The sequence below is a fragment of the Sorangium sp. So ce363 genome, assembly GCF_051520435.1.
In the GTDB taxonomy this organism is placed as follows: Bacteria; Myxococcota_A; Polyangia; order Polyangiales; family Polyangiaceae; genus Sorangium; species Sorangium cellulosum_B.
Genome location: NZ_CP150333.1, coordinates 5,550,001 through 6,011,373, shown reverse-complemented (window position 1 = coordinate 6,011,373; position 461,373 = coordinate 5,550,001). Strand labels below are relative to the sequence as shown.

At 70.9% G+C, this 461,373-nt stretch carries 265 protein-coding genes, 1 tRNA gene and 8 pseudogenes (2 of these 274 cut by a window edge); 140 read left to right on the top strand and 134 right to left on the bottom strand.

Annotation, left to right across the window (positions count from 1 at the left end; genetic code table 11):
- The 3 genes from WMF12_RS22475 to WMF12_RS22465 form a co-directional block, all read left to right on the top strand.
- Positions 1-169, top strand: partial view of a glycosyltransferase family 4 protein gene (locus WMF12_RS22475; RefSeq protein ID WP_437873571.1) — the 3' end only. 1,103 nt of this gene lie to the left of the window's left edge; the window shows 169 of its 1,272 coding nt (coding positions 1,104-1,272); the start codon falls outside the window, past its left edge; it ends in the stop codon at positions 167-169.
- 106 nt (positions 170-275) lie between these two features.
- Entirely contained in the window at positions 276-593 is a 318-nt protein-coding gene (locus WMF12_RS22470) for a tetratricopeptide repeat protein (protein WP_437873570.1), read from the top strand.
- A 31-nt stretch (positions 594-624) separates the two neighbouring features.
- Positions 625-1,242 carry a thiamine phosphate synthase gene (locus WMF12_RS22465; protein ID WP_437873569.1) on the top strand — a complete coding sequence of 206 codons (618 nt, stop codon included), beginning with the start codon at positions 625-627 and terminating at the stop codon, positions 1,240-1,242.
- Positions 1,243-1,276: 34 nt separating this feature from the next.
- On the opposite strand, the gene WMF12_RS22460 is transcribed toward WMF12_RS22465, so the two are convergent.
- Positions 1,277-1,867, bottom strand: a complete 591-nt coding sequence (locus WMF12_RS22460; RefSeq protein ID WP_437873568.1) for a Uma2 family endonuclease — start codon at positions 1,865-1,867, stop codon at positions 1,277-1,279.
- A 95-nt stretch (positions 1,868-1,962) separates the two neighbouring features.
- On the opposite strand from WMF12_RS22460, the gene ileS reads away from it, so the two are divergent.
- Complete coding sequence (gene ileS, locus WMF12_RS22455; protein WP_437873567.1) at positions 1,963-5,826, top strand: isoleucine--tRNA ligase; 3,864 nt, start codon at positions 1,963-1,965, stop codon at positions 5,824-5,826.
- A 69-nt stretch (positions 5,827-5,895) separates the two neighbouring features.
- Here ileS and WMF12_RS22450 read toward each other — a convergent pair whose 3' ends face one another.
- The gene (locus tag WMF12_RS22450; RefSeq protein WP_437873566.1) at positions 5,896-6,981 is read right to left on the bottom strand and encodes an aldo/keto reductase; all 1,086 of its coding nucleotides are present in this window, start codon (positions 6,979-6,981) and stop codon (positions 5,896-5,898) included.
- A gap of 141 nt (positions 6,982-7,122) precedes the next feature.
- Here WMF12_RS22450 and WMF12_RS22445 point away from each other — a divergent pair, with 141 nt between their 5' ends.
- Both WMF12_RS22445 and WMF12_RS22440 read left to right on the top strand, forming a co-directional pair.
- Entirely contained in the window at positions 7,123-7,962 is an 840-nt protein-coding gene (locus WMF12_RS22445) for a helix-turn-helix domain-containing protein (protein WP_437873565.1), read from the top strand.
- Positions 7,963-8,560: 598 nt separating this feature from the next.
- Positions 8,561-9,814, top strand: coding sequence for an AAA family ATPase (locus WMF12_RS22440; RefSeq protein ID WP_437873564.1), 1,254 nt, complete (start codon positions 8,561-8,563; stop codon positions 9,812-9,814).
- Between the two features lie 16 nt (positions 9,815-9,830).
- On the opposite strand, the gene WMF12_RS22435 is transcribed toward WMF12_RS22440, so the two are convergent.
- Positions 9,831-10,523, bottom strand: coding sequence for an HAD family hydrolase (locus WMF12_RS22435; RefSeq protein WP_437747657.1), 693 nt, complete (start codon positions 10,521-10,523; stop codon positions 9,831-9,833).
- 136 nt (positions 10,524-10,659) lie between these two features.
- Here WMF12_RS22435 and WMF12_RS22430 point away from each other — a divergent pair, with 136 nt between their 5' ends.
- Positions 10,660-12,603, top strand: a complete 1,944-nt coding sequence (locus tag WMF12_RS22430; RefSeq protein WP_437873563.1) for a hypothetical protein — start codon at positions 10,660-10,662, stop codon at positions 12,601-12,603.
- A 33-nt stretch (positions 12,604-12,636) separates the two neighbouring features.
- A complete protein-coding gene (locus tag WMF12_RS22425) occupies positions 12,637-15,120 on the top strand; it encodes a hypothetical protein (RefSeq protein WP_437873562.1) in 2,484 nt (827 codons plus the stop codon).
- A 19-nt stretch (positions 15,121-15,139) separates the two neighbouring features.
- Here WMF12_RS22425 and WMF12_RS22420 read toward each other — a convergent pair whose 3' ends face one another.
- Positions 15,140-15,694: an exonuclease domain-containing protein gene (locus WMF12_RS22420; RefSeq protein WP_437747654.1), complete on the bottom strand. Its 555-nt coding sequence runs from the start codon at positions 15,692-15,694 to the stop codon at positions 15,140-15,142.
- 308 nt (positions 15,695-16,002) lie between these two features.
- Between WMF12_RS22420 and WMF12_RS22415 the strand changes: the two genes are divergently transcribed.
- The gene (locus tag WMF12_RS22415) at positions 16,003-17,070 is read left to right on the top strand and encodes a serine/threonine-protein kinase (RefSeq protein WP_437873561.1); all 1,068 of its coding nucleotides are present in this window, start codon (positions 16,003-16,005) and stop codon (positions 17,068-17,070) included.
- Between the two features lie 153 nt (positions 17,071-17,223).
- Positions 17,224-17,790, top strand: a complete 567-nt coding sequence (locus tag WMF12_RS22410) for a hemerythrin domain-containing protein (protein WP_437873560.1) — start codon at positions 17,224-17,226, stop codon at positions 17,788-17,790.
- Here the strand turns inward: WMF12_RS22410 and WMF12_RS22405 are convergent.
- The 3 genes and pseudogenes from WMF12_RS22405 to WMF12_RS22395 form a co-directional block, all read right to left on the bottom strand.
- A complete protein-coding gene (locus tag WMF12_RS22405; protein ID WP_437873559.1) occupies positions 17,787-18,140 on the bottom strand; it encodes a DUF2752 domain-containing protein in 354 nt (117 codons plus the stop codon). The genes WMF12_RS22410 and WMF12_RS22405 overlap by 4 nt on opposite strands.
- A gap of 123 nt (positions 18,141-18,263) precedes the next feature.
- Entirely contained in the window at positions 18,264-19,571 is a 1,308-nt protein-coding gene (locus tag WMF12_RS22400) for a hypothetical protein (protein WP_437873994.1), read from the bottom strand.
- Positions 19,572-19,610: 39 nt separating this feature from the next.
- Positions 19,611-19,676 (bottom strand): annotated as a pseudogene (locus tag WMF12_RS22395) (zinc-ribbon domain-containing protein); the annotation flags it as partial.
- Between the two features lie 644 nt (positions 19,677-20,320).
- Between WMF12_RS22395 and nuoE the strand changes: the two are divergent.
- From nuoE to WMF12_RS22355, 8 genes are all read left to right on the top strand, one after another.
- The gene (gene nuoE, locus WMF12_RS22390) at positions 20,321-20,803 is read left to right on the top strand and encodes an NADH-quinone oxidoreductase subunit NuoE (protein WP_044965469.1); all 483 of its coding nucleotides are present in this window, start codon (positions 20,321-20,323) and stop codon (positions 20,801-20,803) included.
- Positions 20,804-20,807: 4 nt separating this feature from the next.
- A complete protein-coding gene (nuoF, locus tag WMF12_RS22385; RefSeq protein WP_437873558.1) occupies positions 20,808-22,160 on the top strand; it encodes an NADH-quinone oxidoreductase subunit NuoF in 1,353 nt (450 codons plus the stop codon).
- A complete protein-coding gene (locus WMF12_RS22380) occupies positions 22,157-22,792 on the top strand; it encodes an NADH-quinone oxidoreductase subunit J family protein (protein WP_437873557.1) in 636 nt (211 codons plus the stop codon). The genes nuoF and WMF12_RS22380 overlap by 4 nt, the downstream gene beginning before the upstream one ends.
- Entirely contained in the window at positions 22,789-23,100 is a 312-nt protein-coding gene (nuoK, locus tag WMF12_RS22375; RefSeq protein ID WP_437873556.1) for an NADH-quinone oxidoreductase subunit NuoK, read from the top strand. The genes WMF12_RS22380 and nuoK overlap by 4 nt, the downstream gene beginning before the upstream one ends.
- Position 23,101: 1 nt before the next feature.
- Complete coding sequence (gene nuoL / locus WMF12_RS22370; RefSeq protein ID WP_437873555.1) at positions 23,102-25,666, top strand: NADH-quinone oxidoreductase subunit L; 2,565 nt, start codon at positions 23,102-23,104, stop codon at positions 25,664-25,666.
- The gene (locus WMF12_RS22365) at positions 25,663-27,642 is read left to right on the top strand and encodes a complex I subunit 4 family protein (protein ID WP_437873554.1); all 1,980 of its coding nucleotides are present in this window, start codon (positions 25,663-25,665) and stop codon (positions 27,640-27,642) included. The genes nuoL and WMF12_RS22365 overlap by 4 nt, the downstream gene beginning before the upstream one ends.
- Positions 27,639-29,165 carry an NADH-quinone oxidoreductase subunit N gene (locus WMF12_RS22360; RefSeq protein WP_437747644.1) on the top strand — a complete coding sequence of 509 codons (1,527 nt, stop codon included), beginning with the start codon at positions 27,639-27,641 and terminating at the stop codon, positions 29,163-29,165. The genes WMF12_RS22365 and WMF12_RS22360 overlap by 4 nt, the downstream gene beginning before the upstream one ends.
- Before the next feature lie 264 nt (positions 29,166-29,429).
- Complete coding sequence (locus tag WMF12_RS22355; protein ID WP_437873552.1) at positions 29,430-30,428, top strand: hypothetical protein; 999 nt, start codon at positions 29,430-29,432, stop codon at positions 30,426-30,428.
- 36 nt (positions 30,429-30,464) lie between these two features.
- Here WMF12_RS22355 and WMF12_RS22350 read toward each other — a convergent pair whose 3' ends face one another.
- On the bottom strand, positions 30,465-31,691 hold the full coding sequence (locus tag WMF12_RS22350) for a tetratricopeptide repeat protein (protein ID WP_437873551.1): 1,227 nt from the start codon (positions 31,689-31,691) through the stop codon (positions 30,465-30,467).
- Positions 31,682-32,773 (bottom strand): histidinol-phosphate transaminase, encoded by a 1,092-nt coding sequence (hisC, locus tag WMF12_RS22345; protein ID WP_437873550.1) that lies wholly within the window; start codon positions 32,771-32,773, stop codon positions 31,682-31,684. Before hisC ends, WMF12_RS22350 begins: the two co-directional genes overlap by 10 nt.
- Before the next feature lie 91 nt (positions 32,774-32,864).
- On the opposite strand from hisC, the gene WMF12_RS22340 reads away from it, so the two are divergent.
- Positions 32,865-33,803, top strand: a complete 939-nt coding sequence (locus WMF12_RS22340) for a hypothetical protein (RefSeq protein WP_437873549.1) — start codon at positions 32,865-32,867, stop codon at positions 33,801-33,803.
- A gap of 15 nt (positions 33,804-33,818) precedes the next feature.
- Here WMF12_RS22340 and WMF12_RS22335 read toward each other — a convergent pair whose 3' ends face one another.
- From WMF12_RS22335 to WMF12_RS22310, 6 genes are all read right to left on the bottom strand, one after another.
- Positions 33,819-37,970, bottom strand: a complete 4,152-nt coding sequence (locus WMF12_RS22335) for a PAAR-like domain-containing protein (protein WP_437873548.1) — start codon at positions 37,968-37,970, stop codon at positions 33,819-33,821.
- A gap of 104 nt (positions 37,971-38,074) precedes the next feature.
- Entirely contained in the window at positions 38,075-38,962 is an 888-nt protein-coding gene (locus tag WMF12_RS22330; protein WP_437554925.1) for a hypothetical protein, read from the bottom strand.
- Positions 38,963-39,492: 530 nt separating this feature from the next.
- Positions 39,493-40,485 carry a hypothetical protein gene (locus tag WMF12_RS22325; protein WP_437873547.1) on the bottom strand — a complete coding sequence of 331 codons (993 nt, stop codon included), beginning with the start codon at positions 40,483-40,485 and terminating at the stop codon, positions 39,493-39,495.
- Entirely contained in the window at positions 40,482-41,489 is a 1,008-nt protein-coding gene (gene mvaD / locus WMF12_RS22320) for a diphosphomevalonate decarboxylase (protein WP_437873546.1), read from the bottom strand. Before mvaD ends, WMF12_RS22325 begins: the two co-directional genes overlap by 4 nt.
- Positions 41,486-42,514 (bottom strand): mevalonate kinase, encoded by a 1,029-nt coding sequence (gene mvk / locus WMF12_RS22315; protein ID WP_437873545.1) that lies wholly within the window; start codon positions 42,512-42,514, stop codon positions 41,486-41,488. Before mvk ends, mvaD begins: the two co-directional genes overlap by 4 nt.
- Complete coding sequence (locus WMF12_RS22310) at positions 42,511-43,623, bottom strand: polyprenyl synthetase family protein (RefSeq protein WP_437873544.1); 1,113 nt, start codon at positions 43,621-43,623, stop codon at positions 42,511-42,513. The genes mvk and WMF12_RS22310 overlap by 4 nt, the downstream gene beginning before the upstream one ends.
- A gap of 221 nt (positions 43,624-43,844) precedes the next feature.
- Between WMF12_RS22310 and WMF12_RS22305 the strand changes: the two genes are divergently transcribed.
- Entirely contained in the window at positions 43,845-45,824 is a 1,980-nt protein-coding gene (locus WMF12_RS22305; protein WP_437873543.1) for a DUF6345 domain-containing protein, read from the top strand.
- A 281-nt stretch (positions 45,825-46,105) separates the two neighbouring features.
- On the opposite strand, the gene WMF12_RS22300 is transcribed toward WMF12_RS22305, so the two are convergent.
- Together WMF12_RS22300 and WMF12_RS22295 are read right to left on the bottom strand one after the other, a co-directional pair.
- Positions 46,106-48,838, bottom strand: coding sequence for a protein kinase domain-containing protein (locus tag WMF12_RS22300; RefSeq protein WP_437873541.1), 2,733 nt, complete (start codon positions 48,836-48,838; stop codon positions 46,106-46,108).
- 135 nt (positions 48,839-48,973) lie between these two features.
- Positions 48,974-49,117, bottom strand: coding sequence for a hypothetical protein (locus WMF12_RS22295; RefSeq protein WP_437873539.1), 144 nt, complete (start codon positions 49,115-49,117; stop codon positions 48,974-48,976).
- 115 nt (positions 49,118-49,232) lie between these two features.
- Between WMF12_RS22295 and WMF12_RS22290 the strand changes: the two genes are divergently transcribed.
- The 5 genes from WMF12_RS22290 to WMF12_RS22270 all read left to right on the top strand — a co-directional run bounded on the left by WMF12_RS22290 (position 49,233) and on the right by WMF12_RS22270 (position 69,769).
- Positions 49,233-49,787 (top strand): hypothetical protein, encoded by a 555-nt coding sequence (locus tag WMF12_RS22290; RefSeq protein WP_437873538.1) that lies wholly within the window; start codon positions 49,233-49,235, stop codon positions 49,785-49,787.
- A 357-nt stretch (positions 49,788-50,144) separates the two neighbouring features.
- On the top strand, positions 50,145-52,034 hold the full coding sequence (locus tag WMF12_RS22285) for a phosphoenolpyruvate carboxykinase (GTP) (protein WP_437873883.1): 1,890 nt from the start codon (positions 50,145-50,147) through the stop codon (positions 52,032-52,034).
- A gap of 189 nt (positions 52,035-52,223) precedes the next feature.
- Entirely contained in the window at positions 52,224-57,923 is a 5,700-nt protein-coding gene (locus tag WMF12_RS22280) for an AAA family ATPase (RefSeq protein WP_437873536.1), read from the top strand.
- A gap of 348 nt (positions 57,924-58,271) precedes the next feature.
- Complete coding sequence (locus WMF12_RS22275; protein ID WP_437873535.1) at positions 58,272-63,974, top strand: AAA family ATPase; 5,703 nt, start codon at positions 58,272-58,274, stop codon at positions 63,972-63,974.
- Between the two features lie 104 nt (positions 63,975-64,078).
- The gene (locus tag WMF12_RS22270; RefSeq protein WP_437873533.1) at positions 64,079-69,769 is read left to right on the top strand and encodes a sensor histidine kinase; all 5,691 of its coding nucleotides are present in this window, start codon (positions 64,079-64,081) and stop codon (positions 69,767-69,769) included.
- A gap of 19 nt (positions 69,770-69,788) precedes the next feature.
- On the opposite strand, the gene WMF12_RS22265 is transcribed toward WMF12_RS22270, so the two are convergent.
- Positions 69,789-70,808, bottom strand: coding sequence for a cation diffusion facilitator family transporter (locus tag WMF12_RS22265; protein ID WP_437873531.1), 1,020 nt, complete (start codon positions 70,806-70,808; stop codon positions 69,789-69,791).
- Between the two features lie 35 nt (positions 70,809-70,843).
- Between WMF12_RS22265 and WMF12_RS22260 the strand changes: the two genes are divergently transcribed.
- Positions 70,844-71,188 carry an ATP-binding protein gene (locus tag WMF12_RS22260; RefSeq protein ID WP_437873529.1) on the top strand — a complete coding sequence of 115 codons (345 nt, stop codon included), beginning with the start codon at positions 70,844-70,846 and terminating at the stop codon, positions 71,186-71,188.
- 373 nt (positions 71,189-71,561) lie between these two features.
- Positions 71,562-77,255, top strand: coding sequence for a sensor histidine kinase (locus WMF12_RS22255; protein ID WP_437873528.1), 5,694 nt, complete (start codon positions 71,562-71,564; stop codon positions 77,253-77,255).
- A gap of 49 nt (positions 77,256-77,304) precedes the next feature.
- Here WMF12_RS22255 and WMF12_RS22250 read toward each other — a convergent pair whose 3' ends face one another.
- Together WMF12_RS22250 and WMF12_RS22245 are read right to left on the bottom strand one after the other, a co-directional pair.
- The gene (locus WMF12_RS22250; RefSeq protein WP_437873525.1) at positions 77,305-78,555 is read right to left on the bottom strand and encodes a zinc-dependent alcohol dehydrogenase; all 1,251 of its coding nucleotides are present in this window, start codon (positions 78,553-78,555) and stop codon (positions 77,305-77,307) included.
- Between the two features lie 419 nt (positions 78,556-78,974).
- Positions 78,975-79,739 carry a tetratricopeptide repeat protein gene (locus WMF12_RS22245; RefSeq protein WP_437873524.1) on the bottom strand — a complete coding sequence of 255 codons (765 nt, stop codon included), beginning with the start codon at positions 79,737-79,739 and terminating at the stop codon, positions 78,975-78,977.
- Positions 79,740-79,797: 58 nt separating this feature from the next.
- Here WMF12_RS22245 and WMF12_RS22240 point away from each other — a divergent pair, with 58 nt between their 5' ends.
- The 4 genes from WMF12_RS22240 to WMF12_RS22225 are packed head-to-tail and all read left to right on the top strand — an operon-like array spanning position 79,798 to position 84,502.
- Positions 79,798-81,081 (top strand): glycoside hydrolase family 1 protein, encoded by a 1,284-nt coding sequence (locus WMF12_RS22240; protein WP_437873523.1) that lies wholly within the window; start codon positions 79,798-79,800, stop codon positions 81,079-81,081.
- Between the two features lie 26 nt (positions 81,082-81,107).
- Entirely contained in the window at positions 81,108-82,937 is a 1,830-nt protein-coding gene (locus tag WMF12_RS22235) for a radical SAM protein (RefSeq protein WP_437873522.1), read from the top strand.
- 59 nt (positions 82,938-82,996) lie between these two features.
- Positions 82,997-83,815 carry a HugZ family protein gene (locus WMF12_RS22230; RefSeq protein WP_437873521.1) on the top strand — a complete coding sequence of 273 codons (819 nt, stop codon included), beginning with the start codon at positions 82,997-82,999 and terminating at the stop codon, positions 83,813-83,815.
- A 57-nt stretch (positions 83,816-83,872) separates the two neighbouring features.
- Positions 83,873-84,502 carry a hypothetical protein gene (locus tag WMF12_RS22225; protein ID WP_437873519.1) on the top strand — a complete coding sequence of 210 codons (630 nt, stop codon included), beginning with the start codon at positions 83,873-83,875 and terminating at the stop codon, positions 84,500-84,502.
- A gap of 53 nt (positions 84,503-84,555) precedes the next feature.
- Here WMF12_RS22225 and WMF12_RS22220 read toward each other — a convergent pair whose 3' ends face one another.
- Positions 84,556-85,845 carry a PAS domain S-box protein gene (locus WMF12_RS22220; protein WP_437873518.1) on the bottom strand — a complete coding sequence of 430 codons (1,290 nt, stop codon included), beginning with the start codon at positions 85,843-85,845 and terminating at the stop codon, positions 84,556-84,558.
- Positions 85,846-86,161: 316 nt separating this feature from the next.
- On the opposite strand from WMF12_RS22220, the gene WMF12_RS22215 reads away from it, so the two are divergent.
- The gene (locus tag WMF12_RS22215; RefSeq protein ID WP_437873517.1) at positions 86,162-87,322 is read left to right on the top strand and encodes a lysylphosphatidylglycerol synthase transmembrane domain-containing protein; all 1,161 of its coding nucleotides are present in this window, start codon (positions 86,162-86,164) and stop codon (positions 87,320-87,322) included.
- 228 nt (positions 87,323-87,550) lie between these two features.
- A complete protein-coding gene (locus WMF12_RS22210; protein WP_437873516.1) occupies positions 87,551-91,570 on the top strand; it encodes a chemotaxis protein CheB in 4,020 nt (1,339 codons plus the stop codon).
- Positions 91,571-91,687: 117 nt separating this feature from the next.
- On the opposite strand, the gene WMF12_RS22205 is transcribed toward WMF12_RS22210, so the two are convergent.
- Entirely contained in the window at positions 91,688-92,242 is a 555-nt protein-coding gene (locus WMF12_RS22205) for a hypothetical protein (RefSeq protein WP_437873515.1), read from the bottom strand.
- Between the two features lie 255 nt (positions 92,243-92,497).
- Positions 92,498-93,517, bottom strand: coding sequence for a lactonase family protein (locus tag WMF12_RS22200; RefSeq protein WP_437873514.1), 1,020 nt, complete (start codon positions 93,515-93,517; stop codon positions 92,498-92,500).
- Between the two features lie 275 nt (positions 93,518-93,792).
- On the opposite strand from WMF12_RS22200, the gene WMF12_RS22195 reads away from it, so the two are divergent.
- The gene (locus WMF12_RS22195; RefSeq protein WP_437767107.1) at positions 93,793-94,353 is read left to right on the top strand and encodes a hypothetical protein; all 561 of its coding nucleotides are present in this window, start codon (positions 93,793-93,795) and stop codon (positions 94,351-94,353) included.
- Between the two features lie 35 nt (positions 94,354-94,388).
- Here WMF12_RS22195 and WMF12_RS22190 read toward each other — a convergent pair whose 3' ends face one another.
- Positions 94,389-95,153, bottom strand: a complete 765-nt coding sequence (locus tag WMF12_RS22190) for a CAP domain-containing protein (protein WP_437873512.1) — start codon at positions 95,151-95,153, stop codon at positions 94,389-94,391.
- Between the two features lie 1,063 nt (positions 95,154-96,216).
- Between WMF12_RS22190 and WMF12_RS22185 the strand changes: the two genes are divergently transcribed.
- Positions 96,217-98,712, top strand: coding sequence for an RTX toxin (locus WMF12_RS22185; protein WP_437873511.1), 2,496 nt, complete (start codon positions 96,217-96,219; stop codon positions 98,710-98,712).
- Between the two features lie 110 nt (positions 98,713-98,822).
- On the opposite strand, the gene WMF12_RS22180 is transcribed toward WMF12_RS22185, so the two are convergent.
- Positions 98,823-100,145, bottom strand: coding sequence for an extracellular catalytic domain type 1 short-chain-length polyhydroxyalkanoate depolymerase (locus WMF12_RS22180; RefSeq protein ID WP_437873510.1), 1,323 nt, complete (start codon positions 100,143-100,145; stop codon positions 98,823-98,825).
- Positions 100,146-100,620: 475 nt separating this feature from the next.
- Here WMF12_RS22180 and WMF12_RS22175 point away from each other — a divergent pair, with 475 nt between their 5' ends.
- The 3 genes from WMF12_RS22175 to WMF12_RS22165 are packed head-to-tail and all read left to right on the top strand — an operon-like array spanning position 100,621 to position 103,920.
- Positions 100,621-102,147: a protein kinase domain-containing protein gene (locus WMF12_RS22175; RefSeq protein WP_437873509.1), complete on the top strand. Its 1,527-nt coding sequence runs from the start codon at positions 100,621-100,623 to the stop codon at positions 102,145-102,147.
- Between the two features lie 31 nt (positions 102,148-102,178).
- A complete protein-coding gene (locus WMF12_RS22170; RefSeq protein WP_437873507.1) occupies positions 102,179-103,129 on the top strand; it encodes a hypothetical protein in 951 nt (316 codons plus the stop codon).
- Positions 103,129-103,920: a hypothetical protein gene (locus WMF12_RS22165; protein WP_437747595.1), complete on the top strand. Its 792-nt coding sequence runs from the start codon at positions 103,129-103,131 to the stop codon at positions 103,918-103,920. Before WMF12_RS22170 ends, WMF12_RS22165 begins: the two co-directional genes overlap by 1 nt.
- 115 nt (positions 103,921-104,035) lie before the next feature.
- Here the strand turns inward: WMF12_RS22165 and WMF12_RS22160 are convergent, their stop codons facing one another.
- The 4 genes from WMF12_RS22160 to WMF12_RS22145 all read right to left on the bottom strand — a co-directional run bounded on the left by WMF12_RS22160 (position 104,036) and on the right by WMF12_RS22145 (position 110,514).
- Complete coding sequence (locus WMF12_RS22160; RefSeq protein ID WP_437873505.1) at positions 104,036-105,175, bottom strand: hypothetical protein; 1,140 nt, start codon at positions 105,173-105,175, stop codon at positions 104,036-104,038.
- Between the two features lie 447 nt (positions 105,176-105,622).
- Positions 105,623-107,413 carry a trypsin-like serine peptidase gene (locus WMF12_RS22155; RefSeq protein WP_437873503.1) on the bottom strand — a complete coding sequence of 597 codons (1,791 nt, stop codon included), beginning with the start codon at positions 107,411-107,413 and terminating at the stop codon, positions 105,623-105,625.
- Between the two features lie 1,105 nt (positions 107,414-108,518).
- Positions 108,519-109,568: an alpha/beta hydrolase gene (locus tag WMF12_RS22150; RefSeq protein WP_437873502.1), complete on the bottom strand. Its 1,050-nt coding sequence runs from the start codon at positions 109,566-109,568 to the stop codon at positions 108,519-108,521.
- A gap of 262 nt (positions 109,569-109,830) precedes the next feature.
- Positions 109,831-110,514, bottom strand: coding sequence for a transposase (locus WMF12_RS22145; protein WP_437873501.1), 684 nt, complete (start codon positions 110,512-110,514; stop codon positions 109,831-109,833).
- A gap of 236 nt (positions 110,515-110,750) precedes the next feature.
- On the opposite strand from WMF12_RS22145, the pseudogene WMF12_RS22140 reads away from it, so the two are divergent.
- The 3 genes and pseudogenes from WMF12_RS22140 to WMF12_RS22130 form a co-directional block, all read left to right on the top strand.
- Positions 110,751-110,894: pseudogene (locus WMF12_RS22140) on the top strand (hypothetical protein); the annotation flags it as partial.
- A 216-nt stretch (positions 110,895-111,110) separates the two neighbouring features.
- Complete coding sequence (locus WMF12_RS22135) at positions 111,111-111,425, top strand: hypothetical protein (RefSeq protein ID WP_437873993.1); 315 nt, start codon at positions 111,111-111,113, stop codon at positions 111,423-111,425.
- 396 nt (positions 111,426-111,821) lie between these two features.
- Positions 111,822-112,451, top strand: a complete 630-nt coding sequence (locus WMF12_RS22130; protein ID WP_437873499.1) for a hypothetical protein — start codon at positions 111,822-111,824, stop codon at positions 112,449-112,451.
- Between the two features lie 281 nt (positions 112,452-112,732).
- Here the strand turns inward: WMF12_RS22130 and WMF12_RS22125 are convergent, their stop codons facing one another.
- Positions 112,733-113,173, bottom strand: coding sequence for a hypothetical protein (locus WMF12_RS22125; protein WP_437873498.1), 441 nt, complete (start codon positions 113,171-113,173; stop codon positions 112,733-112,735).
- A 107-nt stretch (positions 113,174-113,280) separates the two neighbouring features.
- On the opposite strand from WMF12_RS22125, the pseudogene WMF12_RS22120 reads away from it, so the two are divergent.
- From WMF12_RS22120 to WMF12_RS22110, 3 genes and pseudogenes are all read left to right on the top strand, one after another.
- A pseudogene (locus tag WMF12_RS22120) lies at positions 113,281-114,000 on the top strand (transposase); the annotation flags it as partial.
- 231 nt (positions 114,001-114,231) lie between these two features.
- Positions 114,232-114,528: a hypothetical protein gene (locus tag WMF12_RS22115; RefSeq protein ID WP_437873992.1), complete on the top strand. Its 297-nt coding sequence runs from the start codon at positions 114,232-114,234 to the stop codon at positions 114,526-114,528.
- Between the two features lie 205 nt (positions 114,529-114,733).
- The gene (locus tag WMF12_RS22110; protein ID WP_437873496.1) at positions 114,734-114,898 is read left to right on the top strand and encodes a hypothetical protein; all 165 of its coding nucleotides are present in this window, start codon (positions 114,734-114,736) and stop codon (positions 114,896-114,898) included.
- Between the two features lie 54 nt (positions 114,899-114,952).
- Here the strand turns inward: WMF12_RS22110 and WMF12_RS22105 are convergent, their stop codons facing one another.
- Positions 114,953-115,384 (bottom strand): hypothetical protein, encoded by a 432-nt coding sequence (locus WMF12_RS22105; RefSeq protein ID WP_437873494.1) that lies wholly within the window; start codon positions 115,382-115,384, stop codon positions 114,953-114,955.
- A gap of 144 nt (positions 115,385-115,528) precedes the next feature.
- On the opposite strand from WMF12_RS22105, the gene WMF12_RS22100 reads away from it, so the two are divergent.
- Entirely contained in the window at positions 115,529-116,059 is a 531-nt protein-coding gene (locus WMF12_RS22100; protein ID WP_437873492.1) for a hypothetical protein, read from the top strand.
- Entirely contained in the window at positions 116,046-116,738 is a 693-nt protein-coding gene (locus WMF12_RS22095) for a transposase (protein WP_437873882.1), read from the top strand. The genes WMF12_RS22100 and WMF12_RS22095 overlap by 14 nt, the downstream gene beginning before the upstream one ends.
- Before the next feature lie 335 nt (positions 116,739-117,073).
- On the opposite strand, the gene WMF12_RS22090 is transcribed toward WMF12_RS22095, so the two are convergent.
- The gene (locus WMF12_RS22090) at positions 117,074-117,382 is read right to left on the bottom strand and encodes an RNA polymerase sigma factor (RefSeq protein WP_437873491.1); all 309 of its coding nucleotides are present in this window, start codon (positions 117,380-117,382) and stop codon (positions 117,074-117,076) included.
- Between the two features lie 260 nt (positions 117,383-117,642).
- The gene (gene rph / locus WMF12_RS22085; RefSeq protein ID WP_437873490.1) at positions 117,643-120,255 is read right to left on the bottom strand and encodes a rifamycin-inactivating phosphotransferase; all 2,613 of its coding nucleotides are present in this window, start codon (positions 120,253-120,255) and stop codon (positions 117,643-117,645) included.
- Between the two features lie 208 nt (positions 120,256-120,463).
- Between rph and WMF12_RS22080 the strand changes: the two are divergent.
- The 4 genes and pseudogenes from WMF12_RS22080 to WMF12_RS22065 form a co-directional block, all read left to right on the top strand.
- Positions 120,464-121,294 (top strand): annotated as a pseudogene (locus WMF12_RS22080) (serine/threonine-protein kinase); the annotation flags it as partial.
- Positions 121,295-121,585: 291 nt separating this feature from the next.
- Positions 121,586-124,600 (top strand): AAA family ATPase, encoded by a 3,015-nt coding sequence (locus WMF12_RS22075; RefSeq protein WP_437873881.1) that lies wholly within the window; start codon positions 121,586-121,588, stop codon positions 124,598-124,600.
- A 238-nt stretch (positions 124,601-124,838) separates the two neighbouring features.
- On the top strand, positions 124,839-126,173 hold the full coding sequence (locus WMF12_RS22070; RefSeq protein ID WP_437873489.1) for a hypothetical protein: 1,335 nt from the start codon (positions 124,839-124,841) through the stop codon (positions 126,171-126,173).
- Between the two features lie 115 nt (positions 126,174-126,288).
- Positions 126,289-127,668, top strand: a complete 1,380-nt coding sequence (locus WMF12_RS22065) for a serine/threonine-protein kinase (RefSeq protein ID WP_437873488.1) — start codon at positions 126,289-126,291, stop codon at positions 127,666-127,668.
- 16 nt (positions 127,669-127,684) lie between these two features.
- On the opposite strand, the gene WMF12_RS22060 is transcribed toward WMF12_RS22065, so the two are convergent.
- Positions 127,685-128,119, bottom strand: a complete 435-nt coding sequence (locus tag WMF12_RS22060) for a YciI family protein (RefSeq protein WP_437873487.1) — start codon at positions 128,117-128,119, stop codon at positions 127,685-127,687.
- A 24-nt stretch (positions 128,120-128,143) separates the two neighbouring features.
- Complete coding sequence (locus WMF12_RS22055) at positions 128,144-128,809, bottom strand: dihydrofolate reductase family protein (RefSeq protein WP_437873486.1); 666 nt, start codon at positions 128,807-128,809, stop codon at positions 128,144-128,146.
- A 733-nt stretch (positions 128,810-129,542) separates the two neighbouring features.
- Here WMF12_RS22055 and hpt point away from each other — a divergent pair.
- Entirely contained in the window at positions 129,543-130,103 is a 561-nt protein-coding gene (gene hpt / locus WMF12_RS22050; protein WP_437873485.1) for a hypoxanthine phosphoribosyltransferase, read from the top strand.
- A gap of 25 nt (positions 130,104-130,128) precedes the next feature.
- Here the strand turns inward: hpt and WMF12_RS22045 are convergent, their stop codons facing one another.
- The 4 genes from WMF12_RS22045 to WMF12_RS22030 are packed head-to-tail and all read right to left on the bottom strand — an operon-like array spanning position 130,129 to position 134,050.
- Positions 130,129-131,049: a glycosyltransferase family 2 protein gene (locus WMF12_RS22045; protein ID WP_437873484.1), complete on the bottom strand. Its 921-nt coding sequence runs from the start codon at positions 131,047-131,049 to the stop codon at positions 130,129-130,131.
- Positions 131,046-131,750, bottom strand: a complete 705-nt coding sequence (locus WMF12_RS22040; RefSeq protein ID WP_437873483.1) for a class I SAM-dependent methyltransferase — start codon at positions 131,748-131,750, stop codon at positions 131,046-131,048. Before WMF12_RS22040 ends, WMF12_RS22045 begins: the two co-directional genes overlap by 4 nt.
- A 12-nt stretch (positions 131,751-131,762) precedes the next feature.
- Positions 131,763-133,133 carry a hypothetical protein gene (locus WMF12_RS22035; RefSeq protein WP_437873482.1) on the bottom strand — a complete coding sequence of 457 codons (1,371 nt, stop codon included), beginning with the start codon at positions 133,131-133,133 and terminating at the stop codon, positions 131,763-131,765.
- Between the two features lie 2 nt (positions 133,134-133,135).
- The gene (locus WMF12_RS22030) at positions 133,136-134,050 is read right to left on the bottom strand and encodes an ATP-grasp fold amidoligase family protein (RefSeq protein ID WP_437873481.1); all 915 of its coding nucleotides are present in this window, start codon (positions 134,048-134,050) and stop codon (positions 133,136-133,138) included.
- Between the two features lie 107 nt (positions 134,051-134,157).
- On the opposite strand from WMF12_RS22030, the pseudogene WMF12_RS22025 reads away from it, so the two are divergent.
- A pseudogene (locus WMF12_RS22025) lies at positions 134,158-134,417 on the top strand (N-6 DNA methylase); the annotation flags it as partial.
- A 1,524-nt stretch (positions 134,418-135,941) separates the two neighbouring features.
- Here the strand turns inward: WMF12_RS22025 and WMF12_RS22020 are convergent.
- Positions 135,942-137,195, bottom strand: coding sequence for an RCC1 domain-containing protein (locus WMF12_RS22020; RefSeq protein WP_437873480.1), 1,254 nt, complete (start codon positions 137,193-137,195; stop codon positions 135,942-135,944).
- Positions 137,196-137,628: 433 nt separating this feature from the next.
- Here WMF12_RS22020 and WMF12_RS22015 point away from each other — a divergent pair, with 433 nt between their 5' ends.
- The 3 genes from WMF12_RS22015 (at position 137,629) to WMF12_RS22005 (ending at position 139,954) form a co-directional block, all read left to right on the top strand.
- Positions 137,629-138,927 (top strand): hypothetical protein, encoded by a 1,299-nt coding sequence (locus tag WMF12_RS22015; RefSeq protein WP_437873479.1) that lies wholly within the window; start codon positions 137,629-137,631, stop codon positions 138,925-138,927.
- Positions 138,928-139,094: 167 nt separating this feature from the next.
- Positions 139,095-139,460, top strand: coding sequence for an ArsR/SmtB family transcription factor (locus tag WMF12_RS22010; RefSeq protein WP_437873478.1), 366 nt, complete (start codon positions 139,095-139,097; stop codon positions 139,458-139,460).
- Positions 139,457-139,954, top strand: a complete 498-nt coding sequence (locus tag WMF12_RS22005; protein ID WP_437873476.1) for an SRPBCC family protein — start codon at positions 139,457-139,459, stop codon at positions 139,952-139,954. The genes WMF12_RS22010 and WMF12_RS22005 overlap by 4 nt, the downstream gene beginning before the upstream one ends.
- Before the next feature lie 34 nt (positions 139,955-139,988).
- Here the strand turns inward: WMF12_RS22005 and WMF12_RS22000 are convergent, their stop codons facing one another.
- Positions 139,989-140,801, bottom strand: a complete 813-nt coding sequence (locus WMF12_RS22000) for a phytanoyl-CoA dioxygenase family protein (RefSeq protein WP_437873475.1) — start codon at positions 140,799-140,801, stop codon at positions 139,989-139,991.
- Between the two features lie 270 nt (positions 140,802-141,071).
- Complete coding sequence (locus tag WMF12_RS21995) at positions 141,072-141,650, bottom strand: superoxide dismutase (RefSeq protein ID WP_437873474.1); 579 nt, start codon at positions 141,648-141,650, stop codon at positions 141,072-141,074.
- A 387-nt stretch (positions 141,651-142,037) separates the two neighbouring features.
- Here WMF12_RS21995 and WMF12_RS21990 point away from each other — a divergent pair, with 387 nt between their 5' ends.
- Positions 142,038-142,715: a hypothetical protein gene (locus WMF12_RS21990; RefSeq protein WP_437873473.1), complete on the top strand. Its 678-nt coding sequence runs from the start codon at positions 142,038-142,040 to the stop codon at positions 142,713-142,715.
- 95 nt (positions 142,716-142,810) lie between these two features.
- Here WMF12_RS21990 and WMF12_RS21985 read toward each other — a convergent pair whose 3' ends face one another.
- Complete coding sequence (locus WMF12_RS21985; protein WP_437873472.1) at positions 142,811-144,064, bottom strand: acyl-CoA dehydrogenase family protein; 1,254 nt, start codon at positions 144,062-144,064, stop codon at positions 142,811-142,813.
- 425 nt (positions 144,065-144,489) lie between these two features.
- On the opposite strand from WMF12_RS21985, the gene WMF12_RS21980 reads away from it, so the two are divergent.
- Positions 144,490-145,353, top strand: coding sequence for a LysR family transcriptional regulator (locus tag WMF12_RS21980; protein ID WP_437873471.1), 864 nt, complete (start codon positions 144,490-144,492; stop codon positions 145,351-145,353).
- 99 nt (positions 145,354-145,452) lie between these two features.
- On the opposite strand, the gene WMF12_RS21975 is transcribed toward WMF12_RS21980, so the two are convergent.
- Entirely contained in the window at positions 145,453-146,685 is a 1,233-nt protein-coding gene (locus WMF12_RS21975; protein WP_437873470.1) for a GNAT family N-acetyltransferase, read from the bottom strand.
- Between the two features lie 92 nt (positions 146,686-146,777).
- Positions 146,778-148,148, bottom strand: a complete 1,371-nt coding sequence (locus WMF12_RS21970) for a sigma 54-interacting transcriptional regulator (RefSeq protein ID WP_437873469.1) — start codon at positions 148,146-148,148, stop codon at positions 146,778-146,780.
- Positions 148,149-148,437: 289 nt separating this feature from the next.
- Between WMF12_RS21970 and WMF12_RS21965 the strand changes: the two genes are divergently transcribed.
- Both WMF12_RS21965 and WMF12_RS21960 read left to right on the top strand, forming a co-directional pair.
- Entirely contained in the window at positions 148,438-148,920 is a 483-nt protein-coding gene (locus tag WMF12_RS21965) for a hypothetical protein (protein WP_437873468.1), read from the top strand.
- Positions 148,921-148,998: 78 nt separating this feature from the next.
- Positions 148,999-149,658 (top strand): hypothetical protein, encoded by a 660-nt coding sequence (locus WMF12_RS21960; protein ID WP_437873467.1) that lies wholly within the window; start codon positions 148,999-149,001, stop codon positions 149,656-149,658.
- 198 nt (positions 149,659-149,856) lie between these two features.
- Here WMF12_RS21960 and WMF12_RS21955 read toward each other — a convergent pair whose 3' ends face one another.
- Positions 149,857-151,644: a hypothetical protein gene (locus WMF12_RS21955; protein WP_437873466.1), complete on the bottom strand. Its 1,788-nt coding sequence runs from the start codon at positions 151,642-151,644 to the stop codon at positions 149,857-149,859.
- 1,040 nt (positions 151,645-152,684) lie between these two features.
- On the opposite strand from WMF12_RS21955, the pseudogene WMF12_RS21950 reads away from it, so the two are divergent.
- From WMF12_RS21950 to WMF12_RS21925, 6 genes and pseudogenes are all read left to right on the top strand, one after another.
- Positions 152,685-152,789 (top strand): annotated as a pseudogene (locus WMF12_RS21950) (IS5/IS1182 family transposase); the annotation flags it as partial.
- Between the two features lie 948 nt (positions 152,790-153,737).
- The gene (locus WMF12_RS21945; RefSeq protein WP_437873465.1) at positions 153,738-155,429 is read left to right on the top strand and encodes a polysaccharide deacetylase family protein; all 1,692 of its coding nucleotides are present in this window, start codon (positions 153,738-153,740) and stop codon (positions 155,427-155,429) included.
- A 120-nt stretch (positions 155,430-155,549) separates the two neighbouring features.
- On the top strand, positions 155,550-156,806 hold the full coding sequence (locus WMF12_RS21940) for a hypothetical protein (RefSeq protein ID WP_437873463.1): 1,257 nt from the start codon (positions 155,550-155,552) through the stop codon (positions 156,804-156,806).
- A gap of 27 nt (positions 156,807-156,833) precedes the next feature.
- Positions 156,834-158,633: a hypothetical protein gene (locus tag WMF12_RS21935; RefSeq protein WP_437873462.1), complete on the top strand. Its 1,800-nt coding sequence runs from the start codon at positions 156,834-156,836 to the stop codon at positions 158,631-158,633.
- Positions 158,630-159,364 (top strand): hypothetical protein, encoded by a 735-nt coding sequence (locus tag WMF12_RS21930; protein ID WP_437873461.1) that lies wholly within the window; start codon positions 158,630-158,632, stop codon positions 159,362-159,364. Before WMF12_RS21935 ends, WMF12_RS21930 begins: the two co-directional genes overlap by 4 nt.
- 223 nt (positions 159,365-159,587) lie before the next feature.
- Positions 159,588-160,655 (top strand): hypothetical protein, encoded by a 1,068-nt coding sequence (locus tag WMF12_RS21925; RefSeq protein WP_437873460.1) that lies wholly within the window; start codon positions 159,588-159,590, stop codon positions 160,653-160,655.
- A 367-nt stretch (positions 160,656-161,022) separates the two neighbouring features.
- On the opposite strand, the gene WMF12_RS21920 is transcribed toward WMF12_RS21925, so the two are convergent.
- Positions 161,023-161,835 (bottom strand): alpha/beta hydrolase, encoded by an 813-nt coding sequence (locus WMF12_RS21920; protein ID WP_437873459.1) that lies wholly within the window; start codon positions 161,833-161,835, stop codon positions 161,023-161,025.
- Between the two features lie 537 nt (positions 161,836-162,372).
- Between WMF12_RS21920 and WMF12_RS21915 the strand changes: the two genes are divergently transcribed.
- Complete coding sequence (locus WMF12_RS21915; RefSeq protein WP_437873458.1) at positions 162,373-164,073, top strand: DUF1592 domain-containing protein; 1,701 nt, start codon at positions 162,373-162,375, stop codon at positions 164,071-164,073.
- Complete coding sequence (locus WMF12_RS21910; RefSeq protein WP_437873457.1) at positions 164,070-165,446, top strand: DUF1552 domain-containing protein; 1,377 nt, start codon at positions 164,070-164,072, stop codon at positions 165,444-165,446. The genes WMF12_RS21915 and WMF12_RS21910 overlap by 4 nt, the downstream gene beginning before the upstream one ends.
- Positions 165,447-165,611: 165 nt before the next feature.
- Here WMF12_RS21910 and WMF12_RS21905 read toward each other — a convergent pair whose 3' ends face one another.
- Positions 165,612-166,796 (bottom strand): S1C family serine protease, encoded by a 1,185-nt coding sequence (locus WMF12_RS21905; RefSeq protein WP_437873456.1) that lies wholly within the window; start codon positions 166,794-166,796, stop codon positions 165,612-165,614.
- Positions 166,797-167,026: 230 nt separating this feature from the next.
- On the opposite strand from WMF12_RS21905, the gene serA reads away from it, so the two are divergent.
- Together serA and WMF12_RS21895 are read left to right on the top strand one after the other, a co-directional pair.
- The gene (gene serA / locus WMF12_RS21900; RefSeq protein WP_437873454.1) at positions 167,027-168,286 is read left to right on the top strand and encodes a phosphoglycerate dehydrogenase; all 1,260 of its coding nucleotides are present in this window, start codon (positions 167,027-167,029) and stop codon (positions 168,284-168,286) included.
- Between the two features lie 66 nt (positions 168,287-168,352).
- Positions 168,353-169,378, top strand: a complete 1,026-nt coding sequence (locus tag WMF12_RS21895) for a LacI family DNA-binding transcriptional regulator (RefSeq protein WP_437747555.1) — start codon at positions 168,353-168,355, stop codon at positions 169,376-169,378.
- A gap of 111 nt (positions 169,379-169,489) precedes the next feature.
- Here the strand turns inward: WMF12_RS21895 and WMF12_RS21890 are convergent, their stop codons facing one another.
- From WMF12_RS21890 to WMF12_RS21880, 3 genes are all read right to left on the bottom strand, one after another.
- On the bottom strand, positions 169,490-170,725 hold the full coding sequence (locus tag WMF12_RS21890; RefSeq protein ID WP_437873453.1) for an MFS transporter: 1,236 nt from the start codon (positions 170,723-170,725) through the stop codon (positions 169,490-169,492).
- Positions 170,726-170,853: 128 nt separating this feature from the next.
- Entirely contained in the window at positions 170,854-171,726 is an 873-nt protein-coding gene (locus tag WMF12_RS21885) for an alpha/beta fold hydrolase (RefSeq protein WP_437873452.1), read from the bottom strand.
- A 130-nt stretch (positions 171,727-171,856) separates the two neighbouring features.
- On the bottom strand, positions 171,857-173,263 hold the full coding sequence (locus WMF12_RS21880) for an FAD-binding oxidoreductase (protein ID WP_437873451.1): 1,407 nt from the start codon (positions 173,261-173,263) through the stop codon (positions 171,857-171,859).
- A 173-nt stretch (positions 173,264-173,436) separates the two neighbouring features.
- Between WMF12_RS21880 and WMF12_RS21875 the strand changes: the two genes are divergently transcribed.
- The 3 genes from WMF12_RS21875 to WMF12_RS21865 all read left to right on the top strand — a co-directional run bounded on the left by WMF12_RS21875 (position 173,437) and on the right by WMF12_RS21865 (position 176,713).
- The gene (locus WMF12_RS21875; protein ID WP_437873450.1) at positions 173,437-174,390 is read left to right on the top strand and encodes an alpha/beta hydrolase; all 954 of its coding nucleotides are present in this window, start codon (positions 173,437-173,439) and stop codon (positions 174,388-174,390) included.
- Between the two features lie 579 nt (positions 174,391-174,969).
- Complete coding sequence (locus tag WMF12_RS21870; RefSeq protein ID WP_437873449.1) at positions 174,970-175,413, top strand: hypothetical protein; 444 nt, start codon at positions 174,970-174,972, stop codon at positions 175,411-175,413.
- Between the two features lie 475 nt (positions 175,414-175,888).
- Complete coding sequence (locus tag WMF12_RS21865) at positions 175,889-176,713, top strand: CBS domain-containing protein (RefSeq protein WP_437873448.1); 825 nt, start codon at positions 175,889-175,891, stop codon at positions 176,711-176,713.
- Between the two features lie 23 nt (positions 176,714-176,736).
- On the opposite strand, the gene WMF12_RS21860 is transcribed toward WMF12_RS21865, so the two are convergent.
- The 3 genes from WMF12_RS21860 to WMF12_RS21850 form a co-directional block, all read right to left on the bottom strand.
- Positions 176,737-178,551, bottom strand: a complete 1,815-nt coding sequence (locus tag WMF12_RS21860) for a hypothetical protein (RefSeq protein WP_437873447.1) — start codon at positions 178,549-178,551, stop codon at positions 176,737-176,739.
- Between the two features lie 126 nt (positions 178,552-178,677).
- Positions 178,678-179,742, bottom strand: a complete 1,065-nt coding sequence (locus tag WMF12_RS21855) for an HmuY family protein (protein WP_437873446.1) — start codon at positions 179,740-179,742, stop codon at positions 178,678-178,680.
- Complete coding sequence (locus WMF12_RS21850; protein ID WP_437873445.1) at positions 179,739-181,940, bottom strand: TonB-dependent receptor plug domain-containing protein; 2,202 nt, start codon at positions 181,938-181,940, stop codon at positions 179,739-179,741. Before WMF12_RS21850 ends, WMF12_RS21855 begins: the two co-directional genes overlap by 4 nt.
- Positions 181,941-182,369: 429 nt before the next feature.
- On the opposite strand from WMF12_RS21850, the gene WMF12_RS21845 reads away from it, so the two are divergent.
- Positions 182,370-182,444 (top strand) — tRNA-Glu (locus WMF12_RS21845).
- On the opposite strand, the gene WMF12_RS21840 is transcribed toward WMF12_RS21845, so the two are convergent.
- The 3 genes from WMF12_RS21840 to WMF12_RS21830 all read right to left on the bottom strand — a co-directional run bounded on the left by WMF12_RS21840 (position 182,416) and on the right by WMF12_RS21830 (position 185,370).
- Positions 182,416-182,676, bottom strand: a complete 261-nt coding sequence (locus WMF12_RS21840) for a hypothetical protein (protein ID WP_437873444.1) — start codon at positions 182,674-182,676, stop codon at positions 182,416-182,418. The two genes, WMF12_RS21845 and WMF12_RS21840, sit on opposite strands and share 29 nt — an antisense overlap.
- A 246-nt stretch (positions 182,677-182,922) precedes the next feature.
- A complete protein-coding gene (locus WMF12_RS21835) occupies positions 182,923-184,155 on the bottom strand; it encodes a hypothetical protein (RefSeq protein ID WP_437873443.1) in 1,233 nt (410 codons plus the stop codon).
- A 54-nt stretch (positions 184,156-184,209) separates the two neighbouring features.
- The gene (locus tag WMF12_RS21830) at positions 184,210-185,370 is read right to left on the bottom strand and encodes an acyl-CoA dehydrogenase family protein (RefSeq protein ID WP_437873442.1); all 1,161 of its coding nucleotides are present in this window, start codon (positions 185,368-185,370) and stop codon (positions 184,210-184,212) included.
- A 743-nt stretch (positions 185,371-186,113) separates the two neighbouring features.
- On the opposite strand from WMF12_RS21830, the gene WMF12_RS21825 reads away from it, so the two are divergent.
- From WMF12_RS21825 to WMF12_RS21805, 5 genes are read left to right on the top strand one after another with little or no spacing between them, the layout of a single operon-like run.
- Positions 186,114-193,703, top strand: coding sequence for an SDR family NAD(P)-dependent oxidoreductase (locus WMF12_RS21825; RefSeq protein ID WP_437873441.1), 7,590 nt, complete (start codon positions 186,114-186,116; stop codon positions 193,701-193,703).
- Positions 193,700-219,676, top strand: a complete 25,977-nt coding sequence (locus tag WMF12_RS21820) for an SDR family NAD(P)-dependent oxidoreductase (protein ID WP_437873440.1) — start codon at positions 193,700-193,702, stop codon at positions 219,674-219,676. The genes WMF12_RS21825 and WMF12_RS21820 overlap by 4 nt, the downstream gene beginning before the upstream one ends.
- Positions 219,673-248,277 carry an amino acid adenylation domain-containing protein gene (locus tag WMF12_RS21815; RefSeq protein WP_437873439.1) on the top strand — a complete coding sequence of 9,535 codons (28,605 nt, stop codon included), beginning with the start codon at positions 219,673-219,675 and terminating at the stop codon, positions 248,275-248,277. Before WMF12_RS21820 ends, WMF12_RS21815 begins: the two co-directional genes overlap by 4 nt.
- 26 nt (positions 248,278-248,303) lie before the next feature.
- Complete coding sequence (locus WMF12_RS21810; RefSeq protein WP_437873438.1) at positions 248,304-265,280, top strand: SDR family NAD(P)-dependent oxidoreductase; 16,977 nt, start codon at positions 248,304-248,306, stop codon at positions 265,278-265,280.
- A gap of 2 nt (positions 265,281-265,282) precedes the next feature.
- Positions 265,283-267,061 carry a carbamoyltransferase family protein gene (locus WMF12_RS21805; RefSeq protein ID WP_437873437.1) on the top strand — a complete coding sequence of 593 codons (1,779 nt, stop codon included), beginning with the start codon at positions 265,283-265,285 and terminating at the stop codon, positions 267,059-267,061.
- 361 nt (positions 267,062-267,422) lie between these two features.
- On the opposite strand, the gene WMF12_RS21800 is transcribed toward WMF12_RS21805, so the two are convergent.
- On the bottom strand, positions 267,423-267,548 hold the full coding sequence (locus tag WMF12_RS21800; protein ID WP_437873436.1) for a hypothetical protein: 126 nt from the start codon (positions 267,546-267,548) through the stop codon (positions 267,423-267,425).
- A gap of 44 nt (positions 267,549-267,592) precedes the next feature.
- Positions 267,593-267,853 (bottom strand): helix-turn-helix domain-containing protein, encoded by a 261-nt coding sequence (locus WMF12_RS21795; protein WP_437873435.1) that lies wholly within the window; start codon positions 267,851-267,853, stop codon positions 267,593-267,595.
- 94 nt (positions 267,854-267,947) lie between these two features.
- On the opposite strand from WMF12_RS21795, the gene WMF12_RS21790 reads away from it, so the two are divergent.
- The 3 genes from WMF12_RS21790 to WMF12_RS21780 all read left to right on the top strand — a co-directional run bounded on the left by WMF12_RS21790 (position 267,948) and on the right by WMF12_RS21780 (position 271,458).
- Entirely contained in the window at positions 267,948-268,301 is a 354-nt protein-coding gene (locus WMF12_RS21790; protein ID WP_437873434.1) for a hypothetical protein, read from the top strand.
- A 1,187-nt stretch (positions 268,302-269,488) separates the two neighbouring features.
- Positions 269,489-270,970 carry a cytochrome P450 gene (locus tag WMF12_RS21785; RefSeq protein ID WP_437873433.1) on the top strand — a complete coding sequence of 494 codons (1,482 nt, stop codon included), beginning with the start codon at positions 269,489-269,491 and terminating at the stop codon, positions 270,968-270,970.
- Positions 270,967-271,458 carry a nucleoside deaminase gene (locus tag WMF12_RS21780; RefSeq protein WP_437873432.1) on the top strand — a complete coding sequence of 164 codons (492 nt, stop codon included), beginning with the start codon at positions 270,967-270,969 and terminating at the stop codon, positions 271,456-271,458. The genes WMF12_RS21785 and WMF12_RS21780 overlap by 4 nt, the downstream gene beginning before the upstream one ends.
- Positions 271,459-271,481: 23 nt before the next feature.
- Here the strand turns inward: WMF12_RS21780 and WMF12_RS21775 are convergent, their stop codons facing one another.
- Together WMF12_RS21775 and WMF12_RS21770 are read right to left on the bottom strand one after the other, a co-directional pair.
- The gene (locus tag WMF12_RS21775) at positions 271,482-271,832 is read right to left on the bottom strand and encodes a helix-turn-helix domain-containing protein (protein ID WP_437873430.1); all 351 of its coding nucleotides are present in this window, start codon (positions 271,830-271,832) and stop codon (positions 271,482-271,484) included.
- Between the two features lie 304 nt (positions 271,833-272,136).
- Positions 272,137-273,198: a hypothetical protein gene (locus tag WMF12_RS21770; RefSeq protein WP_437873429.1), complete on the bottom strand. Its 1,062-nt coding sequence runs from the start codon at positions 273,196-273,198 to the stop codon at positions 272,137-272,139.
- Between the two features lie 199 nt (positions 273,199-273,397).
- On the opposite strand from WMF12_RS21770, the gene WMF12_RS21765 reads away from it, so the two are divergent.
- Positions 273,398-274,474 carry an ABC transporter substrate-binding protein gene (locus WMF12_RS21765; protein ID WP_437873880.1) on the top strand — a complete coding sequence of 359 codons (1,077 nt, stop codon included), beginning with the start codon at positions 273,398-273,400 and terminating at the stop codon, positions 274,472-274,474.
- Between the two features lie 26 nt (positions 274,475-274,500).
- Here the strand turns inward: WMF12_RS21765 and WMF12_RS21760 are convergent, their stop codons facing one another.
- Both WMF12_RS21760 and WMF12_RS21755 read right to left on the bottom strand, forming a co-directional pair.
- On the bottom strand, positions 274,501-275,547 hold the full coding sequence (locus tag WMF12_RS21760; protein WP_437873427.1) for an ABC transporter substrate-binding protein: 1,047 nt from the start codon (positions 275,545-275,547) through the stop codon (positions 274,501-274,503).
- A 555-nt stretch (positions 275,548-276,102) separates the two neighbouring features.
- Positions 276,103-276,924, bottom strand: coding sequence for a polysaccharide deacetylase family protein (locus tag WMF12_RS21755; RefSeq protein WP_437873426.1), 822 nt, complete (start codon positions 276,922-276,924; stop codon positions 276,103-276,105).
- Positions 276,925-277,291: 367 nt separating this feature from the next.
- Here WMF12_RS21755 and WMF12_RS21750 point away from each other — a divergent pair, with 367 nt between their 5' ends.
- From WMF12_RS21750 to WMF12_RS21730, 5 genes are all read left to right on the top strand, one after another.
- Entirely contained in the window at positions 277,292-278,422 is a 1,131-nt protein-coding gene (locus WMF12_RS21750) for an alpha/beta hydrolase family esterase (RefSeq protein WP_437873424.1), read from the top strand.
- A gap of 410 nt (positions 278,423-278,832) precedes the next feature.
- Complete coding sequence (locus WMF12_RS21745) at positions 278,833-279,603, top strand: response regulator transcription factor (RefSeq protein WP_437873423.1); 771 nt, start codon at positions 278,833-278,835, stop codon at positions 279,601-279,603.
- 549 nt (positions 279,604-280,152) lie between these two features.
- Positions 280,153-280,560 (top strand): Kazal-type serine protease inhibitor family protein, encoded by a 408-nt coding sequence (locus tag WMF12_RS21740; RefSeq protein ID WP_437873422.1) that lies wholly within the window; start codon positions 280,153-280,155, stop codon positions 280,558-280,560.
- Positions 280,561-280,926: 366 nt separating this feature from the next.
- On the top strand, positions 280,927-282,723 hold the full coding sequence (locus WMF12_RS21735; RefSeq protein ID WP_437873421.1) for a CotH kinase family protein: 1,797 nt from the start codon (positions 280,927-280,929) through the stop codon (positions 282,721-282,723).
- Between the two features lie 171 nt (positions 282,724-282,894).
- Positions 282,895-284,199 (top strand): serpin family protein, encoded by a 1,305-nt coding sequence (locus WMF12_RS21730; protein WP_437873420.1) that lies wholly within the window; start codon positions 282,895-282,897, stop codon positions 284,197-284,199.
- A gap of 36 nt (positions 284,200-284,235) precedes the next feature.
- Here the strand turns inward: WMF12_RS21730 and WMF12_RS21725 are convergent, their stop codons facing one another.
- The 5 genes from WMF12_RS21725 to WMF12_RS21705 form a co-directional block, all read right to left on the bottom strand.
- Positions 284,236-285,627, bottom strand: a complete 1,392-nt coding sequence (locus WMF12_RS21725) for an MATE family efflux transporter (RefSeq protein ID WP_437873419.1) — start codon at positions 285,625-285,627, stop codon at positions 284,236-284,238.
- 235 nt (positions 285,628-285,862) lie between these two features.
- Positions 285,863-286,957: a hypothetical protein gene (locus WMF12_RS21720; RefSeq protein ID WP_437873418.1), complete on the bottom strand. Its 1,095-nt coding sequence runs from the start codon at positions 286,955-286,957 to the stop codon at positions 285,863-285,865.
- A 105-nt stretch (positions 286,958-287,062) separates the two neighbouring features.
- Positions 287,063-287,452, bottom strand: coding sequence for a hypothetical protein (locus tag WMF12_RS21715; protein WP_437873417.1), 390 nt, complete (start codon positions 287,450-287,452; stop codon positions 287,063-287,065).
- 136 nt (positions 287,453-287,588) lie between these two features.
- Positions 287,589-288,116, bottom strand: coding sequence for a hypothetical protein (locus tag WMF12_RS21710; protein WP_437873416.1), 528 nt, complete (start codon positions 288,114-288,116; stop codon positions 287,589-287,591).
- A 316-nt stretch (positions 288,117-288,432) separates the two neighbouring features.
- Positions 288,433-288,690, bottom strand: coding sequence for a hypothetical protein (locus WMF12_RS21705; RefSeq protein WP_437873415.1), 258 nt, complete (start codon positions 288,688-288,690; stop codon positions 288,433-288,435).
- Here WMF12_RS21705 and WMF12_RS21700 point away from each other — a divergent pair.
- Positions 288,689-289,672, top strand: coding sequence for an MBL fold metallo-hydrolase (locus tag WMF12_RS21700; protein ID WP_437873414.1), 984 nt, complete (start codon positions 288,689-288,691; stop codon positions 289,670-289,672). The genes WMF12_RS21705 and WMF12_RS21700 overlap by 2 nt on opposite strands.
- Before the next feature lie 52 nt (positions 289,673-289,724).
- On the opposite strand, the gene WMF12_RS21695 is transcribed toward WMF12_RS21700, so the two are convergent.
- Positions 289,725-290,645, bottom strand: a complete 921-nt coding sequence (locus WMF12_RS21695; RefSeq protein ID WP_437873413.1) for a helix-turn-helix domain-containing protein — start codon at positions 290,643-290,645, stop codon at positions 289,725-289,727.
- A 216-nt stretch (positions 290,646-290,861) separates the two neighbouring features.
- Between WMF12_RS21695 and WMF12_RS21690 the strand changes: the two genes are divergently transcribed.
- The 4 genes from WMF12_RS21690 to WMF12_RS21675 all read left to right on the top strand — a co-directional run bounded on the left by WMF12_RS21690 (position 290,862) and on the right by WMF12_RS21675 (position 292,996).
- Positions 290,862-291,221, top strand: a complete 360-nt coding sequence (locus WMF12_RS21690) for an SLOG family protein (RefSeq protein WP_437873411.1) — start codon at positions 290,862-290,864, stop codon at positions 291,219-291,221.
- Between the two features lie 53 nt (positions 291,222-291,274).
- Entirely contained in the window at positions 291,275-291,817 is a 543-nt protein-coding gene (locus tag WMF12_RS21685) for a hypothetical protein (protein WP_437873410.1), read from the top strand.
- A 123-nt stretch (positions 291,818-291,940) separates the two neighbouring features.
- Complete coding sequence (locus tag WMF12_RS21680; RefSeq protein WP_437873409.1) at positions 291,941-292,408, top strand: HD domain-containing protein; 468 nt, start codon at positions 291,941-291,943, stop codon at positions 292,406-292,408.
- Positions 292,409-292,477: 69 nt separating this feature from the next.
- Positions 292,478-292,996 (top strand): hypothetical protein, encoded by a 519-nt coding sequence (locus WMF12_RS21675; RefSeq protein ID WP_437873408.1) that lies wholly within the window; start codon positions 292,478-292,480, stop codon positions 292,994-292,996.
- Positions 292,997-293,108: 112 nt separating this feature from the next.
- Here the strand turns inward: WMF12_RS21675 and WMF12_RS21670 are convergent, their stop codons facing one another.
- Both WMF12_RS21670 and WMF12_RS21665 read right to left on the bottom strand, forming a co-directional pair.
- Positions 293,109-294,485: a DUF5939 domain-containing protein gene (locus tag WMF12_RS21670; protein WP_437873407.1), complete on the bottom strand. Its 1,377-nt coding sequence runs from the start codon at positions 294,483-294,485 to the stop codon at positions 293,109-293,111.
- 178 nt (positions 294,486-294,663) lie between these two features.
- Positions 294,664-295,602, bottom strand: a complete 939-nt coding sequence (locus WMF12_RS21665) for a fibrinogen-like YCDxxxxGGGW domain-containing protein (RefSeq protein ID WP_437873405.1) — start codon at positions 295,600-295,602, stop codon at positions 294,664-294,666.
- 307 nt (positions 295,603-295,909) lie between these two features.
- On the opposite strand from WMF12_RS21665, the pseudogene WMF12_RS21660 reads away from it, so the two are divergent.
- From WMF12_RS21660 to WMF12_RS21650, 3 genes and pseudogenes are all read left to right on the top strand, one after another.
- Positions 295,910-296,032: pseudogene (locus WMF12_RS21660) on the top strand (nitrogenase-stabilizing/protective protein NifW); the annotation flags it as partial.
- A gap of 43 nt (positions 296,033-296,075) precedes the next feature.
- A complete protein-coding gene (locus tag WMF12_RS21655) occupies positions 296,076-298,130 on the top strand; it encodes a DUF2169 domain-containing protein (protein ID WP_437873404.1) in 2,055 nt (684 codons plus the stop codon).
- A 208-nt stretch (positions 298,131-298,338) separates the two neighbouring features.
- The gene (locus tag WMF12_RS21650; protein WP_437873403.1) at positions 298,339-299,574 is read left to right on the top strand and encodes a TIGR02270 family protein; all 1,236 of its coding nucleotides are present in this window, start codon (positions 298,339-298,341) and stop codon (positions 299,572-299,574) included.
- A gap of 75 nt (positions 299,575-299,649) precedes the next feature.
- Here WMF12_RS21650 and WMF12_RS21645 read toward each other — a convergent pair whose 3' ends face one another.
- The 6 genes from WMF12_RS21645 to WMF12_RS21620 all read right to left on the bottom strand — a co-directional run bounded on the left by WMF12_RS21645 (position 299,650) and on the right by WMF12_RS21620 (position 309,768).
- A complete protein-coding gene (locus tag WMF12_RS21645; protein WP_437873402.1) occupies positions 299,650-300,657 on the bottom strand; it encodes a hypothetical protein in 1,008 nt (335 codons plus the stop codon).
- Between the two features lie 11 nt (positions 300,658-300,668).
- Entirely contained in the window at positions 300,669-302,249 is a 1,581-nt protein-coding gene (locus WMF12_RS21640; RefSeq protein ID WP_437873401.1) for a PAAR-like domain-containing protein, read from the bottom strand.
- A gap of 15 nt (positions 302,250-302,264) precedes the next feature.
- A complete protein-coding gene (locus WMF12_RS21635) occupies positions 302,265-303,344 on the bottom strand; it encodes a hypothetical protein (RefSeq protein WP_437873400.1) in 1,080 nt (359 codons plus the stop codon).
- A gap of 1 nt (position 303,345) precedes the next feature.
- A complete protein-coding gene (locus tag WMF12_RS21630) occupies positions 303,346-304,482 on the bottom strand; it encodes a DUF2169 family type VI secretion system accessory protein (protein ID WP_437873399.1) in 1,137 nt (378 codons plus the stop codon).
- A 20-nt stretch (positions 304,483-304,502) separates the two neighbouring features.
- The gene (locus WMF12_RS21625) at positions 304,503-306,749 is read right to left on the bottom strand and encodes a type VI secretion system Vgr family protein (RefSeq protein WP_437873398.1); all 2,247 of its coding nucleotides are present in this window, start codon (positions 306,747-306,749) and stop codon (positions 304,503-304,505) included.
- A 274-nt stretch (positions 306,750-307,023) separates the two neighbouring features.
- A complete protein-coding gene (locus WMF12_RS21620; RefSeq protein ID WP_437873397.1) occupies positions 307,024-309,768 on the bottom strand; it encodes a bifunctional acetate--CoA ligase family protein/GNAT family N-acetyltransferase in 2,745 nt (914 codons plus the stop codon).
- 184 nt (positions 309,769-309,952) lie between these two features.
- Between WMF12_RS21620 and WMF12_RS21615 the strand changes: the two genes are divergently transcribed.
- Together WMF12_RS21615 and uxuA are read left to right on the top strand one after the other, a co-directional pair.
- Positions 309,953-311,554 carry a pectinesterase family protein gene (locus WMF12_RS21615; RefSeq protein WP_437873396.1) on the top strand — a complete coding sequence of 534 codons (1,602 nt, stop codon included), beginning with the start codon at positions 309,953-309,955 and terminating at the stop codon, positions 311,552-311,554.
- A 70-nt stretch (positions 311,555-311,624) separates the two neighbouring features.
- Positions 311,625-312,698, top strand: a complete 1,074-nt coding sequence (uxuA, locus tag WMF12_RS21610) for a mannonate dehydratase (protein WP_437873395.1) — start codon at positions 311,625-311,627, stop codon at positions 312,696-312,698.
- 187 nt (positions 312,699-312,885) lie between these two features.
- On the opposite strand, the gene WMF12_RS21605 is transcribed toward uxuA, so the two are convergent.
- Positions 312,886-316,560, bottom strand: coding sequence for a hydantoinase B/oxoprolinase family protein (locus WMF12_RS21605; protein ID WP_437873394.1), 3,675 nt, complete (start codon positions 316,558-316,560; stop codon positions 312,886-312,888).
- Between the two features lie 256 nt (positions 316,561-316,816).
- Here WMF12_RS21605 and WMF12_RS21600 point away from each other — a divergent pair, with 256 nt between their 5' ends.
- Both WMF12_RS21600 and WMF12_RS21595 read left to right on the top strand, forming a co-directional pair.
- A complete protein-coding gene (locus tag WMF12_RS21600) occupies positions 316,817-317,638 on the top strand; it encodes a hypothetical protein (RefSeq protein WP_437873393.1) in 822 nt (273 codons plus the stop codon).
- Between the two features lie 175 nt (positions 317,639-317,813).
- The gene (locus WMF12_RS21595) at positions 317,814-319,427 is read left to right on the top strand and encodes a serine/threonine-protein kinase (RefSeq protein ID WP_437873392.1); all 1,614 of its coding nucleotides are present in this window, start codon (positions 317,814-317,816) and stop codon (positions 319,425-319,427) included.
- 24 nt (positions 319,428-319,451) lie between these two features.
- Here WMF12_RS21595 and WMF12_RS21590 read toward each other — a convergent pair whose 3' ends face one another.
- From WMF12_RS21590 to WMF12_RS21565, 6 genes are all read right to left on the bottom strand, one after another.
- Positions 319,452-321,074, bottom strand: a complete 1,623-nt coding sequence (locus WMF12_RS21590) for a DUF262 domain-containing protein (RefSeq protein WP_437873391.1) — start codon at positions 321,072-321,074, stop codon at positions 319,452-319,454.
- A gap of 4 nt (positions 321,075-321,078) precedes the next feature.
- Entirely contained in the window at positions 321,079-322,047 is a 969-nt protein-coding gene (locus WMF12_RS21585; RefSeq protein ID WP_437873390.1) for a hypothetical protein, read from the bottom strand.
- Positions 322,044-323,327: an AAA family ATPase gene (locus tag WMF12_RS21580; RefSeq protein ID WP_437873389.1), complete on the bottom strand. Its 1,284-nt coding sequence runs from the start codon at positions 323,325-323,327 to the stop codon at positions 322,044-322,046. Before WMF12_RS21580 ends, WMF12_RS21585 begins: the two co-directional genes overlap by 4 nt.
- Positions 323,328-323,394: 67 nt before the next feature.
- Positions 323,395-324,279 (bottom strand): substrate binding domain-containing protein, encoded by an 885-nt coding sequence (locus tag WMF12_RS21575; RefSeq protein WP_437873388.1) that lies wholly within the window; start codon positions 324,277-324,279, stop codon positions 323,395-323,397.
- Between the two features lie 91 nt (positions 324,280-324,370).
- Entirely contained in the window at positions 324,371-325,336 is a 966-nt protein-coding gene (locus WMF12_RS21570) for a bifunctional methylenetetrahydrofolate dehydrogenase/methenyltetrahydrofolate cyclohydrolase (RefSeq protein WP_437873387.1), read from the bottom strand.
- 322 nt (positions 325,337-325,658) lie between these two features.
- A complete protein-coding gene (locus tag WMF12_RS21565) occupies positions 325,659-326,456 on the bottom strand; it encodes a hypothetical protein (protein ID WP_437873386.1) in 798 nt (265 codons plus the stop codon).
- 424 nt (positions 326,457-326,880) lie between these two features.
- Here WMF12_RS21565 and WMF12_RS21560 point away from each other — a divergent pair, with 424 nt between their 5' ends.
- Positions 326,881-331,824: an MG2 domain-containing protein gene (locus tag WMF12_RS21560; RefSeq protein WP_437873385.1), complete on the top strand. Its 4,944-nt coding sequence runs from the start codon at positions 326,881-326,883 to the stop codon at positions 331,822-331,824.
- A gap of 70 nt (positions 331,825-331,894) precedes the next feature.
- Here WMF12_RS21560 and WMF12_RS21555 read toward each other — a convergent pair whose 3' ends face one another.
- Positions 331,895-333,487 (bottom strand): endo alpha-1,4 polygalactosaminidase, encoded by a 1,593-nt coding sequence (locus tag WMF12_RS21555; RefSeq protein WP_437873384.1) that lies wholly within the window; start codon positions 333,485-333,487, stop codon positions 331,895-331,897.
- Positions 333,488-333,752: 265 nt separating this feature from the next.
- Here WMF12_RS21555 and WMF12_RS21550 point away from each other — a divergent pair, with 265 nt between their 5' ends.
- Positions 333,753-335,234, top strand: coding sequence for a sigma 54-interacting transcriptional regulator (locus WMF12_RS21550; protein WP_437873383.1), 1,482 nt, complete (start codon positions 333,753-333,755; stop codon positions 335,232-335,234).
- Positions 335,235-335,254: 20 nt separating this feature from the next.
- Here the strand turns inward: WMF12_RS21550 and WMF12_RS21545 are convergent, their stop codons facing one another.
- From WMF12_RS21545 to WMF12_RS21525, 5 genes are all read right to left on the bottom strand, one after another.
- Complete coding sequence (locus WMF12_RS21545) at positions 335,255-336,115, bottom strand: formylglycine-generating enzyme family protein (protein WP_437873382.1); 861 nt, start codon at positions 336,113-336,115, stop codon at positions 335,255-335,257.
- The gene (locus WMF12_RS21540; RefSeq protein WP_437873381.1) at positions 336,115-336,993 is read right to left on the bottom strand and encodes a hypothetical protein; all 879 of its coding nucleotides are present in this window, start codon (positions 336,991-336,993) and stop codon (positions 336,115-336,117) included. The genes WMF12_RS21545 and WMF12_RS21540 overlap by 1 nt, the downstream gene beginning before the upstream one ends.
- A 4-nt stretch (positions 336,994-336,997) precedes the next feature.
- On the bottom strand, positions 336,998-338,725 hold the full coding sequence (locus tag WMF12_RS21535) for a serine/threonine-protein kinase (RefSeq protein ID WP_437873379.1): 1,728 nt from the start codon (positions 338,723-338,725) through the stop codon (positions 336,998-337,000).
- A gap of 65 nt (positions 338,726-338,790) precedes the next feature.
- Positions 338,791-339,186: a VOC family protein gene (locus WMF12_RS21530; RefSeq protein ID WP_437873378.1), complete on the bottom strand. Its 396-nt coding sequence runs from the start codon at positions 339,184-339,186 to the stop codon at positions 338,791-338,793.
- A gap of 224 nt (positions 339,187-339,410) precedes the next feature.
- Positions 339,411-343,394, bottom strand: coding sequence for a phosphorylase family protein (locus WMF12_RS21525; protein WP_437873377.1), 3,984 nt, complete (start codon positions 343,392-343,394; stop codon positions 339,411-339,413).
- A gap of 360 nt (positions 343,395-343,754) precedes the next feature.
- Here WMF12_RS21525 and WMF12_RS21520 point away from each other — a divergent pair, with 360 nt between their 5' ends.
- From WMF12_RS21520 to WMF12_RS21505, 4 genes are all read left to right on the top strand, one after another.
- The gene (locus tag WMF12_RS21520; RefSeq protein WP_437873376.1) at positions 343,755-344,720 is read left to right on the top strand and encodes a hypothetical protein; all 966 of its coding nucleotides are present in this window, start codon (positions 343,755-343,757) and stop codon (positions 344,718-344,720) included.
- A 344-nt stretch (positions 344,721-345,064) separates the two neighbouring features.
- A complete protein-coding gene (locus WMF12_RS21515) occupies positions 345,065-345,892 on the top strand; it encodes a hypothetical protein (protein ID WP_437873374.1) in 828 nt (275 codons plus the stop codon).
- A 226-nt stretch (positions 345,893-346,118) separates the two neighbouring features.
- Entirely contained in the window at positions 346,119-346,514 is a 396-nt protein-coding gene (locus tag WMF12_RS21510) for a hypothetical protein (RefSeq protein ID WP_437873373.1), read from the top strand.
- A gap of 1,037 nt (positions 346,515-347,551) precedes the next feature.
- Positions 347,552-348,436, top strand: a complete 885-nt coding sequence (locus WMF12_RS21505; protein ID WP_437873372.1) for a hypothetical protein — start codon at positions 347,552-347,554, stop codon at positions 348,434-348,436.
- A 67-nt stretch (positions 348,437-348,503) separates the two neighbouring features.
- On the opposite strand, the gene WMF12_RS21500 is transcribed toward WMF12_RS21505, so the two are convergent.
- The 5 genes from WMF12_RS21500 to WMF12_RS21480 all read right to left on the bottom strand — a co-directional run bounded on the left by WMF12_RS21500 (position 348,504) and on the right by WMF12_RS21480 (position 354,032).
- On the bottom strand, positions 348,504-349,448 hold the full coding sequence (locus tag WMF12_RS21500; protein WP_437873371.1) for a formylglycine-generating enzyme family protein: 945 nt from the start codon (positions 349,446-349,448) through the stop codon (positions 348,504-348,506).
- Between the two features lie 6 nt (positions 349,449-349,454).
- The gene (locus tag WMF12_RS21495; protein ID WP_437873370.1) at positions 349,455-350,096 is read right to left on the bottom strand and encodes a hypothetical protein; all 642 of its coding nucleotides are present in this window, start codon (positions 350,094-350,096) and stop codon (positions 349,455-349,457) included.
- The gene (locus WMF12_RS21490) at positions 350,093-352,285 is read right to left on the bottom strand and encodes a hypothetical protein (RefSeq protein WP_437873369.1); all 2,193 of its coding nucleotides are present in this window, start codon (positions 352,283-352,285) and stop codon (positions 350,093-350,095) included. Before WMF12_RS21490 ends, WMF12_RS21495 begins: the two co-directional genes overlap by 4 nt.
- Before the next feature lie 153 nt (positions 352,286-352,438).
- On the bottom strand, positions 352,439-353,050 hold the full coding sequence (locus WMF12_RS21485; RefSeq protein ID WP_437873368.1) for a 50S ribosomal protein L11 methyltransferase: 612 nt from the start codon (positions 353,048-353,050) through the stop codon (positions 352,439-352,441).
- Between the two features lie 133 nt (positions 353,051-353,183).
- The gene (locus WMF12_RS21480) at positions 353,184-354,032 is read right to left on the bottom strand and encodes a fibrinogen-like YCDxxxxGGGW domain-containing protein (protein WP_437873367.1); all 849 of its coding nucleotides are present in this window, start codon (positions 354,030-354,032) and stop codon (positions 353,184-353,186) included.
- Positions 354,033-354,556: 524 nt separating this feature from the next.
- Between WMF12_RS21480 and WMF12_RS21475 the strand changes: the two genes are divergently transcribed.
- The 11 genes from WMF12_RS21475 (at position 354,557) to WMF12_RS21425 (ending at position 374,371) form a co-directional block, all read left to right on the top strand.
- A complete protein-coding gene (locus WMF12_RS21475) occupies positions 354,557-355,876 on the top strand; it encodes a CmpA/NrtA family ABC transporter substrate-binding protein (protein ID WP_437873366.1) in 1,320 nt (439 codons plus the stop codon).
- 75 nt (positions 355,877-355,951) lie between these two features.
- A complete protein-coding gene (ntrB, locus tag WMF12_RS21470; RefSeq protein ID WP_012236667.1) occupies positions 355,952-356,749 on the top strand; it encodes a nitrate ABC transporter permease in 798 nt (265 codons plus the stop codon).
- 5 nt (positions 356,750-356,754) lie between these two features.
- The gene (locus WMF12_RS21465; protein ID WP_437873879.1) at positions 356,755-357,585 is read left to right on the top strand and encodes an ABC transporter ATP-binding protein; all 831 of its coding nucleotides are present in this window, start codon (positions 356,755-356,757) and stop codon (positions 357,583-357,585) included.
- Positions 357,582-358,463, top strand: coding sequence for an ABC transporter ATP-binding protein (locus WMF12_RS21460; RefSeq protein ID WP_437873365.1), 882 nt, complete (start codon positions 357,582-357,584; stop codon positions 358,461-358,463). Before WMF12_RS21465 ends, WMF12_RS21460 begins: the two co-directional genes overlap by 4 nt.
- 387 nt (positions 358,464-358,850) lie before the next feature.
- A complete protein-coding gene (locus WMF12_RS21455; protein ID WP_437873364.1) occupies positions 358,851-360,599 on the top strand; it encodes a hypothetical protein in 1,749 nt (582 codons plus the stop codon).
- Between the two features lie 56 nt (positions 360,600-360,655).
- Positions 360,656-361,882 carry a vWA domain-containing protein gene (locus tag WMF12_RS21450; protein ID WP_437873363.1) on the top strand — a complete coding sequence of 409 codons (1,227 nt, stop codon included), beginning with the start codon at positions 360,656-360,658 and terminating at the stop codon, positions 361,880-361,882.
- 361 nt (positions 361,883-362,243) lie between these two features.
- Positions 362,244-367,304, top strand: a complete 5,061-nt coding sequence (locus WMF12_RS21445; RefSeq protein WP_437873362.1) for an AAA family ATPase — start codon at positions 362,244-362,246, stop codon at positions 367,302-367,304.
- A 187-nt stretch (positions 367,305-367,491) separates the two neighbouring features.
- Positions 367,492-368,514, top strand: coding sequence for a sugar-binding protein (locus tag WMF12_RS21440; protein ID WP_437873361.1), 1,023 nt, complete (start codon positions 367,492-367,494; stop codon positions 368,512-368,514).
- Between the two features lie 72 nt (positions 368,515-368,586).
- Entirely contained in the window at positions 368,587-370,113 is a 1,527-nt protein-coding gene (locus tag WMF12_RS21435; RefSeq protein ID WP_437873360.1) for a sugar ABC transporter ATP-binding protein, read from the top strand.
- Positions 370,114-370,137: 24 nt separating this feature from the next.
- Complete coding sequence (locus tag WMF12_RS21430) at positions 370,138-371,274, top strand: ABC transporter permease (RefSeq protein WP_437873359.1); 1,137 nt, start codon at positions 370,138-370,140, stop codon at positions 371,272-371,274.
- Between the two features lie 469 nt (positions 371,275-371,743).
- On the top strand, positions 371,744-374,371 hold the full coding sequence (locus tag WMF12_RS21425) for a glycoside hydrolase family 15 protein (RefSeq protein WP_437873878.1): 2,628 nt from the start codon (positions 371,744-371,746) through the stop codon (positions 374,369-374,371).
- A 24-nt stretch (positions 374,372-374,395) separates the two neighbouring features.
- On the opposite strand, the gene WMF12_RS21420 is transcribed toward WMF12_RS21425, so the two are convergent.
- The 3 genes from WMF12_RS21420 to WMF12_RS21410 all read right to left on the bottom strand — a co-directional run bounded on the left by WMF12_RS21420 (position 374,396) and on the right by WMF12_RS21410 (position 378,556).
- On the bottom strand, positions 374,396-375,586 hold the full coding sequence (locus tag WMF12_RS21420; protein WP_437873357.1) for an ATP-binding protein: 1,191 nt from the start codon (positions 375,584-375,586) through the stop codon (positions 374,396-374,398).
- Positions 375,583-376,920: a sensor histidine kinase gene (locus tag WMF12_RS21415; protein WP_437873356.1), complete on the bottom strand. Its 1,338-nt coding sequence runs from the start codon at positions 376,918-376,920 to the stop codon at positions 375,583-375,585. Before WMF12_RS21415 ends, WMF12_RS21420 begins: the two co-directional genes overlap by 4 nt.
- A gap of 127 nt (positions 376,921-377,047) precedes the next feature.
- Entirely contained in the window at positions 377,048-378,556 is a 1,509-nt protein-coding gene (locus WMF12_RS21410; protein WP_437873355.1) for a cobalamin B12-binding domain-containing protein, read from the bottom strand.
- Between the two features lie 211 nt (positions 378,557-378,767).
- On the opposite strand from WMF12_RS21410, the gene pucL reads away from it, so the two are divergent.
- Positions 378,768-379,613, top strand: coding sequence for a factor-independent urate hydroxylase (gene pucL / locus WMF12_RS21405; RefSeq protein ID WP_437873353.1), 846 nt, complete (start codon positions 378,768-378,770; stop codon positions 379,611-379,613).
- A gap of 59 nt (positions 379,614-379,672) precedes the next feature.
- Entirely contained in the window at positions 379,673-380,884 is a 1,212-nt protein-coding gene (locus WMF12_RS21400) for a PAS domain-containing protein (protein ID WP_437873352.1), read from the top strand.
- Between the two features lie 97 nt (positions 380,885-380,981).
- Here WMF12_RS21400 and WMF12_RS21395 read toward each other — a convergent pair whose 3' ends face one another.
- From WMF12_RS21395 to WMF12_RS21380, 4 genes are all read right to left on the bottom strand, one after another.
- Positions 380,982-382,313, bottom strand: coding sequence for a hypothetical protein (locus WMF12_RS21395; protein ID WP_437873350.1), 1,332 nt, complete (start codon positions 382,311-382,313; stop codon positions 380,982-380,984).
- 37 nt (positions 382,314-382,350) lie between these two features.
- Positions 382,351-383,388, bottom strand: a complete 1,038-nt coding sequence (locus tag WMF12_RS21390; RefSeq protein ID WP_437873349.1) for a hypothetical protein — start codon at positions 383,386-383,388, stop codon at positions 382,351-382,353.
- Between the two features lie 338 nt (positions 383,389-383,726).
- Positions 383,727-384,698: a hypothetical protein gene (locus tag WMF12_RS21385; protein ID WP_437873348.1), complete on the bottom strand. Its 972-nt coding sequence runs from the start codon at positions 384,696-384,698 to the stop codon at positions 383,727-383,729.
- A 275-nt stretch (positions 384,699-384,973) separates the two neighbouring features.
- Positions 384,974-385,897 carry a LysR family transcriptional regulator gene (locus WMF12_RS21380; RefSeq protein ID WP_437873347.1) on the bottom strand — a complete coding sequence of 308 codons (924 nt, stop codon included), beginning with the start codon at positions 385,895-385,897 and terminating at the stop codon, positions 384,974-384,976.
- Between the two features lie 82 nt (positions 385,898-385,979).
- Between WMF12_RS21380 and WMF12_RS21375 the strand changes: the two genes are divergently transcribed.
- From WMF12_RS21375 to WMF12_RS21355, 5 genes are all read left to right on the top strand, one after another.
- Positions 385,980-387,041, top strand: a complete 1,062-nt coding sequence (locus WMF12_RS21375) for an MBL fold metallo-hydrolase (RefSeq protein WP_437873346.1) — start codon at positions 385,980-385,982, stop codon at positions 387,039-387,041.
- Between the two features lie 625 nt (positions 387,042-387,666).
- Complete coding sequence (locus WMF12_RS21370) at positions 387,667-389,181, top strand: DUF1592 domain-containing protein (protein ID WP_437873345.1); 1,515 nt, start codon at positions 387,667-387,669, stop codon at positions 389,179-389,181.
- 1 nt (position 389,182) lies between these two features.
- Positions 389,183-390,565, top strand: a complete 1,383-nt coding sequence (locus WMF12_RS21365; protein WP_437873344.1) for a DUF1552 domain-containing protein — start codon at positions 389,183-389,185, stop codon at positions 390,563-390,565.
- A 323-nt stretch (positions 390,566-390,888) separates the two neighbouring features.
- On the top strand, positions 390,889-391,896 hold the full coding sequence (locus WMF12_RS21360; protein WP_437873343.1) for an NAD-dependent epimerase/dehydratase family protein: 1,008 nt from the start codon (positions 390,889-390,891) through the stop codon (positions 391,894-391,896).
- A gap of 150 nt (positions 391,897-392,046) precedes the next feature.
- Complete coding sequence (locus WMF12_RS21355; RefSeq protein ID WP_437873342.1) at positions 392,047-393,753, top strand: RICIN domain-containing protein; 1,707 nt, start codon at positions 392,047-392,049, stop codon at positions 393,751-393,753.
- 119 nt (positions 393,754-393,872) lie between these two features.
- Here WMF12_RS21355 and WMF12_RS21350 read toward each other — a convergent pair whose 3' ends face one another.
- Together WMF12_RS21350 and WMF12_RS21345 are read right to left on the bottom strand one after the other, a co-directional pair.
- Complete coding sequence (locus WMF12_RS21350) at positions 393,873-395,819, bottom strand: MYXO-CTERM sorting domain-containing protein (RefSeq protein WP_437873341.1); 1,947 nt, start codon at positions 395,817-395,819, stop codon at positions 393,873-393,875.
- Positions 395,820-396,083: 264 nt separating this feature from the next.
- Positions 396,084-398,546 (bottom strand): heavy metal translocating P-type ATPase, encoded by a 2,463-nt coding sequence (locus tag WMF12_RS21345; RefSeq protein WP_437873340.1) that lies wholly within the window; start codon positions 398,544-398,546, stop codon positions 396,084-396,086.
- Between the two features lie 193 nt (positions 398,547-398,739).
- On the opposite strand from WMF12_RS21345, the gene WMF12_RS21340 reads away from it, so the two are divergent.
- Positions 398,740-399,375, top strand: coding sequence for a cadmium resistance transporter (locus tag WMF12_RS21340; protein ID WP_437873339.1), 636 nt, complete (start codon positions 398,740-398,742; stop codon positions 399,373-399,375).
- Positions 399,376-399,579: 204 nt separating this feature from the next.
- On the opposite strand, the gene WMF12_RS21335 is transcribed toward WMF12_RS21340, so the two are convergent.
- A complete protein-coding gene (locus WMF12_RS21335) occupies positions 399,580-400,584 on the bottom strand; it encodes a hypothetical protein (protein ID WP_437873338.1) in 1,005 nt (334 codons plus the stop codon).
- 68 nt (positions 400,585-400,652) lie between these two features.
- Positions 400,653-402,068: a protein kinase domain-containing protein gene (locus WMF12_RS21330; RefSeq protein WP_437873337.1), complete on the bottom strand. Its 1,416-nt coding sequence runs from the start codon at positions 402,066-402,068 to the stop codon at positions 400,653-400,655.
- A gap of 270 nt (positions 402,069-402,338) precedes the next feature.
- Here WMF12_RS21330 and WMF12_RS21325 point away from each other — a divergent pair, with 270 nt between their 5' ends.
- Positions 402,339-403,142 (top strand): hypothetical protein, encoded by an 804-nt coding sequence (locus tag WMF12_RS21325; RefSeq protein WP_437873336.1) that lies wholly within the window; start codon positions 402,339-402,341, stop codon positions 403,140-403,142.
- Positions 403,143-403,225: 83 nt separating this feature from the next.
- Here the strand turns inward: WMF12_RS21325 and WMF12_RS21320 are convergent, their stop codons facing one another.
- Together WMF12_RS21320 and WMF12_RS21315 are read right to left on the bottom strand one after the other, a co-directional pair.
- Positions 403,226-404,647, bottom strand: coding sequence for a glycosyl hydrolase family 18 protein (locus WMF12_RS21320; protein ID WP_437873335.1), 1,422 nt, complete (start codon positions 404,645-404,647; stop codon positions 403,226-403,228).
- 484 nt (positions 404,648-405,131) lie between these two features.
- Positions 405,132-406,541, bottom strand: a complete 1,410-nt coding sequence (locus WMF12_RS21315; protein ID WP_437873334.1) for a sigma 54-interacting transcriptional regulator — start codon at positions 406,539-406,541, stop codon at positions 405,132-405,134.
- Positions 406,542-406,759: 218 nt separating this feature from the next.
- Between WMF12_RS21315 and WMF12_RS21310 the strand changes: the two genes are divergently transcribed.
- The 3 genes from WMF12_RS21310 to WMF12_RS21300 all read left to right on the top strand — a co-directional run bounded on the left by WMF12_RS21310 (position 406,760) and on the right by WMF12_RS21300 (position 409,807).
- Entirely contained in the window at positions 406,760-408,496 is a 1,737-nt protein-coding gene (locus WMF12_RS21310; protein ID WP_437873333.1) for a cellulose binding domain-containing protein, read from the top strand.
- A 91-nt stretch (positions 408,497-408,587) separates the two neighbouring features.
- Positions 408,588-408,731: a hypothetical protein gene (locus WMF12_RS21305; protein WP_437873332.1), complete on the top strand. Its 144-nt coding sequence runs from the start codon at positions 408,588-408,590 to the stop codon at positions 408,729-408,731.
- 62 nt (positions 408,732-408,793) lie between these two features.
- Entirely contained in the window at positions 408,794-409,807 is a 1,014-nt protein-coding gene (locus WMF12_RS21300; protein ID WP_437873331.1) for a glycoside hydrolase family 11 protein, read from the top strand.
- An 88-nt stretch (positions 409,808-409,895) separates the two neighbouring features.
- Here the strand turns inward: WMF12_RS21300 and WMF12_RS21295 are convergent, their stop codons facing one another.
- Complete coding sequence (locus WMF12_RS21295; protein WP_437747445.1) at positions 409,896-410,696, bottom strand: DeoR/GlpR family DNA-binding transcription regulator; 801 nt, start codon at positions 410,694-410,696, stop codon at positions 409,896-409,898.
- A gap of 190 nt (positions 410,697-410,886) precedes the next feature.
- Between WMF12_RS21295 and WMF12_RS21290 the strand changes: the two genes are divergently transcribed.
- The gene (locus WMF12_RS21290; RefSeq protein ID WP_437873330.1) at positions 410,887-412,104 is read left to right on the top strand and encodes an MFS transporter; all 1,218 of its coding nucleotides are present in this window, start codon (positions 410,887-410,889) and stop codon (positions 412,102-412,104) included.
- A gap of 210 nt (positions 412,105-412,314) precedes the next feature.
- Here WMF12_RS21290 and WMF12_RS21285 read toward each other — a convergent pair whose 3' ends face one another.
- Both WMF12_RS21285 and WMF12_RS21280 read right to left on the bottom strand, forming a co-directional pair.
- Positions 412,315-413,193, bottom strand: coding sequence for a hypothetical protein (locus WMF12_RS21285; RefSeq protein ID WP_437873329.1), 879 nt, complete (start codon positions 413,191-413,193; stop codon positions 412,315-412,317).
- Between the two features lie 689 nt (positions 413,194-413,882).
- Entirely contained in the window at positions 413,883-414,512 is a 630-nt protein-coding gene (locus WMF12_RS21280) for a class I SAM-dependent methyltransferase (protein WP_437873328.1), read from the bottom strand.
- Positions 414,513-414,690: 178 nt separating this feature from the next.
- On the opposite strand from WMF12_RS21280, the gene WMF12_RS21275 reads away from it, so the two are divergent.
- Positions 414,691-415,911: a sulfotransferase family protein gene (locus WMF12_RS21275; protein WP_437873327.1), complete on the top strand. Its 1,221-nt coding sequence runs from the start codon at positions 414,691-414,693 to the stop codon at positions 415,909-415,911.
- 30 nt (positions 415,912-415,941) lie between these two features.
- Here the strand turns inward: WMF12_RS21275 and WMF12_RS21270 are convergent, their stop codons facing one another.
- From WMF12_RS21270 to WMF12_RS21260, 3 genes are all read right to left on the bottom strand, one after another.
- On the bottom strand, positions 415,942-416,775 hold the full coding sequence (locus WMF12_RS21270) for an alpha/beta fold hydrolase (RefSeq protein ID WP_437873326.1): 834 nt from the start codon (positions 416,773-416,775) through the stop codon (positions 415,942-415,944).
- A 122-nt stretch (positions 416,776-416,897) separates the two neighbouring features.
- On the bottom strand, positions 416,898-417,047 hold the full coding sequence (locus tag WMF12_RS21265; protein WP_437747440.1) for a hypothetical protein: 150 nt from the start codon (positions 417,045-417,047) through the stop codon (positions 416,898-416,900).
- 158 nt (positions 417,048-417,205) lie between these two features.
- Positions 417,206-419,530: an adenylate/guanylate cyclase domain-containing protein gene (locus WMF12_RS21260; RefSeq protein WP_437873325.1), complete on the bottom strand. Its 2,325-nt coding sequence runs from the start codon at positions 419,528-419,530 to the stop codon at positions 417,206-417,208.
- A gap of 1,013 nt (positions 419,531-420,543) precedes the next feature.
- Between WMF12_RS21260 and WMF12_RS21255 the strand changes: the two genes are divergently transcribed.
- Entirely contained in the window at positions 420,544-422,013 is a 1,470-nt protein-coding gene (locus WMF12_RS21255; protein WP_437873324.1) for a protein kinase domain-containing protein, read from the top strand.
- Positions 422,014-422,114: 101 nt separating this feature from the next.
- Here WMF12_RS21255 and WMF12_RS21250 read toward each other — a convergent pair whose 3' ends face one another.
- Complete coding sequence (locus tag WMF12_RS21250) at positions 422,115-422,963, bottom strand: helix-turn-helix domain-containing protein (protein WP_437873323.1); 849 nt, start codon at positions 422,961-422,963, stop codon at positions 422,115-422,117.
- Between the two features lie 191 nt (positions 422,964-423,154).
- Here WMF12_RS21250 and WMF12_RS21245 point away from each other — a divergent pair, with 191 nt between their 5' ends.
- Complete coding sequence (locus tag WMF12_RS21245; RefSeq protein ID WP_437873322.1) at positions 423,155-423,553, top strand: hypothetical protein; 399 nt, start codon at positions 423,155-423,157, stop codon at positions 423,551-423,553.
- A gap of 6 nt (positions 423,554-423,559) precedes the next feature.
- Here WMF12_RS21245 and WMF12_RS21240 read toward each other — a convergent pair whose 3' ends face one another.
- The 4 genes from WMF12_RS21240 to WMF12_RS21225 form a co-directional block, all read right to left on the bottom strand.
- Positions 423,560-424,267, bottom strand: a complete 708-nt coding sequence (locus WMF12_RS21240; RefSeq protein WP_437873321.1) for a DUF4336 domain-containing protein — start codon at positions 424,265-424,267, stop codon at positions 423,560-423,562.
- A 66-nt stretch (positions 424,268-424,333) separates the two neighbouring features.
- The gene (gstA, locus tag WMF12_RS21235) at positions 424,334-424,939 is read right to left on the bottom strand and encodes a glutathione transferase GstA (RefSeq protein ID WP_437873877.1); all 606 of its coding nucleotides are present in this window, start codon (positions 424,937-424,939) and stop codon (positions 424,334-424,336) included.
- A 44-nt stretch (positions 424,940-424,983) separates the two neighbouring features.
- Positions 424,984-425,739: a Uma2 family endonuclease gene (locus WMF12_RS21230; protein ID WP_437873876.1), complete on the bottom strand. Its 756-nt coding sequence runs from the start codon at positions 425,737-425,739 to the stop codon at positions 424,984-424,986.
- A 274-nt stretch (positions 425,740-426,013) separates the two neighbouring features.
- Positions 426,014-427,138, bottom strand: coding sequence for a formylglycine-generating enzyme family protein (locus tag WMF12_RS21225; protein ID WP_437873320.1), 1,125 nt, complete (start codon positions 427,136-427,138; stop codon positions 426,014-426,016).
- On the opposite strand from WMF12_RS21225, the gene WMF12_RS21220 reads away from it, so the two are divergent.
- The 3 genes from WMF12_RS21220 to WMF12_RS21210 all read left to right on the top strand — a co-directional run bounded on the left by WMF12_RS21220 (position 427,127) and on the right by WMF12_RS21210 (position 430,505).
- Positions 427,127-428,575, top strand: coding sequence for a radical SAM protein (locus WMF12_RS21220; RefSeq protein WP_437873319.1), 1,449 nt, complete (start codon positions 427,127-427,129; stop codon positions 428,573-428,575). The two genes, WMF12_RS21225 and WMF12_RS21220, sit on opposite strands and share 12 nt — an antisense overlap.
- Positions 428,565-429,164 (top strand): LysE family translocator, encoded by a 600-nt coding sequence (locus WMF12_RS21215; RefSeq protein ID WP_437747434.1) that lies wholly within the window; start codon positions 428,565-428,567, stop codon positions 429,162-429,164. The genes WMF12_RS21220 and WMF12_RS21215 overlap by 11 nt, the downstream gene beginning before the upstream one ends.
- Positions 429,165-429,383: 219 nt before the next feature.
- A complete protein-coding gene (locus WMF12_RS21210) occupies positions 429,384-430,505 on the top strand; it encodes an acyl-CoA dehydrogenase family protein (protein WP_437873318.1) in 1,122 nt (373 codons plus the stop codon).
- 64 nt (positions 430,506-430,569) lie between these two features.
- Here WMF12_RS21210 and WMF12_RS21205 read toward each other — a convergent pair whose 3' ends face one another.
- Positions 430,570-436,584: an AAA family ATPase gene (locus WMF12_RS21205; RefSeq protein ID WP_437873317.1), complete on the bottom strand. Its 6,015-nt coding sequence runs from the start codon at positions 436,582-436,584 to the stop codon at positions 430,570-430,572.
- 64 nt (positions 436,585-436,648) lie between these two features.
- Entirely contained in the window at positions 436,649-438,154 is a 1,506-nt protein-coding gene (locus tag WMF12_RS21200) for a response regulator (RefSeq protein ID WP_437873316.1), read from the bottom strand.
- A gap of 945 nt (positions 438,155-439,099) precedes the next feature.
- On the opposite strand from WMF12_RS21200, the gene tkt reads away from it, so the two are divergent.
- The 3 genes from tkt to WMF12_RS21185 all read left to right on the top strand — a co-directional run bounded on the left by tkt (position 439,100) and on the right by WMF12_RS21185 (position 442,406).
- Complete coding sequence (gene tkt, locus WMF12_RS21195) at positions 439,100-441,088, top strand: transketolase (protein WP_437747428.1); 1,989 nt, start codon at positions 439,100-439,102, stop codon at positions 441,086-441,088.
- 119 nt (positions 441,089-441,207) lie between these two features.
- Positions 441,208-441,405 carry a hypothetical protein gene (locus WMF12_RS21190; RefSeq protein WP_437873315.1) on the top strand — a complete coding sequence of 66 codons (198 nt, stop codon included), beginning with the start codon at positions 441,208-441,210 and terminating at the stop codon, positions 441,403-441,405.
- A gap of 62 nt (positions 441,406-441,467) precedes the next feature.
- Complete coding sequence (locus WMF12_RS21185; protein ID WP_437873314.1) at positions 441,468-442,406, top strand: AEC family transporter; 939 nt, start codon at positions 441,468-441,470, stop codon at positions 442,404-442,406.
- A gap of 43 nt (positions 442,407-442,449) precedes the next feature.
- Here WMF12_RS21185 and WMF12_RS21180 read toward each other — a convergent pair whose 3' ends face one another.
- From WMF12_RS21180 to WMF12_RS21165, 4 genes and pseudogenes are all read right to left on the bottom strand, one after another.
- Positions 442,450-443,997, bottom strand: coding sequence for an Hsp70 family protein (locus WMF12_RS21180; RefSeq protein WP_437873313.1), 1,548 nt, complete (start codon positions 443,995-443,997; stop codon positions 442,450-442,452).
- Positions 443,998-444,059: 62 nt separating this feature from the next.
- A pseudogene (locus WMF12_RS21175) lies at positions 444,060-444,398 on the bottom strand (Uma2 family endonuclease); the annotation flags it as partial.
- A gap of 68 nt (positions 444,399-444,466) precedes the next feature.
- Positions 444,467-444,871: a PEGA domain-containing protein gene (locus WMF12_RS21170; RefSeq protein ID WP_437873312.1), complete on the bottom strand. Its 405-nt coding sequence runs from the start codon at positions 444,869-444,871 to the stop codon at positions 444,467-444,469.
- Between the two features lie 123 nt (positions 444,872-444,994).
- On the bottom strand, positions 444,995-445,381 hold the full coding sequence (locus tag WMF12_RS21165; protein ID WP_437300988.1) for a VOC family protein: 387 nt from the start codon (positions 445,379-445,381) through the stop codon (positions 444,995-444,997).
- 283 nt (positions 445,382-445,664) lie between these two features.
- Here WMF12_RS21165 and WMF12_RS21160 point away from each other — a divergent pair, with 283 nt between their 5' ends.
- A complete protein-coding gene (locus WMF12_RS21160) occupies positions 445,665-447,497 on the top strand; it encodes a M2 family metallopeptidase (protein WP_437873311.1) in 1,833 nt (610 codons plus the stop codon).
- A 16-nt stretch (positions 447,498-447,513) separates the two neighbouring features.
- Here the strand turns inward: WMF12_RS21160 and WMF12_RS21155 are convergent, their stop codons facing one another.
- From WMF12_RS21155 to WMF12_RS21125, 7 genes are all read right to left on the bottom strand, one after another.
- Complete coding sequence (locus tag WMF12_RS21155) at positions 447,514-448,335, bottom strand: GNAT family N-acetyltransferase (protein WP_437873310.1); 822 nt, start codon at positions 448,333-448,335, stop codon at positions 447,514-447,516.
- A gap of 289 nt (positions 448,336-448,624) precedes the next feature.
- The gene (locus tag WMF12_RS21150) at positions 448,625-449,185 is read right to left on the bottom strand and encodes a hypothetical protein (RefSeq protein WP_437873309.1); all 561 of its coding nucleotides are present in this window, start codon (positions 449,183-449,185) and stop codon (positions 448,625-448,627) included.
- Between the two features lie 340 nt (positions 449,186-449,525).
- Entirely contained in the window at positions 449,526-450,716 is a 1,191-nt protein-coding gene (locus WMF12_RS21145) for a ferritin-like domain-containing protein (RefSeq protein ID WP_437873308.1), read from the bottom strand.
- A 71-nt stretch (positions 450,717-450,787) separates the two neighbouring features.
- Positions 450,788-452,080, bottom strand: coding sequence for a cytochrome P450 (locus WMF12_RS21140; RefSeq protein ID WP_437873307.1), 1,293 nt, complete (start codon positions 452,078-452,080; stop codon positions 450,788-450,790).
- A gap of 49 nt (positions 452,081-452,129) precedes the next feature.
- Positions 452,130-452,741 (bottom strand): hypothetical protein, encoded by a 612-nt coding sequence (locus WMF12_RS21135; RefSeq protein ID WP_437873306.1) that lies wholly within the window; start codon positions 452,739-452,741, stop codon positions 452,130-452,132.
- Between the two features lie 114 nt (positions 452,742-452,855).
- On the bottom strand, positions 452,856-453,209 hold the full coding sequence (locus tag WMF12_RS21130; RefSeq protein ID WP_437747416.1) for a hypothetical protein: 354 nt from the start codon (positions 453,207-453,209) through the stop codon (positions 452,856-452,858).
- A 725-nt stretch (positions 453,210-453,934) separates the two neighbouring features.
- Positions 453,935-454,621 (bottom strand): DUF1349 domain-containing protein, encoded by a 687-nt coding sequence (locus tag WMF12_RS21125; protein ID WP_437873305.1) that lies wholly within the window; start codon positions 454,619-454,621, stop codon positions 453,935-453,937.
- A gap of 199 nt (positions 454,622-454,820) precedes the next feature.
- Between WMF12_RS21125 and WMF12_RS21120 the strand changes: the two genes are divergently transcribed.
- Positions 454,821-455,198: a hypothetical protein gene (locus WMF12_RS21120; RefSeq protein WP_437873304.1), complete on the top strand. Its 378-nt coding sequence runs from the start codon at positions 454,821-454,823 to the stop codon at positions 455,196-455,198.
- Between the two features lie 19 nt (positions 455,199-455,217).
- On the opposite strand, the gene WMF12_RS21115 is transcribed toward WMF12_RS21120, so the two are convergent.
- Together WMF12_RS21115 and WMF12_RS21110 are read right to left on the bottom strand one after the other, a co-directional pair.
- On the bottom strand, positions 455,218-459,813 hold the full coding sequence (locus WMF12_RS21115) for a HEAT repeat domain-containing protein (RefSeq protein ID WP_437873303.1): 4,596 nt from the start codon (positions 459,811-459,813) through the stop codon (positions 455,218-455,220).
- A gap of 143 nt (positions 459,814-459,956) precedes the next feature.
- On the bottom strand, positions 459,957-461,373 hold the 3' portion of the coding sequence (locus tag WMF12_RS21110) for a hypothetical protein (protein WP_437873302.1). It continues 143 nt past the right edge of the window; 1,417 of the gene's 1,560 nt are visible here — the last part of the coding sequence; the start codon falls outside the window, past its right edge; it ends in the stop codon at positions 459,957-459,959.

The following is a 461,373-nucleotide window of genomic DNA, read 5'->3' as shown; positions in this document are numbered from 1 at the left end:
CGACTGGGATGACAGCGCGCGCGCCCTCCACGAGTCGCTCCTGCGCGCCCGCGGCGAGCCCCTGTCGAGCACCGGCGGTCAGGACGCGGGCGACGCGCCCTTCGGCGCCCCGGCCTCGAAGGGCGGGCTCGAGAACGGCGCCGCCCGGACGGGCGCCTCCCTGAACTAGCCCCGTCACCGGCCGCCCGGCCGAGCGGGCCCGCGCGGCTCGGCCGGAGGAGCGGCGTCGCCGGGGCCGCGGCGTCCTCTTGACGCTCGCGCTCGTTCATCGGCGAATGCCGCTCGTGTTCACCGGCTTCCGCGCGGCCTTCGGCTCGATCGCGATCTTCGCCGCCGTCGCGCAGGCGCCTTACCAGTGCGCGAGCGAGGTCGACCCGGATCGTCGTGTGTACGAGGACCCGAGCGAGGCCCTGTATGCGCTGGCCGAGCGCTTCAAGGCGAGCGGCGATCGCCGCGCCCAGGTCGACACGTTGCGTTTCCTGGTCGAGCGGTATCCTGCCAGCCGGTTCGCCCGGATGGCCTGGCAGGATCTCGAGGCGCTCGGCGAGGCGGGGGCCCCGGCGGAGCGCCCCCCGGGCGACGGAGCGCGATGACGCGCCGCCGCTGGCGCGCTGGAGGACGGCCATGCTCACCCCGAGGTTGACCCTGATCACCCAGGCGGCGGACGTCCCGGAGCCGGTCTTGCTCGCGCGGCTCTCGGCGTTCGGCGCCCTGCCCCCCGAGGCCCGCGCCCGCGTGGCGGTGCAGCTCCGCGATCCCGAGCTCTCCGGCGCGGCGCTCCACGCGCTCGGCAGGCGCCTGCGCGACGCCACCGCCGCGCTCGGCGCCTCGTTCCTCGTCAACGATCGCCTGGATCTCGCGCTCCTCCTCGGCGCGGACGGCGTCCACCTCGGCCGCCGCTCGGTCGCGGTGGCCGACGCGCGCGCCCTGCTCGGGGCGGGCGCCTTCGTCTCCGTCGCGTGCCACGGCGTCGACGACGTTCTCCGGGCGGCCGAGGCCGGCGCGGACGCCGCCGTGCTCTCGCCGATCTTCGCGACGCCCGGCAAGGGTCCGCCGCTCGGCCTCGCGGCCCTGCGCGAGGCGCGGGCCCGCCTGGCCGCGGCCTCGCGCAACGTCGCGGTCCTCGCCCTCGGCGGCATCGACGCGGCCTCGGCGCCGGCCTGCCTCGCGGCGGGCGCGGACGGGGTGGCCGCCATCCGCGCCGACTTCAGCGGCGTGCTGCCGGCGCCACGCGCGGGGTGAGCTGCGGCTCCGCGCCGCCCGGCCCGGCCGGCGATTACCGCGCCCAGAGCGCGCCGAGCGGCAGCTCGACCGCCTCGAACGGCTCGGGCCGCACGATCTCGTCGCCTTCGTAGGTGTCGAGCAAGGACCACCGCCCATCGTCGAGCCGGTAGACCTCGAGCGTCTGCGCGACCGGGTTGAGCAGCCAGGCGTGGCGGACTCCTTCGCGCCGGTAGATCCGCATCTTCTTGCCCCGGTCGACGCGCTCGGTGCGCGGGGAGATCACCTCGCAGACCCAGTCGGGCGCGACGTTGTAATGCGCGGGCGCGTCCTCGGGCCCGAGCGCGTCGGGCATGCGCTCGCGGCGCCAGCCAGCGAGATCGGGCACGACCTTGTCGGGCCGCGGTCCCAGGTGGAGCTCGGGCTCGTCGAGGATCACCCATCCGCCAGGCTCGCCCGGATCGTCATCGAACGGTCCGAGGCGACGGCCTAGCCGCGACGCTGCGCGCGTGTGCGGCCGCGCCGGCCTCGGGAACGTGTGCAGCTCCCCGTCGAGGATCTCCGCGACGACGTCTTCCGGAGCTGCCTGGAACGCGGCCTCCACCTCGGGCGCGTTGCCGGGGAGCAGCGGGTGCTGTGCGCTCATTCCCGGATCCTACACCCATCCCGCCGGCTGCGGCCCCTCCGCCGGCCCAGCGCTTCCCTCGACGCTGGCAATGGGCCTTGCTACTAGGCCGGGCCATGTCCGAAGCGTCCTCGAAGAAACCGACCGACGGCCCGCCCGAGCCCCTGTTCGACAGGGTGGCGACCGAGCTGAACTTCCCCGCCGACGAGGCGAAGATCCTCGCCTTCTGGAAGCAGCGCCGCATCTTCGAGAAGACGCTCCGCGCCGAGACCCGCGCCACCGGCCCCTCGCGGGGCACGTTCGTCTTCTACGAGGGCCCGCCGACCGCCAACGGCATGCCGCACAACGGCCACGTGCTCACGCGCGCCGTGAAGGACATCTTCCCCCGGTACAAGACCATGCGCGGCTACGACGTGCCGCGGAAGGCCGGCTGGGACACGCACGGGCTGCCGGTCGAGGTCGAGGTCGAGAAGGAGCTGCGCATCCACGGCAAGGCCGACATCGAGCGGTACGGCGTCGAGCCGTTCATCTCGCGCTGCGTCGACTCCGTCTTCCGGTACACCGAGGCGTGGGAGAACCTGACCGACAAGATCGGCTTCTGGGTCGACCTCGACAGCGCCTACGTCACCTACCACCGGAGCTACGTCGAGAGCGTCTGGTGGGCGCTCTCCCAGCTGCACCGGAAGGGGCTGCTCTACCGCGGCCACCGCGTCTGCTGGTGGTGGCCCCAGGGCGGGACGGCGCTCAGCGCGGCCGAGGTCGGCTCGAACTACAAGACGGTCGACGACCCCAGCGTGTTCGTCGCGTTCCCGCTCGTCGACGAGCCGGACACCGCGCTCTGCGCCTGGACGACGACCCCGTGGACCTTGCCCTCGAACGGCTACGCCGCGGTCCGGCCCGAGTTCGACTACGTCGTCGTGGACGCGGGCGCGCCCGCGGGGGGCGCGGCGCCCGTGGCCGGCAAGCTCATCGTGGCCGCGGCGCTGCGCGAGGAGCTCGCCAAGAAGTTCAAGCGGGACCTGCCCGTCCTCCGCGAGCTCAAGGGGAGCGAGCTCGTCGGCAAGCGCTACCGCCCGCCGTTCGACGCCTTCGCGAGGTCGCTCGAAGGCGCCTCCCTGCGCAGGAAGGACGGCGAGGCAGAGCCGCTCTACTGGGTCGTCCTCGGCGCGGATTTCGTCACGCTCGACTCCGGCACCGGCGTCGTCCACGTCGCGCCCGCCTTCGGCGAGGACGACTTCAACGCGCACCGGCGGCGGATCGCGGAGCTCGCCGAGCCGGGCGCCGACGTCCCGATGCTCTGCGCGGTGCGGCCGGACGGCACGTTCGAGCCGGGGCTCACGGCGTTCTCGGGCCTCTGGGTGAAGGACGCCGATCCGCTGATCATCAAGGATCTCGCGGCCCGCGGGCTGCTCGTCCACGAGGAAAAGTACCGCCACGACTACCCGTTCTGCTGGCGCGCGGACGACGACCCGCTGATCCAGCTCGCGCGGCCGGCCTGGTACATCAGGACCCGGGACAACATCGACAAGGCGATCGCCAACAACCGCGCGGTCCACTGGCACCCGTCGCACATCCAGGAGGGCCGCTTCGGCGACTTCCTCGCCAACAACGTGGACTGGGCGCTCTCGCGCGAGCGGTACTGGGGGACGCCGCTCAACGTCTGGGTCTGCGCGAACGACGAGGAGCACCAGCTCGCCCCGGCCTCGGTCGCCGAGATCGAGGCGCTGAACCCGCGCGCCTTCGACCACTTCCGCGACGCCAAGAGGGCCGACCCCGGCCTGAACGAGCACCTCATCGTCCACAAGCCGTGGATCGACAAGGTGACGTTCCCGTGTCCGAGCTGCGGCGGCGAGATGCGCCGCGTGACCGAGGTCATCGACGCCTGGTTCGACAGCGGGAGCATGCCGTTCGCGCAGTGGGGCTACCCGCACGCGGAGGGCTCGAAGGAGCTGTTCGATCGCGCGTTCCCGGCGGACTTCATCAGCGAGGCGATCGATCAGACGCGGGGCTGGTTCTACTCGCTGCTGATGGTCTCGACGCTGGTCTTCGACGAGGCGACGCAGGAGAAGCTCGGGCTGTCGCGGGTCCGGAGCTACCCGCACCCGTACCAGACGTGCGTCGTGCTCGGGCACGTCGGCGACCGCGAGGGCAAGAAGGAGAGCAAGTCGAAGGGCAACTACACGCCGCCCGAGGTCATCCTCGAGCGCGTCCGGATGGAGTTCGCGGCGGCCGACGGCGCCGACGCCGGGCTCGGCGCGGCGAAGGACGGCGTCGCGATCATCGCGCGCGAGGACTACGAGGGGCTCGATCTCACGGGCGACTCGGCGAAGGTGCGGGTCTACCGCGCCGATCGCGAGGGCGCGGCGGTGACGCTGGAGCTCAGGCCCACGACGGGCAACAAGCGTCTTCCGCGCCGCATCGTCGCGCTCTCCCGCGGAGACCTAGACCGCCTGGGCGTCTCGCCGGCCGACAAGGCGTTCTCGGTGATGCCCAACGACGTGCCCAGGCTACCGCAGGACCAGCGCGTCTTCATCGAGGACCCGGCGACGCCCGCGCCCGGGGCCGACGCGTTCCGCTGGTTCTTCTACGTGTCCTCCCCGCCGTGGACGAACACGCGCCACTCGCTCACGAACGTGCGCGCGTACCAGAAGGAGTTCGCGGTCAAGCTCCGGAACGTCTACTCGTTCTTCACCATCTACGCGAACATCGACGGCTTCTCGCCCGCGGAGGGGAACCCGGGCGCGACGGACACGTCGCCCGCGGCGCTCGCGGCGAGCGCCGGCTACCGGCCGGCGCGGGAGCGGTCGCTCCTCGACCGGTGGATCCTGTCGGAGCTCGCGCTCTCGACGCGGGAGGTGACGGCGCACCTCGACGAGTACCGGCTGTACGAGGCGGCGCAGCGGCTCGTCGATCTCGTGGACGCGCTCTCGAACTGGTACGTCCGCCGGAGCCGCGCGCGCTTCTGGGCCCCTTCGATCGGAGACGCCCTGGAGATCGCCCCGGGCGCGGTGCGGGCGGCCCAGGACAAGCGCGACGCGTACTTCACGCTGTACGAGGTGCTCGTCGCGCTCGCCAAGCTGAGCGCGCCGTTCACGCCGTTCCTCGCCGAGGCGATGTACCAGAACCTGGTGCGGCGGCCGTGGCCCGCGTCGCAGCCGGAGAGCGTGCACCTCGTGGCGTTCCCCGAGGCGGACGCCGCCGCGGTGGACGAGCCGCTCGCGATCGAGATGCGCGCGGTGCGCGAGCTCGTCTCGCTCGGCCTGCAGGTACGCACGGCGAACAAGCTCAAGGTGCGGCAGCCGCTCTCGCGGGCCGACGTCGTGCTGTCGCAGCAGGGGCTCGCGGCGGCGCTCGCCGAGCACGTGCCGCTCATCGCCGAGGAGCTCAACGTCCACGAGGTGCGCTTCCTGAAGCCCGGCGAGGAGGGGAGCGCGGTCCGCTACGTGCTCAAGCCGAACTTCCGCGCGCTCGGGCCGAAGCTCGGCAAGAAGGTGCAGCTCGCGAAGCAGGTCCTGGCGAAGGCCGACGCGGCGGCGCTCCGCGCGGCGCTCGCGACCGAGGGCAAGATCGCGATCGCGCTCGACGGCGAGCAGGTCGAGCTCGGCCCCGAGGAGATCGACGTCGCGGTCGAGGCGGGCGAGGGCTTCGCGGCGGCCGGGGGCCGCGCGGGGGTCGTCGTGCTGCACACGGCGCTCACGGACGCGCTCCGCGACGAGGGGCTCGGCCGGGAGATCCTCTCGCGGGTCCAGGGGCTGCGCAAGGAGCTCGACCTCGGCTTCACCGAGCGGATCCGGCTCGCGCTCGACGGCGGCGAGCGGGCCCGCAAGGTCGCCGAGGCGGCGCGCGAGATGCTCATGCAGGAGGCGCTCGCCGCCGAGCTCGTGCTGGGCGCGGCGCCCGCGGCGTGGGGGCAGGCCGAGCGGCGCGAGGTCAACGTCGACGGCGAGGCGCTCGCGATAACGCTCGCGCGGACGGCGTGAGGGCGTTGGGGGGGCGCTGCCGCGACGGAGACTCGGACGAGCGCCCCCGCCCGGGCGCTCGGCGCGTGCTCAGTACCGCTCGCTGTCGTTCTTCGGCGCCATCGGCCACGCCGGCGCGCTCTCGCCGTTGATCGTCGTGCCGCCGTTCATGAACGTGCCGGCCACGCGCAGGAAGCCGGCGGGGAAGTCGAGCGTCGGCGCCGACAGCGCGTCGAGCGCGGCCACGTGATCGGGCGCGAGCTTGACCTCCAGGGAGGCGAGGTTGTCGTCGAGCTGCGCCAGCGTGCGCGCGCCGATGATGGTGGACGTGACGCCCGGCCGGGCCACCACCCAGGCGAGCGCCACGCGCGCCGGCGTGGTGTCGAGATCCCTGGCGATCTCGACGAGCTTGTCGACGACGGCGTACGCCTTGTCGGTGAGCGCGGAGAGCACGAACGGGCCGCGATCGGCCCTGTGCTTGCCGGCGTTCTCCCGCGTGTACTTGCCGGTGAGCACGCCGCTCTTGAGCGGCGACCAGGGCGTGACGCCGAGGCCCAGCTCGCGCGCCATGGGGATGAGCTCCCCCTCCACCGTGCGCTCGAGGAGCGAGTGCTCGATCTGCAGCGCGATGAACTGCGCCCACCCGCGGAAGCCCGCCAGGACGTGCGCCTGCGCCACCTTCCACGCCGGCGTGTCGGAGACGCCGACGTAACGGACCTTGCCGGCCGCCACCAGATCGTGGAGCGCTCGCACGGTCTCCTCGATGGGCGTGTTCCTGTCCCAGACGTGCATCCAGTAGAGATCGATGTAGTCGGTCTGCAGGCGGCGCAGCGACTGCTCGCACTGCGCGAAGATGGCCTTCCTCCCGGCGCCGCCGCCGTTGGGGTCGCCGACGTGGAGGTTGGCGGTGAACTTGGTGGCGATCACCGCCCGGTCGCGCTTGCTCGGGTGGCGGCCGAGGTGGTCGCCGATGATCTTCTCGGAGTGGCCCTTGGTGTAGGCGTTGGCGGTGTCGATGAAGTTGCCGCCGCGCTCGATGAAGCGATCGAGGATCGCCTCGGACTCCTTGACGCTGGATCCGAAGCCGTGGTCTTCGCCAAAGGTCATGGCGCCGAGGCACAGGGGGCTGACGCGCAGCCCGGAGCGGCCGAGGGTGACGTAGTGGTCGAGGTTCATCGTGGTCCTCCTGGGGGTTCGGGCTGAAGAGCCCTCGCTGGACCGCACCGTGCGCCCCTGCCGGCGTTCAATCTTGGAGGAAACGGCCGGGACGGGGCCGGGTGGGTTGATGGCGGCCAGCAGCGAGCGCACGATCGCGGCGTGCTGGGATCGATCGAACAGGCCATCGCGCGGCGCGCCCCGCATCCGGAGGCCGGCGCGCCGGCGTCGCGTGTGCTCCGCAATTTCGTCGTCGCCGTCCGCGCCAGCGCGCCGCCGATCACGAACCTCGACCTGCTGCCCGACGGCACGACGTCGCTGGTCTTTCGCCTGCTCGACGCGGACCGCGCCGACCTCGTCGTCCTCGGGCCCAAGACGCGCGCCGTGTACAAGCGCGTGCCGCGCTTCCTGCTCGCGGTGCAGGTGGTCTTTCGACCCGGCGGCGCGTACCCCTTCTTCGGTATGCCGATGGACGAGCTCGCCGATCGCATCGTCCCGGTGCGCGATCTCTGGGGCCAAGGCGCCGACGCCCTGCTCGAGCAGCTGGTGGCGGTCGGGACCGGCGTCACGCGGGACCCCGCGCGAGCTCGCCTGGAGGCGATCGAACGCGCCCTCGAAGGCCGCATGCTCGGTCCCGACGTGTTCGAGCCCGCTTCGGCGGCCGTCGCGCGCGCCGCGCTCCGGAGGCTCTCGCTCGGAGGGATCACCGTGGAAGAGACGGCGAGCGCGCTCCACGTCAGCCCGCGGAACCTGCGGCGCGCCTTCGTGGCGACCGTCGGCGTCTCGCCGAAGCAGTACGCGCGCATCGCCCGCTTCCAGCGCGTCGTCTCGAACGTGCAGGTCGCCCGCGGGTCGTGGTCGGAGATCGCCCTTGCGAGCGGGTACTGCGATCAGCCGCACCTGGTCAGGGAGTTCCGCGAGCTCGCGGGGCTCTCGCCGGTGGCGTTCATGAAGCGACGCTCGACCAGCGAGAGCAGCGGCTCGGGCGGAGGCCGTGGGTGAACGGTCCAAGGGGCTCCAGGGCGCTTGGTGCGACCGCGCGGGTCGCGGGGTTCCGGCGCGATTACGTGCCGGGCCTTACGATCCTGCGGGGGTGACCGCCTCGCATCGCGGGGCAGCGCTCCTTCCGCAAGGATCTTGTTGCGGACATCGCTGGCGAGGCGTTCGATGATCTTCGTCGGGTGGGGCGCATCGGAGACTTTCAGCACGGTACCGAGATCGAGGGCCGCGTATCGCCGGCCCGTGACGGGCGATGGCCTGTCCGGACGGCAGGCTCTCTCCGTGGCGCGAAGGACGTGGCGCTCCAGGGACCTCTCCCACGCCGTCCGGGTGTCCCTGGAGCTCGGCGTGCTGTCCCGGAAGCGCGTTGCGCTGTCCCGGAAGCGCGTTGCGCTGTCCCGGAAGCTCGGCGTGCTGTCCCGGAAGCGCCGTGCGACGCACCCCAGGAGCGCGGCGGCGCGTCCCTGGAGGTCGTTCTGGCGTCCCTGGAGGTCGTTCTGGCGTCCCTGGAGGTCGTTCGAGCGTCCCGGAAGGTCTCTCCAGCGTCCCGGAAGGTCTCCCAGGCGCGCCTGGCCAGCAGTCCTCGAGCGCGGGCAGGGGGGTGGACGTCCTCGAAGCGAGGCTCCGCGCCGCGATGATCACCCACGTCTACGTCAGCAACTACGGCAGCGTCGGGGCTGGGCTCGAGCTCACGCTCGGGTCGCTGACCGCGCTCGTCGGTCCGCCGGGCTCGGGCAAGGGCTGCCTGCTCGACGCGGTGCGGTTCCTCGCCGAGTGCGCCAACGGGGCGTTCGATCTGGCGGCGGCGAACCGGCGCGGCGCCGGCGCGCTGGAGGGCGCGCGCGGCGACGGCGCGCTCACCACGCTCGGGGTCGCGGTCTCCAGGACCGAGGGCCACGGGTTCTGGCTCGTGCAGCTCGCGCCGGGAGAGCGGGAGGGCGAGGCGCGCGTCAAGAGCGAGACGGCCGCGTGGTGGCAGCGCAGCGCGCTCACGCGGCTCGTCAAGCCGGGCCTGCGCGAGGTCTTCGACGCCGGCAGCGACGCGCCCGAGGTCTCCTTCGACCGGCTGAAGGGCAGCCCGAAGGGGTTCTCGCGCAAGGACAAGGGGCGCAGCGGCACGCTCGCGTACCGCGGCGTCGCCCCCATCGCCGTGAGCGGCACGAAGCTCGTCCTGCCGCTGCTCTCCGATGGACCGCTCACCCCGATGCTCGACGAGCTGCGCCGGGCGGTCCTCTACTCCCTCGCGCCGCGCACGCTGCGCTCGCCCCAGAAGCTCAGCGCTTCCCGGCGCCTCAAGGCGAGCGGCGACAACTGGGGCTCGGTCCTCCGCGCGCTCGCGAAGGAGCGATGGCAGGACGAGTTCCTCGCCGGGCTGTCCCAGGTGATCGGCGACGTCGACGGCGCCCGCGCGTCCTCGTCCGGCGGGTTCCTCGTCCCGGAGCTGCGCCACGGCGTCGACGGCGACGGGCGCGAGCGCTGGCGGGCCGCCGCGGACGAGCCGGACGCCACGCTGCGGCTCGCCGCCATGGTCACGGCGCTCTCGCAGGAGCCCCCGCTCGTGCTCGCCGGCTTCGAGCACCCCGACGCGGGCGTCGATCGCGCCGCGCTCCCGGCGCTCCTCGAGTACCTGCGCGGCGCGTCCGCCCAGCGCCAGCTCCTGCTCACGACCGAGAGCCCCGCGCTCCTCGATCTCCTGCCGCCCGACGCCGTCTACTCGGTGGAGCGCCGCGACGGCGCGACCGCCGCGTCGTCCATCGACGAGGCGCAGCGGAGGGCGCTCCGGGAGCGGCTCGGCGCCCCGGAGAGCCAGCGCTCCCCGGCGGCGCGCGCCGTGCGCCCGCCCGGTGCCTCCTGAGCCCGCCCGAGCGCCGCTACGACGCGAGCCGCTCCCCCGGCGGCGCGAGCGGCGACGCGCCGTAGCGCGCGAGGAGATCCTCCGGATCGAGGTAGATCGCCGCGCACCCGGCCTCGAGGAGCTCCATTTCAGGGAAGCCTCCGCAGAGGAGCCCCACCGAGAGGAGGCCGAGCTTCGCCGCGGCCTCGGCGTCGGACGGCGCGTCGCCGACGAGCACGACCTCGCGAGGATCGACGCTGCCGAGCCGGTCGAGCGCCGCCTCGAGGACGTCGGGGCGCGGCTTCGACCTGTCCGCGTCGTCGGCCGATACCGTCCACGAGACCAGATCGCCCACCCGGGCGAGCTCGACGCTGGCGTCGAGCTCGCCGCGCGGCGTCGGCGAGGCGAGCACGATCCGGCGCCCGTCGCGCACGACGCGCTGGAACAGCTCGCGCACGCAGGGGAACGCCCGGGCGCCCGGGAGGAGCTCGCGCCCGTAGATCTGGTCGCGCAGCGAGGAAATCCCGGCGCCGATCCAGCCGAGCTCCTCGGGCGAGAGGAACGTCTGCAGCAGCTGGTCCGCGCCCTTGCCGACCTGGCTGCGCAGCTTCTCCCGCGGGACCTCGCGGCCGAACCGCCGGAAGGCCTGCTGCCAGGCGGCCGCGTGCAGATCGACGGTGTCGAGGATCGTGCCGTCGACACCGAAAATGACGGCGCTGACGCTGACCATGGCGCGACACGTGGCGCAGGGCGGGACGCACCGCCATCGGAGGGCTCCCGACGGCCCCTCCGCGCCGCGCCGGCTGCGCTCGGCCGGAGTCGCGATAGACTGGCCGGGGAGGGCGAGCGGGCAGGGCGATGACGACATGAACAGGCGGCTGTCTTCACTCGCGGTCCTCCTCGGCGGGCTGCTCGGCCCGGCCGGCGCCGTAGCGGCCGAGCCCGCGCTGATCGCGGTCGATCTGGACGACGACGACGCCGACGGCGTGCCGGACGGCGAGCAGCCTCGCGCGCCGCCCGCCCCGGAGCTCCTGGCGCTGCGCGCGCCGCGCGGCGCGAGCCAGGCGCCCGCGGCGATCCCCGCCGGCCTGCGGCTCCTCGTCGACGGCAGCCCGGTCAAGCCCGGCGCGGCGATCCCCGCGGGCGCCCGCCGCGTCGAGATCCAGGCGGTCCGCGCCGGGCGCAGCGAGATCGCGCTCTTCGGCGAGGCGCGGACGATCAGCGCGTTCGAGGTCCGCGCGATCGACGGCGCCGGGCGGCGCATCGACATGGCGCGCTCCCACGCCTCGCTGCAGCGCACGCCCCCGGACCGGCTCGGCGACGATCCGTTCGCGAACCTCGACGATCCCGACGCGATCCGGCTGCTCGTCATCGGCGCGCCGGAGGATCTGCCGCTCACGCTGGACATCCACTCCACGGCGCCGTCCGGCGGGGCGATCGATCGCCTCCCCGACGTGCCGCTCGGCCACGTGCGGTGCCCGGAGGACGTGCCGCCGGGCCTCGTGTGCGGATCGACGCGCCCCCTCCGGGTGGTCGCGGACGACATCGATCGCAACCACCCGATGATCGTCGATCGCTCCGTGAAGGGCGAGGTCGGCGGGGCGCTCGTCGTCGCCCTGCCCGGCGGGCCGAAGATCCAGATGATCCGCGTCGCCGGCCCGCGCGCCTCGCCGCTCGGGCCGCTCGGGCGCACGCGCGCGCACCTCCGGATCGTCATGGTGCGCCCCCGCGCCGGCGGCCCGCCGCCGATGGGCGGCGACGACGCGGGCGCGCTCGCCATCGCGCGCGCGGAGGTCGAGCGGGCGAACGCCCTCTGGGGCGCGTGCGGCGTGAGCTTCGGCCCGCCCGAGGCGCTCGACGTCACCTTCGTCGATCCGCCGCGCCCGCACCTGCTCGCGATCGGCTGCGACCACGGCCTGCCGGCCAGCGGCGGCGCGATCCGGGTGCGCGTCGACGGCCACGAGGTCACCGCGGCGATCGCGCCCCGCGCGCGCCCCGACGCGGCGGCCCGGGCCGTCGCCGCGGCGATCGGCGCGGCGGGGTTCTCGGTGCGCCTCTCCGACAACCCGGCCATCGGCGCGGGCGCCTACGGGACCACCGACGTGCTCGTGCGGCGGCCGGGCGGCGCGCTCGCGACCATCGAGCCGCCGGCGGCGGGCGCGCTGAGCACCGACGCGACGCTCACGGCGTGCATCGGCGCCGTGGACCTCGACGACGGCCTCCAGCACTTCAGCGACACGGACGCGATCGCCGGCACGGTCGAGGAGCGGGCGCTGCTCAAGGCGTTCGACGACGGCGATCCCTCGACCGTCGACGTCGTGATGGTCCCGAGCTTCGCGGGCGGCGGGCGGATCGGCGAGTCGTTCATCTTCGCCGACGGCGGGACGATCCGGAACACGATCATCGAGGATCGCGCCGGCCTGCGCGCGGATCGCGCGTCGTTCGCGCTGTCGCACGAGCTCGGCCACGTGCTGCTCGACGAGCCGGGGCACCCGGACGATTTCGGGATCGACACGCCGACCCGGCTGATGGACGCCGACGCGGCCAACGCCTCCGCGTACGGGCCGCGCCGCATCACCGTCGACGAGTGCGCGCGCGCGATCAGACAAAGCGGCGCGGCGGCGTCGCGCCCGGGCCAACAGAGCGGCGCGGCGGCGCCGCGCCTGGGCGGGCACCCGTCGCGCGGCGCGAAGGGCGCTCCGGCGGGGGCCGAGGCGGGGGCGCAGGGCGTCGCGCCCGGGTTCCGGCCGAGCGGCCCGGTGCCGCTGCTCGCGCCGTGGCCGCTCGCCCCGCTCGGTCGAGAGAGGTGAAACGCCGCTTCGCGCTGTGGTAGGAGCGGGCCCATGCGGGTCCCCCAGCGGAGCGGCCTCTTCAGCGGCGTCGCAGCCCTCGCGTGCGCCTCGGTCCTGCTCGAGATCTCGCTCGCGCGGATCTACGCGGCGCTGTTCGGCGAGATCCACGCGTTCCTCGCGCTCTCGCTGTCGCTCGTCGGCGCGGGCGTGGGCGGCGCGCTGCTCTACGTCGTGCCGTCGCTCGCCCGCCCGCCGGCGCTCTTCGCCCGCATGGCGACCCTCGCCGCGCTCGCGTCGGGCGCGACCCTCGCCGCGGTCATCCTGCTCGCGCACCGCGAGCCCCTGTCCGTCCCCGCGCCGGGGTCGCTCCCGTGGCTCGCGCTGTGTTACGCGGCCTCCACGGTCCCGTTCGCGCTCGCGGGCCTCGCGCTCGCGGCCGCGATCCGGCACGCGGCGCCGGAGATGCCCCGGCTCTACCTGCTCGATCTCGTCGGCGGCGCGCTCGGCGGGCTCGCCGCGGCCGGCGCGCTCCGCGCGGGCGCGCCCCGCGCCGCGCTCGCGGCGGCGATCTTCTTCGCGGTGGCGGGCATCTTCTTCTACCTCGGGTCGCGCTGCTGCGAGGGCGAGGAGCGGGCGCCCGGCGGCCTCGTCGCCACGTTCGTGCTCGGCTCCTTCGTGCTGCTCGCCGGCGACGTCGGCGCCCCCTGGCTCCGGCTCGCCGGCATCCGCCGGGCGTCGCCCGACCGGACCGAGCACGAGGCCTGGACCGAGCGCTCGCTGATCTCCGTCGATCGACCGAAGGCCGGCGCGGCGCTGATGCGGCTCGGCGGCGCCGCGGCGAGCCCGATCCTCGACGCGAAGGCGACGCCCCCGCCGCAGCCCGAGGACATGGCGTACGCGCTGCACAAGGACCAGGGCCCCGCGCTCGTCGTCGGCGCCGGGGGCGGGCGCGACGTGCGCGCCGCGCTCAAGGCCGGGCAGAAGGACGTTGTCGCCGTCGAGGGCGACCGCGGCGTCCTCGAGGTGATGCGCGGGAGGTACGCCGCGTTCAGCGGCAACCTGTTCGACAAGCCCGAGGTCCACCTCGTGGTGGGCGACGGGCGGAGCTTCGCCAGGCGCACGCCGCTGCTCTTCAGGAACATCGTGATCCCGTCGGCCGACACGGTCGAAGCGTCGACGACCGGCGCGCTCGCGCTCTCGGAGAGCCGGCTCCACACGCTGGAGGGCGTCGGGGACTTCCTTTCGCGCCTCCTGCCCGAAGGCACGCTCGTCCTGGCCCGCGCGGACGCGGATTTCGATCGGCTGCTCTCGCTCGTGACCGCGGCGCTGCGCCGCGCGGGCGTGGCCGCGCCGAAGGACCACCTCTTCGCGTGCAGCGCCGCGCAGAAGACCGCGCTGCTCGCCCGGCGCACGCCGCTCGCGCGCGAGGACGTCGACGCGCTCCGCCGCCACTGCCGCAAGCACAGGTTCTCGGAGGTCCTCGCCCCCGACCGCCCGGCGACCCCGGTCCGCAGCCTGCTCGTCGCGGCGGCCGCGCCCACGGCCTCCGCGGCGGCCGCGCGCGTCGCCGACGGCGCGGCCGCGGAGGCCGATCTGACGCCGCCCACCGACGACAGGCCGTTCTTCGCGTACACCGTCCCGGCGCGCCGCCTGCCCGCGGTGCTCGGCGACGTCGGGGCTCTCCGCGCCGGGCACACGGCCCTCTTCGCGCTCGCGCTGCTGCTCGCCGTCGGCGCGGTCCTCTCCGCGCTCGGCGTGCTGCTCCCGGTGCTCGCCGCGCGCCGTCGGCGCGGGCACCTCGCGCCGCAGGACGCGCCCGCGCAGACGGCGCGCGCGTCGACCGCGTCGTCGACGCCGTCCGCCCGAGCGCTCGCGTTCTTCGCCGCGATCGGCGCGGGGTTCGCGCTCGTCGAGCTCGCCGTGTTCCGGCACGGTCTCCTCCTGCTCGATCTGCCCGCGCACGAGCTCCCGGCCGTGCTCGTGATCCTCCTTGTCTCGGCCGGCGTGGGCGGCTACCTCACCGCCCGGGTGGCCCCGGGCGACGCGACGGCGGTCTCCGCGAGGGTGGCGGAGGCGCTTGCCGTGGCCGCGGCGCTCTCGGCGATGGGCCTCGTGCCGCTCGCGCGGTGGGGCCTCGGGCTCGGGGCCTTCCCGCGCGCGATCCTCGCCATCGCGATCCTCGTGCCGTTCGGCGTGCTCGCGGGCTCGCTCGTGCCGCTCGGGGTCAAGATCGTGGACTCGGTCTCGTCGGCGCTGCTGCCGTGGTGCTGGGCGCTGTGCGCCTTCGCGGGCGCGACCGCGATGGCCCTCGGCGCCCTGTGCGCGCTGAACCTCGGCTACAGCGCCCTGCTGCTCGGCGCGGGCCTCGCTTACCTCCTCGCCGCGGCGACCGTGCCGCCCGCCGCGGCCGGGGCGATCGCCGCGGGAGACGACGAGCGAGCGGCGTCGTCCGGAGGCGCCGCCGCCAGCGAACCACCGTCCCGGGACGCCGCAGGGGCGCAGCCCGAGGCCCTCGAGGCGGCGCCGATCGCCTGAGCGCCCGGCGCCGCCGGCGTCACCGCCGCGCGGCCAGCAGGAGGTGCGCGAGCAGGCCCGCGATGTTGTGGGCGTCGTCGACGCCGCGGTGGTGCGTGCCCGCGAGCGGCAGGCCGGCGCGCTCCAGGGCCTCGGCCATCCCCACCTCCCGCGACAGCGCGTGCATCACCGCGAAGAGGCTCTTCACGTTGAGGTGGCTCGGCCCGAACGGGAGCGGCACGCCGCGCGACTGGCACTGCCGCTCGAACATGCGCCGGTCGTAGTCGCCGTAGCTCGCCCAGAGGCGATCCTGCGCCTTGAGCTCGCTCCGGAGCGTCGCGCACGCCTCCCTGAACGACACGCCCGCGTCGACATCCGCCTGCGTCAGCGTCGTGAGCGCCGTACAGAACGGGCTCACGCGCGAGCGCTCAGGGCGCACCAGGATCGAGCGCCGCTCCCGGCGCCGGCACGAGGCGACCTCCAGCGGGCACACGCCGATCTCGATGATCTCGTTCTCTTCGCCCGGCGGCGGGTCGCCGTCCCAGCAGGTCGCTTCCACGTCGATCACGAGAATGAGATCAAGACGCTTCGCCACGTCGTCGCCCTCGGCATGTAGTGAGGAGTGCGCTGCGAAGGTAACGGGGATCGGGACGCAATTTCCTTCAGGATTTTCCCGACCGTCCGGAAACGCCTTGGGCGGTTCGCTTCGTCCGGGCAAAAACCGAGTAGAAACGGGACATAAGCCGGAGGTGCACCCACACGTCGTTGGTCGTTTAGGCACCCAATCCGCTTGCTTGGCGGGCCTGGTCCATGGACACTCGTCAGGTAATTTCTGACGAGGTTCTCTACGTGGATCCTGGCTCCCAACTGCGTTGCTCCTCCGGTTCGGCCAGGGAGAGGTCCGTGATCGCTGAGGCGCTGCCTGACCCTGCCGACCCGGGCCTCGGTCCAGCCGAGGAGCGACGGCTGCCGCCTCGTTCCGGGATCGTCCGCCACGCGGGCCGCGAGCGGGGGGCGCCGAAGGGGCTCCCGCCGGGGCGTGGCGCCGGGGCGGTAGGCGGGATCACCACGGGGGCCCCGGCGTGTGGGCGGCTGGCCGTCGATCCGCTCGTCGGTCGTACAGAGCACGGACTGCACATCGAGCGGCTCATCGCCGAGGGGGGGATGGGCGCGGTGTACGCGGCCCGCCGCGCCGCGACGGGAGAGCCGGTCGCCCTCAAGGTGCTCCGGCGCGTGCACGCGGGGGACTCCGGGATCGAGAGCCGGTTCGCCCGCGAGGTGCGGCTCGCCCGCCGCATCGACCACCCGAACGTCTGCCCCGTGCTCGGCGAGGGGCGCCTCGAGGACGGGCGGCCGTTCTTCGTGATGCCGCTCTTCGACGGCGTGACGCTGAGCGAGGAGGTCCGGCAGCGCGGCCCCTTGCCGATCGGCCGCGCGCTCGCCCTCGCGGACCAGATCCTCGCCGGCCTCGCGGCGATGCACGCGGCGAAGGTCGTCCACCGCGACCTCCAGCCCGGCAACATCCTGCTCGTCCCCGGGGCGCGGGGCGCCGGGGCAGGGGAGGGCGCGACGACGGTCAAGCTCATCGATCTCGGCTTCGCGCACGAGCCCGGCGTCGACACGGGCGACGGCGTGACGCCGGACAGCCCCGGGTCGCTCGTCGGCACGCTGCGCTTCATGTCGCCGGAGCAGGCGATGCGGAGCCGCGCGATCACCGAGCGGAGCGACCTGTTCGCGGCCGCGCTGCTCATCTACTACGCCCTCTCGGGTAAGCTCCCCTTCCGGGGCCGGGGCGATCTCGACGTGCTCGTCGCGATCGTGCGGTCCGCGCCCGTGCCCCTCCGGCGGGAGCGCCGTGATGTCCCGCGCGTGCTCGACGAGGTGCTCTCGCGGGCCCTGTCCAAGCACCCCGACCACCGCTTCCCCAGCGCCTCGGCGATGCGCGACGCCCTCGCCGACGTGCCGGTGTAGCCAAGGCAGCGCTCCGCGCGCCCCGGCGCCGGCCCGCTCCTTGCCACGACGGTGCCGCCTGCACCGCGCCGCCCGGCACCGCGATCCGGGGCTGTGCACGCGCTGCTCAAGCGCGGCGGCGCGGGGCGGTGAGCTTCACGCGAGGGGAACCCCATGGACGCACTCGATCTCTTGGAGCAGCAGCATCTCGAAGTCAGCGCCCTGATGGCGCGCATCGCCGCCGAGCCCAGCCCGGGCCTCCGGACGGCGATGGTCGCGCGGCTCTCCCGGATGATCGACGCGCACGTACGCATCGAGGAGACGTACCTCTACCCGGTGTGTGCCGAGCGGATGGCCGGTGACAGGAAGCCGCTCCACGACGCGTACGAGAAGCACGGCCTCGCGCGCTTCGCGGCGGACAACCTGCTGCGCACGCGCGTGACCGATGTGCGCTTCGAGGCGCGCCTCCGGCTCCTGCGGGACATTTTCGCCCACCACGCCGACGAGGAGGAGGACATCCTGTTCCCCAAGGCGAAGCGGGGCCTGACGGACGAGCAGCTCGACGTGATCGGCAGCGATCTGGAGCGCGCTTACGAGGTGCTGCTGCGCGTCGGCGTGCCCGCGGGTGCCCCGCTCGCGCGCTCGGAGCGCGGCTGGCCCCGGCGCAGCGCCCACGCCGTGCGCTCCCTGCGCCCCGTCTCACGGCGCCGGGGCGAAGCGCTCCGCGTCCGCGGCTGCTAAACCGGGACGGGGCCGCCGAACGCGCCGAGGAAGCGCGCGATCCAGACGGCGAGCATCAGGACCGCCAGCGCGATGCCGAGCCGCGTGACCCACGCGCCCTGCATCCCCTCGGCGGCCGCGATGCGGCCGTCCTTCACGTAGATCGCCGCGTTGTACGCGAGCGCGGCGATCACGAGCGGCGCCATGACCGGGGAGAGAGGGTGGAGGCGCAGCGCGTCGGCCAGGTGGCCCTGCGCGAGGGCGAGCGTCGCGCGCGTGAGCCCGCAGCCGGGGCAGGGGTGGTGGGTGACGATCGCGAACGGGCAGAGCGGGGCGCCGCACGCGACGAGGAGCCCGAGCACCGCTGCCACCGTGCCCAGGCGCGCAGCGCGGCCGCGCGCGTGCGCCGCGCTCCATCGGGACAGGGCCGACGGAGCGGGGGAACGGGCTTCGGTCGAGCTGGACGGCGACACGGCGGAGGACCGCGGCGCGGGTCAGGCCGCGTTCGGGTCCCAGACCTCGTTGAGGTCCTTCGCGAGGGCGTAGAGCGGGAGGAAGACGTAGAGCACGATGCCCTCGGCCTGCTGGTTGCGCGAGCCGGCCATCTGCTTGGCCCGGGTCACCTGCTCCGGCACCTTCACCCAGAGGAAGTAGTAGTTGAGGAACGGGATGAAGAGGTACCAGGGCTTGAACTCGGGGTCCTTCGTCGCCTGCTGGAGCTCGTTCAGCATCGCCCACATCTGCCAGAGGGCGTAGAGGAAGCAGACCATCCCGATCACGCACACCGTGACCGGATTGCGGATCTCACCCTTCGCGCCCGGGGCCATCGAGCCGCCGCCGCCGTACACGCCCAGGTTGCTGGCCGCCTGGCCGAACTGGCCGGGCGCCGACATCTGAGCGCCGCCGGGCGACCCGCCGTAGCCGGGATCGCTCACGCCCGGAGGGCTGCCGTAGCTGCCGCCGGGCGAGCCGCCGTAGCCGCCGCCCGGAGGGCTGCCATAGCCGCCGCCCGGAGGGCTGCCGTAGCCGCCGCCCGGAGGGCTGCCGTAGCTGCCGCCCGGGGGGCTGCCGTAGCCGCCGCCCATCGGGTCCTGGCCCGGAGGCGGCCCGTACCCGCTGGCGCCGTGCTGCGGAGGCTGCCCGTAGCCGGGAGGCGCGCCGCCAGGCGGCTGCCCGTAGCCGGGCGGCTGCCCGTAACCAGGCGGCTGCCCGTAACCGGGCGGCTGCCCGTAGCCGGGAGGCGCGCCGCCGAGGCCGCCCATCGGGTCCTGGCCCGGGGGCGGTCCGAAAGGATTCCCGCCCGGACCGCCCTGAGGGGGCTGGCCGTAGCCTCCCTGAGGGGGCTGGCCGTAGCCGCCGGGCGGAGGAAACGCGCCGGGCGGCGCGCCCGCGGCCCCGCCCATGCCGCCGGGCGGCTGGCCCGGGGCGCCGTACCCGGGCAGCTGGTCGATCGCCATGGTGCCGCCGAGCGGGTTCACGCCCTGGGGCTGCTGGCCGAACGGCGCATAGCCGCCCGACGGGCTCGCGGCCGCGCCGCCGAAGGCCGGGCCAGACGGCTGCTGTCCGCCGGGGGACGGCGAGCCGTAGCCCATCCCGGGAGGCGGCGGGGCAGGGGGAGGCCCCGCCGAAGCGCCGAGCCCCGCCGGCGGGACGCCGACCACCGTGCCGGCGAGGCCCTGCGGCGGGCTCGGGATCGCGGCCATGCCCGGCGGCGCTCCGGCAGGAGGCGCCGGAGGCGGAGGCGCCCCCGGCGCGCGCGGACCCGCCGCGCCCGCCCCGGAGGACGGCTGACTCATCAGCATGGTGCCCTTGAACTTCGGCGCGGCTGCGCTCTTCAGGTTGTAGCCGCACTTCGTGCACGTGGACGCCGTTTCCGAGTTTTGCGTCCCACAATTCGGACAGAACACGCACCACCTCCGGCGGGGGATTCGCTGTTACGGATGTCCGCGCCCCTGCGCGTCGTAATGGGCGCCGAGGGTAGTTGAAGCGCGTTCCGGTTCTCAAGTGAAAGACGAAGAACGCTGCGGACTTCTCGGCAGGCTACGCGGTCTTCGTCAGAAAACCCAGGGAGTACCGCGTGGCCACGTGCTCCAGGCGGGGGGCGGGTCCAGGCGGGGGGGGCCGCGTCTACGACCACGACCACGACCACGACCACGACGACGAGCACGACGACGAGCACGACGACGAGCACGAGCGCGGGCACGGCCACCTCGGGGGGGAGCCGTCCGGTTTCTGGGCAGCGGCAGGCTTTGTGTGGTCCGCTTTATGTTTCCCCCCGGCGCGCCTTGACAGTGACCACCGTCGCTCACTAGCGTGCCCGCGCCTCGGGACGGCTCCGTACGACGGACAACCGAATGCCCGGCCGCCGGTGCGCGGGGCTGTCCGCCTCCGGCACGCGCCTCCAGATGGAGGCGCACGAGGTAGCGCCCGGTCTGCCGGGCGGACCCTCGTTGAAAGGGACCCGCGTTGCGGGGTCCCGACTGCATGTGGAAGCGGGCACGCCGCGAGCGCGGCGCGCCCAGGGAGCCAGCGGACCGTGCCAACAGCCGACATGACCGAACAATTTGCTCTGACCGCCGAGCGGCGAACCGAGTTCGAGAAGATCCTCGCGCGCTACCCGAACCGCCAGGCCGCGTGCATCCCCGTGCTCCACCTCTGCCAGGAACAGGAGGGGTGGGTCTCCGAGCGGGTGCTCCGCTGGGTCGCCGAGCAGCTCGGCCTCTCGGCGGCGCACGTCCAGGGGGTCGCGACCTTCTACACGCTCTTCAACAAGGAGCCCGTCGGCAAGCATCAGGTCTGGGTCTGCCGGACGCTGAGCTGCGCGCTGAACGGCGCGGACCAGGTGCTCCACCACTGCGAGAAGCGGCTCGGGATCCACGCCGGCGAGACCACGAAGGACGGGAAGATCACGCTGCGCACCGCAGAGTGCCTCGCCTCGTGCGGCACCGCCCCGATGATGCAGGTCGATCGCGACTACCACGAGGGCCTCACGCTCGAGAAGGTGGACGCGATCCTCGATCGGTTGACGAGGTGACGAGATGCTCCGGCTGACGCGCTATCTGACCAAGAACTACGACACGCCCGACGGCCACAAGCTGTCCGTCTACGAGAAGGGCGGCGGCTACCAGCAGGCGAAGCGCGCCCTCGGGATGACGCGCGAGGCGCTCGTCGAGGAGATGAAGGCGGCGAACATCCGCGGCCGCGGCGGCGCCGGCTTCGCGATGGGCGTGAAGTGGAGCTTCATGCCGTGGCCCCCGAAGCCCGAGCGGCCGCACTACCTCGTCATCAACGCGGACGAGGGCGAGCCCGGCACCTTCAAGGACCGCACCCTGATGGAGAAGAACCCTCACGCCGTCGTCGAGGGGTGCATCATCGGGTGCTTCGGGATCGGCGCCCACGCCGCGTACATCTACGTGCGCGACGAGCTGCACCTCTCGAAGGCGCGGCTCTGGGAGGCGATCGAGGAGGCGCGCGCGAAGGGCTACCTCGGCAAGCGCCCGTTCGGGATCGACTACCCCGTCGAGGTCTACGTCCACACCGGCGCCGGCGCGTACATCTGCGGCGAGGAGACGTCGCTCCTCAACTCGCTCGAGGGCAAGCGCGGCGAGCCGCGGCTCAAGCCGCCGTTCCCCGCCCAGTTCGGCGCGTTCGGGATGCCGACGACCGTGAACAACCTGGAGACGATCGCGGCCGTGCCCACGGCGCTCGAGCTCGGGGGGGAGAACTTCTCGAAGCTCTCCTCGCTGCACCACCTGAAGGACGGCGGCTGCCGGCTCTTCGGCGTGAGCGGCCACGTGAACAACCCCGGGATCTTCGAGGCGGCCGTCGGGGTCACGCTCCGCGACCTCATCTACGAGTACGGCGGCGGCGTGAAGCACGGCAAGCTCCTCGCGGTCATCCCGGGCGGCTCGTCGTGCCCGATCCTGCGCGCCGACGAGGTCGTCAACGCGCCGAGCGACAAGTCGCCGCTCCACCCGTGGCACGGCCAGAGCGTGCTCGACGTGCCGCTCGGCGTGGACACGTTCCGCGCGCTCGGGACGATGCTCGGGACCTGCTGCGCCATCGTGCTCAGCGACAAGGCGTGCCCCGTCCTCGCGATGCACAACCTGATGCGCTTCTACCGCCACGAGTCGTGCGGCCAGTGCACGCCGTGCCGCGAGGGCAGCGCCTGGATCCACCGGATCCTCGATCGCATCGTGCACGGCGAGGGGACGATCGAGGAGCTCGATCGGCTGCACGAGATCGCCGACAACATCATGGGCAACACCATCTGCGCCTTCGGCGAGGGCACGGCGATGCCCGCGCTCGGCTTCCTCCGGAAGTTCCGCAAGGAGTTCGAGGCGTACATCCAGACCAAGGGCCGCTCGTCGACAGGGGTGCTTACGCCGTGAAAATCTTCGAGTTCGCCTTCTTCGGGCTGGCGTCGCTGCTCGTCCTGCTCGGCGGCCTGGCCACGGTCGCGGCCAGGAACCCGATCCGCGGCGCGATGGGCCTGCTCACGTCGATCGTCGGCATCGCGGGGCTCTACCTGATGCTCTCGGCGGAGTTCCTCGCCGCGATCCAGATCCTCGTGTACGCGGGCGCGGTCGTCATCCTCTTCCTCTTCGTGATCATGCTCCTCGGCCCGTCGGCGACGTCGCCGCGCGACGCCCGCACCGCGGTCCCGCGCTACGTGGGCGCCGGCGTCCTCGGGGCGAGCAGCATCGGCGCGCTCGCCCTGGTCGCGAGCGCGTCGAAGCCCGGGGTCGTGGCCGTCCCGGCCGCCCCCGAGTCGCTCGGGACGATCGAGGCGCTCGGGCACGAGCTCTTCACGAAGGGGATCGTGCCGTTCGAGCTCTCGGGCGCGCTGCTCCTCGTCGCCGTGATCGGCGCCGTCGCCGTCGCCCGCGGCAAGCAGGTCGACCCGACGCTGCTGCCTGCCGGCGAAGGCGCCGGAGCGCCGGAGCCGGGCGATCAGGGGGCCGCGCAGCCGGGCGCCCTCGCGGGCCACGCCACCCTGTCGGCGAAGGAGCCGAACTCATGATCTCCGTCCCCATCGAGTACTACCTCGTCGTCGCGGCGGTGCTGTTCGTGATCGGGTCGATCGGCTTCCTGCTGCGCAGGAACCTCATCGTCCTCCTGATGAGCATCGAGCTGATGCTCAACGCCGTGAACCTCACGCTCGTCGCGTACAACCGGGTGCACCCGCACGATCACGCCGGGCAGATCTTCACCTTCTTCGTCATCGCCATCGCGGCGGCGGAAGCCGCAGTCGGTCTCGCGATCGTGCTCGCGTTCTACCGCATCCGGAAGACGATGCGCTCGGACGACGCCGATCTCCTGAGGAGTTAGCGTGGAAGCCCTGAGAGTCTTATTCCCCGCGTCCGAGTTCGCGCTGCTCGCGGTCATTCTCGGCCTGCCGGCGCTCGGCGCGTTCGTGAACGGCCTCTTCGGCAAGCGCCTCGGCAAGGACGCGGTCCGGCTGATGGCGCTCGCCGCGCTCGGCGGCGCCTTCCTGGCGGCCGTCACGACGTTCCTGATGCTGCCGCACGAGGGCGGCAAGCTCACCTGGACGGCCTGGCGCTGGTTCTCGATCACCGGCCGGATGGGCCAGTCGATCCCGATCGACGCCGCCTTCAGCGTCGACGGCCTGAGCGGGACGATGATCCTCGTCGTCACCGGCGTCGGCTTCCTCATCCACCTCTACTCGTCCGCGTACATGCGCGAGGACCCGGGGTACTACCGGTTCTTCGCGTACCTGAACCTGTTCATCTTCTCGATGCTCGTGCTGATCATGGGCGACAACCTCGCCGTCCTCTTCGTGGGATGGGAGGGCGTCGGCATGTGCAGCTACCTGCTGATCGGGTTCTGGTTCAAGGACGACAAGAACGCGAGCGCCGGCAAGAAGGCGTTCGTCGTGAACCGCATCGGCGACTTCGGCCTCCTCGTGGCGATGGCGATGCTCGCCTACTACACGGGCACGCTGAACTTCGACGGCATCGCGGCGAACGCGGGCAACCTGCTCTCCGCGGTGAAGATCTGGCCGATCGGCAACATGTCGGTCGACACCGTGCCCGGCTTCCTGAGCTTCCTCATCCCGTCGCAGCCGGTGCTCGTCTACGCGGGGACGCTGGCCGCGCTCGCGCTGTTCCTCGGCTGCGCCGGCAAGAGCGCGCAGATCCCGCTCTATGTCTGGCTGCCCGACGCGATGGCCGGCCCGACGCCGGTCTCCGCCCTGATCCACGCCGCGACGATGGTGACCGCGGGCGTCTACCTCGTGGCCCGGCTCTCGGCGGTGTTCGTGCTGTCGCCGTTCGCGATGGCCGTCGTCGCGGTGACCGGCGTGGCCACGGCGCTGTTCGCGGCCTCGATCGGGCTCTTCCAGAACGACCTGAAGAAGGTGCTCGCCTACTCCACGGTGAGCCAGCTCGGGTTCATGTTCATCGGCGTGGGCGTCGGCGCGTTCGCCGCCGGCTTCTTCCACGTGCTCACACACGCCTTCTTCAAGGCCTGCCTCTTCCTCGGGGCCGGCTCGGTGATCCACGCGATGCACGCTCGCATCCACGACACCGACCAGTCCCAGGACATGCGCAACATGGGCGGCCTCAAGAACTACATGCCGCTGACGCGCTGGACCTTCCTCCTCGCGTGCCTCTCGATCGCGGGCTTCCCCGGGTTCGCCGGGTTCTGGTCGAAGGACGAGATCCTGTGGCGCGCCTTCTCCGGCCGGATCGAGTCCGTCTCGACGCGCGGGCAGCCGGTGTGGCAGTGGCCCGACTGGCTCGGCCCGGCGATCTACTGGCTTGGCATCCTGGCCGCGACGATGACCGCGTTCTACATGTTCCGCGCGTACTTCCAGACGTTCCACGGCGAGTTCCGCGGCTGGACGATCGTGCGCGGCTGGAAGGACCCGCACCCGCACGGCCACCACGACGACCACCACGGGCACGCGCACGGCGAGAAGCTCGAGGGCCCGGAGCCGCACGAGTCGCCGCTGCCGATGACGATCCCGCTGATCGTGCTCGGGGCGCTGTCGGTCTTCGCCGGCTTCCTCATGGCGGAGCCGCTCGTGCACCTCACCCACAACCACGCGTTCGCGCCGCTCGCGCACCTGCTCGAGCCGGTCTTCTCGCTGACGGAGCGGGCGGTGAAGGCGCGCGAGGGGGTGGAGGGGCTGCTCTTCCCGATGATGCTGCCCGGCGTCGCGGCCTGCTTCACCGGCATCGGCCTGGCGATGCTCGTGTACTGGAACAAGCGCGGCGAGCCCGAGCGGCGCTTCGCCGAGAGCTTCCCGGGGCTCTACCGGCTCATCTACGACAAGTGGCGGATCGACGAGCTCTACAACGCCACGGTGGTGGGCATGGTCGACGCGATCGCCGACATCTTCACGATGGCCGACAAGTGGATCATCGACGGCATCATCGCGAAGCTCTCGGCCGCGCTGGTCGGGTTCTTCGGCACGGTGCTGCGCGCGCTCCAGACGGGCCGCGTGCAGGTCTACGCCGCGTCGATGGTCGTCGGCCTCGCCGGCGTCGGCTGGTTCCTTGTCAAGCCGCACGCGGACGCGAACGTCGATGACGCGGAGCTGCGCCGGTCCGGCGAGGTGAGGCTCTCGGCGGCGCCGGGGCTCGGCTACCGGTACCGCTGGGAGGCGCCCGGCCTGCCGGCGCGCGACTTCTCCGAGGCGGCCGACGTCACGGTGAAGCTCGAGCCCGGCGAGACCAAGGACGTCGTCCTCCGCGTGCGCAACGCGTTCGACCGCGAGGCGACCGAGACCTTCTCGTTCTCCAGGCCGGCGAGCCGCAAGACCCCCGCGGGCCCGACCACCATGCTGGGCTCGGACGTGCCCGCGCTGCCCCCGGGGGCGACCCCGGTGGAGCAGATCCATGACCTGATCCAGCCGAGAGGCCTGCAATGAGCGCGCTCGACCTCGTAACGCAGTACTGGCCGGCGCTCGCCGCCGGCGTCGTGGGAGCGATCCTCCCGCAGGGCGCCGACGGCGCCCACGCCGGCGACGATCACCACGGCGGCCACGGCGACGACCACCACGGCGACGAGCACGGCGAGGCCCACGCCGCCCCGGGGTACACCCCGTGGCAGCGGGCCGGCCTCGGGCTCATCGCGGCGCTCACGGTGCTCTTCGTGCAGTGGCTCTGGCCGTCCGGCGCCGCGGCGGAGGCGGCGGGAGCGACAGACGAGTGGCCGTCGCTGCTCAACGTGCTCATCGGGCTGCCCTTCGTGGGCGCCGCCGCGGTGCTGTTCGTGCCGCGGCAGCTGCTCTCGCTGCTCCGGGGCGTCACGCTGGCCGTGCTCGGCGCGGGCTTCCTCGCCTCGCTGTGGCTGCTCACCGTGCCGATGACCGTGGGCTGGCACTTCCAGTCGATCAAGGAGTGGATCCCGTCGCTGGGCATCCGGTGGCACGTCGCCATCGACGGCATCAGCCTCTGGCTCGTCCTGCTGACGACGTTCATCGCGCCCATCGCGGCGTACGCGTCGTTCGGCTCGATCAAGAGCCGGATCAAGGAGCTCTGCTTCTGCCTCCTGTTCCTGCAGGGGGCGATGCTCGGCGCGTTCGTCGCGCTCGACCTGTTCCTGTTCTTCGTCTTCTGGGAGCTGATGCTGGTGCCGATGTTCGTGATGATCGGCATCTGGGGCGGCGTCGAGAAGATCAAGGCGGCGATCAAGCTCTTCGTCTACACGATGGCGGGCTCGATGCTGATGCTCGCGGGCATCGTGTACCTCGTGTGGGCGAACCAGAAGCTCACGGGCGCCTACACGTTCGACTACCTCGCGCTGTCGCGCGTCGTGCTGCCCCGGGGCGCGCAGATGCTCTGCTTCTGGGCGTTCTCGATCGCGTTCTTCATCAAGGTGCCGATGTGGCCGGTGCACACGTGGCTGCCGGACGCCCACGTGCAGGCGCCGACCGGCGGCTCGGTGATCCTGGCCGCGGTGATGCTGAAGATCGGGACGTACGCGTACCTGCGCTTCTCGATGGGCCTCTTCCCCGGCCCGGCCTCCAGCCTCGCGGCCAACCTGGCGGGCATCGCGATCCTCGGCGGGGTGATCTACGGCGCGCTCGTCGCCTGGAAGCAGTCCGACGTGAAGCGCCTCGTGGCGTACTCGTCGGTCGCCCACCTGGGCTACGTGATGCTCGGGCTCTTCGGCGTCACGCCGAGCGGGATCCAGGGCGCGGTGATCCAGATGGTGAACCACGGCGTCTCCACCGGCGCGCTCTTCCTCCTCGTCGGCGTGATCTACGACCGCCGGCACACCCGGGAGGTCTCGGAGTTCGGCGGCCTGGCGAAGGTGATGCCGGTCTACGCGACGCTCTTCCTGATCGTGACGTTCGCCTCCGTCGGCGTGCCCGGCACGAACGGGTTCATCGGCGAGTTCATGATCATCATGGGGACGTACGCCTCCGAGCGCCTCGGGACGTTCAGCGGGATCCACACGATCGGCGCCGCGGCGGGCGTCATCCTCGCCGCCGTCTACATGCTGAGCGTGGTGCAGAAGATGTTCTTCGGGCCGCTCACGAACCCGAAGAACAAGCACCTGCCCGACGTGACGCCCCGCGAGGGCCTGGCGCTCGCGCCCCTGATCCTCATGATCTTCGTGATCGGCCTGTTCCCTGCGATCTTCCTCGATCGGATGAAGGAGTCGGTCCTGTCTACTTACAACCAGTTCAAGGTCGTCTCCGGGCAGGCGATCCTCTTCGCGGACGAACGGAACGCGAAGCTCCTGCCCGAGGACACGTTCTCCCCCGCCTTCCTGAAGGGGGCGCCCTCGCTGGGATCCGGTGCGGGCGCGGCGGGGGCGGGTGACGACGAGCAGGCTCGGCGCGATCGGGCGGCGGGCGGCGCGCTCGCGGCGCGGGCGGGGGAGGCGGCGCGATGATCCTCGGACCGTACATAGCGGTATCGCCGCTCATCGTCGTCTCCCTCGGCGGCGCGCTGCTGATGCTCGCGGAGGCGTTCTCGCACCGCCGCGAGGAGTCGCACGATCGCCGCTCCGGCCCCTCGTCCGACATGGCGCTCGGGACGGCGATCACGCTCCTCGCCGGGGCGGTGTTCTCGGGCGCGGTCGGGTTCGTCGGCCCCGAGACGCTGGAGGGGTTCGACTCGCTCGCCCCGTACCTGGTCATGGACCGGTTCACGCTGTTCTTCTCCTTCGTGCTCTGCCTGGGCGGCGCGCTGGCGGCGCTGCTCGCCGGGGGGTACCTCCCGGAGCACCGGCTCGACCGCGGGGAGTTCTATCCGCTGCTGACCTTCTCGACGGTCGGGGCGATCATCCTCGCCGGCGCGGGGGATCTGCTGACGCTCTTCCTCGGCCTGGAGACGATGTCGCTCGGCGCGTACGCGCTGACCGGCTTCCGCCGGACGTCGCCGCGGAGCACCGAGGCGGCGATCAAGTACTTCCTGCTCGGCTCGTTCGCGGCGGCGCTGCTGCTGTACGGCGGCGCGCTGATCTACGGGGCGACGGGGCACACCGACCTCGCGGGGATCGGCGAGGTCATCGCGGGCGCGAAGGGGGCGGCGGCGCCGAACCCGGCGCTGCTGCTCATCGGGGCGACGCTGGTGCTCGTCGGGCTCGCGTTCAAGGTGAGCGCGGTGCCGTTCCACATGTGGACGCCGGACGCGTACGAGGGCGCCCCGACGCCGGCCACGACGTTCATGGCGGTCGCGGTGAAGGGCGCGGCGTTCGCGACGCTCCTGCGGGTGCTGCTCGGGGCGTTCGGTAGCCCGGCGCTCTCGTCGTGGGCCGCGGGCTGGCCGCCGGCCGTGGCGGTGATGGCGCTGCTCACGATGACGGTCGCGAACCTCATCGCGGGCCGGCAGGAGTCGGTGAAGCGGATGCTCGCGTACTCGAGCATCGCGCACGCCGGGTACCTGCTCGTGGGTGTGGCGGCGACGGTGCGGGCGAGCGAGGACGCGCAGGCGAGCGTGATGTTCTACCTGCTCGCCTACACGGTCTCGACGGTCGGCGCCTTCGGGACGCTCATCCTCTGCGGCAGCCGTGGGGCCGAGGCGGTGAGCTACGAGGACCTCTCCGGCATCGGCAAGCGGCACCCGGTGGCGGCGCTCGCGTTCTCGCTCTTCCTGCTGTCGCTGGCCGGCGTGCCGCCGACCGCGGGCTTCTTCGGCAAGCTCTACATCGTCAAGGCGGCGATGGGCGCGGAGCTGTACACGCTGTCGGTGGCGCTGCTCCTCAACAGCGTGCTGTCGGCCTACTATTACCTGCGGGTGCTCGTGTACATGTACATGCGCGAGCCGGCCCCCGGCGCTCCGATCGCGCGGCCGATGCGCTCGGGCTACGTCAACGCGGCCCTGGTGGTGTCCGCGGTGCTCGTGATGGTCCTCGGCATCTGGCCGACGACCTCGCTCGGGATCGCCGTGCGCGCGGTCCTGGCGTCACGTTAGAGCGGGGGCCCACCCGCTTCGGATACGGGCCCACCTCGACGTTTTCGGTGCTCGGCGTACTGGAGTACGCCTGCGCGCCGAAAACGCCGATGTGGGCCCGTCTCCTGTGCGGGTGAACCCCCGCTCGGCAACGCGGGTGCAGGTCTGGAGGAGCGCTGCCAACTCGTATGGCAACGGAGTGCTGGCGCTCGAGGCGCTCGCGCTTCGTTCGGCCGTGAAACCGCGGTGCTGCGCGGGGCGCGCGAGTTGCTAAAGTCGGCGCCGATGCGAACCGGCGAGAAGCTGCAGAGAAGAGCGGGGGATGGATGGATGCGTGCGGCGTGCGTCGCGCTGCTCGGAGCGCTCGGGTGTCAGGGAGGGAACGCGAGCAGCGGCGCGACCGCGGGGAGCGGTACTCCGGCGGGGAGCGCGGCGCCGGTGGCCGGGAGCGCTGCGCCGGTGGCCGGGAGCGCTGCGCCGGTGGCCGCGGGGGGCGCGAGCGCCGGCGCTGCGGCGAGCGCGCAGGCCGGGGCGGGCGAGGCGCACGCGCTCTCGCTGACCTCCGAGGACGTCGCGAAGGTGATGAACCCGAAGCGACAGGCGCCGTACAGCGGGCCCACGGGGACGCTGCGAGGACGCGTCACCATCAAGGGCGACCCGCCGCCCGATACAGGGCTCAGCTTCCCGATTGGCAAGTGCGGTGAGGCCGCCGCGACCTACGGGCGGCTGTTTCGCGTCGGACAGCAGAACGGGGTCGCCGACGCGCTCGTCACCGTCGTGAACTACAGCGGCTACGTGCCGGAACGCGAAGAGGCGGAGAAGGTGACCATCCACGGGTGCGCGTTCTCGAAGCGGACCGTGGTCATGTCCTATGGCCAGCGGCTCGAGGTCGCGAACCTCGATCCGCTGGAGCCGTACATGCCGAACCTCGAGGGCGCCCCCTTCATGGCGGTCCTCGTCGCCGTGCCGCAGGGCGACCCGGTGAAGTTCTACCCGCCGCAGCCAGGCTACTACCACCTCGTGGACAAGCTGCCGAAGCCGTTCCTCAAGGCCGAGGTCTTCGTGCTCAAGTTCGCGACACACGACGTGACCGGGCTCGACGGCAAGTACGAGATCAAGGGCATCCCCGTGGGCAAGGCGCTCACCGCCGCCCTGCTGCCGGCCATCGATCAGGACGTGAAGAGGGAGATCGAGATCAAGGAGGGCGAGAACACGCTCGATTTCGAGCTCAACTTCGACCTCAAGAAGTACAACGAGAAGCCGCACACCAAGCCCTCACCTTGAGCCACAGGGCGGGGGCACGCGCCCGCGCCGCGCCGATCAAGGCGCGGCGCCCGCGAGTTCCCGGTGGACGCGCCGCTCGACCTCCTGGGACAGCGCATCCCCGGCGACGGGCGCGGGGGGCGGCGGGCCGAGCCAGGTGAGCGCGGCGTCGCGGCCGACGCGACGGAAGAGCAGCTCGGCAAAGAGGAGCCGGGCGAGCCGCGAGGGGGCCACCGTGGGGCCGCCCGCCGCCGCGGACAGGTCGAGGGCGTCGCAGGCCCGGGTCAGCGCGTCGAGATCGCCGCTCAGATCGGCCGCCACCGCGAGCGCCACGAGCGCCTCGGCGCTCGCCGGATCGGCCGCCGAGACGAGCTCGGCCTGCTCGCGGGCCTCGCCGAGGCGGCCCAGCGCGGCCGCGCGCACCGCGACCTCGGCGGGCGTCAGATCCGCGTCGCGCGCCAGGCGGCGGGCGCGGCGCAGCTGGCCCAGGACGAGCGCCTCGTCGACCTCGGCCAGCTGCCCCCCTGGCGGCATCCGCCGCCCCAGGACGGCTGCCCCCGGCGCAGCCAGCTCCCGCAGGCGCCGCGCAGCCTGCTCGGCCACCGCGCGATCGCCCGCCTCGACGGCCGCCGCGTGCAGCGCGCGCCACGCCTCCGTCGACCAGGGGCGCCGCACCACGAGCGCCCGCAAGGCGAGGCGCGCGTCGTCCGTGCGGCCCAGCCGCCGCAGGATCTCGGCCCGGAGCAGGGCGCCGTCGTCACGATCCGGATCGAGCAGGATCGCCCGATCGATCCGCCCGAGCGCCGCCTCGAGCCGCCCCGCCGAGAGATCGCAGCGCGCCTGCTCGCGGTAGGCCGGCTCGTAGTCGGGCTCGATCGCGCGGGCGCGCTCGAAGGCGGCGCCCGCCGCCTCCCCGCGCCCGAGCCGGCAGCGCACGGACCCGATACGAGTCCAGATGTCCGCGCTGTCGGGGTCTCCGTCCTCCGCCAGCTCGTACGCCTCCAGCGCCGTCGCGAGATCGCCGCGCGCCTCGGCCTCGGCGCCGATCGCATACAGCGCATAGGCGTGCGCCGCGATGTAACGACCCTCGATGATCTGGCCGTCGATCGAGCGCGCGACCCGGGGCGCGGCGCAGCCGGCAATGGACGTCAACGCCGTCAACGCCGTCAACGCCGTCAACGCCGTCAACGCCGTCAACGCCGCGGGCGCCGCGATCTCCGCGAACGTCGCGAGGAACACACGCGGCGCGCGCCGCGCGGCGGAGAGCGGCACGGCTACGCGCACGCGGCGATCTCGGCGAGGAGGTGATCGTTCTCCTCCGGGAGGCCGACGGTGATGCGGAGCCGGTGCGCGAGGCGCCCGCCCGCCGCGTGGAAGCTGCGCACGAGGACGCCGCGCGCCGCGAGCGCCTCGAAGACCTCGCCGGCAGGGCGGCGCGTGCCGATCCAGACAAAATTGGCGTGGCTCGGCGCGACCGAGAGGCCGAGCTCGGCGAGCCCGGCCGCGAGGCGCTCGCGCTCGGCCGTCACGGCGGCGGCGGCGCGGCGGAGCTCGCCGCCGAGCTCCCGCAGGGCGAAGGCGGCCGCGCGCTGCGACGGGGTGGGCAGGTTGTAGGGCTGGCGGACCTTGTCGAGCTCGGCCACGAGCTCCCGGGCGCCGATGAGCCAGCCGATCCGCAGCGACGCGAGGCCGATCTTCGAGAGCGTCCTCAGCACGGCGACGTTCGGGTGCTTGCGCAGGAGGGCGAGCTGGTCGCGCGGGGCAAAGTCGATGTACGCCTCGTCGACGATCACGAGGGCGTCCCTCGCCGCGGCGACGACCGCCTCGAGGCGGTCCTCCGACATGAGCGCGCCCGTCGGGTTGTTCGGCGAGGCGATGAAGACGACGTTGGGGCGCGCGAAATCGACGGCGCGACCGAGGCCCGCCACGTCGAGATCCCAGCCGGCGTCGAGCGGGACCTCGACGACGCGCATCCCGCGCGCGCGCGCGCTCAGCTTGTACATGACGAAGGTGGGGCTGACCGTGACGACGCTCGCCGCGTCCGCGCCCTGCCGCGGGCGGCTGAGCGCGGTGAGCACGATCGAGATCACCTCGTCGGAGCCGACGCCGGCCAGGATCTCGTCGGGCTCGGCGCCGCAGTGGGCGGCGATGGCCTCGCGGAGATCGAGGGCGCGCGCGTCGGGGTAGCGGCCCCAGTCCTCGGGCGCCGCGGCGCGCGCGAGGGCCACCCGCGCCTCGGTCGAGAGCAGCGGCGGGCTCTCGTTGGCGTCGAGGCGCACAGGGAAGTGCCCCGCGACCGGGGTGTAGGCGTGGAGCTCGGCGAGCTCCGGACGAAGCAGCGCAGGGAGGAAATCGGGCAGCGGCATGGCTCGGTCCACGGTCGTCGCGGGCGCGGCGATGAGGGTAGGCGGAAGAGAGCGCTATACTACCCGCCTCCTTCCAGGACCAGAGGACCTCATGCCCACGATGAGCCGCGCGACCGTGCTCGTGCCGTCGCTGTTGTCCCCCGTCGCTCCAGACCAGACCCTGATCTTCTCGCCGGATTTCCCTCTGGAGGAGCGAGCGGGGGAGGCGTCCGCCATGCCGCGCGCCGCTGGGTCGCCCTGGTCGGTCGCGCGCGTCGGCGCCGTAGCAGAAGCGCTCCGGGAGGTGGCGCAGGAGGGCGCGCGCAGATTCGGGCCGCTGCCTGAGGGCGCGCTGCCGGAGAGCGCGCCCGGAGACGCCCTCGGGGCGTACGCGTTCTCGTTCGTGCGCCCGTCGTTCGCAGCGCCCTTCGCCAGCCGGCGTGAAGGCGTCCTCTTCGGCGAGCGCGTCCTGCCTGCGTTCGGGCTCTGGAACGACGTCGACGACGCGACGTGGTCGCGGGCCGCGGCGCAGCTGACGGTGCATCGCCACAGCGGCCCCGACGACTTCGTGATCGAGATCGAGGCCAAGGGGGATGAGCGCGTGGTTGTCGCGCGGTGCCCGCGCCCCGAGACGCTCGGGGCCGCCGTCGCGGAGGTCGTCGCGACGGCGCGGAGGCCGAGGGGCTGGCTGGGGAGATGGTTCGGCGTGAAGCCTTTCGACCGGCGCTGTGCGCTGAAGATCCCCCCGCTCGACCTGTGCGCGGCCCGTGTGCACGAGGAGCTCGTCGGCAAGCCGCTCGCGGGCGGCGAGGGGCGCCGGATCGGAGACGCCCTCCACGCCGTCCGCTTCCGCCTGGGCTGGGACGCGCTCCCGCCGACCGAGCCCGGGCCGCTCACCCTCGGGCGCGGCGATATGTACGAGCGCTACTTCGTGTGCGACGGCCCGTTCCTCGTCGTCGTCCTGGGTGCGCCGCCGCAGGACGAGGTGCGGCTCGCCGCCTGGATCGGGTCGCCGGAGGCGCTTGAGGGCGCGACCGCCGGCGCGCCCTGAGCGGCGGGCCGCCCGTCACTGCCCGAACGTGTACCAGCGCGGTTTGATGTCCTTGATCAGGTGACCGCCGCCGTTGACGTGCAGGTTGCCCGGGGCGTTGCCAGATCCGAGGCCGGTGGGCATTCCGCTGACCAGGCCGGAGGCGCCCGCGTTGCCCATCGCCCCGGCGGAGGCCACGCCGGGGACGCCCTTCGCGGTCGCGCCGGACGTGGTCGCGCCGGTCCGGTCCGCGACCGCCTGGGCGACGCTGCGGCCCATGAAATTCGGCTTCGTCCCGCCGTTGCACGTGACGACGTCCACGCGCGCTCCGGGCATTTTCCCGTTGAACCCGGCGGCGTTCAGCTTGTCCGCGAGCTGGGCCCCCGAGATCTTCTTCCCCGCCCACTCGACGCTGCCCGGCCAGCCGTGGGTGTCGACGACGACATCCGTCTCGCCCTTGAGGCTGCCAGGCACGACCTGGTTCGGCTTGAGGATCGTCGCGCCCGGGTACTTCGCCGCGTACTGCGAGTAGTACGCGTTGTGGAGCTTGGGATCGTTCGAGGCCGTGATGATCGTGAGCAGCCCGAGCGGGTCGATGAAGAGCGTCGGGTTCGGGACGAAGCCGATCTCCTGCAGCGAGCCCGAGAGGCCGATGGGATCCGGCGAGATGAACACGCGCAGGTCGGGCGCGTAGTAGCGGTACCGGTTGTAGTGGAGGCCGGTGAGCTCGTCGGCGCGCTGCCCGGCGAAGCGGAGCGCGCCCGGCTCGCCGCGCTTGTGGGCGACCTCGCCCCAGGTGGTGAGATCGATCTCGGTGATCTCGCCGGCCGCGTCGAGGGTGAGCCACGGCGTCCCCGCGGCGTCGGTCGCCACGAGGCGGAAGCCCGCGCCGCCCTGCGACTCGAGCAGCGGCATGTGACCTGACGCGTCGAAGACACGGCGCGTGACCTGCCCGCCCGAGGAGCGCTCCTCGACGATGCTGTCGCCGTCCCAGCCGAACCACGTGCTCCCCTGGCCGACGATCTCGGCCACGCGGCGGCCGAGCGCGTCGTAGATGTACTGGATCTTCAGCCCGTCGCCGCGCACGGCCTCGGTCAGCCGATCGTTCTCGTCGAAGGCATACCGCCACGTGCGCTGTGGATCGGGCGCGTCCCGGCCCGAGAGCCGGCCAAGCCGGTCCCAGGTCAGGACCTGATCGCCCGCCGCGCGCGGCCTTCCGCCGGCGCCGACCGACGCTTCACCCCGCGCGATCGCCGTGCCGTGCGGCGAGTAGGAGAAGGCCTCGGTCGCGCTGAGCCCGCGGACGTCCACGGGCCGCCCGTGCGCGTCGAGCTCGTAGCGGCGCTCGCCGCGCTCGCTGTCGATCACGGCGGCCAGCGCCCCGACCGGGTGCCAGCGGTAGGCGCGGGAGCGGACGACGTCGCCCGACGCGCCCTCCACCTGGATCTCCACGGGGAAGCCTTCGGCGTTGCGCCGGGTCAGGATGGCGCCGACGCCACCGTCGCGCCGGCGGGCGCGCTCGCCGTCCTGCTCGTCGCGCTCGAAGACGAAGCGCTCGGCGGCGTCGGGATGGCCGACGCCCATCGCGGCGACCCGCCCGTACGCGTCGTGCTCCAGCGCCACGCGCCAGCCGGACGAGTACCGGCGCGCCACGAGCTGGCCGCCCTCGTCGTAGTCGTAGCTCGTGACGAACTTGAAGCCGCCGCACGTCTGGGTGTCCCGCAGGATCGCGCCGCGATCGTCGTACGCGAGCTCCGTCGTGCAGGCGCCGTTCGTCGCGCGCGCGACGCGCCCCAGGGCGTCGTACTCGAAGCGCTCGATGAGGCCCGACGAGTACTCCCGCGAGACGACGTTGCCCGCGCCGTCGCGCGAGAGCCGCACGATCGACTCGTCGGGGCGGAGGATCGACACGAGCCGGTCCGCGCCGTCGTACTCGTAGCGGTACTGGAGCCCCGTGAACGTCGTCTCGCGGACGAGGTTGCCGACCGCGTCGTACTCGAACGAGCGCCGCTCGCCCGCGGCGTTCTGCATCCAGCTCAGCCGGAGGAGCGCGTCGTAGCCCATGGTCCAGCGCGAGCCGTCCGGCAGCACCTGCTCGACGAGCGCGCTGGCCACGTAGCGGTAGTGCGCGCGGCCGCCGCCGGGGTACGAGGTCGCCGTGCACAGCCCGAGCCCGTCGAAGGCGTGCTCGGTGCGCTGCCCGCTCGGCCCCACGGCGCAGACGATGTTGCCCGAGGAGTCGTACTGGAGCGACGTCACCGCGCCGCCGGGCGACTCGATGCGCACCGGCATGCCGAGGAGATCGTACACGTAGGTCCACACGCGCTCCCCCTGGGCGTAGCGGACGAGGTTGCCGTGCGCGTCGTACTCGAGCGTGTCGACGAGGCCGCTCGGGTACGTGATCTTCGTGTTCTTGCCGCGCGCGTCGTACTCGGCCGTCGTCTTGCCGCGCGCGTCCTCGATCTCGACGGCGCGCCCCCGGCTGCGCCGCTCGGTGGAGCGGTGGCCGTTCGGGGCGATGGTGGTGACGCCCTGCCGCTCCTCGTCCGTCTGGTACCGGACCGTGCCGCCGCCGTCGCTGATGGAGATCAGCCGCCCGGCGAGATCGTGGCGGCGTCGCTGCGTGGCCCCGGCGCCATCGGTGACGGCGATGAGGCGCCCGACCCCGTCGTACGTGAACAGCATGGCGTAGCCGCGCGGGTCGACGTAGCGCTCGACGAGCCCGAGCGCGTTGCCCTGGTAGCGATGCACATGGCCGAGCGCGTCCGTCACCGTCGTCTGGTGAGGCTCGGGCCCGTACGCGACGCGCGTGTGGAAGATGCCGCGGGGACCGCCGGCCACGTGCGCCTCGGGGGCGCCGAGCGCGGCGAGGAGGTCGCCGCCGGGCAGCTCACCCCAGGTCTCCACGCAGCGCCGCTCGCCGCCCGCGTCCTGGTACACGAAATGGAAGACGACGCCGTCGGCCCGCGTCTCCGAGCGCAGGTAGTGCTCGTCGTCGTAGCTGAACCGGGTCTCCGCGCCGCCCACGTCGATCACCCGGACGAGGTCTCCGCGCCCGTCGAGCTCGTAGGTCACGAGGCGCCGGCGGTGCTCCTTGCCGCCCTCATCCGCGACGGCGACGGACCAGATGCGCAGGTTCCCGTCGCGGGAGACCTCCGCGCGGCGGCCGACCGAGTCGGTGATCGCAACGACCTCGTCCTGATCCCACTCGATCGTGGCCGCGTTGCCGAAGGCGTCGCGCAGCTCGGCGAGCGCGTACGCCCGCGGATCCGCGGTGGGCCGGAGGACCCGCACGAGGTCGTCGCCGAGGTCGACGACGATCGCGTCCCCGTCGAGGTGCACCTTCCGGCCGTGGGGGAGGAGCAGCGCTTCACCGGCCGCGGGCAGCCGCATCTCGGTGCGGCGCTGCTGGTCGTCGACGAGGACGAGGTGATCGCCGTTGCGCTCGGCGCGCCAGGCGAGGCTGTGCGACCAGCCCCACCCGAGGCCGCAGCGGTGGCGCACGGCCGAGGTGCTGTAAGTGCGGATCCACTGGACCCAGAGGAACCCGGTGAGCGTGAAGTCGGCCGCCGGGATCGTGAACAGCGTCCCGGTCACGACATCGATCGGATGGCCCGCGGCCGCCTGGCCCTCGGCGCCCGGCGGCGCCGGGGGGCTCGGCGGCGCGGCGCCGCTGTTGCTCCCGCCGCCGCCTCCGCCGCCGTTGCCGCCGCCTTGCGGGCTGCCCCCGGGCGGGCCCCCGGCGCCGCCGCCGCCGCCCCCTCCGCCGCCGCCGCCGCCGCCTGCGCCGCTCGCGCTGGCGCCGGCGCCGACGGTGATGCTCTTGTTCATCTGGCCCATGCTGCCGGTGATGCCGGCCATGCCGAGCTCGATGATGACGTTCGGCGCGCCGAGCCACGGGAAGCAAGGCCCGCCGGTGTTGAGGCTGACCACCTCCTTGAGCGTGCCAGGCTCGTTGCCGTGGCACGCCTTCATGCAGCCGCCGACCGTGAGGATCTTCGCGCCCTCGATCTTCGTGCGCATGCACGGGTCGATGATCCCCTCCGAGACCGTGCCCATGGTGGGGTAGGGGATCGGCAACGGGCTGGGCGCGGCCGGGGTCAGACACACGCTCACCGCCATACCGGTCATCTGGTGACCGGATTTCTCGGTGATGGTGTCCATATGGAGGGCGGTGACCTTACCCATGGTGGGTAAGGATGCTCTCACGCCCCTGAAGGCGTCCGCAACGGCGAGCACGTCCTCAGCGCGCCACGCGGCGCGACGGCGGGATCAAGGCGTCACGCGCGGGATCAACGCGCGACGAGGCGCATCGGGGGGCGGCTGTGCTGGATGTGCTCGGTCTCGAGCTCCTCGAGCTCGAACGCCCTGTCCATGTCCATGTCGAGCTCCGCGAGCTCGCGCTGCGTGCTCTCGCCGTTGTCGAGATCGTCGAGCTCGCGCATGAACCGGTCGATCTCCACGCACGTCGCGGGCGAATCCACGGGCGTCATCGACTGCTCGTGCATGAGCTGGATGAGCTCCAGGATCGTGGCGAGCTTCTGCGACACGACCTCCAGCCCGTCGCGGGTCTGGCTCCAGCACTCGGCGCGCCGGTAGGCGATCGAGAGGCGCCGCTCGGACAGCCCGCGGGTCCGCCCCGCGGACGTGCTCCGGACCGCCTCGAGCGAGCGGATCGTGTCCATGAGCTCGCCGTGGTTGGTCATCGCGAGCGACTCCTGGCCGGCCTTGTGCGCGATCGCGAGGCGGATGTAGCTCATGATGAGGCGGCTCAGGCCGAAGCCCTCGTCGAGCAGGGGCGGGATCGATCCGCCGCGGCGTCGGATGTTCTCGCGGGTGCGATCGATCAGCCGGTCGAGGCGTGCGAGCTCCTGCTGGTGCCGGATGTCCATCTGCCGGATCAACGACTCGCGCGCCCTCGACCAGGCCGCCCGATCCACCTCGTCGAGCTGCGCGTCGATGCTGCGCCGGAAGAAGCCGCGCCAGGGGACGACGCACAGGATCACGAGCTCCGCCCCGAGCCCGAGCAGCAGGAGCAGCGGGCTCCAGCCGATGAAGCTCAGGAGGAGCGCGCTCCCCACGACGAGCAGGTTGTACGGGTGGACCAGCACCCGCCCCAGGTACGTGCTCGCGGTGCGCCTCCGCAGCGGTGCGACCTGGACGCCGAACGCTGCCAGCATGGCCCTCGACTCGGCCATGCTGGCGCCAAGCACATCCTCCAATCGGCAAAGCTCTCGATCGCACGTCGTCATGGAGCCCCCCTCCTCACCTGGTCCTGTGGTCCTCGTGCCACCTCACCCCGTTCACCACCCCCCGCGGCCGGACCGCGACCGACGGTCGGCGGTCCGGCGCGCCTGCGCGCGCCCCCGCGCCGATGCGTCTCAGCGCGCTGTGAACGCAGGTCACGCCCGCCGAGCCCGCGCCGGCAGCCTCCTGCCCGCGGAGCCCGCCTTGGAGGACCGGGCGCCCACCGCGCTCATCGGCCGTCCAGGCGGTATCACCATGAAAACTCAAGCTTTCACGGCGGCGCTGCAGCATCGCCGGCTCCACGAAGTCCATGCTTTCCCTGCTGTTCGCGTCCCGAAGGCCTCATGAAGGACCGCGGTGCGTCGCCCGAGCGCAGCGCCGCGGTCGATCCGGGAGCGAGCAGAGCGGGCTCCGTGCCAAGCGCTCCGGCACCGCGCGGCGCACGATCGGCGAGGGGACGCGCTCAGGCGGGGAGCGGACGGGCTGCGTCCAGCACGTGGACGCCGGGGGCGCCGAGCGACATCGGCACGCGCTCGAGGCCGGCTTCACGCGCCGCGGCAAGCCATGCCGTCGAGGGCGGCGCGCCGCCGACGAAGAGGGAGACGTCACCTCCGCCCGCGCCGCTCGGCGTGATCGCTGCTCCCTCGGCGGCCGCGGCGGGGCGGAGGCGCCTGAGCGCGGGGGTGACGATCGGCGCGCCCGAACGGTCGCCGAGCTCGGCGAGCGCGTCGACCTGCCGATCCAGCGCGGCCACGAGCGCGCGGGCGTCCGCGGCAAAGGCCGCGGCGCGCGCCCCCTCGGCGGCCGCGCCGAGCAGCGCGCGGTGCGCCTCCGGCTCGCGGGCGGCGAGCGCGCGCACGCGCTCGAGCATGGCGCTCGTGCGCGCCGAGGCGTCGCTGGCGAAGACCTCGATGACGAGGCCGCCCGGCAGGGTGTGCGGCGCCACGTCGAGCTCGCCGCCAGGCCCGAGCCGGCAGCAGAGCACGCCGCCGTAGACGCTCGCCGCGACGTCCACGCCGCTGCCGCCGCCCTGCGCGCGCCGGTGCGCCGCGAGCGCGTCGAGGAAGAGCGCGCGGGGGTCCCACGCGGGCGCGCGCTGGCCGGCCGGCGCCGCCCGCGCTTCCGAGGCCGCCGCGGCGCGCGCGGCGAGCGTCGCGACGAGGATGGCGGCGCTCGATCCGAGGCCCAGCTTGCGGCTCGCCTCGCGGGGCGGCGCGCCCGGCGAGGCCAGAGGCGGCTCCGGCTCCGCCGAGCGGAGCGCGGACGCGTCGAACCACGCCGCCACGTCGAGCGCGCCCGCGTCGATCGCGGCCTGGACCTCCTCGGTGACGAGCGCGGCGGGTCGCGCCGGGTCGGCGAGGACGTACCGATCGACGGCGGCCACCAGCGCGGGCGCGCCCTCGAGCACGGCGTAGGCGCCCGAGAGGACCAGCTTGCCAGGCGCCCGGACGATCACGCGCCCCCGGACGAGGGCGCGAGGCGGGCTCCGCCGCCGGGGATCGCCGTGATGGTGCGGAGGACGCCAGGGACGGCGAGCAGCGCCGCGCCCACGGCGGCCTGCGCCTCGGGCGTCGTGAAGACCTTCACGTGCGGGCCGGCGTCGATGGTGAAGAACGCCGGCGTCCCCTGGGCGCGGAGCCTCCGCACCGCGGCGATCACCTCGACGGTGGCGCCGGTCCAGTAGAGCAGGCCCGGCGAGGCGGCGATGCTCGAGGCGTGCATGCACAGGGCGCTCGCCTCGGCCGCGGCGCCGAGCGCGGCGAGGTCGCGCGCGAGGACCGCGGCGCGGACCGCGTCGAAGAGCGACGGCGCCGCGTCCACCCACGCGGGGAAGTACGGGCTCGTCATCGCGGTGTGCCGCATGCCGTCGCTGGAGCCCACGTCCTTCGGGCCCTCGCGCGTCACCGCGATCACGACCGCGAGCGGCCAGTGGTCCTCGGGCGCGAGCGGCGTCGCGGCGAGCGCCTCGTCCCCGGGGCGGCCGGCGCGGAGCTCGACGAAGCCGCCGAACGCGGACCGCGCGGCCGAGACCGAGGTCTTCCTCGCGAGATCGCTCACCAGCGCGGGCGCGGTGGGCAGGCCCGCGGCGGCGCTCGCGGCGAGCGCGAGCGCGGCGAACGCCGACGCGCTCGAGGCGAGGCCCGCCGCGGTGGGGAAGTCGTTCCGGCTGACCACGCGGGCGCGCTCGCGCCGCCCCGAGGCGGCGCGGACCCGGTCGAGGAGCCCTGCGACCCGGCGCGTCGGCTCCGCGTCCGGCGGCAAGGCCGCGCCGCCGAGGTGGAGCTCGTCGCGGTCGAGCGACGCGTCGAAGGCGACCTCGGTCGTCGTCGCCATCCCGGCGAGCGTCACCGAGAGGCTCGGGACGGCGGGCAGGTTGTGGCCATCGGCCCGCTTGCCCCAGTACTTCGCGAGGGCGATGTTCGGATGGGCGATCGCGGTCGCCCGGCTCACGACGCTCATGCTTGCTCCTGTGGCTCCGTCCTCGTCACGCCCGCCTTCACCCGGGTGACGAAGCCGCTGTACCCCGCGTCGCGCCAGGCGGCGAGCACGCGGTCCGCGGCGCCGTTCGACGCCTCCGCCCCGCCGTCGCCCGGTGGAGGCGGCGGGAGCAGCGCGATGACCGAGCCGCCGCCGCCGGCGCCGGTGAGCTTGGCGCCGAGCGCGCCGGCCTCGCGCGCGAGCTTGCACAGGGCCTCGATCGCCTCGGTCGAGACGAACATGCCGGCGAGGAGCATCTGGTTCAGGTCCATCAGCCGGCCGAGCGCGACCGCGTCGCCCGCCTCGATCGCGAGGGCCGCGTTCTCGACGAGCGCGGTGATGCCCGCGATGGACGTCGCGGCCAGCGTGGGCTTGCGCTCGAAGAGCCTCGCCACGAGCTCGACCATGCTGCGCGTGGACGACGACACCCCGGTCGAGCCCACGCAGAGCCACAGGTCGTCGCGCGGGGCGACGGAGGTGGCGCCGTGCGCCCGGGTGAAGCGGAAGCAGCCGCCGCGGGCCGCGGCCGTCGTGTCGATGCCCGACGGGTTGCCGTGGAACACGCGCTCCCAGGCGGCGGCGGCGTCGGTCACGGCGGCGGCGTCGGCCGCGGTGTGCACGGCGGTTGCGCTTTCGGACGCGGTCCGCGCGGCGGCCGCGGGCGTGCGTGCGAGCGCGGCCACCGACCGGGCGATCGCGACCCCGAGCGCCGCCGAGCTGCCCAGGCCGCCGCCGGGCGGCAGATCGCTCTCGGCCTCGACGCGCACCGGGCCGACGTCGGGCAGCGCCCCGAGGAGCGCCGCGAACGCCCGCGCGACGTCCTCCTCGGCCGGCGCCGCGCGGAGCTCGCGCCCGCCCAGCCGGAGGGCGCTCGCGCCGGAGCAGCGGGTTGCCCGCGCGCGGGCGCCGCGCTCGATGCCGGCGGCGAGCGCGGGCGCCCCGTACACGACGGCGTGCTCGCCGAGCAGGATGACCTTGCCGGACGCCTCGCCGAGCGCCTCGGTCATGCGCCGGTCCACCGGAGCGCGCTCGCGGCCCCGCACAGGATCTGCCGCGCCGATGCGCTCACGGGCAGCGAGCGCGCGAGGACCTCGGCCTCGCCGCACAGGGCGGAGAGCCGCTCCTCGACCGCGCGCCGCGCGCCGCACGCCTCGAGCGCGAGCGTCGCGGCCGCCACGGCGTCGTCGCTCGCTTCCTTGCGGCCGAGCGCGCGCTCGACGGCGCTCCGGCCCGCGGCGTCGAGGCGCCCCTCGGCCGCGGCCAGCACGGCGGTGCGCTTGCCGGCGCGCAGGTCGTTGCCGACCGGCTTGCCGGTCGCGGCGGCGCTCCCGAAGGTGCCGAGGAGGTCGTCGCGCAGCTGGAAGGCGACGCCCACGGGCGCCGCGAACCGCTCGAGCGCCGCCACGGTCTCGGCCGGCGCGCCGGCCAGCGTGGCGCCGAGCGCGAGCGGGCCGCGCACCGTGTAGCTGCCGGTCTTGAGCGCGTGCATCTGCTCGACGTCCTCGGCCCGGCCGACAACGTCAAGGTGCTGCCCGATCACGACGTCCTCGTGCATCTCGCAGAACAGCCGGACGGCCGCGAGCGTCGTCGCCGGCGGCGTGTCCGCGCCCGCGAGCGTGCTCAGCGCGAAGCTCCAGGTGAGGTCGCCCGCGAGGATCGCGGATGACGCCCCGAGGTGCGGATCGCCGAGCGTCTCCGTCAGCGCGACGTGGGCGGTGCGGTCTCCGCGCCGGACGGTGTCGCCGTCGATCCAGTCGTCCTGGATGAGCAGGTACGTCTGGAGCAGCTCGAGCGCGACGCCGGCGTCGATCGCGGGGCCGAGCGGCGCGTCCGGCGCGACGCCCTGGTAGGCGGCGACGAGCAGCCCCGCGCGGAACCGCTTGCCGCCGCGCAGGGTGAGGCTCCGCGCCTCGGAGACCATGGCCTCGACCTCGCGGCCGTAGCGCTGCACGGAGGCCGCCTTGTCGCGCCAGCGCTGATCGAGCGCGGCGTCGACGCGGGGGCGGATCGAGGAGAGAAAGTCGAGGAACAGGCGCGCGCCGGGATCCGCTGTCCCTTCGAGCGTCCGATCGCCGGCGCCGGGCGCGCTCTCTCCGTCCTTCGTGTGCGCTGTCATGGAATGCGCGGCAGCCTAGGAGCCGGACGCGAGGCGGTCAATCTCGGCCGAGAGCGCGGGGAGTCGCGCCGCGGAGCGGCGCGGCCGAGGTGGCTTGGGTCGTGCAATGCGTGGTGCTCGCGTCGCGGGGCCGCGAGCGCCGCGCGGAGGCTCCCTGCGAGATCGCTCGTGCGGAGTTGCGCGCCGAGCCTCGCCGTGGCCGCAGGGAAAGGGGGACTTTGATGAAGAGATCACCGGATGGGGTGTTGGGCGTCTTTCTCCTCGTGACCCTCGGCGTCGCCGGGTGCGGCGGCCGCGACGCCCGCGAGGATCTCCCGGAGAGCGCCGATCGCGGCGTGTTCCGCGCGGCGTCGCCCGCCGCGGGGTCGCCTGTCAGGGAGACGCGATCCCTGCCCGCATACCGCGTGATCGGCGGCGGCGCCGACGTCGCGCGGGCGTCGGCGCTCGCCGGCGCGCTCGGGCTCGCGGAGGATCCCGCGCGGGGAGGCGCTGGCGTGCTCGTGGCCGACGGCGCGATTCGCTACCTCGACGGCGCGCGATTCCAGCGCTTGCCCACGAGGAAGGCCGACGCGCCGCCCGTGCCTGGGTTCCGCGACGAGCGTGGCTTCGAGACGTCGGCGGGCGACGACGCCCTGGATTTCGAGGCGCTCGCGGCGCTGCGCGTCCTGCCGGAGCCGGACGCGGCGGCGCGGGCGTGGGCCGCGCTGGACGCCGCGGGCCTGCCGGCCGGGAGCGACATCGCCGTCGGCCACTCGCTGCTCGAGGCGGTCGACGCGGAGGGGCGAACTGTGGCGCGGGCCGAGCTCGACACGCAGGTGAGCTTTCGCGACGAGCTCGAGGGGATCCGGCTGATCGGCCCCGGGGCCAAGGTCCGGGTGACGTTCGACGGCGAGGGCGCCGTGACGCACCTGATCTACGCGCGGCGCGAGCTCGCGCGAGGGGAGGACGTCGCGATCGTCCCGGCCTCCGAGGCCCCCGCGCTGTGCGCCGGCGCGCTGGGCGGCGGCGCGGTGATCGCGGCCGAGCCGGAGCTCGTTTATTACGCGCCGCCGCTCTCCCGCGAGGTACGGCGGATCCTGCCCCATTATGTGTGCAGCGCACGGCGGACGGTCGGCGGGGAGGTGGTGGACGTCCGCAAGCGGATCGTGCCGGCCGTCATAGACGCTCCGAGGGCCGAGATCTCGGTGCGTGTGGACGGCGCGACCGCGCTCGCGGAGGCGAGCGTCACCGGAGGTACTGCTCCATACACGTACAGGTGGGTATCGTCGGCGCGCTCGCTCGACGGGCTCGACGTGGTCGACGAAGGGCGCGAAGGGCGCGAAGGCGGCGCGCGGGTGAAGGTGTCTGGCGTCTCTGGCCTTCGCGGGGAGCGCGGGGAGACGGAGACGCTCTCGCTCTATGTCACGGACGCCGACGGTCTGGTCGCGACGGCGGCGCAGCGGCTCTCGTTCGGCCGCGCGTCGGCGGGGCTCGGCGCGGCGCGCCCGCCGCTCCCGCCGCCGGTCGACGATGGCCGCGCGGCGGTCGGCGCCGAGTGGGTCGGGCTCTGCGGCGGCCTGGATCACTCGGCGGCGAACGTCGATGGGCTGATGAAGAGCTTCCGGGAGGGGGGCATCGACTCTCGCTTCAACTGGGGCGATCAGCGCGCGTGGGAGGTCGATTTCAAGGATCCGGCGCTGGGCGGCCAGGACGCGTCGTTCGCGGATTCGGTGGATCTCACGTTCTACACGGGGCACGCGAACGGCGTCGGGTTCATGTTCTGCAGCGCGATGAACGACCGGGTCCTCCATTTCAGCGACGCTCGCTGGGGCAACGCCAACCTGGAGTGGATGGTGGTGGCCGCCTGCGGCCCGCTCCAGGACGACGGTGGCGCGTGGCGCTACCGGTGGGCGGGCGCGTTCGATGGGCTGCACCTCTTGCTCGGCTATGCAACGGAGTCGTTCGACGACACGACCGAAGGATCGATGTTCGCGCGCTACCTGCTCGACGACGCGAGCCCGGCGCCGGTGCGGCAGGCGTGGGTGACGACGGCGATCGAGGTCCAGCCGGACGACGAGGTGATCTACGCGGTGATGGGGGCGTACGGGCAGGGGTGGACGGTGCCCAACTACGATGATCATTTCTGGGGGAAGGGGCCGGTTGGGCCGGATCTGGCGGGGGCCGCGAGGATCGGGTTCTGGCGGATCTCCGGGCCGACGTAGCGCGCCGAACAACACCGGACCGATCCAGGCGGACGAGGGCATCGGTATTCACCAAGCTCGTTCGCTCGCGCTCAGGCCACGACGCCCGCCCCCACCATCGCTCACCAACGTGAACGTTCACGACTACGACCACGTTCACGTTGGTGACCGATGGGCGGCGGGATTCGTGCACTGATCCCTCGACTGCCTGGCGACAGGAGGTTTTGTTCGGCGCATTCAGCCGTGTGTTATCGAATTCGTCCTTCAGGCAACGTCAGACGCCCGCTCTGGGTGCACCATTCTCAGTACCCGAGCCACTTCGCATCGAGCTCGATCGAGCAGTGATCGACGAACCGAAACCCGACCCCGCCCCCGTCCGCGCCCCCGATCGTGTACACCGACTCGTTCGCCTGCGGCCGATGGTCGGTCGCGCTGAACGAGATCGGCCCCGCCGTCATCCCGTCGAGCACCACGTTCTGGAAGCCCTCGAGCGCGGCCTTCAGGTCCTCTCCGGTCGGGTGCGTGCGGCCGGCGTCGACGGCCCGCTCGACGGCCTCGCGCCACATGAGCGCCGCGGCGTGGCCCTGGACGTACGGCTGGTCCTGGTACAGCTCCAGCGGGTGGCCGTCCTTCTCCCGGTAGGCCCTGTGGATCCGCAGCATCTCCGCCATCCCGCTCGAGTGCTGGGTGTCGCCGTAGACGGGCACCGGGAACAGCCCATAGAAGATCCCCGCGCAGCCGGCGCCGCAGATCGCCAAGGTCCTCTCGCCGATGCCCCAGTTGTTCGCCATCACGCGCAGCTGCCAGCGGTTCTTCTCCGGCCCCGGGAACGCCTGCTGGATGAGCTTCTGCGCCGCGGCCGCGCCCTTCCCGACGAAGGACGAGGAGAGGACGCTGTTGCCGGCCCAGAACCAGCTCGCCGGCACATACGACGGGTCCGCTCGCTTCTTCTCGATCTCCCGCTTCACATAGCCGATCACCGCGTCGACGATGCGCCCCTCATCCTCGAGGGACGACGTCTGCGGGACGATCAGATCCTCGCCGAGCAGCATCCCGGGCAGCTCCTCCACGTACGCCTTGCCCGCGGTGAGCGGATCGACGCAGTAAAGACACTTGTCTATCGTGTCGTGCACCATCGCGATGCGCCCGGGCGCGATCTTCCAGGCGGCCTTGATGCCGATGCGGATCGCTGTCGAGTAGTCCGTGGCCGGAAAGAAGATGTAGGGATATCCAGGGCTCGTCTTGTGCTCTGTCGCGGAGGCGCTCTGGCCCAGGGCGTTGAACTCGGCATGGGACACGTCCGCCGAGATCGGCACCGGCGTGGCGAGCGAGCCGGCGTACGAGCCGGGAATGATGAGCTTCTTCTCCTCCGTGAGCCTCGGGGCCACACGGGTCGTCGGCCCGGTGCCGAACACGAACAGCGTGGAGACCTCGCTCCACCCGGGCTGCCGCCGCCACGCCTCGATGACCTCCTCCGTCTTGGCGGGGTCGTACTGCGCGTCCTTCATGTCGACGTCGATGGGACAGCCCCGGAGCCCTCCCTGACTGTCGTTGAGGTGACGCAGGTAGTCGTAGACCCCGTAGTTGTAGGGCGGCGAGATGTCGGTGGCCGTCCCCGTGTCGCCCGTCGTGATCCGGACGCGGAGCACCCCGGTGCAGCGAGCGCCGGCGTCCGGCTCGACGAGAACGGCCGCGGCGGAGCCGGCAGCGGGCGCCTGCCCACCATGGCGGCGCGTCGAGAACGCCGCCGCCGCGACCAGCACGGCCGCGCCGAGCGCCCCGATCCAGTAGCTGCGCTGCTGAGGCCCGGCGGCCGTGCGGAGGTTCGACTTCAGGCTCGTCGAGTCCGAGGCGGAGCGCCCGGGGCCCGGCGTCCCCGAGGTCCTCTGCCCGAGCTCCTCGTCGAGGGCGATCACGGGCTGAATGCGCCTTCCTTCTGCGCCCTCGAAATGGCTCACGCGAGAGAGGCGGGGCTCGACGGGCACGCTCGGGCGGTCCACGCCCTGCGCGCTCTGCTCGAGGTACGCCTGGACCTGCCGCTGCATGCTCGCCCGGCGCTCCGCGAACACCCCCAGCATGCTCGCGCCGATCTCGTCGGACCCGACGTCCTCGCCCGCCGCGCGCAGGTAGTCCTCGAGCGCCGCGCGCATCTCCTGCGCGGTCGCGAACCGCTTCGCCGGATCGCGGTCGAGCGCCCGCGCCACGATGGCGTCGAGGGCCGGGGGGACGTCCGGCCGGAGGAGCGAGGGCCGCGGGATCTCGTCCACGGCCGCCAGCTTCCAGAGCGCGCTCACGGCGTCGCCCCCGAAGAGCCGCTCCCGCGCGAGGAGCTCCCAGAGCACGATCCCCGCGACGAAGATGTCGGCCCGCCGATCGGTCGACCCGCTGCCGACGGCCTGCTCCGGCGCCATGTACGACGTCTTGCCCTTCAGCTTCCCGGTCTCGGTGAGGTCGGTGTTGATGGACGCCTTGGCGATGCCGAAATCGAGCAGCTTCACCGCGCCGTCGTACGTGACGAAGATGTTGTGCGGGGAGACGTCGCGGTGGACGATGCCGAGCGGCGCGCCGTCGTAATCGCGGAGCTCGTGCGCGTAATGGAGGCCGCTCAAGAGGTCGGCCACGATCCTGACCCAGACGCCGCGCGTGAAGCCCGCCCCGCCCGGCACCCCCTCGGCCACCGCCCTCATGATCGCGCTGAGCGGCTGGCCCTCCAGGTACTCCATCACGGTGAAGTAGCCGGCGTCGTCGTGATCGACCTCGTAGGTCTGGACGATGTTGGGATGGTTGAGGCGGGCGGACAGCTTCGCCTCGTCCAGGAACATGGCGACGACCTTCTCGCCGTCTCCGCCCGCTCCGCCCACGCCGCGATGGCGCTTGACAACGACGAGCTTGTTGAAGGACCCCGGCCCGCGCGCGATCGCCAGGAACACGTCGCCCATCCCGCCCCGGCCGAGCTTCGCGATCAGGCGGTACTTGCCCATGATCGCCGCCTGGGTCGGCTCCGCGTCCGAGGTGTCTTGACCCGTGCCCACCATGTTACCGGCCGTCCTCAGGGGCGCGCGATGCTCCGAGCGGACTGGGTATAGGAGCAAAGCCGGTTACCCTTGTCAACGTCCCCGCGGGCCGAGCCACGGCAGGCTGCCGGCGTCTTGCGTCTTTCACGTCGCTTTTCACGTCGCTCCGTCGGAAAGCGCTGGCGCAGCCAGCGGGAGCCGCGCCCGCGCGACGGCGTTCGCGCCCAGCGTGACGGCGCGTCGCCGCCGGGATATATCTCGGAGCTCCTTCAGCTCCTTCAGCTCCTTCAGCTCCTTCACCCGTTCACGAATGCGCCCGAGGTACAGCGCGCCTCGTCCATGGGACGCATGGACGAAGCGCGTGGACGGACCGCGCTCGCCGGAGCGCGGTGGAGCGAGCAGGGCCCAGAGACCCATGCAGGAAAAGCATATTTACCATCGAGACGAGCTCCCCGACTCCTTCCGGTGGCAGGCCGTGTCGTTCATGCGGGTGGCGTGGCCGTCGATATTCACCGGTCCACTCCGGCTGCTCAAGCACACGTATCCGCCCGACATGGGCACGGTCCACTTCACGATCAGCGAGGAGGAGGTGCTGCTCAGCTACGCTTCGGTGATGCGCCTCTCGCTGCCGCACGCGGGGGAGGAGCACGTCGTCTATGGCCTGGGCAACGTCTTCACATTCCCGCCCTACCGGGGCGAAGGCCACGGGAGGCAGGTCGTGGAGATGGCGACGCGCTTCCTCCAGGACAGCGACGCCGATGTCGCCGCGCTCTTCTGCAACCCCAGCCTCGAGCGCTTCTACGCCGGATGCGGCTGGGAAGCGCCGCCCGGCGCGATCACGCGCATCGGCACGCCGGAGCGCCACTCCGTGTACAAGGAGCTCAGGATGATGCTGTTCCTCTCGGAGAAGGGGCGTCGCGCCCGGGAGGCGTTCGCGCGGGAACCGCTGTACGTGGCGTGGCCATGGTGAGCACCGGCGCGCAGGCACCGGGGGCATCGGCGGGCGGCGCGGCTGCCCGCGAGGCAGCCCTCGGGGCCAACCTCTGGGCGGATTCCGGGCGGGTTTCGGGCGGATCGACGACCCAGCGCGCGGCGCAGGGCTCGCCCCCCGGGCGCACCTGATGCGCGCAGCCCTGCTGTAGCGATCGGGCTCAGGAAGAATCAGGGCAGCCTTCCGGCCGCATTTCGGCCAGAATTGGCGTCGAGGGCGGGCAGGGCCTGCGCTTTGCAGAGCGCGTTCGACCCAGAGAGCCAGGAGGGTACGCAAGTGTCCGTAGCAGCCAGCCAGAACAGCCAGAGCTCGTTCCACTCGGAGCCGCCGCCGCCGGTGTCGATCCCCGGCCTGCGGGCGAAGATCGCGAACGAGAAGCTCAGGCAATGGATCGCCGAGGTCGTCGCGTTGTGCCAGCCGGACAACGTGCACGTGTGCGACGGCTCGAAGGAGGAGTACGACGCGCTGTGCGACCAGATGGTCAAGGCGGGCACGCTCATCCGTCTGAACCCGGAGAAGCGCCCGGACAGCTACCTCGCGCGCTCGGACCCGAGCGACGTCGCGCGGGTCGAAGACCGCACGTTCATCTGTAGCCGGCGAAAGCAGGACGCCGGCCCCACCAACAACTGGGCCGAGCCGCAGGAGATGAAGGCCACGCTGCGCCGGCTCTTCGCCGGGTCGATGCGGGGCCGCACGCTCTACGTCATCCCGTTCAGCATGGGCCCGATCGGCTCGCCTTACTCGCACATCGGCGTGGAGCTCAGCGACTCGCCGTACGTCGCCGCGAGCATGCGCATCATGACGCGCATGGGGCGCAAGGTGCTCGATGCGCTCGGAGACGGCGATTTCGTCCCCTGCCTGCACTCGGTCGGCATGCCCCTCGCCCCGGGACAGGCCGACGTGCCGTGGCCGTGCAACGCCGAGCACAAGTACATCGTCCACTTCCCGGGAGAGCGGCTGATCTGGTCCTACGGGAGCGGCTATGGCGGCAATGCGCTGCTCGGCAAGAAGTGCTTCGCGCTGCGCATCGCCTCGGTCCTCGGCAGGGAGCAGGGGTGGCTCGCGGAGCACATGCTGATCCTGGGGGTCGAGTCGCCGAAGGGCGAGAAGACGTATGTGGCCGCGGCCTTCCCGAGCGCGTGCGGGAAGACGAACTTCGCCATGCTCATCCCGCCGAAGGCGTTCGCGGGCTGGAAGGTCACGACGGTGGGCGACGACATCGCCTGGATGAAGCCCGGGCGGGACGGGCAGCTCTATGCGATCAACCCCGAGGCGGGCTATTTCGGCGTCGCCCCGGGGACGTCGGACAAGTCGAACGCGAACGCGATGGCGACCATCCGGAAGGGGACGATCTTCACCAACGTGGGGCTCACGCCCGACGGCGACGTCTGGTGGGAAGGGATGACCGACGAGCCGCCGCCGGAGCTCATCGACTGGCAGGGGAAGCACTGGACCCCGGACTGCGGCCGCAAGGCGGCCCACCCGAACGCGCGCTTCACGACGCCTGCGTCGCAGTGTCCATCGATCGATCCGCGCTGGGACGACCCGAACGGGGTGCCCATCAGCGCGATCGTCTTCGGCGGGCGGCGCGCGACGACGGTGCCCCTCGTGGTCCAGTCGTTCAACTGGAGCTTCGGCGTCTACACGGCCGCGACGATCGGCTCGGAGATGACGGCGGCGGCCGCCGGCAACATCGGCCAGGTGCGCCGCGACCCGATGGCGATGCTGCCCTTCTGCGGCTACCACATGGGCGATTACTTCAATCACTGGCTGCAGATGGGGCGCCAGATCGTCAATCCGCCCCGCATCTTCTCGGTGAACTGGTTCCGCAAGGACGACCAGGGCAACTTCCTCTGGCCGGGCTTCGGGGAGAACATGCGCGTCCTCAAGTGGATCGTCGACCGCGTGCACGGCCGCGGCTTCGCGGAGGAGAGCCCGCTCGGCTGGATGCCGCGCTACGAAGACATCGAGTGGCGGGGCATGGACCGCTTCTCGAAGGAGCAGTTCTACCAGCTGATGGCGGTCGACCGCGAGGCGTGGAAGGTCGAGTTCGGCTCGCACGGGGAGCTCTTCGAGCGGCTCTACGACCGGCTGCCCAAGGAGATCCTGCTGATGCGCGAGCTGCTCCTGTCGCAGCTCTGGCGCTCGCCGGAGCGGTGGGAGCTCGCGCCCGAGCGCTACCTCGAGGAGCACGAAGACGACGACGTCGACGAGCCCGGCGCGTAGAGGCCTTCCCGGGTGAGGGCGCCCGCGCGGCGCGCCCGGCGGGCGCCACGCGCTCACGCCGCCGGTAGGGTCGGGCCGTCTCGGCGGGGCGCGCGGACTCGACCGCGCCCGAGTCGACAGCTGCCCCCATGTCCTGCTAGACCGCCAGGATCCAGCGCTCCACGGCGGGCCTTCCGCATGGGGCTCCCCATGGACGCGAGCGCTCCCTCTTACCTGGTCACCGAGACCCTTCACGAGGGCCAGCGGGTCAGCCTGATGCGCGCGGTCCGGAGCGCGGACGGCCTCCCGGTGGTCCTGAAGGTCCTCGACCCGAGGCGCAGCCGCCCGCAGGACGTCGACCGCCTGAAGCACGAGTACGCGATCGGCAAGATGCTGGGCCACGAGGCCGTCGTGGCGCCGCTCGCCCTCGAGACGCACGAGGGGCTGCCGGCGCTCGTCCTGGAGGACTTCGGCGGCGAGTCGCTCGAGCGCTTCATCGGCGCGCCCATGAACCCCGCGCGGTTCCTCGACATCGCGGTCCGCATCGCGGCTTGCGTGGCGGCGATCCATGAGCGGGACGTCATCCACAAGGACCTCAAGCCGCAGAACATCCTCGTCAACCCAGCCACTGGCCAGGTGAAGCTCGCCGACCTCGGCCTCGCGTCGCGCCTGTCCCGCGAGCAGCCGCCGGCAGGGGCCCCGCGGCTCATCGAGGGATCGTTGCCGTATCTGTCTCCGGAGCAGACGGGGCGAATGAACCGGGCGATCGACAGCCGCGCCGACCTCTACGCGCTCGGCGTGACGTTCTACGAGATGCTCACCGGGCGCCTGCCGTTCGAGGCGCGGGACCCGCTCGAGTGGGTGCATTGCCATGTCGCGCGCCTCCCGCCGGCGCCCTCGGCGCTGGTGCCTGAGCTGCCCGAGGTGCTCTCGGCGCTCGTCCTGAAGCTCCTGGCCAAGATGGCGGAGGATCGCTACCAGACCGCCCGCGGCCTCAAGCACGACCTCGAGCGGTGCGCGACGCAGTGCCGAGCGACCGGCAGGATCGAGCCGTTTCCCCTGGCCGAGCGCGATGTCTCCGGTCGCTTCCAGGTCCCTCAGAAGCTCTACGGCCGCGAGGACGATGTGGCCGCGCTGCTCTGCGCGTTCGACCGCGTGGTGGCCACGGGATCCCCCGAGCTCGTCCTGGTCTCCGGCTATTCCGGCATCGGCAAGTCGTCGCTGGTGCACGAGCTCTACAAGCCGATCGTCCGGGAACGAGCCCTGTTTCTTTCGGGGAAGTTCGACCAGTACAAGCGCGACATCCCCTATTCCACGCTCGTCCAGGCGTTCCGGGAGCTCGTGCTCGAGATCCTCGCGGAGAGCGAGGACCGTATCGCGGCCTTCCGGCAGCGATTGCTCGGCGCGCTCGGGAGCAACGGGCAGCTCATCGTGGAGGTCATCCCCCAGGTCGAGCTCGTCATCGGCCGGCAACCGCCTGTCCCCGAGCTCCCGCCGGCCGAGGCGCAGAACCGGTTCCGGGTCGTGTTCCGGCACTTCATCGGGGTGTTCGCCCGGCAGGAGCACCCCCTCGCGCTCTTCCTCGACGATCTCCAGTGGACCGATTCGGCGAGCCTCGGGCTCCTTCGCGAGCTGTTGACGCACCCCGAGACGCGCCACCTTCTCGTGATCGGCGCGTACCGCGACAACGAGGTGAGCCCCTCGCACCCGCTCATGGCGGCGCTCGACCAGGTGCGCAAGGAGGGCGCGCGCATCTCGGACATCGCGCTCGGCCCGCTCTCCCGAGAGCACCTCGCCGCGCTCGTCAGCGACGAGCTCCACTGCAGCGGCGAGGCCGCCGCGCCGCTCTCGGACCTCGTCCACGAGAAGACAGGCGGCAACCCCTTCTTTGCGATCCAGTTCCTCTCCGCGCTGCACGAAGAGCGGCTGATCGAGTTCGACGAGGGCGCCGAGGCCTTCCGGTGGGATGTGGCGAGGATCCGCGGAAAAGGCTTCACCGACAACGTCGTCGACCTGATGGTCGGGAAGCTCGTGCGGCTCTCTCCGAGCACGCAGAGGGCGCTGCAGCAGCTCGCCTGTCTGGGGAACACCGCGGAGGTCGCCCTCCTCGCGATGGTCCGCGGCCGCACGGAGCAGGACGCGCACGCGGACCTGTGGGAGGCCGTCTCCGCGGGGCTCGTCCAGCGCCTCCCCAGCTCGTACAAATTCATCCATGATCGGGTGCAGGAGGCGGCCTATTCGCTCATCCCCGAAGGCGAGCGCGCGGAGGCGCACCTCGGGATAGGCAGGCTGCTCGCCGCGCGTACGGCGCCGGAGGAGCTCGAGGAGAAGATCTTCGAGATTGTCAATCAGCTCGACCGCGGCGCTCCGCTGATCACGTCACGGGAGGAGCGAGAGCGAGGCGCCAGGCTCAACCTCGTCGCCGGCAGGCGCGCCATGGCGTCGGCGGCCTTCGCCTCGGCGCTCACCTATCTCGTCGCCGGCGCCGCGTTCCTGGAGAATGACCGCTGGGAGCGGCAGTACGAGCTCGCCTTCGCGCTCGAGCTGCGCCGGGCCGAGTGCGAGTACCTGACCGGGGAGCTCGGGGCGGCGGAGGAGCGGCTCTCGATGCTCTCGCGCCGCGCAGGGAGCCTCGTCGACGCGGCGGCGGTCGCGTGTGTGCGCGTGGACCTCTACACGACGCTGGATCGGAGCGAGCTCGCCGTCGAGATCTGCCTCGAGGTCCTGCGGCGCGTCGGCGTCGCGTGGTCGCCGCACCCGACGGAGGAGGAGGTTCAAAAGGAGTACGAGCGGCTGTGGGGTCAGCTCGGGAGCCGGCCGATCGAGGCGCTCGTGGACTTGCCCCCGATGACCGATCCGGCGATTCGCGCGATCATGGACATCCTCAACTGGGGCCAGGCGCCGGCCTTGTTCACCGACCAGAAGCTGCACAGTCTCCTCGTCGGTCGCATGGTGAACCTGAGCCTCGAGCACGGCAACAGCGACGGATCGTGCTTCGGCTACGTCCATGTCGGCGCGGTCCTCGGCTCGCGCTTCGGCGACTACCGCGCGGGGTACCGCTTCGGGAAGCTCGGCCTCGATCTGGTGGACAAGCATGGGCTCGACCGCTTCAAGGCCCGCGTCTACTTGGACTTCGGGGTCCTGGTCAATCCCTGGACGAGGCACGTGCGCACCAGCATCGAGCTCATGCGGCGCGTCGTCGACATGGCGAGCGAGACCGGTGACCTCACCTTCGCAGCCTTTGCCCGCAATGCCTCTCTCGTGATCCTGCTCGCGAAGGCGGAGCCGCTCGGCGACGTGCAGCGCGAAGCCGAGAGCTCGCTCGCGTTCGTACGGAAGGCGAGGTTCGGTCTCATCATCGATTGCATCATCGCGCAGCTGCAGCTCGTCCGGTGCCTCCGCGGTCTGACGCCCAGCTTCTCCTCCTTCAACGACGTGAGCTTCGACGAGGCCAGGTTCGAGCAGCACCTGGAGAGCGATCCGCGCCTCTCGGTAGCCGCCTGCTGGTACTGGATCTGCAGGCTCCAGGCGCACTTTCACGCCGGCGACTACGCTTCTGCCCTCGCCGTGGCGATGAAGGTGGAGCGGCTCCTCTGGGCGGTGCAGTCGTTCCTCCACGTGACCGACTACCATTTCTATGGCGCGCTCGCGCGGGCGGCGTGCTGCGAGGTGGCACCCGCGTCGAACGACGAGCGGCGCCAGCACCTCGCGGCGCTCGCCGCCCACCACGAGCAGCTCGAGGTCTGGGCTTCGAGCTGCCCTGAGAATTTCGGCAGCCGCGCCGCGCTGGTCGGTGCAGAGATCGCGCGCGTCGAGGGCCGGACGCTCGACGCCGAGCTCCTCTACGAGGAGGCGATCCGCGCTGCGCGTGAGAACGGCTTTGTCCACAACGAGGCGCTCGCGTACGAGATCGCGTCGAGGTTCTACCGGGCGCGGGGGTTCGACGCGTTCGCCGCGACGTACCTCCGCGACGCCCGCGCCCGCTACGCACGCTGGGGGGCGGATGGTAAGGTCAAGCAGATCGATCAGCGGAATCCGCCTCTCTGGGAGGCGAGGACGCTCGCCCAGTCCGCCTCCTTCGCCGCGCGGTCCGAGGAGCTCGACCTGCTCTCGGTGCTCAAGGCATCGCAGGCCATCTCGAGCGACATCGTCCTCGACAAGCTCCTGTGTACGCTGCTCACGGTCGTCCTCGAGCAGGGCGGCGCGCAGAGAGCTTGCCTCGTCGTGGCTCAGGGCGAGCGCCTCTCCATCGAAGCCGAGGCCACCCTCGAAGAGCGCGGGGCGGCGACGACCGTCCTCTCGCGTTCGACGGAGGAGGTCTCGCGGCGCGTCCCGATGTCGCTCGTCCGCTACGTACAACGGACGAAGGAGCGCGTCATTCTGCACGACGCGGCCGCGGACGCGGGCAAGTTCTCGGGAGACGAGTACTTCGCGCGGAACAGGCCAAGATCACTCCTCTGCGCGCCTATCCTGAGGCGGTCCGAGGTGGCGGGCCTGCTCTACCTCGAGAACGACCTTCTCTCCGGCGCATTCACGCTGGAACGGCTCACCGCCCTCTCGCTCCTGGCCACGCAGGCGGCGATCTCGCTGGAGAACGCGCGGCTGCTCTCCAAGGAGCAGTCCGCGCGGACCACGGCCGAGGCAGCGGAGCGGCGCGCAGCCTTCCTGGCCGAGGCCGGGGAGATCATCTCCGCGTCGCTCGATCACGGAGAGGCGCTGTCGCGCCTCGCGCGGCTGTCGGTGCGATCGTTCTGCGACTGGTGCGTCATCGACTTTGCAGAAGGCGGGGAGGCCCGGCGAGCTTTCTGGGCCCACAAGGATCCAGCGAAGGAGCCGCTGCTCGAGGAGCTGCGACGGCGATACCCTGCTGACCGGCACTCGCCCCACCCGTCGGCCCGCGCCTGGCGGGACGGTGGGCCCCTCCTGCTCCCCGAGATCTCCGATGACATCATCCGGAGACACGCCGAGGACGACGGGCACGCGAGGCTCATCCGCGAGCTCGGGACGCGGAGCTCCGTCATCGTGCCGCTCGTGGCGCGGGGACAGCGGATCGGGATGCTGACCGTCGTCTCGTCCGCGCCGGAGCGCCGCTACGGGGACGCCGATCTCGCGCTCGTGCAGGAGGTGGCGCGCCGGGCCGCGATAGCGATCGACAACGCCCGGCTCTACAGCGCCGCGCAGGAGGCGGTGCGCACGCGGGACGAGTTCCTGACCGTGGCGACGCACGAGCTCAACACGCCGATGACGTCGCTCACGCTCACGCTCGAGGCCATGGAACGGGCCCTCCGAGCGGGCCGCTCCTGGGACCCGCAGGCCATGGGCCGGCAGGTCGACCGCGCGCTGCGGCAGGCGGCGCGCCTGACCCGCCTGAACAGCGAGCTGCTGGACGTCTCGCGGATCAACGCGGCTCGGCTGAGGCTCGATGTGGCGGAGGTCGACCTCGGGGAGGTCGTCCGCGACGTGCTCGCGCGGTTCAAGCTGGATCTGGCGCGCGCCGGGTGTTCGGTGTCGCTGCGGGAGTGCGGCCGGGTCGTGGGCCTCTGGGATGGTTCCCGCGTGGACCAGATCGTCTCGAACCTGCTCGCCAACGCGATCAAGTTCGGGGCCGGCAAGCCCGTGGAGATCTCCATCGGCGAGGAGGCGGGGACGGCGCGGCTCTCGGTGCAGGACCACGGGATCGGGATCGACCCGGCGCGCCAGGGGCAGATCTTCGAGCGGTTCGAGCGCGCGGTGTCGGACAGGCACTACGGCGGGCTGGGGCTCGGCCTGTACATCAGCCGCAGGATCGCGGAGGCGCACGGCGGCTCGATCCGCGTCGAGAGCGCGCTCGGCGCCGGGGCGACGTTCATCGTCGAGCTGCCGCGCGCCGGGCCGCCGCGCGCGGCCGAACCTACCGTCGTGCCGGGCTGAGCGGCGCCGCCAGGACCTCGCCCTTGCCGAGCGAGCGTGCACGAGAGCATGGAGATCCCTGCTCGGCGGAGCCCATGGGAGGTGCACCGCGGACTGCCGGACCTCAGCCGTGGTACCTTGTGGCATCCATCGGATACGAGGGCCCAGGATGGCACGACCGTGGGAGTCCGTGACAGCGAATGCGGTGCCCGGCCGGCGCCATGCGCGCACGCCGGTCGTGTGGTTGTGTCCTCTCGGCGAGGCGCTCGGACTCGACCGCGCCAGAGTCGACGGCAGCCCCCACGTCCTGCCAGACAGCCAGGCTCCAGCGCTTCGTGGCGCGCCTTCCGTGCGGCGCTGCCTATGGACATGAGCGCCCCCTCCTACACGGTCACCGAAGCCATTCACGAGGGCCAGCGGGTCAGCCTGCTGCGCGCGGTCCGGAGCGTCGATGGCAGCCCGGTGATCTTGAAGGTCCTCGACCCGAGGCGCAGCCGCCCGCAGGACATCGAGCGCCTCAAGCGCGAGTACGCGATCGGCAAGCTGCTGGACCACGAGGCCGTCGTGACGCCGCTCGCCCTCGAGACGCATGAGGGGCTGCCGGCGCTCGTCATGGAGGACTTCGGTGGCGAGTCGCTCGATCACCTCATCGGCGCGCCGATGAACCCCGCGCGGTTCCTCGACCTCGCGGTCCGCATCGCGGCCTGCGTGGCGGTGATCCATGAGCGGGACGTCATCCACAAGGATCTCAAGCCGCAGAACATCCTCGTCAACGCAGCCACCGACCAGGTGAAGCTCGCCGACTTCGGCCTCGCGTCCCGCCTCTCCCGCGAGCAGCCGCCGGCGGGGCCTCCGCGGCTCATCGAGGGGTCGCTGCCGTACCTGTCTCCTGAGCAGACGGGGCGAATGAACCGGGCGATCGACAGCCGCGCCGACCTCTATGCGCTCGGCGTCACGTTCTATGAGATGCTCACCGGGCGCCTGCCGTTCGAGGCGCGGGACCCGCTGGAGTGGGTGCACTGCCATGTCGCCCGCGCCCCGCCGCCGCCCTCGGCGCTCGTTCCGGACTTGCCCGAGGTGCTCTCGGCGCTCGTCCTGAAGCTCCTGGCCAAGATGGCGGAGGATCGCTACCAGACCGCCCGCGGCCTCAAGCACGACCTCGAGCGGTGTGTGGCGCAGCTGCGAGCGACCAGCAGGATCGAGCCGTTCCCCCTGGCCGAGCGCGATGTCTCCGGCCGCTTCCAGGTCCCTCAGAAGCTCTACGGTCGCGGGGACGACGTGGCCGCGCTGCTCTGCGCGTTCGAGCGCGTGGTGGCCACGGGCTCCCCCGAGCTCGTCCTGGTCTCCGGCTATTCCGGCATCGGCAAGTCGACGCTGGTCCACGAGCTCTACAGGCCCATCGTCCGGGAGCGAGCGTTCTTCCTCTCGGGGAAGTTCGATCAATACAAGCGCGATATCCCTTACGCCACGCTCGTCCAGGCGTTCCGGGAGCTCGTGCTCGAGATCCTCGCGGAGAGCGAGGACCATATCGCGGCATGGAGGCAGCGGTTGCTCGGCGCCCTCGGGAGCAACGGACAGCTGATCGTGGAGGTCATCCCTCAGGTCGAGCTCATCATCGGCCGGCAACCGCCGGTCCCTGAGCTCCCGCCGATCGAGGCGCAGAACCGGTTCCGGGTCGTGTTCCGGCACTTCATCGGGGTGTTCGCTCGGCAGGAGCACCCCCTCGCGCTCTTCCTCGACGATCTCCAGTGGGCCGATTCGGCGAGCCTCGGGCTCCTTCGCGATCTGGTGACCCACCCCGAGGCGCACCATCTCCTCGTCGTGGGCGCGTTCCGCGATAACGAGATGACCGCCTCGCACCCGCTCATGCTGGCGCTCGACAAGGTGCGGAACGAGGGCGCGCGCGTCTCGGCCATCGTGCTCGGCCCGCTCTCCCGAGAGGACCTCGCCGGGCTGGTCAGCGACGCGCTTCGCTGTCGCCGCGAGGACGCCGCGCCGCTCTCGGACCTCGTCCACGAGAAGACGGCTGGCAACCCGTTCTTTGCGATCCAGTTCCTCACCGCGATCCACGAAGAGCGGCTGATCGAGTTCGACGAGCGCGCCGAGGCCTTCCGGTGGGACGTGGCGAGGATCCGCGGAAAGGGCTTCACCGACAACGTCGTCGACCTGATGGTCGGCAAGCTCGTGCGGCTCCCTCCGAAAACCCAGGAAGCGCTGAAGCAGCTTGCATGCCTGGGAAACACCGCGGAGGTCGCCCTGCTGACGATGGTCCACGGCGGCTCCGAGGAGGATGTGCACGCAGATCTCCGGGACGCAGCTCGCGAGGGGCTCGCCTTCCGCCTGGACGGCACGTACAAGTTCCTCCATGACCGGGTGCAGGAGGCGGCCTATTCGCTCATCCCTGAAGGTGAGCGGGCGGCGGTGCACCTCGGGATAGGCAGGCTGCTCGCGTCGCGCACGGCGTCGGAAGAGCTGGAGGAGAAGATCTTCGAGATCGTCAACCAGCTCAACCGGGGGGCCGCGCTGATTACGGCGCGCGAGGAGCGTGAGCGGGCGGCTGAGCTCAATCTCATCGCGGGCAAGCGCGCGAAGGGGTCGACGGCCTATGCGTCGGCGCTCAAGTACCTCGCCGCGGGCGCGGCGTTCCTGGGAGAGGACAGCTGGGACCGGCGGTATGAGCTCACCTTCGCGCTCGCGTTCCACCGGGCCGGGTGCGAGTTTCTGACCGGCGAGCTCGGGGCGGCGGAGGAGCGGCTCTCGATGCTCTCGCGCCGCGCCGGGAGCTTCGCCGACGTCGCCGCCATCACGTGCGCGCGCGTGGATCTCTACACGACGCTGGATAGAAGCGAGATTGCCGTCGAGATCTGCCTCGAGGTCCTGCGGCGCATCGGCGTCGACTGGTCGCCGCACCCGACGGACGAGGAGGTCCGGCAGGAATACGAGCGGATGTGGCGAAGGCTCGGGAGCCGCACGATCGAGGAGATCCTCGACTTGCCCCCGATGACCGATCTGGACTGCCGCGCGACCATCGACGTCCTCACGTCGTGCGACGCGGCGGCGTTGTTCACCGACGAGAACCTGCTCTGCCTCATGAACGCTCGCGTGGCGAACCTCAGCTTCGAGTGTGGCAACAGCGATGGATCGTGCCTCGCCTACGTCCGGGTCGGGACGAGCCTTGGGCCACGCTTCGGCGACTACCGCGCGGGGTTTCGCTTCGGCAAGCTCGGCTTCGATCTGGCGGAGAAGCGCGGGCTGGTCCGCTTCAGGGCCCGCGTCGACCTGGTCTTCTGGTACGTCATCAACCCCTGGACGAGGCACATGCGCACCAGCGTCGGGCCCTTGCGACGCTCCTTCTACGCGGCGGAGGAGACCGGCGATCTCACGTATTCGTCCTGTATCCCCACGGCCCTGGTCGCGCTCCTCCTCGCCGAGGGAGATCCGCTCGGCGAGGTGCAGCGAGAAGCCGAGAGCGGGCTCGAATTCACGCGGAAGGCGAGGTTCGGCCTCGCCGTCGACACCATCACCACGCTGCTGCAGCTCACCCGGACGCTCCGGGGATTGACCCCGGTCTTCGGCTCGTTCAGCGACGACCACTTCGACGAACGCCGGTTCGAGCGGCGCCTCGAGGACGATCCGCGCCTCGCGTACGCCAAGTGCTTGTACTGGATCCGCAAGGTGCAAGCGCACTTTTGCGCAGGCGATTACGCTGCTGCCATCGAGGCCGCGGCGAGAGCGCGGCCGGTCCTCTGGATGATGCCGTCGTTCCTCGATGTCGCCGAGTACCATTTCTATGGCGCGCTCGCGCACGCGGCCTGCCACGACGCGGCGCCCGCGCCCGCTGACGAGCGACCTGCGCACCTGACGGCGCTCGTCGCCCACCGCGAGCGGCTCGGGGTCTGGGCCGAGAACTGCCCAGAAAATTTCGGCGACCGCGCCGCGCTGGTGGACGCGGAGGTCGCGCGCATCCGGGGCGAATGGGACAAGGCGGCGCAGCTGTACGAGCAGGCGATACGCTCGGCGCGCGAGAGCGGCTTCGTCCACACCGAGGCGCTGGCGTACGAGCTCGCGTCGAGGTCCTACCGGGCGCGGGGGTTCGATCTGATCGCGGACACGTACCTGCGCGAGGCCCGCGCCTGCTACACCCGCTGGGGGGCGGACGGCAAGGTCAAGCAGATCGACCAGCAGAATCCCCGCCTCTGGGACACGAGGCCGCTCGCCCAGGCCGCCACCTTCGCGGCGCGGTCCGAGGAGCTCGACCTGCTCTCGGTGATCAAGGCATCACAGACCATTTCCGGCGAAATCGTCCTCGACCAGCTCCTGCGCACGCTGCTCACGTCCGTCCTCGAGCAGGGGGGCGCGCAGCGAGCTTGCCTCATTCTGTGTCAGGACACGCGCCTCACCATCGAAGCGGAGGCGACGCTCGACGAGAACGAGAGGGGGGTGACGACGACGCTCCTCGCGCCCTCGCAGGGGGATTCTTCATGGCAGCGGGTCCCCGGCTCGCTCGTTCACTATGTGCAGCGGACGAAGGAGCGCGTCATCCTGCACGACGCGGCCGTCGACGCGGGCAAGTTCTCCGGCGACGCGCACTTCGCGCGGAATCGGCCCAGATCGCTCCTCTGCGTGCCCATCCTGAGGCAGGCCGAGGTGGCGGGCATACTCTACCTCGAGAACAACCTGCTCGCCGGCGCGTTCACGCAGGAAAGGCTCTCCGCCCTCTCGCTCCTCGCCACACAGGCGGCGATCTCGCTGGAGAACGCGCGGCTCCTCGCCAAGGAGCAATCCGCGCGGACCGCGGCCGAGGCGGCGGAGCGGCGCGCAGCCTTCCTGGCCGAGGCCGGGGAGATCATCTCCGCGTCGCTCGATCACGGACAGGTGCTGTCGCGCCTCGCGTGGCTGTCGGTGCGATCGTTCTGCGACTGGTGCGTCATCGACTTTGCAGAAGGCGGGGAGGCCCGGCGAGCTTTCTGGGCCCACAGGGACCCCGCGAAGGAGCCTTTGATCGAGGAGCTGCGACGGCGATACCCTGCTGACCGGCACTCGCCCCACCCGTCGGCCCGTGCCTGGCGGGACGGTGGGCCCCTCCTGCTCCCCGAGATCTCCGATGACATCATCCGGAGGCACGTCGAGGACGACGCGCACGCGAGGCTCATCCGCGAGCTCGGGACGCGCAGCCTCATCGTCGTGCCGCTCGTGGCGCGGGGACAGGCGATCGGGATGCTGACGGTCGTCTCGTCCGCGCCGGAGCGCCGCTACGGGGACGCCGATCTCGCGCTCGTGCAGGAGGTGGCGCGCCGGGCCGCGATAGCGATCGACAACGCCCGGCTCTACAGCGCTGCCCAGGAGGCGGTGCGCACGCGGGATGAGTTCCTGACCGTGGCGACGCACGAGCTCAACACGCCGATGACGTCGCTCACGCTCACGCTCGAGGCGATGGATCGGGCCCTCCGAGCGGGCCGCTCCTGGGACCCGCAGACCATGGGCCGGCAGGTCGACCGCGCGCTGCGGCAGGCGGCGCGCCTGACCCGCCTGAACAGCGAGCTGCTGGACGTCTCGCGGATCAACGCGGCTCGGCTGAGGCTCGATGTGGCGGAGGTCGACCTCGGGGAGATCGTCCGCGACGTGCTCGCGCGGTTCAAGCTGGATCTGGCGCGCGCCGGGTGCTCGGTGTCGCTGCGGGAGGGCGGCCGGGTCGTGGGCCTCTGGGATGCTTCCCGCGTGGACCAGATCGTCTCGAACCTGCTCGCCAACGCGATCAAGTTCGGGGCGGGCAAGCCCGTGGAGATCTCCATCGGCGAGGAGGCGGGGACGGCGCGGCTCTCGGTCCGGGATCACGGGATCGGGATCGACCCGGCGCGCCAGACGCAGATCTTCGAGCGCTTCGAGCGCGCGGTGTCGGACAGGCACTACGGCGGGCTGGGGCTCGGCCTGTACATCAGCCGCAGGATCGCGGAGGCGCACGGCGGCTCGATCTGCGTCGAGAGCGCGCTCGGCGACGGGGCGACGTTCATCGTCGAGCTGCCGCGGACCGGACCGCCGCGCGGGGCCGAGCCGCGCGCCCTGCCGGGCTGAGCGGCGCGCGCGCTGGACGGTGCCGCGTGGTATCCCCATGTCCCGCCAGGCCGCCGGGCGCCGGCGCTTCGCGGCGTGTCTTCCCCATCGGTGTCCGCATCGACATGAGCGCTGTGTCCCGCTACACGATCACCGAGACGCTTCACGAGGGCCAATGGACCCGCCTGCTGCGTGCGGTCCGGAGCGCCGATGGCCGCCCGGTGGTCTTGAAGGTCCTCGACCCGAGGCGCAGCCGCCCGCAGGACATCGAGCGGCTGAAGAACGAGTACGCGATTGGCAAGCTGCTGGACCACGACGCCATCGTGGCGCCGCTCGCCCTCGAGACGCACGAGGGGCTGCCGGCGCTCGTCATGGAGGACTTCGGCGGCGAGTCGCTCGACCACCTCCTCGGCGCGCCGATGAACCCCGCGCGGTTCCTCGACCTCGCGGTCCGCATCGCGGCCTGCGTGGCGGTGATCCATGAGCGGGACATCCTCCACAAGGATCTCAAGCCGCAGAACATCCTCGTCAACACGGCCACCGGCCAGGTGAAGCTCGCCGACTTCGGCCTCGCGTCCCGCTTCTCCCGCGAGCAGCCGCCGGCAGGGCCCCCGCGGCTCATCGAGGGGTCATTGCCGTACCTGTCTCCTGAGCAGACGGGGCGAATGAACCGGGCGATCGACGGCCGCGCCGACCTCTATGCGCTCGGCGTGACGTTCTACGAGATGCTCGCTGGGCGGCTGCCGTTCGAGGCGCAGGACCCGCTGGAGTGGGTGCATTGCCACGTCGCGCGCGCCCCTCCGGCGCCCTTGGCGCTCGTGCCCGAGCTGCCCGAGGTGCTCTCGGCGCTCGTCCTGAAGCTCCTGGCCAAGATGCCCGAGGAGCGCTACCAGACCGCCCGTGGCCTCACGCACGACCTCGATCGGTGCCTCTCGCAGCTGCGAGCCACCGGCCGGATCGAGCCGTTTTCCCTGGCCGAGCGCGACGTCTCAGGCCGCTTCCAGATCCCTCGGAAGCTCTACGGCCGCGAGGGCGAGGTGGCCGCGCTGCTCTGCGCGTTCGAGCGCGTCGTGGGCACGGGCTCCCCCGAGCTCGTGCTGATCTCCGGCTATTCCGGCATCGGCAAGTCGTCGCTGGTCCACGAGCTCTACAGGCCGATCGTCCGGGAGCGAGCACTCTTTCTTTCGGGGAAGTTCGACCAATACAAGCGCGACATCCCCTATTCCACGCTCGTCCAGGCGTTCCGGGAGCTCGTGCTCGAGATCCTCGTCGAGAGCGAGGACCGGATCGCAGCCTGCCGGCAGCGGCTGCTCGGTGCGCTCGGGAGCAACGGGCAGCTCATCGTGGACGTGATTCCCCAGATCGAGCTCATCCTCGGGCGGCAGCAGCCGGTCCCCGAGCTTCCCCCGATCGAGGCGCAGAATCGGTTCCGGGTCGTGTTCCGGTACTTCATCGGGGTGTTCTCCCGGAAAGAGCACCCCCTCGCGCTCTTCGTCGACGATCTCCAGTGGGCCGACTCGGCGAGCCTGGGCCTGCTCTGTGAGCTGGTGACGCACCCCGAGACGCGCCATCTTCTCGTCGTCGGCGCATACCGCGACAACGAGGTGAGCCCCTCGCACCCGCTGATGTTGGCGCTCGACCAGGCACGGAAGGAAGGCGCGCGCGTTTCGGACATCGTGCTCGGCTCGCTCTCCCGAGAGCACCTCGGCGCGCTCGTCAGCGACGCGCTCCACTGCAGTCGCGAGGCGGCTGCGCCGCTTTCCGACCTCGTCCACGAGAAGACGGGCGGCAACCCCTTCTTTGCGATCGAGTTTCTCATGGCGCTCCACGAGGAGCGCCTGATCGAGTTCGACGTCCACGCGGAGGCCTGGCGGTGGGACGTCACGAAGATCCGCGAGAAGGGCTTCACCGACAACGTCGTCGACCTGATGGTCGGCAAGCTCGCGCGGCTCCCTCCGAGCACCCAGAGTGCGCTGCAGCAGCTCGCCTGCCTGGGAAGCAGCGCGGAAGTCGCCCTCCTGGCGATGGTCCAGGGCGGCTCGGAGGAGGACATGCACGCGGATCTCCGGGACGCAGCGCACGAGGGGCTCGTCTTCCGCCTGGACGGTGCGTACAAGTTCCTTCACGACCGGGTCCAGGAAGCGGCCTATTCTCTGATCCCCGAAAGCGAGCGCGCGGCGGCGCACCTCGAGATAGGCAGGCTGCTCGCGAAGCGCACGGCGCCGGAGGAGCTCGAGGAGAAGATCTTCGAGATCGTCAACCAGCTCAACCGGGGAGCCGCGCTGATCATGGCGCGGGAGGAGCGCGAGCGGGCGGCTGAGCTCAACCTCATCGCGGGCAAGCGTGCCAGGGGGTCGGTGGCGTTCGCCTCGGCGCTCACCTACCTCGCGTTAGGCTCGGCGTTCCTGGAGGAAGACCGCTGGGAGCGGCGGTACGATCTCGCCTTCGCGCTCGAGCTGCACCGGGCCGAGTGCGAGTTCCTGACCGGCGAGCTCAGCGCGGCAGAGGAGCGGCTCTCGGAGCTCGCGCGCCGCGCCAGCAGCTTCGTCGACATCGCCGCCGTCACGTGCGTCCGCGTCGAGCTCTACACGATGCTGGATCGAAGCGAGCTCGCCATCGAGATCTGCCTCGAGTCCCTGCGGCGCGTCGGCATCGCGTGGTCGCCGCACCCGACGGACGAGGAGGTCCGGCAGGAGTACGAGCGGATGTGGCGAACGCTCGGGAGGCGCCCGATCGAGGCGCTCGTCGACTTGCCACCGATGACGGATCCGGACTGCCGCACGCTCATCGACGTTCTCATCTCGAGCGAGCCGCCGGCGTCTCTCACCGACGAGAATCTGTTCTGCCTCATGATCGGTCGCATGGCGAACCTCAGCCTCGAGCATGGCAACAGCGACGGAGCATGCATGGCCTACGTCTGGGTCGGGATGGCCCTTGGTATGTACTTCGGCGACTACCGCGCGGGGTTCCGCTTCGGCAAGCTCGGCCTGGAGCTGGCCGAGAAGCGCGGGCCGCTCCGCTTCAAGGCCCGCATCGACCTGGTCTTCTGGTTCATCATCAACCCCTGGATCAGGCACATGCGCACCAGCGTCGATCCGCTGCGGCGCGCCTTCCACGTGGCGCAGGAGACCGGCGATCTCATCTTTGCTTCCTATGTCCTCAACGGCTTGCTCTCGCTCCTGCTCGCCGGGGGAGCTCCGCTCGGCGAAGTGAATCGAGAAGCCGAGAGCTCGCTCGAATTCGCGCGGAAGGCGAAGTTCGGTCTCATCGTCGACCTCATCACCGGACAGCTGATGTTCATCCGGACGCTCCGGGGCTCGATGCCGGCGCTCGCCTCCGACGATGACCATCTGGACGAGGGGCGGTTCGAGCGGCACCTCGAGGGCGACAGGCGCCGCGCGGTGGCGACGTGCTGGTATTGGATAGGCAAGCTAAAAGCGCGCCTCTTTGCGGGCGATCACGCTTCTGCCATCGAGGCCGCAGCGAGAGCGCAGCGGTTCCTCTGGACGTCGCGGTCGTATCCCGTGGTCGCCGAGTACCATTTCTTTGGTGCGCTCGCGCGGGCGGCCTGCCACGACGCGGCGCCTGCCGATGAGCGGCCCCCGCACCTCGTGGAGCTCGTCGCCCACCGCGAGCAACTCGAGGTCGGGGCCGAGAACTGCCCCGAAAACTTCGGCGCCCGCGCCGCGCTGGTCGACGCCGAGATCGCGCGCATCGGCGGCGAATGGGACGAGGCGGCGCAGCTGTACGAGCAGGCGATCCGCTCCGCGCGCGAGAGCGGCTTCGTCCACATCGAGGCGCTGGCGTACGAGATCGCGTCGAGGTTCTACCGGACACGAGGGTTCGATCTGATCGCGGACACATATCTCCGCGAGGCCCGCGCCTGTTACGCTCGCTGGGGCGCGGACGGGAAGGTCAGGCAGATCGACCAGCAGAACCCGCGGCTCTCGGACCGGAGGCCGCTCGCCCCGAGCGCGTCGTTCGCGGCGCGCTCCGACGAGCTCGAGCTGCTGTCGGTGATCAAGGCGTCGCAGACCATCTCGAGCGAGATCGTCCTCAACCAGCTCCTGCGGACGCTGCTCACGGTCGTCCTCGAGCAGGGCGGCGCGCAGCGGGCTTGCCTCTTCGTGTGTCAGGACGAGCGCCTCACCATGGAGGCGGAGGCGACCCTCGAAGGGAGAGGCGCGGCGACGATCCTCCTCGCGCCCTCGCTGGACGACTCTTCGTGGCAGCGAGTCCCCGGCTCGCTCGTCCATTATGTGCAGCGGACGAAGGAGCGCGTCATCCTGCACGACGCGGCCGCGGATGCGGGCAAGTTCTCCGGAGACGACTACTTCACGCGGTATCGGTCCAGATCGGTCCTGTGCTTGCCCATCCTGAGGCAGGCCGGGGTCGCGGGCTTGCTTTATCTCGAGAACAACCTCCTTGCCGGCGCCTTCACGTCGGACCGGCTCACCGCGCTCTCGCTCCTCGCTTCGCAGGCGGCGATCTCGCTGGAGAACGCGCGGCTCCTCTCCCAGGAGCGGGCCGCGCGGACCTCGGCCGAGTCGGCGGAGCGGCGCGCGGCCTTCCTGGCCGAGGCAGGGGAGATCCTCTCTGCCTCTCTCGATTACGGAGAGACGCTGTCGCGCGTCGTGCGGCTGTCGGTGTTGACGCTCTGCGACTGGTGCATGATCGACGTCGTGGAAGGTGGAGGGATCCGGCGGCTGTCATGGGCGCACAGGGACCCGGCGAAGGAGCCGTTGATCGAGGAGCTGGAGCGGCGGTATCCCACTCGCTGGGAATCGCGTCGCCCGGCGCTCAGGGTCCTCCGGACCGGCGAGCCGCTCCTTCTCCCCGAGATCTCCGAAGAGTTCCTCCGACAGCACTGCGAGGACGGCGGTCACGAGAGGCTCCTCCGCGAGATCGGGACGCGCAGCGCCATCATCGTGCCGCTCATGGCGCGCGGACAGCCGATCGGGGTGCTGAGCGTCGTCTCGTCCGCGCCGGGGCGCCGCTACGGCGACGCCGACCTCGATTTCGTCCAGGAAGTTGCGCGCCTGGCGGCGATAGCGATCGACAATTCGCGGCTCTACAGCGCTGCGCACGAGGCGGTGCGTGTGCGGGATGAGTTCCTGACGGTCGCGACGCACGAGCTCAACACGCCGATGACGTCGCTCCTGCTCACGCTCGAGGCCATGGATCGGGGCGTCCGCTCGGATCGGCCCTGGGACCGACAGGCCGTGGGCCGGCAGGTCGACCGCGCGCTGCGGCAGGCGACGCGCGTGATCCGCCTGAACAGCGAGCTGCTGGACGTCTCGCGGATCAACGCGGCTCGGCTGAAGCTCGATGTTGCAGAGGTCGACCTCGGGGAGGTCGTCCGCGACGTGCTCGCGCGGTTCAAGCTGGATCTGGCGCGCGCCGGGTGTGCGGTCTCGCTGCGGGAGCACGGCCGGGTCGTGGGCCTCTGGGATGGTTCTCGCGTGGACCAGATCGTCTCGAACCTGCTCGCCAACGCGATCAAGTTCGGGGCGGGCAAGCCCGTGGAGATCTCCGTCGGCGAGGAGGCGGGGACGGCGCGGCTCTCGGTGCGGGACCACGGGATCGGGATCGACCCGGCGCGCCAGACGCAGATCTTCGAGCGGTTTGAGCGCGCGGTGTCCAACCGGCACTACGGCGGGCTGGGGCTCGGGCTGTACGTCAGCCGCAGCCTCGCGGAGGCGCACGGCGGCTCGATCCGCGTCGAGAGCGCGCTCGGCGCCGGGGCGACGTTCGTCGTCCAGCTGCCGCGGGCCGGTCCGCCGCCAGGGGCAGCGCCGCGCGCCCAGCCGGACTGAGCGGCGCTGCCGGGGGCCCTCACGCCGGCTCGTCGCGCTCGGGGTCGATGTGCACGAGCACCTCTGCGTCCGGCTCGATGGCGAGGATGGCGTCGCGCGCGCGGTCGCCGGTCGCGTGCGCGCGCGCGAGGGGGAGGTCGCCCGGGAGCTCGATGTGCACCTCGACGAACAGCGTGCGCCCGGCGATCCGCGTGCGCAGCCTGTGGTGGCCGAGGAGCTCGCCGCGCGCGCGCATGGCGTCGAGCGCGGCCGCGATGGCGCCGACGCGCTCCTCCGGGGCGCTCGTGTCGATGAGGTCGCGCACGCCGAGCCGGAGGAGGGTCCCCGCGGACGTGAGGATATAGACGGCGACCGCGACCGAGAGGGCGCCGTCGATGCGGGAGAAGCCCGTCGCGTACGTGAGGGCGACGCCGGCGAGGACCGCGAGGTTCGCGGCGATGTCGGTGCGGTAGTGGACGGCGTCGGCCTGGATCGCGCTCGATCCGGTGCGCGCGGCGACGCGGCCGAGGTAGGCCACGAGCGCCGCGGTGACGAGCGCGGCGGCGGCCATCGCGCCGAGCGTGACGGCGGCGAGGCGGAGCGGCTCGGGCGAGAGCAGCCGCCGGATCCCCTCGATGAGCAGGTAGACCCCCGAGCCGCCGATGAGCAGGCCCTGACCGGCGGTCGCGAGCGTCTCGATCTTCGCGTGACCGAACGGGTGCGAGCGGTCGGGTGCGGCGTGGGCCAGCTGGATGGCGAGGGCGTTCGCCGAGGAGGCGAAGAGGTCCGTGAGCGAGTCGACGGCGCTCGCGGTCACGGCCATCGACTGGCCGAGCTGGCCGGCGATGAGCTTGCCGAGGGCGAGGCCGCCGGCGGTCAGCGCCGCGATGCGCCCGGCGCGCAGCGCGGCGCGGGCGCGGTCGGCAGGGTCGAGGCGGCGCTCGGCGGAGGGAGCGGCGCCGCGGTCGACGGCGGGGGCGGCGGGCGCAACGCCGGGGGCAAGGCGGGCGGCGGGGTCGGGGCGGGCGCCGAGGCGGGCGGCAGGACGTGGTCCGCTCATGGCCGGGAGGCTACCCCGCGACGCCCTTGCCCGTCATGCGCGTGGTGGTCGGGATCACCCGAGCGGGTGCGCTGCCACGTCGCACGCGCCCCGACCGCGAGATCGTCGAACGCATGGCCCCGCAGCTCTCGGCGGCCGGCTGCTCGACAGAGATCGAGATGGACGAGCCGGTGGTGGGGTACTCGGATACGTCCCGCCTGGAGCAGGTCCTGCTCAACCGCCTGTCGAACGCGATGAAGTACGGCAGGCGTCGGCCCATTCACGTGGGCGTGCGCAAGCAGGCCGCCTCGGCATGGATCACCGTCCGAGATCAGCGAATCGGGATAGGAGAGGAAGCGTTCATCGTTGAGCTCCCTTTGCGTCCCCCCGGGCGGGCCTGAAGGCCGCGATCGCCGGCCGGCAGCGTGCCCCGGCCCGAGCGCGACGCGCAGCGAAGCCCGCCTGATCGCCGCGGCAAGCGCTCGCGAAGGCAGCGGCCAGCATGGAGGTCCCTGCTCGTCGGGGCCCGCGACGTGCACCGCGGAACTGCCGGGCCTGACCCGTGGTACCTATCGATAGAGGGGGTGCTGGGGTGACACGATCGTGGGAGGCCGTGGCAGAGAATGCGGTCCCCGGCGGGCGCCATGCGCTCACGCCGGTCGTGTGGTTACGTCGTCTCGGCAAGGCGCGCGGACTCGAGCGCTCCGGCGCTGACGGCAGCCCCCAGGGGCCGCCAGGCCGCCGGGCGCCAGCGCTCCACGGAGTGCCTTTCCCATGGGGATGAGCGCAGCCTCCCCCTACACGATCGTCGAGACCCTCCACGAGGGCCTGAGGACCCGCCTGCTCCGAGCGGTCCGGAGCGCCGATGGCCGCTCGGTGATCTTGAAGATCATCGACCCGAGGCGCAGCCGCCCGCAGGACGTCGAGCACCTGAAGAACGAGCACGCGATCGGCAAGATGCTGAACCACGAGGCCATCGTGAAGCCGCTGGCCCTCGAGACGTACGAGGGGGTGCCGGCGCTCGTCCTGGAGGATTTCGGCGGCGAGTCGCTCGATCACTTCATCGGCGCGCCGATGCAAACCGAGCGGTTCCTCGACCTCGCGGTCCGCATCGTGGCCGGCGTGGCGGCGCTCCACGAGCGGGGCATCCTTCACAAGGATCTCAAACCGCAGAACATCCTCGTCAACGCGGCCACCGGCCAGGTCAAGCTCACCGACTTCGGCCTGGCGTCCTGCCTCTCCCGCGAGCAGGCGCCGGCGGGGCCTGCGCGGCTCATCGAGGGCTCCTTGCCGTACCTGTCCCCGGAGCAGACAGGGCGAATGAACCGGGCGATCGACAGCCGCGCCGATCTCTACGCCCTTGGCGTCACCTTCTACGAGATGCTCACCGGGCGCCTGCCCTTCGAGGCGCGGGATCCACCCGAGTGGGTGCACTGCCATGTCGCCCGCGCCCCGCATCCGCCCTCCGCGCACGTCCCGGAGCTGCCCGAGATCCTCTCCGCGATCGTCCTGAAGCTCCTCGCCAAGATGGCGGAGGATCGCTACCAGACCGCCAGCAGCCTCCAGCACGACCTGGAGCGGTGCCTGGTCGAGCTCCGGGCCACCGGCAAGCTCGAGCCGTTCCCCCTGGCGGCGCACGATGTCTCGGGCCGCTTCCAGATCCCTCAGAAGCTCTATGGTCGCGAGGACGAGGTCGTCGCGCTGCTCTCCGCCTTCGAGCGCGTGGTCGGCACGGGATCCCCCGAGACCGTCCTCGTCTCGGGCTATTCCGGGATCGGCAAGTCTGCGCTGGTGAGCGAGCTGCACAAGCCGATCGTCCGCGAGCGGGGATTCTTCATCTCGGGGAAGTTCGACCAGCGCAAGCGCGATATCCCGTACTCGACGATCGTCCAGGCCTTCCGGGAGCTGGTGCTCGAGCTCCTCGCCGAGAGCGAGGAGCGGCTCGCGGCCGTCCGGGATCGGCTGCGCGCCGCCCTCGGGATCAACGGACAGCTCATCGTGGACGTGATCCCGCAGGTCGAGCTCGTCATCGGGCGGCAACCGCCGGTCGCCGCGCTGCCGCTGGCCGAGGCGCAGAGCCGGTTCCGCGTCGTGTTCCGGCGTTTCATCGGGGTGTTCACCCGGAAGGCGCGCCCCCTCGCGCTCTTTCTCGACGATCTCCAGTGGGCCGATCCGGCGAGCCTCGGGCTCCTCGAGGATCTGATGACGGATCCCGAGACGCGCTGTCTGCTCGTCATCGGCGCGTACCGCGACAACGAGGTGACCCGTTCCCACCCGCTGATGCTGGCGCTCGATCAGATGCGGAAGGGGGGCGCGAGCGTCTCGGAGATCGTGCTCGGCCCGCTCTCTCGCGAGCACCTCAGGGAGCTCGTCAGCGACACGCTCCACTGCCGCCGCGAGGACGCCGCGCCGCTCTCGGACCTCGTCCACGAGAAGACGGCTGGCAATCCCTTCTTCGCGATCCAGTTTTTCATGGCGCTCCACGAGGAGCGCCTGATCGAGTTCGACGTCTACGCAGAGGTCTGGCGGTGGGACCTCACGAAGATCCGTGCCAAGGGCTTCACCGACAACGTGGTGGCCCTGATGGTCGGGAAGCTCATGCGGCTCCCTGCCAGCACCCAGGACGCATTGAAGCAGCTCGCTTGTCTGGGAAACACCGCCGAGATCGCGCCCCTGGCGATGGTTCATGGCCGCTCGGAGGGGGCGTTGCACGCGGTCCTCTGGGAGGCCGTCCGCGCAGGGCTCGTCCTCCGCACGGATGGCACGTACAGGTTTCTCCATGACCGCATCCAGGAGGCGGCCTATTCGCTCATCCCCGAGGGCGAGCGGGCGGCGATGCACCTCGAGATCGGCCGCCTGCTCTCGTCGCGGACGCCGCCCGAGGAGCTCGAGGAAAAGATCTTCGAGATCGTGAGCCAGCTCAACCGCGGCGCCGCGCTGATCACGGCGCGAGAGGAGCGCGAGCGTGTGGCCGAGCTCAACCTCGTCGCGGGCGAGCGCGCCAGGAGAGCCACGGCCTACGCCTCGGCGCTGAGCTATCTCACGGTCGGCGCCGAGCTCCTGGGCGGGGAGAGCTGGGACACGCGGTACGAGCTCGCCTTCGCGATCGAGCTCCACCTGGCCGAGTGCGAGATCGTCACCGGCGCCCCGGCGGCGGAGGAGCGGCTCTCCTCGCTCTGGCGCCGCGCGCGGGACCTCGACGAGGCGGCCTCCGTCGCGCGCACGCGCGTCGAGCTCTTCACGACCCTCACCTGGAGCGACCGCGCCGTCGGGGCCTGCCTTGAATACCTCCGGCGCGTCGGCGTCTCGTGGTCGCCGCACCCGACGGACGAGGAGGTCCAGCGGGAATACGAGGGGGTATGGGAGCGGCTCGGGAGCCGCTCGATCGAGGAGCTCATCAACCTGCCCCCGATGACCGATCCGGTCTCGCGGGCGACCGTGGACGTCCTCACGTCGACCATAGCGCCAGCGCACTTCACCGATGCCAACCTGCTCGCCCTCATCCTGGGTCGCGCCGTGAACCTCAGCATCACGCAGGGCAACAGCGACGCCTCGTGCTGCGCCTACGCCTACCTCAGCACGTGCCTCGGCCCGCGCTTCGGCGACTACCAGGCGGCGTACCGCTTCGGCAAGCTGGGCTTCGATCTGGTGGAGAAGCACGGGCTGCTCCGCTTCAAGGCCCGCGTCTACTCGACCTTCGCGTTCATGGTCCTGCCCTGGACGAGGCACCTGCGCGCCAGCGTCGAGCTCATGCGACGCGCCCGCGACGCGGCGCAGGAGACCGGCGATCTCGCGTATGTTGCCTATGCCGGCAGCTCCCTGGTCTCGCTCCTGCTCTCGGACGGCGATGTGCTCGATGAAGTGCAGCGCGAGGCCAAGAGAGAGCTCGAGTTCGCGCGGAGGGCGAGGTTCGATCTCATCGTCGACCTCTTCACCGGAAACCGCCGGCTCATCCGGACACTCCGGGGCCTCTCGCCGGACTTCTCCACCTTCAACGACGCGGAGTTCGACGAGGGCCGGTTCGAGCAGCACGTCATGAGCGATCCCACCCTGACGGTCGCCGCCTGCTGGTACTGGATCCGCAAGCTGCAAGGGCGCTTCTTCGCGGGCGACTACGCGTCCGCCATCGAGGCGGCGTCGAAGGCAGCGCCGCTCCTCGGGTCGTCGGCGTCGTTCTTCGAGGCGGCGGAGTACCATTTCTACGGCGCGCTCGCGCGGGCAGCGCACCACGACGCGGCGACCGCCGACGAGCGGCCCCGGCACCTGGATGCCATCGTCGGCCACCGCAAGCAGCTCGAGGTATGGGCGACGAACTGTCCCGAGAACTTCGGGAACCGCGCGGCGCTGGTCGCCGCCGAGATCGCGCGCATCGAAGGCCGGTATCTCGACGCCGAGCGCCTCTACGAAGAAGCCATCCGCTCGGCCCACGATGGCGGCTTCGTCCACAACGAGGCGGTCGCTTGCGAGGTCGCGTCTCGGTTCTACCGAGCGCGGGGGCTCGACAGGTTCGCCGACACAACCCTCGGCGACGCGCGGACCTGCTACGCCCGCTGGGGCGCTGACGGCAAGGTGGCGCAGATCGACAGGCAGAATCCGCGCCTCCGCGAGCCGAGGCCCACCCCGTTCACCGCCACCTTCGCGGCTCGGCCCGAGCAGTTCGACCTGCTCTCGGTGACCAAGGCCTCGCAGGCCATCTCGGGCGAGATCATCCTCGACAGGCTCCTGCGCACGCTGCTCGAGGTCGTGCTCGAGCAGGGCGGCGCGCAGAGGGCCTGCATCCTCCTGAGTCAGGACGGCAAGCTCTCGATCGAAGCGGAGGCCGCGCTCAAGGAAGGAGGGGCGGTGGTGAGCACCCTCGAGTCGGCGCCGGTGGATTCCTCGCAGCGCCTCCCCTCGTCGCTCGTCGACTACGTGTGGCGGACCGGGGAGCGCGTCATCCTGCACGACGCGGCCGCCGATGCGGGCACGTTCTCCGGCGACGGCTACTTCGCGCGGAGTCGGCCCAAATCGCTCCTCTGCATGCCCATCCTGAGGCGGGCCGAGGTGGTGGGCATGCTCTTCCTCGAGAACAACCTCCTCGCCGGCGCGTTCACGCGGGATCGGCTCACCGCGCTCTCGCTCCTCGCCTCGCAGGCGGCGATCTCCCTGGAGAACGCGCGGCTCCTCGCCAAGGAGCAGTCCGCGCGGACCGCCGCAGAGACGGCCGAGCGGCGCGCGGCCTTCCTGGCCGAGGCCGGGGCGATCCTCTCCGGATCGCTCGATTACGGGGAGACGCTGTCGCGGCTCGCGCGGCAGTCCGTGCGATCGTTCTGCGACTGGTGCATCATCGATGTCGTCGAGGGTGGAGAGACTCGGCCCGCGGCCTCGGCCCACAGAGATCCTGCGAAGCAGCCTTTGCTCGCCGAGCTACGACGGCGATACCCTCCTGGCCGGGATTCGCCCCATCCGGCGGCCCGCGTCCTCAGGGACTGTGAGCCGCTCCTGCTCCCCGAGATCTCGGACGAAGTCCTCCGGCGATACGCCGAGGACGACGGGCACGCGAGGCTCCTCCGCGAGCTCGGGACACAGAGCTCCATCACCGTGCCGCTCGTGACGCGGGGACAGCCGCTCGGGGCGCTGAACGTCGTCTCGTCCGTGCCGGGGCGCCGCTACGGGGACGCCGATCTCGAGTTCGTGCAGGAAATGGCGCGCCGGGCGGCGATGGCGATCGACAATTCGCGGCTCTACCGTGCTGCTCAGGAGGCCGTCCGGATGCGGGACGAGTTCCTGACCGTCGCGACGCACGAGCTCAACACGCCGATGACGTCGCTCACGCTCACGCTCGAGGCGATGGATCGGGCCATGCGGTCGGGTCGGATCTGGGACCCGCAGGCCATGGGCAGGCAGGTCGACCGCGCGCTGCGGCAGGGAGCGCGCCTGACCCGCCTGAACAGCGAGCTCCTCGATGTCTCGCAGATCGACGCGGCTCGGCTGAGGCTCAGCGTCGCCGAGGTCGACCTCAGGGAGGTCACCCACGACGTGGTCGCGCGATTCAGGCACGATCTGGAGCGCGCCGGGTGCTCGGTCTCGCTCAGGGACGGCGGCCGGATCGTGGGCCGCTGGGATCGCTCCCGCGTCGATCAGATCGTGACGAACCTCCTCGCCAATGCGATCAAGTTCGGCGCGGGCAAGCCCATCGAGGTCGTCCTCGGCGAGGAGGCCGGGATAGCGTGGCTCTCGGTCAGGGATCACGGGATCGGCGTCGATCCGGCGCGCCAGGAGCGGATCTTCGAGCGCTTCGAGCGCGCCGTGTCCAACCGGCACTACGGCGGGCTGGGGCTCGGCCTGTACATCAGCCGCAGGATCGCGGAGGCGCACGGCGGCTCGATCCGCGTCCAGAGCGCGCCCGGCGCCGGCGCCACGTTCATCGTCGAGCTGCCGCGCGCTGGGCCGCCGCGCACCGTCGATCCGAGCGCTCTGCCGAGCTGAGCGCCGCCTTCGGCGGGGCGCGGCGCCGCCTTGAGCAGGCGGCGCCGGGCTATGCGACGGCGCGGTCCAGGTGGGCAGGCGCCCCCGCCCGCGACGGGCGGAGCTCGACCTTCACCCACCCGGCGTCTCGCCGATCGAAGGCCTTGTAGGCGTCGATCGCCGACTCCAGGGGCGCTTTCTTGGTGAGGATCGTGGTGGGATCCACCTGGCCGGTCTGCACGAGGTCCACGAGCTTCGGGATGTACTTCCTGTGATTGCAGTTGCCCATCTGGAGGGTGAGGTTCTTGTTCATGGCCTCTCCGATGGGGAACGTGCGCGACGTCTGCGGATAGACGCCGATGACCGCGATGGTCCCCGCCTTGGCCACGCACCGGACGGCCCACTGCAGCACCTGCGACGGCCCGTCGCCGGCGCGGAAGGCGTCGCCCGTGGTCCGCGCGTTGGGGGCGATCTGCTTGACCTCGAGGTCGAACGCCTTGGCCTGCTGCTTCGCCTCCTTGTGGGCGGGGCCTTCGTGCGGGCGCTCGGCGTCGACGCCCACGGCGTCGATCGCCCGGTCCACGCCGATGCCGCCGGTGAGGCGCTGGATGGCCTCGATCGGGTCCTCGGCGGAGAAGTCGACGGTCTCGGCGCCCTGCTCGCGCGCCATCTCGAGCCGGTCGGGCACGCGATCGACGGCGAGGATGCGCCCCGCGCCCATGAGCTTGGCGCTCGCGATCGTGAACAGGCCGACGGGGCCGCAGCCGAAGATCGCGACCGTGTCGCCGGGCTTGATCTCGGCGAGCTCGGCGCCGAAGTACGCCGTCGGGAAGATGTCGGAGAGCAGGATGGCCTGGTCGTCGCTGACGCCGTTCGGCAGCTTGACGAGGCCGACGCCCGCGAAGGGGATGCGCGCGAGCTCGGCCTGCAGCCCGTCGAACGGGCCCGACATGGCGGGGCCGCCGAAGAACGCCGTGCCCGCGTGCTTGCCGTTCGGGTTCGCGTTGTCGCACTGCGCGTAGTACGCGGCGCGACAGTACGAGCAGTAGCCGCACGCGATCGTCGAGGGCACGACGACGCGATCGCCCTTCTTCAGGTTCCGCACGTCGGCGCCGAGCTCCTCGACGACGCCGACCGCCTCGTGACCGAGGACCGTGCCCGGCACCATCCCCGGCATCGTGCCGCGGACGAAGTGGAGATCGGTCCCGCAGATGGCGCTCGCCGTGATCCGGAGGATCGCGTCGGTCGGCTCCTTGATCTTCGGCTCCTTGACGTCGTCCATCCGGATGTCGCCGACGCCGTGAAACACTACCGCCTTCATGGGTTCTCGCTTTCTCCCTCGGGGGGCGGCGCGCCGGCCGGCCGAGAGGCACAGGCCGCCGCGCTCTGCAGAGATGGCCGAGGTCCTGGACGCCGCGTGTCCGTGCCGATCCCGTGCCAGCCTGCGCGTGCAACCGCGGCGCGGAGGGTGCAGCAACCGAGGTGCCAGCGGGACATCGCCGGGAGATCCGGCTCCGGCGCGCTGCTCGCATCCGCGGCGCGCTGCTCCTCGGGAGGCGGGGCGATCGTGACAATCTGCCCCGTCCGGGGCCGCCCGCCGCAGGGGAGCCCGGTTATCCGGGCTCTCCGGCCTGGATACAGGGCCTCAGCCGTAGGCGGCTCACCGGGTAGGAGGTCAAGCGAGCCGCGCCGCCGGTCGCGCCCGCGGCCCGATACGGCCGCCGGGCCGCCGTCGTGGCGTCACCGCCCTTCGCGCCGCCGATCCGCCGCGCTCCCCCGCGCAGGCGCCGCGGCGTGCCGCGCGAGCGCGCGCCGGACCGGGCCGCGATCGGCGCCGCCGGCGCGCACGGGATCGGCCTCGCCGACCAGCACCGACAGCGCGCGCGCCTGCGTCGTCGCCGTGGCCGCGAGGGCGCGATCGCCGTTCCGCGCGGCGAGCGCCGAGAGCCGCCGCGCGACGCCGAGCGCAGCCGGCAGCGCGCCCGCCGCCACGTACGCGGCCGCGAGCTCCTGGAGCAGCCTGCCGTCGTCGCCGCGGAGCGCCGCCGCCGCTTCCAGGTCGGCGATCGCCTCCTCGCGCCGCCCCTCGCGCGACCGCAGCGCCGCCCGGGCGCGGTGGCCCTCGACGAAGCCGCTCACGTGGTCCAGCCCCACGGTGTACGCGCGCTCCGCCTCGCGCGGATCGCCCGCCCGCTCGTACAGCGCGCCCAGCCCGAGGTACGCCGGGCCGTAGGTCGCGTCGAAGCGGACCGCCTCCAGGTACCGCTGCAGCGCCACGTCGGCCTCGCCGGCCGCGGCGCGGGCCTCGGCCTGGCGCGTCATCTCGGCGGCCTGCGCCGTCGCCCAGCCGACCCCGTCCGCCCGGGCCGGCGCGGCCCCGTGCACCAGCGCCGCGGCGAGCGAGGCGGCGGCGAGGGCGCGCGCTCGCCGCCGCGCGCCCCCCGCATCTACGCACCGCGCCGCGCACACCGGGCCGAGCGTACCGGCGCCCGGCCCGTGGAGCAATCGGACGGATGCTCCGGAAGGCAGCCGCCCGGCGCGAGTTCGCGTAGGATGCGCGCTCATGGGTGAGGATCTGCGCTTCCCGGACGGGTTCCTGTTCGGCACTGCCGCCTCCGCCACACAGGTCGAGGGGCACTGCGCGCAGAGCGACTGGGCCGCGTTCGCGCGCGAGCCGGGGCGCGTCCGCGGCGGCGACACGCCGGACGACGCGTGCGACCAGCTGCACCGCTTCCGCGAGGACGTCGCGCTCCAGGCGCGGCTCTGTATGGGGGCGCACCGGCTCTCCATCGAGTGGGCCCGCGTCGAGCGGGAGCCGGGCGAGTTCGATCCGGCCACGTGGGACCACTACCGGGACGTGCTCGGCGCGCACCGGGACGCCGGGATCACCCCGATGGTCACCGTCCATCACGTCACCCTGCCGCGCTGGGTCGCGCAGCGGGGCGGCCTGCTCTCGCAGGATCTGCCTTCGCTCCTCTCGCGCTTCGCCGAGCGCGCCGTCGAGGCGCTCGGCGACCTGTGCCAGCTCTGGGTCACCATCAACGAGCCCAACATGCTCGCCCTGCAGGCCCACCTGCTCGGCGTCTGGCCGCCGGCGCGGAGCTCGCCCGTCGAGGCGGTGCGCGCCCACCAGAACCTCTTCCGCGCCCACGCCGCCATGTACCGCGCCATGCACGAGGCCGCGGGCCGGCGCGGGCATTCCATCTCGGTCGGCGTCGCGCACCACCTGCGCGTCATCGAGCCGGAGCGGTTCGGGCGGCTCGCCGACCGCATGTGGGCGGCCCTCTTCGAGCGGCTGTTCAACGACGCGTTCGCGCGCGCCGTCTGCGACAGCGGCCTGCACGACTTCTTCGGCGTGAACTACTACAGCCGCGACCTGGTCCGCTTCTCGGCGGCGCACGCGCGCGCGGGGTTCCTCCGGCGGCTCGTCCCCGAGGGGGCGGAGGTCAGCGATCTCGGCTGGGAGATCTACCCGGAGGGGCTCGGCTACGTGCTCGACGCCTGGTGGCCCCGCGCCCGGGTCCCGATCTACATCACGGAGAACGGCATCGCCGACGCCGACGACGACCAGCGCCCGCGGTTCCTCGTGCGGCACCTCGCGGAGGTCGCGCGGGCCATCGAGCGCGGCGTCGACGTGCGCGGGTACATGCACTGGTCGCTGCTCGACGGCTTCGAGTGGGCCGAGGGGTACGCTCCGCGCTTCGGGCTGGTCGAGGTCGACCGCGTGACCCAGGAGCGCAGCCCGCGGCCGAGCGCCGAGCTCTACGCCCGGATCGCGCGCGCGCGCCGCATCGAGGCAGACGGCCCGGGCGGCGCGCGGAGCGAGCGCGGCGTCGCGCCCGCGTGACGGACGGCACCGGAAAGGCAGGATCGATGCGCATCGCGCTGCTCTACCCACCGCCCTGGAAGATCCCCGCGCCCGGGGAGGCGCCCGACACGAGCGGCGACGGCCCGCCGGCCGAGTACCGCGAGGGCGACCTCGACCCGGACTTCCACCAGACCCCGTACGGGCTCTTCTCGCTGGGCGCGCAGGCCCTCCGCGCGGGCCATCAGGTGAAGGTGCTGAACCTCTCGTCGTACCCGTTCTCGCAGGTCGAGCGGGTCGTGCGCGAGCTCGGCGCGGACGTGTTCGGCCTGTCGTGCTGGACCGCCAACCGGCGCGGCGTGGCGCTCACCGCCCGGTGCATCCGGCGGCTCCACCCCGGGGCGCACATCGTCGTCGGCGGGCCGCACGCGACCCCGCTCGCGGCCGAGATGCTGAGGCACCACCCCGAGATCGACACGGTGACGCTTGGCGAGAGCGAGCACTCGTTCCTCGAGCTCCTCGAGCGCCTCGAGGCCGGCCGGCCCGCGCTCGGCGTCGCCGGCACGGCGTACCGCGTCGACGGCCGGGTCGAGCTCGGCCCGCCCCGGCCCGCGATCGAGGAGCTCGACGCGCTCGCGTCGCCGCACGATCACTTCGCCACGCACATCGTGATGACCTCGCGCGGCTGCGCCTGGGCGTGCACGTTCTGCGGGGCCGAGGCGACCTGGGGCCGCGGCTTCCGGGGCCAGTCGGTGCCCTACGTGCTCGACTCCATCGAGGCCGCCGTGGCGAAGCTGCCGGTGAAGATGGTCCAGATCAAGGACGACACCTTCACGACGAACCGCAAGCGCGTCATCGAGATCTGCCGCGGCATCCGCGATCGGAAGATCTCTTTCCTGTGGAGCTGCGACACACGCGTCGACGTCCTCGGCGAGGAGCTGCTCCGCGAGATGCGCCTCGCCGGCTGCCAGCGCCTGAGCCTCGGCGTCGAGTCGGGCTCGCCGTCCATCCTGAAGAACATCGACAAGAAGATCACGGTCAAGAAGATCATCGAGTCGACAGAGCTCGCGAAGAAGTACGGGATCCAGGTCCGCTACTACATGATGCTGGGCAACCGCGGCGAGACGGCGGAGACGTTCCGGGAGACGCTCGCGTTCCTGGAGGCGGCGAGGCCGCACCAGTACATCTTCTCGTGCCTGTCCATCTACCCCGGCACGCGCGACTTCGACGACGCGGAGGCGGCCGGCTGGCTGGAGCGCGACGTCTATTTCCGCGGCGACTTCCAGGAGCTCAAGACGCCGTTCGACGCCTCGGAGGAGGACACGGCGCTGATGAGCGCCTGGTTCGAGCGGAACAAGGGGCTGCGCGAGCTCTACCGCGAGGGGGTGGGGGAGCGCCTGGCGATCCTCGAGCTTCTCGGCGATCACCACGCGGCGCACCTGGAGCTCGGCGTCGCCTACCTCGACGCCGGGCAGCTCGACCTCGCGGAGCGGCACGCCGCGCGCGCGCTGGAGCTCGGCCATCCGCTGCCGGGGCTCGCGCTCAACGCGCTCGCGTGCGTCGCGGCGGGCCGGCGCGACTGGCAGGCGATGCAGGATCACTTCACGGCGGCCGCGAAGCGCGACCCGCAGCACGCGGTGCTCATCCGCAACGTGCAGGCGGCGCGCGCGTGGTTCGCGAAGGGCGGGCCGGGCAAGGGGCTCCCGCTCGATCTCGTCGCGCGCTGCGACTTCCAGCTCCTGGAGCGGACGGCGCAGCCGGCGCTCCCGGGGCCGCTGCCGGAGGACTTCGCCGTGTGGCCGCAGGCCGTGGCACGGCCCGCGCCTGTGCGTCCGGCCGAGGCCGCCGGCCGCGACGCAGCGGCGCAGCGCGGGCGGCTCCGGGTGCTGCCGTCGTAGCGCCGGGCGGCGCGGCGCCCCGGTTCCTCCGGCCCTCCCGGCGTGCTACCCGCCCTTCCATGTCGACGAGCACAGACCACGGCCGCCCCGGCGCCGGCCCGGAGCCGGCGGCGGATCCACCTCTCCAGGGCGCGAAGGCGCCGAGCCACTCCGAGCGCTGCCGCACGCTGGCGCAGCGGGCCCGCGCCGCCACGCTGTGCACGCTCGCGCGGGATCCCGCCGGCTATCCGTACGGCTCGCTCGTCGCCGTCACCGTGGACGCGCACGGGCGCCCGCTGCTGCTGCTCTCGGCGCTCGCCGAGCACACTGGCAACCTCAAGGTCCGCGCCGAGGCGTCGCTGCTCCTCGCCGAGCCCGCCGAGGGCCTGGCCGACCCGCTCGCGCTCGGCCGGATGACCCTGATCGGCCCGTGCCGCCCCCTCGAAGGCGCGGAGGCGGCCGCCGCCCGGACGAGCTTCCTCGCGACGCACCCGCGTGCGTCGTACTACGTGGATTTCACGGACTTTTCTTTCTACCGGCTCGACCCGGTGTCGATCCGCTACGTCGGCGGCTTCGGCCGCATGTCCTGGGTCGAGGCCGACGCGTACGCGGCCGCCGAGCCCGATCCGCTCGCCGCCGACGCCGCGGGCATCCTCGAGCACATGAACACCGATCACGCCGACGCCGTCCTCGCGTACGCGAAGGTCCTCGCCGGGATCAAGGACGCCACCGGCGCCACGATGACCTCGGTCGATCGTTACGGCTTCGAGCTGGATATCATCACGCCGGCGGGGCCGAAGGCGGCACGCCTCCCGTTCGACGCGCCCGTATCGAGGGCGGACGAGGTGCGGAAGGCGATGGTGGCGCTGGTGCGCGAGGCCCGCGGCCGCACCGCCTAGCGGCGCGCCGCGCGGGCGCTGTCCTGCCGCCGCCGGCGCGAGGCCCCCGGAGAGCCGGTGCCGCCCATCGAGAGCGTCGCCGTGGTCCTCTCGGGCCGCAGGCAGCGCCTGCCCGCGACAGGGACGCGCCGCACCGCCTGGCGGGAGCGGCGGTTCAGCGGCGCGCGCTTCCGCATCGACGCGGTTTACCAGCGCACGGTCGCCGAGCTCAGGGCGCGCGGCAGCGTGTTCTGGCTCGTGTTCGCCCCGCTTGCCCGGGACGCCACCGCCGCCGCGATGCGGGAGGTCGTCGCAGAGATCCACGCGCGGGCAGCGACCGGCGAGGAGCGGGTCGAGTTATATACAGCGCTCCTCGTCATGGCGGCCATCGACCCCTGGAGACACAATCTGCGGAAGGAGATCGTCATGCTGATGGACGACAGGGAAACGGAGAAGGACCTGCTCTGGAGCGTACCGTGGATGAGAGAGGCGCTCGACGAGCGCGTGCGGGAGGCCGAGCAGCAGGCCATCGCCCAGCTGCTCGGCCGCCTCTTCGCGCGGCGGGTCGGGCGCCGGCCCACAGCCGAGGAGGAGCGCTCGATCGTCGAGCGCGCACAGGCCATCGGGCTGGGCGATTTCGACGATGCCCTGCTCGATCTCGACGGCGATGCGCTGGTCCGCTGGCTCGCCGAGCCGATCCGCCGCTGACCCGAGCGCGATCCTGACGGCGACGCCCCGCCGGGCAGGAGCTCCGCAGCCCGTCACCCGTCGCGGCGCCGCGGGCTGCTCGACCTCCTCCCGCCGCGGCGCGAGCGCCCCAGCGCGTGGTGGAGCCCGCTCTGGAGCGAGCTCAGCGTGACGATCTCCCGGAGGTCGATGCCGATACTCACCATCGTCTGCGCCACCTCGGGGCCGACGCCGGTGAGGATGACCTCCGCGCCGAGCAGCTTGACCGCCTGGGCCGCTCTGATCAGCGAGTCCGCGATCTCGGCGTCCACCACCGGCACGCCGGTGACGTCGAGGATGACCGTGGCCGCGCGCTGCGCCACCACCCCCTGGAGCAAGCGCTCCAGCAGCTGCTCGATGCGTACCCGGTCGAGCCGCCCGACGAGGGGCATCACCAGGATCCCCGCGTCGAGCGGGATGAGCGGCGTCGAGAGCTCCCGGATGGTCGCCTCCTGCGCGTCGATCATCTGCGCTTGAAGCGCCGCGCGCTCCGCCTCGGCCCGCCGGAGCTCGGTCACGTCGTAGCCCTCGGCGATCAGGAGGACGCTCTGGCCCAGCGTGTCGAGGATCGGCTTCATCTTGAGGTCGAGCGTCGCCACGCGCCCGCCGGGCCCGTGGATCTTCACCTCGCACGACGACGGCTCGCCCGCCGCCGCCCGGCGGACGCACTCCCTGATCCGCTCCCCTGCGCTCGCTCCGCCGACCCAGAACGGCGCCTGCCAGAGCGGCCCGCCGCGCGCTTCGCCCGGCCGCGCCCCGGTGAAATCGGCCATCGTCCGGTTGCACTCGATCAGGTCCCCGTGCGGGGTGAGCAGGCCGATGAACATCGAGGTCTCGTCGAAGATCGCCCGGAACTTCTGCTCGCTCTCGCGCAGCGCCTGCTCGCGCTTCAGCTGCTCCGTGAGGGGGCGCGAGAAGGCCGAGAAGAACTGCTCATCACCGCTCTGGACGAGGTGAGAGCTCACCTCGACGTCGATCAGGTGGCCGTCCTTGTGGCGGTGCCTCGCGAGGAAGCGGAGCGACCCCTTGGCCTTGATCTCCTCGATGACCATGACGACCTCGTGCGGCGGCCGCGGGTCGATCTGGCCGATGTTCATCGTCAGGAGCTCGCTCCGGTCGTAACCCACGATGCCGGCGAAGGATGGATTGCAGTCGAGGATCTCGCCGTTCATCCCGACGACGTGGAATCCCTCGCCGGCCGCCTGCAGGATCAGCCGCGTCCGTTCCTCCTGGCGCCCCAGCTGCTCATGGAGCCTGTCGATCTCCTTGCGCAATCCAGCGTTCTCCACCCGGAACCGCTCGATGCTGTCCTGATCCGTCTCCACGTTCGCTCTTCCTTCCATCCTTCTGGCCGCCCCCCTCCCACCCCGCCGAGGAGCCGCTCTCCCCTCCCGCGCGTCTCCAACGAACCAGGACGATAGCCGATCCCGGCGTCAAGCCGCGCGCTCGTCGGCTGCCCGGGCGCGTCGGGCGCGCTCGACCGGAGCGGACGAGCTCGACGCACCGCCGCGCTTGTCGCGGCGTGCCGCGACGTGTCGCCGCGGCGTTGCGCCCATGACATCAGCGCGCGACGCGCCTGCGCGATACGAGCACTCGCCCTCAACCTTAGGCCCTCGGCCGGCGCCGGAGCGCGAACGTGCGATGACCTTCCTTGCCCGTGACGCCCACGATGAGCCTCTCCCCGGGGCGCGAGCCCGCCCGGGCGCGGGCGCCGTCGCGCTGAGGTGGCTCGGGGTCGCCGTCGCGGGGGCGGCGCTCTGGAGCACGCTGCGCGGCGCGGATCTCCCGAGCGTCGCGGCGCTCATCGCCTCAGTGGGAGCGCCGATGATGGCGCTCGCCCTCGTCCCCAACCTCGTCGCGCGGCTCTTCCAGGCCGAAGCGAGCCGGCGCGTCTTCGACACGCGCACGCGCAACCCCGCGTCCGGCCGCCACGCGCCGTTCTCCCGGTATCTCGCGCTCACGCTGTCGACCGAGGCGCTCAACATGAGCGTCCCCGCCGGCGCCGCCCTCTCCGAGTCGGTCACGTTCTATCTGCTGCACCGGTGGTGCGGGATCCCGGGGCCGCAGGGCGTCGCCGGCATCGCGGCGCGCAGGGCGCTGATCGTCCTCGCGAACGCGGCGTATGTCGCGATCGCCCTCGCGCTCGGCTTTGGCCACCTGGAGCGCGCCTCGCGCCCCCTGATCGGCGGGCCGGGGCTCCCGTGGCTCGTGGTCCTCTCGGGGCTCGGCCTGCTCGCCGTGGCGCTCGCGCTCGGGGGCGCGCTCCTCTCGGGCACGGTCGCGTCGCGGGTCTTCGCGTGGCTCAAGCGCCTGCCCGGCCAGCGCGTGAAGGCCTATATCGACGCGAGGGCCGCGGCCTTCTCCGCGACCGACCGGCACGCGGCCGCGCTCGGGGAGCGTCGCGCTGCGCTCGCCGCGGCGGCGCTGCTGCTGCTCGGGATGTGGCTCGCGGAGGGGGCGGAGACGTACTTCTTCCTCCGGCTCCTCGGGGTCGACGTCTCGCTCTCCGAGGTCCTCTCGTTCGAGGTCGTCCTCGCGCTCCTCCGCGCCGCCGCCTTCATGGTGCCTGCCGGGCTCGGCGTGCAGGACGCCGGCTATGTCGCCTTCCTGACCGCGCTCGGCGTGCCCGCCGCCGCCACGGTGGGCGCCGCCTTCGTCCTCATCAAGCGCGCCAAGGAGCTCGTGTGGATAGCGCTCGGCCTGCTGGTGTTCTTCGGCGGCCGGGCGGCCTTCCGCCCGGCGCCCGCCCCCATGGCGGGAAGCAAGGCGACGAGAGGACGAGACGGTGTGGTGACGAGATGACGAGGCCGTCGCGACGCCGCAAGACCACCACATGTGGCGCGCAGCGAGGCAATTTGTCACACGTCCGACGTCCGCCCTCCGCCTGAATTCCGGGGATTTTGGCCCAGGTGAAGGCGCTCGCCAGCGGCCACAGCCTGGGCATGCTTGCTGCCGTCGAGGTCGGTCATGTCGACCGAGCGCGAGCTGCGCGATGCCACAAAGACAAGAACCCGCGCAGCCCGGCCAGCCGTGGCGCCTTACGTGGTGGGGATCGGCGCTTCGGCGGGGGGGCTCGAGGCGCTCGAGCACTTCTTCGAGAACATCCCGAAGGAGAGCGGGATGGCCTTCGTCGTGGTCCAGCACCTGTCGCCAGACTTCAAGAGCCTGATGGACGAGATCCTCGGGCGCCGCACCGAGCTGCCCATCCACCTCGTCGAGAACGGCATGCCGGTCGAGCCCGACCACATCTATCTGATCCCGCCGAAGAAGGAGATGATCATCTCCGGCGACCGCCTCCTCCTCAGCGAGAGGGACCGCGACCAGGAGCTCGCGCTGCCGATCGACGTGTTCTTTCGATCCCTCGCGCAGGACTGCGGCCCGCGGGCGATCGCCGTGATCCTCTCCGGGGGTGGGAGCGATGGCTCACGGGGGATCCGCGCGGTCCACGAGGCCGGCGGGCTGGTCGTCGTGCAGGACGTCGACAGCGCGCAGTTCGATGGAATGCCGAAGACCGCGCGTGACGCCGGCGTGGCCGACTGCGTCCTGCCTCCCCAGGACATGCCGCGCGTCCTCCTCGAGCACGTGAGGTCCCAGGGGCGCCGGCCGGAGCGGGACGCGGCCAGCGTCGATCAGGGGATGAGCGCGGTCTACAGGATGCTCGAGGAGCAGTTCGGCATCGACTTCACGCACTACAAACCGAGCACGGTCACCCGGCGCATCGAGCGACGGATCCAGCTCGCGCATACGGACGATATCGAACAGTACGTCGAGCGCTTGAAGAGCAAGTCGAGCGAGCTCGACGTGCTCTACCGTGACCTCCTCATCGGCGTGACGCGCTTCTTCCGGAACGAGGAAGCGTTCGGCATCCTCGAGCGCTCGGTGCTCCCCGAGCTCCTGCGAGCGGGACCGCGCGACGCCCCGTTCCGCGTGTGGGTCGCCGGGTGCGCGACGGGCGAAGAGGTCTATTCGCTCGCCATCCTCCTCCACGAGCTCACGCCCCGGAGTGGCCACCGCCCGTTCAAGATCTTCGCGACCGACGTGCACCACGGATCGCTCGAGGTCGCGACGCGCGGGATCTACGAGGAAGAGGCGGTGGTGAACGTCTCGCCCGAGCGTCTCGAGCGGCATTTCATCCGGCGCGGACGCAGCTACCAGATTGTCCCCGATCTCCGCCAGGCGGTCGTCTTCGCGCACCACAACGTGATCAAGGACGCGCCGTTCACGCGGGTCGACTTCATCAGCTGCCGTAACATGCTCATCTATCTCCAGCCGGCGGTGCAGCAGAAGGTCCTGAGCCTCTTTCACTTCGCGCTCAAGCGCGGGGGCGTGGTGCTCCTCGGGCCCAGCGAGACCCCGGGGCACCTCGCGCACGACTTCGAGATCGTCGACAAGCAATGGCGGATCTACCGGAAGTACAGCGACCGGCGGATGCAGGTCGAGCCCCGCTTTCAGCCGGCATCGCCGAAGGGCCAGAGCGCCCCGCGCTCGGGCATCACCGCGCCCGTCGCGCGCCACCCGGCGTCGCACTTGCTCGGGACCTACGACGCGCTGCTCGACGAGTTCATGCCTCCGAGCCTCCTCGTCAATGACGCAGGGGAGCTCGTCCACGCGTTCGGCGGCGCGAGCCGATTCCTGAAGGTCAAGGATGGCAGACAGGGGCTCGACGCCTTCGAGATGCTGGACTGCGACCTCAAGATGGTGCTGATGGGGGGCCTGCAGCGCGTCATCAAGGAGCGCACGGCGATCGTGTTCAAGGGGGTGCACGCGGAGGGCGGCGTCTACAAGATCACGATGCGCCGGGTCGAGAGCCGACGAGGCACCTTGCCCCACGTCCTCATCACCTTCGACGCGATCGAGGGGGCGCCGCGGCGGGCGGCGATGCCGGAGAAGGAGATCGACCTGGACGACGTCTCGCGCGAGCAGCTCGGCGCGCTCGAGGCGGAGCTCGGTTACACGAAGCAGACCTTGCAGGCGATGACCGAGCAGCTCGAGGCGAGCAACGAAGAGCTGCAGGCGGCGAACGAGGAGCTCCTCGCTTCCAACGAGGAGCTGCAGAGCACGAACGAGGAGCTCCAGAGCGTCAACGAGGAGCTCTACTCGGTGAACGCGGAGTACCAGCGGAAGATCGCTGATCTCACCGAGCTCGGAAACGACATGGAGAACCTCCTGTCGAGCACGGACATTGGCACTATCTTCCTCGACAGGGAGCTCAAGATCAGGAAATTCACGCCGCAGATGGCGGAGAGCTTCAACCTGCTCCTGCAGGACGTCGGCAGGCCGATCGAGACGTTCACGTATGCGGTCGATCACCCGGAGCTCACCGCGGATCTCAAGCGCGTGCTCGCGACGGGGGAGCGCGTGGAGCGCGAGCTGCGCGACCGGCACGGTCGCTCGTTCTTTCTTCGCATCCTCCCCTATCGTGCCAAGGGCACCATCGCGGGGGTCGTGCTCACGCTCATCGACGTGAGCGGCCTGAAAGCGGCGGAGGACGCGCTCTTCCACGAGCGCTATCTCCTGAATAGCCTGCTCCGCAGCGTGCCCGACGCGATCTACTTCAAGGACGCGCGCGGCCGGTTCATTCGCACGAACCACGCCATGGCGGAGCGCCTCGGCCTCTCCGATCCGCGCGAAGCGGCGGGTAAGACCGGCTTCGAGCTGCCTGGGTACGAGGCGGCGCTCGCCGTTCACCAGCAGGACGAGGTGGTGCTGCGGACCGGCGAGGCGCAGCATTACAAGCTGGAGAAGCGCGTGCGGCAGGACGGCGCCGTGGAGTGGGACCTCGTCACGCGGCTCCCGCTCATCGATGCGGCGCGCCACATCGTGGGCATCATCGGGATCTTCCGGAGCGTCACCGCGCAAAAGCGATCGGAGGAACAGATCAAGGACGCCGTACGCAGGCGCGACGAGTTCCTCGCCATGCTGTCGCACGAGCTCCGCAACCCTCTCGGCGCGATCGTCCACGCCACGGCGCTGCTCAAGGAAGACTGCTCCACGTCGGACGGCGCGTCCGGGCTCGACGAGAAGGTCGTCCAGATCCTCGAGCGTCAGTCCGCGCAGATGGCGCGCCTGCTCGACGATCTGCTGGAGGCGAGCCGCGTCACGCAGAACAAGATCGAGCTTCGAAAGCGCGTGCTCGACCTCGGCACGGTGGTGAAGGACGCCGCCGACGCGGTTACGAACCTCATGGACACGCGCGGCGTCGATTTCTCGGTCGTGGTCGATCCCGAGCCGATCTGGGTCGAGGGCGACCCTGCGCGGCTCCAGCAGGTTCACGTGAACCTGCTCAACAACGCTGCGAAGTACACGTCGCGAGGGGGGCATGTCACCCTGGAGGCCAAGCGCCTGGACGGACACGCGGTGGTCCGCGTGAAGGACGACGGCGTCGGGATCCCGAAGGAGATGCTCGACACGGTGTTCGAGCTCTTCGTGCAATCGAGCCGCACCCTGGACCGATCGGCGGGAGGGCTCGGCGTGGGGCTCACCCTCGTCCGAGGCCTCGTCGAAAAGCACGGCGGCACCGTGAGCGCGCGGAGCGAGGGAGAGGGCAAAGGGTGCGAGTTCGAGGTGCGGCTGCCGATCTCCGAGCCGTCCTCCGAGCAGGAGGCGACGCGCGGCTCGCTCCTCGCGAAATTCCCCAGGAGATCGCGGGTCGTCGTCGTGGAGGACAACGACGACGGCCGCGAGGCGCTCTGCGCGCTCCTTTCGCGCGCCGGGTTCGAGTGTCATTCGGCGTCTCACGGGATCTCGGGGATCGAGCTCATGGACGAGGTGCTCCCGCACGTGGCCATCGTGGACATCGGGCTGCCGGGGATCGACGGCCTCGAGTTCGCGCGCCGCGTCCGCGAGAAACCCCAGCACAAGAACGTCTATCTGATCGCGCTCACCGGCTACGGGCAGCAGGGCGACCGCGAGAGGGCGCGTGGAGCCGGGTTCGACGAGCACCTCGTGAAGCCCGTCGATCTCGCCACGCTCAAGCGGCTGCTCGCCGAAGGCGAGCCGGTGACGGGCGAGAGCGGCGCCGGAAGCGCTCGCACGGCGGGCCCTTCCTGAGCGCCACGCCTCCTCGCCCAGCGACCAGCTCGTTTCGCCTGCGCGCTTCGGTCTGCGCTGGGCGTCAGGCGGCGCCGGCGCGGCTCGACGACCGAGCTGGCCGGCGCCGGCGGGCCGTCAGAGGCATTCGACGAGGCCGTCGTAGAGCGAGCGGTCCGTTCCGGGGAGCTCCGCGTCGATCGCCCGACCTGCCGCCGCCGAGAGCGCCTCGACGAGGTCGGTCACGGCCGTGTCCGGGGCGATGGGCATCTCGCAGAGGAAGATCCTCGCGTCTACCTCGACATCGCCCGTGGGAGCCACGATCTCCTCGTTGCTCGCGGCGAGGACCCACACACAGCGGCCTATCGTCCCGGCGTGCTCCTCGACGGAGCAACGGAATCGAAGCGGCATGTAGTTGCTGAAATCGCCCTCGCAGAAGGTGTCGCCGCACACGACGTCGAAGTCGTCGTTCAGCTCGCGAAGCAGCCCGTACCAGGCGTCGATCTCCTCCGAGCTGGTGAAGTACGACGCGGCGTCGACGAAGCTCTTCGCGCTCGTCGAGCCGGCCGGCGCCGCTGCGTCGTCGTGCTGCGGTGGGGGGCTCTCCGGTGGCCCCGGGGTGGCGCCTTGCGCGGTGGAGCAGGCGAGTGCGAGGACAGGGAGAAACATGGACATGGCATGACGAACCGACATGGGTGCCTCCATCCGAGCGCGGTGCGTGGCGCAGGCTCGGGCCAGCACGCCGCTTCCGGGCTTCGCGCTGTCCCGCAACGGCGGGGACCAGCGCGAGGTCGGACCTCGCGGCGTTTCGGTGGGCACTTATTGCGAACGGTATGCCGCGGCCTTTTTGCGGGACCTTTGGGCCCTCTCCGCGCTCCGGGACCTGGCGGCCGCCACCCGCGCCGCCAGTTTCGCCAGCTCGGGGTCATCGCGCGCGCGGCGCTCAGATCAGGGGAAGCTCAGGATCTCCACCCAGTGCGGACCTCGGCCCACCGGGTACGACGTCGAGGAGGTGAGCCGGCCGCTCTCGCGGTCGATCGCGTGCACACGCACCGCATGCGAGAGCTGCCCGGCGGCGACGAGCCAGCGGCCGCCGGGGTCGATCTGGAAGCCGCGCGGCTGCCGTTCCGTGGCCGCGTGTGAGACCAGGCTCAGGCGGCCGGTCTGCGCATCGACGCTGAACCCGGCCAGCGTGCTGGAGGTGCGCTCCGATGTGTAGAGGAAGCGGCCGTCGGGCGTGAGGTGCAGGTCCGCCGCCCAGGGCTTGCCAGAGAAGCCCTCGGGCAGCGTGGAGAGGCTCTGCACCGGCGCCAGCGTCCCGCGCTCGGCGTCGAAGGCCAGGACGTCGACGCGCGCGTCCAGCTCGTTGAGCAGGTAGACGAAGCGCCCGTCGGGAGCGAACGCGAGGTGGCGAGGGCCGGCCTGCGGACGCACAGGCAGCGCCGGCGGATCGTTCGGTGTGAGCTGGCCAGTGGCCGCGTCGAAGCGCCACTGCACCACCACATCCGAGCCGAGGGCGCTGACGAAGACGTAGCGGTTCGACGGATCCACCAGCGTGGCATGCGCATGGCGGCCGGTGAGCAACACCGCGGCAGGCTCGCCCACCGTGCCGTCGCTGCCGATCGGGCTGATGCTGGTCTTGTGGCCGCCGTAGGAGGCGCCGAAGAGATGGCGCCCGCTGCGATCGGTGATGAGGTGCGACATCCTGTCGGGCAGCGGCGCCGCCGACAGCGGCGCGAGCCGCCCGCTCGCCGCGTCGAGCGCGAAGCTCTGCACCGCGTGGGGCTCGGTGCGCAGCGCGACGTAGAGGAAGCGTCGGTCCGGCGACACCGCCAGCGGGCCGGCCTGGCCTTCGATGCCGACGGCCTGTACCAGCGCCAGCGACCCGTCGGCGGGGTCCAGGCGCAGCACCGAGATCTCGCAGCTCTCGGCGTTGGAGACGTAGACGTAGGTGGCGGCTTGGATCATCGCGGCGAAGAGGCTGGAGGCCAGCGCCAGTATCCACCATCCGGCCGGCCTCGCGCCACAGATCCCGCGCCGGGCGGCGCGTCTCCCGGCGTCGCGGCAACGCGCGCCATCGGGCAGGCCCCCGACCTCACAGCGGAAACCCCATGGACGAATCGTGCGAGGACCGGCACGATGCCTCGCCATGGGACGAAAGAAGGCGCATGCTGTGGCGATGAGCCGCTCCCCGCGGGCGTGATGGTCTGTCTCGGTGGTTGGGCGCGGAGGTGCAAGGTCCGATGCTGAAATGGCTGCTCGTCGGGCTCGTTGTGTTCCTGATCTACCGGTTCGCGATGAAGCGGCCGCGTTACGATCGGCTGTTCTCGCCGGACCACCTGATCGAGCTCTCGCGCGGGCTCGGCCGCGCCAAGGACACCGCGCTCAAGCGCCCCGGGGGGGGCCCGCCCGCGGACCCCTTCGCCGAGGGCAATGCGTTCATCACGTCCGCCGACATCGCCGTGGTGTATACCGTCGCCGAGGCTGGCGAGGCCGGACGAGAGCACCACGTCTCGCTCTCGTTCCGCGGCGGCGCTCTCGCTCGCGCCGCCGCGGGATTCCTTGCCGCGGCGCTCTGTCGATTGCTCGGCCTGGGGGAGACGCAGCGCGTGCTCGCGGTCTCGAACAGCGGCGTCTACCACCTGATCTTCCAGGTCCCCGCCGCGGACGAGGCACGATTCGCAGCGCGATCCGTCCCGAAGCTCGATGACGCGTCTGCGCGGAGGCTCGTCGGCGTGGCCATGGAGGATCGGGGGCCGCTGCTCGCGCGCCTCGGCAAGCTCGACGTCAAGGTCCCGAAATGATGTTCTTGCCGGAGCTGAAGGGGAACGAGAATCCTCTATTCGCAGTCGACGAACACGACATCGTACGCGATGGTCGCCGAGATTCCGGAGACGCTCACGGAGTAGGTGTTGCCGGCTTCAGGGTCCCAGCCGTTCGGCACGATGCGGATGGCGTTCGTGGAGCCGTAGCGCCCCTGGAGCGGCTCCACGTCGACGGCCAGAGGGGCTCCGCCGCTCGTGATCGTGACCTCGGCGTTCTCGAGCTCGATGTCCTCGCTCTGAATCGACCAGCCGGTGTCGCTGAGTGAGCTCCAGCGGTCGCCGTACGCCTGCATCGGGAACACCCCGGGCGGAGGCCAGGCCGTCCACTCCTTGCCGGCGCGCCCCGTCCCTCCGATGTTCTGCATGCAGGAGGCGCCGTTCTTGCCGGTCGAGCCGAGGCCGATCGGGCCGAGATCGTTCGCAAGGATGATGCGCCGGTGGCCGAAGGTCGTCTCGTTCCCGGGGTCGATCAAATAGCCCTGAACGCTCGCGACGCCGGGGCCACTCGAGATGTTGCTCGTCCTCGCGCCGTCCGCGCCTGCTTTCGAGTAGCACTTCCAGCTCTCCGGCGGCTCGTGCGAGAGGTCATTGTTCGCGTCCATCATGAGCGCGCAGGCCTGGGCCTGCACGTCGCGGGTGGGCTCGGTCACGACCGGGGGCAAGTCCGCCAGCCAGCGGTACAGGTTGAAGAGCCGGAGCGCGTTCGCTCGACCGTCGGCAGAGATGTCTCCCGGGTCGCACTCGGGATCCAGCGAGCCGCTCCACGTGCCCTCGCTCATGTCGGCGGTGTCGGCGTTGAAGCGCGCGCAGGTGCCTTCCGGCGAGCGATCGCCCGTCTCGGGTGTCGACCCTCCCGAACCCCCGGATGCCGTGCCTGCCGATCCGCCGCCCCCTGCGCCCGTGCCGACCGCTGACGAACCTCCCGTGGAGCTGCCGCCAGATCCTCCGGAGCTCGAGGCGCCCGAGCCTGAACCCGCACCGCCGCTGCTCGCGGCTGTTCCACCCGTCCCGCCCGACCCGGAGGCCGGCGGTGAGCCGCCCGACGAACCTGACGTGCCAGGATCGGCATCTTCGCTGCTGCAGGACGCGGCGGCCGCGACGAGGAGCGCCGCCGATGCGACGAGTCGAAAGCGAGGGAAAGCCGTCTTCATGATGGAAGGAAATCCAAACGTCTCGGAAACGTCAAGTCCCGATCGCGGGACCTGCCCCGGGTTGACTGAACATTTTTACGCGAGCCGGCTTCCTCCTGAAAAGTGATGCTGGATCGACGACTCGTTCATGCATCGAAGGGGCCGCGTCGACTCCAGAGCCTGCGGGGCGGCGGTCCTCTTCACTGCTGCTCCCGCCGACCGCGGGGGAGCCCGGCAAGAGATGTCACGGTGAGGGCGTGACATGTCACGGAGCGAGCGTGACATGTCACGGAGCGAGCGCGGCATGTCACGCCCGGCGACAAGCCCCTCGACCGGCGCCGTCGCGTGAACGGGCCTGAATGCCCTTTTGCAGGTCCTGGCCCGAGGGTTGCTGTTCGATCGCCCGGGTGCCTCGCCGCCACCGGCGAGGCATCGCGGAGAGCCCTGGCGGGAAGCGCCGGAGCGCTCAGCAGAACGCCGCAGCGCGGAAATGCAGTCTCGATCGGTGTGCGGAGCCTGCTCTTGAAGCGTTTGCTTTCTTGAAACTCGAACAAAGAGCCATCGAGGACCTATGTCGACCTATGTGCCTGGAAGACGCCTGACTTCGCGAGCGCGCGAGCGGGGCGGCCAGCGGCTTGGAGCCCTGGTCGCGCTGAAGGTCATCACATTCTCTCTTCTCGGGTGCCTCGGCGAATTGCCGCGAGAGCCCGACGTGGACGGCAGCGAGCTCGACGAGGCCGCGCAGGGCCTCCGCGCCGACGACACGCGGATCCATGCGGCGTCCGAGGAGCCCATCGTGAGCACGGGCGACGAGCACGCCTGCGCCCTGAAGCCGAACGGCGCGGTCGACTGCTGGGGGAGCAACACCCACGGCCAGGCCACCGACCCCGGGATAAACGACACCTATCTCCAGGTCAGCGCGGGCGAATGGCACACGTGTGGGGTGAGGACGAACGGCACGGTCCACTGCTGGGGTTACAACGCCGATGGGCAGGCCACGGATCCGCCTGTAACCTGGCCCGAGCACCCCGGGGAGCCGCTGTCTCCCGAGGATACCTACACGCAGGTCAGCGCTGGCCGCTTTCATACCTGCGGCGTGAGGACGGACGGCTCGGTCCACTGCTGGGGGAGCAACCCGGACGGCAGGGCCACGCCTCCAGCGACCGGCCGCTACGTGCAGGTCAGCGCGGGCGGATGGCACACGTGCGGGGTAACGGTGTCCGGCACGGTCCACTGCTGGGGGAGCAACGCTCAGGGCCAGGCGGAGGATCCCCCGGTCAGCGACACCTACACCCAGGTCAGCGCGGGCAGCGCGCACACCTGTGGTGTGAGAACGGACGGCACGATCCACTGCTGGGGGCGCAACGTAGAGCTCCAGGCGGCAGATCCCCCACAGAGCGAGACCTATATCCAGGTCAGCGCGGGCGAAGTCCACACCTGCGGGACGAGGAGGGACGGCTCGGTGAACTGCTGGGGGAGCAACGACGACGGCGGCGGGACGGATCCGACCGGGAGCTTCTCCCAGATCAGCACGAACGGCAGAATCACCTGCGGTCTGAAATTGAGCGGCGCAGTGGACTGCTGGAGGGACAATGAGGCTGACCCTGCCGTCGGCTCGATCTTCGGGCGCCGCACGGTCACGGTGGGCCTCCACCATTCTTGCGCGCTGACCCCTTCCGGCGCGGTAATCTGCTGGGGGAGCGACAACTTTCTCCAGTCCACGGAGCCGTCCGGTACCTACAAGCAGCTCAGCGCAGGCAACAGCCACACGTGCGGGCTTCGGTACGACGGCACGGTGAACTGTTGGGGCAGCAACAGCCACGGCCAGAGCTCGGATCCCACGGGCACCTACAACCAGATCAGCGCAGGCAGCATTCACACCTGCGGTGTCAAGACGGACGGCACGGTCCACTGCTGGGGCGACAACGGCTCGGGCAAGGCGGACGATCCCCCGACCAGCGATACCTACACCCAGGTCAGCGCGGGTGACTTTCACACGTGCGGCGTGAGGACCGACGGCAGGGTGCACTGCTGGGGGCGCAACGACGAAGGCCAGGCCACCGACCCTACGTTCCTGGTCCGCTACACCCAGGTCAGCGCGGGCTACATGCACACCTGCGGGCTGACGACCGATGGCACCGCGCACTGCTGGGGGAGCGACACAGAGGACAAGTCCGACAGCCCCGACGGCCCCTTCACTCACGTCACCGCGGGTTTGAGCCACAGCTGCGGGCTGAGGACCGATGGCAGGGTCGAGTGCTGGGGGAGCAACACCCTAGGACAGACCTCGGCTCCCGAGGGCACCTTCGTCCAGATCGACACGAGAAGGAATCACACCTGCGGCGTGACGGAGAACGGCCTCGTCGCCTGCTGGGGCGACAAGGATGCGGAGAAAACCGCGCCGCCGTCGGAGACGTTCTCTCAGATCAGCACGGGCACCGAGCATGGTTGCGGCGTGAACGCGAGCGGCCTGGCGAGGTGCTGGGGGGACCGCTCGGAGGGCCGGGCCCCGGAGCCTACCGGCACCTTCACTCAGGCCAGCGCGGGCCAGGACCACACCTGCTGGCTGAGGTCGACCGGAGCTGTGGATTGCTTCGGGGACAACTCCTACGGGCAGGTTACCAAGCCCTCCGGCAATTACATCCAGATCGATTCGGGGTCGTTTCACAACTGCGGTGTGAAGACGGACGGCACAGTGAACTGCTGGGGGGACAACACCGCCGATAAAGCCACGGATCCGGGGAGCTCCCTCCACTTCCTCCAGGTCAGCACGGGCGGCGCACACAACTGCGGCGTGAAGACGGACCACAAGGTGCACTGCTGGGGACACAATGGACATGGTCAGTCCACGAACCCCACGGGTGACTTCGTCCAGGTCAGCGCGGGCGGCCTTCACAGCTGCGGTGTGAGGGCGGGCGGTACGGTCGACTGCTGGGGGCTCAACGACCATGGCCAGGCGACGGATCCCCCGGCCTCCGACACCTACACCCAGATCGCCGCGGGCCACCTTCACACCTGCGGCGTGCGGACGAACGGCACGGTGCACTGCTGGGGATACAACGCGGACGGGCAGACCGACAAGCCCGAAGGCACCTTCGTCAGCCTGAGCGCCGGTTACCTCCACACCTGCGGGATGAAGACCGACGGCCGGGTGCACTGCTGGGGGGAGTCCAGCGACGGCCGACTCTGGCTCCCGCTCGCGTTCTGAGCACGAGCTGCTGCGTCAATTTTTCCGAACTTGCGCAAGGGCGGCGGCCGGAGCCTCGGCTCCTGGCTCGCGCTGACGATGGTGACGAGCTCCTCGCCGGCGCTGCACGCTCACGCAGCAGAGCGGCGACGGCGGCGGACCACCGCGCCGAGCCCTGCCACGAGCAATCCGACGAGCGCGCCGCGAGGCAACTGACCCCTGGAGGCCACGTTGAAGCTGCACCCACCCGCGTCGTCCGACGTGCCGTCGCCGCCTGTCGTGGCCGGATCGCTGTCTCCGGAAGAGGTGCTTCCACCCCCGTTGCCCGTCGACCCGCCCGTGGTGGCTCCGCCGGCGCCTTCCGCCGCGCCTCCCGTGGTCGCTCCGTTACCGGCGCCGCTGGTCGCGCTGCCACCTTCGCCGCCAGCGCCGCTGGTCACGCTGCCACCTTCGCCGCCAGCGCCGCTGGTCGCGCTGCCGCCTGCGCCTGAAGCGCTGCCGTTTGCGGCGCTACCTCCGCCCGATGCGTCGCTGCCTCCGGTTCCATCACCGCCGCCCGCGCCTTCGCCGGTGGACGGAGGGTCCATATCCAGCCCGAAGAAGCGCACGGCGTCGCCCCACAAGCCTCGCCCCGAGAGATCGTGCGGGGCGCCTTGCGCGGAGTTCGTCTCCAGGACGAGCGTCCCCGCAGCATTCGTGTAAGAGGCCCGATCCCAGGTATCCTGGGAACCCTTGAAGCTGCTCGTCTTGCTGTCGGACTGACTCAGACCCAGGACGTTCGTCCACTGCGCGATCTCGGCAGGAAAGTTCGGGTCGTAGTTGAGCGTGGTGTCAGCCTTTCCGTGCCAGAGCTGAAGCCGAGGCCGTGCGCCGGTGAAGTTCGGGCTCGCCTTGCGCACGATGTCACCCCACTGGGCAGCGGTCCTGTTGGCAGGGGTCGTCCAGCCATAGGCGTTGCCTCCCGTCCAGGCGCCGGCGGGAACACCAGCCAGCACCGAACCCCCGGCGAACACGTCGGGGTAGGCAGCGAGGAGCGCATTCGTCATGCAAGCGCCGGAGGAGGCCCCCGCAGCGAAGACTCGGGTCGGATCGGCGTGGTGCTGTGTGATGGCGTACTGGACCATCTTGGTGATGGCCTCTCGCTCACCGCTGCGCGCGGGCGTCGCGTCAAAGCAGTTGCCGCCTGCTTGCGGAGTGATGATGAGGAAGCCGTGCTGATCCGCCAGACCCTGGAACCAGCCGTGAGCGTTTCCGGCGTTCCCGCTGCAGTAGTGCAGCGAGACCACGACCCCCGGCGAAGCGTCGACCTTGTCCGGGACGTAGAGGTCCATGGGCGTGTTCCCGCCGTAGTTGACCCGGGTCTGCCACGAAGCCGCCAATGACGGCGAGATCGCGAGCAACACGGTTGCGAGGGAAGCGGCGGCGGGCGCGACGAATCGAAGGGTGGTGGTCATTGGCTACCTCGCTATCGCTATATCAATAACAGTCGACGAGTAGAACAGAAATCGCGACTCGCCGACGTCCCATCGGTCGCTCCTGATCCTGATGTGAATTGCCGCGATGCGGCTTCCATGTGTGAGAGCATTTGTATCATATTTTTGCAGACAAGCCGAGGCGCGTAGTCGAGGCAAGCCCGATCGCTGGGTGAGGAGGTGTGTCGTTTCGTAACAATTCGTGGGGTGTGTCGTTTCGTAACAATCGGTGGAAGGAATGGAAGGGTCCGTCAGCGCCGCGGCCATCGCTGAAGATTAGGTCGTCGTCGCTCTGCTCCCGGCGGGTCGCGACCAGTCAGGTAGGAGCGGTCGCGACAGGACAGGATAGGCCAATCCATGGCAGCGCTGCCCGGCTGAGGTCGGCGCAGTGGAAAATTGCATGAGCCTCTGACCGTGACGTGGCATAGTGGATGCCCTTCTTCCGCCCTGGCCTGCCATGTCGAGCCCTGACGAGACCACGATTGCCCCCGGGGATGTCCTCCTCGGCAAGTATCGCGTGGAGAGCGTCCTCGGACGGGGCGCCATGGGGCTCGTCGTCGCCGCGCGCCACCTCGCCCTCGACGAGCGCGTCGCGATCAAGGTGCTGTTGCCGAAGTACGTGCGGGATCCGGAGATCCTCCAGCGCTTTCTGAGGGAGGGGCGCGCCGCCGTGCGCGTCCGCAGCCAGCACGTCGTGCGCGTCGCCGACGTCGGCACGCTCGAGAGCGGCGCGCCGTACATGGTGATGGATCACCTCGAGGGGAGGGACCTCGCCGCCGTGCTCGCGGAGAGCGGGCGCCTCGCGGTGCCCGTGGCCGTCGAGCTGGTGCTCCAGGTCTGCGAGGCGCTCGCGGAGGCGCACGCGCAAGGCATCGTCCACCGGGACGTGAAGCCGAGCAACCTGTTCGTCACGCGGAACGCGGACGGCTCGCCGTGCGTCAAGGTGCTCGACTTCGGGATCTCCAAGATGACGCACGCGGAGGACCACGCGTTGACGCGGGTGGGGGGAGTGCTCGGCTCGCCCCTCTACATGTCCCCCGAGCAGCTCCGCTCCTCGAGCGACGTCGACGGCCGCGCGGACATCTATTCGCTGGGCGTCGTCCTCTTCGAGCTGCTCACGGGGCGAACGCCGTTCTTCGCGCACGAGCTCGCGCAGCTGGTCTACCTGGTCACGCAGGGGGAGCCGCAGCGGCCGCGCGCCCTCCGCCCGGACCTCCCGGAGCCGCTGGAGCACGTGATCCTCGCGGCGATCGCGCGCGATCGCGATCGCCGGTTCCCGACCGTCGCGGATCTCGCGCTCGCGCTGGTGCCGTTCGCTCCGCCGCACGCGCGCGCGGCGGCCGAGCGCCTCTTCGGCGCGCTGCGCGGCGCGCTCCCGGCCGGGGCCCTGCCGCCCGGCGCTTCTCGCACGGCCACGGCGGTCACTGCGGCCGGGGCGACGCTCCCCGCGTCGACCGTGCCCCTCGGCGGGGGAGCGCTCACCATCGCGCCGCTCGGCACGACGAACCGCAAGCCAGCGTCGCGCGAGAAGCGCGCCGCCGCGATCGGGCTCGGCCTTGCGCTCGTGAGCGGCGGCCTGCTCCTCTGGCGCCTGTCGGACCGAGCCCCGCGCGACATCGAGCGCGAGACGTCGTCGTCGGCGGGCCCTCAGGGCGCGGTCCCGGAGCCGCGCCCCGCGCAGCCGAGCGCCGGGCCGGAGCCGCGCCCCGCGCAGCCGAGCGCCGGGCCGGAGCCGGTCCCCGCGCAGCCGAGCGCCGCGCCGGACGCGGCCGTCGAGCCGGCCGCCAGCGCCGTGCCGCCGTCCGGCGCCGCTCCCGGCGCGTCGGCCGAGGGGCCGCCGCCCGAGGCGCGCGCCGCCGCCCCCGGCGCCCCCGCCGCGCCGAGGCCCGCGAGGCCGGGCGGCTCGGCGCAGCCGGCGAAGCGCGGCGCGCCGCAGGGGAAGCGGCCCTCCAGCGCCGACCCGTTCTCGCGCGATGTCTTCTGATACCTTCGCCGACACGATGACGCCGCCGCAGATGAAAAGCCGACCGAAGCGCGGGCGCGCCGCGCGTCTCTGCGCGATCGGCATCGGCCTGGCCGCGGCGATCGCGGGCGGGCGCGCGGCGAGGGCCGAGGACAAGGCGGGCGCCGTGGCGCTGTTCCGGGAGGCGGGAGCGCTCGTCGACGCTGGCCAGGCGTCGCGCGCCTGCCCCAAGTACGAGGAGAGCCTGCGCCTCTACGACAGCGTCAACACCCGCTATTTCCTCGCCGATTGCTACGAGCGCATCGGCAAGATGGCCTCCGCGTGGGCGCACTTCCTCGAGGTCGCCGCGCGGGTGCACGCGAGCGGCGACCGGGAGAAGGAGGCGAAGGCGCGCGAGCGCGCGGCGGCCGTCCAGCCGAAGGTCTCGCGCCTCTCGGTGGTCGTCGAGGCCGCGAGCACGCCGGGCCTCGAGGTGAAGCGCGACGGCACGCCGGTCGGCCCCGGCCAGTGGGGCGTGCCCATGCCGGTCGACGCGGGGCCCCACGTGATCCAGGCGAGCGCGCCGGGCAAGCGGGCGTGGACGGCGCAGGTCGAGGTGAAGCCGGGCGGCGTGACCTCGACCCTCGTCGTGCGCGCGCTGGAGGACGACCCCGCGTCGAGCGACGCGGGCGGCGCGGGGGATGGCCGCCGCACGATCGCGCTCGTCACGGCAGGCGCGGGGGTCGTCGCCGTCGGCGTCGGGGCGGGGCTCGGCTTCGCGGCGAAGTCGAGGTTCGACGAGTCGCGCCCGTTCTGCAACGGCGACCGCTGCGATCGGCGCGGCATGGACATCCGCGGCAGCGCCGTGGCGCGCGCGAACGTCGCGACCGTGGTCTTCGGCGTCGGCCTCGCGGCCATCGCCGGCGGCGGCGTGCTGTGGCTCACCGCGAAGGGCTCGACCCAGGGCGCGTCGCTCGGGCTTTCGCCCGCGCTGGGCGGCGCGCTCGTGCAAGGCAGCTTCTGATGCGCTTCCAGGTGCTCACGGTCGCCCTCTGCGCGTCGGTGTCGCTGAGCGGATGCGGCCTCGTCCTTGGCATCTCGCCCGGCGAATACGACCCGGATCCGTTCGGCATTGATGACGGCGCCGGGGGAGCCGGCGGCTCGGACGAGGGGGCGGGCGGCGCCGGCGGATCGGGCGGCTCGGACGCGGAGCCCGAGCTCCCTGCCTGCACCGCGCTCCTCGACGACCTGGAGGACGGCGACGGCGCGATCCTCCGGTGCAAGGACCGTGTCGGCAGCTGGTACACGTACAACGATGGCACCCGGGGCGGCGCGCAGACCCCTCTGCCCGGCCGCCCGTTCGTACCGGTCTCGCCCGGGCACGACCCGAGCGAGTACGCCGCTCACGTCGCGGGGAGCGGCTTCCTCTCGAGGGGGGCCGGCATGGGGTTCGACCTGAACTTCGCCCCAGGGGGCGCGAAGCTCACCTACGACGCTTCTGCCTACTCGGGCCTGACCTTCTGGGCCAAGGCGGCGGCGCCGACGCACATCTACGTGAACTTCCCGGACCGCAACACCGATCGCGAGGGCGGCGTGTGTGAAGGCTCCGGCTGCGGCGATCACTTCGGCGAGGGGATCGACATCACGACCGAGTGGGCGCAGTACACGGTCATGTTCGATATCCTCAGCACGGACGGCTGGGGCGTGCCTGCGCCCCCGGCGTTCGACGCTGCGCACGCTTACTCGATCGAGTTCCACACGGCGAAGTCGACCGTGTTCGACATGCTCGTGGACGACATCGCGTTCGTCCCGTGACGAAGCCCGCCCCCCACCATCGGTCACGACCACGTTCGTGAGCCATGGTGGGGGCGTGGTCTGAGCGCGACCGAACGAGCTCGGTGAACCCCGATGCCCTCGAGCAGGCGGCTGCCTATTCGTCGGTGACGTGCATGACGCGGTTGCTGTTCATGTGGATGAGGATGGCGGTGTCGGTCGCGGGATGGGTGTCCAGTTGAAGGGACGGGTTATAGCCCGCGGCGGTGGGCGTGACCGTGCCGGTGGTGCTCCACCCGCTCGTCCCCCGCCTGGCCAGCCAGGGCGCTGAGCCCTTTCTGTAGGCGATCTGCGGGTTGAAGGCGTCATCGATCACCAGGGATAGATAGGAACCCTGAACCGCCGTGTCGACGGTGCTCACCGTCCAGTTCCCGGTCAAGAAGCTCCACGAGGCGGACTTCAAATCATTGTTGCTCGTGTACACGATCTCGCGACGGAGCGACCTGGCGTCCATCGACGCGTAGCCCCCGCCGTTCGCGTCGATCAGGGTGGGCGTCCAGGTGCCGAGAGAGGGCCCGACGAACCGGCTCACCTGCACCCCGACCGAGCTCTCGGTGAAGGCGACGAGCGGCGTCCCGCCATCGAGGGCGATCGCGTCGGAGGCCAGCCTGATCTGGTTCGTGTTCGCCTTGATCGTCCCGGTGAACCACGGATTCCCTCCGGTCTTCCGCGCGTGTTTCAGGCTCCGGACGCCAGCGCTCGTCTCCGTGGTGTAGACGACATAGACGATGTAATCCTGGATCCCCGAGTCGTACCTGACCTCGATCGAGGGGGTACGAACCACATCGACGGAGTCGACCGTCTCGCAGTCCCACTGGCTGAGGACGCCGCAGTTGCCGGTGTTTCCGCCGACCCGCCTTGCGACCTTCAGACGATACGTGTCGACGTCGACGTACGCGATGAACTCGGTGCCGTCCTCCTTGCCGATGGTCATCGAGAGGCCGTTGAGGAAGTTCACGGATTCATCGACCGTCTCTATCACCCAGGGCAGCCATCCGAAGGGGAAGCCGACGTTGGCCTCCCGGCGGGCGACCATGACGACGTCGCCGGTGGTATCGCTGTAGGCGACGCTGTGCCACTTGCTCCAGGCCCCCCCTCCCCAGTCCCTCCACGCATAGCCCTGCGCCGTGTGTCCGACCGCGCTGGTGCCGGGGATCGGCGACGTGGACCACGCCATCGCCTCGGAGCCCACCAGCAAGACGGCCGCCGCCATCGTGAACCGAATTCCTCTGAGCATGACCCGTCAACCTCCCATTGCATCACGGTGCAAGAAAGCCAGACGGAGCGCCGCCCCGTCGACACGGGGCATTGGCAAGCTGCATGCCAGAGAAGCGAACCTCTCTCGACATCCAAGCACGAAGGGAGCCTCCCGACGGGCCGCGAGCGCGCCGTCCTCTCGTTCGCGCTCTGGCATCCATGCGCATCGAGAGCGCCTGCCGGATCCGTGACATGTCACGTGACATGTCACATGACATGTCACGATATCGAACACTCGAGAGGGCGCCGTGGTGCCTGAGGCCCGACCGCGTGCGCGTCCGCGCCGCGCTCGGCGCTGCGCTGGCAGCGCCGGAGCTCGACGCGCCCGCCCCGCTCGCGGACGTCCAGGGGCCGTCCATCGTGCCGGCGGCTCGCCCCGGGAAACGCGCGCCGAGGAGGTGCAGGCGGGCGGCGCGACGGCGCCGGCTCACATCGCGGTGATCGCGATGTTGTCGACGAGGACCGGATCGCCGGTCGAGACGCGGATCTGCAGGTTGTTGTCGTCCGACGGCGGGGTGAACGTCGCCGAGCAGGTGGTGCTCCACGCGCTCGAGGGCGAGAAGCTCGTCCACATCACCTGGGCGCCGCCGCTCACGACGCGGAGCTCGGCCTGGGAAGACCCGCTCGCGGTGGTCCTGCGCGCGTCGAAGCAGATCTGGTACGGCCGCCCCGCGGCCAGCGCGAGCTGGCGGTTGCGCACCGGGTAGCCCGTCGCGCTCTGCGTCACGCGGACCGCCCAGTTGGGCGTGCCCGTCACCCGCCCGTCAGGGACCACCTGCGCCCGGCTCCCGTCGACGTCGTTGCGCCAGTTCGTGCGCTTGTCGAAGGTGTCGAAGTTCATGACGGCGGTGCTCTTCACGACGCTCGGCGCGGACACGAGGATGTCCGCGGTCCCGAATACGCCGAGCCCGAGCGTGAGCCCGTCGGACGGGGCGTTCACCTCGAACGTGTGCATCTGCCAGCCCGATCCCACGGTGTTCGCCACGTATTCGCCCCCGAGCCACGTCGTGCCGCTCTTCAGCCCCACCCACAGCGAGCTCGTGTACTGGCTCGCCTGCGTGTTGGTCATGAGCGTGATCCGGTAGCTGCCCGCGGCCAGGTTCAGCTTGCCGTGCGAGAGCGCGTCGGCGTAGCCCGCGCCGGTCGTGCGGTTGATGCGCGCCCACCGGTTCGTCACGTCGAGGGTCGCGAGCGCGGTGAGGTCCCAGAGCGCGTTGCGGCGCACGCTGTCGAAGCCGAGGTTGTACCAGTCGCGCCGCGCCTCGCCGCGCAGCCGCTCGAGGTCGCGCTGGATGTCGAACTCCCAGTCGAGCTCCTTGTCCGCCCAGCCGTAGTAGTTGGCCGGGGTGAGGCCGAGGCTCGTGACGAGCGAGACGTTGACCGTGGGGCCCTGGGCCGCGGGGTCGAAGCTCGGGTTGACGTAACCCCAGAAGAGCAGATCGCGCATCGAGAGGGCGTTGCGGCCCCAGCACCCGCCGGAGCACGCCGTGGACAGCGGGGCGATGATCATCTTGCCGTTCGCCGCGTTGAAATGGGGCGAGCCGCTCATGCCACCTTCCCCCCAGACGTTCATCTCGACGCCGGTGTTCGGCGCCGAGGCCGGGGTGAACCAGTGCCCCGCGCCGGTGACGCTCGTGACCTGGCCGTTCGCGTACATGCGCGTATCGAAGGGGAGGCTGCCGTTCTGCTGGTTGTTCGCCGAGATGCTGTAGATCTGCTGTCCGACGACGGGCGGCGACACGTCGAAATCGACGTAGCCGTACTTGTCGCCCGGGTTCTCGCCGGCGGCGTTCGGCCAGCAGAAGAAGAGCACGCCGTCCGTGTCGTTGAACGTCTGCTCCATCGCGTCGCACGTGAAGGCCTCCGTGTCCGACGCGGCCGTGCTGCCGTTCCGGTACGTGCGGAAGGTGATGGTCGTCGGCCCGCCCCCGCAGTGGGCCGCGCTGAAGAAGACGTTCGGGCCGATCATCACGCCGTTGCAGTAGCCGCCCAGCGACGCCTCGGCGAACTGGCTCACCGCGACGTCCGGGTTCGTGGTGTAAAGGCTGGCGGCGTTGACGATCCGCTGGTTCGGGCTGAGCGTCATCTCGGCGGCGAGCGCGCCCTCGGCCTCTCCGACCGGCTCGTCGTCGAGCTCATCGACGCCGGCGGTCGCGGCGCAGCCGGTGGTGACAAGGATTCCGAGGAACGGTGCGGTGCGGAAGAAGTGCTTCGACATGGTCGTCTCCGTGGGCTCCTGCGCGCTCGCGCGGCGCCGCGGCGCTGGCTGGCTGACACGCAGCGACGCGCCTGGATCGCTGTGCGTTCGACGCCCGGCCAAGCAACCGATATGCCGCCCGCGAACCGTGGAATCCGCGTTGCTGTCGGCGAGTTTGTCGCGCGGCCGTCGCACCGCGCCGCGCGGGTGTGGCCTGCGCGACCACAGGCCGGCGGCGCCCCGTCTCGACGTCCGTTGGCGGTCGCAGGGTCCTCGTGCCGCGTCGCCGAGGACGCGCTTGCGGTGCCGAACCGGCGCGAGCCGCCGGAGCCCAGCGACGCGGCTACCCAGGCCTGCGCTCGGGCGGCAGAGCCCGACGTTTGCAGGTTGAAGCAGATCAGTCGCAGGTGCCGCGCGCGTAGTTACCGGTCACCTCGACGGTGGGCGTGCCGGGTTCGATCTGAGCGGCGATGGCCTGGGCCTGGCAAGTCGGAAGCGATGATCGAGAGCTCTTGCACCACGGTCTCAAGGGAGCCGAGCGCAGCGATGTTCGTGAGTCTCGGGTTTTGCCTGATCAAGAGCGAGGGGACCGAGGTCAGATTGTCGAGCCCCGAAAGGGAGACGAGTCGATCGTTGTCAAGGATGGAGACGCAGCTGGTCGCGGCTTCGAGCATCTCGAGTCCGGTGAGGTCGCTCAGCCTCCGATCGGCGACGGCGGCGGACCAGCGCGCCGAGCCCTGCCACGAGCAATCCGACGAGTGCGCCGCGAGGCAGCTGACACTGGAGGCCAGGTTGGTGGGTAGGGGGTCCAAACGCGTTTGCGAAGGCAAGTGCCCACTCGCCCCAACGTTCGGTTGACATCATCGCACAACCACGACGTGGTCGTGCCATCCAGAATACCCTAGTAATTTTAGCGGGTAAGCGTGTCCCGTTGGGCTCAGCGGTTACCGCTCTACTGTACGCGCCTCCGGAGTGAGCACGCGGGCAGCGGACGCTTGATGCCCTCGGGTGTCGGCGGAGCCGACGTTGCCAGCGCCAGCGTGAGCGAGGTCGCAGCCCAGATTGAAGGTCGGACCGGGAGCGGGCCGGGAGCGGGAGCGGGAGCTCCAGCACCCTCGACGCGAGGTTATTCCCAGTTCTTGCGCTGGGGATTCTCCCAAGGCGCCTTGCACAACACGCAATCATCGCCGAAGAAATGGTCCCGCGCGCCCATGTCGTTGTAGATCCAGTAGCGCATCCATGCGACGATCGCGGGCCGCTCTTCGCCGCCGCCGTCGCTCTCGATGTATGCATGAGGCGCGCCCGTCAGCGTTGCCAGGAATGTGGGCACTTCGGACATGTCGTAGGTGTCCTGCTGGAGGGGCATGCCGACAGTATCCCGGGTGCCAGTCGTCTGCAGCATCGTGCCGTGGAGGTCGGCCGAGGCCCTGTGGCCGTGGATCGAGACGACAGTGGCCACCGCCTCGTGACCGCCGAGTTGCACGGCCGAGGTGCCGCCGACCGAGAAGCCCATCGAGACCGCGTGATCGACGTAGAGCTTGCCCTGGTATTTGCCTGGCGCGTCGTTCTGCTCCAGGATCCAATTGAGACCATCCTCCATCTTCCTGAGATTGCCTGCGTCGCCGGGGCCGCCACTGAGGACGGGGCACCCGACGACCACGAAACCGTGAGAAGCAAAGTTCGTCAGCATGGTCGTGTGCACCGCCACCTGCTGGCCGATGCCGGGGCCGAAAATGATCGGAGCGTGCAAGAAGCCGTCCACACCCAAGGGTTCGGGCCTAAACACCGTATAGGCTCCGTTCGGTCCCACGTTCCGCTCCACGGTCGTCGCGAACGGACCCTCGGCAGAGTAATCCGTGATGGGCGGGAGCGCCGAACCACCGGCTCCGCCGGCTCCTGCGCCGCCGTCACCTGCTCCGCCCGCGCCCGCGCCTGCTCCGCCCGCGCCTGCTCCGTCCATTCCACCGGCGCTGGTGTCGGCACCGCTACTGGCCGCGCCACCCGACCCAGCGGTTCCGCCGGTCGACGCCCCGCTGGTGGTGGCTGACACGCTCGAACTGCCCGCACCGGCAGCTTGTGCCGCGCCGCCGTTGTCTTCGCCGCACGCCAGCAGCGCGACGCTCGAGAGCAAGCAGAAGACATTGAAGCGCCTGACGGCTTTCTTTTTGTTGTACATGAGGCCTCTCTGGTTACGTCACGCCAGCGTCAAGCGCCTGCTTCAGGCCGACGATGACGAAGTTGGCAGACAGGTGGTTGCCAGGCGTTCCGCCTTGGAACCGTTGCAACGCTCCCCTGCATGCTGCTCATCTCGAGTGAGAGCCGACCGTCAGGGTCAACGCGCATGAAGAAGAAGGGCCCGATGCGCATGACGGTCTATCCAGGGTAAAGCGGAAGAGTATCCAGAAAGCCAATGTGAACGTTCACATTGCCGGCGTCAATCAAAAACCGCCGCGCGGCGATCCTCGATGATCCGATGGGTGCGCAGCGGCGGCCGGCCTCGTGAGATGCAGCGGCGCTCCGGGCCGTACGGCGGACGTGGCTCGGACGGAGATGCCGAAGTCCGTGATCGCGACGCCGCCGGCAGCAGCGGCCACCGCGCAGCAAGCCGCGGGCATCACGGCGGGCCCGGCAGGTGCTGCTGCGAGCGGCGGTGAGGAGAACGTTTGCGGGCCGAAGGGTGCGGCGGCGCCCCCCGGCGCGGAGGTCCGCTCCGCGCGAGGTGGCACGGGGCCAGGCGAGGCGCGCTTCGGCGTCAGCGGCTGCATCGAGGCTGGCGTTGCCGCATCGCGCTTCACAGTCCCGCTCCCGCTCGCCGGAAGGTCGTGAGCGTGCACGACGCCCGGCGGCTTGGGCACCACCGCGCTGCGCCACTTGGCGTGTGGCGCGAGCACGCCGTGGTAGATCACGAGCGGATATCTCGGCGGCGGTACCAGCGCAGCGAGCCGCGCCAGCAGCTCGACCGGCGTCATCACGCGGTGGGTGCCGCCGCGCCCTCCGTACTGGACGCGGTAGGCAACGCGGCCGTCGGGCAGCAGGCTGAGGCGATCGAGGGCGAAGCACGGCCGCGCGCAGTAGCGGACGAGGCGCTCGCGCCCTTGGTCGTCGTCAGCTTCGAGCCTCACCGCCGCCTGGACGTTGAACCCGTCGAGCTCCGCGGTGAACGTACCGTGCTTCTTCCGCTCGAAGCGGGCGTTGCCATCGTCCGCGGGTCAGAGCCCCGCCGATCGAGCGAAGCAAACGCGCCGCCCGACGCGGCTTTCGAGCGCCGAGAGCGACGCTTCTCCGCGGCGTGCGACGGGTTCGACGTGCATTGCGCGGTGCGCATCGCAGCGGATGATGATCAGGGCGCGAGAGGCTCGTGCGGTACTGCACCCGCCCGGCCTTCGTACTCGATCGAATCGAGATCCTGCCCGATGGGCGTATAGCATACTTGATGAAGACACCTGGGCGGGGACGCACTCATCGCGTCATGAGTCCACTGGAGTTCATGGCCCGGCTCGCGGCTTTGATTCCTCCGCCGAAGATCCCGCTTGTGAGATACCATGGCGTGTTCGCGCCTCGCTCGTCGTGGCGCTCTCTCGTGACACCCAAACCACCGGCCCGCGCCGCGAAGTCTGAGCCGTGCGCGGGGCACGCGCCTCTGCCCGCGTCGCCCGCGCCTGCGTCGCCCGCGCCCGCGTCGCCGTGCGCTCCCCCGGCGCTCTCAGCGAGGTCGCTCGTGCATGCCGACCCCACGGTGCGAGTTGAGCCGACCCTGATCTCGGTCTTGCACTGGGGGCGGCTGCTCGAAGGGGAGTTGTTCGCTACGTCGCGCTACGTCGAGTGGGCCGTGCTCATGAAGCGCTCGTTCGGGTTCAATGCGCTCCGATGCCCGAGATGCGAACGGAGGATGCGCGTGCTTTCCACGATCACCGACTCAGCGGTGGAGCGCCGCATCCTCGATCATCTGAACTTGCCCTCGCAGCCCCGAACGGCAGCACCCGCGCGCGATCCAACGTGGGAACCGATGGCGTCCGGGTTCGACGCGGCGTAGGTGGGCACCCGGCCCGAGCCCGTCATGGCGAACGCACGTCGCGGTCGTCGAGCCAGAGCTGCACCCAATGCACGGCGCGCGGGCCCTGCGACGGGGCGAGCGGGTGTCTGATGCGCGAAAGACGGCTCGCCCGGCGCCGTTCCCGCGGGGCTCGACACGGGCGAGAGTTCGATGGTTTCCTATCCGCCCACGATCCACCAATTCCGCAGAAAAGATCAGTGAATGCAGGTAGATAGCTCCACCCCTTCGTACTGGCTTACCAGGATGAGCGCGCCGCAGCTATAAGGGGAGCAAGCGGACCCGGCGGGCCGCGTTACATCGCCTCGCGCCTCGGTTCATGTCGTCTCACCGGCGCCTTCGCGCCCGTCGGGCGGCGCATGGTATACGGCCTTATCCATGGTCTCCCGTCGTGTCCTGCTCACCGCGGCCGGGCTGCTCTCCGTCGGCGCGCTCGCCTCGCGGCTGGCCCGCGCCGAGGGGCCCGCGGCCGCGGCCGTCCGCGCGTTTCCCCTGTCGATCGCCGTGGCGGAGGGCGACGGGGGGGAGCCCGTGCGCGACGAGGCCTGGGTCGACGCGCAGATCGCCGAGGCGGTCCGGCTGTTCGAGCCCGCCGGCGTGGCGCTGCGCAAGGCCGGCTCGCGCGCGCTCGCCCCGAGGTTTTCGCGGATCGAGACGCGCGCGGACCGCGACGCCCTCGCCTCGGCGCTCGAGGCGCGCCGGATCAACGTCATGATCGTCGCGTCGCTGCGGGACGTCGACGATCCGCGGCGCTTCCGGATGGGCGTGCACTGGCGTCACCGGGCCACGCCGGAGCGCCGGTTCGTCATCGTCGCGGCGCACGCGCCGCCCACCGTGCTGGCGCACGAGCTCGGGCACTTCTTCGGGCTCGGGCACAGCGGCACGGACGACAACGTGATGAGCTACACGCGCACCGGGGCGCCCGTCGCCTTCGACGCGGCGCAGATCCAGACGATCCGGTCCTCCGCGCGCAGGTACGCGGCGAGCAAGGCGCTCGATCCCGCGTGAGCCCGCGCGGGATGGGACCTTGTCGCGCGCGGTCGGGCGCAGTCCCATTGCTGCCGAGCCCGGCTGTATGCCAGTCTGCCGGGAGAGCAAAGAAGGAGCATTTACAATGAAGCCGATGATGAGGGGATAGGAAAAGGAAACGGGTTCCGGCAGTCAAGAAACTTCGCCCGCGTCGGCTAGAGTGGACGTAATATTACAGCCACGATCCACCAATTCCGCAGAAAAGATCAGTGAATGCAGGTAGATAGCTCCACCCCTTCGTACTGGCTTACCAGGATGGCTCAGGTGGGGCAGAAGAGGCCGCAGAGGGCCTGGGCCTGCGTGATGCATTGCGCGTCCCACTCCGTCTCGCAACAGGACGTGTCCACCGCGCAGACTTCCGCCACGCACGGAGAGCACTGCGGATCGAGGGGCGCCCCGACGACGCAGAGACCGTGAGCGCACGCCGCGGCCTCGCACTCCCCCAGGAAGTCGCCGTGGGCGAGGTGCGCGTCCACGGCCTGCGCCGCGACCTCGATCGTGTGGGCCTTCTCGGGGTTGCTCGGCGGCACGTGACAGATCGTCACCTCCCCACCGTTATTCGGATCCGGACCGTTCACCACCCGCAGCGCGCCCTCTGCGACCTGGCCGTCACGCGTCCCATCCCCTGTGTTCATGCAACCTATCGCGGCCCCCACGAAGAGGATGGAGACTGCGTACGCCGCGCTTCGACGGATGTTCATGGTTCCCCCTTTGGGCGGCAGATCCCTCACGCTCCGCGCGTCGCGCCGCCAACGGGGCTACTCTCGCAGCATCGAATCATCCCGCAATCGTCCTTCTCCGCAACCGCGTGACGTCGCCGTCCGACGGCGTTCCGGCGTCGTCCGACGTGCGCCCTCGCGGCTCACCGCGCGGACGGCGGAGGGCCGTCCAGCCCTCGATCGCGAGCGGCGACGACGCACGCGGGCGCGCCGCCGCAGACGGGGTGCAACAGGGCGTGCGCGGCCCGTCCGTTTTGTACTACCCTCGCGCCCGTGCCGCGCCCGCTCCTCGCCCGCCGCCTTCAAAGGACGATGTCGGCTTTGTGGCGCGACGCGTCCGCGAGCGTGCGCTTCTTTGGCTACGGCGCCGCGGTTACCTCGACGAGCGCACGGCCGAGGAGCGTAGCAACGAGACCGTCGTGCCCTCCGCACTCGATGCGTGTACCCAGCTCGCACTCGCAGGTGGAGCTTTCCTTGCGCGGCCTTTCGAGCACAAGGACAGTCCCGACGCGGCTTTTGAGCGCCGAGAGCGACGCTTCTCCGCGGCGTGCGACGGGTTCGACGTGCATTGCGCGGTGCGCATCGCACCGGATGATGATCAGGGGCGCGAGAGGCTCGTGCGGCACTGCACCCGCCCGGCCTTCGCACTCGATCGAATCGAGCTCCTGCCCGATGGGCGTATAGCGTACTTGATGAAGACACCTCGGCGGGGACGCACTCACCGCGTCATGCGTCCAATGGAGTTCATGGCCCGGCTCGCGGCTTTGATTCCTCCGCCGAAGATCCCGCTTGTGAGATACCATGGCGTGTTCGCGCCTCGCTCGTCGTGGCGCTCTCTCGTGACACCCAAACCACCGGCCCGCGCCGCGAAGTCTGAGCCGTGCGCGGGGCACGCGCCTGTGCCCGCGTCGCCCGCGCCTGCGCCTGCGCCCGCGTCGCCCGCGTCGCCCGCGTCGCCCGCGCCCGCGTCGCCCGCGCCCGCGTCGCCGTGCGCTCCGCCGGCGCTCTCAGCGAGGTCGCTCGCGCATGCCGAGCCCACGGTGCAAGTTGAGCCGACCCTGATCTCGGTCTTGCACTGGGGGCGGCTGCTCGAAGGGGAGTTGTTCGCAACGTCGCGCTACGTCGAGTGGGCCGTGCTCATGAAGCGTTCGTTCGGCTTCGATGCGCTCCGCTGCCCGAGATGCGAACGGAGGATGCGCGTGCTTTCCACGATCACCGACTCAGCGGTGGTGCGCCGCATCCTCGATCATCTGAACTTGCCCTCGCAGCCCCGAACGGCAGCACCCGCGCGCGATCCAACGTGGGAACCGATGGCGTTCGGGTTCGACGCGGCGTAGGTGGGCACCCGGCCCGAGCCCGTCATGGCGAACGCACGTCGCGGTCGTCGAGCCAGAGCTGCACCCAATGCACGGCGCGCGGGCCCTGCGACGGGGCGAGCGGGTGTTTGATGCGCGATAGACGGCTCGCCCGGCGCCGTTCCCGCGGGGCTTGACACGGGCGAGAGCTCTATGGTTTCCTATCCGCTCCATCGTCGAGCGCTACGTGGCCTCGCTCGGCGAGCGGAAGAGCGAGTTCGCGGGCGCCGAGGCGGCGAGCCACCACAAGAAGATCGCGGAGCTCGCGAGCGCCGAGTTCCCCGGGTACGAGCTCGCCTACATGATCGAATACGGGGTCTACGGGCTCGCGAACGCGGTCGCGAGCGAGTGAGCGCCTCCCGCGCGGTGCGGCGCGGCGCGGTCGATCAAGCGCGCCGCGCGCACCTCACCGGTACATCGACCCCGAGGGGAAGTCGACGTCCACCAGCGTGTCCATGCCGTCGATCACCTCGACGGACGGGACGCGCACGACGTCGCTCCTCGGGTCTCCGTCGAAGTCCTCGAGCCAGACATCGACGTCATGGTACCCCGCGCCGAGGCCGTCGAAGGTGACGCCGAATTCCTCGCAGTTCACGCGCGCCTTGTAGACGAAGCCCTCCTCGCTTTCGACGCGGACCGCGAGCAGATCCACGTCGTAGTCGGAGCACTGCCGCGCGTCGCTGATGCCGTTGATCGCCGTCGTTACGGTGAGCGAGCCGCTCCCGAGGTCATCGACGTGATCATGGTCGTCGTCGCCATCGACGACGACGCATCCCGCGAGCGAAGCGGCGGCGAGCGTGAGGCCAGCGAGACCGGAGAGCACCTTCGAGAGTTTCATGGGGATCGTCTTTCCTTATCCAGCGAGGTCTGGCGCTGTCGCGCCGATGCCCATGTATTCAGCAAGTGCTATACCATCAGCGCGCGCGCCCCGGCGCCGCCGGATGGCACCGCTGTTGCTGCGATGAACCTCATGGAGATGACCATGCCTGTCCTCGACCCTTCGTCGCCCGGAAACTCCGCGCATCCGCTGCGGCGCGGCAAGCTCGCCGCGCTGGCCGCGCTGACCACGCTCGCGCTCGCGCTCCTCGGTGGGACCGGGTGTGTGGCCGAGGTCCACACCAGGACCGTCACGCCTGCGCCGGCGACCGTCACGTACCAGGAGTTCGCGGTGGTCGAGGAGCCCGTCGTTCACATCGCGGCGGCGCCGGTCCACGTCGAGACCTACCCCCGCGTGTACTACCGCGGGACCTACGTCTACTACGTGGATGGCCGCTGGTACTATCCGGCCCACCACGGCTGGGTCTATTACCGCGAGGAGCCGCGCGCCCTGGTGCACTACCGCGTCGAGTTCGAGCGACGCCGCCCGCGTCACCACCACGTCCACCATCACCACCCCCACCACGTGACGACGGTCAGGCCGTCGGCCTCGGTCAGGGCGTCCGCCTCGGTGAGGCCGTCGGCCTCGATCAGGACGGCGGCGCCGGCGAGGCCGTCGGTCTATCGCAGCGGATGACGATCAGGGGCGCGAGAGGCTCGTGCGGTACTGCTCCCGCCCGGCCTTCGCACTCGATCGAATCGAGCTCCTGCCCCATGGGCGTATAGCGTACTTGCTGAAGACACCTCGGCGGGGACGCACTCACCGCGTCATGAGTCCAATGGAGTTCATGGCCCGGCTCGCGGCTTTGATTCCTCCGCCGAAGATCCCGCTTGTGAGATACCATGGCGTGTTCGCGCCTCGCTCGTCGTGGCGCTCTCTCGTGACACCCAAACCTCCGGCCCGCGCCGCGAAGTCTGAGCCGTGCGCGGGGCACGCGCCTCTGCCCGCGTCGCCCGCGCCCGCGTCGCCGTGCGCGCCGGCGCTCTCAGCGAGGTCGCTCGTGCATGCCGACCCCACGGTGCGAGTTGAGCCGACCCTGATCTCGGTCTTGCACTGGGGGCGACTGCTCGAAGGGGAGTTGTTCGCTACGTCGCGCTACGTCGAGTGGGCCGTGCTCATGAAGCGCCCGTTCGGGTTCGATGCGCTCCGATGCCCGAGATGCGAACGGAGGATGCGCGTGCTTTCCACGATCACCGACTCAGCGGTGGAGCGCCGCATCCTCGATCATCTGAACTTGCCCTCGCAGCCCCGAACGGCAGCACCCGCGCGCGATCCAACGTGGGAACCGATGGCGTCCGGGTTCGACGCGGCGTAGGTGGGCACCCGGCCCGAGCCCGTCATGGCGAACGCACGTCGCGGTCGTCGAGCCAGAGCTGCACCCAATGCACGGCGCGCGGGCCCTGCGACGGGGCGAGCGGGTGTCTGATGCGCGAAAGACGGCTCGCCCGGCGCCGTTCCCGCGGGGCTCGATACGGGCGAGAGTTCGATGGTTTCCTATCCGCCATGACCTCGGTCTGATCGCGCCGGGAGCGGCACGTGGCTGACTGCGTATGCCAAAGGTGACGTGTCCGGGAACGCCGGATGCGGAAAATCCGCACGTCCGGTGTGACGAGGGCGGGGTAGCCGGCGGAAACGCCGGCCCCCGCTACTCTACCGGTTTTTTCTTCTTCTGTCATGCAGCTCGGCCTCGCTGCCTCGACCAGCAGCCCCCAATGATCTGCGGCCCAACCAGGTCTGGACCGAGGAGCGCCCCTCGAAGCTCGCGAGGCGCCGGTGGACGATCATGAAGACCTCCTGGCAGACGTCCTCCGCGTCGGCTTCATGGACGCCGAGCCGCCGCAGCGCGCGCCAGACGAACGGCGCGTGTTCGAAGAAGAGCTGCTCGAAGGACGGGACCGGGCCTCCCGGCGCGGAGATCGCGCGCGGCCGGCCTTCGGGCGCGGTGGCGAGCAGGGACATGCGCTGGGGTGAGTGGACGCGCGGCGGGCGCGTTTTGAAAGAATCGACGCGACCCTGTCACGGCAGCTCGAGGCCGAGGTCCAGGATCGCCGATACCGGCGACCCCTGGAAGGTATCGTGCCGTGCCCCTGCCGCGTCAACGCACGCCTCGGCCCCAGGCATCCGCACCCACGCGAGCGATGTGGTGCGCGGTCCCGCGTCGACCGGACGATCGAAGGTGCCCAGCGCGGCCCCGACGAGGCGCGCGAGCGCCGCGGATCTCAGGTCAGGATCTCGACATACCCGTCCGTTCCATGCACGCGGATGCGCTGCCCATCCCGGATCAGCCTTGTCGCGTTGTCCACGCCGACGACCGCCGGCAAGCCGTATTCCCGGGCGATCACCGCGCCATGGGTCATCAGGCCCCCCACCTCGGTCACAAGGCCCTTGATGGACACGAACAAGGGCGTCCAGCTGGGATCGGTGAAGGTGGTGACCAGGATGTCCCCCGCCTCCAGCTCCGCGTCGGCCATGTCCAGGAGGACGCGGGCTCGTCCCTCGACGACGCCGGAAGAGACCGCCAGGCCGACGAGGGCTCCGGCGGGGAGATCGGCTCGTCTGTGCGCGCCTGCCACGATTTCCCCGTCGGACGTGATGACGAGCGGCGGCGACAGCTTCTTGTGGAGCTCGTGCTCCGCTCTCCGCTGGCGGACGATCTGGTCGTCCAGCCGATGGGTGCGCACGACCTCGCGGAGCTCGTCGAGCGTGAGGTAGTAGATGTCTTCGGCGTCGTGGATCACGCCGGCCTGCACGAGCCGCTCGGCTTCTTGCAGCAAGGCCTGCTTGTAAATGAAGTAGCGATTGACGAGGCCGTACTTCGGATACTCGCGATAGCCGATGAAGCTCCGGAGCCGGTCGATCATCCGCTGGGCCTCGCTGGCCTTCTGCTCCCCGTCCGGCAGCTGCCTCAACCGGTCGAGCAGCGCTCGCGCTCGCTGCGAGGCCTCCTGCCGCCCCTGCTCGAACCTCCGCTCTCCGGCGCGAGGCTCGAAGTTCTTGATGTTGCTCAGGATCAAGGGGACCAGGGTCGCTGGCTTCTCGCTCCAGCGGGCCCTCGTGATGTCGATCTCCCCCGCACATCGCATACCGTATTTGTCGAGGTAAGCCCGGATGGCGTCCCGGGCTTCCTTGCCACCGTCGAGCGCGACCAGCTCATCCAGGAAGCCATCGTGCTTCACGCTCTGCAAATGAGCGACCACGTCCGGATAAGGACGGATCACGTCGGCGACGTCCAGCAGCTCCAGGCCCATCTCCGACGTGATGTTGTTCGACACGGACTGGGAGAGCGTATCCGCGACGCTCTTCTCGCCGAGCCACGCCATCATCTTCTCGTTGATCCACGACGAGGCGTTCATGCCCGCCATGATCACGCCCATGCTCCGCGGACCGAACATGGACTTGCTCAGTCCCTGGATGTCCTCCTGAATGAAGTCGAGCAACGCCGTTCCGGTCCTGGTCCGGATGTCGCGCTTCAGCTCCGCGAGCGAGGCCTGGGTGCGCTCGATCAGCTCCGCGACGATCGCCGGGTCGTCCTCGACCTGCGCGTCGAAGCGCCCGGGCGCCTGCTTGCCCTGGCCGGGGCGCGAGGCCGTCGGATCGTCGGGCAACGGCTCGATGAAGTCTCCCCGCTCGATGATCGTCGAGAGGGCGTCCTTGAAGAGCGGATGGGAGCGCCCAAGGAGTTCCAGGAGGGCGTCCCGGCTGGCCGGTGAGGCCAGCTGCTTCGTGGGATCGACGAACAACCTGCCGCCCGCCGCGAGCATGCGGCCGCCAGAGGTCAGCTGGAACAACGACAGTCCAAGGGGCTTCATCGCGTCGGTCATCATCTGTTGATGGCCGACGGAGATGTAGACGTGGTTGCCTCGATCACCGGCTTCGGGGATGGGGTACAGGGTCGTGATCGGCCGGCTCTGGACGACGTGGAGCTCCTCCCCGACCAGGCACCATTCGATGTCCTGGGGGTGGCCGAAATGCCCTTCGATCTGCCGGCCCAGGCGCTCGAGCCGCAGGATCTGCGCGTCGGTCAGCACCTGCCCGTCCTGCCGCTCGGGCTCGATCGCTCGCTCTTCGGTGCCGCCCTCCTCCAGGGCACGCGTGGCCAGCGTCTTCCTGGCGATCGCCTTCTCGATGACCTGGCCGTTCCGCACCTTGTAGCGATCGGCGCTCGCCAGGCCGGCGACAAGAGCCTCCCCCAGGCCGAAGCCAGCCTCGATCGACGACACCTTCCGGTTCGACGTGACGGGATCGGCCGTGAAGACGATCCCGGCGGCCTGCGGGAAGACCATCTTCTGCACCACCACCGCCATGTGGACCTTGCGGTGATCGAAGCCGTGCTGGATCCGGTAGGTCACCGCCCGCTCGGTGAAGAGCGATGCCCAGCACCGGCGGACGTGCTGCAGGATCGCCTGCGTCCCGAGGACGTTCAGGTACGTATCCTGCTGGCCCGCGAAGGAAGCCCCCGGCAGATCCTCCGCCGTCGCGCTGGACCGTACGGCGTAGGCGTCGCCCGCGCCAAGCCTGGAAAGAACCTGGGTGAGCGCCCCTTGTACGTCCTCGGGGATGGCCGTCCCTTCGATGATCCGGCGCAGCTCGGCGCTGAGCTCCCGGATCCCGTCCCGGTCCTCCACCGCGAGCAACGACAACCGATCGAGCAACCCGCGGATCGACGGCGCTTCTCCCATGATCCGCTGGAAGGCCTCGGTCGTGACGCAGAAGCCAGCGGGCACGCGGATCCCCTCGATCCTGGAGAGCTCCCCCAGGTTCGCGCCCTTCCCCCCGACCACGTTGGCCTTCGTTCGATCGACCTCCTGGAGCGCAAGCACATAGGTCCGCATCCGTTCACCTCCATCAGGGCGTCGGCAGCTCGTTCGCGTCGACGGATCGTCACGCCCCCTCGTCGAAGGGCGCCACTATAACGCGAACCAGGAGGGGCTCTACCGAGCGAAACCCGAGCATGGCGACCTCGTCAGGTCGACGGGAGGCATCCATGCTTCCGGTGGCTCGACGCGCGCAGTAGCATCGCCCCGGAGGCGAGCCCCGCAGATGCGCTGCACCCTCTGTCACCGCAGGATCGGTGTCGTCACGGGTTGCCCGCTGCACGGCGGCACGGCCGCGAGCGCCGCGAAGGAAGAGGCCGGGGCGGTGGAGGTCGCGCCCCGGGTCCCGGGGTTCGATGGGCTCCGCCTCCTCGACGAGGGCGGCTTCGCCCGCGTGTTCGCGGCCTCGCGGCGCGAGGACGGCCTCGCGGTGGCGCTCAAGATCGCGCGCCACCGAGGCGATCGGCGGTTCTCGCGCGAGGCGGCGGCGCTTCGCCGGATCGGTCCGCCCGCGGTGCCGCGGCTGCTCGGCGAAGGCGAGATGGAAGGACGCTTTCCTTACCTCGTCCTCGAGCTCCTCGACGGCGAGACGCTGGCGCGATGGATGGAGGCGCTCCCCGGGGCGGGCGCCGCGGCGCCGGCGGAAGCCATGCGGCTCGTCGATGCGATCGGCGCCGCGGTCGACAGGGTGCACGCGGCCGGCGTCGTGCATCGGGATCTGAAGCCGGAGAACGTGATGCTGCGGCGGATGGGGGGCCCGGCGCCGGCGGTCGCCCTCCTCGATCTCGGGCTCGCGCGGCCGGGGGAGGGGAGCGGCGTGGCGGAGGAGGGGAGCGAGGTCACGCACACGGGGCTCCGGCTCGGCAGCGCGCTGTACATGGCCCCGGAGCAGTGCCTCGACGCGCGCGACGTCGACGGCCGCGCGGACCTGTATGCGCTCGGGGTCGTCGCCTTCGAGCTGCTCACCGGGCGGCCACCCTTCGTGGGAGAGCCCTCGGCCGTCGTCCGCGCGCACGTCTCCCGGCGCCCTCCGCGGCCGTCGGAGATCGCACAGGTCCGCCGCGGCGCGGACGAGGTCCTGCTGCGCGCCCTGGCCAAGGCGCGGGAGGAGCGATTCGGATCAGCGCGCGCCTTCTCCGAGGCGCTGCGGGCGGCGCTCCAAGGCGATGAACCAGCCCACGATGTCACTGAATCACATCAATTACGCGATAGGCCATCCAGGGTAACTGGCGAACCAGCCAAGGCGGCCGGCGAACCGTCTCAGCGGGCCGGCCAGGTACCCCCGTTGGCCGGCCGGCCGACCCTGGACGCCGCGCCGGGTAGGCCCGGCCCGCCCCGGCGAAGCCTCGTGGCGCTCCTCGCGGTCCGCGGCGGCGCGCCGGTGGACCAGGTCGCCGGCATCGCGGCCTCGCTCGGCGGGCGGCTCGCCAGGGTGCAGGACGGGCTCTACGTCATCGCCTTTCCCGGCGCGGCCCGCCAGGGCGCTCGCGCGGCCCTCCAGGCGGCCCGGCGGCTCGTGCGCGCGCTGGGCCACGCCACCTCGGCGGCGGTGCACGTCGCCGAGCTCCAGGTGCGCGAGGGCGCCGCCGGGATGGCCTTCGCAGGGCCCGCGCTCGCGCAGCCCGCGAGCTTCTGGCGCCCCGGCGCGCCCGAGCCGGTCGCGATCACCCCGGAGGCGGCTGCCTTCCTCGAGGAGCCGACCGGACCGGCCGCGCTCATCGAGGAGCCGAGCGGACCGGCAGGCGATGACGGCGCGAGCGCAGGCGCCGCCCCGGCGGCGGCCCCGTCGTCCGAGCTGCCGCTCCGCGGGCGAGACGAGCTGCTCGGCGAGATCGTCGCGCAGGTGCGCGCCGCGTGGCGCGACAGCACGCCGCTCCTGCTCACGCTGCTCGGCGAGGTGGGGTACGGCAAGACGCGCCTCTGGGACGCGGTCGCAGCGGCGCTCTCGGCCGAGCCCGGCGCGCGGGTGATCGCGCTCGCGGCGAGGCCGCCCGACGTCGCAGAGCCGGCTGGGCTCGTCCGCGCGCTGCTCCGCGCCGCCCTGGCCCTCGGCGACGGCGCGCGCGCCGACGCGATCCGCGCGGCGTGCGTCGCCCGGCTCGGCCCCGAGCTCGGCCTCGCGTCGTGGCCGGCGGTCGCGTTTGCGCTCGACGCCCTGCCGGAGACCGAGCCCGCGGTCGCCGCGGTGCTCGCCGCGCCCGGCGCGCTCCGCCAGACGCTGGCCCGGGCCGCCGGAGAGGCGCTCCGGCGCGCGTGCGCGCTGGAGGGACGCCCGCTCGCGCTGGTCGTCGACGACGCGCAGTGGGGCGATCAGGCCGGCCTCGACGCGATCGAGAGCGCGACCCTCTCGGGGGCCCGCGCGCCGCTCGCCATCCTCGTGGCGGCGCACCCCACGCTGGCCGCGGTGCGCCCGCTCCACGGCGAGCGGGCGGCGCGCTCCGCCCAGCGGGCGCTCCCGCCGCTCGACCCGGGCGCCGCGCGCGCGGCGCTCCTCGATCGGCTGCGCCCGGTCGAGTTCGTGCCCGAGCCGGTCGTCGCGGGCCTGCTCGAGGCGGCGCAGGGGGTCCCGCTCTTCCTTGTCGAGCTCGCGGCCGCGCTCTGGCAGGCGGGCGCCATCCGGAAGGTCCGCGGCGGGCCAGGGTGGTACCTCGCCGCCGACGAGAGCGCGCGGGGCGAGGCGGCACAGGTCATGGACCGGCTCGCGCGCCGCGTCCTCGCCGGCCTGCCGCCGCCGCTCGCCGAGCTCGCGCAGGTGTGCGCCGTGGCGGGCGACGAGCTCGCGATCGACGACCTCGGCAGCCTGCTCGACGAGGCGGCGCGCGCGCAGGCCGTCGGCGCGTGCCGGGACCTGGATCCCGGCGTCGGCCTGTCGCGCCTCGTGCGCCGGGGCCTGCTGCGCGTCGTGGACGCCGCCGGCGCGGGCCGCCTCGCGTTCGCGCACCCGCTCCTTCGCGCGGCGATCGAGGCGGAGGCGCCGCCGGCGCTGCTGCGGCGGCTGCACGGGATCGAGCTCCGCCGCCTGCTCGCGGCGCCCGCGGAGCGGGGCGCCCACCTCGGGCGGATCGCGCGCCACGCGGCCGCGGCGGGCGCGCACGCCGAGGCGGCCGCGGCCTGCTTCGAGCTCGCGGAGGAGGCGCGGCGGCGGCACCTCTACGTCGATGCGGAGCGGCACTACTCCGCGGCGCTGGCGGCGCTGGCGGCGGCTGCGCCCGCGGCGGCGGCCCCCGCGACGGGCATCGCGGTGAGCCGCCGCGCCGTGCTGGCGGGCCGCGGCAAGGTCCGCTACCGGATCCAGCGCTTCGACGACGCCGCCGCCGACCTCCGGGCTGCGCGGGCGATCGCCGAGGCGGAGGGGGATCTCCCGGCCGTTGCGGACCTGCTCCTCGAGGAGGCCACGGTCCTCGACTGGTGCGACGACTACGCGGGCTCGCAGGCGCTCGTCGACCGGGCGGCGCCGCTCGTGGAGCGGCTCGGGGACGCCGCGCAGCGGGCGCGCTGCGAGGTCGCGGTGGGGCGCGCGCACTTCCGTTGCCAGCGGCTCGAGGACGCCATCGCGCGCCTCGGGCCCGCGGCCCGGGACGCCGGCGCGCTGGGGGATCACGAGGGCCACGTCATCGCCCTGCTCCTGCTCGCCCCCGCGCTGGTCTACGCCGGCCGCCTCGACGAGGCGGAGGCGCGGTTCCACGAGGTCGTCTCGCGCTGCGAGCGCGTGGGCGACCGGCTGCACCTCGGCATCGCCCTCATGAACCGCGTGACGCTCGGCCTGGCGCGCGAGGATCCGGAGGGCGCGCAGAGCGACCTGCGGACCGCCGTCGCCCTGGCCCGCGAGGTCGGCAACGCCTACCTGGAGCGCGGTCCGGCCCACAACCTGGCCGAGATGCTCTACTGGAGCGGCGAGCTCTCCGAGGCGCTGCCCCTCGCGGTCCGCGCCTTCGAGCTCCAGCGGCGGTTCTTCCAGGCGACCCCGGTGCCCGACTACGCGCTGCTCGTGGCGCGGATCCACGCCGCCCGCGGCGAGCTCGCGGAGGCCGCGCGCCACCTCGGCTGGGCGCGGGCGCAGTGCGATCTCGGCGCGGCGCCGCCGGTCACGCGGGTGCTGCTCCGGCTCTGCGCGCAGCTGACGCAGGGCGGGGGAGCGGAGGGCGAGGCGTGGGAGGCGCTCGTCGCGGAGGCGCGGAGCGCGGCGCTGAACAGCGAGCTCATCGAGATCCTCTGCTTCGCGGCGGCCGACGCGCTCCAGCGAGGCAGGCGCGAGGAGGCCCGCCGGTGGCTCGCCGAGGCGGCGCAGATCCCCTGGGGCAAGCGCTTCTGGAAGGGCCGCCTCGCCCACCTCTCGGCGCAGGTCGACGCCGCGCCGCCCTGAGCGCCGCGCCGTGGGCCGGGCGCCTTGAGGTCGCCGGAGCGACAGCGCCCCTCCGGCTGTCGCCGCCGAGGTGACAGCGCGCCGCGGCGGGGCCCGGGATGGCGCGCGATCGCGGCCGGATGAGGCTGGCGCGACGCGTGCAACTCACCGCCAGCAGCCAAGCACCGACGGCCAACTGCCGACCGCCAACTCCGGGACGCGTGCACCGCCCCCAGCTCCTCCTTGTGAAAGGCCCATCATGAACCGACGAACTGCTGGTCTCGCCCTCTCCGCCTTCTCCGCCCTGTCCCTCGCGGCGAGCCTCGCGAACGCGGGCTACGACGCCAGCGCCTCCGACCTCGGCCTCGCCGGTGGGTCGCTCGTGAGCAGCCCGGCGACGCGGCGGACCATCGTGATCGGCAACCACTTTCAGCTCGAGGTCCTGGGCAGCAACCTGCTCACCACGAACCGGGAGAGCCTCAGGGCGCTCACCACGAGCCCGCTGTCGACCAAGGCGTTCGCGTACGGCACGCTCCACGAGGCGCTGCTCGATCCGAACGCGCAGGAGGTGATGCAGGCCCTGGTGGAGTGCGCGCTCGCGAGCGACCAGAGCGTCTCGTGGACTCCGACGCCGGAGGAGCGCGCGGCCCTCGCCGGCGGAAGCGGCGCCTCGGTGGTGTTCAAGGACGGATTCTCGTGGACGCCGCTCGAGGGGTTGGTCAAGCCGAGCAAGGACGTCTCCGTGTGGCACGGGCGCGCGGGGCTCTGCCCCGACTGGCACACCGGCGCGCCGTCCGCGGCGTGCCAGGAGCTCGTCTCTGCCTGCCTGTTCGCGAGGAACAACGCGTTCGGCGTGACCGTCGACATCTCGATGGAATGGGGGGACCTCACGCCGGCTGAGCCCTCGGACGCCGCCGCGTTGAGCCCGGAGGCGCTGTCGGCGGCGCTGGCCGACGTCGAGCGCTTTCCGGTGCGGGAGGGGGCGTTCTTCGGCAACCTGCTGGACCCCGATGCGCTGAATGAGCTGGCGGAGGTGGTTCTCAAAAAGAGCAAGTCTGCGTTCTCGATCGTGCGGCCGTCGCTCGGCGAAGGGGAGCTGATCTACGAGAGCGCCTTTGTCTGCCACCCCGAAGAACGCTCCGTGCTGTCCGCCCTTCTGGCGAGCGACCGCGTCTGTGTCCCGCCCAAGGGCACGACCGTGAGCGGCTGCCTGGCCCAGCACGTCGGCGCGTGCCGTGGATACGCGCGGGGCGAGGAAGCCCTCATGGGGGCGTCGTACTTGTGCGGGCCTGAGACGAGCAACCCTGTGACGGGCCGGCCGGTCTACGACGACTGCTTCGCTGGCGGCCGCATGTGGGAGAACCCCATCACCGTGTTCCTGGCGGAGGAGTGCGTGCTCACCCCGGCCGCCTGTGAGTACGTGGAAGATTGGGTCCCGGGGCTGGGGGACCTGCCCTTCTCTGGCCTGTCCAGCCAGGACCAATGCGCCCTCTTTCCGGCGTCGTGCTCGATCGTGGACAAGCCGTTCTCGGAGCTCCCCCCGTTCACGCAGCCGATCACCGCCGACGTCTCGTCTGCCCCCGGTTCCTTCTAGCCGGCCTGGCCCGGCGCCTGCCCGGGGCTGAAGCGATCGAGGCGCCGGATCGCGGGGCCGCCCGCGCCATGGCGCGCTTGCATTCCGGCGCCCGCTCGGGCGATCTCACTGCATCATGGCGGCGACCACGAGGCCTCACGACCCGACTGGCACCCTGGTCGACGACGCGCTGGACGCCGCCGACGACCTCGCCCCCGGCACCCTGGCCGGGGAGTACCTGATCGAGGAGGCGCGCAGCCACGGCGGCTTCGCCGTTGTCTACCTGGCCACGCAGCTCGGGACGGGGCGCGCGGCGGCGCTCAAGGTCCTCCGGCGCCGGCTGGCTGCAAGTACGCGGATCCTCGAGAGATTCCAGCAGGAGGCCGCGGCCCTCCGGCGCCTCGCCCACCCGCACATCGTCGAGATCCTCGGCGCGGGGGACCTGCCCGACGGCCGGCCCTACCTCGTCATGGAGTGGATCGAGGGCCGGACGCTCCGGCAAGAGCTCCGCGCCCGCGGCGCGCTCTCGGCCGCGGAGGCGCTCGCCGTCGTCGAGGAGGTCGGCGGCGCGCTCTGCGCCGCGCACGCGCTCGGGATCGTCCACCGCGACGTCAAGGCGCAGAACATCATGGCGATCCCGCGCGGCGGGTGGTTCACGACGCGCCTGCTCGACTTCGGGATCGCCAAGCTGCTCGAGCCCGAGCGGCTCGGCCGCGGGCCCATCTTCACGCAGGCCAGCGTGCTCGGGACGCCGGGCAGCATGGCGCCCGAGCAGATCGCCGGCCGCCCCGTCGACGCGCGCACCGACGTGTACGCGCTCGGCCTGCTCCTGTACGAGCTGCTCACGGGGCAGCCCGCGTTCCACGCCGACAACCTCGTCGAGCTCGAGGAGCTCCAGCTCTTCGCGCCGCCGCCGCGGGCGGGCGATCTCGTGGCCGTGCCGCCGGCCTTCGACGCCGCGATCGCGCGCTGCCTCGAGAAGTCGCCGGACGCGCGCTACCCGAGCGTCTCCGAGCTGCTCGCGGATCTCCGCGCGGCGCCGCTCGCGTCGAGGGACGAGGCGCGCGTCCGCCCGGCGGCGGCGCTGCACGCCAGCGTGCAGATCGAGGGGGAGGGCGAGATCGACGAGGCGGCGTTCGACGACGCCGAGGAGGTCCTCGCGACGGTCCGGCGCGCCGCGGCGGACGCGGGGCTCGTCACGGTCGTCGACGGCGGCGGGGTGCTGGTCGGGGCGACGGCGCTCCCGGCCGATCCGGAGGGCAGCCGCGCCGCCCGGGCCCGGCTTGTCGACGTCGTGCGCGGGCTGGAGACGACGATCGCGGCGAGGCCGGGGCCGAGCCCCGCGGTCCAGGTCGTGCTGGTGCTGCACGCCGCGCCCGCGCGGGTCGAGGGCGCGCCGGGCCACGAGCGGTTCGCGGGCGGCGCGCTCCTGCGCCTCGACGAGTGGACGACGGGGCATTCCCGGGGCGGCCTCGTGATCACGCCCGCGGCGCGCGCGGGGGTCGACGAGGGCTAGCCGGCTGCCTATCCATTCATGATCTCCGCTGCCGCTCGATCTCGGCGCGCAGGCGTTCGTCCTGCTCGCGCAGCGCCGGCGTGAACGCCTCGCCGAAGTCCTCCGCCTCGAAGATCGGTCGAATCTCGAGCTCCCATTCCCCGCTGGGCATGTAGTCGGCGCAGCGCCTGGCCCACGCTACCGCGTCGTCCAGCGACTTCACCTGCCAGAGCCAGTATCCGCCGACGAGCTCCTTGGCTTCGGCGAAGGGGCCGTCGATGAGCGTCGTCTTGCCGTCCGAGATGCGCAGGCGCTTGCCTTTGCTGCTCGGGTGCAGCCCCTCTCCGCCGAGCATGACGCCGGCTTTGACGAGCTCCTCTTTGAACCTGCCCATCTCGGCGATGACCTTCTCGTCCGGCATCATCCCCGCCTCGGACTCCTTCGTGGCCTTGACGAACACCATGACTTTCACGGAGCTCTTCTCCCTGGTATCAAGCTACTTCGTCAGGACGACGTGGGTGGCGTGGTCCGTGGAGGCGTGCTCCGTGCATCGGTAGCCGAGGCTCACCGTATCGATGCCGGCGAGGAGGTGCTCGCCCCGGCCGAGGAGCACGGGGGAGATCACGAGGTGGAGCTCGTCGATGAGCCCCGCGGTGAGGTACTGCCGAACGGCGGCGACGCCGCCGCCGAGCCGGATATCCTTGCCCTGGGCCGCCTCCTTCGCGCGCTCCAGCGCGGCATGGATGCCGTCGGTCACGAAGTGGAAGGTCGTTCCGCCCTCCATGGTGAAGGACTCACGGGCATGGTGCGTGAGCACGAAGACGGGCACGTGGTAGGGCGGGTTCTTGCCCCACCATCCCTGCCAACCGTCGTCGGGCCAGGGGCCCCGCTGCGGCCCGAACATGTTGCGGCCCATGATCCAGGCGCCGAGGTTCTCGAAGCCGCGCGCGGCGAAGTCGTCGTCGACGCCCGCTCGGCCGACCGTGTCGCCGATCAGCGAGGCAGCGAAGTCGGCGGACATCTTCTGGAACGTCTTCGTGCCGAGGACCCACTGGTGCAGCGCCATCCCTCCGACGCCCATCGGATTGGCCAGATCCTGGCCGGGACCGGCGCCATGGCCGTCGATCGAGATCCCAAACGCGTTTACCCGAAGCCTCGACATGAGCGGAACTCCTTCCGGCACAGGCGTCGCCTGACCGTTCTTCTGAAGTGACGACGAACGAGCCGGGGCCGGATCGACACGCCGGCGAATTTTTTTCTCGACGGCCGGTCGTCACATGAAAGCGCTGTCAATTCAACGATTTAGGAGGTTCCGGGCGGGCGGACCGCCGCTCGCACGACCGCGAGCGTCGTGGGTCAGCGGAGGACGTGGCTCGCGCTCGGTGCGCCAACGCCGTGGCTCCGGGGCGCCTGGCCAGCGGGCAAGGCGCTCCAGCAACACGCAGGCCGCGCCCCCGGTGCGCCAGCGCGCCGCGTCCGGGATGGAGTAACCGCCCGACCAGCGCCATCGTGACCACCCCGTCGGTGCCGGTCGCCAGTCCCCATCACGACGAAGGAGGAAGCGATGGCGACGAAGACGGAGTGGGCCGAGCGGGGGGGCGATGGGAGCGCTGCGAGCTGAGCGCCGAGAAGTTTGCGGGGCGCAAGGGTTACAAGCCGAAGCAGCAGTCCTCTTGGCACTGGAAGCTGCGCGCTGACCGCGGAGAGCACGCCGCTCGATCCGTGACGGGGTGCTCCGTCGTGGTTGCCATCACGGGAACCATGGCTCACATCGACGGCGCCGAGGACGTCGCCGACCGCGCTGAAGCGGTACCGGCACGCATGATCTCGCCGCACGGCGCACGGCGCGATGATCGCGCGTGCGACGGACCACGTCGGCCTGATACAACTGGGACATGGCCGCGCTGCCCCCCGCCTGGAACCGTTCCCCTCAACCGTTCGCCGAGCTAATCTCCGCGGGGGTGATCGCCGCTCGAGTCGCCGAGCTCGGCGCCCAGATCACGGCCGAGTATCGCCCCCGTATCGAGGAGGCCGAGGTCGTCGTCGTGGGCGTGCTTAAGGGCTCCGTCATCTTCCTCGCCGACCTGGTGCGCCACATTGGGCTCCCGGTCCTGATCGACTTCATCGGCATCTCCTCCTACGGCGACGCCACCTCGTCGTCCGGCGTGGTCCAGATCACGCAGGACCTGTCGAGGCCAATCGACGGCAGGCACGTGGTCCTCGTCGAGGACATCGTCGACACCGGTCACACAGTGCACTATTTGCTCGAGAACATCGCGACCCGGAGACCCGCGAGCCTCAAGCTGGCCTCGCTGCTCCACAAGCCAGCGCGCCAGCAGCGCGCGGTCAAGATCGATTATCTCGGGTTCACCATCCCAGACCGGTTCGTGGTCGGCTACGGGCTCGACGTGGCGCAGAAATACCGGAACCTGCCCTTCATCGGCTACGAGTCCTAGACGCGGCGAACGGCGCGCCGAACGATCATGGGATGCCGAGCCCGGAATAGGGGCTCACGAGCTCGAACTCCCTCTGTCTCGCAACCGCTTGGGCCTGGTCGAGATCGAATGCAGCCATGTGAAGGAGATCGATCAACCGCGAAGGCTTGGCGGAGACAACGCGCGAGGCGATGTCCCGGGCGCTCTGTCCTGAGCCCCAGTAGCTCCTGAAATAGTCCAGGTGGGCGTCGACCGTGATGAGGGTCATCTCGTGCTCGTCGACATTGTTCATCGAGAGCCGCCGCGCCGCCGCGTGCACGCGATAGTCGTGGTATGGGCCGCGTACGAACCCGATCCGGTTCGGTAACCGGCGCCGCCACCTGCTGTCGAGCAGCGCGACGGCGAACGACCAGTCCTGCCACTTCCGAATCCGTGGGTCGTACGAGGCACCCTCAAGCGCATCCCGGCGCCGGAACACGATGGAGGTGGGCACGTGGTGCTTCAATAGGATGAGTTCCTCGCGACACGGGTAGGCGGAGATGGTGAGGCCATCGAAGGCCCCGAACATCCGGGACATCGTGTGTACGAAGGCAATCCCATCGTCCGCCCGCAGAATGGACAGCGCTTGGTCGGGGAACGACGCGTCCCCGGACGTTGGCGGGCGGAGGCGGTCGTCCGAGTCGAGTGTCATAACGAAGTCGAACCGCGCCTCTCCAACGCCGCGATTGCGGGCGTGCTGCACGCCAAGGTTCGACGTGCTGCGGAGCACCCTTACGGCGCCCAGCGTCTCGACGGTCGCGAGTGCGCGGAGCGTGGCTGCATCCGAGGACCCGTCGTCGACGACGATGACCTCAAACGGCTCGCGGGTAGGCTGATCCAGGAGAGAACGGACCGCCTCGAGCAAGAGATCCCCCGAGTCGAAACAGGGGACGACGAAGCTGATGCCTGCTTCGCGGTTCGGCGTCACGTCGGGCTCCTCTCGGGTCGGGAGGTCGATTTTCTCGCGATCAACGTCGCTCGCTTGGCGCGGAAGTAGGGTCGACCGTCACTAGCATCAATTCGGTCTCGCTCCTCGTGCTCGACCCAGCTCCACTCCACCTGCCACGCGGCGTAGATACGCGCGATCATCTCGGAGAGCTCCGCCGCGGAGTAGTCGGCCTCGCCATCGAGTTGTATCCTGGAGCCTGTGGGGGAGGTCCTCCGGATATCCGTGAACACCGTGAGGAAGTGGCAGCAATGATCTCCGGAGGCGCGCACCGTGGCGCCAAGGAGCCTCTCGATCTGGGCCCTTTCGAGGAAGTGGAGGACGTCCTTGGCGACGACGATGCCATACGGGCCGCGGGGCGCGAAGTCGACAAGATCACCCTCCACGATCGTGATGCGACGCGCCAGGTCTCCCTTGCCACGCAGGCTGCGTCGCAGGTACCTGGCCGGGATGTGATCGACCGCCTCGACGGCGAAGCCTCTCGCTGCCAAGGCGATCGAATAGTGGCCGCGGCCGTAGCCCAGATCGACCGCAGTTCGGGGGAGCTCCGGGTCGACAGCGCCGAGCAGCTCCTCGAAGGTGCTGTCGACTGGCGCGTCCAGCCCCTCATCGTTCGGGAGGTCCTCTCCGATTGCGCGCGCGTACCAGGAGCGGATGCTGTCCTTGCTCAGAAGAGTCGCCACGAGCACCTCCTTTCAGAGTAGCCGGAAAGTGACCGGCTGGCCGGGTACCCGCAGGGACACCGCGAGCGCTTGCGTAATCCGCATTGGGAGGAGGTGATCCGCGAGGCGGCTCCTGTCCTCGGAGCGGCTCAGCCATCGCTGCATCAACCGTCGATTACTGTCGCTGTGAAAGAGGCCCTCGAACGTCTCTTCCGTATTGAAGCACTCGTCGTTGAGGAGCGCCGCGTTGGTTCTGGTTGAGACGCGGGCAAAGGCGTCGATCCTGTCCACTGCGACGCCGGCCCCGCGCGGCACGTCGAAGCACTGGACGTTCACCGTGTGCAGCGTCGACAGCTGCGCCTCCATGTCGACGAACGAGGTGCGGCCGTTCTTGTTGTAGAGGTTGGGGGGGATGTCCTTCCAGTGCCTGATGGACGGGGTCGTCTGCTCGAATGAGAGCGTGCCCAGCGTGACGGTTCTGCCGGAGGCGACTTCCCTCACTCGAAATACGGAGACGATGTCGGTCTCTCCGAAGCGAGATTCGTTCTCGCCTCGCGAAGACCAGCCCGGGGCGTCGTCATCGAATGCTTGCGCGAATTTGACGGGCACCCGCGAGCATTGGTCCCGCGGAAAAGCGCCGAACGAGCTGACGCTGGCTTCGAGCTCGAGAGACGGGAACACGGTAGCGTTGAGGGAAAGGCACTGCGCGGCCAGATCGACGTAGTGGTAGGCACCGTGCATCAGCATCCCGTAACCATATTTGTACGGGTGGTCCTCTCGCTCCTCGAACTCCCGGTGCAAGTTCCAGACGCCGCCCGCCGCGCGGAGGTGGAAAGAGGTCAAAGGGGCCTCTTGCGCCAGCATCCTGTCTCGCAGCGCGTCGATGACGCGCTCGTTGTAAATCGGGTGGTAGCGGCTCAGGGTCATCACCGAGTGCTGCGCCGGCCTTGCGGCCGCGGCGCGGACGAGGCGCTGCATCGTCGGCTCGATTCGATTCGGATCGAAGCGGCCGTCGAGCATTGGCGCGACGACGGGCTTCTCGACGAGCGAGTCCACCTGGTTCTCGACGCAGTAGCGAAGGTAAGGTTCGTGTGCCTTCACCTCCGTCGCGATATAGATTCGCAGCTGGTGCTTCTGGGAACGGAGTTGCTCCAGGATGGGGACGAATGCGCCTGGATCATCCCAGCAGGTGCGCTGGCGTGGGTCGGGAAGGTAGAATACCGTCTCTGGCTTGAACGTCAGCTCGCGTAAGCGGGCGTCCACTGCTTGCCGCTCATATTCGAGATCGAGGACGGAGTACGACTCTATGTGCCCAGCATTTTTCGCGGCCTGTATGGACGGCAGGTACTTGTTCGCCACGATCTCGTCAAAGCCAACGACCACAAGATGATAGCTCTGCTCCATGGCTACACCTCGTCGACAGCGGGCGGGAGCCGCAGCATGTCCCCCACGACGTCGCTCCATTCGCGGGGCTCGAACCTTAGGTTGCCCCCGCATGGGTACAGCGTCATTTCCCCGAAGCGGATGCACTCCGACAGGCTATAGAGGTCCACGCGCACGAAGGGCAGCCCTGCGCTCAGACGGCGCGCGACGTCGAGCATGCTGTCGATGTTGGGCGGAACGTCGAGGGCCCTGTCGAGGGGCTCGAGGTTCGGGTTCCGGAAGGGCAGCGGTTTGCAGTCGAGGCCGAAGTAGCCCTGGGTCCGGGTGGATGCCCGTCCCCGGTCGATCTTGAAAAAGCCCGGCTCGCCATCGAAGCAGAAGAACTTGTAGTCCGTCAGATCGCCCGAGGGCTCCTCCATCCATGCCTCCGCGATGAGGCGCGGCTGCGCGAGCGAGTAGGCCCACTCCCCGTGGCGTAGTTCGTGACGGACGGCCAGCCATTCTCTCAACCGGCTCTTCGCCTCCGCCCAGTTGACCGACGACCGCTCGCGGCACAGGAGGTTCATGTCCCATCCGTGAGTAGCCTTCACCACGAACTTCTCGGGGAACGCCGCCACGTCGATCTCGTCCGGATCATGGTAGACGCCGAAGCACTCGTTGAGGATCTCGGTGCCTACTCGCTCAGCCACGAACTTCCGCACCGCGAACTTGTCCACCAGCTCGCCATAACGACGTCGGCGGTCGTGGATCTTCAGCCAGTGGAGCTTCGACGCGATGTCGCGCGGGTTCGCCAGGTCGAGCTCCTTTCCGTTATCGAGACGGTACTCCATCCTCATGAGCGCGACGTCGAGCTCGTCGTTCGGGTAGAGGATCTTCGCGATTTCTCGCTTGCGCGCGGTCACCGCGGCGATGCCCGATCCCCCTTCCTGGATTTGCAACCACGCACTTCGGTACCGTATGTCGAAGGTGTCGGGAGAGCCCATAGGTTCAGGGGCTGAGTGGGCCCCCTCCGATGATTTTGGTCTTGGTGGGTCGCTGCGTCAAGAAGAGCGGCGCGGGCAAGACCGTGCGCCGGAAGCTGCTCCAGTAGTGCGACGTGCACACGCTGCTTCGCCTTCCGACGGGGATCGTTTACGCGCAGGGCGTCAAGGCGAATGTCCTTATTCTTCGACAGCAAGCCCGCGAGTGAGAACGCTTTGACGAAGAGTCTCTGGGTCGTACGACATGCGGACGAACCAGCACTTCCCGCTCGAGACGAACCTGCTCAAGCGACTGGCGTTCGACGACTTCGTCCGCTGTGTCAACGTTCCTCGGGAATCGCAAGAATTTGGACAGGCCGACCACGGCGACCAGGACTGCCGTCCGGAATGCCGCTGCAGGGCGCGTCGCCGCGTCTGTCGTGACGCTGCAGTAGTGTGTGCGGGGAGCTCCAAGGGGCGCCGGGCGGCCGCCCGCGCATAGATTTGGGTGTTGACTTGGTACTAAAAGATCTGAGCCCGTTGATCATCTTGCAAAACCTCGCTGAGCTACAGAACGCTGTCGCCGACGGCAGCGATCTGTCGCCCCTCGATCAACTCGCCTGATTGGAGAAGCTGGAGCTGCGCGTGCTTGGGAATGTTGACCTGGGCTTTGCGGCGAGCATCGGTCGACTGAAGGAACTGCAAGCCTTTACCAAGGGGATCCGGGATGTGGGCGTCTTGCGGTCTTGCTCTCGGCTTAAGAAGTTGATTATGCCGGCCCAGCTGGCCGACCTGTATTAACCTCACTCACCTGTTCATACCGAACAGCGGAATCTCAGGCCTGCGCCCTTTGAGCGCTCTGAGTAGGTTACGTCGACTCGAGCTCAATCAGAATCACATTGTTGATTTTTTTTTCTTCTTCTCCTTCGGAGCAGATCATCGAGGTGAGATACGATCTGGGACGCCTGCGGCACTCTCCCCAGCGCGGCTACGACTCTGCTTGAACTCGTGGGCGAGCATGCCGCCATTCCAGTTCCACGTCTTCTTGCTGAATTTTCCTCACGTATCGTTATCGTCTCTGGGTGAAGCGCCGCTGCGGTCCATTTCTCCTTCGTCCCCCAGCGCCTTCACCTCGTGCGCACACGGATACGACTCCGAGAGTCAAGGCCGCGTACACCTATACGAGGGACCGTGCGGAGAGGGCTCGAGGCCATCTTTCCCCCTGAGCGATTGGAGTGCATGGGTGTGCTTCAGGATCTGGCTCCGATCGCGGTGACTATTCAGAATCTGGAAGCGGACGATTGCGGATTGACTTCGCCGGAGCCGCTTCGTGGATTTGCCGATTTGCGACTCTTGTTCGTTCGTGACAATCGTGCTTATGGCTTGTTGTCTTTGGTTGACAAGAAGGGACTCTCGAGGTTGATGTTGGAAAAATATGATTGTATTGATGGTTTTTCGATCGAGGGTTGCGCAGGCTTTCAGACAAGGAGAAGAGCGAGCTCTGCGCGACGCTCCCCCCAGCTCGAGGTTGGCCATCCTCCTGTCACTGGGATCTTGAGTAACTGGTATAACCGTGAGCTCTGGGGGCCTACGCTCATTGGCTCATTTAGCGCGGTGATCCTCTGCGACAAGAACTCAAGGATCGCCTGGAAGGTCGCTGGAACCAGCTCCCTCTTCATTGGGCACAGGCGGATGCCGTCGAAGAAGGGACTGAGGACGGGCAGAGGTATACGCGCGCCCAGAGTCCAATTGTGCAGGTTTAGGGGGGATTTTCCTCCTTGGTTGTGGCGTCGTATGCGCCGCCTTCGCCTTTCATGAAGGCTCCGTCATCGATGGTTCGAGCCGTTCAGGGACGGACGCACTCCGGCGGCTACGGCCACATTACGTCGGTCGGGCTGCTTCGATCCATCGTCGTCCCGTCGCCGAGCTGCCCGTTCGAGTTCGAGCCGAAGCAGCGGATCGCGCCGGTGCCGACGAGCGCGCACGTGTGCAGATCGCCGAGCGCGACCTCGACGAGGCCCTCGAGGCCCGTGATCTGGGTCGGCGCGTGCCGCTCCGTCTGTGTTCCGTCGCCGAGCTGCCCAACATCGTTGCGACCCCAGCACCAGAGGGTTCCGTCGGACTTTACCGCGCACGTGTGCTTGCGTCCCGCCGCGATCTGCACGACGTCCGTGAGGCCCTCGATCGTCGTCGGCGTCGTGTGGAAGGCGGTGCCGCCGTCGCCGAGCTGGCCGTTTCGATTGTCGCCCCAGCACGCGACGCGACGGCTCTGGAGCAGGGCACAGGAGAACTGCTGGCCGGCCGCGAGCTGCAGCGGATGGTCGATCCCGCTGACGAGCGTGGGTGTCGGCACCGGCTCGCTGCTGAACGAGCCGTTGCCGACCTCGCCCCAGCCGTTGGAGCCCCAGCAACGCACCGAGCCGTCGTCGCTCGCCGCGCAGGTATGAAAATAGCCGAACGCGAGCCGCTCGACGCCGCTCACCGAGAGCGCTGTCGGCGTCGGGTGGTCATCGGTATCGACATCGCCGAGCCCGAGCTGGCCGCTCGAGTTATCGCCCGAGCAGGAGAGCGTGCCGCCCCCATGGATCACGCAGTTGTGCCAGTGGCCGAGCGCGAAGTCGCCGAGGCGCTCGACGTCGGCGACAGCGACCGGCGCAGGCGACACCTCGATGTCCGTCTCGCCGTTGCCGAGCGCGCCGTTCGGATTCGCCCCCCAGCAGCTCGCGCCGGCCGCGTTCGTACGTACGCATGTGAACTCGTACCCGAGCCCGATCTGGACGGCGCCTGTGACGCCCGGAACGGCGAGCGCAACGCTCGAGTCTCCGGAGCGCCCCTGGCCGAGCTGGCTCGCGTTGCCCGCGCCCCAGCACCGCACCGTGGTGTCGGAGAGCACGGCGCAGGTGTGTTGCCCACCGGCGGCGATATGGATCGGCACGTCGCCCGGTGCGCCCCCGGCGCCGGTGCCGGAGCCAGCGGAGCTCGCGCTCGTGGCGGCGCCGGAGCCGGACGAGCCGGAGCCCGGGCCTGTGGGGTTGCACGAGTAATCGGTCAGAGCGAGGGAGAGGAGAACGGCGCTGTGCAGGGTGAAGGTGCCGTTCATCTGGGATCGAGAAGGGTTGGACATGGGAACGAAACCTCCGAAACGCGCAGTATACGCCGGCGGGTTTCGTCGAACATCCCTCGCATGACGTCTTGAGCGACTCGTGGATGCCTGTCGGCGTGCTGTGGATAACATGGCTCAAACGAGTGAGCCCGCTGGGCCTGTGGGTTCTTGTCGGTGCATCAAGGGTTCGTATGTTTTGAACGTTATGGTTGCTGCCGGTGATTGCTGGCAGCACCCGCAGCGTCGTGCAGAGACCTTCTACGAGAGCGCTCGACGGGCAGGCTCCTCGCCGCCGTTCAGCTGGTGGACGATGTCGAGGTCGAGGTGAAGCTCGACGCCGAACGAAAGCGCTAGATCTCTCCGGCGGGGGATGCGACGGCTTCGTGCCGCTCGATGCTTCGATCAAGCTCGTGACAAACTCCCCCTGGCGCTCGTTCTGCTAGGTTCAACGCACATGAGACGCAGGATCAAGCTCGTCGCGATCGAGGTCGTCGGTGCGGTCGCGTTCCTGGTGCCGGCGCAGGCCCTGGCGCGGTCCGAGGGGTCGTTCAACCCCGGCTTCTTGCTGTCCGTCGGCAGCGGTGAATGCGCTGTCGGCGTCGGCACGGAAATCAGCGGCATGGTTTTCCCGAAGGGAGACCCGGGCTCGATCGGTTACGGTGGTTTCTTCCAGGCGCAAACCTATGCCGGCGACTATTCGCGCCTGGCGTTCGGGTTTCAGCTCGGGAACATCGTCGGTGGAGAGCTCGGCATCGCGGGTCTGACCCGCAGCGATCTCCACACGTCGACGTTCGCTCTGCACACCGGCGTCTTCGCCTCGGCCGCCGTGCTGGGGACGGGGCTGCGCGTGACGATCCCGATGAGCGGCTCCGATCACGGGCTCCCGGCCCACGGCGTCGAAGCGTCGTGGGTCTTGACCCTCAAGGTTCCGATCTACAGCGGCAGGATCTTCAACTCGTTCGGCCGGCCGCTGCGAGACGAACAGGGCCCCATCACGGCCGCTGCGCGCGAAGCGAGCGGCTGGGCGGACATCCGCGACCCCGCGCTGGTCGCTCACCTTTCGCCCCGGGAGCGGGAAGAGCTCGCCTCCTTCTGGCTCGAGGCCGCGCTCGCCGAGCACGCCTCGATCGCGACGTTTTCCGCGCTCGCGCTGGAGCTCCTGGCGCTCGGAGCACCCGCGGACTTGCTCGCGGCTTGCCAGCAGGCGGCGCAGGACGAGATCGAACACGCACGCCTCTCGTTCGGTCTCGCGAGCACGTACGCGGGGCTCCCGCTCGGGCCGGGCAAGCTGCCGTTGCCGGCCACCGCGCTCTCGGGCGACGCCGCCGCCGTCGCGTACCTGAGCTTCACGGACGGCTGCGTCGGTGAGACGTTCGCCGCGGCGCTCGCACGACGAGCGCAGCGCCACGCGACCGATCCGGCCGTCGCGCGGGCGCTCGCGCGCATCGCGACGGACGAAGCGCGGCATGCCGCGCTCGCCTGGAGCATCGTCGCCTGGTGCCTGACGCTCGACCCCGCGCGCGTCCGCGCCGCGCTCGGCGCTGCGCTGGCGGAGCCGGAGCTCGAAGCGCCCGCCGCCCCGCTCACGGATGTTCTGGGGCTGCCGATCGTGCCGGCGGCTCGCCATGGAGCGGTGCCGGTCGACGAGCAGAAGCCCCTGCGGCGCCGCGCCGAGCGGACCGCGCGGGCGCGCCTGAAGCGCATGCTGCGGGCGCCGCGCGAAGCGCGGGTCGAGGGAGGCCTCGTGCCCTGATCGGGGCGCCCTGCGCGAGCCCTCGCGCCTGACACACAGGTGAGCCGCCGCGGAGCTGCGCCGCGCTGAGCCGCGCTCCACGCGGGCCGGCAAGGTCCGGCCGCGCGTGCAGCCCCGCGTGCCATGGCGCTTGACCGACGTATGCACCGTTGTGTATATGTATAGTCATGCAACTGGACGTCTTCGAGGTCCTGGCCGATCCCACGCGCCGCCGCATCGTCGAGGCTCTCCTTTCTGGCGAGCAACAGGTGGCCGAGGTCGTGGAGAAGGCCGGGATCCACCAGTCCGGCGTGTCGCGGCACCTGCGCATCCTCTCGGAGTCAGGTTTCGTCTCGATGCGACCCGATGGGCAGCGGCGCCTCTACTCCCTTCGTCCCGAGCCTTTCCGCGAGCTCGAGGACTGGCTCGGCCGCTACCGGCAGCTCTGGGAGGAGCGCCTCGATCGTTTCGGTGCCGCGCTCGAGAAGAAGCGTGTGCAAGCTCAGAACAACCCGGCCGTTCAAGGCGGCCCAACCACGAGGAAGCGATCATGAACACCGCAGTCAAAGCCCAGGCCCGATCCAAGGTCAGAGTCGAGCGCACCTATCGCGCCACGTTGCAGGAGGTCTGGGACCTCTGGACCACGCGAGAGGGATTCGAGTCCTGGTGGGGGCCGCGAAACTTCCGGGCCGCCGTGGCGGAGCTCGACGCGAGGCCGGGCGGCGCCCTGCGTTACGAGATGATCGCCGCCACGCCCGAGATGGTCCGCGCCATGGCGGAGATCGGCCAGCCGCCCTCGCACGCCGTCACCTCCACCTTCGCCGAGCTCACGCCCATGACACGGCTCGTGCTCCGCAATGTGATCGACTTCCTGCCCGGCGTACCGCCCTACGAGGCCGACATCGAGGTCGAGCTCACGGAGCTCGGCGACCGCGTGAAGATGGTGGTGCTGCTCGACACCATGCATAGCCCCGAGTTCACCGAGATGCAGAAGGAAGGCTTCACCAGCCAGCTCAGCAAGCTGGACGAGAAGTTCGGGGCGGGGTGAGGGGCTGCCGCGCCTGGGCGAGCGGCGTCGCGCGTCAGTAGGCGAAGGCCTGGTAGACCTCGGTCTCCTCCGTCTCCTCGCGCGCGTCGAGCGATTCGACGATGGGATTGAAGCGGAGCATGCGCTTCGCCCGCTCCGACAGGTGGGAAAGGCTCTCGCGGGGCACCCGGATCGAGACCTCCGGGCGGAACAGCCAGCGGCGGCTGTAGCCGATGACGACCATGGGCCGCGGCTCGCGCGAGCGGTTCGGGGTCCCGCGGTGGAGGCCGCGAACGTCGCGGACCATGACGTCGCCGAGCTCCATGGCGATCGGCTCGAGCGCGACCTCGCCCTGCTCGAGGCGCCGCATCCCCTCGGCCTTGGAGAGCATGTGCGTGCCGCGGGCGATCTCGATCGGGCCGTTCTCGGCGGTGACGTCGACCAGGGGGAAGTTGACGGCGAGCTGGAACGCGGGCGTCTCTCTCCCGGTCTCGGGGAAGAGCGGCGGCGTGTCGCGGTGGACGTCCTGGTAGTCGGACCCGAGGAGCGGGGTGTCGGTCGCGAGCTGGACCATGGTCATGTCGGCCCCGACGAGGCGCTCCACCACGCCCAGGATCGTCTCGTCCTCGTAGATGCGCGGCTCCGCGAAGGGGGCCTTGAACGGGAGCGTCACGTAATAACGACCCGGCCCCCGGTTCTTGAGGTGCCCCTCACGCGCGATGTGGGCGTCGAGGAGCGGCGCGAAGGCCTCACGCCACGAGCGCAGCAGGCTCTTCGGAATGAGGTTCTTTATCAGGCAGAACCCATCGCGCTGCGCTGCGCGGGCAAGCTCATCCATCTCGGCGCTGGTGTGGCGGGCGTGGCTCATAGCTCGGGCCGAGCTTGGTGGATCGAGCGGAGTCGTCAAGCTCAGCGCTCGCTCTCCGCCGGTTCATCCCCATCCCACCACTGCCGGAATCATCGTCGTCGGAGGAGAATGCGGCGCTCCAGGCGCCCGGCCCACGCGCGCGGGACGGGCAAGTGATCTCAGCCTCACGAGGCCGACGCCCGCGCGGCCCCGCTCTGCATCAGCTCAGGCTGGTCGCTCTCATGCTTGACACAGAGCGGCCTCGACGCCGCCTTCGCGGGAGCGCGCGGGTCACAGCTTCGAGGCGGCGTGGTCCCAGTTCACCAGGTTCCACCATGCCTCGACGTACTTCGCCCGGGCATTGCGGTAGTCGATGTAATACGCGTGCTCCCACACGTCGCACGTGAGCAGCGGCGTCTTGCCCTCCGTGAGCGGGCTCCCGGCGTTGCCCGTCTGCACGATTTCCAGCTTGCCTGAGCCATTCTTCACCAGCCAAGCCCAGCCCGAGCCGAACTGACCGATGGCCGCGGCGCTGAACTTCTCCTTGAACGACGACACGCTTCCGAACGCCTCGTCGATCGCCGCACGGAGCGCGGCGGGAGGCTCACCGCCGCCCTGCGGCTTCATGCTGTGCCAGTAGAACGTGTGATTCCACACCTGAGCTGCCTGGTTGAAGACCGCGCCGGACGTCGTGCGGACGAGATCCTCGAGGCTCTTGCCCGCGAGCGCCGCGTCCGCTGCCACGAGCTCGTTCAGCTTCGTGACGTAGGCGTTGTGGTGCTTGCCGTGGTGGAAGTCGAGCGTCTCGGCCGAGATGTGGGGGACCAGCGCGTCTCTGGAGTAGGGGAGCTCGGGAAGAGTGAAGGTCATGGTTCTGTTCCTCGTGTTGCGTGTCGACGGCTACGCGCTCGTCGCAGCCCGTTGTGAGTAGCTAGGCGAAGACCTTCGGGTGGCGCTCGAGCCACGGATCGAACGTCCGCGCTTCGCGGCCAGACAGCCGCTCCACGTCGCCGGGTCCGGCGGCAGCGTAGCAAACTCGGTGGGCGCGCGTGGCGCCTTGCCAATGAGTTGGCAGTTTTCCATCCATTTGGAGAGACGGCCTCCCGGCCAGCGGTTCAGAAAATCTGCCGAGCCGACGGATGGCGCCTTGTTCCATGCCTCGAACGCCGCCGTTCCAGATCGCCGTCTGGTCCCGCTCCGGGTAACGCCGCATACTCTGGACGTGATCCTTGAGCAGAAGGACGATGTGGGGACAGGATGAAGAAGAAAGAACTTGGTCATACGCTGGGTCTCGTGGTCTGCGCCGGCGCCGCGCTCGGCCTCTCCACGGCGTGCTCGGGCGCCGATGTGTCGGACGAGCCGCTCGAGGAGCTCGGGTCGGCGTCGTCCGAGATCATCATCAACGAGGTGGTGCTCTACGATAGCTCGAACTTCTCCGGCGTCTCGCAGGGGTTCGGGATCGGCCGCTACACGCTCGCGGACATGGCGACCATCGGCGACAACAGCGCGAGCGCGATCAGGGTCCCCGCCGGGCTCCGGGCGACGGCCTTCTTCGGAGACAACTTCGGGTGGGATGTGCGCGTCTTCACCTCGGACACGGACCTCGTGGCCGCGGGCTTCGACGACACCATCTCGAGCCTCGTCGTCGCGCACGCCTCGGACCCGCAGCTGGACGCGGTCACCTTCTACGAGAACGCCAGCTTCTCGGGTGACTCGTTCGCATACGGTGTCGGCGCCGCCCTCTTGTTCGCCAGCCCCTGGACCGCATGGGACTTGCGGATCAGCTCCGTCCGCGTCCCCCCCGGCTTCAAGGTGACGGTCTCCGACGGGTGGATCGGGTATCCCACGACTACGCGCGTCCTCACGGCAGACGCGAACCTCGCTCCCCTCAACTTCGACAACAAGATCCGAAGCTTCATCATCGAGCGCTTGTAGGAGCGAGCGCGGGCGGCGCGCGTCGCGCGCCGCGCGCCGAGCTCTCCCCGCGCTGGCCGCGCGAGGCGAAAACGGCGCTCTCTCGCGGTCCTTGCTCAGTAGGCCCCCTTCGGATCGAGGCCCAGCATGTGCTGGCCTACCATCGTGGACACGGCGTCCCAGTTGAGCGTGATGTGCTGGGCGATCGCATTGCCGTCTCGCCACATGCGCTGGATGGGTTGACCGAGCGCCAGGCTGCTGCCACCGACGCACGAGAACAACGACTGAATGGCGGCGTGCGACAGCTTCGCCGCGTAGGCGTGGCCTCGCCGATTGCGGATGCGCTTCTCGACGCTCACGGACCTCCCCTGGGCCGCTGTCAGCTCCACCTCGGTGATGTCGCGGTCGAGGACGAGCCTCGCCGCGTCCACGGCGGCGGCGGCGTCGGCCAGACGCGACTGGACGTGAGCGAACTGGCTTAGGAGCGCCCCCGCGCCTCCGATGCCGCCGCGAGTGACGCGGTTCTCACAGAGATCGATGAAGGCGTCGATGGCGCCTTGGGCGGTACCCAGGAGCGGGGCCACGAGGCAGACGGGGATCGCCGAGAGGAAGGAGATGCTGTAAATACGGTTGGGGTTCACCGCGGCCCCGGGAGGCGCACCGGACGCGGCCTCCGCGAAGGTGAGCTTCCGATGACCCGGGACGAAGGTCGGCTTGTCGATGACCACTGTCTTGGACCCGGTGCCAGCTTGAGCCGCGACGTACCAGTCGTCCTCGATCGACCAGTCGGAGCGGGGCGCGAGCAAGAAGCCGGCGCTGGGGGCGGCGTCGCTCTCCTTCGGGAGCTGGACGCCCAGCATGGCCCATTGTGAGTTGTCGATGTTCGAGGCGAAGCGCCACTTGCCCTGGATCAGGTACCCGCCATCCACCGCCTGCGCTGAGGTGATGGGCGAGTAGGAGCCGCACATGATCGCCCGGGGATTGGCCCTCCACACGTCGTCCTGCGCCTGCGCCGGGAACAATCCGAGCAGCCACTGGTGGATCGCCCCGAGCGAGCACGCCCAGGCGGACGAGGTGCAGCCCCGCCCGATTTCGCTGATCACGTCGAGCAGCGCGGTGAAGCCGTACTCATAGCCGCCGTAGCGAGCCGGCTGCATCAGCCGGAAGAAGCCGGCGTGATGGAAGAGCTGGTTCGTTTCCTCCGAGATGCGGCGCTCGATCTCCGTCTGCTGGGCCCGCTCGCGGAGGCGAGGGACGAGCTCGCGCGCAGTGGAGACCAGGCTCTCCAACGACGGCGCGTCGGCGGCGGGGCTCATCCGACCGGGGGCCTTCATGGCCACGGTTCTGATCGAGGAGTGTTCGAGACTCATAGGTTATGCCTCGCGGGGCGAAGATTGGCCGGCTGGCGCGACCCGATCGGCGCGGCCAGGGGCACGCGCGTCGGCGCGACGAATCGGGCCGACATCGAAGCGAACACGAAGAGCGCTGACGACCTCGCCCCTGCAGCCAGGCCAGCGGCTGCAGGGATGGCCGCACGCGCGGCTGTCGTGGCAGGGCGGAGCCGACGGCGCACGCGCTGCGCCCTCTGGGGCCTCGGGGGAACCGGCATCGCCGACGGCGGCGCCGCACATCGGCGCGGATCGCCGCGAGGCGGGACGCCGCGCCGGCGCCGCCACGCTTAGGATCACGTCCGGAGTATGCGAAGATGCCCGGGACGGCGCCAGAGGGCGCCCTGGAACGGCCGCGTTCGAGGAGTGGAACGTTGAGGGAGCCCGATGATCTGACCGGTCTGTCGATGTTCGTGCGCATCGTCGAGGAAGGCTCGCTCAGCGCGGCCGGCCGTGCGCTCGGCCTGCCCAAGGCGACCCTCAGCCGCAACCTCGCGCTGCTGGAGCAGCGGCTCGGCGCGCCGCTGCTGATCCGCTCCACGCGCGCGCTCAGCCTGACGGATACGGGCAGGCGCTTCTTCGACAAGGTCCAGCCCATCGTCCGAGAGGCGCAGCAGGCGACCGCCGAGGTCAAGAGCCTCCACGCGGCTCCCTCCGGGCTGCTGCGCATCACCGCGCCCGTCGCCTATGGCCACGCGGCGATCGCGCCCCGCTTGCTCTCGTTCATGAGGCGTTATCCGGCGGTCCGCATCGACCTGCACCTCCATGACGGGCGCGTCAACCTGGTCAACGGCGGCTACGACCTGGCCATCCGGATGGGGGCGATCGAGGACAGCGAGCTGATCAGCCACAAGCTGGCCGACGTCAGCATGGTCATCGTCGCCTCGCCGGCCTGGCTGGAGCAGCACGGTATGCCCCAAAGGCCCGCCGAGCTCGCCCAGCATGACGCCGTCGTCACGCGGCCCGATATCGTCCAGTGGAGGGTCGGCGGGGAGACCGTGCGCGTCCCCTGGCGCATGAGCACCGGCAACATGATCGTCACGCGGGACGCCGCGAGGGCCGGGCTGGGCATCGCTTTCGTGCCCGAATTCCTTGTGTTGCGTGACCTGGAACGAGGAACGCTGGTACGCCTGCTCCCCGACGTCGAGCTGCCGGTGATTCAAGCGACCGCGCTGTATACCCGCGCCGCCAGCCAATCGGTGGCGCTGCGCACCTTGCTCGACGACCTCCTCGCCAGCCGACCCATCGAGGTCGACGCCGCGCCGTCGTGACCCTGCCCGGGCGCGCGTGTAATCCCCCTCTGCTGCGACATGCGATGTCGGTACACCGGCCTTTTATCAGGCGGGGTGAAGATGAATGAGCCGGCGGCCTCAGAACCTATCTGCCAGCGTGAGCTGCGGGTGCTGCGCCGGGAAGAGCACCGGGACGAGCCGGGCGGCGTCTCCGGTAAGCCGGAGCTCCCCCGCGTCGCACACCTCCAGCGGCGCGTCCGAGCCGAGGAGGAGCCGCGCCACCGCCCAGCCGCCGCGGACCGCGCTGCGCGCCGCCGCGGCGCTCCGCCCGCGGACGACCTCGACGCGGCCGCGATCGAGGCGGAGCGTCGCCGTCTCCTCGGGGCTGGCGAGGGTGAGCGCGCCGCGGTAGCCCGCGAGCTCGGACGCGGCGAGCCGGGCCGAGAGCTCCGGCGCCATCGCCGCGAGGCATCCCGGGAGGTCGACGACCCGGACCATCGCGGCGCCATTGGCGGCATACCGCTGCTCGTAGCGGCTGTTCAGCGTCCGGAGCCGCGCGGCGAGCGCCGAGCGGTAGGGGAGCGTGTCGAAGCGGAGCTCGGGGAGCGCCTTCCGCCGGCAGAGGGCCCCGAGCGCCGAGAGCGCCGCGTCCGGTGCGCCGGTCGCCTCGGCGCACACGAGCCGGCTCCTGCCCGCCTGGACGACGACATGCCCTTCGGGGCGCTCTCGATCGGCGCCCCAGCACCAGGCCTCGACGTCCTTGCGCATGCCGCTCCACGAGCGCAGAAAGGTCGGCCGCACCGCCGTGCCGGTGAGGCCGGCGTTCCACCGGTTGTGCAGCCGCACCAGCGCCTGCGTGGGCGCCGCCGGGATCCGGCGCAGGCCGCGCAGCCGAGGCAGCGTGGCCGGGAGGTCGGCGAGCTTCACGCGCCACCGCGACTCGGGCCAGGCCGGCACATAGCCGAACCGGTGGTAGAAGTCGTCGATCCCGAACAGGATCGAGAGGTGATAGCCGCGGGCGCGCATGCGGTCGAGGCTGTGCGGAGCCGTGCGGGCCATGAGCCCTTTCCCGCGGTGGACCGCCTCGGTGGCCACCGCGCCGATGCCGCCGCAGCGCACCTCCGCCCGACCGATCCGCATCCGGTAACCCCACACGCCCCAGTGGGTGACCATCGCGTCACCGAGGAATCCGATGACCGAGGCGTCCCAGTCGTAGTGGCTGTGGTTCACGTACCAGGCGGCGCAGTCGGCGCGGAAGCTCGCGTAATTGCCAAAGGTGCGCGCCGCGATCTCGATCACCGCCGTCGCGTCGGCGACCGGAGCGGGGGAGCGGACGGTGAGGGACGGAGTCTTCAGGAGCGTACCCGCCATCGGTAGGAGCGGTTCGCCCACGGCGTGGGATCGAGCATGGTCCCTCCTATCCGGACCCCGCCAACCCTGTCCAAGTTTCTGACGCCGCGGCGCTACCCCTCCGGCTCGCGCTCCGGCCCCAGCCCGTGCCGGTGGAGCAGGCGGTACAGGTACCGACGATCCAGCCCCGCGGCGGCCGCGGCCCGCGAGACCTTGCCGTCGTGGGCGCGGAGCAGCGCCTCGAAGTAGCGGCGCTCGAAGTCCGAGAGGACCCGGTCGCGCGCCTCGGCGTACGGCACGCTCGCGTCGACCGGCGGCGGCGCGCTCACCGGCGCGAGCTCGCTCACGGGCGGCGGCGCGCGGAACACGAGGTACTGCTCCACGTAGTTCCTGAGCTCGCGCACGTTGCCCGGCCACGCGGCGCGCGTCATGCGGGCGATCACCCTCGGGTCCCGCAGCGTCGCCGCCTCGTCCGGCGTCGCGTGGAGCGAGGCGAGGAGATCGTCGAGCAGCGCCGGGATGTCCTCGGGGCGCTGCCGGAGGGGCGGCATCGGGATCCGCACGACCGCGATCCGGAAATAGAGATCGGCGCGGAAGCGGCCCGCGTTCACCTCGGCGCGCAGGTCCCGGTGCGTGGCCGCGATGACGCGCACGTCGACCGACCTCGGCGTGTTCGTCCCGAGGCGGCGGATCTCGCGCGCCTCGAGCGCCCGCAGGAGCTTCGGCTGGAGGTCGAGCGGCAGCTCGCCGATCTCGTCGAGGAAGATGGTCCCGCCCGACGCCTCCTCGAAGGCGCCGATCCGCTGCTCGCCCGCGCCGGTGAACGCGCCCTTCGCGTGGCCGAAGAGCTCGCTCTCGATGAGGTTCCCATGGATCGCGCCGCAGTCGACGACCACGAACGGCCTGTCCCGCCGCGCGCTCCGCTCGTGGATCGAGCGGGCCGCCTGGCTCTTGCCGGTGCCCGTCTCGCCCTCGAGCAGCACGGTGACGTCGCGCTCGGCGGACCGCGAGAGGAGCGCGAACACCGCCCGCATCGCCGCCGACGCGCCCGAGAGCGCGCCGAACCGCGCCTCCTCCCAGAGCGGCAGGCGGTTGTGCTCCGTGCCGAACTCGAAGCGGGCGACCGTCTTCCCGAGCCGGATGAGGCTGCCGGTGCGCAGCAAGGCCTCGATCACGTGCACCCCGTCGACGACCGTGCCGTTGTGGCTGCGGAGATCGCGGACGCGCGCCCCGGCGTCGTCGATGCGGATCTCGCAGTGAAACCGGGAGACCGTGGCGTCGGCGACCACGAGGTCGTTGCCCTCGCTCGACCCGATAGAGCACCGATCGGCGGAGGAGTCCCAGACAGCACCCTTCGCCGGGCCCTCCACGAGCTCGATGCGGAACCGGCGGACCATGCCCGCGCTGTCGTCCGGGCGGGCGCCCGGGTGGGTCAGCGTATCGCCGCCGCTCTGGGCTGCTCTCTTCGGGGGTCCGCTCGCCATGGCGCCACGATACCACGGCGGCGTCGCGCCCCGCGCGGTGGCGCTGTCGCCGCCCAGGCCACGCCGGCGCAGGGGAGTGCGACGGGCGCGCGACAAGGGCGCTCCGCCACCGGGCGATCCGCGCGGGACGCGGCTGGCACGCTCGATGCTCAACGGTGAAACGTCAGCGGCCAGCGGTCCGCGGATAACGGTCCACGGTCAACGGGCCATGGACAACAACACCTCGAACGCGCGGCGATGGGGCGCATCACCGGCAGCGCGTCCATAAGGCGCCCGAATGGAGAATCCCATGAAACCCATCCTCAAGCTCTCGATGCTCGCCGTCGCCTCCGCCCTCGCCACGGTCGGCGTGGCGCCGGACGCCTCGGCCAGGAACACCGCCGCATTCATCGGCCGCACCAGGGACGCCGCCGAGGCCAGCTGCTTCAGCGAGAGCTACGGGAGCCTCATCAACGACGGCTTCGTCGGCGGGCACCGCTGCGGCAACTCGGTCATCATCCTCCCCCTCGTGATGGATCCTGGCCCCTTCAACAACTGGGCGAGGGTCACCGTGACCGCGAAGAAGCCGACTTGGACCACCACGATGAACTGCGCCACGTTCGTCTTCGACAAGGCCACGGGGGGCGGCTGGTCCGGCGGCGGGGTCGACCTTGCGACGACGGGGTGGTTCGAGAACATCAAGCTGCCGGACACCCCTTATTATCCCGACACCTCGCCGTTTGCCGCCTGCGCGGTCGGTCCGGGCGCGCAGGTGGTCCAGCTCGTTTACTGAGAGGGGCCGCGGCCGCCGTGGGAGCGCGGCGCGCGCTCTCACGGCTCCGGCCCGGCGCGCCATTCGACGGAGGGAGTCATGAAGAGGATCTGGCAGGTTCTGATCGTGCTCGCGGCGGCCGGCGCCGTCGCGACGCTCGCCGTCGACAGGCGGCGGGACGAGGCGGAGATGGCGCGCATGCGCGAGGACATGGGCGCGCTCTCGCGCGCCATCGAGGCGACGAAGAGCGGCGCGGCCCTCGCCGGCGCCGCGCCCCGGCCCGAGCGGTGGATCGAGGCCGCCGCGCCGGCCCCCGCGGCTCCGCCGGCGGAAGCGCCCGCGGCACCCGCGCCGGAGCCCCCGGGCGACGCGAGCGAGAGCGCCCCGACGGTCGAGCAGCGCGCGGCCGCGCTGGCCGCGGTGCGCGAGCGCCTGGAGGACACGTTCACGCAGCAGGGGACCGACACCCGGTGGAGCGCCGAGGCGCGCGAGGCGGCCCGGGAAAAGCTGAGCGCGGCGCTCCCGGACACCTCGTCGCTCCGCTCGATCGAGTGCCGGAGCTCGATGTGCCGTGTCGAGACGGTGCACCAGGACTTCGAGCAATACGAGCAGTTCGTCCGGAGCGCCTTCATGAGCCCGCAGGAGACGCTCTGGAGAGGGGGATTCTTCACCCTGCCTGTCAACGACCCACGGGAAGGCGAGCTCGTGACCGTGGCCTACGTCGGTCGCGAGGGCGCGCCGCTGCCGATGGCCCTCTAGAGCGACGGGCACCCGCTTCGGATACGGGCCCACCTCGACGTTTTCGGTGCTCAGCGCACCGGAGTGCGCTTGCGCGCCGAAAACGCCGATCTGGGCCCGTCTCCTGTGCGGGTGACCGCCGCTCTGCTGCCGCTCTGCTTGGTGCAGAGGTGGGCGGGAACTGCTGTTCTTGGCGTCCTTGGCGGCCTCCGGAAGAGCTCAGAAGAACCCGATCGGCCCCGGCGACCACGGGAACTCCACCGCCTCGCCGACCGCGGGCGGCGCGACGCGGCGGAGCCTCCCGTCGCGCCACGCCAGGATGACGAGCCCCGGATCCTCGAGCGGCGCGCCCAGATCGACCTCGAGCCGCATGGGCCTCCCGTCCGCGACCTCGGCGACCCGGATCGTGGCGCCGCACTGGCCGACCTCGTAGCCCGCCGCGATCGGCGAGGACGGCGCGCGATAGAGGGTCTCGAACGCCCCGGTCAGCATCGTCCCGTCGATGCGCCCCAGGGAGAACGAGGACGGGCCTGTGCGCGTGAGGCGGTGCGTGCCCTTGTTCATCGAGAGGATCGACCAGCAGGAGAACGAATCGGGCGACTCCAGGGCGCGGATCGCCTGCGGGTACATGGCTGCCATGGGATCCGAGGCGGCCGCGATGAAGACCCGCTTGCGGGGCGGCGCGTCGATCTCCGCGGTGCGGGCGATGTCCTCGAGCTTGCGCGCGATATCGATGCTCGATGCGGTGGCGGCGAGGAAAAGGAGCGGCGCGATCCCGAGGTGCACGGCGGCGAGGAAACCGGCGCCGGCGCGGCGGGGCCATGACGCGACCCCAGGCGAGGGGGCGCGGCGCAGCCCGCGCAGCACGACGACGGCGAGGAGCGGCGCGATCCCGAGGCCCGGCATCAGCAGCAGGCGCGAGCCGGGGAAGCCCCCGAGGCTCGTGAAGAACGCGAGGAGCGCCCCGGGGACGAGCCAGCGCAAGGCGGCCCGCTCGCGCTCGGGGACCGCGGGGAGGCATGCGCGGTAGAGGAGGGCGACGCCGGCGGCCGCCGCGAGCCCGACCGCGATGAAGGGGAGCTTGGGGAGCGGGACGGAGAGATCCGCGGGCACGGCCACGAGGGCGCCGCCGATCAGGATGGGCAGCCGCTCCGCCGCGGCGGCCACGAAGGCGAGCGGGCTGTTGAGCGGGTCGATATACCCGCCGGTGTGCGCGGCGCCGCCGCCGAACGCCTTGTACGCGGCGAAGTACCCGAGGAGGCCGAGCACCGGGAGCACGCCGGCCGCCCGGGCGCGCCAGCCGTCCGCGCGGCCCGGCGGCACGGGACCGGCGAGCTGATAGGCGATCCAGTACGCCGCCCCGCCGAGCGCCGCCTCGCCGCCGAGGAGCCCGAGCCCGAGCCCGAGCGGGCCCAGGTACCGCCCGGGGCGCCACCCATCCTCGCGGTAGCGGAGGTATCCAACGAGCCCGAGCACCACCGGGAGCGCCGCGAGCAGCATGTGCTGGCACGCAATCCAGCCGACCGGGTGAACGTGGTTCCCGCTGACCGCGAAGATCAGCAGCGCGAGCGCCGCGGTCGCGCCCGGGAGAACCCGCAGGAACAGCCTGCCGGCGGCGGCGACCAGGGCGACGTAGAGCCCGATCGAGACAAGGTGGTACCCGAGCGGGGTGTCGCCGAAGACCGCGCGCTCCAGCGTGAACAGCGCGCTCGCCAGGGGGCGGACAAGGTGGATCCTGAGCTCCGGATCGGTCCACCACGGCAGCCCGGAGATGGAGACGGCAGCCCGTGTCTCCTCCGGAACGCCGGGAAAGAAGTTGTAGAGATCGTACCAGGGAGGCGAGCCAGGGATCAGCTTCGCGAGGTAGCAGAACAGGATGTAGTCATCGGCATAGAAGGCGATCGCCACCGTGGGCAGCGCCAGGGCGAGCGCGAGGAGCAAGACGGCCTGGACGAAGCGAGGGTGGTTGAGCCACTGCGCGAAGCGATCAAAAGGATCCGGTTTCATTCGTGACCACAACGTAGGGTAGCTCGCGCGCGCCGTGTAGATGGACCGGAGCGCCTCGCGCGGCGCCGCCCTACCTGCGGCTCACTCCGCCCTGGGGCAGGGGTCGCGGGAGAAATGTGAGATCGATCACATTTGTGCGATTGGCGAGGTCTCCTGGGGAGTTGCGCTGTTCGAGCCCTGTCGCCGAGGAGCGCGGGGTGACCCGGACACGTGCTCTATCCGTTACGCGCGCAAGACGTTCAGATCGCGCAGGTCGGTGACATACACGCTGCGCTCGCGGCGAGCGCGATAGATCGAGCACGCGTCTCTGCCGATGTTCCGGCTAAACTCGAACCGACCCAATGAGGCTCGGAATCATGCATCAGCCCGTCCCAACTCCTGTTCGACGGCGTCACCACCGGCGCGAGGGCGATGAGGACGGGTCGAGGGGGGCGGCGGGGGCGCGTGCCGGTCAGCACCTGCCGGTCAAGAACCGGCGCTCCGGTCCGTCCTATCCCTCTGGCCCACGTCGCGGGAGATAGCGTGTCTGCCCATGTGACCTCCTTATGAAGGTCGAAAGGATCTGCACAAGTTCGCCTGTGACACACCGCCTTTCCCGCGCTGGCGCCGGGGGCTCCGCCCGGGGCACCACGCTCGGGCTCGGGACATGTCTCCGTGTGAACCGGTGCATTTTCTTGAGCCGCGCTGGGCTTCGCGGACGACTGCTTGCTGTCCCGCCGCCCACTGACGGAGAGCTCTGCGATTCGCCAGAGGAACGATGGTCATGGGCCGGCGGCCCTCGAGACGTGCGACATCGGACTACGGACTTGGAAGAAAGACAAAATCCGGAAAGGGAGAGCAAGTGAAGAGGTTCGCGCTCTTGAACATGGTTTCTCTTATGTCGGCGAGACCTTTCCACAGGGGACCGGCTTCGGTGAGCACATTTGACATCGGCGTGTGACGCGGCAGCCGCCGGAAGATGAAGCAGCACGAGGACGACGGCTGGAGGATCCCCGACGCCATCTGGGCAGAGGTGGAACCACCGCTGGATGACTCGATTTCGGGCGAACCTCGTCCGCTGGTCGAAGCGCGCGGACACCTACCTCGCCCTTCTGCACTTCGCTTGCGGGATCATCACCTGGCGCGCGGCTGGCCTATTGGGATAGGCTCCAAGCGGATCAGCCAGCGCGACAACTTCTCTGACACGGGGGGTAGGACGGCGTCCATCGCAGATCCGGGCGGTGAACGCTTACGTTCTGTCAACCCAGGGCAGGTCCCGCAGTCGGGGCTTGACGTCTCTTAAACGCTCCGACTTCCTTCCCATGATCTTCGGATGGCGTTTGCGATTCCTACCCGCGCAGGGCGTTCTCGGCGACGAGCTGGGCTCGCGATGTACGATGCCACAAAGCCGGCGGAGCGAGTCGCGGCCAACGGGCACGTTGACGACGGTGAGCACCATCGTCAGCGCGGCTTGGAGCCGACTGTGAGACCGAGGTGTGCGGGGCATGCAGGGGTCGTCCAGCGGGAGAACACCGTCGTCAACGTCCCGCGGCGCCAACGCCATCCTCCTCTGCCGCAGGACTCCCGCGCATCGGCGCGGACGAGCCCCGTAGCCAAGAGGGGTGTTGCGAGGAAGCTCCGAGATGCTCGCTCCGGAGGCGGCTTTGCGCAGGTGCTATAACCGCCTAGGGCAGACTGGCTTCGGACAGCATGGTAGCTGAGCCCCGAGCGACGGGGACATCTGCCAGCATTGTACTCGCATCCCGATATGCATCGGATTGTAGCGGCGCCACTATCCTCTAGACTATCGCGATGCGATATCGTAGATCCGATTGTAGCGACAATCCCCCCCCGGTCGCCTTCGATAGCTGAAGCTCTTGCACCTCGAACGTCCGTTCTGTTGGAGTAACGGCGGAACCTGGGTGACATCAAAGCCAGCGGTTTTGCCGGGGGCAGCCGAAGCTCGCCAATCCCTTGAGTCCAAAGGAGAAACCCTTTCCATGGCCTGCAAGCCACACGGAAGAGGTCCAAGGTAAATGATTTTCGAATGCGTGACATGCACGTTAGGCACGCAATTCATTACCTCGTGTCTCGCTCTAAACTACAGGTGAAACATGCTCTCTTGTCGAGTCTTTGATAAGAAACAGGTGGGCGCTGCTTCGATACGGACCACGTCCTATGTGCTCGGAATGGCCTTGGTTCTGGTCTTTCAACCCAGATGCAGCACTGAGTCGGGCGAGGAAGACGAAAGATCGTCGGAGAGTCGAGAGAATGTCGGTAAATCCATTGCCGCGATTGAGGATCCTGGATCGGTTGTGGTGTCGTTGACGTTCGACGATACCATTGCGGACCAGTATGTGGCCCGCGACATTCTCAAAGAGTACGGTATGCACGGTACCTTCTACCTCAACAGCCCACGCATCGGCCGGAGTGGTTACATGACCCAGCAGCAGATCCAAGATCTGCTGAATGATGGTAATGAGATTGCCGGCCACACGCTGACCCATCCGCACCTCACTACCCTCAGCGAAAGCGAGCAGGTGCGGCAGATGTGCGACGACCGCAGGGCGTTGATGGATCTATTTGCTCCGGAGAATCCCGGATTCTCGGTGACATCGTTCGCCTACCCATTCGGAGAGTCGAACGTCGCGCTTCAGGGTATCTCCCGCGACTGCGGCTTCACCAGCGCGCGCGGTGTCAGTGGTCTTTGTGGAAGCTGTTCGACGAATGCCGCCGAGACGATTCCTCCGCAAAACGCTCAGCTAATTCGGGGCTATGGCTCTATCCAGTCAACGACGTCGGTGGGCGCGATTACAGGCTGGATCGAAAATGCGCACCGCAACGGTGGCGGGTGGGTGCCGTTGATTTTTCATCACATCTGTACGGATTGCAATGAACAATACGGTTTCGCGGTCGCCGACTTTGACGCCGTTCTGAACTGGATTCAGCGCAATAGATCGACCATGAACATTCAAGTCAAGACGGTCGATCAAGTCATTAACGGGGGCGGTGGCGGAGACGGTGGCGGTGGCGGTGGCGGTGGCGGTGGCGGTGGCGGTGGCGCTGGCGGTGGCGGTGGCGGTGGCGCTGGCGGTGGCGCTGGCGGCGGCGGCGGCGGAGACGGTGGCGGTGGCGCTGGCGGTGGCGGCGGCGGAGACGGTGGCGGAGACGGTGGCGGCGGCGGAGACGGTGGCGGAGACGGTGGCGGTGGCGGCGGCGGCGGCGGAGACGGTGGCGGTGGCGCCGGCGGAGACGGTGGCGGTGGCGGCGGCGGAGACGGGGGCAATGGCGGAGACGGGGGCGGGAGCACGCCGCCCACGGATTCTATTCCTATCTCCAATGCCTCACTGGAGGATGATGTTAACCCTGAGAACGGCGTGGCGGACTGCTGGGAGCGCGGGCGCTATGGCGCAAACACCGCGACATGGGCGCGCACGAGCGACGCCCATACGGGGACAAGCGCCGAGAACGTAACCATCTCGCGCTACAAGAGCGGCGACCGCAAGCTGGTCACGAGGCAAGACTCGGGCCCTTGCGCTCCTCCGGCGCAACCGGGGCGCACCTACACCGTTTCAGGTTGGTACAAGGGTTCGGGTACAGCCCGCATGGTGGTGTTTTATCAGGATACGGCGGGTGCGTGGAACTACTGGACCGAGGGCTCTGCGCTCGCTGCAACCTCCACCTGGACGCAGGCTTCGTTCACGACACCGGTAGCGCCGGCAGCAGCCCGTCGCTTGAGCTTCGGTTTGGCGCTTGAGTCCATTGGCTCTCTCACGGTGGATGATTTTGCCGCCGTCGGGAACTAGAAGCTATTTCATGACAAGAACTATCGTTGTCGCGACTAATTACATCCGTCGCACGACTCCCATTGGTTGATTCGTTCTATGCCTACTCGGAATACTCGGAGGAGCGTCATGGTTCATGGTATGAGCGCGCAAAAGAAGCCCGAGCTGGACGCAGGTGCCGCTCTGGAGCCCAACGCTGGTCCATGCAAGTCGAAGTCAGGCGTCCACACGCGTATTTTTGCGTTTATCACACTGTGCGGCGTCGTGGGAGGCATTGGATCGATCGGTCACGCTGTCTACCAAGCAGCGCGCGATTCGGTTATTGCGCCGCTCATCTTGTCGCCCGATAATGACATCGTCCTCGCCAACAAGCTCAAGATGAACGAGCTGCAGGTCGAGCGCACCCGTGCGGTCGCTGAGCTCGAGAGCTGCGGCGAGGGCCTCCTGGCCGCTGAGACAGCGATCGAACGCCTGGAGCAACTCCGACCGACCGTAGCCAGCGGGCGCGATTGGATTACCAAGCTGAATTCCCGCCAAGCACAGATGGTTGAAGGCGAGATCAAGACACTGCAAAGCCAGAAGCGCTTCCTTGCCGCGATGATTGAAAAGCAAACGGCGCTTACAGGCAAGGCAAAGGCCGACATGGAAGCCGGCATCATCTCGCGGACAGACTATGCAAAAGAAATTCAGACACTCAATCAGATGAACCTCGCGCTCTTCGGGAACGAGCGCGAGAGGATACAGAGCGACGGCCTGATGTACGAGAAGCTTCTGGTGCAGAAGGCGCTCTCGGGGCACGATGGAGCGCCGGCCACGCCCGAGGCCATCCTCCGCGACGAGCAATTGGCCCGTATCGAAATGGAGCTGCTGCGGCTCGAGTCCGAGAAGCGCGCCAAGCAGGCATACGAGCGCGCCCTTGCCGAACGTGTCGCGAACATCGACCAGATCGCAGCAGATCTGCGGAACCGGCCGACATTTCGGGCAACCGAGCAGAGTCTGGACGTAGCGTTCGTGCCCTATACCCAAATCGAGGGGGTCGAGCGAGGCGCGCAAATCTACTCGTGCGTCTGGGGCCTGTTCTTCTGCGAGGCGGTGGGCACAGTCGCCGAGATCGTCCCTGGTGAGGTTACGCTCCCGGACCCGTGGGGACATCAGGCGCGTGGGCAATACGCAGTGCTCAACCTGCGCGATCGTGATTCTGCCAAGGCGAAGAGCTTGCGAGTTCGTCTTGAAGGCAACGTTGGCCGCGGCCAGCAATACAATGCGACGGACACGCAGCCGCCGGATGTTGCCTCCGAAGACGAGACGCCACCCGCCTCGCTACAAGTGGAGGCAAGCCAGGACGAGTCTGCGATGCCGGCAGCGCACCTGGAAGATCACTCCCGGTCGAACAATTGAACGATCCGGACCAAGGGGGGTTCAAGTATGGAATCACTGCTGTGGAGCCTCCACGCGTGGGACGGGCTCCTCCTATCCGCGCCGCTCGTGCACTGTCTTTTTCTGTTCTCGATATTCGCCTGGGATCACTTCTACCTTCTACCCCGCCACATGTGGACTCTGGCGTTTGGCCGGATGGATCGCTGCGAACCACAGGACACGCTTCCTTCCGCGGTCCTCGTGATCCCGTCGTTGCTCCGCAAATGGGACGAGCTCGCCAGCATGCTCTGCACCGTCGAGAGCGCGCTGATGAACAGTTATCCGTCCGAATTGTTCATCGTGATCAGCATTGATGGCTATGATGACGCCCCCGAGCTCTACTCCGAGCTTCGCAGCTGGGCAGAATCCCGAGAGCGCCGACCCGGCATCTGGTTGTATGTGACCGGAACCCCCGGGAGGCGTGGAAAGCCAATGGCGATCGAGCATGGGGTGAAGTTTTTGCGCGAAAGGGTCTCGAAGGGGTACCACCCGCGCTTTCCCGAGGTCTACATCAGCACTGATGCCGATGCTGATCTTGGCCCCGACGCTCTCCGGAAGCTGGTCCAGCGTTTGGTGAGACGGCATCCTTTGACCGGCTGGCCTGCTCGTGCTGTGGCTGGCAATTTTTATCTTCGTGGCAATCGCTTCTGGCAAGGATGGAGGCACTTTTTCACGGTCGAGGGCCAGCTCACGATTCAAATTGCGCGCGAGTACATGATCGCCAACGTGGCACGACACAACCTGCGGCCGATTCCACTCTGCGGCGTGCCGGGGGTCTTTTACTGCACATGGTATGACATTTTCGCAGCCGCTCCGAAGTTTCTGGCGTACATCCGGACGTTGCGATTGCGGCATTGGGTCCTCTGGTGGCTCGGCTTCCCGCTCCCAAGCTTCTCCGCGAGCACGGTGCCCGAGATTCCAGAGCTGATCGCCGGCGACACCGATGATACGGTGATGGCGTTCATGGCCATCCTTGCGACGTTCAAGAACGGCCGGTTTCACTTCGAGCCCCCTAGAACTCCGCTTCATGCCTTGTGGGCCATGCTTCGCGCTCTGTGGATCGACCGGGCATTGAAGTATGAGCCCGAGGCTCGCGTGTATACCTCTTCGCCGACCACGATCAAGAGCCTGTTCCGGCAGCGCCGCCGGTGGAACACCGCGCGCATCGAGGTAACGGGGCGATTCTGGCGCGCGTTGCCATTTTACTGGACCTTGGGCCTCCCCGCGATTGTGATTCTGTTCTTGCGATTCAGATATTGGTTCTTGACCGGGTTGTTCTACCTGTATCTTCCGGCATCTTTCTTCAATCCGAGTGGACTGACGATCTTCGTCATCGGACTTTGTACATGCCAGATCGTCCTCAATAGTCTGCTCATCGCCTTTGCTCTCGTCATCAATGGTGATCTTCGTTACTGGAGATTGTTGCTGGCAATTCCGTTTTCGCCATTGCATGCATTCGTCTTCGCTTTCGTTTCCTCATTCGTGGGGGCGGTCCACGATGTGTTGTTGTTCGGCAATGTCACCGGGTTTGCGCCGGAGTCGACGCTCATCCGTGGCGGCTCGTCGCGCATAGCCCTGCTGTTCCGTATCCGGCGTGCCTTGCAACTCTCGTTGCGTGCGATCCTTCGTGGAGATGTCCCGTTTGGAGCATTCTGGTTCGGGTGGCGAGAGACTCCCTGGACTCCCAACGGTTACGAGGGCTGGACCACGGGCAAGAAGCCGGGCTTTTTTTCAGTTTGGCACCAACCTCGACCCGGTTTTGACCCGTCGAGACCGTCATCAGGACGCGGAGCGGGGATAGGCTCGTGAAAGCCAGAGCCAGCGCCTCGGTGTTGATCTTGGCAGCCGCCTTCATATCGCTCGGTATGGTGACTGTGGTGGCTGCCGGTCGTAGGGGGCAAGGCAGCGCGCCGATCCATAGTGATTGGATGGACAGTGCTTCACTCGAATCGATCAGCGTGGCTCAACTGCGAGCTACGAGCGGCACGATCGAAGCTCTTGACAGCTCTCACTCAGCGCTGCGCTCACCCGCGCTGCGCGCGCTCATCGGTGGTGATTTTCGGTCCACGGTCCAGATGAACTTCGCCTATCTCGGCCCCACTCTTTACAGTGCGCCGCTCGCTTCGGGCGAAATGCGACGGCAGGTCGGCATAAAGCTCCTTGCCCAAGATACATGCAACGTGCTCTACGTGATGTGGCACATCGAGCCCGGCGATGGCATCCAGGTCTCTTTGAAAATGAATCCTGGACAGAATGCGCATGCGCAGTGCCGTGACCGAGGCTACACGAGGCTTTTTCCGACCTGGTCGCGCGCGGACATCCCTGTGATCCGCGCCGGTACGAGCCATACGTTGCTCGCTCGGCTCGATCTCGAAGCGAACACACTTCATGTGGAAGTAGACCATGCGGTCGTATGGATAGGGAAATTGCCAGACTCGGCACTGAAGCTAAGGGGGCCGGCTGGGATTCGGGCTGACAATGCGAGCCTCGAGGTCGAGCTGCGAGCGTCGCGTCCAGTCTTGCCGGATCAGAAGCCCTGATGGCAGGCGTGTCTTGAAGACCTCTCCGTGTCCGGCGGGGTTGCCGGACTGCGTGATTTGCCGTGCGCCGCGTCGCACGCGGACGGAGCGCGCGCATGCCCATGACGGCGCCTTGTCGGAGATATCGAGCCCCAGCAGAGCGCTGGGTCGGGAACACGTTTTGGTAACAACCCATGGATGGTATATGAGGCAACCTGCAATGCGACAATTGATTCGTGTCCCTGTGACCGCCGTTGCTGCCTTCCTGTTGCTTGGGCGAGCCGACGCATTGGCAGAGCAGCCGGCCTACTGCCGTAAAGTGCACGCGCTGGCTGCGAGCGATGCGGCCTTGCTGATGGCACCCCAGGTTGTTGTTCAAGGGATCCGACATCCCTCGAGCAACGCGATCGACATCGGCGCGACGGCAGGAGATGGCTACCAGGTGCGGACGGCGTTGTCGTTCTCTCCGCTCGATTTCTACAAAGGGCTACGCGTGATGCGCCTCGGCGACGCGGAGTGCGACCTGCACGAATCGTCTATGAGCATTGAGGAGGTCCTCGATCACGGGGCTGACGCCGCCCGCCTCGTCGCGCTGCGCGAGCAAGAGGCCTATCTGGACGCACACGGTCAGGAGTGGCGCGCGCTCATGAAGAAGGCCGAGGAGCGGTTCTCCGAGCGAGTCATCACGCTCATCGATCTCAATGAGGTGCGGAATCACGCTGACGCGCTCGAGCGCAAGCTGGCTCACGTGCGCGGCGAAGTGGCTCAGCTTGCCGCGCAGGGGCTCGGCAAGCCGCGCGGATCGCTCAGTGCGCAGGCGGCAGCCTACGTACGGAGCGCCAACCGAGTCGCACGGGAAGCGTCGTACGTTCGGTCGCTCGACGCGTGGCGCGTCCGCGTCGTCAGTGGAGTCATACCGTTCCCGAGGTCTGACTGGTATGGGCTCGCGGAGGTGAGCTTCAATATCGGCGGGATCGCGCAATCCATTCACGAGGACCGGCACCTCGGGTCGAGGGCCGAAGAGCTGCAGCATGCCTCCTACGAGGTCAACCAGCGACTGCGGCGGTTCCGTGATCAGACCCGTGCGGCGATCGAGCAGGCGCGCAACGAAGTTGAAGCCGTCGAGCGAGAGATTTCTTTCATCGTGAAGGTGCGGAGCGTTCTCGAAAGCTCGGACGCTCAAGGCATCGCGCACACCCGCGACACGCTCGCACTCCAGCAGCTGTCGGTGGATGCCGAGCGCGTGTTTCTACGCGCGCTGATAGAGGCGCTCTCGACTTACACCGAGGACCGCCCGCAGGGTGTGGAGTGAAGACGGCCTCTTCGATGCATGGAAGAGGTATTGTTATTGCGTCGTTTTTCAGGAGGGCCGGATCGCATTGAACAATGTTCTGTCGACCCAGGGCAGGTCCCGCAGCTGGGGGTTGGCGTCTCCGAAACGTTTGGACTTCCGTCTCTGGAACGTAGCGTCAAGACAGATCCCTCCCCTCCATCCTCTTGCCGCTCTTGCACTCCCAGTCGCCGAGCCGCTCCGGCTCGGCGCGGCAACTCCTGGAGCCCCACTCCTCGCGGCCGGCGGCGCGGCCGCGCTCCTGCCGGTGCGGGCAGCACGCTCGCCCCTGGAGAACAGCGCACCCGGGCGGGCGAGGGCGAGGCCCGCGGCTGTGTTCGGACGGTCGTCAGCGCACCTCGGCGGCGGCTCCGCGGATGAGCTGCAGGAGGTCGCGCCGCATCTCGCCGCTCACCGTGTGGCCGACGCCAGGGTAGCTCGCCAGCCTCACCTTGACGCCGCGCCCCTCGAGCGCCGCGATCGCGTCGCGCGTCGGGCCGATCGGGACGCGCCGGTCGTCCTCGCCGTGCAGCGCGACGAGCGCCGGAGCCGCCGCGCCTGCGCCGTGCAGCACCGCCGGGGGGACCCAGCCGCCCATGGGGAAGGCGGCGCCGACAACGCGCGGGTGGTGAAGAGCGAGCGCAAACGTGAGCGCGCCGCCCTGGGAAAAGCCGGTCACGATGGCCATTCCCCGCGTCGGCCGCTCGGCGGCGACCCGCTCGATCGTCGCCGCGAGCGCGGCGGCCGCGCGCAAGATGCCCTGTCCCACCTCATCGCTCGCGAGCGCCTGCTGGAGCGGAAACCACGAGTAGCCGCCCCCGTACGGCGTGAGCCCGCGCGGCACGATGAGGCGCACCTTGACGTCGGCGCCCGACAGCAGACCCGCGAACGACTCGGGCCTGTCGCCGAGCCCGTGAATCGCGACGACGAGGGGGAGCGCCTCGTTCCGGTCCGCGCCGCCCGTGATCTCTTCGAGGTACTCGACCGCGGCGGCGGGGACCGCCGCGCTCGCGGCTGGCGCGGCGGGAGGCGCCTGCTGCTCGGTGCCCGCAGCGCCGCCCCCGGGCGGGGCTGCCCGTCGCTCGCACGCGGCGAGCGAGACGAGCGACGCGAGCGCCAGCGCAGACCAGGCGTGGCAGCGGCGGAGGCGAGAGGGGCGCATCGAGCAGATGCTTGCTGAACCCGCTGCTCGGCAGCAACAGCGAACTTCCCGCGGCGGCGACACCGCACCGCCTCGTCAGGAGTGGCCAGCCATCGAGATCTCCTGCCATGGCCGGCATGCACGGGAGAGCACACACACGAGAGCGAGGGTTTGGGTGCCGTTGTATTTGTCTGCTCCAGGACGATCGCCGCGCGTCTGCCCACCGACCAAGATTTTTTGGGGTTGTTAGTAAAGTGTATTTCCTACATAACTGGATCTAGCTGCTTGGCTTAGAGCGACGAAACCTCTTGTCGCCAGGCAGCCGATGGTCGGCGCGTCGCGTCGTTGCTCCGTGTCGCCCTGCTTCCGCAGGACGCCTCGTCGCACCTGTCGCTGCGCCCACCCTCGGCTGCCTGGCGAGGTCCGGATTGGTTCGGAGCCTTGCTTCAGGAGAGCTCGGCCACCTCACTGGCTTATCGATTGACCACCTCCTCGCGGTGGCGGCGGCCAAGGTGTGTCTCCTGCATACACAGTCGATCTGCTTATCAGGAGAGCTCGATGATCTCACCGGCCTATCGATTGACTACCTCCTCGCGATGGCGGCGGCTGCTCGGCGCGCAGCTGAGCGTCGCCGCGCTCCTGATCTCGGGGTGTACGGGCACCGCGGGCGATCCGGGAGGGGGCGACGGGGATGGTGTCATTCCCGGCGGGCCGACTGGGCCAGAGGTCGCCGAGCGCAGCATGTTTCCGCGGCTGACCCACGCGCAGTGGGAGAACACGGTGCGCGACCTCCTGCGCCTCGACGACCGGCCTGGCCTCTCGGCGTCGTTCACGAGCGACCCGCTCGGCGGCGTGTTCGACAACAACGAGGCTGCGCTCCTGGTGACGCCGGGCCTCTGGGGCGATTACCAGCGCGCCGCCGAGGAGCTCGCGGCGATGGTGACCGCCGACCAGGGCAAGCTCGGTCGGATCGCGCCCGCGGACCTGCCGGACGCGCCGGAGGCGCGGGCGCAGGCGTTCGTCGAGCGGTTCGGCGAGCGGGCGTTCCGGCGCCCGCTCACGGACGAGGAGCGGGACGCATACGTCGCGCTGTTCCACCGCGGCGAGGAGCTCTTCGAGGGCGAAGACCCGTTCGCCGCGGGCGTCCGCGCGGCGCTCGAGGCGTTTCTGCAGTCCCCTCATTTCATCTACCGCGTCGAGATCGGCGCCGGGCCGGCGGAGGGCGGGCTCATCCCGCTCGGCGGACACGAGATCGCGACCAGGCTCGCCTATACCCTGTGGAACACGATGCCCTCCGACGCGCTCCTCGAGGCGGCGAAGGCGGGCGAGCTCTCGACCCGCGAGGCCGTCCGCGCCTACGCCGGGGGGATGCTCGACGACCTGCGCGCCCGCGAGGTCGTCGGCGCGTTCCACCGGCAGCTCTACGATTACGAGCAGTACCACGACCTCAACAAGGATCAGGCGCTCTACCCCGAGTTCGTCCCCGAGATGGGCGACGACATGCAGCGCGAGGCGGAGCTCTTCGTGGATCACGTCGTCTTCGACGAGGAGGGCGGGCTCACCGACCTGCTCACCGCGCGCACCGCGTTCGTGAACGATCACCTCGCCGCGGTCTACGGCGTCGAGGGTGACTTCTCGGGCGAGTTCAAGCGGGTGGAGCTCGACGAAGGGGAGCGCTCGGGGCTGCTCACGCGCCTCGGCTTCCTCGCGGCCAAGGCGACGGCGCGGCAGCCGGACTCGATCCACCGCGGCGTCTTCGTGAACCTCAGGATCCTCTGCGCCACGCTGCCGCCGCCGCCCGACGACGCGACCTCGCTGCCGCCGGGCGAGCTCGCGACCAACCGCGAGCGCGTCGAGGCGCACACGGGCAAGGGGACGTGCGGCGCGTCGTGCCACGGGCTGCTCATCAACCCCGCCGGGTTCGCCTTCGAGCACTACGACGCGATCGGCAAGTACCGCGCGACCGACAACGGCGCGCCCGTCAACTCCGCGGACGCCTACACGCTCGGCGGCCAGCCGAGGAGCTACGCGGATGCGGTCGAGTTCAGCCAGCTCCTCGCCGAGAGCAGCGAGGCGCACGGGTGCTACGCGGAGCGCTGGCTCGAGTTCGCCCACGGCCGCGGCGCGCGCGCGGAGGACCGGGCGCTCGTCGAGGAGCTCGGCGAAGCGTCGCGCGGCGGCGCCTCGACCAAGGAGCTCATCGTCCGGATCGTCTCCTCCACTCCCTTCCTCGCTCGCGTTCCCGCGGAGGCGCCATGATCACCCGACGACGTGTGCTTCGAGGTCTGTTCGGCGTCACGGTGGCGCTCCCGTTCCTGGAGACGTTCGCGCCGCGCCGCGCCGCGGCCGGCGCGGGGGACGCGCCGCCCTTCGCGATCTTCATGCGCCAGGCCAACGGCGTCGCGCAGCAGGTAGGCGATGAGCCGGAGATGTTCTGGCCCAGCGCGCCGGGCCCGCTGACCGCCGAGTCGATGGCCGCGGACGCCGATCGGGCGGTCAGCGAGCTCAAGGACTACGCGAGCCAGCTGATCCTGGTGCGCGGCGTCCGCTTCGCGTTCCCGGGCAACGGGTGCGGCCACTCCGGCGGCGGCAACCAGTGCCTGACGGCCGCGCAGGTGTCGGAGGATCCGGCGGGCAACGAGTCGCTGGCGATGGGCGAGTCGATCGACAACCGCATCGCGACCGAGCTCAACCCGGCGGGCGTCGAGCCGCTGACGCTCTACGCGGGCAGGAAGGCCGGTTACATCAACGAGGTGCTCTCGTACCGCGGGCCGAAGCAGCTGCGCGCCGCCGAGCGCGACCCGTACAAGGCGTACCAGAAGCTCTTCGGGCTCGCCGAGGTGGACGCCGCTGCCGCGAAGGCGCTGGCCGCGCGCCGCGCCAGCGTGAACGACCTGGTCCGGGAGCAGATGCAGGCGCTCATGCGCCGGAAGGACCTCAGCCAGGGCGATCGCGAGCGGCTGGAGCTCCACTTCGACAGCATCCGCGACCTCGAGGTCGGGCTCGCCTGCGCGCTCCCGCCGGAGCGGGTCGCGGAGATGGAGGCGATCTCCCCGGACGTCGGCAGCTACGACAACGTGGAGACTGTCGCCCGCATGCAGATGGACATCATCGCGCTCGCGATGGCGTGCGGCGCGACGCGCGCGGCGACCCTGCAGGTCGGCGACGGCAACGACTCGACCGAGTACACGATCCACGGCGTGCGGCAGAAGAGCTACCACAAGATCTCTCACCGCATCGACGGCGACGGCGAGGTCGGCCCGCCGATCGAGGGCGCGCAGGAGCTGCACCACCAGATCGACCGCATCCACGCGCGGATCTTCAAGCACCTGCTCGACAGGCTCGCGTCGTACGAGATCGGCTCGGGGACGCTCCTCGACCGCGGCGTGGCCGTGTGGCTCAATGACAATGCCGACAAGTACCACTCCTACTCCAGGGTCCCGTACATCCTCGCCGGTGGCGCCGCGGGTTACCTGAAGACCGGCCAGTTCATCGACCAGCGGGTCACCAACAACAAGCTGCTCAACACGATCGGCGCGGCCGTCGGCTGCACGAACGGCCAGGGCGGTCCGCTCGACGACTTCGGTGACGAGAGCCTCGAAGGCGGGCTCATCGACGCGATCGTCGCCTGAGAGAGGAGCTCGCCCGCTGCGGATACGGGCCCACCTCGACGTTTTCGGTGCTCAGCGTACATGAGTACGCTTCCGCGCCGAAAACGCCGATCTGGGCCCGTCTCCTGTGCGGGCGAGCTCCGCCAACGCTCGGGTGTGTCGGGTCGGGGGCGGAGACGGGGCGGGTCAGCCGAGGAGCTCTACCGCGACCTCGATGGTGGCCTTCTCGCCGCTCGGGCCGCGGAGCACGTCGACCTTCACCTTGTCGCCCGGCTTCTTGCCGTCGAGCGCCTGGTACAGCCCGTCGTAGTCCGCGACGGGCGTGCCGTCGATCCCGACGATCACGTCGCCCAGGACGAGCCCGCGGTCGCCCTCGGAGAGGCCGCGCATGCCCGCCTTGTCGGCGGGGCCGCCCGGGACGACGGTCATGATGATGAGGCCGCGGATGCCGTTGCGCCGCTCGAGGCGGCGGGACTGATCGAGCTGGATGCCGAGGCCGACCTGCTCGGCCTTCCCGGTCCGGATGATCTGCGGGACGATCCGCGCGATCGTCGTCGACGGCACGGCGAAGCCGATGCCGGCGGAGCTGCCGCTCTTCGAGAAGATCATCGTGTTCATCCCGATGAGGTGCCCGCTCGAGTCGAGCAGCGGGCCGCCGGAGTTGCCGGGGTTGATCGCGGCGTCCGTCTGGATCATGTCGCGGATGGTCACCTCGCCCACGCCCTGGACCTGGCGGCCGAGCGCGCTGATGATGCCGGTCGTCAGCGTGTGATCGAGGCCGAACGGGTTGCCGATCGCGATCGCCTTCTGCCCGACCTCGAGCGGCTCGCGCAGCGGCGCGACCTGGATCGGCTTCAGCATCTCCTTGGGGGCGTCGATCTTGATGACCGCGATGTCCTTGCGCGGCTCGGACCCGACGAGCTTCGCCGGGAACGTCTTCTCCCCCTGGAGCCGGACGACGAGCGACTGCGCGCCGGCCACGACGTGGTAGTTCGTGACGACGTGCCCGTCGGCGTCCCAGACGAAGCCCGAGCCCGAGCCCGCGGGCACCTCGACGGCCGTCCCCCAGAAGCGGTCCACCACGAGCCGCTGCTGCGTCACGAACACCGTCGAGGGCGCGACGTCGCGGAACACGGCGATCGAATTGCGCTCGTCCTCGATGAGCGCGCCCTTCGAGGGCGGGACGGGCGGCGGCGTCGTGTCGATCGTCGCCGACGTCGCCGGCGTCGCCGGCGTCGCCGGCGCGTCGGGGACCTTCGTCGCGTCGGGCGACGGGCCGCTGGGGCCGGACTTCCCCTTGCATCCGGCGGAGGCGGCGAGCGCGGCGACGACGAGGACGGCAGGGAGTCGAGCGTGTCTGCGGTGGCGCATGCGGCGCAATCTAGCTTGCTATCGGCAAGGCGTCTCCCCTGCGGCGCGCCGTCGGCCTGCGCGGCGGCGCGGCAGTCTGCCGCGCGCAACGAATGCGCGGAACCCATGCGCGGAACCGACGCGCGGAACCGATGCGCAGGACGGTCGCGCTCCGGCATCGGCGCACGTCGGCGTCGGATCGGATCCTGGGATGCAAAAGGGCGAAGTTGCGGTAGAGGTGGCCTTGACGGATGAAGCCCATGACGCCCTCAGCAACGAAATTTCAGACGACCCCCCCTGTCGCGAAGGAGCCCGTCAAGGTGCTCCTGCTCGAGAACATCCACCAGAGCGCGCACGAGCTGTTCCGGTCGCGATCGTTCGAGATCGAGACGCGGAGCTCCGCGCTGAAGGAAGACGAGCTCATCGCCGCGCTCGCGGGCGTGGACATGCTCGGCATCCGGAGCAAGACGCACGTCACCGCGCGCGTGCTGGAGAAGGCGGACAAGCTGCTCTCCATCGGGTGCTTCTGCATCGGCACGAACCAGGTCGACCTCGATGCGGCGAACCGGCGCGGGGTGCCGGTGTTCAACGCGCCGTTCAGCAACACGCGCAGCGTCGCCGAGATGATCATCGGCGAGTCCATCATGCTGGCCCGGCAGCTCGGGGACAGGTCGCGCGAGGTGCACGCCGGCACCTGGAAGAAGGTCTCGAAGGCCTGCTACGAGATCCGCGGCAAGACCATCGGCCTCATCGGCTACGGCCACATCGGCCAGCAGCTCGGCGTGCTCGCCGAGGCGATGGGGATGCGCGTGGTCTACTACGACATCGCCCAGAAGCTGCCGATGGGCAACAACCGCGCGCTGCCGACGCTCCAGGCGCTGCTCGCCGAGTCGGATTTCGTCTCGCTCCACGTGCCGGCCACGCCGGAGACGCACAACATGATCGGCGCCGCCGAGCTCGCGCACATGCGCAAGGGCGCGTACCTGCTCAACGCGAGCCGCGGCTCGGTCGTCGTGATCCCGGCGCTGGCCGAGGCGCTGAAGAGCGGCCACCTCGCGGGCGCGGCGATCGACGTCTACCCGGAGGAGCCGGAGTCGAACTCTGACGGCTTCCTGACCGAGCTGCAGAAGCTCCCGAACGTGATCCTGACGCCGCACATCGGCGGCTCGACCGAGGAGGCGCAGGAGGCGATCGGCCGCGAGGTGTCGCGCGCGCTGACGCAGCTCGTGACCACCGGGGCGACGACGGGCGCGGTGAACTTCCCGAACGTCGAGCTCCCGCCGCTCAAGGCCACGCACCGCATCCTCAACGTCCACCGCAACGTGCCTGGCGTGCTCCGCGACGTGAACCGCATCGTGTCGGACGTGAACGCCAACATCGACAGCCAGGTCCTGTCGACGGACGCCAACATCGGTTACCTGATCATGGACCTGTCGCAGGACGTGTCCGCCGAGGTGAGCCGGCGCATCGGGGCGCTGGAGACGAGCCTCCGCACCCGCGTGCTTTACTGAACGTGCGTCGAGCCGGGGCGCCGCCGCGCCCCGGCCCGAGTCCCCGGCCCCGAGAGGTGCCCCGCCTTGTCGCCACCGTTCACGATCCAGCCGGGGCCGCGGCCGCAGATCCGGATCGAGGAGGTCGCCAAGCGCGCTCGCGTCTCGCCCGCGACCGTCAGCCGCGTGGTGAACGGCAGGGGCAAGTACAGCGCGGAGACCCGGGAGCGCGTGCTGGCCGTGATCGACGAGCTCGGCTACGTGCCGAACACCGCCGCCAGGAGCCTCGCGCAGGGGAAGACGGGCGTCCTCGGCCTGCTCCTGCCGAACATCAGCACCGAGTTCATCTCCAGCCTCGTGCGGGCCATCGCCGCCTCGGCGGCCGAGGCCGGCTACGACGTGCTGCTCTCCGTGAGGCCGGAGGCGCCGGCGCGGCGCCTCGTCGGGCGGCACAACACGGACGGGGTGCTGATCTTCGGCCACTACGTCCACGAGGCCGATCTCCAGCAGCTGGTCCACCAGAAGTGCCCGGCGGTGCTCATGTACCAGTCGTCGCCCGCGGACGTCCCGCTGCCCAGCGTGATCATCAAGAACGCCTCCGGCGCGCGCGCCATCGTGGGGCACCTGATCGAGGCGCACGCCCGGCGCCGGATCGCCTTCCTCCACGGTGTCTCCGAGAGCGAGGACTCGACGACGCGCGCGGAGGGGTACCGGGAGGCGCTGGCCGAGCACGGCATCGCCGTGGATCCGCGCCTGATGCGCCGCGGCTTCGATGCGCGGGAGGCGCGGGCCGCGACGCTCGCGTGGGTGCGCGAGGGGGCCGACTTCGACGCGATCTTCGCGTGGTGCGACCACGCCGCGGCGGGCGCGATGGAGGCGCTGCGCGCCGCGGGCAAGCGCGTGCCCGTGGAGGTCTCCGTCGTCGGCTTCGACGACGCGCCGTCGGCGCGCCACCTCGAGCCCGCGCTCACGACGGTGCGCGCGCCGACGGACGGGGTGGGCTACCGCGCGGTGCAGGCGCTGGTGGACCTCATCCAGACGGGCAAGGCCGAGCGGAGGATCGAGCTGCCGACGGAGCTGATCGTCCGGCGGTCGTGCGGCTGCGATCTCTGAACCCGGCGAGGATCCGCGATCGGGCGCCTCGTCGTATGCCGCCGCGAGCTGGCGAGTCTGCGCGGCGAGCGGGGCTGTTTCTACGTCGATCGCCGCGCGACGGGGAGAGCGCTATTCATTCCAGACCGGGACGCTGACGCGCTCTCCGGCGCTGCGCCGCGCGGCCGGGTCGTCGCCCGCGAAGACGACGGTGAACACGACGAACGCGGCCCACAGCGCCGCGAGGTGGTAGATCATCGCGACGCCGCCCGCGGCCTGGTAAATGGCGCTCGACGCCGGAGGGCCGAGGAGCATCCCGGCGGCGTAGAAGACGTTGTAGAGCGAGTTCGCGCGGCTGTAGTCGCGCGGCGCGGTGACGACGCCCTGGAGCGCCAGGCTGAGCGGCGATATCGACGCGAGCGTCGCCCCCGCGACGAACACGGCCACGCACATCGCGTCGTAACGATCGAGGTACACGAAGCCGAGGATCATCAGCGTGCCGATCGTGCCGAGCGCGCGCATGAGCAGGAGGTGGCCGCGGCGGTCGCCGATCCGGCCAAAGACGTTGGTGAAGAGGAGCATGCCCACCGCGAAGTAGGCGGGGATCTGGATCGTCTGATCGCGCGTGACCCCCTTTTCCGCCATCAGGTAGAGCGGGAGGAACAGCACGACCGACGCCTGGAAATAGCCGTAGGCGAAGGTCGCGAAGCACGCGGTTTTGATGCGCGAGAGGATCGAGGCGGAGGACGCCGAGGGCTCCGCACCGCTCGCCGCGCCGGCCTTCCCGTGGGCCTCGGACATGCCCGGCAGGTCGCGGTCGAGGCGCGCGAGCACGAGGACGGCCGAGAGCAGCGAGATCACGCACGAGAGGAGGAACGCCGCGGGCATCGAGGAGAGCGCGACGATGTGCGGCGCGCAGAGCGGCCCGAGGACGTAGCCGAGCGCCATCGAGACGGCGTAGAGGCTCGTGACGAACGCCTTGTTGTCCTTGTCCGACCGGGCGAGCAGGATCGTCTCGCAGCTCACCCAGATGCCGACCGAGCAGGCCCCGTCGAGGAAACGCACCGCGGCGATGGCGGCGAAGCTCGGCAGGAAGGGGAAGGCGCCGACCGCCGCCGCGTACCCGACCAGCGCGAGCACCAGCGTGGCCTTCGCCGAGAACCGGCGGATGAGCGTGTCCATCGGCAGCGAGAGCAGGACGATGCCGAGCGCGAAGCACGACGCGAGCAGGCCGATGTCGGTCTTGGTGAACCCGCGCGCATCGAGGAAGACCGCCGTGAGCGAGATGGCGATGCCGTACGCGAGACCGAGGAGGAAGATCGCGCCAAAGACGAGCCAGATGTTGCGATCAGGGATGCGGCGGAGCATGAGCGCCCGCCAGGTTCGATCGGTCGCTCCGCCGTGTCAAACGGGTACGTGCGTCAGGAAACACGCCTCGCCGGCGGTCGCGCCGCGCACGCCCGAGAGCGCCGAGCGGCCGCGCTGCAGCGAGGGCGTCAGCGCAGGAACTCGAGGAGGAGCTGATTGACCTTCTCCGGCCTGTCGTAATGCACGAAGTGGCTCGCGTCGGGGATGCGGGCGACTCGGGCGTTCGGGACCAGCGCCGGATCTGGCGCGGCGAGCTCGGAGCCGAGATAGCGATCGTGCTCGCCCCAGATCACCTGCACCGGGAGGTCGATGCGGGGCGGCCTGCCGAGCTCGCCAAGGCTGCCCGGGCGGAAGAGGGCCCGGTAGTAGTTGATCATCGCCGTGAGCGCGCCGGGCTGCGACCACGCCCGGACGTAATGGGCGAGATCCTCGTCGCTCACCGCGCCCGGGCGCCGCGGGTCGTCCTTCACCGACGCGCGGAGCCACGCAAAATCGTCCTTCCGCGCGGCGAGCTCCGGGAGCTTCGGGAGCTGGAAGAAGAACATGTACCAGCTCTTGCGGAGCTGCCGCGCCGTGCGGAACCCGGCGAACAGCCGCTCGGGGTGCGGGCAGTTGAGGACGACCAGCCGCTCGAGGAGCGCCGGATACCGCGCCGCGAACCCCCAGGCGACGCCGCCGCCCCAGTCGTGGCCGACCACCGCGGCGGCGCGCTCCGCGCCAGAAGCCTGGATCAGCGCGGCCACGTCCGCGGTGAGCTCGGCGATCGCGTACGCGGCGACGCCCTCGGGCTTGTCCGAGAGGTTGTAGCCGCGCATGTCGGGCGCGATCACGCGGTAACCCGCCTCGACCAGCGCGGGTATCTGGTGGCGCCACGAGTACCAGATCTCGGGAAAGCCGTGGAGGAGCACGACGAGCGGCCCGTCGCCCGCCTCGACGTAGTGGAGGCGCACGCCGCCGTGCTCGGTGAACCGGTGCGAGAGCTTGGATTCGTCGAGGGTCATCGTCTCTCCTTGCGCTGATTCCGTCGAATGGCCGCCGGCGCTCTGCCGCGCGGTCACGGGTTGAATCGCTGGTTGCTACATGGTGGTCCGGGGGCGCGGCGAGCGAAGCGAGGGGGCGCGCGGAAGGCGCTCAAACGTCGATGATCTTGCCTGGGTTCATGAGGTTCAGCGGATCGAGCACCCGCTTGATCGACCGCATGATCGCGAGCTCCTCGGCCGAGCGCGAGTAGGGCAGGTAATCCTTCTTGAGCAGGCCGATGCCGTGCTCGGCGGAGATGCTGCCGTGGTACTTCTTCACGAGCGAGAAGATGGCGTGATCCGCCTCGTGGGTGCGCTTCAGGAACTCCTCGCGCGTGAGGTCGTCGGGCTTCATCACGTTGATGTGGAGGTTGCCGTCGCCGATGTGGCCGAAGAGCGCGATCTCCCACCCTGGATAGCGGGCCTCGAAGAGGCTCTCGAGCTCGGAGCAGAAGCCCTCGAGCTCCTGGATGGGGAGGGACACGTCGTTCTTGTGCGGCAGCCCGGTCGCCGACAGGCTCTCGCTGATCCCTTCGCGGAGCGCCCAGAGCTCGGCGGCCTGCGCGCCGTGCTGCGCGAGCGTGCCGTCGGTGACCAGCCCGCGCTCGAACAGCGAGGTGATCCACGCCTCGAGCGCCTCGGGCTCGCCGCGCTCGACCTCGATGAGCACGTAGTAGTCCGACGGCGCGGAGAGCGGCACACGCACGTTCCGGTGGCGGCGCAGGCGCGCCTGGCACTTCTCGGTGAAGAACTCGTAGGCCATCACCACGAACGGCCCCGTCCGGGCCTCGCGGAACAGCGCGAGCACGCCGGCGAGGTCGGGCACCGCGAACAGGAACACGTTGAGCGCCTCGGGCACCCGCGTGAGCTTGAGCGTCGCCTCGGTGATGATGCCGAGCGTGCCCTCGCTGCCGATGAACAGCTGGCGCAGGTCGATCCCCGTGTTGTTCTTCTCGAGCGCGCCGTTCAGCTCGAGCACGGCGCCGCTCGCGGTGACGACGGTGAGCCCGAGGACCCACTGGCGCGTCAGGCCATAGCGGATGACCTTCACGCCGCCGGCGTTCGTCGCGATGTTGCCGCCGACCTGGCTCGACCCCTTCGAGGCGAAGTCGACAGGCCAGGTGAGGCCGTGCGGCGCGACGTGCTGGTGCACCGCCTCGGTGACCGCGCCCGCCTCGACCCGCACGGTCGCGCCGAGGACGTCGACCGGGCCCATCTTGCGCATCCGATCCAGCGACACGACGAGCTCGCCCCTGGCCGCCACGGCGCCGGCGGCGAGCCCCGTGCGGCCGCCGGAGGGCACGATCGGGACGCGGTGCTCGGAGCAGAGGCGGAGCAGCCGCGAGACCTCGTCGGTCGACCGCGGCAGCGCGAGCGCCGAGGGCCTGGGCTCGTGGACCTTGGTCCAGTCGCGGCCGAACGTCGCGAGATCGGCGGCGTCCGTCGAGAGGAAATCCGCGGGGAACTCGCGCTGGATGGCCTCGAGGAAGGGGCCGGGGAGGCCGGTAAGTGGGGTCATGTTCGGCTCGGTACTGCGGAGCGGTGGCGAGGGCAAGGGCAGGCGGTCTTCGCACCCCACCCCGAGGCCGGCGCGCCGAGCGGGTCGCTTCGCCGGCGGGAGTCCTCGCGGCGCAGCGCCGCGCGAGCGTTGCGGCGCCACGACCGACAGGGCATCTTGATCGAGGAGCGCGCATGGACAGGGCGGACCGCGCGGCAATCGTGGCGAGCATGGCGGTGCTGGCGCTGGCCGCGTGCGAGCGCGCTGCCAGCGAGGCGCCGCGTGGACCCAGCGCCGCGGGCGCCGCCGAGGGCGGCGGGGGCGGCGCGGCCGAGGGCGGCGGGGGCGGCGCCGCCCCGGATCCGCTCGCGGCGAGCAGCGGCGCGTCGGGCGCGAGCGAGCAAGGGAACGCGGGCGGGCAGGGCGGCGGCGGCGGCGCGAGCGGCGCGCTGAGCTGGGAGCCGGTCGAGACGGACTGGTGCTCGGCAGGGTGGATCGGCCTGGACGACCACACCTGCTTCCATGTGCCGGAGACCGCGCTCCGCGGCGCGCCGATCCTTTATGTGCTGCACGGGGCCATGGCGCCCGACTCGCTGCCCGTGGACCTCCAGGCCACCGCCGCGGAGGCCGCCGAGGCGCTCGGCGCCGTCGCCGTGTGCCCGCGCGGGAGACCAGGACTCTGCACCTGGGATCCGTCCGTGGAGACCTACTCCTGCTGGCCGACGCGCCGCGAGACCGTCGACGCCGCGGCGCCCGCCCTGCTCGAAGAGTGGATGCGCGCAGAGGCGTTGATGGAGCGGATCCTCGGCGGGACGTTCGGCGGGCGTTATGTCATGGGCTTCTCCAACGGCGGTTATTTCGCGAGCTACGTGGCGCTCGAAGGCCTCGTCGCCGTCGACGGCGCAGCGCTCGTCGGCGCGGGGCGCATGCTCATCGAGGAGCACCTGTTCTCCGAGGAGAGGCCGCCGATCTTCATCGCCGTCGGCGAGCTCGAGCTCGCCTCCACCATCGCGAGCGCCGAGAACCTCGCCGACGTGCTGACCCAGCACGGCTGGGAGCACGAGCTCGTGGTGCACCCGGGGCGCGGCCACGAGATCCACGCCGACGACTTCTCTCGAGCCTGGGAGACCTGGATCGCCGCGCCCTGAGCGGCCCCGCGCCGCCGCCGCGCTCGCCCGGCGGAGGATGGGGCCGACTCGACAGGACCCCTGACGCTCGCAACGCGGGATGCCCGGAGCGTCCTTTTTGGGCACCCTTGCGTACACGAGCGCAGAGGAAATGGGCTGAGCGCGCCGAGCGGGGCGGCGCTGATCGCCTGAGGACGGCGAATGCATCTGCGGTGTTATCGCTCCTTGTCTCACGTTGTCGGCGCGGAGGCTCGACATCGTCGGAGACGCCTCGTCGACGCGCGCTGCGCCGAGAAATCCGCAGCGCGCGAAAGGCGGGTTATTGCCGGAGCCGCCGCGTTGCGCGAGGCGCTCCCGGCGGGCGCCGAGCGCGCCTGGAAGCGCCTTCTCTGCGCAGTGATCCGGCGCCGAGGGACGCGCAGGATCACCGCGGGGTCGTGCGCTGTTTAGGAATGTCGGTTTGTCGCTGCCTCGCGCCCGCAGCGCGCGCCCTCGGGCGGCAGGCTCTGCACACCAGCTCTCGGGCATGAGCGCTGCTCTCTCCGCAACCCGACTGGCGCGACGGTCTTGCAGACGTCGCGGGCCGGGCAAGGAGGAGAAATGGTTGAGCTGTTGAATACCAGGTTGATGTGCGTCGCGATGGCAATGGCGGCGCTGACCACCGGGTGCGCGGTGGGCGCGGGCGAGGCGGACGTCGACGAGAGCGATGCGGACGAGGCCGTGATGGTGGAGGAGGCCTCCCAGGCGCTGTGCGGCAACGCCGGCTGGCGGAGCTGCGGCGGGGTCCCCGGGGGCTTCGCGAGCCCGGGCTGGGGCGGCTTGAACTGGGGCGGCGCGAACTTCGGCGTCCCGAGCTGCGGCAACGGGGGCTTCACAGGCGGCTGGAGCCCCTGGGGCAACCAGGGCTGGAACAACTGGGGCAACTTCGGCTCTCCCGGCTGGAACAACGTCGGGAACTTCAGGCCTTGCGGCGGGAACCCTTGGGGCGGCTGGAAGCCGCCGTGCGGCGGCTCCGGCTGGGGCGGCGGCTGCGGCAGGTTCTAGCCCACTGGCCCGGAGTCCATCCGCGGCGACGACGGCGAGCGCGGGCCCTGGACCGGCGCGCGACAGGCCCTCGGAACACGAGGGACCCCCTGCGCGCCCGGCGCCCGAGCCGCGGGTCGTCTGACGGGTCGCCCGGGGAGAGTCACCGGGACCCTGGCCTCCGGAGCTCGCGGCAAGCGCGAAGCTCCTGGAGGCCAGGCGCCCGGGGGGCTCCGGATCGGCGACGGCCGTGCAGCTGACGGCCACGTTCCGGGGCCCCCCACCTGTCGCATTTTAGGACATCGCCGCCTGGCAGGCGCACCTGGGTCTGGCGGCTCAGCCGCTGCCCAGCCCGTTACACACCTCGGCGCAGATCGCGCGTCGAGGCGCGGTGCCTGCGCTTGTGCCAGGCCCGGCAGCCCTCGTCCCATGGCGGATCGCTTCTTGCTCCCTCCGGAGCGCGCCGATGCGCCGGCGTCCTCGAGGAATGCTCGCCATGATGTCTTTTGCGACACCCGTCTCGCGTTACATGACCTGTGAAGTCATCGCGGCGTCCGACATGACGCCGCTGCCAGAGGTGCACCGCACGCTGGGCGAGCGCGCGATCTCCTGCGTTCCGATCCTGGACGCGGCGTCGCGCGCGATCGGCGTGCTGTCGCGCACCGACCTGCTCCGGCTCGGCAGGTTCGAGACGAAGACGAACAGCCGAGGAATGCTGCTCACCTTGCCCGATGTCCCTGCGCGGGCCGTGCTGCGCCCGGGCATCATCACCGTCGGGCGCGCGACGCTGGTCGTGCAGGCGGCGAGCGTGCTGCTGAAGCATCGTATCCATCGCGTGTTCGTCCGCGAGGACGAAGCCTTGACCGGCGTGTTCAGCACCAAGGATCTCCTGCTCTCCCTGGTCGAGGCGCGGGACCCGACGCCGATCGCCGGGCTCATGTCGGCGCCCGCGTACACGATCCCGCTCGACGCGCCGCTCGCGCTCGCCGCCGACCGGCTGACGACGGCGCAGGTGAGCGGGCTCGTGGTGGTGGATCCCGGCGGGTGGCCGGTGGGAATGTTCACCCAGACCGAGGCGCTGCTCGCGCACGGCGTGCTGTCCGATTCACCGGTCGAGGACGTGATGAGCCCGGCCATGGTCTGCCTCGACGTCCGGACGCCGCTCCACCGCGCCGCGGCCGCCGCGCACGCAGCGCAGGCGCGGCGCGTGCTCGTGGTGCACGGGCGGCGGCTCCGCGGCGTGCTGACGGGGCTGGACTTCGCGCGCGCCGTCGCAGGCACGGGCGTGATCTCCATGGCCGCGAGGTCCAGGGCGGGATAACGCCGGCCGCGGCGAACGCGGCTTCACCGCGCGGCGGCGCGGGCCGCCATCCGCTCGACGACCCCGTCGGCGTCGGCGGTCAGGCGCGCGGCGAGCGCGCGGGCGGCGGCGGGCGAGGCGGACGCGACCCCCTCGACAGCGCCGAGCCGCGCGCGGCGCGGGAGGCGCGGGTCCGCGGCGAGGGCCTGGAGCTCCGTGATCACGCGCGCCGAGGCGGAGGAACGCGTGGCGGCGCGGCCCGCCGCGGTGAGGGCGCGCGCCCTCACGTACGCCGGCGCGCCGGGATCGCGGCCGACCGCGAGCAGCCGATCGACGTCGGCGCCGCCGGCCGCGCGGAGCAGCTCGTAGAAATCCGCGCCTCGGGCAGCGCTCTGGCCGCAGAAGTGCCCCGCGAGCAGCGCCGCGGCGTGCGGCGGAAGCGCGGCGGTGGAGGCGAGGCGGTCCGGAGCAAACGAGCGAGCCCCCTCGCCCGGAGCCGGCGGCGCGATGGGCGCGCCGCTCGCCGGCGTGTCCGCGTCGGCCGGGAGCGGGACGGCCGCCCCGCCGCCTTGCTCGACGATCCCGCGGTAGAGCGCGCTCGCCCGCACGATCGCCGTCTGTTGCGGCGTCATCGTGCCCGAGAAGTCGCCCCCCGTCGGGAACATGAGATTCCCGAAATCCGGGCAGCGCTCCATCAGCGAGTTCACGTCGCCGCACTGCGAGGTGTCGTCCAGCGGGTCGCCGAAGTCAGCGTCGAACTCGGTGGTGTGGAACAGCCCGGCCAGGTGGCCGAGCTCATGGCGCAGGATGACGGTGTCCACCGAAGGCTCCTCGTAGAGCGTGACCACGATGCCGCTCAGGTGGGTGCCGTGCTCGACCGCGACCGAGGGCACGGCGGGCGTCACGCCGGACGCATCCTCAATGCGCCCCTCGAACGCCGTCACCGCGATCACGTTGAGGGCCGGACGGCCGGGGGCGCCGGCCGTCTGCTCGAGCACGCCGGGGAGGACCTCTTCGTCGACGAACTCCCACTCCGAGCCGATGTGGTGGACATTGATGCTGCCCACGCCGAGGCCCACGTACCCCTCGTACGCAGAGAGCAGCGCGCGCCGCATGTACTGCTCGGAGACCGCGTCGCCGGCGATGAAGGCATTGATGTCGATCTTCCCGCCGTGAAAGCGCCCGTCGAGCGTCTGGCGGTGCCACACCGAGAGGCGCACCGGCTCTGCCAGGGGGCCGACTCCGCCGTTGCCGAGCTTGATCCAGTAGACGCCCGGCGCGAGCGGCGCGGATGCGTCCGCGCCAGTCTGGGGGACGGCCGCCGCGCCGATGCCCTGGTTGAAGAAGGCGGCCATCGTGCCTGGGATGGTGTAGTCGGCCGCCAGCAGCCTGCCGTCGGGGCCGAGGATGCTCTCGATCCCGATCGGATCGAAGCTCGGCGATGACGCCATGATCTCGGCGACGGCCGTGAAGCCCAGGGTGCCCGGCTGGACGGTCACCGGGATGGCCCCGTCGATGCCGACGTTGTCGTGCTCTTCCTTGACGAGGGGCGGAATCGGTGGCGCCCCCCCCTCGCCGATGCTCCCGCTTTGACCGGCCCCGGAGGAGCCTTGCGGCACGGAGCTCGTGGTGTCTCCGGAGCTCCAGGAGCCGCCGGAGCCGCCGGAGCTGTCGGGCGGCGGCTCGAACCCGTCGACGACCACCTTGCCGCCGCAGGCGCCCGCGACGAGGGCCGCGAGCGCCCCCGCGGCGAGGAGAGCGCCTCCGCGAACCTGCGTTGCCCGGCGCTCGCCGCCCGGCTTCCCGTCCACGGGAGACGGATCGATGGCGCTCGATGCCGGTGCAAGCGACGTTGACATAAGCATGCTCCTGCGTCGGTAAGGGCCCTCCCTCACCGCGCGCGCAGTATGCGCGGGCCCTCGCGCGGTGTCACGCGCTGCGCACGCTCGTGACCTCGGCGGGGTGTGCGATGGCGTGAGCGGCGCTCATTCCACTTGCTTGACGCGCATTCTCACCCGACCTGGAGATGCTTCCGTCGCGCCCTCGAAGCGCTCGATGACGATCACGAAGCGCGATACGCCGTCCGCGCCCTGGACGAGCCACGCGGCGTCGTTGGCCGGCGCGGGGGGCGTCGCGCCGGGCTCGAGCCACCGCCCCGTGAAGGCGGTCGCGATGTGGTCGCCGCGGTACGGGAGGGCGGGATCGGAGAGGGCCGCGTGGTCGGCCGCGTCGAACCGCGCCTGCTCCGACGCGGCGGTGCGCGCCTTGACCTCGGCGAGCTCCTCGGAGTCCGACGCATCTGCCTGGAGGTCGGCGGCGCGCGTGGTCCCGGGGCCGCCGAGCTCGCCGTTGACGCTGACGAGCGTCCTTCGGAAGCAGAGGTTCCAATCCGTCGACGCGCGCGCCTCTTCGGGCGTGAGCATCAGCTGCCGGTTGCCCGCGAGGTCGAGGCAAGCGCTCGGCTCGGTCTCGACCGCGTCGATGCCGCCCGCGGTCGCGTCGAGATCCTGGATGTCGACGGTCGGGCCGGAGCCGTCGGGGAGCACCTCGGCGTAGCGGAGCTGATAGAGCGCGGTGACCGGCGCCCCGTCCACCTCCCCGTAAAAGGAGAAGATCTGGAGCTTCCAGTACCTGCCCTCGTGCTCGATCGCGTGGACGTGGTAGCGGCTGAAGGCGACGTGCTCCTCGCCGTCGTAGGCGTACCAGCGCGAGAAGGCGCCGCCGGAGTCGTCCGTGAGCAGGAAGGGGGTGCTCGGCAGCTCACCCGCTCTGTAGTCCTCGAGGCCGATCGGCAGCGCCCCGCCTTCGCCGGGACCGCTGAGGCCGCTGTTGGTGAAGACGTCGTAGCCCGAGAGCGCGAGATCCCAGTCGGTGGACGCCGCGCCGTCGCCTTCCACGAGCGCGATCTCCGGCGTGGCGAGGCGGAGGAAGACGCGGCCGGTGGCCGGCACGTCGACCTCGAGGAGCGCGCCGTCGTCCGTGGTCCCGGGGTCGTCACCGCAGGCCGGGGTGAGCAGGAGAAGCGCTGCCGCAACCGATCCTCTTGTCATGAGTCCTCCCACGGTAGATCGGCGCGGACGCCGACGTAAAACGTGCACCCCTCGAGGGGCCGATGATCGCCGCGGCGATCGGGGTCCTTTTGCGCGCCAAGCAGGTTCCTGACGCCGAGATACGCTTGCGATGAAGGCCAGAGCGGCCGCGCGAGCCGCGCGTCGAGCGTCGTGAACCCGGGGGCGTACACGTCTTCCTCGGCGCGCGGGTCTCTCTCGACGAACGCGCTGCTGACGGTCCGGAGACGGGTGACGAGCTCGATCCGGAGCGGCAGATCGGCGCGGAGCGCCGCCTGCGCCGTGTGCGGCGGTTTGCCGGAGAGCGGCTGTCCGGGATCGGCCGTGTCGTCGCGTGTCCAGAGGTAGGCGTAGCCGGCCTCGATGCGGAGCCACGGTGCGGCCTGGAGCGTGGCCGAGAGATCGAGGCCAGCGGTGCGCGCCTCGGCGATGTTCGTGTAGGTGTACGTATCGACGCCGTCGGAGGAGCTGACGGGCTTCGGGTCGACGTCGATCAGGTTGTCGACCCAGTTCGAGAAGGCGCCGGCCCGCGCCGTGATGCCCTCTCGGGGGATCCACGTGACATCGCCGTTCACGCCCCAGGACGTCTCGGGGGCGAGCTCCGGGTTGCCCTCGAGGATGTAGCCTAGGCTCGAGTGGTCGAACGAGAAGCCGAGCTCCTTCGCGCTGGGGGCGCGGAATCCCCGCCCGCCGGAGACGCGCAGCGTGAGCGACGGCGCGGGCCGGTAGGCGAGGGCGAGGCGCGGAGCGACGACGCCGCCGTAGCGGACGCGGAGCTCGCCGCGAACGCCGGGCATGAGGGTGAGCTCGTCGGTGAGCTTCCACGCGAGCTGGCCGTAGAGCGCGGCGCTGCCGAGCCGGGTGCTGGGCACCTCGTCGTTCGGCGGGATCTCCTCGGTGCCGGAGGTGGTCACGTCGGTGATCTCGAGCACCTGGTCGAGCGTCTCCACCTCGGCGCGCGCTCCGGCGACCCAGGTGCGCTTCCCGTCGGCGACGGTGGCGATCGCCTCGTAGCTCTGGAGGGTGCCCGAGCGCTCGCGCAGCTCCTCGTAGGGCGAGCCGCGCTGGTCGCGGCCGCTCGACCGGAAGGCCCATTGTTGGCCTGCGGCGAGGCGCAGGCTGGAGCCGCCGCCGAGGTCGAGCGTCTCGGCGAGGTGCAGGGTGATGCGGTCGGTCACCTCGGGGAGGTCGTAGAGGTAGACCCCCAGGACGGGCCGCTCCTTCTGCTCGATGCCGTCCTGCTCGTCGTGGATCCAGCGCGCGCGGAGCCGCAGGTCGATGCCCCTGCCGAGCGCGGCGCCGGCGCGCAGGCCGAGGAGGGTCTGGGAGCGCTCGGGCAGGGCGGTAGGGGCGTCGGCGCCAGCCTCGGGATGGGCGAGGTTTTCGGCGGGCTCGACGAGGGAGAGGCTGTCCTCCCGCTGGAACGAGGCGTCGGCGCTGACCCAGGCGCGCTCGCCGCGGTAGGCGCCCGAGCCATGGAGGACGAGCCCGGCGCGGCTCCGGCCTTCGAGGCGGGCGCGGCCGCTGAAGCCCGGGTGCTCGGGGGGCGCGGAGAGCACGTTGACGACGCCGCCGATGGCGCTCGTGCCGTAGAGCGAGCTGGTCGGCCCGGTGACGAGCTCGATGCGGGAGACGTCGCCGAGCGGGAGGGACGAGAGGTCGATGGCGCCGCCGGCGTCGCCGATGACGCGCTCGCCGTCCTCGAGGACGAGGACGCGGTCGAGGTCGAAGCCCTGGATCTGGATGGCGCTCGGGTTGCCGAGCGCGCCGTAGGCGCTCGGGTTGACCTGGACGCCGAGCTCGCCGTCGAGCGCCTCACCGACGTTGGTGGCGCCGCGGCGCTCGGCCTCATCGCGGGTGACGACGCGCGTGCGCACCGTGGCGCGCTGGCTGCTCTCGGGGGTGCGGGTGCCGGTGACGACGACCTCGAGGGGAGGCGGCGCGGCGGGCGAGGGGGAAGGCGGCGCGGCGGGCGAGGGGGGAGGCGGCGAAGGGGAAGGCGGAGGAGCGGGAGAGGGAGGCGGAGGAGCGGGAAGAGGCGAAGAGGAAGGGGGCGCGGCCGAGGGCTGCTCGGAAGGGAGCTGCGCGAGCGCAGGGCGCGAGAACGCGGCTGGGACGAGCGCCGGGAGCGGGCAGAAGGCGAGCAGCGCGGCGCGCGTCAGGCGCCGACGCCGGGGCACGGTCCTCCCTGGGACATCGGAACGGCAGGCTCGAGGCGCGGGGACGGCAGCATGGGGAGAGCTCGGCCTGTGCGGCGTTCGGTGGGTCGGGTGAGGTGGGGGATGGTCGCCCGATTCAGGGCGGTCGTCCAGCGGTTCGGGGGGCGTGCGGGCGCCGTGGGCGGGGTGGATGGCGTGCAGCGGGAGCAGGGGAGGAGCTCGCGTCGGGACGGAGGCTCGTGGCGGGCGAGCGGCGAGCGGCGATGCCGAGCGACCAACGCCTCGGCGGGGGGCCTGCGGTGCTCCACGACAGGCCGCGCGGTTGGCGCGCGCCGCGGCTGCGGGGGTCGCGGGGCGGGAGCGGGCCCGACGGCGGAAACCCCAACGGGCGACGCGAGTTGGGCTTGCATTGCTCGCCGACGGACGGTAGGGTCCCGCGCCGAATCGCCGGTCCCCATCGTCTAGCCCGGCCCAGGACTCAGCCCTTTCAAGGCTGCTACGCGGGTTCGAATCCCGCTGGGGACGCTGCCTGTACTTCGCGTTTGATGCAATTGATCACGGCCTCGTCGACGGTCGCCACCGGCCGGCGGAGGCCGGTGGCGCAGCTGGCGGGGCCGCCGTCGCAGCGCCAGGCGCAAGCGTACACCCCGTTGTCGTAGCTCACCTTCGCGTCGTCGGCGCGCATCGGCCCGCCGCGCTTCGTGCACCGACCGAAGTCGGTCAGGAAGTAGCGCACGCGCTCGCGTGGTGATGACATGGATCGACGCGATGCTCGCGATCGCTGGCATCGATGCGCCCCGTGCCCTGTCTGCGGCGGCGCCATCGCACGTTGCCCGGCGGCCCGCGGCCACCGCCGCGCTGCCCCACGACACCTCATGACCCGACCCGAGTGGGCGAGCGGCACCGGCGGCGAGCCCGCATCACGCAAGCCGAAGAAACCACCGTACAAACTGAGGGGATCTGTCAGGGCCAGCGTATGTCAGCGGAGTGATGACCCAGGACACTAGATTCTCACGAACTCCTCCGCTGTCGCAGGATCGGCCTCGCCGTGTTTCGCGGCGACCTCCAAGAACCATCTCACCTTTCCGTTGGTCGGATCGTAGCCATCTCGCACGTCTGCGACGTACGACGGGAGCCCCCCGAGGCCGAGAGGACGCAGGCTGCCGTAGTGGTGAACGACGTGGTGCAGCTTCGTTTGCACGGTGTACTTCGAATACGGGTAAACGCCGGGGATGTACTGGTGGCCCACCATGTTGGCGGCGGTCATGAGCGCGTTGATGCACAACGTCCAGATCGCGCTGCCGAGAAACGTCAGGTAGGAAATGCCGCGATCGATGGACTCGACGAACCCCGATTCGCCAGCGGCCATGAGCGCAGACGGGATCGCGTCGTGGTGGTGACCATGGAGCACCGCGAAGTTGAACCTGGACTTGTGATCCGCCGTGTGCGCGCTCGTCAGCGCGTCGATCACCTCGACGCGAACGAGAGTTTGCTGCAACGCTGTCGGGAAGCCTTGACGGACTATCCTGAAGCCGAGGACGAGCACGGCGTCCAGGAGCAAGACGGCCTCACGGGCGTAGGTCGGGGCGGTCAGCCTCCAGAAGATGAGGGCCGGGATCAGGTAACAGACATGGCTGATCAACCCCGTCACGTAGGCCTGCAGGATATGATTGGTCACGCCGAGGCCGCGCATCTGGTGTTTCCACGGTGAGCTCTCCAGGACGTCGCGAACATGCGCGGCGCGCTGGAGATGCGCGATAAGGATCGCGGTGCGAAACGTCGTGATCCCCATGAACGTGACGAAGAAGACGTTCAAGTATGGAAACGGACGAAGCAGCAGCGAGTCGCTGGTGAGATATCGCTTCGCGCAGAGCTCCGCGACCATCGCGACACCGAACACACAGACCGGACGCACTGGCTTCCACGTTCGCAGGGTTCGAATCACCCTTCCAGGATACGCCAACAGCCCGTGCGCGATGACAGGCAACGTCGACCAGTCGGGTCGCGCGCCTCGCTTCAGGATGAACACGACGGTCAAGTAAAGCAGCGCGATCGTGAAGAGCGCCTGGGACCAGGCGCTCGCGAACGCGAGCCAGGCGCCGCCCCAGACAATCGCCAGCGAGAAGACGTAGAGCGCGATGTCGCGCGCATCATAGAAGAGATAGGTTCGGGAGGCGGCTTCCAACCCCCGCTCGATGGGGCGATGTTCGTCGGCCATAACTGTTTCTTCCGGCATGGCGCCCTCGTTCAGCTTTCAATGAGGCGGAGCCGCGCAGGCGGCTCGCCCCGGTCACTCGCCGGTCGGTCTTATCGCCGGCAGCACATGCCGGTGGTAGATGAGATCGCGCAGGACGTCATCGCCCCCTTCGACGATGGAGACGTAGCGCATGTCCCTCACGAGCTTGCCAATGAGCATGTCCTCGGTATAGCCGAGCCCTCCGAACATCTCCGAGCCGACGCCGGCGAGCTTCCAACCTATCTGCCCGCAGCTCATTTTGGCCACGAGCGTCGATTTCAGCGACCCCGCCGAGAACAGCGCGTCCGGATCCGAGGCTAGCCTGTCGTACTGATGCGCAGCGGCCTTGCACGCGCTGCGCATGAGGTCTATCTCCATCTCCATCTGGCCGATCTTCGCCGCAAAGACAGCGTTGTGGAGGAGCGGCCCGTCCTTCAGCGCCTTGTCGCGCGCGTAGTCCAGGCACAGATCTCGAATCCGCCGGGCAATGCCGATCGCCGACGCCGCGATCAGCGTTCGGCTGGGGTTGAGCCCGACCTCGAGCACCCGTACCCCATTGGGCTCGAGCGCCGCATCGAGCGGGACGCGGCAGTCCTGGAAGGTCACCTGGTAGCTCGCGGAGGCGCGCACCCCGATCGCCGGCCAGCGGCGCTCGATCTTCACACCGGGCAACGACTTGGGGCTCGGCAAGAGCAACGCCTTGAAACCGGCCGCGTCGTCGGGGGCCTTGGCGATGACCATCCAGTAGCTGGCGAAGCCCGCATTGGTGGAGATGAACTTCTGTCCATTGATGATGTAGCCGTTGCCGGTGCGCCTCGCGGTCGTCGCGATGCTGAGCAGATCGCTGCCCGCGGCGCGCTCGCTGCCGAGCGTGGCCGAGGTGACGCCGCCCTCGGCCATCGGGCGCAGGTAGCGCTCCTTCTGCTCCGGGGTGCCAAAGAGCGAAACGGCGGTCGAGCCGATGACCGCGATGAAGAGGGTGAAGGCCAGGCCAGCGTCGCCGTAGGCCAGCTCCTCGACGATGTCGACGCTCTGCTCGAGGGAGATGCCACGGCCGCGGTAGGCGCTCGGTATCCACCAGTTCGCGAGCCCGAGGTCCTGGAACTCGGTATAGGCACGCAACGGAGGATTGGGCAGCGAGTCGAAGAGCGTCTCGTTGCCCATGACATGCTCCCTCACGAACTGCTTTACCTTCTCGACAACGGGACTCGACATACGCCCTCCTCGACCGTGACGCGCGGCCATGCTGATCATAAACTACCGCGGCCGTCAACCCACCGTTTCCGGCGCCACGATCGCCGGCGCACGCCGCAGGATGAGCGCCACGGCGATCGCCCCGCCGGGCGGAGCGGAAGACGGCATGTTCCAGCCGTCATCGTCCATATCGCGGCTGTGGTGGAAGCCAGCCCGTCCTATCAAAGAGCACGCACATCGATAGAGAGCCTCCGTGACATCCGCGCGCGGCTGGTCCGGACCGCAACGGGCGCGAGCAGGATCGTCGGGCGCCGTCCCCTGGTGGCGGCCTCGTTTTTTTTACTTTATACCCAATGATTCCGCGATCTTGCGAGGCAAAGAAGGCCACCATCCGGCGTCGGCGCCGAAGCTTGCTGGAACGTATATTTTTGCCGCAGCTGTGGCGCGAGCGCGCATGCGTACGTTTTTGTGCCAGGGGATTGACGCGGCAGCAGGCCCTCGTTTATGAGATGTCGCTATTATGCGACGTGTCTGCGGATCTGGTTCGTCGCGTATTTATGGGAATGGTGCTGCTTGTAGGCGGAATAGCTTTTGAATGCCGTGCGTTTGGGGTCACGCAAGAGCTCGGGTGCGATGGATCGAATTTTAGACCGGCGCGGGCACCCCTGCGTGGTCGCCGGATCGTAACGAGCGAGTGACGACGGGCCCGTGAGGCAGAGTCGCCTCCGCGGCGCCATCGTGGACGGCGTCCCATGTCTGTATTTATGAGCGATACGATCGATAGTGTCGGCGCAACCCTCGTGACCACTGAAACAACGTCGTTGCCTGCGGGCAGCGGGGCGATCGCAGAATGGATCGTCTCCCGCATCGCAGAGCAGCGCAGCGTCGATCGCCTGGCGATCGACGTTCGCGAGCGATTTAGTCGTTATGGCATCGACTCGATGGCGGCGTCGGGGCTGCTCGCGGACTTGGCCGGCAGGCTCGGGCGCCCGCTCCCGCCAACGCTCGTCTGGGAGTATCCCACCATCGAGGCGCTCGCGCGCTACCTGAGCGGAGAGGCGGGCGAGCTGCGGAAGGGGGCGCTGCCGGACCGGCGGGCGGTCGACGAGCCCATTGCCATCATCGGGATGGCCTGCCGGTTCCCCGGTGGAGCGAGCTCCCCCGAGGCGTACTGGAGGCTCCTGCGGGACGGGGTCGACGCCATTTCCGAGGTCCCCCCGGACCGGTGGAATCTCGAGGCCCTCTTCGCCGAGGACCCCGCCGCTCCTGGGAAGATGAGCACCCGGTGGGGTGGCTTCCTCGATCGGATCGATGGCTTCGACGCGCCGTTCTTCGCCGTCTCTCCGCGGGAAGCCGTCCAGATGGACCCGCAGCAGCGTCTCATGCTGGAGCTGTCCTGGGAGGCGCTCGAAGACGCCGCCATCGGGCCGGCGAGCCTGAAGGACACCGCCACCGGTGTGTTCTTCGGCGCGATGTGGATGGATTACAGCCGGCTCGCGTCGCGCGATCCGAAGGAGATCGTCCAGCACACGGCCACGGGGCAGGATCTGAGCATCGTGCCGGCCCGCGTCTCGTACACGCTCGGGCTGTCCGGACCGAGCCTCGTGGTGAACACGGCGTGCTCGTCGTCGCTCATGGCGGTGCACCTCGCGCGCCAGAGCCTCTTGCAGGGCGAGTCGCGCCTCGCGCTGGCCGGCGGCGTCAACCTGCTGCTCGCGCCGGAGAGCACCATCGCAATGAGCAAGTTCGGCGCCATGGCGCCGGACGGTCGTTCGAAGGCCTTCGATGCCCGAGCCAACGGGTATGTGCGGGGCGAGGGCGGCGGGGTCGTGGTCCTGAAGCGCCTGTCGGACGCGCTGGCGGATGGAGACCGGATCTGCTGTGTGATTCGCGGCAGCGCGGTGAACAATGACGGATTCAGCAACGGGCTGACCGCGCCGAACCCCCGCGCGCAGGAGGCCGTGCTGCGCGGCGCGTGCGCCTCGGCAGGCGTGGCGCCCGACGAGGTGCATTACGTGGAGGCCCACGGCACGGGCACCCTGCTCGGCGATCCCATCGAGGCGGGCGCGCTCGGGGTCGTGCTGGGGAGAGGTCGCCCGGCGGAGCGCGCGCTGCGAATCGGCTCGGTGAAGACCAACATCGGCCACCTGGAAGCGGCGGCGGGGATCGCCGGGCTCATCAAGGTGGCGCTCTCGATGCGTCACAGAACGCTGCCGCCAAGCCTGCATTTCGAGCGGCCGAACCCGCACATCCCCTTCGAGGCGCTGCGATTGAGGGTGCAAGCGGCGCTCGAACCCTGGGAGGGCGAGGCGGGGCGGCTCCTGGCGGGCGTGAGCTCGTTCGGCTTCGGGGGCACGAACTGCCATGTCGTGCTCGAGGCGACGTCCCTGGAGGAGCCGCAGCTCTTCGTGCTTTCGGCAGACAGCGAGGGGGACCTGCGGGCGCGGGCGCGGCGGATGGCGGAGACGCTGCGCGCGGCGGACGAGCGCTCGTTCGAGGCGGTGTGCAAGGAGGCGGCAGCGACGGAGCTCGCAGCGTGGCGGCTCGCAGTGGTGGTGCGATCGCGGGAGGAGCTGTCAGGGCACCTCGCCGCGCTCGCGGACGGGCATGCCGCTCCGGGCGCCTCGGTGGGGCAGGCGGAAGCGCAGCGGCCGCGAGTGGCGTTCATCTTCGGGGGGCAGGGATCGCAATGGCAGGGGATGGGGCGGGCGCTGCTCGAGGAGGAGCCGGCAGCGCGGGCGGTGCTCGCTCAGTGTGACGAGGCCTTCCGGCCGCACGTGTCGTGGTCGCTGCTGGAGCGGCTGAGGCACGGCGATGCAGCGCTCTTCGACGAGACGGCCTTCGTGCAACCGGCCATCTTCGCGATGCAACTGGCGCTCTCGGCGGTCTGGCGTGCCCGGGGCGTCGAGCCCGACGCGGTCGTCGGCCAGAGCATGGGAGAAGTGGCCGCCGCCTGCGTGGCCGGGGCGCTGAGCCTGGACGACGCCGCGCGGATCATCTGCCAGCGCAGCCAGCTGGTCGCGAGCGCGGCGGGCAAGGGCGGGATGGCGGTGGTGGGGCTGTCGCTCGAGGCCGCGGCCGAGGCGCTGTCGCCGTACGGCGGGCGGCTGGTGGTGGCGGTGAGCAGCGGATCCGAGACCACGGTGGTCGCGGGCGATGACGCAGCGCTGCACGAGCTCCTGGGCGTGCTGCAGGAGCGGGGCGTGTTCTGCCGGCCCGTGCGCGTGGACTACGCTTCCCACAGCCCGCAGATCGACCCGTTGCTGCCGGAGCTGCGGCGGTTGCTCGCGAGCGTCGCGCCTCGGCCAGGGCGCGTTGCGTTCTACTCCACGGTGCTGGCGGCGCCGCTCGATGGAGGGGAGCTCGACGCCGCTTACTGGGCTCGCAACCTGCGCGAGCCAGTGCTGTTCGCGCCCACCGTGCGAAGGCTCGCCGCGGAGGGGGTGAAGGTCTTCATCGAGGTCGACCCGCACGCCGTGCTCGCGCAGGCCGCGGAGCAATGCTTGGCCCACGATGGGCACCGGGGAGCGGTGGTCGCCTCGGCGCGACGCGACGAGCGGGAGCGCAGGGCGCTGCTCGACGCCTCCAGCAGGCTGCTGGCGGCCGGGGTGCCGGTTCGGATGGACCTCTCGGGCACGGAGCCGACCGGAGACGCGACAGCGCAGCTGATCGTTCTCTCGGCGCAGTCGGCGGCGGCGCTCGACGCGCAGGCGGCGCAGCTCTCGGCGCACCTCGCGAGCCACTCGGAGCTCTCGCTCGGGGATGTGGCCTTCAGCCTGGCGGCGACACGCAGCCCGCTCGAGCATCGGCTCGCCATCACCGCGGCCTCGCGCGAAGCGTCGAGGGCGGCGCTCGATGTCGCGGCGCGGGGACGCATCGCGCCGGGCGCCGTGCGAGGCCGCGTGGCGAAAGGCTCGCTGCCGAAGGTGGTCTTCGTTTTTCCGGGCCAGGGCTCGCAATGGCTGGGGATGGGCCGGAAGCTCCTGACCGAGGAGCCGGTCTTCCACGCGGCGCTCACCGCCTGCGATCGCGCCATTCAAGCCGAAGCGGGCTGGTCGCTGCTTGCCGAGCTCGGCGCCGACGAGCTCGCCTCGCAGCTCGACCGCATCGATGTGGTCCAGCCGGCGCTGTTCGCGATGGGGGTGGCGCTCGCGGCCCTGTGGCGATCGTGGGGCGTCGAGCCGCACGCCGTGGTGGGCCATAGCATGGGCGAGGTCGCGGCAGCCCACGTGGCCGGCGCCCTGTCGCTCGAGGACGCGGTGGCGATCATCTGCCGGCGCAGCCGCCTGCTGCGGCGTATCAGCGGCCAGGGCGAGATGGCCGTGGTCGAGCTGTCGCTCGCCGATGCCGAGGCGGCGCTCGGGGGCTACGAGGATCGGCTGAGCGTGGCGGTGAGCAATGGACCCCGCTCGACGGTGCTCTCGGGGGAGCCGGCGGCGCTCGGGGAGGTGCTCTCCACGCTCGAGGCGAAGGGGGTGTTCTGCCGGCGGGTGAGGGTGGACGTAGCGAGCCACAGCCCGCAGGTCGACGCGCTACGCGAGGAGCTCGTCGCGGCGCTGAGCGAGCTGAAGCCTCGGACAGCGGCCATGATCATGCGCTCGACGGTGACGGGCGCGACGGTCGCGGGCCCCGAGCTCGTGGCCAGTTACTGGGCCGACAACCTGCGGCAGCCCGTGCGCTTTGCCCAGGCGGTGCACGGCCTGCTGCACGACGGGCACGGGCTGTTCGTGGAGATGAGCCCGCACCCGCTGCTGGTGCCGGCGGTGGAGGAGATCCGCCGGGCGGCGGCGCTTCCTGGGGTCTCGGTGGGATCGTTGCGGCGCGGGCAGGAGGAGCGCCCCGAGCTGCTCGAGGCCCTGGGCGCGCTGTGGGTACAGGGGCATCCCGTCGCCTGGGAGCGATTTTATCGCGCCGGCGGCCGCCGTGTGCCGCTGCCGACCTATCCCTGGCAGCGGGAGCGGTACTGGCCCGACGCGCCGACCCTCGGCGAGGCGGCCGTGCCCGGCCGCGATCACGCGGGTGGCCACCCGCTCGTCGGCCGAGCGCAGACTGTGTCGACCCAGGTGGGCATGCGCCTCTGGGATTCGTCCCTGGATCTCGGGAGGCTGCCCTGGCTCGGCGACCATCGCGTCCAGGCGGCCGTGGTGCTGCCCGGGGCGGCGTACCTGGAGATGGCGCTCTCCTGCGGGACCGAGGCGCTGGGCGATGGACCGCTCGAGCTCGCGGACGTGGCGTTCGTCCAGGCGCTGGCCTTCACCTCCGAGGCGGCGACGCCCGTGCAGGTGGTGACGACCGAGGAGCGGCCGGGGTGCCTGCGCTTGCAGATCGCGAGTCGTGCGCCGGGCGGCCGCGCCGTCTGGACCGTGCACACCCGCGGGACGGTGCAGCAGGCGGAGCACGAAGAGGCGCCGGGCACGCTCGATCTGGCCGGGCTGCGCGCCCGGCTCGGGGCGAGCGTGCCGCCGGCGACCCTGTATGCAGCGCTGGCGGCGGCGGGGCTCGAGTACGGGCCGGCCTTCCAGGGGATGACCGAGCTGTGGCTGGGCGACGACGAAGTCTTGGGGCGGGTGCGGCTGACCGAGGCAGCCGGCGGTGCGGCGGCCTACCGGCTGCACCCTGCGCTGCTCGACGCCTGCTTTCAGGTGATGGTGAGCCGCCTTGTCGACGGCCGCGAGTCGACTCCGTGGGTGCCGGTGGAGGTCGGCCGTTTGCGCTTGCTTCGGCCGCCTTCGGGGGAGCTCTGGTGCCATGCGCTCGTCGGGCATCGAGGGCAGGAGGCTCCCCAGCGGCGGCGCGCCGATCTGCGCGTCGTGAACGGTCAAGGGGAGCTGGTCGCCGAGATCGTGGGGCTCGTGGTGCAGCAGCTGGTGAGCGGCGACCGGCGCGACGAGCACGATGGGATGCTGGAGCTCGACTGGGAGCGCTCGGACGTCCCCGCGCCCAGGCTCACGTCGGGCCGCTGGCTGCTGCTCGGCGCGGGCGGAGGGCTCGGCGCCGCATTGCGCGAAGCGCTCCAGGAGGCCGGCCATGCCGTCGAGATGGCCGCCGTCGATGCCCCGAGCGTCGAAGGCGTGCGCAAGTCGCTCGCCAAGGCGTTCGGCGGCCAGCCCCCGACGGGGGTAGTACACCTCGGCAGCCTCGAGGGGAACGGAGTCAACGGGGCGATCGAGGCGGCGCTCGTGCGCGGTTATGAGAGCGTGCTGTGCACGGTGCAGGCCCTGGCCGGCATGGGCTATCGCGACGCGCCGCGGTTGTGGATCGTAACCCGCGGCGCCCAGGCGCTCGGCCAGGGCAAGGTGTCCCTGGCGCAGGCGCCGCTCGTGGGGCTGGGACGCGTCATCGCGCTGGAGCACGCCGAGCTGCGCTGCGCCCGCGTCGACCTCGATCCGGCCTGCCCGCAGGGCGAGGCGATCGCATTGCGGGCCGAGCTGCTGGCCGACGACGCGGAGGAGGAGATCGCCTTGCGGGGCGAGGAGCGGCGCGTCGCTCGACTTGGCCATCTGGCCCTCGAGCACCGTGGCCGCGACAAGATCGAGCCTGCGCAGGGTCGTTCCTTCCGGCTGGAAATCGACGAGCCCGGGGCGCCCGAGCGGCTGGTGCTGCGCGTCGCCGAGCGGCGCGCGCCGCGTCCGGGCGAGGTCGAGATCGCCGTTCAAGCCGCGGGGCTCGCCTTCCTCGATGTCACGAAGGCCATGAGGAATCACCCCGGGCTGGGGGGCGGTCCGGTCGCGCTGGGGGGCGAATGCGCCGGCCGCATCGTCGCCCTGGGCGAAGGCGTCGAGGGCTTGCAGGTGGGCCAGGAGGTGGTCGCCGTGTCGCCGTCGAGCCTCGGCGCCCACGTCACCCTCGATGCCCGGATGGTGGTGCTCCGGCCGGCCGCTTTGACCGCGGCGCAGGCGGCCGCGCTGCCGCTCGCCTGCAGCGCCGTCGATCTCGCGGGCCGCTCGGCGCAGCATCCAGCGCGCTTCGGCGCGCTCCTGCGCGAGATGGTGGATCTGCTCGCGGAGGGCGTGCTCGCGCCGCTGCCGGCGGAGACCTTGCCCATCTCGCGCGCCGGCGACGCGCTCCAGAAGATGGCGCAGGCGCAGCACATCGGAAAGCTCGTGCTCACGCTGGACGACCCGAACGTGGAGATCCGCGTGCCCGTCGCGCCGCGTGCCTCGGTCCGCCGCGACGGCACCTACCTGGTGACCGGCGGGCTCGGGGGGCTCGGGCTGAGCGTCGCAGGGTGGCTGGCCAGACAGGGAGCCGGCCATCTGGTGCTGATAGGCCGCTCCGGTGCGGCCAGCGCGGAGCAGCAGGCGGCCGTCGCGGCGCTCGAGGCGCAGGGCGCGCGCGTGACGGTGGCGAAGGTGGATGTCGCCGACCGCGCGGAGCTCGAGCGGCTCCTCGCCCGGACGACGACCCCCGAGATGCCGCTGCGCGGGGTGATTCACGCCGCGGGTCTCCTCGATGACGGGCTGATCTCGCAGCAGAGCGCGGCGCGCTTTCAAAAAGTCATGGCGCCCAAGGTCCTGGGCGCGTTGCACCTTCACGAGCTGACCCGCGAGGCGCCGCTCTCCTTCTTCGTGCTGTACGCGTCGGTGGCGGGGCTCCTCGGCTCGCCGGGGCAGGGCAACTATGCGGCAGCGAATACGTTTCTGGACGCGCTCTCGCACCACCGAAAGGCCGAAGGGCTGCCGGCGCTCAGCGTCGACTGGGGCGCGTTCGCGGAGGTGGGTCTGGCAGCCGCCCAGGGCAATCGCGGCGCGCGGCTCGCCGCCCGCGGGATGAGGAGCCTCACCCCCGACGAGGGTCTGTCGGCGCTCTCGCGCCTGCTCGAGAGCGATCGCACCCAGGTGGGCGTGGCGCCGCTCAACCTGCGCCAGTGGGTGGCGTTCAACCTCTCGGCGGCGTCCTCGCCGAGGCTGTCACGGCTCATGGCGGCGCAGCGCGCCGAGGGCGGGCGGCCCGCCGGCGACCGGCAGCTCCTCGCGCGGCTCGCCGCGGCCGAGCCCGGAGCGCGCGCGGCCCTCGCGCAGGGGGTCATCCGCGCCGAGGTCTCGCAGGTGCTGCGGATCCCCGAGGACAGGCTCGACGTGGAGGCCCCGCTCACCACCCTGGGCATGGACTCGTTGATGGGGCTCGAGCTGCGCAATCGCATCGAGGCGGTATTCGGTGTGACCCTGCCGGCCGCGCAGCTCTGGAAGTATCCAACGGTCGCCGCGCTCAGCGTGCACCTGGCCGGCGGACCTCGCGAGACGGTCCCCGTGAAGCCGCCGCAGCTCGACGTCGATTCGGTCATGCAGCTCGAAGGCATGTCGCAGGACGAGTCGGAGCGGCTGATTGACGACGCATTCGAGCAACTCACATGAGCGGCGCAGGCCCCAACGCCCAGCAGGATCGTTTGAACAAGGCCGCCGTCGTCATTCGACGGCTGCAGGAGAAGCTCCTGACCCTCGAGCCGGCGGAGCGGGCTCGGTTCGAGCCGATCGCCATCGTGGGAATCGGATGCCGCTTCCCTGGCGGAGCCGACAGCCCCGCGGCCTTCTGGGCGCTGCTCGACGAGGGCCGGGACGCGGTTCAGCCGCTCGACGCGCGCTGGGCGCTGGTCGGCGCCCGCCCCGCCGAGCACGCGCCGCGCTGGGCCGGGCTGCTCACGCAGGCGGTGGACTGCTTCGACGCTGAGTTCTTCGGCATTGCGCCGCGGGAGGCGCGCTCGCTCGACCCGCAGCACCGCCTGCTCCTGGAGATCGCCTGGGAGGCGCTCGAGGACGCACGGATCCCGGTCCGGTCGCTGGAGGGGAGCCGGACCGGGGTGTTCCTCGGCGCCTGGTCGACCGACTACCTTCATCTCGTCGAGAACCAGCCGCAAAGCGAGCTGGATGCCTACGGCACGATCGGCAACATGCTCAGCGTCGCCGCCGGCCGGCTCTCGTACACGCTCGGGCTGCAAGGGCCTTGTCTCACGGTCGACACGGCTTGCTCGGCGTCTCTCGTGGCGACTCACCTCGCCTGCCTCAGCCTGCGCGCCCAGGAATGCGACCGGGCGTTGGCAGGTGGGGTGAGCCTGCTCCTCTCTCCGGTCGCCATGGAGGCCTGGGCGCGCACCCAGGCGCTGTCGCCCGACGGGCGTTGCAAGACCTTCGACGCCTCGGCCAACGGATTCGTCCGGGGCGAGGGCTGCGGCATGCTGGTGCTCAAGCGGCTCTCGGACGCGCAGCGGGATGGAGACCGGATCTGGGCGCTGTTACGCGGCTCGGCGGTCAATCAGGACGGTCGATCGGCGGGGCTGACCGCTCCCAATGTGCTGGCGCAAGAGGCGCTGCTGCGCCAGGCGCTCGAGAGCGCCCGCGCCGACGCAGGGGCGATCGGGTATGTCGAGACCCACGGGACGGGGACGGTGCTGGGCGACCCGATCGAGGTCGAGGCGCTCCGCACGGTCCTGGGGACGCCGCGGCCCCACGGTGCGCCGTGCGTGCTGGGGGCGCTGAAGACGAACGTGGGGCACCTCGAGGGCGCCGCCGGCGTGGCGGGCGTGATCAAGGCTGCGCTGGCGCTCCGGCACGAGCGCATCCCCCGAAATCTCCACTTCCGCACGCTCAACGCGCACATCGAGCTCGAGGGGACCGCGCTCGCCCTGGCGACGGAGCCGGTGCCATGGCCGCGGGGCGAGCGCCCGCGTCTCGCGGGGGTGAGCTCGTTCGGGATGAGCGGCACGAACGCGCACGTGGTGCTCGAGGAGGCGCCGGCGGCCGAGCCGCTGCCCGCTGCAGAGGAGCGGGCGGCAGAGCTCCTGGTGCTCTCGGCGAGGAGCGATGCGGCGCTCGAAGCGCAGGCCGCGCGGCTCTCTGCGCACCTGGGAGCGCACCCGGAGCTCGGGCTCGGGGACGTGGCCTTCAGCCTCGCGACGACGCGCAGCCCGCTGGAGCATCGGCTCGCCGTGGCGGCGACCTCGCGGACGGCATTGCAGGAAGCGCTCGAGGCGGCCGCAAAGGGGCACATCCCGCCGTCCGCCGTGCGCGGCAGGGCCGGGGTCCGGCGCGGCAAGCTGGCCTTCCTGTTCACGGGGCAGGGCGCGCAGGTGCCAGGCATGGGCCGCGGGCTGTACGAGGCATGGCCCGCGTTCCGCGACGCGTTCGACGGGTGCGCCGCGCTGGTCGACCGGGAGCTCGAGCGCCCCTTGCGCGACGTGATGTGGGCCGAGCCAGGCAGCGCGGAGGCCGCGTTGCTCGATCAGACGGCGTTCACGCAGCCGGCGCTGTTCGCGATGGAGGTCGCGCTCGCGGCGCTGTGGCGCTCGTGGGGCGTCGAGCCCGAGATCGTCTTCGGCCACAGCATCGGCGAGATCGTCGCTGCGTGGGTCGCCGGCGTCTTCTCGCTGGAGGACGCAGTGCGTCTGGTATCGGCCCGCGGCCGGCTCATGCAGGCGCTGCCGCCTGGCGGGGCGATGATCTCCATTGCCGCCGCCGAGGAGGAGGTCGCCGCGGCCATGGCGCCGCAGGAGGTGGCCTTCTTTGCCTCGCAACCTCGCGGGATCGTTGGGTCGAACGTGGCAAATGAGGTCGCCGCGCCGCGTACGACGCGGGTGTCGATCGCGGCCGTCAATGGGCCCAGGCAGGTGGTGATCGCCGGTGACGCGGAGGCCGTCCAGCTCATCGCAGCGTCGTTCGCGGCGCGCGGGGTGCGCACCAAGGCCCTCACGGTCTCGCACGCCTTCCACTCGCCCCTGATGGATCCGATGCTGGCCGCGTTCCAGCAGGTGGCCGAGTCGATCGCCTACCGGGCGCCGGCGATGCCCATCATCAGCAACGTGAGCGGCGCCGTCGCCGGCAAAGAGCTGGCCACGGCTCGCTACTGGGTCGAGCACGTGCGCAAGGCGGTGCGCTTCGCCGACGGCGTGAGAGCGCTGCACGCTGCGGGCGCGGGCACCTTCATCGAGATCGGCCCGCGATCGACGCTGCTCGGCCTCGTGCCGGCCTGCTTGCCGGACGCCGAGCCGGTGCTGCTCGCCTCGCTGCGCGCCGGGCGTGACGAGCCTGCGAGCGCACTCGAAGCGCTCGGCGGGCTCTGGGTGGCCGGGGGCGCCGTGGACTGGAAGGGCGTCTTTCCCGCCGGCGGCCGCCGCGTGTCGCTGCCGACCTATGCATGGCAGCGGCAGCGGTACTGGGTCGACGCCAGACCCGATGTCCGTCGCCTGCCCTCCGGAGACCCTACGGAGGACTGGTTCTATGGTGTGGACTGGCCCGAGGTGCCCAGGACCGGCGCGGACGCGCGCGATGCGGGCTCAGGGCGCTGGCTCGTGCTGGCGGACGCGGGCGGGGTTGGCGAAGCGCTCGCGGCGGCGCTCTCGTCGCGCGGGCATTCGTGCACCCTTTTGCGCACGGCCGAGTCTTCCGTCATCGCCGAGGCCGTCGCGGATCCGCGCGATTGGCAAGGGGTGGTCTACCTGGGAGGCCTGGATGCGGTGATCGATGATGCCGCCTCGGCCGGCGAGGTGGGCGACGCGACGCACAAGGCCACGGCCGCGGTGCTGACGCTGGTGCGAACGCTCGGCACGGGGACTCGCCCGCCGCGGCTCTGGATGGTCACCCGAGGCGCCTGCGGCGTGGGCGGAGAGCCCACGGTGGCTCCGTGCCAGGCAGCGCTGTGGGGGATGGGCCGGGTGGCAGCGATCGAGCACCCAGGGGCCTGGGGGGGCCTCATTGACCTGGATCCAGAGGGCGGGGCGAACGAGATCGATGCCCTGGTGACCGAGCTGCTCTGGCCGGATGCCGAGGATCAGCTCGCGTTTCGGCAGGGGCGCCGCCACGCCGCGCGGCTGTCGAGCGCGACGCCGGAGGGGCCGTCGGCCCCGGTGGTGCTGTCGGAGCAGGGCAGCTACCTCGTGACGGGCGGTCTGGGAGCGCTCGGATTGCAGGTGGCGCAGTGGCTCGTGGAACGAGGCGCGCAGCACCTCGTGCTGACCGGCCGGCGTGGCCTGGAGACGCCCGGCGCAGCGGAAGCGATAGCGAAGCTCGAGGCGCAGGGCGCGCGGGTCACGGCGGCGGCGGTGGACGTGGCCGACGCCGCGGCGATGACGGCCCTCGTGACCTCGATCGAGCCGCCCTTGCGCGGCGTGGTGCATGCCGCTGGGCTGCTCGACGACAGGCTGCTGGCGCACCAGGACCACGCCCAGCTCGCCCGGGTGCTGCGTTCCAAGGTGGATGGCGCGTGGCTCTTGCACACGCTCACGCGCGAGCGGCCGCTCGACCTGTTCGTCCTCTTCTCCTCGCTCGCGGCCGTCGCAGGCTCCGTCGGCCAGGGGGCTTATGCAGCAGCCAACTCGTTTCTCGACGCCCTCGCGGTGGTGCGCCGGGGCCGAGGTCTGCCCGCGTTGAGCATCGGCTGGGGGCTGTGGGCGGAAGGAGGAATGGGCACGCAGGCGCAGCGCCTGGGACAGGAGGCTGCGGGCGTGCTGGCCATGGAGGGCGCACAGGCGCTGTCGGCCATGGAGCGGCTGATGAGCACGGGGGCGACGCAGCGTATCGTCGCACGGCTGGATCGGAAGGCCGTGGCAGCCGACTCGCCGGTCACGAGCCGCGGCCGCTTCCTGGAGCGGCTGCGCGGCGCTCCGGAAGCCGCACCCCCACAGGCTCCGCGGAGCTGGCGCGGTCTGTCGGTCGCAGAGGCGCGCACGGCGCTGATCGAGCTCGTCGGCTGGACCGTCTCCGGGGTGCTGGGCTTCGCGAGCCCGGCCGCGCTCGACGTGAGGCGGGGCTTTGCCGAGCAAGGGCTCGACTCGCTGATGGCCGTCCAGATCCGCAAGCGCCTGCAAGGCGAGCTGGGCGTGCCGCTGTCGGCCACGGTGGCCTTCGACCATCCGACGGTCGAGCGGCTGGTCTCGCACCTGCTCGCGGACGTGCTGGATCTGGAGGACCGGGTCGTCGAAGCGCAGGCGGCCCGGCTGGTCGCGGCGGACGAGCCGATCGCCATCATCGGCGCTGCCTGCCGCCTTCCTGGCGGGATCGACGGTCTGGACGCCTTCTGGCAGCTGCTGGCCAGCGAGGAAATCGCGACCACGGAGGTGCCGGCCGATCGGTGGGAGCCTTCAGCCTGGTACGACCCCGACCCGGACGCACCGGGCCGCACCTACGTGACCAAGGGCGGCTTCTTGCGCGAGGTGGACACGTTCGATCCGGCCTTCTTCCGCATGTCGCCCCGGGAGGCGACGAGCCTCGACCCGCAGCAGCGGCTGCTGCTGGAGGTGAGCTGGGAGGCGCTCGAGCACGCGGGCCAGGACCCGACGACGCTGCGCGAGAGCGCCACGGGTGTCTTCGTGGGCATGGGCGCCAACGAGTATGCCGAGCGGCTGCAGAATCACCTCGACGAGGCGGTGGCGCTGTACGGCGCGACGGGCAACGCCCTCAGCTTCACGGCGGGGCGACTGTCGTTCTTCCTCGGGCTCCACGGCCCGAGCTTCGCCGTGGACACCGCGTGCTCGTCGTCGCTCGTGGCGCTCCACCTCGGCTGCCAGAGCCTGCGCCTCGGCGAGTGCGATCGGGCCCTGGTCGGCGGCGTCAACGTGCTCGTTTCGCCGCAGAGCTTCGTTGCGCTCTCGCGCATGCGCGCGCTCTCGCCCGACGGGCGGTGCAAGACGTTCTCTGCCGAGGCCGACGGCTACGGGCGCGCCGAGGGGTGCGCGGTGCTGGTGCTCAAGCGGCTCTCGGACGCGCAGCGCGACGGCGATCGGATCCTGGCGGTCGTCCGGGGCACGGCGATCAACCACGATGGTCCGAGCAGCGGGCTCACCGTGCCGAACGGCCCAGCGCAGCAGGCGGTGCTGCGCAAGGCGCTGGCGCAGGCGGGGGTGGCTGCGGCCGACGTCGACTTCGTCGAATGCCACGGGACCGGGACGGCGCTCGGGGATCCCATCGAGGTGCAGGCGCTCGGAGCTGTGTACGGGCAGGGGCGCCCCGCCGAGCGGCCGCTCTTGCTGGGGGCCGTCAAGGCCAACCTCGGGCACCTGGAGCCGGCGGCAGGCCTGGCCGGGGTGCTCAAGGTGGTCCTCTCGCTGGGGCGCGAGCAGATCCCGGCCCAGCCGGGGCTGGGCGAGCTCAATCCGCACCTGCCGTGGGATGCGCTGCCGGTGGCGGTGGTGCGCGAGGCGGTGGCATGGCCGCGGAGCGCGCGCCCACGCCTCTCGGGCGTGAGCTCGTTCGGCCTGAGCGGCACGAACGCGCACGTGGTGATCGGGGAAGCGCCGGCGGCGGAACCGGCGCCCGCGGCGCCGGAGCGCTCCGCGGAGCTCTTCGTGCTGTCGGCGAGGAGCGCGGGGGCGCTCGCCGCGCAGGCGGCGCGCTTGCGCGATCACGTGGAGAGCCACCCGGAGCTCGCGCTTCGGGACGTGGCGTTCAGCCTGGCGGCGACGCGCGCCGCGATGGACCACCGGCTCTCGGTGACGGCGACGTCGCGCGAAGGGCTGCGGGCGGCGCTGGATCTGGCGGCGCAGCAGCAGACCCCGCCGGGCGCGGCGCGCGGTCGTTGCTCGACGCAAGGGGCGGCGCGGGTGGTGTTCGTCTTCCCCGGCCAGGGCTCGCAGTGGGTGGGGATGGGCCAGAGGCTGCTGGAGGAAGAGCCGGTGTTCCGCGCGGCGCTGTCGGCGTGCGACCAGGCCATCCAGGCGGAAGCGGGCTGGTCGCTGCTCGCGGAGCTCGCGGCCGGCGAGGAGGACTCCCAGCTCGGGCGCATCGACGTGGTGCAGCCGGCGCTGTTCGCGATGGAGGTGGCGCTCTCGGCGCTGTGGCGCTCGTGGGGCGTCGAGCCGGACGCGGTGGTGGGGCACAGCATGGGGGAAGTGGCGGCAGCGCACGTGGCCGGGGCGCTGTCGCTCGAGGATGCGGTGGCGATCATCTGCCGTCGCAGCCGCGTCCTGCGGCGGATCAGCGGTCAAGGCGAGATGGCCGTGGTCGAGCTGTCGTGGGCCGAGGCCGAGGCGGCGCTGCGCGGCCACGAGGACCGGCTGAGCGTGGCGGTGAGCAACAGCCTGCGCTCGACGGTGGTGGCGGGCGAGCCGTCGGCGCTCGCGGAGGTGCTGGCCGCGCTCGAAGCGAGGGGGGTGTTCTGCCGGCGGGTGAAGGTGGACGTGGCGAGCCACAGCCCGCAGGTGGACCCGCTGCGCGAGGATCTGCTGTCGGAGCTCTCCGGGATCCACCCACGGACGGCGGCGGTGCCGATGCGCTCGACGGTGACGGGCGCGGCGGTGACAGGCCCGGAGCTCGTGGCGCGCTACTGGGCGGACAACCTGCGGCAGCCGGTGCGCTTCGCCGAGGCGGTGCAAGCGCTGCTCGACGGCGGTCACGCGCTGTTCGTGGAGATGAGCCCGCATCCGATCCTGGCGCCGGCGGTCGAGGAGATCCAGCGCGCGGCGTCGCACGGCGGCGTCGCGGTGGGCTCCTTGCGGCGGGGACAGGACGAGCGTGCGGCGCTGTTCGCATCGCTGGGCGCGCTGTGGACGCAAGGCCAGCCGGTGGCCTGGGAGCGGCTGTTCGCAGGAGGTGGCCGGCGGGTGCCGCTGCCGGCGTACGCGTGGCAGCGGGGGAGGTACTGGATCGACGCGCCTGCCGGCGGCCGCCGGCGTGCTGCCGAAGGCGCCCTGGCCGACTGGTTCTACCGGTTGGACTGGCCCGAGGTGTCCCGCGCTCCCGCGAGCGTGCCGCATGCCGAGGCCGGGCGCTGGCTGGTGCTGGCCGACAGGGACGGCATCGGAGAGGCCGCCGCGGCGGCGCTCTCGTCGCGGGGGGGCTCGTGCGCCGTGCTCCATGCGCCGGCCGAGATCTCGACGATGGCCGAGCAGGTGGGCAAGGCGGTCGCGGGCCAGGACGACTGGCAGGGGGTGCTCTACCTGTGGGGCCTGGAGGCCGTCGTGGCGGCCAGCGCGACGGCAGGCGACGTCGGCGCGGCGACCCAGCATGCCACGGCGCCCGTGCTCGCGTTGATGCAGGCGCTGGGCACCGGAGCGTGCTCGGCGCGGCTGTGGGTGGTGACCCGCGGTGCGTGCACCCTGGGCGGCGAGCGGGAGGTAGCTCCCTGTCAGGCAGCGCTGTGGGGCCTCGGACGGGTGGCGGCGCTCGAGAACCCCGGGGCCTGGGGCGGGCTCGTGGACCTGGATCCCGAGGGAAGCCCGGGCGAGGTCGAAGCCCTCGTGGACGAGCTCCTCGCGCCGGACACGGAGGATCAGCTCGCCTTCCGCGGCGGGCGCCGGCACGCAGCGCGGCTCGTGGGCGCTCCGCCGGAGGGGGAAGCGGCGCCGGTGTCGCTGTCCGCAGAGGGGAGCTACCTGGTGACGGGTGGGGTGGGTGCCCTGGGCCTGGCCGTGGCGCGGTGGCTGGTCGACCAGGGAGCGCGGCACCTGGTGCTGACCAGCCGGCACGGTCTGCCCGACCGGGCGGCGTGGGGCGGGGAGCAACTCGAGGAGGTGCGGGCGCGCATCGCGGCCATCGAGGCGCTGGAGGCGCAGGGAGCGCGGGTGACCGTGGCGGCGGTGGACGTGGCCGACGCGGAGGCGATGACCGCGCTGGTGCTTTCGGCCGAGCCGTCGCTGCGCGGCGTCGTGCACGCCGCCGGGCTTGGCGCCCTACGTCCGCTGGTGGAGACCGATGAGGCGCTGCTCTCGTCAGTGCTGCGGCCCAAGGTGGATGGAAGCTGGGTGCTGCACCGGCTGCTGCAGGATCGGCCGCTGGACCTGTTCGTGCTCTTTTCGTCGGGCGCGGCGGTGTGGGGGGGCCATGGCCAGGGCGCCTATGCGGCGGCGAATGCCTTCCTCGACGGTCTGGCGCACCAGCGCCGCGCGCAGTCGTTGCCCGCGTTGAGCATCGCGTGGGGCCTGTGGGCCGAGGGGGGCATGGGGGATGCGGCGGCTCGGGCTCGCCTGGGTGACATCGGGGTCCTGCCCATGTCCACGGCGCCGGCCCTGTCGGCGCTCTCGCGCCTGCTGGGGACCGGCGCGATCCAGCGCACGGTGACGCGCATGAACTGGGAGCGCTTCGCGCCGGTGTACGCCGCGCGCGGGCGGCGCAACCTGCTCTCGGCCCTGATCGCGGAGGAGGACCGCAGCGCGTCGTCCCCTCCGGCGGCCGCGAGCCGGAACTGGCGTGGCCTGTCCGTCGCGGAGGCCCGCGCGGCGCTGCAGGAGCTCGTCCGCGGGGTCGTCGCGCGGGTGCTCGGCTTCCTGGATCCGAGCGCCCTCGACGCCGGGCAGGGGTTCAACGAGCAGGGCCTCGACTCGCTGATGGCGGTGCAGATCCGCAACCAGCTCCAGGGCGAGCTGGGCGTGAGCCTGTCGGCGACGCTGGCCTTCGACCACCCCTCGGTGGACCGGCTGGTCACGCATTTGCTCACCGACGTGCTGGATCTGCAGGAGCGGGCCGAGGTGCAGAGCGCCCGGTCGGCGGAGGTGGACGAGCCCGTCGCCATCGTGGGAGCCTCCTGTCGCTTCCCGGGTGGGGCCGAGGACCTGGCGGCGTACTGGCAGCTGCTGGCCGAGGGCGTGGTGGCTACCACCGAGGTCCCGGCCAGCCGCTGGAGGGTGGCGGACTGGTACGACCCCGACCCGGAGGCGAAAGGCCGGACCTACGTGGCCAAGGGCGGCTTCTTGCGCCAGGTGGAGTCGTTCGATGCGGGGTTCTTCCGCATCTCGCCCCGGGAGGCGATGAGCCTCGACCCGCAGCAGCGGCTGCTGCTGGAGGTGAGCTGGGAGGCGCTCGAGCACGCAGGCCAGGACCCGGCGGCGCTGCGGGAGAGCCCCACGGGCGTGTTCGTGGGCATGGGGCCCAACGAGTACGCCGCGCGGCTGCAGGACCGCGCCGACGAGCTGAGCACGTACGGCGTCACCGGCAACATGAGCAGCATCGCCGCGGGGCGGCTGTCGTTCTTCCTGGGCTTGCACGGCCCGAGCCTCGCGGTGGACACGGCGTGCTCGTCGTCGCTGGTGGCGCTGCACCTGGGCTGCCAGAGCCTGCGCCTCGGCGAGTGCGACCAGGCCCTGGTAGGCGGGGTCAACACGATGCTCTCGGCGGAGAACTTCGTGGCGCTCTCGCGCTTGCGTGCGCTCTCGCCCGAGGGGCGGTGCAAGACGTTCTCGGCGGCCGCCGACGGCTTCGCGCGCGCGGAGGGCTGCGCGGTGGTGGTGCTCAAGCGGCTCCGTGACGCGCAGCGCGACGGCGACCGCATCCTGGGCGTGATCCGCGGCTCAGCGGTCAACCACGACGGCCCGAGCAGCGGGCTCACGGTGCCCAACGGCCCTGCGCAGCAGGCCGTGCTGCGCAAGGCGCTGATGCAGGCCGGGGTGGCTCCAGGCGAGGTCGATCTCGTGGAGTGCCACGGCACGGGGACGGCGCTCGGCGACCCGATCGAGGTCCAGGCGGTGGGAGCGGTGTACGGGCAGCGCCGCGCTGCGGATCGACCGGTCTGGATCGGAGCGGCCAAGGCCAACCTCGGACACCTGGAGGCCGCGGCGGGCATGGCCGGCGTGCTCAAGGTGCTCCTTTCGCTCGGACAGGAGCAGATCCCGGCCCAGCCGGAGCTCGGGGAGCTCAACCCGCTCGTGCCCTGGGAGAGCCTCCCGGTGGCGGTGCCTCGCGAGGCGGTGCCGTGGCCGCGGAGCGAGCGGCCGCGGCGGGCCGGCGTGAGCGCGTTCGGGCTCGGCGGCACCAACGCGCACGTGGTACTGGAGGAGGCGCCGGCGGCCGAGCCCGCGCCGCCCGCGCCGGAGCGCGCGGCGGAGCTCGTGGTGCTGTCGGCGAAGAGCGCGGCGGCGCTGGATGCGCAGGCGGCGCGCCTGCGGGATCACCTGGAGAGCCACCCGCAGCTGGGGTTCGGGGACGTGGCGTTCAGCCTGGCGACGACGCGCAGCCCGATGGTGCACCGCCTCGCCGTGGCCGTGGGCTCGCGCGAGGGGCTGATGCTGGCGCTGGCAGCGGCCGCGCAGGGGCAGACGCCGCAGGGCGCGGCGCGCGGCCTGGCCGCCGCCTCGCGCGGCAAGCTGGCCTTCCTGTTCACGGGGCAGGGAGCGCAGACGCCGGGCATGGGCCGGGGGTTGCACGCGGCGTGGCCGGCGTTCCGCGAGGCGTTCGACAGGTGCGTCTCGCTGTTCGATCGGGAGCTCGATCGGCCGCTGCGCGACGTGATGTGGGCCGAGCCGGGGAGCGTCGAGGCCGCGTTGCTCGACCAGACGGCGTACACGCAGCCGGCGCTTTTCACGCTCGAGTACGCGCTGTGGGCGCTGTGGCGGTCGTGGGGCGTGGCGCCGGAGCTGGTCGCCGGCCACAGCGTCGGCGAGATCGTGGCCGCGTGCGTGGCGGGGGTGTTCTCGCTCGATGATGCGGCGCGGCTCGTGGCCGCGCGCGGGCGGCTGATGCAAGCGCTGCCGTCCGGCGGGGCGATGGTGTCGATTGCGGCGCCCGAGGCGGAGGTGGCGGCCGCGGTGGGGCCGCACGCCGCGGCGGTGTCGATCGCGGCGGTCAATGGGCCGGAGCAGGTCGTGCTCGCCGGCGCGGAGGAGGCCGTCCACGCGATCGCCGCGGCGCTCGCGGCGCGCGGGGCTCGCACCAGGCCGCTCCGCGTGTCGCACGCGTTCCACTCGCCGCTCATGGAGCCGATGCTGGAGGCGTTCGGGCGCGTGGCCGAGTCTGTGACGTATGCGCGGCCGACGCTGGCGCTCGTGAGCAACCTGAGCGGGAAGCCCGCGACCGACGAGGTGACGGCGCCGGGCTACTGGGTGCGCCACGTGCGAGAGGCGGTTCGCTTCGCGGACGGCGTGAGGGCGCTGCACGAGGCCGGGGCGGGCACGTTCGTGGAGGTGGGGCCGAAGCCGACGCTGCTGGGGCTCGTGCCGGCCTGCCTTGGAGCGACGGACGCGACCCTGGTGCCCTCGCTGCGGGTCGATCGTCCAGAGCCCGAAGCAATCCTTGCGGCGCTGGGGAGCCTGCATGTCCGGGGAGGCTCGACCGACTGGAAGGGCGTGTTCTTCCGGGGGGCGCGCCGCGTGGATCTGCCCACCTATCCCTGGCAGCGCGAGCGGCTCTGGGTGGACCCGAGCCCGCGTGGCGCGTTGCCTGCGGGCACCTCCGGCCGCTGGCCGCTGGCCGGCGTCGGCGTGCGAATGCCGGGCGCCGTGCTTCACCACGTGCTCCCGGTCGGCCCGGGGCATCAGCCGTTCCTGGGAGACCACGTCGTCTTCGGCAAGGTGGTGGTGCCCGGAGCCTTCTACATCACGGTGATCCTCAGCATCGCTGCCGAGCGCTGGCCTGATCGCGCCATCGAGGTGGGCGGCGTCGAGTTCCTGCGAGCCATCGCGCTGGAGCCAGGCCAGGAGGTGGAGCTGCACGCGGTGCTCACCCCGGAAGCGGATGGGCACGGCCATCGGTTCGAGCTGGCGACGTGGGCAGGCCCGGAGACGGAGCGTCGCTGGACGACCCACGCCCGGGGCCGCGTGCAGCCGACGGACTTCGCCCCTTCCGCGCTGCCGCGGCTCGAGGGGCTGGAGCGGGGCCCGACGCGTGCCGTCGATGGAGCGGCGGTGCTCGACAGGCTGTCGGCGTTGCAGGTTGGCTGGGGTCCGCTGTGGCGATGGATGCAGGACGCGCGCGCCGGCGCGGGGGTCTCGCTGGCCACGCTCGTGCCGACCTACCCGAGCGCCCACGACGCGGCGCCGCTGCACCCGACCCTGCTGGACAACGGCTTCGCCGTGAGCATGCTCGCGATGCTGAGCGAGCTGGCGGACAGCACGCCCTGGCTGCCTTTCGCCGTGGAGCAGCTGCGGTGGTGGCGTTCGCCGGTCGGCAACGTCCGCTGCGTCGGTGCCCCGCGGCCGCACGCGGCCGGTATCTCGGACTTCGCCCTCGTGGCCGAGGACGGCGGCGTGATCGCCGAGGTGGAGGGCTTTGTCTACCGCCGCGCGCCGCGGGAGGCGTTCCTTCGATCGGACTCGGCCGCCCTGTCCGGAGCCTTGTACCGGCTCGACTGGTCCGACGCGCCGTTGCCGGACGCCCCTGGGGCACGGTCCGAGGGGAGCTGGGTCGTGGTGGCGGCGCCTGGCTCGAAGACCGCCGGGGCGCTGGCGACGCGGCTCGGTGGTTGTGTCGTGACCGAGCCCGCCGGCCTCGAGGCGGTGCTCGCGGGGGTGTCGTCGGCTGGCGTGGTCTGCCTGTGGGAGGCCGGGGCGGCGGAAGAGGTGCCTGCGGCGGCGCAACGTGTGGCGATCGAAGGCCTCGCGGTGGTGCAGGCGCTGCAAGGGCGTGCGCCGGTGCGCCTGTGGTGGGTGACGGCCGGTGCGGTGGCCGTCGAGGCGGGTGATGCGGTGGAGGCCGCCACGGCACCGGTGTGGGGCCTGGGTCGGACCGTGATGCAGGAGCACCCGGAGCTCGGCTGCACCTTGGTCGACCTCGCGCCTGGCGCCGGAGCCATCGAGGCCCTGGAGCGTGAGCTGTACGCGCGCGACGGGGAAAATCAGGTGGCGTGGCGGGCCGGTGGCCGGCGCGTGGCGCGGCTTTCGCGAGCGACCGCGACGGCGACCGAGTCGCGGGGCTCGCTTCCCGCTGCATGCACCGTCCTGGTGACCGGCGGCCTTGGAGCGCTGGGGCTGCACGTGGCGCGGTGGCTGGCCGGCGAAGGCGTTGCGCACGTGGTGCTCACCGGCCGGCGGGGCGTGGAGACGCCCGGCGCGGTCGAGGCGGTGGCGGAGCTGGAAGCGCTGGGCGCGCGTGTGACGGTGGCAGCGGTGGACGTGGCCGACCGGGAGGGGCTGAGAGCGGTGGTCGAAGCGATCCCGTCGGAGCTGCCGCTGCGAGGGGTGGTGCACGCGGCCGGTGTGCTCGACGACGGGGTGATTGCGGAGCAGAGCGCCGAGCGGTTCGCACGGGTGCTGTCGCCGAAGGTGGCTGGCGCGTGGAACGTGCACGAGCTGACGCAGGGGCAGGAGCTGGAGTTCTTCGTGCTCTTCTCGTCGCTGTCAGGGCTGCTGGGCGCATCGGGCCAGAGCAACTACGCAGCGGCGAACAGCTTCCTGGATGCGCTCGCGGCGCACCGTCGCGCGCAGGGACTGCCGGCGCAGAGCCTTGCGTGGGGCGCGTGGTCCGAAGGGGGCATGGCGTCGGGGCTGGGTGCAGCGCAGCAGGCGCGCCTTTCGCGGCAGGGGATGAGGGCGCTGACGGCTGGAGAGGGCGTCGCGCTGTTCGGGCATGCGCTGTCGCGGCCCGAGGCGCATCTCGGGGTGGTGCAGCTCGACCTGCCGGCGGTGGGTCGCGCGCTGGGCGCGGCGGTGCCGCCGGTGTGGCGGGCGCTCGTGCGGGCGCCGGCGGCGCGCGCAGCGGCCAGCGCGCAGGGGGGGACATGGGCAGCGCGGCTTGCGGCGCTGCCCGCAGAGCGCCGCGCGGAGGAGGTGCGTGCGGCCGTGCAGGCCGAGGTGGCGCGGGTGCTGTCGCTGAGCGCGGTGCCGTACGACCGTCCGCTGCAGGAGCTCGGGCTCGATTCGCTGATGGCGGTGGAGCTGCGCAATGCGCTCGGGCGGCGGGTGGGCGCGACGCTGCCCGCGACGCTGGCGTTCGATTACCCGACGGTGGACGCGCTCACGCGCTGGCTGCTCGACGAGGTCCTTGCCGTGACCGAGCCGAGCGCGACGCCGGCCAAGGCATCGCCGCAGCCGCAGGTCGCGCTCGACGAGCCGATCGCGATCGTGGGCATGGGTTGCCGCTTCCCCGGTGGGGTGAGCGATCCGGAGTCGTTCTGGCGGCTGCTCGACGAGGGCATCGACGCCGTCACCGAGGTGCCGCGGGCGCGGTGGGACATCGACGCGCTCTACGACCCGGACCCGGACGCGCCGGGCAAGATGATGACGCGCTTGGGCGGCTTCCTCGCGGACATCGATCAATTCGACCCGGGCTTCTTCGGGATCTCGCCGCGGGAGGCGGCGGCGATGGACCCGCAGCAGCGGCTGCTGCTGGAGACGAGCTGGGAGGCGCTGGAGCGCGCGGGGCTCTCCCCCGAGCGGCTGATGGGCAGCGACACCAGCGTGTTCGTGGGGCACATGTACCAGGAATACGCCACGCTCGGCGGCGGCCTCGAGTCGCTCGACGGCCATGTCGGCACGGGCGCTGCGGCCAGCGTTGCGTCGGGCCGGATCTCGTACGTGATGGGGCTGAAGGGGCCGAGCATGACGGTGGACACGGCGTGCTCGTCGTCGCTGGTGACGGTGCACCTGGCCTGCCAGGCGTTGCGTCAGGGCGAGTGCTCGGTGGCGCTGGCCGGCGGGGTGGCGCTGATGCTCACGCCGGCTTCCTTCGTGGAGTTCAGCCGGCTGCGGGGGCTCTCTCCGGATGGGCGGTGCAAGAGCTTCGCGGCGGCGGCGGACGGGGTGGGGTGGAGCGAAGGCTGCGGCATGCTGGTGCTCAAGCGGCTGAGCGACGCGCAGCGCGACGGCGACCGGGTGCTAGCGGTGATCCGGGGCTCGGCGGTCAACCAGGACGGGCGCAGCAACGGGCTGACGGCGCCCAACGGGCCGTCGCAGCAAGAGGTGATCCGCCGAGCATTGCAGCAGGCGAGGGTGAGCCCGGCCGAGGTGGACTACGTCGAATGCCACGGCACGGGCACGACGCTGGGCGACCCGATCGAGGTGCAGGCGCTGGGCGCGGTGCTGCGAGAGGGGCGTGCGCCGGACCGCCCGGTGGTGATCGGGTCGGTGAAGTCCAACCTGGGACACACCCAGGCAGCGGCGGGCGTGGCGGGCATCGTGAAGGTGGCGCTGGCGCTGGAGCATGGGCGCATCCCGCGGAGCCTGCACTTCGAGGCGCCGAGCCCGCACATCCCGTGGTCGGAGCTGCCGGTGAAGGTGGCGTCGGAGGCGGTGGAGTGGCCGAGAAACGGAGCGCCGCGGCGGGCGGGGGTGAGCTCGTTCGGGATCAGCGGGACCAACGCGCATGTGGTGCTGGAGGAGGCGCCGGCGGTGGAACTCGCGCCGGCGGCGCCGGAGCGGTCGGCAGAGCTGTTCGTGCTGTCGGCCAGGAGCGCGGGGGCGCTGGAGGCGCAGGCGGGGCGGCTGCGGGAGCACCTGGAGAGCCATCCGGAGCAGGGGCTGGGCGACGTGGCCTTCAGCCTGGCGACGACGCGCAGCGCGATGGAGCACCGGCTGTCGGTGGTGGCGAGCTCGCGCGAGGGGCTGCTTTCGGCGCTGGAAGCGGCAGTGCAGGGGCAGACGCCGGCGGGGGCGGCGCGCGGTGTGATGTCGGCGTCGTGGGGCAAGGTGGCCTTCCTGTTCACCGGGCAGGGTGCGCAGGTAGCTGGGATGGGGCGGGGGCTGTACGAGGCGTGGCCTGCGTTCCGGGAAGCATTCGAGCGGTGCGTGGGGCTGTTCGATAAGGAGCTTTCGCGCCCGCTGCGCGAGGTGATGTGGTCGGAGAAGGGGAGCGCGGAGGCAGGCCTGCTCGACCAGACGGGGTACACGCAACCTGCGCTGTTCACGCTGGAATATGCGCTCTGTGCGCTGTGGCGCTCGTGGGGAGTGGAGCCGGAGCTTGTGGCGGGCCACAGCATCGGAGAGCTCGTGGCCGCGTGCGTGGCGGGGGTGTTGACGCTCGAGGATGCGGTGCGGCTGGTGGCAGCGCGTGGGCGGCTGATGCAGGCCTTGCCGTCGGGCGGAGCGATGGTGTCGATAGCGGCGCCGGAGGTGGAAGTTCTGGCGGCGGTGGGGCCGCACGCGGCATCGGTGTCGATAGCGGCGGTGAACGGACCGGAACAGGTGGTGATCGCGGGAGCGGAGGAGGCGGTGAGGGAGATCGCCTCTGCCTTCTCGGAGCGCGGGGTGCGCACCAAGGCGTTGACCGTCTCGCACGCGTTCCACTCGCCGCTGATGGAGCCGATGCTGGACGCGTTCAGGAGCGTCGCCGAGTCGGTGGCATACCGAGCGCCAGACCGTCCCGTGGTGTCGAACGTGACGGGCGAAGTGGCCGGGCCCGAGATAGCGAGCGCGGAGTACTGGGTGCGTCACGTGCGCGAGGCGGTGCGCTTCGCCGACGGCGTGAAGGCGCTGCACGAGGCGGGAGCCGGGATATTCGTTGAGGTCGGTCCGAAGGCGACGCTGCTGGGTCTTGTGCCAGGGATCGTGTCGGAAGCGCATCCGGTGCTTGTGGCGTCGTTGCGCGCTGGCCGCGAAGAGCGCGCGAGCGCGCTGGAGGGGCTGGGCGGGGTATGGGCCGCCGGGGGCGCTGTGCGCTGGGGCGGAGTGTTTGCGTCCGGAGGGAGGCGTGTATCGCTGCCGACCTATCCATGGCAGCGTGAGCGGTACTGGCTCGAGCAGGCCGGAGCGGTGGAGGCCCGAGCAGGAGAGGCGACGGGGCACCCACTGCTGGGGGTGAAGGTTGCGGTGGCGGGCACGCGGGCGGTGTTCGAGGCGGTGGTGGGGCTGGACAAGCATCGATGGCTCGGAGACCACCGTGTGGCCGGGCAGGTGGTGGTGCCTGGCGTGGCCGTGGCGGAGCTTGTGAGGGCAGCGGCGGCGCACGGGTCGATGGAAGCTCCTCGCGTGAGGGGGCTAGTGCTGGAGGCGCCGCTGGTGCTGCCGGACAAGGGTGCACGCCGCGTCCAGGTGGTGCTCTCGGAGACGGCAGAGGGGGCGGTGAGCGCGGCGGTGTACAGCAGCCCGGCCGAAGGGGCAGGCTGGACGCAGCACGCGACAGCGAGCGTGGATTCGACGGACGTGCCGGCGCGGCCGGCGGCGCTGGATCTCGCAGGGGTGCAGGCCCGGTGCGTCGAGGTGCTGGAGGTGGGCGCGCTTTTCTCGAGCCTCGCCGAGGCGGGCCTTGCCTGTGGCGCTGCCTTCCAGGGGCTGCGCTCCTTGTGGCGCGGCGAAGGCGAGGCGCTCGCCGAGGTGGTGTTGCCCGAGATCGCTCGGGCCGAGGGATACGGTGTGCACCCTGTGCTGCTCGACGCCGCTTCTCGGGTGGCGATGGCAGCGATGCTCGCGTCCGAAGCAGAGGCGCTCTTGCTGCCGTCCGAGGTGGGCGCCTATGCCGTCCACCAGCCCGGCGCGGAGGCGGCCTGGGTGCATGCGCGGCTCCGTGGCGGCCAGGATGGGGTGGCCGACGTGACGCTGGCGGATGCAGTCGGCGCCGTGGTGGCCGAGTTGACCGAGCTGCGATTCCAGCGCGCAGACCGGCAGACCTTGCGACGAGCGAGCACGCAGGCGCCGGCCGAGGTGTTCTATCGGCTGGAGTGGCGGGAAGCATTGCTGCCCGACGCGGCCGCGGCGCGGCGCGACGGGAGCTGGGTGGTGGTGGCCGCAGCCGGGTCGGGTACGGCGGCAGCGCTGGTGGCGCGGCTGGGAGCCAGCGTGCTGACCGAGCCTTCCGACCTGGCAACGGCGCTGGCGGAGATGTCGTCGGTCGCTGGGGTGGTCTGCTTGTGGGAGGCCGGGGCGGCGGAAGAGGTGCCTGCGGCGGCGCAACGTGTGGCGATCGAAGGCCTCGCGGTGGTGCAGGCGCTGCAAGGGCGTGCGCCGGTGCGCCTGTGGTGGGTGACGGCCGGTGCGGTGGCTGTCGAGGCGGGTGATGCGGTGGAGGCCGCCACGGCACCGGTGTGGGGCCTGGGTCGGACCGTGATGCAGGAGTATCCAGAGTTCGGCTGCGTGCTGGTGGATCTCTCGCCAGGCGCCGGGGCTCTGGATGCGCTGGTGCAGGAGCTCCTGGCGAGTGATGGCGAGGACCAGGTCGCCTGGCGCGGCGGCCGCCGGCATGCGGCTCGGCTGGTGCGGGCTGCAGCGATGGCCAGCGCGCCACGGATCCCCCTCGTCCCCCAGGGCACCATCCTGGTGACCGGCGGCCTTGGAGCGCTGGGGCTGCACGTGGCGCGGTGGCTGGCCGGCGAAGGCGTTGCGCACGTGGTGCTCACCGGCCGGAGGGGCGTGGAGACGCCCGGCGCGGTCGAGGCGGTGGCGGAGCTGGAAGCGCTGGGCGCGCGTGTGACGGTGGCAGCGGTGGACGTGGCCGACCGGGAGGGTCTGAGAGCGGTGGTCGAAGCGATCCCGCCGGCGTGGCCGCTGCGGGGCGTGGTTCACGCGGCCGGTGTGCTCGACGACGGGGTGATTGCGGAGCAGAGCGCCGAGCGGTTCGCGCGGGTGCTGTCGCCGAAGGTGGCTGGCGCGTGGAACGTGCACGAGCTGACGCAGGGGCAGGAGCTGGAGTTCTTCGTGCTCTTCTCGTCGCTGTCAGGGCTGCTGGGCGCATCGGGTCAGAGCAACTACGCAGCGGCGAACAGCTTCCTGGATGCGCTCGCGGCGCACCGTCGCGCGCAGGGACTGCCGGCGCAGAGCCTTGCGTGGGGCGCGTGGTCTGAAGGGGGCATGGCGTCGGGGCTGGGTGCAGCGCAGCAGGCGCGCCTTTCGCGGCAGGGGATGAGGGCGCTGACGGCTGGAGAGGGCGTCGCGCTGTTCGGGCATGCGCTGTCGCGGCCCGAGGCGCATCTCGGGGTGGTGCAGCTCGACCTGCCGGCGGTGGGTCGCGCGCTGGGCGCGGCGGTGCCGCCGGTGTGGCGGGCGCTCGTGCGGGCGCCGGCGGCGCGCGCAGCGGCCAGCGCGCAGGGGACGTGGGCAGCGCGGCTTGCGGCGCTGCCCGCAGAGCGCCGCGCGGAGGAGGTGCGTGCGGCGGTGCAGGCCGAGGTGGCGCGGGCGTTGTCGCTGAGCGCGGCGAGCGCGGTGCCGTACGACCGTCCGCTGCAGGAGCTCGGGCTCGACTCGCTGACGGCGGTGCAGCTGCGCAATGCGCTCGGTCGGCGGGTGGGCGCGACGTTGCCGGCGACGCTGGCGTTCGATTACCCGACGGTGGACGCGCTCACGCGCTGGCTGCTCGACGAGGTCCTTACCGTAACCGAGCCGAGCACGACGCCGGCCAAGGCATCGCCGCAGCCGCAGGTCGCGCTGGACGAGCCGATTGCGATCGTGGGCATGGGTTGCCGCTTCCCGGGCGGTGTGACGGGCGCGGAGTCGTTCTGGCGTCTGCTCGACGAGGGCATCGACGCCGTCACCGAGGTGCCGCGGGCGCGGTGGGACATCGACGCGCTCTACGACCCGGATCCGGACGCGCCAGGCAAGATGATGACGCGCTCGGGGGGCTTCGTCGCGGACATCGATCGGTTCGACCCGGGCTTCTTCGGGATCTCGCCGCGGGAGGCGGCGGCGATGGACCCGCAGCAGCGGTTGCTGCTGGAGACGAGCTGGGAGGCGCTGGAGCGCGCGGGGCTCTCCCCCGAGCGGCTGATGGGCAGCGACACCGGCGTGTTCGTGGGGCACACCTACCAGGAGTACGCCACGCTCGGCGGCGGCCTCGAGTCGCTCGATGGCTACATCGCCACCGGCACCACCGCCAGCGTTGCGTCGGGCCGGATCTCGTACGTGCTTGGGCTGAAGGGGCCGAGCATGACGGTGGACACGGCGTGCTCGTCGTCGCTGGTGACGGTGCACCTGGCCTGCCAGGCGTTGCGTCAGGGCGAGTGCTCGGTGGCGCTGGCCGGCGGGGTGGCGCTGATGCTGACGCCGAACGCGTTCGTGGAGTTCAGCCGGCTGCGGGGGCTCTCTCCGGATGGGCGGTGCAAGAGCTTCGCGGCGGCGGCGGACGGGGTGGGGTGGAGCGAAGGCTGCGGCATGCTGGTGCTCAAGCGGCTGAGCGACGCGCAGCGCGACGGCGACCGGGTGCTAGCGGTGATCCGGGGCTCGGCGGTCAACCAGGACGGGCGCAGCAACGGGCTGACGGCGCCCAACGGGCCGTCGCAGCAAGAGGTGATCCGCCGAGCGCTGCAGCAGGCGAGGGTGAGCCCGGCCGAGGTGGACTACGTCGAATGCCACGGCACGGGCACGACGCTGGGCGACCCGATCGAGGTGCAGGCGCTGGGCGCGGTGCTGCGAGAGGGGCGTGCGCCGGACCGGCCGGTGGTGATCGGGTCGGTGAAGTCCAACCTGGGACACACCCAGGCAGCGGCGGGCGTCGCGGGCATCGTGAAGGTGGCGCTGGCGCTGGAGCACGGGCGCATCCCGCGGAGCCTGCACTTCGAGGCGCCGAGCCCGCACATCCCGTGGTCGGAGCTGCCGGTGAAGGTGGCGTCGGAGGCGGTGGAGTGGCCGAGAAACGGAGCGCCGCGGCGGGCGGGGGTGAGCTCGTTCGGGATCAGCGGGGCCAACGCGCATGTGGTGCTGGAGGAGGCGCCGTTCGTGGAGCCCGCGCCGCCCATGCCGGAGCGGTCGGCAGAGCTGTTCGTGCTGTCGGCAAAGAGCGCGGCGGCGCTGGAGGCGCAGGCGGGGCGGCTGCGGGAGCACCTGGAAGCGCACCCCGAGATCGCGTTGGGCGACGTGGCCTTCAGCCTGGCGACGACGCGCAGCGCGATGGAGCACCGGCTGTCGGTGGTGGCGAGCTCGCGTGAGGCGCTCGTGGAGGCGCTCCGAGCAGCGGCAGAGGGGCAGACGCCGGCGGGGGCGGCGCGCGGTGTGATATCGGCCTCGCGGGGCAAGGTGGCATTCTTGTTCACCGGGCAGGGGGCGCAGGTAGCTGGGATGGGGCGGGGGCTGTACGAGGCGTGGCCTGCGTTCCGGGAAGCGTTCGAGCGGTGCGTGGGGCTGTTCGATAAGGAGCTCTCGCGTCCGCTGCGCGAGGTGATGTGGTCGGAGAAGGGCAGCGCGGAGGCAGGCCTGCTCGACCAGACGGGGTACACGCAACCTGCGCTGTTCACGCTGGAATATGCGCTCTGTGCGCTGTGGCGCTCGTGGGGAGTCGAGCCGGAGCTTGTGGCGGGCCACAGCATCGGAGAGCTCGTGGCCGCGTGCGTGGCGGGGGTGCTGACGCTCGAGGATGCGGTGCGGCTGGTGGCAGCGCGTGGGCGGCTGATGCAGGCCTTGCCGTCGGGCGGAGCGATGGTGTCGATAGCGGCGCCGGAGGTGGAAGTTCTGGCGGCGGTGGGGCCGCACGCCGCATCGGTGTCGATAGCGGCGGTGAACGGACCGGAACAGGTGGTGATCGCGGGAGCGGAGGAGGCGGTGAGGGAGATCGCCTCTGGGTTCTCGGAGCGCGGGGTGCGCACCAAGGCGTTGACCGTCTCGCACGCGTTCCACTCGCCGCTGATGGAGCCGATGCTGGACGCGTTCAGGAGCGTCGCCGAGTCGGTCGTCTATCATCGGCCGTCGCTGCCGCTGGTCAGCAACCTGAGCGGAGAGCTGAGCACGGACGTGGTGAGCACGCCGGACTACTGGGTGCGTCACGTGCGCGAGGTGGTGCGCTTCGCCGACGGCGTGAAGGCGCTGCACGAGGCTGGCGCAACCACGTTCGTCGAGGTGGGCCCCAGGCCGACGCTGCTTGGCCTTGTTCCGTTTTGCCTCCCCGGCGCAAGGCCTGCGCTGGTTGCGTCGTTGCACGCCGAGCTCGACGAGACGGCCAGCGTGATGGAGGCCCTGGGCAGCCTCTGGTCCTCGGGCGGGAGGATCGTGTGGGCAGGCATCTTCCCCTCGGGCGGCCGGCGGGTGCAGCTACCCACCTATCCGTGGCAGCGCGAGCGGTACTGGATCGGGGGGCCAGCCGAGGGCGCGGCGGGCCGCGGTCGCCGTGCTCCTGCGGGGGGACACCCGTTGCTGGGCGAAGTCCAGACGGTGTCGACGCAAGCGAGCATGCGCCTGTGGGAGACGACGCTGGACCTCCAGCGGTTGCCGTGGATCGGCGACCACCGAGTGCAGGGGACGGCGGTGTTTCCTGCCGCGGGCTACCTGGAGATGGCGCTGGCTTGCGGGGCCGAGGCGGTGGGCGAGGGCCCGCTGGAGCTGACGGGCGTGGTGCTGGCGCAGGCGCTGGCGTTCGCGGACGAGGCTGCGGTGCCGGTGCAGGTGGTGACCACCGAGGAGCGACCGGGGCGGCTGCGGTTGCAGGTGGCGAGCCGCGCGCCAGGCGCTGACACCGCCTCATGGCGGGTGCATTGCCGCGGGACGCTGCAACGGGCCGAGCGCACCGAGGTCTCGGCGCGGGTGGAGCTCGACGCCCTACGCGCCCGGCTCAAGGCCCATGCGCCCGCGGCGGCCCTCTACGCGGCTCTCCGTGGGATGGGGCATGCGGTCGGTCCGGCGTTCCAGGGCCTGGTGGAGCTGTGGCGAGGAGAGGGCGAGGCGCTGGGGCGGGTGCGGCTGCCCGAGGCCGCCGGCTCGGCGGCGGCGTACCAGGTGCACCCGGCGCTGCTGGGGGCGTGCTTGCACGTGATGGTCGGTGTGTCGCCGGGCGAGACAGCGCCGTGGGTGCCAGTGGAGGTGGGCTCGCTGCGGCTGTTGCGGCGGCCCACGGGCGAGCTGTGGTGCCATGCGCGGGTCGCGCGCGATGAGGTCCAGTCTCCCGACCGGAGGAGCGCGGATCTGCAGATCGTGGACGGCACCGGCGCAGTGGTGGCGGAGCTCTCCGGGCTGGTGGCGCAGCGCCTGGCGGAGAGCTCCGCTCGGCGGGACGAGGACGATTGGTTCCTGGAGCTCGACTGGGAGCGCGCGGTCGCCCCCGAGCCCAGGCTGACGGCTGGACGATGGCTGCTGCTGGGCGAGGGCGGCGGGCTCGGGGCCGCGCTGCGCTCGGCGCTGCAAGCCGCGGGGCACGCCGTCGAGCACGCCGCCGCCGGCGACAGCAGCGCGACCAGCCTGCGCGCGGCGCTGGGGGATGCGTTCGGCGGGCAGGCGCCGACGGCGGCCGTGCACCTCGGCAGCCTCGACGGCGGCGACGCGCTGGATGCCGGGGCGGTGGAGGCCGCGCTGGCGTGCGGCTGCGACAGCGTGCTCGCGACGGTGCAGGCGCTGACGGCGATGAAGTACCGCGACACGCCGAGGCTGTGGCTCGTGACGCGCGGCGCGCAGGCCACGGGCGCCGGCGCCGTCTCCGTGATGCAGGGGCCGCTCCTCGGGCTCGGTCGCGTGATCGCCACCGAGCACGCGGAGCTGCGCTGCTGCCGCGTCGACCTCGATCCAGCCCGGCCTGCTGGGGAGGTGGATGCGCTCCTGGCCGAGCTCTTGGCCGGTGACGCCGAGGAAGAAGTGGCGTTGCATGGCGGAGAGCGGCGCGTCGCGCGGCTCGTGCGCCGAGCGCCCGAGGCCGAGCGCCGCGAGCGGCTCGAGCCGGCGGGGCAGCGGCCTTTCCGGCTGGAGATCGACGAACCGGGCGAGCTGGATTCGCTGGTGCTCCGCGCCATGGCGCGGCGCTCTCCCGGCCCGGGCGAGGTGGAAATCGCCGTGGAGGCGGCGGGGCTGAGCTTCCTCGACGTGCTGCTGGCGAGAGGCAGGGTGGCCGAGGAGCTGCCAGGGGTGAGCGAAGCGCGGCCGGTGCTCGGAGGCGAGTGCGCCGGGCGCATCGTGGCCGTGGGTGAGGGCGTCAGCGGCTTGGCGGTGGGAGATGCGGTGATCGCGCTGGCGAGGGGAGCGCTGGCGTCCCACGTCACCACGCCGGCGGCGCTGGTGCTGCCGCGGCCGCCGGAGCTGTCGGCGAGCGAGGCGGCAGCGCTGCCGATCGCGTACCTGACGGCCTGGTACGCGCTCGACCGGGTGGCTCGCCTGCAAGCTGGGGAGCGGGTGCTCATCCACGCCGCGACCGGCGGGGTGGGCCTGGCCGCGGTGCAGTGGGCGCAGCATGTCGGGGCCGAGGTCTTCGCGACGGCAGGCACGCCCGAGAAGCGGGCCTATCTGGCGTCGCTCGGAGTGCGGCATGTGAGCGACTCGCGCTCGGAACAGTTCGTCGCCGACGTGCTGGAGTGGACGGGGGGCGAGGGCGTGGACGTGGTGCTCAACTCGCTCTCGGGCGAGATGCTCGGCAAGAGCCTCGATGTGCTGCGGGAGCACGGCCGCTTCGTGGAGCTTGGCAAGCACGACGCCCGCGCCGATGGCCCGCCTGGCCTGGGGCCGTTGTTGTGCAATCGGTCGTTGTCGCTCCTGGACCTGAACCGGATGATGCTCAAGCGGCCGGAGTCGGTCCGCTCGCTGTTCGCGCAGGTGCTTGGCCTGGTCGCAACCGGCGTGTTCACCCCTCCGCCGATCAGCGCGGTTGCGATGGGCCAGGTGGCCAGTGCATTCCAGCGGATGGCGCAGGCGCAGCATACCGGCAAGCTGGTGCTGGTGCTGGGGGACCCGGAGGTCCAGATCCACGTTCCGGCCGGAGCCCGTGCGGCCGTTCGCGCCGACGGCAGCTACCTGGTGACAGGGGGCGTGGGCGGCCTGGGCCTGCGTGTGGCCGACTGGCTGGCCGAGCAGGGGGCAGGCCATCTGGTGCTGGTGAGCCGCTCGGGGGCAGCGAGCGCGGAGCAAAAGGCCGCGGTCGCCGCGCTTGAAGCCAAGGGGGCTCGCGTCACGGTGGCGAGAGCGGACGTGACCGACCGGGCGGCGCTCGAGCGGCTGCTGAGCGAGCTCGCCGCGTCGCCGATGCCCCTTCGCGGCGTCGTGCACGCCGCGGGGCTGGCCGATCCGGGGATGCTCAAGACCCTCACGCCCGCCCGGTTCCGCAAGGTCATGGCGCCCAAGGTCGTGGGAGCGCTTCATCTGCACGAGCTGACGCGCCAGGCGCCGCTCTCCTTCTTCGTGATGTACGCTTCGGTCTCGGGGCTGCTCGGCCTCGGCGGAACGGGCAACTACGCCGCGGCCAACACGTTCCTCGACGCGCTGGCGCATCACCGCAGAGCGCAGGGGTTGCCGGCGCTGAGCGTCGATTGGGGCCTGTTCTCCGACGTGGGTATGGCCGCCGGGCTGGACAGGCACCGTGCGGAGTCGTTCGTCCGCGGCATGAGGAGCCTGACCCCCGAGGAGGGCCTGTCGGCGCTTTCGCGCCTGCTCGACGGCGACCGCGCGCAGGTCGGCGTGGTGCCGCTCGACGTGCACCAATGGGTGGAGTTTTATCCGGCGCTGGCCTCGTCGAAGTTGCTATCGCGGCTGCTGGCCGAGCGGCGCGCAGGGGCGGCGAGGTCGGCCGGGGACCACGACCTGCTCGAGCGGCTCGCAGCCGCCGACCCCGCCGAACAGGCCGCGCTGCTGGAGGCGTTCCTTCGCAGGCAGGTCGCGCAGGTGCTCCGCATCCCGGAGGGTGAGATCGACGTGGGCGCGCCGCTCATGGGCCTCGGAATGGACTCGCTCATGGGCCTGGAGCTGCGCAATCGCCTGGAGGCTCGTTTCGGCGTCGGGCTCTCGGCCAGGTTGCTTTGGCAGTATCCCACCATCGCGGCGCTGATCGATCTGCTCCTGGAGGAGCGCCTCAGAGCCGCGGTGAAGTTCGAGCCGCAATCACCGCTCTCAAGCTCGCCGAGCTCGACGATCGAGGAGCGCGAGGAAGGTACGTTGTGAACGTCAAGGAGATTCTACTCACTGCCAAGGCGCGTGGTGTGATGCTGCGCGTCGATGGCGACAACCTCGCATTCAGCGCGCCCAAGGGCGCCCTGACACCGGAGCTCCGCAAGGCCATCGTCGAGCACAAGGCCGAGCTGCTCGATTTCCTTCGGGCAGGGGACGGCGCGCGCCCCCCGATCCCCCGCCTCCCCGTGGCGGAGACGGAGCCGTGCCTGCCCTCAGGTGGCCAGGCACGGCTCTGGTTCCTCGACAGACTGGTGCCCGGGAGCACGCCGTACAACCTGCACCTCGAGTTGCGCATGAAAGGCGCTTTCGACGAAGGCGCGCTCAGGGCCAGCCTGAACGCCGTCGTCGAGCGACACGCCATGCTGCGAGCCACCTTCCCCGAGGTGGAGGGGAGGCCGAGTCTCGTGGTTGCCCCCGCTGGCGTCTGGGAGATGCCCATCGTCGATCTCCGCCACCTCGGCCCCGAGGACAAGGAAGCGGCGCTCCGTCAGCGCTCGGCCGAGCACGCCGCGGCGCCCTTCGACCTCGCGCGGGGACCGCTGCTGCGGACGACGCTGGTCTCGCTGCACGACGAGGATCACGTCCTGCTCGTCGGCCAGCACCACATCATCACCGACGGTTGGTCGAACGGCATCATCCTCCGCGATCTGGCCGAGCTCTACGCGGGCTTCCGCGCGGGGGCGCCCCCGGCCCTTCCGGAGCTGCCGATCCGATACACAGACTATGTCCGGTGGCAGGAGACACAGCTTCAGGCAGAAGACGAACGGAGGTCCGAGGCGTGGTGGAGAGAGACCCTCGCGGGGTTGCCGCGGCTCGATCTGCCGACGCCCCGCTCGCCGGCTCGAGGGCCGAGCCACGCCGGTGATGCTCATCGGTTCGCGCTCTCTGCAGAGCTCACCGCGGGCCTCAAAGATCTCGCGCGCCGCGAATCATGCACGCTGTTCGTCGCGCTCCTGACCGTCTGGGCGACGCTGCTGCACCGCTACTCCCAGCAGGTGGACTTCGGCATTGGCACGGCCACCGCGGGGCGCGGCCGGAGCGAGCTGCGCGACCTCGTCGGCTTCTTCGTGAACACGCTCGTGCTGCGCTGCGATTTGTCGGGCGACCCGGACGGCGTGACCCTGATGGGCCGGCTGCGCAGCATCGTCGAAGACGCGCTCAATCATCAGGACGTGCCGTTCGACCGGATCGTGAACGCCGCTGGGGCCTCGCGCGGCCGGCATCTCAACCCGCTGTTCCGGGCGAGCTTCGTGTTCGAGAACGTGCCGTTCCCCGACGTCGTCCTCCCGGGGCTCTCGAGCTCCATCATGATGGAGAGGGCCGATGGTGGCGTGTCGGGTACCGCCAAGTTCGAGCTCGGCCTCACGATGGTGGAGACGCGGGGAGGGCTCTCGGCGACGCTCGAGTACGCGACGGATTTCTTCGACACCGCGACGATCGAGCGAATGGCGGGGCATTTCCAGGTGCTGGCCGAGGGCCTCGTGGCCGACCCGAGCCGGCGCGTGTCGGAGCTGCCCTTGTTGACCACGGCGGAGCGGCACCAGCTCCTCGAGTCGTGGAACGAGACGGTGGCGGAGTATCCCCGGGAGCGCTGCATTCACGAGCTGTTCGAGGCGCAGGCGGAGAGGACGCCCGACGCGGTGGCGCTGATCTTCGAGGAGAAGCAGCTCACTTACCGTGAATTGAACGAGCGCGCCAACCGGCTCGCGCACCACCTCCGATCGCTCGGGGTGGAGCCGGACGCCCTGGTCGGGCTTTGCGTCGAGCGGTCGCCGGAGATGGTGGTGGGGCTCTTCGGGATCCTCAAGGCGGGAGGGGCCTATGTGCCGCTCGATCCGGCCTATCCGGCCGATCGCCTGGCGTTCATGCTCGACGACGCGCAGGCGCGCGTGCTCTTGACCGAGGCGCGCCTCGCCGAGCGCACGCCGGCGCACACCGCGCGGGTCGTGCGCTTCGACGCGGACGCCGCGGAGATCGCGTCCTGGCCGGCGACGGCCCTACCGCCGGGGGCGACCCCCGAGAACCTCGCCCACGTCCTCTACACGTCGGGATCGACGGGCCGGCCCAAAGGGGTCGAGATTGCTCACCGGTCCGTGGTCAACCTGCTCCACGACGTGGCCGCGCGGGCCGGGTTTTCGTGCGAAGACCGGGTGCTCGCGGTGACTAGCCTGTCCTTCGATATCGCGGCGCTGGAGCTGATCTTGCCCCTCCTCGTGGGCGCGCGGGTCGAGATCGCGTCGCGCATGCTCGGCATGGACGCCGCCGCGCTTCGCCGCCGCCTCGAGCAATCGGGCGCCACGGTGATGCAGGCGACGCCCTCCAGGTGGCAGATCCTGCTCGATGCCGGCTGGCAGGGCGGCCGCTCTTTCAAGATCCTCACCGCCGGGGAAGCGGTGACGCCTGAGCTTTGCAACAAGCTCGTTGCTCGCGCCGGGTCGGTGTTGAACGGTTACGGGCCCACCGAGACAACGATCTATTCGTGCGTCCATCCGCTGATCGAGACGGAGGGGCCGGTGCCGATCGGCCGGCCCGTCGCCAATACGCGGGTCTTCGTGCTCGATCGCCACCTCCAGCCCGTGCCCGTCGGCGTGCCAGGCGAACTGTACATCGGCGGCGTCGGCGTCGCGCGCGGGTACCGCGCGCGCCCCGAGCTCACGGCGGAGCGGTTCATCGAGGATCCGTTCACGCCGGGCGAAAGGCTCTACCGGACGGGGGATCTCTGCCGCTATCGGTCCGATGGTCTCCTCGATTACCTCGGGCGCATCGATCACCAGGTGAAGATCCGGGGCTATCGGATCGAGCTCGGCGAGATCGAGACCACGCTCCTCTCCTGTCCAGCGGTGCGCGCGTGTGTCGTCGTGGTGCGGGAAGACGCGCCGGGCGACAAGCGCCTCGTCGCGTACGTGGTGCCCGGCGAGGAGGCGACGTCGGAGGGCGCGCTGCGCGACCACCTGAAACGGACGTTGCCGGATCACATGGTGCCGTCGGCGTTCGTGGTGATCGAGGCGCTGCCGCTGTCGCCCAACGGCAAGGTGGACCGAAGCAAGCTGCCAGCGCCGGCCGCCGACCGAGCCGGAGCCGCGCGAGCGCCGGCCGCGCCGAAGAACGAGCTGGAGCGGACGATCCAGAAGATCTGGCAGGAAGTGCTGCGGGTGGAGTCGGTGGGCGTCACCGACAACTTCTTCGACATCGGCGGGCACTCGCTGCTCCTGTCGCGGGTCGGCGCCCTGCTGCACAAGGCGTTGGGGCGCGAGATCCCGATCGTCGAGCTGTTCGAGCACCCCACGATCGCGGCGCTGGCGCGGCATCTCGCGCCGGCGTCGGAGGCCGCCCCGCCCCTCGTTCGCACCCCGCGCCGAGCGCCGGCGTCGGGCAACGCCGTGGCGATCATCGGCATTTCCGGTCGATTCCCGGGGGCCGACGACCTCGACGAGCTCTGGCGAAACCTCGCCAACGGCGTGGAGAGCATCTCGTTCTTTACCGCGGAGGAGCTCGAGGCGGCCGGCGTGGCGCCCGAGCTCTCGAGGAGCCCGAGCTACGTCAAGGCCAAAGGCGTGCTGCGGGACGCGGACCATTTCGACGCGTCCTTCTTCAGATACAGCCCGCGCGAGGCTGCGCAGATCGACCCCCAGCATCGTGTCTTCCTGGAATGCGCCTGGGAAGCGCTCGAGAGCGCCGGCTGCGTACCTGAAGCGGCAGGACCGCGGATTGCTGTCTTCGCCGGCGCCAGCGCTCTTCATGGCCAGCCGCTGCCCCCCGTCCACGAAGGCAACGTCGGGGAGCTGCTTCAGGCGCATTACTCGACCGGCATTGACTTCCTCGCCACCCGTGTCTCGTACAAGCTCGACCTGAAGGGACCGAGCCTCACGATCCAGACCGCGTGCTCGACCTCACTGGTCGCGGTCCACCTCGCTTGCCGGAGCCTGATCGGCGGAGAGTGCGACATGGCGCTCGCCGGTGGTGTCTCGGTCACGCTCCCGCTGGTCGCCGGGTATCCTTATCAGCAAGGGCTGATCCTCTCGCCCGATGGACATTGTCGAGCGTTCGACGAGAAAGCCCAGGGAACGCTCTTCGGAAATGGCGTGGGGGTAGTCCTCCTCAAGCGTCTGGAGGACGCGCTGGCCGACGGCGACACCATTCACGCCGTGATCCGGGGCTCGGCCATCAACAACGACGGCGCTGCCAAGGTCGGATACACGGCGCCGAGCGTGGCCGGTCAGGCCGAGGTCATTGCCCAGGCGCTCGCGGCGGCGGACGTCCGTGCGGATGAAATCGGCTACGTGGAGGCCCACGGTACAGGGACCCCGCTCGGCGATCCGATCGAGGTCGCGGCCCTGACACGCGTGTTCCGGCAGAGCACGCAGCAGAAGGGCTTCTGTGCGCTGGGAACGGTGAAGTCCAACCTCGGACATCTGGACACGGCTGCGGGTATCGCTGGCCTGCTCAAGGTGGTCCTCAGCCTGAAGCACCGGCAAATTCCCCCGAGTCTCCATTTCGAGCGGCCGAACCCGAACCTCGGGCTGGCCGATAGCCCATTCCGTGTGAGCACGGAGCTCGTCGATTGGCCGTCTTCCGGGCAGTCGCCTCGACGAGCGGGGGTGAGCTCTTTTGGTATCGGGGGTACCAACGCGCATGTGGTGCTGGAGGAGGCGCCGGCGGTGGAACTCGCGCCGGCGGCGCCGGAGCGGTCGGCAGAGCTGTTCGTGCTGTCGGCCAGGAGCGCGGGGGCGCTGGAGGCGCAGGCGGGGCGGCTGCGGGAGCACCTGGAGAGCCATCCGGAGCAGGGGCTGGGCGACGTGGCCTTCAGCCTGGCGACGACGCGCAGCGCGATGGAGCAGCGGCTGTCGGTGGTGGCGACGTCGCGCGAGGGGCTGCTTTCGGCGCTGGAAGCGGCAGCGCAGGGGCAGACGCCGGCGGGAGCGGTGCGCGGTGTGATGTCGGCGTCGCGGGGCAAGGTGGCATTCCTGTTCACCGGGCAGGGTGCGCAGGTAGCTGGGATGGGGCGGGGGCTGCACGAGGCGTGGCCTGCGTTCCGGGAAGCGTTCGAGCGGTGCGTGGGGCTGTTCGATAAGGAGCTTTCGCGTCCGCTGCGCGAGGTGATGTGGTCGGAGAAGGGCAGCGCGGAGGCAGGCCTGCTCGACCAGACGGGGTACACGCAACCGGCGCTGTTCACGCTGGAATATGCGCTCTGTGCGCTGTGGCGCTCGTGGGGAGTGGAGCCGGAGCTTGTGGCGGGCCACAGCATCGGAGAGCTCGTGGCCGCGTGCGTGGCGGGGGTGCTGACGCTCGAGGATGCGGTGCGGCTGGTGGCGGCGCGTGGGCGGCTGATGCAGGCCTTGCCGTCGGGCGGAGCGATGGTGTCGATAGCGGCGCCGGAGGTGGAAGTCCTCGCGGCGGTGGGGCCGCACGCGGCATCGGTGTCGATAGCGGCGGTGAACGGACCGGAACAGGTGGTGATAGCGGGTGGGGAGGAGGCGGTGAGGGAGATCGCCTCTGCCTTCTCGGAGCGCGGGGTGCGCACCAAGGGGTTGACCGTCTCGCACGCGTTCCACTCGCCGCTGATGGAGCCGATGCTGGACGCGTTCAGGAGCGTCGCCGAGTCGGTGGCATACCGAGCGCCAGACCGTCCCGTGGTGTCGAACGTGACGGGCGAAGTGGCCGGGCCCGAGATAGCGAGCGCGGAGTACTGGGTGCGTCACGTGCGCGAGGCGGTGCGCTTCGCCGACGGCGTGAAGGCGCTGCACGAGGCGGGAGCCGGGATATTCGTCGAGGTCGGTCCGAAGGCGACGCTGCTGGGTCTTGTGCCAGGGATCGTGTCGGAAGCGCATCCGGTGCTTGTGGCGTCGTTGCGCGCTGGCCGCGAAGAGCGCGCGAGCGCGCTGGAGGGGCTGGGCGGGGTATGGGCCGCCGGGGGCGCTGTGCGCTGGGGCGGAGTGTTTGCGTCCGGAGGGAGGCGTGTATCGCTGCCGACCTATCCATGGCAGCGTGAGCGGTACTGGCTTGAGACGGCCGGCGCGGTGGAGGCTCGCGCAGGAGAGGCGACGGGGCACCCGCTGCTGGGGGTGAAGGTTGCGGTGGCGGGCACGCGGGCGGTGTTCGAGGCGGTGGTGGGGCTGGACAAGCATCGATGGCTCGGAGACCACCGTGTGGCCGGGCAGGTGGTGGTGCCTGGAGCGGCGGTGGCGGAGCTTGTGAGGGCGGCGGCGGCGCACGGGTCGACGGAAGCGCCTCGCGTGAGGGGGCTGGTGCTGGAGGCGCCGCTGGTGCTGCCGGACAAGGGTGCGCGCCGCGTCCAGGTGGTGCTCTCGGAGACGGCAGAGGGGGCGGTGAGCGCGGCGGTGTACAGCAGCCCGGCCGAAGGCGGGCCTGGGTCAGGCTGGACGCAGCACGCGACAGCGAGCGTGGATTCGACGGACGTGCCGGCGCGGCCGGCGGCGCTGGATCTCGCGGGGGTGCAGGCGCGGTGCGTCGAGGCGCTGGACGTCGGGGCGGCCTATGTGAGCTTCGCCGAGGCGGGGCTTGCCTATGGCGCTGCCTTCCAGGGGTTGCGCTCCTTGTGGCGCGGGGAAGGCGAGGCGCTGGCCGAGGTGGTGTTGCCCGAGACCGCTCGTGTCGAGGGAGCGGAGGGATACGGCGTGCATCCGGCGCTGCTCGACGCCGCCTTGCAGGCAGTGGCAGCAGCGGCGCCGGCGTCGGAGTCAGGGGAGCTCTCGCTGCCCTTCGAGCTAGGCGGCTTTGCCGTGCACGAGCCCGGGGTGGAGGCAGCGTGGGTGCATGTTCGGCGCCACAGCGGGGGCCCTGGGGTGGTGGCCGATGTCACGCTGGTCGACGCATCGGGAGCGGTGGTGGTGGAGGTGACGGAGCTGAGGTTCCGGCGCGCAGATCGGGAGGCGTTGCGGCGAGCGAGCCCGGAGGCGCCGGCCGAGGCGTTCTATCGGCTGGAGTGGCGGGAAGCGCCGCTGCCCGACGCGGCCGCGGCGCGGCGCGACGGGAGCTGGGAGGTGGCCCTCTTTGCCTCGCAACCTCCCAGAATTGTTGGGTCGAATGTAGCAAACGAGGCCACCACCGGGAGCTGGGTGGTGGTGGCGGCGGCGGGGTCCGCGGCAGCGGCGGAGCTGGCCGCGCGGCTGGGATCCAGCGTGCTGGCCGAGCCTTCCGACCTGGCAACGGCGCTGGCGGAGATGTCGTCGGTCGCGGGGGTGGTCTGCCTCTGGGAAGCCCGGGCGGCGGAAGGGGTGGCTGAGGCCGCGCAACGTGTGGCCATCGAAGGCCTCGCGGTGGTGCAGTCGCTGCAACAAGGCCGTGCGCCGGTGCGCCTGTGGTGGGTGACGGCCGGTGCGGTGGCGGTCGAGGCGGGTGATGCGGTGGAGGCCGCCACGGCACCGGTCTGGGGCTTGGGCCGGACGGTGGTGCAGGAGCACCCGGAACTCGGCTGCACGCTTGTCGACCTCGCGCCCGGGGCCGAGGGAATCGAGGCGCTGTTGCGCGAGCTTGTGGCGAGCGACGGCGAAGACCAGGTCGCCTGGCGCGCCGGCCGCCGGTACAGCGCGCGGCTGGTGCGGGCCAAGGCGCACGATGGGGTGCCTGGGACCGAGGACTACCAGCTCCAGACGCGGCGGAAAGGCACGCTGGATGCGCTGTACCTGGCGCCCGCGGAGCGGGGTGCTCCTGGACGAGGGGAGGTGCAGATCGAGGTGCGCGCCTCGGGGCTCAACTTCCGCGATGTCCTCAACGCGCTGGGCATGTACCCGGGCGAGGCCGGACCGCTGGGCAGTGAATGTGCCGGCGAGGTTGTGAGCCTGGGCGAGGGTGTCGAAGGTCTGTCCGTGGGCGATGCGGTGATGGCGTTGTGCCCAGGGACCTTCCGGCGGTTCGTCACGGTGGACGCGCGGCTGGTGGCGAAGGTGCCCGCGGGGCTGACGTACGAGCAGGCGGCGACGGTTCCGATAGCGTTTCTGACGGCCTGGTACGCGCTGCACGACCTCGGGGCGCTGAAGGCGGGCGAGCGGCTGCTGGTGCACGCGGCGGCCGGCGGTGTGGGCATGGCGGCGGTGCAGATCGGCCGGATGGTGGGTGCGGAGGTGGTCGCGACGGCCAGCGCAGCGAAGTGGGCCGTGGTCCGCGCGATGGGAGTGACGCAGATAGCGAGCTCGCGGACGCTGGAGTTTGCGACGACGCTGCGGCAGGCCGGCACGGGGCGGGGCGTGGACGTGGTGTTGAACGCGCTGGCCGGGGAGTTCGTGGACGCCAGCCTGTCGCTGCTATCGGCGGGCGGGCGTTTGCTGGAGATGGGCAAGACCGATCTGCGCGACCCGGCCGCGATCGCCGTCGCGCATCCCGGGGTGCGCTATCAGGTCTTCGACATGGCCGACGCTGGCCCGGATCGAATCCGGGAGATGCTGGCCGAGGTCAGCGCCGCATTCGCAGCGGGGCAGCTGCGCCCGCTGCCTGTGCGGACGTATCCAGTGACCGAGGCCGAGGCGGCGTTCCGATTCATGGGACAGGCGCGGCACGTGGGCAAGCTCGCGCTGGTGCCGCCCCGAACGGGCCGTGTGCCGAGGGAAAGCACGGTGCTTGTGACCGGCGGTCTGGGCGCGCTGGGGTTGCACGTGGCGCGGTGGCTGGCCTTGGAGGGCGTGGGGCACGTGGTGCTCACCGGTCGGCGGGGCGTGGAGACGCCCGGCGCGGTCGAGGCGGTGGCGGAGCTGGAAGCGCTGGGCGCGCGGGTGACGGTGGCTGCGGTGGACGTGGCCGACCGGGAGGGTCTGAGAGCGGTGGTCGAAGCGATCCCGTCGGAGCTGCCGCTGCGGGGCGTGGTTCACGCGGCCGGTGTGCTCGATGACGGGGTGATTGCGGAGCAGAGCGCCGAGCGCTTTGCGCGGGTGCTGTCGCCGAAGGTGGCTGGCGCGTGGAACGTGCACGAGCTGACGCAGGGGCAGGAGCTGGAGTTCTTCGTGCTCTTCTCGTCGCTGTCAGGGCTGCTGGGCGCATCGGGCCAGAGCAACTACGCAGCGGCAAACAGCTTCCTCGATGCGCTCGCGGCGCACCGTCGCGCGCAGGGACTGCCGGCGCAGAGCCTTGCGTGGGGCGCGTGGTCCGAAGGGGGCATGGCGTCGGGGCTGGGTGCAGCGCAGCAGGCGCGCCTTTCGCGGCAGGGGATGAGGGCGCTGACGGCTGGAGAGGGCGTCGCGCTGTTCGGGCATGCGCTGTCGCGGCCCGAGGCGCATCTCGGGGTGGTGCAGCTCGACCTGCCGGCGGTGGGTCGCGCGCTGGGCGCGGCGGTGCCGCCGGTGTGGCGGGCGCTCGTGCGGGCGCCGGCTGCGCGCGCAGCGGCCGGCGCGCACGCGCAGGGGACGTGGGCGGCGCGGCTTGCGGCGCTGCCCGCAGAGCGCCGCGCGGAGGAGGTGCGTGCGGCAGTGCAGGCCGAGGTGGCGCGGGTGCTGTCGCTGAGCGCGGTGCCGTACGACCGTCCGCTGCAGGAGCTCGGGCTCGATTCGCTGATGGCGGTGGAGCTGCGCAACGGGCTAGGCCGGCGGGTGGGCGCGACGTTGCCGGCGACGCTGGCGTTCGATTACCCGACGGTGGACGCGCTCACGCGCTGGCTGCTCGACGAAGTCCTTGCCGTGACCGAGCCGAGCGTGGCGCCGGCCAAGGCATCGCCGCAGCCGCAGGTCGCGCTCGACGAGCCGATCGCGATCGTGGGCATGGGCTGCCGCTTCCCCGGTGGGGTGAGCGATCCGGAGTCGTTCTGGCGGCTGCTCGACGAGGGCATCGACGCCGTCACCGAGGTGCCGCGGGCGCGGTGGGACATCGACGCGCTCTATGACCCGGATCCGGACGCGCCGGGCAAGATGATGACGCGCTGGGGCGGCTTCCTCGCGGACATCGATCGGTTCGACCCGTCCTTCTTCGGCATCTCGCCGCGGGAGGCGGCGGCGATGGACCCGCAGCAGCGGTTGCTGCTGGAGACGAGCTGGGAGGCGCTGGAGAGCGCCGGGCTCGTGCCGGAGCGGCTGATGGGCAGCGATACCGGCGTGTTCGTTGGGCACATGTACCAGGAGTACGCCATGCTCGGCGGCGGCGGCCTGGAGACGCTCGACGGCTACGTCGGCACGGGCACCGCGGGCAGCGTCGCGTCGGGCCGGATCTCGTACGTGCTTGGGCTGAAGGGGCCGAGCCTGACGGTGAACACGGCGTGCTCGTCGTCGCTGGTGACGGTGCACCTGGCCTGCCAGGCGTTGCGTCAGGGCGAGTGCTCGGTGGCGCTGGCGGGCGGCGTGACGCTGATGCTCACGCCGGCCCCGTTCGTGGAGTTCAGCCGGCTGCGGGGGCTCTCTCCGGACGGGCGGTGCAAGAGCTTCTCGGCGGCGGCAGACGGCGCGGCGTGGAGCGAGGGCTGCGGCATGGTCGTGCTCAAGCGGCTGAGCGACGCGCAGCGCGACGGCGACCGGGTGCTAGCGGTGATCCGGGGCTCGGCGGTCAACCAGGACGGGCGCAGCAACGGGCTGACGGCGCCCAACGGGCCGTCGCAGCAAGAGGTGATCCGCCGAGCGCTGCAGCAGGCGAGGGTGAGCCCGGCCGAGGTGGACTACGTCGAGTGCCACGGCACGGGCACGACGCTGGGCGACCCGATGGAGGTGCAGGCGCTGGGCGCGGTGATGAGCGAAGGGCGCGCCGCGGACCGGCCGGTGGTGATCGGGTCGGTGAAGTCCAACCTGGGACACACGCAGGCAGCGGCGGGCGTGGCGGGCATCGTGAAGGTGGCGCTGGCGCTGGAGCACGGGCGCATCCCGCGGAGCCTGCACTTCGAGGCGCCGAGCCCGCACATCCCGTGGTCGGAACTGCCGGTGAAGGTGGCGTCGGAGGCGGTGGAGTGGCCGAGAAACGGCGCGCCGCGGCGAGCGGGGGTGAGCTCGTTCGGGATCAGCGGAACCAACGCGCATGTGGTGCTGGAGGAGGCGCCGTTCGTGGAGCCCGCGCCGGCGGCGCCGGAGCGATCTGCAGAGCTGTTCGTGCTGTCGGCCAGGAGCGCGGGGGCGCTGGAGGCGCAGGCGGGGCGGCTGCGGGAGCACCTGGAGAGCCATCCGGAGCAGGGGCTGGGCGACGTGGCCTTCAGCCTGGCGACGACGCGCAGCGCGATGGAGCAGCGGCTGTCGGTGGTGGCGACGTCGCGCGAGGGGCTGCTTTCGGCGCTGGAAGCGGCAGCGCAGGGGCAGACGCCGGCGGGGGCGGCGCGCGGTGTGATGTCGGCGTCGCGGGGCAAGGTGGCATTCCTGTTCACCGGGCAGGGTGCGCAGGTAGCTGGGATGGGGCGGGGGCTGCACGAGGCGTGGCCTGCGTTCCGGGAAGCATTCGAGCGGTGCGTGGGGCTGTTCGATAAGGAGCTTTCGCGTCCGCTGCGCGAGGTGATGTGGTCGGAGAAGGGCAGCGCGGAGGCAGGCCTGCTCGACCAGACGGGGTACACGCAACCGGCGCTGTTCACGCTGGAATATGCGCTCTGTGCGCTGTGGCGCTCGTGGGGAGTGGAGCCGGAGCTTGTGGCGGGCCACAGCATCGGAGAGCTCGTGGCCGCGTGCGTGGCGGGGGTGCTGACGCTCGAGGATGCGGTGCGGCTGGTGGCGGCGCGTGGGCGGCTGATGCAGGCCTTGCCGTCGGGCGGAGCGATGGTGTCGATAGCGGCGCCGGAGGAAGAAGTCCTCGCGGCGGTGGGGCCGCACGCGGCATCGGTGTCGATAGCGGCGGTGAACGGACCGGAACAGGTGGTGATAGCGGGTGGGGAGGAGGCGGTGAGGGAGATCGCCTCTGCCTTCTCGGAGCGCGGGGTGCGCACCAAGGCGTTGACCGTCTCGCACGCGTTCCACTCGCCGCTGATGGAGCCGATGCTGGACGCGTTCAGGAGCGTCGCCGAGTCGGTTGTCTATCATCGGCCGTCGCTGCCGCTGGTCAGCAACCTGAGCGGAGAGCTGAGCACGGACGTGGTGAGCACGCCGGACTACTGGGTGCGTCACGTGCGCGAGGCGGTGCGGTTCGGCGACGGTGTGAAAGCGCTGCACGAGGCGGGAGCCGGGATATTCGTCGAGGTCGGTCCGAAGGCGACGCTGCTGGGTCTTGTGCCAGGGATCGTGTCGGAAGCGCATCCGGTGCTTGTGGCGTCGTTGCGCGCTGGCCGCGAAGAGCGCGCGAGCGCGCTGGAGGGGCTGGGCGGGATGTGGGCCGCCGGGTGCGCTCTGCGCTGGGGCGGAGTGTTTGCGTCCGGAGCGAGGCGTGTATCGCTGCCGACCTATCCATGGCGGCGTGAGCGGTACTGGCTCGAGGTACCGGAAGCGGCAGAGACGCGGCCGGGAGAGGCGACGGGGCACCCGCTGCTGGGGGTGAAGGTTGCGGTGGCGGGCACGCGGGCGGTGTTCGAGGCGGTGGTGGGGCTGGACAAGCATCGATGGCTCGGAGACCACCGTGTGGCCGGGCAGGTGGTGGTGCCTGGCGTGGCCGTGGCGGAGCTTGTGAGGGCAGCGGCGGCGCACGGGTCGACGGAAGCTCCTCGCGTGAGGGGGCTGGTGCTGGAGGCGCCGCTGGTGCTGCCGGACAAGGGTGCACGCCGCGTCCAGGTGGTGCTCTCGGAGACGGCAGAGGGGGCGGTGAGCGCGGCGGTGTACAGCAGCCCGGCCGAAGGGGCAGGCTGGACGCAGCACGCGACAGCGAGCGTGGATTCGACGGACGTGCCGGCGCGGCCGGCGGCGCTGGATCTCGCGGGGGTGCAGGCGCGGTGCGTCGAGGCGCTGGACGTCGGGGCGGCCTATGTGAGCTTCGCCGAGGCGGGGCTTGCCTATGGCGCTGCCTTCCAGGGGTTGCGCTCCTTGTGGCGCGGGGAAGGCGAGGCGCTGGCCGAGGTGGTGTTGCCCGAGACCGCTCGTGTCGAGGGAGCGGAGGGATACGGCGTGCATCCGGCGCTGCTCGACGCCGCCTTGCAGGCAGTGGCAGCAGCGGCGCCGGCGTCGGAGTCAGGGGAGCTCTCGCTGCCCTTCGAGCTAGGCGGCTTTGCCGTGCACGAGCCCGGGGTGGAGGCAGCGTGGGTGCATGTTCGGCGCCACAGCGGGGGCCCTGGGGTGGTGGCCGATGTCACGCTGGTCGACGCATCGGGAGCGGTGGTGGTGGAGGTGACGGAGCTGAGGTTCCGGCGCGCAGATCGGGAGGCGTTGCGGCGAGCGAGCCCGGAGGCGCCGGCCGAGGCGTTCTATCGGCTGGAGTGGCGGGAAACGCCGCTGCCCGATGCGGCCGCGGCGCGGCGCGACGGGAGCTGGGTGGTGGTGGCGGCGGCGGGGTCCGCGGTAGCGGCGGAGCTGGCCGCGCGGCTGGGATCCAGCGTGCTGGCCGAGCCTTCCGACCTGGCAACGGCGCTGGCGGAGATGTCGTCGGTCGCGGGGGTGGTCTGCCTCTGGGAAGCCGGGGCGGCGGAAGAGGCGGCGGAGGCAGCGCAGCGAGTGGCCATCGAAGGCCTCGCGGTGGTGCAGGCGCTGCAACAAGGCCGTGCGCCGGTGCGCCTGTGGTGGGTGACGGCCGGTGCGGTGGCGGTCGAGGCGGGCGAGAAGGTGGAAGTCGTCACGTCGCCGGTCTGGGGCCTGGGCCGTACGGTGGTGCAGGAGCACCCGGAGTTCGGCTGCGTGCTGGTGGATCTCCCGCCTGACGCCGGGGCTCAGGATGCGCTGGTGCAGGAGCTCCTGGCGAGTGATGGCGAGGACCAGGTGGCGTGGCGCGCCGGCCGCCGGTACAGCGCGCGGCTGGTGCGGGCCAAGGCGCACGATGGGGTGCCTGGGACCGAGGACTACCAGCTCCAGACGCGGCGGAAAGGCACGCTGGATGCGCTGTACCTGGCGCCCGCGGAGCGGGGTGCTCCTGGACGAGGGGAGGTGCAGATCGAGGTGCGCGCCTCGGGGCTCAACTTCCGCGATGTCCTCAACGCGCTGGGCATGTACCCGGGCGAGGCCGGACCGCTGGGCAGTGAATGTGCCGGCGAGGTTGTGAGCCTGGGCGAGGGTGTCGAAGGTCTGTCCGTGGGCGATGCGGTGATGGCGTTGTGCCCAGGGACCTTCCGGCGGTTCGTCACGGTGGACGCGCGGCTGGTGGCGAAGGTGCCCGCGGGGCTGACGTACGAGCAGGCGGCGACGGTTCCGATAGCGTTTCTGACGGCCTGGTACGCGCTGCACGACCTCGGGGCGCTGAAGGCGGGCGAGCGGCTGCTGGTGCACGCGGCGGCCGGCGGTGTGGGCATGGCGGCGGTGCAGATCGGCCGGATGGTGGGTGCGGAGGTGGTCGCGACGGCCAGCGCAGCGAAGTGGGCCGTGGTCCGCGCGATGGGAGTGACGCAGATAGCGAGCTCGCGGACGCTGGAGTTTGCGACGACGCTGCGGCAGGCCGGCACGGGGCGGGGCGTGGACGTGGTGTTGAACGCGCTGGCCGGGGAGTTCGTGGACGCCAGCCTGTCGCTGCTATCGGCGGGCGGGCGTTTGCTGGAGATGGGCAAGACCGATCTGCGCGACCCGGCCGCGATCGCCGTCGCGCATCCCGGGGTGCGCTATCAGGTCTTCGACATGGCCGACGCTGGCCCGGATCGAATCCGGGAGATGCTGGCCGAGGTCAGCGCCGCGTTCGCAGCAGGGCAGCTGCGCCCGCTGCCTGTGCGGACGTATCCAGTGACCGAGGCCGAGGCGGCGTTCCGATTCATGGGACAGGCGCGGCACGTGGGCAAGCTCGCGCTGGTGCCGCCCCGAACGGGCCGTGTGCCGAGGGAAAGCACGGTGCTTGTGACCGGCGGTCTGGGCGCGCTGGGGTTGCACGTGGCGCGGTGGCTGGCCCGCGAAGGCGTCGCGCACCTGGTGCTCACGGGCCGGCGGGGCGCGGAGACGCCCGGCGCGGTCGAGGCGGTGGCGGAGCTGGAAGCGCTGGGCGCCCGGGTGACGGTGGCTGCGGTGGACGTGGCCGACCGGGAAGCGCTCGCGGCCGTGCTCCAGGCCCTTCCACCGAAGTTACCGCTGCGGGGCGTGATTCACGCCGCAGGTGTGCTCGATGACGGGGTGCTCGCGGAGCAGAGCGCCGAGCGCTTTGCTCGCGTGCTGTCGCCGAAGGTGGCGGGTGCTTTCCATCTGCACGAGCTGACAGCGGAGCACGAGCTTGCATTTTTCGTGATGTTCTCCTCGGCTTCCGGCTTGCTGGGTGCATCGGGTCAGAGCAACTACGCAGCGGCAAACAGCTTCCTCGATGCGCTCGCAGCGCACCGTCACGCGCAGGGACTGCCGGCGCAGAGCCTTGCGTGGGGCGCGTGGTCTGAAGGGGGCATGGCGTCGGGGCTGGGTGCAGCGCAGCAGGCGCGCCTTTCGCGGCAGGGGATGAGGGCGCTGCGCCCCGAGGAAGGAGTGGCGCTGTTCGGGCAGGCGCTGTCGCGGCCCGAGGCGCATCTCGGGGTGGTGCAGCTCGATCTGCCGGCGGTCGGGCGTGCGCTGGGCGCGGCGGTGCCGCCGGTGTGGCGGGCGCTCGTGCGGGCGCCGGCTGCGCGCGCAGCGGCCGGCGCGCACGCGCAGGGGACGTGGGCGGCGCGGCTTGCGGCGCTGCCCGCAGAGCGCCGCGCGGAGGAGGTGCGCGCGGCGGTGCAGGCCGAGGTGGCGCGGGTGCTGTCGCTGAGCGCGGTGCCGTACGACCGTCCGCTGCAGGAGCTCGGGCTCGATTCGCTGATGGCGGTGGAGCTGCGCAACGGGCTAGGCCGGCGGGTGGGCGCGACGCTGCCCGCGACGCTGGCGTTCGACTACCCGACGGTGGACGCGCTCACGCGCTGGCTGCTCGACGAAGTCCTTGCCGTGACCGAGCCGAGCGTGGCGCCGGCCAAGGCATCGCCGCAGCCGCAGGTCGCGCTCGACGAGCCGATCGCGATCGTGGGCATGGGCTGCCGTTTCCCCGGTGGGGTGAACGATCCGGAGTCGTTCTGGCGGCTGCTCGACGAGGGCATCGACGCCATCACCGAGGTGCCGCGGGCGCGGTGGGACATCGACGCGCTCTACGACCCGGATCCGGACGCGCCGGGCAAGATGATGACGCGCTGGGGCGGCTTCCTCGCGGACATCGATCGGTTCGACCCGTCCTTCTTCGGCATCTCGCCGCGGGAGGCGGCGGCGATGGACCCGCAGCAGCGGCTGCTGCTGGAGACGAGCTGGGAGGCGCTGGAGCGCGCGGGGCTCTCCCCCGAGCGGCTGATGGGCAGCGATACCGGCGTGTTCGTTGGGCACATGTACCAGGAGTACGTCATGCTCGGCGGCGGCCTCGAGTCGCTCGACGGCTACGTCGGCACGGGCTCTGCGCCGAGCGTGGCCTCGGGTCGGATCTCGTACGTGCTTGGGCTGAAGGGGCCGAGCATGACGGTGGACACGGCGTGCTCGTCGTCGCTGGTGACGGTGCACCTGGCCTGCCAGGCATTGCGTCAGGGCGAGTGCTCGGTGGCGCTGGCGGGCGGCGTGACGTTGATGCTCACGCCGGCTTCCTTCGTGGAGTTCAGCCGGCTGCGGGGGCTCTCTCCGGACGGGCGGTGCAAGAGCTTCTCGGCGGCGGCGGACGGTGTGGCGTGGAGCGAGGGCTGCGGCATGCTGGTGCTCAAGCGGCTGAGCGACGCGCAGCGCGACGGCGACCGGGTGCTAGCGGTGATCCGGGGCTCGGCGGTCAACCAGGACGGGCGCAGCAACGGGCTGACGGCGCCCAACGGGCCGTCGCAACAAGAGGTGATCCGCCGAGCGCTGCAGCAGGCAAGGGTGAGCCCGGCCGAGGTGGACTACGTCGAATGCCACGGCACGGGCACGACGCTGGGCGACCCGATGGAGGTGCAGGCGCTGGGCGCGGTGATGAGCGAAGGGCGCGCCGCGGACCGGCCGGTGGTGATCGGGTCGGTGAAGTCCAACCTGGGACACACGCAGGCAGCGGCGGGCGTGGCGGGCATCGTGAAGGTGGCGCTGGCGCTGGAGCACGGGCGCATCCCGCGGAGCCTGCACTTCGAGGCGCCGAGCCCGCACATCCCGTGGTCGGAGCTGCCGGTGAAGGTGGCGTCGGAGGCGGTGGAGTGGCCGAGAAACGGAGCGCCGCGGCGGGCGGGGGTGAGCTCGTTCGGGATCAGCGGAACCAACGCGCATGTGGTGCTGGAGGAGGCGCCGTTCGTGGAGCCCGCGCCGGCGGCACCGGAGCGGCCGGCAGAGCTGTTCGTGCTGTCGGCAAAGAGCGCGGCGGCGCTGGAGGCGCAGGCGGGGCGGCTGCGGGAGCACCTGGAAGCGCACCCCGAGCTCGCGTTGGGCGATGTGGCCTTCAGCCTGGCGACGACGCGCAGCGCGATGGAGCAGCGGCTGTCGGTGGTGGCGAGCTCGCGTGAGGCGCTCGTGGAGGCGCTCCGAGCAGCGGCAGAGGGGCAGACGCCGGCGGGAGCGGTGCGCGGTGTGATGTCGGCGTCGCGGGGCAAGGTGGCATTCCTGTTCACCGGGCAGGGTGCGCAGGTAGCTGGGATGGGGCGCGGGCTGTACGAGGCGTGGCCTGCGTTCCGGGAAGCGTTCGAGCGGTGCGTGGGGCTGTTCGATAAGGAGCTTTCGCGTCCGCTGCGCGAGGTGATGTGGTCGGAGAAGGGCAGCGCGGAGGCAGGCCTGCTCGACCAGACGGGGTACACGCAACCGGCGCTGTTCACGCTGGAATATGCGCTCTGTGTGCTGTGGCGCTCGTGGGGAGTGGAGCCGGAGCTTGTGGCGGGCCACAGCATCGGAGAGCTCGTGGCCGCGTGCGTGGCGGGGGTGCTGACGCTCGAGGATGCGGTGCGGCTGGTGGCGGCGCGTGGGCGGCTGATGCAGGCCTTGCCGTCGGGCGGAGCGATGGTGTCGATAGCGGCGCCGGAGGTGGAAGTTCTGGCGGCGGTGGGGCCGCACGCCGCATCGGTGTCGATAGCGGCGGTGAACGGACCGGAACAGGTGGTGATCGCGGGAGCGGAGGAGGCGGTGAGGGAGATCGCCTCTGGGTTCTCGGAGCGCGGGGTGCGCACCAAGGGGTTGACCGTCTCGCACGCGTTCCACTCGCCGCTGATGGAGCCGATGCTGGACGCGTTCAGGAGCGTCGCCGAGTCGGTGGCATACCGAGCGCCAGACCGTCCCGTGGTGTCGAACGTGACGGGCGAAGTGGCCGGGCCCGAGATAGCGAGCGCGGAGTACTGGGTGCGTCACGTGCGCGAGGCGGTGCGCTTCGCCGACGGTGTGAAAGCGCTGCACGAGGCGGGAGCCGGGATATTCGTCGAGCTGGGCCCCAGGCCGACGCTGCTTGGCCTTGTTCCGTTTTGCCTCCCCGGCGCAAGGCCTGCGCTGGTTGCGTCGTTGCGCGCTGGCCGCGAAGAGCGCGCGAGCGCGCTGGAGGGGTTGGGCGGGATGTGGGCCGCCGGGTGCGCTCTGCGCTGGGGCGGTGTGTTTGCGCCCGGAGGGAGGCGTGTATCGCTGCCGACCTATCCGTGGCAGCGCGAGCGGTACTGGTTTGAGACGGCCGGCGCGGTGGAGGCTCGCGCAGGAGAGGCGACGGGGCACCCGCTGCTGGGGGTGAAGGTTGCGGTGGCGGGCACGCGGGCGGTGTTCGAGGCGGTGGTGGGGCTGGACAAGCATCGATGGCTCGGAGACCACCGTGTGGCCGGGCAGGTGGTGGTGCCTGGCGTGGCCGTGGCGGAGCTTGTGAGGGCAGCGGCGGCGCACGGGTCGACGGAAGCTCCTCGCGTGAGGGGGCTGGTGCTGGAGGCGCCGCTGGTGCTGCCGGACAAGGGTGCACGCCGCGTCCAGGTGGTGCTCTCGGAGACGGCAGAGGGGGCGGTGAGCGCGGCGGTGTACAGCAGCCCGGCCGAAGGCGGGCCTGGGTCAGGCTGGACGCAGCACGCGACAGCGAGCGTGGATTCGACGGACGTGCCGGCGCGGCCGGCGGCGCTGGATCTCGCGGGGGTGCAGGCGCGGTGCGTCGAGGCGCTGGACGTCGGGGCGGCCTATGTGAGCTTCGCCGAGGCGGGGCTTGCCTATGGCGCTGCCTTCCAGGGGTTGCGCTCCTTGTGGCGCGGGGAAGGCGAGTCGCTGGCCGAGGTGGTGTTGCCCGAGACCGCTCGTGTCGAGGGAGCGGAGGGATACGGCGTGCATCCGGCGCTGCTCGACGCCGCCTTGCAGGCAGTGGCAGCAGCGGCGCCGGCGTCGGAGTCAGGGGAGCTCTCGCTGCCCTTCGAGCTAGGCGGCTTTGCCGTGCACGAGCCCGGGGTGGAGGCAGCGTGGGTGCATGTTCGGCGCCACAGCGGGGGCCCTGGGGTGGTGGCCGATGTCACGCTGGTCGACGCATCGGGAGCGGTGGTGGCGGAGGTGACGGAGCTGAGGTTCCGGCGCGCAGATCGGGAGGCGTTGCGGCGAGCGAGCCCGGAGGCGCCGGCCGAGGCGTTCTATCGGCTGGAGTGGCGGGAAGCGCCGCTGCCCGATGCGGCCGCGGCGCGGCGCGACGGGAGCTGGGTGGTGGTGGCGGCGGCGGGGTCCGCGGTAGCGGCGGAGCTGGCCGCGCGGCTCGGATCGTGCGTGAGCACCGAGCCATCGGGGCTCAAGGAGGCGCTTGCGGCGGTATCGCCGGCTGCGGGGGTGGTCTGCCTCTGGGAAGCCGGGGCGGCGGAAGAGGCGGCGGAGGCAGCGCAGCGAGTGGCCATCGAAGGCCTCGCGGTGGTGCAGGCGCTGCAACAAGGCCGTGCGCCGGCACGGCTATGGTGGGTGACCACGGGCGCGGTGGCGGTCGAGGCGGGCGAGAAGGTGGAAGTCGTCACGTCGCCGGTCTGGGGCCTGGGCCGTACGGTGGTGCAGGAGCACCCGGAGTTCGGCTGCACGCTTGTCGACCTCGCGCCCGGCGGCGAGGGGATCGAGGCGCTGTTGCGCGAGCTTGCGGCGAGCGACGGCGAAGAACAGGTGGCGTGGCGCGCCGGCCGCCGGTACAGCGCGCGGCTGGTGCGGGCCAAGGCGCACGATGGGGTGCCTGGGACCGAGGACTACCAGCTCCAGACGCGGCGGAAAGGGACGCTGGATGCGCTGTACCTGGCGCCCGCGGAGCGGGGTGCTCCTGGACGAGGGGAGGTGCAGATCGAGGTGCGCGCCTCGGGGCTCAACTTCCGCGATGTCCTCACGGCGCTGGGCATGTACCCGGGCGAGGCCGGGCCGCTGGGCAGGGAGTGCGCTGGCGAGGTTGTGAGCCTGGGCGAGGGTGTCGAAGGCCTGTCCGTGGGCGATGCGGTGATGGCGCTGTGCGCAGGGGCCTTCCGGCGGTTCGTCACGGTGGACGCGCGGCTGGTGGCGAAGGTGCCCGCGGGGCTGACGTACGAGCAGGCGGCGACGGTTCCGATAGCGTTCCTGACGGCCTGGTACGCGCTGCACGACCTCGGGGCGCTGAAGGCGGGGGAACGGCTGCTGGTGCACGCGGCGGCCGGCGGTGTGGGCATGGCGGCGGTGCAGATCGGCCGGATGGTGGGTGCGGAAGTGGTCGCGACGGCCAGCGCAGCGAAGTGGGCCGTGGTCCGCGCGATGGGAGTGACGCAGCTGGCGAGCTCGCGGACGCTGGAGTTTGCGACGACGCTGCGGCAGGCCGGCACGGGGCGGGGCGTGGACGTGGTGTTGAACGCGCTGGCCGGGGAGTTCGTGGACGCCAGCCTGTCGCTGCTGTCGGCGGGCGGGCGTTTGCTGGAGATGGGCAAGACCGATCTGCGCGACCCGGCCGCGGTCGCCGCCGCGCATCCCGGGGTGCGCTACCGGGCCTTCGAGCTGGGAGAGACCGGTCCGGATCGAATCCGGGAGATGCTGGTCGAGGTCAGCGCCGCGTTCGCAGCGGGGCAGCTGCGCGCGCTGCCTGTGCGTACGTATCCAGTGACCGAGGCCGAGGCGGCGTTCCGATTCATGGGACAGGCGCGGCACGTGGGCAAGCTCGCGCTGGTGCCGCCCCGAACGGGCCGTGTGCCGAGGGAAAGCACGGTGCTTGTGACCGGCGGCCTTGGAGCGCTGGGGCTGCACGTGGCGCGGTGGCTGGCCCGCGAAGGCGTTGCGCACGTGGTGCTCACCGGTCGGCGAGGCCTGGAGACGCCCGGCGCGGTCGAGGCGATGGCGGAGCTGGAAGCGCTGGGCGCGCGGGTGACGGTGGCTGCGGTGGACGTGGCCGACCGGGAGGGTCTGAGAGCGGTGGTCGAAGCGATCCCGTCGGAGCTGCCGCTGCGAGGGGTTGTGCACGCGGCGGGCGTCCTCGACGACGGCATGCTCGGCGAGCAGAGCGCCGAGCGTTTCGCGCGGGTGCTGTCGCCGAAGGTGGCCGGGGCGTGGCATCTGCACGAGCTGACGGCGGAGCACGAGCTTGCCTTCTTCGTGCTCTTCTCCTCGGCCGCCGGCCTGCTGGGGTCGGCGGGCCAGAGCAACTACGCAGCGGCAAACAGCTTCCTCGATGCGCTCGCGGCGCACCGTCACGCGCAGGGACTGCCGGCGCAGAGCCTTGCGTGGGGCGCGTGGTCCGAAGGGGGCATGGCGTCGGGGCTGGGTGCAGCGCAGCAGGCGCGCCTTTCGCGGCAGGGGATGAGGGCGCTGCGCCCCGAGGAAGGAGTGGCGCTGTTCGGGCAGGCGCTGTCGCGGCCCGAGGCGCATCTCGGGGTGGTGCAGCTCGACCTGCCGGCGGTGGGTCGCGCGCTGGGCGCGGCGGTGCCGCCGGTGTGGCGGGCGCTCGTGCGGGCGCCGGCTGCGCGCGCAGCGGCCAGCGCGCAGGGGGGGACGTGGGCAGCGCAGCTCGCGGCGTTGCCCGCAGAGCGCCGCGCGGAGGAAGTGCGCGCGGCCGTGCAGGCCGAGGTGGCGCGGGTGCTGTCGCAGAGCGCGGCGAGCGCGGTGCCGTACGACCGTCCGCTGCAGGAGCTCGGGCTGGACTCGCTGATGGCGGTGGAGCTGCGCAACGCGCTCGGGCGGCGGGTGGGCGCGACGCTGCCCGCGACGCTGGCGTTCGACTACCCGACGGTGGACGCGCTCTCACGCTGGCTGCTCGGCGAGGTCCTTGCCGTGACCGAGCCGAGCGTGACGCTGGCCAAGGCGGCGGGGCCGAGCGTCCACGACGAGCCGATCGCGATCGTGGGCATGGGCTGCCGTTTCCCCGGTGGGGTGAGCGATCCGGAGTCGTTCTGGCGGCTGCTCGATGAGGGCATCGACGCCGTCACCGAGGTGCCGCGGGCGCGATGGGACATCGACGCGCTCTACGACCCGGATCCGGACGCGCCGGGCAAGATGATGACGCGCCGGGGCGGCTTCCTCGCGGACATCGATCGGTTCGACCCGTCCTTCTTCGGCATCTCGCCGCGGGAGGCGGCGGCGATGGATCCGCAGCAGCGGCTGCTGCTGGAGACGAGCTGGGAGGCGCTGGAGAGCGCCGGGCTCGTACCGGAGCGGCTGATGGGCAGCGATACCGGCGTGTTCGTGGGGCACATGTACCAGGAGTACGCCATGCTCGGCGGCGGCGGCCTGGAGACGCTCGACGGCTACGTCGGCACGGGCACCGCGGGCAGCGTCGCGTCGGGTCGGATCTCGTACGTGCTTGGGCTGAAGGGGCCGAGCCTGACGGTGGACACGGCGTGCTCGTCGTCGCTGGTGACGGTGCACCTGGCCTGCCAGGCGTTGCGTCAGCGCGAGTGCTCGGTGGCGCTGGCGGGCGGCGTGACGTTGATGCTCACGCCGGCCCCGTTCGTGGAGTTCAGCCGGCTGCGGGGGCTCTCTCCGGACGGGCGGTGCAAGAGCTTCTCGGCGGCGGCAGACGGGGTGGCGTGGAGTGAGGGCTGCGGCATGGTCGTGCTCAAGCGGCTGAGCGACGCGCAGCGCGACGGCGACCGGGTGCTAGCGGTGATCCGGGGCTCGGCGGTCAACCAGGACGGGCGCAGCAACGGGCTGACGGCGCCCAACGGGCCGTCGCAGCAAGAGGTGATCCGCCGAGCGCTGCAGCAGGCGAGGGTGAGCCCGGCCGAGGTGGACTACGTCGAGTGCCACGGCACGGGCACGACGCTGGGCGACCCGATCGAGGTGCAGGCGCTGGGCGCGGTGCTGGCCGAAGGGCGCGCCGCGGACCGGCCGGTGGTGATCGGGTCGGTGAAGTCCAACCTGGGGCATGCTCAGACGGCGGCGGGCGTGGCGGGCATTGTGAAGGTGGCGCTGGCGCTGGAGCACGGGCGCATCCCGCGGAGCCTGCACTTCGAGGCGCCGAGCCCGCACATCCCGTGGTCGGAGCTGCCGGTGAAGGTGGCGTCGGAGGCGATGGAGTGGCCGAGAAACGGCGCGCCGCGGCGAGCGGGGGTGAGCTCGTTCGGCGTGAGCGGGACCAACGCGCATGCGGTGCTGGAGGAGGCGCCGGCGGTGGAACTCGCGCCGCCAGCGCCGGAGCGGTCGGCAGAGCTATTCGTGCTGTCGGCAAAGAGCGCGGTGGCGCTGGATGGGCAAGCAGGGCGGCTGCGGGAGCACCTGGAAGCGCACCCCGAGCTCGCGTTGGGCGATGTGGCCTTCAGTCTGGCGACGACGCGCAGCGCGATGGATCAGCGGCTGTCGGTGGTGGTGAGCTCGCGCGAGGGGCTGCTTTCGGCGCTGGAAGCGGCAGCGCAGGGGCAGACGCCGGCGGGGGCGGCGCGCGGCCGGCTCAGCAGCGGCGCGGCGAAGGTGGTGTTCGTCTTCCCGGGGCAGGGCTCGCAATGGCTGGGCATGGGCCGGCAGCTGCTGGCGGAGGAGCCTGTCTTCCGCAGCGCGCTGGCAGCGTGCGACGAGGCGATCCAGGCGGAGGCTGGCTGGTCTGTGCTGGCGGAGCTCGGCGCCGACGAGGCGGCGTCGCAGCTGGGCCGCATCGACGTGGTGCAGCCTGTGCTGTTCGCGATGGCGGTGGGGCTGTCGGCGCTGTGGCGCTCGTGGGGCGTGGAGCCGGACGCGGTGGTGGGCCACAGCATGGGAGAAGTGGCTGCGGCGCACGTGGCCGGGGCGCTGTCGCTCCAGGACGCGGCGGCGGTCATCTGCCGGCGCAGCCGTCTGCTGCGTCGGATCAGCGGTCAGGGGGAGATGGCCGTGGTGGAGCTGTCGCTGCGGGAGGCGGAGGCGGCGCTGCGGGGCTACGAAGACCGGCTGAGCGTGGCGGTGAGCAACAGCCCGCGCTCGACGGTGGTGGCGGGCGAGCCCGCTGCGCTGGGGGAAGTGCTCGGTGCGCTGGAGGCGAAGAAGGTGTTCTGCCGTCGGGTGAAGGTGGACGTGGCGAGCCACAGCCCGCAGGTGGACCCGCTGCGCGAGGAGCTGGTGGCGGCGCTGAGCGGGCTGCATCCGCAGCCTTCGACGCTCGGGATGCGCTCGACGGTGACGGGCGCGCGGGTAGGGGGCGAGGAGCTCGTGGCGAGCTACTGGGCGGACAACCTTCGCCAGCCAGTGCGCTTCGCCGAGGTGATCGAGCAGTTGCTGCACGACGGTCACGGCCTGTTCGTGGAGATGAGCCCGCATCCGCTGCTGGCGACGTCGGTGGAGGAGATGCATCGGGCCACGGAGCGGGCCGGAGCGGCGGTGGGCTCGCTGCGGCGAGGGCAGCACGAGCGCAGCGCGCTGCTGGAGGCGCTGGGGGCGCTGTGGGTGCAAGGCTACCCGGTGGCCTGGGAGCGGCAGTTCGCGGCGGGAGGCCGGCGGGTGCCGCTGCCGACGTATGCGTGGCAGCGGGAGCGGTACTGGCTCGAAGCGCCCGCGGAGGGGGCGGCGGGTAGCCCTCGTGCGCATGCGGGCGGTCATCCGCTGCTGGGCAAGGCCCTGGCGGTGTCGACGCAGGCGAGCATGCGGCTGTGGGAGACGACGCTGGACGTCAAGCGGTTGAGGTGGCTGAGCGACCACCGAGTGCAGGGGACGGCGGTGTTTCCTGCCGCGGGCTACCTGGAGATGGCGCTGGCTTGCGGGGCCGAGGCGGTAGGCGAGGGTCCGCTGGAGCTGACGGGCGTGGTGCTGGCGCAGGCGCTGGCGTTCGCGGACGAGGCTGCGGTGCCGGTGCAGGTGGTGACCACCGAGGAGCGACCGGGGCGGCTGCGGTTGCAGGTGGCGAGCCGCGCGCCAGGCGCTGACACCGCCTCATGGCGGGTGCATTGCCGCGGGACGCTGCAACGGGCCGAGCGCACCGAGGTCTCGGCACAGGTGGAGCTCGACGCCTTGCGGGCGCGGCTCGGGGCCAGCGTGCCGGTTGCCGCGGCCTACGCGGCGCTGAACGCCATCGGGCTGGAGCATGGCCCGGCGTTCCAGGGCCTGGTGGAGCTGTGGCGAGGAGAGGGCGAGGCGCTGGGGCGGGTGCGGCTGCCCGAGGCCGCCGGCTCGGCGGCGGCGTACCAGGTGCACCCGGCGCTGCTGGGGGCGTGCTTGCACGTGATGGTCGGTGTGTCGCCGGGCGAGACAGCGCCGTGGGTGCCAGTGGAGGTGGGCTCGCTGCGGCTGTTGCGGCGGCCCACGGGCGAGCTGTGGTGCCATGCGCGGGTCGCGCGCGATGAGGTCCAGTCTCCCGACCGGAGGAGCGCGGATCTGCAGATCGTGGACGGCACCGGCGCAGTGGTGGCGGAGCTCTCCGGGCTGGTGGCGCAGCGCCTGGCGGAGAGCTCCGCTCGGCGGGACGAGGACGATTGGTTCCTGGAGCTCGACTGGGAGCGCGCGGTCGCCCCCGAGCCCAGGCTGACGGCTGGACGATGGCTGCTGCTGGGCGAGGGCGGCGGGCTCGGGGCCGCGCTGCGCTCGGCGCTGCAAGCCGCGGGGCACGCCGTCGAGCACGCCGCCGCCGGCGACAGCAGCGCGACCAGCCTGCGCGCGGCGCTGGGGGATGCGTTCGGCGGGCAGGCGCCGACGGCGGTCGTGCACCTCGGCAGCCTCGACGGCGGCGACGCGCTGGATGCCGGGGCGGTGGAGGCCGCGCTGGCGTGCGGCTGCGACAGCGTGCTCGCGACGGTGCAGGCGCTGACGGGGATGAAGTACCGCGACATGCCGCGGCTGTGGCTCGTGACGCGCGGCGCGCAGGCCACGGGCGCCGGCGCCGTCTCCGTGATGCAGGGGCCGCTCCTCGGGCTCGGTCGCGTGATCGCCACCGAGCACGCGGAGCTGCGCTGCTGCCGCGTCGACCTCGATCCGGCCCGGCCCGAGCCCAACCGGGAGGTCGAGGCCTTGCTGGCCGAGCTGCTGGCCGACGACGCCGAAGAGGAGCTCGCGCTCCGCAACGGCGAGCGGTTCGCGGCGCGGCTCGTCCGCCGGCTGCCCGAGGCCGGCCGGCGCGAGCGGCTCGAGCCGGCGGGGCAGCGGCCGTTCCGGCTGGAGATCGACAAGCCGGGCGAGCTGGATTCGCTGGTGCTCCGCGCCATGGCGCGGCGCTCTCCCGGCCCGGGCGAGGTGGAAATCGCCGTGGAGGCGGCGGGGCTGAGCTTCCTCGACGTGCTGCTGGCGATGGGGGTGATGCCCAACGACGTGCCAGCGACAGCCGACGGCCCGATGGTGCTTGGAGGCGAGTGCGCCGGGCGCATCGTGGCCGTGGGTGAGGGCGTCAGCGGCTTGGCGGTGGGAGATGCGGTGATCGCGCTGGCGAGGGGAGCGCTGGCGTCCCACGTCACCACGCCGGCGACGCTGGTGCTGCCGCGGCCGCCGGAGCTGTCGGCGAGCGAGGCGGCAGCGCTGCCGATCGCGTACCTGACGGCCTGGTACGCGCTCGACCGGGTGGCTCGCCTGCAAGCTGGGGAGCGGGTGCTCATCCACGCCGCGACCGGCGGGGTGGGCCTGGCCGCGGTGCAGTGGGCGCAGCATGTCGGGGCCGAGGTCTTCGCGACGGCAGGCACGCCCGAGAAGCGGGCCTATCTGGCGTCGCTCGGAGTGCGGCATGTGAGCGACTCGCGCTCGGAACAGTTCGTCGCCGACGTGCTGGAGTGGACGGGGGGCGAGGGCGTGGACGTGGTGCTCAACTCGCTCTCGGGCGAGATGCTCGGCAAGAGCCTCGATGTGCTGCGGGAGCACGGCCGCTTCGTGGAGCTTGGCAAGCACGACGCCCGCGCCGATGGCCCGCCTGGCCTGGGGCCGTTGCTGTGCAATCGGTCGTTGTCGCTCCTGGACCTGAACCGGATGATGCTCAAGCGGCCGGAGTCGGTCCGCTCGCTGTTCGCGCAGGTGCTTGGCCTGGTCGCAACCGGCGTGTTCACCCCTCCGCCGATCAGCGCGGTTGCGATGGGCCAGGTGGCCAGTGCATTCCAGCGGATGGCGCAGGCGCAGCATACCGGCAAGCTGGTGCTGGTGCTGGGGGACCCGGAGGTCCAGATCCACGTTCCGGCCGGAGCCCGTGCGGCCGTTCGCGCCGACGGCAGCTACCTGGTGACAGGGGGCGTGGGCGGCCTGGGCCTGCGTGTGGCCGACTGGCTGGCCGAGCAGGGGGCAGGCCATCTGGTGCTGGTGAGCCGCTCGGGGGCAGCGAGCGCGGAGCAAAAGGCCGCGGTCGCCGCGCTTGAAGCCAAGGGGGCTCGCGTCACGGTGGCGAGAGCGGACGTGACCGACCGGGCGGCGCTCGAGCGGCTGCTGAGCGAGCTCGCCGCGTCGCCGATGCCCCTTCGCGGCGTCGTGCACGCCGCGGGGCTGGCCGATCCGGGGATGCTCAAGACCCTCACGCCCGCCCGGTTCCGCAAGGTCATGGCGCCCAAGGTCGTGGGAGCGCTTCATCTGCACGAGCTGACGCGCCAGGCGCCGCTCTCCTTCTTCGTGATGTACGCTTCGGTCTCGGGGCTGCTCGGCCTCGGCGGAACGGGCAACTACGCCGCGGCCAACACGTTCCTCGACGCTCTGGCGCATCACCGCAGAGCGCAGGGGCTGCCGGCGCTGAGCGTCGATTGGGGCCAGTTCTCCGACGTGGGTATGGCCGCCGGGCTGGACGGCCGTCAGGCGGGGCTGTCCTTCCGCGGTCTGCGGAGCATGACCCCTGAGGAGGGCCTGTCGGCGCTTTCACGCCTGCTCGACGGCGACCGCGCGCAGGTCGGCGTGGTGCCGCTCGACGTGCGGCAATGGGTGGAGTTCTACCCGACGCTTTCGTCGTCGAGGATGCTGTCCTCGCTGCTGGCCGAGTCGGGGGCGGGAGCGGGCAGATCGGCCGGGGACCACGACCTGCTCGCGCGGCTCGCCGCCGCCGATCCCGGCACACGGACGAGGCTGCTTCACGACATCCTTCGGACGCGGGTCGCGAAGGTGCTGCGTCTGCCCGAAAACAAGATCGACGGCAGCGCCCCGCTCACCGGCCTGGGGATGGACTCGCTGATGGGCCTGGAGCTGCGCAACCTCATCGAGGCCGACCTCGGCATCCGCGTGCCGGCCACCCTCGTTTGGACCTATCCCACGGTGGCGGCGCTGAGCGAACACTTGGCGGGTCAACTCGCCTCCATGAGCGCCGGTGAGGCAGCGCCCCCGCCGGACGCTGGAAAGGCGCTTTCTGAGGACGAGGAAGTGGCCCAGCTCGATGAGGACGATTTGCTCGCGTTGCTGGACGAGGAACTCGCGCTCGCAAGAAGGAAAAGGTAGTGGCTCACATGTCGCAACGAGATGACTTGCTTTTGCAACGCCTGCGTGAAGCTACCCTGACCCTCCGCGAGATACGCGCCGAACGCGACACCCTGGAGCAGGAGCGGAGCGAGCCGATCGCCATCGTGGGCATCGGTTGCCGCTTCCCCGGCGGAGCGCACACGCCAGAGGCCTTCTGGGAGTTGCTCGATCCGGGCCGGGATGCGATCCAACCGCTCGACGCACGCTGGGAGCTGGTCGGTCTCAAGCCGAGCGATGAGATCCCGCTCTGGGCAGGGCTGCTGACCGGGCCGGTGGACGGCTTCGACGCGGCGTTCTTCGACATCTCGCCTCGCGAGGCGCGGTCGCTCGACCCGCAGCAGCGGCTGCTGCTGGAGGTCGTCTGGGAGGCGCTCGAGAACGCCGGCATCCCGCCCGCCTCCCTCCACGGGACGCGCACGGGCGTCTTCGTCGGCGCCTGCGCCACCGACTATGCGACGAGCACCGTCTCGCAGCGGGAAGAGCAGGACGCGTATAGCTTCACGGGCAACCTGCTCAGCGTCGCGTCTGGACGCCTGTCGTACGCGTTGGGGCTGCAGGGGCCCAGTCTGACGGTCGATACCGCCTGCTCGTCCTCGCTTGTCGCCATCCACCTCGCCTGCCGCAGCCTGCGCGCACGCGAGAGTGATCTCGCGCTGGCGGGCGGCGTGGGCATGATCCTCTCCCCCGTCGCGATGGAAGCCCTGACGAAGATCCAGGCGCTGTCGCCCGACGGGCGTTGCCATACCTTCGATGCCTCGGCCAATGGCTTCGTCCGCGGCGAGGGGAGCGGCCTTGTCGTGCTCAAGCGCCTCAGCGACGCGCAGCGCGACGGCGACCGGATCTGGGCGCTCATCCGGGGCTCGGTGCTCAATCAGGACGGCCGATCGACGGGGTTGACGGCGCCCAACGTGCTCGCTCAGGAGGCGCTCCTGCGTGACGCGCTCGCGCACGCCCGGGTGGAGGCTTCAGCCATCGGGTTCGTCGAGACCCACGGGACCGGGACCTCGCTGGGCGACCCGATCGAGGTCGAGGCGCTGCGCGCGGTGCTGGGGCCGACACGAGCGGACGGGAGCCGGTGCGTGCTGGGGGCGGTGAAGACCAACATCGGCCACCTGGAGGGCGCAGCTGGCGTGGCGGGTCTCATCAAGGCGGTGCTCGCCCTGTGGTACGAGCGCATCCCGAAGAACCTCAACTTCCGGACGCTCAACCCGCGGATCCGGCTGGAGGGGACGGCGCTCGCCGTGGCGGCGGAGCCTGTGCCCTGGCCGCGGACCGATCGGCCGCGCTTTGCGGGCGTGAGCGCGTTCGGTGTGAGCGGGACGAACGCCCACGTGGTGCTGGAGGAGGCGCCCGCCGCGCCGCTCGCGCCGGCGGCTCCAGAGCGCTCGGCGGAGCTGTTCGTGCTGTCGGCGAGGAGCGCGGGTGCTCTCAGCGCGCAGGCGGCGCGGCTGCGGGAGCATCTGGAGAGCCACCCGGAGCTCGGGCTGGGGGACGTGGCGTGGAGCCTGGCGACGACGCGCAGCGCGATGGAGCACCGGCTCGCGGTGTCAGCGAGCTCGCGCGAGGCGCTGGGCGCGGCGCTGGAGGCGGCGGCCAAGGGGCAGACGCCGGCCCGGGCGGCGCAAGGTCGGCTGTCGTCCCGAGGAGCGCCGAAGGTGGTGTTCGTCTTCCCGGGTCAGGGCTCGCAGTGGCTGGGCATGGGCCGGCAGCTGCTCGCCGAGGAGCCGGTGTTCCGGGCGTCGCTGGAGGCGAGCGATCGGGCGATCGCGGCGGAGGCGGGCTGGTCGCTGCTCGAGGAGCTGGGCGTCGAGGAGCCCGCCTCGAAGCTCGGGCGAATCGACGTGGTGCAGCCTGTGCTGTTCGCGATGGAGGTGGCGCTGTCGGCGCTGTGGCGCTCGTGGGGCATCGAGCCGGACGCGGTGGTGGGGCACAGCATGGGGGAGGTGGCGGCGGCGCACGTGGCCGGGGCGCTGTCGCTCCAGGACGCGGTGGCGATCATCTGCCGTCGCAGCAAGCTGCTTCGACGCATCAGCGGCGAGGGGGAGATGGCGCTGGTGGAGCTGTCGCTGCCGGAGGCGGAGGCGGCGCTCGCCGGCCACGAAGCGCGCTTGAGCGTGGCGGTGAGCAACAGCCCGCGCTCGACGGTGATCGCGGGTGAGCCTGCGGCGCTGGGCGAGGTGCTGGAGAAGCTGGAGGCGCGCGGGGTGTTCTGCCGGCGGGTGAAGGTGGACGTGGCGAGCCACAGCCCGCAGGTGGACCCGCTGCGCGAGGAGCTTGTGGCGACGCTCTGCGGGATTGGACCCCAGAAGGCCACGGTGCCGATGCGCTCGACGGTGACGGGCGCGCCCGTGGCGGGACCGGAGCTTCTGGGGGCGTACTGGGCGGACAACCTTCGCCAGCCGGTGCGCTTCGCCACGACGGTGCAGGCGCTGGTGGAAGAGGGGCACGGGCTGTTCGTGGAGATGAGCCCGCATCCGCTGCTGGTCCCGGCGGTGGAGGAGATGCTGCAGTCGAGCGGGAAACCGGGCGTCGCGGTCGGGTCGCTGCGTCGCGGGCAGGCCGAGCGCGAGACGCTGCTGGAGAGCCTCGGGGCGCTGTGGGTGCACGACCGCGCGCTGGAATGGAAGCGGCTGTTCCCAGGCGGCTACCGGCGGGTGTCGCTGCCGGCCTATGCCTGGCAGCGAGAGCGCTACTGGATCGAGCGCCAGCCCGGGCGTCCCCGCGCTGCTGCGGCTCATCTGGACGACGGGTACTACCAGGTCGCGTGGCCCGAAGTGCCTCGTCCTGCGGCCTCGTCGACCAGCGCCGGCCACTGGCTGATCCTGTCGGACGCAGGGGGGGTGGGGGCGGCCGTGGCCGCGGCGCTGCGATCGCGCGGGCATTCGTGCAGGGTGCTGCGTGCATCGGAGGAGAGCGACGCGGCCATCGAGCAGGTGACCCGACCTGCTGCAGGCGACGAGCGCTGGCGGGGGGTGATCTACCTGGGGGGCCTGGATGCCGTGGTGCACGATACGGCGTCACCCCCCGAGGTCGAGGCGACGACACGCAAGGCCCTGGTGCCCGTCATCGACATGATGCACGCCACGGCCTCGGAGCTGCACCCACCGCGGCTCTGGGTGATGACGCGCGGGGCCTGCTCCGTGGGGGGTGAATCGTCGATGGCCCCCTGCCAGGCGGCGCTGTGGGGCATGGCTCGAGTTGCAGCGCAGGAGCACCCCTCCGCCTGGGGCGGGATCATCGACCTGAATCCTGAGGGCGGCCACGCCGAAACCGAGATGATCGTGGCTGAGCTCCTGGCCCCCGACGCGGAGGATCAGCTCGCGTTCCGCGGAGGCCGGCGGCACGCAGCGCGGCTCGTGGACGCTCCGCCGGAGGGAGAGGCATCGGCGGTGACGCTGTCGGCCGAGGGGAGCTACCTGGTGACGGGTGGGCTGGGGGCGCTCGGCCTGCACGTGGCGCGGTGGCTCGTGGAGCGCGGAGCGCGGCACCTCGTGCTCACCAGCCGGCACGGGCTGCCCGAGCGAGGGACCTGGGGAGGCGATCACCCGGCGGAGGTGCGAGAGCGCATCCAGGTCATCGAGGCGCTGGAGGCGCAGGGAGCGCGGGTGAGCGCGGCCGCAGTCGACGTGGCTGATGTGGCCGCGATGACCGCTCTGATCGAGGCGCTCGAGCCGCCGCTGCGAGGGGTCATCCATGCCGCTGGCCTGGTCGGTGATGGGCTGCTGGCGCATCAGGACGCAAACCGGCTCGCCCACGTCCTGCGCCCGAAGGTCGAGGGGGCGTGGACGCTGCATACGCTCACGCGCGACAAGCCCATCGACCTGTTCGTCCTCTTCTCCTCGTCGTCGAGCGTCTTCGGAGGGATCGGCCAGGGCATCTATGCATCGAGCAATGCTTTCCTGGACGCACTCGCGAGCTATCGCCGGACGCAGGGGCTCCCAGCCCTGAGCATTGGCTGGGGCCTGTGGGCGGGGAAGGGGATGGGCTCGGAGGCCCAGCGCCGCGAGTATGAGGCGTTCGGAATGGGGGCGATGTCGACGACGCAGGCCCTGTCCGCGATGGAGCGATTGATCGACGCGCGCGCGACGCAGCGCGTGGTCGTACGCATGGATTGGGCACACATGGGCGCGGCGGCGCGCAAGGGGGGCGCGAAGCTGGCCCGTTTCTGGGACCGGCTGGTGCCTGCCGCGGAAATGGCCCCGTCTCCGGCTGTACCCGCATCGCGGAGCTGGCGCGGCCAGCCGGCCAAGGAGGCGCGCGCGGGGCTCTATGAGCTCGTTCGCGGCGTCGTCGCCAGGGTCCTGGGCTTCTTCGACCCGAACGATCTGGACGTGGAGCGGGGGTTCAAAGAGCAGGGCCTCGACTCGCTGATGGCGGTGCAGATCCGCAATCGCCTGCAGCAGGACCTGGGCGTGGTGTTGTCCTCGACGCTGGCCTTCGACTATCCGACGGTCGAGCGGCTGGTGACGTACCTGCTCACCGACGTGCTGGCCCTGGAGGACCGCGCGGAGAGCCGAGGCGTGCGGTCGGTGATGGCCGACGAGCCGATCGCGATCGTCGGAGCTGCCTGCCGTCTGCCCGGCGGGGTCGAGGATCTGGAGGCGTACTGGCGGCTGCTGGCCGATGCCGTGGTGGCCAGCACCGAGGTGCCGTCCGAGCGCTGGAATGCGGCGGACTGGTACGATCCCGATCCGGAGGCTCGAGGGCGGACCTATGTGACCAGGGGCGGCTTCGTGCGCGAGGTCTCGGGCTGGGATGCGGCCTTCTTCCGCGTCTCGCCCCGGGAGGCGATGAGCCTCGACCCGCAGCAGCGGTTGCTGCTGGAGGTGAGCTGGGAGGCGCTCGAGCACGCGGGCCAGGATCCGGCGGCGCTGCGGGAGAGCCCCACGGGCGTGTTCGTGGGCATGGGCGCCAACGAGTACGCCGCGCGGCTTCAGGAGGAGACGGACAGGGCCATCGAGCAGTATGGCGTGACCGGCAACGCGCTCAGCTTCACGGCGGGCCGGCTGTCGTTCTTTCTGGGCTTGCACGGCCCGAGCCTCTCGGTCGACACGGCGTGCTCGTCGTCGCTCGTGGCGCTCCACCTGGGCTGCCAGAGCCTGCGCCTCGGCGAGTGCGAACGAGCCCTGGTCGGCGGCGTCAACCTGCTGCTCTCGCCGGAGAGCTTCGTGGCGCTCTCGCGGCTGCGAGCGCTCTCGCCAGATGGGCGGTGCAAGACGTTCTCGGCGGACGCGGACGGCTTCGGGCGAGCCGAGGGGTGCGCGGTGCTGGTGCTCAAGCGGCTCCGTGACGCGCAGCGCGACGGCGACCGCATCCTGGGCGTGATCCGCGGCACCGCGGTCAACCACGATGGTCCGAGCAGCGGGCTCACGGTGCCCAACGGTCCTGCGCAGCAGGCCGTGCTGCGCGAGGCGCTGGCGCAGGCCGGGGTGGCTCCCTCCGACGTGGACTTCGTGGAGTGCCACGGGACGGGGACGTCGCTGGGCGACCCGATCGAGGTGCAGGCCGTGGGCACCGTGTACGGGCAAAGCCGCCCAGCGGACCGCCCGCTGTGGCTGGGAGCCGTCAAGGCGAACCTGGGTCACCTGGAGCCGGCGGCAGGCCTGGCGGGCGTGCTCAAGGTGCTCGTCACGCTGGAGCACGAGCAGATCCCGGCCCAACCCGAGCTCGGGGAGCTCAACCCGCTGGTGTCGTGGGAGGCGCTGCCGGTGGCGGTCGCCCGAGAGGCGGTGCCGTGGCGGCGCGGCGATCGGCCGCGCTTCGCGGGCGTGAGCGCGTTCGGTCTGAGCGGGACGAACGCCCACGTGGTGCTGGAGGAGGCGCCCGCCGCGCCGCTCGCGCCGGCGGCTCCAGAGCGCTCGGCGGAGCTGTTCGTGCTGTCGGCGAGGAGCGCGGGTGCTCTCAGCGCGCAGGCGGCGCGGCTGCGGGAGCATCTGGAGAGCCACCCGGAGCTCGGGCTGGGGGACGTGGCGTGGAGCCTGGCGACGACGCGCAGCGCGATGGAGCACCGGCTCGCGGTGTCAGCGAGCTCGCGCGAGGCGCTGGGCGCGGCGCTGGAGGCGGCGGCCAAGGGGCAGACGCCGGCCCGGGCGGCGCAAGGTCGGCTGTCGTCCCGAGGAGCGCCGAAGGTGGTGTTCGTCTTCCCGGGTCAGGGCTCGCAGTGGCTGGGCATGGGCCGGCAGCTGCTCGCCGAGGAGCCGGTGTTCCGGGCGTCGCTGGAGGCGAGCGATCGGGCGATCGCGGCGGAGGCGGGCTGGTCGCTGCTCGAGGAGCTGGGCGTCGAGGAGCCCGCCTCGAAGCTCGGGCGAATCGACGTGGTGCAGCCTGTGCTGTTCGCGATGGAGGTGGCGCTGTCGGCGCTGTGGCGCTCGTGGGGCATCGAGCCGGACGCGGTGGTGGGGCACAGCATGGGGGAGGTGGCGGCGGCGCACGTGGCCGGGGCGCTGTCGCTCCAGGACGCGGTGGCGATCATCTGCCGTCGCAGCAAGCTGCTTCGACGCATCAGCGGCGAGGGGGAGATGGCGCTGGTGGAGCTGTCGCTGCCGGAGGCGGAGGCGGCGCTCGCCGGCCACGAAGCGCGCTTGAGCGTGGCGGTGAGCAACAGCCCGCGCTCGACGGTGATCGCGGGTGAGCCTGCGGCGCTGGGCGAGGTGCTGGAGAAGCTGGAGGCGCGCGGGGTGTTCTGCCGGCGGGTGAAGGTGGACGTGGCGAGCCACAGCCCGCAGGTGGACCCGCTGCGCGAGGAGCTTGTGGCGACGCTCTGCGGGATTGGACCCCAGAAGGCCACGGTGCCGATGCGCTCGACGGTGACGGGCGCGCCCGTGGCGGGACCGGAGCTTCTGGGGGCGTACTGGGCGGACAACCTTCGCCAGCCGGTGCGCTTCGCCACGACGGTGCAGGCGCTGGTGGAAGAGGGGCACGGGCTGTTCGTGGAGATGAGCCCGCATCCGCTGCTGGTCCCGGCGGTGGAGGAGATGCTGCAGTCGAGCGGGAAACCGGGCGTCGCGGTCGGGTCGCTGCGTCGCGGGCAGGCCGAGCGCGAGACGCTGCTGGAGAGCCTCGGGGCGCTGTGGGTGCACGACCGCGCGCTGGAATGGAAGCGGCTGTTCCCAGGCGGCTACCGGCGGGTGTCGCTGCCGGCCTATGCCTGGCAGCGAGAGCGCTACTGGATCGAGGCGCCGGTCGCAGGGGGCCGGGCCGGTGAGGCTACGGGGCACCCCTTGCTTGGAGTGCGGGTGCCGGCGGCCGGCACCGACGCTGTGTTCGAGGCGTTGCTCAGGCTGAACAAGCATCCTTGGTTGAGCGACCACCGGGTGGCTGGCCAGGTGCTGGTGCCCGGCGCGGCGCTGGCCGAGCTGGTCCTGGCGGCAGCGACGCAGGGGATGGCGAGCGCGGCTCCGCGCGTGACCGGGCTGGTCCTGCAAGCGCCGCTGGTCCTGCCGGAAACAGGCTCACGTCGGCTCCAGGTGGTGCTGGGCGAGGCGGCGGGAGAGGCGGTCACCGCGTCGGTGTACAGCCAGGGGGTCGAGAGCCGGCCGGGCGTCGGCTGGACCCTGCACGCCACCGCGAACGTGGCCGTGGAGCAGGAGCCGGCGCGCGCCGCGCGGCTGGACCTCGCCGCCTTGCAAGCGCGGTGCGCCGAAGGGCTGGACGTGGGCGCGATCTATGCGGGCTACGCCGACGTGGGAGTTGGCTACGGCCCCGCGTTCCAGGGGCTGCAATCGCTGTGGCGTGGCCAGGGCGAGGCGCTCGCCAGGGTCGCGCTGCCCGCAGGCGTGCCGTCGGAAGGTTACGCCGTGTCTCCTGCGCTGCTCGATGCGGCCTTCCAGGTCGTGGCGGCGACGACCCCTCCGGAGGAATCTGCCGAGCTCTTTCTTCCCTTCGAGATCGGCAGCTTCGCCGTCCACCAGCACGGCGTGGAGGCGGCGTGGGTCCACGTCGAGCTGCGCGGGGAACCCGGCGGCGGACGGGTGGCCGATGTGAAGCTGGCCGACGCCACTGGCGCCGTGGTGGTGGAGGCCACCGGGATGCGGTTCCAGCGAGCCGATCGGGAGGCGCTGAGGCGCGTGAGCGCGGAGGCGCCGCCCGAGGCGTTCTATCGGCTGGAGTGGCGCGAGTCACTGCTGGCTGATGCGCCAGCGGGACGGCCCGAGGGGAGCTGGATCGTGGTGGCCGCGGCGGGGTCCGCTGCAGCGGCGGCGCTGGCAGCACGGCTTGGCCGCTGCGTCGTGACCGAGCCGGCCGGGATCGAGGCGGCCCTCGCCGGGGGGGCGCCGGCGGCGGGCGTGGTCTGCCTGTGGGAGGCCGGTGCGAAGGAAGAGCCGCCGGCGGCCGCGCAGCGGGTGGCGAGCGAAGGCCTCGCGGTGGTGCAGGCGCTCCAAGGCGGAGCGCCGCTGCGCCTGTGGTGGGTGACCACGAGCGCGGTGGCGGTCGAGGATCTCGATGCGGTGGAGGTCGCCACGTCGCCGCTCTGGGGCCTGGGTCGGACCGTGATGCAGGAGCAGCCGGAGCTCGGCTGCGCTCTGATAGACCTCGCGCCCGGCGCCGAGTCCATCGAGTGCTTGGTGCGGGAGCTCCTGGAGAGCGACGGAGAGAACCAGGTGGCGTGGCGCGCTGGGCGCCGGTACAAGGCGCGGCTGGTGCGGGCGGCCGCGCTGGCAGGCGATCCCTCGCCGCCGCTGCCGTCCGCCGGCACGGTGCTTGTCACCGGGGGGCTGGGCGCGCTGGGCTTGCAGGTGGGCCGGTGGTTGGCCGCTCAGGGGGTGGCGCACCTGGTGCTCACCGGCCGGCGAGGCCTGGAGACGCCCGGCGCGGTCGAGGCAGTGGCGGAGCTGGAAGCGCTGGGCGCCCGGGTGACGGTGGCTGCGGCGGACGTGGCCGACCGGGAGGGTCTGAGAGCGGTGGTCGAAGCGATCCCGTCGGAGCTGCCGTTGCGAGGGGTGGTGCACGCGGCTGTCGTTCTCGACGACGGCACGCTCGGCGAGCAGAGCGCCGAGCGTTTCGCGCGGGTGCTGTCGCCGAAGGTGGCCGGGGCGTGGCATCTGCACGAGCTGACGGCGGAGCACGAGCTTGCCTTCTTCGTGCTCTTCTCCTCGGCCGCCGGCCTGCTGGGGTCGGCGGGCCAGAGCAACTACGCAGCGGCGAACAGCTTCCTCGATGCGCTCGCGGCGCACCGTCGCGCGAAGGGGCTGCCGGCGCAGAGCCTTGCGTGGGGCGCGTGGTCCGAGGTGGGCCTGGCGGCAGGGCTGGGCGCAGCGCAGCAGGCGCGCCTTTCGCAACGGGGGATCCTGTCGCTGACGCCAGCGCAAGGGGTGGCGCTGTTCGGGCAGGCGCTGTCGCGGACCGAGGCGCATCTCGGGGTGGTGCAGCTCGACCTGCCGGCGGTGGGTCGCGCGCTGGGCGCGGCGGTGCCGCCGGTGTGGCGGGCGCTCGTGCGGGCGCCGGCTGCGCGCGCAGCGGCCAGCGCGCAGGGAGGGACGTGGGCAGCGCAGCTCGCGGCGCTGCCCGCAGAGCGCCGCGCGGAGGAGGTGCGCGCGGCGGTGCAGGCTGACGTGGCGCGGGTGCTGTCGCAGAGCGCGGCGAGCGCGGTGCCGTACGACCGTCCGCTGCAGGAGCTCGGGCTGGACTCGCTGATGGCGGTGGAGCTGCGCAACGCGCTCAGCCGGCGGGTGGGCGCGACGTTGCGGGCGACGCTGGCCTTCGACTACCCGACGGTGGACGCGCTCTCACGCTGGCTGCTCGGCGAGGTCCTTGCCGTGACCGAGCCGAGCGTGACGCCGGCCAAGGCGGCGGGGCCGAGCGTCCACGACGAGCCCATCGCCATTCTCGGCATCGGCTGCCGCTTCCCCGGTGGGGTGAGCGATCCGGAGTCGTTCTGGCGGCTGCTCGACGAGGGCATCGACGTCATCGCCGAGGTGCCGCGGGCGCGATGGGACATCGACGCGCTCTACGACCCGGACCCGGACGCGCCGGGCAAGATGATGACGCGCCGGGGCGGCTTCCTCGCGGACATCGATCGGTTCGACCCGGGCTTCTTCGGGATCTCGCCGCGGGAGGCGGCGGCGATGGACCCGCAGCAGCGGTTGCTGCTGGAGACGAGCTGGGAGGCGCTGGAGAGCGCCGGGCTCGTGCCGGAGCGGCTGATGGGCAGCGATACCGGCGTGTTCGTGGGGCACATGTACCAGGAGTACGCCACGCTCGGCGGCGGCCTCGAGTCGCTCGACGGCTACGTCGGTACGGGCTCCACGGCCAGCGTTGCCTCGGGCCGGATCTCGTACGTGCTGGGGTTGAAGGGGCCGAGCCTGACGGTGGACACGGCGTGCTCGTCGTCGCTGGTGGCGGTTCACCTGGCCTGCCAGTCGTTGCGTCAGGGCGAGACTTCGGTGGCGCTGGCCGGCGGCGTGACGCTGACGCTCACGCCGGCGGCGTTCGTGGAGTTCAGCAGGCTGCGGGGGCTCTCTCCGGACGGGCGGTGCAAGAGCTTCTCGGCGGCGGCGGACGGGGTGGGGTGGAGCGAAGGCTGCGCCATGATCGTGCTCAAGCGGCTGAGCGACGCGCAGCGCGACGGCGACCGGGTGCTAGCGGTGATCCGGGGCTCGGCGGTCAACCAGGATGGGCGCAGCAACGGGCTGACGGCGCCCAACGGGCCGTCGCAGCAGGCGGTGATCCGCCGAGCGCTGCAGCAGGCGAGGGTGAGCCCGGCCGAGGTGGACTACGTCGAATGCCACGGCACGGGCACCCCGTTGGGCGACCCGATCGAGGTGCAGGCGCTGGGCGCGGTGCTGGCCGAAGGGCGCGCCGCGGACCGGCCGGTGATGATCGGTTCGGTGAAGTCCAACCTCGGACATACCCAAGCGGCGGCAGGGGCTGGCGGGATCATGAAGGTGCTGCTGTCTATGCAGCACGGGCGCATCCCGCGGAGCCTGCACTTCGAGGCGCCGAGCCCGCACATCCCGTGGTCGGAGCTGCCGGTGAAGGTGGCGTCGGAGGCGATGGAGTGGCCGAGAAACGGCGCGCCGCGGCGGGCGGGGGTGAGCTCGTTCGGCGTGAGCGGGACCAACGCGCATGCGGTGCTGGAGGAGGCGCCGGCGGTGGAACTCGCGCCGCCAGCGCCGGAGCGGTCGGCAGAGCTATTCGTGCTGTCGGCAAAGAGCGCGGCGGCGCTGGATGGGCAAGCAGGGCGGCTGCGGGAGCACCTGGAGAGCCATCCGGAGCAGGGGCTGGGCGACGTGGCCTTCAGCCTGGCGACGACGCGCAGCGCGATGGAGCACCGGCTGTCGGTGGTGGTGAGCTCGCGCGAGGCGCTCGTGGAGGCGCTCCGAGCAGCGGCAGAGGGGCAGACGCCGGCGGGGGCGGCGCGCGGCCGGCTCAGCAGCGGCGCGGCGAAGGTGGTGTTCGTCTTCCCGGGGCAGGGCTCGCAATGGCTGGGCATGGGCCGGCAGCTGCTGGCGGAGGAGCCTGTCTTCCGCAGCGCGCTGGCAGCGTGCGACGAGGCGATCCAGGCGGAGGCTGGCTGGTCTGTGCTGGCGGAGCTCGGCGCCGACGAGGCGGCGTCGCAGCTGGGCCGCATCGACGTGGTGCAGCCTGTGCTGTTCGCGATGGCGGTGGGGCTGTCGGCGCTGTGGCGCTCGTGGGGCGTGGAGCCGGACGCGGTGGTGGGCCACAGCATGGGAGAAGTGGCTGCGGCGCACGTGGCCGGGGCGCTGTCGCTCCAGGACGCGGCGGCGGTCATCTGCCGGCGCAGCCGTCTGCTGCGTCGGATCAGCGGTCAGGGGGAGATGGCCGTGGTGGAGCTGTCGCTGCGGGAGGCGGAGGCGGCGCTGCGGGGCTACGAAGACCGGCTGAGCGTGGCGGTGAGCAACAGCCCGCGCTCGACGGTGGTGGCGGGCGAGCCCGCTGCGCTGGGGGAAGTGCTCGGTGCGCTGGAGGCGAAGAAGGTGTTCTGCCGTCGGGTGAAGGTGGACGTGGCGAGCCACAGCCCGCAGGTGGACCCGCTGCGCGAGGAGCTGGTGGCGGCGCTGAGCGGGCTGCATCCGCAGCCTTCGACGCTCGGGATGCGCTCGACGGTGACGGGCGCGCGGGTAGGGGGCGAGGAGCTCGTGGCGAGCTACTGGGCGGACAACCTTCGCCAGCCAGTGCGCTTCGCCGAGGTGATCGAGCAGTTGCTGCACGACGGTCACGGCCTGTTCGTGGAGATGAGCCCGCATCCGCTGCTGGCGACGTCGGTGGAGGAGATGCATCGGGCCACGGAGCGGGCCGGAGCGGCGGTGGGCTCGCTGCGGCGAGGGCAGCACGAGCGCAGCGCGCTGCTGGAGGCGCTGGGGGCGCTGTGGGTGCAAGGCTACCCGGTGGCCTGGGAGCGGCAGTTCGCGGCGGGAGGCCGGCGGGTGCCGCTGCCGACGTATGCGTGGCAGCGGGAGCGGTACTGGCTCGAAGCGCCCGCGGAGGGGGCGGCGGGTAGCCCTCGTGCGCATGCGGGCGGTCATCCGCTGCTGGGCAAGGCCCTGGCGGTGTCGACGCAGGCGAGCATGCGGCTGTGGGAGACGGCGCTGGACGTCAAGCGGTTGAGGTGGCTGAGCGACCACCGAGTGCAGGGGACGGCGGTGTTTCCTGCCGCGGGCTACCTGGAGATGGCGCTGGCTTGCGGGGCCGAGGCGCTGGGCGAGGGTCCGCTGGAGCTGACGGGCGTGGTGCTGGCGCAGGCGCTGGCGTTCGCGGACGAGGCTGCGGTGCCGGTGCAGGTGGTGACCACCGAGGAGCGGCCGGGGCGGCTGCGGTTGCAGGTGGCGAGCCTGGCGCCCGGCGCAGGCGAGCCCTCGTGGCGGGTGCATTGCCGCGGGACGCTGCAACGGGCCGAGCGCACCGAGGTCTCGGCACAGGTGGAGCTCGACGCCTTGCGGGCGCGGCTCGGGGCCAGCGTGCCGGTTGCCGCGGCCTACGCGGCGCTGAACGCCATCGGGCTGGAGCATGGCCCGGCGTTCCAGGGCCTGGTCGAGCTGTGGCAAGGAGAGGGCGAGGCGCTGGGGCGGGTGCGGCTGCCCGAGGCCGCCGGCTCGGCGGCGGCGTACCAGGTGCATCCGGCGCTGCTGGATGCGTGCTTGCAGGTGATGGTGATGGTCGGCGTGTCGCCGGGCGGCAGCGAGACAGCGCCGTGGGTGCCAGTGGAGGTGGGCTCGCTGCGGCTGTTGCGGCGGCCCACGGGCGAGCTGTGGTGCCATGCGCAGCGCGCGAGCGACGGCGCGCAAGCGCCCGATCGGCGCAGCAGCGACTTCCGGGTGATGGACGGCACCGGCGCGGTGGTGGCGGAGCTCTCCGGGCTGGTGGCGCAGCGCCTCGCGCAGAGCTCGGCTCGGCGCGACGAGGACGATTGGTTCCTGGAGCTCGACTGGGAGCGCGCGGCCGCCCCCGAGCCCAGGCTGACGGCTGGGCGATGGCTGCTGCTGGGCGAGGGCGGCGGGCTCGGGGCCGCGCTGCGCTCGGCGCTGGAGGCCGCGGGGCACGCCGTCGAGCACGCCGCCGCCGGCGACAGCAGCGCGACCAGCCTGCGCGCGGCGCTGGGGGATGCGTTCGGCGGGCAGGCGCCGACGGCGGTCGTGCACCTCGGCAGCCTCGACGGCGGCGACGCGCTGGACGCCGGGGCGGTGGAGGCCGCGCTGGCGTGCGGCTGCGACAGCGTGCTCGCGACGGTGCAGGCGCTGACGGGGATGAAGTACCGCGACATGCCGCGGCTGTGGCTCGTGACGCGCGGCGCGCAGGCCACGGGCGCCGGCGCCGTCTCCGTGATGCAGGCACCCGTACTGGGCCTGGGCCGCACCATCGCGATGGAGCACGCGGAGCTGCGCTGCTGCCGCGTCGACCTCGATCCAGCCCGGCCTGCAGGGGAGATTCATGCGCTCCTGGCCGAGCTCTTGGCCGGTGACGCCGAGGAAGAGGTGGCGTTGCATGGCGGAGAGCGGCGCGTCGCGCGGCTCGTGCGCCGAGCGCCCGAGGCCGGCCGGCGCGAGCGGCTCGAGCCGGCGGGGCAGCGCCCGTTCCGGCTGGAGATCGACAAGCCCGGCGTGCTCGACGACCTCACGCTGCGGGCGGCCGAGCGGCGCGCTCCGGGCCCGGGGGAGGTCGAGATCGCCGTCGAGGCAGCGGGCCTGAACTTCCTCGACGTGCTGCTGGCGATGGGGGTGATGCCCGACGACGTGCCAGGGACAGCCGACGGCCCGATGGTGCTTGGAGGCGAGTGCGCTGGACGCATCGTGGCCGTGGGCGAGGGCGTGAGCGGCTTCGCGGTGGGAGATCCGGTGATCGCGCTGGCGCGTGGGGCGTTCGCTTCCCACGTCACCACGCCGGCCGTGCTGGTGCTGCCGCGGCCTGTCGCGCTCTCCGCGGCCGAGGCGGCCGCGCTGCCGGTCGCATACCTCACCGCCTGGTATGCCCTGTCCAAGGTGGCCCGCTTGCAACGGGGCGAGCGGGTGCTCATTCACGCCGCGACCGGCGGGGTGGGCCTGGCCGCGCTGCAGTGGGCGCAGTACGTCGGCGCCGAGGTCTATGCGACGGCGGGCACGCCCGAGAAGCGGGCCTATCTGGCGTCGCTCGGGGTGCGGCATGTGAGCGACTCGCGCTCGGATCAGTTCGTCGCCGACGTGCTCGAGTGGACGGGGGGCGAGGGCGTGGACGTGGTGCTCAACTCGCTCTCGGGCGAGCTGATTGCCAAGAGCTTCGCGCTGCTTCGCTCCCATGGGCGGTTCGTGGAGCTGGGTAAGCGTGATTACTACGCCGATCACCAGATCGGGCTGCGCCCATTCCTGCGCAACCTGTCGTTCTCGCTGGTGGATCTGCGAGGCATGACGATCGAGCGGCCGGCGTGGGTGCGCGCGCTCCTGGAGGAGCTGCTCGGGCTCTTCGCCCAGGGCGCGCTCAAGCCGCTGCCGGTGGAGAGCGTCCCCATCTCCCGGGCGGTCGACGCGTTCCGGAAGATGGCGCAGGCGCATCACATCGGGAAGCTCGCGCTGACGCCGGACGATCCGGAGACCCGGATCCTCGTGCACGTGGAGTCGGGCGTCTCCATCCGCCGCGACGGCAGCTACCTGGTGACCGGCGGGCTGGGCGGGCTGGGCCTGAGCGTCGCCGGCTGGCTGGCGAAGAAGGGCGCCGGGCACCTGGTGCTGATGGGTCGCTCCGGGGCAGCGAGCCCGGAGCAGCAGGCGGCGGTGATCGCGCTGCAGGCTCAGGGCGCGCGCGTGACCGTGGCGAAGGCGGACGTCGCCGACAGGACGCAGCTCGAGCGGGTGCTGTGCGAGATCACCGCGTCCGGGATGCCGTTGCGCGGCGTGATCCACGCCGCCGGACTGCTGGAGGACGGTCTGCTGCTCAACCAGAGCCCCGCGCGCTTTCGCAAGGTGATGGCGCCCAAGGTCCAGGGCAGCTTGAACCTGCACACCTTGACGCGCGAGGCGCCGCTGGATCTCTTCGTGTTGTACGCCTCCGGCTCGGGCTTGATGGGCTCGCCGGGTCAGGGCAACTACGCGGCGGCCAACACCTTCCTGGACGCGCTGGCGCACCATCGCCGGCGCGAGGGCCTGCCCGCGTTGAGCATCGACTGGGGCGCCTTCTCCGAGGTGGGCCTGGCTGCCGCGCAGGAGAACCGCGGCGCGAGGTTGGCCGCGGGGGGACTGCGCATCCTCACACCCGACGAGGGCCTCGGGGTGCTCGAGCGTCTGCTCGACGCCGATCGCGTGCAGACCGGGGTGGTGCCCATCGACGTGCGGAAGTGGGTGGAGCTCTACCCGGCGGTGGCGTCCTCGCGCGTGTTGTCGCGGCTGCTGGCGGCGCAGCGCGTGGGCACCGGGCGACCGGCAGGAGACCGGGCCCTGCTCGAGCGGCTCGCCGCGGCCGAGCCGGAAGCGCGGGTGAGCTTGCTGCAAGAGGCCCTCCGGGCGCTGGTCGGGCAGGTGCTGCGCCTGCCCGCAGGCAAAGTCGACGTGGATGCCCAGCTCACGCGCCTCGGCATGGACTCGCTGATGGGGCTGGAGCTGCGCAATCGCATCGAGGCCGCGCTGGGCGTCGCCACGCCGGCGGCCCTCGGGTGGAGCTACCCGACCGTGAAGGCGATCACGCGCTGGCTGCTCGACGAAGCCCGCGTCGTGCACGTCGGCGAAAGCGGCGGGCCTGATACGGGTGCGTCGATGGGCGAGCCCAGACCGTTCGTCCACGCCCTCCGCGTCCGCCCTGTCGCCCGGCCGAGAGCTCGGCTGTTCTGCTTTCACGGCGCCGGCGGCTCGCCGGAGGCCTTCTGTTCCTGGGCAGAGAGACCGGAGTGGAGCGATGTGGAGATCATCGCCATGTGGCACAATCGCAGCCTCGCCTCCGAAGACGCACCTGGCAGCAGGTACGTCCGAGAGGCGGCCTCGCTGATTCAGCACTACGCGAGCGCACCCTTCGCGCTCGTCGGGGCGAGCCTGGGTGTCCAGCTCGCCATGGGGACCGCCGTCGAGCTGGCCAGTCGTTCAGGCGCGCCGCTCCCGCTGGCCCTCTTCTTGGTCGGAGGCAGCTTGACCATTTCGTCGAACGCCAAAGAACGCGCCCTCGAGGCGAAGGCGCAGGAGATATGGGCCAAGCTCCTGTTCGGAAACGTCGAGGGGTACACGCGGCCCTTTCAGCAAGTTCAGGCCGATGGTCGCGCGGATATCGACATCGCCGACGCCATGGGGTTGGTCCCCGCCGACTCGACGGTCCCACCGCCGGCAATCGCAGCCCCGATCATGGCCATCGCCGGCGCCGACGATACGCTCATAAGCCTCCGTGACGTTCAGGATCTGGAGCTGTGCACCACGGGAGGCTTCACCATGCATCTCCTCCCCGGAGATCACGATTTCATCGCGGAGCGCAACTCCGAGATCATACACCTCATCGACGAGCATCTCGATGAGCTGCTGCCCACGAAGGTGACACCGGCGGTCCCTGCGTCCGAGTCGAACGCCGCGGCGGAGTAAGAATGAAGAAGCGTTATTACATCGGTTTGGCTGCGTCCTTCCATGATCCGTCGCTGGCGATCGTGGGGCCCGACGGCGAAGTGCTCTTCGCGGAAGGCACGGAGAGGTATCTTCAGAACAAGAGGGCCTTGCACTGCCCTCCGGATCTCCTGCTCCGCGTCCCCGAGCTGATCAAGGAGTATTGCGAGCCGGACGCCGAGCTGGTCGGCGCGGTCACCTGGAGCGACAAGTATCTCAAGATGACCCAGGTCGGCGTCCTGAACGAGCTGAGCCCATTCCGCAAGGTGGGCGCGCGCGCGATCAAGGCCCTCGACGACCTCTTCGAGATGTGGCCATTCCCGCGGCAGAAGGTCGTGCGCGCATGGCTGCGAAACAGCTTGTCGCACGCCGGCACCCAGCTGGAAGGCAATCCGTTGATCCCGAATCCGGTGCAGATCAAGCGGTACGAACATCACCTGACGCACGCGGTGTACGGCTGCTACTCGAGCCCGTTCGATGAAGCGGTTTGCGCGGTCGTCGACGGCATGGGCGAAGGGGCCGCCATTTCCTTCTTCAAGTACCGGGATGGAATCGTCGAGCAGATCCACGACGTCCCGTTCTACATGAAGCTCACCAGCCTGGGAGTGTTCTACGGGTTCATCTGCAACCTCTGCGGCTTCGAGTGGCTCAAGGGGGAGGAGTGGAAGGTCATGGGGCTAGCCCCCTACGGGCGCGTGGACGAGGAGCTCTACAAGCAGCTCAAGGCGATGGTGAAGCTGCGCCAGGGGAGGATCGAGTTCGGCGTCTTCATGAACAAGCGCACAAAGATAGCTGAAGAGGTCAGGCGGCTCAGGAGCCTTTCGCCCGACAGCCCGCCGATCGCGGCGGCCGACATCGCCTGCACTGGCCAGCAGGTGTTCGCCGAGACCATGCGGGAAGTGCTGGGCGAGCTCTACGACCGCGGCATCTCGCGGAACCTCGTGCTCACGGGGGGATGTGCGCTCAACTCCTCGTGGAACGGCCGAGTCCTCCGCGAGACCTCGTTCGAGAAGCTGCACGTCCCGTCGGCGCCCGCCGACGATGGTAACAGCATCGGAGCTGCGCTCCTCGCGTACTACGAGGATCATCCCGAGCGCAGGCGCCCGCGCAAGCTCATGTCGCCGTACCTCGGGACGGACATCCACCCGGAGACCCGCGACTTCTTGCTACGGTTCAACACCTCCGGGCGCGTCCGGCACCTGCCCTCCACGGTGGCGAAGGAGGCGGCGAAGCTGCTCACACAAGGGAAGATCATCGGCTGGATGCAGGGGAGGGCCGAGTTCGGTCCGCGCGCGCTCGGCCACAGGTCGATCCTGGCAGATCCCCGCTCACCCGACATGAAGGACAGGATCAACGCGCGCGTGAAGTTCCGGGAGGAGTACCGACCGTTCGCCCCGGCGATCCTTCACGAGTTTGGGCCCGAGTACTTCGAGGACTACCAGATGACGCCTTATATGGATCGCGCGCTGGTGTTCCGCGAAGAGGTCCGTCACAAGGTCCCCGCCGTGGTGCACGTGGACAATACCGGGCGCCTGCAGTCGGTCACACCGGAGCTGTCGGAGAGGTACTACCAGCTCATCCGCGAGTTCCATGAGCTGACTGGCATCCCGCTCATTCTGAACACGAGCTTCAACATCATGGGCAAACCGATCATCCACACCATCCAGGATGCCCTGGGGATGTTCTACACCTGCGGTCTCGACGCGCTCGTCATCGACGATATCATCGTGGAGAAGGAAGACACCATCGCGGCCCAGCACTAGAACACCCACCAGTTTGATTCTGTGATAATTTCGGGCGCTCCGATGGAAGGCTCGACGGTTTCGCCGGGCCATGATCTCGTCCGCGTCCGGAGGTGCACGGATGGAACGATGGTCGCTCGGCGCATCGGATGCGGAGGCGGTGGAGCTGTCCGTCGTCGACCTGCGCTGGCAGATGGTGCTCCGCTAAGCGGCACGGCCGTACCGGTCCTTGCCACGGCCATCGCCGGGATCGTCGCGGCCGTACTGAAGCTGCTGGTCAGACACGCAGGAGGCTGACCGTTCGGCACGTAATGATGGGCGCGCCGGTGCGATCCAGCAATGGGCGCACCGGCGTCTCGCCGGGTTAGGCAGACGGCGACGCTCAGGCGTACTTGGGGGTCCACGGCAGCCTCGAGCTAGCCGAGCCGCTCCGGCCGGCGGAAGCCCACGCGGGCGTCATGCTCTCCTCGCCGATCCCCATGGCGTCGATGCCGATCGCGTTGGCCACCGCCCGCAGGCTCAGGCCGGCGGCGAGTGCTTCGGTGGAATCTTCTACTCCGCGAGCTCGGCGTCGGCGGTCCGTTCCATCTCCGCAGAGCTGGTGGGCCTCGCAGCTTTCACGCGCTTGAACGGCCGGATCCCGCCGGACGAGACGAGGCTGTACTCGGCGCCCCTCGCTGTCCCGGCTCGCGCCACGCGGCCGCGAGCCACGAGCGCGCGAAGCGCGACGTACACGCTCCCGTTCGGTAGCCCGCTGCGCGTGGCGATCTCCGTCGCCGTCCCTCGCACGAGGGATCGAACGGTTTCGAGCACCACAGCCTCCCGATCGCTCGTGGAGGCTCCCGTCGCGGTCATCGTGCCAGCCGTGGCTCGGTCCGCGCCGGATGCCGGTGCCGAGGTCCTCCTCGTGGACGGTGCGGTCCTCGTGGACGGTGCGGTCCTCGTGGACGGTGCGGTCCTCGTGGACGGTGCGGTCCTCGTGGACGGTGCGGTCCTCGTGGACGGTGCGGTCCTCGTGGACGGTGCGGTCCTCGTGGACGGTGCGGTCCTCGTGGACGGTGCCGTCCTCGTGGAGCTTGACGCTCCCGAGAGCGCGCCCTGCTTCCCGCTCCTCGTAGGCCTCGCCACGCTCCTTTTGGCGTGCGCGGGCCCTTTCCGGGGCTTCGGACGGCGCTCCGAGGAGGCGTTCGCCGCTGGCCGTCCCAGATCGGCCAGCATCGTCGTCACAGTCCGGTGCGCTGCGGCGCGGTGCTCGTCCTGAACTCGTTCGACCAGGCTCAGGATGTCCTTTACAAAGCGGTCCACCCGCTCCTTGATCGCGTCCGAGGCGTTCATGGGGAGCGCCGTAGTAGCACGAACGCTCCGACAGTCGAGAGCTTGCAAGCAAGCTGGGCCGGTCTGGGCAACCGGGTGGCGCCGACTACATGCGCGAGGAGCCGGATCCCGAAGACCATCCGCGCACGCCGCGCCGGCATGTCTTCGGCAACGTCGAGCGCGCTCTCGGGTCAGGCCCCGCCGAGCGGACTCGCCAGGCGCGCGGGAACAAGCGTCCGGTCGAATGCCGCTGCCGTGCGCCTCCCGGCGCCCGCTCACGCCATGCAGGCGAAGGGAGCGGGGAGTGCCTTCCGGGCATCCTCGGGGTGGCGGTCAGCATCGAGCGCAGGCCACCGATGCGCCTCTTCGCCTCGGCCGCCGTTCAGCGGACCTGGTGTCTTCTCCCCCGGAGGCTCGCTCCCCGCTGCGGCGATCCAGCGAGGCGACGTCACTGACACGCGTTCGGCGCGGCGGTGCAGTTGCCGAGTGCCCCGCATACGAAGGAGCGCGCGCACGTCTTGGCGTCATCCTGAGAGTACGCCACGACGTGCTGGGTCGACCTCCCGAAGGGGCTGGAGACGCGTATCGCGTACGTTCGCGCCGCCCCCGCCGCGGCGAGCTGAACCCCCTGGAGCACGGCCCTCGCGGCGGCGCATCCCAGCGCCTCACTTCCGGGTCCGCGAAGATCACGAGCCCCGGGCCCGCGCAGCGCGTGTCCGGCAATGATGTGTTGAACGTATAGGCAATTGCCCCACGGCAATCGGTGAAGCTCGGTTCGCGCGTCCGGGTAGCCTGCAGGACGCCGCAGGCGATCGACCTCTACCGTTGACACCGCATGCGCAGTGCGGGAGGATGAGCTGAAGCAGCGAGCATGAGGGCATCACACAAGCCCAGTCGCTGCCTCACCATCTCGCCCTGTTCGATCGTTGATGGTGGATAAATCGGACGAAGACAGACGCCGTGACGTGAGGGGTGCGGGCGGCACGACATGGTGGAGGACCACCAAGGGGCAGCACACAGATGGTGCCCGTCGGTGAGCGTGGCATTCGGCTCTTCCCTTGACAGCGATCGTAACGCTCTCTCCTGTGCGAGCGTTGGAGTCACCATCCCATGCAAAATACATCTCGATCGCAGGTGGATAGCAGCGCTCCCCAGCCGCTCACCGGCCGCACGCGGCGGAAGATCGTGCGGGCGCTCGTCCGTGCCGAGTCCCGGTCCAACGGGGCGGGGCCGCCGCGGCTTGGGGCGATCGTGCCCGGCATCGGTACGGCGATCGCGCTGCTGGCCGACCCGACCGAGCTCCAGCGCGCAGGCCACGAGGCGCTTGGTGATGTATTTACCCTATCGCTGTTCGGGCTGCCGCTCACGTTCGTCGGCGGCAAGGACGCCACACAGCGCTTCATCGACGCGGGTGAAGAGCTGAACCTCGTGGACGCGTACCGGCGGCTCGCCGGCAGGATCCTCGGCGAAGACCTCTTCGTCGAGGTCCAGCCCCACGTGCTCCGCGCGCTCTCCGGCGCGTCCGTGCGTCGCCAGAGCGGCCCTCTCGCGGATTTCACGGCGCGGTTCCTGCGCGCGCGGCTCGCCGGCGGCGAGATCGACGCGCTCGCGCTCGCCAACGATCTCGTGCTGCACATGGCTTGCCGGTTCGTGTGCGGCGACACCATCTCCGAGCCGCTGTGCGACGAGCTCGCGCGCCAGTTTCACATCCTCGAGAGCGAGCTGAACCTCACGGGCTTCTTCCTGCCCATCGAGACGCCCTCGGCGAAGCGCCGCAAGCAGGCGCGGGAGCGCATCATCTCGATCTTCATGAGCGAGGTGCGGCGCGTGGCGGCCGAGGGCAGCGCCGACCCGGAAGGTTATCTCCATGCGGTGATCAAGAGTTCCCTCGGGGACGAGCCCACGGCCGCGACGCCCGAGCAGCTCCGCAATGCTGCGCTCGCCGTGATGGGTGCGGTCCTCGGCGCGCACACGAACACGGCCATGAGCCTCGCCGCGAGCCTGTCGGAGCTGCTGGAGCACCCGCGGGCGCTCGCCGCGGTGCTCGAGGAGCAATCTCGCGTCCTCCAGGATGGGCAAGCCCTCGATCTCGGCGCGCTCTGCCGCATGCCGGTGTTGCTCCGCTCGATCAACGAGTCGCTGCGCCTCCATGGCAACGGTGGCCTCTGGCGGGTCTCGCGGAGGCCGGTGGAGCTGGGCGGCCACCTGATCCCGGCCGGCAGCCTCATCGGGATGTCGATGGGGCTCGTCAACGGCGATTCGTCGTTCTACCACGATCCGTCTCGCTACGAGCCCGATCGGTATTGCGACATGAAGACGGACGCCTTCCAGAGCCCCGCAGTCAAGGAGCGGCGGTTTGGCGCGTTCGGGCTCGGCCATCACCTCTGCCCTGGCCGGACGCTCGCCTACACGATGTTGGGAATTGCGCTCACCGTGCTCCTGCGCGACTTCCGGATCGAGGTGCTTCGCCGGCCGCGCGCGTGGCTCGACCTCATGATGGGCGGCATGGCACGCCCGGTCGGTCAGCTCCGTCTCCGTGTGACGCCTGCGCGCCGCGCGCCCGCAGGCGTGATCTCACGCGCGAGCTCGGTGAACGGCGAGGTCGGCTTACCATGACCCATCAAGTAGACGACCCCCTGGACGTTGGCTTCATGCAGCTCGCCGTGGACGCCTCGAGCGACGCCCTGCGCGCCGGCAACATGCCGTTCGGCGCCGTGCTCGTGCAAGGCGGCCAGGTGCTCCAGGTGAGCTTCAACCAGCGGCGCACGGCCAACGCAGGGCAGGGCGACTGCACCGCTCACGCCGAGGTGGTGTTGATCCGCGCAGCGACGGCGGCGCACGGCCCGGAAGCGCTCGCGGGCGGCACCGTGTACGCCAGCGGGGAGCCTTGCGCCATGTGCTCGGGGGCGTTGTTCTGGGCGGGGGTGAGCCGCATCGTCTACGCTGCCAGCACGCCGGACATCATCGCGGTGCTCGGCGGGCGAGCTCTGCCGGTGCGCTGCCACGAGGTGCTGGCGAACGCCTCGCCCGCCGTGCGCGTGGACGGGCCGATCCTGCGAGAGGCCGCCGTGGCGCTGCTGCGGAGCGCCGTGGAGCGGTCGTAGCCCGCTCCGCGCCCGACAGGCCATCATCCTGCCCGCGCGGCGCCCTTGCCGATCTCCACGATCCGCGCCGCCAGCCGTTCGGCCGCCGGAGGCAGCTCGGCGCCGCGGCGGGTGACGAGCCGGTAACACACGGTGCCCAGCTCGGGCACGGGCCGCAGGATCACCCCGCGCGGGGGCGCGCAGATGCCGTTCACCACGGCGACGCCGAGGCCGAGCGGGTGCGCCGGCTCGGCGACGAGCTCGGGGCGCCGCTCGAAGAGCGCCGGCTGCGAGAGCCCCACGCGCCGCGCGGCGTGCGTGAAATTGAGGGGGTCGGCGAAGGCCACGAAGGCGCGGAGGAGGTCGCCGTCGAGTATCGGTCCGGCCGATGGCATATCCGATCATTCTAGTCGACGCCGATGGTCCGGTCCCCAAGATCGAACGTCGAAGGAGGCCGCCATGAACGCTTCGAATCCCGTCGTTCTCCGAGACAGCCACGCCTGGTGGGAGGCACGCGCGCGCCTTCGCGGAGCTCGCGGGCGCCGAGGCGCTGGCGGCGACGCAGGGCGCGCACGATCTCGGCCGCCGCGCGCTCGGCCTCGCGCCATGATCCGCGCCGCGGCTCGTTCACGGCGGCCCCCGCCGGCTCGGCCGTCACGCGGCGCGCGGGGCCTCGCGGGGTGAGCGCGACGTATCCGCTCAGAATACGATCGTGGAGTACGGGCAGCGCTTCTTGATCTCGTCCACATCGCACGCCTGAGGTGGCATGCAGTTGAACGAGGGCGAGCAGCTCGGGTCCTGCTCGCAGCCGCAGCCGCACTCGTTGGAGACGTAGGTCAGGCCTCCGGTGCAGGCGAAGTCGATGAGCGCGCACTCCTCCGGGCTGGTGCTCACGTACTGGCGCCACCACTCGCTCGACGCGTCGCATCCGCAGTAACGCTCGGTGCAGGCCACGCCGCCGCCGGCGGTGCAGGTGCAGGTGTTGCAGCCGTCGAGGGAGGGGAAGCTGTCGCCCTGCCCGTATCCCACTCCTCCGTAGGTGCAGGCCTCCAGACAGCCCTTCTCCGTGCATGCGACGCTGCCATCCTCGCCGCACGAGCAGGTGTTGCAGCCGTCGAGGGCAGGGAAGCTGTCGCCCGGCCTGTACTCCACGCCTCCATACGTGCAGCCCTCCGGGCAAGCCACGTCCGTGCACACGATTTCGCCGTCCGCGTCGCACGTGCAGCTGTTGCAGCCGTCGCCCGGTGGGACCGGCGCCCCCGCCGCGTAACCGATGCCGTCTCGCTCACAGCCGTGACACGCGATCTTGGTACAGCCGACGCTCCCGGAGCCCGAGGGATCGCAGGTGCAGGTGTTGCACCCGTCGGACGCCGGGAACGACTCACCGGGCAGGTAGGCGAGCCCGTCGTAAATGCAGCCGCCGGTGCACTCGATCAGCGTGCAGGCGACGTCCCCGTCCTCCATGCAGAAGCAGCTGTTGCACCCGTCCCCGGCAGGGAACGACTCGCCGGGCGCGTGCGTGACCCCTCCCCACGTGCAGTCGGAGGTGCACGCCATATCGGTGCAGGCGACGTTCCCGTCCTCCGTGCAGGAGCAGCTGTTGCACTCGTCACGAAATTCGTCGCCGGGGCTGTACTCGACACCGTCGTACTCACAGGTCGTCGAGCCGAGCGGTCCGCAGCCCGCGAGCGCGCCGGAAAGGGCGAGCGCGAGCGAGAACACGGGGCCGAAATGAAGCCAGGTAGGTCGAAGGTCTGTCATTGGATTCGCTCCTGTGCCAAAGAGTGCCAGGGCCGCGCGTGGAAAAATCCCGAGAAAGACGCGCGGTTTGATGCAAGACAGCGTTCAAGAAAAACCTGTGCCAGGCACGTCGAGGGCCACGCGTTCTGACGCATGCGCGAGTTCTTCGGCAAGATGGAGAGGCTTGTACTTTAGCGGATGGTCGTCTAATATAACGGATATGACTGCTCCGCGTCCCATCCCTGCTCACCTGCTCCGCGCCGCGCTGCGTGCCGTCCTCCTTTTCGCCCTGCTGGTGTCGTGCGGCGCGGCGGGCTGCTCGCGCGACGACGCTTCGCGTGCCTCCGCCGCCGGAGCGGAGGGCGAGTTCGAGACGCTCGAGCTCCGCTATCAGGGCAACAACGGCACGGTGTCGCCGATCGAGCTCGCGGAAGATCTCGGTTACCTCGCGCCGATCCGCCTGCACTTCGTGGGCAGCACGGTGAGCGGCCCCCAGAGCGTACAGGCCGTGGTCACCGGCGACACCGACTTCGGCGGCGCCTTCAACGGCGCCATCGTCAAGCTGATCGCGGCCAAGGCGCCCATCATCGCCGTCGCGGGCTACTACGGTGTCGACGAGCAACGCCAGAGCGGCTTCTACGTGCTGAACGACAGCCCGCTGCGCACCGCGCGCGATCTGCTGGACAAGACGATCTCCATGAACACGCTCGGCGCCCACAGCGAGTTCATGGTCAAGGAGTTTCTGTCGCGAGGCCAGCTCGCGCCGGAGGAGGCCCGGCGCGTCACGCTGCTCGTCGTTCCCCCGGTGAACGGCGAGCAGCTGCTCCGCGAGAAGCAGGTCGACGTGGCGACGCTCGGCGACATCTACCGCGAGCGCGCGCTCGAGCGCGGCGGCATTCGTTCGCTGTTCTCGGACTATGAGCTCTACGGCAAGTTCACCGCCGGCAGCTACGTGATGAAGACGAGCTTCATCAAGCAAAACCCCAGGACCGCGCGGCGCTTCGTCGAGGCGACGGCCAAGGCCATCGAGTGGGCCCGGGACACGCCGCGCGAGACGGTGGTGGCGCGCTGCATCGCGCTGATGAAGAAGCGCGGCCGGAACGAGGAGGACTCGGCCATCAAGTTCTGGCGCAGCTACGGCGTCGCCGGCAAGGGCGGCCTGATCGCGGAGCGCGATTTCCAGGTCTGGATCGACTGGATGGTCAAGAGCGGGGAGCTCAAGCTGGGCGAGATCGCCCTGAGCCGCGTCTACACGAACGAGCTCAACCCCTACGCGAACGAGCAGGCCGCGAAGTAGTCGGGGTCGGTCGCCCCCTGGATGCGTCAGGGCAGCGTGCGGGGCTTCCAGAAACCTTCAAGCTTCTCCTCTCTCAGGACTTGATCGAGGAAGCTGCGATCGACCCAGGGCTCGAAGTCGAACGTCGTGCGGATCAGGCCCAGGCGCTTGGCGTCGGCGATGCTCGTCTTGTAACGAGCGACCACGTACGCGTCCACGAGCGGGCTGTCCCTGTCTCGCACCGATTCGCCAGCCCAGTCCTCCTTGAAGGCCGCGAACGGGACGCCGGAGCGCGACCAGACGCGGTATGCCGCGCTCAGGTCCTTCTCCTGATCCGCGAGCCACTTCGCTGCCAGGACGTACTGCCGCACCACGCGCTTCGTGATCTCGGGGTACTTTCGGATGAAATCGTCCGAACCGATGATGGTGCTGTTGCAGGTGTAGCGGGGGTCGCCCTTCGTCGAATAGATGATGCGCACGATGCCTTGATCGCGCTGGGCGAGCAGGTCAGGGCCGCCGATGGCGGCGTCGACGTCCTTGGTGGCCAGGGCCGCCTTGGTGGTCGCGTTGTCCATGTTGATGGCGCGGGTGTCGCGCTCGCTGAGCCCGTGGGCCTCCAGGATGCGCGCCGCCGAGAGCTGCAAGCAGGTGCCCTTGAACACGGCGAAGCGCTTGCCCTTGAGATCCTTGATGCTCTGGATCGGCGAGTCCGCGGGCACGGCGATGTACAGGTTGCTCTTCGGCCCGCTCGCGAGGATGCGCGTCTTCAGGCCGCCGGCGCGGCCGATGATCGACGGCAGATCGCCGAGCAGCGAGAAATCGGTCAGCCCGTTGGCGTACGTCTCGTTCACAGCCGGCCCGGCGCCGCGCAGGAAGTTCCAGCGCACCGGCACGCCATCGCTCTTGAATTCACTCTCGAGCGCGCTGTTCAGGTTGAGCAGCGACCAGGCCGAGCCCCCCACCACCGGGCGATTGCCGACGCCCACGCCCGGGTTGGCGACGCGGATCTCGCTCGGTTTTTCTGCAGCCTGGGCGCTCAGCGCGATGGCGAGCGGCGCGAGCACCAGGGCGAGCAGCTTGAACAGCTGTTTCATGCAAAGCTCCCTTCCGTTGGGCGTCCGTCGCGAACTATCGAACGGACGATGTGTCCACTATAACGGATGTTCTGGTCGAGCGAAAGTGGGCATCGCGCGACGACGCTCTGATCTGGGGAGAGTGATGGCCGGCGGCGACGAGCTTGCTGATCAAGCTGCGGAGGAGCTGCTGCTGGAGCAGCAGGGGTGGTGAGGAGCTGCTCGAATCCGTGCAGCGGCGCAACAAAAGAAGGCAGCTCCAGCGGCCCCAGGAGCACGCTCCACGGCGGATGACAGGCGATCCGCGCGCGGCACCTGGATTGCTCTCACGGCCATGCCCGGACAAGCCGCCTCCTGTCCTGTCGATCCAGGAACTCCCGCCACAACCTCCCTCTTTGCCGCGCGAGCACGTCATGCGAGCCGCTCCAGGTTGAGCCCGACACGCGGCTCTCCGCTTCATGGCGCTCTTCCTTCCTTCCCGCGCGCGATAGCGGCAACTTCCCGCGCGCGATAGCGGCAACCGGCCTGGCTCGCGGCGGCGCGCGCGGGCGGGATGGCGGAACGTGCACAGGCCGCCTAGCGAGGCACCTCGCCGCGGATCACCTGCCGCACGGTCAGGACGACGACGCGGCCCGCGTCGCGCTCCTCCGCGAGCCAGTCCAGGAGGGTGGAGAAGTCCTGTCTGGAGATGCTGTACTTGCCGCAGGTGTCACAGACGTGGTGGAAGATGAGCTGTATCCATCCGCCGTCCTGCTGCGCGCTGCGGATGAGAGCCTTGATCGTGGGGACGCCCTGGCTGCGGGTGAGGGAGCCGGGCGCGCGGGTGGCGGCTGGGTCGGGGGGAGGGATGGACTCCGTCCGTGGGCACGAGATGCATGAGGCGAACGCGAGCCCGCCCGCGCGCCTTCCGCTGTCGTAACCGCAGGCGCGCACCAGCGCGGTGCTGACGCTGTCGTGAGCGCCCCAGGGGTAGGCGAAGTCGCTCACGGCGAAGCCCAGCGCGAGGAGGGCGCGGCGATCATCGCAGATCTGCCGGCGCTGCTCGCTGGCGCTGAGCCCGGGCAGCCGCACGTGATTGACGGTGTGGCCGCCGATCTCATGGCCGTCGGACGCGAGCGCGCGGAGCTCTGCGACTGTCAGGTAGCCGGGGCGGTCGAGTACACCGCTGTTCACGAAGAACGTGGCATGCATCCTGTGCTCGGCGAGGATGGAGCGCACGGAGAGCTGATCCGCCAGCGTGTCGTCGAATTCGATGGACACGACAAGGGCGCCCGGGTGACGCCGCGTCACGTGGACCGGGGAGAGGAGGACGGCGGCGAGGCACGCCACGACGAACGCCAGCACCGCCTGCTGTCGGCGCGTCGCGAGGCGCCGCGCACAGCCGCTCTCCGTGGGCACGATCTCCACGGAACACGTCGCCGTATCATCGACCGTGCCCGGGCCTCCGGCGCCCTTCCGGGGAGACCAGCGCGCTCTGCGCCTCCCAGGAACGCCTGGAGATGCTCCCGGGACCGCGAGCGGCGGCGAGCGGCTGCGGCGTCGAGGCATAGGCCAGTATGCCCATGCCTCGAGCCAGCGACCTCGGATATGACAGCCACGTGCATCGGGTGATGTGACGACGGACGGCGAGCCGGGAAGACGAGGGGCGGCGCTGTCTCGCGCTTCCGAGGACGTGGCCCGAGCACCGGATGGCGGTCTTGAACCCACCGGACAGAGGTGCTGACCAATGACGTACGGACGAACGAGTTTACCGAAGCTGATTCTGGTGCTGGGAGCGCTCGGCATCTCCCTCTGGGGCTGCGGTGGTGACAGCGATGGGACCACCAGCGCCGGCGGCGACGGCGGCGGCCCCGCCGCCGGCGCCAGCACGAGCAGCACCTCGGGCAGCGGCAGCGGGAGCGTGTCGGCGAGCACGACGGGCTCGGCCAGCGGCAGCAGCACCGGCAGCGATGGCGCCAGCACGAGCGGCGCGGGTGGCGACGCCAGCGCGAGCGGCGCGGGTGGCGGCGCCAGCACGAGCGGCGCTGGGGGCGGCGCCAGCACGAGCGGCGCTGGTGGCGGCGCCAGCACGAGCGGCGCTGGGGGCGGCGAGCCCATCACCTGCCCGTCGCCCGCGCTGAGGGCCGGCGACACGAACAAGACGATCACGATCGGCTCCTCGAACCGCAGCTATGTCTTGCATGTCCCCGCGGCGTACGACGGCAGCAAGCCGGTGCCTCTCGTGGTGGACCTCCACCCCCTCGGCGGCTCTGGCCCGTCGGAGCGATCGGGCTCGCCGTATCCGGCGCAGACCGACCCGGAGGGGGTGATCATGGCCTTCCCGTCAGGGCTGGCCGGCCCGTCGGGCGGCGCCTGGAACGTGGGGCCCTGCTGCGTGAAGAACACCGACGACGTGGCGTTCGTCAAGGCGATGGTGGCCGAGATCCAGGAGACCGCCTGCATCGACCCGAAGCGCATCTACGCGGTCGGCTTCTCGATGGGAGGCGGCATGTCCCACTACCTCGCTTGCCACGCGGCCGACGTGTTCGCCGCCGTCGCGCCCGCCGCCTTCGATCTCCTGCAGGAGAACATCGCCGATTGCAAGCCGTCGCGCCCCATCACCGTGATCTCGTTCCGCGGCACCTCGGATCCGATCGTGCCTTACGCCGGTGGACACTCCGCGGTGGTGAGCGGCATGCCCATCACGTTCCTCGGGGCGAAATCGACCCTCGAGAAGTGGGGCCAGATCAACGGGTGCACGGGCTCGCCATCGGCCGAAGACAGCAAGGGCTGCTCGACCTTCTCGAACTGCGAGGGCGGCGTCGAAGTGGCCCTTTGCACGAAGCAGGGAGGGGGTCACGAGCCCGGCAACGCCTCGGTCGGCTGGCCCGTCCTGAAGCGGCACACCATGCCGTAGCGTCTTCCTGACGCGCGCTCTGCGTGCTCGACGCGGCGCGTCCCCCCATTCCCGTGCACGGCGTCCCTCGATCGTCGCCGTCCTGCCCACACCCGCCTCCACGTTCGAGCGACTCCGCTGACATCGAGATACGACCCGCCGTGGGATGCAATGACGCTACGCATCCACAGCGCGGTCTGTCGGCCTGCAGCGCCATCAGAAGAATCTGCTGCTGGTGTGCGAATACCGCGTGATCGTAGCTGCGGCGTGACACGCGAACTCGCGCGTTGGTGGCCGACGCCTTGATCGTTCGACGTGGCGAGTGATACTTTGGGAGCCTGCCTCCCGAGCGGCTTCGTCGTCCAGCGGGAGGCTTCAACGAGCTTCCCATGAAGGTCAGCGGAACCACAATTCTGACGCGGAAAACCTTGGTGAGCCGGAGATTCGGCTCGGAAGCGTGGCGCGGCCTCTTTCGAGACATGGCGCTGAGCCACCCGTGGTTCAGGCAGCCGATCACGGCCAGCAGCCTGGTTCCGCTGCCCGAGTTCCTCACGTTCCACGACGAGCTCGTTCGGCGCTTCTATCCGGACCGCAAGGACGCCCTCTTCGAGCTCGGGGCCGAGTCGGCGCGCTGGGCGCTCGTCGATGGCCCGCTGAAGCGCTTCGTCCGAGATCCGGGGATGTCCTCGCTGGTCACGGCCATTCCCACCCTCTGGCATCGTTATTTTTCCGAGACCGACAGCCGCTCCGAAGCGGCGCTGCGGGACGCCGGCGTCGAATTTCGAGTTCACGACCTCCCGGCCTGGCACCCGTATTTCGAGCACTTCGTGATCGGGTACACGAAGGAGATGCTGGAGCTCTATTGCGCCAACCCGATCTGGACCCATCGCCTCGCCGGGGGGCGCGGGACGACGTACAACTATCTGCTCGCCACCGATCCCGTTCCGAGCGCTCCTCCGAGCGGAGAGCGCGGAAGCGGCGGGTGCGCTCGGCTCGTCCGGTCACGAAGGGCGCTCACGGCGCGCGAGCTGGAGGTGCTGCGGCTCGTCGGGGTCGGCAAGACCAACCGCGAGATCGCGGTCGTCCTTCACATCTCCCAGAAGACCGTGCAGCATCACATCGCCCACGCCTACGACAAGCTCGGCATCTATAGCCGCGCCGGCGCGACGCTGTGGCTGGGCGAGCGGGGGCTCCTGGGCTGAGGGGCGACGCGAGCGCGCGCCGCTGGCCGGCCCGCAGAGCGACGAGCGCTCGCCGGGAGAGCGCGAGCCTCACGGTCGCCTGGCATACGGCGGCGCGACGGTCACATCGGCGATGGACGCGCTCTCCGTCAGCACTGGATTGGCTCGTGGCTCGCCTCGCCGTCGGTGATCGTGAGAGGGCCGCGCAGGCCACGCTGCGGGGGCCGGTTGCGCAGGCCCTCGCTCACGTTGCGCAGCTTTCGCCCGATCCGGGCGGTTCTGACGCCGCAGCCGGGCGCGCACGCCGTGGAAACCGCGCCGCGCGACGCGTGGCCTGACTCCTGCCAAGGAGACCGTGCCCCCGCGGCGCTGCGACCGTCGGATCGAGGTCTCATCGCACGTAGGTCGCGTCGAGTTGACTCTCATGCTCGCCGACCGAACGGCAGGGGGATGACAGGGATCACGCGCCGCGCTCGCGCCCGGCGCAAGGTGCCCTTTCTCGCCAGGAGAGGGGCTCACGCACGGTCATCGCTTTGCCGGGAGCGGCGAGGCGACATTGGAGGAAACATCATGAATGTTCAGGCTTGGTTCAAGGGCAGTCGCATGGCATCCGTCGTCTGGCTCGCGCTCGCCATGGCCCCGCTCGCCGCGGGCTGTCAGGTGGAGGTGGCCGACGATGCGCCCGAATCGATCGTCTCCGAGTCGAGTGAGGTGAGGGGAGGCGGCGGGCACGAGGGCCGCGTCTGCGGCGGCCTCGCCGGGATCGCGTGCGAGCGCGGCTTCTTCTGTGACTACGACATCAAGGCGCAGTGCGGCGCGGCCGATCAGACGGGTGTCTGCGCGCCCATCCCGCAGGCGTGCACCCAGCAGTACGATCCGGTCTGCGGCTGCGACGGCAAGACGTACAGCAATGCATGCGCCGCGAACGCGGCGGGCGTGTCGGTCGCGTCGCCCGGCGCGTGCGGCGCGCCCTCGTGAGCGCGCGCCGCGGGGGGCCTGATGTGCCGCGTCCCCCCGCGGCGTCGACTCGATAGCTCTCGCCGCCCTCCCGCGTCGATGTCGACCTGCCTTGCTCTCCTCGGGGAGCGGAGAGGCATGCGCGGTCGTCGCGGGAGGGCGCGGCGCGCCTGCGCGGCCCTCCTCACCATGTGGAGATCTCCACTGCCTCATGAATGAAAAATTCTTCTGTGATTGATGTGGAAAATTCCACCGCACCCCAGCCCTGCGCCTCGGGCCGATCTGGCCGATGACGGCACGCCGCACGCTTCTGGCGCGTGGTTTCGTCACACAATCGATGCATAATTGACATAAGATTGCCCCGAAACGCGAGCTGAGGAGCGATCGATGAACTTAAGAATTCTGCGTTGCCTGTTGCCTTTCGCCACGCTGGCGGCCGCGCCTCTCGTGGGCTGCGGCTCGTCCGACGACCCCGGCGCGACCGGGGCGGGCCCCGGCGCGAGCAGCAGCACCGGAGGGCAGGGCGCGGGCGGCGACGGCGCAGGCGGCGACGGCGCAGGCGGCGACGGCGCAGGCGGCGACGGCGAGGCGGGCGGCGTCCCCACGGAGCCACCGGATTACTCCGCCGCGTTCCCGCAGGACCGGGTTCCCCGCATCGACATCACCATCACGCCCGAGCAGTGGCAGCAGATGGTCGACGACATGACGGACATGGCCGGCGAGTTCGGCTCGCAGGGCGGTCCATTCGCGCCGCCTCCGGAGTGGGTCACGGCCTGCGATGGTCTCGTGGCCGGCGACGCCTGCACGATAGACCTCTTCGGGGCCGCCACCGAGGGAGCGTGCACGGAGCTCCCCGGCGGCCTGACCTGCCAGCCGACCCCGCAGGAGCCCGGGGAATTCGTGCCGCCGCCGGACTGGATCGCCGCCTGCGAGGGGCTGGCGGCGGACGCCGCCTGCACGATCGACATCTTCGGGACCGCCACCGAGGGGGCGTGCACCGACGTCGAGGGCGAGCTGGCCTGCATGCCGCCCGGCCCTGGGGGGGGCGGCGATCCGGGGCTCATCAGCAGCGTCGAGCTGCTCCCGCGCACGCCTGTCTACGTCGAGTGCGACGTCGCCACCGAGGATCGGCAGTGGAAGCACGTCGGCATCCGCTTCAAGGGCAACTCGAGCCTGCTCCTGCCCTGGAACGCGGGCAACTGGAAGCTGCCGCTGCGCCTCAACTTCGACCGATACGAGGACGAGTATCCCGAGACCAAGAACCAGCGCTTCTACGGGTTCGACTCGATGTCGTTCGCGAGCGGGTACCTGGATCCCTCGCTCCTGCGCGAGAAGATCGGCACCGACATCTTCGCCAAGGCGGGGATCCCTGCGCCGGCGACCGCGTTCTACCGGGTCTTCATCGATCACGGGGAAGGGCCCGTCTATTTCGGGCTGTACACCGGCATCGAGCTCCCGTCGGACGAGTCGTTCCTCGACACCCATTTCGGCGGCCACAAGGGCAACCTCTACAAGCCCGATGGCACGGGCGCGCGGTGGGAGACGTGGGACCCCGACACCATCGTCAAGGAGAACAACGAGGACGACACCGATCTCTCGGACGCGCGGGCGCTGTTCGACGCGCTGCACGCCGATCGGACCGACGCCGCCGCCTGGCGCGCGGGGCTCGAGGCGCGCCTCGACGTCGACGGCTTCCTGCACTGGTTCGCGCTGAACGCGGTGGTCGAGGACTGGGACGTGTACGGCCGCCTGCCGCACAACTACTATCTCTACGCGGACCCGAACAAGGGCGGGCAGTTCACGTGGATCCCCTGGGATCACACCTTCGCGTTCTCGGACGCCGACGCGGGCGTGAACATCGGGCTGACGGCGCTGCCCCTCTCGATGGCCGACGTGACCGAGCAATGGCCGCTCGTCCGGTTCCTGCTCGACGATCCGGTCTATCTCGAGGTCTACCGCGGCTACGTGGCGCAGGCCGCCGCCAAGGAGTACGAGGCGGCCGCTTCCGAGGCGTGGTTCAAGGCGGCGCACGACCTGATCGCGCCGTACGTCGTCGGGCCGGAGGGCGAGATCGAGGGGCACACGCACCTCACGACGCCCGAGGACTTCGACAACGGACTCGCCACGCTGATCGCCCACGCCAAGGGACGGACAGCAGAGGTGGCCCTCTACCTCGAGCAGTGAGGGTTGTGTCGTCTCCGCACAGGACGAAAGCGTCCTGTGCCACAGTGGGCCAACCCTGTCCCTGCGATCGCGGGCGCTGCGCCGGTGGGGGTCACCTCCGCGAGAGCGGCCATCTCCGCGGGGGTCGATGAGGCGGGGGCCCTTGGCACAAGCGCTGCTGTGCCGGGGCCCATGCGCTATCACCAAATTTCTTCAATCCTCATCCCTCTGTCCGTGCTCCTCGCGGGCTGCTCCTCGGACCCGGGGCCGGAGCCGTTTCCGTCTGGGTGCAGCGATCCGGATACGCCGGGGTGCGTCGTCTCCTCCGAGAAGCAGCGGATCCTCGCCCCCTCGGTGCCCGACGCAGATCACGAGGAGCTCGCCGACGGCAACACGGCGTTCGCGCTCGATCTCTACGCGAGGCTCGGCAGCGGGCCGGGGCGCAACGTCTTCTACTCGCCGTACAGCGTGTCGAGCGCGCTGGCGATGACGTACGCGGGCGCGCGCACGGAGACGGCGGCGGAGATGGCGAGCGCGCTGCATTTCACGCTGCCCCAGGAGCGGCTGCACCCGGCGTTCAACGCGCTGGATCTGGCGCTCGAGAGCCGCGGCGAGGTCGCCGACGGGCAGGACGGCGAGGGCTTCCGGCTCAACATCGCCAACGCGCTCTGGGGGCAAGCCGGCCATCCGTTCCTGCCCTCGTTCCTCGACGTGCTTGCGGCGAACTACGGGGCCGGGATCAACCTCGTCGACTTCGCCCGGTCGAACGAGGCCCGGGAGATGATCAACGGATGGGTGGCCGAGCGCACCTGGGGCCGGATCAAGGACCTCGTGCCGGAAGGCGCCGTCAGCGCCTCGACCCAGCTCGTGCTGACGAACACCATCTATTTCAACGCGGCGTGGAAGTTCCCCTTCAAGGAGGGCGCGACGGACATCGCCGACTTCACGCTGGTGGACGGCTCCCCGATCTCCGTGTCGATGATGACCGGCACGGCCGAGGTCCGTTATGGCGAGGGCGACGGCTACGCGGCGGTTGAGATGCCCTATGACGGCGACGAGCTGTCGATGGTGCTCGTGCTGCCGTCCGACATCGAGGCATTCGATGAGGGTCTCGACAGCGCGCGCCTCGATGGCGTCCTGGGCTCGCTGGAGCCCAGGAATGTGACGATCGAGCTGCCGATATTCAGGGTGGAGTCGACGTTCGACTTGATCCCGCCCCTCAAGGACATGGGGATGACCGCCGCCTTCGGCGACGCGGACTTCTCGGGGATCGACGGGCAGGGGGGCCTGTTCATCTCCGGCGTTGTCCACAAGGCGTTCGTCTCCGTGGACGAGGTGGGCACGGAGGCCGCCGCGGCGACGGCGGTGATCCTCGACGAGAGCGGGCCGCCCGAGCCCGCGGCCATCCGCTTCGATCGCCCGTTCTTCTTCTTCATCCGGGACAACGCGACGAGCGCGATCCTGTTCGTGGGCCGCGTGGCCGACCCGTCGGCGTAGCGCCGCGAGGCCGTGCGTCCGGCGCGCGGGCGCGGCTCAGCCGGCGGTCGCCTCGCGCAGCGGGGCGCCCGCCTCCGCGCCGCGCCCATCGAGCCTCCGGAACTCCCGGCCGACCAGGGGGATCACGAGCACGAAGATCGCGATGTCGATCGCGGCGTTCGCCCAGAACACCCCGCTCACCCCGGCGATCTTGGGCAAGAGCCACATCAGGGGGAGATAGAACACCAGCTGCCTCAGCAGGGCGAGCGCGCTCGCGAGCCTCGCCCGCTCCACGGAGGGGAAGAACGCCAGCGCCATGAAGACCCACGGCATGACGGGCAGGGCGAGGACGGAGATCCGGAAGTCGAGCAGCTGCTGCGCGGCGAAGTCGAACCCCGGCAGCATGGAGCCGAGGACGGCCTCCGGGGCGAGCATCATCGAGAACCAGAACGGCAGGAGCAGCACGAGCCCGGCGATCGAGAACTGGCTGAAGGCCTGCTTCACCCTGCCGTAGCGCCCCGCCCCGTAGCTGATCCCCTCCACGGGCTGCAAGGCCCGCATCAGGCCGAACAGCGGCGTCATCAGGAACAGGGAGATGCGGTTGCAGGCGGCGAAGAAGGCGACGTCGTGCTCCGTGCCATGGGTCGACACCGCCCCGTAGACCACGAGGTTCTGGACGACGCCCATGATGCACACGATCATCGCCGGCATGCCCAGAGAGACGATCTGCCGCCGGATCGACGGGTCGATGCGGATCGTGCGCCAGGCGGTGTCGAACGAGGCGCGGCCCCTCGCGTAGTACAGGAGCCCGATGGCCGAGTAGACGAGCATGGCCGCGTTGGTGGCCCAGGCCGCGCCCTGCACGCCCCAGCCGAACGTGTGGATGAACAGCGGCTTCAAGGCGACGTCCACCAGGAGGCCGAGGGAGATCATCCAGGCCGCCGTCTTCATCTTGCCTTCGCCGCGAACGGTCATGTTCACCGCGAGGCCGTGCACCCAGAACAGGGAGCCGAGGGCCGTCGCCTGGAAGTACGCGGTGCCGTGCGCGAGGATCTCCCCGCTGCCGCCCATCGCGCGAACGAGCGGCTCTGCAAACCAATAAGCGAGCACGGCGTACGGCAAGCTGACGAGGAGCGACAGCCCGTTCACGCTCCCCAGGAGGCCGTGGAGCTTGCCCTGGTCGTCCGCGCCCAGGTAGATGCTCAGCGCCGTGCCGGCGCCGGTCCCGATGAGGCTGCCCAGCCCCAGCGTGATCTGCGACAGGGGATAGGCGATCCCCACGCCGGCCAGGGCGCTCTCGTTCATCAGCTGGCCCACGAACACGGCGTCCAGGAACGAGTTGAGCCCGTACAGGACCATGGCCAGCACGGCCGGCCACGAGAGCCGCCACATCACGGCCTTCAGGTCGCCTTCGAGGATGAACTGCTTGTGGGCGTCTCTATCGCTCATGGCACAGGTCTCCGTTGATCCGGCCGCATCGACCCCACGCAGCCAGGGCGGCGCGCGCACGGTACCTCGGCGGTCCTGGAGCCGGGAAGCGAGCTGATCGCATGACGTCTCCACATCGAGGGCGCAGGCCCGAGCTCCGGAGGCGGCATGAACCGTCAGCAGAATGGGCTCGCTCGGCGCCCGGTCGGAAAGAACGAACCACGTCTCGGCCGCCGCCGATTCCGGCTTCGAGGCGTCATCTCGAAGGGCTGCGCGGCTTTCGCCGACGCGCCGGCCGCCGCCGCGAGGCCGCCCCGAGGCGCTTTTGGATCGCCGCTTGCGTCTCGCGAGGCAGCGTCGCGATGTACTCCGCGGACAACGCGCGGAGCATCGCGTCCGGCAGGGCGAGCACCGCCTGCGCCTCGGTGAGCCCAGCGAGCCGCTGCTCGGGCGCGAGACCCGCGAGCAGCTGCTCGGGCGTGAGCCCGGCGAGCCGCTGCTCGGGGGCGAGCCCGGCGAGCCGCTGCTCGGGGGCGAGCCCGGCGAGCCGCTGCTCGGGGGCGAGCCCGGCGAGCCGCTGCTTGGGCGGCACCCGCGCGACGAGGCGCGTGAGCACCTTCTCGAAGCTCTCGACCACCCGCTTTTCGTCCTTCATGTGCCGCTTCCTCTGCCCCGGGAGCGGACGTCGAAGCTGCTCGACATGCTCCAGGAGCGCCCAGAACACCGCGATCTCCGCCGGGGAGAGCGCCGGGATCCCGCCGGGGTCGGCGACCATCCCAGGCGTCACAGTGTACAGCAGATGGTCGCCCTCGCGAGCGTTCGCCGGCACCGTCTCCACCACCCGCAGCGGGAAGACGCAGAGCCGACCCTCGTGCGTGCCCGGTCCCGTCGGCGTGAGCGCGCAGCCGAGCGACCTCAGCGCCTCGACGAAGCGCGGGGTCAGGCGGGGCGCGAGCACGCGGAGGGCGACGGAGGCGGGATCCTCAATCTCTGCGACGACGAGGTACTGTAGCGCGTAAGCGAGGAGCATGCGGGCGTCGTCGCGTTCGAGCTCGTCGGTCGGCCCCTTGAAGTGCACGAGGGTGTGCTCGGCCAGCCCGCCCACGACGCTGGTGAGAAGGCTCGGCCTGGGCGGGGCGCCGCGCCGCCGGCGCCGAAGGATGACGAGGTCGACGCGGAGCGGCTCGCGCGCGAGCTGAAACTCCGAGATGCACTGATACCAGCCCGCGGGCAGCACGTGCTCGAGGAGCGCGACGAGCACCGGGTGCCACGCCGTGTAGACGCGGACGCGACGGCGCCCCTGCGGGGAGCGCGTCCCGCTCTTCGTCGTCGTGCGCGCGGCCTTCGCCATGCGGAGCAGCGCTACCACGACCGCCGCCGACAGGCGAGCTCGTGGCGTGAAGCGGTGACGCTGGCGGCGCAGCGCGGTGCCCGCCGTTCATGGCCGTCCACACGATTACGTGACGCCCGGAGTCGTCGTTCCGGTGAAGGCATCCCAGGCTCGAATGTAAGCGCGCGCATCGGGTCCCAGATGAGAGACGACGCGCGCAACGGCGGCAGGGGCATCGACGCTGCGGGCGCAGATGGCCTCCAGGAGCCCCGTCGCGACCGCATCTGCCTCTGGGCCACTTCCTGACAGCGAACGCTCCACGAGCCGCGAGACCTCATCAAGCGTGGTGTCATCGAGGTCGGACTCAAGCTGGACAAGCGCACGACCGATGTGGCCGAAGACGACCGTCACAGGCGCCGAATCGGGCTCCCAGTCGGCGACGACCTCAGACGCCACTTCCCGCAACTTCGGGTGGCAGGCGGCAAAATCCTGGTACGGGTTGAGCGAGTCTGCCATCGACGTTCTCCTGCTCGGAGAGAGCTCCCCTCGGCGTTCAGGCGGTACGGGGCCGGGATCGCCCGGCTTTAGCTCTCTGGACCTACAAAGCGAACACCTGCCTAGTCGCGAGCGCCTCTCGGCCGCCGCGAAGGCGCTATTCCGTTCGCCAGGGGCGGGTTCTGCGACCAAATTGGGCCATCATTTCCCTGGCGCGTGGAGATGAGCTCAGCTGGTTTGCCACCACCGGATGATCGGCCTTTCCTGCGTGTTTGATCGCAATCACGGCCTCGGCTGCCGTGTCCACGTCTCGATCGAGCGCTCCGGCGAGCACGGATAGCGTCTCGTCGTCGTTCCAGCCGATGCATCGGAGGGCCTGGATCGCTTCCGCCCAGCAAATTCCGGTTGAATCGCGAGCGGCGTCGCGCAGGAGAGGCTCTAGACTGATGGCCTGCGCTCCCATGAGTCTGGCGGAGATCAGAGCGCATCGGTAGACCTCGCCGTAACTCTTGTACGAATGCCCGAAAGGATTGACTGCCGAGCCATCCAAGACCGAGCGGATGGCAACAAGCGCCGGCGCGCCCATCTCTGCCATCCGGTGCGTCGCGAAGACCCGAGCTGCAGGATCGGAAAACAGCGTGATGAGCTCTTCCGGAGTCTTGGCGCTGAGATCCGGCTTCTTCATGATCCCTTCGTCCTCGCCAGGCAACGAGCGCTGGATAGCCCAGTCTATTCCATCGGGCCTGGTTCCGCATGGCACGCGAAGCCCGTCGCCGCCGAACCCGTTCGTTCGAGCCCTGCCAGAGCTCCCCAGGGGGCCCCGCCCAGCTCCGTCGCCGCTGGGCTGGCTCCCCAGGGGGCCCCGCCCAGCTCCGTCGCCGCTGGGCTGTCGAGGGCGCCGCCCGCCGCGAGCACGCCCCGTGAACTGCCCCGCCGGTTTGCAGCTCGCGGTGGGGGGATCGCCGCCGGTTTGCCGCTCGCCGGGGAAGGAGCCCGTATCCCTATCGCATCGTCGCCACGGTCGAGGAGGCGCAGCGCCAGGCGCAGGCGTGGCTCGGGCTCGACGGCGAGGCGTCGAGCGCCGGCATGGCGAGCCGCGTCTGCTGAGCGAGGCTGCACACGACCCCCTGATCGCCGCTGGCGCGTACGAGCAAAACATTGGCTTGCGGGAGGAAGCGCGCCAGCGCCGACCTCCGCATCTTCTCTCCCGTCTCCGGGGCAGGACGCCCCGCGATGCCATCGAGAGAGGAACCCCCCATGTCGAAGCTCATCCGCGCCGCCGCTGTCGCCTCGTTCACCGCCCTCGCCGCCTGCGCCTCGGAGGCCGCGGGCCCGGGCGTGCCGGCCGAGGGCCCCACCGGCGCGCCGGCCGCGCGGCTCGCCGCGTTCTCGTCGGACGCCGCCGGCTTTGATACGCGCTCGTATTACTACGACACCGGGCGCGAGGTCGTCGTGTTCGACGCCCAGTTCACGGGAGCGTACGCCCGGAGCGCCATCGAGCAGATCCGCCGGGAGACGCAGAGCCCGATCACGTACGTCGTGGTGACGCACCCGAATCCGGACAAGTTCAACGGCGCCTCCGAGTTCCAGAAGATCGGCGCGAAGGTCGTCGCGAGCCGCGCCACCGCGGGCGCGATCGACGAGGTCCACGCCTACAAGAAGGCGTACTTCATCGGCGCAGGCATGTTCACCGAGGAGACGTACCCGCCGAAGGCCGTCGTCGACGTGACGTTCGAGGGCACAACCTCGCTCCCGCTGGAGGCCGGCGCGGTCGATCTGCGCGAGCTCGAGCACGCCGGCATCTCGACGACGCAGACCGTCGCGATCGTCCCCTCGGCCAGGGCGCTGGTCGTCGGCGATCTCGTGCACCACAAGGCGCACGCGTGGCTCGAGGGCGGCATCCGCAACGGCAAGCCGTCGCCGGACCTCGCCTCGTGGCGCGCGGCGCTCGACGAGCTGCTGGAGTTCGACGGGCTCACCGTTCACGGCGGCCGGGGGCAGACCGCGCCGGTGCGGGCCGCGGTGGACGAGCAGAAGGCGTACCTCACCGGGATGGAGTCCCTCGTCGAGCGCTACGTCGCCTCGCTCGGCGCGACGAAGAGCGAGCTCTCGGGGGCCGAGGCGTCGAGTCACCACAAGAAGCTCGCGGCCCTCGCGAGCGCCGAGTTCCCTGACTACGATCTCGCCTACATGATCGAGTACGGCGTCTACGGGCTCGTGAACGCGATCGCGAGCAAGTGAGGGCCTCGGCGTGGCCGCCCGGGCGCGCTGTTCGCTCGCGCGCCGCGCCGCTTCATCCCGTGGGCGCTTCGTTCGCTTGTGCGCGAGCCCGGTAGTCCTTCGGTCGCTCGCCCGTGAAGGCGGCGAACGCGCGGGTGAACGCCCCCAGGCTGTCGAACCCGATCGCGACCGCAACGTCGGTGACGCGGGCGCCGCTCACGGCCAGCAGATCCATCGCGCGCAGCATCCGGGCGGTGCTCAGGTACTCGGTCCACGTCGTCCGCGCCTCCTCGACGAACCGCCGCGACAGCGTGCGCGTCGAGGTGCGCGCCGCGCGCGCCGCGTCGTCGAGGGTCGGATGCTCGCCGAGGTGCTCGCGCGCGAACCGCATCGCGCGGGCGAGCTCGGGCGAGCGCGCGACCGGCAGCTTGAACGGGAGCGGCTCGGCGACCCACTCCCGGCACAGCGCCCCGAGCGTCTTGAAGAAGAGCGACGCTGTCGCGTCGCGTCCGCCGTGGTCTGGCCCCCAGCGCATCGCGTGGAGGACCATCTCTCGCGCGAGCGGCGTCACCGCGAAGACGCGGCAATCGACGCGCTCCTCGCCTTGCGCGTCGCCGGAGGGCAGCGGCTCCTGGGTGAGCCGCGGCGACAGGTACACCGTCCGCAGCGCGACGGGCCCCGCGGCGTGCGCGCGGTGCATGACGTGGGCCGCGATGAACGCCGCGCGCTGCGGCGGCAGGATCCAGTGGGCGCTGCCGACCTCGAGGTGCAGGACGCCCGCGCTCGCATAGAGCAGCTGGTGCTTGCGGTGCGCGTGCACGTCGCCGCTGAACGGCAGCACATCGTCGGCGAGGCCGAACGCGGGCAGGTCGACCGCATCGACGTCGACCTGCGCGCGCGGCGCCGAGCGCGACGCCGCCGGCGTAGGCGAGCCGGCGAGGAGCGGGGCGGACGCCTTCAGGACGCTCCCGGCCGGAGGGGGCGTCGTGCTCACCCCGCGCGCGGCCTGCCCATCGGCACGGCGGGTTGCACTTCTCGATCCCATGCTCGTTGAGATGATAGGGCGGAATTCGCCGCGAGGACGCTCGGCGAGGCGGTCGTCCCACAGAGCAGGATGCTTCGGCGGGCGGGTGCTGCGCCGGGAGGGCCAGGCGGGGGTGTGTACCTCCTGATGTTCCCGCTCCGCGCGCTTCGAGGGTAGGATGGCGGAATGACGCGTGTGATCGTCGCCGGCGCTGTGGCGTGGACCGACGTGGACGCGATCCGGCGCGAGCTGGCGAAGCTTCCGGTGGGGGCGGCCGTGATCCACGGCGACTCGCCGGGCGCGGACGCCCTCGCCGGGCGCGTCGCAGCCGAGCTAGGGCTCGCCGTGGAGCCGATGGCGAAGAACAAGGCGGACTATGCGAAGTACAAGCGTGGTGCCTGGAAGGGGCTCAACGAGCGGATGCTGGCGAGCGGGGTAGCGCGGGTGCTGGTGTTTCATCCGGCGTTCGAAAAGAGCCGCGGGTCGGGGCACCTCGCCGGGCTGGCGAAGGCCGCTGGTGTCGAGGTGAGCGTGTTCGCGGAGTGAGGGGCACGGAGGGCGCGGCTGGCAGGAGTGCAACTGTTGAGAGGTTCTGGGACATGACGGCAGCTTGGCGACAGCACCCGAGGCTCGACGGCCGTTTCCACGTCGACCACCCAGATGACCTGCAAGTCCTGGTTCACGATGGTGGGCCGCGGCTCACCGATCGCCGTCCGGAGCTTGTCTGGGTGCGCGTTACCGCATGCGACGGCGATGTCTTCACCGCTCGGGTCCTGAACCAACCGCACCAGCTGAAGACCGTCAACGACGGCGCAGAGGTTCGGTTCATTGCGCCGATCGGCGGCGAGAACCTGCTGCAGGTCCGCGAGCAGTACCTGCGAGAGCGCGCAGACTGGACCATTGGCCCGTGTAGCAAGTGTGGCCTGGACGAGCTGTTCGACGCGCCTTCCGAGCTGATCGCGAAGGTCTTCCCGAAACTTCCCGCTGGCGCAACAATGGACGCGTTCAGCGCCTTCTGCGGTGCCTGCGGCGGTGTCCAGATGGTCCAGCACAAGGACGTCAGAGAGGACGACGGTGAGGGGCCGGACAAGCAAGCGGAACAGCAGTCTCCCGGCAAAAAGTGGTGGCAATTCTGGAAGTGAACCATTGGATGAATGGCCATCACGAGAAGTCATCCAGACGCGTGAAGGGCAAGATGTCTCATGTTTCCTGCCTCCCGCGATGACGCCAGATCGCTGCTCGCTACCCTGGGCGCTCCGCCTCACTTGCTGCGGCACGTCGAGCTCGTCGGGGAAGCGGCCGATCTGCTCATCGTCCTCTTCCGCGAGCAGGGCATTCCGATCGACGAGGACTTTGTCCGGGTTGGCGTGGTGCTCCATGACGCCGGCAAGATCGAGCACCCTCGAGAGCTCACGGGGCCTGGCAACGAGCACGAACCCGCAGGCGAGCGAATGCTCCTCGCGGCTTCCGTCACGCCGGCGCTCGCGAGAGTGTGTCTGTCGCACGCGCGCTGGCAGCAGATGGCACCTACACTGGAGGAGCTCATCATCGCCTTGGCCGACAAGCTCTGGAAGGGAGTGCGCGCGCCGGACCTGGAGGAACGAGTGCTTCTGGAAGCCGCGGCGCGCGGCCGCCGTGATCGCTGGGGCCTGTTCATCCCCTTCGACTCTTGCTTCGAGAGGATCGCTGAACGAGGGCCCCTGCGACTGGAACGTAGCCGACACACGCGCTGACTCCTCGATGGGTCCGCCGGCGCTTCGGGCCGCGGCTCATCCGAGCGTTGGGTAGACTGGAGCAGACTCATGGGCATCTACCTGTTCCGCGTAACCTACACAGCGTGCGCGTTCGAGGGAATGCTGCGCGAGGGCCCCTCTGGAGCCTACTACCAGCTTCCTGACGGTGACAGCGCCGTCGTGAAGACGGCGCCCGCGTGGTGCACGGAATGCGCCACGGTCGTGGACGCGGAGGTTTTGCCGTCGCTCGACGAAGCCAGGCGCGAGCTGGCTGAATTCGAACGCCAAGGTCCCGCCATGCAAGCGTTTCTCGACGATGCCGCCGGCTTGCGTCATCCCATGCTGCTGCTGGAACACCACATCGCAGGTCTGCAGTCGACGCTGAAATGGCGAGCGCTCCGGCAGTCGCCGCCGCGCTGCCTCACGTGTACATCGCATCAGTTTGCGTATCTCCCATGGAGGATTGGGAGCGAGAATCAAGCCATGCAGCATCCGTCGTGTCCCGGAATGCTGAAGTTTGCGACGCACGCTCATGCCGTCCCGCGCGCTCGCGAATACTCGGTGGAGGGGTACCCGCTTGCGTTGTGACGTGGGCAGAGGAGCTTGCGATGAGGCCCGGACGCGATCGGCAGGATGGCGCGGAGCGCGCCGCTGGCCGTGCACTCGTCAGCGGATCCGGTGCGTCGGAGAGGCGCTCGCGTCAGCGCGCAGCCATGCCGGGAAAGCCCGCCGAATGCACGGTGCGGGTCCCCTCGATCCCCTTCAGGTCGACGTGCGAGGCGCGGGGCGGCGTCCAGCCCTCGGCGGTGAGCAGGCCGACGAGCTCGGCGTCGGCGGCGAGCGGCGCAGAGACGGTGAGCTCGCCGCCTGCAGAGACGCCGAGCAGGCGCGCCGCCGTGTTCACGGTGCGGCCGAAGTAGTCGAGGCGCTGGTTCAGGTTGACGAGCAACGCCGGGCCGCGGTGCATGCCCGCCCGGAGCACGAGGCGCTCGCCCTCGGGCCGGCCGGCGTTGCGGCCGAGCATGCCGTGCATGGCTGCGCTCAGCGCCGTCACCGCGGACCGCTCGTCCAGGAAAGTGGCCATGACCGCGTCGCCGATGGTCTTGACCACCGCGCCGCCCTGAGCTTCGACGGCGCCAATCACGATGTCGAAGTGATCGCGCACCAGGTTGTACGCGGGGGCGTCGCCGATCCGCTCGTACAGCCGCGTGGAGCCGCACAGATCCGTGAAGACGATGAGGACCGATCGGACCGTCAGCCGCTCCCGCGCCGACAGCACCATGCCGCCGAAGTAGCGCCGGTACTCCGGCACGTGGAGCAGCTCGAGCCCGCTGAGCCGCCGCGGCAGGCTGGCCGGATCGAGCTCGTCCTTCAGGACATCGTGATGAACGATGAAGCCGCACTGCGGCCAGCCGACGTTGGTGAGCGCTATCTTGAGCGGGCCGGGCCGCACCGCGAGCTCCGTCACGTCATAGTGGGGTCCCGCGAGCTGCGAGATCGCGACGGCCTGCACCTCGTCCGTGGGCTCACCCTCGACGCGAAGGATGCCCTTGGCGCGGGTCAAGGGGCAGAAGTAGCGGTAGCGGCCCGGGGTGAGCACCTCGGTCGCCGCTGCGGTCTCGCCGAGCGCGGCGGTGATGCCATAGCGGGGGTGGAGCGCCGACGGCGGCTGGCAAACGGGGGGGAAGCCGAGGTCCTCGATGGACCGGCCGAGCGAGAACGTCACCTCGACGCGCGCCGAGATGTCGACGTCGAAGGAGTACTCGCACATCGGGCAGAACGAGACGGCGGCGGCCGTGGCGAGGTCGTCGATCGCCTCGGCCAGCATGTTGCAATGGCCGCAGTGGACGTCCCAGTGCATGTCGAAGAGGCCAGTCTGGGTGCCGTGCAGCAGGACGCGGATGACCGCGTGCGCGTCGAGCGCGGTGTCCGCCGCGACCACGTGGGGGTTGATACGGTAGCGACGGATGAGCGGCGCGTCGTGGAGCCATCGCTCGACCGCATCGATCTCGCCTGCGTTCACGGGGTGCTGCTGCCTGAGCCGCTCGAACAGGCTCTTCAGACGGTGGGTATCCATGGCTACTCCCCGAGCATGCGCATGTCTCGCACGCGGCGGGAAGCGCCACGTGCGTGCCCGGCCGCGCCGCCCCCCCACGTTCCCACGTGGTGCTCCCTGCCGGTCCGGGGTCAATCAAAGGCAGGCCGTGCTGGCTGCCAGCCCGTCCCCCGCCGAGCGGCGGTGTCCCGGCTGGCGTTCACCACCGGACCCAGCGGGATATCCTCCTCACGCGCGTATACCCGCTCTCGTCGGCGTAGAGACCCAGGCGCCGCGCGGCCGCTGATTGCAAATGGGGCCCCCAGCCGCTGTCGTCCAGCGGGGTGTCCGCGTCGGAGCCGAGGTTGTATACCCAGCAGGCGCTGTAATGCTGGGTCACGTGCGAATACTGCTCCGAGCAGTTCGACGTCGAGGTGTCTCCGTCGAAGTCCGAAGAGGACCAGCCAGCCGCGAACTGCGCCGCATAGATCTCGGAATCGCCGGACACGAGCTCCGGGGACTTGAAGCGCAGGGTTTCTGGCTCGATCCCGGTCGTCCGTGCGTGGAATAGCTGGACGACCTTCCCCTCCAGGTCTTCCGCCTCATCGCGGTACTCGGTTCCATGGAGATAGAGCCACCCCGCATAGACGTTGGCGCCGAGCGACGGCTCGCCCTTGCCGCCGAATCGCTGGAGCAGCGGAATGTCCCAGAAAGGCATCGTGGTACCCGTCTCCGAGCCGACGCTGTTGTAGAGGAGCGTCCAACCGCCGCCGTCGGTCTCCATGTCGCAGTAGACCGCTGGCGGCTGGATCGCCCCGGCGGCGCCGGGATCGGAGAGGTACACGCCGCTCGGCGAGCCGGCAGGGACGCTGGCGCAGCCCGGGTAGACGCACGCTTCGTTGACCTTGCCGTCGCAGTTCTCGTCGGCGGGCGTGTCGCACAGCTCGTCCGTGGGCTGGACCTGCCCCTCACAAGGCCCATAGTCCATCCCGTCGTCATCGCAGGTCTTGATACCGGTCTTGCAGGCGCCCACGGCGGCCGTGGACGGCGGGCCGCTGTAGCAGAGCTCCTGCGTTCCGGGCACGCAGATGGGCTCGAACTTCCGCGGCGAGGAGGAGCACGCCGCTGCGGCCAGCAGCGCGGCTGCCGCACAGGACATACGCGCTTTCGATGCGACGCCGATGAGCATCCGTCTTCTCCCCTCGGTTCCCGCGCGGCCAGAGCTACACGGCGCAGCGCCCGTGGACGTTCGCCCCTGCGCCCGGCAAGAGCGCGAACAACTCAGGCGAGCACGTCCTCTTGATGCCGCAGGAGAAGATGCGTTTCTCGGAGGACGAGGCGGATCAGGCGTCCGCGGCGCGCTGTACCACGATGATGGCTGCTGGGCGAGCTCCTGTGGCTCTAGAGGGCATTGCCGTCCCGAACGAGCTTGACCACGACGTCGGCGCCTCAGAAGGAATGAGCCGGCGGTCCGCGACGTATACCGCGAGCGGCTTGCGGCGGAATATCACGATTTCGTGTCGCGCTCGCCGCTCCAGCAGCGTCTGTTCAAGGTGCTGAAGGACGCGGTGCCCCGCGGTCGAGCTTGACGCCGAAGCGCATGCAGGTGCAGCCAGGACGTGAGGTGCGGGCATGGATGTGATCTCGGATTGTGCCCTCCTTGTGTCGAAGATCGGGTGGCAGCCGCGGCATGGCAGCTTTGCGCTCACCGTGGTGTGCAAGGCGACGTTCGAGCTGCGGCCCGAGCTGTCGCCGCTCGCCGCCACGCAGGAGCCCGTGGTCGAGGCCGACGTGTACACCGGCGAGGGCGGTGCCCTCGCGCTGGCGTCGGAGCTGGTGCCGTTCAAGCAGCGGCCCGAGGTGCTCGTCTCCGGGCATGCGTACGCGCCGGAGGGGCGGCCCGTACCGTCGCTTGTCGCGCGGCTCTCGGTCGGTGACATCGACAAAGCGATTCAGGTGGTGGGCGATCGGTTCTGCGGCCACGATGGGCGGCTCGGCGAGCCGGTGCGTTTCACCCGCATGCCGCTCGCATGGGAGCGCGCGGTCGGCGGCCCGGACACCAGCAATCCAGCCGGCAGGCCATTCGGCGCCGCGGCGCGAGCTGACCGCTCGGGCCGCGAGCCGGTGCCCAACCTGTGGCCTGTCGGGCGCCGGCTCGCGTCGCAGGGCGACATCGTCCCGCCGGTGGGCTTCGGCCCGATCGCACCGGCGTGGCCATCGCGCGCGGCCTGCCTGCACCGGCATGCCGCCTTCTGGAACCCGAGGCGGTGGCATGAATGGCCGCTTCCTGAGGACATCGACGGCGGGTACTTCAACGCCGCGCCGCCCGACCAGCAATGCACTGAGCCATTCGGCGCGGAGGTGATCTACCTCGAGAACCTGCACCCCCGCTTCGCGCACCTGTCGACGCGGCTCGCGCCTGTCACGCCGGCCGCGGTGGTCGATCATGGATCCGGACGGCAACGTCTTCAGCTGCGCTGCGACACGCTGCACATCGACACGGATCGCGGGCTCGCGATGCTCGTGTGGCGAGCGCATGTGCTGCTCGAGCGCGCAGACTGCCCTGGCCGCGTGGTCGTGACAGGACCCGGCGCGCCGGAGGCGCTGCCCTCGAGGCTGGCCCGCGACGCGCTCCGCGTGGACGGCACGCTCGCGGTGGGTGCCGCGATGCCCTCGTCGACCGCGCTGCCGTTCTCAGGCGTCGCGGCGCGGGCCCCGAGCTCCGTCCCGCCGCTGTCGTCGGTCCGCGCTGTATTGGCGTCTCTGGCGCCCGCCAGAGAGCACACGACCCAGCCGAGCTCGGGCGCAGTCACACCGTCGCTCATCGAGCATCCGCTCGCGAGGACCGAGGCGCCGAGGCTCGCCGAGCACCCGCTCGCGGGGAGGACCGAGACGCCGGGGCTCGCCGAGCACCCGCTCGCGGGGAGGACCGAGACGCCGGGGCTCGCCGAGCACCCGCTCGCGAGGACCGAGACGCCGGGGCTCGTCGCGTCGTCGGCCGCGCTGCCCTTCGCCTCTACGCAAGGGCAGAGCGTGCCTCGGAGCGACGCCCCGCCCCGAGCGAGCACGTCGGGGCTCCCGTTTGTGCCGCCGTCGGAGCCGCCTCGCCCCTCCGCGCCGCCGCCGCTGCTCGGCGCGATCGCGGCGTTCTCCGCAGGGCCCTCCGAGGCGCCCGCGCCCGTTACCGAGCGGCCTCCCGCCGTGGAAGCCGATGCGACGGACGCGCCGGGGCCGGTCGTCGAGCCCGCGTTGGAGGTCGCATTCGAATCGTATCCGCCCGAGCGATGCGGAGCGATCGCAGCGCGCCTCGCGTGCGACGTGGGCTCGACCGGCGACGTGCTCCGCGCCGAGGAGCTCAACGAGGCGCGATGGCAGCGCGTCCACGCGCACTGGCTCGACCGGATCCGCGATGAGGCCGCGCGCAGCAGGAAGGCGTTGCTCTCGATCTACGACAATGCCTACGTGAGCGCGCTCGAAGCGGAGCGCGGCCCCATTGCGCCAGACGACTACGCGCGCCTCGCCGAGGCCGCCGAGCGCAGCGAGATCGCGGGAGCGCTCGCCGAGCGCGGCCTCCCGGCGGGCGCGTGGCCGCACATTCACCGCGTATGGATACAGCGCCTGGTGAAGGATGTGCGCCTTGGCAAGCAGGTGCGGAGGGTCATCGATGCGCTGCGCGCGGCGAGTTGAGCCCGGCGTCCGTTGATCTCGACCGGGCCGCCCTGAATCCGGCTCACACCGATCGTGATCGCCGTCGCGCGTGATCGCACACGGACTGGACACGGAGCGTCGAGCGAGCGTGCCAAGTGCGTGACACCGCTCGACAGCGACCCGCGCTGCGCCAACAATGCCGCGCGCGTTGCGCGGTGGGCGCGACCGGTAGCCGAGCGCGCGGGCGATGAACAGGGTCCTGGTTCAGATCGTTGAGAGGCACGCAGATGAGGCCTCCTTCCTGTGGGAGCGACGGGAGCGGGCGTGCCGCTCGCCGCTGTTCGATCTGGACGCGCTCGCGGAAATCGACCGGAGGCTCCAGGCGAACCTGGAGGGCCTCGTCATCGCCGGTGATGTGGGCCTCGAGAAGAGCCTGGATGCAGCGTCGCGCGGCGGCGTCCCCGAGCTCTTCGTCGCCGTGCACGTCGCCGCAGAGCGGGGCAACGCGATGGCGCTGGCCCGGCTCCTCCTCGGCGCCGAGAGGCGACCGGGAGCTGAGCGCGCCGTGGTGTCGGCGCTCGCGTGGCTTTCGGCCCTGCGCGCGAGCAACGTCCTCGGCGAGCTGCTCGCCAACGAGTGTCCGCCCGCGTTCCAGGGCTTCGCCATCGCGGCGCACGCTGCCCGCCGACAGGATCCCGGCGCAGCGCTTCGTAGGAGCATGGGCGCTCCGGATGCCGGGCTCCGCGCGCGAGCCTTTCGCGCTGCAGGTCGGCTCGGGCGGCGCGACCTCCTCCCGGAGCTGTGCGCGGCGGCGCGGCCCGGCGAGGACGAGGCGTGGCCGTGGGCCGCGTGGGCCGCGGTGCTCCTCGGCGACACTGGCGCTTTGCCTTCGCTGTGGGAAGCCGCCGCTGCCCGGCGCGAGCCCGCGGCCTCCGCCGCGTGTGAGCTCGCCGCGCGTTGTGTCGGCGCGGCGGAAGCGGCCGCCCGCCTCGCCGAGCTCGCCGCGTCTCCGGAAAGCTTGCCGACGGCGCTCTCGGGTGCGGCAGCTCGGGGCGATGCGGCGTGCATTCCGTGGATACTCGAGGTGATCGAGCGCGAGCCCGCGCTGGCGCGCCGCGCCTCATGGGTGTACGCGACCATCACCGGCGCCAGGCTGGAGCCGCCGCTCGCCGTGCGTGCGCCCGACATCGATCCTCCCGATGAGGTGGTGGCCCGAACCGTCGCGAGCCCCTGGGAGGACTTGCCCGAGCCCGATTGCGCCGCGATCCGCGCGCACTGGGAGCAGGCGCGGCCCGGACATGCGCCAGGAGAGCGGCGCCTCGGCGGGCGCGCGCTCACGGCCGCGTGGGTCAAGGTGTGTCTCCGCACAGGCGCTCAGCCGTGGCGGGCCTCCGCTGCGGTGGAGCTCCTGCGGGCGTCGAGGACAGGCGGGCTGTTCCCGGTGCACGCGCCCGGGTACGCGCAGGCCGCCCTGCTGAAATAAGACAGCGGCCCTGGCGTGGACGCCGGAGCGCGCCACACCGCTCGATGTGATCGATAGGGTGGCCGGCTCCGCGCTTCAGGCAAACTCGTGGGAGCTGAAGAGGAGCTCCCAGCGCGCTCCATCGAACAGCGCGGCGCCCTGCGCGCCGGCAGTGAGCAGATGGCCGCCGTCCGGGGAGACGTCGATACGGCCCGACACCAGGAAGACCTCCGCTGGGATATCCGCCTTCGCGAGCTCGTCTCCCTCGACCGTCCACAGACCGTAATCTGAGCCGCACCACAGCTTGCCTGCGAACCAGGCGCTGTCCCGGAACGGCACGCTGCGCTCGACGTCGACCAGGAGCTTCCAGGCGTCGCCGCGGCCGACCCAGACGCTGCCCGTCTGGGTGGTCACATAGACCTTGCCATCGGCGCCGCAGGCGACGGTGCACAGCCGCTGGTTCGTGGGGAACGCGCACCGGCCCCACCGCGCGCCGTCGAAGCGCCACACCTCACCGGCGTCGCCCACCACGTACATGTCCGTCTCCGAGAAGCCGGCCAGATCGTTGAACGTGTAGTTGGTCTGCGCCTCGATCCGATCGTCCTCGTGGCTGCTGCTCAGCTTCTTCGGCAGAGGCATCCCGTTGTCCAGCGGCGCCCAGGACGAGAGGCCCGCGCGAAGGTACACGCGGCGCGGCCAGCCCACCGCGTAAACGGATCGCCCGACACGCGCGATCTTGCTCGTGGCGGCCAGGAGCGTCGTGGAAGGGAGCTCGCCCGGGATGTCGGCCTCCTGACCTGCGCGGGATCGGTCGTAAGAGAAGACCTGTCTGCCCGTGTCGACGGCCACGAACTCGACCGCCGACGGGCCATACGCGATCTCGGTGAAGCCGAAGTTGCCGAGCTCGCTGCGGACGAACCGCTTCTGATCCAGGGGTCTGTCGGCGCGCGCGAACAGGAAGCGCGTCCGCGGCAGGGGATCCCTGTGGGGGCTGTCCGTGCTCTCGACCATCACGTAGAAGGTGCGCGCGGCGTCCATGATCGCGCAGTCATACACGGTATAACCTGCGCAGTGCCTCTCCCAGTGCTCTCGGTCCAGGATCATCCGCCTCTCCACTACATCCCGTCGTGTTCGACGCTGGGTCCGCCGCCGGCCATCCCGGAGTGGGGCACGACCTTCGCGCCCGCCAGCGGGCCGCAGTTATGGGCGCCCTGGTAATACGCGTCAAGCTGCGCCTTGAGGCAGCCGGGGTCGCACCCATAGAGGCGGGCGACCTCGTTCACCATCAGATCGCGCGCTTCCCTGTAGCTCATCGTGCGGCTATTCAGGTGCGGCTTCATTTTCAATTCCGTGTATTTGTGAAACAGCCCGTGACTGCCCTGCGTGTTGTTGGTGCCCTCCATGCAGATCGTCGGGGCGCCCTTCTCCGTGTAGCCCTGCCAGCACTCTTCTTTCGGCAGGTTGTCGCGCGGGATGGTCTTGCCCTTCGTCGCGGGGTCCTTGTTCCACGCATCGCGGTACGCCGCCGTCTTCTCGGGGTTGCGGAACATCGCGTCCGGCAGCAGGTGGTGCCCTGTCTGCCCGGGGCAACATCCCTTTCCGGCCCAGGTGTCCGCCTGGCTGTCGGTCTCCTTGTAGGGGACCAGCAAGCACTTGCGCGCCCGGAGGCACGGGCTCGCCGCCGCGTAGGCGCTCTGCACGTCGGCCATGACCTCGCTGGCGACCTTCTTCTGCTCCTCCGGTGACAGCTTGTCGAAGTTCTTTATCTTGTCCTTGAACCTGTCGAAGGCGCTGGTGATCTTCCTGGCGCCCTCGTCCAGCGACGAAGCCATCTTCTTCAGCTCGTCGAGCTCTTCCCTCATCTGAGGGATCTTCTCCGCCAGCTCGATGCCCGTGCTGACCACGTCCACCGCGGTGATGACCCATCCGACGATGGGGATCCAGCCGGTGAGCGCGCGGCGCGCGGCGAACGCGCCCGCCTTCTTCACGGCGAACTCGGCGATCTCTTTCTCCAGCTTGGCGATGACCTCGCTCTGCAGGGTGGCGGTCGCCTGGTTGATGACCGCGTTGATGTCGCCGAAGTCCTTCAGCCAGCTGTCGAAGTCGACGCCGGGCTTGACGAAGAGCGGCCCGCAGTGGTCGAGCACCCACGAGCCGTGGTTGCCGCCTTGTCTGTCCGCCGGGATGCCCTTGCGCTTCTTCCGCTTGTCCTCGTCCGGCTTGCAGCGCTTCTCCATGCGCTCGACGTCCTTCTTGCAGGCGCCGGGCGGCGCGGCGCGGGAGATGTAATAGACCGGCGGCGTGTTGGCGGGGTTGGAATGGTTGTGCGTCACCATGTCCATGTGCCGGGTCACGGCGAGCCCCTCGACGAACACGTTGGGGGACCAGGAGACGAAGTAGCACCTGCCCTGCACGGCGCCGGAGACCGTGCCTTTCTTCATGGCCTGCGTGGCCGGCTCATCGCCGTAGCTCGTCGCGAAGTAGCTCTTGTCCTCGAGGCAGATCTCTTCCCCCTTGATGAACACCGTCTTCGAGCCGTTGGTGATATCCGGGGCCTTGCACATGTTCATGTAAGGCACCGGCACGCCGGGGAACGGCGCGCCGGGGGAGAAGCAGACGTCGGTGGCCATCACCGATGTTCCGTCGGCGCTCCTGGAGCAGATCTCGTTGCCGTTTGCGTAGACGTGGTGGGCCATCGGATTCACCCGTTCTCATGAAGCGACGAGCAGCAGCGCTCCGCGCGGCGCGGCGCTGCAGGAGAGGTGCACGAGCGTGTTCGGGCCGGCCGCCCGGCCGTTGCGAGCGTCGTCGAGCGCGATCGCGAGGAGGAGCGGCGCCATGGCCGCGCCGATGTGCCCCACCCGCGTGACGGGTGTGAAGAGCTTGTGTCCGGGCGGCGATGGGCCGCGCAGCACGCGCGTCCACGCATAGCTGGCCTCCTCGAAGAAATAGGGTTCCCCGGAGATGTCGGCGTAGCGGGCGTGAACCGCGTCGGCAGGGACGCCGGCTTCCTCCAGGGCCTGCCGGATCGCCCTGGACAGGCCGACGCCGCGGCTGCGCTGCCTCGCTCGCAGCGTCTGCGGCTCGTTTGCCATGCCGAGGCCTGCGATCGAGAGCGCCGGCGCGCGTTGGACGTCCCGCGCGTCCCCCTCGGCGCTGCGCGTGACGAGCACGCAGGCCGCGGCTTCCCCGGGAATGAAGCCCCCGGCGCTCCCGCCGGTGAGCAGCCGTTCGTCGCTCAGCGCCTCGCTGATCTCCTCGGGGTCGAGCAAGCTGTCCGCGCCTGCGACGAGGACTCCGTGGATCGACGGGGAGGCCAGCAACTCTCGAGCGTGAGTGAGCGCCTCGATCAGGCCGGGGCTGCCGCCCTGGATCGCGCGGGCTTCGGCGTGGAGCTTCCTGCCGCAGGCGCTCTCGACGGTGGCGACGCGACGTCGCAGCATGTCCTCTGGCATCGCGGGACGGCCCTCTTCAGGGCCCAGGATCAGGAGGCACGTCCGCGCGACGTCGAGACCGCCGACCTGCTCGAGACACTCGGAGGCGGCCAGCGCGAACATGCGCGCGAGCCTCCCGTCCCCGCCCAGCGTGGCGCCGTCGGCCTCGTCCGGCAGCTCCAGCGCTCCGGGTGGTATCGGCGCGCCGAGGATCGGCTCGCCGAGACGGTCGATGAACTGCGTCTCCGCGAAGCTGTCGATCGAGGCGCGGATCGCGGCGCAGGCCGCGGCCGTCGAGAGGCCGACGCTGCATACGACGCCCGAGGAGACCACGGAGATGGGCGGTTTTGCGGCCATCTCAGTCCAGCGCCTTCGTGACCGGGGCCAGGTCTTCGTCGCTGGTCTCGACACCGCCGCAGCCGCAATCCTCCGTGCCGTAGACCCGGCTCTTCCACCAGCGCTTGCAGACGCTGCCGGCCGCGACCGTGTGGATCTCGTCGATGCTCCGCGCGAGGGGCAGGCGGGCGCGCCAGACGAGGTCGAACGTGGCGCTGTCCGCGTCGATGACGAGGGTGTCGACGACCGGTGCGAGCACGGCGCGGCCGTGGCGCCTCGACAGCGCGACCATGGGCAGATCGAGCTCCGGGAGCCGGAAGCGCGCGACGCCGCTGGCGGAGAGCAGGTTCAGCAGGGTGACCTCCTCACCGCCCTTTGGATAAGGCATCTGCTGATCGGCGGGCGCGCACTGGTGATAACGCTCGTCGAAATCGGGCGGGGGCAGGGGGAAGATCTCGTCCCGCCACGCCTGGTCGTACGTGCCGGCCAGCGCCAGCCTGGGCGCCCAGTTGCGCGCGATCGGCCCGAGCGACATCGGCGCATAGAGCTTCTCGGGATCCGAGATGGGGATGCCGGGGGCCTCGAGGTTGGGGGCGGGCCGACCCTCAAGGAGCTTCAGGAACTTGCCGCGCGCGTAGCCGCACCCGATCAGGTTCGCTGGATGTGCGAGGAAATCGGCGGGGTCGTCGGAGCCGATCGCCCGATGGTCGAACGCGCCGCCGAAGGCGCGGCTGTACGTGATCGGCACCGCGGCGAAGGGCGCTGGCTTGCTCGGCTCGTACCCGCTCAAGCGCTTGACCCAGGTCCTGTTCCCGAGCACGCGGACGGCCTTCTGGATGGGGCCGACCTTGATGCCAGCGATCGTCTCGGTGACCGGCTCGCCTTGCGGCGCGTGCGCGGAGCCCTTGACGATGACGTCGCATGCGGGCTTGAACGGAACTAGGTCGTTCTCGAACAGGGGTGTGGACAGGCCCTCTTCTCCCTCGAACACGTCCTTGTACAGGAGGCCACGCGGCCTGTCGGAGAGCTCGGGCGTCGCCGCGGGGTGGGTGGGGATGCGGTAGGTGGCCTTCGCGACGACCACGAGCCACGGCCGCCCGCTCTTGTCGATCGACTCCGTGGCGTTCATGTCGAGGTTGGTGGCGTTGATGACTTCCATCGGTCGAGCACCCGGACGGGTCAGTTCATGTGGATCTTCGATCCCTTGACGTTCACGTTGGCGGCGCTCTCGACGTTCACGTCGCCCTTGGCGTTCACGTTCACGACGCCCGTCGCGCTGACCGTGATGTCCTTGCCCGAGATGTTGATCAGCCCCTCCTTGTCCATCGTGATGACGCTGGCGCCGCAGGTGATCGTGATCTTGTCGCCCACGGTCACCGTCTTGCTCAGCCCGACGCTCTCGGTCTGCACGAGCGCCACGTTCGTCGCCATCGCCCCGCCCACCGTGATCGCGTAGGCCGCGCCCACGGTCAGCGCCTTCGCTGCGCCCACGGTCTCGGCCGAGGCGAGCGCCACCGTCTCCGCCTTCGCCAAGCCGACGCTCACGCTCATGTTCGCGCCGATCGTCTCGCGGTGGTTCGCCCCGACGGCCACGGTGCGGTTCGCGCCGATCTGCTCGCTCTGGTTGACGCCCACGAACAGCGACTCGTTGACGCCCACCGACTTCGTTCGGCTGTTCCCGATGGTGACGCTCTCGTTGTTCCCGACCAGCCGGGTCCGGTCGTTTCCGATGCTCACCGACTCGTCATGCGCGACCGTCCGCGCGCGATCGTGGCCCACGACGAGCATGTCGTCGTGCCCCACCTGCTTCGTGCGATCGTGACCGATGCGCACGGCCTCGTCGTGCTTCACGAGCTTGTCGAGGTCCTTCTCCGCTTGCATGCGCAAGAGCTCCTGGCCCTTCTTGTCCTCGAACATGATCTCGTTGTAGTTGTCACCGCCGCCGCCCGGGGACGATCGACTCTGCCAGCCGCTCTGGGTCTTGTTGTCGGGGAGCTTGTACGGCGTCGTCTGGAGTCCGGTGTACACGCGGCCGACGATGATGGGCCGATCGGGATCGCCTCCGAGGAAGTCGACGATCACCTCCTGGCCGATGCGTGGGAGGTTCGTGCCGCCGAAGCCCGTGCCGGACCACGGCTGGCTCACGTGGATCCAGCAGGAGGAGGTCTCGTCCATCCTCGACTCGCGGTCCCAGTGGAAGTGGACGCGCACGCGGCCGAACTCGTCGGTGTGGATCTCCTCGCCGGGAGGGCCGACCACCGTCGCGCTCTCCACGCCGGCCGTCTTCGGCTTCGGGGTGACGAGCGGCGGCCGGTAGGTCAGGCTGGCGCTCACGGCCTCGCAGGCGCAAGACCATTCGCCGTGCCGCTCGCCGCTGAGCGTGGCGTGCGTCACGAGGAAGGCGCTGCTCGGGGACAGCTCGCTCTTCGGATGATCGAGGAAGGAGACGACGGCGCCTGGCGCGAGATCGAGCGTGTTCGTGTCGAAGGCGACGGTCCGCGCCCCCACGCGCTGCGCGTCGAGCCTGCGCTGCGCCAGAGCGCCGGCTTCTCTCTCGTCGGTCCGGTAACGCCCCCTGTCGTCGGCGACGGGCGTGGGCTGTCCCTTGTCGCTCTCGTACAGGAAGGCGCCGGGCACGTAATGGAACCGCTCGAGCGGCTCCTCCAGCGGCTCCGCGGCCTTCGCCGTGCTGAGGAGAGCGTAGCCCGGCGGCCGTCGGTGGTCGTGATCGCGCACCGAATATTTGCCAGGCCGGATCTGGCGACCGACGCGCATCTTGGTGACGTGCTCGAGGTCGGCGTCCGTCGGGTTGTCGCGGAATGCGATCGATGGCTCTCTCGGGGCGTTCCGGTGCGGGGCCTCGTCAAGGACGAGCCTCGTCTCGCCGTCCTCTGTCGTCTGGAAGTAGAAGCTGATCCCCGCGTCTTCGAGCATCCTGCAGATGAACGCGAAGTCCGTCTCGCCGTACTGGACGCGATACTTGCGCTTCCCGTACGTGGCGGAGATGCGCTCCGACGTCGGGATGTTCCACTCCGCGAGGAGCGTCCGCACGATGTCGAGCTCCGATTGGAGCTGGAACATGCGGTGATTCCGGCGCTGGGTCAGCAGCCACAGCGCTGGTACGAGGACGATCTTGTACGTGGAGACGCCGATGTCCTCGGCCGCCGATTGCTCGATGTGGCTGCAGATGCCCGTCCACGTGCGCGCGCCCCGCCCGACGGCGCTCTGCCGCAGCGTGAATCTCATCGCCTGGCCAGCGATGGCCTCGAAGTCGATGTCTGCGTTGTCCGATACGACGACGAGGGAGATCTCGAACAGCGCGCTCATTCGCTCCGTGACGTGGAAGTGCCGGACATCCAGCCGATCCCCGGAAGCGACGGTGACGTCGATATAGCGGAGCACGTCGGACGGAGAGAAAGTAACCATGCAAACATGATTCAGGAAGCTGTCCCGCCGCGCCAGAGGAAATCGTGCGGGACGGCGCGCTGATCCGACACGTGGATCGCTGCCATTTGCCTGACTGCCATAATCGTAACCAACAGGTCACCTGGAGGACACGAAAGGCACGAATGCGAGGCGTATCGGTTTCAATGATGTTGGCCGCGGACAGGATGCCTGGACGTGGGCGAACCGGGGCCGTCGCGACAGCCGTTCCGTACCCGACAGGTCATTGGGTGGGCACGAGACCCCGTCGGCGCGCCTACAGCGTCAGCTCCGCTCTCGCGGTCGAATCCCCGATCTCGCGCGTCACCCGGAAGCCGAGCTTCTGCGCCACGCGTTGCATCTCCACGTTCTCGGCCAGGATGTCCGCGCTGATGCGGGAGAGCCCCTCGTCGCGGCCGATCTGGACGAGGAGGCCCAGCAGCCTGGAACCGAGCCCCTGCCGCTGGTGCTCGTCGCTGATCAGCAGGGCGAACTCCGCGTCGCGCGTGCCTGGCAGCTTGCTCAGCCGGCCGACGCCGATGATCTTCCTCTGCGCGCCGCCCGCGGGCGGCTTCTCGACGACGAGCGCCATCTCGCGGTCGTAGTCCGCGAAGCAGACGCGCGTCAGCCGCTCGTGCGCGGTGCGCAGATCGAGCTGCATCGGGTAGAAATACCGGAGCCGCACGGTCCGCTCGGACAGCTTCTGGTGAAACTCGACCATCTGCGGCTCGTCCTCGGGGCGGATGGGCCGGATCGTGAACGCCTGCCCGTCCTTGCTCTCGAGCTCCGTCACGTACTGCGTGGGATACTCGCGGATCGCCGACCTGGGGAGCGCGGACTCCGGCGTGTCCGGCGCGTGCAGGACGACGCGGGCGTCGAGGGCGATGGCCCCCTCCGCGCTCACGGAGAGCGGGTTGATGTCGATCTCGCTTATCCATCGCTGCTCGATCACGAGCTGCGAGAACCTCACGAGCAGGTGCTCGAGCATCGTGAGGTCCACCGGCTTGCGGCCGCGCACGCCCTTGAGCGCGCGGTAGATCCTCGTCTGCTCCATCATGCGCCGCGCCAGCGTCGCGTTGAGCGGCGGCAGGCCGAGCGAGCGGTCCTTGAAGATCTCGACGAGCTGCCCGCCGGCCCCGAACAGGAGCACCGGGCCGAACTGCGGATCGATCGAGCTGCCGAGGATGATCTCGTACGCGTCCTTCAGCGAGATCATCGGCTGGACCGTCACGCCCTGGAAGTGCTCCGCGCCGGCCCGCCGAGAGACGCTCTCCTGGATCTCCTCGAACGCCCTGCGCACGGCGTCGTCGTCGCGCAGGTCGAGCTTCACGCCGCCCACGTCGGTCTTGTGGGTGATCGTCGCGCTGTACAGCTTGAGGACGGCCGGATATCCCATCTCCCCGGCCGTGGCCACGGCCTCGTCCGCGCTCCTCGCGACGGCGGTCGGCACCGTCGGGATGCCGTACGCCGCCATGAGCTGCTTCGACTCCACCTCATCCAGGAGCGTCCGCCCCGACGCGCGGACGCCGGCGATGAGCTCCCTGGCCCTCTCGCGATCGACGTTCAACGCCCGCTCGTCCGTGCTGGGCGTCTCGTACAGGGCGCGGAGGGCGTACGCGTAACGGAACATCGAGCAGAACGCGCGAGCGGCGGTGTCGGGGTACTCGAACGTCGGGACCCCGGCGCGGTTCAAGATGGCTTTGCCCGCCTCCACCTCCACGCCGCCCATCCAGCTGGCGAGGACCGGCTTGCCCTCGACGTGCGCGTGCTTGCGCAGCGCCTCGGCGGTCTGGGTCGGCTCGGTCATGTCCTGCGGCGTGAGGATGACGAGCACGCCGTCGTTGTTCGGGTCCTTCGCGCAGATCTCCAGGGCCTTCGCGTAGCGGCCTTCGCCGGCGTCGCCGAGCACGTCGACCGGGTTGTTGCGGCTCCACGCGGCGGGGAGGAAGCCGCTCAGCTCGCCAAGGATCTCCGGCGAGAGCGGCGCCAGCTCGCCGCCGTTCGCGACGAGCGCGTCCGCCGCCAGCACGCCCGGGCCGCCGGCGTTGGTGACGATGCACAGCCGGTTGCCGCGGGGCCGGGGCTGCTTGGCCAGCGTCTCGGCCATGGAGAACAGGTCCGCGATGTCGTTCACGCGCAGCACGCCCACGCGCCGGAACGCCGCGTCGAGCACCTCGTCCGAGCCGGTGAGCGAGCCGGTGTGCGAGGCGGCCGCCTTCGCCGCCGCCTCGCTGCGGCCTGGCTTGATCACGATGATCGGCTTGGTGAGCGCCACCTCGCGGGCGGCCGACAGGAACGATCGCGCGTCGCGCGGGTCGCCGATCGACTCCATGTAGATGAGGATGCTGCTCGTCTTGGGGTCGTTGCCGAGGTGGTCGATCAGGTCGCCCCAGCCGACGTCGAGCATCGAGCCGACGCTGACGAACGCGCTGAAGCCGACCTGCTCCTTGAGGCTCCAGTCGAGCACCGCCGTGCAGAGCGCGCCGGACTGGCTGATGAACGCGACCTTGCCCGGCCGCGCCTGCCCCTTCGCGAACGTCGCGTTGAGCCCGCCGATCGGGTTCATGACGCCCAGGCAGTTCGGGCCGATGATGCGCATCTTCCCGCGGGCGCGCTCCATGATCTGCCGCTCGAGCTGGGCGCCCGGGGGGCCCATCTCCTTGAATCCCGCCGAGATGATGATCGCGCCGGGGACGCCGGCGTCCACGCACTCGCCGATGAGGCCCGGCACGCTCGCGGCGGGCGTGACGAGGACCGCGAGATCCACCTTCGCCGGCACGGCCGCGATGCTCGGATAGGCCTTGATGCCGAGGACGCTCTGCCGCTTCGGGTTCACCGGAAAGACGGTGCCGCCGAACGGGTTGCTGATCAGGTTCCAGAGGAGCGTGCGGCCGACGGCGCCGCTGTTCTCGGTCGCGCCGATGACCGCCACGTTCCGCGGCCTGAAGATGGGGTCGAGGCTCTGAGGCTCCTGACGAAGGACGTCGTGGGCACGGTCGGTCATGGGTACGGAGTCAGCCATGAAGCTCCTCGAGGGGGATGGGGCGGACGCACTGGGGGCCATTGCGCGGGAACGACGATGGCCTTCGTGCCACGCGAACGGGCCGGGAGCATGGGGCGTCTCTGGAATCAGAGCACAAGCACGTTCCGTGCCCTGAGCGCAGATTGCCAGGCCGCGCAGCGCCTTGATACCCTGCGCCGGCGCCATGATCCGCTCTCGACTTTTTCTCTTCGGGCTCCTCGGTCTGTGTTCGATCGCCTGCGAGGGCGCCGGGACAGCGGACGACACGAGCGCCGAGGCGTCCAGCGGCGCCTCGACCGCCGGCGCCTCGACGGCCGGCGCTTCGACCAGCGGCGGATCGACCGGCGGCGGGTCGACCAGCAGCGCGGCGTCGGGCGGCGGCGGGTCGACCAGCAGCGCCGCATCGGGCGGCGCGGGAGCAGGCGGTGCAGGCGCGGCCGGCGGCGGTGAGGGCACGGGCGCGAGCCAAGGCGACGGCGGCGCGGATCCGGTCGACCTCCCTGCCGGCGTGAGCGCGCTGTTCCCCGCGCCGGGCGCCCGGGGGCTGTGCCCGGATCCGCCGCTCCGCATCACGTTCCCCGGCGCTCCGACGCTGGGCAGCGCGGGCGCCGTTCGCGTGTTCAACGCCGCCCGGCCTGGCGCGGCGGTCGCGACGGTCGACATGGCCTTGATGACCGTGAGCGCCACGATCGGCGGCCGGACGTTCAACGTACCTCGCCCGGTGTACGTGGACGGCAACGATGCTGTCGTGTCCTTGCCGTCGCGCGCGCTCGACTACGGCCAGTCCTATTACGTCACGGTCGACCCCGGCGCCATCGTCCCCCCGGGGGGCGGCTCGTTCGCGATCGCGGACGCGACGGCGTGGCGCTTCGACACGGCGGGCGCAGGCCCATCGAGCGTCTCGTCGCTCGATGTGGCGCTCGACGGCACCGGCGACTTCTGCTCCGTGCAAGGCGCGCTCGACGCGGTCCCGGCGAACAACAGGGACAGCGTGCTCATCACCGTTCAGCGCGGGACTCATCACGGGGTCGTCTACTTCGAGGGCAAACACAAGATCACGCTGCGCGGGGCCGATCGCAAAGGCACGGTCCTCTCGGGTACGAACAACAACAACCTGAACCCGAGCACCAGGGGGCGCGCGCTCGTCGGCGCCGACAAGGTGAGCGACCTGATCATCGAGAACCTCACCATCCACAACCTCACGCCGCAGGGCGGCTCCCAGGCGGAGGCGCTGCGGCTCCAGGACTGCGACAGGTGCGTCGTGCGCGACGCCGACATCCTGAGCCTCCAGGACACGCTGCTCTGGTCCGGGCGCCTCTACGCGGACAACTGCACGATCGCGGGGAACGTGGACTTCGTCTGGGGCACGGGCGCGGCGTATTTCAACCGGTGCGAGATCAAGACGGTCGGTCGATCCGGCTACATCGTGCAGGCGCGAAACGGCGACTCTGGCTACGGCTATGTCTTCGTCGACTCGCGCATCACCAGCGACGCCGGCATCACGGGGAACACGCTGGCGAGGATCGACGTGAGCCAGTATCCGGCGAGCCACGTCGCGTACGTCAACTGCACGCTCGGCAGCCACATCTCGCGGGCGGGGTGGACGATCACGGGCGGGTCTCCTCCGCGCTCCCTCCGCTTCTGGGAGTACCAGAGCCGGGACGCGGATGGACGCCTCATCGACACCAGCGGGCGTGCCGCCGGATCGACGCAGATCTCCGCCGAGCAAGCGGCGATGATGCGCGATCCAGCGATCGTGCTCGGCGGCTGGGCCCCTCCGCGCTGAGGCGGCCGCGCGGCGCCTCGAACCCTGAGCTCTGCACGGGATGACCCGTGACGCTGGAAGGACCGAAACGATGAAGATGACCTTTCGCTGGTACGGCGAGAACGACCCTGTGAAGCTCGAGTACATCCGTCAGATCCCGGGCATCTACGGCATCGTCTCGGCTATTTACGATGTGCCGGTGGGCGAGGTGTGGCCGGTCGAGCGGCTGCAGGCGCTCAGGGCGCGCATCGAGGGCGCCGGGCTCCGGTTCGAGGTGGTGGAGAGCGTGCCGGTGCACGAGGACATCAAGCTCGGCAAGCCGGCCCGCGAGCGGCTGATCGACAATTTCTGCCAGAACATCCGCAACTGCGCGGCCGCCGGCGTGAAGGTGATCTGCTACAATTTCATGCCGGTCTTCGACTGGACCCGCACCGAGATGGCAAGGGAGCTGCCCGACGGCTCGCTGACCCTGGCCTTCGACGCCGCGGCGGTGGCCGAGATCGACCCGGAACAAGGCATCTCGCTGCCCGGCTGGGACTCGAGCTACAAGCCGGAGCAGCTCCGCGCCGTCCTCGACGAGTACAGGAACGTCGGCGAAGACGCGCTGTGGGAGCACCTCACGCACTTCCTCCGGCGCATCATCCCGGTCGCCGAGGAGGTCGGCGTCCGCATGGCCATGCACCCGGACGACCCGCCCCGGCCGATCTTCGGCCTGCCGCGCATCGTCAAGAACCGCGACGACCTGATGCGCCTCGTGAAGACAGTCGACTCTCCGGCCAACGGCATCACGCTGTGCTCCGGCTCGCTGGGCGCCGATCTGTGCAACAACATCGTATCGCTGGTGCGCGAGTTCGGCGGCATGGGCCGCATTCCCTTCGGGCACCTGCGCAACGTGGCGGTCCAGGAGGACGGCACCTTCTTCGAATCCGCCCACCTGTCCTGTGAGGGCTCGCTCGACATGGCCGCCATCGTGAAGGCGTACCATGACGTCGGCTTCGACGGCTATGTGCGCCCCGACCACGGCCGCATGATCTGGGGCGAGACCGGCAAGCCGGGATATGGCCTTTATGACCGCGCGCTGGGCCTCGTGTACCTCAATGGGCTGTGGGAGGCCACGTGCAAGCTCTCGTCCGGACCCGCTGCCAAGGCGCCGACTCCTGGATGAGCGGGCGAGCGGGTAGGGGAGCAGGACGCCTGCTATATCAGCGGAACGCGCCTGACAGATCCCCTCATTCGATTGGCATTTTTAACGGGGAAGATTCACGGGAAAATGGTGGGATTTTACTCCCCGTCTCCCTGCCTCCCTGTGAATCTCCCCGAAAAATTCGAGGGGATGCTTCAGGAACGCGCCCTCACGCGGGCACCGGCGCTCCGTATCCGCCGCCCCCCGGCGTCTCGATCACGAACACATCGCCGCTCCCCATCTCGACCGATCCGATGTGCCCCAGCACCTCGACGGCACCGTCCGCGCGCACCACCAGGTTGCGCCCAGGTGCGCCCGCCTGCCCGCCGGCCAGGCCGAACGCGGCCGTCGAGCGCCCGTTCGACAGGATCGACGCCGTCATCGGCTCCAGGAAGCGCACGGCGCGCGTGCCGCCGTTCCCGCCCGGAAAGCGCCCGGCCCCGCCGGAGCCCTCGCGGATCTCGTAGCGATCCAGCCGCACCGGGAAGCGGTGCTCCAGCACCTCCGGATCCGTCAGGCGCGAGTTCGTCATGTGCGTCTGCACGACGCTCGTGCCTGCGAAGCCGCGCTCGGCGCGCGTGCCACCCGCGCCGCCCGCGCCGCTCGCCCCGATCTCGATGCCCGCCCCCGAGCCGCCCGAGATCGTCTCGTAGTACTGGAGCCGCTCGTTGCCGAACGTGAAGTTGTTCATCGTCGGCTGGCTGCTCGCGAGCACGCCGAGCGCCCCGTACAGCGCGTTCGTGACGCAGGTCGACACCTCGACGTTGCCCGCCACCACCGCGGCCGGCGGGCGCGGGCTCAGCATCGAGCCCTCGGGGATGACGACCTCGATGGGCTTCAGGCAGCCCGCGTTGAGCGGGATGTCGTCGTCCACGAGCGTGCGGAAGACGTAGAGCACCGCGGCCATCGTCACAGCGCGGGGCGCGTTGAAGTTGTTCCCCATCTGCCCGGACGTGCCGGTGAAGTCCACGACCGCGGCGCGGCGCTCCCGGTCGATCCGGATGGCCACCTCGATCGTCGCGCCGTTGTCGAGCGGCAGCGAGAAGCGCCCGTCGTGGAGGAGCGCCGGGTCGAGCCGCGCGATCGCGAGGCGCACGCTCTCCTCGGCGTTGTCCTGCACGTGCTTCATGTAGGCCTGCACCGTCGGGAGGCCGAACTGCGCCACCATCGCGGCGAGCTCCTGCGCGCCCTTCTCGTTCGCCGCGATCTGCGCGCGCAGGTCGGCCAGGTTCTGCTGCACGTTGCGCGCCGGGTACGGCCCTAGGCCGAGCAACGCCAGGATCTCCGCCTCGCGGAGCCGCCCGGCCTCGACCAGCTTCACGTTGTCGAGGAGGACGCCCTCCTCCTCGATCGTCCTGGAGAACGGCGGCATCGAGCCCGGCGTGATGCCGCCGATGTCCGCGTGATGTCCGCGCGACGCCACGTAGAACAGCACGCGAGCGCCCGCCTCGTCCCACACCGGCGTGACCACCGTCACGTCCGGCAGGTGGGTGCCGCCGCGGTACGGATCGTTGAGCGCGTAGACGTCCCCCGGCTTCATCCCCGGGTTCCGCGCGATCACGGTCTTGATCGACTCACCCATCGAGCCGAGGTGCACCGGCATGTGCGGCGCGTTCGCGATCAGGCTGCCCTCCGCGTCGAACAGCGCGCACGAGAAGTCGAGCCGCTCCTTGATGTTGACCGAGTGGGCGGTGTTCTGGAGCCGCAGGCCCATCTGCTCGGCGATGTTCATGAACAGGTTGTTGAACACCTCGAGCATCACCGGGTCGACCTCGGTGCCCACCGCGCGCCGCTCCGGGCGCGGCGCCACCCGGGTGAGCACCATGTGGCCGAGCGCGGTGATCTCGGCACGCCAGCCCGGCTCGACCACGGTCGTCGCGTTGGCCTCGGCCACGATGGCCGGCCCGTCGATCCCCGCGCCGCGCCCGAGCCGCTCGCGCCGGTACAGCGCCGCGTCGTGGAACGCCCCCTCGGCGTACATCCGCGCCCGGGCGTCGGCCTCGGGGCGGTGCGGGCGCGCCTCCGCGGGCCGCTCCTCGGCGGCCTCGCCCGGCCCGATCGCCTCCACGGAGACGCTCTCCAGGACGAGCGCCTTGTCCGGCATCAGGAAGGCGAACCGCCTGCGGTAGGCCGCGTCGAAGGCGGCGCGGATCGCCTCCGCGCTGCCGTCGGGCACGACGAGGGCGGTGTCGGTGCCCTCGTAGCGCACGTGGACGCGCCGGACGAGCCGCACCCGCTCCGGCGAGAACCCTTGCGCCACGAGCTCGGCCTCCGCGTCGCTGCCGATGCGCGCGAGCGCCTCGCGCGCCGCGGAGAGCCCTGCCTCGTCGAGCCGCCGCTCCACGGCCGCCTCGCGGATCGCGCTCTGGTCCGAGAGGCCCATGCCGTAGGCCGACAGGACCCCCGCGAGCGGGTGGACGAAGACGCGGCGCATGCCGAGCGCGTCGGCCACGGCGCACGCGTGCTGGCCGCCGGCGCCGCCGAAGCATTGCAGGGTGTACTGGGTGACGTCGTGCCCGCGCGCCACCGAGATCTTCTTCACCGCGTTGGCCATGTTCGCGACGGCGATCTGCAGGAAGCCCTCGGCCAGCTGCTCGGGCGTGATCGGGCGCGACGTGTCGCGCTGCACGTCGGCCGCCATGGCCCGGAAGCGCTGCTCGACGACCTCGCGGTCGAGGGGCGCGTCGGCGCCCGGGCCGAACACGTGCGGGAAGAACTCCGGCTGGATCTTCCCGAGCATCACGTTCGCGTCGGTGACGGCCAGCCGCCCGCCGCGGCGGTAGCACGCCGGCCCCGGGTTCGCGCCGGCCGACTCCGGCCCCACGCGCAGCCGCGCGCCGTCGAAGCCGAGGAGCGAGCCGCCCCCCGCGGCCACGGTGTGGATGCTCATCATCGGCGCGCGCATCCGGACGCCGGCCACCTGCGTCTCGAAGGCGCGCTCGAGCTCGCCGGCGTAGTGCGACACGTCGGTCGAGGTGCCGCCCATGTCGAAGCCGATCACCTTCTCGTGCCCGCCAGCGAGCGCGGTGCGCACCATGCCGACGATGCCGCCTGCCGGGCCGCTCAGGATCGCGTCCTTGCCCTGGAAGCGGCCGGCCAGCGTCAGCCCGCCGCTCGACTGCATGAAGTAGAGCGGCACGCCGGGCATCTGGCTGGCCACCTGCTCGACGTAGCGGCGCAGGATGGGCGACAGGTACGCGTCGACCACCGTGGTGTCGCCGCGCGAGACGAGCTTCATCAGCGGGCTCACCTCGTGTGACGCGGAGACCTGGGTGAACCCGACCTCGCGCGCGATCTCGGCCGCCCGCCGCTCGTGCGCGGTGAACCGGTAGCCGTGCATGAAGACGATGGCGCAGGCGCGGATCCCGGCCTCGAACGCCTCCGAGAGCGGGCCGCGCAGCGCCTCGCCGTCGAGCGGCTCGGCCACCTCGCCGCGCGCGCCGACGCGCTCGCGGGCCTCGACCACGCGCTCGTAGAGCAGATCGTGCAGCGCGATATGGCGATCGAACAGGCGAGGGCGGTTCTGGTAGCCGATGCGCAGCGCGTCGCGGAAGCCGCGCGTGGTGACCAGCACGGTGCGGTCCCCCTTGCGCTCGAGCAACGCGTTCGTGGCGACCGTGGTGCCCATCTTCACGCACTCGACCTCGGCGGCAGAGATGACCTGACCGGGCGCGAGGCCGAGCAGGCGGCGGATCCCCTCGACCGCCGCGTCGGCGTACTGCTCGGGGTTCTCCGACAGGAGCTTGGCGGTGGTGAGCGAGCCGTCGGGCCGCCGGGCCACGACGTCCGTGAACGTGCCTCCGCGATCGATCCAGAACTGCCACTTGTGCGAGGTCGAGGTCATGGAACCCACTCCTTGCCGGCCGCCTCCTCCGCCGCGCTCCGGGTGGTGGGCCTAAGTGGAACATGAAGGCGGGAAGGCTGGAAGAAAAGCTCAATGATCTTAACGTCTTCTCGCCTTCATGGGATTCACTCCGGTGCAAATCAGGCCACCACCCATGGCCCCGTGCGCCCGTCCGGAACCGGCGTTCAGCGCTGTACAACCGTTCGTGCGGCGTGATAAGCGCTCGACCAGCCCTCGAACGAGACAATCTGCTCGAATGTCCAGCAAGCAACCTCCTCCGCACGTCACCGCCGCCCACGCGGCGGGGCTGGCCGCGCTGCTCGGCGCGACGGACGCTGCCGCGGAGAACGAGCGCGCGGGGAGGGCGGAGCGGCACTTCGAGCGGGCACGGCGGGGGCGCTCGGCGCAGCCCGGGCCGCGCGCGAAGCCTGCCGTTGGCCCGCTCCCGTCGCCGCCGGGCGGGAGGTCGAACGCGGGCGGCGCGCGGGAGTACGTGAACGCCGCGCCGACGCGCTCGCCGGTGCTGAACGCGTTCCTGAGCGAGCTCGGCACGGAAGGCCAAGCGCTCGTGCCGGCGAACGTCCACGTCTTCGACGAGCACACCCTCGCGCCGAGGCTCGTCGAGCTCGCGCGCCAGCGGGTGGTCTCCATGCTGCTCGCCGTGGGCAGGACCGAGGTGGCCCTGACCCTGGCGCAGATGCCGTCGATCACCAACGAGCGCGCGGCGCGGCTCTTCATGCGGCAGGCGGTCCACGTAGGCGGCGATCTCGGGGCGATCACGGGCGACTACGCGCGGCACTACCGGCGCTCGGGGGCCCCGGAGCGCGACGACCAGCGCGCGGGCTGCATCATGGCCGCGTTCGCGGGGCGCCTGAGCGCCATGGCGGAGAAGCTCCTCGGCCCGCACGTGCGCGGCGAGCTGCGCGCCGCCCTGGAGGCGCTGACGTCGCAGGGCAGCCCTCCCGCGCGGCGGGCGCGCGCGAGCGATCTGCGCGCGCCGCAGGCCGCCGGGCGAGGCGCCCCCGCGGCGGCGGCGCGCGACGCCGCGAGCTCGGCGGCACGGCCGAGGCGCAAGTAGGCGGCGCGCGCCGCCGCGAGCGCGGCGATCCGGTCGAGGCGCGAGGACGCGGCGCGCGGTCCGGGTCGGATCCTGTTGCGGTGGGCTCGTTCGTTTGCTTCGTTGGGCGCGAGGCGCCCCGGCTGCTCGACCCTGAGCCCCTCGGGTGCGCGTTCCCAGCGAGAGGCCGAGGCTCATGAATTCGCTCGCAGAAGGCAGCGTCGTCGCCGGAAGATACCGCCTCGAGCGCATGCTCGCGCGGGGCGGGATGGGGTCGATCTGGGTGGCCCGGCACCTCCAGCTCGACGCCACGGTCGCGGTCAAGCTCATGGCGCCCGAGTACGCTGCCTCGTCCACCGCGCGGGCGCGCTTCGAGCGCGAGGCGAGGGCCGCGGCGCAGCTCAAGCTACCGAACGTCGTGCACGTGCACGATTACGGGCTCGAGGGCGACACGCCTTTCCTCGTGATGGAGCTCCTCGACGGGGAGGATCTCGAGACGCGGCTCGCGCGGGAGGGGCGCCTCTCCACGGCGGCCACGCTCGGCATCGTCACGCAGGTGTGCAAGGCCCTGCGCCGCGCGCACGAGATGGGGATCGTCCACCGCGACCTCAAGCCCGCGAACCTCTTTCTCTCGCGGCAGGACGAGGACGAGCTCGTGAAGGTCCTCGACTTCGGGATCGCCAAGGCCCAGGGCACGCTGCTGGCCGGCAACGAGACGAAGACAGGCACGCTCGTCGGCTCGCCCTACTACATGAGCCCCGAGCAGGTGCGCCGCAGCAAGACGCTCGACTGGCGCAGCGATCTCTGGTCCGTCGGCGTGATCGCCTATCGCTGCCTCACCGGCCGTCTCCCGTTCCCGGGTGAGGAGATCGGCGAGGTGTTCGTGGCGATCTGCACGGAGGACGTCCCCCTCGCATCCAGCGTCGTGCCGGAGCTCGGGCCCGCAGTGGATGGGTTCTTCTCGCGGGCGCTCGCGCGCGACCCGGCGCATCGGTTCCAGGGCGCGAGCGAGCTCGCCGAGGCGTTCGGCGCGGCGGCCTCCGCGGCGGGCTCGGAGCCCCGACCTCTCCAGCCGTCGGTTCCCGCGGAGGGGGCGTCTCCGCTGCTCGTCGTCCGCGGCGGCACGATGGCCGCGAGCCCAGATGCGATAGGGGGGCGTCCAGATGCGATAGGGGGGCGTCCAGATGCGATAGGGGGGCGTCCAGATGCGATAGGGGGGCGTCCAGATGCGATAGGGGCGCGTCCAGATGCGGCGAGCCCTGGAATGATGGGACCGAGCCCCGGCACGATGGGCGCCGTCTCCAGCGCGTCCTTGCCCACGCTGCGAAACGAAGCAGGGCCCCCCTTCCACGGCTCTCCGAGCGCTGGCGCCTCGGAGGGCGCTGCGCCGGCGTTCCAGGGGTCCATCAGCACGTTGACGTCGGCCGGAAATACCCTCGCCCCGACGAAAGCTGACGGCCGCCGCGTCTGGATCCCGGTGGCCCTGGGCGCGAGCGCGCTCGCCCTGGGGCTCATCACCTATGCGGTCCTTCGCGCCCCCGCGCCGGACGGCGAACCGACGTCGCGGCCCGAAGCGGCGGCCTCGCCTGCCGCCGCGTCCGCGCTGTCCGCAGCCGCGCCGTCTACCGCGTCACCGGAGCCTTCGCCGCCGCCCTCTCACAGCGCCCCCGCCGCCCCGAGCGCGCCTTCAGCCCCCGCCGCCGCGACAAGCGCATCCGCGGCCCCGCCGCCTTCGCCTTCCGTCAGAAAAGGGCCGCCGCAGCCCGTCAGGCCCAGGACCGCTCCTGACGATCCCACCGATCATATGTGACCGACTTCTCGAAGCTGGCGTCATCTACTGCGAAGGTGCCCCCTGGTTCAGCAACTCCAGATGCCTGGCCACGAACTCCTCCTCCAGCCGGTTCAGATCGGCTTCGCGCTGCGCGACGAACGCCTCGAGGTTGTCCGAATCGAGAGAGGCGCACGCGGCGTCGCTCACCACGTGGCTTCGCAGCCAGTCACGCCGGCGCTCCCGCTCCGCGGGCGCCAGCGCTGTCGGGAGGGCAAGCAATCTCGACCGGAACGCAGCTGCGTCTTCGGGGGGGACCAGGAAGCGATTGCCGGCACAGGCGAAGCGGCTTGCCGAGAGGCGCTGGCGGGGTGCGCCCTGGAGCAGGCTATCGCCCAGGCGCTCGGCGCTCGTCCGCCCGGGCCATGGCACCTTCTCTCCGCCGGATTGCTGTGGGCTCACCTCTGCCAGGCGCACGGCCAGCGCTTTCCCTCGCGCAGAGCGGAAATCGAAGCGCGCTGGCAGCGGCCGGCGGCTGAAAGGTTTCCAGCCTGGCCAAACGAGGATGCCGGTGCGCGCCGTCTCCTGAAGCGCCTCATGCACGCGCTGCAGCCGACCGCCGCTGATACCTGCGAAGAGCTCCGCGTACGTTGTGAGCCACAGCCAGGCCGCAAGCAGCTGGTCGATATCCCGGTGCCAGTGGTGCAGAGGGTTCAAGGACGCCGCGAGGAGGACGATCTGACGGCCATAGGGGACCAGGGCTGGTGAAGATAGCCCTTGTGTATGCAAGAACTCCGCGGCCATCTCGAGCGATCGAACCGCCACTTTCAACGTATCTGGCTGCGACCGAAGCTTGCTCGCGATCGCCCTCGCCATGTTCTTCTCGTACAAGTCGACGCCCAGCGTCAGCGCGCAGGTGTCGAGGAGGATATCGTCCTCGATCTCGCCCCAGCCGATCGGTGCGAGGATCTCTTCTTTCAGCGTGTGCACCCGCTCCAGGAGATCGAAATCTGGCGACCAGCTCAGCGCGTGCGCGACGTGGAGCCTGCCGACCGGCACACCCTGCGTATTGATGCGCTCGAACGCCTGCGCCGCGACAGCCAGATCCTCGGTTACCAGTGGAATCACAGGGATCTTGCACCGGTCAAACGCGTTGAACACTGCTTCGGCATTCTCGATCCAGCGCTCCTCGGGGAGCTCGCGTTCCCACCTCATCAGATCCATACGCTGGAGCAGGATACCCATGGGCAGCCATCTCTTCGCGGGCGTGCCTTCCTGCGGTTCCGTACAGAAGTCCATCGTGTCCAGATCGAGGTAGAATCCCGCTTCTGCATCTTCATCGTCGGCAGGCGCATCCTCCTGATGAAGCGCGCTGTAGAGCGTCGACAGGCGCTGGAACCCGTCGAGCACATACTGTCGCGTCGAACCAGGACCGAGCTTGGGCCGTTCGATCCGATGGCGCCCGATGTGCTCGTAGGAAGGGAGCTCTTGGGTCCGGGTGCGCCAGACCATGATCGAGCCTATCGGGAGGCCGTCGCGGATGCTGCGAAGCAGCTCGATCTGCCGGTCGACGTGCCACAGGAAAGGCCGCTGGAACCGCGGCACAAGCAGGAAGCCTTGCCGGATGTCCTCCAGGAGTTGGGTCAGCGAGGTGACGTACGGATCGGCGACGTAAGAAGGGTTACCCATGACGCTACCTCATCCATGCGAGCAGCTCGGTGATCGCGCCGTTCACCTCGGCGAAGGTACCATCGGCGATGAGGTCCGCAGTCCGGACGCGCCCATCTCCGAAGACGTCGCGCAGCCTGGGACCGAAGCCTAGATCGAGCCGACGTCGCAGCTCAACGTCGAGCGCCTCCGCGCCGTAGAGATCCTCGGCTATGCCGTCGGCGCTGCGCGCGTCTTTCCGGAGACCGTGCTTCATGTTGAAGAACGACCGATGGTCTTGCGTTGGCATGGCGTAGAAGGCCTCGACCCGCTCCTGCATGTCCTTCGCCTCGCCCCACTCCTCGAGCGCATTCCGCGTCACGTAATTCTCGATTGCGCGGCGCTTCAGCATATGATGCGGAACGCGCCGGCCGCAGGCCGCGCTGAGCTTTCGGGCCTGAGCACTGGGCTGACCCGCGCGGCGTGCGTCGCTATCGAACAGCACCCACAACGTGAGCCGCTTGATGGGATCGCGCTTCCACTCCTGTACGGAGCCCTCCATCTCCGTAATGCCGCCGCCATGCTCTATGGCCAGCCACTCCTGCTTCTGCCGTTCCTCCAGCTCGGCGCGCTGTGCATCGTTCGCCATCGTCAGGAGGAACCGGAAATCGTTCCCGCGGTTCTCCACGAGCACCCGAAACGGGCGACGAAGCAGGCGCGTCGCCTCGGCCAGCGTCACCGTCGGTGGAGCGCCGTCCCAGTCCGTTCCGCTGCAGACCACCCGGATCTCACGCCGCGCGGGCTCGCGCGCCTCGGCCTCGGCGCTCTCCTCGAGCGCCAAACGACACTCTTCCTGCGCGTCACGTCCAAGCCCAGCGAGCCATGTGGTGTAACCTGTCCCCGCCTCGTCGACAATGATCCGGTGCCTCCGCTCAAGTGCGAGTTGGAAGAGCAGCAGCATGTCCATGACGAAGCTCGGACCGGTAAACACGGCGTCGTCGATGACCACCTTCACGAAGCACCGGCCCGCTTGCGACGTTCGGCCAGGATCTGCCGCGCGAGCAACGTGTCCTCGGAGAAGACGCCAGGCGGCCACTTGTCGCCGATGAAACGCGCGTCCGCGTCGAGCTCGATGGACTCCACGGACGACCCCGCCTCGTGTTGCCACACCCAGTGTACGATCACGTGCTTCGGGTCGATCTCTCCACGGAGCACGGAGAGCTGCACGCGAGAGAGGAAATTCTCGGAGTGGGTCTCCACGATGAACCGCGCATTGCTCGACGCGACAACTTGCGTCAAGAACCACGCTACCTCCTCGTGGGCTCGCGGATGGAGGTGCAACTCCGGGTGTTCGACCACGACGGTCGGGCTTCCGTCGAGCCGACCGTGCTTCGCGAGGGCGCCGAGGACGGCGACCGGCAGCACCTGCGCCATCCCCTCTCCCGTGTCGATCAGGTTCACCCTGAAATCCGGCCCTTCCAGCGACGAGAGGGTCAAGGTGAAGCCGGGCACCGCCCCGATCGCGACCTCCTCGACGTTGAGATCGTGGCTCGTGGCCTTCCGGTAAAAGGCCCGCACCTCATCGACCACAGCTCGATCTCGGGAATTTGCATACGCGAGTTGCTCTGCCGCTCCCGAGCCGTCCTCGCGGATCCTTGGAGGTTTGCCGCGGAACTCGCTCCGGCGCGGCGGTACCGTTCGTACTGCGGAGAGCCAGTGGATGCTGCCGGTCAGACTTAGGAGCCGCTCGCGCACGCCACGCAGGGCAGCGGCGGCCTGCTCTGGAAGCAGCTGCGCACCCTCGGCGAGCGCTGGCACGAGCCCTTGGAACGCGAACGGAGCTTCCAGTTCGCCCCACGCGGCGCCAGTCACCTCGTACAGGGAGTTGACCTCATCCTTAAGGAGGAGCTGCAGCAAGCGTGCTCCGTTGCGGCTGTACGCTTCGAGGCGCTCGACCCACTCGATCGCCTGGAATCCGCCGCCCAAGATGCGCACCTCGAGCCGCGCCACCTCGCTCGCGTCATCGTCCCAGGACAGGCCGAAGCCTACGGTTGCAGAGCGGCCGTACGCGCTCTTGAGCTCGACGAACGTTGCTCCCCGAACGGCCTCGCTCCGTGTATCGAGCGGACCGGCGGCGTCGCGCCGGGTGGAGTCAGCGAGGAGCGGCAGCGCGCGGACGAGGGAGCTCTTGCCGCGGCTGTTGTAGCCGAAGACGAGGGTCAACGGCCGGATGTCCAGGGTGGTAGGACGAGCGAAGGCGCGGAAATTATCGACGCTCACGGCGGAGAGTGCCATGGCGCGACCCTACCACGGCCTAGCGCCTTGGTCGTCGCGACGGGGCATCCCATGCGCAGACGACGCATCAAGCGCCGGGTCGGCGGCCGTTCTGAGCGCGTTTGTGATTTTCAGGCGAGCCGTCGTCCATCTGCGCCTCGTTCGCCCGTATCTCCCTCCCCCGGTCGCGCAGCGCGGAGCTCATGCGCTCACGCACGAGGTCGAGGAACACCTTGACCTTCGGCGACAGGTGTCGCGTGCCGGGATAGACGGCGTGGAGCGGCACGTCGGCCGGGCTCCACCCGTCGAGCACGCGCGAGAGGCGCCCCTCGCGCACGTCCAACTCGCAGCGCATGGCGGGCAGCATCCCGACGCTCACGCCCGCGAGCACGATCCGGTGGAGCACCTCGAGGTCGTTCGCCGTCGCCCGCGGCGTCACGCGCACCTCCGCGCGCCGCGCGCCACGGTGGAGCACCCACCGCGCGCCGGGCGGCCCCACCGCGCGCGCCCCAGTGGACACCAGGACGTCGTGCCCCGCGAGATCCGACGGCGCGCGCGGGGCGCCGCGGCTCGCGATGTATGCGGGGGCCGCCACGAGGTAGCGCGGGAGGGCCCCGAGGTGGCGTGCGACCAGCGAGGTGTCGCTGGGCGCGCCGAGCCGCAGCGCGGCATCGAACCCCTCCGCGACGAGGTCGACGATGCGATCCGTGCAGACCACCCCCACGCTCGCCTCGGGGTGGCCGCGCAGGTGCTCCGCGACCACGCCGCCGATCCACCCGAAGTGCAGCGGCGCCGTGATCCGCAGGAGCCCGCGCGGCCCGTCCTGCATCTGCGTCACGGCCCGGTCCGCGTCGACGTCGGCGGCGAGCTCATCGAGCGCATCCGCGCGGGCAATGGCGCCGTGCAGACCGACACCGTCGAACGCGTGACGGGGCGGAGACCGATCCCCTTCGAGGCCTGGACGCGCGAGCACGCGCGGGCCTGGACCGGAGGCTGACGCCGGCGAGAACAGGCGATGTCGGCGCCGCGCGTCCGCGCGCGTCAATGCCCCGCGCGAGCCGAGCTCACCCGCCCGGGTGGGTGTTCTTGTAGAGCCGCAGGCTGTTTCGGATCGCCATCGTCACCGTCATGGGGCCGACGCGGGGCACGAACACGCTCGCCTTGCTCTGGATATCGTCGCTGAAGTTCTTGAAGGTGGAGAAGTTGATGCAGAGGGCGCCCGCGCGGATCTCGGCGCCCTGCACGACCGGGAAGCTCCGCGAAGGCACGCCGGTGACCACGATGTCGGCCTGCCGCAGCGCGGTCGCCCGGTCCACGGTCGTCTCGCGCACCTCGTGCATGTCGCCCGAGGAGCTGGGCACGAAGAGCAACGGACCATCGATGTCGAACGAGGTCACGTGGGCTCCGTCGTGCGCCATCATGCTCGCGAGCGGCCTCCCGACGACCTCGCTCCGGTTGAAGATGCACACGCGCCGGCCCTCGAGCGGCCGCTCCCCCTCGCCGAAGAAGCCGGCCGCCTCGACCAGCTTGAGGATGGCCAGCGGCGTGCACGGCAGGATCGCCTTCCTGGTCTTCGCCTCGTCCAGGAAGCGCTGGTTCTGGTACAGGCAACGTGCCCAGAACGTGTGGAGCCCCTCGATGTCCTTCGCGGGATCGACGCTGTCCCGCAAGTACACGTCCTGCTCCGTGCCGAAGATCGGGTAATACACCATCATCCCATGCACGCGCGCGTCCTCGTTCGCCGCGCGGATGGCATCCTCGGCGTCGAGCCGCGTCGCGTGGCGGATCTCGAAGCGGACCCCCACGTCCTCGCACGCCTTGCGCGTGTACTCCGCGTACGTGTACGACGGCCCGTGATCCGCCGCGAGCACACCGACCAGGACCAGCGGCTCGGGCAGCGCCGCGAGCTCCGCCCGGATCTCGCTGCGGAACGTCTCCGCCACCGCGGTCGGATCGAGGACGCTGGCCGTGCGCGTGCCCGGGCTCGGCGGAATGTGGTGAGGGTCCATCCTGGGGGCGGAGACGAGCACGCGCGAGCATCGGTGTCAAGTTTCCGTCGGGGCAACACGCTCGACTCTGCCTGCTCCTACTCCCACTCTGATTCCTTCTGATTCCTTCTGATTCCTTCTGTTCCCTTCTGGTTCCTTCTGCTTCCCGCTTCCCGCCGGCGCGATGCGCGATCGGTGACTCGGGCGCTTCGTGGTATGGAGTTCCCGGTAGGGCGGTATCGCGCCGCGCTGGACGCGCGGCGTGCCCCATCCTAACCATGGTTCCTGCCGGGCCTGAGGAAGAGAGCGGGCAGGGGGCCGAGACTCCAGCCCTCCGGAGAGCGGCCGTGCCTGGCTCACGAGCTCATCGCGAGGAGGACCGCCGCTCCGGGCCCGCCTCCACCACGGGCGCCGCCACGCGGTTGCTCTCGGCCTCGGCGGGGCTGCCGGCGCCGGGCACGCGGAGGAGCATACCGCCCTTGCCGCGCAGCTCGTCGACGAAATTCGCTCCGAACACCTCCTCGGGCGTGTCGCCGTCGCGTCCGCCCATGCCCGAGAGCCCCTCGAGGCTCGCGAGGTTTCCGTCCCGGCGTCTGGGCGCCGGACGAGAGCGCAAGATATCGTCCCGGGTCACCTTCAGCGCCACCACGTCCTCGCGCATCACGTCGATCCAGGATGCGGGGAAGTCGGCCTCGGCGCCCGCGGGGCCGCGCACGCGGATCCGCGAGATGTCGTTTCCGGGATCGTTCGCGCCGATGCCCACGAGCTGCGCCTCGGCCTCGTCGGCGGTCATCACCCGCGTGTCGGGGCCGAGCTCGACCGTATCGTCCGTGACCCCGAGCGCCTCCTCCAGCTCCTGCCTCCGCTCGGGCGGCTGCGGCACGAGCGAGGTGTCGACGCGCCCCGGCGGCTGCGCCGTCGTCCGCCCGTCGTAGTACCGAGGCAGCGCCAGGAGCTCGTCCCGGCCGGGCCGTAAGCGGAGGTGCCCGTCCGCCGTGCCCTGCACGAGATCCATCGAGATCAGCAGCTCCTCGCTCGCCAGCGGAGAACGGAGCACCACGTGGGTCAGCACGCCCCGCTCCCGGTCGACCAAGACGCGGTCGAGCACGCCCGCATCGAGGCCGCCGTCGGCCATCACGGGCATCTCGAAGTCGATCTGCATGATCCCCTCCTCGGCGGCGAAACGCCTTGCGCTCGGGCGAGAACCTGAGACGGTCGGATCCCGATGTCCAGGGGAGCGCGGCGCGGACCCTCGTGACCGGTCGACCCCATCCCATGGGCCGGGCACGCCGCGCGGCCTCGCCATCGCGGGGGGGTCGGCGGTCCTCGGCTCATCGAGTCATCGAGTCATCGAGTCATCGAGTCACAGAGGCGTCGCGATTCCCCCATGGGAACGGATACCCGCACGCGGTGGAGGCGCGGATCGGCCAGAACCTTGGCACAAGGTGGCGCACATTCCGCGCGCGGTCCGCGTCTATTCCCGCGGATTTGCTGCTCGATGGCGGTGGTTCATCTTGGTACGGCGGATGCAGCCTACGCGCCGGCCGCTGGGGATGTGCCAGCGCCGCTCGGGAGGATTTGGACTTATGCGTGTACGCTTCGATGCTCTCCGCCGACGCTGGAGCTCTCCCCACCTGCTCGCCGCGCTGGCGCTGGCGAGCGCGTTCGCGGCGGGGTGCTCCTCCGATGAGGCCCCGCCAACGACGCTTGGTCGCCCGGATCAACCGCGGAACGGCACGCTCGAGGTCGACGAAGCGAGGCTGCTGGGCGTGATCGACGGGAGCGATCTGCGCCTCCAGATCCCGGTGCGCAACCTGACCGCCGGCGCGACGAGCGGCCACCTGCGCGTCACGCTCGTCGATCTCGACGCGGACAGGGAACAAGGCACGACCGAGGTCGACCTGGAGATCGCGGGCGGGACGGCGACGACCGCGGAGGCGCGCCTTCCGGCGCCGGCCGTGAGCGCGCAGCCGGGCCTCGCGCGGTACCTCGTCCGCGTCGACGACGGGTCGGAGGAGGGGCTGCTCGTCACGCGGAGCCTCCTGCGCGTCATCCCGCCCTACGACGTGCAGCTCGAGGGGCCGGCGCGCGTGGTGCGCGGGCGCACCGCGAGCTACCGCGTGCGCGCGACCGACGCTTTCTCCCATCAGCCGGTGCCCAACGTGGACGTCGAGCTGGCGGTGGGCGAGGGGGCGCGGCCGCTCCGCGGGACGACCGACGCGCTCGGCGCCGCGGTGTTCGAGGTGGAGCCCGGCGCGCTCGGCGCGCACCCCGTCTCCGCGCAGGCGCTCGGCTTCGGCGTCAACGCGGCCCTCACCGCGAACATCACCGTCGAGGGCCCCGGCCCGAAGCTGCTCCTCACCACCGACAAGCCGCTCTACAAGCCCGGCCAGACGATCCACCTGCGCGCGCTCGCGCTCGAGCGGGGGAACAACGCGCCGCTCGTCCGCGAGGCGATCACGTTCGAGGTGGAGGACGGCAAGGGCAACAAGATCTTCAAGAAGCCCATCCAGACCGACGCCTACGGCGTCGCCGCGACGACGTTCCGGATCGGCTCCATCGTGAACACCGGCGAGTTCAAGGTGCGCCTCGTGAGCGGGGAGACCACGACGGAGAAGGTCGTGACCGTGGGGCAGTACGCGCTGCCCAAGTTCGAGGTCGCCGTGAGGACCGACAGGCCGTGGTACACCGCGGGCGACACGCTGACCGGCACCATCGACGCGCGCTATTTCTTCGGCAAGAACGTCGCCGGCGGCAGCGTGACCATCGAGGCGGCGTCGCTGGACGTCGGTCAGACGACGTTCCAGCGCATCGTCGGCGAGCTCGACGCCGAGGGCCATTACGGGTTCAGCCTGACGCTTCCGCCGAGCCTCGCGGGCCTGCCGCTGGAGCAGGGCGACGCGGCCGTGACGCTCACCGTCACCGTCGCGGACACGGCGGGGCAGGAGGTCACGAAGGCGATCCCGGTCAAGGTCGCCGCCGACGCGGCCTCGATCGTGCTCGTGCCCGAGGCGCGCGAGCTCGTCCCGGGGATCCCCAACACCCTTCTTCTCTTCGTCACCGACCCGCTCGGGGCGCCGCTCCCCGACACGGAGGCGGTCATCACAGCGCCGGACCGCACGCAGCTCACCGCGCGCACCGACGCCTTCGGCCAGGCCGTGGTGAGCTTCACCCCGCCGGTCGCCACGGCGGACGGCGCGTTCGAGGTGCGGGCGACGGTGGGGGAGCGGGCGGTCACGCGGAAGTTCTCGTTCGGCACGCAGACGGGCGGCGAGCACCTGCTCGTGCGCACCGATCGGGCCGTCTACGAGACCGGCGAGACGGTCGAGGTCACCATCGAGTCCAGCGAGGAGGCCGGCAGCGTCTACGTCGACTGGCTGAACGACGGTCAGGCCGTGGACATGCGCTCTCTCGAGCTCGAGGGCGGGCGCGCCCATTTCAGCATGCCCGTCGACGCCGGCCTGCTCGGCAGCAACCGGGTCGAGGCCTACCTGGTCGACGACGATGGCAACCTGGTCCGCTCCGGCCGCACCGTGTTCGCGCGGGGCGACTCCGCGCTGAGCGTCGAGGTCGAGGCCGACAAGCCCCTGTATGCGCCGGGGGAGACGGCGACGCTGCGGCTGTCGGTCAAGGACGACGCGGGCAACCCGAAGGTCGCCGCGCTCGGCGTCCAGGTGGTCGATCAGGCCGTCTTCGCGCTGGTCGACGCCCAGCCCGGGCTGCTCCGCACCTACTTCGAGCTGGAGGACGAGTTCGCGAAGCCGAGCTACGAGATCCACGGCCCCGCGGCGAACCTCCAGGACCTGCTGTTCAACGCGACCGCGAGCGAGGACCCCGAGCAGGCCGAGGCCGCGCAGGTGAAGACCCAGGCCTCGCTCGCCGCGCTCGCGGGCACGTCGCTCACCGGCCTCCAGGCGCGCACGTGGCCCGCCGTGCTGGCGAAGGTGCCGGAGGAGCTCGCTCAGTTCAACGAGCGCCAGAAGGGCGTGATGAAGCCCTGGCTCGCAGAGGCCACCGCGGCCGCCGCGCAGGAGCTGAAGGCGCTCGGCTGCGACAGCACCCAGTTCAGCTGCAACGGGCAGGGCGTGTACGTCGAGCTGCTCGGGAGCCGGGTCGCCGAGCGCCTGCGCGCCTTCGACGTGTGGGGCAACGCGTACCGGGTGGCCTCCAGCTGGAGCGGGTTCACGCTGCAATCGTCGGGGCCCGACGAGGTGGAGCAGAGCCAGGACGACGCGACGTTCGCGTTCACGTTCAGCGATCTCGGGGTCCAGGTGCCCCCGCAAGGGTGGGATGAAGGGGGCATCCCCGACGCGGACGGCGGCTGGGCCAATGGCGCCGCGAGCGGAACCGGGGCCGGGACCGGAGCGGGCGGCGGCTCGGCCGGGGATCCCACCGCGGAGCCCGGCGGCGACAACGGCGGCGGGCCGCGCGTCCGGCGCGAGTTCCCGGAGACCCTCTACGTCAACCCGAGCGTGATCACGAGCCCCGACGGCACGGCCACCCTGAGCATCCCGCTCGCGGACAGCATCACCGAGTGGCGGCTCTCGGCGCTGGCGAACTCCACGGACGGCAAGCTCGGCGGCATCCAGAGCGGCTTCAAGGTGTTCCAGGACTTCTTCGTCGACGTGAGCTTCCCGGCGACGCTCACGCGCGGCGATGAGGTCGAGTTCCCGATCGCCGTCTACAACTACCTGGAGACGCCGCAGACGGTCGATCTCAGCCTGGAGCCGGGGAGCTGGTATACGCCGCTCGGCGCGACGTCGACGACGGTGTCCCTCGCGGCGGGCGAGGTGCGCGGCGTCCGGTTCCCGGTGAAGGTGAACACGGTGGGCGTCAACTCGCTCACGGTCACCGCGCGGGGCAGCGCGGGCGCCGACGCGGTGGCCCGCACCGTGCGCGTGGTCCCGGACGGGAAGCCCTTCGCGGAGAGCGCGTCTGGCATGCTCGCGTCGGGCAGCGCCGATCACGCGCTGTCGTTCCCCGCGGACGCTGTCCCCGGCTCGAACCAGCTCTATCTCGAGATCTACCCCGCGTTCCTGTCGCAGGTCGTGAGCGGCATGGACAGCATGCTCCAGGTCCCGAATGGCTGCTTCGAGCAGACCACCTCGACGACCTGGCCCAACGTGCTCGTCACGCAGTACATGAAGCAGACAGGCCAGATCACCCCGGAGATCCAGATGAAGGCCGAGTCGCTGATCTCGGCCGGGTACCAGCGATTGCTCACGTTCGAGCACTCGGGCGGCGGCTTCTCGTGGTTCGGCGAGCAGGATGGGCATCCGTACCTGTCGGTCACCGCGTTCGGCGTCATGGAGTTCGCCGACATGATCAAGGTCCACACCGTGGACGAGGCGATGCTCGCCCGGACCGTCAACTGGCTCGCCGGGCAGCAGAAGGCGGACGGCACGTGGGAAGGCGACCAGACCGAGTTCTTCAGCTTCCACACGGGCACGCTCCGCAACAGCGCCTTCGTGCTCTGGGCGCTCGCGAGCGCGGGGTACACGGGGCCCGAGATCGGGACGGGGCTCGCCTACCTGGGCCGCTCGCTGAAGCCGGCGACCGACGACCTGTACACGCTGGCGATCGCGGCCAACGCGCTCGCCGTGGCCGACCCTTCCGGCGCGCTGACCGACAGCGTGCTCGACGCGCTGGACCAGCGCAAAACCGCGGAAGGAGACGCATTTTACTGGGATGACGGCGGCACGCAGACGTCGTTCTACGAGTCCGGGAACGACGCCAGGGTCACGACCACCGCGCTCGCGGCCCACGCGCTGCTCTCCGCGGGCGCCCACCGGCCGAGCGCCGACGGCGGCGTGAAGTTCCTGACCCAGTCGAAGGACCCGAACGGCAACTTCGGCTCCACCCAGGCGACGATCTGGAGCCTGCGCACCCTGCTCCTCGCCGCGAGCAAGGGGACGGAGGGCGCCACGGGGACGGTGACCGTCGCCGTCGACGGCGCGGCGGCGGGCACGGTCCCCCTGCGCGCGGACCAGGCCGACGTCATGACGACGGTCGATCTCACGCACCTCGCGACCGCGGGCGCGCACGACGTCACGCTCTCGTTCTCGGGGGAGGGGAAGCTCAGCTACAACCTGGTGAGCCGCCACAACCTGCCGTGGAGCGCGGTCCCGAACGACGCGGGAGGCCCGCTCGCGGTCAGCGTGACGTACGACAAGACCCAGCTGTACGTGGACGACATCGTGACGGCGTCGCTGAGCGTCCAGAACAAGACGGACTCGGTGCAGAGCATGGTCCTCGTGACCGTGGGGCTGCCGCCCGGCTTCCAGCTCCTGACCGAGGATCTCCAGGAGTACATCTTGGCGGGCCAGCTCTCGAAGTTCGAGATGACGGGCAAGCAGCTGATCCTCTATGTGAAGGAGATCCCTGCGGGCCGCGCGGCCACCTTCGCTTACCGGCTGCAAGCGACCATGCCTGTCAGGGCGGAGGACGGCGGCGCCGAGGCGCACCCGTACTACCAGCCGGAACAGCAGAGCTTCTCCGGAGCGCAGACCTTCGAGGTGGCGGGGGAGTGAAGGGCTGAGCGGGCGAGGGCGCTGACCGCGGATGCGCGGCCAGCGCCCCTGCGCCGGCGGGGCGCGTGGATCAGGGGCAGGCGACGCGCCAGGCGTCGAGGTCGAGCTTCTTGATCAAGGTCGAGAGCCCGAGCGGCTTCGTGGCGGCGCAGACGGCGTTCGCCTTCGAGGCGTCGACGTACTCCGCGTGGAACACCGCCTTGCCGGCGCGGATGAACGGGGTGAGCATGTCGCACTCGTCGTATTCGTGGCACTCCTCGTTCAGGGCCCAGTCGAAGCTCCCCACCAGGTCTTTCACCTGATCGAGATCGTTCTTCAGCCCGATGGACAGCCCACGCGCGTGCGCCTCGGCGGCGAGGAAGCGGTTGTAATCGAGCTGCGTCGCCGCCGTCAGCGGGAAGCCGGGGCTGTTGGTGTAGCCGTCGACGTTGTCGGGCTCCACGCCGTCGCAGCGCCTCTGCACCGCCAGATCCAGCCGAGCCTTCATGACGTCGCGCACGCCGGCGTTGCGGGTGTCGAGCCACCGCTCGCCCGGCCAGCCGTCGAGCGGGTTGCCGAGCGCCGCGGCGGGGAACTTCGACGCGTCGTCGCGCCAGTCCTCGCTGCTCCCTGCGCTGAAGTAGCAGATCACCTTCTTCCCGGCCGCGCGCAGCGTGTCGATCTTCGCCTGCGGGGCGTCGAAGAGATCGATATCGTACATGGCGACATCGAGGCTGGTGTCGATGGTGCCCGTGAGCTGCCATTGCCACGTCGTCCCCGGCGCGGGGACCCAGATGCCAGTGCCGGTGGAGCCGCCGGTACCGGTGGAGCCGCCGGTGCCGGTGGAGCCTCCGGCGCCTGAGCCGCCGGTGCCGGTGGAGCCGCCGGTGCCGGAGCCGCTGCCGCCGCTGCCGCCGGTGCCGCCGGTGCCGCCGGTGCCGCCAGCGCCGCCGGTGCCGCCGGTGCCGCCGCTGCCGCCGCTGTCGCCAGCGCCGCCGGTGCCGCCGCTGCCGCCGCTGTCGCCAGCGCCGCCAGCGCCGCCGGCGCCATTGGAGCCGTCGCTGGTCGTGCCCGTGAGGACGAGCCTGTCGAGCATCGAGCTGTCGGCGGAGCTGCTCGTCGCGTACCGGATCTTGAGGGTACCGCCCGCCACGAACCGCCCGAGCGGTCCCGGCAGGCTCAGGCTCGCGCTCGTCCAGGACCAGTTGCGCGCGAACGTGTTGTCGCCGACCGGGACCCAGGCGCGGGCGGCCGCGTCCCACGCTTCGAAGGTCCAGCGCATGGCCGATCTCGCGGGGCCGCGGTAATTCACGCCCAGCGCGAGGGACGCGAGCCGCGCCGCCGAGGTGCCCGAGGGGAGCGCGTACTCGCACGTCGCGCTCGTGCCGGGCGCGAACTCGACGTACTTCTTCCACACGTCCTGCTCGCCCGTGAGATCCGCCGTCGCGAGCGCGGCGGCCGTCTGTCCGGCGCCGATGCTGCCCCGGCTCACCGTCAGCCTGGAGCAGGTCATCGTGAGGGCGCCGGTGACCGCGTCGCCGCTCGCCGCCGAGGCGATCTCCGCGTCGGAGCCCGGATCTGCGCCGCACCCGACGGCGGCGAGCGTCGCGGCCAGGCTCACGAGGGCATGGCGCAGGGCGCCGCAGATCGCGAGAGAGGACGCCGGTCGAATGGGATAAGTCATGCTCGTCTCCTGTCGTGTTGGTCGTTCGTGAAGCCAGGCGCACGTCGGCGCGACGCGCCTCCAGACGCTCCGGTCCCCGCGATGGCTCCCGGCGATCGCGGCTCCCGCAGCGTCTCCGCGCGCCAGAGAGGCGCTGGTCCGTGCGCGCCGCAGAGGCACTGCAAGGCGGGGACCAGTGCGCGATCCGCGTCTTCCGCGCGGCGGCGCGCGCTGCCGTTGCCGAGGGTTGCGCAAGCGTCGTACACTTGCGCAACCCTCGAACGGCATGGCGGAGCGAGACCCTCGTCGACAGGCAGCCTCTCCGCCGAGCGCGGAGCCGTCGCCTACCGCGGCCGAGGTCGCGACCGAGCTCGACGCCGCGGAGAGCGCGCCCAGCGAGCGGACGCCTCAGGGGCAGGCCTCCCTGATCGTCCGCGCCGGTGATGGCGCGGCGCGGGTGATCGATCTCACCGACGGCGATGTGGTCGCGGTCGGCCGCGCGCCGGAGTCCATGGTCTGCGTCGACGACGCCCGCGTCTCGCGCAACCATGCGCGCGTCGCGCGGCGGGGCCAGACCGTCGCGCTCGTCGACCTCGGGAGCCGCAATGGCACGTCGGTGAACGGCGCCGTCGTGCGCGGGGCGGAGCGGGCCCTCGCCGGCGGCGACGTGATCCGCATCGGCCCGGCCGAGATCGTCGTCGCGATCGCGGCGCCGGCGCCCGTCGAGGCGGCGCCGCCGGGGGCCGCGCCGGAGGCGCTGGAGGGCCCGCCCTCCGGCGCCGGCGCCGGGTTCGTCGTCGCGGACGAGGCCATGGTGAAGGTCTTCCAGGTGGTGCAGCGCCTCGCGCGCGCGCAGACGACGGTGCTCGTGCTCGGCGAGACGGGTTCGGGGAAAGAGGTCGTCTCCGAGCAGCTCCACCGCGCCAGCCCGCGCGCCGGGGGCCCGTTCGTGAGGCTCAGCTGCGCGGCGCTGCCCGAGGCGCTGCTCGAGAGCGAGCTCTTCGGGCACGAGAAGGCCGCCTTCACCGGGGCGGATCGCCGCAAGATCGGCTACTTCGAGGCGGCGCAGGGCGGGACGCTGCTGCTCGACGAGATCGGCGAGCTGCCCCTCGCCATGCAGGCCAAGCTGCTGCGCGTGCTCGAGAGCCGGCGCGTGGCCCGGATCGGCGGCACGCAGGAGATCGAGCTCGACGTGCGCGTCGTGTGCGCGACGCACCGGGACCTCCAGGCCGAGGTGGCGGCCGGGAGGTTCCGGCAGGATCTCTACTATCGCATCAGCACGTTCGTCCTCCGCGTCCCGCCGCTGCGCGAGCGGCGCGCCGAGATCGCGCTGCTCGCGCACCGCTTCGCGCAGCAGGTCGCCGGGCGCATGGGGGAGCGGGCGCCGCGCTTCTCGCCCGCGGCGATGCAGGCGCTCGAGGCGCACGCGTGGCCCGGCAACCTGCGCGAGCTGCGCAACGCGGTGGAGCACGCCGTCGTGCTGGCCGAGGGCGGCGTCATCGAGGTCGAGCACCTTCCGGCCTCCGTGGCGGAGGGCGCCGAGGGCGCCGCGCCCCCCGCGAGCGCGGGCGCGCCCCCGGCGAGCACGGGGGCGCCCCCGCCGTCCGCCGACGGGACGATGCCGGCGCGCCTCGCCGAGCTGGAGAAGCGGAGCATCGAAGACGCCCTCGCCGCCGAGGGGAACAACCAGACGCGCGCGGCGAAGCGACTCGGCATCTCGCGGCGCGCGCTGCTCTACAAGCTGGACAAGTACGACATCAGGCGCTGACCGCCGGCGTCACCGCCGCGCTACCCGCTGCAGCAGCGGAACCCGATCGTATGATCGGTGTCGGCGCGCTCGCGCTCGTCGCGCGCGTCGCACCGGAGCTCTTCGAGCGTGCCCTCGCTGTCGAACGCCCCGCCCCGGGTCCTGCAGAGGTCGCCCGAGCCGACGTCGTCGGAGCACGCGTCTTCCCACTCGCGGACGTTTCCGCTCATGTGCTGCAGGCCGAGATAGCCGCCCTCGCACGCCAGGCTGGTGTCGTCGCCGACCGGCGCCGTCTCGGTGCTGTCGCCGTTGCACTGGAGAGCGTCGAACTCGCCGGTGGAGTGAGCGAGCGCGCCGTGCTTGCTGCACGCGTCGAACCACTCGCCCTGCGCCATGTCACCGCGGAACGGCAGCGGGCCGCCGTGGCGCTCGCCGCAGAGGCGCTTGCCCTGGCTCTTGCAGAAGGCGAGCGCGTCGCACCAGTCGACGCAGGTGGCGGGGTGCTCGTCCTCCTTGCGGCGCGCCGTGCACACGAGGGGCGCGTCGGGCCCGGTGTCGTCGAAATCGAAGGTGCTGTTGAACGAGCAGAACGGCTCCTGCGCCGCGACGTCCGGCTGCGTGGCGAGGAAGGCGCGGTAGGCGGCGTTCGACACCTCGGTCTGATCGATGCAGAACGAGCTCTCGATCGTCACCATGCCGGCGGGGCACTGGCAGACGCCCTCGGTGCACGCGGCCGTCGTGCAGTCGGCGCTGGCGTCGCAGGGCTGGCCGTACAGGCACGAGGCGTTGCCGGCCCCGGGCTCGCAGGTGAGGCCGTGCAGCGGGCGCACGAGCGAGCACGCCGAGAGGAGGGCCGCCGCCAGGGCGGCGGCGCCGCCGCGGGCGCGGGCCGACGGGCGCATCAGAAGGCCCCCGCGACGCCCGCGGCGTTGCCGGCGATGAACGGCCAGAGCGCCGTCGCGCCGGCCTTCGGGGGCTGCGCCGCGGCCGGCCGGGTCATGTAGAGCCACCCCGCGGCGCCCAGCGCGACGACGCCCACGCCGAGGCCGACGTCGGCGATTGCGTGCTGGACCCGGATGGCGCGCACCTCGCCCTCCGCGCAGCGCGGGGCGCACGTGGCGCGCAGGTCGGCCTCGGCGCTCAGCGAGAGGGCGCCGGCGACGGCGAACACCGCGAGCCCAGCGACGCCGACGGCGCCGGAGGCCCACACGAGCCCCGGGACCGAGGGCTCCGCGGGCGGCGCGGCGCGCGGGGCGAGCGGGCGAGGCGAGGCTGGCGCGCCGGCCGAAGGTGCGCCGAGGGTCACGGTGAGCAGGCGGTTCTTCTCGCCCTCGCGGATCAGCACGCGCTCCTCGACGGCGGGGCCCGTCGCGGGCTCGAAGCGGAAGGTGTGCGGACCCGGGTCGACCGGCAGCGCCTTGCCGTCGAGCGCCGCGGCGAGGGGGCGCCCGTCCACGAGCACGCGCACGTCGAGGCGCTCTCGCCCGTGCGCGTCCCTCGCGGCGACGACCACGGAGGGCAGGCTCTGCTCGACCTCGGCGAGCCACGGCCCGCAGTCGGCCACGGCGGCCGCCGGGCACGTCGGCTGCGAGCAGACGACCAGCGCGGCGCGCGCCTCGATCAGCCGGCCGTCGTGGCGGAGGCCCTGCGCGCGCTCGTAGGCGTCGGCGCACGCCTGCTTGTGCGGCGCGGCGTCGGCGCGCGCGCCGGTGAGCGAGAGCGCCGCGGCGGCGGCGAGGGAGAGCGCGAGCCGGGCGCGGGCGGGACACGGAGGGTTCATCGGTTCACAGGCACTCAGGCTTGAGCCGGCGTATGCCGGCCTTGTCCACGGTATACGGCGGGGAACAGCGCTGGGCGTCGGCGCGGGTCGTGCGTGCCGCGGGGGCCGGCGCGCGCGCGCCGGCTGCAGGGCGCGCCGGGCGCTGTGCGGGCGCTGGCGCGACGGCGTTCGCCGGATCAGCCGCGGCGGCGCTCGCCGGGCCGGCCGCGACGGTGCTCGTCGGGTCAGCCGCGACGGTGCTCGTCGGGCTCGCCACGTTGGCGCTCGCCGGGTCAGCCGCGGCGGTGCTCGATGGGCTCGCCGCGACGGCGCTCGCCGCGCTCGCCGCCGAGGCGCTGGCCGGCTGCGCCGCGGGCGCGTGGACCGCGCGCGCGGCGTCCTCCGGGCCGGGCGGGGCGCGGCGCCACGACTGCGCCGCGAGCGCGGCCGCGCCGCCGAGGAGCAGCGCGCCGAGCAGCGCGAGCAGCGGGCGCGCGCGCTTCCTCGCCGTGGGGGGCGGACCATCGCGCCGCGCGCCGTCGGTCGCAGGCAGTCCCAGCGAGATCCCGCTGGACGTCACCGATCCGGGCGGGGGCTCAGCCGCCGGCGTCCCCTGATCGAGGGCCCTCGACGGGATCGAGGGCGCTGTCTCTGCCAGCCCCCGCGCCGGGCCGCCCGGCGGCGTGGGCTCGCCCTCGTCTTCTGCCCCGTCGCTGGGCGCGCCCGACCGACCCCGCGCGGCCGCGCCCGAGCTGGCCGTCGCCGGGCCGCTCGGGATCCCCGCCGATGCGCTCTCGATGGCGGCGACGCGCGCCGCCCGCCGCGCGAGCGCGTCGCCGGCGAGCGCCTCCACCCACTCGCCCACGGCGCGCGGCGACGCGAGCGGGACGGCGTCCTCGATGGCGATCGCGAGCTCGCGGGCGGTCGGGTAGCGGCCCTCCGGGTTCCGCTCGAGGGCACGGAGGACGATGGCGTCGAGCGCAGGCGGCACGTGCGCCGCGAGCGAGCTCGGGGGCAGGATCGGCTCTTCAAGCACGGCCCGGATGAGGGCGCCCTCGTCGCCGCCGTCGAAGAGCCGGCGGCCTGCGAGCGCCTCCCAGAGGACCGCGCCCGCCGCGAACACGTCGGTCCGCCGGGTCACGTCGGCGCAGAGGAGCTGCTCGGGCGCCATGTACGCGAGCTTGCCCTTGATCTGCCCGCCGCGGGTGGTGCTGAGCCGCCCGCGCGCCTTGGCGATGCCGAAGTCGAGCAGCCGCGCCGTCCCGTCGACGCCGACGAGCACGTTCTCGGGCGAGACGTCCCGGTGCACGATGCCGAGCGGCTCGCCCGACTCGCTGCGCGCCTCGTGGGCCGCGTGCAGGCCGTGGAGCGCGCCGCACGCGATGCTCGCGACGATGGGCACCGGCGCCGGCGCGCCGCCCGCGCGCGCCGCCCGGAGCAGCCGCGCCAGCGACTCGCCCCGCACGTACTCCATGACCAGGAACGCCTCGTCCTCGGCGAGGAGGAGGTCGACCATGGCGACGACGTTGGGGTGCTGGATGCGCGCGACGATGCGGGCCTCGTCGCGCAGGCTCTCGGCGATCTCGGGCGCCTCGGCGAGCGCGGGGTGCAGCCGCTTGATGGCCACGGTGCGCGAGAAGCCCGCGTCGCCGACGAGCCGGCCGAGGTGCACGGACGCCATCCCGCCGGATGCGATCGAGCCGTACAGCAGATACCGCCCGATGGGCCTGGGCTGCGACGGCTCCGGCGACATGCCGGTGGGATGATACACGAGCGCGCCCGGCGCCGCCTGGGAGGCGCCGGCGCGGGCAGTGGGCCTCAGCTCGGGAGGGGCGTGCTCGGCTCGACGAAGCAGAGGCGGTAGCCGTCGGGGTCGGTGACGACGACCTCCCGTGTGTGCCACGGCTGGTCGCGCGGCCCGTCGACGGCGGCGCCGGCCGCCGCGGCGCGCGCGGCGATGGTCTCGATGCCGCGGTCGCCGGCGGCGCTGAAGCAGACGATGACGCCGAGGCCGTGCTGCCCGGCGAGCGAGACCCCCGGCGGCGTCGCGACGAGGAAGAGATCGGCATAACGTGCCCAGCGCAGGTGGACGAACACCGGATCCTGGTGGACGCGGGTGAAGCCGAGGAGCTCGTAGAACGAGGCGGAGCGCTCCGCGTCGGCGACGAGGAGCTTGACGTAGGAGGGCATCACGTAGGGATCGTCGCCGGGCATGGTCACTGGGCGCGAAGGTGCGCTGCGCCGGGCCAGAAGGCAAGGCGCGAGCGCCGGGCGGCGCAGCGGCCGCCCGCGAGCCCGGCGGTCCGCCGGCTGCGCGCGAGGGATCGAGAGAGCGGAACGGGCTCTGGTGTGGATAGGCAATGCCGCTCTCCGGGCAGATTTTGCGCTGGCTCCTCGACGCACAATGAGATTGCGCAGTTGGGCGGAACCCCTCAGCATCAAGCATCATGCTCGATGCGATGGGCTGCGATATCGATGAGATTGCGCAGCAACACCAGGTCACTGAGGCTCCTCGCGAGGCCCGGCAAGAACGCCGCGGGCTCTGCGGTCGCAAGCTTGCCGTATTGCTCCACTGCCTCTTGCGTGCTGGCCAGCGCCGCCTCTCGTTGCCCGAGCGCGCTTTGCCTATTGCCCAAGTTGCTGAGGCTCCTCGCGAGGTCCGGCAGGAAGGCAGCGGGCTGTGCGGCTGCAAGCTTGCGGCAGATATCGACCGCCTCTTGCGTGCTGGCCAGCGCTGCCTCTGGTTGCCCGAGCGCGCTTTGATGAACGCCCAGGTTGGTGAGGCTGCCCGCGAGGTAGGGCAGGAAGGCAGCGGGCTGCGCGGCCGCGAGCTTGCGGAGGATGTCGACCGCCTCTTGCGCGCTGGCCAGCGTCGCCTCTGGTTGCCCGAGCTCGCTTTGCATTGCGCCCAGGTTGTTGAGGCTGCTCGCGAGTTTCGGCAGGAACGCAGCAGGATGCGCGGCCGCGAGCTTGCGATGGATATCGACCGCCTCTTGCGTGCTGGCCAGCGCCGCCTCTGAATGCCCGAGCTCGTATTGCGCTGCGCCCAGGTTGGTGAGGCTGCTCGCGAGGTCCGGCAGAAAGGCAGCGGGCTGCGCGGCCGCAAGCTTGCGGTACTGCTCCACCGCCTCTTGCGTGCTGGCCAGCGCCGCCTCTGAATGCCCGAGCTCGTATTGCGCTGCGCCCAGGTTGGTGAGGCTGCTCGCGAGGTCCGGCAGGAACGCAGCGGGCTGCGCGGTCGCAAGCTTGCGGTACTGCTCCACCGCCTCCTGCGTGCTGGCCAGCGCTGCAGCTCGTTGCCCGAACTCGCTTTGCACTGTGCCCAGGTTGGTGAGGCTGCCCGCGAGGTCCGGCAGGAACGCAGCGGGCTGTGCGGTCGCAAGCTTGCGGTACTGCTCCACCGCCTCTTGCGTGCTGGCCAGCGCCGCCTCTCGTTGCCCGAGCGCGCTTTGCTGAATGCCCAGGTTGTTGAGGCGACCCGCGAGGTCCGGCAGGAACGCAGCGGGCTGCGCGGCCGCAAGCTTGCGGCACTGCTCCACCGCCTCCTGCGTGCTGGTCAGCGCCGCATCTGGTTGCCCGAGCTCGCGTTGCATGACGCCCAGGTTGTTGAGGCTGACCGCGAGGTATGGCAGGAACGCAGCGGGCTGTGCGGCCGCAAGCTTGTGGTACTGCTCCACCGCCTCTTGCGTGCTGGCCAGCGCCGCATCTGGTTGCCCGAGCGCGAGTTGCCTAATGCCCAGGTTGTTGAGGCTGCCCGCGAGGTACGGCAGGAACGCAGCGGGCTGCGCGGCCGCAAGCTTGCGGAGGATGTCGACCGCCTCCTGCGTGCTGGCCAGCGCCGCCTCTCGTTGCCCGAGCGCGCTTTGCGTCTCGCCCAGGTTGTTCAGCAGCCGTGCTCGCTCGGCTTGCGGCTCTGGTATCTCCCTCGCTGGCAGGTGCTTCAGCTGCGTCTCCATCACCCACGCGGCCACTGCGCGCAACGACAGTTCGGAGCCCACCCACCGCGACGTTGCATCGTACGCACGCCCCGAGCCTGTGGTCTCCCAGAGCTCCATCTCGATCCGCTCCGCCAGTTCGACCGTCCCTTTCCGCGCGAGCGCCTCCGCGAGCTGAGGTCCAAGGGTTCCGTATGCGGTCCGCTTGCCGACCGCTTCTGTGGCTTCGAGCGCCGCTACGGCTCGCCCCGGGACATCGCGATCCAGCATGTGCGCGATCCAGCCCTGCGCCTCCTCCGGGTTCTCTTCGGACAGGTGCCCCAGCACCGTGAAGCCCGTGCGGAGAGCCTCCTCGCTGGCGCCTTGGAACACACAATCCAGGAGCCGTCCCGCGGATGCTCGCTCCGCCTTCAAGGTCCGCAGCACCATCCCTTCGCCGAGGAGATCCGGCTCCAGCCGACCGACGTATCCAGCCGCGTTCGCTCCGGTCAGGCCTCCAGGGTAGAGATGGTGCAGGAGCCTCAACATCGCCTTGTCCGGCGGCGGATCGAGGCGCTCCAGCAGCTCCTCTGCGTCGCTTCGCATGGTCGCGCCGCCGGTAAGCGTGAACGCCGTCACGGCGCGGCGGCACTTCTCAATGAAGAGGTCTTGTTCCGGCTCCCCAGGCACCACGGACACCTGCGACCACCAGAAGCGCTCCTCGTGCTCCAGCGTGTCCTGAAGGAGCTGGTTCGCCTTGACCGCCCGCCCGTTCACGGCGGCCAGCGCTGCCATGTGCACGTACAGCACCCGATCGAACCGCGGATCGTCGAGCGACGGCACGGCGCCTGGGATGTCCTTACCAAGCACGGTCGCGAAGCGCGCGGCCGCCTCGCGGAACACCTCGTCGCGCGTGGCTCCCACGGTCGCGAGGGGCGCGAGCTCGCGCAGCGGAGCATCGAGCAGCAGATCACTCAGATCTGCATCGCGCCGGATCAGCGCCTCCCACCAGTCCCCGACGGCCCTCGAGAGCAGCACGATGCGCAGCGGGCCTGCGCCCTGCCCACTACGCCGCCGCGCGACGATCCGCAGCAGCGCGCGAAGATTCGTCCGGCTCTCGGCATAGTCGATGACCACCAGCGTTGGTCGCCACGTGTGGATCAGTGACTCGAACCGTACTGTCTCGGCCTCCTTGATCAGGAATCCAGCCGTCCAGCCCTCGGCGCGCAGGAGCTTACAGAAATGCATGAAGAGCCGTGTCTTGCCCATCCCCCCGGTACCATAGAGGAGTAGGATGCCGACCTCCGTGGGCTCGGAGCACCATGTGCGGAGATCCTCGAGGAGAGCCGCGCGGCCGGACACGAAGAAAGGGACAACCTCATGGCGGGCGTTCAGCAATCCGGCTGGGCTCGGCTTGGGTCGCTCCTTGGGCGTGCCGGGGACGAGAATGTCGCCAACGTCAGGCGGCACGGGCCGCAGGTTCGCCCGCAGGAAGGCGATCAGGCACTCGGCGGAGGCGCGGGCCGCGAACGCCTTGAAGTTGTCGTTCTTCGCCGGATCGGCGTGATCCATGACGCCCTTCATCACGATCATGCGCTCGATGCCGTGGAGATGGGCGATCGCGCCGATGGCCGCCGCTTCCATCTCCAAGCCGAGCACCTTGCGCATCCGCTCCGAGAGCTTGTCGAAGATGTGCGGGTCGCGAATCACCTGGGTCCCAGTTCCGATAGGACCGACGCGGACTGCGAAAGGCTCGCGTTCGGGCAGCCCATCGGGATGCAGCAGCAGCTTGTCATCGATGTATGCGCGGCCGGCATCGGCAAGACCGAGACCGCTCGACGTCAGCCACCCTCGCGTCCGGAGCGCTTGCACGACCTTGGCAAAGTCGGCGCAGCGCGACGTCCGGTCAGGATGGCTGCGCGGGTCCTCGCCGGCGAGGAGGCGCGCGAGCAGCCAATCGCCCTGCTCGTCATACGAGCGCGGTCGATCCTTGAGCCATGCTTCGGCGTCGTCCGGCCGGAAGCTTTCGGCGGCCTGCTTCCAGATCGCGTCGAGGTTGTAGGTGGATGGGTCGGCCTTGAAGCGCGTCGTCTCGCGCCCCTGGTCATCTCTCTCCGCCATGCTCGCGCCGGTAACGTAGGTCCAGAGCCGGTCGGCTACGATCACGTCCCCGAGCTGAACGTCTCCCCTGCGCCCGGCACAGACACCGCACATGGCCACGCAGCGCGGCTGGTACGCGCTCAGCAGGGGCACGGTCGCATTCGTCGTGGCGACGCCGCCCATCTCGAGCGCGCGCGTGAGCGCGACGCGCACAGGGCTACCGTCGCGTGCGCGAAAAGTTCGGAACGCGACCTCGAGCCTCGTCGGCCCGGGTCGCTTCTCCCAGAGGCTCCCCGGCCAGGCGCCGGTGTCCACCAAGAGCGCGGCGTCATACTCCTCCTTGACCGCGGTGACGATCAGCACATCCACCGCTTCTGCCCCGCCATCTCGGCTCTCGGCTTCTCTCACGCCCTTCCTCCGATGTGGTGATTCTAACACGGTCGCCGCTGATGCGAAGGATCGGCGGGCGCGCCATTCTGAGCGGCACGTCGCCGATTCATTCATTACGATCCGCCTCGCCATGGCGCGCATTCTCGTTCGATGGCTACCCCGCTGCCCTTGCTTTTATCGGCCCGATCGACACCGTCGTCACCGGAGAAGCTCAAGCTCTGGCGTCTCGGAGAGAAATCTGCGGCAGTAGTGCTAGCCCCCTGAGCGGTGAGCACGGCGAGCTACCGGCCCCACCGGACCCCCTGCGGTCCGCGCTGAGGGGGCGCCCGCGCGCGCGGCGCCGTTGTCTTTCTCCGCAACGTCGGAGACGATGGGCCCATGAACGCAGTCGGACGGCGGCTTGCCGGGGTCCTCGGGTCGCTGGCGGCCGCGCTGATTGCCGCCGCCGGTTGCGGCGCAGGCGGGGAGGCCTCGGGCACGGGCGGCGCGGCGGGATCGGGCGCGACGGGAGGCGCGTCCGCCACCGGCGGCGGTTCCGCGACCGCAGGCGCGCCGGGGACGGGTGGCGGATCTGAAACCGGAGGCAGCACGGCTGCGATGGGCGGCATAGGCGAGGCAGCCGGAGGGGCGGGGGCGGGGAACGGCGGCGCGGGCGGCGCAGCGGGAGCTGGCGGCGCCGGTACGGCGGGCGCGGCGCCGACCGGTGGCACGGACGGCGCGTTCCCGGCCGGCGACGAGTTCGAAGGCAGCGCGCTCTCGCCGGACTGGACCGTGCTGCGGCCCGACCTCGCGGACGTGGTGGTGAGCGGCGGCGCGCTCTCGCTCACGCCGCACGGCGGCGCGCTGTGGTACCAGGCGAGCCAGGGCGTGCTTGTCTACAAGCTCGTGACCGGCGACTTCAAGGTCACCGCCACCGTCCACGCCCGGCGGGCGTCGAACCGCGACCAGACGCCGAACCAGTTCGCCGACGTCGGCGGCCTCATGGGCCGGAATCCGAGCGGGAGCTCCGAGAACTACGTGCTGGGCGTGGTCGGCTACGCCGAGATGAACCAGCTCGCCGTCGAGCACAAGAGCACCACCAACAGCAAGAGCACGTACGGCGAGACGGCTTTCACCGCCGACGCCGAGCTGCGGCTCTGCCGGACGGGCGCGACCTTCACGATCTACTACCGCCACCCTGGCGACACGGGGTGGCCGACGTCGGTCGCGCCCATCACCCGCGCCGATCTGCCGGCGACGCTTCAGGTCGGCATGATCGCCTACACGGGCGTGCCGTCCCCCGACTACGTCTCCATCTTCGATCGCATCACCTTCGAGCCGGTCGGCGCAGGTTGCGATCGCTGACATGACGTGGCCGGCGCGCCTCCACAGTCGTTCGGCCAGCGAACCTTCCCGTGACCGAGGCAGCTTTTCCTCCTCCAGCGCCGCGTATCTGTCGCCAGGGATCGTCGTGAGGCGCTCCATAAGAGCTTGTCCGTTGGTCTCCACGATGTACGGCCCCAGCCGCTTGCCGTTTGCCCCTCTCGCTGCGCACGGCAAACGTCGTGCTGGTCCTCGGCGCTCTTCTCGAAAACGCCGCCCCGCGCGAGCCGTAAGCCCCGTGTCCGTCGTCACCGGGTCGGGTCAGCGTAGCATTGTCGTCGCAGCGCGCCGCCTCGGCCCGCTGCGTTCGAAAAGGGGAACATCCTATGCACACGCAACTAGCTCGCGCTTGTCTTCGCGTGCTGTCGGTCGCTTCGGTCATCGCCCTCCTGGGGTGCAACGTCGAGGTCGAGAGCCCGGATCAGGGCAACGACGACGTCGACGGGGGCGAGGACAAGGCGATCGGCACCGCCGAGCAGGCGTTTGCCGCGTTCGGGTACAGCAGCGCCACCGCGACGTCGGGCAACGCCTTCCAGAACCTCGGCACCTGGAGCGGGAACGCCGCCTACATCATGGGCGTGACCGGAAACCTCCGGGACGGTGGCAACGTCGCGATGTACAGCTGGCTCGGCACGGCGCGCGTGTTCGCGCACGCCGACTCGGGTGTGTCGGTTCGTGCCTACGGTGGGCTCGCCAACCCCGGCACCATGATCACGCAAGTCGGTTACTCCAACAACAGTTATACCACGACCAGCCCCAGGGTGTACCTCGCGTCCACCAGCAACAACCGACGCTGCTTCCTGACGCAGGTCATCAACTACGAGGGCGGCGACAACTTCGCCAGCGCGTCGGACTACATCGGCGTGGAGAAAGACGGCGGCTCTTGGTACCTCCACGGGCAGGGGAAGGTCGCCGGCTACGCGAGCTGCGTACAGGTGACGGACTACCTCGGCGAGGCTTACCACGGCATCCAGGCAGGGTCGGTGGACCTCGGCCCCGCGGTGGACGGCAAGACGTGCTGGCTCAAGGGGATTGGCGGCATTCTCCGCGGCGGCGTCTCCACCGGCGTGGTCGTCCAGTACGACGCCACCCAGTCCAGGTGGGAGATGAACGTCTCCACGAACACGCAGGGCTTCGTGGAGTGCAGCATTTGATCGGCCGAGGTCCGGCGCCGGCGATCCTCTCGAGGACCGTCGCGCGCTCGGCGTCGTTGGCCGCTCGCGCTCAGGCGGTCGCGTTCTTGCGCTTCCGCGCCGGGAGCGCGCGGCCGCTACGAGGAGCCTGAATTTCAGATAGCGTTTGGACTTCTCGCTCCTGGACTGCGGCCTGCGGTCACGACCCGACGCCTCGCGCGTTGGGGCGAATGGACAGGAGGTACCGATGGACGAGCCCTGTGGACGCGATCTGGCGAACAACGCGGTGGTTCCCGAGCGGCTGGCGGAGCTGTTCCGACACGTGGCCGACAACCTGGAAGCCCACGCGCGCTGGGTGGGCAGCGCCACGCCCGAGGCCCGCCTCGAACACGACGCGATGCGCCGGGTGGCCGCCGGCTACCGCGAGATCGGCGAGGCGGCGGGCCGCGCCGCGGAGACCATGCGGGCTGCGGGCGATTTGCCCGCCGCCCCCCACGACCTCGCGCGCTTCGACCACGGCGCCTTCGAGGCGTGGATGCGCCGCAAGATCGAGCTTCAGCGCGGTTTTGCGGCGCTGCTGCTCGAGCACGCCGAAGCCTCCGAGCGCGTCCTGCGCTCCATGGCGGCCGACGATCGCGGGTGACGGCCGCGCGCTGCGTCAGACCCTCAGCGCATCGAGCTGCCAGCAGCGCTCGCGTGGGGCGCGCTGGCAGCAGAATTCGAGGCATTTGAATGCGGATCGTCGATCGAGCCACAGCTCGCTCCTGCGGATGCGACGAGGCGCTCAGACGCAAGCGGAACGACGCCCGACCAGGGCGAAGGGAGACGTCCATGCCGAGACGACCTGCACTGACGACGCCGAGCGCCGCCGCTGCCGAGCTGAAGCCGACCAGCTGCGCAAAGAGAGCGCTCAAGCCCTTGATCTCAGGGCTGCCTCATCGTCGATGTAGGGATGATTCTTTCTGATACGGCGCCACTTTTTCAGGAGGAAGGTCGATCGTGTAAGGGGTTTCTAGATTAACCAACGTGTGTAACGTGGCTGTACGGTGGACGGCCGCTACGACGAACTTGACTCCCGGATCGCTCTTGTATTCTCTAGATCCCACCATGCGCCCATCTTTTCGCTGCCTTGGGATCCTCGCGTCCAGCCTTTGCGTCGGCTGCTTCATCGAACGTGGGCATCCTGGGACCGAGGCCACCGACCTCGTGGGCGGGCATTACGAGTCCGGCGGAGATGCGGCTCCAGAGGAAGAGACGACTCCCACCCCTCCACAGAAGGGTGAGACAGATACGAGCGAGTCGAACGATGGGGCTGACTCGCCTCCGACAGAGACGGAAGGTCAGGCGGGCGGTCCGACAGAGGCGGAGGGTGAGGCGGATGGTCCGATAGAGGATGGTCCGATAGAGACGGAGGGTGAGGCGGATGGTCCGATAGCGCCGTTGCAACCCGACCCGTCGACAGTCGTGCACGACCCGGGGACGTGTTCACCCTCCACGGTGCAGGAGGGTGAAGATTTTTGTTCGGCGCGCCAGGTGTGCACCGGTAGCACGATCACGGCGAGCTGCAGGACTATCGGTGGGGTTGCCAGCTGTGTTTGTCAAGACAGCTTTGGCGGGCTTGCCTTCTCGCTTCCGAGCTTGTCTGCCGGGGTATGTGGCTCGATCCTCGAGGCGTGCAAGGTGGGGGATATTGTATACGGCGAGCCCGTGTGCGCCGAGCCGCTCACGCAGGTATTTGACAGCGTTTGCCAGACCGACCGCAGGTGTGAGATCCCGCTGATGGTGGGAGCGATCGACGCTTTTGCCTACGACGACCAGCAATCTTTCTGCACCATCAGCAGCGCTGGTGGGATGAACTGCACCGCTTCCACCGCGACCCGCTATACGTCGTACCACCTCGCGGAGAACGACCTGCAAGCGGGCTGCGAGCAAGCCCTCGCGGTATGTGCCTCTGGAGACGACCCGTCGCCCTTCACCGAATCTCCGAGTTGTGCGTCGAGTGACCAGGGGCGAACCGAGGATTCCTGCGTCGTCGATACGTCCTGCATCTACTCGGCGGACCTCGGGGGCGGTGTCACGCAAACTGCGGCGGCTGGTTATATCATCAACTGCGGCGCAGGCACCGGGGACAGCGCGTGGGGATGCAGGTGTTGGGACAACTGGAGCGACGTGTATTTCGACATTCCCAGCAATGCGTCCGGCTCGGAGATCTGCACGAACCTGGCAGAGCCATGCAAGTCGCTTCATCCCGAGACGGTGCTTCGCGATGCCACCTGCAGCCGGGTTCACCGAACTGCGAGCCGTGGCGTCTGCTATTCCGAGCTCGATTGCCAACAGCCGTCCAGCTTGGGTGGGCTGGATGTCGTGTTGCACACGTCGTTGAACATCAGCTGTAAGCAGGAAGACCCGGCATTGGGGTGGCAGTGCGGGTGCAGCGCAGCGGACCATCAAGTCATCACCGTCGACGCCGAAGACGCGCTGGGCGCCTGTGACGCCGCCGCCGCGCCGTGCCAGGAACTGGCAAAACGGGGCGCGACCGCTGCAACCTCTGCAACCGCTGAGTGACGCGTCCGGTGTCAGGGATGGCATTCCCAGCCGATTGCCGTCTGGCGCTCGGCTGACGCGGCGCCGCCTACTTCGTCGCCTGGGCCGCGGGCTCGACGACGCAGCGGATCCCGAGGAACCCGCAGCGGTACGTCGCCTCGAAGCCGCCCGGCCGCGCGGTCCTGACGAGCGGCGCGATGCCGTCGCGCCAGCTGCCGCCGCGGGCGATGCGCATCTTGCCCTTGCCGTCGTTGGCGCTGGTCGTCCACTCGAAGACGTTGCCCGCCAGGTCCTGGATGCCCTGCGGGGTCGCGCCGGCCGGGAAGCTCCCCACGTCGCACGCGGTCTTGCGCGCGGCGCCGCCGCCGGACCAGCAGAGCTGATCCTTCGGGGCCTCCTCGCCCCACGGATACGGCCGCGCCTCCTCGCCGCCGCGGGCCGCCCACTCCCACTCGTCGTCGCGCGGCAACCGCTTGCCCTGCGCCGCGCAGTAGGCCTGGGCCTGCGAGAAGTCGACGCAGACCATCGGCTGCTTCTCCTTGCCAGCCACGCCGTAGGTCGACGCCTCCTTGGCGCAATCCGCGAATGTATCCGTGCACTTGCCAGCCTTGACACACGCCGCGAAGGCCTCGGCGGTGACCTCGGTCCTGTCGACGCAGAGGTCACCCACCGTGGCCTTCACCTTGAGCGGGCCCATCACGAAGCTGCCGCCCGGGACCCGGGCCATGCCGTCGGGACAGCCGTCCGATGGCTTCGCCGCCTCGGCGGGCGCGGCGGTCGGCTCGGCGCCGGCCTGCCCGGCGCTCGCGGGCGCCGAGGCCACCGCCGGGTCGGGCTGGGGCGGCGCCGGGGCGAGCGCCGCCCCGGCAGTCGAGGCGGGGCTCGTGGCCGTGGGCTGCGCGGCGGGCGCCTGATCGGCAGGCAGGCCGCCGGGAGCCGCGGGGGCGGCGCCGCACGCGACGACGAGGACGCCGCTCGCAGCGGCAAGGAGGAACAGCGAGGAGATGGCGCGAGGCGTGGTGGGGGATCGCATGGTCTCTCAGGAGGCGGTCACGGTCGGCGCCGGCTCGTCTTCCAGCCATTGCTCCTGGATGACGATCGCGGGCAACAAGGTGAACGGCCCGTCGTAGCCCGGGCCGAACGTCAGGATCTGGATCACCCGCCGATCGCCGCGGCGGATCGGGAACATCACCTCGCCCCCGCGCGGGAGCTCGCTGCCGCCGCGGGGCGGATCGATCCAGAAGGCCACGCCCTCGGACTTCCCGCCGAGCAGCGAGATGGCCGAGACGGTGAGCTCCGGGCAGCGGATGCGCAGCCACTCCCTCGCCCTGTACGCGCGGCAGCCCGCGGCCGCGGGGCCGGCGCGGGAGAGGCGGACGCGGGGCGCCGCCTTCCACTCGGCGGCCGTGGGCTGCTTGGACGGCTCGGGCGGGAAGGGCGCGGCGTCGAGGGGCAGCTCGTCGCCGGCATCGGTCGCGGCGGCGTCGGTCGCGGCGGCGTTCCTCGCGCTGGCGTCGGCCGTGGCGCCCGCCGCGGCCTTCGCGGCGCTGGCGTCGGTCGCGGCGCTGGCCGCGGCCTTGGGCGCGCCGCCTGGCTGCGCGCCGGGCGCGCCGGACGCCGCGGCCAGGACGGAGGCCACGCCAGCGACCATCAAGGCGAGCAGCACGGAGCGCGGCCTCATAACGTCTCCAGGAACGCCACGAGCGCCGCCCTGTCCTCGGGCGACAGGTGGCTGGTCTTGCCCATCCAGTCGGCGTTCTGCTCGATGAGCTCTTCCAGCGTGCCGGCGCGCCCGTCGTGAAGGTAGGGCGGCCGGCCTCCGACGAAGCGCAGCGACGGCGTCTTGTACTCGGGGCGCGGATCCTCGTCGTAGCCCGGCGGCGGCGGTCGCTTCGGCATCGGGTACGCCGTGCGATCGGTGTAATCGCTCGTGGGGACGTGGCAGCGGGAGCACTTCGCCTCGTCGCTGTGGAAGATCTCCCGGCCGCGCTTCACGCGCTCGTCCGGCGCCCTTTCGGCGCTTGGCGGCGTGACGAGGCCCCGGCGGAGGAACATCGCGAGATAGGTCGCCCGCGCCGCGAGGCTGGCCGGCGTATGGTCGATCGGCAGCCCTCCCCAGCGGTGCAGCCCCATGCCCGTCCGGAGCCTGCTGACGAGGTCCTCGCTCTCGCCGTGCCAGCCGTACGGCCCGGCCGCGCCCACGTTGCCGGCGAGCATCGGGGTGCGCCGCGGAACCCCTCGCTTCTTGGCGACCTCGGGGATGTTCTCCGGCCGCCCGACGAAGTTCGCGTGCTCGCCGTCGGCCGTGCTGAAGGTGGCCTCGCGCCAGACGTACCCGTCGTCGCGCCCGTCGGGGTGGCATCCCGCGCAGCCGAGGTTGCCGCTCACCGTGGCGTCGAGCGCGTTGTAGAAGAGCCGGCGGCCCTTCGCGACCTCCGGCCCGAGCGGATCATCGGCGAGGTGCACGAGCGCCGACGGCCCTTCCGCCGCGCCCGCGGCGGCTGGCGCCGGCGCGGGGCTGGCCGAGCCCGCCGGGCCCGCCGCTCCCACGGGCGCGACGGTCGAGCCCGGCGCCGCATCGTGCAGCCGGAGCGCCGCCACGTCGCTGGTCGATCGGCAGAAGACCCACGCCGTCGCCTCGTCCGCGGAGAGCGCGAGGCCGGTCGGCGCGCCGCACGTGCCGGCCACGTGGATGTGCGGATCGTAGCGGCCGCCGACCGGGTAGCTCCTTACGATCGCGAGCGTCGGATCCACCGCGGTCGCGTCGACCTCGAGCACGAGATCGTCGCCCTCGCCCGCGACGAGCAGCGTGCGCGCGCGCTTGCGGTACGCCATGGCGCGCGGCTGGGTGACGGGCGTGACGCCCGCGCCGGGCAGGGTGATCACGCTCTCCGGGGTGATCACCTGCTCCGCGAACGCCGACCGGAGCACCGGCAGGTTGCCGTGGTGCGGCGGGGCGAGCGGCTCGTCCCGGCCGGTGATCAGCACGTCCACCGTCGCGGCGCCGAACCACGCGGCGTGGCCCATGGCGCCGAGCGCGTGCCGCGCCGCGAACAGGCGCCGCCCGTCCTCGGAGAGCGAGAGCGCATAACCCAGCGACGCGGCGAGCCGCTCGCCCGACGGCGCGCGCAGCGGCGAGGCGGGCAGGGCGACGCGCCGGACCTTCGGCGCCCCGCCGAGATCGTCGATCCTCGTGAGATCGGCGCCGACGAGGTGGCTCACGTACGCGGCGCTGCCGTCGGGCAGCACCGCCACGCCCCGCGGCTCGCGCGCCACGTCGACGGTCCACCGCGTCTGCCTGGCCTCGAGGTCGACGGCCGAGACCTTGTGGGTCCACGCCGAGGTCACGATCGCGGTCTTCTCGTCGGGCGTGACCGCGATGCCCCACGCGTCGGCGGGCAGCGGCACGCGGCCCACCTCGACGAGGCCGGCCGCAGGATCCGGCCGGAAGATCAGCAGCAGCCCCGGGTCGCGGACGGTGGCGAGCACGCGTGCGTCGTGCTCGCCGCGCCCGCCGAGCGCGAGCACCTGCGCGGGCCTGCCTGGCGCGGGGACGCCTGCGCCGGGCCGGGCGGGGTCGAGCGGCAGCGGCACGACGCGCACGACGCCGTGGTCCTCGTCGGCCACATAGAGCGCGTCCCCGCGCGCGGCGCGGGACAGGGCGCCGCCCTCCCGGACCGGCGCGCGCAGCGGCGCGGCCGTGGACGGAGGCAGCGGAGCGGCCGGAGCGCCCGCGCCGCTGGCCGAGGAGCTCGCGCTGCCGGCCGGGCCAGGCCCCGCGTCCGCGCCGGGCGCAGGGCCGCGGGAGCAGGCGCTCGCGGCGAGCGCGAGGAGCGCGGCGAGGTGGCGTGTCGCGGGGAGGGTCGGCAAGGGGTCGCCGGATGTTCGCGCGCCCTCGCGCCCCGGGTCAACGGCGGCGCTGCGGGAGGGCGCGACGGCGCTGCTCCCTCATGCTCCTCCTCCGGTTCCGGTCATGGAGTCATGCGGTCATGCGGTCGTCCGGGTGAGCCCGCCGCGCCGAGATCATGTCGCGGCTCGGGCATCGGCGCGCGGCTCGGCGTCGCGCCACACGAGCGCGCGCCACGCGCCCCGCTCGAAGATCTCCGGTCGACGGTCGGCCAGGAGCGGCGCATAACGCGCCACGATCTCCGGAACGTCGGTGGACACGAGCCCCGAGAGGATCAACGTCCCGCGGGGAGCCAGGCGCGCCACGATCCGAGGGGCGAGCGCCGTGAGGACGTCCCGAAGGATGTTGGCCACGACGATGTCGAACATCCCGTCCGGCCACGTCGCCGAGAAGCTCACGCGCGCTTCCACCGCGCTCCGCCGCGCGTTGTCCGCCGCGATCGCGTTCGCGGCGGCGTCGATGTCGACCCCGATCGCCTCGCCGCCGAGCTTCGCGGCGCCGATCGAGAGGATCCCCGTCCCGCTCCCCACGTCGAAGAGGCGAAAGCCGCTGCGTGGCGCGAACGACGCGAGCGCCTGGAGGCACATCCGCGTGCTCTCGTGCCGGCCGTCGCCGAACGCGTGGCTCGGGCCGAGGACGATGGTGCGGTCGTCGACCTCCTCGCCCCGCGGATCGGTGATCACGCGAAAGCGAGGCGGCACGTCAACGGGGGTCGAACGGTCGCTCATGCGTCGTCGAAGTCTGCCACCGCGGCAGCCCGGGTGTCAGCCGCGCGATGGCCCTCGGGGGCGCCGAGCGGCGGGGGTTGGCGACGCCCCGGCCCGGCCCAGCGGCGAGCGATCTGGTCCGGGCGGGGCGCGATCACCAGCGGGTCCAGCGGGAGATCCGCTGCAAGCGCGTATAACCGCTCCCGTCGTCGGAGAGCCCGTACGACGTCGCGTCCGGAGTGCTCATGTGCGGGCCCCAGCCCTCGTCCTCGATCGGCTCATCGTCGTCCGCGCCGAGGTTGTAGACGAAGCAGTGCCCGTAGTGCTGTGTGACGCCCGCATAGGCGCCCGCGCAATTGCCGTCGTCCTTGGTGTCTGCGTCGAAATCCGGCGACGACCACCCCGTGGCGAATTGCCACGAAAAGAGGTGCTCATCGCCGCCGACCCGTATCGGCGTGAGGAGGTGCATGTCCCCGGTGTCGATGCCCTCGGCGGTCGCCCGCATCACCTCGGCGACGGTCCCTGCGATGTCCTCGATCTCGTCGCGGTATTCCCGGCCGGCGATGTACAGCGACGGCTGGTAAAGGTTGTCGCCGAGCGACGGCGTCCCCTTGGTGGCGAGCCGATCGGCATACAGGATCTTCCAGAACGGGAGCGTCGCGCCGTCCGCTGACCCGACGCTGTTGTAGACGAGCGCCCAGCGATCGCCGTCCACAGGCTCACCGCAGTAGACCTCGGCCTGCTCCTCTGGGCCGGGCCCGTCGGGATCGAGCGCGTAGACGCCGCTCGGGGCGCTCTCGGGGACGGCGCCGCACCGGTCATAGACGCACCCTTCGCTCGCCTCCTCGGCGCAGTCTTGCCCGCCGGCGCCCCCGCCACCCCCACCGCCGGCGCCCCCGCCCGCCTCCAGGTGATAGGGCCCATCGAGCCCGGCGAGGGACGTACACCGGCACGCCAGGAGGCACGCCGCCGCCCCCACCCACGTCGCGGACCCGCTCGTCATCGTCGCTCCCATGACCTGCTGCCTGCCGCATCACACCCGCCGGATCGGCGTGGCGCTCCTCCTGCGCCGCGCGGACGCTACAGCCTCACCCCAGGCCTGGCAAGCAACCGGTCCGTTCGCGACGCTCCCCGACCGCTCGCTCGGGCGCGCCGCTGCCCCGCAGTCATTGAAATTGAAGACGAAGGCGGCGTGGCGAACGCAACGAACATGACGAACGCAACGAACGTGAAGTGAATGAAGAAAAAATATCCTACAGAAACTTCATAGAAACAGGCGCCCATGCATCGTCCTTGGCAAATCCTGGGCCCGTGTATGGCTGAGGCCATCCAGGGCGCACACCCGCGGCGAGAGGGAGCTCACCCTGCCGATCTCGCCGCGGAGCTGGCCTAGCTCATCCTCGAACGAACAGGCGATTTCACGGACGGCGCCCCGGAGCGCAGCCCGTCCAGTCTGCCCCGACCGGCGGGCGTGTCCATCTCCATGCGCCCGAGGCTCCACGGTCATCCCAGCAAAGGATCTTTGGAATGAAGAGACGAGAACCTGCGAGTGAGGCCCCGAGCGCCACGCCCCTCCACCGCCGGCGTTTCCTCGGCGGTGCGCTCGCGCTCGGGGGAGCCGCGCTCCTCCCCGCTTGCGAATCGCGGTCCGAAGCGTCGGCGAAGCCCGCGGCGAACGCCGCGCCCCTCATCCCGGACGCCGCCAGGCCCGAGGTGTCCGATCTGCGCTTCGGCATCATCGCGCTGACCGACTGCTCTCCTCTCGTGATCGCCCACGAGAAGGGGTTCTTCAAGAAGTACGGCATCAACGCGACCATCGTGAAGGGCGCGAGCTGGGCCGCGATCCGCGACTCGCTCACGAACGGGGATCTCCAGGCGACGCACATGCTCTTCGGCATGCCCCTCGCCTCGACGATGGGGCTCCTCGGATCGCCGAAGATGCCCATGGTCATCCCGTGGCTGCTCAACCGCAACGGCCAGGCGATCACGATGAAGAGCGACCTCCGGGGCAAGGTGGCCGGAGATCCCAAGGCGCTCAAGCCGTTCATCGAGGAGGCGAAGGAGAAGGGGGCGCCCATGACCTTCGCGATGACGTTCCCGCCCGGAACGCACGCCATGTGGACCCGTTATTACCTGGGCGCGGGCGGCGTCCACCCGGACAAGGACGTCGCGCTCGTGACCATCCCGCCCGCCCAGATGGTCGCCAACATGAAGGTGGGCAAGATGGACGGCTTCTGCGTCGGCGAGCCGTGGAACGCCAGGGCGATCGCCGACCAGATCGGCTACACGGCCGTCACCACGCAGGAGCTCTGGAGGGACCACCCCGAGAAGGTGTGCGCGTTCACCGCCGAGTTCGCCGACAAGAACCCGAAGACGGTGAAGGCGGTGATCAAGGCGCTCCACGAGGCGAGCGTCTGGCTGGACAAGCTCGACAACCGCCCCGAGCAGGCGGACGTCGTGTCGAGGCCCACGTACATCAACTGTCCGCCGGAGCTCATCCTCGGCCGGCTGCAGGGGCGCTACGACTACGGCGACGGGCGCACGAAAGAGGACAAGGACTACATGATCTTCAGCGAGCGGGGCTGCAACTACCCGCAGCCCAAGTACGCGCTCTGGTGGCTCAGCCAGTTCCGCCGGTGGGGCATGGTGGAGGGGAAGCCGGACTACGAGGGCGTCGTCAAGCAGGTCATGCGCCCCGATCTCTACGAGGAGGCGATGAAGGAGCTCGGGGTCGCGCACGGCGGCCGGAGCGACGCGCCCGAGACGCTGTTCGACGGCGTGACGTTCGATCCGAAGGACCCGGAGAAGTACGCGACGTCGTTCCCGGTCCACGCCCTGAAGGGATGAACCCACATCGCCATCGCCGCGCCGGCGGGAGGCGCGGCGGCGGAAGCGGAATCGGAAGTGGAAGAGGAGTGCTGCATGAGCGAGGCGAAGGCGATCTCTCCGAGGATTCGAGTCGACCACATGATCCTGCCCCTCTTCGGGGTGGCGTGCGTGATCGGGCTGTGGGCCGCCGCGAGCAGCCTGTGGACCCAGGCGCTGCCCTCTCCGCTCAAGACATGGGAGGTGAGCAGGCCTTACATCTTCGAGCCGTTCGAGAAGCGGGGAGAGCTCGACCAGGGCATCCTCCGCTTCACCTGGTACTCGCTCCAGCGGGTCGCCAAGGGCTACACGCTGGCGATCCTCCTCGGGACACCTATCGGCTTCTTCCTGGGCGCGTCGAGGCTGTTCAAGTCGAGCTTCGATCCCATCATCCAGATCCTCCGCCCGGTCTCGCCGCTCGCGTGGCTCCCGCTCGGCCTCGTGCTCTTCCAGAAGCCCGACCCCGCCGGCGTCTTCACCATCGCGATGTGCTCGATGTGGCCGACGGTCCTGAACACCGCGCTCGGGGTGCGATCGATCCCGCAGGACTACATGAACGTCGCCCGGGTGCTCCGGCTGTCGCGCATGAAGACGCTGTTCAAGGTGCAGCTCCCCGCGGCGCTCCCCTACATGTTCACGGGCTTCCGGCTCAGCCTGGGCATCGCCTGGCTGGTCATCGTCGCCGTGGAGATGCTGACCGGCTCGCCCGGGGTCGGCGGCTTCCTCTGGCAGGAGTACAACAGCCTCATCTACGAGCACATCATCCTGTGCATCATCACCATCGGGGTCGTCGGCTTCCTCCTGGACGCCCTGATGAGCCTCGTCGAGCGCCGGCTCAAGCTGGCGGGAGCGTGACGTCCATGCCGCTGGTCGAGCTCTGCAACGTCGGGAAGAGCTATGGTGGCGGGGCCACCCGCACCGAGGTGCTCAGGGACATCCACCTGGAGATCGAGAAGGGCGAGTTCGTCGCCGTCGTCGGCTATTCGGGCGCCGGCAAGACGACGCTCATGTCCCTCATCGCCGGGCTCCTCAGGCCGGACACCGGGGAGGTGAAGCTGAACGGGAAGGTCGCCCTGGGGCCGGGCCCCGACCGCGGCGTCATCTTCCAGAACTATTCTCTCCTGCCCTGGCTCACGGTCTACGAGAACGTCTACCTGGCCGTGGACCAGATCTTCGGCTCCTGGCCCACAGAGAAGAAGCGGGAGCACACCGAGCGCTACATCGCCATGGTGAAGCTCACCGAGGCCCGCGAGAAGAAGCCGGCGCAGCTCTCCGGCGGCATGCGCCAGCGGGTCTCGGTGGCGCGGGCGCTCGCCATGGATCCGGAGGTCCTCTTGATGGACGAGCCGTTCGGCGCGCTGGACGCGCTCACGCGCGCGACGCTCCAGGACGAGATCGCGCGGATCTGGCGCGCCACCCGGAAGACCGTGCTCCTCATCACGAACGACGTCGACGAGGGCATCCTCCTCGCCGACCGGATCCTCCCGCTCAGCAAGGGCCCTCGGGCCACGCTGGGGCCAGGGATCACCGTCGATCTCGAGCGCCCTCGGGATCGCAAGGCCCTCAACCACGACCCGCGCTTCAAGGAGATCCGCGGCGCGGTGATCAGCTACCTGCTCGGCCCGGGCGCCGGGCCCAAGGCGGGCGAGAGCGCGCCCGATGCAGCGCGGAGCGCGGAGGCGGTCGCATGAAGAAGTACCTCGAGATCTGGAATGTCACGAAGACCTTTCCCACGCCGAAGGGCCCCTCGGTCGTCGTCCGGAACTTCGATCTGAACCTGAGGAAGGGAGAGTTCCTGTCCCTCATCGGCCACTCCGGGTGCGGGAAGTCCACCGTGCTGTCGATGGTCGCGGGCCTCTCCGAGATCACGAGCGGCGGTATCGTCCTCGCGGGCAGGCAGATCCAGGGCCCTGGCCCGGACCGCGGGGTCGTGTTCCAGTCGCCCTGCCTCCTGCACTGGATGACGGCGCTCGAGAACGTCCTGCTCGGGGTCGAGCAGGTCCACCGGCAGAAGAGCAGGAAGGACTGCATCGAGATCGCGACGCACTACCTCGAGCTCGTGGGGCTCGAGGAGTCCATGCACAAGAAGCCGCGCGAGCTGTCGTCGGGGATGCAGCAGCGGGTCGGGCTGGCGCGCGCCTTCGCCCTGTCGCCCAAGATGCTCCTTCTGGACGAGCCCTTCGGCATGCTCGACTCGCTCACCCGGTTCGAGCTCCAGGAGGTGCTCATGAACCTATGGGCAGAGGACCAGAAGACGGCGCTGATGGTCACGCACGACGTCGACGAGGCCCTGTTCCTGTCGGACCGCATCGCGATGATGACGAACGGCCCGGGGGCGCGGGTCGGCGAGATCCTGGAGGTCCCGTTCCCGCACCCGCGGGACCGTCAGGAGGTGCTGGAGGACCCGATGTACTATCCTCTCCGAGAGCGGCTCATCACCTTCCTCGAGGGCCAGGCCCACAAGGAGAAGCCCGCCGAGGAGAGCGCCCGAGAGTCCGTCCCGGAAGGCGCCGTGAAGACGGGGCGGTTCTGGAGCGCGCTCTGGAAGGGGACGAGGACATCCGCGTAGAGCGGGGGAGAAGGGAGCGGACGGCCGTCGCCGGGCTGCCCCCATGAACGTGCCTCTCCAAACAGCCTGCATGTCCTCTCCTCTCGAGGACCGTACAGCGTACAACGTCGCTTCCTCCGTCGAGGGCTCTTTGCGACGAACCTCACCAAAGCGCGGATTGCGGTCTCGCTGACCGTTCTGGGCAGAGCTCATCACGGCCAGGCGAACGCGAGCTCTGCGCTGCGCGCACAGGTGCGCGCAGCGCTTACGAGGCTCACCACCTCCGACAAAAATGGAGGGAGAGGGGCATGCCCTGAAACAAAAGCCATACGGACAAGCTGGAGTTGCGCGAATGTATCCTTTCTCTGACTGCGTCGGTTGCGGCAAGCGATCAAGCGAGGAAAGTGCATGCGCGTATCTCGAATTTTCGCGGCTGTCGGTATCGTATGGCTCTCTGGTGCCTGCGGCTCGTCCGAGGGCACCGGCTCGGGAGGCGAAGGTGGCGTCGCCACCACGTCAGGGCCCTCCAGCGGCGCGGCCGGGGGCAGCTCCTCCGCCGGTGGCTCCGGAGGGGCCAACGCTGGCGGCGGCGGGACGACTGGAACGGGCGGCGGCGGCGAGACGACCGGAACGGGCGGCGCTGGCGCGACGGCCGGCTCTGGAGAAGGCGGTGCGGGCACAGGCGTTGGCGGTGCGGGCGCCGGCGGTGCCGGTGCCGCCGGCGGCGCGGGCGGTACGGGCGGTAGGGACGGCGTCGGCGGCTCGGGCGGCCCTGACACGGGGGTCGAGGTGCCGACCTGCGAGCCTTATGGGTCCACGTGCGCGCGCTCCGGAGATTGCTGTTCCGGCATCTGCGACAGCGCGACGAGCACCTGCGCGTCGCCGCTCAGCGTCTGCCTCGGGACAGGCGCCGCTTGCGAGGAATCCTCGGAGTGCTGTACCCTCAACTGCGCTTCAGGCCGGTGCAGCGCGACCGCCTGCCTCCCCGACGGATCCGACTGCACGGCAGGCGGCGCCGCGTGCTGCAGCGGCATGTGCGTCGGCGGGACGTGCAGCGACGTCAACGGCGCCACCGCATGCCAGACGGGCGGCAACCCGTGCACCGAGGACAGCCAGTGTTGCTCCCAGCTCTGCGGGCGAGACAACCGCTGCGTCCTCTACTCCTCGTTCTGTGTGCAGCGCAACGACGTCTGCACGGGCGACAGCGACTGCTGTACCGGCGTGTGCGTGAAGCGGAGCGCATCCGACCCCGCGGGCTACTGCGGCGCGGAGCCGTCGACGTCGAGCCGCTGCAACAGCGGCGGCATCGACGGCGCGGTCTGCGACAGCTGCGGCTTCTGCTGCAGTCGCGTCTGCGCGCCGTACGGCCCCACCGGGATCGCCGTCTGCCAGCCGCCGAGCGGCTGCCGCGTGAACGGCGCCCTGTGCCAGCGCAACGAGGACTGCTGCGGCGGCGATCCCACCGCCGATCTGCCGGGCGCGGGCAACGTCGTCTGTGACAAGTCGGGGGATCCGGACGGGGAGATCGGCCGCTGCCGCAACCCGAACGGCTGCACGCCCCAGGGCGGCGTCTGTCACTTCAAGGACAGCTATTGCGCGGATACGTCCACCAGCGCCCCCAACAACTGCTGCAGCTACCTGGGGAACGCCAGCAACTGCCGCCTCGACGCCCTCGGCGTGCCTCGGTGCAATGCGCTCACGGCCTGCCGCCAGGCAGGCGAGGACTGCGCCTCCGCCGACGACTGCTGCGACGGCGCTCCCTGCGTGCGGAATAGCGAAACCGGTAAGCTCCAGTGTTATGACACGCCAGGAGGGACGACGCCCCAGTGTGTCACGGCGGGCGGACCCTGCACGAACAACGGCGACTGCTGCGTCGGAACGACGTGCGAGTACGAGCCGGGCTCCGTTTCGGGCACGTGCACGACGCCGGACTCCCCGACAGGCGCGACCGGGAGCTCGAGCGCGACCGGGAGCTCGAGCGCGACCGGCGGAACGGGCGGCGCAGGCGGCGCAGGCGGCGGCGGTGGCTCGGACGGGGCGGGCGGCACCCCGCCGCGATGCGCCGAGTACGGGCAGCTCTGCGGCGCGACGTCCGACTGCTGCAACGCCGGAACCGTGCAGTGTTACAACGGCATCTGCCGCATTCCTCCGGGCTGACGCCGCGCGCTGGCGCGTTGACTCGTGTCGATTCACTCGTGTCGAGGAGAATGGCTATGATCGGCAAGAACCGCGGGAACTACGCCCGCTCCTTGTTCCTGACATCGCTCTGGTGCCTGGGCTGGGCGCTCGCGTCGGGATGTTCGGTATCGGATGGCGGAACGGGCGCGGGCAGCGGCGGCTCCGGAAACGGCGGCGCCGGTGGAACGGACTCCGGTGGAACGGGCGGGGAGCCCTCCCTCGGAGGCGGCCTCATCGCGTCCGGGTCGGGCGCCAGCTCGGGCGGGGGGGAGGGCGGCGGCGACTGCGGCGGCCAGCAGGTCGAAGCTCAGCCGCGGCAGGTTCACCTCGTGATCGTGCTCGATCGCTCCGACAGCATGACCAAAGCGTGGGAAGCGAGCGACCGCTGGACGATGATGAAGGGCGCCCTCGGCACCGCGCTCGACGTGGTCCAGGACAGGATGTCCGTCGGGCTTCAGCTCTTTCCCTCCGACGAGCACTGCGGCATGCCGGCGGGGGAGGACCTGAGCGTGGCCGTGGGGCCGGGCGCGACCGCCGTCCCCGCCATCAAGACCCTCCTGGATGGCACTGACCCCGGCGGCGCGACGCCGACCGCGGACGCCCTCGCGCGCGCCCTCGGGTACCTCACCGTGGGAGCCGGCGGCACCCTCGAAGGCGACAAGTACGTCCTCCTGGCGACCGACGGCGGTCCCAACTGCAACCAGGATCCGGCCATGACCTGCGAGGCCGCGACGTGCACCACGAACATGGATGGGGACTGCCCTTCGGGCGTGCCGAACTGCTGCGCCGCCGGCTTGACGGACGTGTGCCTGGACGACGTGCGCACGGTGCAGCGGGTGAAGGACCTGCGCGCGGCCGGTATCAAGACCTTCGTCGTCGGCATCCCCGGCGCGACGGTCTATGCCAATGTGCTGGACCAGCTCGCCGTCGAGGGCGACACGGCCACGTCGGAGACCTCGCCCCGTTATTTCGAGGTGGTGGACGCGGCGAGCCTCGGCGATACGCTGACCAGCATCACGAGGGATCTCGTGAGGACCTGCGAGCTCTCGCTGGAGACCGAGCCGCCGGACCGCGCGAAGGTGAACGTCTTCATCGACGATGAGGTGCTGCCGAAGCCGGGCGACGACGGCTGGGACTACGACGATTCGACGACCCCGCCCACCATCGTGATCAAGGGCGCCACGTGTGAGCACGTGAAGTCCATGGGGGCGGAGAGCGTCCGGGTCGAGTTCGGTTGTCCCACCGTCGAGGTGCCGCAATGACCTGCGCCTGTGACGCGCCCTCCCGGCGCGCCGCGTGATCGACCTCCTCCAGCCCTCCGAGAGCCAGCCCACATCGCATGAAGCGCCGCGCTAGCGCGCCGCACTGCCGCGCTCGGTGACGGGCGCGAACGCCAGACTCCGTCCGAGTTGGATGTATGGCGCACAAACACTGAAAAATATCACCCTGGACGAATCAATGTTCCGATTTCGGTGGTGACTCGGGGGCAGCGATCTAGACATAATCCGCCCATGGTGCGCTTGTGCGAGAACACCGTCCGTCCTGCCTGCTCGACGCGAGCAGCAGCGGCGGCGGGCCGGCCCAGCGCCCCGGCGAGGTGAGATGCTCTCCGCGACCTGTTCCGTGAGCCAGCCGATCTACGTCGACTCGAGCATCGAGGTGTTCGAAGGAACCTGGGGTGACGAGCGCAAGCCTGCTGTCTTCAAGGTCCTGAAGAGCGAGTTCCCGAGCGCGCGCGAGCTCGCGGCGCTCCGGCACGAGTACAACGTGCTCTGCGCGCTCGACGTCGAGGGCGTCGTCAAGGCCTACGGGCTCGAGAAGCACAGGAACGGCCTCGCGCTCGTGCTCGAGCGGCCGAGCAGGACGACGCTGCACGACATCCTGCGCGCCGGCCGGCTGGAGCTCAAGGCGGCGTTGACGATCGCCCGCTCGGCGGCCCGGGTCCTCGACGAGTTCCACCGCCGCAAGGTGATTCACAAGGACATCAAGCCGCACAACCTCCTCGTCGACCCGGACACGCTCGAGGTCCATTTCGTCGGCTTCGGCATCGCGACGCTCCTCCCGCAGGAGACGCAGCAGGCGATAAGCCCCGAGGCGCTCGAGGGGACGCTCGCGTACATGTCGCCGGAGCAGACCGGCCGGATGAACCGCGTGATCGACCGCCGCACCGACCTCTACTCGTTCGGCGTGACCCTCTATCAGATGCTCACCGGCGTCCTGCCGTTCACCGGCAGCGATCCGCTCGATCTCATCCATGGCCACATCGCGCGGACGCCGGTGCCGCCGCCCGAGCAAGTCCCGGGCGTGCCCGACGCGGTGTCCCGGATCGTGATGAAGCTCCTCGAGAAGAACGCGGAGGACCGGTACCAGAGCGCCTTCGGGCTCTTCGCCGACCTCGACGCGTGCCTCCGCCAGCTCTCGACCTCCGGCGCCGTGGCGCCCTTCGCGCTCGGCCTGCGCGACATCCCCGATACGCTGCGCATCCCGCAGAAGCTCTACGGCCGCGCCGAGGAGGAGCGCGCGCTGCTCGCCGCCTTCGAGCGCGCCGCCGGCGGGGAGGGCGAGCTCCTGCTCGTGTCGGGGTACTCGGGCATGGGCAAGTCGGCCCTCGTGAACGAGATGCACAGGGCCATCACCCAGCGAGGCGGCTACTTCACCGCAGGCAAGTTCGAGCAGCTGAACCGCGGTGCGCCGTACGCCTCGCTCGCGCGCGCCTTCCGGGAGCTCCTCCGGCACATCCTCACCGAGCGACCGGAGCAGCTCGCGCGCTGGAGCGCGGCGCTCGGCCGGGCCGTCGGGAGCACCGGCCAGCTCCTCGTCGACCTCATCCCGGAGCTCGAGTGGATCATCGGCCAGCAGCCCCCGGTCCAGCAGCTGCCGCCGGCGGAGGCGCAGGGCCGCTTTCACGCGATCTTCAAGGCGTTCGTCCGCGTCTTCGCGACCGCCGAGCACCCCCTCGTCCTCTTCCTGGACGACCTGCAGTGGGCCGACCAGGCCTCGCTCAAGCTGCTCCAGGTCCTGGCCGCCGATCCAGAGCGCGGCCACCTGCTCCTCCTCGGCGCCTTCCGCGACAACGAGGTGTACGCGGCCCACCCGCTCCGCGTCGCGCTCGACGAGATCGAGAAGGCGGGCGCGCCGCTCCGCGAGCTCAAGCTGAGGCCGCTCGCCCTCGCCGACGTGATCGCGCTGCTCTCGGACGCGCTCTCCGCCGCCCGCGCAGACGTCGAGCCGCTCGCCCGCGTGGTGTTCGACCGGACCCAGAGCAACCCGTTCTTCGTGCGGCAGTTCCTGGGCTCGCTCCACGCGGAGGGCCTGCTCCGCTTCGAGAAGGGCGCCTGGACATGGGATCTCGACGGCATCCGGCGGCGCACGGTCACCGACAACGTCGTCGACTTCATGGCGCGCAAGATCGAGGAGCTCGAGCCCGAGCTCGTCCGCGTCCTCCGCCTCGCGGCCTGCATCGGGCACGAGTTCGACCTGCGCACCCTCGCGGTCATCAGCGAGCGGCCGGCGCACGAGACCGTGGCCGCGCTGTGGAAGATCCTGCAAGAGGGCCTGATCGCGCCCGTGGACGCCGACTACCGCCTCGCGCACGCGACCGACGACGAGGCGCAGACCGGCGTCGACTGGCGCGTCACCTACCGCTTCCTGCACGATCGCGTCCAGCAGGCGGCGTACTCGCTCATCAGCGAGGATCGCAAGCGCGAGGTCCACCTCAGGATCGCGCGGCTCATGCTCGCCAGCTGCGAGGGCGCCGCGCGGGACGAGGCGCTCTTCGACATCGTCAACCACGTCAACATCGCGGCGCCCATCGTGACCTCGGCCGCGGAGCAGGCCACGGCCGCGGAGCTGAACCTCGCCGCCGGCAGGAGGGCCAAGGCCGCCACCGCCTACGAGGCGGCGGCCGGCTATTTCCGCGCGGGGCTCGGGTTTCTGCCCCACGGCGGCTTCGACGATCACTACGAGCTCGCCCTCGCGCTCCACAGGGAGCGCGCCGAGGTCGAGTCGCTGTGCGGCGCCTTCGAGGAGGCCGAGCGGCTCTGTACCGCGGCGCTCGCGCGCGCCCGGACGGCCATGGACAAGGTCTCTGTCCTCCTCGTCCAGGCGAACCAGTACCTGCTCCAGTGGCGCAATCACGAGGCGACCCTGGTCCAGAAGGCCGGCCTCCGGCTCCTCGGCTGTCCGATCCCCGAGGCCCGGGAGGAGGTCGCCGCGCTGCTCGAGCAGGAGCTCCAGGCGGTGCCCGTCCTCCTCGGCGCGCGCAGCATCGAGGAGCTCGCCCGCGCCCCGAGGACGACGAGCCCCGAGCACCCCGTGACGCTGGAGCTGCTCGTGAACCTGTTCTTCGGGGCCTACAACTCGAGCGACCAGACGCTCGCGAACCTCGCCATCGTGAAGATGGTGACGCTCTCGCTGCAGCACGGAAACAGCGATATGTCCGCGTTCGGATACGTCGCGTACGGCATGGTGGTCGGGCCGTTGCTCGGCGAGTACGAGACGGCGTATCGGTTCGGCAAGATGGCCGTCGAGCTCGCAGACCAGCTCGACAACCTCGTGCTCCGGGCCAAGACCTACCACATCTTCTCCGCGGACGTGCACAGCTGGACGCAGCCCCTGCGGAAGGCGGATCCCTATTACGACCGGGTCTACGACCTCGGGCTCCAGGCCGGCGACTGGACGGCCATGGGGTACATGATCAGCCAGAGCGGCTCGGACCGGCTCACCTACGGGATGAACCTCGCGGAGCTCTCGCAGCTCACCGAGACGCACCTCGCGTTCCTGCGGCGCGCCCGCAGCCATGACATCATCGATATCCTCCTCGCGGGTGTGATCCAGCCCCTCAGGTGCCTGCAAGGGCTGACGAGGGGCCGGCTCAGCTTCGACGACGACGGGTTCGACGAGGCGTCCTACGTGGCGAAGCACGGCGGCTCGCCCTACCACATGGGGTGGTTGTATTACGCCAAGATCCGGAATGCCTACCTGTTCGGCGACAGGGCGAGCTTTGCCGATCTGATGCCGAAGCTCGCCGTGATCGAGGGCGCCTTGCCGACGCACGCCAAGGTGCCCGAGGCGACGTTCTACGCGGGCCTCATGCGGATCGCCGCGTGGGAGAGCGCCGAGGGCGCGGGGCGGCGGGAGCACGAAGCGCACCTGCTGCGGCTCCTCGGGCGGATGAAGCGCTGGGCCGACGCCGGGCCGGACAACGTGCTTCACAAGCACCTGCTCCTGCTCGCCGAGCAGGCCCGCGTCGAGGGGCGGAGGGCCGAGGCGATGGACCTCTACGAGCGGGGCATCGAGGCCGCGCGGCAGGCCGACTACATCAACAACCAGGCGCTCGGCAACGAGCTCTACGGCAGGTTCTGGCTCGCGCAGGGCAGGGTCGAGTTCGCGCACATCTTCCTGCGCAGGGCGGTTTACCTGTACGAGCGCTGGGGGGCGACCGAGAAGGCCAAGGCGCTGCGCGAGGAGCTCGCGCCGGCCGACCCCTCGGCCCTGGGCCAGCCTCTTCCGCTCTCGCCGACCGGCACCGCGCTCCAGGGCCTCGTCGCGGGGGAGAGCTTCGATCTCGCCACGGTCCTCAGCACCGCCCAGGCCATCTCGAGCGCGATCGTGCTCGACAAGGTGATCGAGCAGGTCTTGCGCAGCGTGATCAAGAGCGCCGGGGCGAGCCGGGGGTTCCTCATCCTCGCGCGCGGCGAGGTGCTGACGATCGAGGCGATGATCGCGGTCGGCCCCGACACGGTGAGCCTGGGCCTCTCGATGCCCCTGGAGGCGCGCCTCGATCTGGCCCGCTCGGTCGTGCATTACGTGGCGCGCTCGCGCGAGGCGCTCGTGATCGGGCGCGCGGACGACGACCCGCGCCTCGCCGGCGATCCGCACGTGATCGCGCGCCGGCCGAAATCGATCCTGGGCTTGCCGCTCCTGCACCAGGGCCGGCTGAGCGGGGTGCTGTACCTGGAGAACCACCTCGCGGAGCACGCGTTCACCGCCGATCGCATCGAGCTCTTGCGGCTCCTGTCCTCGCAGGCGGCGGTGGCGGTCGAGAACGCGCTGCTCTACGCGGACCTCACGGCCGTGAGCGCCGAGCTCCGTGAGGCCAACGAGCGGCTGGAGCAGGAGGTGAAGGAGCGGACGGAGGAGCTCTCTCTGGCCAACGTGCGCCTCTCCGCCCAGAGCGCCGAGCTCCGGGACGCCAACGTGCGCCTGTTGCACGAGCTCGGCGAGCGCGAGCGCGCCGAGGCGGCCCGGGCCGAGCTGCAAGAGGAGGTGATCCGGTTCCAGCGGGCGAAGATCTCCGAGCTGTCGACCCCGCTCGTGCCCATCACGAGCGACGTGATGGTCATGCCGCTCATCGGCACGCTGGACGAGGAGCGCGCGCACGACGTGCTCGAGACCCTGCTCGACGGCGCGACGAGGAGCGGCACCCGCACCGTCATCATCGATGTCACGGGGATCAAGGGGGTCGATCAGCGCGTGGCGAACGCCCTGCTCAAGGCGGCGAACGCCCTCCGGCTGCTCGGGGTCCAGGCGGTGCTGACGGGCATCCGCGGCGAGGTCGCGCAGGCGCTCCTCCGGCTCGACATCGACATGTCCCGCATCGTGATCCGCGGGACGCTGCAGGGCGGGATCGCCTACGCCGTCGGCCGATCGGGCGGCATGAGCGCGCTGGGCACGCGGCGCTAGGGGGGCGAGAGGCGCGTGGCGATCTGCGCGTCGAATCGTGTAGACACGTCTGGAGCGGATCGCGCATCATGAGCTGGCCAGTTGACCGGGGGTTCCTGCTCTGTCGTGGCCCGTGCGGCGGCACGAGGCGTATGGGCCCGTCGCGCGAGGCGGCTCTTGCCGGGTGGACGGGTGGAGGGGAGAGCGCATGTTGAAGAGCATCGGTCGGTTCATCGTCGGGGTCTGCGTGGCGGCGGGGCTCGCGACCCTGGGCTGCGACAACGGCGGCGCGCCGGCGGCGGGGGGCAAGCCGAAGCTCGCCTACATCACGAACGGCGTCGCCCCGTTCTGGACCATCGCCGAGAAGGGCGTCATCGACGGCGCGAAGGAGCACAACGTCGACGTGAGCGTCGTGATGCCGAGCGACGTGAACGACCAGCTGCACCGGGTCGAGGATCTCCTGATCCGCGGCGTCGACGGCATCGCGATCAGCCCGATCGACGCGGAGAACCAGGTCCCGCTGCTCAACAAGGCGGCCGCGAAGACGAAGCTCATCACGCAGGACTCGGACGCTCCGAAGAGCGATCGCATCGTGTACATCGGCATCGACAACTACGTCGCTGGCCGGATGGCGGGGCAGCTCGTGAAGGAGGCGATCCCCGGCGGCGGCAAGGTGGCCATCCTGGTCGGCCGGCTCGAGGGCGACAACGCCCGCAAGCGCCGTCAAGGCGTGCTCGACGAGCTGCTCGATCGCCAGGACAATAGCGCTGGGAACGACCCGCTCAACCAGGAGCTGAAGGGGGCGAAATACACCATCGTCGCGACCCTGACCGATCAGATCGACGCCGCCAAGGCGAAGAGCAACGCCGAAGACATGATGTCGGCGCACCCGGACCTCGTGGGCCTGATCGGCCTGAACGCGTACCACACGCCCGCCCTGCTCGAGGCGGTGAAGCAGGCGGGGAAGATGAGCTCGATCCAGGTCGTCGGCTTCGACGAGCAGGACGCGACGCTGCGCGCGATCCAGGACGGCGAGGTGGTCGGCACGGTGGTGCAGAATCCGTACATGTACGGCAAGGAGTCGGTGCGCGTGCTCGCGGCGCTCGTGCGGGGGGATAACTCCGTCGTGCCTCAGGACAAGTTCATCTCCCTGCCGGCCCGGCAGATCCGCAAGGGCAACCTGGACGAGTTCTGGGCCGATCTGAAGCAGAAGGCGGGCAAACAACAGTGAGCCCGGCGTCGGGCAGCGCTGCGCCCCCGCGGCGCGCGCCCCGGGCCGGCGACGCTCGACGCGCTGACGCGAATGACAGCCTCCTCGCCTGAACCGGACGCGACGCCGCTGCTCGAGGCGCGCGGCCTGACCAAGCGCTTCCCCGGCGTGCTCGCGCTCAGCGGCGTGCACCTCGCGCTCGGCCGAGGCGAGGTGCTCGGCATCGTCGGCGAGAACGGCGCTGGCAAGAGCACCCTCATGAAGATCCTCGCCGGCGTCGAGGCGCCCGACGCCGGCGAGATGCTCTTCGACGGGCGGCCTGTCGCGCTCGGCTCGGTCAGGGAGGCGCTCTCCCGCGGGATCGCGCTCATCCACCAGGAGCTCAACCTGGCGGACAACCTCGATGTCGCGGCCAACATCTATCTCGGCCGGGAGCCGCGGCGTGGCGGCTTCATCGACGAGGGCAGGATGGAGCGGGAGGCGCGGGCGATCATGGCGCGGGTCGGCCTCGCGTGCTCGCCGCGCGCGCTCGTCGGCGGCCTGTCGCTCGGGCAGCGGCACCTGGTCGAGATCGCGAAGGCGCTCTCCGCGAACGCGCGGGTGCTCATCATGGACGAGCCCACGTCGTGCCTGTGCCCGCACGAGGCCGAGGCGCTCTTCCAGGTGGTGAGGGAGCTCCGCGCGGGCGGGATCAGCGTCGTGTACATCTCTCACCGCCTCGGCGAGGTGAGGGCGCTCTGCGATCGCGTGCTCGTGCTGCGCGACGGCGAGAACGCGGGCGAGCTCGCGCGCGGGGAGGAAATGAGCCACGAGCGCATCGTGAGGCTGATGGTGGGCCGCGATCTCTCGCAGTTCTATCCGCACGTCCCGAACCCGCCCGGCGAGCCGGTGCTCGAGGTCTCCGGCCTCCGGACGCCGAGGCACCCCGAGCGAGCGCTCTCCTTCACGGTGCGCGGCGGGGAGATCGTCGGCGTGGCCGGGCTCCTCGGCGCGGGGCGCACGTCGCTGCTCCGGACGCTGTTCGGCGTCACGCCGGCGGCCGGAGGCGCCGTCCGCGTGGCCGGGCGGGCGATCACGCCGCGCGCCCCGCGAGACGCCATCGCCGCCGGGATAGGCCTGGTCCCGGAGGACCGCCAGCAACAGGGCATCATCCTGGAGATGGCGATCCGGGCGAACGTGAGCCTCCCGAGCCTCGGCGCGGCGCAGCGCTACGGCGTCCTCGACCGCGCGGGCGAGCGCCGGATGTCGGCGCAGACGATCCGGGAGCTCGGCGTGCGGACGCCGAGCGACGTGCAGCCGGCGCAGCACCTGTCCGGCGGCAACCAGCAGAAGGTCGTCATCGGAAAGTGGCTATCGATGTCGCCGCGCGTGCTGCTCCTGGACGAGCCGACCCGCGGCATTGACGTCGGCGCCAAGCACGAGATATACCAGCTGATGGAGCGATTGGCAGCGAGCGGCATGGCCACCCTGTTCGTCTCCAGCGACATGGAAGAGGTGATAGGCATGTCCGACCGTGCGCTGGTGATGCACGAGGGGCGCATCGCCGGCGAGCTCGGCCGCGCCGAGCTGAGCGAGGAGGCGATCATGCAGCTCGCGACCGGCAGCGACGCCGCGGCGTGACAGGAGCCATCGAGGCCAGAGAGCATGTCTGTGACGACGACACATGACCTCGGGGCGCGCGGCGCCGCGCCGGCTGCGCTGCTCGTGCCCACCACGCGGCGGAAGGTGCTCGGCGTCTTCTGGCTCCTCCTCGCGGTGTCGCTCGGCACCGCGCTCCTGAACGGGAGGTTCCTCCTCGCGGAGAACCTCGAGAACCTGATCCGGAGGACGGCGCTGTTCGGCATCCTCAGCATCGGGGCGGGCTTCGTGATCATCACGGGCGGTATCGACCTGTCGATCGGCTCGGTCGTGGCGCTCGCCGGCTGCATGCTGCCGTGGCTCCTCTCGGTGCAGCACTGGCCGGCCTCGCTGGCGGTGCCCGTGCTGCTCGGCATCTCCCTCTGCATCGGGCTCGCGCACGGGCTGCTCATCACGAAGCTCCGGCTCCAGCCGTTCGTGGTGACGCTCTGCGGGCTCCTGCTCTACCGGGGCACCGCGCGCGGGATCTCCGGCGATCAGACGCAGGGGTTCGGCGTCGGGTTCGAGTCGCTGCGCTACCTGTCGGTCGGCAGCCCGCTCTCGGTCCCCGTGCCGTTCCTCTCGTGGATCTCCGAGGGGCGCTTCAGCCCCTACGCGGTGCACCCGTTCACCGGCGTGAAGACGCGGCTCGCGCCGATCACGTGGATCGACATCCCGATGCCGTTCCTCTTGTTCCTCGCGATCGCGGTGGCGGCGTCGATCTTCCTGAACCGCACCGTCTACGGCCGCTATTTGATGGCGCTGGGCCGCAACGAGCAGGCGGCCCGCTACAGCGGGGTCGATACCGACAGGATGACGATCCTCGCGTATGTCCTCTGCTCGGTGCTCGCCTGCTTCGGGGGCATGCTGTTCGCGCTGGAGGTCAACTCGGCCCAGCCGGTCGATTTCGGCAATTTCTACGAGCTGTACGCGATCGCCGCGGCCGTGCTGGGCGGCTTCAGCTTGCGCGGCGGCGAGGGCGCGGTCCTGGGCGTCATCCTGGGCACCGCCCTCATGCAGGTGCTGCGCAACGCCATCAACATGCTGGGCGTCCCGACCCAGATCGAGTTCGCGGTCATCGGCGCCGTCATCCTGATCGGCGTCATCGCGGACGAGGTGGTCAGGCGCTACGCGGCGGCGAGGCGCAAGGCGGTTTTCGCGTGAGCTGATGAGCTCGCGGCGGCGAGGTCGACGCCGCGCTCCGTCGAGCCCGCGACGCGAGCTGCGCTGTTCGCGTCGATCGCCCCACCGCGTGATGGTTTCGGTGCTGGTGGATCCGCGTCGACACGGCGCATAGAGCGCAGCGTCGCTGTCCTTGCCAGGAGCTCGGCATGGCGGCGCGCAGGTGCGCGCAAGCGCGCGAAGATCGCGTGCTACGCTACAGCATTGCTGGCGTCCCACGCGGAGCCGGAGCGAAGTGAGCGCAGGGGGCCCGGGCCGCGATCCGCCAGTTCCACGTAAAAACATCAACCAAGTCGCTGGCTTACGGTAGCCGTGGAGCGGTCTTCACGCGACGGCCACCCGATGGAAGGGGAATGGCGTGATGCTGAAGCGCATTTCTTGTGGCACTGCAATTGTTTGCCTGACACTCGGGCTCGCGGGCTGCGCGCTCGACACGGATGCAGAGGAGCCGATGGCCGGGGAGTCCGCGGTCCCGTTCCCGTTCGGCACCGCCGGCAGGGCCCCGTCGAAGGCAGAGGCCCTGAAGGCGCTCGGCGCCGGCATTGCCGCCAAGGGGGTCGGGGTACCCTCTGTGTGGGGACCTGCGGAGAAGTCCTTCCTCGGCACCTCGACGACCGCGGCCTCGAGGGTCTACTTCACCGGTCATCGCGGCATCGTGTCCGAGGTGTTCTATCCGGTGCTCGACACCGTGAACACCGTCGATCTGCAGTTCCTGGTGGGGGACACGGCGAAGACCTTCGTCGACGAGGAGAAGCAGCAGAGCTTCACCGTGACCCAGCCGGACAAGCGGTCCATGCGCTGGCAGGCGACGACGACGAACAGCGCCCACAACTGGCGGATCACCAAGACCGTCTTCACCGATCCGGGGCGCCACGCGTTGATCCAGCGCGTCCGGTTCGACGCCCTGGGCGGCAGGAACGTCACCCAGTTCAACCTCTACCTGCTTCACAACCCGGCGATGGACAACTCCGGGGCCGGCGACACGTCGAGGACCGTCGAGGCAGGGGGGCGCACGCTGCTCGTCGCCTCGGAGAACAGCCGCGCCTCGGCGCTCGCCGCGTCGCGCCCATGGAAGGTGGTGAGCGGCGCGCCGATGGTGTCGAGCGGCTTCGTCGGCGAGTCGGACGGCTGGACCGACCTCCTCGGCGGGAACGTCGACAGGACCATGACCTGGCGAAACGACCTGGCGAGCGGCGGCAATGTGGCGCAGATGGGCTGGATCGACCTCGGCGCGAGCGCCGTCACCAGCGTCTCGTTCGACGTCGTGCTCGGCTTCGGCGCGACCGAGACCGAGGCGGCCTCCACCGCGAACGCGACGCTCGGCAGCAGCCTGAGCACGCTGCAAACCACCTACGACAACGGGTGGAAGACCTACGCGGCCGGGCTCAGCAGCCAGAGCGCCACCGCCGACGACCAGTATTACCTCGCGGCGATGTCGCTCAAGGCGATCCAGGACAAATCGAACGGCGCCATGATCGCGGGGATGGGCACGCCCTGGGGCGAGACCAACGGCGACGGCAACAACGGCGGCTACCACCTGGTCTGGGCGCGCGATCTGTTCAAGTTCGCCAGCGCGCTGGTGACGGCCGGCGACACCGCGACCGGGACCTCGGTTGTCAACTACCTGTTCAACACCCTGCAGCAGTCGAGCGACTGCGGCGCCGCCGAGTACGACGCGCCGGGCTGCCCGCAGGGCTACAGCCGCGTCGGCCGCTTCCCGCAGAACGCCTGGGTCAGCGGCTGGCAGTACTGGCAAGGCACGCAGATGGATGAGCAGGCGATGCCGATCATCCTCGCGTGGCGGCTCGGACCTTCCGTCTACAACCCGCTGTGGAAGAAGATCAAGAGGACCGCCGACTACATCGTCAACACCGGCCCATGGACCCAGCAGGAGCGCTGGGAGGAGAACGCCGGGTACTCGCCGTCGACCATCGCGGCGGAGATCGCCGGCCTCGTCTGCGCCGCGACGATCGCCCGCGCGAACGGCGACACCACCAGCGCGGCGCGCTACATGGCCGCCGCCGACTATTGGCAGCAGGGCGTCGACCGCTGGACGTTCACGACCACGGGGTACCACGGCGACGGCCGGTATTACATCCGCATCAACCCCTCTGCGCGGGGCAACACGGGCAGCGGGCCGCAGGTGTACAACCCGGTGTCCGGGCCGGACGCGGCGGTCAGCTTCACGATCGGCAACGGCGGCGGCACGCACGACCAGCGGTACATCGTCGACGGCGGGTTCCTCGAGCTCGTGCGGATGGGGGTGAAGCGGGCCGACGATCCCTCGATCGTCGCGACGCTGCCCGAGTACGACGCCATCCTGAAGCGGACCATCGCCGGCAAGGGGGACGCGTGGTTCCGCTACAACTACGATGGATACGGCGAGAAGAACGACGGCGGCAACTTCGACGGAAACGGCGGCCGGGGCCGGCTGTGGCCCATCTTCACGGCCGAGCGCGGCATGTTCAAGATCGCCAGCACGGGTGTCGGCGCCGACGGCAACCCCTACCTGACCGCGGTGAAGGCGTTCTCGACGCCCCAGGGCTTCATCCCAGAGCAGGTATGGAGCGAGACGACGGACGTCACCGGCTGGTCCGTCCAGAAGCCGGCGAACGTCGCGGCGGGCACCCCGACGCGGTCGATGAGCCCCCTGAACTGGGCGATGGGCGAGTACATCAGCCTGGTGGCGTCGATCCGGGCGGGCAGGGTCGTCGATATCCCCTCGGTGGTCTGCGGCCGCTACAACGCGTGTGTGGTGCCGCCCGGCTCCGGCGAGGCAGGCGTCACGGTCAACGTCACCGCGACCACCGTGGTTGGCCAGCACATGTACGTCACTGGCAACACCGCGGCGCTCGGCAGCTGGAACACCGATCTCGGCGTTCCGGTCGATCCGCGCAGTTACCCCGTGTGGACGAACCGCGTCAACCTGCCGGCCAGCAGCGCGCTCCAGTACAAGTACTATCGCAAGAACGCCGACGGCACCGTGACCTGGGAGAACCTCCCGGGCGGCGGCAATCGCGCGATGAGCACGCCCGCGTCCGGCGGGACGCTCACGCTCAACGACTCCGTGAGCTGGTGAGCCAGGCGCGGCGCGCGGGCGAGCCTACGCCGCGGGGCGCTCGGGCTCGCAGGCGCGCCCAGCCTTCATCGGGAGCGTGAAGAACACCCGCGTTCCCCGGCCGAGCTCGCTCTCCACGCGGATCGCGCCGCCGTGGCGCTCGACGAGGTTCTTGCAGATCGACAGGCCGAGCCCCGTGCTCTTCTCGCCGCCGGTCGACCGGGTGCTCGTCCTCCGGAACTTGCAGAACAGGCCGCTGATCTCGTCCGGGCGAATTCCCAGGCCCTGATCCTCGATCATCACCTCGACCGCTTCACCGAGCCTCCGCGCGCGCACCGTCACCGTCGTGCCCGGATGAGAGAACTTGAACGCGTTGCTGAGCAGGTTGCTCAGGACCTGCTCGATCCGCGCGACGTCACAGCAGACGAACGGGAGATCCGCGGGCACGTCGACGTGCACCGCGATCCCCTTCCGGCCGGCGCCGTGCTCGTTCAGGGAGACCGCCGCCAGGAGGATGCCTCGCAGGTCGGCCTCCTGCAGGCGAAGCGCGGCATTCCCGTGCTCCAGCGTCGTGATGTCGAGCAGGTTCTCGAGCAGCTGCAGCGCGAACTCGGCGTTGTCCTGGATCTTCAGGGCGTAGCGCCGCGTGTCCTCGGGCCCCACGCCGGCGCCGGCCAGCTGCATCTTCGAGAACCACTGGATCGCCGCGATCGGATTGCGCAGATCGTGCGCGGCGACGCCCATGAGCTCATGGGTCCTCTCGGTCACCTCGGCGAGCTGCTGGTTCTCGAGGTGGAGCGCGTCGGCGCTCGTCTTGAGGCTCGAGAGGAGCCGCTGGCAGCGGCTGATGCGCTCGTGCTGCGCGAACGCGTCGCTCACGACGCCGGCGAGCTCCGGCGGATCCCATGGCTTGGAGATGAACCGGTACACGCCGCCCTCGTTGATGGCCTGGATGGCGGCGCTCGTGTCCGCATAGGCGGTCATGAGGAGGCGGACGGTCTCCGGGAATTCGGCCTTGACGCTCGCGTAGAACTCCGTGCCCGTCGTGCCCGGCATCCGCTGGTCGCTGAGGACGACAGGGATGGGCCGCTCGCGCAAGATCGCGTGGCCCTGCTCGGCGCTCTCCGCGATGAGGACATCGTAATCGCGCCGGAGCTCGCGGCGGAGCGCCTTCAAGGTCTCGCGCTCGTCGTCGACGATGAGCAGCGCGGGCCGCTCGCCGGAGGCGCGCGTCATCGGTCGACCTCCTTCGGCAGCGTGATCGTGAAGGTGCTGCCCACCCCGGGGGTCGATCGGACGGTGATCGTGCCGCCGTGCTGATCGACGATGATCTTGTGCGAGATGGTGAGGCCGAGCCCCGTGCCCTGCCCGACAGGCTTGGTCGTGAAGAACGGATCGAAGATCCGGCCGAGGACGTCAGGGGGTATCCCGGCGCCGTTGTCCTCGAACTGCAGGACGACCCGGCGCGCTTCGTCGCGCCCGCGGATCACGATGCGACCGTTCCCCCGGCCCCGGCACTCGACCGCCTGGGCCGCGTTGATGAGGAGGTTCAGGAACACCTGGCTGAGCTCCGCCGGCTTGCAGCGCAGCATCGGCAGGTCGGCCCACTCGACCGTCACCTGGACGCCGCCGTTCTTCAGCGTCGGGCCCGCGATCGCGAGGGTGCTCTCCAGGCACTCCTTCAGGTCGCAGCGCTCCTCCTCCGCCCGGTCGATCCGCGTGAAGGTCTTGAGATCCTCGACGATCTTCTGCACGCGCGCGAGGCCGCCCAGCGTACCTTTCACGAGATCCCCCGTATCCTCGCGCAGAAAGTCGGGCTCGACCTCCGCGCGGAGCGCCTCGGCGAGGCCCTTCACGTCGCCCGAGCCTGCGCCGACGGCTGCCCGATCGAGCGTCTCATAAGCGGCGAACAGCCGATCGAGCGACTCTGCCAGGGTGTGCACGTTGCTGCGGACGAAGGCGAGCGGGTTGTTGATCTCGTGGGCCACGCCGGCGGCGAGCTTGCCGAGCGCGTTCATCTTCTCGGAGTGGACGAGCATCGATTGCGTGGCGCGCAGCTGCTCGAGCGACCGCTCGAGCTCCTTCTGCTCGGAGACGAGCCGCCGCTGGAGGCTCGTGATCCGCGAGTTGAGCGCGGACACCTCGGCGACCACGCGCTCGAGCTCGATGACGTCGAACTCGGCGAGGAGCAGCAGGTCGTGGCCGAGCCGCCAGACCTCTCCCCGGAGGCTGTGCGCGATGGACCGGAGATCCCCGAAGTGCAGCATGCCGCGGTAGATCGGCTCCTCGGCGCCGCGCCCGGCCGCGGCGAGCTCCGCGAAGCTCGGGCTGACGAGGCGAGCCTCGGCGCGACCCGGCTCGCCCGCCCCCCCGAGCAGCCGGCGCATGCCGTGGTTGGTGAGCCTCGGCGCGCCGTCCGGCGCGAACACGCCAATCGCGAGCGCGGTCGAGGCCATGAGGAAAGCGGCGGCGAGCTCTGCGACCGGACCGCTGAGCTCGTGTCCCGGCGGCGGGGCCACGAGCGGCGCTCCCTCGATTTCTCCTGCGCTTTGCGTCCTGCGCGGTTCCATCGGAATCATCGGAATCCGAGCCTCTCCCTCGCTCGCGGCGGAGGCGATCTGTCTTTGGCAGGCCGTCGCGGAGCTCGCTATGCGAAACGCACCCCGCGGGGCCGGCGTTTGAAGGCGCGGAGCGGGGTCATGCGCTCCGCGCCGCGAGGAGCTGCTCCGCCGTGCGGACGGCCCGCTCTGCGCTCGGCGCCGAGCCGTCGGCCCCGAGCTGCTTCCAGAGGTCGTCGACGACGCGGAACGGCTGGCCGCCGACCAGGACGACGACGCCCCTGCACCGATCGTCGCCGCGCGCCGCGGTGATCACCTGGCGGACGCTCGAGAGCTGATCGCTGAGCGCGGCCGAGATCGCGAGGACGTCGGCCTTCCGGTCGACGACCTCCTGGATGACGTGCTCGGCCGGCGTGCTGGCCCCGAGATAGAAGGTGTCCCACCCCGCCATCTCGAAGTAATCGGCGATGAAGCGCGCGCCGATCTCGTGGAGGTTCCCGTCCACGGCGGTGGCCACGAGGCGACGGCCGGCGCGATCGGCGCTGACGACGAGCGGATAGAGCTGGCTCAGGATCATCTGCGTGACCGCCGTGCAGTAGTGCTCCCCGGCGATGCTGAGCTGACGGAGCTGCCAGCGCCGGCCCACCTCGTACTGGCACGGCTCCAGCACGTGAGCATAGATGTCCTTGATCGGCGCGCCAGCGTCGAGCGCCTCCCGGATGGCCCGCACCGCTCGCCTCCGGTCCCGCGCGATCAGCGCGTCGAGGTAGCTGCACGCGACGGCGCCGAGCGGAGCCTCCGGGCGGACGAAGCTGGGATTCTCGGCGTGCGTCGAGGTGAGCCGCTCGATCGCCGCCGCCAGGTACCGCCGCGGCGCCTCGGCGAGGCGCTCCGGCAGCGTGAGCGCGAGGACGTCGCCGAGCGCGCGGAGGTAGCCCACGAGCTCGGCGGGGTCGAGGCCGTGCTGCACCAGCAGCGTCTGTGCCCACTCCGCATAGGCGCTGAAGAGCTCCGGCGACCCGTTGTCGACCGCCGCGGCGAGCTGCGCGACGTGGCGCCTGGCGTCGTCGAGGCAGAGGGCGCGCTTCGCGCCGGCGGCGAGCGCGTCCGCCGGGCGCCGCATGAAGCTGAGCGCGACGCTCATCGGCGCGATGCGCGCCGCCGAGCGCTCGATGGCCTCCGCCGCCGAGCCGGCCTCGCTGGCGGCGCACGGGGCCTCGGGGATGGCCGCCAGCGCGGCCGGCGTCACGAGGGGCGAGGCGCAGAGGCGCTCCCGGCCCGCCGCCAGCGCGTCCTGCGCCAGCGAAGAGAGCGCCGGATCGAGCTGCTCGCCGATGCTCTCGCTCAGCGCGTCGAGCGCGGCGCCGAGCGCGCGCCGGGGCACCCCGAGCGCCTCGAGGAACACCGCCGTGAACGCGCAGTACTCGCAGAGCTGCCGGGCGTCCGCCGCGCGGAGCGCCGCCGCGAGGGCGTCGATGTGCGCCGCGAGGTCCACGTGGCAGCGCGAGAGCGCCTCGCGCTCGCCGCGCGCTCCGAACGCGCGCGGCGCGACGGACGCGGCCTCGAGGCGGGCGAGCGCGGCGTCCCTCAACGATTCATGGCGAGCGACGAGCTCATCGGCCGCCCTGTCACGCTCTGTGGTCACCATGCCCGCGTATGTGGTGACGTGCCCTCGTCGCCGCACGCGCCATATCGCACGGGCCCGCCCGACGACGCTCCGGCGGGCGGCCGCCGCCGGAGCGTCGTCGCGGGTCGAGGGCGAGGGGACCCGCCAGGCTTGAGCCGGCGTCGCGCTTCAAGCTACCGTCTCTCCCGCGTCTCAAAAGAGCGTCGTCGCCCGGCGCGGGAGCTGAAGAACGATGTCAATCTCGTTGGTGCGGAACGCCTACGGCAAATCGAGGGTGCGGCTCGTGAAGGTCCGCCGCGCGGGCGCGCGGCACGAGCTCACCGACGTCCAGGTCGATGTCCAGCTGGAGGGCGAGTTCGACGACGCTTACACGAAGGGTGACAACAGCAAGGTGCTGCCCACGGACACGATGAAGAACACCGTGTACGCGCTCGCCAAGGGCCACCCGGTCGAGCCGATCGAGGACTTCGGCGTCCTGCTCGCCGAACACTTCCTCGGCAAGCCGCACACCCGGCGGGCGAGGGTCGCTATCGCGGAGAACGTCTGGTCTCGCGTCGACGCGGGCGGCGCGCCGCACCCTCACGCCTTCCTCCGCGCGGCTGGGGAGCGGCGGACCGCGGAGATCTCCGCGGCTCCCGGCGCGGTCGAGATCACGTCCGGCATCGCGGACCTCCTCGTCCTCAAGACCGCCGGCTCGGCGTTCTCGGGCTTCCCGCGCGACGAGTACACGACGCTCAAGGAGACCGGGGACCGCATCCTCTCGACGCTCATGGTGGCCCGCTGGCGCACGGCCGGCCGCGACCCGGCGCCGACGGCGACGTGGGAGCGCGCCCGCCGCGCCCTGATCGAGACGTTCGCAGCGCGACACAGCCTCTCGGTGCAGCACACCATTCATGACCTGGGGGAGGCGGTGCTCGCCGCCTGTCCTGCCATCGACGAGGTGAGCCTCTCGCTCCCCAACAAGCACTGCCTGCTCGTCGATCTCGCACCCTTCGGGCTCACCAACGACAACGAGATCTTCGTGCCGGTCGACGAGCCGCACGGGCTCATCGATGCCACGATGAAGCGAGGGAGCTGACCGTCGGGCGCGGCCGTTTTTCTCGACATGCCGAGGACGTGCCCGGTACAGTGCGGCGCATGGACCAGGTGGCCGGCCCGGACGAGCTCGAGATCGCGACGAGCTACATGAAGGCGGTCCTCACCGGACCGTTCATCGCCGTGGAGTGCACGGGCGACGTCGGGTCTCTCGAGATCGCCGCGTGGAGCGCCGGGGCGGAGCGGCTGCTGGGTTATACCGCGGAAGAGGTGATTGGCCGCCGCCTCGCGGACACGGCGCTCCGCAGCGCCGACGCCGACCTCTGGCGACGCCTCTGCGACGGGCAGGGCGGCGCGCCGCTCTCCGCCGAGCACCGGCGGAAGGACGGGCGCGTCGTCGCGTGTGCGTGGGTGCACGAGCCGATGCGCGGCGCCGACGGCCAGGTGGTGCGCAGGCTCTTCATCGGGCAGGACGTGACCGACCGCGGCCGCCTGGCGGACGCGTCGCGGGACGACTCGATCATCCTGCGCTCCATCCTCGATCACGTCCCGATCGCCGCGTGCAAGTATGATCGCGATGGGGTCTTCACCCATCATGACGGCAAGGGGCTCGAGAACTCGGGCGTGAAGCCTGGGGCGCTCATCGGCAAGAACGTCTTCGACCTCTACGGGTCCAGCCCGGAGGCCGCGGACGGGATGCGGCGCGTGCTGGCGGGAGAGGTGGTGGAGAACCAGGTCGAGACCCACGGCGTCACCTGGCGGTCCTGGCTGCTCCCCGTCCTCGACGAGCGCGGCGCGCCGAACGGCGCGGTCTCCGTGACGTTCGACATCACGGACATGAAGCGCAAGGAGGTCGAGCTCCAGGCGAGGCTCGACATGATCCAGGCCCAGCAGCAGGTGATTCGCGCGCTGTCGACGCCCATCATCGAGGTCTGGGATCGCGTGCTGACGCTCCCGATGGTCGGCGTCGTCGACAGCGTGAGGACCTCCGAGGTGATGGACAGCCTCCTCGACGCGATCTCGACCAAGGGGGCGCGCTTCGCGATACTCGATCTGACCGGGGTCGACGCCGTCGACACGAAGACGGCGAGCTACCTCATCGAGATGGTCCGCGCGATACGGCTCCTCGGCGCGGAGGGCGTGATCACGGGTATCCGCTCGAACGTGGCGCAGACGATGATCGCGCTCGGGGTCGATCTCTCGGGGATCATCACGATGGGCAACCTCCGCGCCGGCCTCAAGCTCTGCATCCAGCGGATGAACCGCGCCGACGCCGCCGCGGCCGACGGCGCGCGGCGGGCCGAGCCACGTTGATCGGAGCTTCGAGGGCACGATCGACATCGGCGCCTGACCGGTCACGAGCCCCGAAGCGGAGGGGGCGATGCGGGCATGGCGTCGCGCTCGGATCGGGCTATGGCGCCGTCGTCCGCGGCGGCGAGACGTCGAGATCCGCCATCTTTCCCTCTCGCTCCAGCCGCCAGATGTCCTCGTCGGTGACGAACTCCTGCGCGAGGAGCTCTCGCGCCCGCTTGATCTTCGCGAGGAGGACGGGCTCCATGACCGGTGTGCTCGACTCCTTGGTCGGCGCGGGCGGCGGCTTCATCAGCGAGAACGTCCCGCGCGCAGCGTTCCCTTCGGCCGTCTCCCCCTCGATAAAGTACGTGATGGTGAAGACATCCGGTTCACGCACCGTGTCGAGCCTCACCTCCACATCGACCCCTTGCCCCGGTGGGATCTCGACCAGGCCGAGCGACGCCTTCTCGCGCGGTGAGGCGTCCGAGGCTCCCGCGTAGTACCGCACCGCCGTGACGGTATCGATCCGGACCGGCGCGTCGCGGTGATGCCACAAGCGGAAGGCCTGCCGGACCACGCCGTCGCCGTCCTGCTTGGGAAATCGGGGCGTCGGCGTCGCCGCGATGGTCACGATGCCTCGCTCGGCGAGGTCCTGAAACATCATGTTCGGGATCTGGAGCAGGGTACGGCCGGCGAGCTTCTCGCCCGCTTCGCTCTGGACCTCCACCCGGATCAAAAACTCGGAGACGAGCGCGGTTTGCGGCCGGCGCTCGTAGCTGTGGGTCACGAACGGCGCCTTCGTCTTCTCCGAGCCGCCGTCGTCGAACACCCAGGCATAACTCGCGGGCTTGAACGGCCTCGCGTCGGGGTTGTCCTTGACCCCGACGTCGACGATCCGCGCCGTGAGCTCGTAGTCACCGGGGGTGCTCGGCAGGAGCCTGTGGGTGATGACGACGATCCGCTCCGGCTTGCAGGCCTTGACCTTGTATCTCGGGACCTCGCTCTGACTCACCACGTTGTTCCGCCCGAACACGGCGATGGTCGGCATCTCGTACGAACCGTCCGTGTCGGGCCAGATGCGGAGCGGCACCCGCGATCCGGTTCGCGTGCCAATGACGCTGTGGAGGTATTCATCTGTACCGTTCGAGGTATGGGCGCGCACGGTGATGAGGTTCTCCTCGCCGGCGCACACCTCCGGCTTCTCGACCTCGATCTCGTCGATGCGGGGCGCCGGGTCTTCCGCGGGCGCCCTCGTGCTCGCCGCGGCGACGCTCGCCGCGCGTCTCGCGCTCGGCGGGGCCTCCGGCGCGCTCGCCTTCGGCGCTGCCCGGGCGGGCTCGGGCGCCTCGGGAGGGCGGACCGACCAGACCCAGAGCCAGAGCGCGGCGGCGAGCGCCGCCACGCCGACCCACTGCGCCTTCGACCGACGCGCACCGATCCTGGTCCTCATGGCCTGAGCTCCTCATGTCAGCGTGCTCGAGCGATCGTCAGTACCAGCACCCGTACACATTGCCTCCGGAGTTCCACTGGACGTTGTGGTTCGTATCGGCGGACCAGACGGTCGCGCCGGCCTGGGTCCCCCAGGGGTGCCCGCTCCAGCCGCCGATGCGGTCGGGGCTGATGGACACGGCGACGGCCTTCGGGTCGTCTCGGACTCCTCTCCACAAGCTGCCGCTGCTGGTGTCGCATGCGTGCGAGGCCATGCAGTTCGCGACCTGATTGGCGGCCTTCTCGCAGACGTCCGAGAGGCAGACGATCGATGTGCCGATCGAGCCCCAGAACCCCAGGCTGTTCTCGCAGCTGTCCATCACCCCGCCGTGAAGGGCGTTGGCCGCGCTGGCGAGCTTGGCGTGGCTGTACGTGTACGGGGGGATGGCGCCCTGGCCGTCGAGATGGTGCGCGTAGGCCAGGAATGAGGAGCAGACCATACCGTTGTTCCACGCCGGCCCGCCGGTGGGCGTGCCCTCGGTGTTGCGGTACTGGAAGAACGAGTAGTGCACCCGGTCGCCGCGGACGCTCAGCCGAGGGATCTCGACCCCTCCGTCGATGATCGAGCGCTCGGCGTAGTAGGGCACCTCCCACCAGATGGTTTCGCCGATCGACGCGGCCCGCTTGGGATCGCCGACCTGATACGTCAGCGCGGCCGGGCCGATCCCGCCGCTCCCGTAGAGGAAGCGGTAGATCCCACCCTGGTTGACCTGCGCGAGCCCGGGATAACCATCGAGCAGATCGTTCGATACGATGGGCGTGCTGCACACCTCGGGCCAGGAGTTCTCGCGCGGCTGCTTCATGGTGGCATGCGTCACCCACCGTCCGGGGCCATGCGACAGCATCGAGTGCGTCCGGAACTCGCCGACGGCGTTAAGGACGTCTCCGATCGGCCCCGAGCCGGCGCTGAACACGGCCGCGCCGTTCGGCGCGTTCCAGCCGGCGCTGGAGTAACCGCACGCCTGCTCGGCGGCGGCAGCGGCGGAGGCGAGGCACGACGATACGATGACGAGCGGTAGGACGATCGCTGGTTTCAAGGGCGCACCTCCGATCGAGAGCTTGGCCGTCGGGACACGGGGCAGTGAAGCGGGCGCGTGGAGCGTCCTGGGCTCTGACGGACGAACGCCGCGAGCGGCCCGAGCCGGAGGGGGCGCTCGCTCGAGATACGAAAGGATGACGCTCCGAGGGGCGGCGCGTGCGGGTGCCCCACCCCCGGCAGATAGTGTGGTCCGAGGAAACCGTGGGCAAGCAGAAAATGGAGGCGCGATTGCCTTCTACCGCCGTGATCGAGCCCGTCAGGCGGTCGGGCCTGGCTGATGCACAGGATGATGCGCAGGATGATGCACAGGACGGACCGGCGGGACCCGGGGACGCCTCATCGGTCGACAGGAGGCGGCGATCCCCCTCCCGGGGCTCCGAGCACCTCGACCGCCCCCTCCGACGACAGCAAGATCTGCGGATTGGCCTGCGCCGGCGAGATCACGTTGAGCACGCCCCTCGCGCGCACGCGCAGGCCTGGTTTGATGAACTTGTTGCGCGCGTCCACCGGGGCGCCGGGGTGCGCCGCCCAGCCCCGCGCGAGCTTGTCGCGGATCGCCTTGAAGAGCTCCGGATCGCTGAAATTGACGAGCGTATACTCGCGCTCCACCCGATCCCTGTCGACGACGCGCAGCGCCCAGATGTCGAATTTTATCTGCGGGCTCCTCGGGAAGAGCACGAGATCGCCCTCCAGCTCGACCGGCCGGCCATGACCGGCCTGCATGCGCTCCAGCACCTCGATTGGCCTCGAGACGGCCGGATCGAGCCGCAGGTGGATCGGGCGATCGGGGCGCTCGGCGATCACGTAATGCAACCGGATCTTGTCATTGCGCCACAGGTCTCGGACGTGCTCCGGGCGGGTCACGAAGACCGGGACCACCTTGTCTGCGAGCTCGACCACGAGGATCTTGCCCTCGGCGTCGACGCCGTGCACACGACCCACGAGCTCGCGCCCCCCGAGCAGCGCCGCGCGCGTGGTCGTGTCGTGTGCATACGGCGGCGCGTCCACGCCGGAGGAGAACCGCGTGATCACCTCGATGCGGCGCACGCGGACATGGCGCTGAGGGCCCTTCTTCTCGAGGCTGCCGAACACGCGCAGCCGGTCATGCCGCTGGAGCCCGGCGAGCTCCCGCGCGACCTCCGGCGACCCCGGGATCATCGGAAAGTCAGCGTAACGGAAGAAATCGTGCGGGAGCCGGTAGGTGAATACGAAGAGACCGGACGCAGGCGCCGCGCCGTGCATCCATCCATCGAGCCCGTGGCCGGCGAGCGCCGCGGCGATACCGGCATCATCGTCCGGGTCAATCACGGCCGACGGATCGCGCGGGGTCGGAGTCGCGTGATGGCTCGGAGTCGCGCGCGCGGGCAGCGCGGCCGGAGCCCGTGTTGGCGGGGGATGGCAGCCGGACGGAACGACCAGGAGGGCGAGAAACCAGCCGAACACCGCGACCACGCGTTGACCCATGCGCCAGCATAGCAGGTGCGGAGTCGAACCTGCACGGAGGCCGTGGAGTGCCTGAGCGGCGCTATCGCGCGCTCCGGTCGAATCGCGCCCGCAACGCGATCCACACGAACGTTGGAGGCTCATGGGGACGCCCTGGAGCGGCCTCTCGCGGTGGAGCTGGAGATCAGGCTCTCCCGGATGCTGCGATGGCGCGGGTCGGTCGTCCAGCGTGGATGAAACACGATGTGGAGCGTGAAGGGCTCGACCTCGAAGGGGACCGGTCGGGTCGTGAGTGGCAGCCCCGAGGCGCGGACGATGCGCGCGGGCAGGGTAGCGACGAGATCGGTCTCCGCTGCCAGCGAGAGCGCGAGCAGCAGCGACGGCACGCGCGCCTGCACGTCCCGCGATCGTTCGAGCCGCGCGATCGCCCGCTGCACCGGCGAGAGCCCCGGCAGCGAGGTGCCCACGACGACGTGCCCGCACGCGAGGTACCGCTCGAACGTCGCGCGCCCGCGGGTGAGCGGGTGCCCACGCCGCGTCACGACCACGTGTTCGTCATCGACGATGGGGCGGAACACGAACTGCTCCAGCCCGTCGATGTCCACCCGCGGGACGAGCGCCAGGTCGACCTCCCCGCGCTCGAGAGCGCCGATCGTCTCCAGCGAGGGCTGGACGACGCGCAGCGTCGTCATCCGCCGCGCCTTGGCCTGCTGCGCGAGCCACGGCCTCAGCACGACCAGGGTGCCGTAGTCCGACGTCGCCACGCGCAGCGGAAACGGCTCGTCCTCGCGCTTCTGGCGGACCATGGGATCGAAGACCGTGCGCAGCGCCGACAGGGCGCGCTCCACGTCGGGCTGGAGCGCGAGCGCCATGGGCGTCGGCTCGAGGGCGCGGCCGGTGGACACGAACAAGGGATCGCCGAAGACCTCTCGGAGCCGCGCGAGCGAGCGGCTCATGTTGGGCTGCGTCGTGCCGAGGCGCCGCGCCGCCTGCGTCACGCTCCGCGTCTCGAGCAGGTGGTGGAGCGCGCGCAGCCCGTTGAAGTCGACGTCCTCGATCCGCATCGCCGGATCATATCCTTCACGACATACCAGGCATCACGCCGAAGCATGACCCGCGTGCGACCGCGCGCCGTACAACCGAGGCATGCGTGATGTCCCGCTCGATGAAGCTCCTTCTCTGACGCCGCCCGAGCCGCCGATCGTGCCTCGCCGGCTCTCCACGTCCATCCGCCCGTGGCTTCGCCGGATCGGCGCCGGGCTCGGCGCCGTCGTTGCGCTCGGAGCGGCGCTCGTGATCTGGGCCGGCCTTGGCAGCCCATCGAAGCTCCCACGCGTGGAGCTCGCCGTGCCCCCGCAGCGCGCCTCCGCGTGGGAGGACGTGTTCGCGCGCGGCCAGCGCGTGCGCCTGTGTACCCTGGAGACGGGCGAGGTCGGCGGCGCCCGCTCGATGTTGCTCCGCAGCGACCACGTCGCGTTCGATCGCGCCCGCGAGCACGAACCGCTGCCGATCTACGCGCACCTCGTCCGCCATCCCGCGCGCGGCGACGTGCTGATCGACGCCGGCCTCTCCGCCCCGTTCGAGCGCGAGCCGTTCGGCGACATCCGCGCGCCGGTGAGCTGGCTGCACCGGGCGATGGGCACGCGGTTCACGCTCCCTGCGGGGCGCTCGCTCGGTGCTCAGCTCGCGCGCTTCGGCTCGCGCCCGCGCCAGGTCTACCTGACCCACGTTCATGGCGATCACACCGCCGGCCTCGGCGAGCTCCCCCGCGACGTCGAGATCGTGACCGGCGAGGGCGAGGCCGACGATCTCGCGGGGCACCTGGGCTACGGGCACTTCGCCGAGGGAGCGACGCTCTCGGAGCTCTCGTTCGCGCGCGGCGTCCCCATGCCGCCGTTCGACCGGGCCATCGACGTGTGGGGCGACGGCGCGCTCTGGGCGCTCCCGACGCCTGGCCACTCGCGCGGTCACGTCTCGTTCGTGGTCAACGCCGAGTCCGGCCCGGTGCTGCTCATCGGCGATGCGTCGCATTACGCCTGGGCGTTCGAGCGCGGCATCGGCCCGCGCGGCCCCTCGGCGAGCGACGAGGCCGTGGGACAGCGGAGCCTGGAGCGCCTGCGCGAGCTCGTCCGCGCCCACCCGAGCCTGCGCGTCGTCTACGGGCACGAGGCGCCCCAGGTGATCTGCGATATCTCCCCCGCGCCGTGACGCCTCTAGGCGCGGCGCGCGCGACGTCGCTGGTCGAAATCGGAGAGCTTTCGGCGGTTCGTGATCAATACGCGCCGGAGCGGGAATTCTTCCAATGACTACTCGTGTGCGCGGCGTGGGTGGCCTGGAGAGGTGCGACGGAGTCGCGCTCTCGCCTCGCTGCCCAGGCCGTAGTGCGCCCGGTTCTGCTGGGCTGACGCGGCGCGTGCCGCGTCAAGTGACGGCCAGTCGATCCATAATATGACGGGAGTGGAGTCTTCGGGCAGTATCAGACTTCGCCAGCCGATGGTCCGTTGTTGACCGCTGTCCGGCCATTGAACGTGGGCGTCTTGCGCTGTGGATTGGTGGGAGCAGCGCTTGACGTCTGCCGAGGCTTCACCGTAGGTTGTGACCGACGGTAGGAGGTCACGGTATGGCTGACTTAGGATATCGTCGCTGGCGAGCCGGTCACGCGCTCATAGCGACGCTCGCGCTGACGGCCGTAGCCGGGTGCGGTAACGGGCAGATCGGAGCGGCGGGCTCCGGCTCTGGCTCCGGCTCCAGCTCCGGGGAGGACGGCTCGACGTCCGGACAAGGAGATCCCCCGGTGTGCGGCGCCGAGCGGATCCTCGCTCCGCAGCGGCGTTTGACGCGATTCGAATACAACAACACGGTCCGAGATCTCCTCGGAACGTCCCTCACCCCTGCCGATCAATTCCCCCCGGATGAGATCGCCGGCGGTTTCAACAACAACGCGACGGTGCTGACCGTGTCTGCGCTGCACGCGGAGAAGTACCTCCTGGCTGCCGAGGCGCTCGCGACCGAGGCCGTTGCGGGCGATCTGTCGAAGCTCGTGCCGTGTGATCCGGCCGCGGTCGAGGGGCAAGTCACCCAGGAGGAGGCGTGCGCGCGGCAATTCGTCCAGGACTTCGGCCGTCGCGCGTACCGTCGGCCGCTCGCGACGTCGGACGTCGACCGGCTGATGCGCGCCTACGCCGCGGGACGCACGGACGGGTCGTTCCGTGAGGGCATCGAGGTCGTCATCCGGGCCGCGCTGCAATCGCCGAAATTCCTGTTCCGCCTGGAGCTGCGTCACGATCTCGATGCCTCCTCGTCGCGGGTGCGCCTCGACCCGTACGAGATGGCGTCGCGCCTGTCGTACCTCGTCTGGGCGTCCGGCCCCGACGACGAGCTGCTCGATGCCGCCGAGGCGGGCCTGCTCGATACCCGCGAGCAGCTCGCCGAGCGAACCCGCCAGATGCTGGAGCACCCGCGGGCGCGCCGGGCCATCACGGAGTTCTACAAGCAATGGCTCAACCTCGGGAAGCTCGAGACCATCGTCAAGGAGGAGAGCCAGTTCCCCGGGTACGACGACGAGCTCGTCGCGGGGATTCGCGCCGAGACTCCCGCGTTCGTCGAGCACGTGCTGTGGTCCGGGGACCACAAGCTCTCGAGCCTGCTCACGCTGCCCGTCGGCTTTGCCACCGAGTCCGTCGCCGAGCTCTACGGCGTGACGGTCCCGCCCGGCTCGACCACACCCCAGCTCGTGGAGCTCCCGCCGGACCAGCGCGCGGGGGTGCTCACGCAGCCCGCGTTCCTGGCCGTCCACGCGCACCCCGATCAGACCTCTCCGGTGCTGCGCGGCAAGGCCATCCGCGCGAAGTTCATGTGCCAGGATCCGCCGCCTCCTCCTGACGACGTCGACCTCACGCCGCCCACCGGCGAGGAGGGCGTTACAGCGCGTGAACGGTTCAACCAGCACGCCTCCAATGCCAGGTGCGCCGGCTGCCATCAGCTGATGGATCCGATCGGCTTCGCGTTCGAGAACTTCGACGCCGTGGGCGCGTACCGCACCGAGGAGGGCGGGCAGGTCATCGACGTCTCCGGGGAGATGGTCCTGTCCGATGACATGGACGGCCCGTTCGTCGGCGTTCGCCAGCTGGCGGAGAAGCTCGCCGGGAGCGTGCAGGTCCGCGAGTGCCTCGCGACGCAATGGTTCCGCTACACGGCGGGCCGCTTCGAGAACATCGACGACGAGTGCTCGCTCGACGGGCTGCGCGCAGGGTTCCACGGTTCGGAGGGCGACCTCGTGGAGCTCATCGTGGCGACGACGCAGACCGACGCGTTCCTGTACCGCAGCGCGATCGCAGAGGAGGAGTGACATGAGACCGCGAATGATCTCTCGACGGCGGATGCTCCAGGGCGCGCTGGCGGCGACGGCGACGATTCCGCTGCTGAACTCCGAGCTGGCCCGCGGGCAAGAGGCCACCGCGCCCAAGCGCTTCGTGGTGTTCTATACGCCGAACGGCACCATGGAGTCGAAATGGATGCCCACGGGGACCGAGACCAACTTCACGCTGAGCCCGCTGCTCCAGCCGCTCTCGCCGTTCAAGTCGAAGATTATCCCGCTGCGCGGGGTCAACATGAACGTCGTGGTCAACTCGAACATCGGCTCCGAGCACGCTCGGGGCATCGGGGGCCTCTTGACGGGGCGGGCGCTGCTCAAGGGCAACTTCAAGAGCTTCATGTCCACCAACGCAGGCTGGTCGTCGGGGATCTCGCTCGATCAGCACATCGCGAACAAGCTGCAGCCGAGCACGCTGTTCCGGACCCTGGAGCTCGGCGTCCAGGTCCGTGACGCGGAGGTGCGCGGTCGGCTCAGCTACGCCGGGCCGGACCAGCCCATCCCCCCCCGCGAGGACCCTTACGACACGTTCCAGCAGCTCTTCGGGGCCACGGTGCCTGGCCAGGGCCAGGACCCTGGCGGGTCCACCGCGCTGGATCGGCTCCGCGCGCAGCGGCGGACCGTGTTCGATCTCCTCCGCGAGGACATCGCCGACGTGCGGCCTCGCATCGGCAAGGAAGATCGCCTCAAGCTCGACTCGCACCTGCAGTCGATCCGGGACATCGAGGCGCGCCTGGCCGGCGGCGGCTCCTCGACCGGCGGCGGCGGCACCCCGACGACGAGCTGCCAGGCCCCAGCGCTCGGCGACCGCATCGACCTCTCGAAGGACGACAACATGCCGGCCATCGGCAAGCTCCAGATGGATATGATGGCCGCGGCGCTCGCGTGCGACCTCACGCGGGTCGCCACGATCCAGTGGTCGTACGCCGAGAGCGAGCACCTCTACCCGTTCCTCGGTCTCACGCAGAATCACCATGCCATCTCCCACGAGTGGAACGCGGCGGGCGACGAGAAGTACATGAAGATCCACACGTGGTTCGCGGAGCAGCTCGCCTACCTGCTCGGTAAGCTCGACTCGTACGCGGAAGGGGATCGCACGCTCCTCGACAACACCGTCGTCCTGTGGGTCACCGAGATCGGCGAGTCGAGGCAGCACGCGCTCACGAACATCCCGTTCTTGCTCGCCGGCAGCGCGGGCGGGGTCTTCCGCACCGGCCGCTTCGTGGACTATCTGGCGAACGGCGGCTCTGCCCGCCAGCACAACGATCTTCTCGTCACGATCGCGAACGCGATGGGGACCGACGACAAGACCTTCGGCGACCCGCAGTACAGCACCGGCGCGCTTCCCAGCCTGACGTAGCCAGCTCGGCTCGGCACACACGGGCTCCCTGAGGACCCTCCTCCAGGGAGCCCACAGGCGTTAACCAGGCTCGTTCGTCACGCTCGGGGCACGAAGCCCGCCCCCCTCCACCCCACCATCGGTCACCAACGTGAACGTTCGGATGTAGGAGAACGCGGCGCGAAGCAACGCGGCGCGAAGCGTTGGTTAACGCCTCCGCCCCAGGGAGCCCCGGGTCGCGCACAACGCGCGGCCCGCGTCCCGGATAGGTCTTGCATTTTTGCCGTGAAGTGTTGTGTTTCTGGGCGTTGTCTTGCGTGATTGCAAGGGCCATCTTGGCCCCCATGAACAACCCATCGCTCGCCCCCAGCCCCTCGTCTCGCCTCCACGTCGTGCTCGGCGCCGGCCAGATCGGCCCGCGGGTCGCGGCTCTCTTGCTGGCGCAGGGCCATCGCGTGCGCCTGGTGCAGCGCACCCGCCGGGCCCCGGAGCGGCCGGGGCTCACGTCGGTGTGCGGCGACATCACCGATCTCGCCTTTGCCGAGGAGGCCACGCGCGGCGCGAGCGTGGTCTACGATTGCATGAACCCGCCCTACCACCTCTGGGCCACGCAGCTCCTGCCCATCGCGCGCGGCGCGGTGCACGGCGCGAGCAAGGCGGGCGCGAAGCTCGTGGCCCTCGACTGCCTGTACATGTACGGCGTGCCCGACGGGGCCATGCGAGAGGACTCGCCGCGCCGCCCTTGCAGCAGGAAGGGCGCGCTGCGCGTCGAGCTCGAGGAGATGCGCCTCGCGGCCCAGCGCCGCGGCGACGTGCGCGTGGCCATCGGGCGCGCCAGCGACTTCTTCGGCGCCGACGTGCCGCTGTCCGCGTGGGGCGACCGTTTCTACGCGCGCGCGCTCGCCGGAAAAGCCGTGGAGTGCATGGGTGATCCCGAGATGCCTCACTCGTATACCTACGTGGAGGACGTGGCGCGGGGCCTCGTGACGCTGGGCGAGCGGGAGGAGGCCATGGGCCATGTCTGGCACCTGCCGACGGCGCCTGCCGAGAGCACGCGGGCGCTCGCGCAGCGCCTCGGGCGCGCCCTTGGCGTCGAGGTCGAGGTGGCGCGACTCCCGCGCGTCCTGCTGCGCGCGGTCGGCCTGTTCTCGCCCTTCATGCGGGAGGTGGCCGAGATGGCGTACCAGTGGGACGTGCCCTATGTCATCGACGACGCGCGCTTCCGCGAGGCCTTCGGCTGGTCGGCGACCCCCGTCGAGCGGCAGGTCGCCGAGATCGCCGCCTGGGCCCGCGACAGGTACAAGATCGCCGCCCCGCGCGGAGCGGCGGCGATCCCCGCGGCGCGGGCCTGATCGGGCCACGAGCGCGCTGCCGAGATCTCCCCGGCGCGCAGGCTGGCAGATCGCACGGGAGCGGATCAAATCACCCAGGCCGCTGCGCGCGAGAAGGACTTGACTCGTCCGGTTGAAGGCACCGAGATCTCGCTCTTTCTGGAGGGCGTCATGCGTCTCGGTTCCTTGTCTCCGGTGATGGGCCTGCTGGTCGTGGGGCTCGGCGTCGCGTCTTGCGCTTCCGGCTCGGAAGAGCTCCCTGGGGGCTCATCGGAGGGCGGCGGCGGCGCTTCCGGGGTCGGCGCGTCGGTGGGCTCGTCGTCCGGCGGCGGCGGGGCGCCCGGCACGTCCGTGGGTTCGTCGTCCGGCGGCGGCGGGGCGCCCGGCACCTCCAGCGCTTCGGGGGGCGGGGCGCCGGGCACCTCCGGCGTGTCTGTCGGCTCGGCGTCCGGCGGCGGCGGGGCGCCTGGCGAGGGTGGGGGACCGGAGCTGCCGCCGGCGGTCGGCCCCCTGGTCAATGGGATCCAGTGGGCCGACACCTCGGGCAAACCCATCCAGGCGCACGGGGGAGGGGTGATCCGGGTGGGCGACCATTATTACTGGTTCGGAGAGAACCGGAACCCGGACGGGACGTTCTATGCCGTCTCCTGCTATCGCTCGACCGATCTGCGGCGCTGGGAGTTCAGGAACCATGTCTTGACGATGGACTCGGACAAGGACCTCGATCCGGCCAACATCGAGCGCCCGAAGGTGGTCTACAACGCGTCCACGAACAGATTCGTGATGTGGATGCACTGGGAGAACGGGGTGAACTACGGCGAGGCCCGCGCCGCGGTCGCGAGCTCGAGCACCGTGGACGGCGACTACACGTATCACGGCAGCTTCCGGCCGCTCGCCGGCAGCGGGGTGACCGATCACGGCAAGCCCGGGTACATGTCCCGCGACTGCGGGCTCTTCGTCGATGACGACGCCAAGGCCTATTTCATCTCCGCCACGAACGAGAACTACGATCTCAACCTCTACGAGCTGGCCCCCGACTACCTGTCCATCGCCCGCCTCTCCGCCACGCTCTTCCCCGGCGGGCACCGGGAGGCGCCGGCGCTGTTCAAGCGGAACGGCACCTATTTCCTGCTGACCTCAGGCGCCACGGGCTGGTCGCCCAACCAGGCGAAATACGCGACGTCCCGCTCTCTCGACAGGGGCTGGTCGGCGATGACCAACGTCGGTGACGGCACGACCTACCACTCCCAGTCGACCTACGTGCTGCCGGTCCAGGGCAGCTCCGGGACGGCCTACCTGTACATGGGAGACCGGTGGGCAGGGGCCTGGAGCGGACCGGTCAACAACTCGACGTACGTCTGGCAGCCGATCTCCTTCCCGTCGGACACCACCATGAGCATGCGCTGGAACAACACGCTGACCATCGACACGTCGGCCGGCGCCGTCGCCGGAGCGACGAACAATTTCAAGCTCGTCAACAAGAAGAGCGGCAAGGTGATGGATGTCGTCGGCGCGTCGGGCGAGGACGGGGCGGACGTCGTCCAGAACGCGGATAGGGGCGGAGACAGCCAGAAGTGGAGCTTCAACTACAATGGCTCGGGCTACTTCCGGCTGACCAACGTCAAGAGCGGCAAGGTGCTCGATGTCCCTGACGAGTCGACGAGCGACGGGGTCGCGCTGGTGCAATGGGAGAACCATGACGGCGACAACCAGGCGTGGCTGTTCATCGATCTGGGCGGCGGTGATTTCCAGATCAGGAACAAGAAGAGCGGCAAGCTGATCGGGGTCTACCAGGGCTCCACCGAGGACGCCGCCGCGATCGAGCAGCGGGGGGGCGGCGGCGAGGAGCAGCGATGGCAGATCGTCGTCGCCGAGTGATGGGCCGATGACGGGCGGAGCGGCCTCGAGGATGGGGCCGCGACGAGGCCGGCCCGAGAGGAGCGCGGCGCCCCGGCCCGATCGAGGTCGACCGGGCCGGGTGGAGGAGCGCGGCGCCGCTACGACCGCGCGCGCCGCCGTCGCCCGAGCACGAGGCCCGCGACCGCCGCCGCGAGCGCGGCGGCGCTGCCCGCGGAGCCCGCCGGGCCAGAGGCGCTGCACCCGGCCGCGGCCGGCGCGAAGCCGCCGTCCGTGTCCGCGTCGGCCGACGCCGGCAGCGCGTCCGGCTCGTGCAGATCCCGAGCCCACATGGGCTCATCGAGCACCTCGTCCACGGCGGACGAGGTGGACAGCACCTCGCGCTCGCCGCCCAGGCCCTCTTCCGGCGCGAACTCCGCGTTCCCCGGCGCGGCGAGGCGCGCGACGGCGCCTTGTGCGCTCGAGACCTGGAGGATCGTGTTCCCGATGGTCACATACCAGCTCCCGTCGAGCCAGCGACCGTGCCCGAGGGACGAGCCGATGCTCTCGGGCGCGCCCCCCGCCCGGCCGAGATAGCGCTTGCCGCCGTTCAGGAAGAGGACCTCGCCCGTGTCGCTGATGCCGTCGTGGCCGACCCGGAGCTTCACCTGATCGAACTGGCTCGACGTCGTGAAATCGCTGATCTGATGCTGCTCGCCGTCGGGGGTCCGCAGCCAGACCTGGTTGACGGCGCCGTCGCTCTTCAGGAAGGCGGCGTGGCCCGCGTGAACCAGCAGCCCGGCCGAGGTGCCGGTGATCGAGTCGCCAAGGAACACCTCCTCTCCCTCCGCCGTGTACAGGTAGCTCGAGCTCGTCATGCCGTCCCACCACCGGCCGGCGACGTTCGTCCCGTCGGTGATCGGCCGCTGCAGGTTGCCCGCATGATCGCCGAGGCGCACCCTGCTCGGCCCGACGATGGCGGCATCCTCGTAGGTGCCGAAATAGACGCCGCCGGAAGGCGTGATGTCGGCCTGGAACGGCGATCTGCTCCCGTCGACGCGCCAGAGGGTCCTGTTCGTCCCCGCCGACAGCGAGTTAGCGACGGCCCAGTCGTCGCTGTTCGTCGTCCACACGATGTTGTCGCCGTTCACCGCGTCGAGGCGCGCCGCGCTGGTGATGGTGCGCCGGGCGCCGTTGACCCAGGCGAGGATGTGGCCCGTCGTCGACTGGTGTACGGACCCGGACGGCGTGAGCGCCCCGTAGACCTCGCTGATCGGCAGATCTCCTTGCGGGATGGTCGCGACCCACGTCACCTGCTGCGTGGCGCGGTCGAAGATCCCGAGGCGCTGGTACGGGTCCCGGAAGAGGATCCGCGCGGCGTCGAAATCGAGGATGGTGCCTGGCGCGCGCTGGACGGCGGTGAGCCTCGGGCTCCGCTCGACGTAGATGGGGCCGATGGTCTTCGTGACGGTGGGGCCCACGCCGTCGCTGGCCTCGAGGGTCAGCGTGTACGCTCTGCCCGACGGGATCTGGTAGCCATACCAGGCCTGCTCTTCCTTGAGGTAGAGGTGCCCCGGCACGGGCTGCGGGTTGTGCGCCGAAAGGGTGACCTGTTGTCCTTCGGCGCTGCGGAACGTCGCCTGGAGGCTCTGGCACACGTACGGCGGCGTCGGGACGCACTTCGCGGCGAAGCGCCAGCCGTCCGTGAGGGTGTCGTGCGCGAGCGCGTTCCATCCGAGCGTCAGAGGCGCGTACCGGTGCACGGTGCCCTGCGCGCTCGCCACCTCGCCAAGCGTGCTGTACGCGTGGACCGTCACGACGTGGGGCCCATAGGCGAGCTCGCCCGCGAGCTCGCCGAGGTCGAACGCTCCCTGGAAATGACCCCCTTCCGTCGGCGTGAGCTCGATGGTGAGCCCTTCGAGCTCCGCCTCGACATAGTAGATGTCCTCGGGGGACGACGCCGTTGCGTGCACCGGGATCGTGCTGCCCGCGATGATCGCATTGGTCGGCTCGATGAGCCCGACGGTGACCGCGGCATCGGCCGCGTGGGCCGAGAGGGACAGGGCAAAAGCAATGGCTGTGCCAATGTGATGGCGGTAAGCTCGCATGGATCCTCCGTATTTTTGAATGCTTCGGTGCATCCGTGGCTCCGATCATTCACTCGCCGGGCGCCGGGTAGCCGCTCTGCGAGCGGCCGTGACGTGGAGCGATGCACCGGGGCCGAGCGCCTCGCTGGGGCGAAGAGCCGGCTGCTCGGGATATCAGCGCGATGAGCGCGCTGCTCGTCGGCTTCTTGCTTACCGCGTTGGGCTGCAAAGGTGACAGAGACGCGCCGCTCCTGCTTGTGCCCGCCAGCGCCCGCGCGTGCCGGTCTACGGCCGGCCGAACGCGCGTAGCCGGAGGGAGTTGGCGAGCACCGAAACGCTCGACAGCGACATCGCCGCGCTCGCGAGGACGGGCGACAGGAGCCATCCGGTGAGCGGGTAGAGCAGGCCCGCCGCGATCGGAACGCCGATCACGTTGTAGATGAACGCCCAGAACAGGTTTTGCCGGATCGTCCGCAGCGTGGCGCGGGCGAGCCCGAGCGCCACGGGCAGGCCCGCGATCCCGCCGCGGATCAGCGCCACGTCCGCGGACGCGACGGCGATGTCCGTGCCGCTGCCCAGGGCGATCCCCACGTCCGCGCCGGCGAGCGCGGGCGCGTCGTTGATGCCGTCGCCGACCATGGCCACCCTGCGGCCGGCGGCCCGCTGCTCGCGGACGATCCTCGCCTTGTCCTCGGGTCTCACCTCCGCAAACACGGCGCGGATGCCGAGCTCCTCGGCGACGGCGCGCGCGGCGCCCGCCCGATCGCCGGTCACCATCGCCACCTCGACGCCGAGCTCGGCCATGGCCGCGACGGCGCGGCGCGCCTCCTCGGTGGGCCGATCGGCGACCGCGACGAGGCCCGCGAGCCGCCCGTCGACGGCCACGAACGACGGCGTGCGGCCCAGCGCGGCCAGGCGATCGGCATCGGTCTCCAGCGCGACCGTGTCGACGCCCGCCCGCTGGAGCCACGCCGCGGTCCCGATGCGGACGAGGCGCCCCGAGACGCGCGCCTCGATGCCGTGGCCGATCTCCGCGCGGAACGCCGAGGCCGGCGCCATGCCGACCCCGCGGCCGCGGGCGCCCTCGACGATCGCCCGCGCGACCGGGTGCTCGCTCTCGCGCTCGGCGGCCGCCACGAGGCCGAGGAGCGCCGCCTCGCCGTGACCCGCGAGGTCCACGACGTCCGTGAGCTCGGGCCGACCCGAGGTCAGGGTCCCGGTCTTGTCGAGCAGCACCGTGTCGACGCGGCTCGCGGCCTCGAGCGCCGCGCCGCCCTTGACGAGGACGCCGAGCTCCGCGCCGCGCCCTGTCCCGACGGCCACGGCGGCCGGCGTGGCCAGCCCGAGCGCGCACGGGCAGGCGATCACGAGCACGGCGACGAACCGCTCGACCGCCGTGGCGAGCCCCGCGGCGGTGGGATCGATCGCGAGCCACGCGGCGAAGGCGAGCGACGCGACGCCGAGGACGACGGGCACGAAGACGCCGCTCACCACGTCGGCGAGGCGCGCGATCGGCGCGCGCGACCCCTGCGCCTGCTCGACGGCCTCGACGATGCGCGCGAGCGCGGTGTCCGCGCCGGTCTTCGTGACGCGGAAGACGAGGGCGCCGCTCTGGTTGAGCGTCCCGCCGAGCACGGCCGAGCCCGCCGTCTTGTCGATGGGCATGCTCTCGCCGGTGAGCATCGCCTCGTCGACAGCGGACGCGCCGTCGACCACCTCGCCGTCGGTCGCGATGCGCTCGCCGGGCCGCACCCGCACGAGGTCGCCCGGGGCGAGCGACGAGGCGGGCACCTCGTCCTCGGCGTCGCCGCGGACGCGCCGCGCGGTCTTCGGCTGGAGCGCCACGAGCCCGCGCACCGCGTCGGCGAGCCGCTTCCGTGCGCGCGTCTCGAGGAGCTTGCCGAGCAGCACGAAGGTGACGATCGCGGCCGCGGCCTCGAAGTAGACGGGCGGCGCGTGGCCGTGCTCGGCGTGCGGGAAGAGGCCGGGGGCCGCGACCGCGGCGGTCGAGTAGAGCCAGGCGGCGCCGGTCCCGAGGCTCACGAGGGTGTTCATGTCCGCGGCGCGGTGCCGGAGCGCGCTCCAGGCAAGGCGAAAGAACCGGCGCCCCGGCCCGAAGACCACGATCGTCGCGAGCGCGAGCGAGAGCCAGCGCGCGGAGGCGCCTTCGAGCGCCGGGATCGCGCCGTGGGACATGGCCACGGCGAGCAGCGGCGCGGTGAGCAGCGCGGCGATCGCGACGTCGCGCCGGAGCGTCCGCTGCTCCTTCTGCTCGGCCGCGTCCATGGCGGCGGCGCGCTCGGCCGCGCTCGACTGCGGGCGCTGCGGTGGGGCGTCCGCCGTCGCCGCCGGGCGCTCCGGCGCCGTGAAGGCCGCGTGGACGCCGGCGCTCGTCGGGCTTGCGGGGACGCCGTCCGCCTGCGGGGCTGCGGCGAGGCCGGTGATCGGCGCGGCTTCATGCACGCTGGCCGCCGGGGGGACCTCGGGCACCTCGTACCCCGCCTCCACGATGGCGCTGGCGAGCGCGGCCGGCGTTGTCGCCTGCGCGTCGTAGGTGATCGTCGCGCGCCGGGTCACCAGGTTCACGGCCGCATCCTGGACGCCGGGCGCGGCGCGCAGCGCCTTCTCGACGCGGCGCACGCACGCCGCGCAGGTCATGCCCTGCACCGGAAGCTCCGTCCGGGCGCCCTGCGCGGCGGGCGTGGCCTTCGCGCTGGTCGGCTGCACGGGCTGGGGAATCGTCGCCATGGCTTCTCCTTACACGAGCTCGTGGCTCGTCTCCTGTCGCCTGCGCAGACGCGCCGTCGCTCCGGTGATTACGGTCTACCCCGGCAGGCCCGGGTGGGCTCCGGCGTCGGCCGGTTCGGAGCGGCGCCCGCGGCGCCTGCGCCCCCCCCGAGCGGACGCGAGCCGCGGGAGGTGGTAGGTCCGCGGGCGCGCCATGGAGCAGATCCTTCCGATTCTCGGGGTGAGCGTGGTCGTGTTCGTGTCCACGAACATCGATGACATCCTCCTTCTCTCGGCCTTCTTCGCGGATCCAGGCTTTACCCCCGCTCAGGTGGTGGCCGGCCAGTTCCTCGGCAACGCGGCGCTCGTGATCGCGAGCGTCGCGTGTGCGCTGCTCGCGGTCCGCGTGCCGGACGGATGGATCGGCCTGCTCGGCCTGGCCCCCCTCGCGCTCGGCCTGAGAGGCCTCTGGGCGCTTCGGCGGGGCTCCAGGGCCAGGGAAGCAGGCGTGGCGGACAGAGCGGACTTAGCAGACAGCGCGCGCGAGCCCCATGGCAGCGCGTCGCGCTTCAAGGTGATCGCCGTGGCGAGCGTGACCCTCGCGAACGGCGGGGACAACCTCGGCGTTTATATCCCGCTGTTCTCCAGATCCCCTGCGCACATCCCGCTTCATGCGGCCGTGTTCGCGGTCATGACCGGCGCCTTTTGCGCGCTCGGGCACCGCCTTGTCAACCACCCGATCCTGGGCACGCGCATCCGGCGTTCCGGCCGTGCGGCGCTGCCGTTCGTCTTGATCGGCCTCGGGCTCTGGATCCTGTCCGACGCCCTCGTGCTTGTCCGTGCGGGGTAGCGCCCTCGAGCGCCATGTCGCCGTCCGCCTTCAGCTGGTCGACGGCAACATCGAAGTTGACCGCGCCGCGCAGCTCGACGGTGCACCCGGACTTATGACAATCGCAAACGAGCCTTGTACACAGCTCCACGCAGCGATCACCCAGTATCCCGGGCGTGGCGTGCTGGGCGGCTCATGGGCTCGCGGCGGCGCGCGCGAGCCGCGTCACCAGCGGCTACGCACCACGACGCCGCCACCGGCCTGGCCCGCCGTCAGCTCCCAGCTCACCTCGGACGCCGGCTGGCGGCGCGGGGACGGCTCCAGCAGGAAGACCAGCGCCGACGCGCCGGCGAGCGCCACGCCGGCGCCGAAGCCGACCGTGCTCACCAGCCCAAGCTGCTTCGCGCGGTTGCCAGCCTCGATCCCGTCGGGCTTGCATCGCGCCCGGTCGGGGCTCACGTCCCTGCAGTTCTCGGCCGCGACGCCGCTCGCGTCGAGCGCCATCCACCCGGTCACCGATCCGACGATCAGCCCGGCCACGCCGAGCCCGCCCGCCACATAGGTGACCACCCGCAGGCCGCTGGGCCCCTGATCCGGCGCCGGTGCTGGCGCCGGCGGTTCGGCGCGCGGCGGCTTGGCGCCCGCCGGGGGCTTCACCTCGAGCACGATCGCCCTCGACTCCGACCGGTCGATCGTGAATCGCGTCTCGGTCACGGCCCCTCCCGGCGCCTGCGTCGTCACGACGTGCTCTCCGGGATCGACGGGGAGCGCGACGCCGAGCGAGGGTTGCTCCAGCGCCATGCCGTCGCACTGCACGCGCGTCCCCGCCGGCGCGCCCGGCGGCAGCGACAGCGTGAGCTGCGGCACGAGCGGCGCGAGCGCGCTGCGCTGCCCGAGCGCGATCTTGTGTCGCACCGACTGCTTGACCCGCTCGGCCTCACTCATGCGATCAACCATCGCGAGATAGTCGTTGTAGCGCGCGACCGCGGTCGCGATACGCCCCCATTTGGCCTCGCACTCGGCGAGCGTGAATAGCCGCCCCGGGCGAGGATCGAGGCGCTGGCTTTCGGCGAGGGCAGGGCAGCCGGTCTCGTACCGGCCTGCCAGCATGTCGGCGAGCCCGCGGTCGAAGTGCGACTCCGCGACGGCGAGCGCCTGCGCGCTGGCCGGCGCCGCGACGGCGACGCCCAGCACGCCGAGGCAGATGGACCGGAACCAGGAGAAGCGCATGCGTGAGCCGCCAAATACCATCGTTCCCGCTCGCTCCTGGCAAAGAAGTGTCCGCCCTGCCATCGTGCTCAGTCCGGCTTGTACAGCAGCTCAGGGCTCGGCTCTGCGGCCGACGGGGCTGGCGCGAGCCTGCGCCGTGAGCCGAGCGCTGGCGGCGGCGACGCGATCACCGCCCCCGTCGCGGGGGCGAGCGCGCGGCTGCCCTTGCCCGGCGGCACGGAGGCCGCGGGAGCGGGCGTCGCGACGCCCGGCGCTGTGGCTGTCGCCGAGGCGTCGGGGAGAGGCGGCGTCGGATGGACTTCAGGGGGCGCGGAGGCGGGCGAGCGCGCGTCCCCCGCGGTCTGCGCGGGCTCCGCGCTCCCGCCGGCGGGGAGCGCGCCGCGGCTCAGTGAGGCGAAGGCGCCAACGCCGCCGCCGAGGAGGACGAGCACCGCGACGGTGATCGCGGCTCGGCTCCGTTGCTTCGTGGGGGGCAGCGCGGTCACCACGGCCGCGGTCGGGAGCTGGACATCGCTCTGCAGCGACAAGGAGCGGGAGCTCAGGGGTCCATGTCCACTCGGCGCCTCCGGGGGGAGCAGGCGCGACGATCGCACCGGCGCGGCGGGCAGGTCGAAGACCTCGGCGAGCGCCTCGACCGCGGCCGAAGCGGCGGCGAAGCGCGCCTCGGGGGCGCGGGCCGTCACCTTGGCGAACCAGGCGTCGAAGCCCGGAGGCAGCTTCACCCCCTCGGTGTCCGCGCGCGCGGACGCGGGCTCCTGCGGACCGTTCACGGCGAGCGCCGCGAAAGCGAGCGCACTGTCGTACTTCCGCCTGTCGTTCAGCCAGTACGCCTTGCCGACGAGGAGCGTGTACGCGATCATGCCGAGGGCGAAGATGTCGGCAGCCCGCGAGACCGACTCGCCGCTGAATTGCTCGGGCGCCATGTAGAGCGGCGTGCCGAGGATCGCGGTCGCCGCCGAGTCCGTCGCCGTTTCGACGACGAGCTTGGCAATGCCGAAATCGAGCACCTTGATCCGGGGCGCGCCGTCGTCGGTCTCGGCCAGGAAGAGGTTGGCGGGCTTGAGGTCGCGGTGGACGACCCCGGCGGCGTGTGTCTTGTCGAGGGCGATGGCGGTCTGGCGCAGGAAGGCGACGGCCTCTTCCGGCGGCAGGCGCCCGGCGTGGCGGAGGCGCTCGTCGAGCAGCGTGCCGCGGAGCAGCTCCATCACGAGGAACGGCTTGCCGGTCTCGGCGTCGATCCCGGCGTCGAACACCTCCACGATGTGGTCGCTCTCGATGCGCGCGGCGACCCGCGCCTCCAGCTTGAACCGGGCCTGGAAATCGGGGTTGCCGGCGAGGTGCGAGTGCATCACTTTGAGCGCCCGCCGGCGCTCCGTCTCGATGTGCAGAACCTCGTAGACCGCGCCCATCGCGCCGCTGGCGATTCCGCGCACCACGCGGTACCTGCCAGCAAACAGCATCCCGTCGTCCAGACTCAGCGACATGGGTTCCACCAGCAGGCGAACTTATACACCAGCGTACGCGACGCCTGCACTCAGGAACTGACGGATCGAAGCGCGATTTACAGTGTTCCAGTAAAGATCCAGGGCGCGCTCCGTCGGTCTGCGCCATCGCACGGCGGAATGGCCGGTGGTCGCGCGCTGACTGATCGGTGACAGCCGTGTGACTTGATGGGGGCATCATTCCATTTCGGCGGCCAACCTCGTATCCTCCGCGACCAAAACCTCTCGAAATTTCACATGAAAATGAAGACGATGCTGGCTTTCGTTCGGTGCGCCGGCGGATGTGCCATGGCGCTGCTCGGGCTCGGATGTGCGCAGCTCTTCGGCTTCGACAAGGTCTACGAGCCCGAGGACCAGATCTCCGGAGGCGGTGGCGCAGCGGGCTCAGCGGCCGAGAGCGGTGGCGGCGGTGCGGGGGATCCATGCGAGATCCTCGCGGTGCTGCCCGGGGAGACCCTCGCCCTGTCGATGATCGACGACATGGAAGACGGAGATACCCGGATCTCCGGAGGGAACGGGGCGAACCCTTGGGCAGGGTTTTGGTTCGAGGACAACGACGAATCACCGGAAGGGAGGCAGGAGCCTGCGAACCCCGCGGACCTCGTGAGCACCCTTGACCCTCCGCGCGGCGCCAGCATCAAGGCCGTGCACACGAGCGCCGATGACGGCTTCCTCCTCTGGGGAGCCGGCGTTGGCTTCCATCTGGACGACGAGGCCTACTACGACGCATCCGAGTACCGTGGCCTCACGTTCTGGGCCCGCGCCGAGGAGGGCTCCACCAGGAGAATGAAAGTGATGTTCATCGATCAGCAGACCTATCACCTGGGGGGCATCTGCAACGAAGCCGAGGGGGGATGCAACAATCACTTCCACAAGCCCGTTGTGCTGGAGAGCGACTGGAAGCACTTCAAGATTCCGGTGGAGTGCCTCAAGCAGGAGCCCTACGGTAACCAGCTGTTGGCGCCCGCCCTGGAGCGGCTCTGGGCCATCGAGTTCTTCTTCGACAAGGAGCAGGCGTTCGATATCTGGATCGACGACGTCGCCTTCTACCGATAGGCGCAGACCTCCTTCGAACAAGGGGAGCGCGCGCTGTCCGCGATCGGCGGGCGGAGTCGCCGCGCGCTCCGCCCGATCCCGCTTCAGTCCGTGACGAGAGGTCCCACGCCGTCGGCGAACTGCCACCCGAGGCTCTCGTCGATGTGGATCTGCCAGTCGAACACCCCGCGGAGCGTCGGGTGGTTGCTCTCGACTTGATTCCACGTGGGGATCGCCTCGTCGATCGACATGTAGTGTGGCTGGTCCCAGATCCCGAACCCCACGACGACGTGCGTCGGACCGAGCAGCGAGACCCACTCGTTCACGCTGTTCACGATGTACGACTGCTGGTCCAAGTCGCGGCCATCGTAGTACTGCGGGGCCGCGTAGTCCATGGCGCCGGCGTCCACCATCTCTTTGCAAAACGTCTTGTCGCGGTCGTTCCAGGGGGCCGGAGGCGCGGTGATGATGAAGCCGGGGAAGCGCTGCTTCAGCTCCTTGCTGATCCAGATCATCTCGGAGGTGTCGGGGGCCTGGTCGGCCTCGAAGGTGTTCCAGTCGATGCCGTCGAACCCACCCAGGCTGTCGTAGATCCCGACCACGCTCTCGACGAACGTCTGCGACTTCGCGCGCGTCGGGAAGCTCATGCCATTGTGGGCGCCGCCGACGGAGAGGATGATCTTGCGACCTTGGTTCGTCCGTGCGTACTGGATGTCGGCGTTCAGGTTCGTCGCCGCTCCCCTGCCATTACCCGGCTGCTTCCACTCGACGGCGCCCGTCGTGCCGGGCGATCCTCCCACGGGCTGCGCGGCGAAGAGATAGATCACGTTGTAATTGCTGTTGATGTCCCGGATGCGGATGGGCGCTTCCGTCCAGTTGGGGTAATAGCCAGCGACGACCTTCGCGGGGAGCCCACCGCCCGCGCTGGGGCTGCCGCCCTCGCTGGGGCTGCCGCCCTCGCCGGGGCTGCCGCCCTCGCCGGGGTTGCCGCCCTCGCCGGGGTTGCCGCCCTCGCCGGTGCTGCCGCTGCAGCCGGAGTACGGCTCCCAGTAGTACGTGCTGACCGTCGGGATGTAGCCGGGATTGCCGTACTCGGCGATGTAGGCCGACCCCTGGTAATTCACGATGGCCCCCGCGTCATACCACTGACCCTCCTGCCATTGCGGATAGCCGCACGAGCCCTCGGTGGGCTCGGTGGGCTCGGTGGGCTCGGTGGGCTCGGTGGGCTCGGTGCTGCCGCTGCAGTCGGAGTACGGCTCCCAGTAGTACGTGCTGACCGTCGGGATGTAGCCGGGATTGTCGTACTCGGCGATGTAGGCCGACCCCTGGTAATTCACGATGGCCCCCGCGTCATACCACTGACCCTCCTGCCACTCCGGAATGTCTGCGCACACGGAAGATTCGTTCTGAGCCGCGTCGATCTCGCCCTCCGGCGATACGGAAGCAAGGCATCCGAGCCCGCTCATGGTGATGGCGACGAGGAGAAGCGACAGCTCAGGAGCAATGGAAGTAAGATGAAGAGACATGGTAACCTTCCTTTGACTAGAGACGAACGATCGCCGACGGTTGCCTCGCCCGATGCAAGTTTCGCCATGCTGCACTCCGGCGCCGCGGGGCCGTGACTCACCGCTGGGGCTCGACCGCGATCACCCTCCGTGGATGAGGCCCATCGTGGTTCCGAGCGAGGCCAGGTCGTCGTAGCTCGCTGCTGCAGGCCGGAAGAGCAAACGACGTACCAGTCGTGGCGATGGCCCCGACGATCGGCGCACGGAGCCGCGGCAGCCCATCCTGAGCTCTTCCTGGAGCGAACCCAGGGTCGACGCGCCGTGATCGCGCCCGGCGATCCGGGCGCGCGGGGGGTGATCGGAGCGATCGCGGCGCGATCGCCGCGATCGCATGCTAAGGGAATTCTCGGATCGCCCCCGGCGATCCGGAGCTCTCGGGCCGCCCGGAGCTCATCCGCGACCTGCCGCGTGCCTGTCGCCAGCTGGACGCCGGCGCGGCAGGACGTCAGGTGGATCGCCGGGCGCGCAGGATCTGGAAGTACCGCCGCGCGATGCCCGACGCGGCCGCCGCGCTCCGGACATTGCCCCCGTGCTGGGCGAGGACGCGCTGCACGTAGCGCCGCTCGAAGTGCTCGACGATCCGCTCCCGCGCGCGCGGGAGGGGCAGGTTGAGCGCGAGGATCTCCTCGATGACGTCGCCGGACGTCCCGGGCTCTGTGCCTCCGCTCGCGCCTGCAGGTGTGGAGGCCGGGGCCGGCGCGCCCGGGGAGGCCAGTCCGGCCCGGGTGATCTCGATCGGCGCGGCCTCTCCGAGCGCCACGCGCCGCGCCACGGCGTTGTAGAGCTCGCGCACGTTGCCCGGCCAGTCGTAGTCTTCCAGCCGCTCGCCGAACCCCTGTGGGAAGAGCGCGCCGCGGCCCGCGAGCTGCCGAAAGAAGTGGTGCGCGAGCACCGTGACGTCGCCCCGCCGCTTGCGCAGCGGCGGCAGCTCGATCCGGGCCACCGCGAGCCGGAAAAACAGATCGTCCCGGAACCGACCCGCCTGGATCTCACGCTCGAGATCGCGCCGCGTCGCCGCGAGCACCCGGATGTCCACGCGGATCCAGCGGTTCGAGCCGACGCGCTGCACCTCCGATCGCTGGATCGCGCGCAGCAGCTTGGCCTGCAGGCTGAGGTCGAGATCGCCGATCTCGTCGAGCAGCAGCGTGCCGCCGTGCGCCTCCTCGAAGACGCCGCGGCGTGCCTCGCTCGCGCCGGTGAAGGCGCCGCGCTCGTGCCCGAAGAGCGCCGACTCCACGAGCGTCGGCGGCACCGCGGTGCAGTCGAAGACCACGAACGGCCCGGCCGCCCGCGGCCCCTGCTCGTGGAGCGCCTCCGCGAGCACCTCCTTGCCGGTCCCCGTCTCGCCCTCGATGACGACGGGGACGCTCGAGGCCGCGAGGCGCTCGCACAGCGGATAGAGCCGTCGCATCTCCTCGCTGGCGCCGAGGAGTCCGCCGAACTGCACGGCGGGCGACAGCTCGGCCGCCTGCGTGACGCCGAGCGCCTCGACGCGGAGCACTGTCTCGCCGATCCGGACGAGCTCGCTGCCCTGGAGGTACGCGTCGCCGACGCGGATCCCCTGGACGAAGGTGCCGTTCGTCGATCCGAGGTCGGTGACGCGGAGCCGGGCGCCGGCGAGCTCGAAGGCGGCGTGGCGGCGCGAAACGAGCCGGTCCGTGAGGGGGATGTCGCAGGCGGGGCTCGTGCCGGCGAGCACGCGCGAGGGCAGCCCCGGCGCCACGGTGAACCGGCGGCCCTCGTCCGGGCCCGCCATGATGGAGAGGGCGAAGCTCTCGGCCGCGGCCGCAGCGGGGCGCACCGGCCCGGGCAGGAGTTCGGTGGAGGCGGCATCATCGTCGCTCAACGGAGGCATGCCTGCCATCTCAGCAGGCCTCCGCGCCGACGTCACGTGAGGCCGATCGCACCCAAAGGATCGCCGGGATCGCCCTCGTACGCACTCCCGGCAATGATCCGTTGAGCCTGTCGCTTCGAAGCCCAATTCGGCGCTGCTCAGCGCTGGCACGCGCCGTGCTCGAAGGCGGCTCGGCGATGTCGCGCGGTGTGGGCGTAAAAGGAGCACGATTGACAATCATGAACTCGAACTATCTACATGCTGTCGAGCGGGTGAGATGGACTGGCCGGCGCACACGTGTGACGCTCCTCGAAAGGATGGCCGAACTCTTGCGGGCTCGTGCCCTCCGCCTTGCGTGCTTGAGCATCTTCGTCGCGCTCTCGACTTGCGGTCACTCGAGCGGTAGTTTCGCCGGGACGACCGACTTTGCCGTCCAGTACAGCAACTATGACGCCGCCGCGCCGAACGACACCATCGTCGAGGCCGGGATAAAAATCCGCAACAACACCGCTGCCCCGATACCGCTGAGCAGCATCGTCATACGCTACTGGTTCACGAAGAACGGCGCGACGACGGTGGCCCCGGCGTGTTGGTGGTGGAGCTCGGGCTGCAGCCGAATCACGCTGACAACCGGGACAGTGTCCTCTACGGGCGCCGATCGTTACGTGCAGATCGGCTTCACCAGCGTCGCCGGAAGCTTGGCTGCGGGGGCGACGACCCAGCCGATCGACCTCGGGATCGAGTTCAATACGAACGTCGTCGAGACCGACGATTACTCGTATGGAAACCAGACAACCTTCTCCGACTCTAGCCGTATCACCGTGCACGACGCCGGCTCCGCGCCCACGGGCGGCCTGCGCAGCGGTACGCCGCCGAGCGGCAGTGTGTCGCCGCCTCCGGCGCCGATCTCCCTGACGGCTACGGCGTCGAGCGCAAGCGCGATCTCCCTGAGCTGGGCGGCGAGCAGCGGTGCGACAAGCTATGACGTCTACCGATCGACCACGTCGGGTTTCACGCCTGGCGCGGGAAACCAGATCGCCAGCGGCGTGACCTCTACCGGCTATGACAGCACCGGCCTGGCCGCGTCGACCACCTACTATTACAAAGTCACGGCCCTGAATGCGGGCGGCGCGTCTGCCGCCTCCAATCAGGCGAGCGCGACGACCCAGGCCGGCAGCGCGGTCATGGCCGAGTTCTTCGACGATTTCAGCTACAACGGGACCAGCGACGCCAACTTCACGAGCTGGTGGTCGCTGCGGAGCTGGTCGGGGGCGCCGGGGGTGAGCGACGCGGCGTGGCTGGAGTCCAACGTTTCGCTGGTCGCTGACCCGCAGAGCTCCACGAACAAGCTGATGCGTCTCGAGGCGAGCACGAGCGGCACCGGGGCGACCACCTCGCAGGCCGAGGTGATCACCAATGCCCAGAAGTTCCGCTTCGGCACCTACGCTGCCAGGGTCAAGTTCAACGACACCCCGCTGTCCGGCACGCGTTTTTACGCCGACAAGCCCGTCGAGACCTTCTTCACCTTGACCGAATGGGCCGTCGGCGACCCGGACTACTCGGAGCAGGATTTCGAGTACATGCCCAACGGCGGTTGGGGCCAGGACAACACGAGCACGATGTGGCTGACTTCGTGGGAGACGTCGGACGTGAACCTCTCGAGCTTGGTCTCCGCGAACTTCAACGGCTTTCACACGCTCGTTCTCCACGTTGCCAGCACGTCCATCAGCTATTACATCGATGGGGTGCATCGCGCGACGCACGGTTCCATGTACGTTCCAGAGGTGGATCAATTCATCTTCTTCAACCTCTGGTACGATGAGCTCGATGCCGCGAAGGGCAGCTCGCGGACATACCACGAGGATGTCGACTGGGTCTACTTCGCCGAGGACGCGATCCTGTCGTCCGCCGAGGTCGACGCGAAGATAGCTAACTTCCGCTCTTCGTCGGTTTTCCGTCGAGACACGGTGCCTTAGACCGGAGAACACGTTCTTCGGACACAGGCCCACCTCGGCGTTTTCGGTGCTCGGCGTACAGGAGTCTCAGGACCCTGGTTGTCTCACTCGGATGGCCGAACGGGTGCTGCAGATCGCGAGAGGGCCTGTCGAACCGGCGCTCGACGCCGCGCCGGTGAACCTGTCGAGCGGCGCATGGAACGGGATGTTTGCGCGGGTCTGGAAACTTCTGCCCGATGCGGCGAGCCGACGGTGAGCTCTCCTTCCAGCGGTTCGCCTCCCTTGATCACCCTGTGCGTACCCTGGCATGCTCCAACCATGAAGGTTCTCGCTCCGTCCCGTTGGTCGATGGGTACCCTCGCCGCTTGCCTCGCCGCCGCGGCTTTCACGGGCTGTTCCGGCTCCGGGGAGGTGAAGGACGACGCCGGGAGCGGCGGATCGATCGCAGGATCCACCGGCGGGAGCGGAGGCGGTGGTCAACCGGGCGCCGGGGGCGCGGACGTCACCTCCGCTACCGGAGGCGTCACGGGGAGCGGCGGCGCGAGCAGCAGCAGCGGGCTCCCTGGCGCGGGCGGAGCGACGGGTGGAGGAGGCTCCCCCGGCGACGGCGGCGGGTCCACCGGCGAAGGCGGGTCCACGGGCAGCGGCGCGACCACCTGCCCGCCAGCGACACCGCTGACCGGAGGCAGGGAGTATTGCTCGAACAGCCGAGGCAATGCGGGCAATGGTTACGGTTATGAGCTCTGGGCGGAGGGAGGCGGGACGGGCTGCATGACCGTGCACGGCGTCGACGCCGCCTTCAGCGCGGAATGGAACGGCGTCGAGGATTTCCTGGCGCGCGTCGGGCTCGACTTCAACCAGACCCAGAAGCACACCCAGATCGGCACCTTCTCGGCGGAGTTCGCGCATACCAAGACGGAGGAGGACGGCGGCTTGACGTACATCGGCATCTACGGCTGGACCGTCAACCCGCTGCGCGAGTTCTATATCCTCGACGACTGGGGGAGCGTAAAGCCGGCAGGGTTTTCTTCCGACGGGACGCCGCGGGACGAGGTCGGCACGCTCACTGCCGACGGCGAGACCTACGACGTGTGGAAGAAGACCCGCGTGAACAAGCCGGCCATCACGGGGCCGAGCGAGACGTTCGATCAATATTTCAGCATCCGGCGGACGGCTCGCACGTGCGGCACCATCTCCGTTTCCGAACACTTCACCAAGTGGGAAGCGCTCGGCCTTCCCCTCGGGAATCTGCACGAGGTCAAGCTGCTGGTCGAGGCCCAGAACAACAGCGGGACAGTCAAGTTCACGAAGGCGAAGGTCGTCGTGGAATGAGCGAAGGCGTCCAGGCACCTCGAGCTCGGCATGGCCAGCGCGAGCCTGCGCCTCCTGGAAGTCGTGGCAGGCTCTCTGACCCGCTGGTTCAGGCCGGCTCCGCCTCGAGGTCCTGCGTGACGGTGACGCCCGCGGCCCGGTAGGGCGCGAGCGCCTCCTTCGACACGCCGCGCTCGGTGAAGAGCCACGTGAGCTCGCTCAGCGGCGCGACCACGTACGGCGACACGGTGCCCAGCTTGTCCGCGGTCACCAGCGCGACGACCTCGGCCGAGGCCTCCACCATCGCCCGCTTCACGTACGACTCATCCAGATCCAGCGTGGTGACGCCGAACGTGGGATCGAGCGTGCACACCCCCAGGTAGCAGAGGTCCGCCCGGATCTGGCGCACCCCCGCGATGGTCACCCCGTCGGCGGCGGCCAGCGGATCCTTGCGCATGCGCCCGCCCAGCAGGACCACCTCCACCCGCGGGTGCTCCGAGAGCGCGATGGCGACAGGAGGGCTGTTGGTCACGACCGTCGCCTCGAGATCGCGCGGGAGGTGGCGCGCCACAGCCACGTTGGTCGTCCCGCTGTCGATGAACACGACCTGACCCCGCTTGATCAAGGTCGCCGCGGCCCGCGCGAGCTCTTCCTTGGCCTTCGGCCGCTGCCGCTCGCGCGCAGGGAAGCTCGGGTTCACCCGCGAGACGGGCAGGCCGCCGCCGTGAACCCGCTGCAAGAGCCCCTCGTTCGCCATCTCGCGCAGATCGCGCCGGATCGTGTCCTCCGAGACGCCGAAGGCACGGCTCAGCTCTGCCGCCACCACCTTCCCATCACGTTCCAGTACCGCGAGAATATGCTGGCGCCGCTCGGCCACCATCAGGCCGGAGGTGTCTGCGTTGTTTTGCACGATTGTTCCTGTTTGTGCACGAAGTTGCTTGCTCCGGTCCCTTCCGGCCCCATGATCTTTCCCTGATGTTCACGAAAATGCACGAACCTTCCGGGGAGCCTCCAACTCTCACCGCCGTCCTCCGGACGGCCTTCCCCTGGCCGCGGCTGTGCGCCAGCGGCTCGCCTGGTCCTGCGCGGGGGGTGCCGTGATGGACGTCCCCCTCTCACCCATTGACGACGTCGCGCGCGCTCGGCGCGCCGTCTCGGTCATGTTCGTGGCGAACGGCATCGCCTTCGCGTCCTGGGCCGCGCGGGTCCCTGCGGTCCGCGAGCGGCTCGGGCTGCGCGACGGCCTGCTCGGCCTCGCCCTGCTCGGCCTCGCCTGCGGGGCGATGCTCGCCTTCCGCGCCGCCGGGCCGCTCGTCGCCCGCTTCGGGAGCCGGCGCGTCACCCGGGTCTCGGCCTTGCTCCTGTGCGCGGCGCTGCCCCTGCCCGCGTTCGCCCCTTCCTTTGCCGCGCTCGTCGCGGCCCTCCTGCTGCTCGGCGTGTGCAACGGCCTCATGGACGTCGCGATGAACGCGCAGGCCGTCGAGGTCGAGCGGCGCTCCGGTCGGCCCATCCTCGCCTCGGTCCACGGCATGTTCAGCCTCGGCGGGCTGATCGGGGCGGCCCTTGGCGCGCTCGCGGCCGACCGGGCGCTGTCGCCCGCGGCGCACCTCGTCGCCGTCGCCGCCGTCCTCGCCGCGGCCGTCGCGCGCGAGGGCAGGGCGCTCTCGGCCGACGCGCGCCCCGAGCCCTCGACCGAGTCCGGCCCCGGGACCGCCCGCTCGACAGCGCTCCTCCTGCTCGGCCTCGTCGCGTTCTGCTCGTCCGTGGGTGAGGGCGCGATGGCCAACTGGTCGGCCGTCTACCTCCGCGACGAGCTCCACACCACCGCGGCCTTCGCGGCGACCGGCTACGCCGCGTTCTCGCTGGCGATGCTCCTCGGGCGGTTCTCCGGGGACGGGCTGACGCAGCGGTTCGGCGCCGATCGGGTCGTGCGCGCGGCCGGTGTCGTGGTCGCGGGCGGGCTCGGCGCGGCGCTGCTCGCCAACGCCCCCGTCGCCATGCTGCTCGGGTTCGGGTGCGTGGGCGCCGGCCTGTCCGTCGTGGTGCCGCTGGTCTTCCGCGCCGGGGCGAGCGCCCCCGGCGTCGCGCCCGGCAAGGCGCTGGCGACGCTCGCCACCCTGTCGTACGGCGGCTTTCTCGTCGGCCCTCCGGCCATCGGCCTGGTCTCCGATCATCTCACCTTGCGCGGCGGCCTCGCCCTCGTCGTGGCGCTGGCCCTCGTGATCGTCGCGCTGGGCCCGGCGGTCATCCGCGGGCCCGCGTCCCGCGCCCCCGCCGCCCGCACGCCCGCGCGCCCGCAGGTGATCAGGGCGCACTGACCGACGGCGTCGTCGCCGCGGGCCCGCGGGCGGGACGCGAGGGCAGTTGAGGCGAGAAGTGACTGGACGGTTCCGCGCCGGTCGATGCGTCGACCCGGGTCGGGGTGCAATGCGTCGACCCGGGTCGGGCAGCAGGCGGGACCGCAGAGGCTCACGGAGGGCGCCCAGGCGACCTGTTGAGGGAGGGATTCGTCGACCGTCGTGCGGAGTCTACTGGATGCACATGATGTGGGCCGTCTTGCCGTTGCTCACGGTCACCCTCCACCAGGTGGAGCCGGGGTCATAGGTGACGAAGACGCCGTCGGTCCAGGAGCTGGTCTGGAAGCGCCCACCGACGCCCGTGAGGAAGCATTGCGTGCCGAGGGGGCTCGTGCCGTCGTGGATTGCCTGGATCAGGTTGTGCGTGGCCGTACCGGAGCTCGGCGCAATATATGTCCAGCCCCAGGTGCCGCTGCCGCTGGTGGCGTCCACGCACCTGCCGCGGCCGTGGGCGTTCCCGGTGCCGCCGATGTACCAGTTGGTGCCGTCGTTCCAGACCATCACGCTATCGCCGGCGGCCTGCCAATTGTTGTCATTATAATGAGTCTCCGAGTTCTTCACGATGTCCAGGCCACACCGCCGGTTGGCGGTGACCGGCGCCAGGACCTTCGCCGCCTCTCCGCCCTTCCACTCGACGGGCGTCGTCCTGTTCGCGACGCTGGGAACGCAGAGGGTGGTCGCCTTGACCTTGGTGGTCACGTGGTTGCCTTGCGTATAAAAATACCAACGGCCGCCGCTGTCATAGACCCCCGCGAAGGCGGAGCTGAGGGGGGGATTAGCCGGCGATCCGCTGTTGGACTTGAGGTCACCGGCGACCCCGGAGAGGAAGCAGGTCCTATCGAAGTCCGGTGCGAGGTCCGCTCTCGGCGTATCGTAACCTTCCGTCTCCCGCCACCAGCCCCAGTAGCCGCTGAATGCCTGCTCGGCCGAGCCGACCGCCTCGTCATCCACCAGGTCGTTGCTCGCCTGATCATCCGTGGCCGCGACGCAGCCGACTCCCATGAGCAGGGCAGGGAGCATGCACGAGAGCTTCCAGAGTTTGTTTGACACGTTCTTCACTCGTTTCCTGGATAGGGTTCTTACTGCGTTGACAACGCTTCAACGCTGATCCACGCGAGCGATGCTCGCTGTCCGCGCCCGAGCGCGCAGCGACGTTCAGGCGATGCGTAGGTCACGGTTCGGCGACGCGCATGGCTCAGCTGAAGCACATCTCTGACGGGACAAAGCAACCGGCGCGCCAACTCAGGTGTCCCGGGCGCTCGCATACGCAGCTGCGCCAAATTCGGGTCGCTGCAGCGCCAGAGCGCCGCAACGACAGCGGGTGAAGGGCGAGAGGGGCTGCTACGCCACATGTTGTCAGGATGGATTTTGCTGTTGGTGGTGTATGTCACGGTGTACCCGTGACATGTCACAGTGCACCCGTGACATGTCACGGCGAAGCCGGCGGCGATCCAATCCAAGTCGGACGAGCGGCAGTCGTTCCTGGGGAGCCGACCGAGCTACTCACGAACGATCCGGACGCTGGCGTCGGCGGTCCGTGCGTCGCTGGACCGCGGCTGCTGCTGCGGCGGCGAGCGCGACATGTGCTGCCACCTGCACCTGCCGGTCAGCTCGGTGAATTGTCCGGGCGATCTGGCGGAGTTCGCGACGACCGAGGGCCGCATTCAGGTGCGCTGTTGCGAATCAAGCGGCTCGGGAGGGGGTTGTGGCCTGCTGCGTCGCTGGGCCGCGCCCGAGGCTCAGCGCTTGCGCCACACCGTCGCCAGCCACGGCTGCTGCTCGCGCGGCCGGCCCGCCGGTCGATAGTAGTGCTCGATCTCCTCGAACCCGGCGGCGGTCACGTGCTCCCGCCACCGCTCGAGCGACCAGGTACAACCGTACCGGTCGCCCGACCACCCCTCCCGATCGTCGCCGCGCGGGTTCGAGCTGAAGAGGACGCCGCGCGGGCGGAGCGCGGCGTGGAGCTCGCGGAGCACGCGCGGCAGCTCCTTGCTCGGCACGTGGAACAGCGACGCGTTGGCGAATATCCCGTCGAAGCGCCCGGCCTCGAGGTCGAGGCGCAGGAAGTCCTGGTGGAGCACCTCGCAGCCCGCGTGCCGCCGCGCCATCTCGACGAACCGCGCGGACCCGTCGAGGCCGACCGGGTTGTGCCCCGCGGCCCGGAACGCCGCGAGATCGCGCCCGGGGCCACAGCCGAGATCGAGGATCGTGAACGGGCCTGCCCCCTCCAGGGCCGCGAGCAGCGCGGCGCGGTTCTGCGAGACGTCGTGATCGCGCGTGCCCTCCCAGAACGACAGGGCATGATCGTCGTAGTGAGCCAGGGTCCTCTCGGTGAGCGCGGAGTGCCGGGGGGCGCTGTCGTCGTGCATGGCGGCAGTGTGGGCCGGGAGCGCCCCGCCGAAAAGGACGGCGAGGCGCTCGTGGTGCGGCCGCCGCCCGGCCCGCGTGCGCCCGTTCGGCGCTACCCCTCCGTGCGGCGCGCGCCTACCCTGAGGCCGGCGCATGCACGGACCCACGAGATCGACCTCCCATCCGTACCGCGTGTCGATGCCGTTTCGCGCGCTCAACGCGGTCGGGGCGCGGATGGGGCGCTCGGCCCTGCGTGCGCTCGCCCCCCTGGACGTCGACGTCCTGTCCGAGCGCGCCCGGCGGCGCACGGGGCTGACCGATCCCGGCGAGGGCTGGTTCTGGGAGGGGCTGCGGGTCCTCTCCGCCTCGCTCGAGGACGAGGCCGATCTGGCCCTGCTCGGGAGGCTCGGCTTCGGCGACGAGATCGAGCGGCAGATCGCGAATCGCCTGCTGCTGCGCGAGGACGTGCGGCGCGAGCCGCGGATCGCCGAGCAGCGCACGCCGCGCCCGGTCTTCATCGTCGGCTATCCGCGGACCGGCACGACGCTGCTGCACAACCTGATGATCCTGCACCCGGACGCGCACGCGCCGCGCCTCTGGCGGATCCACGCGCCGTCGCCGCCGGTCCGCCCCGAGGACGAAGCCCGCGACCCCCGGCGCGCGGCGGCGAGGCGCCGCGTCCGCTTCGCGCACGCCGTCTGTCCGATCTTTGCCACCATCCACGAGCTTTCCGCGGACGGCCCGGAAGAGTGCGTGTTCCTGATGCAGAACACCCTTCTTCCCTGTGTCCGCGCCGAGACGCCGTCGTACCGGAGGTGGGCGCTCGCGCAGGACCTCGTCCCGGACTACCAGCATCACCGCCGCCAGCTGCAGGTCTTGCAATGGGGGCGCCCCGAGGGGCGCTGGGTGCTCAAGTCTCCCTTCCACCTGCCGGGGATCGCCGCGCTCCTGCAGGTGTATCCGGACGCGTGCGTCGTGATGACGCACCGCGATCCGCTCCGGGTCGTCCCGTCGTTCTGCAGCCTCGTCGCGGCCGCGCGCGCGATGCACCAGCGGCGGGTCGAGCCGCGCGCCGTCGGCCCGAGGGGCCTCGAGCTGCTCGGCGCCATGATGGACCGCTTCCTCGAGGCCCGCGCGCGGCTCGACCCGGCGCGGTTCCTCGACGCGAGCTACGAGGAGCTGACCGCGGATCCCGCCGGGCTGGTGCGGCGCATCCACGAGCGCTTCGGCCTCGGGTTCGACGGCGCTGTCGCCGCGCGGATCGAGGGGTGGATGCGCGAGCACCCGCAGCACCGCTGCGGTGTCCATCGTTATGCCCTCGACGAGTTCGGGCTCACCGAGCGGGAGGTGCTGGACCGGTTCGGGGGCTACCTGGAGCGGTTCGGCGAGCTCGCCGCGGGGAAGCGAGGGCGGAGCTGAGCCGGAGAGCGGGAGCGCCGTAGTCCGGGCTCAGGCGGCGTCCAGCCATGCCTCGAGCTCGGCGGCGAACGCTGCCGGCGCGTCGAGCATCAGCCAGTGGCTGGTCTCCGGCAGCACGACCGCCGTGAGCGCGGGCCTCAGCGCGTGCAGGCTTTGCGGCCATGCGTTCGAGGGGGCGACGATGGCGTGGGCGCGGGCGCCCGGGGTGGCGAGGTAGCGGTCCAGCGCGTTCACCGCCTCGAACTCCAGCAAACGCCGGGACATGCCGAGCATGCGGTCGTGCGGCGTGGCGGCGACGCGCGCCAGCACCGTCTCCCGGGTCGCGGGCGTGCTGCCCGCGAGCGCCTCGTTGAAGGTGGCAAAGGCGGTGTCACGCCAGCCGTCCGCCGCGAGGGCGGCGAGGTAGGGCGGGAAGTGCTGCGCCTGGATCTCCGCCGGGATCTGCGTGAAATCCCGGGGCGGGTCTGCGAGCAGGAGGCGCGCGACCCGCTCCGGGTGGTCGGCCGCGGCGGCGAGCGCCACGAGCGCGCCGTAGCTGTGGCCGACGAGCGCCACGCGGGGGAGCGCCAGGGCGTCGAGGACCGCGAGCACGTCGGCCGCGCACGCGGACGGAGCGTAGTCCGCGTCGGGCGGGGGCTCCGACGCGCCGTGCCCCCGGAGGTCGATGGCGACCGCGCGCCGCCGGCCGGAGGCGTGCGCGAGCGGCGCCTCCCAGAAGCCGGCGTGGCCGACCATGCCGTGCACGAGCACGACCGGCGGCGCCTCGCTCGAGGGACCCGCGCCCGCGGCGGTAGGAGCGCCCGTGGCCGGATGATCGACGATGTGGAGCGCGCCCGCAGGGCCCGCGACGGTCAGGGAACGCATGTGCGTCTGCTACCTCGGAGTGTGGGGCCGCGTGAAGGGGCCGTGTTGCGCTGCGAGGGCGGAGCGTAGGCGAGGCGCCTGTTCGAAGCAAAGGTGCTCTCCCAGGAGCGCGTCGCCCTGGGTTACACGCAGGTCGATGTCCTCGGAGCCGAGGAGAACCGGTCGCCGAGCCGATACGGCTCCTTCAGGAGCACGGGTTCGAGGTGAACATGCCTGTTGACGACCAGGCTCCCGCAGAGCGCCCCGGAGAGCGTCGTCTCGCTCTTTTCCACGAGACCCTGAGTTGGCCCGTCGTCCGCTCCCCGGCACCAGGGGAGGGCTCGAGTTCGTCCCAGGTTCCCACGCGACGTACACCCTCCCCGGGGGCCGGGCGGCTCGGCAGCATCTCCCGCACACCCAGACGCGAGCCTGCCTTTACGGCGGCGAGCCGCTACGCCTCGGCGCGGTGCAGCTTCTGGACGAACGCCGCGAGCCCCGGCGGCGACGACGTGAAGTGGATGCGCACGACGTCGTCGGCGCGCGCGTCGAGCTCGATCACCTTCGCGTGCAGCTCGCCGCCGAGCTGCTCGGCGAGCGCGCCGGACGGGTGGATCTGGAGGTTCGTGAAGGGCGCGGGCCGGGGATGGATCCGCAGCACGGCGCCGAAGGGCGAGAGCCCGAGGATGAAGGCGGACTGCGGCTCGCCCTCCACCCGCTTGCCCGCGAGGCGCGCGCACACGACCGGCAGCGGCGACGAGAGCGAGAGGATCTCGACCCGCCGCTCGGGCAGGTAGAGACGCTCGGGGTTGTCGAGACCCAGGACCTCGTGGACCAGCACGCGGTTCGAGAACCCCTTGACGGCCAGCGCGTGGCTCTGGCCGAGCAGGAGCCCCGCGCCGGCGGCGCGGCGCGTGGCGTCCGCGATCAGGATCTGGCGGCCCACCGTGCACGACTCGATGCGGGACGTCAGGTTCACCTGGGCGCCGACAACGCCGTATTTCGTGCGCGCCTCGGAGCCGATGTTGCCGACGACGACCGGTCCGGTGTTGAGCGCGATGCCCATCTGAAGCGTCGGCAGGCCCTCGGCGCTGTTCTTCTCGTTCACCGCGTCCATCGCGATCTGCATCTCCAGCGCGCAGGCGACCGCGCGGCGGGTGTCGTCGCCCGCCGGGAACGGGGCGCCGAAGAGCGCGAGGATCGCGTCGCCGATGAACTCGATGATCGTGCCGCCGCGCGCGACGATGATGCGCGCCATCTCGCCGAGGTAGCCGTTCAGGAGCCGCATGACGACGTCGGGCGGCATGTTCTCGGTCATCGTCGTGAAGCTGCGGAGGTCCGTCATCATGATGGTCACCTCGCGCTCCTCGCCGCCGAGGAGCTGGGCCTCGGGCGAGGAGAGCAGGCGGTTCACCACGTCGTCGCTCAGGTAGCGGCCGAACGTCTTGCGGATGAACTCGCTCTTGACCGACAGCTCCGCCGCGAGCTGCGAGAGCTGCTCGCGCGAGCGCTTCAGCGTGAGCTGCGTGTCGAGCCGCCCGAGCAGGATGTCAAAGTCGATCGGCTTCGTCACATGGTCGTTGGCGCCGAGCTTGAGCGACTCGACGACGTCCTCGCTCGCGCCGCGCGTCGTCACCATGATCACGGGGAGCTCGGCCTGCGACCGGCTCTGGCGCAGGGCGGAGAGCACGCCGAGGCCGCTGATGCCGGGCATGTTCACGTCGAGCAGCACGGCGTCGAAGCGCTCGCGCGCGGCGAGCCCGAGCGCGCGGGGTCCGTCCTCGGCGGAAGCGGTGCGGTAGCCGTTGTTCTGCAGCACCCGGCAGAGGACGTCGCGGTTGCCTCGGCTGTCGTCGACCACGAGGATGGTGCCGCGCCCGCTGCCCTCGATCTCGGCGTGGACCGCGGGCTCCTCGTGCGGGGAGGGGATGCTGACCTTCACGCTCGAGGGCGCGTCCTCGTCGCCGTTCTCCATCGCCTGCACGATGGTGAGCAGCTTGCGCGACGCGAGCTCGATGTTGCGGATGTCCTCGATGTGCTGCGGCGCGACCTTGCCCTGCAGCGACGCCACGAGCAGGCGCGTGTAGCCGAGGATCTGGTTGATGGGCGTGTACGGGTCGTGGCCCCCGCCGTGCGGCTCGTGGAGCCGTTGCGGCTCGCGCCCCGCGGTCGGCCGGGCCGACGGCGCGGGCTGATGCGCGGCGGGCAGCCCGCCGGTCGCCGTGCGCCTGGCCGGCGACGACGCCGGCGCGTGGCCACGGCCGGCGTCGTCGTGGCGCGACCCCTCCGGGACGCGCGAGCTCGGTGGCTCGGGCGGCTGGGTCGCGGGCGCCGCGGGGGCGCCCTCGGGCGGGTCCCACCGGTCGAACGGATCCTGCAAGGTGTAGCCGCTGCGCGCCGCGGCCGCGGCGGCGGCGGTCGGCCGCTCTCGCCAGCCGCGCGCCTCCTGCGACGCATAGGCGCCGTGCGGAGAGAGCGGGACGCTCGGCCGATCTCGCCGCACGCGCGCGTCGGCCGGAAAATGGCTGCCGCGCGCCGGGGGCGGCGCGTGCTGCTGAGGCGGCGGGAGGGTGCTGCCCCCGCGGTTCGATGCGGGCGCCGGTGGCAGGGCGCTGCCGTTGCCGCCGCTGTTGCGTGTCGGGGGCGGCGCTGCCGGCAGGGCGCTGCTGCTGCTGGCGCTGGCGCGCGACGGGATCGTCTCCGGCGGGGTCCCTCGCGACGGCACGGGGCTGACCGTTGCCTTTTTGTGCGCGTCCTTGTCGGAGGGGGATCGGCTCATGGTTCCGGCGATTCTACGCCTGCGCGCGTAGACGCAACCATGGATGACACCCGCGCTTCATTTTTTATCGCACCCCTACGCCTCAGCTTCAGCCTCGGCGCGGGTGGATTTCCTCCGCCGGCGTACGCGCGAGCTCCGCGGGTGTCCAGGCCGTCCTCGGCTGGGTGAACTCTTTCAGTGAGCCGGCATCCAGAAGACGAGAGGCTTCAATCCTCCTCCAGAAGACAACCCGCCTGTCGCGGCGCGTGATCCGGGGAAGCGCGAGCGCGCCGCGCGGGTGGAGCTCTGGACAGGCCCGCCCTCCGATGTCGGACGATGCCGACACCCCAATGGATCTCGCCCCGTCCTCGTGATTCCCGCGCTGGATGAAGACACGAGCGCCGTCCTCCATGCTGCCCGGACGGTGGTTGTGGAGGTAAAATGAAAGACTTTTTTCGAAGTCAAGAGGCGATGAGCCCTCGCGCGCCCCGGGGGGCTCATCTGGCGCCGCGAGGTGAGCCCATGGATGAAGCCGCAGCGGATCGCGAGCCATGGCCGCACGACAGGCACGCTTGTTCCCGGGCTCCCCACCTGATCATCAGGTGGCCTACCTTCAACTCCGTTGTTCAGCGTCACCGCTCGCGACGACGGGTGCTTTCGACCGGCCGGATGAACCTGGCGCTCGGCATGCGCTCATGCGCCGACACCGGCGCACGGTGGATGTCCGTCCACGTGGCCGTATCGCACATGAGTGCTCCGTGGCCCCTGCGCTCCTGGGGGATGTAAGAGACGGGTTGGCTTCAATGTGCGCGGATACGCGACACACGCTCTGACGTGACTGACGTGACTGACGTGACTGACGTGACTGACGTGACTGACGTGACTGACGTGACCGACGTGGCGGAGAGCACTTTGTTTCTCTTGCAGAGGTAATGAAGGCGTCGTAGTGATCTATTTACGCCATTCGGGCGAGTTTTCGGCTGGAGCTGACGGAACCACCGGCTCGGGCCTGTGCGAGAAGGAGTAGCAGAGGTATGCCCCTGCACACCGGACAGATGGTGACGCCTTCGCTGAGGCTCGTGCGCATCCTCCGGCGCGGCGGGATGGGGAGCATCTGGGTTGCCGATCGGCTTCCGCTGAAGGCTCAGGTCGCCGTGAAGTTCATGTCGCCCGAGTACGCGGATGATCCGGGCTACGTCGAGCGGTTCCGGCGAGAGGCGGTCGCTGCGGCGCAGATCACGAGCCCGCACGTCGCGCAGGTCCTCGATCACGGCTTGACGGCGGAGGGCATGCCGTACATCGCGATGGAGCTCCTCCGTGGCGACGACCTGAGGACCCGCATCAGCCGCCAGGGGCGGCTGCCGCTCGGCGAGGTGGCGCGTATCGTGGCGCAGACGGCCAAGGCGCTCGGGCAGGCGCACCGCCTCGGCATCGTCCACCGCGACATCAAGCCGGACAACCTGTTCCTGACCCAGGTGGACGGGGAGACCTTCGTCAAGGTGCTTGACTTCGGTATCGCCAGGCGGGTCCGGGACCTGCGGGTCACCTCGACGGGGAACGTGGTTGGGACGCCGCTGTACATGAGCCCGGAGCAGCTCGTCAGCCCGAGGGATCTCGATTTCCGTGCGGATCTCTGGTCGCTCGGCGTCGTCGCCTACCATGCGATGACGGGGCGGACCCCGTTCTCCGGAGAGACGCTCGCGGCGCTCACGCTCGCCGTGCACAGGGGGCGGTTCACGCCCCCCAGCGCGCACCGGATCGACGTGCCGGCCGCTGTCGACGAGTGGATGGCGAAGGCCCTGCAGCAGGATCCGAGCGCGCGCTTCGGGTCGGCGAAGGAGATGGCAGAGGCGCTGGAGCGTGCGCTGTCGTCACGCAAGTGGGGCACCGAGACGCCGGCTCCGGCGGTCGGGGACGCGGCTGTGGAGAGCGTTGTCGAGGCGCCGCCCGTGAGCTCGCAGGACGGCGTGGTTACCCGGCGCAACCCTGTCATGACGTCCCCGTCGATACCGGTCGTGGAGGCGGATCTCTGCGAGGACGACGGCGGCGATGGCACGACGGCGGTCCTGGGCGCGGCGTCGAGCCGCAAGAAGCGCAAGAGGCCATCCGCGCGGCTCGCGGCGGCCGCCGCGATCGGCGCCGTGCTGGCCGGCGCCAGCCTGTTCTTCGGCGTCCGGCTCGCCGCGCCCGCTGCCGACAGCGCCGCGCTCGCCGCGGTCGCCCCCCGCGCCGGGCTGGCGAGCTCGACCGAGTCGACGCTCCTCGCCAGCGTCGTGGAGGCACCCCGGCCGCTGCTCGCGCCGGAGCTCCAGGAGCCCGTCCAGGCCGCTGCGGCGCAGCCCGAGAGCGCGCCCACCAGCGAGGCCTCACGGTTGACAACGAAGAAGAAGCCCTCCGTGCGCCCCGCGCGATCCCCCGGGCGGACCAAGACCATCCCGTCCGCTGGGCGGCACACCCGACGCATCAAGCCTTTTCCCCGCAACGACATCGCGATGCACCGGTAGCGCTCCCGGCGCTGCTCATCGCGATGCACGGGCAGCGCTCTCGGCGCTGCTCAGGGGAGGGCGGGCCGTGCACGGCTCGTCGACGCGTGCGCGGCGCGCGCTCAGAGCGGGATTCGCGGGGATTCCTCGGCGGAGGGCCCTTGTCCTCGGCGTCGCGCCGTCGCGCGCAGCGCCTCCGCGGTCGCCTGGTCTGCGGGGAAGAACGACTCGACCGCGAGCTCGGACAGGGTGACGTCGATCGGCGTGCCGAAGACCATCGTCGTGCTGAGGAAGCTCAGGATACCGTCCTCCGTCCTGAGCCTGAGCGGCACCGCGATGGCGACCGGGTCGGGCTCGCGGGCGGGCTCAGGGCGCCTCGATCCTTCCGGCGATGGATAGCGGATGAGCTCCTCGAAGAGCGTCGCGAGGGCGGGATCGGAGCTCACGTCGATCTGACGGCGCAGGCGGGCGAGGAGGTGCGCGCGCCACTCGGGCGCGTTCTCGATGCGCGGCGCGAGGCCGCCTGGGTGCAGGCTCAGGCGCAGCACGTTGATCGGGGGCTGGAGGAGGGCGGCGTCGGCGCCAGCCAGGAATGGGCCGATCGCGCCGTTCGCGGCGACGAGGGTCCAGTGCCGATCGATGGCGACCGCCGGATAGGGCTCGTGGCCGGCGAGCACCAGATCGACCGCCCTGCGCGCCGCCGCGAGCGCCGGATCGCCGAGGCTGCGCTCCGGATAGAGCGGCGCGTACCCCGCCGCCACGAGGAGCTGGTTGCGGTCGCGCAAGGGCACATCGAGGCGCTCGGCCAGGTGGATCACCATCTCGCGGCTCGGCTGCGCGCGGCCGGTCTCGAGGAAGCTCAGGTGGCGTGTCGAGATGTCGGCCTCGCAGGCGAGGTCGAGCTGGCTCATTCGACGGCGCTGGCGCCACTCGCGCAGGAGACCCCCGATCGGCGGGTGTGAGCTCGTCATCGCGAGTCGACCCTAGCACGCCGGAAAATGACGCCCATTACCTGGGAGGTAATCGATCCCGTGCCGAGGGCGCCCCAAGGTGAGCGGTGTCAGGGGCGCTGCGGACACCCGGCGCGCCACGCGCGTCCGATGTCGAGCGGTCCCGCCCATCGAGGGGCGATGAGCCCCGACCGCAACGAAAGGAGCCCACCATGTCGTTCGTGATCTCTCCTCGCTTCCTGCGCCGCGTCCTCCTCGCCGACGCGGCCCTCAGCGGCGCTACAGGCCTCCTCATGCTCGCGGCCGCGGCGCCCCTCGCCGGCCTGACCGGCCTCCCCGAGGCGCTGTTCCGATGGGCTGGCGCGAGCCTGCTCCCGTTCGCGGCGCTCGTCGCGTGGCTCGGCACGCGCGAGCGTCCGGCGCGGGGGGCCGTCGTCGCCGTGGTCGTCGCGAACGCGCTCTGGGTCGTCGACAGCGTGCTCCTCCTCGCGCTCGGCTGGTTCGAGCCGACGGCGCTCGGCCATGCGTTCGTCGCGGCGCAGGCGCTCGCCGTCGCGCTCTTCGCGGAGGCGCAGGTCATCGGGCTGCGCCGCGCGCAGGCGGCCGCCTGAGAGCCCTCATCTCGCCGGCAGGAGCCGGCCAGCGCCCGCGCCGATCCACGCGAGCGCGCGGCGCGTCCGGTCCTTCGCCTCGCCTTCGATGACGTCTCCGTGGGCGACGACGACGCGCTCGAACTCCCACGCGAGGACGTCGGCGACGCTGCGCGCCGCCGCGGCGCGGTCCCTCATGAGCACGCGCCACACGTGGTCCTGGGCGGTCTTCCTCCACACGCCGCCCACCCAGAGGAAGACCTTCATGGCGAAGCTGCGCGCCTCATGCACGTTGAACAGGAGATCCGTCACGATGAGCGTCCGCGACCGCGCGTGCAGGAACACGTGCTCCGCGATGTACGGCACGCCCTCGACGAGGCGTACGCCGAGATCGTCACCGATCTCCGGCGCCACGCCGGATCGGGGCAGCGGGGTGAAGTGGAGGCCGGAGAGCTTCTTCTCGAGCCCGGGCGCCCCGAGCACGCTCGCGCGCGGCCAGCGCTCGGTCGCGGCCCTCAAGAAGACGTGGTGGAGGCAGCTCGGGGCGACGAGGGCGCGCACCTCGCCGAGCGCGTCGATCTCCCGGGCGGTGTCGTCATCGAACGCCAGCGGCGAGTGGATGACGATCCCGCCGTCGGCCCGCCTCACGACGGTCGCGCGCGCCGGCAGATCACCGAACGGCAGCCGGAAGTCCCTCTCGTACGCCCACACCTCCTCGGCGATCGCCCGCAGCATGCCGTCATGCAAAGTCGCGCGCGATCGAGGCGTCAAGGCGTGTACCCCCAGGGACTCGAAGGAGGCCTACCGCCTCCGCTCGGCCTCGATGGCGGCCTGCACCGCAGGGCGGGCGCCGACGCGCTCCCTGTAGCGGCCGAGGACGGGCCATCCGCCGAGATCGACGCCCGCGAACCTCGTCCACGTCGTCACGGTATAGAGGTACGCGTCCGCCACCGTGAACCGCTCGCCGAGGAGGTACGTCGTGCCCGCGAGGCGGTGCGCCACGTAGGCGAAGCGCCGGCCGAGGAGCGTCCTCGCCGCGTTCTTCTGCTCGTCCGGCGCCCGCGGCTTGAAGAGCGGCGAGAACTGCTTGTGCAGCTCGGTGCTGATGAAGCTCAGCCACTCCTGCAGCCGGTAGCGGTCCAGGGTGCCGGCCGGGGGCGCGAGCCCGGACTCGGGCCTCCGATCGGCGATGTACTGGACGATCACCGGCCCCTCGGTGAGCACCTCGCCGCCCTCGATCTCGAGCGCGGGCACGTAGCCCTTGGGGTTGATCAAGGTGAAGTCGGCGCCCGACCGGGTCTTCTTCGTGCCGAGGTGGACCTGCTCGAGCTCGAACTGGAGGCCGGCCTCGCGCAGCGCGATGTGCGGAGAGAGCGAGCAGGCGCCAGGGCTGAAATAGAGCTTCATCATGCGCTTCACAGGAGGAGCGAGAGGAGCGCGGGCGCCGATCGCTACTTCAGCGTGTCGGGATCGACGCCGAGCTCCCGGAGCCTCGCTGCCAGCCGCATTGCCTGCTGCTCGGCGGACTCGGCGCGCTGCTCGGCGGACTCGGCGCGCTGCTCGGCGGACTCGGCGCGCTGCTCAGCGGACTCGGCCCGTTTCGCGAGCTCCTTTCCAGCGGGCACGAGCTCTCCCTCGGGGGTGAAGAAGCGGAGCTGTCCCTCCTGGACGCCAAGGAAGAGATCGAGCTGAGCGCTCCAGAGGCGTCCGGAAGCATCGGGGGAGAGCGGCTCGTACTGCCCGTCGACGAGGTGGAAGCCCGAGAGCTCGAGCGTCTCCGGATGGAACCAGAAGTAGTCCGGCGTCCGGAAGACGTCCTGGTAAATCTGCTTCTTGAGGCCGCGATCGGCGCCTTCGGTGCTCTCCGAGAGCACCTCCACGATCACGTTCGGGTACCGGCCGTCTTCTTCCCAGACGACCCAGCTCTTGCGCGCCCTCCGATCGGTGCCGAGCACGACGAAGAAATCCGGACCCCGGAAGTGCTCGGTCTTGAGCTGCCTGGGGCTGAAGTAGATGGTCAGGTTCCCCGCGGCGAAGAAGTCGGCCCGGTCCTTCCAGAAGAGCTCCAGGCTCTCGAGCAGCACGATCATCTGGACGAGGTGCTGGTAGGTCTCCATCGGAGGCTCGTTGCTGTACAGATCGCCCGGCGGAGCGACGACGCTCGGGTCGACGATCTCCGCCGGCATCGCGAAGGCGAGGGACGTCATGTCGGAAGCCTGCCGGAGGATCCACCTTGCAGCAAGGTCCGCGGCGAACCTCGCCGTGTCCGCGTAGCCGCTCGACAGCTTGCGGATCCCGGGTGCGCTCATTTCGAAATCCACCCTTCTGTGGCGTCCCCGCCACAGGGGGCCTCGTGTTCGTCCTGCCCGGCCAGCGCAGCGTCCGTCGCTGCCGCACGTCGGCCCGTGGTGGCACCGCGCGCTCGAGCTCAGCTCGCGCGCGTCCGGTCGCGCGAGGGCCGCCCTCGGCGACGGCTCGGCGCTACGGCGTGCGCGCGCAGCGCACGCCGACGCCGTAGTCGCCGCGATAGTTCGCCGGATCGTAGGAGACCGCCGAGCGATTCGACGACAGGAGGTACGGCATCAACCCCGTGTGGAAGCCGCCGCCAGGCAGCACCCGGTTCGTGGCGCCGGTGAGGTTTGCGCAGTCCTCGCAGGGGCTCACGTAGTTCGCGTAGACGTCGAGGTTCCACTCCCACACGCTTCCCGAAAGATCCCACTGTCCAAAGCGCCCGACGCCGAGCGGCGTGCTCCCGACGTCCGGCACATTCACGACGCCCGTACAAGCGCCTCGCCTGCCGCTCGGATAGTAGCAATCATAGATCGCGTACTGGTTGCCAGAGCCGGGATCCATCGAGCCCCAGGGGTACATGCGCTGCTCGTCTCCACCGGCGGTCGCGTATTTCCATTCGGCCTCGGTCGGCAGAAAGCCGCCGTCCCAGATGCAGAAGGCGTGGGCCTCGTACCAGTTCATGAACGTGAGCGGCAGCATCTCGTTGTCGCCGGCGTTCGCCGTCCAGGTGCCGTAGTCCGGGCGGCGGCGCTCCGGGCGAGGAAGGCAGGACAGCGGCGGTAGCGAGGGCGGGAGCAGGGCGCGGGAGGGGCTGCATCGCGTCCGGTGAGGGAGGACGCTCGCAAGCCTCGGCCGTCGGGCTAGCGAGCTGGCCAGGAGAGCTGAAAGTCGAACCGGCGGGTGCCGAGACCCGCCGGAGGAACCTTCGGCTCGCGCGCTGACGTCGGCGCCGAGCAGACACCGGACGTCCGGCAAAGCGCAGTCGATCGAGCAGGTGGTTGAGCCCGAGCTGCGGCTGATCGGCGGCTCGCTCCTGCCGCATGACAGGCTGTTGCTCGACCGCGCAATGTGTTGCCTATCTCCCGCGGCGCGCCTCGAGGCGCGCCCTGAACCCCTGGTTGGCCGAGGTGCGCTTCTGGCCCTCGTGACGGGCTTTCTCGCCGGAACCGGACGAGGATCGCCGCTGGTCCGACGCTTGCCCCACAGCCTCGGCACAGCGCGCGTCGCGTCGCTGCGGCCCCGGACGGCTGGGCGCCGGAAACGCGGAGTTATCACCCACCCACCAGCACAGCAGGAGGCTCGATGCTGCTGCATAGCAGGTTTGACCACGTCGCCAGGAACACCATCGACTACTGGATGAAGCCCGATAGCGCCAACCTGTCGGCGGCCGAGCTCCTCGACGCATGGACCCTGGCGCCCTGGCTCGACCGCGCCACCGTGCAGCTCTATCTGCACGTCCCGTACTGCGCCCAGAAATGCAGCTTCTGCGCGTTCTCCGGCGGAAATTCCCTGAGCTTCAAGATGGCCGACCGCTACGCGGATCTGCTGATCTGGCAGATGCGCGACCTGCTCGGCCGCAGCCAGGCCAAGGGCAAGCCGATCGCCTCGGTGAACATCGGCGGTGGCAGCCCGGATCTCTTGCGCGCTCACATCGGCAAGGTGCTCCGAGCCGTCCGCGACCTGCCGGGATGCACGAACAGCACGGAGATCTCGGTCGAGTTCACCCTCTCCACGGTGACCGACGAGTTCATCGACGCGTTGATCGAGCACCAGGTCACGAAGGCCAGCTTCGGCGTGCAGGTCCTCGATCCCGCCATCCGGCGCCACCTGCACATGCCATCGGCGCTCCGGAACATGGATGAGACATGCGAGAAGCTCGCGCGCGGCGTGCCGATCATCAACGCCGACTTGATGACGGGCTTCCCGGGTCAGACCGTCGAGTCGGTGCTGTCCGATCTGGAGTGCATCGTCGGCCATCCGCACATCAACGCCGTCAGCAGCTATCTCCTCACGCCCGGCGCGGCGCCGAAGCTCGTCGGGGACATCCAGGCGGGCAAGGTCCCGGCGCAGCCCCGCCACGAGCACCAGGCGCTGTTCAGGCTGCATACCTACGCGACATTGCTGCGTCGGGGATGGATACGGAAGGGGACCAACACGTACATGAACCCGGACGAGATCCCGGAGCGCGCCCTCTCCATCGTGGCAGGCAACGAGTGCATCGGCGCCCGGCGATACGAGGATTTCCTGATCGGCGCAGGGGCCCAGGCGATCTCGTCGATCCCTGGCGCGCGTGCCGAGAACATCGTCGACATCGACGCGTGGAGCGCATTCGCCGAGCGGGGCGAGCACGGGTTCTCCCTCGACAAGTCGTCCCTGTCGCACCAGCGCGACATGGCGCTGTGGGTCTTTCCGCTCATGGGAAACGGGCTCGCCGTCAGCGAGTACGAGGCGCTGCGAGAGTCCGGCGCGCTCGACGAGGCGCAGATGAGCAACTTTCGTTCGTTCATCGAGGAGGGGCTGATCTTCCGGTCGGGGGACCGCTACCAGCTCACCATCACGGGCGAGGTGTTCATGGGGCACCTCGTGCGCAACCTCAAGAAGGAGGCGGATCGAGGCGTCCTCGATGACTACATCGATGAGGGATACACCCTCGGGCAGCTCGTGGCGACGGACAAGATCGTGCCGAAGAACGCCACCAACAACCGACAGCTGTTCCGCCAGATCGTCCGAGGAGCCGACAGTGAGCACTGAGGTGCTGCTGGCCTACTGCATGGCCATCTTCGTCGCGTCCATCATCCCGGGCCCATCGATGCTGCTCGCGCTCGCCAAGGGCGCCAACCACGGCTGGGGGGCAGGGGCGCTCTCCGGGGCGGGAAACATCGCGGCGACGATCGTGCAGGCGGTCGCCTCCTACCTCGTCATCCTGAAGGTCGGCAGCCTGTCGAGCACCCTCCTGCTCGGCATGAAGCTCGTGGGGGCGCTGTACATCTTTTACATCGGTTGGACGCTGATGGGCGTCGCCAATTTCGGGAGCGACCGTGAGGTCGCGGCGCGGGCCGGGTCGTCGTGGCAGCACGTCCGCGACGGCTTCATGTTCGCCATCGTCAACCCCAAGGCGATCGTGTTCTTCGCCGCCCTCTTTCCCCAGTTCGTGGGGCGGAGCGTGGCGGGCAGCGTGATCGCGATAGGCGTCCCGATCGTCACCATCGGCTTCGCCTGCTTCATGATCTATGTCGTGGCGGGCCGCGTGATGGTGGAGATCCTCGGGCACGGGCGGCACGTCGGGAAGATCTTCGGCATCTGCATCATGCTGTGCGCGCTCGCGCTACTCTTCGCCTGATTCGCCTGATTCGCCTGATTCGCCTGATGAACACCTCAGGGGCGCGCGGTCCTCCTCGACCCTTGTGCGCCGCCCCGGCGCCGCTGCAAGGAGGCTGCAGCCTCCAGCAGGTGGGGGCGCGCGCCTCGCGCCCCGAAGCGCGGGCGCGCGCCGCCGTCCGCGAGCCGTTCGTTCATCCGACGCCCTCGCCATCGCCGCCGCGGCCTACACTCCCTTCGCATGTCCCCCGGATCGCCCACGCCGCCGGCCACGGCCGGCTCCGCCGCGCTGATCGAGCGCGCCCGCCGGCTCGCGACGCTCGTGCTCGCCCCCTCGGCGAACGCCACGGATCAGGCCGCGGCGGTTCCCCGAGAGCACATCCGCGCCCTCGCGGACGCAGGTCTCCTCGGGATCGCGACGCCTGCGTGCTACGGCGGCCATGGCGCCCCGCCGCAGGTCGCGCGCGAGGTCCTGGAGATCCTCGCCGGCGCCTGCGGCGTGAGTGCGTTCGTCCACATGCAGCACGCCGCCGCGTGCCCGCTCATCGCGCGCGGCGACAACGAGGCGCTCAAGGAGCGCGTCCTGCCTCGTTTCGCCTCGGGAGAGCGCTTTTGCACCGTGGGCTTCTCGCACGTCCGCCGCCCGGGCCCGCCGATGGTCAGGGTCGAGCCCGACGGCGACCGGTTTCGCTTCGAGGGCACCGTGCCCTGGTTGACCGGCCATGGGATCGCCGACGATGCGGTCATCGCCGGCGCGCTCCCCGATGGCCGCCTGGTGTACGTCCTGACGTCGCTGGAGGCGGGGGATTCCATCGAGGCATCGCCGCCGCTCCGCCTGAGCGCGATGAACGCCTCGGCCACGGTGTCGCTGACGTTGCGCGATCTGCGCGTCGGGCCCGAGCAGGTGATCGCCATCCTGACGCGCGAGCAGCAGGCTGCCCGCGACGTGGCGGGCCTGCTCACGCCGTCGGCGCTCTCCCTGGGCGCGGCCTGCGCCGCCGCGGCCCTGCTCGCGGAGCTTTCGGAGCGCCGCGGCAGTGCGCGCCTGGCGGACGCCGCGCGGGCGTTCGAGGACGAGAGGGAGGCCGCCCGCGCCGAGGTCGATGCATGGGCGGACCGGCCGGAGGCGGAGGGCCATGCAGAGCACGCGGTCCGCGTTCGTGCCTGGTGCATCGATCTGGGCGTCAGGGCCGCGCACGCGGCGGTCGCTGCGACCGGCGGTAGCGCCAACCTCGTCGACCACGCCGCGCAGCGCCTCTTCCGCGAGGCGATGCTCTATTCGCTCACGGCCCAGACACGCGACCTGCAGACAGCGACGGTGGAGCGGCTGCTCGAACGGGCGACCCGCCCCAGATCGGGGTAACGACCGCGACCCGGCGGCTCTCTCCCGCCATCCCTGGCATCGTCCCCCCGACCTGGGCCACTCGCTACATCGATTCCTGCGGATCCGCGCGGCCGTCGGCGCCGTCCGCGCCGCCTGGGTCGTACACGCCGACAAAGTCCCGCAGCTTCCGGGTCTGGTAGCTGCGTGCCAGCGTAGTGAGCTGCTCGATCCAAGGTCTGAGCCGCGGATCGTGCTGCGCCATCCGCTCCGCCTCCTCCAGGATCTTGTGGACGAGCCCCTTCTTCGCGAGCGCCGACAGGATCGCCAGCTCTTCGGCCGGAGGCGGCGCGAGGTGTCCGCCGCCTTCGGGCTCCTTCGCCGGCGCGTCCCGAGCGGGGGCTCCATCGCGGCGAAGCCACTCGATGCTCAGCAAGCGCGATATCTTGTCGAGGAGCGCGCTCGCCACGATCGGCTTGGGCAAGAAGTCATCGCAGCCGGCGCTGGCGCACTGCTGCCGCTCGGCCTCGGATACGCTCGCCGACGAGGCCAGGATGACGACGTGCCGGAGCTCGGGCATCAGCCTGAGGCGACGCGCGGTCTCGTAGCCGTCCATGTCCTTCATGTACAGGTCCAGCAGGATGAGCGCCGGCGCGCGCAGCGCCGCCATGCGCAGCGCCTCCTTACCGCCGTCCGCCTCGCACAGATCGAAGCCGAGCGGGCCGAGGAGCCCGCGTACCACCGCGCGATTGTCGGAACTGTCGTCCACGATGAGTATCGTGCGGCGCTCCCCCGGATAGCCGACGATCGTGTCCCACCCCCTGGCTTCGCCTGGGCTCGTCGCGAGCTGCGCCTCGGCGAGCGGGAGCGTCACGGTAAAGACACTGCCCTCGCCGACCTCGCTTTGCACCTCGATCGCACCACCCATCTGTTGCACGAGCTTCTTCGTGATGGCGAGGCCAAGCCCTGTGCCCTCGCTCTTCGCGCTCTGCTCCCCCACCTGCTCGAAGGGCTCGAAGATGCGTGTCAGGTGCTCCGGGGCGATCCCAGGACCCGTATCCTCGACCCGGAACCGCACCATCCGCCCTGCAGGGACGGTCTCCTCCAGCACCTCGATCTGGAGGGACACGCGTCCCCGCTCGGTGAACTTGATGGCATTGCCGAGGAGGTTCAAGAGCACCTGCATCAGCCGCTTCTCGTCGGCACAGACGGCCTGAAGCGCAGGGCCGCCCAGCTCATGGGAGAACGTGATTTCCTTCGCTTCGGCGCGCACCCGGCACAGGTCGACCACCGTCCTCACGAGCGCAGGCAACCGGAACTCCGTCAGGACGGAGTCCATCTTGCCCGCCTCGATCTTGGCCAGGTGCAGCAGGTCATTGATGAGCGAGAGCAGGTGCTCGCTCGACTTCTGGATGACCCGCAGGCCCTCCCGCCACGCCGGCGGGACGTCGGGCGTTCGCTCCAGGATCTGGGCATAACCCATGATCCCGTTGAGCGGCGTTCGCAGCTCGTGGCTCATGCTGGAGAGAAAGTCGCTCTTGGCCTGGCTGGCGCGCTCCGCGGCCTCCTTGGCGATGCGGAGCTCGACGGTGCGCTCCTTGATCTTGGCCTCCAGGTCCCGGTACAGGAGGGCGTTCTCCACGGCGATCGCGGCCTGCGCGGCGAGCACCGACAGGAGCTCCACCCGCCGCTCGGGGAACGCCGCAGGCACCTCGCGATGCTCGAGGTAGAGCACGCCCACGAGGCGCCCTCGATGCGACAAGGGAAGCGAGAGGAGCGAGAGCACGGAGCGCGAGGCCAGGTGCGGATCGGCCGCGAAGCGCGCGTCCGACCTGGCGTCGTCCACCACGACCGGCTCGTTCGTGCGCGCCACGTAGTGCGCCACCGTCCTCGCCACCTCGCTGCTCTGCGAGAGCGGCTCGGACAGGCCCGTCTCGATGTGGCCTCCCTCCACCGAGAGCCGCGCCACGACCGAGAGCTCTTCGCCTTCGCCCAGCAGCAGGACGCCGCGCTGCGCCCCGGCGCTCTCCAGCACGAGCTCCATCAGACGCCCGACGACCCGCTCCGGGTCGAGCTCGCTCGACAGCGCCCGCGCCGCGCGCACCGCGGTGTTCACATCGAGCTGCGCGCCGCCGGTGACTCCCGTGGTGGTCAGCGTGGCGACGCCCGTCGTGCGGCGGCGCTCCGCCGTCGCGGGCTGGGCAGGCGCACGGAGCAGGGCCGGCCATCTCGCCTCCAGGTGGGCCACCACGGCGTGCGCTTCCCAGCGAACATAAGCGTCCCTGGCCTCGCGCAGGTACAGCGCGGCGACACGGCTCCTGCCCGCCTCGAGGTGAAACTCGGCGCAGAGCTGAGCCGCCAGGGCTTCGATGTGAAAGAATCGCTGCTCGCGCGCGAGCTCGATGGCCTCGTCGTACCTGGCCATGGCTTCGTCGGTCTTGCCCTGCACGCGGGCGTGCTCGGCCTCGAGGAGGCGCAGCTTGTGGAGGAAATTGTCCGCGCTCCCCTCGGCGAAGTACCTCAGCCGCGCGAGGCCTTGCTCGATGTCGTCGCGGAGCCCGGCCCGCTCCGCCGCGTCCGCGGCCGCCGGCCAGCACCTCGCGGCCGCGAGCGCGAGCCAGAGCGGTATGTCCGTGACCGGGGGAAAGCCGAAGATGGACACGCGGAACTGCTCGGCCTCCCGTGCCCGCGAGAGGGCCATCGGGTACGCGCCGGCGACGAGGAACAGGTGCGCCTCGAGGATGCGAGCCAGCTCGGCTGCCATCCCGTCTCCGTCAGCCAGGAGGGAGCGCGATCCTCGTGAGAGCGGCTCGCCCGACAGGAGCCTCCCCGCGCCGTCGGCGGTCGTCAAGAGGTCGCACCACGACGCGATCGCCTCGAAATAGTGCGTCCCGAGCGCGGTCCCCGCGCGCTGCATCAACCCCCAGCGCGCCGCCCGGTGCGCCTCGAGCTGCCCGAGCGGCTGGCCGCGCCACACTCGGTAGTAGAACAGGTCGCCTTCCAGCCCCCAGCTCGTCCCCTGGAACGAGCCGACCTTCAGGCCGGTCGCGCAGGTTCGCTCGAAGATGGGCGCCATTTCATCCGCGGGGCGGGCGTAGGCCGTGTACTGCCCCTGGAAGGACAGACACTCTGCCAGAAAGGGCGACGCGACGCGCTCGGCTGCGCGCACTCCAGGGCCGACCCAGCACGCAGCGCGACGATACATGCCTGTGGTGAGCGACCAGACGTTCGCGAAGCAAACGATGATGAAGGGAGAGACCGGCGTGAGCGCGCGCCGCTCTCGCACCCTCAGCACGGCGCGGGCGATCACGAGCCCGGACAGCACCGGCTGACCGCCGATCGCCGCACACACCATGAGGTGCATCGTCAGCGCATCGATGAGCACCTGCTCCGGGGAGGGATCGAGGGGCATCCGTTCGAACGCGTCCGGGTCGCGCTCGAACCATCGATCCAGCTCGGCGGACTCCTCGAGGAGCGCGGCGCGGCGCGCCTCGTCCGCGCCCGGAAATGCGATGTCCTGCTCGGTGAGCGCGGCGAGCCCGAGCTCGACCCCTCGCGCGAACTGGCCCGCCGCCTGGGCGCAGCGGACGCGGATCTCCTGCGCCGAGAGCCTGGTGAGCGCCGGCAGCGGCCTGGCGAGCAGCCGCGCGCACCGCGCCTCGACGTCGTCGAACTCCCGCAGCAGAAAGGCCCCCTCGATCTGCTCTAGCGCGAGCTCCGCGCACAGCGGCGCGTCCTTGCGCCAGGCGTCATCGCCCAGCAAGTCCTGCGCGGTCTCGGCGAGGCTCAGGAGGAGCCGGTACGAGCTCGCCGCCTTCGCGGCGCGCGCGGCCTCGAGGTTCAGCCGCGCCAGCGCCTCGCGCTCGCCTGCGGAGTCCATCCGCGCCGAGCCCAGGTTGAGGTGCCGCACCAGCTCCAGGAGCTCTTGCGGTGTGCCCCCCTGCGTCCGATGCCGCGCCCACAGCCGCCGGCCGATCTCCAGGTGCGCCAGGACGCGCTGCGCCGGCGGGGCCCGCTCGTAGCTCGCCTGCTGCACGCGGTCGTGCAAGAAGCGGTATTCAGCGTCGAGCGCTCCTTCTCCGGTTCCGGTTCCGGTTCCGGCCTCTCCCAGCGCCTGCGCGGTCCGGTAGGCTCCATCGGCCGGCACCACCAGCTCCTCCCGCAGGGCGGGCCAGAGCGCGCCGGTCACCCGGGCGCGCTCCCATCCGCTGAGCCGCTCCAGGTCGTGGAGGTGGAAGGCGTGCCCCGCGCACGCCGCGAGCCCCAGGAGCTGCTGTGTCGCTTCAGGCATCTCGAGCAGCTTGTCCGTCAGGAGGGCGACGACGTTGTCGGTCACCTGCGCCTGCTCGATCTCCTTCTGGCCCCAGCGCCACGCGCCGCTCTCCGGGTCCCGCGCCACCTTGCTCTGCCGGTGCAGGGACAGCAGCAGTTGCTCCATGAAGAACGGGTTTCCTCGCGTCTTTTGCCACAGGATGCGCGAGAGCGGCTCCACCCGCGCCGCCTCGCTGTTCAGCGCCCGCGCTGTCCATGCCTGCACGTGCTCCGCTGACAGGGGGTGCACCGACATCCTCGACACCCTCGCCCCGCTCTCCTCGACCGACGCCACGAGCCTCCACAGCGGGTGCTCGGGGGGCGCCTCGTTGTCGCGGTACGCCGCGAGCACGAGGAGCTCTCTTCGCTCTGCGTCGGTCAGCAGCGTCCTCAGGATCTCCAGCGTGGCGCTGTCGGCCCACTGCATGTCGTCGAGGAACATCACGAGCGGCGCGTTCGGCGTCGTGACCGCCCGCACGAAGTTCAGCCAGGTCAGCCTCTGGCGGGCGAGCACCTGCTCGCCGTGCACCGGCGGCACCGGCGCGAGCTTGCCCATGATCAGGTCGAGCTCCGGCACCACGTCGGCGATGAGCCGGGCGTTGTCCCCCACGTCGGCCCTGATTCGCTCCTGCCACGCCGTGAGCGTCGGCTTCGGGCTCGCCAGCCACTGCTGCATCAGCGCCCCGAACGCCTGCGCCATGGCCGCGTAGGGCGTCGACCGCGCGAGCTGGTCGTGCTTGCCCGAGATCAGGAGCCCGCGCCCCGCACGCGCGATGTCCTGGTAGACGGTGCGCACGAGCGCCGTCTTGCCGATGCCGGACGGGCCGCCGATGAGCACGAGCTCCGCCGCGCCCTCGGCGGCGCGGGCGAAGGCTGCGCCCAGGAGATCGCGCTCGTGCTCCCGCCCGACGAGGACGTCTGGCAGCCGCAGCCTCTGCGAGAAATCCTTGTCCCCGAGCGTGAAGCGCTCCACCGCGCCGCGCTCGCGCCACATGCGCCGCGCTCGCTCCAGGTCTTCCGCTGCCCCCTTGGCCGTCTGATACCGCCGGTCAGGGTTCTTCGCGAGGAGCCTGGACACGATCGCCGCGAGGCCCGGAGGCACGTCGGGGGCGACCTCGTCGAGGGACGGCGGCTCCTTGGCCAGGTGCGCGTGCACCAGCGAGAGCGGGTCGCGCTCGGTGAACGGCAGCCGCCCCGAGAGCGCCTCGAAGAGCGTCACTCCGAGCGAGTACAGGTCGGTGCGGGGATCGAGCGCTCGCGCCGTACGGCCCGTCTGCTCGGGCGACATGTACGCCAGTGTCCCCTCGAGCCCTTCGGGGATGCTCGCCGCCGTCGCCTCCAGCGGCAGCGACGAGGCGATGCCGAAGTCGAGCAGCTTGACCTGCGCGTACGCCGCGTCGACCAGCACGTTCTGGGGTTTGATATCCTTGTGCGTTATGCCGGCCGCGTGCACGGCCTCGAGGGCTCGAGCGAGGAGCGCTCCCAGCCTCAGCCCCGCTTCCACCGGCAGGCGCCCGCGCTCGGCGAGCTGTAGATCCAGCGACCGGAAGCCGGGGTCCTCGATCACCAGCGCGACCGTGCCGCCCCGCGGCAGGAGCTCCCGCGCCCGTGCCACCCCTGACACCTCTCTCAGCTGTGTCAGGATGTGATGCTCATGCAGGATGCGCCCTGTCACGCGCGAGCTCGGCGCGGCCGCCACGGGGAGCTTGAGCACCACCCTGTCGCCGGAGGGACGATGGACCGCGCGGCACACGCGGGTCTCGGCCCCTTCGTGCATCACCTCCCCCACAACGTAGTCTCTCAGATCCATCCCGGTTCAGCTCCTCTTCGGGTCCGGCGGAGACGCCGGGTGAACAACGGAATTCTCCGGTACTTCAGCGCTCGGGCTTGTGCTGGCGGCGGTCGCGTGTCCGCAGCGCGTGCTCCACGCCCGACTGCAGGGTGGCCTTCGTCACGAGCTGATCGAGGTGCAGGTCGAGCGCCACGAACGTTTGCGCTACCTCTGCGCGGATGCCCGTGACGACCGTCCGCGTGCCGAGCAGCGAGAGCCCCATCGCGGCTTGCACGAGCATGCGCGCAACCGTCTCATCTACTGCTTTTACGCCGGTGATGTCAATGATGAGATAGTCCGCCCTGCGCTCGCTCGCTCCGCGCAGCGCTGTCTCGACCGCTTGTCCGGCACGCTCGACGTCCACCGTGCCGATGAGGGGCATCACGAGGACGCCATCGATCATCGGAATGAGCGGAGCGGACAGCTCGAGGAGCCGCTCCCGCTGGGCCGCGATGATCTGCTCTTGCAGCGCCGCCCTGGCCGCCTCGGCGCGCTCGCTCTGCATCAGCTGCTGCGAGAGCCGCTCGTTCGTGTCGCGCAGCATTTGCACGGCCTGCGCCAGCGCCTCCTCCGCCTTGGCGCGCTCCCGGATCTCCTCCGAGAGCCTCGTATTGCGCTCCTCGAGAGCCCGCGTTGCGCGCCGGAGCGAGATCTGGGTGTGCACCCGCGCCAGGAGCTCGGTCTTCTCGAACGGCTTTGTCACGTAGTCGACGGCGCCCACGCGGAAGCCCTGGAGCCTGAACCTCGCTTCAGCGAGCGCCGTCATGAAGATGACGGGGATGCCCTGCGTCGCCGGATCGGCCTTGAGCTGCCGGCACGTCTCGAACCCGCTGAGGCCGGGCATCAGAGCGTCGAGCAAGACGAGGTCCGGCTGGGCCCGGCTGACCAGCTCGATCGCCTCCTCACCGTCGCGCGCGACAGCGACCTCCAGGCCATCCGACATGAGCGCGTGCGACAGCACGGTCAGGTTGTCCGCGCTATCGTCCACGATGAGGACGAGGCCAGAGAGCGGAGTTTCTTGTTCTTGCATGGGTCTCTGCCGGCTCAGCACGATCGAGCGAGCCTCGTGCGCCCGGTCGGCGTGCCCCAACGCACGGCGGGCGAGCAAATGCGTACACTGTGAGCCGGCGGCCCCATCACAGGAAACATTCCGTCTTCTCTTTTCCCGTTCGTACCACGGGCTGTTCAGCCTTAACATACCTTTTGTAGGCGGAAACGGAGAGGGGTGTAGGGTGCGGTGGAGAGGGTAGGCTGAGCCACACAGGTCATCCATTCCATCTACGTACGCATGAGTACGCATGAGATGGGCGCTTTCCGCCTCGTTCCGAGGTCCCATGTCGGCTCGCCTCACTTGCTTTCCTTCGCGACGAGGCCTCCGCTTTTTCCGGCTCTCACGCTCCATCCCCATCTCCAGCCGTTGGAGCTCCTCACGCTCGGGCGTCGTGAGCGCTCCCGGCCGCTGGCCGGAGCTCCGGTCGTCCGCCTTCGCCAGACGTACCGCCTTCGCCTTGAGCTCGGGCGCGAACAGGGCCTCTTTCTCCCGTCCCATCCCTGCCTCCCCGGTGCCTTCTGGGGGTCCACGGAGGTGCGAAGGATCACGGCGTGGCCTGGGCGAGGACAGCCATGTTGAGAGCGACCTGGCGTCGGGCGCCGCGACGCCGCGTGCGACCGATCGACCGGCGGCTGCCCGCCCGGGGCTTCTCGCGAGATGAATGTGCGCGCGCGTCGGCGCATCTAGCGCCTCGTGGCCTGCGCTCCTCCCGCGTCCAGAACCAGGGAAGCGCTCGGGGAACCCGTCGTCAATACCCGGAACGGAAGGGTGGAGCGCGTGAGACACGGAGGTACTTGGGTGTGGCAGGGGCTAACACTACGGCGGGAAGTTGCCCCGGAGCGGCAGAAAACCCGCCAAGCCGCCAAGGACGGCAAGGGGAGAGGGGGAAGGGGGCCGTTCGGGCATCCCCCCCATTCCCCGGTTTTCTTGGCGCCCCTGGCGGCTTGGCGGTTCGCTTCCCCGGCCGACTTCCCGCAGTAGAGCTAAGAGGGGCTGCGATGCTCGGGATGGCGCTGACCCTCGGCTGCAATTTCCATGTGCGACCCCGACGACGGGCCCAGGTGGGGGTGAAAGCGCGACCAGCGGTCTGGGGCTCCGTGAGCACCAGCTGGCCGCGCGGAGGCGTTGCGCCTGCGGGTCGACGGCGAGCCGCGGGGGCTGCATCCCGCGTCGACGCGGTCTACCAGCGGGCGGGACAGGCGCCGTGGCGCCCCCCGCGAGGGAGGTCTCGTGGTCCCGCCGAGGGAGGAGCGACGTTCGCCGAGGGGGGGGTGATGACCGGCTCGGCCCGATCTCCGCTCCGCGGCCCCGCGCGTCCCACGAAAGCCTGGGCAGTCACGCGAGCGTCGAGGCGCGCTCGGAGCGGTCCAGGCGCCGGGCGGCGGGGTGAGGGGGCCTCGCGAAGGGGCGCGCTTCGCGACGAAGTAGGTTAGAGTGCGCGCCATGCCTGATTTCGCCAAGCTCGCCGCCGCGGCCTCGATCGCCCGCGGCCTCGCCATGGATGCCGTCCACGCCTGCTCATCCGGTCACCTCGGCCTACCGCTAGGGGCCGCCGAGATCGGTGCCGCGCTCTACGGGGACATCCTCCGCCACGATCCGAGCGAACCGCACTGGTTGAACCGCGATCGCTTCGTCCTGTCCGCCGGTCACGGCAGCATGTTCCTCTACGCCTGGCTGCACCTCTCGGGCTATCCGGTGTCCCTCGACGACGTCCGCCGCTTCCGGCAGTGGGAGTCGAAGACGCCCGGCCACCCGGAGTACCATTACACCGAGGGCGTCGAGGCGACGACTGGCCCGCTTGGCCAGGGCGTGGGCAACGCGGTCGGGCACGCGGTGGCCGCCAAGATGCTCGCCGCGCGTTACAACACGCCGGAGCACACGATCTTCGATCTCAATGTCTACTGCCTCGCCGGCGACGGCTGCCTCCAGGAGGGCGTGGCCGCCGAGGCGGCCTCCTTCGCCGGGCACTTCAAGCTCGACAACCTGATCCTCATCTACGACGCCAACGACGTCACCCTCGACGCGATGGCCATCAAGACCCAGAGCGAGGACACGGCCAAGCGCTTCGAGGCCTACGGCTTCGAGGTGCTCCACATCGAGCAGGGCAACGATCTGGAGGCCGTCCACCGGGTGCTCGGCCAGGCGCGGGCGTCGAAGAGCGGAAAGCCGAAGTTCGTCGTCGCCCACACCCTCATCGGCAAGGGGATCCCGGAGGTCGCCGGCACGCAGAAGGCGCACGGCGAGGGCGGCGCCAAGTTCGTGGATCAGGCCCGCAAGAACCTGGGGCTGCCCGCCGAGCACTTCTACGTCAGCGAGGAGGTGAAGCAGTTCTTCGCGACGCGCAAGGAAGAGCTCGCCAAGGTGCGCGGGGCGTGGGAGGCGACCTTCCAGGCCTGGCGCGCGAAGAACCCCGAGCTCGCCCGCCAGCTCGACGACGGCCTCGCGAAGAAGCTCCCGGCGGACCTCGACGCGCGCGTCCCCGCCTTCGCCGCCGGCACCAAGGTCGCCACGCGCAAGGCCGGCGAGACCGTGCTGCAGGCCGTCGCCGAGGCGGTGCCTGCGCTCATCGGGTCGAGCGCCGACCTCTACGGCTCGACGTTCAACTACATCGCGTCGAGCACCGACTTCGATCCGGAGCACCCCGGCGGCCGGAACATCCGCGCCGGCATCCGCGAGCACGGCATGGGCGCGATCATGAATGGCATCGCGTACCACGGCGGCCTGCGCCCGAGCGGCGCGACGTTCCTCGTGTTCGCGGACTACCTGCGGCCGAGCATCCGCCTGGCCGCGCTGTCGCACCTGCCGGTCATCTACATCTTCACGCACGACTCGGTGGGCGTGGGCGAGGACGGGCCGACGCACCAGCCCGTGGAGACCGTCGCCGGGCTGCGCGTCATCGTCGATCTGGACGTGATCCGGCCGGCGGACGCCGAGGAGACGGCCGGCGCCTGGATCTCCGCGCTGGAGCACAACGACGGCCCGACGGTCCTCGCGCTCACGCGCCAGGCCGTCCCGCTGCTTCCGGGGGACGCCGCCACCAAGCGCGAGGGCGTCCGGCGTGGCGCCTATGTCCTGGTCAAGGAGACGGCGGCGCTCGAGACCATCCTGATCGCGACGGGCAGCGAGGTGCAGCACGCGGTCGAGGCCGCGAAGCGGATCGGGCCCGGCGTCCGCGTCGTCTCGATGCCCTGCGTGGAGCGGTTCGCGCGCCAGGATCACGCCTACCGCGAGGCCGTGCTGCCCGCCGCGTGCACGCGGCGCGTGTCCATCGAGGCGGGCGTCACCTTCGGCTGGCACCGGTGGGTCGGCTTCAAGGGGATCGCCCTCGGGATTGATCGCTTCGGCACGAGCGCCCCTGGCGACATCGTGATGGATCGGCTGGGCATGAATGCCCAGGCGGTGGTGCAGGCCGTGCAGGACCTCGTGCCCTGACCCCCTGAAGAAGCGAGAGACCGCCGGGAGTGCCGGGAAGCAACATTCCTCGGCGCTCCTGGCGCGCTCTCTCGATCTCCCGTTCCGCTGCCGGCCGGCCGGCGTTACAGTTTGCCGCGGTGCGCTGCCCGATCTGCACTTCGCCGCTCGCCTACATCCATGGCCACGCTGCCTGCGTGAACGGCCGCTGCCCGATGTTCGGCGCCAACCAGGCCGAGTGCTGCACCGGCGAGACCGCGGAGAGCTGCCCTGCCGCGGCCGACGGCGGCGCGGCGCCGCGGCCAGCCGCCGGGACGCGGACGAGACGCGCGGAGTGACGCCGGCCGCATGACCGGCGACAGCGCTGGACGCCGCCCGCTGCCGAGCTAAAAGCGGGCCCGTGCCGTCGGGCGACCTGATCTCGCAGCTGTTGGCTCTCTTCGCGGTGCTCGGGGTCGGCGTGCTGCTGCGCGCGCTGGGCCGCGCCGGTCAGGCGGACGCCGCCGTGCTGCACCGGCTGGTCATCGACGTCACCACGCCCGCGCTGATCGTCAGCGTGCTCCGCCGCTCAGGCATCGGTCACGGCGCGTGGGGCGCGGTCGCCGCGTCGACCGTCGCGCTCTTCGCGTGCGCCCTCGCGGGGGTCGCCGTGGCGCGGGCGCTCGGGCTCCCGCGCGCCGCGCAGGGCGCCGCCGGCCTCGTCGGCAGCTTCTCCAACACCGGCTTCCTCGGCGTGCCCGTCGTGCTGGCCCTCTACGGCGACGCGGGCGGCGCGGCGGGGACGGCGATCCTCGTCGACAGCATCGTCACGGCGTTCCTCCTGTGGACCTTCGGCGTCGCGCTCGCCGCGCGCATGGGCGGGGGCGGCGGCGGGGACGGGCGGGGCCTGCTCGCGGTGCTCCTGCACCCCAACGTGCTGTCGATCGCCGTCGGGCTCACGCTCCACGCGGCGCCGATCCCGCTGCCGGTGTGGTTGGAGCACGCGCTCGGCGCGCTCGGGAGCGCGACCCCGACGCTCGTGTTCCTCGCGCTGGGCCTCAGCCTCGACCTTGGCTCGCTCCGCGGCCGCGTGCGCCCGCTCGCGGCGGTCGCCGCCGTGAAGCTGCTCCTGTCGCCCGCGATCGCGCTCGGCGCCGCGGTTGCGCTCGGCCTGAAGCGGCCCTCCTCCGAGGTGGCGGTGCTTCAGTCCGCCATGCCGACGTCGATGGTGTCCGTGATCGTCGCCGCGCGGTACGGCTGCGACGGTCAATTCGCGGCGGCCACGGCGGTCGTGACGACGCTCGGGGCGCTGGCGAGCCTGCCGATCGTCATCGAGGTGCTGCGCCGGCTCCTCCCGTGACTCCCGTGACGTCGAGCGGCCGCGGACACGGCCGCTCCGCCCCTCACGCCCCGACCTGGTAGACGCGCCGGTACCCTGCCTCCACGTCCGTGATCGTCACCTCGACGATCCCGTGCGAGGTGATCGCGTACTGCTCCTCGATCAGCGGCCCCTCGCTGCCCATGCGCTCGACGGTCACCCCGCCGAGCTCGGCGGCGCGGTCGCGGAGCCGCCGGTCGAAGGGGAACACGACCTCGTTGAACGCCGTGATGTCGCCGTGGGGCACGCCGAGCCGGTCGAGCGCGGCGCACTCGACGAACCGGTAGCGGCCGACGTTGTGCGCCGCCCGGTACACGCGCCGCGAGACCACCGGCGCCTCGTGGCTCGACGGGATGCGCGCCTCCCGGTCGAAGATCGGGTCGAAGACCACCTCGTCCCCGCCGCTGCCCTCCCGGAACACCCCGAAATGGCGCGAGAGCCGGTCGGAGAGCTCGAAGCCCGCGTCCTCGTCGACGGCGATGGCCAGGCCGATCGCGATGGCCGCCGAGGGGTAGGGGGAGCGATGGACGCGGCGCCCGAAGCGCTCGCGCAGCGTCCGCGCGACGATGGGCAGCGAGCTGGCGCCGCCGACGACGTAGATCCCCGCGATGTCGGCGAGCGCCTCGCCCGCGCCGGCGTCGAGGCGCGCGATCACCGGCTGCATCGCCGTGATGGTCGACTCCACGAGGGGCACGCACCGGTCGTAGTAGTCGGAGGTCGCGATCGTCACCTCGCGGGCGGTCGAGAGGTCGCCCAGGCAGGCCTCCAGGTCGATCACGATGCGCCGGGAGTTCGGGTTGAGCCGCTCCTTCGCCTCGCGGCACTGGTCCGCGAGCGCCGCGAGCGCGCGCGCCGGCAGGCCCTCGCGCTCGATCTTGCCGGCGTCGAGCGCCATCGAGGCCAGCGCGGCGTCGAAGTCGTCGCCGCCGAGGTGGTTCAGGCCCGCGGTCGTCACGGCGTCGTGGCTGCGCCCGGTCATGTGGACCAGCGACGCGTCGAACGTCCCGCCGCCGAGGTCGTAGACGACGATGTGCTCGCGCTTCGACGTGATGGTGCTGCGGTGGCGGTGCGTGTACTCGAAGCCGGCGGCCGACGGCTCGTTCAGGAGTGCGATGACCTCGAAGCCGGCGCGGCGGAAGGCGTCGAGCGTCACGAACCGCTGCGACCCGTGCGCGTTGGCCGGGGTCGCCACGACCGAGATGAGGCGCCCGTCGTCGTCCTTCTTGGGCCGGTTCGACCGGTTCAGCACGGCGTCGCGGAGCGACCGCAGGAACAGGGTCAGGAGATCGAGCACCCGGAGCTTCGTCCCGCCGATCTCGACCTCGACGTCGGGCGACGCGCGCGGGCCGGAGAGCACCCGCTTGAACGACCGGAGCACGGTCCACTCGGGATCCGAGGCGACCGCGAGGGCGTCGAAGCCGAACCGGAGCTCCCCCCGCCGCTCGGCGGCCACGGAGGGGTAGAAATCGACGGTGTCCCCCGCCGCGTCCTGGAAGCTGATGACAGGGTAGTTCCCGCGATCGCAGCACGCGACCACGGTCCGCGTGGTTCCGAAATCGATCCCGAGGCGCAAGGTGGGGTCTCCTCCGGCCCCATGCTGCCACATCCGGCCACCCGCGGTGAAACTCTGCGACGTCAGTCGGCTTCTAGCGCGAAGGCACCGTCGTAGATGGCATCGACGGAGATCTGGGCGCCGTTCGCCAGGGCGATCGTATCGCCCCGCTCGAGCACGCGATACCGCCAGGAGCCGTCCCCCTCGCGTCGATGGTGCTCGATACGCACGTGCCATGGTGAGACGAGCAGGTAGTGCGTCAGGCAGGGGAGGCGCTGGTACCCCTCCCACTTCTCGCCCCGATCGAAGGCCTCGGTGCTGCGCGAGAGCACTTTCACGATGGCAGTTGGGTTCGAGAGGACGTCGCCGGCGCCTGGCTCGGTCTGCACGCCGCCGCACACGACGACCGCATCTGCGTAAACGTAGCGCTGTCCCTGTTTGGCCGAGTCTCGCGCTCCTCGCGCCCGAGCAGGCGTTCGCTCTTCTGACGCTACTTCTTCTCGCCCTGCTTGTCGCCCGTCGCGCCGCCGCTCGCCTCCACGAGGGAGGGCGGCGGGTCCGACTGGACCGTCTTCGCGTCGCCGGGCTCGAGCGTCACCATCATGGTCCGGTTGCCGCGCTCCGGGTCCACGAACGTCACCTCGTGCGACCCAGGCGCGACCTTTCGCCCCGAGATCGGCGTCGTCCCGATGGGCTTGCCGTCCAGCAGGATCTCGGTCGGCTGCGCCGCGACCACGTCGAGCATCGGCGCGTCGTCGAGCGGCGGCTCGGGCTCGGGCTCGGGCTCGGGCTCAGCCGCGATCGGTGCGGGTTGCGGGGGCTCCTGCGGCGGCTTCGGCGCGCCGCCGCAGCCGGCGATGGCGAGGGTGACGAGGAAGGTGGAGGTGCGAACCATGGCCCCGAAGCTAGACAGGAAACGTGCGGGAGGAAATGGCGAGGACGACGTCACGCGCGCCGGCAGCCCGCGGCCAGGCGCCGCGCAACCCGGGGATCCTTCCCCGGCCGAGCGATCGCTCCGTCATCCGCCGCCGCTGCCGTAAGGGCGGGTGATGATCTCGAGGAAGTGCCCGGCGGGATCGGGGAAGTAGACGCCGCGCCCGCCGTCATGGTGGTTGATCTCCCCGGGGTGCTGCGCTCTTGGATCGGCCCAGTAGGGGATCTGGCGTTCGCGGATTCGACCGAAGATCTCGTCGAACTCGGCCTCGCTGACCAGGAAGGCGAGGTGCTGGGAGCGGATCTCACCAGGGGTGTCGATGAAGTCGAGCGTGACGTCGTTGTCGAGCCGTACCGTCAAGAAGTGCCCGAACGGCACCGGCGCCGAGAGGCCCAGGATCTCGGTCAAAAAGGTAGCGGACGTCGTCTTGTCCCGCGCCGGGACGATGGTGTGATTGAGCTGGACGGCCATGCTCGCTTCCTCCCTTTCGTGGGTGGTTGCCCATCTCCGGCGGATCTTGAGCGATCTCGCGGCGAGGGGCCACCTCCAGGCTGGCGCGATGACCTGGATCGAGCGGACTTTGCCGCCTCTCGGCCCTCGCCGCGGCGCGCCCGAGAGGATTGCTGGAGCCGGCGAGCGGCCTTAGGAGCCCCACCAGGATCGCGGCGCCGAAGCGCACCCCACGCCCTCTGCGCGTCCGGGGTGGAGGGACGGTTTTACGCCGGAGCTGTCCGCGATCGAGGAGCGGCGAGAAATGGTGCGCATTCCGATGTTCGTCGTCGCGTTGCCCTGCAGCATGCTCGCGCTCACGGCGGCCTGCTCCGATCCCGCCCCGCCCACGCCGCCGCGGCCCGCCACCGACCCGGCGGCGGAGGAGGCCGCGCGGTTCATCGATGCGGCCGAGGCGGAGCTGCACGAGCTCAGCACCTACAGCAACCGCGCGGCGTGGGTGGCGGCGACGTACATCACCGTCGACACCGAGATCCTCGCGGCCGCGGCGAGCGCGAAGCTGCTCGGGGTGCAGGCCGATTACGCGAAGCGGGCCGCCCGCTTCCTCGACCTCGATCTGCCCTATGACGTCCGCCGCCGGCTCGAGCTCCTGCGAACGTCCCTCACGCTCTACGCACCCGCCGATCCCGCGAAAACGAAGGAGGTCGCGACCATCGCGTCGAGGCTGGAGGCCATGTACGGAGCGGGCAAGTACTGCCCCGCGAGCGGCGAGTGCCTCAATCTCGAGGACCTGAGCAGGATCCTCGCGAAGAGCCGCGACCCCGAGGAGCTGAAGCGGGCGTGGGTCGGCTGGCACACAGTCTCTGTTCCCATGCGGGGCGATTTCACGCGGCTCGTCCAGCTGGCGAACGAGGGCGCCCGCGAGCTCGGGTTCAAGGACACAGGCGACGCGTGGCGCTCGAAATTCGAGATGCGGCCCGGCGTGCTGTCGCGGGAGGTCGATCGCCTCTGGGGGCAGGTCAAGCCGCTCTACGACGCGCTCCACTGCTACGCGCGGGGCCGGCTCGCCTCGAAGTACGGCGAGGACGTCGTGCCCGGCAAGGCCCCGATCCGGGCGGATCTGCTCGGCAACATGTGGGCGCAAGACTGGAGCAACATCTACGATCTCGTGGAGCCCGAGGGAGCGGCGCCGATCTACGATCTCGACACCGCGCTGCAGGCGAAGGGGTACACGCCGATCGAGATGGTGAAGACGGGAGAGCGCTTCTTCGTCTCGCTCGGGTTCGAGCCGCTCCCGGCCACCTTCTGGGAGCGGTCGCTCTTCGTCAAGCCGGCGGATCGCGACGTCGTCTGCCACGCGAGCGCGTGGAACATCGACGACGAAGAGGATCTGCGCATCAAGATGTGCATCGAGATCACCGCCGGCGACTTCCAGACGATCCACCACGAGCTCGGCCACACCTTTTACCAGCGGGCGTACAATGAGCTGCCGCTCCTGTACCGCGACAGCCCCAACCCCGCGTTTCACGAGGCCATCGGCGACACGATCGGGCTCTCGGTCAGTCCGGAGTACCTCCAGCGGATCGGGCTCGTGGACCAGCTGCCCCCCGCCTCCAGCGACCTCTCGCTCCTCCTCCGCGAGGCCCTCGGCAAGATCGCCTTCCTGCCGTTCGCCGTCTCGGTCGACCGGTGGCGCTGGGGGGTGTTCTCGGGGGACATCCAGCCGGCGGGATACAACAAGGCCTATTGGGAGATCCGGAGGAGGTACCAGGGTGTCGTGCCGCCGGTGCCTCGCTCCGAGTCGGACTTCGATCCTGGCGCGAAGTACCATGTGGCGGCGAGCGTCCCGTATATCCGGTACTTCTTCGCCCATATCCTCCAGTTCCAGTTCCACCGCGCGCTCTGCGACGCAGCGGGGTACAAGGGGCCGCTCCACCGCTGCACGATCTACGGCAGCGAGAAGGCCGGCGAGCGCCTCCGGCGGATGCTGGAGATGGGGCGGAGCCGCCCGTGGCCGGAGGCGCTCGAGGTGGTGACGGGATCGCGGCGGATGGATGCGGCGGCGATGCTCGACTACTTCGGGCCGCTCAAGGACTGGCTCGACCAGCAGAACCGCGGCAAGACGTGCGGGTGGTAGGCGGGGGCGCGCGGGATCAGGCCTGCGGCGGCGGCAGGTAGTCCGGCGGCGGCGTGTAGAAGGCGAAGCGCGTGACCGCGTGGTAGCCCATCACCTCGTACACGGGCCGCCCCAGGTCCGTCGCGTGGAGGACGGTCTTCTGGGCGCCGGTGGCGCTCAGCGCATCGTCGAGACAGCAGCGCATCACCGCCTCGGCGTAGCCTTTGCGCCGGTGTTCGGCCGCGGTGGCCACGAAGCCCACGTACCGGATCCCCGCCACCATGAACGTCGCCGCGCAGCATACCGGCTGGTCGCCCGCGTAGCCGACCCGCCCGAACGCCCGGTCGTCCCACAACGCCTCGTGGGCCAGGGCGGCGCGCCCGGTGGGGAGCGGGAGGCCGTAGGCGACGGAGTTGAGATCGGCGACGGCGGCGCGCGTCTCGGCGTCGCCCACGCGCCTGAGCTCCAAGCCGGCGATCTCCCGCCGCGGGGTGGGGAGCGCGTCGGCCACCATGCCCATGATCGACACCGCAGGTTGGAAGCCGAGCCCGGCCAGGAGCTCGGCGGTCGCTTGCGCGTCGCCGCCGGGCGCCCAGCTGTCGGACAGCGCGAAGAACCAGGGAACGCCGCCGGTCCGGGCGAGCTCGGCGCCGATGCGCGCGCGCCGCTCCAGATCCGTGAGGTTACCGGCCGGCGAGGAGAGCGTGGCGATGTTGAGCAGGGCCATGTCCGTGCCCGAGAGGATGACGGAGACACCGTCCGTGTGCTCGATCCGGTGGCCGGGGAGGCAGCGGCTGAAGTGGATCCAGGCGGCCAGGAACTGCGCGTTGCACTCTGCGATCTCGGTCGGGTCGGACATGGGAGACCTCCTCTGGATCGAGATATACCGGGCCAGGCGCCCGGCGATCGAGCTTTCGCCGTCGAGCGCGCGGGCCCCGCGCCGCTGCCGTGGCCGTCGGCTCGGCAGCAGCGGGGCGCGCTGGCCGGGCAGGATATGATCCGATCGAACCTGACGGATCAGGGCGCCGGATGTGACGAAATCAAGGCGAAGGCGCCAATCCCAAAAGGACGCGGACGGGAGAGCGGAGGTGCGCCGACGGGCGCGAGAGGGCCGAGGTCAGCGCCGCTCGTCCCCCCCTCGGGCGGCCTCACGGCTCGACCGACCCCAGCGTGTGGCAGTTGTTGCACGAGAAGTCGCCATTGCCGGTCGTGGGGTCGTACTGGACGCGCTGGAGCAGGCTGGCCATCTCGGGCACGACCTTCTCGAACATGAAGGTGCTCCACTCCGCGCGCTCGGGGTGCTCCGGGTCTTGCACGTACTCGAGGAACCCCTCCTCGGTGTCGGGTAGCACGGCGATCTCCGGGCTCGGCATGGCGTAGGCGCGCGTGGCCCCGTCGGCGCCGTGGCACGTCGCGCAGTCCATGGTCTCGAACGCCGGGTCGTACGCCACGAACACCTCCTTCATCCGCGGCAGGACGTCGCTGTTCATGTACGCGACGCGCTGCTCGAAGTTCATGTCCTTCCACGCGGTCGGCTCCGGATCGCTGGAGTCCTCCGCGCCGCCGCACGCGGCGACGAACAGGCACGCTGCCATCGAGACGCGCCTCACGACCGCGCTCCTCGTCCGGCGATCGGAACGCGGCGGCGCGTGATCCGGCCGCTCCCGCGCTGCCTTCGCGTCGTTGGTGGCCGGTTCCGCGGTGATCATGGATCGCATGTCGTATCTCCTCTCCTGGGTCGTGCTGGTTCGAAGCGGGTCGTCCGGACGGCACTGACCGGATGCGCCCTGGTTCTACCGTCACGACGAACGGGCGGGCCCGAGATCGACACGCTCAGCGATGTTTTTTTGCTGCCGCCATCTGTCGACAACTGCTTGAAACTGCTGGGTCATGAGCGCGCCATTGCGGCGAGGCTCAACGTCGACTTCAGTCGACTGACGTCGACTGAAGTCGCACGACGCCGACCGATGTCCACTGACGCCGGCTGATATCGGCTGATCTCGACCGACGCGGACCGGGGCGGGGGTATGGATGCTTTCTTGGAGCCTCTCACGAGGGCGACGCCGCGGCGCCGGGGCTGGCGTCGGGCGAGGGAGCGGAGAGGGGCGCGGACAACAGCGCCTCTGCGCACGGCGCGATCACGTCGCGCACGGCGTCCAGGTGGCAGCGCGCCCGCTCCGCCTCGGTGAGCCGGCCGTGGTCGCGCCATGCGGCGGCGTCGATCCCGGCGCGCTCGACGAGGTCCGCGCCGCGCACCTGGGCGAGCGCCTCGTCGAACGCGCGCGCCACGGCCGCGCGCACCGGCTCGCCGCCGCGCGCCACGGCCCAGCGCACGAACGCCCACGCGAGCTCGGCGTGAGCGGCCTCGTCGGCCGCGATCCTGTCGAGGCTACGGCGCGCCTCGGGGTCGCGCGCGCGGTCCCGCTGCGCGCTGGCCAGGAGCGCGGCGAGCGTCTCGCCCACGCAGCCCTCGCGCACCGCGCTGGCCGCGGCGCCGGCGAGCGTGGGCGCGCCGAGCGCGCCGTCCATGGCCATCGGCCCCGGGCCGAGCGGCCGGCCGGCGTAGCGGCTCGCGAGCGTGAAGCACGCCCTCGCGTGCTGCAGCTCGTCCGACAGGGCGCGGTGCGCGGCGTCGATCAGGGCGGGCGGCGCGCCGAGGGCGAGCAGATCGAGCGTGAAGCGCGCGAAGGACGCGATCGAGGCGTGCTCCAGGCGCGCGTCGGCGAGCCACGCCTCCGCGAGGGCGGCGCGCGTCGCGGGATCGAGCGCTGTCACGTCGTCCGCCGCAGGATCGAGCACCCAGTCGGCGCGCGCCTCGACGCCGGCCAGGCGCGGCTCGCCGCCCACGAGGAACGGGCGGCCGCAGGCGCCGATGCCCGGGTCGTCGACGTCGTAGCAGCACTGGCCGTCCTCCAGCCGGCCATTCTCGTAGCTCACGCAGGACACGGGGTTCGGATGGTAGTCGCTCGGGCAGGCCTCGGCGCTCCCTCCCGCGCCGCCGGCCCCGCCGCCCCCGTCGCCGGCGTTTGCCTGGATCTCTTCCAGAGAGAAGCACCTCGTCTGGACGCTGCTCTGACCGCCGGCGCCGCCCTGACCGCCGGCGCCGCCCTGACCGCCGGAGCCCGCACCTGTCTCGGTGCCCTCCACGGCGCCATCGACGCAGCCGACAGCCAGCGACAGGCCGGTGAACATGCCGGCTCCCACGATGTGCATGATGCGCGCGCGAAGATCCCTGCTCATGGTGCTTTGCCTCCTGCGATGTGCCGTCCCTCGGCACGGGATCAGGATGTTTCCTGATCCCCGGGACGCGGTCACGCCGCGCCGAGCGTCACCGGCACGGCCGTGGGCTTGCGGAAGAACAGGCTGGGCGCGTAGCTCGGTCGCGCCGCGGCGGCGAGGCGCAGCCCGGGGAACGCCGCGCGCAGCGCCTGCACGGCGCACCTCACCTCGATGCGCGCGAGGGGAGCGCCGATGCACGTGTGGACCCCCCAGCCGAAGCCGAGGTGCCGCCCGCGCGGGGTGGCGACGGGGCGGGTCACGTCGAACCGCTCCGGGCTCGGGAAGACCGTGGGGTCGTGGTTGGCGGCCCCGAAGAAGGCGAACGCCGTGGCGCCCGCGGGGATCTCGACGCCGCCGACGACCGCGGGCGCCGTCGCGCGCCGCGGCTCCATCTGCACGGGCGCGTCGATCCGGAGCGTCTCCTCGATCGCCGCCTGGAGCAGCGCCGCGTCGCCGCCGATGGCGTCCCAGAGCGCGGGTGCCTCCAGCAGGCGGAGCACGAGCGAGCCGATCAGGCTCGCGACGGTCTCGTAGCCGGCGAAGAACAGGACGATGATATGCGAGATCATCTCGTCGACCGACAGCGGCGCCTCGCCGTCGACGCGGGCGCCGATCAGGGCGGTGATGAGGTCGTCGGCGGGCTCGGCGCGGCGCCGCTCGATGAGGGCGGCCAGGTAGCGCTCGTAGGAGACGAACCGCCGCGCCGCCTCCACCTTTCGCGCCGTGTCGGCCGTCGGATCGTAGAGAATGAACCGCTCGTCCTGGCAGGCCCTGAGCAGGGGCGCGTCCTCGAGCGGTATCCCGACGAGGGCGGCGCTCATCTGCAAGGGGAGCGGGAAGGCGAGCGCCTGCATCAGATCCACAGGGCCGCTGCCGGGGTCCATGGCGCACACCAGCGCGTCCGCGGCCCGGGCGATCGCCGGCTCGAGGGAGGCGACCCTCGCTGGCGTGAACCCCTTGGAGAACAGCGCCCGCGCGCGCGTGTGCCCGGGAGGGTCGTTGTTGAAGAGCGCCGGCGGCAGCTCGTACACGCCCTGCTTGAGCTCGGCGATCACCTCCGGCGGCAGATCCGGCGGCAGGTCGAGGATGTGCGCGGAAGAGAAGGCGACCGGCTCGCGGAGCACCTGCGTGAGCTCGGCGTGGCCCGTGACGAGGTAGGCGGAGAACGCCTCGCTGTAAGCGACCGGCGCCTCTCGGTGAGCCGCCTGATAGAACGCGCGCGCGGGGTCGTCTGCATAACCCGGCGAGAAGGGCTGGAACAGCGCGCCGATCCGGCGCGCGCTCGCGCCGGCCGGCGGGCGCTGAGGGGTGTTCTCTTCAAGCATCGGCCCCGAGACTACCGGGTCCGGCGAGCGAGTGAAACAGCCCGGGAGATCAGTAGAACGCCCACCCGAGGACGGCGCTCGCGCGAAGCGCGTCGGGGCCTGCAAGCCACGCGTCGCCGCGGAGGATGAGTGTCGCGTTGCCCGACGCGTCGGAGCAGCACGGGCCGAGGTGCAGCCCGATCTCCGGCGAGAGCGAGGGGCGCACCACGGGCCAGAACTCCACTGTCGTGCCCAGGCCTGCCAGGAAGCCGAACGCCCCGCCGCTCGGGTGGTAGACGCCGCGGTAGCCGGCGCGCGCGCGAAACGTCACGTCGGCCTGCTCGCCCGCGGTCGCGCCGCGCTGCTCGCCGAACGCGAGACCGGGCGCGAGCACGACGCGGTGGTTCGTGAGCACTGCCGTCTTCGGCTCGGAGCCGTCCAGAACCACGGGGATCTGAAACGACCATGCGGCGAGGAAGCGACCGCCGCCCTTCGAGCCGAGCGCCAGATCACCGCCGAGCTCGGATGGGAGGAGCGAGAGCCCGACGCCCACGGCGATCGCGCGCTCGAGGCCGTCCAGCGGCACCGAATCCGCGCGGGCGGCGCGCGGCGCGCAGGCGCAGACGAGGACCGCCGCGATGGTCATGCTCGCGGCGCGGTGTGCGGAGGGGCCAGCGTGCACCACGCGAGTATATCGCGGCGTCGAGGGGGCCACTACCGCCCTCGGCGCCGCCTCGATCTCGATCAGGCGGCCATGCTCGGCCGGGCCGTCGCGCGGCGCACCGCCGGCTGGGCTCTACAGGTCGGTGATGAAATCACATCCGATGCTCCTGCCGAGAGAGTGGCAGTGGATGGCGGTCTCCGGCGCCAGGTCCGTGCGATGGATGTTGGGGGTCCGGTAACAGGTGGACTGGTCATTGCCGACGATGATGTACGCCCACCGCCTCCCCGTCGGGGTGGGGCCCGACATCGTGCAATCGAGCCTGCTCCCTGCCACGAAGCCGGTCACGATCGCTTGCTCGGTCTCGCCGGCTTCTTCGCTGTCGACCGACGGATCCATGGAACCCACGCACGCCGAGCCGGTGACGCAGACGAGCCCTGTCACGAGCGCCATGCCGAGCCAGTTCTGGAGATTGCGACGATTGCTCATACTTCCCCTCTTTCTACGACGGAGGCTCGTTACGGTGGAGCCCCGGTGGTCACCGTTCGCGAGCCTCGTCGGATTCACGAGCAAGAGCTATGCTCGGGGCGTCTGTCACCCGACGCTACAGCGTCACTCGCCTGACTTCAGATATCGAGACATCTCCGCTCCCGGGGCAAAATCTTGCGACAGGGACACGGAGAACGTCACGAGAGACAGGGAAACGAGCGACATCGAAGATGGATAAGGTCGCCAGCGACACGCCGCCTGGCGACAGGACATGGAGAACGCCGCCAGGGACACGGAATCGAGCGACTTGGATATGGAGATCTTGGCCAGGGACAACGGCCGGGGCCGATGGCGACCTGCGGTATTGTCGCCAGAGACACGGAGACCGCCGTCAGGGCCGGGGTATGGCGGGACAGGGACGGGGTACGGCGCGCTAGGGACAAGACGCGACGTACCAGGGACACCCGGGAGCGCCTTCGCCTGTCCCTGGAGCGACAAGCGGGTGGAAAACGCCTGAAAAGAGCAAAATTTCGAGCCGCCAAGGCGCCAAGGACGCCAAGGACGCCAAGATAATGTTCTGTTCTTGGCGCCTTGGCGGCTTATTTCTCGCTTGAACGACGTGAGACGTGCTTCCGCGCTGCCGTCGCGCCAGATCCTGCGCGCTCACGGGCGCCGCGGGGAAGCGCGCAGGACGAGGCCGCGCGCGCCATCGCGCGGCCCGCGCTTCACAGCACGTGCGGGAGCGGCAAGGCGATCCCGTTGAGCGGCGGCATCTGACCAACGCGCGCCAGCGCATCACCGTACGCGGCGTCTCCGCTGCGGAGGTCGCCGAGCCGGCGCCGCGCGAAGCGGATGTCGTCGAAGACCGCGGTGCAGCCGTCGCCCGCGGGCGACTGGGCCGAGAAGCCGACGGCGAGCTCCGCCGTGCTGCCCAGCGAGAAGCTGCGGACGAGGTGCCATGTCGTCCCGTCGGTGGAGGCGTGGAACGCGCACACCCGCCCGAGCCGCGAGACGCGCAGCCAGACGTGATCCGCATCGACCTCGAAGGATCGGCGGTCGTCCGACAGGCCGCGGGTCACCACGGAGACGACCGTCGGGGCGCCCTCCGGCGAGAGCTCGAAGCAGAGCTTCGCCCACGAGCGCTCGTGCGCCCAGAGGAGCAGCACGCCGGCGTCGCGCACGGCCGAGAAGCCCACGGTCACCCGCGCGCTGGCGAGGAAGTCCCCGTGCGGCGTCCCGAGCAAGCGCGGCGCGTTCAGCGCGCCCCTGGTGCGCTCCGGATCGAGGAACAGGTCGGTCTTGTCGCCCGCCGTGACGGTCAGGCTCGACGCTTTCCCGGCGCTCCAGCTCCTGGGTGGCACCTCCCAGCGGAGTGGTGTGGGCCACGGCGTTAGGTGCACAGGTTCACTCACCTCGTCTCCCTCCCCTGCATCGCGTCGATGGTACCGGAGTGTGCTCCTGCGTTGTCGTGGAATCGTTTCGGTGTGTATGGAGGATCTCGGTTCTATGCGAATTACCGTCCTTCTGATCTCCTGCTGCTCGGTTGGAATCCTGGCAGGGTGCTTCACCTCGCGGAAGGGACCGCCGGAGTTCCTTCTCGGTGCGAGGGCGGTGCGGACATCACCTGGTGGCGATGGTGACCGGGACGAGAACGCAGGCACCGGGGTCACCGGCACCGGGTATGCGGACGCCGCGGCCGCCCTCGCTGGTGCGGCCGGGTCGACCGTCGCAAACCGCGCGGTGTACGACACCTGCTACGCGGCGTGTCCAACCGGGACGGCGTGCGACGCGGCCACGGGGATGTGTGTGCGGCAGCCGTGCGGGGGGAAATGCCCGGCCGACTACCGCTGCAAGGTCGTCGAGGGGAAGGAGGCCTGCGTCCTCGGCGAGCCCGACCGCGGCGCGGTGTCGCCGCCGGCCGCGCCCGGGGCAGGGGAGCTCGGGCCGGGAGCGGCGCCCGGGGATGCGCCGGGGCCGCGCGTCAACTGAGGAGCGGCGCCCCGCTCGCTCACCGCCCCTCGATCCGCCTCATCACCTCTGCATAGACCTCGCGCCGGTCCGGCCGAGCGCGGCCCAGCGCGTCCTTGAGCGCGGGGATCGCCGGCGCGCCCACGTGCCCGAGCCCCTCCGCGGCCGCGCGGCGGACGACCGCGTGCGGGTGCAGGAGCAGGCCCACGATCGCGGGGAGCGCCGGCGGCCACGGCGCAAAGCAGAGGATCCGGATCGCCGAGCGGACCACGTCCGGCAGCGGATCCGAGAGGAGCGCGCACGTCGCGCGCAGGTAGGCGGCGCGATCGACCGCGTCGCGGAGCAGTCGGTGCGCGTGGAGCCGCACCCGGGGGCGCCGATCGCCGAGCAGCTCCACGAGCAGCGCCGCGAGCTCCCCGTCGGGCGCCCCGGCCAGCGCCGAGAGCGCCCGGCGCGCCTGCTCCGCGTCCCCTTCGCGCGCGAGCCGCACGAGCTCCTGCCGCGCCGGACCTCGGTCGCTCGCCTCGGGCGCCCGTGGCTCCGGGCGCGCGCGCAGCGCCTCCAGCGCCCTCGTGTCCTCGGCCGCGCGTCCCCCTCCGGGCGGCCGGAGCGGGCCGTCGTCGAGCGAGAGCCGCCCGGCCAGATCGGCGCGCCCCTCGGCGCGGAGGCGCTCCACCACGGCCTCGAGCTCCGGCGTCCGGAGCAGCCGCTCCCCCGCGACCAGATCGAGGTAGCCCCACGCCCCCTGCCGGAGGCGATCGACCAGCCGAGCCGCCCGCGCGTCGGGCGCGACGCGGCGGATCGCCTGGGCCGCCGCCGCGCGCGTCGCCGGCGCGCCCGACTCCCACCACGAGAGCAGCTGCGGGAACAGGCGCTCCGCTTCCGGCGGTATCAGCAGGTCCGCGAGGCGCGCTGCGCGCTCCCGGCGCGCCTCGTCGGCCGGGTCGCCCCGGAGCTCTTCCTCGGAGAGATCGAGCAGCGAGGGCGCCAGGGAGGGCAGCCCCGGGCGGTCCACGCCGTCCATGTCGCCGCGCAGGTAGGCCTGCAGCGCGGCGGCGCGGGCGTCGGGCTCCGGCCACGAGAGGAGCGCGACGGCGGCCTTGCTCCGGAGCTCGGGCGCGGGCGCGGCCAGCATCGACAGCAGGCGCTCGCGGAGCGCGGCCGAGCGCGGCTGGTCGAGATCGGACGGCCGGGGCACCCGAGCGTCGCCACTCGGCGCGGCCGCCTGCTCGGCGAGGATCCAGGGCGGCGCGCCGATCGGCTGGAGCGACTCCATCCAATCGAGCAGCGCCGGCCGCGCCGCCTCGGCCGCGGCCGGGAACACCTCGATGAGCGCGGCGAGCTGCGCGCGCGAGCCGAGGCCGCGGCGCGGCCCCGCCCGGAGCGCCGCGAGCGCCGCCGGCTCCAGCGCCGCGGCCCGGAGCGCCGCCCGCCACGCGGCCGCGCCCTCGGGACCCTCGCCATCGCCCGCCTCGGCCGTCGCCCCGAACGCCTCGCGCAGGATCGCCGGCTCGGCCGTCCACGGATCGGCGGCGGCGCGCGCCATCGCGAGCGCCTGAACGACGTCGGCGCGCCCGAGGATCGCCCCGCACCGCCGCAGCAGCCCGAGCGGCGATCGGCGTGCCCCCGGCGCCGGCGCGAGCCCGCGCACGCGCGCCGCGACGCCGAGCGCCTCGGCGCGCGCGAGCTCGGGCGCCGCCTCCTCGAGCAGCGGGAGCAGCCCGTCGCGCAGATCGGCCGCCGCCGCGGCGAGCCCGTCGAGCAGCACCGCGGCGTGCCGGGCGTACAGGCGCGCCTCGGCGGGCGACCACGGGGCGGTGGACGCGCGGACGATCAGCCGGAGCGCCGCGTCGCGCAACGCCGGCTCGTCCGCTGCCAGGCGGAGCCACTCCGGCGCGAGCTTCCTCAGGGCGGCGAGCCACCGCTGCGTCAGCGCCGCCTGCCGCTCGAGCAGGCGCCGCGCCGTCGCGTCGTCCCAGCCGTCGCGGGCGAGCGCGGCAGCGAGCGCGTCCGCGGCGCCTGAGGGAGGCGCGGCGCCCGGCCGCCCTCGCTCGCGGGCGGGGAGGCCGTGCGCCTCGATCTCCACGGCGAGCTCGTCGGCGGTCCCGGAGGCGAGGGCGATCTCGCCGTCGAGCACCCGCTCGAGCAGCCGCGCCGCAGCGGCCGATCCCTGGCGGAGCCCGCTCCGGATCGCCTGGGCCGACAGCTTGCCGCTCAGGGCGTCGAGCAGCCGGTCGCGGGCGCGCTCGTCCTCCACGGCCCCCGCGGCGGCGAGGATCGTCGCCTCGCAGGCCGGCCCGACGATCGCCCGCAGCGCGGCCTCGAGCGCCGCGCGCAGCCCCGGGTTGTCGTGGCGGCCGAGCCAGAAGACGAGCTTCGGCGCGGCCTCGGGCCCGCCCGCCCGCGCCAGGGCCTCGGCCGCCGTCTTCTTGATGCTCATGTTCGGGTGATCGAGGCACGCGGCGATGGCGGGGCAGGCCCAGCGCGCCCCCATGCCCCCGAGCGCGCGCAGCGCCTGCCTCGCCGTCTGCACGTCGCCCGCGCCCGTGAGGAGCGTCAGGCTGGCCGAGAGCGCCTCGGCGCCGTCCTCGGCGAGCAGCGCGATCACGCGCTTGCGCACGCGGGGATCGCGGTGGCGGAGCAAGCGCGGGACGCGCGAGCGCGCGGCCTGACCGCGCGCCGAGCGCAGCAGGTCGACGAGGAGCGCGCGCTCGCCCGCGGACACGCCGGGTCGGTCGAGGAGATCGAGGGCGAGGCTCGCGAGCAGCGCGTCGCCGGCAGCGTTCTCGCTCGCGGCGTCGAGGAGGCAGACAGGCCGGATCTTCCGGCGCTGATGGAGCCGCCGCCCGAGGCCGCGGATCGCCTCCGCGACATCGTCCGGGATCGCCGGCTCCGCGGGCCGCGCCGGGCCCCAGTCGAGGTCGCGATCGGGCGGCTCGGCTGGCCCGCCGGGGGCCCACGCCGCGGCGTGATCCGCCGCGATCCGGAGCAGCAGATCGGCGATCGCCGGCAGGGCGCTCGCGTCGCCCGCGCGCGCGAGCGCCCTGAGCGCGTCCGCTGGCGTGCACCGCTTCACCGCGCGCTGGAGCACCGCGAGCTCCGCCGCCTCGGCCCCGGCGAGGTCGGCGGCGATCTCGGCCGGCAGGTCCCGGGGGTTCAGGCGGGCGACGAGCGCGCGCCGGTCCGCCGGATCCTCCGTCAGGTGCCAGAGCAGCGCCGCGGCGCGGTGACGCTCGCCTCGGAGGTGCGGGGCGATGGCCTCGCCTGCGCCGCCCTGGCCGAGCGCGACCCGGAGCGCCTCCGCCGTGCGCGGGCCGCCGATCGCGGCGAGCGCCTCCAGGGCCGCGGCGGGCGCGCGCGGCAGGGCGGCGAGCACGTCGTCCTCCGCGGCCGCGTGGCGCAGGGCGCCCAGCGCGCGCAGGAGGGGGGCGGGCGAGGGCGCGTCGCGGAGCTTCTCGGCGAGCGCGTCGCCGAGCGGGAGATCCGCCGCGCCCTGCCGCGCCATGGCGACGATGATCTCGGCGCGGCGCGGCCAGCTCGCGTCGCCGCCCGGCGCCGCGGCGAGCGCCGACAGGAGCGCGCGCCGGCAGGTGAAGGCGATCGCCGCGACGTCCTCCGCGGCGATCGTGGGATCGGCGAGGGCGAGATCGAGCAGGGCCGCCGCGTGCTCCGGGGCGGGGAAGTGCCCGCGCCGGTGCAGCGCGCGCAGGCAGGCGATCGCGCTCGGGCCGAGCAGCAGCGGATCGCCCCCCGCGACGCTCAGGATGGCGCCGACGTCCTCGCGGGTCGCGTGCTCGCCGAGGAGCGTGAGCGCCCGCTGCCGGAGCCGCGGCGGCGCGTCCTCGCGGGAGACGAACGCGCGGAGCGCGGCGCCCTCGCCGTGGCGCGCCGCCGTCTCCAGCGCGGCGGCGGCCACCTCGGGGGCGCCGCCGAGGAGCTCCCCCAGGCGCGCGCCCGGGAGCGGCGCGCCGGCGAGGACGGCCCAGGGCGCGGCGAGCTCCCGCAGCGCGCCTGCGACGATCGCGGGCGCCGCCGCGTCGAGCAGCGCGGCGAGCACCGCGCGCGCCTGATCGGGCGCGAGCAGCGCCGCGTGCAGGCAGCGCCGGGTGAGGTCGAGCGCCGCGGCCGCGAGGACCGGATCGCGGCGCGCCGCGAGCTCGGGGAGGAGCGCCTCGGGCGCGAGGATCTCGGCCGGATCGAGCGCGTGGAGCGCCTGGTAGAGGAGCTCGCCGGCGGGCTCGCCGCGGACGGCCTCCGGCCGCGTGAGGATCTCGGTCCGGAGCCACGCGACGCGGACGGCGGCGGGGAGCGAGGCTTCGCGCCACGCCGGGAGGCGCTGATCCGGGAGGGAGGGCCACAGCTCGCGGTAGAGCCCGGCGAGGAGCAGCGCGACCTCCGGCGTCCTGTCCAGCGTGCGCGGGAGCAGCGCCGCGAGCTCTCGCCGCCCTGCGCTGCCCTCACGCCGGGCGGCCTGGGCCATCCGCGTGAGCCCGAGGTACCGCACGCGCTCGTCCTCGTGCTTGACGAGCTGGCGGAGCATCTCCTTGCTGCAGCGCGCCTCGTCGACGTGCTCGGCGAGCCACCGCACGTCCGCGCGGCGGAGCGCCGCGGCGAACGTCTCGTCCAGGTGCACCATGGCGGCGCCATCGTAGACCGGCGCGCGGCGGCGCGGCGCCGGCAAAGCGATGGCCAGCGCCTGGTCACCGAGGCCGTCGGCGCGCGCTCACCGGGATGCCCGGCGCCTTGTCACCGAGGCCGTCGGCGCGCGGTCACTCCGAGTCACTCCGACGGCCTGCTCCCCGTCACGGCAGCGCGCGACAGATTCAGCAGCGCCTTCGCGCGCGAGTATGCGATGTACGGGTTGTCCGTGGAGCCGCCAAGATCGTCGGCGTCTTCCCCTGGCCCCTGCGCCCTCACCGGGAGCCAGAGGTAGTCGGGGTGCATCAACTTGCCGTTGATGCCGTTGACCAGGGCGGGGTTCCTGATCCACTCGCCGCCGATCACCGCCAGCCGATCGTCGAGCTCGAGCACGTAGTGGAGCTCCACGTTCATGACCGGGATGTTGCGCTGCGCGGGGGGCTGGAGGAGCTGCTCGGCGCTCACCTCGTCCGAGACCATCCCGTAGCGCCCGCTGACGCGGACGAAGCGCCTCGCGTACGGGTTGAACCGGTAATTGTAGCAATCCGCCCCCTGGAACCCGCCGTTACACACGAGCCGCGCTGCCTCCTGCGCGCTCACCTCCGCCATCGTGTCGATGGCGAACGACGTGACCGGGTAGCTCCACACCTCGCGGTGCCAGGTGTAGTCGACGACGAACGCGCGCCGCGCCCGAGCGCTGGATGTCGAGCTGATGGAGCTTGCGCCCAGCCCGAGGAGGCCGGTCATGGCGATGTGCATCGTCGCGGGGTTCAGGTCGCGGCACGCCGGATCGACGGGCCTGCCGTACTGATCGCGCTGGACGAGGTCCTCCCGCGCCTCGCAGCGCCGCCCGGACACCGTGGCCGAGTCGCTGTGGTACAGCTCGGTCATGAGCGCCTCGATATCGGCGGTGCGGAACAGGATGCACCCCGTCTCCACCGAAGCGCAGGTGGTCACCTTGCCGCCCGAGAGCTTCACGCGGATGTCGCGCTGCGGCGGCCCGCCGTCCTCGGCGACGACGTAGGCCGCCCAGCCGTTGCAGTGTCCCCACCAGTACTCCGGGGTCACTCCTTGATACAGGCCGTGGTTCTTCAGCTCCCAGTACGTCGTCGGCCCTGCCACGCGCGTCGCCCGCGGAGCGCGCAGCCCGTCAGCCCGGCCCACCCCCAAGGTGATTGTGCCCGCGGGCGCATCGAGGGACCGGCCCTGTCCCGCGTAGAACAGGAGATCGTACTTCTCGGCCGGCGAGAGATTGTCTGGATCGGAGGTCAGATCGCCGTAGTCCTTGACCGCGGAGTTCCACCGGTCCGCGATGCCGTTCCTGTTTTGCGGCCACCACTGCGAGGCGAAGGGGCCCGTGGACTGGCCTTGCAGCAGGCTCGAGTTCAGGGCCACGTACGACCCCCTGAGCTCCGGATGCAGGCTCGTGGGCAGGTTCGCGCCGTCGATGGCCTCTCGCGTCCCGGTCAGCGGGATGAGGAGCGTGTGCGAGCCGCCGAGGATCTGCCCGGTCTCGGGCGAGAAGCCGAGCACGTACGGAATCGATCCACCCTCGATG

What these genes read in the sequence shown, in the direction of transcription:
- WMF12_RS22470 (WP_437873570.1), top strand. Translation starts at nt 276, where the DNA reads ATGCCGCTCGTGTTCACCGGCTTCCGCGCGGCCTTCGGCTCGATCGCG.
- WMF12_RS22465 (WP_437873569.1), top strand. Translation starts at nt 625, where the DNA reads ATGCTCACCCCGAGGTTGACCCTGATCACCCAGGCGGCGGACGTCCCG.
- WMF12_RS22460 (WP_437873568.1), bottom strand. Translation starts at nt 1,867, where the DNA reads ATGAGCGCACAGCACCCGCTGCTCCCCGGCAACGCGCCCGAGGTGGAG.
- ileS (WP_437873567.1), top strand. Translation starts at nt 1,963, where the DNA reads ATGTCCGAAGCGTCCTCGAAGAAACCGACCGACGGCCCGCCCGAGCCC.
- WMF12_RS22450 (WP_437873566.1), bottom strand. Translation starts at nt 6,981, where the DNA reads ATGAACCTCGACCACTACGTCACCCTCGGCCGCTCCGGGCTGCGCGTC.
- WMF12_RS22435 (WP_437747657.1), bottom strand. Translation starts at nt 10,523, where the DNA reads ATGGTCAGCGTCAGCGCCGTCATTTTCGGTGTCGACGGCACGATCCTC.
- WMF12_RS22430 (WP_437873563.1), top strand. Translation starts at nt 10,660, where the DNA reads ATGAACAGGCGGCTGTCTTCACTCGCGGTCCTCCTCGGCGGGCTGCTC.
- WMF12_RS22425 (WP_437873562.1), top strand. Translation starts at nt 12,637, where the DNA reads ATGCGGGTCCCCCAGCGGAGCGGCCTCTTCAGCGGCGTCGCAGCCCTC.
- WMF12_RS22410 (WP_437873560.1), top strand. Translation starts at nt 17,224, where the DNA reads ATGGACGCACTCGATCTCTTGGAGCAGCAGCATCTCGAAGTCAGCGCC.
- WMF12_RS22400 (WP_437873994.1), bottom strand. Translation starts at nt 19,571, where the DNA reads ATGCTGATGAGTCAGCCGTCCTCCGGGGCGGGCGCGGCGGGTCCGCGC.
- nuoE (WP_044965469.1), top strand. Translation starts at nt 20,321, where the DNA reads ATGACCGAACAATTTGCTCTGACCGCCGAGCGGCGAACCGAGTTCGAG.
- nuoF (WP_437873558.1), top strand. Translation starts at nt 20,808, where the DNA reads ATGCTCCGGCTGACGCGCTATCTGACCAAGAACTACGACACGCCCGAC.
- nuoK (WP_437873556.1), top strand. Translation starts at nt 22,789, where the DNA reads ATGATCTCCGTCCCCATCGAGTACTACCTCGTCGTCGCGGCGGTGCTG.
- WMF12_RS22365 (WP_437873554.1), top strand. Translation starts at nt 25,663, where the DNA reads ATGAGCGCGCTCGACCTCGTAACGCAGTACTGGCCGGCGCTCGCCGCC.
- WMF12_RS22360 (WP_437747644.1), top strand. Translation starts at nt 27,639, where the DNA reads ATGATCCTCGGACCGTACATAGCGGTATCGCCGCTCATCGTCGTCTCC.
- WMF12_RS22355 (WP_437873552.1), top strand. Translation starts at nt 29,430, where the DNA reads ATGCGAACCGGCGAGAAGCTGCAGAGAAGAGCGGGGGATGGATGGATG.
- hisC (WP_437873550.1), bottom strand. Translation starts at nt 32,773, where the DNA reads ATGCCGCTGCCCGATTTCCTCCCTGCGCTGCTTCGTCCGGAGCTCGCC.
- WMF12_RS22340 (WP_437873549.1), top strand. Translation starts at nt 32,865, where the DNA reads ATGCCCACGATGAGCCGCGCGACCGTGCTCGTGCCGTCGCTGTTGTCC.
- WMF12_RS22335 (WP_437873548.1), bottom strand. Translation starts at nt 37,970, where the DNA reads ATGGGTAAGGTCACCGCCCTCCATATGGACACCATCACCGAGAAATCC.
- WMF12_RS22330 (WP_437554925.1), bottom strand. Translation starts at nt 38,962, where the DNA reads ATGCTGGCAGCGTTCGGCGTCCAGGTCGCACCGCTGCGGAGGCGCACC.
- mvaD (WP_437873546.1), bottom strand. Translation starts at nt 41,489, where the DNA reads ATGAGCGTCGTGAGCCGGGCGACCGCGATCGCCCATCCGAACATCGCC.
- mvk (WP_437873545.1), bottom strand. Translation starts at nt 42,514, where the DNA reads ATGACCGAGGCGCTCGGCGAGGCGTCCGGCAAGGTCATCCTGCTCGGC.
- WMF12_RS22310 (WP_437873544.1), bottom strand. Translation starts at nt 43,623, where the DNA reads ATGACAGCGCACACGAAGGACGGAGAGAGCGCGCCCGGCGCCGGCGAT.
- WMF12_RS22305 (WP_437873543.1), top strand. Translation starts at nt 43,845, where the DNA reads ATGAAGAGATCACCGGATGGGGTGTTGGGCGTCTTTCTCCTCGTGACC.
- WMF12_RS22300 (WP_437873541.1), bottom strand. Translation starts at nt 48,838, where the DNA reads ATGGTGGGCACGGGTCAAGACACCTCGGACGCGGAGCCGACCCAGGCG.
- WMF12_RS22290 (WP_437873538.1), top strand. Translation starts at nt 49,233, where the DNA reads ATGCAGGAAAAGCATATTTACCATCGAGACGAGCTCCCCGACTCCTTC.
- WMF12_RS22280 (WP_437873536.1), top strand. Translation starts at nt 52,224, where the DNA reads ATGGACGCGAGCGCTCCCTCTTACCTGGTCACCGAGACCCTTCACGAG.
- WMF12_RS22275 (WP_437873535.1), top strand. Translation starts at nt 58,272, where the DNA reads ATGAGCGCCCCCTCCTACACGGTCACCGAAGCCATTCACGAGGGCCAG.
- WMF12_RS22270 (WP_437873533.1), top strand. Translation starts at nt 64,079, where the DNA reads ATGAGCGCTGTGTCCCGCTACACGATCACCGAGACGCTTCACGAGGGC.
- WMF12_RS22265 (WP_437873531.1), bottom strand. Translation starts at nt 70,808, where the DNA reads ATGAGCGGACCACGTCCTGCCGCCCGCCTCGGCGCCCGCCCCGACCCC.
- WMF12_RS22260 (WP_437873529.1), top strand. Translation starts at nt 70,844, where the DNA reads ATGCGCGTGGTGGTCGGGATCACCCGAGCGGGTGCGCTGCCACGTCGC.
- WMF12_RS22255 (WP_437873528.1), top strand. Translation starts at nt 71,562, where the DNA reads ATGGGGATGAGCGCAGCCTCCCCCTACACGATCGTCGAGACCCTCCAC.
- WMF12_RS22250 (WP_437873525.1), bottom strand. Translation starts at nt 78,555, where the DNA reads ATGAAGGCGGTAGTGTTTCACGGCGTCGGCGACATCCGGATGGACGAC.
- WMF12_RS22240 (WP_437873523.1), top strand. Translation starts at nt 79,798, where the DNA reads ATGGGTGAGGATCTGCGCTTCCCGGACGGGTTCCTGTTCGGCACTGCC.
- WMF12_RS22235 (WP_437873522.1), top strand. Translation starts at nt 81,108, where the DNA reads ATGCGCATCGCGCTGCTCTACCCACCGCCCTGGAAGATCCCCGCGCCC.
- WMF12_RS22230 (WP_437873521.1), top strand. Translation starts at nt 82,997, where the DNA reads ATGTCGACGAGCACAGACCACGGCCGCCCCGGCGCCGGCCCGGAGCCG.
- WMF12_RS22215 (WP_437873517.1), top strand. Translation starts at nt 86,162, where the DNA reads ATGACCTTCCTTGCCCGTGACGCCCACGATGAGCCTCTCCCCGGGGCG.
- WMF12_RS22205 (WP_437873515.1), bottom strand. Translation starts at nt 92,242, where the DNA reads ATGTCGGTTCGTCATGCCATGTCCATGTTTCTCCCTGTCCTCGCACTC.
- WMF12_RS22200 (WP_437873514.1), bottom strand. Translation starts at nt 93,517, where the DNA reads ATGATCCAAGCCGCCACCTACGTCTACGTCTCCAACGCCGAGAGCTGC.
- WMF12_RS22195 (WP_437767107.1), top strand. Translation starts at nt 93,793, where the DNA reads ATGCTGAAATGGCTGCTCGTCGGGCTCGTTGTGTTCCTGATCTACCGG.
- WMF12_RS22190 (WP_437873512.1), bottom strand. Translation starts at nt 95,153, where the DNA reads ATGAGCGAGGGCACGTGGAGCGGCTCGCTGGATCCCGAGTGCGACCCG.
- WMF12_RS22180 (WP_437873510.1), bottom strand. Translation starts at nt 100,145, where the DNA reads ATGACCACCACCCTTCGATTCGTCGCGCCCGCCGCCGCTTCCCTCGCA.
- WMF12_RS22175 (WP_437873509.1), top strand. Translation starts at nt 100,621, where the DNA reads ATGTCGAGCCCTGACGAGACCACGATTGCCCCCGGGGATGTCCTCCTC.
- WMF12_RS22170 (WP_437873507.1), top strand. Translation starts at nt 102,179, where the DNA reads ATGAAAAGCCGACCGAAGCGCGGGCGCGCCGCGCGTCTCTGCGCGATC.
- WMF12_RS22165 (WP_437747595.1), top strand. Translation starts at nt 103,129, where the DNA reads ATGCGCTTCCAGGTGCTCACGGTCGCCCTCTGCGCGTCGGTGTCGCTG.
- WMF12_RS22160 (WP_437873505.1), bottom strand. Translation starts at nt 105,175, where the DNA reads ATGCTCAGAGGAATTCGGTTCACGATGGCGGCGGCCGTCTTGCTGGTG.
- WMF12_RS22155 (WP_437873503.1), bottom strand. Translation starts at nt 107,413, where the DNA reads ATGTCGAAGCACTTCTTCCGCACCGCACCGTTCCTCGGAATCCTTGTC.
- WMF12_RS22150 (WP_437873502.1), bottom strand. Translation starts at nt 109,568, where the DNA reads ATGTACAACAAAAAGAAAGCCGTCAGGCGCTTCAATGTCTTCTGCTTG.
- WMF12_RS22130 (WP_437873499.1), top strand. Translation starts at nt 111,822, where the DNA reads ATGGTCTCCCGTCGTGTCCTGCTCACCGCGGCCGGGCTGCTCTCCGTC.
- WMF12_RS22125 (WP_437873498.1), bottom strand. Translation starts at nt 113,173, where the DNA reads ATGAACATCCGTCGAAGCGCGGCGTACGCAGTCTCCATCCTCTTCGTG.
- WMF12_RS22105 (WP_437873494.1), bottom strand. Translation starts at nt 115,384, where the DNA reads ATGAAACTCTCGAAGGTGCTCTCCGGTCTCGCTGGCCTCACGCTCGCC.
- WMF12_RS22100 (WP_437873492.1), top strand. Translation starts at nt 115,529, where the DNA reads ATGCCTGTCCTCGACCCTTCGTCGCCCGGAAACTCCGCGCATCCGCTG.
- WMF12_RS22090 (WP_437873491.1), bottom strand. Translation starts at nt 117,382, where the DNA reads ATGTCCCTGCTCGCCACCGCGCCCGAAGGCCGGCCGCGCGCGATCTCC.
- rph (WP_437873490.1), bottom strand. Translation starts at nt 120,255, where the DNA reads ATGCGGACCTATGTGCTTGCGCTCCAGGAGGTCGATCGAACGAAGGCC.
- WMF12_RS22070 (WP_437873489.1), top strand. Translation starts at nt 124,839, where the DNA reads ATGAACCGACGAACTGCTGGTCTCGCCCTCTCCGCCTTCTCCGCCCTG.
- WMF12_RS22065 (WP_437873488.1), top strand. Translation starts at nt 126,289, where the DNA reads ATGGCGGCGACCACGAGGCCTCACGACCCGACTGGCACCCTGGTCGAC.
- WMF12_RS22055 (WP_437873486.1), bottom strand. Translation starts at nt 128,809, where the DNA reads ATGTCGAGGCTTCGGGTAAACGCGTTTGGGATCTCGATCGACGGCCAT.
- hpt (WP_437873485.1), top strand. Translation starts at nt 129,543, where the DNA reads ATGGCCGCGCTGCCCCCCGCCTGGAACCGTTCCCCTCAACCGTTCGCC.
- WMF12_RS22035 (WP_437873482.1), bottom strand. Translation starts at nt 133,133, where the DNA reads ATGGAGCAGAGCTATCATCTTGTGGTCGTTGGCTTTGACGAGATCGTG.
- WMF12_RS22020 (WP_437873480.1), bottom strand. Translation starts at nt 137,195, where the DNA reads ATGTCCAACCCTTCTCGATCCCAGATGAACGGCACCTTCACCCTGCAC.
- WMF12_RS22015 (WP_437873479.1), top strand. Translation starts at nt 137,629, where the DNA reads ATGAGACGCAGGATCAAGCTCGTCGCGATCGAGGTCGTCGGTGCGGTC.
- WMF12_RS22010 (WP_437873478.1), top strand. Translation starts at nt 139,095, where the DNA reads ATGCAACTGGACGTCTTCGAGGTCCTGGCCGATCCCACGCGCCGCCGC.
- WMF12_RS22005 (WP_437873476.1), top strand. Translation starts at nt 139,457, where the DNA reads ATGAACACCGCAGTCAAAGCCCAGGCCCGATCCAAGGTCAGAGTCGAG.
- WMF12_RS22000 (WP_437873475.1), bottom strand. Translation starts at nt 140,801, where the DNA reads ATGAGCCACGCCCGCCACACCAGCGCCGAGATGGATGAGCTTGCCCGC.
- WMF12_RS21995 (WP_437873474.1), bottom strand. Translation starts at nt 141,650, where the DNA reads ATGACCTTCACTCTTCCCGAGCTCCCCTACTCCAGAGACGCGCTGGTC.
- WMF12_RS21990 (WP_437873473.1), top strand. Translation starts at nt 142,038, where the DNA reads ATGAAGAAGAAAGAACTTGGTCATACGCTGGGTCTCGTGGTCTGCGCC.
- WMF12_RS21985 (WP_437873472.1), bottom strand. Translation starts at nt 144,064, where the DNA reads ATGAGTCTCGAACACTCCTCGATCAGAACCGTGGCCATGAAGGCCCCC.
- WMF12_RS21980 (WP_437873471.1), top strand. Translation starts at nt 144,490, where the DNA reads ATGTTCGTGCGCATCGTCGAGGAAGGCTCGCTCAGCGCGGCCGGCCGT.
- WMF12_RS21975 (WP_437873470.1), bottom strand. Translation starts at nt 146,685, where the DNA reads ATGGCGGGTACGCTCCTGAAGACTCCGTCCCTCACCGTCCGCTCCCCC.
- WMF12_RS21970 (WP_437873469.1), bottom strand. Translation starts at nt 148,148, where the DNA reads ATGGCGAGCGGACCCCCGAAGAGAGCAGCCCAGAGCGGCGGCGATACG.
- WMF12_RS21965 (WP_437873468.1), top strand. Translation starts at nt 148,438, where the DNA reads ATGAAACCCATCCTCAAGCTCTCGATGCTCGCCGTCGCCTCCGCCCTC.
- WMF12_RS21960 (WP_437873467.1), top strand. Translation starts at nt 148,999, where the DNA reads ATGAAGAGGATCTGGCAGGTTCTGATCGTGCTCGCGGCGGCCGGCGCC.
- WMF12_RS21955 (WP_437873466.1), bottom strand. Translation starts at nt 151,644, where the DNA reads ATGAAACCGGATCCTTTTGATCGCTTCGCGCAGTGGCTCAACCACCCT.
- WMF12_RS21945 (WP_437873465.1), top strand. Translation starts at nt 153,738, where the DNA reads ATGCTCTCTTGTCGAGTCTTTGATAAGAAACAGGTGGGCGCTGCTTCG.
- WMF12_RS21940 (WP_437873463.1), top strand. Translation starts at nt 155,550, where the DNA reads ATGAGCGCGCAAAAGAAGCCCGAGCTGGACGCAGGTGCCGCTCTGGAG.
- WMF12_RS21935 (WP_437873462.1), top strand. Translation starts at nt 156,834, where the DNA reads ATGGAATCACTGCTGTGGAGCCTCCACGCGTGGGACGGGCTCCTCCTA.
- WMF12_RS21920 (WP_437873459.1), bottom strand. Translation starts at nt 161,835, where the DNA reads ATGCGCCCCTCTCGCCTCCGCCGCTGCCACGCCTGGTCTGCGCTGGCG.
- WMF12_RS21915 (WP_437873458.1), top strand. Translation starts at nt 162,373, where the DNA reads ATGATCTCACCGGCCTATCGATTGACTACCTCCTCGCGATGGCGGCGG.
- WMF12_RS21910 (WP_437873457.1), top strand. Translation starts at nt 164,070, where the DNA reads ATGATCACCCGACGACGTGTGCTTCGAGGTCTGTTCGGCGTCACGGTG.
- WMF12_RS21905 (WP_437873456.1), bottom strand. Translation starts at nt 166,796, where the DNA reads ATGCGCCACCGCAGACACGCTCGACTCCCTGCCGTCCTCGTCGTCGCC.
- serA (WP_437873454.1), top strand. Translation starts at nt 167,027, where the DNA reads ATGAAGCCCATGACGCCCTCAGCAACGAAATTTCAGACGACCCCCCCT.
- WMF12_RS21890 (WP_437873453.1), bottom strand. Translation starts at nt 170,725, where the DNA reads ATGCTCCGCCGCATCCCTGATCGCAACATCTGGCTCGTCTTTGGCGCG.
- WMF12_RS21885 (WP_437873452.1), bottom strand. Translation starts at nt 171,726, where the DNA reads ATGACCCTCGACGAATCCAAGCTCTCGCACCGGTTCACCGAGCACGGC.
- WMF12_RS21880 (WP_437873451.1), bottom strand. Translation starts at nt 173,263, where the DNA reads ATGACCCCACTTACCGGCCTCCCCGGCCCCTTCCTCGAGGCCATCCAG.
- WMF12_RS21875 (WP_437873450.1), top strand. Translation starts at nt 173,437, where the DNA reads ATGGACAGGGCGGACCGCGCGGCAATCGTGGCGAGCATGGCGGTGCTG.
- WMF12_RS21870 (WP_437873449.1), top strand. Translation starts at nt 174,970, where the DNA reads ATGGTTGAGCTGTTGAATACCAGGTTGATGTGCGTCGCGATGGCAATG.
- WMF12_RS21865 (WP_437873448.1), top strand. Translation starts at nt 175,889, where the DNA reads ATGATGTCTTTTGCGACACCCGTCTCGCGTTACATGACCTGTGAAGTC.
- WMF12_RS21860 (WP_437873447.1), bottom strand. Translation starts at nt 178,551, where the DNA reads ATGTCAACGTCGCTTGCACCGGCATCGAGCGCCATCGATCCGTCTCCC.
- WMF12_RS21855 (WP_437873446.1), bottom strand. Translation starts at nt 179,742, where the DNA reads ATGACAAGAGGATCGGTTGCGGCAGCGCTTCTCCTGCTCACCCCGGCC.
- WMF12_RS21840 (WP_437873444.1), bottom strand. Translation starts at nt 182,676, where the DNA reads ATGTCATCACCACGCGAGCGCGTGCGCTACTTCCTGACCGACTTCGGT.
- WMF12_RS21835 (WP_437873443.1), bottom strand. Translation starts at nt 184,155, where the DNA reads ATGCCGGAAGAAACAGTTATGGCCGACGAACATCGCCCCATCGAGCGG.
- WMF12_RS21830 (WP_437873442.1), bottom strand. Translation starts at nt 185,370, where the DNA reads ATGTCGAGTCCCGTTGTCGAGAAGGTAAAGCAGTTCGTGAGGGAGCAT.
- WMF12_RS21825 (WP_437873441.1), top strand. Translation starts at nt 186,114, where the DNA reads ATGAGCGATACGATCGATAGTGTCGGCGCAACCCTCGTGACCACTGAA.
- WMF12_RS21820 (WP_437873440.1), top strand. Translation starts at nt 193,700, where the DNA reads ATGAGCGGCGCAGGCCCCAACGCCCAGCAGGATCGTTTGAACAAGGCC.
- WMF12_RS21805 (WP_437873437.1), top strand. Translation starts at nt 265,283, where the DNA reads ATGAAGAAGCGTTATTACATCGGTTTGGCTGCGTCCTTCCATGATCCG.
- WMF12_RS21780 (WP_437873432.1), top strand. Translation starts at nt 270,967, where the DNA reads ATGACCCATCAAGTAGACGACCCCCTGGACGTTGGCTTCATGCAGCTC.
- WMF12_RS21775 (WP_437873430.1), bottom strand. Translation starts at nt 271,832, where the DNA reads ATGCCATCGGCCGGACCGATACTCGACGGCGACCTCCTCCGCGCCTTC.
- WMF12_RS21770 (WP_437873429.1), bottom strand. Translation starts at nt 273,198, where the DNA reads ATGACAGACCTTCGACCTACCTGGCTTCATTTCGGCCCCGTGTTCTCG.
- WMF12_RS21765 (WP_437873880.1), top strand. Translation starts at nt 273,398, where the DNA reads ATGACTGCTCCGCGTCCCATCCCTGCTCACCTGCTCCGCGCCGCGCTG.
- WMF12_RS21760 (WP_437873427.1), bottom strand. Translation starts at nt 275,547, where the DNA reads ATGAAACAGCTGTTCAAGCTGCTCGCCCTGGTGCTCGCGCCGCTCGCC.
- WMF12_RS21740 (WP_437873422.1), top strand. Translation starts at nt 280,153, where the DNA reads ATGAATGTTCAGGCTTGGTTCAAGGGCAGTCGCATGGCATCCGTCGTC.
- WMF12_RS21735 (WP_437873421.1), top strand. Translation starts at nt 280,927, where the DNA reads ATGAACTTAAGAATTCTGCGTTGCCTGTTGCCTTTCGCCACGCTGGCG.
- WMF12_RS21730 (WP_437873420.1), top strand. Translation starts at nt 282,895, where the DNA reads ATGCGCTATCACCAAATTTCTTCAATCCTCATCCCTCTGTCCGTGCTC.
- WMF12_RS21725 (WP_437873419.1), bottom strand. Translation starts at nt 285,627, where the DNA reads ATGAGCGATAGAGACGCCCACAAGCAGTTCATCCTCGAAGGCGACCTG.
- WMF12_RS21720 (WP_437873418.1), bottom strand. Translation starts at nt 286,957, where the DNA reads ATGGCGAAGGCCGCGCGCACGACGACGAAGAGCGGGACGCGCTCCCCG.
- WMF12_RS21715 (WP_437873417.1), bottom strand. Translation starts at nt 287,452, where the DNA reads ATGGCAGACTCGCTCAACCCGTACCAGGATTTTGCCGCCTGCCACCCG.
- WMF12_RS21710 (WP_437873416.1), bottom strand. Translation starts at nt 288,116, where the DNA reads ATGAAGAAGCCGGATCTCAGCGCCAAGACTCCGGAAGAGCTCATCACG.
- WMF12_RS21700 (WP_437873414.1), top strand. Translation starts at nt 288,689, where the DNA reads ATGTCGAAGCTCATCCGCGCCGCCGCTGTCGCCTCGTTCACCGCCCTC.
- WMF12_RS21705 (WP_437873415.1), bottom strand. Translation starts at nt 288,690, where the DNA reads ATGGGGGGTTCCTCTCTCGATGGCATCGCGGGGCGTCCTGCCCCGGAG.
- WMF12_RS21690 (WP_437873411.1), top strand. Translation starts at nt 290,862, where the DNA reads ATGACGCGTGTGATCGTCGCCGGCGCTGTGGCGTGGACCGACGTGGAC.
- WMF12_RS21685 (WP_437873410.1), top strand. Translation starts at nt 291,275, where the DNA reads ATGACGGCAGCTTGGCGACAGCACCCGAGGCTCGACGGCCGTTTCCAC.
- WMF12_RS21675 (WP_437873408.1), top strand. Translation starts at nt 292,478, where the DNA reads ATGGGCATCTACCTGTTCCGCGTAACCTACACAGCGTGCGCGTTCGAG.
- WMF12_RS21670 (WP_437873407.1), bottom strand. Translation starts at nt 294,485, where the DNA reads ATGGATACCCACCGTCTGAAGAGCCTGTTCGAGCGGCTCAGGCAGCAG.
- WMF12_RS21665 (WP_437873405.1), bottom strand. Translation starts at nt 295,602, where the DNA reads ATGTCCTGTGCGGCAGCCGCGCTGCTGGCCGCAGCGGCGTGCTCCTCC.
- WMF12_RS21655 (WP_437873404.1), top strand. Translation starts at nt 296,076, where the DNA reads ATGGATGTGATCTCGGATTGTGCCCTCCTTGTGTCGAAGATCGGGTGG.
- WMF12_RS21650 (WP_437873403.1), top strand. Translation starts at nt 298,339, where the DNA reads ATGAACAGGGTCCTGGTTCAGATCGTTGAGAGGCACGCAGATGAGGCC.
- WMF12_RS21645 (WP_437873402.1), bottom strand. Translation starts at nt 300,657, where the DNA reads ATGATCCTGGACCGAGAGCACTGGGAGAGGCACTGCGCAGGTTATACC.
- WMF12_RS21640 (WP_437873401.1), bottom strand. Translation starts at nt 302,249, where the DNA reads ATGGCCCACCACGTCTACGCAAACGGCAACGAGATCTGCTCCAGGAGC.
- WMF12_RS21635 (WP_437873400.1), bottom strand. Translation starts at nt 303,344, where the DNA reads ATGGCCGCAAAACCGCCCATCTCCGTGGTCTCCTCGGGCGTCGTATGC.
- WMF12_RS21630 (WP_437873399.1), bottom strand. Translation starts at nt 304,482, where the DNA reads ATGGAAGTCATCAACGCCACCAACCTCGACATGAACGCCACGGAGTCG.
- WMF12_RS21625 (WP_437873398.1), bottom strand. Translation starts at nt 306,749, where the DNA reads ATGGTTACTTTCTCTCCGTCCGACGTGCTCCGCTATATCGACGTCACC.
- WMF12_RS21620 (WP_437873397.1), bottom strand. Translation starts at nt 309,768, where the DNA reads ATGGCTGACTCCGTACCCATGACCGACCGTGCCCACGACGTCCTTCGT.
- WMF12_RS21615 (WP_437873396.1), top strand. Translation starts at nt 309,953, where the DNA reads ATGATCCGCTCTCGACTTTTTCTCTTCGGGCTCCTCGGTCTGTGTTCG.
- uxuA (WP_437873395.1), top strand. Translation starts at nt 311,625, where the DNA reads ATGAAGATGACCTTTCGCTGGTACGGCGAGAACGACCCTGTGAAGCTC.
- WMF12_RS21605 (WP_437873394.1), bottom strand. Translation starts at nt 316,560, where the DNA reads ATGACCTCGACCTCGCACAAGTGGCAGTTCTGGATCGATCGCGGAGGC.
- WMF12_RS21600 (WP_437873393.1), top strand. Translation starts at nt 316,817, where the DNA reads ATGTCCAGCAAGCAACCTCCTCCGCACGTCACCGCCGCCCACGCGGCG.
- WMF12_RS21595 (WP_437873392.1), top strand. Translation starts at nt 317,814, where the DNA reads ATGAATTCGCTCGCAGAAGGCAGCGTCGTCGCCGGAAGATACCGCCTC.
- WMF12_RS21590 (WP_437873391.1), bottom strand. Translation starts at nt 321,074, where the DNA reads ATGGGTAACCCTTCTTACGTCGCCGATCCGTACGTCACCTCGCTGACC.
- WMF12_RS21580 (WP_437873389.1), bottom strand. Translation starts at nt 323,327, where the DNA reads ATGGCACTCTCCGCCGTGAGCGTCGATAATTTCCGCGCCTTCGCTCGT.
- WMF12_RS21565 (WP_437873386.1), bottom strand. Translation starts at nt 326,456, where the DNA reads ATGCAGATCGACTTCGAGATGCCCGTGATGGCCGACGGCGGCCTCGAT.
- WMF12_RS21560 (WP_437873385.1), top strand. Translation starts at nt 326,881, where the DNA reads ATGCGTGTACGCTTCGATGCTCTCCGCCGACGCTGGAGCTCTCCCCAC.
- WMF12_RS21555 (WP_437873384.1), bottom strand. Translation starts at nt 333,487, where the DNA reads ATGACTTATCCCATTCGACCGGCGTCCTCTCTCGCGATCTGCGGCGCC.
- WMF12_RS21550 (WP_437873383.1), top strand. Translation starts at nt 333,753, where the DNA reads ATGGCGGAGCGAGACCCTCGTCGACAGGCAGCCTCTCCGCCGAGCGCG.
- WMF12_RS21545 (WP_437873382.1), bottom strand. Translation starts at nt 336,115, where the DNA reads ATGCGCCCGTCGGCCCGCGCCCGCGGCGGCGCCGCCGCCCTGGCGGCG.
- WMF12_RS21540 (WP_437873381.1), bottom strand. Translation starts at nt 336,993, where the DNA reads ATGAACCCTCCGTGTCCCGCCCGCGCCCGGCTCGCGCTCTCCCTCGCC.
- WMF12_RS21535 (WP_437873379.1), bottom strand. Translation starts at nt 338,725, where the DNA reads ATGTCGCCGGAGCCGTCGCAGCCCAGGCCCATCGGGCGGTATCTGCTG.
- WMF12_RS21530 (WP_437873378.1), bottom strand. Translation starts at nt 339,186, where the DNA reads ATGCCCGGCGACGATCCCTACGTGATGCCCTCCTACGTCAAGCTCCTC.
- WMF12_RS21520 (WP_437873376.1), top strand. Translation starts at nt 343,755, where the DNA reads ATGAACGCAGTCGGACGGCGGCTTGCCGGGGTCCTCGGGTCGCTGGCG.
- WMF12_RS21515 (WP_437873374.1), top strand. Translation starts at nt 345,065, where the DNA reads ATGCACACGCAACTAGCTCGCGCTTGTCTTCGCGTGCTGTCGGTCGCT.
- WMF12_RS21510 (WP_437873373.1), top strand. Translation starts at nt 346,119, where the DNA reads ATGGACGAGCCCTGTGGACGCGATCTGGCGAACAACGCGGTGGTTCCC.
- WMF12_RS21500 (WP_437873371.1), bottom strand. Translation starts at nt 349,448, where the DNA reads ATGCGATCCCCCACCACGCCTCGCGCCATCTCCTCGCTGTTCCTCCTT.
- WMF12_RS21495 (WP_437873370.1), bottom strand. Translation starts at nt 350,096, where the DNA reads ATGAGGCCGCGCTCCGTGCTGCTCGCCTTGATGGTCGCTGGCGTGGCC.
- WMF12_RS21485 (WP_437873368.1), bottom strand. Translation starts at nt 353,050, where the DNA reads ATGAGCGACCGTTCGACCCCCGTTGACGTGCCGCCTCGCTTTCGCGTG.
- WMF12_RS21480 (WP_437873367.1), bottom strand. Translation starts at nt 354,032, where the DNA reads ATGACGAGCGGGTCCGCGACGTGGGTGGGGGCGGCGGCGTGCCTCCTG.
- WMF12_RS21475 (WP_437873366.1), top strand. Translation starts at nt 354,557, where the DNA reads ATGAAGAGACGAGAACCTGCGAGTGAGGCCCCGAGCGCCACGCCCCTC.
- ntrB (WP_012236667.1), top strand. Translation starts at nt 355,952, where the DNA reads ATGAGCGAGGCGAAGGCGATCTCTCCGAGGATTCGAGTCGACCACATG.
- WMF12_RS21465 (WP_437873879.1), top strand. Translation starts at nt 356,755, where the DNA reads ATGCCGCTGGTCGAGCTCTGCAACGTCGGGAAGAGCTATGGTGGCGGG.
- WMF12_RS21460 (WP_437873365.1), top strand. Translation starts at nt 357,582, where the DNA reads ATGAAGAAGTACCTCGAGATCTGGAATGTCACGAAGACCTTTCCCACG.
- WMF12_RS21455 (WP_437873364.1), top strand. Translation starts at nt 358,851, where the DNA reads ATGCGCGTATCTCGAATTTTCGCGGCTGTCGGTATCGTATGGCTCTCT.
- WMF12_RS21450 (WP_437873363.1), top strand. Translation starts at nt 360,656, where the DNA reads ATGATCGGCAAGAACCGCGGGAACTACGCCCGCTCCTTGTTCCTGACA.
- WMF12_RS21440 (WP_437873361.1), top strand. Translation starts at nt 367,492, where the DNA reads ATGTTGAAGAGCATCGGTCGGTTCATCGTCGGGGTCTGCGTGGCGGCG.
- WMF12_RS21435 (WP_437873360.1), top strand. Translation starts at nt 368,587, where the DNA reads ATGACAGCCTCCTCGCCTGAACCGGACGCGACGCCGCTGCTCGAGGCG.
- WMF12_RS21430 (WP_437873359.1), top strand. Translation starts at nt 370,138, where the DNA reads ATGTCTGTGACGACGACACATGACCTCGGGGCGCGCGGCGCCGCGCCG.
- WMF12_RS21425 (WP_437873878.1), top strand. Translation starts at nt 371,744, where the DNA reads ATGGCCGGGGAGTCCGCGGTCCCGTTCCCGTTCGGCACCGCCGGCAGG.
- WMF12_RS21420 (WP_437873357.1), bottom strand. Translation starts at nt 375,586, where the DNA reads ATGACGCGCGCCTCCGGCGAGCGGCCCGCGCTGCTCATCGTCGACGAC.
- WMF12_RS21415 (WP_437873356.1), bottom strand. Translation starts at nt 376,920, where the DNA reads ATGGAACCGCGCAGGACGCAAAGCGCAGGAGAAATCGAGGGAGCGCCG.
- WMF12_RS21410 (WP_437873355.1), bottom strand. Translation starts at nt 378,556, where the DNA reads ATGGTGACCACAGAGCGTGACAGGGCGGCCGATGAGCTCGTCGCTCGC.
- pucL (WP_437873353.1), top strand. Translation starts at nt 378,768, where the DNA reads ATGTCAATCTCGTTGGTGCGGAACGCCTACGGCAAATCGAGGGTGCGG.
- WMF12_RS21400 (WP_437873352.1), top strand. Translation starts at nt 379,673, where the DNA reads ATGGACCAGGTGGCCGGCCCGGACGAGCTCGAGATCGCGACGAGCTAC.
- WMF12_RS21395 (WP_437873350.1), bottom strand. Translation starts at nt 382,313, where the DNA reads ATGAGGACCAGGATCGGTGCGCGTCGGTCGAAGGCGCAGTGGGTCGGC.
- WMF12_RS21380 (WP_437873347.1), bottom strand. Translation starts at nt 385,897, where the DNA reads ATGCGGATCGAGGACGTCGACTTCAACGGGCTGCGCGCGCTCCACCAC.
- WMF12_RS21375 (WP_437873346.1), top strand. Translation starts at nt 385,980, where the DNA reads ATGCGTGATGTCCCGCTCGATGAAGCTCCTTCTCTGACGCCGCCCGAG.
- WMF12_RS21365 (WP_437873344.1), top strand. Translation starts at nt 389,183, where the DNA reads ATGAGACCGCGAATGATCTCTCGACGGCGGATGCTCCAGGGCGCGCTG.
- WMF12_RS21360 (WP_437873343.1), top strand. Translation starts at nt 390,889, where the DNA reads ATGAACAACCCATCGCTCGCCCCCAGCCCCTCGTCTCGCCTCCACGTC.
- WMF12_RS21355 (WP_437873342.1), top strand. Translation starts at nt 392,047, where the DNA reads ATGCGTCTCGGTTCCTTGTCTCCGGTGATGGGCCTGCTGGTCGTGGGG.
- WMF12_RS21350 (WP_437873341.1), bottom strand. Translation starts at nt 395,819, where the DNA reads ATGCGAGCTTACCGCCATCACATTGGCACAGCCATTGCTTTTGCCCTG.
- WMF12_RS21345 (WP_437873340.1), bottom strand. Translation starts at nt 398,546, where the DNA reads ATGGCGACGATTCCCCAGCCCGTGCAGCCGACCAGCGCGAAGGCCACG.
- WMF12_RS21340 (WP_437873339.1), top strand. Translation starts at nt 398,740, where the DNA reads ATGGAGCAGATCCTTCCGATTCTCGGGGTGAGCGTGGTCGTGTTCGTG.
- WMF12_RS21335 (WP_437873338.1), bottom strand. Translation starts at nt 400,584, where the DNA reads ATGCGCTTCTCCTGGTTCCGGTCCATCTGCCTCGGCGTGCTGGGCGTC.
- WMF12_RS21330 (WP_437873337.1), bottom strand. Translation starts at nt 402,068, where the DNA reads ATGTCGCTGAGTCTGGACGACGGGATGCTGTTTGCTGGCAGGTACCGC.
- WMF12_RS21325 (WP_437873336.1), top strand. Translation starts at nt 402,339, where the DNA reads ATGCTGGCTTTCGTTCGGTGCGCCGGCGGATGTGCCATGGCGCTGCTC.
- WMF12_RS21320 (WP_437873335.1), bottom strand. Translation starts at nt 404,647, where the DNA reads ATGTCTCTTCATCTTACTTCCATTGCTCCTGAGCTGTCGCTTCTCCTC.
- WMF12_RS21315 (WP_437873334.1), bottom strand. Translation starts at nt 406,541, where the DNA reads ATGCCTCCGTTGAGCGACGATGATGCCGCCTCCACCGAACTCCTGCCC.
- WMF12_RS21310 (WP_437873333.1), top strand. Translation starts at nt 406,760, where the DNA reads ATGAACTCGAACTATCTACATGCTGTCGAGCGGGTGAGATGGACTGGC.
- WMF12_RS21305 (WP_437873332.1), top strand. Translation starts at nt 408,588, where the DNA reads ATGGCCGAACGGGTGCTGCAGATCGCGAGAGGGCCTGTCGAACCGGCG.
- WMF12_RS21300 (WP_437873331.1), top strand. Translation starts at nt 408,794, where the DNA reads ATGAAGGTTCTCGCTCCGTCCCGTTGGTCGATGGGTACCCTCGCCGCT.
- WMF12_RS21290 (WP_437873330.1), top strand. Translation starts at nt 410,887, where the DNA reads ATGGACGTCCCCCTCTCACCCATTGACGACGTCGCGCGCGCTCGGCGC.
- WMF12_RS21280 (WP_437873328.1), bottom strand. Translation starts at nt 414,512, where the DNA reads ATGCACGACGACAGCGCCCCCCGGCACTCCGCGCTCACCGAGAGGACC.
- WMF12_RS21275 (WP_437873327.1), top strand. Translation starts at nt 414,691, where the DNA reads ATGCCGTTTCGCGCGCTCAACGCGGTCGGGGCGCGGATGGGGCGCTCG.
- WMF12_RS21270 (WP_437873326.1), bottom strand. Translation starts at nt 416,775, where the DNA reads ATGCGTTCCCTGACCGTCGCGGGCCCTGCGGGCGCGCTCCACATCGTC.
- WMF12_RS21260 (WP_437873325.1), bottom strand. Translation starts at nt 419,530, where the DNA reads ATGAGCCGATCCCCCTCCGACAAGGACGCGCACAAAAAGGCAACGGTC.
- WMF12_RS21255 (WP_437873324.1), top strand. Translation starts at nt 420,544, where the DNA reads ATGCCCCTGCACACCGGACAGATGGTGACGCCTTCGCTGAGGCTCGTG.
- WMF12_RS21250 (WP_437873323.1), bottom strand. Translation starts at nt 422,963, where the DNA reads ATGACGAGCTCACACCCGCCGATCGGGGGTCTCCTGCGCGAGTGGCGC.
- WMF12_RS21245 (WP_437873322.1), top strand. Translation starts at nt 423,155, where the DNA reads ATGTCGTTCGTGATCTCTCCTCGCTTCCTGCGCCGCGTCCTCCTCGCC.
- WMF12_RS21240 (WP_437873321.1), bottom strand. Translation starts at nt 424,267, where the DNA reads ATGCTGCGGGCGATCGCCGAGGAGGTGTGGGCGTACGAGAGGGACTTC.
- gstA (WP_437873877.1), bottom strand. Translation starts at nt 424,939, where the DNA reads ATGAAGCTCTATTTCAGCCCTGGCGCCTGCTCGCTCTCTCCGCACATC.
- WMF12_RS21230 (WP_437873876.1), bottom strand. Translation starts at nt 425,739, where the DNA reads ATGACGTCCCTCGCCTTCGCGATGCCGGCGGAGATCGTCGACCCGAGC.
- WMF12_RS21220 (WP_437873319.1), top strand. Translation starts at nt 427,127, where the DNA reads ATGCTGCTGCATAGCAGGTTTGACCACGTCGCCAGGAACACCATCGAC.
- WMF12_RS21225 (WP_437873320.1), bottom strand. Translation starts at nt 427,138, where the DNA reads ATGCAGCAGCATCGAGCCTCCTGCTGTGCTGGTGGGTGGGTGATAACT.
- WMF12_RS21210 (WP_437873318.1), top strand. Translation starts at nt 429,384, where the DNA reads ATGTCCCCCGGATCGCCCACGCCGCCGGCCACGGCCGGCTCCGCCGCG.
- WMF12_RS21205 (WP_437873317.1), bottom strand. Translation starts at nt 436,584, where the DNA reads ATGGATCTGAGAGACTACGTTGTGGGGGAGGTGATGCACGAAGGGGCC.
- WMF12_RS21200 (WP_437873316.1), bottom strand. Translation starts at nt 438,154, where the DNA reads ATGGGACGGGAGAAAGAGGCCCTGTTCGCGCCCGAGCTCAAGGCGAAG.
- tkt (WP_437747428.1), top strand. Translation starts at nt 439,100, where the DNA reads ATGCCTGATTTCGCCAAGCTCGCCGCCGCGGCCTCGATCGCCCGCGGC.
- WMF12_RS21170 (WP_437873312.1), bottom strand. Translation starts at nt 444,871, where the DNA reads ATGGTTCGCACCTCCACCTTCCTCGTCACCCTCGCCATCGCCGGCTGC.
- WMF12_RS21165 (WP_437300988.1), bottom strand. Translation starts at nt 445,381, where the DNA reads ATGGCCGTCCAGCTCAATCACACCATCGTCCCGGCGCGGGACAAGACG.
- WMF12_RS21160 (WP_437873311.1), top strand. Translation starts at nt 445,665, where the DNA reads ATGGTGCGCATTCCGATGTTCGTCGTCGCGTTGCCCTGCAGCATGCTC.
- WMF12_RS21155 (WP_437873310.1), bottom strand. Translation starts at nt 448,335, where the DNA reads ATGTCCGACCCGACCGAGATCGCAGAGTGCAACGCGCAGTTCCTGGCC.
- WMF12_RS21150 (WP_437873309.1), bottom strand. Translation starts at nt 449,185, where the DNA reads ATGATCACCGCGGAACCGGCCACCAACGACGCGAAGGCAGCGCGGGAG.
- WMF12_RS21145 (WP_437873308.1), bottom strand. Translation starts at nt 450,716, where the DNA reads ATGAGCAGGGATCTTCGCGCGCGCATCATGCACATCGTGGGAGCCGGC.
- WMF12_RS21140 (WP_437873307.1), bottom strand. Translation starts at nt 452,080, where the DNA reads ATGCTTGAAGAGAACACCCCTCAGCGCCCGCCGGCCGGCGCGAGCGCG.
- WMF12_RS21130 (WP_437747416.1), bottom strand. Translation starts at nt 453,209, where the DNA reads ATGAGCAATCGTCGCAATCTCCAGAACTGGCTCGGCATGGCGCTCGTG.
- WMF12_RS21115 (WP_437873303.1), bottom strand. Translation starts at nt 459,813, where the DNA reads ATGGTGCACCTGGACGAGACGTTCGCCGCGGCGCTCCGCCGCGCGGAC.